We start from the raw sequence: 454529 nt of genomic DNA, 5'->3' as shown, positions 1-454529 counted from the left end.
GGCGTCGCAACGGCTACATCGTGCGTGAAGTGCTGGAGCATGAAGTCGACTTCTTTATCGACAGTTTCGATGTGCTGGTGGTGGTCAATCCGAATAACCCCACGGGCCTGAGCCTGACCCCCAGTCGCTTGCTCGACTGGCACGCGCGGCTGGCCCAGCGCGGTGGCTGGCTGGTCGTGGACGAAGCGTTTATGGATAACACGCCACAACTGAGCCTGGCTCCGTTTGCCCATCAAGTCGGGCTGATTGTTTTGCGCTCGTTCGGCAAGTTTTTCGGCCTGGCCGGTGTGCGCCTGGGGTTTGTGCTGGCCGAGCGCAAGTTGCTCAAGCTGCTGGCTGAACAAGTGGGGCCGTGGGCTGTGAGCGGGGCAACCCGGGTAGTGGGCCAGGCCTGTCTGCGCGATACCGAAGGGCAGACGCGGCAACGAGTGCGCGCCGAAGCGGCCAGCGAGCGCCTGGCGTCGTTGCTGGAGCAACACGGGTTCCAGCCGCAGGGCGGTTGTGCGCTGTTCCAGTGGCTGATCACCGAGCGCGCCGAAGAATTGCATGAGTTCATGGCCCGGCGCGGCATTCTCCTGCGGTTGTTCACGCACAACAGCAGCCTGCGATTCGGCTTGCCGGGTGATGAAATCGCCTGGGTGCGACTGGCGCAGGCGTTCGATGAATTCGCCAAGGAAAACCAATGACCACGCTGATGGTGCAGGGCACCACATCGGATGCCGGTAAAAGTACGCTGGTGACCGCGCTGTGCCGCTGGGTCACACGTCAGGGCGTAGGGGTGGTGCCGTTCAAGCCACAGAACATGGCCCTCAACAGTGCGGTGACCGCCGACGGTGGCGAGATTGGCCGCGCCCAGGCGGTACAGGCCCAGGCCGCGCACCTCGAACCGCACACCGACATGAACCCGGTATTGCTCAAGCCCAACAGTGACACCGGTGCTCAGGTGATCATCCATGGCCGCGCCGTCACGACCATGAACGCCGTCGCCTATCACGACTACAAAACCATCGCCATGCAAGCGGTGCTGGCCTCCCACGAGCGCTTGAGCGCGGCGTATCCGCTGGTGATGGTCGAGGGTGCGGGCTCGCCGGCGGAAATCAATTTGCGCGCCGGCGATATCGCCAACATGGGCTTTGCCGAAGTGGTGGATTGCCCGGTGGTGCTGATCGCCGATATCAATCGCGGCGGGGTTTTCGCCCATCTGGTGGGCACCCTCGAACTGCTGTCGCCGAGCGAACAGGCGCGGGTCAAAGGGTTCGTCATCAATCGTTTTCGTGGCGACATCGCGTTGCTGCAACCCGGTCTCGACTGGCTCGAAGAGCGCACCGGCAAACCGGTGATCGGCGTGCTGCCGTACGTGATGGACCTGCACCTGGAGGCCGAGGACGGCATCGATCAACGCCAGACCGATAAAGCCGAACAGGTGCTGAGGGTGGTGGTGCCGGTGCTGCCGCGCATCAGCAATCACACCGATTTCGATCCGCTGCGCCTGCATCCGCAAGTGGATCTGCAATTCATCGGCCCCGGCCAGGCGATTCCGCCCGCCGACCTGATCATTCTTCCTGGCTCGAAAAGTGTGCGCAGCGACCTCGCGTACCTGCGCGCCAGCGGCTGGGAAACCGCCATCGCCCGGCATCTGCGTTATGGCGGAAAACTGCTGGGGATCTGTGGTGGCCTGCAGATGCTCGGCGAGCAGGTGCATGACCCCCTGGGCCTCGAAGGTGCACCGGGTTCCAGCGCCGGTCTGGGTCTGCTGGCGTTCCAGACCCAACTCGAACAAGAGAAGCAACTGCGCAATGTGCGTGGTCGCCTGGCGCTGGAGGATGCGCCGGTATCAGGCTATGAAATTCATGCTGGCGTGACCTCCGGGCCGGCGCTGGAAAACGCCGCCGTGCAACTGGATGACGGCCGCTGTGATGGTGCGCAAAGTGCTGACGGGCAGATTTTCGGCACCTACCTGCACGGCCTGTTCGAATCGCCGGCGGCGTGCAGTGCGCTGTTGCGCTGGGCCGGTTTGCAGGATGTACAGGACGTGGATTACCACGCCTTGCGCGAGCGTGATATCGAGCGGCTGGCGGATCTGGTGGAGAAGCATTTGGATACCGGGCTGTTGCGGCAACTCTGTGGGGTATGAGGTGACTGTCATGGCCCCTTCGCGGGCAAGCCCGCTCCTACAGGGTTATGAGGTGTACCCAATATTTATGATCGGCGCAGATCAACTGTAGGAGCGGGCTTGCCCGCGAAGGGGCCAGCAGCCTCACCAAAGATTTCAAGGAAACAACCATGCTCCAACTGATCCTCGGCGGCGCTCGCTCCGGCAAGAGTCGCCTGGCTGAAAAGCTCGCCATCGACAGCGCTCTGGCCGTGACCTACATCGCCACCAGCCAGCCACTGGACGGAGAAATGAGCGAACGGGTGGCCCATCACCGCGCTCGTCGTCCTGCCGAATGGGCATTGATCGAAGAACCTGTCGAGCTGGCCCGGGTGCTGCGTGAGTCCGCCCGCGCCGACCGCTGCCTGCTGGTGGATTGCCTGACCCTGTGGCTGACCAATCTGCTGATGCTCGACGATGCCGGGCGCCTGCAAGCCGAGCGAGATGCTCTGCTGGACTGCCTGGCGTCGTTGCCGGGTGAAATCATTTTTGTCAGCAACGAGACCGGAATGGGTGTCGTGCCGCTGGGCGAGTTGACTCGCCGCTATGTCGATGAAGCCGGTTGGCTGCATCAAGCTCTGGCTGAGCGCTGTCAGCGTGTCGTTCTGACCGTCGCCGGCCTGCCCCTGACTCTGAAAGGAACTGCGTTATGACTCAATCCTGGTGGCTGAACCCGTGCAAGCCGGTCGATACCCAAGTGGTCGAACAAGCGCAGGCGCGGCAACAGCAACTGACCAAACCGGCCGGCTCCCTCGGTCAGCTGGAATCGGTGGCGGTGCAACTGGCGGGTTTGCAGGGGCGGGTCAAGCCGAGTCTGGAGCTCGTGTGGATCGCGATTTTTGCCGGTGACCATGGCGTCGTCGCCGAGGGCGTGTCGGCGTTTCCCCAGGAAGTGACCGGGCAGATGTTGCACAACTTCGTCAGCGGTGGTGCCGCGATCAGCGTGCTGGCGCGGCAAATGGGCGCTTCCCTTGAGGTGGTTGACCTTGGCACGGTGACGCCGTCGTTGAACCTGCCGGGTGTGCGCCACCTGAACGTTGGCCCGGGCACGGCCAATTTTGTACAGGGGCCGGCCATGACCGCGGCCCAGGGGCAACTTGCCCTGCAAGCCGGCCGTGACAGCGTGCAGCGGGCGATTGCCTCGGGTGCGCAGTTGTTTGTCGGTGGCGAAATGGGCATCGGTAACACCACCGCCGCCAGCGCCCTGGCGTGTGCACTGCTCGATTGCCCGGTGGGCCATTTGACCGGGCCTGGTACCGGGCTCAACGCTGACGGTGTCAGCCACAAAGCCCAGGTGATCGAGCGCGCCCTGGCATTGCATGGCGCGCAGCGTAGCGATGTCTTGCAGACGTTGTTCAACCTCGGCGGTTTTGAGATCGCCGCGCTGGTCGGTGCCTATCTCGCGTGCGCTCAAGAAGGTGTCGCGGTGCTGGTGGACGGCTTCATTTGCAGTGTCGCGGCGCTGGTTGCGGTGCGCTTGAATCCTGAGTGTCGGCAGTGGCTGTTGTTCGGGCATCGCGGCGCCGAGCCAGGGCATCGCCATGTGCTGGAAACCCTGAATGCGCAGCCGTTGCTCGATCTCGGCCTGCGTCTTGGCGAAGGCAGTGGCGCGGCATTGGCAGTACCGCTGCTGCGTCTGGCTTGCGACCTGCACGGGCAGATGGCGACCTTCGCCGAAGCCGCCGTGGCAGATCGTCCGGCATGACCTTGCGCGTGGATCTGTTGCGTCACGGTGAAACCGAACTCGGCGGCGGCTTGCGCGGCAGCATCGATGATGCGTTGACCGATACGGGCTGGGCGCAGATGCGCGCCGCCGTGATCGGGCAGGGGCCATGGGATCGGCTGGTCAGTTCGCCGTTGCAGCGTTGTGCGCGGTTTGCCGAGGAGCTCGGTGCACAACTGGGGGTGCCGGTGCATCTGGATAAAGACCTGCAGGAGTTGCATTTCGGCGCTTGGGAAGGGCAAAGCGCGGCGGCGTTGATGGAAACCGACGCGCAGGCCCTGGGGTTGTTCTGGGCCGATCCTTATTCGTTCACGCCGCCTCAGGGTGAGCCGGTTACAGCGTTTTCGTCGCGGGTGCTGGCAGCGCTGGAGCGTTTGCACTCGACCTGTGCCGGTGAGCGCATTTTGCTGATCAGCCATGGTGGTGTGATGCGTCTATTGCTGGCACAAGCGCGAGGGCTGCCGCGAGAGCAACTGCTCAACGTAGAGGTCGGGCATGGCGCGCTGTTTTCGCTGACCGTGGAGCCGACTGGCTTGTTAAAGGAAATGCGCTGACCATGCTGCCATTCTGGATCGCCCTGCAATTTCTAAGCAGTCTGCCGGTTCGCCTGCCCGGTATGCCCGAGCCTCAGGCGTTGGGGCGGTCGCTGCTGTTTTATCCGCTGGTGGGATTATTGTTTGGCGTCATTCTGTGGGCATTCAACTGGCTGCTGCTTGGCACGCCGACGTTGCTGCACGCGGCGCTGCTGCTCTGCGTTTGGGTTCTGCTCAGCGGCGGGTTGCACCTGGATGGCCTGGCCGACAGCGCCGACGCTTGGCTCGGCGGGTTTGGCGATCGTGAGCGCACGCTGACCATCATGAAAGACCCGCGTAGCGGGCCGATCGCCGTGGTGACGCTGGTGCTGGTGTTGCTGCTCAAGTTCACCGCGCTGCTGGCGCTGATCGAGCAGCCGCATTCGCTGGCATTGATCATCGTACCGTTGATAGGCCGCAGTGCGTTGCTCGGTTTGTTCTTGACCACACCCTATGTGCGCGCCGGTGGCCTGGGGCAGGCATTGGCCGATCATCTTCCGCGTTCGGCGGGCAAGCAGGTGTTGGCGGTCAGCGTGCTGGTCTGTGTGTTGATCGCAGGTATCAGCGGTCTACTGGCGGTGCTGCTGGCGGCGCTGGGGTTCGTCTGGCTGCGCCGGGTGATGCTACGGCGCCTGGGTGGTACGACGGGTGACACGGCGGGTGCGATGCTGGAGTTGCTGGAAGTTGCAGTGCTGGTAGGCTTGGCGCTGGCCTGATTGGGTTGCATTGAATGTTCCGGCCTCATCGCGAGCAAGCTCGCTCCCACATTGGAATGCGATCAACTGTGGGAGCGAGCTTGCTCGCGATAGCGATCTAACAGGCGCCACTCCCTTGTAACTTGATTTAACACACTCACGGGTATATACACGCACCATGCTCGACTCCCAATGCTTATGCATCAACCTGCGTCGCGCCGCCCGTGGCGTCAGCAGGCATTACGACGGCGCTCTCGACGGCTTCGGGATCAATGTTGCGCAGTATTCTTTACTGTGCAATCTGCAACGTCTGGATCAGCCGAGCATCTCGACCCTGGCCGAGGCCATGGGGCTTGATCGCAGCACCTTGGGGCGCAATTTGCGGGTACTGGAAGGTGAAGGCCTGGTGACACTGGTCGAGGGCGAGGACATGCGCAACCGCATCGTCCTGCTGACCGAGGCCGGGGCAGAGCGCCTGAAGGCGGCCTTGCCGGCCTGGGAAGCCGCGCAGCAGCGTTTGATCGATCGCCTGGGCGCCGAGAAGCGCGAAATCTTATTGAAGCTGCTGGACGAACTGGCGTGATGCCGGTTTTTTCGATCATAAGCGGGTATATACCCGCTACCGGAGAACAACAATGACATCGATGTGGCGTACATGTGGCTGGGTTCTGTTGGGAAGTGCGCTGATCCTTGCGTTGTCTCTGGGCGTTCGACACGGCTTCGGGCTGTTTCTGGCGCCGATGAGTGCCGAGTTCGGCTGGGGCCGTGAAGTCTTTGCCTTCGCCATTGCCCTGCAGAACCTGATCTGGGGTCTTGCCCAGCCATTCACCGGCGCCCTGGCCGACCGCTTCGGCGCGGCGAAAGTGGTGCTGATCGGTGGCGTCCTGTACGCGGCGGGGCTGATTTGCATGGGGCTCTCCGACTCGGCGGTGACCCTGTCCCTGAGTGCCGGCCTGCTGATCGGCATCGGACTGTCCGGTACGTCGTTCTCGGTGATTCTGGGTGTGGTTGGCCGCGCAGTACCGCCGGAAAAACGCAGCATGGGCATGGGGATCGCCAGTGCTGCCGGTTCGTTCGGCCAGTTCGCGATGTTGCCCGGCACACTCGGTTTGATCGGATGGCTTGGCTGGTCCGCGGCGCTGCTGGCGCTGGGCTTGCTGGTGGCGTTGATCGTGCCGCTGGTGAGCATGCTCAAGGACAAGCCGCTGCCCGTCATGGGCCACGAACAAACCCTTGGCGAAGCGCTGCGCGAAGCCTGCTCCCATTCCGGATTCTGGCTGCTGGCGTTCGGTTTTTTTGTCTGCGGATTCCAGGTGGTGTTCATCGGTGTGCACTTGCCGGCCTATCTGGTGGACCAGCATCTACCCGCCACGGTCGGCACCACGGTGCTGGCGCTGATCGGCCTGTTCAACATCTTCGGCACCTATACCGCCGGCTGGCTCGGCGGGCGCATGTCCAAGCCACGTTTGCTCACCGGTTTGTACCTGCTGCGGGCGGTGGTCATTGCGTTGTTCCTGTGGGCGCCGGTGACCACGACCACGGCCTACCTGTTCGGCATGGCCATGGGCTTCCTGTGGCTGTCGACGGTGCCCTTGACCAACGGCACGGTGGCGACCTTGTTTGGCGTGCGAAACCTGTCCATGCTCGGTGGGATTGTTTTCCTGTTTCACCAGCTCGGTTCGTTCCTGGGCGGCTGGTTGGGTGGCGTGGTGTACGATCGTACCGGCAGCTATGACTTGATCTGGCAGGTCGCGATTCTTCTCAGTCTGTTGGCTGCCGCCCTGAACTGGCCGGTGCGTGAACGGCCGGTGGAGCGTCTGCAAACACAAATGAGTGCGACATGAACAGTCTCTGGCCTCGTATCACGGTTTTCGCGGTCTTCACCTTGCTGCTTGCCCTGACGTGGTGGGGCTGGCATCAGGGCGGGCTGGCGCTTTTGCAGTTGGGCATGGGGACTTGCTAGGGGGATGGCGGGGCGAGTAACGTCGAATCCTGACGATTTCTCAAGGATGTCCAGACATGTTGATGCGCTGGCTTGCAGTTCCTGCGTTACTGGTCGCGTTCACCGGGTTGGCTCAAGCGGCAGATTGCCCGGATCTTTTGCAAGGCTCTTTGCCCAAGTTGCATGCCAGGGAATCCATCGATTTGTGCCAGCGCTTCGCCGGCAAACCGTTGGTGGTGGTCAATACCGCAAGCTTCTGTGGATTTGCTCCGCAATTCAAAAGCCTTGAGGCGCTGAACCAGCGCTTCAAGGGTCAAGGGCTGGAGGTGATTGGCGTTCCGTCCAACGACTTCAAGCAGGAGTCAAAGGATGGCGCCGAGACCGCCAAGGTCTGCTACGTCAATTATGGCGTGACCTTCACCATGACCGAGCCGCAAAAGGTTCGTGGCGAAGAGGCGACGCATTTGTTCAAAGTCCTGGCCAGTCAAGCCAGCGCGCCGAAGTGGAATTTCTATAAGTACGTGGTGGATCGCCAAGGCAAGGTGATCGCCAGTTTTTCCAGCCTGACCAAGCCGGATGATCCCGAACTCATCGCCGCGGTAGAAAAAGCCCTGGCTTCGCCACCGCTGGTTTCGGCCCCCTGACCTGTAGGAGCGAGCTTGCTCGCGAAAACCTCAAGGCGCCTCGTACATCCTGAAAGCACGCGTCATCGTTCGCGTCCATCGCGAGCAGGCTCGCTCCTACAAATGAAAAGCCCCGCCTCCGTGAGGAGAGCGGGGCTTTTTCGATTCGGATGGCGAGCGGTTCAGGCTCGCCGGGAATCATCAGAAGCGGTAGGTCGCACCGAGACCGAAACCGTTCGCGTAGTTTTCATACTCGGCGTTGTAGCTCTGGCCACGGTTGTTGCTGTTGTTGACCTTGACCGACTCTTCGTGCAGGTACGAATACGCCAGGTCGATGGTCAGGTCGTCGGTCGGGCTCCAGCCGGCGCCCACGCTGAAAATCTTGCGATCGCCAGTCGGGATGCGTGGGGAACGGTTAACGTTGTTGGTCGGTGCCTGGTCAACGGACAGACCGGTACGCAGTACCCATTGCTTGTTCAGCTGGTAGGACGCGCCAATGGCGTGAGCCCAGGTGTCGTGCCAGTTCTGTTCTTCGGTGATGGTGCCGAACTGGCCATTCAGAACAGCTGGAACGCCTTTGTTTTCAACGGTGATTTCTTTCAGGCGGCTCCAGCGGGTCCAGGTGCTGCCTGCGTAAAGAGTCCACTTGTCGTCGAGCTGGTGAGTGACCGAGAAGTCCACCGATTCAGGTGTGGTCAGGTCCAGCGTAGCGTCGTATTTCTGGTTTGGGTTCTGGCCGATCAGGCCCAGCACGTTGTAGTTGACCTTGGTGTTACCTTCGAGCTTGTACTTCACTTTCGAGTGGTAGGTCAGGCCGACGCGAGTGCTGTCGGTGGCTTGAACCAGCACGCCGATGTTGTAGCCCAGCGCAGTGTCGTCACCTGTGATCTTGACCTTGCCGTCTGGCGCGGCCTGGGTGATCGACAGGTTCGATTCCAGGGTACCGTCAATGCGGTTGATGGTCGGGCCGAAACCGATGGAAACCTTGTCGTTGAAGGCGTAGCTGACAGTCGGTTGCAGGGTGACGATTTTAACTTCGCTCTTGCTGCCGAAGTAACGACCGGCAAAGCCGTTCTCGTAGTCGGTTACCAGACCGAATGGTGCGTATACGCCCACACCGAAGGCCCACTGGTCGTCGATTGGCTTGACGTAGTAGCCCATGGGTACGGCGATCAATGGAACCATGTCGCCTTTGTTGGTGCCACTGTTCGGGCTGGAGCTGGCGTGGCTGATGTCAGTGTGTGCGTCGATCATCGCAACACCGCCGGTGACTTGTTCGCGCTTGATGCGCGACATGCCGGCAGGGTTGCCAAAAATTGTACTTGCGTCATCGGCAGAGGAAGATCGCCCGGCAAAACCCGTACCCATCCCGCTGATGCTTTGTTCGTTAACGGCAAAGCCACTTGCGAAAATCTGGGTGGATGCCATGGCAACGGCGAGACTGATGGTGGTTTTGAGCATTACTTTTTTCATTATTAGAACTCCTGGTGATCACCGGGGCGAAAATTACCAACATTTTCGTCCCGGCGCCATAGCCTGTATGCCTTGATTTAGAGCGGTTTTGTAGGACAATCCGACCAAAATCGCGGCGTGATGCGCGAACTTTGGATCCAGAGGGATCAGCAGGCTACCTGATTCAAGGGTGAAACACAGGTTTGCCAGGCGCAGGTGAAGTCACGCAGACGCCCTTGGGGCTGAAAGGTCTGGCGCCAGATTCTGGCCATACCTAACAAGTCATCAGGGGCGGGGAGGGGGGTATTCTGTTCTTCCACCAGCAGCCAGGCGATGGCTGTGGCGTAACGCAGGTTGACGGTCAGTTCGAGGTGCGGGCCACTCAGAAACGCATGCTGGCTGGCCAGGCCGCGGACCAGGCTCGCACGTTCCGGATCAAGGGCCAGGTAATGGTCCCAAAGGGCCTGGTGGCGGGGCTCGGCAATGCGGTACAGGCCGTGCCCGCGGCGGTCATGCAGGGCGGAACCGAGGGCAGACTGGCTGGCGGCAATGCCCAGCAGCAGGGATTCGGCAGTAGCGCTATGACGTCCGAGGTAGATCAGGGTCGGACGAATCACGTAGCGGCACAGTTCGCTGGCAGCGATACCCATAAAACCCTCGAAACCTGAAATGGACGGCGATACCTGAAAGAGGGGCTTGGCAGCAGTGAATCGACTCAGGCTCGCCGCAAGCGGGTCAAGCCGCTTGAGTTGAAGTGTAGTGTCATATTCGCGCTGTAAAGGCCTGTTTTTAAAATATTTCCAGCGATCAGTTATAACCGTTATATCGGATCGTGCTTAGTCGTGGTTCGAGGGGGGAGGGAAACATCGGGCAATAAAAAGCCCTGCTTTTCGGGCAGGGCTTTCGGGTTTCCAGCCTTTCTGGCGTTTCAGGCAATCAGTGCCTGACGGGTACGCTCGATCACGGCCTGCAGCGGCTCGGCGCTGGAGTATTGATCGGGGTACAGGCGTTCGCTGTGACGAGCGATACCGTGTTCGTTGACCAGGGTGAAGCTGAAGCAGCCTTTGCGAGCGGCCATGATCAGGCAGTTCATTGGAGCAAAAGCGTTGGTTAGGGTGCGGATGGCATCCTGAGTGTGGATTTGAGTAGACATTAATGGTGTTCCTGCATATGACACGGATAAGAACCGTGCAACGTTAAAACGTTCCAGTAACGTCGATCACCATTGATCGAACGAAGAACCCGACTGGAACAAAGCAGCCAGTTTGAAGCGCTGACAAGTTGGCGCGCTTGGGCTGGCAGGTAGGTACTTAGGAGGGCAGGCAACACATCAAGGGCAAAGGTTCTGGGCCCGGGGTGAAGATCCTGATCAATTTGCAGGTTGGTTCGAGCAGAGTAAGCAGACGGAGCAACACCCTTTGCTTTCGATTCAAAGGTTGTGTTGGCGCAAGATTTACCTGGAAACCATCGAGGTGGTCGATCCCGCTTGTTCGGTGGAGGCTTCCGTCGGGAAGGCTGACCGGGGGGATTTGTTCGACCAGAATTGACTTTCAGCTTGGTACTAACGCCGCGGATACTAACGGATTGAACTGGCCAAGGGAAGTGTGTTAGCAAAAAGAATTTCCCGGCAGGTGCTCAATCGGGGTGTTTTTGCCTTGTAGATAAGCGTATGAAGCTGCGCTGCCTCCGATTGATACGCCCTGTAGCAGAGCAAAATCCGACCATCGGTCATCGACGTTGGTAGCAACGCAGCCGTCTAAACACCGGGTTTGCCAAGGCTTATCCCCAGGCGTGACAAAAAAATGCGCCGAAAAAGTGCATGGATATAACCGTCGCAAAGGCACTTGTGCACATTAGTTGCGCAGTCTGTCACCCCGCTGTCATCTCACGTTCAAGCGCAATGGCTGCCTGTAACGAAAATTTAAGTCAATGAAAAACATCGCTTTTTTTTACTGGTGAAAAAATCGTCAGTTTGACTGCGAGCCCCATTCCACAGGGCTTTGAGCGGGTTCGAGGGCGGTTGTCCACTGAGTTATCCACAGCTTCTGTGGATTGTCCCGAGCGCTTGCTCTAGCACGGGCGTGCCGGGATATTTTCAGCTTTACCTGTAAGAAAAAGAGAGTAAAGTTGCGCGCCTTCTGATCTGCCCCACAGTGCTTTATGAAGTTTCGCTCAGCCCCTGTTTCCTCTTCCTCCACAATACCCTCTGTTGCCCCTACCAAGCGCTTTTCCATGCGCGTGGCGGAGTGGCTGTTGGACAGTCCGCATCTGGGTGAAAACCGTAACGTCAAACACATCGCCGGACGTTTGCTCAAGCAACCGGCCCGTGAAGGCGTGGTGGCTGCGCAAAGCCGCCTTGGCCAGTTGATGTGCCGGGAGTGCGGGAACGCCCTGGACCGCCGGATCGGCCAGGACCTGCTGCGTCAGGCCGCTCGGGCAGGCGATCGCCGCGCTCAACAGGAACTGGGGCTGATCGAAGACTGAGCTGTCCAAGACCGGACGCCTTGGTTAACCTTCAGGCTTTATCCGAATGGCAGGAGTGGCTATGGCAATGGACTTGACCAGCGTATTGCTGGGGCTGGCAGCGGCTGCGTTGCCGTTGCTGGTTTTGGCCTGGCAACTTCAGCGTCGGGCCAGCACCACGCAAGCGGACGTTGCACTGCTGCAGGAGCGCCTGGCCATGGCGCAACTGGCGCAGGACGGATTGAATGCACAGCTCGAATCCAGCCGTGATGAAGTCGCTGATCTGACCCAGGCCAATGCCGCCAAACTGGCTGATCTGGCTGCGCTGCGTCGTGAAGTCGAACTGCTGCAGATCGAGCGCGACGACGCCCGGGACGCCGCCCATGCGTGGAATATCGAGCGCGCCGGCAAGGAAGCCGAATTGCGCCGCCTGGATGCCCAGGCCGCGTCGCTCAACGCCGAATTGCGCGAGCAACAGGACAGTCACCAGCAACGCCTCAACGACCTGCAAGGTTCGCGAGACGAACTGCGGGCGCAGTTTGCTGAACTGGCGGGAAAAATCTTTGATGAGCGCGAGCAGCGTTTTGCCGAAACCAGTCAACAGCGTCTGGGGCAGTTGCTCGATCCACTCAAGGAGCGCATCCAGTCCTTCGAAAAGCGTGTCGAGGAAAGCTATCAGAACGAGGCTCGCGAGCGATTCTCCCTGGCCAAGGAACTGGAGCGCCTGCAGCAGTTGAATCTGCGCTTGAGCGATGAAGCTACCAACCTGACCCGAGCCTTGAAAGGGCAGAAGACCCAGGGCAATTGGGGCGAACTGATTCTTGAGCGTGTGCTTGAGCATGCGGGGCTGGAGAAGGGTCGCGAGTACCAGACTCAGGTCAATCTCAAGGGACCGGACGGCGAGCGCTTCCAGCCGGACGTGATCATTTACCTGCCGGGCGACAAGCAGGTGGTGGTCGACTCCAAGGTCAGCCTGACGGCCTATCAGCAATACGTCGCGGCTGAGGACGAGGCCATCGGCCAGATCGCCATCAAGCAGCACGTGCTGTCGTTGCGCAATCACGTCAAAGGCCTGGCCGGCAAGGATTACAAACGCCTCGATGGCTTGCACAGCCTGGATTTCGTGTTGCTCTTCGTGCCGATCGAAGCGGCGTTTTCTGCCGCGTTGCAGGCTGAGCCAACGCTGTTCCAGGAGGCATTCGATCGCAACATCGTGATCGTCAGCCCTACCACGTTGCTGGCGACTCTGCGCGTCATCGACAGCCTGTGGAAGCAGGAGCGCCAGAGCCAGAATGCCCGGGAAATCGCCGAACGGGCCGGGTGGCTGTACGACAAGTTTGTGCTGTTCATCCAGGACCTGGATGAAGTCGGCAATCGCCTGCAGCAGCTGGACAAAGCCTACAGTTCGGCACGCAACAAACTGACAGAAGGGCGTGGCAACCTGGTCAGTCGCAGTGAACAGCTCAAGCTGCTGGGGGCAAGGGCGAGCAAGAGCCTGCCGGCGGATTTGCTGGAGCGGGCGATGACGGATGTCGATGGGTTGGTCGAGTTACCGGAATAGCTGAAAAGCATCGCGAGCAAGCTCGCTCCCACAGTTGACCGCGTACCCCCTGTGGGAGCGAGCTTGCTCGCGATGACGGCAGTCGCACCACCGCAAAGGTCAAACCTTGCGCGTTACAACGGCAAATACCGACTCAACAACGCCCGCAACGCCGCTGGTTTCACCGGTTTGGCCAGGTAATCCAGCCCCGCGGCATGCACCTGGTCGACCGTCTCCGGCCGGCCATCGGCGCTGATCACCACCCCCGGAACCGGCTCGCCCATTTGCGTGCGCAACCAGGCCATCAAATCGGTTCCGGTCTCGCCATGATCGAGGTGGTAATCCACCAGCGCCAATTGCGGGCGTACGCCTTCGCCCAGCAGCGTTGCGCATTCCTCGCGATTGCGCGCGGTCCAGACCTGGCAGCCCCAGCGACTGAGCAAGCTGTTCATGCCGATCAGGATGCTGTCCTCGTTGTCGATACACAGCACCTGTGCCCCATTGAGCAATTTGCCATTGAGCTCGGCGACTTTGACCGGCGCTGCGGTTTGCGCCCGGGCCAGCGGCACGCTGACGCTGAACACGCTACCGCGTCCCGGCCAGGAGCGTACGCGCAAGGTATGGCCGAGCACGCGACAGAGCCCGTCGGCAATCGCCAGCCCCAGGCCGAGGCCTTTTTCGGCCCGGGTCTGGTGACTGTCGAGGCGCTTGAACTCTTCGAAAATCACCTGTCGTTTATCTTCCGGGATACCCGGCCCACGGTCCCAGACTTCCAGGCTCAATGCTTCCTTATGCCGGCGAACCCCTAGTAGCACAGGGCCTTTGGCGTAGCGGAAGGCGTTGGTCAGGAAGTTCTGCAAGATCCGCCGCAACAGTTTGATGTCGCTGTCGATACGTAGCCTGCTGCCCCGGACGCGGAACTCCAGCCCTTGTTCCCGGGCCAGTACCTTGAATTCGGCGCCGAGGGTGTCGAACAATTCATTTAGCGCGAACGGCTTGGCATCCGGATTGATCTTGCCGTTTTCCAGGCGGGAAATATCCAGCAAGTCACTGATCAGGTCCTCAGCTGAACGCAGTGAGCTGTCCAGATGCCGCACCAGTTTTTGCGCCTCCTCGGACAAGCCTTCCTCCTGATGGGTCAGGGCTGCGGAAAACAGTCGAGCAGCGTTCAAAGGTTGCATCAAGTCATGGCTGACGGCCGTCAGGAATCGGGTTTTCGACTGATTGGCCGCTTCGGCGGTGCCCTTGGCTTCGGTCAGGGCCACGTTGAGCTGCGACAGTTCATGGGTACGTTCCGCCACCCGCTGCTCCAGGCCCTCGTTAGCTTCGGTCAGCGCGTATTCGGCTTCGCGGAACGGGGTGATGTCGGTGAAACTCATGACGAAGCCGCCGCCCGGCATCGGGTTGCCGATCAGTTCGATCACCCGGCCGTTGGGGAACAAGCGTTCGGAAGTATGCGCTCGTCCCTGACGCATCCAGTGCAGGCGACGGGCGACGTGCACTTCGGCTTCACCGGGGCCGCACAGGCCACGCTCGGCGTTGTAGCGGATGATATCGGCAATCGGCCGACCGACGCTGATCAAGCCGTCCGGGTAGTTGAACAGCTCCAGGTAGCGCCGGTTCCAGGCCACCAGTTTCAGCGACTGGTCGACCACGCTGATGCCCTGGGTAATGTTTTCGATGGCGCCTTGTAGCAACGCTCGATTGAATTGCAGGACTTCAGAGGCTTCGTCGGCGATCCGTACGACGTCCTCCAGTTGCATCTCCCGACCTTCGATGGCGGCTTTTACCACCGCGCGGGTCGAAGAGGCACCGAGCACACCGGCCAGCAGGCGTTCGGTATGGGCGATCCATTCACCGTCGGCGTTCTGGTTCGGGTTGAAACCTTTGCCCTGGCGATAGGCAAAACGGATGAAGCTCTGACGGGCGCGTTCTTCGCCGACGAAGCGAGCCGCCAGTTGCAGCAGGTCGTCGATCTGTACCGCCAGCATCGAGCGTGCGCTAGGGCGGGCGCTGATTTCCTGGCCGATGAAGCGGCCTGCCTGCCAGTGCTCGGAAACCCGGGTGCGGGACAGTACCGAGACCCAGGCAAACAGCGTGAAGTTGCCGGCCAGCGACAGCACTACGCCCTGGGTCAGCGGGGTGATTGGCAGGTTCAGTGGATTGCTGTGCAACCAGGCCAGCCCCGGGAATGTACTCAAGGACAGGCCGAGGCTGAGGGCGGCAATCGGCAGGATCAAGGTGTAGAACCACAGGAACGTGCCCGCGGCGAGACCAGCGAAAACGCCCCGGCGGTTGGCCTGTTTCCAGTACAGCGCACCGAGCATGGCGGGGGCCAGTTGGGTCACGGCGGCAAAGGCAATCTGGCCAATGGTCGCCAGGCTGGCGGTCGAGCCCAGCAGGCGGTAACTGACGTAGGCCAGCAGCAGAATGACCACGATGCTGACGCGGCGTACCGACAACATCCACTGGCGGAACACTTCGAACGGGCGCTCGGCGTTATTGCGACGTAGCAACCACGGCAACAGCATGTCGTTGGAAACCATGGTCGACAGCGCCACGCTGGCCACAATCACCATGCCGGTGGCCGCCGATGCGCCACCGATAAACGCCAGCAGGGCCAATGCCGGATGCGCCTGGGCCAGAGGCAGGCTGATGACGAACGAGTCCGGCAACACCGAGCTGGGCAGCAGCATCTGGCCGGCCAGCGCGATCGGCACGACAAACAATGCGGCGAGGGCGAGGTAGGCCGGAAATACCCATTTGGCCAAGCGCAGGTCCTGGGGCTCGATGTTCTCGACAACGGTCACGTGAAACTGCCGCGGCAAGCAAATGATCGCCATCATCGCGACACCGGTCTGCACCACCATCGACGGCCAGTTGATGGTTTCCTTCCAGTACTGTTCGAGTCGCGGCGCCAGCATGGCCTGGTCGAACAGGTCGTCGAAACCATCGTACAGGCCGTAGGTCACGAAGGCGCCGACGGCGAGAAACGCGAACAGCTTGACCAGTGATTCGAAGGCAATGGCCAACACCATGCCGCGGTGGTGTTCCGTGGCGTCGAGGTTGCGGGTACCGAAGACAATAGTGAACAGTGCCAATACCAGTGACACGATCAGTGCGGTGTCCTGGGCGCGGGTGCCCATGGCGTCGGCACCGGCGCCGATCAGCAGGTTCACGCCGAGCACAATGCCCTTGAGTTGCAGCGCGATGTAGGGCAGCACGCCGACCAGGCAAATCAGCGCCACCACCACCGCCAATGACTGGGATTTGCCATAGCGCGCGGCGATGAAGTCGGCGATGGAGGTGATGTTCTCCTGTTTGCTGATCATCACCATTTTTTGCAGGACCCACGGCGCGCCGACCAGCAACAGGATCGGCCCGAGGTAGATCGGCAGAAACGACCAGAGCTGTTCGGCGGCCTGGCCCACTGCGCCGAAGAAGGTCCAACTGGTGCAATAGACCGCCAGCGACAGGCTGTACACCCAGGCCCGCACACGCGGCGGCAAGGGCGCGCTGCGACGGTCGCCATAGAAGGCGATGGCGAACATGATGGCCATATAGGCCAGGGCAACGGCGGCAATCAACCCGCTGGACAGCGACATGGGAACTCCAGACAAAAGACACCCGGACCTCCCGCCCGGACAGACAGTCTCGCACGACCGCCAGCGTTAGTCAGTGTCGACCAAGGTCGTGGCGTGGCGGGGTGTCGCAGGTGGATTTGCAGTGTCTGGACTGGCCCCATCGTCGGAACGCCGCCCGGACCAAGCTCGCTCCCACATTTGCCCTGTGTTCGCCGCCCCCTGTGGGAGCGAGCTTGGTCCGGGCGGCGTTCCGACGATGGGGGCCTCACTGACTGAATGCGATCTCGATCAACCGATGCAACTCTTCACCCTCAAGCGGCGCCTCGGAAAACAGGATGCGAAACACCGTCGGAGCGGCGATCAGATTGATCAGCCGATCGACACTGGGCTTTGGCTCATCCGGATAGCGATCCAGAATCGTCTGCAACTGCCCGGCAATAATAGTCGCGCAGTAACTTGGCTTGAGAGCCGCCTGTACGTCGCGCAGCATGTTGCGACCAGGTTCGGAGCTCATTTCGTCCAGGTACTGTTCGGCCCAGGCTCGAATATCGCCGCGCAGGCTGCCGGTGTGGGTGGGGTTGTTGTCGGGCTGCATACGGGCGAGGGCGACGTCGGCCAGCAGCGCCGACAAATCACCCCAGCGACGATAGATGGTCGAGGGTGTAACGCCTGCGCGCGCAGCAATTTGCGGCACGGTCAGGCTCGCGCGATCCTGCTCCTCGAGGAGTTGACGCACGGCCGAATGAATCGACTCTTGTACCCGTGCGCTGCGTCCGCCCGGGCGTAAGGTGGGAGCTGTCATTCTGGGTTTCCTGTAAAAGCCATGCCTGGGACCTTAACACAAAGAATTTGCTTTAAGAGGGATCCAGTAGCACACTCCGCAAAAGCAAAAAGTTAGCTTTTGCGGAGCGCGCCTATGTCCAGTTCTCAATCAAACCGTGCCAGTCTGTGGTTTCTCGCCGTTACCTTGCTCAGTTTCCTGGCGGCCTCCACCGCGCCGACGCCGCTGTATCACCTGTATCAGGAGCAGATGCAGTTTTCGGCCGCGACCTTGACCCTGATTTTTGCCGTCTACGCCCTCAGTCTGTTGGCGGCGTTGCTGACGGTCGGATCGCTGTCGGATTACCTGGGGCGCAAACCGGTGATTTTCACAGCGGTGGTGCTGAACGTCCTGGCGATGCTGCTGTTTATCTACGCCGATAGCGTTGCATGGCTGATCAGTGCCCGGGTGCTGCAAGGTTTTGCCACCGGCATGGCTACCGCGGTGCTGGGCGCAACGCTACTGGATACCGACCGCGAACGGGGGCCGCTGGTCAATAGCGTTGCACCGTTGACCGGTATGGCCATTGGCGGGTTGGGCTGCGGTGCGTTAGCCGAATTCGCCCCGGCGCCGTTGCATCTGACGTTCTGGCTGCTGCTGGCATTGTTTGTGATGCAGGCGTTGTATGTCTGGCGCTTGCCGGAACGCGTCTCGCGGCAGGCCGGGGTTTGGGCCTCATTGCGACCTACTCTGCATGTGCCGCTGCAAGCGCGCTCCACTTTGTGGCGGGTGCTGCCGCTCAATACTGCCCTGTGGGCTCTCGGCGGTTTCTACGCTTCCCTGGCGCCTTCGTTGGTGCGCACGGCCACGGGCTCGACCTCGAACATGATTGGCGGGGCGACCGTTGCCGCCTTGACGTTGACCGGTGCGCTGATGATTTACAGCATGCGCAACCGACCCGCCGGCAAGGCGTTATTATTGGGCGCCAGCATGATGCCAACGGGTGTCGTGCTGATTTTGCTGGGTGTGCACAGTGCCAGCCTGCTGCTGTTCTTCCTTGGCACCCTGGTCGCAGGGTGTGGTTTCGGCTCCGGTTTTCTTGGCACCTTGCGTAGCCTGGTGCCGCTGGCCTTGCCCCATGAGCGTGCCGGGCTGGTATCGGCGTATTACGCGCTCAGCTATCTCGCCTTCTGCCTGCCATCGTTACTGGCCGGGAACCTGAGCCGAACCCTCGGTTTGGTGGCGACCGTCGACGGTTATGGCGCGGTGTTGATACTTCTGGCCCTTGGCGCTTTGGCAGGTTTGATGCGCCCGCGTTCAGACAGGGCATGTGAGGCCAGTTCCTGATTAAATATCTATGTAATAGATAACATATAGAGATATTACCCGTTATATAGATATTCTATTCGGATCTAACATGGGCTCTACCTCACGAGAGGACAGGAGTTCGCCATGACATGCGCCAATAGCATCAAGCCCGGAATCAAACCGTTCAGTCACCTGCAGCACCCACGCGAAGTGATCCGCCAGTTCACTCCCAACTGGTTCGCGGCCACCATGGGTACCGGCGTGCTGGCGTTGGCACTGGCGCAATTGCCGGTCGCCATGCCCGCCTTGCACGCCTTTGCCGAAGCCCTCTGGCTGTTCAATATCGTGCTGTTTCTGCTGTTTACGGCGCTATACACGGCGCGTTGGGTACTGTTTTTCGACGAAGCGCGGCGGATTTTCGGCCACTCCACGGTTTCGATGTTTTTCGGCACCATCCCCATGGGCCTGGCGACCATCATCAATGGCTTCCTGGTATTCGGCCTGCCGCGCTGGGGCGAAGGGGTGATTTCGCTGGCCGAGGTGCTGTGGTGGCTGGATGTGGTCATGTCGCTGGCCTGCGGCGTGCTGATCCCCTACATGATGTTCACCCGTCAGGAGCACAGCATCGACCAGATGACCGCCGTCTGGCTGTTGCCGGTGGTCGCGGCGGAAGTGGCGGCCGCCAGCGGTGGTCTGTTGGCGCCGCATTTGGCCGACGCTCATTCGCAACTGGTGGTGCTGGTGACCAGCTACGTGCTCTGGGCTTTTTCCCTGCCGGTGGCCTTCAGCATCCTGACCATTCTGTTGCTGCGCATGGCCCTGCATAAACTGCCCCACGAAAACATGGCCGCCTCGAGCTGGCTGGCCCTTGGCCCGATCGGCACCGGTGCGTTGGGCATGCTGGTGCTGGGCGGCGATGCACCGCTCATCTTCTCCGCCAATGGTCTGCCGGGAGTCGGTGAAATTGCGGCAGGATTGGGGCTGGTGGCCGGCATCACCCTGTGGGGTTTCGGCCTGTGGTGGATGCTGATGGCGCTGCTGATTACCGTGCGCTACTTGCGTGCCGGCATTCCGTTCAATCTCGGCTGGTGGGGCTTTACCTTTCCGTTGGGCGTCTATTCTCTAGCGACATTGAAACTGGCCAGCACCTTGAACCTGACGTTTTTCAATGTGTTTGGCTGTGTGCTGGTGGCGTTGCTGGCGGTGATGTGGCTGATTGTCGGCAAGCGCACCGTGCTGGGCGCCTGGCGGGGCGAGCTGTTTGTCTCGCCGTGCATTGCCGGATTGAAGAAATAACCGGCAAAGATTAGGTAAGGTGTGGCCTGAATCGAGTTTCGATACTCCAATTACAGTATCCAGGCCACTCTCTACATAATCAGGGACACATGGAAGATGAGTCACCCCTCACAGTTCACCTTGTTGCGTACCCGGCGCTTCCTGCCGTTCTTCATTACCCAGTCCCTTGGGGCGTTCAACGACAACCTGTTCAAGCAGTCGCTGATCCTGGCCATTTTGTACAAGCTGACCATTGAGGGCGACCGCTCTATCTGGGTCAACCTGTGTGCGCTGCTGTTCATTCTGCCATTTTTCCTGTTCTCGGCCCTGGCCGGGCAATTCGGGGAAAAATTCGCCAAGGATGCGCTGATCCGCCTGATCAAGCTTGGGGAAATCGCCATCATGGCGGTCGGCGCCGTCGGCTTCCTGTTCGATCACCTGTCGCTGATGCTGGTGGCGCTGTTCGCCATGGGCACCCATTCGGCGCTGTTCGGGCCGGTGAAATATTCGATCCTGCCGCAAGCCTTGCATGAAGATGAGCTGGTGGGTGGCAACGGCCTGGTGGAAATGGGCACCTTCCTGGCGATCCTTGCCGGCACCATTGGCGCCGGGGTCATGATGTCTTCGGCGCATTACGCACCGGTGGTGTCCACGGCGATCATCGGCATTGCCGTGCTCGGCTACCTGGCCAGTCGCAGCATTCCCCGCGCGGCGGCCGCCACGCCGCAATTGCGCCTGAACTGGAACATCTTCAGTCAGTCCTGGGCCACGTTGAAACTGGGCCTGGGGCAAACGCCGGCGGTGTCACGTTCGATTGTCGGCAACTCGTGGTTCTGGTTTGTCGGGGCGATTTATCTGACGCAGATCCCGGCCTATGCCAAGGAGTGGATGCACGGCGACGAAACCGTGGTGACGCTGATTCTGACGGTGTTCTCGGTCGGCATCGCATTGGGTTCGATGCTGTGCGAGAGGCTCTCAGGGCGCAAAGTCGAGATCGGACTGGTGCCGTTCGGATCGTTCGGCCTGACCGTATTCGGTCTGCTGCTGTGGTGGCATTCCGGCTCAATACCGGACAGCGCCGCCGGCCATGGCTGGATCGAAATCCTCGGTTTTGGCCACGCCTGGCTGGTGTTGCTCGACATCCTCGGCCTGGGCGTCTTCGGTGGTTTCTACATCGTGCCGCTGTACGCGCTGATCCAGTCACGCACGGCGGAGAACGAGCGGGCGCGGGTGATTGCCGCCAACAACATCCTCAATGCGTTGTTCATGGTGGTGTCGGCGATTGTCTCGATCGTCTTGCTGAGTGTGGCCAAACTGTCGATCCCGCAGCTGTTCCTGGTGGTGTCGTTGCTGAACATCGGCGTCAACGCCTACATCTTCAAGATCGTCCCCGAGTTCACCATGCGTTTCATGATCTGGCTGCTCAGCCATTCCATGTACCGCGTCGAGCACCGCAATCTGGACTTGATCCCCGAAGAAGGCGCAGCGTTACTGGTGTGCAACCACGTGTCATTCGTCGATGCCTTGCTGATTGGCGGCGCGGTGCGTCGGCCGATTCGCTTCGTGATGTATTACAAGATCTACAACCTGCCGGTGCTGAACTTCATCTTCCGTACCGCGGGGACGATTCCTATCGCGGGGCGTCATGAAGACATCCAGATCTACGAAAAGGCCTTCACGCGCATTGCCCGGTATCTGAAGGACGGTGAACTGGTGTGCATCTTCCCCGAGGGTAAATTGACCGCCGATGGCGAGATCAATGAGTTCAAGGGCGGGTTGACGCGGATTCTCGAAGAGACGCCGGTGCCGGTGATTCCATTGGCCTTGCAGGGGTTGTGGGGGAGTTTCTTCAGCCGCGATCCGGGCAAGGGGCTGTTTCATCGCCTGTGGTCGCGAGTGACGTTGGTGGCGGGGCCGGCGGTGGCGTTTGAAGTGGCAGAGCCGGCGAAGTTGCAGGCATTGGTGGGGGAGTTGCGCGGGGCAGTTAGATAGCCGCTGGTTGTGCTGGCCTCATCGCGGGCAAGCCCGCTCCCACAATAATCGCAGGTGTACACAAAATGTGTGATTCACCTCCGGCCCTGTGGGAGCGAGCTTGCTCGCGATGGCGGTCTGAAAATCAGGCGCTGACCTTGAGCCCGACCAATCCGCTAATGATCAACGCCACACTCGCCAGCCTCACCAGCGCCATCGACTCGCCAAACAGAATGATCCCGGCGATCACCGTGCCAACGGCGCCGACACCGGTCCAGATCGCATAGGCCGTACCCAGAGGCAGTTCCTTCATTGCAAGGCCGAGCAAGCCAAGGCTGATAGCCATGGCCGTAACGGTCAACACAGTGGGGAGCGGGCGGGTGAAGCCGTCGGTGTACTTGAGGCCGACGGCCCAGCCCACTTCGAACAGGCCGGCGAAAAACAGAATGATCCAGGACATGAAGACCTCCATCGTCTGACGGGGTCGTCCCCAGATTAATGACTCGATCGAGCCGCGAGGTCGTCCTCGCGATGGGCAATATAGTGCCCAGCATTAACCCGGGGATCAAGTTTTCAGATCAAGATCGCGGATCAAGATCGCGAGTCAGTCACTGACCTGTTGCGCCGCTATTTCCCGATCCTGCTTTTCACTCATACGGCGGAAATACGTGGAGAGCAATGCCCCGGAAATATTGTGCCAGACACTGAACAATGCACTTGGCACTGCCGCCAGTGGCGAGAAGTGCGCACTGGCCAACGCGGCACCCAATCCGGAGTTCTGCATGCCGACTTCCAGGGCCAGGGACTTGCGCTGGGCCAGAGGCAGCTTGAACAGGCGCCCGGTGAAGTAACCCAGCAGGTAGCCAAAGCTGTTGTGCAGCATGACCACGGCCATGATCAACAGGCCCGACTCGGCAATCTTCGCCTGGCTGGCGGCGACGACTGCCGTGACGATGATCACGATGCTGACCACCGACACCAGCGGTAAAACGTCCACCGCATGACGGACTTTGTTGCCGAGCAACCGTTGGGCAACCACGCCCAGCACGATCGGCAGCAACACCACTTGCAGGATCGACCAGAACAACTCCATGAACGACACCGGCAACCAGGCCGAGGCCAGCAGCCAGATCAGCGCCGGCGTCAGCAGTGGAGCGAGGAGGGTGGTGACGGCGGCGATGGCCACCGACAGCGCCAGGTCGCCACGGGCCAGCCAGGTCATCACGTTCGACGAGGTGCCGCTTGGGCAGCAGCCGACCAGAATCACGCCGACGGCGATTTCCGGCGGCAAATGGAACACCTGGCAGAGCAACCACGCCACGCCCGGCATGATCACGAAATGTGCAACCACGCCCAGAGCCACGCGCCAGGGATGGCGAGCGACTTCGGCGAAGTCTTCGAGCTTGAGGGTCAGGCCCATGCCGAACATCACCAGCCCGAGCAAGGGCACGATGGCGCCTTTGAGGCCGAGGAACCACGCCGGCTGCAGAAACGCCACGACAGCGAAAATCAGTACCCAGTAAGCGAAGGTGTTGCCGACAAAACGACTCAATGCAGCCAGTGCGCGCATGGCCTGATCCTTGTTTTAAGTGACGCTACAAAACCCCTGTAGGAGCGAGCTTGCTCGCGATGGTGTGTCAGACAAAGAGGGGCGACTGACACACCATCGCGAGCAAGCTCGCTCCTACAGAAGAGATCGCTAGCCTTTAGATCCCCTGCGGAGTCTCTTCACCACCCAGCGCTTCAACCAGCGCCGGCAGGAAGTCGCCGAAGGTCAGCATCATCAGGGTGAAGCTGGCGTCCAGTTGGCCCAGGGCTTCGTCGCCGCCATCCTGTTCCGCCTGGTCTTGCAGCAGGTCTTCGAACTTCAGGCGCTTGACCACCATCTTGTCGTCGAGGACGAATGACAGTTTGTCCTGCCAGGCCAGGGACAGCTGAGTGACCACTTTGCCGGTGCTCAGGTGCAACTGGATTTCTTCGCTGGTCAGGTCTTGACGCTTGCAACGCACAATGCCGCCGTCTTCGTGGGTGTCGCGCAGTTCGCACTCGTCCAGTACAAAGAAATCGTCCGCGGCTTTCTGCGTGGTGACCCACTCGGTCATGGTAGCGGTCGGGGACATTTTCACGGTCAGCGGACGCACCGGCAGGGTGCCGATCACTTCGCGCAAGGTCGACAGCAAGTCTTCGGCGCGTTTCGGGCTGGCCGAGTTGACCAGGATCAGACCCTGTTTCGGCGCGATGGCAGCAAAGGTCGACGAGCGGCGGATAAAGGCACGAGGCAGGAAGGCCTGGATGATTTCATCCTTGATTTGATCGCGTTCCTTCTTATAGACCTTGCGCATTTGCTCGGCTTCGATCTCTTCGACCTTTTCCTTGACCGCGTCACGCACGACGCTGCCCGGCAAAATACGTTCTTCCTTGCGGGCGGACACCAGCAGGAAGTCACCACTGACGTGCACCAGCGGCGCATCTTCGCCTTTGCCGAACGGCGCGACGAAACCGTAGGTGGTCAACTCCTGGCTTGCACATGGACGCGCCAGTTTGGTGGCCAGTGCAGTTTCCAACGCCTCGGCATCAACAGGCAGATCTTGGGTCAGGCGATAGATAAGCAGGTTTTTGAACCACATGGGGTGAGTCTCTCCTTTATACAAAGGGGGGCATTATTGTCTTCGCCGTGCCATAGGCCAACCTTTCTCTAAGCCTTTGGAAGGCCTGAGAAAATTATTTTAAAAAGTGCTTGCCAGAGGTTGGGTCGCTCCGTAGAATGCGCGCCACACCGAAGCGAAGGGTGATTAGCTCAGCTGGGAGAGCGTCTGCCTTACAAGCAGAATGTCGGCGGTTCGATCCCGTCATCACCCACCATTCGTTTTCAGTGTTACGCGCAGCGGTAGTTCAGTCGGTTAGAATACCGGCCTGTCACGCCGGGGGTCGCGGGTTCGAGTCCCGTCCGCTGCGCCATATTCGGTAACCTGGAACACTGAACGCCAGGTCGCCACGGAAAAGCCCGCTGATGCGGGCTTTTTTCTGTCTCAAGTTTGACTGTTGTTCCTGTGGGTTGCATCGTTTCACCGGTTTTTAGATTTTTTTGAAAAAACTTCAAATAAATCAACACTTTATAAAAACCTGTGGCATAATGTGCCCCGCAACGAAGGTAAAGGGTGATTAGCTCAGCTGGGAGAGCGTCTGCCTTACAAGCAGAATGTCGGCGGTTCGATCCCGTCATCACCCACCACTTTCAACGCTACGCGCAGCGGTAGTTCAGTCGGTTAGAATACCGGCCTGTCACGCCGGGGGTCGCGGGTTCGAGTCCCGTCCGCTGCGCCATATTCGGTAACCTGGAACACTGAACGCCAGGTCACCACAGAAAGCCCGCCTTGTGCGGGCTTTTTGCTGTCCGGGATTTGGCTTTCCTCGCTCCCTGTAGGAGCGAGCCAGCTCGCGAAGGACGTTAACGATAACGCGTAATTTCAGATGCCCAGCGGCGCCCATGGTTTTTTCGCGAGCAAGCTCGCTCCTACAGTCCGGCATTGCGGGCGTGACGGTAGTCGCTGACGGCTTCATACACGGCTTTGCGCAGGCGATTGATCCCGCCGATGGGGCGGTGTGCCTCGATACCGAACCAGGGATTGAATGACTGGTTGTCGCATTGCAGGTTCAGCACCGGTGTATCGAAGTCCTGCGCCGGCACATTGATCCGTGCCACGGTCTCGAAGGGCGCATCGCTCTCGCGCCACTCAATGCTGGTGTCTTCAATCGGCATGTACTTGTTGGCGTCCTGTCGCTGGATTTGCAAGACGAAACACGCGGGTACCTGGTCGTTCGATAACTGTTGATTCAGCGCATTGCGCAGGAAGTTCGGCAACTTGCGATTTTGTTCCGGCGGGTTGTAGGCCGGGCAACTGCCCGGGTCGGGCATGACCCGGAACTTCGCATTGGCTTCACCGAATTTGTAGGGTGAAACCGAAAAGTACGTCGTCCGGGTTGGGCTCGATGGAGCAGGGGACAATGTTGCCAAGGCAATAAACAAGTGGCGAACTTGCCACGAGCGCGGGTCCCGGCCCGGAAAGAACGCCATCATTTTTTTACCGTCGGCCTGGGCAGCGACGTTCTGACGGTATTCGGCCACGTTACTTACAAAGAAGTTCGGATGGCTGAACATCACAAAGTCCTGTTCGCTTCGCCCCTGCTGATCGCTCAATAGTTGTTTGCCCGGAACATCGAACAGCTTGATCGCCATGCCCCGGGCATCGCGGATGCTGTCGAACTGCGGGTAGGCATTGCCATTGGACAGGCGCATCGTCGCTTGCCAGGTTTTGCCCGGCTCGCTGAACACGCCCTGGCGCAATTCGCTGGCCAGATCCGGCAACACCTGAACTTCGGCTTTGACGCAGCCGTGGGCCTTGGCATGGGCGTCACGCAGGTAGCGGGTGCTTTCACGGTGCTGATCGACGATGCGCACAGCGGTCTGGATGATGTCCTGGGTCATCGCGGCTTCATCGTCCGCAATCGACTCCTGCGCCGAGACCGGTCCGCGCTGCTGCCAGGCAAACCAGGCGCTGGCCAATGCCCAGCCAAGCACTCCAAGACCCAGCAGCCACAGCAACAGCTTGCCGAGGAAGGCGCCCAAGCGCAGCCAGAGTGTAATCAGCATGAGAGAGTCCCTTTGACTGAGGCTGTGGTCATGGCAATTGCGCTTCCAGCGGGCCGCCCAGCACTTTCAGGTATTCCAGCAGTGCCCAGCGTTCTTGCGGCTGCAACCCGCGGCCAATCACGCCATTGCCGAGATTGCCGGCACGGAACTCATGACCACTGTTGTGGTTGCCGGTGATTCGCGTGTCGAACAGGAAACCGTTGGTAAAGGCTTCGGTGCGGTAACCCAGGTGCCCCGGGTCGTATTCGAAAGTGCCTTTGTAGAACGTGGTCGCACGTTCATCCTGAGGCGACAGCAATTGATAAATGCTCGGTACCGAACCGTTGTGCAGGAACGGCGCTGTCGCCCATACACCCGCCAACGGCCTGGCCTTGTACGAACGCAATTCGCGCACACCGATCGGCAGGCCGAAACCGTCCATTTCAGGGCGCTCGGCAGGGGTAACATTGGCGTCTTGATACGCGCGGTCCTGGACAAATGCCGTGACATAGGCCAGCCCCTTGGCCACGGACATTTTGCTCAGGTCCAGTGGCTCGGCGGGTTTGGGTTCCACATCAAGTTTTTCCAGCTCCGCCTGCTTCCATTGCAATGCTGTGAGGTCGAAGCGGTGGTCGGCGATGTTGTTGGCTGCACCGGGGTCAGTGCCGATGTAATCCACCGGGACCATTTTCAGATGCTGGACATATCGCCCGTCGCCCTGGGTGGTACGCGGTACATGACAACCCGCGCAGTTTTCGGCGAACAAGGCGCGACCCTTTGCTGCCAGAGGTTTGTCGACCGCGCCCAACAGATCTTCCGGCCAGGCCGGAGGCGTGAGTCGTTGCAGGGTTTCTTCGATCAGGTGCAGATCGCGCACGCGCACGCTGGAGGGATAGCGGGCATCGCCCATCAGCGGCTGGCCGTTCCCGTCGAAGAAATTCAGCGTGGCACCGACGCCCAACGCCTCGCCGATGTTGCGCGCCATCGGTTGTTTCGCCGAACCGTTCCACTGCACCCATTCGAACGTCCACATGTCCCACAACTGTGGATAGTCGACCGGGGCATTGGCCACGCGGTAGTTGTCGGGGGAAATCGCATCACCGAAGCTGGCGTTGGCGATGCGCCCGAAGGCGTCTGTGCGCCCCGGGCCTTCCTCGGTCGGATAGAGCCCGCGATGGGTGTCGTTCCAGGCCACTTTGAGGAACGTATCCAGTGAAGATTTGAATTCTTTGCGCAGTTGTTTGTGGTGCGTCTCGTAGTCCTGACCCAGCACATTGCGTGCGAAGCGCTCGAATTTCCACGGGTTGTAGTAAGTCGAGGCCAGGCTGGCCACCAGCGCTTGTCCGAAACTGCCCCCTTTGAGTGTAGGAACACTGGACGGCAGAACATGCTGCGCCGAGCCACCGTCGATACGTACGGCCTGGCCCTTGAAACGCAACTCACCGGTATGGCAGGCCGCGCAGGTGACATCCAGAAACATATCCGGGCTCCCCGCATTCTGATGCCGGGTAAAGCCTGCCGGGAGGTTGCCGGGGTTGTTCGGTGTCGGTTTCTGGCCAGGGTCCACCAGAAAACCGAAACGGGCGAGGTACTCGGGGGCGGCGAAGCGTTGCTGCGAGAAGGGCAGTTCGAGGGCGGTGAACCAGTCGTAGCGCAAGCCTTTGACCTGAGTGCCCTGGGGTGTGAAGTAATAAGTCTCTCGATCGGCGGCGCTCCATTGCTCCAGGTAGTGCACCTGTTGTGCCGGCGACCAGGCCGGCAATTTCGGGTTGGCGACATAGTAAAGAACCACGGCCATGAGCAGTCCGAACAGTACTGCGATGAGAGCCAGCAGGCGAAAGAAGAGGCGCAAGATAAACATCCTTGTTGAGTTATCATGCCGTTATGCCCGAGTGCCGAAGGTGCGGCAAGAGGCCATTACGCCAGATATTGTAGGTTCAGGAATCAGCCTGCGTCGGAACAAGATGAAAGAAGCTTCATCAGCCGAATGGTGAAATGCGTTTAAACACCTGAACTTATCAATTGTTTCCGGCTCTCATGCCGGTAGCCATTGGTCGTGGCGGCCTGATAAGCTCGCGGCTTTACTCGATTGCCCTTTAGGCGCATGAACAAGGAAATAGCATGAAACAGCATCGGTTGGCGGCGGCGGTGGCCCTGGTTAGCCTGGTACTCGCGGGTTGTGATTCGCAGACCAGCGTAGAGCTGAAAACTCCGGCGCAAAAAGCTTCCTACGGCATTGGCCTGAACATGGGCAAGAGCCTGGCTCAGGAAGGCATGGATGACCTGGATTCCAAAGCTGTAGCCCAGGGCATCGAAGACGCCGTCGGCAAGAAAGAGCAGAAGCTCAAGGACGAAGAACTGGTTGAGGCGTTCGCCGCACTGCAAAAGCGTGCTGAAGAACGCATGGCCAAGATGAGCGAAGAGTCGGCCGCTGCCGGCAAGAAATTCCTCGAAGAAAACGGCAAGAAAGCCGGCGTGACCACTACCGCTTCGGGCTTGCAGTACGAAGTCGTGCAGAAAGCCGATGGCCCTCAGCCAAAGCCGTCTGACGTAGTGACCGTTCACTACACCGGCAAGCTGACCAACGGCACCGTATTCGACAGCTCCGTCGAGCGCGGCAGCCCGATCGATCTGCCGGTCAGCGGTGTGATCCCGGGTTGGGTCGAAGGCCTGCAACTGATGCACGTTGGCGAGAAGTACAAACTGTACATCCCTGCTGACCTGGCTTACGGCGCTCAAAGCCCGAGCCCGGCGATTCCAGCCAACTCGGTGCTGGTATTCGACCTGGAACTGCTGGCCATCAAGGATCCGGCAAAAGAAGACGCCACTGCCAAGTAACCAGCGTCTGCTTCGATAACAACGCCTCGCTTATGCGGGGCGTTGTTGCATCTGGCGTTCGGCACGGGTAAAAAAAACGAACAGGCGCTCTAGGTCGGAGTCTTAGGCACAGTAGGCGTTGGCGGTAGACGCACCAGGCCGCCAAGTCAATGAAATTATGGGTTTTTTTTGATGAGTAAAAAACGCCCGATCTGAACGGAGGCCTTGTAAAGCGGGGCTTACAGCGATGAAAAGCAGCTCTGTTCACAAGGTTATCCACAATTTGTGTGGATAACATTTCAACGGGAGGAATGATGAAAGCACCCTGGAGTTTCGCTCGTTTCCTGCCACTGGCCGGACGCCTGCTGGCGCGCGGCCGATTGCCGACCCTGTTGTTTGCGGTCGCCAGCAAAGGCGCGAGCCAGGGCAATCGACTGGGCAAGCTCAAGGATGACTTGCGCCTGTTGCAGGCACTCTGCCTGGCCTACTGGCGCGGTGAGTATCGTGCCATCAGCCCCAAGGCGCTGGTTTCGGTTGTCGCGGGCCTGATGTACTTCCTCAGTCCGGTGGATGCGATCCCGGACTTCATACCAATGTTTGGCATGCTCGATGACATCGCCGTACTGGCATGGCTGATGAAAGTCCTCGACGACGAGCTCAATGCCTTCCGTGCCTGGCGAAAGCGGCAGGTGCCGGAGAAGCTCGCGGTGGTCGAGCGCCTGCCTGATACCCCCGAGCAACTTCAACTTCAAGGCCCGAAAAAACACTGAGTCGATTTCGACCTGTTCACAGATTGATGCCCCCCGCGACCTTGGCCGCTGTTAGGATTACACTTCTAGGGAAAAGTGCCGACTCGCTAAGTGTTGTTGTCCTACGGGGTAGTCATGGATATTCAGATAATTACACGCGAAGGCGAACCCGAATATGCGGTTCTGCCATGGGCTCAGTATCAGGCGTTACTGAAAGCAGCAGGCATCAAGGAGCAGGCGTCGCCCGAAGCCATGAAGCTTCAGGCGGCAACACCAGACGCGATTCTTCCGGGTCTGGATCAACTACGCAGTTTGCGCGAAGGAAAGGGCATCGCCATCGAGGCGCTGGCCCGCACGGTAGGCATCAGCCCGTCTTACCTGGCCATGATCGAAAGTGGCGAGCGTCTGCCCGACGCCGCGATTCGTCGCAGCCTGGCCTGGGAATTGACGGTGCCAGGGTGGAGGGATGAATCGTGAGCGTACGCATCAGTCGTCAACATTGGGACGGATTGCTGGGCGAACTGGATCAGGCGCGTCGCCAGCGCCATCTTCTGACTTATCGGGCATTACTGGAACGTTTGCAGTTGCCGACACCGGCCATGCAAACCCTGACGGCGGCCCTTGAGCATCTGGCGGCACTGGACGCCAGGGCAGAGCAGCCATTGCGCAGTTCACTGGTGATCAGCCAGGGCGCCAGTCGCCTGCCGCGCACCGGATTTTTTGAATGTGTCGAGCGCCTCGGGCGTTTTTCCGGGCCGTCGGACGGCGTTGCCGCCGCGTCCTGGCATGCTTCGGAAGTGGTGCGGGTGTTCGAGTACGAATACCCGGAATCGGCCGAGGCCTGAGTGTTTTTGCAACTCAAGGCGCGATCCGGATATTGGCTCGCGCGCAGACTGTTTCACTGGTCGTGGTTTGTTCGCCAGCCGCAGGGCTGGCGCTGGCTCGAAGGCCAGTTCGCACGCATGGCCAACCTGGGCGACGTCGGCGCCCAGAGCTTCTATGGGCACATCCTGACGTTTCGTGGCATCGGCCTTGGCGCTCGTGAAGAGGGCGTGCGTTTGTTGCGCCTGGCGGCGTTGGCGGGCGATGGCAAGGCGGCCTATCAGGTTGGAGTGATCAGTCTGGCCGGGACGGCGAGCAAGGCTCCGGATCCGCTGGAAGCCGCGCGGTTCTGGGAGATCGCGGCGAAAGCCGGGCATCCGTTGGCGCCGATCAAGCTCGAAGAGCTGAAGTCTTCCTCGGCACCTCGTTGATTGGCGTGATGCCGAGATCCCTTATCGATGCCCGGTAACGAGCACCTCTTCAACAGTCGAAACCACCCGACTATCAATCACATGCACGCTATACCCCTGTACATTCTTCGCATGGTGCTTGGCTTGTGATGCCATTTCCGCCAGCTGGCTCGCATCGAGTTGTCCACAGGCCTGTGGATGCAGATGCACCACGCCGATCGACAGCGACAACAGCGCAAACTCCTGCCGTACGCCCTGTCGATTTGGTGCAATAAAGCATCCGGCCTCCAGGTGTTCGCTGCGGTAGAAACGTCGGCACTGGCTCTGGAAGTCGTCGAGCAACTGGTTCAAACGTTTGCGCCAGTCTTCCGGGCCGAGCACCAGCAGGAAATCATCACCGCCGATGTGGCCGACAAAGTCGCGGGACGGGTCGACGCGGTCGTTCAGGCATTGGGCCAGGCACAGCAGGACTTCGTCGCCGCGGCCATAGCCGTAGATGTCGTTGAAAGGTTTGAAGCTATCGATGTCCACGTAGCAGATTACCGATTCCCGTTGCTGTTGCAGCAGCCGCGTCAGGCATTGCTGGATCGGCACGTTGCCCGGGAGCAAGGTCAGCGGGTTGGCGTAGCGGGCCTGCTGGATCTTCAGTTCCGTGATCAGCTTGAGCACGTCAATTACCCGGCCCAGTCCCAGGTAGCCGCCGTTGAGGGTGATGATGAAATCTTCTTCGATGCGCTGGCGGGCACGGCCTGTGATCAGGCGGCTGACTTGTTGCAGCGACTGACTCAGCTCGACGGCGAGGAAGTCATCGTTCATCAACCGGCTGATGGGTTTGCGGGCGAACAGATCGGTGGCAAAGGGCTTGAGCAGGGCATCGGAGAGCGAATGCCGATGGACGATACCGCAAGGCTGACCCTGTTCATTCAGGATCGCCAGCGAGTTCAGGTTGGCCTGGCGGCGAAAGGCTTCGAGCACCGTGGCGGTCGGAGTGTCGCGGTCCATGGCAGGTTGCTCGTTGAGCAGGGCGCTGAGGTCGCTGCCGTCCTCGCTCAGTACAACAGCGGTGCTGTCCTGTCGGGGCATCAATGCCCGGGCATCCCGCGGTGGGTGTTCCTGGGGACGGCAGAGCAGATAGCCCTGGACCAAATCCACACCCATCTCGGTCAGCACCGTGAGCTCTTCCGGTAACTCGATACCTTCGGCAATGACTTGCGCCCGCGAGGCCTTGGCGATTTTCAGGATCGAGCCGACGAATTCGCGCTTGAGCGAATCCTGATGAATGCCATCAATGAAATGCCGATCGATTTTCACGTAATCCGGCCGCAGCTCCGACCACAAGCGCAAACTCGAATAACCCGCCCCCAGATCATCCAGCGCGATCGAAAACCCCATCGCCCGATAGTGATGCAGGGCGGTTTGCAGCAACTGAAAATCATCCGTCGGCGTTTGTTCCGTGAGCTCGATGACCACCTGACTCGGCGCAATGCCGAAGTCCTGCAGCAATTGCAGGGTGCGCCCCGGTTGATGGGCCGCTTCGAGCAGGGATTCCGGGGATACGTTGAGGAACAACATGCCAGGCAGTTGTTGCTCATTGAAGCGTCGGCAAGCGCTTTCGCGGCAGGCAATCTCCAGCTCGCTCAGGCGTCCGGCCTGGCGGGCGACGGCGAACAGGGCGACAGGGGAGTGCAGAGGGCTGTTGGAGGGGCCGCGACTGAGGGCTTCGTAACCGAGAATGCGCCGTTCGGAGAGGCTGATGATCGGTTGGAACAGGCTGTGCAAACCGCTTTGAGTCAGGATTGAGCTCAATGCACTCAGCTGTTCGGTTGTGGTCATGGCGATCTCTGGCGATAAAAAAAGGACCGGGCGTGCCCTTGGTAAAAAGAGCGCGCCCGGTCCTTTATTTCACGACAGAATGATGACTGCTTGATGACGCTCCGGGGAGCGTTAACATTAATTTGCCATCAGTTGCTTGTAATAACTCAGTGCTTGGCCACTGCCGTGTTGAGTTTCAGGTAATCCAGCAGAATCCGCCCGGTTTCGCTCAGGTAGGCGTCGTCTTCCGGCTTGGTCTTGGCTTCCTCGGCCGCGATAGCGTCCTCGTCTTCTTTCTTCAGCTCTTTGAGCGGTTCTTCGCCCTTGGCCTTGCGACGGATGTTTTCCATGGCCAGTTGCTTGGCTTCGATGTCGGCGTGCTGGGCACGGCGCTCGGCTTCATTGAGGCTGACGGTTTTTTCGGCCATCAGTTTCTGCGCCAGGGCCAGCTTGTCGCGGATGAACACGAACTCTGCATCCTTGGCCGTGCGCAAGTCATGCTCGGACTTGAGCTGTGAAATGTACGGCTTGAACGGATCCACCGCAGGCTTGATCGCGGCCTTGATGGTGTCCCACGGCATGGCTTCGGGCAGGGCGCTTTCACCGATTTCCTTGGTGTCGATGATCGACGGGTAATCGATGTCCGGCAAGACGCCCTGATGCTGGGTGCTCTGCCCGGAAACCCGGTAGAACTTGGCCAGGGTCAGTTTCAGTTCGCCATGGTTGAGCGGCTGAATGGTCTGCACGGTGCCTTTTCCGAAGGTCTGGCCGCCGATGATCAGTGCGCGATGGTAGTCCTGCATGGCGCCGGCAAAAATCTCCGAAGCCGAGGCAGACAAGCGGTTGACCAGCAATGCCATCGGGCCTTTGTAGAACGCGCCCGGGTTTTCATCTTCCAGGACATCGACGCGGCCATCGGCGTTACGCACGAGCACGGTCGGGCCTTTGTCGATGAACAGGCTGGTCAGCTCGGTGGCCTCTTGCAAGGAACCGCCGCCGTTGTTACGCAGGTCGATGACCACGCCGTCGACTTTCTCTTTCTGCAACTCGGTCAGCAGCTTCTTGACGTCGCGGGTGGTGCTCTTGTAATCCGGGTCGCCGGCACGGAAGGCCTTGAAGTCCAGATAGAACGCCGGGATTTCGATGATGCCGAGCTTGTAGTCCTTGCCGTCCTGCTTCAGGTTCAGTACCGATTTCTTCACGGCCTGGTCTTCGAGCTTCACCGCTTCACGGGTGATCGGCACGATCTTGGTGGTCTGGTCGTTCGGCGCATTGCTGGCCGGGATGACTTCCAGGCGCACCACGGTGCCCTTCGGACCACGGATCAGCTTGACCACTTCGTCCAGGCGCCAGCCCACCACGTCGACCATTTCCTTGTTGCCCTGGGCAACGCCGATGATCTTGTCGGCCGGTGCAACCTGCTTGGTCTTGTCCGCCGGACCTGCCGGCACCAGGCGCACGACTTTCACCTGGTCGTTATCGCTCTGCAACACGGCACCGATGCCCTCGAGGGACAGGCTCATGTTGATGTCGAAGTTCTCCGCGTTATCCGGCGACAGATAGTTGGTGTGCGGGTCGTAGGACATGGCGAAGGTATTGATGTACGCCTGGAAGATGTCTTCCGCGCGGGTCTGGTCCAGGCGTGCCAACTGGTTCTTGTAGCGCTTGGTCAGGGTTTCCTGGATCTGCTTGGGCTCTTTGCCGGCGATCTTCATCCGCAGCGCTTCATCCTTGACGCGTTTGCGCCACAGGTCGTCGAGTTCTGCGGAGGATTTGAGCCAAGGGGCGTCCTTGCGGTCGATCAGCAAGGTTTCCCTGGTGGTGAAGTCCATCTTGTCGACGCCTTTGTCCAGCTCGGCAAGAGCGAAGTCCAGACGCGCCTTTACGCGGTCCAGGTAGCGCTTGTAGATGGTGAACCCGGCGTTGAGGTCGCCGCTCTTGAGGAAGTCGTCGAACTGCGTCTTCCACTTGTCGAATTCGGCAATGTCGCTGGCCATGAAATAGCTGCGCGACGGATCCAGCAGCTTGAGGTAGCTGTCGTAGATGATCACCGAACGCGCGTCATCGAGCGGTGGCTTGCTGTAGTGGTGGCGTTTGAGCAACTCCACGACGTTCAGACTGGCGATCACTTCGTCACGATCGGGTTGAAGCTTGTCCCAGCTATTGGCTGCGAATGTATTGCTCGACATCGGCAGCAAGCCGATACCGATGAACAAGGCGAGAGCAGTGCTGGGGAACAGATGCTTCATGCTGATTCGACGCGGGGACAATTGATAACGCATATTAGGCCGTCTTTGAAGTCGCCGGTTCTTTGAGAGCCGGTCGCATAATGCAAAAAGCCCGACGCTATAGCTTCGGGCTCAGTCCAGACTCACTATGGAGGCACTGTGAAAGCATTGCAAGGCGTTGACGGTCAAGCGGTATGGGTTGATGAGGCGAGTCCTGCGTGCGATGTAGGACAAGTTCGTATTCGAGTGGCTGCAGCGGGCCTCAATCGTGCCGATTTATTGCAGAAAGCGGGTCTTTACCCGCCACCACCGGGGGCCAGTCAAGTGCTCGGTCTAGAGTGCTCGGGGGTAATCAGCGAGGTGGGGCCGGGTTCATCCTGGCAGGTTGGCGACCGGGTTTGCGCCTTGCTGGCCGGGGGCGGGATGGCCGAAGAGGTAGTTGTCGACGGGCGGCATGTGCTGCCGGTTCCCGACGGAGTGTCACTGGTCGCAGCGGCTGCATTGCCTGAAGTTTATGCAACGGTCTGGCTGAATTTGTTTCAACTGGCTGCGCTCAAGCCAGGTCAGAAAGTTCTTCTGCATGCTGGAGCAAGTGGAATTGGTTCAGCGGCCATTCAGCTGTGCAAGGCCTTCGGCAACCCGTGTTGGGTCAGCGTCGGCTCCGCCGAGCGACTGGCGTACTGCGAAGCGCTGGGCGCCCAGGGCGGCGTGGTGCGAAACGAGGATCTGGAGAGTCTGCGGGATCTGGGGCCGTTCGACGTGATACTCGACCCGGTGGGCGGCAATTACGCGGCATTGAACCTCAAATTGTTGGCGCAAGATGGCCGTTGGGTGTTGATCGGTCTGATGGGCGGCCGCGAAGCCAAGCTGGATCTGGCCCAGGTGCTGGCCAAGCGTGTGCAGTTGCTGGGTTCGACTTTGCGTAGCCGTGACGATCAGTTCAAGGCCGATCTGTTCAGCGATCTACGCCTGCACGTGTGGCCGTTGTTCGCCGAGGGGCGCTTGAGCCCGCAATTGGCCAGGACCTTTGCGATCACGGATGCCGAAGCGGCGTTTGCCGAGCTGGCGAGCAATACCGTGGCGGGGAAAGTGGTGTTGGTGATTGACGAGAGTCTGAACTGACAACGAGAAACCTGTGGGAGCGAGCTTGCTCGCGATTAGCGGAGTGTCAGTTGATATTGATGTAACTGACTCGCCGCCATCGCGAGCAAGCTCGCTCCCACAGGGGGGGCCGGGTTATTTCCAGTCGTGGATGGGCCACCCAGCCTTTTCGGCCTGTTCGCGCAATACTGGATCCGGATTGACCACGTGGGGGAAATCCACCTTCAGCAACAGCGGCAGGTCGTTGCGAGAGTCGGAATAGAAACTCGCGCCTTCGAGGTTTTCCTCTTCCGCATCCAGCCACTCCAGCAAGCGGGTGATCTTGCCTTCGCGGTAGGTCAGGGTGCCCACGGTATGGCCGGTGTAAACGCCATGAGTCACTTCCAGTTCGATGCCCAGAATCTCGTCGATGCCCAGGCGCTCGGCGATGGGGCCGACCAGGTGGGTGCCCGAGGCCGAGATCACCAGGATCCGGTCGCCGGCCTTGCGATGCGCCGCGATGGCCTTGGTGGCGTCACTGAATATGATTGGCTCGATGTAGTCTTCCACCCACGGGCCAACCAGATGCCCGACTTCTTCGGGCGTACGACCAATCATCGGCTCCAGGCTGAAGGTCATGTAGTCTTCCATGCGCAATTTGCCGTGGCTGTAGGCGTCCATCAGTTCGTTGTTCTGCCGCATGAACGACTCGGGATCGACCCAGCCCAGGCGGCCCATCTGCTCGCTCCAAAGGGTGGCGCAGTCGCCGTGGATCAGGGTTTCGTCCAGATCAAAAATTGCCAGGGCCATCAGTGCAGTTCTCTCTTCAGCATAAGCAAAGGCATCAGGCTACCTCACACAGGGCCGTCGGATCGATGGAAAGCGCCAGGCGCTGACCATCGGGATGCAGATCGGCCGCCGAGCGGTTCAGCACATCCACCACCAATTCAACGCCCCGGGCTTCGACCCGGTAGCGAATCACGTTGCCCAGCAGGCTGTGGCTGCGTATCTGCGCGTCCAGTTCGCCGTTGAGGCTCAGTTCGATGGCTTCCGGGCGAATGGCGATGCGCTTGCTGATCGGTCTCTGCAATAGCTTCGAAGCGCTGTCGGCATCCAGCAGGTTGTAGTTGCCGATGAAGCCGGCAGCGAACACGTCCACCGGCGCAGTGTAGAGGGTTTCGGCGTCGCCGCTTTGTACGATCTTCCCCTGATTCATCAGGAAAATCCGGTCAGACATGGTCAGGGCTTCTTCCTGATCGTGTGTGACAAAAATCGTGGTCAGGCCCAGTTCGCGCTGGATCTGACGGATCTGTTCGCGCAGGTGCTTGCGAATCCGCGCGTCCAGAGCCGACAGCGGTTCGTCCAGCAACAACAGGCGTGGCCGGGTCACCAGTGAGCGGGCGAGGGCGACACGCTGGCATTGGCCTCCGGACAGTTGATGCGGATAACGTGCGGCGAAGTCGGTCAGCTCCACCAGCTTCAACACTTCGGCAACACGCTTCTGGCTGTCGTCGGCGTTGACCTTCTGCATGCGCAAGCCGAAGGCGACGTTTTGTTCCACGCTCATGTTGGGGAACAGGGCATAGCTCTGGAACACCATGCCGATTCCACGTTTTTGCGGGCTCAGGGGCACGATGTCCTGACCATCGAGCAGGATCTTGCCGCCATCGACCGAGGTCAGGCCGGCGATGCAGCGCAGCAGGGTGGATTTGCCACAGCCGGACGGGCCGAGCAGGGTGACGAACTCACCTTTCTGGATCTCGCAGTTGATGTCACTGAACACCGTGGTGCCTGCGTAGTCTTTTTTCAGATGTTGGACGCTGACGAAGCTCATTGGCTTTTGTCCTTGTTCAAGATATTGGCAGCCCAGGTCAGGACCAGCACAAAGAAGAAGTAGGAAATCACCAGCGCACTGGTGAAATGACCGCTGCTGTTGCGCATGTTGTTGAGGTAGACCTGCAAGGTTTCGTAGCGGGTGCCGACGAGGATGTTGGCGAACACGAACTCACCGAACAGGAACGAGAACGACAGCAGCAGTGCCACCATCAGGCCCTTGCGCAGGTTCGGCAGCACCACCAGGAACGCTGCTTGAAAGGTGCTGGCGCCGAGCAACTGAGCGGCGTCCATCAGGTCGCGCAGGTTGATCGCCTGCAGGTTGTTGGTGATCGCCCGGTACATGAACGGCAGCGCCACGGTGAAGTAGCAACCGATCAGGATCCACGGCGTCCCGACCATGGCGAAGGGGCCGGAACCATAGAGCTGCAGCAGCCCCACCGAAGACACCACCGGCGGCACGGCGAAGGGCAGCAGGATCAGGATGTTCATCAGCGCGTCGAGTTTCGGGAAGTGGTAATGCACCACGAACAGCAGTGGCAGAATCAGCACCACCGAAAGAATCAGCGAACCGACGCAGACCAGCAGCGATTGCCCGAACGCTTGCAGGAAGCGCGGATCGCTCCACAGCTGGATGTACCACTTGAGGGTGAAACCACTGGGCAGAATGGTTGCCGACCAACTGCTGGCGATCGAGTAGACCAGCGTGCCGGCCAGCGGCAACAGCAGGATGGCAAACAGTAAATACACCGCGACGCGGTGGTAGACACCGACGGGCCCCAGTTCAGCGCGAGACATGGTAACTCCTCTTCAACAGCAGCTGATGCACGATGGTCACCAAGGTCATCAAGGCCACCAGCACCACGGCCAGGGCGCTGGCCAGGTTCGGGTCCAGGGAAATGTCACCGGACACCATCGCCGCGATGCGGATCGGCAGCACGTTGAAGTTGCCGGTGGTCAGGGCATATACCGTGGCGTAGGCACCGAGGGCGTTGGCCAGCAGGATCACGAAGGTGCCGAGCAATGCCGGGGTCAGCACCGGCAGACCGATGTGCCGCCAGAACTGCCAGCCATTGGCGCCGAGCAACTCGGCAGACTCGCGCCAGTCTTCACGCAGGGCGTCGAAGGCCGGGTACAGCAGCAGTACGCCGAGGGGAATCTGGAAGTAGGTGTAGAGAATGATCAGCCCGGTTTTCGAGTACAGGTTGAAATCCTGAATGATGCCGGCCTGCTTGAGCATGATGGTGAAGCTGCCGTTGAAACCGAGCAAAATGATGAATGCGAAGGCCAGGGGCACACCGGCGAAGTTGCTGGTCATGTTGGCGAAGGCGTTGACGAAGTTGCGCAGTTTCGAATCGACCTGACGCAGGGAGTAGGCGCCAAGTATGGCGATGATGATCCCGAACACGCTGGACCAGAAGCTGATCTCAAGGCTGTACTGGATCGCCTGCAGGTAAAACTTCGAGCTGAAGATTTTGCTGAAGTTGGCCAGGCCCCAGCCGAATTCTTCCGATTGCAGGCTGTTGATCATCACCCAGGTCAGCGGGGCGATTTCGAACACGATGAAGAACAGCGCGAACGGGACGAGGCACAGGGCAGCGAGCCATTTACTGCGGATCATGGCATTCACTTGAGCAACTCCCGGCAGACCGGTTTGTCGTGAGGCACGCCCAGCAGTTCGCAAACGGTGCCGCAGATCTCGGTCTGTTTCGGCGCGGCGCCGGCGTCGAAGCTGAATGCGTCACCGAGCACGAACAACGGCACCTCACGTTCTTCCGGCAGGAGGCCGTTGTGGGAACGGTCGTTGTTCATACCGTGGTCGGCGGTGACCAGCACCTGATAGCCGGCATCGAGCCAGCCTTGCAGGTAGTCGGCCAGGATGATGTCGGCCGAGCGCGCGCTGTTGCGGTACTGCGGTGTGTCGAGGCCGTGCTTGTGCCCGGCGTCGTCGATGTTCATCGGGTGGATCAACAGGAAGTTCGGCGCATGGCGCAGGCGCAGGTTTTCGGCGTCGGCGAACAGGTGCGAGTTCGGGTAGTGATCGTTCCAGTAGAAATGCCCGTGCTGGATCGGCAGATTGGGGTTGTCGGTGTGACGATCCCGGGCCGCCACGAAGGGCGAACGGTTATACAGTTCGCTGACCCAGTGATAGGCCGCCGCTGCGGTCGTCAGGCCGGCAGCGGTGGCGTAGTGATAAATGCTGCGCTGGTTGGACAGACGCGAAACGTTGTTGTGGACGATGCCGCTGTCGATGGGCGGAACGCCGGTCAGGATGCATTCGTAAAGCGGTCGGGACAGGGCCGGCAACTCGCACTCCAGTTTATAGAGCGCGGCGCGTCCGGCGCCGACGTACGCCTGCAGGTGCCCCATGGCGTGGCGGGCGACCTCGTAGTTGAGGCCATCGAGCACGACAAGGATGACGTTGTGCTTCATAGGGGCAAAAACTCCGTGAAACAGATATTCGAAGCTCACTCGATCCACTGTGGGAGCGAGCTTGCTCGCGATGAGGGACTACCATTCAACATCGATGTTGAATATCAGATCGCTATCGCGAGCAAGCTCGCTCCCACAGGGATTCTCATTGGCCCATCAAAAATGGCGGGCTACACGGTTACTGCATATTGATGATGACTTCTTCCTGCCACTTCTGAGGAAGGGCCTTGGAAGTCTTTTCCCACGCATCCGCGTCTTTGATCGGCGTCACTTTCTTGTACTGCTCGTTAGGCAGCAGCTTGGCCTGCACCTCGGCTGGCAGGGTCAGGTGCTCGGCACGAATCGGACGGGCGTTGCCCTTGGCCAGGTTGATCTGGCCGGCGTCGCTGAAGATGTATTCGCGGGCCAGCTTGGCGGCGTTCGGGTTCTTCGCGTACTTGTTGATGATGGTGGTGTAGCCGGAAATCACCGAGCCGTCCGACGGGATCAGCACCACGTAGTCATCCGGGTTGGCCATCTTGGCCTTGTAGCTCAGGCCGTTGAAGTCCCAGACCACACCGACTTCGATTTCGCCTTTTTCCATGGTGGCAATCGTCGGGTTGGACATCGACAGGCGACCTTGCTTGGCGATGTCGGCGAACAGATCCAGGGCAGGCTTGAGGTTTTTCTCGTCGCCACCGTTGGCCAGTGCCGCGGCCAGTACGCCGTTGGCTGCCTGGGCCGCGGTGCTCACGTCACCGATGGAGACCTTGTATTTGCCGGTCTTGAGGTCAGCCCATTTGGTTGGTGCTTCGGAACCGTGCAGCAACTTCTTGTTGACGATGAAAGCGATGGTGCCGGTGTAGGCCAGTGCCCAGTTGCCGTCCTTGTCCTTGGCCCAGGCTGGAACCTGTTCCCAGGTGGAAGGCTTGTAAGGCTGAACCACGCCTTGCTTGACCGCGATCGGGCCGAAAGCTGCACCGACGTCGCCGATATCGGCGCTGGCGTTGTCTTTTTCCGCGGCGAACTTGGCGATCTCCTGGGCCGAGCTCATGTCGGTGTCGATGTGCTTGAGGCCGTACTTGTCGCTCAGGTCTTTCCAGGTGCCGGCCCAGTTGGCCCAGTCATCGGGCATGCCGACGCTGTTGACGGCGCCCTCCGCTTTTGCAGCGGCTTCCAGGGTTTTCAGATCATCAGCCGCCATGGCGGCAGTGCACATTGCGATGGTCGAGCCTAACAGTGATGCCAGGAAAAGCTTTTTCATTCCGAAGCTCCTTGGGTCGTGTTCAACGCTGCGATTGCGGTTTGTGTTGGTCTAGGTCAGCAATACCTGAGCCAATTTAAGGGGGCTGGATGACACTTTGATGTCGCTCGTCGCCCGGGATGACTTTTTGTTGAGCGCTATCGCGGGTGGCCTGCTAAGCGTAGACCATGGTCAAGGCCCCGGCAGGCAAGGGACTTGGCCGATGAATTGCAGGTTGTTGATAGAAGAGGAAGCCAGAGAGTGGCGACCGTTGGGCAGCTTTGTCACATCTCGGTCATCTACGCTGCCTACGCTTGCAGACTATTGAATGAGCCGGTTTGCGCTGCGGTTCTGCCCCGAATTGGTGCTGGTCTAGTCCAGATAGGTAACATTGATGCGTGACGAGGCAACAAAAGCGGTGACAGCCATTGGCCAAGTGCTTCTGGAACAGATCGACCACGGTCTGTTGGCGCCTGGCAGCAAATTGCCGGCCGAGCGCAAGCTCAGTGAATTGTTCGGCACGACGCGGATCACTTTGCGTGAAGCGTTGTTGCAGTTGGAGTCACAGGGGCAGATTTATCGAGAGGAGCGTCGCGGCTGGTTCGTCTCGCCGCCACGCCTGGCGTACAACCTCATGCAGCGCAGCCACTTTCACGCGATGGTCAGCGCCCAGGGGCGGGTTCCGTCCACCGAGGTGATTTCGGCGCGATTGCAACCGGCATCCGCGGCGGTCTGTGCCTGGCTGCAATTGCCGGCGCTGTCGAGCGTGATCCAGATCTGCCGCTCGCGGCGCATCGACGGGCGGCTGGTGCTGTATGTGGAACACTATCTGAACCCGCAGTACTTTCCGGGGATCCTCGATTTCGATTTGAATCAGTCGATCACCGAGTTGTATGCGCGGCATTACGACTTGCACTACGGCCGGGTGCGCTTCGAGATTGTGCCCACGGCGTTGTCGGTGGATGCGGCGGCGGCATTGAAGGTATCGGTGGGTAGCCCGGGCTTACAGATTGCCCGGGTCAACTATGACCAGCATGAGCGGTTGATCGACTGCGACCTGGAGTTCTGGCGGCATGATGCGATTCATGTCGGTGTGGATGTGGTTTAGCGTCCGACCTTCCTGTGGGAGCGAGCTTGCTCGCGATGGTCGTTAACGATTACGCGTGTTTACTGGCTAAACGCGGTGTTCTTGAGTTCATCGCGAGCAAGCTCGCTCCTACACGGGCTATTCATTCTGCTGGCCACCACCCGCGGTAACCACCTGAATGCTCATCCGCGGTGTCGCCAGATCCAGTCCGGCTTCATCCATATGTCGTTTCAGCGAAAGATTGAACGCCCGTGAAACCTCCCACTGCTTGATTGGCGCGGTCTTGAAGCGGGCGCGAAGGATTGCGTTGCCCGACTCGAAACTTTCCACCCCCTGAAACTCCAGCGGCGACCAGATATTGCGTCGTTGCAGCGGATCGGTGCGCATTTTCTGGGCGACTTCGCGCATCAGTTTGATTGCGTTGTCGATGTCCATGCTGGCGGGCACTGCTACGCGGAAGATCGCGTAGCCGAATTCCCTGGAGTAATTCTTGATGCTTTTGATTTCGCTGAACGGAATGGTGTGGACGATGCCATCGATATCTCGCAGGCGCACGGTGCGGATGGTCAGGCCTTCGACTGTGCCGAGGTGGCCGCCGACATCCACGTAGTCGTCGATGGCCAGTGAGTCTTCGATGATGATGAACAACCCGGTAATCAGGTCGGCCACCAGTGATTGTGCGCCAAAACCAATGGCCAGACCGATCACACCGGCACCGGCCAACAGCGGTGTGACGTTCATGCCCATGTTCGCCAGCGCGACAATCAACGCAACGATGAAAATCGCCACGAACAGCACGTTGCGAATCAGCGGCATCATCGTTTGCGCGCGGGCATTGGCCAGGCCTTTGCGCGAGCGGGTGAGGGCGTGGTGCACGGCGGTGTCGCTGAGAATCCAGATCAGCCAGGCGAACAGCAGCGTACCGGCGAGGCTGAACAGTTTGACGCTGACTTCATGGCCATCGCCTTCAGTGAAGCGGATCAACGACATGCCCCAGACCCGCAGGCCGAGCTCGATAAAGGCCAGCCACACCAACAGGTGGAGGATGGTGTAGAAGAAGTTTTTCAACCGTTCCGAATACACGGCGTAACGCCGGATGCCGCGCTGGGGCTTGAGGGCGTGGCGGCGTACCAGGCCGTTGATGACCATGCACAACACCAGCAACACGGTGCAGATCAGCGACTGGCGCAGGGCAGTGCTGGTGTCACCGGCGGAAATGAACGTCGCGAACAGGGAAATGGCCACCAGCACCAGCGCCGGTACGTACCAGAAGGTGCCGAGAATCGACAGGGTGTCGTTGAGGGCGCGGCGGGTCAGGCGTCGGGACAGCGGCTGGTTGCGGATCAGGTGGGCGATCGGGCGGCGGAAACGCAAGATGAACCGGGCGGTGGACAATGCTGCGAGGACGTTGGCAACCGTGGCAGCAGTGTGGGCCAGATGGCTGCCGAGGCTGTCGACCAGTTTTGGATCGCTCAGCGCTTCGCCAAACGCGGCGAAGCTGCCGATCAGCCACAGCGGCCGAAACGCCTGGTGCCGCAGAATGTACAAGGCGCGGTGGCGGTGTGGACCGTCGAGCAGGGAAAAGGCAATCACGCAGATGGCCGAGAAGCAGGTGCCGACCACCAGTGCGTAGGCCAGCACCATGGCCAGGCTTTTACCCAGGGACGAGGGCAGGGCGTAGCTCATGTAAACCGTGATCACCAGGGCGATCAACCATGGCCCGAGCTTGCGCAAGGCGAAGCGCAACATGTCCAGGGCTCGGGGGTGCTGCGGCAGTTCTTCGGTCAGGCCGAAACGCATCCGCACGCGGTGGCTTATCCAGATCAGTGCGGCGGCCAGCAGGCTCCAGACCATCAGGATCATGGCAAAGGCAAGGAGCATGGGTAGCCATTCATTGGCCGGCAGCGCCAGCGCCACCAGTTCTTCCTTGGCCTGATCGAACTCGCTGGACCAGCGAGTGAGCGGACTGTCGTCGCCGGAAAATTTCTTCTCGATAGTGGCCAGGGTTCCGCCAATCAAGCCCAGCACGCCTTCTTCGGTAATCGGCTGGGCCTTTTGGGTGGCGTCACGGAGCTTTTTCAGATCGGCCAGCAGTTTGCTGCGTTGCTGATCGTTCTCCAGTGACTTGATCACTTCGTCCAGGGATTGCCCCAGCGGTTCCTGTGCTTCGGGCTGCGCCTTGGCCTGGCCGCTGAGCAGGCTTGGCAGGCCGACCGCCTGGGCAGGCGCCACTGGCAGCAGCGTCATCAGGCAGACAAGGAAAAAATACGGCAGGGCAAAAAGACGAACGAACACTAGGCGGTCAACCTCGCAAGGAGCGGATCGACCGAGTGTACGAGCCCGTCAAAATCAATGCGAGCCAAGGGTGATGAATTATTCGTTGAGTTTGGCGAGGATCTTGATCACCACGGTCGCGAGGATGCTCAGCATGCCGATCCACATGGTGAACACACCGGCATTTTTGTCGCGAAAGTTGAAGCCGACGGCCAGCAGGATCATCCCCGCAAGAATCGGGACCAGCATGGCGTGAAAGGTAGACATCGAAATCATGGAGACAGCCTTGTCGAAGGGATACTTGAAGTCTAGGCGGCTTTTGACGCGGCAGGTGTGTGATGTGTGTAGGAGCGAGCTTGCTCCGGGCGGCGATCCGACGATGATCGTCAGGGCGCCGCGTTTATCCAGAAAACACGGGTAATCGTTAGCGTCCATCGCGAGCAAGCTCGCTCCTACAGAGTATTGCGGGGGTTACGGCAATTCGCGGCAGGCGTAGAACGCGCTCAGCACCTTGACCAGATGCGCCAGGTCATGGCTGCCGCACAGTTCGCGGATCGAGTGCATGGCGAACGTCGGCAGGCCGATGTCCACAGTGCGTACACCCAGATGGCTGGCGGTGATCGGGCCGATGGTCGAGCCGCAGCCCATGTCGCTGCGCACCACGAAACTCTGCACCGGCACTTCTTCAGCCATGCACAGATGGCGGAAGAATCCGGCGGTTTCGCTGTTGGTGGCGTAGCGCTGGTTGCTGTTGACCTTGATCACCGGGCCGGCATTGAGTTTCGGGCCGTGGTTGGCATCGTGTTTGTCGGCGTAATTCGGATGCACGCCGTGGGCGTTGTCAGCCGAGACCAGCAGGGATTTCTGAATGGTGCGTACGAATTCATCACCTTCAGGCAGCAGGCGACGCAAGGTTTGTTCAAGCATCGGGCCATCGGCGCCGCAGGCCGAGCAGGAACCGACTTCTTCGTGGTCATTGCAGACCAGCACGCAGGTTTCATCGGTGTCGGTCGTCAACAGCGCTTGCAGGCCGGCGTAGCACGACAGCAGGTTGTCCAGGCGCGCGCCAGCGATGAAATCACCGTGCAGACCGATGACCGCAGCGCTTTGGGTGTCGTAGAAGCTCAGCTCGTAATCGAGCACTACGTCGGCGTTCAGGCCGTGTTCGCGGGCGAGTTGATCGGTGAGCACCGCGCGGAAGTCCACTCGCTCGTCACCGGCAAATTGCGCGAGGATCGGCGGCAGTTCGGTCTGGGCGTTGATTGCCCAGCCCATGTTGGCTTCACGGTTGAGGTGAATCGCCAGGTTCGGAATGATCGCGACCGGAGCCTTGAAGTCGATCAACTGGCTCTCGACCTTGCCATCACGCCGGAAGGTTACGCGGCCGGCCAGGGACAGATCACGGTCGAACCACGGCGCCAGCAGCGCGCCGCCATAGACTTCGACGCCCAACTGCCAGAAGCCCTGGCGTTGCAGCTCCGGTTGCGGCTTGACGCGCAGGCACGGGCTGTCGGTGTGGGCGCCGACCAGGCGAATACCGCCATGCAGCGGCGAATGACGGCCCATTTTGATTGCGACAATCGAAGAGTCGTTGCGGGTGACGTAGTAGCGACCGTTGGCTTCGGTATACCACGGCTCGCGCTCGTCGAGGCGTTGATAGCCCGCCGCTTCCAGGCGCTGAACAAGGCTGGCGGTGGCATGGAACGGGGTAGGGGAGGCCTTGAGGAAATCGATCAGGCCTTGGTTCAACTCTTCGCGCATAAAGTAGCTCCAGACAGCAGTGGCGCCAGTTTAACGTATTGGCTTGGTAAATGGCGTCGCACTGATTGTGGGGCTGGCCATCGAAATCGAATCTGGAGGAGATCCCTGTGGGAGCGAGCTTGCTCGCGATGGCGGAGTGTCAGCCAGCATCAATGTTGGATGTGCCGGCCTCATCGCGAGCAAGCTCGCTCCCATAGGGTTTTGCGTTTGCCAGTCAGCATTGATGTCGCCTGGCACGACGCCATCGCGGGCAAGTCGGATCGCCGCACCGCCGCTCCCACAGGGATTACATCTGTTTCAGAACGGTGCCGGGCACTCGAAGCGCAGGCGCTCGCCACTTTGCGGATGGGTGAAGGTGAGCATGCTCGCGTGCAGGCACAGGCGCGGCCAGGCTGCCAGTGCTTGTTCATGGGCATAGAGCCCGTCGCCCAGCAGCGGATGACCGATCGAGAGCATGTGTACGCGCAACTGGTGGGAGCGGCCGGTGATCGGTGTCAGTTCGACGCGGCACCAGTCGCCGCAACGTTCGAGCACACGCCAGAAGGTCAATGCATGTTTGCCGAATTCGTGATCGACCACATGCCGTGGTTTGGTCGGCGGGTCGTAGCGCAAGGGCAGGTCGATGCTGCCGCTGTCCAGTTCCGGCTGACCCCAGCACAGGGCGGTGTAGGCCTTTTCGGTTTCGCGGTCGTGAAATTGCCGGGACAGCTCGCGATGGGTGTCCGGGTCGCGGGCCAGCAGGATGATGCCGGAAGTTTCCCAGTCCAGCCGATGGACGATTCGCGCTTCCGGGTAGCCGTTTTCCTGCAGGCGGGTGATCAGGCAGTCCTTGTTGTCATCGGCCCGGCCAGGGACAGAGAGCAACAGGGTCGGCTTGTTCACCACCAATACGGCGGCGTCCTGATGGATGATGTGAACGTTGGACAACGGCATTAAAACAGCCTCGTAACAAATGCCAACGGCGGCTGCAGGAGCGAGCTTGCTCGCGAAGGAGTGTCAGCGAAATCAATGTGGCTGACACATCTTCGCGAGCAAGCTCGCTCCTGCAACCGCCGTGGCTCCTGGCGGATCGACTCAGCGATCTGGCAGGGTGATATTGAGTTCCAGAATCGAGCAGCTGCCCTGGCTTTCCAGTGCGACATGCACGTCATCGGACCCGATATTGACGTACTTGCGGATCACCTCGACCAGTTCTTTCTGCAAGGCCGGCAGGTAGTCCGGGGTACTGCGTTGGCCGCGTTCGTGCGCCACGATGATCTGTAGACGCTCTTTCGCTACCGACGCGGTGCTTTGCTTTTTGTTGGCACGAAAGAAGTCAAAAAGGTTCATTGCTTAGTTGCCTCCAAACAGGCGCTCGAAGAATCCCTTCTTCTGTACATCGAGGAATCGATGATCCACGGTCTTGCCCAGCAGGCGGTCAACGGTATCGCTGTAGGCCTGGCCGGCATCGCTCTGGTCGTCGAGAATCACTGGAACACCCTGGTTGGATGCCTTGAGCACCGCCTGGGATTCAGGGATCACGCCGAGCAGGGTCACCGAAAGGATTTCCTTGACGTCTTCTACGCCGAGCATTTCGCCTTTGCTCACACGTTCCGGGTGATAACGGGTAATCAGCAGGTGTTCCTTGATCGGGTCTTCGCCGCGTTCGGCACGACGGGACTTGCTGGCCAGCAGGCCGAGCATGCGATCGGAGTCACGCACCGAGGAGACTTCCGGGTTGGTCACGACGATCGCTTCGTCAGCGAAGTACATGGCCAGGTGGGCGCCTTTCTCGATACCTGCCGGGGAGTCGCAGACCACGAACTCAAAGTCTTCCTTGAGTTGCATCAGGACTTTTTCCACGCCTTCGACGGTCAGCGCGTCTTTGTCGCGGGTCTGGCTGGCGGCCAGCACGTAGAGGTTTTCCAGGCGCTTGTCTTTGATCAGGGCCTGTTGCAGGTTGGCTTCGCCGTTGACCACGTTGACGAAGTCATACACCACGCGGCGCTCGCAACCCATGATCAGGTCAAGGTTACGCAAGCCCACGTCGAAGTCGACGATAACTGTTTTGTGACCGCGCAGAGCGAGGCCGGTACCGATAGCGGCGCTGGTGGTGGTCTTACCCACACCACCCTTGCCGGATGTAACCACGAGAATCTTGGCCAAGGTGTTTCACCCCTAAGGAAGAAGGACTTTTCAGTCCCTGAAAAACATCTCCTGAAAAACTACTGCAGTCGGACAGCCTTGGCTGGAATCCGGTTTTGAGCGGCGTTTACCCCCGGTAAACACTGCTTTTGGCCTTTTTCCTACTTCGTTTGAGCCGTTTTCGCTACGTTTTAGAGATGCTTGGAAAATGCGGCAGTATCCGTTAAAGCCGAATGATGTTCAACACGTCGCCGGACAGGCTGACCTGCACACCCGAACCCCATAACGGGTCGCGGCGCAGATCTTCGGAAACCTTGTAATGCCCGGCGATGGAAATCAGTTCAGCACTCATTTGCTGACAGAAAATCCGCGCCTTGGTGTCGCCCTTAACGCCGGCCAACACGCGACCCCGCATCGGGCCGTATACATGGATGTTGCCATCGGCGAGAAGTTCCGCCCCCGGGCTGACCGAGGAGATCACCACCAGATCGCAGCCCTGGGCATAAATCTGCTGACCACCACGTACTGGCGAAGTGATGATTTTTGTCGGCTTGATGGCCGGCTCGGGCGGTTTTTCCGGTTTTTTCTTCGGCTCGCCTTCGGTCAGGTCCAGTGGCCGTTCCCGGGCGCCGGACGGTGGCAGCACCGGCAAGTCCACCGCAATGGCGGCGGCGATGTCTTCGATGCGGCTGGCGCGGATCGCCAGGGTGCGCAGGCCATGCTGGCGGCAAACGCGCATCAGACCTGGCAGATCGACCGCGCCTTCGTTGGCCGGGAGTTTGTCCAGGGCCAGTACCAGCGGCGCATTGCTGAAGAAGTTGGGCGCCTGGGCGACCTTGGCGGCCAGTTGCCGATCAAGGCTTTCGAGGTCGTTACGGGCCAGTTCCAGCACCGTAATGGCCAGCATGCTGCCCTTCAACTGGAACACGGGATCTTGGTCTAGCGGTTCGGTTTGGCTCATGGTCGGCATACAACGACTTGTCACTAAAAGTGCCGAGACTTATAACGAGAACGCCCGCAGGCCGCAAGCCGGGTCGAACGATGTAGAATGCGCGGCCATTGTCATTCCGGAAGCATTAATGGACCGCCCGCGTTTTCGAAAAGCATTTCTATCTCCACGTTTCTGGCCGCTATGGTGTGGCTTGGGGCTGTTGTGGCTGATCGTCCAGTTGCCGTATCCGGCACTGTTGTGGATCGGTCGTGTTCTGGGTGCATTGATGTATCGGGTGGCCGGCGACAGACGGCGCATCGCCAAGCGCAACCTGGAACTGTGTTTTCCTGAAAAAAACGCCGCCGAGCGCAAACGCCTGCTCAAGGAAAACTTCGCCTCCACCGGCATCGCTTTTTTTGAGATGGCGATGAGTTGGTGGTGGTCGCGTAAACGCCTGGCGAACCTGGCTCATGTCGAAGGGCTGGAGCATTTGCAAAAGGCCCAGCGCGAGGGCAAGGGCGTGATCCTGATGGCGCTGCACTTCACGACGCTGGAAATCGGTGCCGCGTTGCTTGGCCAGCAGCACACCATCGACGGCATGTACCGCGAGCACAAAAATCCACTGTTCGACTACATCCAGCGCCAGGGCCGCGAGCGCCACAATCTCGACTCGCTGGCGGTGGAGCGCGAAGACGTGCGCGGCATGCTCAAATTGCTGCGCTCGGGCCGGGCGATCTGGTACGCACCGGATCAGGACTACGGCGCCAAGCAAAGCATTTTCGTGCCGCTGTTCGGCATTCAGGCGGCGACCGTCACCGCCACGAGCAAGTTTGCGCGGTTGGGCAAGGCACTGGTGGTGCCGTTCACCCAGGAACGCCTGGCGGACGGCAGCGGTTATCGCCTGGTGATTCATGCGCCGCTCGAAGGCTTCCCCGGTGAAACCGAAGAAGACGACTGCATCCGCATCAATCAATGGATCGAAGCCGTTCTGCGCGAACATCCCGAGCAATACCTGTGGGCCCACCGCCGCTTCAAGAGCCGTCCACCGGGCGAGCCCAAGCTGTACGCCAAACGCGGTTGAATCCCGCTCCCCTGTAGGAGCGAGCGTGCTCGCGATGGTGGTCAACGATAACGCGGGGCACCTGACACCCCGCGGCGTTTTCACGACCATCGCGAGCAAGGGAACAGGTCGAAACAACGAAATTCCATCAAGCACCATGGAGAGTTGTGCATGAGTCCAGGCGAACCGGTTACAGGGTTGATTCTTTCCGGCGGCGGGGCTCGGGCGGCCTATCAGGTCGGGGTGCTGGCGGCGATTGCCGAATTGCTGCCGCCGGGGGCGAGCAATCCGTTTCCGGTGATTGTCGGCACCTCGGCGGGCGCGATCAACGCAGTCAGCCTCGCCAGCGGGGCAATGGACTTTCGTAGCGCCATCGAACACCTGACGGCCTTCTGGCAAGGCTTTCGCAGTCATCTGGTGTTGCGCAGCGACTGGCCCGGGGTGATCCGCCAGGCCAGCCGCTTTGTCAGCCACAGTTTGCTTGGCATCGGTGCACACATGCCGGTGGCGTTGCTCAACAGTTCTCCGCTGCGGCATTTGCTCCATGACAAGCTGCATATGGGCGGCATCGCCGAAGCGATTGCACAGAAGCAATTGCATGCGGTGGCGGTCACCGCGTTCGGCTATGAGTCCGGTCAGGCAGTCACCTTCTATCAGGGCGGCGGCAAGATTGACGCCTGGTTGCGCCATCGACGCATCGGCGTTCCAACCCAACTTTCCGTTGAACATCTACTCGCCAGTTCGGCCATTCCGCTGCTGTTCGCTCCGGTGAAAATCGGCGAAGAGTATTTCGGTGATGGCGCGGTGCGTCAGTCGGCGCCGATCAGTCCGGCGCTGCATCTGGGTGCCAGTCGGGTGCTGGTGGTGGGCGTCAGCGGCAACCCCCGCGGGTTCGACCCGCAACAACCCTTGCAGCGCAGCTACACCGGTCAGCAGCCGACACTGGCGCAAATCGGCGGGCACATGCTCAACAGTACGTTCATTGACAGCCTGGAAAGTGATATCGAACTGTTGCAGCGTCTGAACCAGTTCAGTCGCCTGATGCCCGACGGTACGCCAACCCGTGCCTTGGGCGTGGCGCCGGTGGACGTGCTGGTGATTTCACCGAGCCAGCCGATCGACGAGATTGCCGCACGCCATCGCCAGGAACTGCCACCGGCGCTGCGCCTGTTCTTGCGCGGGCCGGGTGCGACCAAGACCAGCGGGGCGGGGGTATTGAGCTATCTGCTGTTCGAGGCGGGGTATTGCAGCGAATTGATCGAGCTGGGGCGGCGCGATGCGTTGGCCAAGCGTGGGGAGTTGTGCCGGTTTCTGGGGCTCCCGGTGGCTGAGGCTGTTTGAACTGTCAGATCTGACAGTAGATGGGGTTACGTTTTCCGATCAGATTAAAACCTTCAGGTAGAGGGTTCGAAGATGGCGGCTGCACAATGGATTGATGCTCACACACCTAGCGTGTCGGTGGTGGATTCGCGCGGTTTGGCTGTGCGAAATGTCGCCTATTGCCGTCATCCGCGGAACCCGTCCGTTGAGACTCGCATCACCCGCAATCACTTTGACGCTGCCGGACGGCTGGCGGCTTCCTGGGATCCACGATTGTGGGGCTCGGCGCCAAAACCGAATCTCGTCACGACGCACAATCTACAAAATATGCCCCTGCTGGTGGACAGCGTCGATGCCGGTTGGCAACTGAGCTTGCTGGGTCAGGCTGGCGTGACGCGTTCGTTCTGGGACGGTCGCGGGAGCCAGCGTCACACTGAGTACGATGAGCTTCTGCGTCCGGTGACCGTGACAGAGCAGATGAGGGATGAGATGTCGCGCGTCTCCGAGCGTTTTGCTTACGGCGGTGCGGGAGAAGAGTCTGCTGTTCATAACCAATGTGGCCAACTGATTCGCCATGACCATCCGGCTGGCCGGCACAGCCTTTGCGAATATGGCGTGGGTGGTTTGCTTCTGGCGGAAGAAACCCGCTTCATGCTCGATCTGGCCCCGCCGAATTGGTCGTCCGAATCCGCCGATGCGCGCCTGGAGGACGAGGTTTTCAGGACGGCTCAACAGTATGGGCCTTCAGGGGAAATGCTCTGTCAGATGGACGCGAGGGAAAACCTGAGAACCTTCGCTTACAACCTGTCTGGCGAGTTGCTTGAAACCCGACTGAGGTTGGCTGGCGCTTCCGGCCCTCCTCAAGTACTGGTGGGTGACATCCGATATGACGCCCTTGGCAAGGTTGAAAGTGAGCTTGCGGCGAACGGTGTCCTGACTACAGCCCGGTACGCGGCTGAAGATGGGCGGCTGGCCGGATTGCTGTCTTGCGATGCCCGAGGCGTGCCGCTTCAGCACCTCGAATACTCCTACGATCCGGTCGGCAATATCTCAAGTGTCGAAGACAAGGTGGCGCTGACGCGCTATTTCAATCATCAGCAGATCGACCCGATCAACCGCTATCGCTATGACAGCCTGTATCAACTGGTTGAAGCCACCGGCCGGGAAGTCAGCCAGCCCGGTCATGGTCCCGCATTGCCTGCCTGGCAAACCACACCGCTGGACCCCAACCAGCAGCGCAATTACACCCAATCCTTCAACTATGACGCTGCCGGAAATTTGCAAACCCGCCACCACAGCGGCGTGGAAACCTTCGAGATGTTTACCTCGCCCGACAGCAATCGCAGCGTCGCAAATGAGGGCAATCTGGCGGATGGCTTCGATGCCAATGGCAATCAGCAGGAACTGTTGCGCGGCCAGGAAATGAGTTGGGACATTCGCAATCAATTGAGTCGCGTGACGATGGTCAAGCGTGAGGATGGGCCTGACGATACCGAGTGTTATTTCTACGACAGTCCCGGGCATCGACTGAGAAAAGTCCGACTCACCGAGACGGCTCGTCGCACGCTGCGTGCTGAAGTACGTTACTTGCCGGGGCTGGAAATCCATCGTGATACGGCTACTGGTGAAGAGCGGCATGTACTCAGTGTCGAGGCGGGGCTCAGCCATGTACGGGCCTTGCACTGGATTGGGAAACGGCCCAGGGGCGTGCGTAATGACCAACTGCGTTTTTGCCTGAGTGACCATCTGAACTCGTGCACGCTGGAACTGGATGAACTGGGAGCGCTGTTGAGTCGGGAGGTTTATTACCCGTTTGGCGGGACGGCGGTGTGGGCGGGTACCAGTGAAATTGAGGCCAAGTACAAGACGATTCGTTATTCGGGTAAAGAACGGGATGCGACGGGGCTTTACTATTATGGGTATCGGTATTATGCACCGTGGTTGCAGCAGTGGGTGAGTGCAGATCCTATCGGCAGCGTAGACGGCTTGAACATGTTTTTAATGGTGAGTAATCGCCCTATGTCATTGAGGGATGAGCAAGGACTGATTGGGGATGATGTGAATTCGATATTGCCTGAGAAAATTGGCAAATGGCAGCTTGAAAAATTGCAGCTTTCTTATTCTGACCTGAGTTCAGGTGAGGCTGTCGGGAATAATATTGTCGCCAATATTGAGCTTTCCTATAGGCCGGATTGGAAAGATCGTGTGCTAGGCGTATTTCAGGAAATGCCGAACTTAAGGTGGAAGGAAAGAATAACGCTTAATGACTTTTCAAAAAATCAATCTTGGAGTTTTGAGGCGGATATGTTTCAGCATAACCCGTCAAGCCGAACAATGGAGGTTTGGCCTAAAAGGTACATTGAGGCATTTAATTCGGCGGCCGGTCAGCCCACTCTGGTCCGAGGCGCAGTGGTTTTGCGCGATCTGCAGGGGAATAATGTGAGCCTCGCCGGTTTGGGGGGAGAAGTTTCAGGGAATGAAGAAAAGTCTAAAGCTGTGCGGGACTATCTTTCTAGAAGTGGAGGGGTGCTAGCTATTGAAGTTCATGACGTGCCGTCAATTATTATACGGGAAAGTACACATAAAGAGAGGCTGCTCGAGATACAGGTTGGTTTGAGTGGCGCGAAAACAACAGCTTCAATTAATCAGTATTTGAATGTGGAGATTACTCCAGAAAAGTCAGTGTCTAAGCGCTTTGTTAGTGTGAGATCTATACCAATGGTGGATAGAGGGTTGAAGTCAGTTGAACCTCCTTTGCATGTCAGCCAAAGAAGGCCGTACACGCGGTTTCCGGGGGAAGTACTGAATATCGCTTCTCGATAAAACTGAACTGCGCCTCGTGAGTGAGGCGCAGAACGGTCAAAGAATCATTAGAAGTGAACCTTGACCAGGAAACTTGTCACACTCTGATCGGTCTTGAAGCCCTGGCTGTCTTCAATCCCGTACTTGTTTTTCCAGTAGTCATACTCGACACCGACGTACAACTGCTTGGCACCCAGGTTCAACGCCTTGCCCAGGTCGTATTTGACCTGTGGATTGAAGTGCAGGTTGGCGTGGTATTCGCCATTTTTGTTCACGTCGTTGTCGACGACCCAGTCCATGAAACCGTCGATCAGCACGTCCGAGCCACCCACCGGAATGGTGTAGGACCAGACCGGCGTGACCTGCCAGATGTTGTCGCCCGGGCGGTCGCCTTCGGTGTGACGGTTGTAGAAGTTCAACTGGAAGTAGTCGAAGCCCGGGATGGCCAGGTCGAAGCCAGGGCCGATCAGGTACGACTCGGTGTCGTCTTCACCGAACTCGTAGGTCATGGCCAGCAGCACGTCCTTGATCGGGCCGAGCTCGAACTTCTGGTCGAAGATCTTGTTGAACGACAGGCGCGGGCTGAGCTCGCCGTAGTGGCTGTTCTTGCCCGCGAAGGCGTCTTCCTTGCCGTTGTAGAAGATCTTGTCGATGAAGAAGAAGTTGTCGCCGTATTTCCAACCGTCGGCGTGTTCGAAGGTCACCGTCTGCTGGATGCGCGGGTTGACCTGGAAGTCCTTGCCATAGAGGTAGCTCAGGCTGTTGTTCTGCCATTGCAGCAAGTCGCCGGCCATGGCCTGACCCCCCGCCAGCAATGATCCCGCCAGCATCAGGCTAGTGCACGTACGTTTCATTCGGTTGCTCCCAAAAAGTAGGTGGTTCCACGTTATTTTTTTAAAGTCGGCGCTCTGGTGTGGCGCCTGTTTCTGTAGCGGTAAAAAATCATCCATTCGGTCAGCTTTAATGCTGTTAGCAAGCGCTGAGCCAAGGCTTTCAAAAAGCAAAAAAACTCCCGTTCGGCGGCTCAAGAGCGGTCGATTGAGAGGGGTTTTGGAGTGCCTTGGTTCCTGCCAGCGCCGGGATAAGTTGGCCTGCTGGTCAGGTTTTACATCCGGGCTTTTTTTTAAACCGGATTCGGGCGGCCGCGGAGAATACTGACTCCTCGGCCAGGTCTCAAGTGCTCCGCAACGGCACACCGACGACAGGTTTGGGGCACGGTTGCGGAGCAGCATCAGAAGTGCACCTTTACCAGCAGGCTGGCGGTGTTTTCATTGGTGTTGAAGCGGGAGCTGTCCTGGACACCGTATTTGTCCTTCCAGTAGCTGTATTCGGTGCCGACATACACCTGTTTCTCGCGCCAGCCCAGGGCTTTGCCCAGGTCGTACTTGATCTGCGGGTTGAAGTGCAGGTTGGCGTGATAGGTGCCGCGGGCGTTCTGGTCGTTATCCACCACCCAGTCGATGTAGCCGTCGATCAACAGGTTCGAGTTGCCCAACGGAAGGGTGTAGGACCAGGCTGGGGTGATTTGCCAGACGTCGTCGCCGGGGCGCGAGCCTTCGGTCTGGCGGTAATAGAAGTTCAAGGTGAAAAAGTTGAAGCCCGGTACCGCGAGGTCGAAACCGGGACCGATCAGGTAAGCCTTGCTGTCGTCTTCGCCGTTTTCGTAGGTCATGGCCAGCAGCACGTCCTTGATCGGGCCGAATTCGAAACGGCGGTCGAGGATCTTGCCGAAGGAGAGACGCGGGCTGAACTCGCCGTAATAGGCGTGAGCGCCTTTGTTCCGGTCTTTCTCGCCGTTGTACCAGGTGCTGTCGATGAACATGAAGTTGTCGCCGTACTTCCAGCGATCGGCGTGTTCGAAGGTTATCGTCTGCTGGATTGGTGGGTTGATCGCGAAGTTCTTTCCGTACAGGTAGCTCAGGCTGTTGGTCTGCCACAGCAGTAAATCGCCGGCCATGGCCTGACTCGCGGCCAGCAGGCCAGCACCCAACAGCAGGTTGGTTTGTGTCCGAATCATCTGTTGCTCCCTCTTGTTTTTATTTTAAGGCGCAGGAAACCCTTACCCTGTAGGAGCGAGCCTGCTCGCGATGGTCGTCAACGATTACGCGTGTTATCTGGATAAACGCGGTGTTCTCGGGTTCATCGCGAGCAGGCTCGCTCCTACAGGGGGCGTGTGTTTGCGAGTCAATGCGTATGAGCGTGGCAGTCGTTGATGGCCGCGCGTTCGGCGCCGCCAAGGATGTTGAACAGCAGGTTCAAGGTCAGGGCACTGAGGGTGGCCATGGCGATGCCGCTGTGGGTGATCGGGCTCATCCACACGGGCAGGTGGGCGAAAAATTCCGGGCGTACTACCGGGATCAGCCCCATGCCGATGCTCACCGCCACCAGCAACTGGTTGCGACGGTCACCGATGTCGGCTTCCTGCAGGATCTTGATCCCGGTGGCGGCGACCATGCCGAACATCGCAATCGCTGCGCCACCCAGGACTGCCGGAGGGATCGACGCCACCAAAAACGCGGCTTTGGGCAGCAGGCTCAGGACGATCAGCAACCCGCCGGCAACGATGGTCACCGAGCGGCAGCGCACGCCGGTCATCTGTACCAGGCCGATGTTCTGGGCGAAGGAGGAGTGGGTGAAGGTATTGAAAAAACCGGCGAAGAACGAGGCGCCGGCATCGCACAGCAAGCCGCGACGCAGCATCCGTGGGCAGACTTCCTGGCCGGTGATCTTGCCCAGCGCAAGAAACATCCCGGTGGACTCGACGAAAATGATCACCACCACCAGGCACATCGACAGGATCGGCGCGAGTTCGAATTTCGGCATGCCAAAGTGCAGCGGCGTGACGAATTGCAGCCATGGCGCCTGAGCCATGCCGCTGAGGTCGACCATGCCGAGCAGGCCGCAGAGCACGTATCCCAGGCACATGCCGATCAGCACGGAAATATTGACCCAGAAGCCGCGCATGAAGCGGTGCACCAGCAAAATGGTGCCCAGCACCAGCGCGGCGATGGTCAGGTAGATCGGCGAGCCGAATTGAGCGGCGCTGGCACCGCCGCCGGCCCAGTTCACGGCCACGGGGAACAGTGACAAACCGATCGAGGTGATGACCGTGCCGGTCACCAGCGGCGGGAAGAAGCGCACGACCTTGGACATGAACGGGGCGATGATCATGCCGAAGAAACCGGCAGCGATGGTCGCGCCGAAGATCCCTTGCAGGCCGATACCGGGCATGCCGGCCATGGCGACCATGCTGCCGACGGCGGCGAAACTGGCGCCCATCATCACCGGCATGCGAATGCCCATGGGGCCGATGCCGAGGGACTGGACGATGGTGGCGATACCCGCCACCAGCAGGTCGGCGTTGATCAGGAAGGCAATTTCTTCACGACTCAGGCCAGCGGCCTGTCCGATGATCAGCGGTACCGCGATGGCGCCACCGTACATCAGCAGAACATGTTGCAAACCGACCAGAATCAGTTGCAAAAGGGGCAAACGCTGAATGGCGGGTGCGTCGGGGATGCGCGCTGCGGATAGCTCGGACATGCAACACCTCGGATCTTTTTTATTCTTGTGATTTTGTGCATCAGGCTGACCGCGGCGCGGCCAATCGCGAGCAAGCTCGCTCCCACAGGGGATTTGTGATCGACACAAAATCAATGTGGGAGCGAGCTTGCTCGCGATGCTTTTAACGATTAATTGGTCGGAGCTCCCTGCACAATCCAGGCACCGATCAGGTCACGTTCCTGCTGGGTCATCTGCGTGATGTTGCCCAGTGGCATGATCTGGCTGGTGACGGCTTGCGCCTGGATCCGTGCTGCGTTTTGGCGGATCTGCTCGGGGGTGTCGAACATCACACCGGCAGGGGCTGCACTGAACAGCGGGCTGGTCGGCTTGGCCGAATGGCAAACCGCGCAACGTTCCTGAATCACGCTGTGCACTTTGTCAAAGCCAGGGCCGGCGTTGGACGCTTGCGCCGGGGCGGCGGCAGGCGCTTCTGCAGGTTTGGCTTCAGCCGGTTTCAAACCACCGCCCACTGCGGTTTCCGGCAGCGGCTGGTATTCGATCTTGGCTGGCACCTTGGCCACTTCCGGGCTGTTCATCGGCGCAGGGCCGGTGACGTAAGCCAGGCTGATCATGCCGACGGCTGCCACCGGCAGGGTCCAGGCAAACTTGTGGCTTTCATGACGGGTGTTGAAATAGTGACGTACCAACACCGCCAGCACCGCGATCCCGGCCAGGATCAACCAGTTGTACTGGCTGCCGTAGGTGCTCGGGAAGTGGTTGCTGATCATGATGAACAGCACCGGCAAGGTGAAGTAGTTGTTGTGACGCGAACGCAGCAGGCCTTTGGCCGGCAGGGCCGGATCGGGCGTGCGGTTCTCGGCAATCGCCGCCACCAGTGCGCGTTGCGCCGGCATGATGATGCGGAACACGTTGCCGACCATGATGGTGCCGATGATCGCACCGACGTGCAGGTACGCACCGCGACCGCTGAACACTTTGCTGAAGCCATAGGCCGCGCCGATGATCAGGACGAACAGGATGAAACCTAGCAGGGCAGGGCGTTTGCCCAGGGCCGAGTCACAGAGGAAGGAGTAGATGAACCACCCGATGAACAGCGAGCCGAGACCGATGGCTACGCCTTCAGGACCGCTCAGGGTGCTGCCCGGAGCCAGCAGGTAGAGCGTCGGGTTGGAGTAGAACACCACGCACAGCAGCGCGATCCCCGACATCCAGGTGAAGTAGGCTTCCCATTTGAACCAGTGCAGGTTGTCCGGCATGGTCGGTGGAGCCAGTTTGTATTTTTCCAGGTGGTAGATACCGCCGCCGTGGATCGCCCACAAATCACCGGCCAGACCACTTTTCGGGTTGACCCGATTGAGGTTGTTTTCCAGCCAGACGAAGTAGAACGACGCACCGATCCAGGCCACGCCAGTAATCATGTGAACCCAGCGCACGCTCAGGTTCAGCCATTCCAACAGATGTGCTTCCACAGTCTTTACCTCTCGCCTGTCACTCTGTTGTCGAGTGATCAGACCTTCTCTTATTGGTGGGGGGCGAGGATCAAACGCTCATCCTCTTTGAAAAAATGCTCATCGCAGTTATTGCCTGTGCCACTGCGATCAACCACCAGGAAGTCATCCCGCTTTTCGATCGTCAGCACCGGGTGGTGCCAGACGCCGCGATGGTAATTAATGCCCTGCCTGCCGTTGGTGACGAAGGCGCGGACCAAGCCTGATACAGGTTCATCGCCAAGTGGCGCGACCACGATCAGAAAGGGGTTGCCGAGCAGCGGAATGAAAGCCTGGCTGCCCAGCGGGTGGCGCTCCAGCATGCTGACGGTCAGCGGCATGTCCTGCGCGTCGGCGCGGAAGATGCTGATGATCGCGTTGTCCTCTGGCTTTGCGGTTTCGACCACAGCCAGTTTATGGAAGCGCATGGTTGAACCGTTGTTGATCATGAAGTGATCGCTGCCGTCGGTTTCGATCACGTCACCGAAAGGGGCGAAGGCTTCTTTGGTCAGCGGTTCAATCGTCAGTGTGCGCATGCTGTTCTTCTTAATCTGTTTAGGTATTGATGGTTCTTTGTAGGAGCGAGCTTGCTCGCGAAAAACGTCAAGACACCGCATTCATTCAGATTGGGCGCGTTTTCGTTGACGACCATCGCGAGCAAGCTCGCTCCTACAGGCTCAGCATTACTTCGCGACCTTGCCCAGTACGCGCAGACGGCTCACTCCACCATCCGGGAACACGTTCAGGCGGATGTGGGTGATCGGGCCCAGTGCCTTGATCTGCTCGGCGAAGGTGTGTTCGGCGTGCATTTCCAGCTTCTGGCTTGGCAGCAGTTCGCGCCAGAACAGCGACTGGGTTTCGATCTGGCTGTCGGTGCCGCCCTTCACGAAGGCGCCCTGGATCGAGCAGCTGTCCGGGTAGTTGCCCTTGAAGTGCAGGGTGTCGACGATGACTTTCTCGACTTCGCCGGCGTGACCCAGCGCGACGATGACCCAGTCATTGCCCGGGGTACGACGACGCGCAGTTTCCCAGCCGTCGCCCATGTTGATGCCACGGCCCGGGTTGAGGATGTTGCTCATGCGGCCGAAGTGTTCGTCGGAGCAGGCGAGGGCGCGACCACCGTTGAGGGCCGCGGCAAGGTCGACTTGCTCGTTGTCGCCGATCGCCGACCAGTCGCGGAACGGCACGCCGTACACACGCAGACGGGCCACGCCGCCATCCGGGTAGATGTTGAAGCGCAGATGGCTGAACGCCTGGTCGTTGTTGATTTCGTGGTAGTGGTGGCTGTTGCCTTGCAGCTCGACGGCGGACAGCACTTCAGTCCACTGGGTGTTTTCATCAGGCTCGCCCGACGCCAGGAAGCACGCTTCCAGGGACGCCGATGGCGGGAAGTTGCCGGTGAAGAATGAAGTGTCGATGTCGACGCCCTTGATCGAACCCGGTACGCCCAGGCGGATCACGGCGCTGTCGAAGCCTTCGAAGCGCTTGCGGCGCGACTCCCAGCCATCCATCCACTTGCCGTTGTCATCGAACACGCCCTCCTTCCATACGGCCGGGGTCGGTTGGAACAGACGGTTGGCGTCTGCGAACCAGTCATCGGTGACCGAGATGATTTTGGTGCCCAGGCGGGCATCGGCCAAGTTGACGAACTTCTCGAAAGGTACGGCGTAAGCTTTCATTCTTCTTGTCTGCCTTTAAATAAGTGGCTTGGGATACTTGCGAGGCCCAGGTTGATTTCGGCGTTCATGAAATGCCTGGGCCAGGCTTGCTATAGGGTCAGTAATCGGAACAGGGCGATCTTGTTGATCTCCGCCAGCGCGCACTTGAACTCGGTGTCGACCGGGTTGTGGATGCGCGTTTCGAACGCTGCAAGGATCTGATGCCGGTTGCTGCCTTTTACCGCCATGATGAAGGGAAACTTGAACTTGGCTTTATAGGCGTCGTTCAGCTCGGTGAAGCGCTGGAACTCTTCGGCCGTGCATTGGTGAATACCGGCGCCAGCCTGTTCATGGGTGCTGGCTTCGGTGAGTTGGCCCTGGACGGCGGCTTTGCCGGCCAGGTCCGGGTGAGCGTTGATCAGAGCCAACTGGCTTGCGTGATCGGCGCTCAACAGGATGTCGCTCATGCGCTGGTGCAGGGTTTCGATCTGGTCGATCGCAGCGTCCTGGCCCAGGTCGAAGGCCTTTTCGGCCACCCATGGCGAATGTTCGTAGATGTCGGCGAAGGCTTTGACGAAGGCGTCGCGGCTCAATGTCGATGGTTTCAATGTTTGAAAGGCGCTCATTTCGCGGCCCCTTGGTACGGGTGGGTTTCCTGCCAGTGGCGCGCGATGTCGACGCGACGGCTGAACCACACCTGTTCATGACTTTTAGCGTATTCGATAAAGCGCTTGAGCGAGGCCAGACGCGCCGGACGGCCGATCAGGCGGCAGTGCAGACCGATCGACAGCATTTTCGGTGCCTCGGCGCCTTCGGCGTAGAGCACATCGAACGCGTCCTTGAGGTATTCGAAGAAATCGTCGCCCTTGTTGAAACCCTGGACCTGGGTGAAGCGCATGTCGTTGGTGTCCAGGGTGTACGGGATCACCAGGTGCGGCTTGCCGGTCGGGTTGTTCGGCTCCCAGTAGGGCAGGTCGTCGTCGTAGGTGTCGCAGTCGTAGAGGAAACCACCTTCTTCCATCACCAGGCGACGGGTGTTCGGGCCGGTGCGGCCGGTGTACCAGCCCAGCGGACGCTCACCGGTGATCTCGGTGAGGATGCGGATCGCTTCGAGCATGTGCTCGCGTTCCTGGGTTTCATCCATGTACTGGTAGTCGATCCAGCGATAGCCGTGGCTGCAGATCTCGTGGCCGGCATCGACCATGGCGCGGATCACGTCCGGGTGACGCTGGGCGGCCATGGCCACGGCAAAGATGGTCAGCGGAATGTCGAATTCCTTGAACAGTTTCAGAATCCGCCAGACGCCGGCACGGCTGCCATACTCGTAAAGGGATTCCATGCTCATGTTGCGCGCGCCTTGCAGCGGCTGGGCTGAAACCATTTCCGAGAGGAACGCTTCGGACTCTTTGTCGCCGTGCAGGATGTTGCGCTCGCCGCCTTCTTCGTAATTGAGTACGAACGACAAGGCAATGCGGGCATTGCCCGGCCAGTGGGGGTGAGGAGGGTTACTGCCGTAACCGACCAGGTCGCGTGGGTAGTCAGCGCTCACTGCAGGCTTCCTTCTTATTCGATGATGACGGTTGGTGTGACGCAGCTGAAAATTGGATGGCAGGCTTGCGTCACAGCGATGGGCTGATTGTATACAACTTTATATTCACTTTGTAAGCCTGATTTTTCGCATTTTTCACCGACTGTCATCTTTTACTGCTATTGGCGTGAGCCTGCAAGAAATCTGCCTGACTGGTCAATTATTGATTGAAGGGCTCATAGGTTGTGCGGTTTGGCGGGAAATCGACGGTAAATATGCAGAGGGAGGGAGTTATGCGAAAAATGTCGTTTTTATTGTGTACAATTTTTTTGAAAAGTGTCTTAATCAGTCGCTCGCCGCAGCTTTTCGTGCTTCGAATCGGTGCGGTCTCCTTTTCAACTGACTTCGGGAGGCGCGAAGTCTGACTGCTCCACGCAGGCAGGCGCGCAGAATCAATGGGACGTTTGACTACACACGTTTTGGACGCAGCACACGGTTGCCCGGGCAGCTCGATCAAGGTCGAGTTGTACCGCGTTGAAGGTTCGCAGCTGGAATTGGTCGCCACTGCCGTCACCAACAGCGATGGCCGTGTCGATGCACCGCTGCTGCAAGGCGATGACTACCGCACCGGGGTCTATCAGGTTCAGTTTCATGCCGGCGATTACTACCGCGCCCGTGGCGTCAAGCTGCCGGAGCCGGCGTTTCTGGATGTCGTGGTGCTGCGTTTCGGCATCTCTGCCGAACAGGATCACTACCACGTGCCGTTGCTGATTTCGCCTTACAGCTACTCCACCTATCGCGGCAGCTGATCCCCCAAGCAGCAGCTGCACCCTGGAAGCGACTGCGCATATAGCTTCTTTGGTCTTTCGCCCGCTCACACTGCGGGCTTTTTTTCGTCTGTAGGAGCGAGCTTGCTCGCGATGGAGGTCCAGGCAGCGCGATAATTCATACTGCACGCGTTATCGTTGACGTCCATCGCGAGCAAGCTCGCTCCTACAGCTTTTAGCGGCTCAGCAGCGACGCTGCACCCGCACCACCAAACAACCCCGCACTGATCCGGTTGAACCAGCTCTGGCCCTTGCCGCTGCGCAGATAGCGCGCCGCACCATGGGCGCCGAGGCCGTAGGCCAATTTGCACAGCAGGTCGAGCACGGTCCAGGTCGCAATCATCACCAGCAGTTGCGGCAGGAACGGTTGTTCGGCACTCAAGAACTGTGGCAGGAAAGCGGCGAAGAACAGTATGTCTTTCGGATTGCTGGCGCCGAGCATGAAGGCACGGCCGAACAGTGCGCGAAAGCGAGGCACCGGCGCTGTTTGCGGCACTTCAGCGCCGTGGGAAGGCTGGCGCGATTGCTGCCAGCTCTGCCAGGCGAGGTAGAACAGATACAGTGCGCCGATAATCTTCAGGGCGCTGAACAGCTGTTCCGAAGCCAGCAACAACGCACCCAGGCCCAGCGCCGAAGCACTGAGCAGGCAGATCGATGCGGACACGCCGCCGAGAAAGGCCGGGTAAGAGCGGCGCAGGCCGTAATTCAGACTGTTGCTGATCATCAGCAAAGACAGCGGCCCCGGGATCAGGATCACTATCAGCGCAGCGCCGCTGAACAGCAGCCAGGTTTCCAGATTCATCACTTTCCTCCATTTGCACAAAAGCCTCACCCGACAGGGTGAGGCTGTTTTGAAGCGGGTCCCGCGTAAGGTTTACAGGAAGATGAACTTGGCGATGAAGATCGCGCAGAGCACCCACAGGCTTACGGAAATTTCCTTGTACTTGCCGGTACCGGCCTTCAGCGCCACGTAGGTGATGAAGCCCAGCGCGATACCGTCGGCAACCGAGAAGGTCAGCGGCATCATGATTGCGGTGACAATCGCCGGAATGCTGTCGGTCGCTTCATCCCATTCGATGTGGGCCATGCCGCCCATCATCAGCATTGCTACATAAATCAGTGCGCCAGCGGTGGCATAGGCGGGAATCATGCCGGCCAGTGGTGCGAAAAACATTGCAGCTATAAATAGCACACCAACGGTGACTGCGGTAAGACCAGTCCGACCACCAGCGGCGACGCCGGCAGCACTTTCCACGTAGCTGGTTACTGGCGGAACACCCACCACTGCGCCGAATACGCTGGAAGCACTGTCGGCTTTCATGGCGCGGGAGAGGTTTTCGATGCGGCCGTCAGCGCCCACCAGATTGGCGCGCTGGGCAACGCCCATCAGTGTGCCGGCGGTGTCGAACATGTGCACGAAGAGGAACGCCAGGACCACGCTGATCATGCTGACGTTGAACACACCGGCGACGTTCATGGCCATCCAGGTCGGGGCCAGGCTTGGCGGGGCCGACATGATGCCCTCGTAGTGCACCAGCCCCAGACCCCAACCGGCGAGGGTCACGGTAATGATGCTGATGAGGATTGCGCCGAACACTTTGTGATAGCTGAGGATGGCAATCATCAGGAAGCACACGGCGGCGAGCAGCGGGCCGGGTTCGCGCAGGGAACCGAGCTTGATCAGGGTAGCCGGGCTATCGACTACGATACCCGCGGTTTTCAGGCCGATCAGCCCCAGGAACAGACCCACGCCGGCGCCCATGGCGAAGCGCAGGCTGACCGGGATGCTGTTGAGCAGCCATTCGCGGATCCGCGAGAAGGTCAGGATCATGAACAACACACCGGAAACGAACACCGCGCCGAGGGCGGTTTCCCAGTTGTAGCCCATGGTGCCGACCACGGTGTAGGTGAAGAAGGCGTTCAGCCCCATGCCTGGCGCCAGGCCGACCGGCCAGTTGGCGTACAGGCCCATCAACAGGCAACCGAGTGCGGCGGCGATGCAGGTGGCGACGAACGCGGCACCGTGGTCGATCCCGGCGTCGGCCATGATGTTGGGGTTAACGAAGATGATGTAAGCCATGGTGATGAAGGTTGTCAGACCGGCAATCAGCTCGGTCTTCACCGTGGTGCCGTGCAAGCTGAGTTTGAACAGACGTTCCAGCAAGCCATTGCGTAATGGCGGCGAGAGATCCAGCGTCGATGCTTCGGATTTGCGGCTTTCCACAGCGAATACTCCTCAAGAGTTTTATTGTTATTTCCAGGGCCGGACCCATGAGGGTGGCAGCGGCCCTTTGAGGCACTTGCGAATTTGTTGACCGCTTGGTCAGGAACTCGCACGAGGTGGATTATGCTTTTGTATACAAATAATGCAAATAATGTTTTTGGTTTTGTCGACGAAAAGTTTGGCTTTAGGGATATATCGCCTGTTCCGGCCCCTTCGCGGGCAAGCCCGCTCCCACAGGGGGAATGCGGTCACCTGTGGGAGCGGGCTTGCTCCGGGCGGCGTTCCGACGAAGGTGTCGGTTCAGCCACTACAAATCCAGCTGATTCAACACTCAGTCTGCCGACAACCGGGTTTGCCCCAACGCCAGATTCACCGCCAGCCACCCATTCACCGCCGTCTCCCCAGCCTCGGCAAACACCCGCTCCAGCAATTTCACCTGCTCACGCCTCAACGTCTGCTCAAACCGTGCGCCTTCAGCAGTCAATTCCAGCAAGCGCTTACGCTTGTCAGTCTCGGACGCGACGCTGTCGACCAGATGCATCTCCAACAATTGCCGCAACGGCATGTTCAGCGCCTGCTTGCTCACGCCGAGCAAGGCCAGCAACTCCTTGACGCTCAGGTTCGGGTAACGGGCGATGAAAAACACGATGCGCTGATGCACCCGGCTCAGGCCGCGACGTTCGAGCATTTCATCGGCCTTGGCGGTAAAGGCCTGGTAGCCGAAGAAAAACGCTTCCATGGCTTGCTGCTGGGAGATCGGGTTTTTAAGGTCAAGCATATTGACGTATCCATTCGAGCTGGCGTAATTTCGGTCAATAAGTTTGACTCATTTTTCTCGTGCCTCGCTACCGGTGATCCCCATGGCTTTTTCCGAACGTGTCTCGCGCCTTAAAAGTTCTTTGATCCGTGAAATCCTCGCCGCGGCGCAGCGTCCGCAGATGATGTCGTTTGCCGGCGGCCTGCCCGCCGAAGCCATGCTGCCGAAGGTCGAATGGGCCGACATGCCGTTGTCCATGGGCCAATACGGCATGAGCGAAGGCGAGCCGGCGCTGCGCGAAGCGCTGGCAGCAGAAGCACGAGCGTTGGGAGTGCCATGTGAGGCGAGCCAGGTGCTGGTGGTCAGCGGCTCACAGCAGACCCTGGACCTTGCAGCCAAGCTCTACATCGACAAGGGCACTGAAGTCCTGCTCGAAGCGCCGACTTATCTGGCGGCTTTGCAGATTTTTCAGCTGTTCGGCGCCGAATGCCTGACCGTGCCGCTGGAGGCTGACGGTCCGAACCTGGCGCAATTGCGCGCACGCCTGGAAAAACACTGTCCGGCCTTCATCTACCTGATCCCGACCTTCCAGAATCCATCGGCCGTGCGTTACAGCGAAACCAGGCGCGATGCGGTGGCCGCGTTGCTTGATGAGTTCGGTGTCACTTTGATCGAAGACGAGCCTTACCGCGAACTGACCTTTGATGGTGGCAGCGCCATGCCGATTGTCAGTCGCTTGAAGAAGGCCAGCTGGATCTATACCGGGACCGTGTCGAAAACCCTGTTGCCGGGTTTGCGCGTCGGCTACTTGATTGCCAGTCCAGACCTGTTTCCCCATCTGTTGAAACTCAAGCAGTCGGCGGATTTGCATACCAATAGGGTCGGCCAGTGGCAGGCGCTGCAATGGATTGGCAGCGAGAAATATCAGCAACACCGCAGTGAGTTACGCGACTTTTACCGTGGACGTCGGGATGCGTTCCAGGCAGTGCTGGAAACTCACTTTTCGGATCTGGCGGACTGGAACGTGCCGCAGGGCGGGCTGTTTTTCTGGTTGAAACTCAAGCAGCCACAGGACACCCGAACCTTGCTCGACGCTGCGTTGGCCAACGACGTGGCGTTCATGCCGGGCGAACCGTTTTTCCCCGCGCCGGATAACCATCCTGGGTATTTGCGGTTGAACTTCAGCCACATTGAGCCGGCGCGGCTGGATGAAGGGCTCAAGCGGCTGGCGGCGGTGGTACGACAGGCGCAGGCGGCGCAAGCGGCCTAGATACAAATAAACCGGCCGATGGGCCTAGTGCCGATCAGTTAAGCCACAACGCAATCTGTAGCAGCTGCCGAAGGCTGCGTCCGGCTGCGCAGCAGTCGTAAAATCAGAGTTCGCGGTACGTCAGAGAGATCGTGCAAGCCGGATTTACGACTGCTGCGCAGCCGGACGCAGCCTTCGGCAGCTGCTACAAGGAAGGCGTCCGTCAGAGCACTACATAACCATCAGGCTGCAGCGAAACGCTTATCCAGATAATCAATGATCACCTTGGACTCATACATCCAGGTGGTCTGGCCATTCTCTTCGATACGCAGGCACGGCACCTTGATCTTGCCACCTTGCTCCAGCAAGGTCTGGCGATCCTGCTCGTTGTTCTTCGCATCGCGCAACGCCACCGGCACATTCAGGCGGCGCAGGGTGCGGCGGGTCTTCACGCAGAACGGGCAGGCGTGGAATTGATACAGCGTCAGGCCCTTGGCGGCCGCTTCGACCTGGGCCTGAGCCGCGGCGGGGCGCTTTTTCTTGCCTGGACGGGTGATGAAGTCGATGAAGATGATCAGTTGGCCAAGGCCGACACGAAGCGCTTTTACGAACACGTTGAAAGCCTCACGGTGCAAATGAAGAAGGGCGCGCAGCTTACCTGATTTTTTGTGGACGAAAAAAAACCGGCGATGAGTGCCGGTTTTCTTCGTACCGCGAATTACTTGATGAGGCTGAGGAATTCGCTGCGGGTCGCGGCGTTCTCACGGAACTCACCGAGCATCACCGAGGTGATCATCGTCGAATTCTGCTTCTCCACACCGCGCATCATCATGCACATGTGCTTGGCCTCGATCACCACCGCAACGCCCAGGGCGCCGGTGACCTGCTGGACCGCATCGGCGATCTGGCGGCTGAGGTTCTCCTGGATCTGCAGGCGACGGGCGTACATATCGACGATCCGCGCCACCTTCGACAGGCCCAGGACCTTGCCGCTCGGGATGTAGGCGACGTGAGCCTTGCCGATGAACGGCAGCAGGTGGTGTTCGCACAACGAGTACAACTCGATGTCCTTGACCAGCACCATTTCGCTGTTGTCGGAGCTGAACAGGGCACCGTTGGTGACCTCTTCCAGTGTCTGTTCATAGCCGCGGCAGAGGTACTGCATGGCTTTGGCGGCACGCTTGGGCGTGTCGAGCAGGCCCTCGCGGGAGACGTCCTCGCCCAGTTGGCCAAGGATCGCGGTGTAATTCTGTTCCAGGGACATGAAACTACCTGTGGGATTTTACGCAAAGGGCAAGGGTACGGTGGCGGACACGACGCTGCAAGCGTGGCGCATCAGCTTTACTCGTCGCGACCTTCCATCATGGTGCGTTTGAGCATCACATAAACCGCGCCGGCACCGCCGTGTTTGGCCTGGCACGAGGTGAAGCCGAGTACCTGTGGATGCTGGCGCAGCCAGGTGTTGACGTGGCTTTTGATCATCGGCCGCTTGCCGTCCAGGCGTACAGCCTTGCCATGGGTGACGCGCACGCAGCGGATTTCGAACTTGGTGGCTTCGGCCAGGAAGGCCCAGAGGGTTTCCCGGGCTTTTTCCACGCTCATGCCATGCAGGTCGAGGCTGCCTTCGAACGGAATCTGGCCGATCTTGAGCTTGCGCATCTGGCTTTCCTGCACGCCGTCACGCGCCCACATCAGCTCGTCTTCAGGGCCGACGTCGATGACGAACTGATCGGACAGCCCGTCAACGGTGGTGGATTCGGTGCGCACAGTGGCCGCTAGACGCAGCTTGGCGATCTGCGCGCGGTCAGCCTTGGGTTTGCCGGTTTCGGCGCGATCGTGCTTGATCGGCTTGACGCCTTGGATCGCGCTTTTGAACAGGGAAAAATCGTCGTCTTGCATGTCAGCCTCCGCGAAGGGCGGCCAGTTTACCCAACTCGAAGCGAATCGGGCGCGACAAAACGCGCGGCGTTCGGTCTCGACCTTGGTCTCAGTCGTGTTTCTTCATCAGATGCGGGGACATGTTCAGTTCTTGTGACTGACGCGAGCGGCGACGGCAGCGGCGCCACAGCCACACGCCGAGGTACAGCACCACCAGACCAATCGCCAGGATCACCGCTGCACCGGCACGGTTGGTGTTCATCTCGCCGAGGGCGGGGGCGTGACCGAGCAGGCTGGCGACACCGGCCATGGCAAGCAACACACCGCTCATGGCCAGCAACGCGGCTATCGTTGCGCCGATTCGAAAACGCCAATTGCGCTGGCCTTTGGGCCGCAAGCGGCGAGCGTCAAAACCATCGGATAACTTCATTCCGACCTTCCTCTATGGGTATCGGCCCTTCGACCGGGAGTTGACCGGGATGTTCCTGAGGCTAAGACAATTACGGCTAATGAGAGGCTTTTGCGGATGAGCGGCGTATTTGACCGCTCATTGGGCGCTGATCAGACCAGTTCGTGGGTCAAGGCGAGGGTGGCGAAGTTATCGCCCATGATCGCCATTTCGGTCTGATGAACGTGCGCGGCGCTCAGTACACCGCCCTTGTAGGGCAGATCGCGAGTGGCGCAGGCGTCTTCAATGAGTGTGCAGCGGAAGCCAAGGTTCTTCGCTGCGCGCACGGTGGTGCTGACGCTGGAGTGACTCATGAAACCGCAGACGATCAGGTCGAGGGCGCCGAGGTCCTCCAGGCGTTTGGCCAGTTCGGTACCGTGGAACGCGCTCGGCAGCAATTTGCCGATGACAGTTTCGTCGTTCTGTGGCTCCAGGCCCGGAATGAATTCACCACCGACGCCTTGCGGGTTGAACATTCCACCGAGCGTGCCGAGGTGGCGGACATGCACGATCGGCCGGCCGGCGGCACGGGCCGCGGCGAGCAATTGCTTGATGTTCGCGACGGCCTCATCCATGCCGCTGAGGGCCAGCGGCCCGCTCAAATATTCTTTCTGGGCATCGATGATGATAAGGGTCGCATGGCTCAGTTTGGCTGCCGGATAACCGCGGCCGCTGAGTTGAAACATCGTTTTTGGAACGGACATTCTGGGGCTCCTTGGAGTGGGGCTTTTGCGACATTGTCCTCTGGCTGAGCGGTTCTGTGAATCGCTACGATCGTAGGTGCCGTCGTTGCTGGCCTGTAGCCTTGTCAATAGTCACGTTTTGTTCAATAGCCAGGCGAAAAAATGGATAACTCCTACATTTGAATCGGTAGTTTCCCGCGTCGTCGTGACGTCGTTTGACTGGTAGAATCGCCCGTCGATTTTTCTGGAGTTTGCCGTCGTGATCACTTCCCGCCTTCGCACCCTGCGTGACCATATCCGTTGGGCCGTCAGCCGCTTCCATGGGGAGGATCTGTTTTTCGGTCATGGCACCGACAACGCCTGGGACGAAGCCCGGCAATTGGTGTTGGGCGCTCTGCACCTGCCGTGGGAAATCGCCGACAGCTACCTCGACTGCAATCTGGAAGACGACGAACTGGTCCATTTGCAGCGCTTGCTCAAGCGCCGTATCGAAGAGCGGGTACCGACTGCGTATCTGCTGGGCGAGGCCTGGTTCTGCGGCATGTCGTTCATCGTCGATGAGCGTGTGCTGATCCCGCGTTCACCGATTGGCGAGTTGATCGAAAATCGTTTTACCCCGTGGCTGGCTTCGGAGCCAGCGCGGATTCTCGACCTGTGCACCGGTTCCGGTTGCATCGGCATTGCCTGCGCCTACGAGTTCCAGCATGCCGAGGTGGTGTTGGCAGACCTGTCGTTCGAAGCGCTGGAAGTGGCCAACCAGAACATCGAGCGCCATGGTGTCGATGAGCGCGTGTACACGGTGCAGGGCGACGGTTTCGAAGGCTTGCCGGGACAACGTTTCGACCTGATCGTGTCGAACCCGCCCTACGTCGATGCAGAGGATTTCGCCGACATGCCGGACGAGTACCAGCACGAACCGGAACTGGGCCTGGCCTGCGGCGATGACGGTTTGAACCTGGTGCGCCGCATGCTGGCCGAAGCGGCGGATCATCTGACCGAGAAGGGCTTGCTGATTGTCGAAGTGGGCAACAGCCAGGTGCACGTCGAGGCGTTGTACCCGGAAGTCGACTTCGCCTGGCTGGAGTTCGAGCGTGGCGGCCATGGTGTGTTCATGCTGAGCGCGCAGCAATGCCGGGAGCATCAGGCGTTGTTCGCTTCCCGCGTCTGACCCTTGTAGGAGCGAGCTTGCTCGCGATGGACGTTAACGATGACGCGCGTATTCTGGATAAACGCGTCGCCCTCAGGCCCATCGCGAGCAGGCTCGCTCCTACAATGAATGCGCCGCCCTCTCAAACCTTCAACGGTGCGTGGCAATCCAGATCAGCAACCCCGCCTGAAACACCGCAAACGCCACCAGGCAGGTGATGGTGAAGCGCAGTCCGGCGTCTTCGCGTTTGTACTTGCTGACTTTTTCTTCGTGTTTCTTGAGTTTGACTTCCTGCTCGGCCAGGTTCTGCTCGGCTTGCTGGAGCATCTGCGCCGCCTCGAGAATTTCCACGACCTGCAGTTTTTCGCTGTTCCAGTCGCCAGCAAGGTCGCCGACCTTGACCGGCTTGACGCTGCCTTTCAAATGCTGGGCGTCGGCATACACCACGTCGAAACCGTGCACGCGTAAAAAATGATCGCGGCGCAGGCGGGTGTCTTCGTTCAGCGCTTCCTTGTTGCTCAGGTCAAAGCCGTCGACGGTGTAGGTCGGCCAGCGCTTCTTCGCCCAGTTGATGCCCTGGGCCGCCATGAATCGGCCAATGCCACGGTTCAGCGGTTCAACCTGCAAACCGCTATCCGGGGCGAAATGCACGCGCTTTTCGGTGTGATCGACCCACACGTCCAGATGATTCTGTTCCTTGCGCACGCGCTGGCCGGGCAGGGTGATGCTCATACGCATCAGGCTGCGTTCCTTGTCGTTGCGCTCGGCATAGCCGAGCTCGACAAAACGCAATGGGCGCCCGCCCGTGTTGCGGTCAGTCTGCAGCGGCGCCAGACGGAGCATCTTGTGGTGCTCGACGTGGACGTCCGCCCAAGGCAGCTCGACCGCTGGCGGTGCGTCTTTTTCAGCGGTGGTGTCGGGTGAAGTCTGGGTGTCAGTCATAACGGCGAGATCCTGTCCAAGCTCAGCTTGTCGCCAGCCAATCTGCTGGCGACAAAGGCTTATCGGCCGTTTTTTTCAAGACTGGAGGGCCGGGGGCGTTCTCAACCATTTTCACGCCGTGAAAACTGGTTGAGAACGCCCCCGGCAGCGCTTAACTGGTGCGAAGTCCGTCAATAAACCCGAGGATTCGCGTGCCCAGTTCCGCCGCCAGGGGCAACTGCGGGTCTTTATAGGAAGCCAGCTGGCGTTTGACGTCGTTGGGCACGATGCGCATGACGTGGTTCATGCCCTCGATCAGCGCCAGTTCGGCGTCCGGTTTGGCGGCCTTGAGCAGCCTTGCGTCATTGACGCCAACCTGGATGTCGTTGCTGCCCTGGATGATCAGCGCCGGCATCTTCAGCTTGGCAAACGCCGCGGCCGGGTCCTGGCGGAACAGGGAAATCAGATACGGCTGCACGCTCGGACGGAAAATCGCCTGCAAGGGTGGCGGCACGTTGTCGTCGGGTTTCCCGGCCTTGAGGCTGTCGAGCAATTCATTGCTGCGCAGCATCAGCGGTGGCGGCAGGCGATTGCCCAGTTGCTCGCGAATGACCTGATCCACCGGTCTTGCGCTACCCGAGACAGAAATCACCGCGTCGGCATCGATGCCCGGCGCAGCGAGGCTGGCGATCAAGGCGCCCTCGCTGTGACCCAGCACAATCAGTTTGCCGAAGCGCGGATCGGTCTTGAGCTTCCGGCCCCAGGCTTGGGCATCGGACACATAAGCCTCTACCGTCAAGTTGCGTTCGTCCGGGGTCGCGGCCAGGCTGGCGGCCACGCCACGTTTGTCGTAACGCACGCTGGCAATGTTGTGTTTGGCCAGCACCCAGGCCAGGCGCTTGAGGCTGTCATTGCGCCCGCCGTCGGTGTTGTTTCCGTCACGATCCGTAGGGCCGGAACCGGAAATGATCAGGACAACCGGCACAGGGTTGTCGGATTTAGGCAGTAACAGCGAGCCGAAAAGCTCGCCAGTGCCTGTATCCAATGTGATCGGTCGTTGCAGGACAGTCGCCTGGGCGAAGCCGGAAATCAGGGTAAGGCTCAAGGCTAGAACTCGCAGCATCATCGCGCCATCATCAAGAAGGTGCCGGTTGGACTCACAGGCACCCATAAGGTTCGAGGATGAACTACTTGGGTAGCCTGCGTATACTGGCGCGCATTACGTATTCAGGTTCATTTCACGGAGCGTCCTGCATGTCCGGCAATACCTACGGCAAGCTGTTCACTGTCACCACCGCGGGCGAAAGCCATGGTCCGGCGTTGGTCGCCATTGTCGATGGCTGCCCGCCGGGCCTGGAGATATCCCTGGAGGATCTGCAGCGTGACCTGGATCGCCGCAAACCCGGCACCAGCCGCCACACCACCCAGCGCCAGGAAGCCGACGAAGTCGAAATCCTCTCCGGCGTGTTCGAGGGGCGCACCACCGGCTGTTCCATCGGCCTGTTGATCCGCAACACCGACCAGAAGTCCAAGGACTACTCGGCGATCAAGGATCTGTTCCGTCCGGCCCACGCCGACTACACCTACCACCACAAGTACGGCGAGCGCGACTACCGCGGCGGCGGTCGCAGTTCGGCCCGCGAAACCGCGATGCGCGTCGCGGCCGGTGCGATTGCGAAAAAATACCTGGCCAGCCAGGGCATCGTCATTCGCGGCTACATGAGCCAGCTCGGGCCGATCGAAATCCCGTTCAAGACCTGGGAATCGGTCGAGCAGAACGCCTTCTTCAGCCCGGACCCGGACAAGGTGCCGGAACTGGAAGCCTACATGGACCAGTTGCGCCGCGATCAGGATTCGGTCGGCGCGAAAATCACCGTGGTCGCCGAAGGCGTGATGCCAGGCCTGGGCGAGCCGATCTTCGACCGTCTCGACGCCGAACTCGCCCATGCACTGATGAGCATCAACGCGGTCAAGGGCGTGGAAATCGGCGCCGGTTTCGCCAGCGTCGCCCAGCGCGGCACCGAGCATCGCGATGAAATGACCCCGGAAGGTTTCCTCAGCAATAACGCGGGCGGCATTCTCGGCGGTATTTCCTCCGGTCAGCCAATCATTGCGCACCTGGCGCTGAAGCCGACGTCGAGCATCACCACACCGGGCCGTTCCATCGACATCCATGGCAACCCGGTGGAAGTGATCACCAAGGGTCGTCACGACCCGTGCGTCGGCATCCGCGCCACGCCGATTGCCGAAGCGATGATGGCCATCGTGCTGATGGATCACCTGCTGCGTCACCGTGGGCAGAACGCCGATGTGCGTGTGAGCACGCCGGTACTGGGTCAGCTTTAATGGCTGACCTCGCAGCCGCTGCGGTTTGACCGGCGTGGCGGCGCTCCCGTACTGGCGGCTCTCCAGTTTCTATCTGTTCTATTTCGCCTTGCTCGGTTCGACAGCGCCGTTTCTGGCGCTGTACTTCGATCACCTCGGGTTCAGTGCTGCGCGCATCGGCGAACTGGTGGCGATCCCGATGCTGATGCGTTGCGTGGCGCCGAACATCTGGGGCTGGCTGGGCGACTACACCGGCCGGCGGCTGACCATCGTGCGCTTCGGCGCGGTGTGCACATTGCTGACGTTCTCGCTGATTTTCGTCAGCAAGACCTACGCCTGGCTGGCGATGGTCATGGCCTTGCATGCGTTCTTCTGGCACGCGGTGTTGCCGCAGTTCGAAGTCATCACACTGGCGCACTTGCAAGGGCAGACTTCGCGCTACAGCCAGATTCGCCTATGGGGCTCGATCGGTTTCATCATCACCGTGGTCGCGCTGGGGCGGTTGTTCGAATGGCTGAGCCTCGACATCTACCCGGCGGCGCTGGTACTGATCCTGGCCGGTATTGTGCTCAGCAGCCTGTGGGTGCCGAACGCTCAACCGGCGCCGGGCAACCGGGTGGCGGGGGAGGGATTTCTCAAGCAACTGCTAAGCCCCGGTGTATTGGCGTTTTACGCCTGCGTGGCGCTGATGCAGATGAGCCACGGACCGTATTACACGTTTTTAACGCTGCACCTTGAGCGACTGGGTTACAGCCGCGGCGTGATCGGCATGCTCTGGGCGGTCGGCGTGGTTGCCGAAGTCCTGATGTTTCTGGCCATGAGCCGGATCCTCGCGCGCGTCTCGCTGCGCCGGGTGCTGATGGCCAGTTTTCTGCTGGCGGCGCTGCGTTGGCTGTTGCTGGGCACGCTCGCGGAATTTCTGTGGGTGCTGTTGTTTGCCCAGGTGTTGCACGCAGCGACGTTCGGCAGTTTTCACGCCGCTGCCATTCAATTCGTGCAACGTAGTTTCGGCGCGCGCCAGCAAGGCCAGGGTCAGGCGCTGTATGCCGCCCTGGCCGGCACCGGTGGCGCATTGGGCGCGTTGTACGCCGGTTACAGCTGGAACGCCCTTGGCGCCGCATTGACCTTTAGTATTGCCAGCCTCGCAGCCGTCGCGGCTGCCGTTATCATTGCCACATGTATGCAAGAGGACAGGCCATGAGCCTTACCCGTGAACACCTCGCCCAGGAAATCATCGACGCCGGGCGTTTTCTGTATGGCCGCGGTTGGTCGCCGGCCACCAGCAGCAATTACTCGACCCGCCTGTCGCCAACGGAAGCCTTGCTGACCGTGTCCGGCAAGCACAAGGGGCAACTCGGCATGGACGATGTGCTGGCCACCGACCTGTCAGGCAATAGCCTGGAACCGGGCAAGAAACCGTCTGCCGAAACCCTGTTGCACACCCAGCTCTACAGCTGGCGCCCAGAAATCGGTGCGGTGCTGCACACCCACTCGGTGAATGCCACGGTACTTTCACGCCTGACGCCGCAAGACTTCATCGATTTCGAAGACTACGAACTGCAAAAGGCCTTCAGCGGTGTGACGACCCACGAATCCCGGGTGCGCGTGCCGATTTTCGACAACGACCAAGACATTGCGCGCCTGGCCGCCAAGGTGCAGCCTTGGCTCGACGCCCATCCCGATTGCGTCGGCTACCTGATCCGCGGCCATGGCCTCTACACTTGGGGCGCGCGCATGAGCGATGCCCTGCGGCAGATCGAGGCCTTTGAATTTTTGTTCGAGTGCGAGTTGAAGATGCGCTCGCTCTTGAACCTTAAAGCATGAACCGTTAAGGAGTTGCCCTGATGAGCAGCCTGTCCGTTTATCACGTCTCCAGCCCTGAAATTCCCAACAAGGTGCTGACCCATTTCGAAGACATCGCCTCGACCCTGGCCGAACAAGGCGTGCGCTTCGACCGTTGGCAGGCCGCCACCAAGCTCCAGCCGGGCGCCAGCCAGGATGAAGTGATTGCGGCCTATCAGGCGCAAATCGACCAGTTGATGACCGAACGCGGTTACATCACCGTCGACGTGATCAGCCTCAACAGCGACCACCCGCAAAAAGCCGAATTGCGCGCCAAGTTCCTCAACGAACACCGCCATGGCGAAGACGAAGTACGATTTTTCGTCGCCGGGCGCGGCCTGTTTACCCTGCACATCGACGATTACGTCTACGCGGTGCTGTGCGAGAAAAACGACCTGATCTCGGTGCCTGCGGGTACCAAACACTGGTTCGACATGGGCGAGCATCCGCACTTCATTGCGATTCGCTTGTTCAACAACCCGGAAGGCTGGGTGGCCAATTTCACCGGTGAAGACATCGCCAGCCAATTTCCGCGTCTTGAGGACTGAGTCGATGCCGATCAAAGCGATTCTCACCGATATCGAAGGCACCACCAGCGCGGTGAGTTTTGTGTTCGACGTGCTGTTTCCCTATGCAGCCAAACATTTGCCGGAGTTCGTTCGTCAGCAGGCCGAGCGCGCTGACGTAGCTGAACAGCTGGCCGCCGTACGCCGTGACAGCAACGAGCCGAATGCCGATGTCGAACGGGTCATCGAAATCCTGCTGGGCTGGATTGCCGAAGACCGCAAGGCCACGCCGTTGAAAGCGTTGCAGGGCATGGTCTGGGAGCAGGGCTATCAGGCCGGGCAGTTGAAGGGGCATGTATACCCGGACGCCGTTGAGGCGCTCAAAGACTGGCATCAGGCCGGTTATCAACTTTTTGTTTATTCGTCCGGCTCGATCCAGGCCCAGCGGCTGATCTTCGGTTGCTCCGAAGCGGGGGACCTGACACCGTTGTTCAGCGGTTATTTCGATACGACGTCAGGGCCTAAGCGCGAGGCGCAGTCCTACGCCAACATCACCCAGTCGATCAACATCGAGGCAGGGGAGATTCTGTTCCTGTCCGACATCGTCGAAGAGCTGGATGCGGCGCGTGCGGCGGGGATGGCTACCTGTGGGCTGGCTCGTGAAGGCGGGGAACTGGCAGGGCATGTCACTGTGGACAGCTTTGCGCGGATAAATCCCGCTAGTTTCTAAACGCCTAAAAACCTGTGGGAGCGAGCTTGCTCGCGATAGCGGTATGTCATCCAACATTGATGTTGACTGACACACCGCTATCGCGAGCAGGCTCGCCCCTACAGTTTTTCCCATATTTTCTACAGCGTGTGATAGGTCGGCAGGGCAAACCGTTGCTGGCTTTGCAGCATGGAAATCTGCGGCAGCTCACTGGCTTGTTCAGCGAGGTCACGGCGAATCGCACTGATGACCCACGACAGTTGGTCGCCATTGTGCAATTGCTGGTAGGAAATCGAGCGCTTGAACACTTTGCCTTCGCCGCCGTCCAGGGTCAGCAGGATCCCACCGTCAGGGCGCTCTTGGGTAGTGACTGCGAAGTTGGAGAACAAGGACGAAAACTTTTCCTGGATAAGGCTCATGTCGTTCAGCTCCATGATGATTTGAATGGCAAGCATGGAGAGACTGCTGCAGCCTTTGTGCCATTCATTTCGGCTGAATAATATTAAGTAAAATCAACATGTTATGGTTTCCAGTGATTTTTGCTTTCGTGCAATCTGCATGAATGGCCACCGTGCATCCTGCATTTTGCAGGTACGTCGGCGACTCGATGGAACCAATTGGCGTGCACGGGATCACCTTCGCGCTGCGCAGTCACGGATCTGGATCGCAGATCAAGATCGTAGATCAAGATCGCGGATACAAAACATTTCAAAAACCGCGTGTACAGCTCAAGAAGCGTTGACGTATTTTCGGATTCAGTCATCGCAGCCCGACAATAAAAAGATCGAACGGGAGCATCATGAGCCGCACGTCGAACGACACGATTACCTGGGGCATGATGCTCCGCAAGTTGCCTTCCATTGCCAAAGCCATCCCCCGGGTGGTCAAGGGCATGAAGGTCGCCAACGTCAAGGACCCGACCCAGGCGTGTGGTTTGGGCTGGAGTTTCGAGCAAGCCACCCTGCGCAACCCGGATGGCCCGGCGCTGTTGCAAGGCGACGTAACGCTCAGTTATTCCGAGGTCAATCAATGGGCCAACCGCATCGCCCATCACTTGATCGGCCAAGGCATCGGCAAGGGTGATGTGGTGGCGGTCTTCATCGAGAACCGCCCCGAACTGCTGGTGACGATTCTGGCGGTGGCCAAGGTCGGCGCGATCAGCGCGTTGCTCAATACCTCACAGACCCGCGACACCCTGGTGCACAGTGTGAATCTGGTGGCGCCGGCGGCGATCATTGTCGGGGAGGAGTTGGTCCCGGCGTACCTGGCGGTTCGTGACCGGGTGTCGATCAAGGCCGAGCGCACCTGGTTCGTCGCCGATCAGGACACCTCTCGCCAACCGGGCATCGCGCCTGAAGGTTTCATCAACCTGATGACCGTCAGTCTCGACGACGCCAGCGACAACCCGGCCAGCAGCCAGCAGATTTTCTTCGACGATCCCTGCTTCTATATCTACACCTCGGGCACCACGGGGCTGCCCAAGGCTGGCGTGTTCAAGCACGGTCGCTGGATGCGCAGCTCCGCGAGTTTCGGCATGATCGCCCTGGACATGCGTGCGGACGATGTCGTCTATTGCACCTTGCCGCTGTACCACGCCACGGGGCTTTGCGTGTGTTGGGGTTCGGCCGTCAGTGGTGCCAGCGGGTTCGCCATCCGCCGCAAGTTCAGCGCCAGTCAGTTCTGGAGCGATGTGCGCAAATACCGGGCGACCACCATCGGTTATGTCGGCGAACTGTGCCGCTACCTGGTCGATCAACCGCCCAGCGCCGACGACAACCGGCACGACGTGAAGAAAATGATCGGCAACGGTTTGCGTCCCGGCGCCTGGAAAGAGTTCAAGACCCGCTTTGCGGTGAATCACATCTGCGAGCTGTACGCCGCCAGCGACGGCAATATCGGGTTCACCAACATTCTGAATTTCGACAACACCATCGGTTTTTCCCTGATGCGCTGGGAGCTGGTCGCATACGACCACGACAGCGGCGCGCCGATTCGTCAGGCCAATGGCCTGATGCGCAAGGTCGCCAAGGGAGAGCAGGGGTTGTTGCTGGCAAAAATCGACGACAAGGCACCGTTGGACGGCTACACCGATCCGCAGAAAACCGCCAGGGTCGTGCTCCACGATGTGTTCGAGCAGGGTGACCGCTACTTCAACACCGGCGACCTGTTGCGCAACATCGGCTTTGGTCATGCGCAGTTTGTCGACCGCCTGGGTGACACCTACCGCTGGAAGGGCGAAAACGTCTCGACCACGGAGGTTGAAAACATCCTCCTGCAACACCCGCATATTTCCGAAGCCGTGGCCTATGGCGTGGAAATCCGCAACACCAATGGCCGGGCCGGGATGGCGGCGATCACTCCCGCCGAATCCCTGGCAACCCTGGACTTCAGCGAACTGCTGGCCTTCGCCCGTGAGCAAATGCCGGCCTATGCTGTGCCGTTGTTCCTGCGGGTGAAAGTGAAAATGGAAACCACCGGGACTTTCAAATATCAGAAGACCCGACTCAAGGACGAGGCCTTCGACCCGGGCAAAACCGGTGATGACCCGATCTATGCCTGGCTGCCGGGGACCCAGACTTACGTGCAGGTTACGGAGCAGTTGTTGTCTGATATTCACGGCGGCAAGTACCGCTATTGAATCTGGCTATGGCGGTCCATGAGAAAAAACAAGTGACAGTGCCGGGAGCGCTCGGGAAACTGTCGGCTTTTACGAATGACAGAAATTGGAGTGCCCAATGTCAGACAAAAGCCGCCAGATGACCCCCGAAGAAGCCGCCGAATTCACCGAACAGGTATTCAACAAGGCTCGGGAGGGCGATGCGGCGATGATGGCTGCGCTGTTGACCAAGGGGTTGCCGCCGAACCTGCGTAACCACAAGGGCGATACCTTGCTGATGCTGGCCGCGTACCACGGTCATGTGGACACGGTCAAAGTCCTGCTGGAGCACAAGGCCGACCCGGAGATCCGCAATGACAACGGCCAGAGCCCGATTGCCGGCGCCGCCTTCAAGGGCGACCTGGCGGTGATCAAGGTCTTGGTCGACGGCGGTGCACAGGTTGAAGGTTCGTCCTTCGATGGCCGCACGGCGCTGATGATGGCGGCGATGTTCAATCGCGTCGAAGTGGTCGATTACCTGATCAGCAAGGGCGCCGACCCGAAAGCCAAGGACGCCAATGGCATCACCGCGCTGGAAGCTGCCAAGACCATGGGGGCTGCCGATACGGTTGCGCAGCTGGAAAAACTGCTGGGCTGACGTTGAACCCTGTGGCGAGGGGGCTTTTGTGGTGAGGGATTGCATCGCCACAGGTCCGCATTTCACTCATTAATGCGCTATCCTTCGCGCCCTCAAAATTCACCTCGCTACAGGATCCTCCCCATGAAAGCCGCACTCGTCGAACTCATCAGCAAAATCAGCTCCGGGTGCATGGGCGAAGACGAAATCCTCAAGGTCGCAGACGAAGCGGCCCAGGCCTACGCCGATCAGGATGCGTTCCTGACAGCCAATCCGGACATCAACTACGACGAAACCTTCCCGATCCCGCTGGGTGAGTGGGTGGTGGTCGGCAGCCTGCCAGAAACGGTGCTGTTCCAGGCTGACACCTACATGGACCTGTTCGCCCGGATCGTCGCCTCGTTCGGCCCTGGTGTGGAGTTCAATCTCAAGCCCAAGCAACTGGCCAGGACCGAAGCCCTGACCGCGCTCAACCGCATCCAGGTGCAGATGAGCAGCATGAACAAGGAAAACGGTGGCTACACGCTGATGAACTTCAGCCAGTTGCTCGATGACGAATTGCAGGTGGTCCTGGTCTACGGCAATGACGTGCCACGGGTGCTGGAATTGTGCACCGAAGTCGGCATCGCGGCCGCGCCATCCCTGGAAGCCCTGAAAGTGGCGATCCACGTCTGATAGCCAAACACTGTCAATAAAACGGAATCCTTGCGACGACCGTCTATCCTGAGGGGGCAAATCACTCTTCAGGAGCGTCACCATGGGTTCCACGTTCAACAGCCTGGTTGCCTTGATCATTTTTGCCCTGGATATCTGGGCCATCATCAACGTGTTCAAAAGTAGCGCCGAGACCGGGATGAAAATCCTCTGGGTGCTGTTGATCGCGCTGTTGCCGGTGCTGGGACTGATCATCTGGGCCATCGCCGGGCCGCGGGGCAATGTCAAGTTCTGACGGATTTCCCACAAACAACACCGACCCTGTGGGAGCGGGCTTGCCCGCGATGATATCGCCGCGGTGTCTCTGACAGACCGCAGCGTCTGCATCGCGGGCAAGCCCGCTCCCACAAGGATTGAGGCGAACTGATCAAGAGGTTCGACCTGTCATCTTCCGCGACGTAGAATGCGCGCCTTTCCCGGTCAATCGAGACGATCGAATGGCCATCATGGGCGGGTAACCGTCCGTTGCCACCCGCATTCATCGGAGCACTTCCCATGAGCAACACCCCGACCAGCGACTACCTGGAAACCCTCTACGAAGGCTACGGCCAGCGTTTTCGCATGGAAAAACTGCTGCACGAAGTGCGCACCGAACACCAGCACCTGGTGATCTTCGAAAACCCGCGCATGGGCCGGGTCATGGCACTGGATGGCGTAATCCAGACCACCGAAGCCGATGAATTCATCTACCACGAAATGCTCACCCACGTGCCGATCCTCGCCCATGGCACCGCCAGGCGCGTGTTGATCATCGGCGGCGGCGATGGCGGCATGTTGCGTGAAGTGGCCAAGCACCGCAGTGTCGAGCACATCACCATGGTCGAGATCGACGGCACCGTGGTCGATATGTGCAAGGAATTCCTGCCGAACCACTCCAAGGGTGCATTCGATGATCCACGCCTGAACCTGGTGATCGACGACGGCATGCGTTTTGTCGCCACCACCACTGAAAAATTCGACGTGATCATTTCCGACTCCACCGACCCGATCGGGCCGGGCGAAGTGCTGTTCTCGGAAAACTTCTACCAGGCCTGCCACCGTTGCCTGAACGAAGGCGGCATCCTGGTGACCCAGAACGGCACGCCGTTCATGCAGATCGAAGAAGTGAAGACCACCGCCGGTCGCCTGCGCAGCCTGTTCCCGGACTGGCACTTCTACCAGGCCGCCGTGCCGACCTACATCGGTGGCTCGATGACTTTTGCGTGGGGCGCGACCAATACCGCTTATCGCAAGTTGTCCCGCGAAACCCTGCAACAGCGCTTCACGGGCAGCGGCATCGTCACCCGCTACTACAATCCTGAAATCCACATTGGCGCGTTCGCCTTGCCGCAATACGTATTGCAGGCAGTGAACAAGCCAAGCAACGACTGATTGGTTGAAATGCAATACCTGTGGGAGCGAGCTTGCTCGCGATAGCGTCAGACCAGTCAATATTGATGTTGAATGTTCTACCGCTTTCGCGAGCAAGCCCGCTCCCACATGGCTTGCGCTTGACGGGTTAAAGCGGGTGTCGGGAGAGATGTTCACATCCATCGATATGTTTGATCCGGTGGAACATCAGCCAGCTATCAAGGTCGAGATAGAGGTAAGCCCATCAATGGGGTTTATCGAGGAGGCACCAATGCAAAAATGGAAGGTCACTTTCGTGGATGATCATGGCGAAACCGTCGACGAAGTGTTCGAGTGCATCGAGCGCCCGGACTACGAGCGCGCCGCCAGGCTCATCAAGGCCCGGTTTCTTCCTGTCGTCGCCGAACTGGATCTGAACGATCTGGAGGGGCGGACCGCCGATGCGTGCGTCAAGGAACTCAAGTTCCAGAACAGCATTGAAATCCTCGGTATTTCTCCAATCTGAACGACACCTGTCGCATTCACATCCAGACCTTGGCAGAGGCTCTATCTTGAGGCTACTCTGCAAGCGAGATCAGCGATTGAATCGCTAAGGTCTGGTCTTGTCAGCTCCATGCTTGTTTCCCGCCGGCTCATTGGTTGCCGTCGCTCGCGCTGTTCGGTTGCGGGTGAGGGAGTACGGAAAGTCTATCCATCGTTTTGAGGAGGACGTTTCATGAGCACAGCCTATCAAGAAGACATCAGCAGCAGTGTGCTGCGCCGCATGAAAGAAGGCGGTTTTGACTTTTCACGGTTTCATCCCATCGAGTTCTACGCCATTTTCCCGGACGAGGAGCGGGCACGCAGGGCGGCAGGTCATTTCCACCGTGGTGAATCCCTGAATGCGCAAGTCAGTGTGCGCGACGACGGCGCCTGGGCGCTGGAGTTGAGCAAAGTCATGTATGCCACCTACGACGACATCGGCGACTTCGAACAGGGTTTCGAAGCGGTGGTCGAGCCGTTGGGCGGCATTATCGAAGGCTGGGGTGTGAAACAGGAGGTACGAGGGCGACTCGCATAACCTTATGAACAGTGACAATTGGCAACGACGGCTGACCTTCGGGTTGGCCGTTTTCATTTGTGGGCGTTGAAAACCAGCAAAAAAAAGCCGCCTGGGCAGGCGGCTAAAAGGGAAGTCCGGTGAGCTTTTCAGCGAATGCCCGGATTATCCGCACCGGTTGCCGGGCAGTGAAATCAACTCTGGCTATGCTGGTGATAGGCGACCACTACGCCTTGCAATGAAGCGGGGGCAATCAGGTTGGGGCATTTGTCGCACAGGATTGGTGCAGTGAGTGCGTCTTGATTATCCAACCGATTGAAATTTAAGCGTTTATGCCGATGGCACGGGCCTTGCGAAGGTCTGGACGTCCGAGTGACAAGGAGTACGGCATGATCCGCACCTATTTTGATGAGATGTACGATGCCGGCGGCCAGGTCCGCCCGCATTATCGGGAGTTTGCCCGTTGGCTGGCCGAGACGCCTGACGAGCTTCTGGCACAACGGCGACGCGAGGCCGATCTGCTGTTTCATCGCGCCGGGATTACCTTCACGCTCTACGGGGACGAGCAGGGCACAGAGCGCCTGATTCCATTCGATACCATCCCTCGCAGCATCCCCGCCAGCGAATGGCGGATTGTCGAGCGCGGCTGCATCCAGCGAGTCAAGGCGTTGAACATGTTCCTCGCCGATCTCTATCACGAGCAGCGCATCATCAAGGCCGGCATCATTCCGGCCGAGCAGGTGCTGGCCAACGAGCAGTATCAGTTGGCAATGCAGGGCCTGGATCTGCACCGCGATATCTATTCGCACATTTCCGGTGTCGATCTGGTGCGCGACGGTGACGGCACGTATTACGTGCTCGAAGACAATCTGCGTACACCGAGCGGCGTCAGTTACATGCTCGAAGACCGCAAGATGATGATGCGCCTGTTTCCCGAGCTGTTCGCGGCGCAACGCATTGCCCCCATCGACCACTACCCGAACCTGCTGCTCGACACCCTGAAAAGCTCAAGCCCGATCGATAACCCGAGCGTGGTGGTGCTGACACCGGGACGCTTCAACAGTGCGTTCTTCGAGCATGCGTTCCTGGCACGGGAAATGGGCGTGGAACTGGTGGAGGGCGCGGACCTGTTCGTGCGTGACGACAAGGTCTACATGCGCACCACCGACGGGCCGAAAGCGGTCGACGTGATTTATCGTCGCCTCGATGATGCCTTCCTCGATCCGCTGGCTTTCAACCCGGAGTCGATGCTCGGCGTGCCGGGGCTGCTGTCGTCCTACCGTTCCGGCAACGTGGTGTTGGCCAATGCCATCGGCACGGGGGTGGCGGACGACAAATCGGTGTATCCGTTCGTCACCGACATGATCCGTTTCTACCTCGACGAGGAGCCGATCCTGAAGAACGTGCCGACCTGGCAATGCCGTAACCCGTCTGAACTTTCCCACGTGCTGGCCAATCTTCCAGAACTGGTGGTCAAGGAAACCCAAGGCTCCGGCGGGTACGGAATGCTGGTGGGGCCGGCGGCGACGGCGGCGGAAATCGAAGCCTTCCGTGCGCGGATCATCGCCAAGCCCCATGCCTACATCGCGCAACCGACGCTGTCGCTGTCGACTTGTCCGACCTTTGTCGAAAACGGCATCGCGCCGCGCCACATCGACTTGCGGCCGTTTGTCTTGTCGGGCCGCGAAACCCGGGTCGTGCCCGGCGGTTTGACCCGTGTCGCCCTGCGCGAAGGCTCCCTGGTGGTCAACTCCTCCCAGGGCGGCGGAACCAAGGACACCTGGGTGGTCGAGGATTAAAGGAAGCCTGTCATGTTAAGTAGAACTGCCTCGGATTTGTATTGGATGTCGCGTTACCTGGAGCGGGCGGAAAACCTCGCACGGATGCTCGACATCAGTTATTCGCTGTCGCTGATGCCGCAAGACGGTCGTGGCGACGGTTTGCACGAGCTGGCCATGCCGCTGTTGATTACCGGCACCCTGGACGATTACCTGGAGCGCCATGGCGAACTGCATGCCGAACGGCTGCTGCATTTCTTCGCCCTGGATGCGGCCAACCCGGCGAGCATCTACAGCTGCCTCGGTGCCGCACGGGCCAGCGCCCATGCGGTGCGTGGGCGCATTACCGCCGACATGTGGGAAAACATCAACGCCACCTGGCTGGAAATTCGCGGTATCGCCGAACAGGGCCTCAGTCGCTACGGCATGAGCCGTTTCTGCGAGTGGATCAAGGAACGTTCCCACCTGTTCCGGGGCGCGTCCTACGGCACCATCATGCGTAACGATGCGTTTCGCTTCATTCGTCTGGGGACCTTTATCGAACGGGCGGACAACACCTTGCGCCTGCTCGATGCCCGCTACGAAATGGCCGGCGACCAGGCCGAGGCGGTCAGCGATGGCACCGCTCACGCGTATTACCAGTGGAGTGCGTTGTTGCGGGCGTTGTCGTCGTTCGAGGCCTACACGGAAATCTACCGCGACGCCCCCGGTGCCCGGCATGTCGCCGAACTGCTGTTGCTGCGGGCGGATGTGCCGCGTTCATTGCGCGCCTGCACCGAAGAAATCGACCAGATCCTCGCGCAATTGCCGGGGGCCAACGGTCGTCCCGCACAGCGCCTGGCGGCAGAAATGGACGCACGCCTGCGCTACACCGGCATCCATGAAATTCTCGAAGAAGGCCTGCATGCCTGGCTGACCGAGTTCATCCCGCTGGTGCGCCAGTTGGGTAACGCGATTCACAGTTCTTATCTGGAGGCCGCATGAGACTTTCCATTAGCCACGAGACCACCTATCACTACGAAGACAAGGTGCGGGCGAGCATCCAGTACCTGCGACTGACGCCCCACGACAGCGAGCGCCAGCACGTGCTCAGCTGGCAGCTCGACCTGCCGCGTCCGGTGCGGGCGCAACTCGATCCGTTCGGCAACATCCTGCATGTGCTGACCATGGACGAGCCCCACGAGGCGATCATCATCGGCGCCCGTGGCCAGGTCGATATCGACGAAATGCGTGAGGCCGAACACGAGAGCCAGTCGGCACTGCCGTTTCTGCGGTTCACCCGTTTGACTGAAGCTGATGCCGCCCTGCGTGCGTTCGCCGAGAAGGAATGCAAGCAACGCCGCGATCGCACGGCACTGATCGATCTGATGCATGGGCTCAACCAGCATATGACCTACACGCCGGGCTCCACGGAGGTGGACACCAGCGCGGCTCAGGCCTTTGCCGGGCGTTCCGGCGTGTGTCAGGACCACACCCACGCGTTTCTTGCCTGCACCCGCAGCCTGGGCATTCCTGCGCGTTATGTGTCGGGTTATCTGTACAGCGAAAACAGCGAACACCTGGCCAGCCACGCCTGGGCCGAAGCCTGGCTGGATGACGCCTGGTACAGCTTCGACGTGACCAACGAACTGGCCCGACCGGAACGTCACCTGAAACTGGCGGTGGGCCTGGATTACCTGGATGCCTGCCCGGTACGGGGTATGCGCCGGGGCGGCGGGTGTGAGCAGATGCATGCCAAGGTGCTGGTGTCACCGACGCCAGCGCCGGTGATTTCAGTGCAGCAGCAATAACCAGAGGTCTGCAAAATCCTGTGGGAGCGAGCTTGCTCGCGATGGCGACCTTTCAGTCGATACTACCGTGACTGACACACCGCTATCGCGAGCAAGCTCGCTCCCACAGGGATCGTGTCAGTGCTAGTGCTGAATCTTGCGCCCAACCATATGCTGCAAATACCCCACCAACATCCCCAGATCCCCATCCGGCAACACCTCGGCCGAGAACCCGGGCATCTTCGCTTGCGGCCACTGGCGCAAGCTCTGTGGATCGCGGATGTAGCGCTTGAGGAAGTCCGCACCGAAGTACTCGGTCGGGTTGTACGGAATATTCAGGTCCGGCCCGAACTGCGCGTCCCCGGCACCGTTGAGTCGATGACACGCCAGGCAGTTTTTCTGGAACAGCGCAAAACCCTTGTTCACCGGATCATCCGCCTTCAAGGCCGGGTCGGGCAGCAGGGCAGGGAAGCGCTGGGCCACGGGCGCCAGGCGTTTGATGCTCGCCACCTGGAACGGCCATTGTTCGGGGCTGATATTGCCGGCCTGCGGATGGGTCCAGACCAGATAGAACGGCCCGGCGCCGGGCTTGCCTTCTGCTAGCGGTGGCCACGGTTTGGCCGGGTCTTCAATCGCCAGCCAGGCCCGGGCACCCTGGGTATTGAGCAACGGCGCCGCAGCCATTTCGGCGGCAAAGCCATCCAGAGCCACGGCTTGCAGGTGGTCGTCAGGCTTGATGCCGGTCAGCAGTGCGGACAGAGGCACGGCGCGGTAACTCATGTCCCGTTTGTAGGAAACGTCGTTGCTGATGTCGATGGTCTGGACTTGAGGATGCTTGAGCAGTTCCTCGGTCTGCCAGGTGCGACTGTTCGCGCCCAGCTCCAGGTTCAGCTGTGCGGCATACAGGGGCGAGCCGAACAGCAGGGCCCCGAGCAGAATGAGCATTTTCAAGTGATCGCCGTCCATGTCGTGGAAGTGCCGCAAAGATTGGCACAGCCACGCTGGCCCGGGTAGCGGGCCAGTCACATTTTGATAGTGGCAATTCAAAAACCGTGGCGCCGTATCTTTTAGACGCGACTAGCCGATCACCTTGGTCAGGTTCGGCAATATCAACAACAGCGTGGTGGCGAAAAGGATGAGCCCGGCTTGACGTACTTTCGATTGTTTGAACATGGCTTGACCGCCTTTTTTGTTATTTCCTGATGCCTGCCTGCATATCTCCATGATGGCAGCGCGTTGCACTTCCTGTAGTGACGAGCGCCTCGGCAAAACCCGACGACAACTTCGTACAAGTTCACCTTAGAGGCCGCACCGCGCTTGGTTTAGATCCATTTCGTATGGTGTTGTTACGACTTGCTTTAAAAAAGGCATGAGGCCTATTGCCAGCTTCTTTGCCGCCCGTTGGCTAGACAGCTTGGTGTCCTGAATCGGTTAATCCGGTAGCTGACTACCGTCCGTCTGAGCGTGAGCGTCAACGCCTGTGAGCGCTGCGGTCATTGAATCAAACGTGAGTCGGGCCAAGAGTGAGCACTCGGTATCTACCCACCTGCACTGCGGTTCGAGGACGTCATGACCCAAGCATTGATTTTCGACGCGTTACGCACGCCCCGTGGCAAAGGCAAGGCCGATGGCGCCTTGCACAGCGTTAAACCGGTGAACCTGGTGGCCGGTTTGCTCACCGCGCTGCAACAGCGCACGGCGCTGGACACCAGCCAGGTCGATGATGTGGTGCTCGGCTGCGTGACGCCGATTGGCGATCAAGGTTCCGACATCGCCAAGACCGCCGCTCAGGTGGCCGATTGGGATGTCAGTGTGGCGGGGGTACAGATCAACCGTTTCTGCGCTTCAGGGCTGGAGGCCGTGAACCTCGGTGCGATGAAGGTGCGCTCCGGCTTCGAAGACCTGGTGGTAGTCGGCGGCGTCGAGTCGATGTCCCGGGTGCCGATGGGCAGCGATGGCGGGGCCTGGGCGCTGGACCCGGCGACCAACCTGCACAGTCACTTCACGCCACAGGGCGTGGGCGCCGACCTGATCGCCACCCTTGAGGGCTTCAGCCGTCAGGACGTCGATGCCTACGCCCTGCATTCCCAGCAAAAGGCCGCGCGGGCGCGGGCCGATGGTTCGTTCAACAAGTCGCTGGTGCCGGTGCAGGACCAGAACGGCATCATCCTGCTCGATCACGATGAGTTCATCCGCGCCGATTCGACCCTGGAAGGCCTGGGCAAACTCAAGCCGAGTTTCGAGATGATGGGGCAGATGGGCTTCGATGCCACCGCGCTGCGGGTCTACAGCCATGTCGAGCGGATCAATCATGTGCATACCCCAGGCAACAGCTCCGGGATTGTCGATGGCGCAGCGCTGATGCTCATCGGCTCCGAAGCCAAGGGCCGCGCGCTGGGCTTGCAGCCACGGGCGCGGATTGTCGCCACGGCAGTCACCAGCACCGATCCAACCATCATGCTCACCGGGCCCGCGCCGGCGACCCGCAAGGCGTTGGCCAAGGCCGGGCTGCGGGTCGAAGACATCGATCTGTTCGAGGTCAACGAGGCGTTCGCTTCGGTGGTGTTGAAATTCATCAAGGACATGGCCGTCGATCCGGACAAGGTCAATGTCAATGGCGGCTCAATCGCCATGGGCCACCCGCTGGGCGCCACCGGGTGCGCCATTCTCGGGACGCTGCTGGATGAACTGGAAGCCAGGCGACTGCGCTATGGCCTCGCGACCCTGTGTGTCGGCGGCGGCATGGGCATTGCCACCATCATCGAACGCCTCTGAGCCCGGACTTCAAGGAACCCAGTTATGAACGAAGCCATTCGTTACGAAAAAGACCAGGATCAGATCGTCGTCCTGACCATCGACATGCCTGGCCAGAGCGCCAACACCATGAACGCGGTGTACCGCGAAGCCATGGCGGACTGCGTTGCGCGGCTGGTGGCCGACAAGGACAACATCGCCGGAGTGATCATCACCTCGGCCAAGAAGACTTTCTTCGCGGGCGGCGACCTCAATGAACTGATCAAGGTCGGCAAACCCCAGGCCAAGGCCTTCTACGACATGGTGCTGAGCCTCAAGGGCCAGTTGCGCACCCTAGAAACCCTCGGCAAACCGGTGGTCGCCGCGATCAATGGCGCCGCATTGGGCGGCGGCTGGGAAATCTGCCTGGCCTGCCATCATCGCGTGGCGCTGGACAACCCGTCGGTGCAACTCGGCCTGCCGGAAGTCACCCTCGGCCTGTTGCCGGGCGGCGGAGGCGTGGTGCGCATGGTGCGTATGCTCGGCCTGGAAAAAGCCCTGCCTTATCTGCTTGAAGGCAAGAGGGTGCGACCACAACAGGCGTTGCAGGCAGGATTGATTGACGCGCTGGCGACCGATCACGAAGACCTGTTGGCCAAGGCGCGGGCGTGGATTCTCGCCAATCCGGCGGCGGTGCAGCGCTGGGACTTGAAGGGCTACCAGATTCCGGGCGGCACACCATCAAATCCGAAAGTCGCCCAGATGCTGGCGATTGCACCGTCGATCCTGCGCAGCAAAACCCAGGGCACGATGCCCGCGCCGGAGAAGATCCTGTGCGCGGCAGTCGAGGGCGCCCAGGTGGATTTCGATACCGCGCATCTGATCGAAACCCGCTACTTCACCGAGCTGACCACCGGCCAGATTTCGAAAAACCTGATAGGCACGTTCTGGTTCCAGCTCAACGAAATCAATGCCGGTGGCTCGCGGCCTCAAGGTTTTGCGCCTTATGTCACCCGAAAGGTCGGCGTGCTCGGTGCCGGAATGATGGGCGCCGGTATCGCGTTTGTCAGTGCGTCGGCGGGGATCGATGTGGTGCTCAAGGACATCAACTTAGCGGCGGCTGAGAAGGGCAAGGCGCATTCTGCGGCGCTGCTGGACAAGAAAGTCGCTCGCGGACAATTGAGCATCGAACAGCGTGATAGTGTTCTGGCCCGCATTCAAACCAGCGAAAACGATGCCGACCTGGCCGGTTGCGACCTGATCATCGAAGCCGTGTTCGAGGATCGTGAATTGAAGGCCAAGGTCTCGTTGGCAGCGCAGAAGGTCGTCGGCGCGGACGCGGTGATCGCCTCCAACACCTCGACCTTGCCGATCAGTGGTCTGGCGTGCGCCGTGCCCGACCAGAGCAAGTTCATCGGCCTGCACTTTTTCAGCCCCGTGGAAAAAATGCCGCTGGTGGAAATCATCAAGGGCGCCAATACCAGCGACGAAACCTTGGCCCGCGGGTTCGATTACGTCCTGCAAATCAGGAAAACCCCGATTGTGGTCAACGACAGCCGCGGTTTTTTCACGTCGCGGGTGTTCGGCACCTTCACCAACGAAGGCATTGCCATGCTGGGCGAAGGCGTCAACGCGGCGATGATCGAGACTGAAGCGCGCAAAGCCGGCATGCCTGTAGGACCGCTGGCGATCTCTGACGAAGTTTCCCTCAGCCTGATGAGCCATATCCGTCTGCAAACGGCCAAGGACCTGCAAGCAGAAGGGAAACCGCTGATAGAACACCCGGCATTTACCGTGATTGACGTGTTGCTCAATGAGTTCAAGCGTCCGGGCAAGGCTGCCGGTGGAGGTTTCTACGAGTATCCGGCGGGCGGCCAGAAACACCTGTGGCCTGAGTTGAAAACCCGCTTCGAGAAAACCGACGGGCAGATTTCGCCGAAGGATGTGCGTGATCGCCTGCTGTTCGTGCAGGCCATCGAAACCGTGCGTTGCGTGGAGGAGGGCGTGTTGACCTCGACGGCGGATGCCAACGTTGGCTCGATCTTCGGTATCGGTTTCGCCGCCTGGACCGGTGGTGCGCTGCAGTTCATCAACCAGTACGGCGTGCAGGACTTTGTCGCCCGCGCCCAGTATCTGGCCAAGCAATATGGCGAGCGGTTCGCGCCGCCCGCCTTGCTGCTGGAGAAGGCGGCCAAAGGGGAGACGTTCTAAGGGGGCGATGACGCATTTCGGGGCTTGCCTTGTCACGGTGTTTCGAGGCAGGCTCTGGGGTGTGCATTATTCCCATCACGTGTCAGGTATTTTTTATGTCGTTACGCATCTGCATTCTGGAAACCGACCACCTGCGTCCGGAATTGGTTGACCAATATCAGGGCTACGGGCAGATGTTCAAACACCTGTTTTCGCAGCAGCCGATTGCCGCCGAGTTCACGGTCTACAACGTGGTGCAGGGGGAATACCCAAGTGACGACCTGGCGTTCGACGCCTACCTGGTGACGGGCAGCAAGGCTGACTCCTTCGGCACCGACCCGTGGATCGAAACCCTCAAGAAATACCTGCTGACCCGCTACGAGCGCGGCGACAAGTTGTTGGGCGTCTGCTTCGGCCATCAGTTGCTGGCACTGCTGCTCGGTGGCAAGAGCGAGCGCGCCACCCAGGGCTGGGGCGTCGGCACGCACAAGTACAAAATGGCCGCCAAGGCGCCATGGATGAGCCCGGTGCGCGAAGAACTGACGTTGCTGATCAGCCACCAGGATCAGGTCACGACGCTGCCGGAAAACGCCACGGTCATTGCTTCCAGCGATTTCTGCCCGTATGCCGCCTACCACATCAACGATCAAGTGCTGTGCTTCCAGGGGCATCCGGAGTTCATCCACGACTACTCCCGAGCGCTGCTGGAGATTCGCCAGCAGGCACTGGGTGAGCAGGTCTACTCCAAAGGCATTGCGAGCCTGGAGCAGGAACACCACGGCACCACGGTTGCCGAGTGGATGATGCGGTTTGTGGCGCACAAGCCGGAAGCTGTTTAAAACCTGTAGGAGCGAGCCCTGCTCGCGATGGTCGTAAACGATAATGCGCCAAACCTGACAGCCCACGGTGCTCTCAGGTTTTTCGCGAGCAGGCTCGCTCCTACAGCCACCCCGACTTTTTGAAACTCGCCCACAACCCCAGACAACCCACCGTAATAAACCCCAGCACCCCGAAGTACCCGTAGTGCCAGCTCAACTCCGGCATGTTCTGGAAGTTCATCCCGTAGATCCCCGCCACCGCCGTCGGGAAGGCCAGAATCGCCGCCCAGGCCGCAAACTTGCGCTGCACCACGCTCTGGCGTGAGGCCTCCAACAGCACCCCGACCTCAATCGTCTGGCTGGCAATATCCGCCAGGGTCGTCAGGTCTTCCATCTGTCGCGTTACATGGATCTGCACATCGCGAAAGTACGGACGCATGTTCTTGTCGATGAACGGGAAGCTCAGCCTCTGCAATTCCTCCCCGATCTCAATCATCGGTGCCACATAACGACGCAAACGCAAAACATCACGACGCAGGCCATGCAGCTTCTGGATGTCGTAGTCATTCAACACGCCACATAACACATTGCCTTCCAGCTCATCGATTTCCGCGTGAATGGCTTCGCCCATCGGCTGGTAGTTTTCGATCACGAAATCGAGGATGGCATAGAGTACGAAATCTTCCCCGTGCTCAAGCAATAGCGGACGCGCCTCACAGCGTTGTCGGACATGGGCGTAGGACGCGGAGTGACCGTTGCGCGCAGTAATGATGTAGCCATTGCCGGCAAAGATATGCGTCTCGATGAACTTGAGTTTGCCTTCATCCCGGATGGGCGAATACGTCACAATGAACAGCGCATCGCCGAAAGTTTCCAGCTTCGGCCGGCTGTGCTTTTCCAGGGCGTCTTCGATGGCCAGTTCGTGCAGGTTGAACTGGCGTTGCAGATTGTAGAGTTCCTCGGCGTTCGGCTCTTCGAGGCCAATCCAGACAAAGTGTCCGGGCTTTGCAGCCCAGGCGGCGCCTTCGTCGAGGGTGATATTGGTGACTCTTTTACCGGCGCTATAAACCGCAGCAGCAACAACTCTACCCATGATGGTGGTTCACTTCTTTTGGCAGCTTTCAATTGGCAACATATGCAATGCCAGTGTTGATCAGCTTAGCCTCGCAGTGTTTGATAGTCAGTTAAATCTGCCGAGTTAGCCGGTAAAGTCTCGCTGGCAAAAGAAAACCCGCACCAGGCGGGTTTTCTTGTTCAGGCAGCTTGCAGTTGCCGGTCCATCGATTCGATACATTCACGCATCTGCTCGCGACACTGGGCGATCAGCATGGGCATGTCGTCCAGGCTCAATCCGGCAGTGGGAATCGCCGGCAACGAACGAATCAGAATTTTCCCGCTGCGCCAGCGGTTCAATCGCATGTGTTTGACGTAACTGCTGACACACACCGGCACGATCGGTACCCCGGCGGCAATGGCCATCTGGAAGGCGCCTTTCTTGAAGGGCAGCAAGTCCTCACCCAGGTTGCGCGTGCCTTCCGGGAAAACCCAGATCGAGGTGTCTTGGTTTTGCAAGGTGTGGGTAGTGGTCAACATCGACTTGCGCGCCTTGTGCGCATTGCCACGGTCGATCAGCACATTGCCGGCCAGCCAGAACAACTGCCCGAACAGCGGCACCCATTTCAGGCTCTTTTTGCCGATGCACACGGTACGGCGGGGCACTACGTTGCCAAACACGAACAGGTCGTAGTTGGACTGGTGATTGGCGATGATCACGCAGCTGTCAGGTTTGTCCATCAACGGCCCGACTTCGGCCTTCACCCGCAAACGCAAAATACACATGGCCGGCCAGGCATACAGGCGTGCGCACAGACGGCTGTTGTCCGGGTTGAATGGCCGGCACAGGCCGAGAATCACACCCAGCACACCTGCCACGATAAAGTGCAGGCCCATCAATGACATACGAAGCAAAAACAGCATTTACAGGCCCCACCGGGACAAAAGGTGGCGCAGTGTACGGATGTACACTGTTTTCGGCAATTGCTGCCAGGGAAGTGGGAGATGGCCGATGTTTGAGCTGATGTTTCCGACCATTTGGTCAGATGCGGTCTAGAGCGGTTACAGAGGTTTAGCCGCGATACGTATGAAAAAGCCCGACACGACGGTCGGGCTTTTCGTTGTTGCAGATCCGGGCTTAAACCAGATGTTCCTGGTCCTGGATGATCGCGTTGTCCAGGGCCTCCAGCAGGGCCTTGCGCACTTTCAATTTGGTGTTCTTGTGCGCGGTCATGTTGATCTTCTTCAACTGACGAGCCGCCGCCAGTGCCGCGCCTTGCAGTTCTTCAGCCGAAACCACCACATCAAGGAAACCGGCAGCCACGGCGCTTTGTGGATTGAACATCTCGCCGTTGACCACCGAACGCTGCAGCGCCACTTTGCTCAGGCGATCACGGGCAATCTCGATACCCGCATGGTGCATGGTCATGCCAATCTGCACTTCGTTCAGGCCAATGCTGAACGCACCGTCGACGCCAATGCGATAGTCGGCCGACAACAACAGAAACGCACCCTTGGCCACCGCATGCCCCGGGCACGCGACGATCACCGGGAAGGGGTGCGACAGCAGGCGGCGGGCCAGTGTCGAGCCGGAAGTCACCAGCGCCACGGCCTCCTTAGGGCCTGCCGTCATCACCTTCAGATCATACCCGCCGGAGAGAATGCCCGGCTGGCCGGTAATGATCACCACTGCACGATCAGTCACCGCCTGATCCAGCGCAGCGTTGAACGCGGCAATCACATCCGGGGAGATGGCGTTGACCTTGCCATTGCTCAAGGTCAGGGTCGCGATACCGTCTTCGAGATGGTAGGAAATCAACTCACTCATGACGCTATTCCTTTCAATAAAGTTGGGCAGACGTTACCCACCACTGCAGGCCAGGTAAAGCGCCGTGACTGACCCGCCAGTCACCCTTTGCCTGCCCGCCAGGCGCAGCCCGCCGTGCCTGCTGCGTATTCCCCTCTATATAGAAGAGGGCACGAAGCCGGAGATTGGCCGGTTTGCCATGGCCCGGAGCGAGCGGAAACGCTGAATCGCGTTAAGCGCATGAAAATTCTGAAAAAAATGTTTGCCATCGGAAAAGCTTTCGACTACATTAGCGCGCCTCGACAGACAGAACATGTTTGAAGAGATACGGTGAAGTGTCCGAGTGGCTTAAGGAGCACGCCTGGAAAGTGTGTATACAGGAAACTGTATCGAGAGTTCGAATCTCTCCTTCACCGCCACATTCAGTAAACACAAACCCCTGATTTTCCTAGAGAAAGTCGGGGGTTTGTGGTTTTTGGCGTCTGAAAAAGGGCCATATGGGAACAATAAGCAGCGTACCTCCTTACGCAACTCTCAGATTTTGCCTACAACTTCAGCGAGATCCACCGGATATTCTTGTAATCGCCCCAAACAAAATCTGAACCTCAGACACGAAAACGCCGCTTTCCTATTGCTGGGTAAGCGGCGTTTTCTTCGCACGTGTTGAAGGGTCGCTTCATGCATCAGCGATGTCATTCGCGGTTGCTAAACTCGGCGCGGTATCATGATATAATACCATGAACAATAAACAGCTCAGTACGCTCAAAGCCGTGTTTTCAAGGCCTGCCCCGGCCACGCTGGAATGGGCTCGTATCGAGTCCTTGCTCGTCGCAGCAGGCGCCAGGACCATTGAAGGCAATGGATCGCGAGTACGTTTTGAACTCAATGGCGTGGTGGCCACCTTTCACCGTCCCCACCCCGACAAAGAAGCCAAGCCCTACCAGGTGCGTGACGCTCGGGCTTTCCTTGAGCAAGCAGGAGTTACCCCGTGAACGTGATGAATTACAACGGCTACGCAGCCAGAATTGAGTACAGCGATGAAGACGGCCTGTTTGTCGGCCACATCGCGGGCATCAAGGATGTCGTTGGGTTTCACGGTGAGTCAGTTCAGGAGCTTCGAGCCGCGTTTGAAGAGGCCGTCACTGACTATCTGGAGACGTGCGCCAAGCTCGGACGTGCACCGCAGAAACCCTATTCGGGCAACCTGAGTCTGCGTTTAGAGCCCGCACTCCATGCAACGGTCGCGGTGAAAGCTCAGTTAGCTCACAAGAGTATCAATCAGTGGATCGCTGACGTTCTTGATCGAGACGCGCATGCCTAAGGCTGTGTCATTCAATCATTGCGGTACCTGGTCAGGTGTGACTTATAGGTATAGATGCTGGTTCGTACCTCGTAGACATCACGCACATGGGGCGCTTGATCTTGTGAAATGGTGAATCATGTCACTCAAAAAGTAGCTCCAGGCGGCGTCCCGTGTGTCTCTGCTACGTTAGCTCAAATCGCTCTAATGCATAGTCTTTACCTGCCAGGGTAAGTTCAAAAATGGTGGCGCCGAACGTACCCCGCGTCACTTTTTGCTTCACAAGACGTTTAGCTTGGAGTTGCTTTAGACCGTCTTCAACTTCCAGCTTGCTTAGTGAGACAAGTTTGCAAACCGAGTCTAAATTTGCAATCTTTCTGAAATTTGCATGATAGGCTAAAGCCTCCATCAGCAGTGTTTGGTTATCTGTCAACTGTGGAAACTGAGGGTTGTTCATTTTGTAAACTTTTCGCTCTATCTCGTGTAGCTCGCCGTAAGTTCCGTCAGTGGTGCGGTAGAAGTAAATCGCTACAGTCAGAGTGCTGATTAAAGCCGCGATAATCATCAGCAGCGACCAATTCGGCATTGGCGTTTCCAAGAGAAGCCAGTTCCACGTACGTAGCAGCCAGCCCTTGGTATCTGCCAACAACGTCAGGTCGAAATAAGTGTCGATCAGCTTTATCGCAGCCCAAGCGACAAGGAAGCCTCCAGCCGAGTAAGCTATAGCCTTGAAAGTTAACGAGAAATGCTTGCCTTCTGCTGCCATGCTGCTCGTCTCCGGTGTAGGAAACAGATGTTGTCAGCATAGCAGTGGAAAAGTGGCGCTCTGGCACTGGCGCGGGTGGGGGCTCCCGAGCGGTGCTTCACCGCCAAATTCGATGTAAACAAAACCCCTGGTTTCGAAAAAGATGCCAGGGGTTTTGTGGTTTTTGGGGTTCGAGTTTGAGGTTGGGCAAACAAGAGACTTCTCCGCGCAAGCGGTCACCAAGCCAATCCGGCTGTTAGACTGCCCGATTTCTTCGAAGGGAATCGACATCATGCTCTATCCTCGAGCCAGTTTTCGCGGCGCAGCCAAGCTCATCGCGACTGTGTCGATAGTTGCGATGACATCAATGGCCCTCGCATCCGCCCCTGCAACTTTTCCCGACGCGCAAGCCAGTGACCCCGCCAAACTCGGCTGGATGGCAGGTTCGCCACCCTCCGCTGATCGCACCGTGCGTTTTGAAGACGGCAGCTATTTTCAATTCCCGGCAATGCGCTGGAGTGTTTCGAATTTCCGGCAACTGATGCCAACGATCAACGTTTCACGCGGCCTGGGTGCTCCGGTTCCACTGGAGACAGTGCTGCGCAAAGATATCGACGAGATCAGTTTTGTCCCGCTTGGGGCCGAGGCGCCGATGACCTGGGAGCAATCCCTCGCGGCCACTTACACCGATGGCATTGTGGTCATGCACCGCGGGAAAGTTGTCTACGAGCGATATTTCGGGGTGTTGAAACCGGACGGCCAGCATGCTGCGATGTCGGTGACCAAGTCCGTGGTCGGCACACTGGGCGCCATGTTGGTGGCGGAAGGGCGCATCGATGCTGGCAAGCGGGTTGCCGAATATGTACCGGAACTGACGGATTCTGCGTTTGGCGGCGCCACGGTGCGGCAGGTGCTCGACATGACCACAGGCCTCAAATACAGCGAAGACTACGCGGACCCGAACGCCGAGGTCTGGGCTCATGCCAAGGCGGGCAATCCGCTGCCCAAACCCAAGGGTTATGACGGCCCTCGCAGTTACTACGAGTTTCTGCAGACGGTTCAACCGCAAGGTGAGCACGGCAAAGCGTTCGCCTACAAAACCGTCAACACGGATGTCCTTGGCTGGGTCATTGCTCGCGCCACTGGTCGCAATGTCGCGCAGCTTTTGTCGGAAAAAATCTGGAGTCGATTGGGGGCCGAACAGGACGCCTATTTCACCGTGGACTCCATCGGCACTCCGTTTGCCGGTGGTGGCTTGAATACGGGGTTGCGGGACCTGGCGCGGTTTGGCGAGATGTTGCGTACCGGTGGCCGGTTCAACGGTCAGCAGATCGTGCCAGTGGAAGTGATCGACGATATCCGTGGTGGCGCTGATAAACAGGCTTTCGCCAAGGCGGGGTACGCATTGCTCAAAGACTGGAGTTATCGGTCGATGTGGTGGGTGACGAACAAGGCGGGCGGGGCGTTCATGGCGCGTGGGGTTCATGGGCAGCGCATCTATGTCGATCCGAAGGCCGAGATGGTTATCGTCCGCTACGCATCCCATCCGGTGGCCAGCAACTCGGCCAATGACCCCGTGACGTTGCTGGCGTTTGATGCGTTGGCTGAATTTCTGAACAGGAAGGAACACCCATGATCACCACCACAACCCACTCCATTGACGGCCGACAAATTACCGCCTACCTGGACATTGTCAGCGCCGAGTCGGTGCAAGGGATCAACGTTGTTCGAGACGTATTTGCCGGCATGCGCGACTTTTTCGGTGGGCGCTCCCAGACGCTGGAACGAGCGTTGAAAGAAGCACGCATCCAGGCCACCGATGAGATCAAGGAGCGGGCGCAGGCGCTTCAGGCGGACGCGGTGGTCGGGCTTGATTATGAGATCAGCATGCCGGCGGGCAAGGGCGGGATGGTCGTGGTGTTTGTGACCGGGACTGCGGTCAAGTTGAGGTGAAAGCTGAGAAGCCATTCGTCGGTCACGGAGAAATCCGAACGGCAGGTCCGTTAGTGACCGGCTAGTCTGAAAAACCTTGGCGATCGATATTACTTCAGGCAAAGGGCTTGCCGATGTCGATCGCGCTTTTTGAAAGGGGTGAAGAGATGGCTGATCCGTATATCGAGGACGATGGCGCAGAATTTCCGATCAACAATTCCGTGCGGTGTGGTCAGACCCAGTATGTGGCCAGTTTCGGCGAGGACCAGACTGAGGTCGACAAGATCAAGACCAGGGCGTGCCGGGTACTGAAGGGCAAATTTTTACCCAAGGTGACAGCGCCGGTCAGGAAGTAACCGAACGCTGGGCAGACCCCGTTATAGAGCGGGTTTTTTCATGTCTGAAAAGTTTTATAACAATTTTTTAAAGACGCTGATCTTTCACAAACTTTTCACAGAATCCTCCGTAATCTCGACTCATCCGTTAGAAAGCAACACCTGGCCCGTTTCCCCAGCGGGCTTTTTTTTGTCCGTCATAAAACCTTTTTCAAAAATGCTGTCCAACCGTCGCCAATCGCGAAGTTGGACCGGAGTGCTGGACTTTATCCGCGCAAAAGCATTCAATCTCGCCCCCCTTTTTGTGTACCCCTATTTTTGAGGTTTTTGTCATGCGTTTAACACTGCCTGCTCTGGTTCTGGGGCTTCTGGTTGCTCAAGGTGCAATGGCTGGTGACGGCACTGCCGCGCTGGGCGGTGGCTTGGGCGGCGCGTTGGGTAACGTGGTCGGCCAGAAAATGGGCGGCAGCACTGGCGCAGCGATTGGCGCGGGCGTGGCTGGCGCTGCGGGCAGCGCAGTTGCCGCCAAAAAAGGTCATCGCACCAGCGCTGCTATCGGTGGCGGTGTCGGCGCGGCCGGTGGTTCGGTGATCGGCAATAGCCTTGGCGGCAAGTCCGGTGCCACCATCGGTGCAGGCCTGGGCGGTGCATTGGGCGGCGGCGTAGGCAGCAACCTGGCCAATGGTCACAAGCGTCACTGATCCTGATTCAGATTTGAAAAAAGCCCGGCTTGATGCCGGGTTTTTTCATTTATGAACGTTTCACGCCGCAGCAGCTCAAATCTTCCATACCCTGGAAGAATGCGAGGCGTGCCATGAACCCGAAAACCAACGGCAAAAAAAACGGAAGCCTGAATGCTCGACTATTGATGGTGCCTGCGATTGTTTTTGGATTGCTGGTCTCTCAGGTCGCGCTGGCGGGAGGTAATGGAGATGCCGCGGTAGGCGGTGGTCTTGGTGGGGTGCTGGGCAACGTAGTCGGTGGTCAGGTGGGAGGCAGTACGGGCGCAGCGATTGGTGCAGGTGTCGGCGGAGCGGCCGGTAGTGCCATTGCCGCGCCCAAGCACAGTCGCACCGAGGCGGCGGTAGGTGGTGGTTTGGGCGCGGCGGGTGGATCGGTGGTCGGCAACAGTCTTGGCGGTTCGACCGGATCGGCTATCGGTGCAGGCCTGGGCGGTGCCGCCGGCGGTGCGGTCGGCAATAGTCTGGGGAGTGACAGCGGTCATTCCCATTCCGGTAACGGTTATAAACACTCGAACAAGCACCACAAAAAGCATCACTAGTTGAGCGAGGCATCCCATGACTGCGAAAAGCGAAGGCAAGGAAGAAAAGGGCCCGAGCGGACTGCCACCTATCAACGATCCCGGCAATGAAGATCCGGGATCGCTGATGGATGATGCGACGGTGCCGCTTAACGATGCTGATGATTTGGGCGATGTGGGGAATATCGAGTTTGAAGATGAGGAAGAGGACGAGGATTGATCGAATCGTGCTGGCGGATTGACCGGTTGTCTACCTGAGCGAACGCCCCCGTCGCCCAGTCCTCGGTATGTCATGGCCTGAGTCTGCGCGATGTGAGTATTGGTTTGGAGATTTTGGAGAGGGTGCATTGGGCTCCCCCTCATCAATCCTTGCCCCTCCCTCCCCATACGGCGCCGAGCATCCCGGCTGGTTCGCGTGCGGGTAATTCCCGCTCGCCCCCAACGGATCCACCCACTCCGTCAGGTTTTGGGTGTACTGATACGGATTCAACCCTCCGGCCAACTTGACCGGATCCGGCGTCAGATAACGACCGATGTCCGGATGGTAGTAGCGATGCCGGTTGTAGTGCAGGCCGCTCTCAACGTCGAAGTAATGCCCCTGAAACCGTAGCGGCTGTCCGAGTCGTTCGCCGTCGCGGTGGCTCAGTTCGCGGAGTTTGCCGTGGGCGGTGTACTTGGCCGACCAGACGATAGCCCCGCCGTAGCTGGTCAGTTCCTGCGGGGTGCCGAGGTGGTCGAGTTGGAAGTAGAACGGGCAGGCGTCTGCCCGACCTTTGCCGTCGAGCAGCACCAGCGGGCGCAAACAGCCGGGTTCGTAAACGTAACTGCGGTAGTGCCGGGGAGCGCTTTCGGCGATGAGCTGGTCGCCTTGCCAGAAGAATTGCGTGGTCTGGCCGTCGACGGTTTTGCGGATGCGTCGGCCGAAGGCGTCGTAGCGGTAGCTGGCACTTTTACCGTCCGGGCTGCGGACGCCGATCAGGCGATGCTGGCTGTCGTAGGAGTATTCGGTGACCTGGGGCGGCGTACCGCGGCGTACGCGGATCAGGTTGCCGAAGGCATCGTAGTCATAGTGGCTTTCGTAGCGGCGGCGCAGGTGGTTACCCTGGAGCACGCACGGGCCCGGGCGGTCGTGGATCAGCAGGTTGCCGGCCGGGTCGTGGGTGAAGTTCTCCGTGAACTGGTCGCGGGGGTGGCGTACGCCGGTCAGGCGGTCGAGCGCATCGTATTGATAGTGGCGTTCGCCGTGACGGCTGTCGGTAATCTGCAGGAGATTGCCCTTGGCGCTGTAGGCGTACTCGCGGCGGTACAGCTGTCGTTGCTTTTGGCTGACGGCATGGGCCTGCAAACGGCCCTGCTCGTCGTAGGCATAATCGCTGAGCAGCAGGCCCTGTTGGCGTTGCTGTTCGCGCCCGCCGACAAAACGATGACTGGTCAGACGCGTACCGTTGAGGTCGATGGCAGTCAGGGCGCCGCCCCGGGCATGGCGGTAATCGAGCACACAGCCGTCCGGCAGGCGCAGGCGCTTGAGCCGACCGCAGGTGTCGTAGCCGTAGCGCAGGGTGCTCCAGCCCTGATGCTCGGTGATCAGCCGGTCCTGGCGGTCATATTCGAACTCCAGCGGATGGTCTTGGCCGTCGTCGACGCTGATCAGCCGCCCGAGGCTGTCGTAGCGGTACTCGACCTTGACCCCGTCGGGCAGGGTCTTGAGCAATAAGCGTCCAGCGCTGTCGCGTTGGTACTGCGTGACGAGTTGTGAACCGTCGTCGCCGAACTCGGTTTTCTCCAGCAACTGGCCATTGCCATCATAGGCATACGCGCTACGACGGCCATCGAAGTCGATTTCCTGTCGGATCAATCCGCCCGGCGTGTAGTCCAGCCGATAGGTGTCGCCGACCTCGTTTTCGATCTCGGTGAGCAACAATTGCGCATGGTTGTAGCGGTATTTCAGTGCGCTGCCTTCGGGGTTGATCCGGCGGCTGACCAAGTGCAGGTCGTCGGCGTATTCGTAACGGGTCACCCGTCCCAGTTCGTCGGTTTCGGCGGTGACCTGGCCGTACGCATTGTAGCGCCAGGCGCGGTGGGCGCCGGTGGGCAGCGTGGTCCGGGTCAGTCGGCCCACCGCGTCCCACTCATAGCCGGTGACGGCACCGTGTTCGTCCTGCCGGGTAATCCGCCGTCCCAAGGCATCGTAGGAAAAAGTGCGCTGAGCACCGTCCGGCAGGATCTCCTCCAGCAATAGCCCCAAGGCATTCCAGACAAACCGGTGACCGCTCTGGTCGGGGAGGCGGATCGTCACCAGGCGCCCCTGCGGGTCGTAGATATAGCGGGTGATTTGCCCGTCTGGATCGGTGATGGCAGTGATGTCTCCCTGGGCATTGCGCTGAAAGGTCCGCGTTGCCTGACCCTGGGTGCAGGTGTGCAGCAAACCATGGCGATACTCGCAGGACCTGGGCGCCGCATCTGTTGCAAGCAACGCGATCAGCCGACCGACTTCGTCATAATGGTATTCGGTGACGGCGCCGAGGGCGTCCTGCTCGGCGATCAGATGGCCCTTATCGTCATAGGCCTTGTGCTGCTCACCGCCGTCCAGTCCAACCTGTCGCACCAGTCGTGCGCGGTCGTCATGAACGTAAACCTCTTCGCTACCGTCGGCGTTATTCACTGTCACGCAGCCTTGATCGTCCCAGACGTAATGCGCCTCCATCTGCGCAAATGAGGCCCAGTGACGAATGCAGCGGGCGGCTTTGCCGGAGCGTTCCCACGCCCAGAAAAAACTCGCGCCGCCGGCCAGTTGCCGTTGCAGAATGACGTTTTGCTCGTCGTAGTCGTAGCGCTCGCTTTCACCCGCCGCGTTGGTTGCCTCGATCAAACGCTGGCGGGCGTCGTAGCGGTAGCTGGCCAGTGTCTGCTCGGTGCGCCAGGTGGACGCCTCGGGATCACTGCGATGAAACACCTGATAGTCGATTGCCACCAGGTGCTTGACGTCGTAACGCAGCAACAAGGCGCGGTCGGCGCCATTGTCCAGGCGCTGAATCCGGTCAAAGCAGTCCCGCTGCACCGTCAGGCGGTTGCCGTAGGCGTCGCTGATCGCGCTGAGCCGGCTGTCATGAAAGTGGAGGAACCGCGCGCGGTCGCCGGCCAGGGCGAGGATCAGTTCGTCCGGCTCCTCGCCGAGGTAAATCGCCGCCCGCGACAGGTTGTTGTGGATCATCGGGCGCTCTGCCGTCGGTCGTGGAAAGGGCGTGCGGCGGTTTTCGGGGTCTATCCACAGCACCCGCCCGTCGTGGAGTTCCAGGTGCTGGGACAGCGAATGGCTCCAGCCAAGGCCGAGGCCGCTGTCGAGCTCGACGGCACTGGTGCGATAGACGCGGATGAGGTCGAACGGCAAGATCCCGTCGAGGGTACCGTCGGTAAGGGTCAGCAGTGCTTCGCCGGTTACCATCGACACCGAGCAGTTGTGGGTGGCAGTGCGCTCGACGGTGTCGGTGCTGTCGCCGTTGGGGTTTTTCGCCTGTTCGCAGGCGTCGTCGTGGTGTTCATGCTTGCCGGAGCGAAGTGTCAGAGGGCCGCTCGCGGGGCATGCCAATACCTTTTGGGGATCGAACATCTGCAGTCTTTCGCTTGGCGGAATGTGGAACGCGAAACTCTGCGGGGGATCGGTAACGAAAGAAGTCGGGAAAGGTGGCGCTCACTGTAGGGCGATTCGCTAAATCACGGAGGGCCATTTGGCGTTGATCGGGATTTCCTCGTTGCTCTAAGCCGGCGGCGCTCGCTATGCTGCTGAACCCTTTAATCCATTCGGGCATCGGCCGTACCTGCGCTGCCCGGGATGCCTTGGAAAACGGATCAGATGCGATGAATGCACCACTGAAAGCATTCGGCCCGATCAAGGCCGTGATTTTCGATATGGACGGCTTGTTGCTGGATACAGAGGGCATCTACACCGAAGTCACGTCCATCATTGCCGCGCGTTACGGCCGGACGTTCGACTGGAGCATCAAACAGAACATCATTGGCCGGGGCGCGGGCGATCTGGCGCGCTATGTGGTTCAAGCACTGGACTTGCCGATTACGGCGCAAGAGTTTCTGGTGATCCGCGAGCCGCTGATGCGCGAGCGTTTTCCTACAGCGCAAGCGATGCCTGGTGCACAGGAGTTGGTACGGCATCTGAAGGCCAACAACATTCCCATTGCCGTCGGCACCAGTTCTTCGAGCCAGTCGTTCGGCCAGAAAACCACCTTGCATCGCGACTGGTTCGCCTTGTTCGACTTCATCGTCACTGCCGATGATCCCGAGGTGGGCGCAGCCAAACCGGCACCGGATATTTTCCTGACGGCGGCGCGGCGTCTGGGCGTCGCGCCCGAGGATTGCCTGGTATTCGAGGATTCGCCCTTTGGTGTCACCGCGGCGAAAGCGGCGGGGATGACGGCGATTGCGATTCCGGATGCGGCAATGGCCGACGCAAAGTATGTACACGCCGATGGCATTCTTCGTACGTTAAAGGCGTTCGAACCGGGCGCTTTTGGTTTGCCTGCGCTTGAGTGGGCCTGACGAAAGAAAGTGTGGGAGCGGGCTTGCTCGCGAAGACGGTGAATCAGACGACATCAATGTTGCCTGACACACCGCCTTCGCGAGCAAGCCCGCTCCCACATTTGCTTTGCGTTCAACGCATCAGGCGCCGAAACCACCGTCGATGGTCAGGCTGGCCCCTGTGATATAGCCCGCTTCAGGGCTGACGAGGTAGGCGACGAAGCTGGCGATTTCTTCGGCCTTGCCGTAACGGCCCACGGCCATCAACGGAATCAGGCTTTCCGCAAAGTCACCGTGGGCCGGGTTCATGTCGGTGTCGACCGGACCCGGTTGCACGTTGTTGATGGTGATGCCTTGCGGGCCGAGATCACGGGCCAGGCCCTTGGTCAGGCCGACCAGCGCCGACTTGCTCATGGCGTACGGGCCGCCACCGGCGAAAGGCATGCGATCGGCGTTGGTGCTGCCGATGTTGATGATGCGACCGCCTTCGGTCATGTGTTTGGCGGCGGCCTGGGTGGCGATGAACACGCTGCGCACGTTGATGGCCAGGGTCTGGTCGAAGTCTTCGAGTTTGAACTCGGCCAGCGGTGCGACAGCCAGTACGCCAGCATTGTTGACCAGGATATCCAGTCGACCGAAGGTCTCTACCGTGGCGGACACGGCACCGCGAATCGCGTCGGCGTCGGCGCTGTCGGCCTTGATGGCCAGGGCCTTGCCGCCCTTGGCGGTGATGCTGTCTTGCAGTTCTTCAGCTTTGGCCGCCGAGCTGACATAAGTGAAGGCAACGGTTGCGCCTTCAGCAGCCAGGCGCTTGACGATGGCTGCGCCGATGCCGCGGGAACCACCTTGAATCAATGCCACTTTGCCGCTGAGGTTCTGAGTAGTCATGTCGATCTCCAAGTCCCGAGGCGAGATGTCCCGGTTGATGGAGCCTAGTATCAGTTCTGGATTACCTGCCGTGTAGACCATGGTTGCGATAGTCTGTGTAAACCAAAAGTTTATAGTGGTTCCTATGGAAACCTTCAGCAGTATTGAATGCTTTGTGCGCAGTGCCGAGGTCGGCAGCTTTGCTGAAGCGGCGCGGCGCTTGAGCCTGACGCCGGCGGCGGTGGGCAAGAGCGTTGCCAAGCTCGAGGCGCGCCTGGGTGTCAGATTGTTCCAGCGCAGCACTCGCAGCCTGACGCTGACGGAAGCCGGTCAGTTGTTTCTCGGCGAAGTCAGCAGCAGCCTGCACACCATCCAGAATGCCGTGGCCAATCTCGCCAGCGCCGGAGGGCAGCCGGCGGGCACCTTGAAAGTCAGCATGGGGACGGTATTCGGCTGCTTGTACATTGTGCCGATGCTCGGCGAGTTTCTGCGGCGATTCCCGGCGATCAACCCGGACTGGCACTTCGATAACCGTCAGGTCGATCTGATCGGGCAGGGGTTCGACGCGGCAATCGGTGGCGGCTTCGAACTGCCCCAGGGCGTGGTTGCACGCAGGTTGAGCCCGGCGCATCGGGTGTTGGTGGCTGCGAAGGACTACCTGGAGACACATGTGGCGATCAGCGAGCCAGATGACCTCAAGCACCATGACGGGATTCTGATCCGCTCGCCGCAAACCGGTCGTGTGCGCTCCTGGCAATTGACACATCGCCATCAGCACCATAGCCCGTTGACGCTCAAGGCCCGGATGACCATGAGCGACTCCGAGGCAGCCTGCGCCACGGCAGTGCAGGGCCTGGGCATTGCGCTGGTGAGCATGCCGTTTGCGGTGGGCTATCTGGAAACGGGCCGGTTGCAGCGAGTGTTGCCGGACTGGTACATCGACGACGGCTACACCTCCATCTATTACGCCGAACACAAGCTTTTGCCCGGCAAGACCCGGGCGTTTGTCGATTTCATCATTGAACAGTTTGCCGAGCGGGGGTTGGGGCAGAGGTTTAGTGCTCTTTGAGCACGTCTTGAAACCGAGGGGCGGCCATCGCGAGCAAGCTCGCTCCCACAGGGGATTTGTGAGCGTCGCAGATCCAGTGTGGGAGCGAGCTTGCTCGCGATGGCCGCGCCGCGGTCTACCGGGCAAACCGCCCCGGCCAGCCAATGATGTTTTTCGGCCGCGGCGTCGCATAGGTCCGCACCTTCGAGGTCGACAGCCCCAGTCGCACCAATGACTCGGCAATGGTCACCGCCGCCGTCACCCCATCCACCACCGGTACCCCGGTACGTCGGCGAATCTGCTCGTCCAGCCCGGCCATGCCGCCGCAGCCCAGACAAATCACTTCGGCCTTGTCCTGGGTCACTGCCAGTTCGGCCTGATGCACGATGGCCTCCAGTGCGCGCTGCGGTTCGTGCTCCAGTTCCAGCACTGCCAAACCACTGGCCCGTACCGAGGCGCAACGGTCCCACAGGCCGGAGAGTTTGAGGCGATCTTCGATCAGCGGCACGGTGCGGTCGAGGGTGGTAACCACGGAATAGGCGTGACCGAGAAACATCGCCGTGCTGGCGGCGGCATCGGTGATGTCCACCACCGGGACATTGAGCAGTTCCTGCAAGCCTTCACGGCCGTGCTCGCCGTAGCCGGCCTGGATCACCGCGTCGAATGGCTGGTCGTAGGACATCACCCGGTCCATGACCGCGATGGCCGCCAGGTAACTTTCGAAATTGCCTTCGATGGAGTCGGCGCCGAAGTGCGGGGTGAGGCCGACGATTTCCGTGCCGGGTGAGGCCACGGCCTGCGCCGAGCGGGCGATGGCCTGGGTGATGGATTCGGTGGTGTTGACGTTGACCACGAGAATACGCATGGGGAGTCCTTATTGCGGATGGTTCTGCGGCCCGACATTGCCGGGCCGCCATGGAGTTAATGGCTGACGTTTTCGACCGCGATGGCTTCACCGCTGACGTCGGCGTAGTGCGGTTGACGCTTGGCGATGATCAGGTAGAGCATCCCGGCGATGCCGGCACCAATCAGCCAGGAGAACGGCGACACGCTGTGGAACCCCGGCACCAGGGCCAGGACGATGGCGATCAGGGCGGCGGGAATGAACGCCGCCACGGCGCGCAAATTGACCCCGCGGCTGTAGTAATAAGGGCCGTTCGGGTCTTCGCTGTACAACTGCGGCACGTTGACCTGGCCTTTTCGAACCAGCCAGTAGTCGACCATGATCACCCCGTACAACGGGCCGAGCAGGGCACCGAGGCCGGAAAGGAAATACACGATCACCAGCGGGCTGTTGTAGAGATTCCACGGCAGGATCAGCACGGCGATGGTCGCGCTGATCAGCCCGGCGCGGCGGAAGGTCAGGTACTTGGGCGCCAGGTTGCTGAGCACGAACGCCGGGGCGACGAAGTTGGCCATGATATTCACCGCCACGGTGACGATCAGGAACGCCAGGCAACCAAGCACCAGGAAGAAGGTGTTGGGGATCGAGGCGATGATTTCGGTCGGGCTTTCGATGATCCGGCCATTGATCTGAAATTGCGCGCCGCACAGCAGGACGGTGATGCTGGCGAACACCAGAATATTTACCGGCAAGCCCCAGAAATTTCCGACCTTGATGGTTTTACGGCACGGCGAAGAACGGGCGAAGTCGCAGAAGTTGAGGATCAAGGTGCCGTAGATCGCCAGCCACAGTGCGCCACCGGCAAAGATGTTGCGCCACATCTCACCGCCAGTCAGCGGCTCACGGATCGACCAGGCGATGGTCGCATCGGCCTGGGTGTACATCCACGCGGCGAGGGCGGCGACGGTCAGCAGAATCACCGGGCCGGCAAACGCCTCGTAGCGCCGCACCATCTCCATGCCATAGGCAAGGATCGCCAGTTGCACGAACCAGATCGCCACGAAACACACCCAGCCCAGGGTCGACAGGCCGAGGATCGAGTTGTGGTCGTAGTCGGCGAACCCGGGATGGACCGCCGTCAACAACACGCGAAACACCACCGAGGCCAGGTACGTCTGAATACCGAACCAGGCAATGGCGATAACGGCGCGGATCAATGCAGGAATTTGCGCACCGTGGATGCCGAAACTGATCCGGCTGATGACCGGAAATGGAACCCCGGTTTTCTGGCCCATATAGCCGGACAAGTTCATGAAGCAATACACCAGCGCCGCACCGATCCCCAGGGACAACAGGATCTGCCAGCCGCCCAGGCCCAGGGCATACAGGCCGATGGCAAACGAGTAGTTGGCAATGTTGTGAACGTCGTTGGTCCACAGGGCAAAGATGCTGTAGCGGCCCCAGCGCCGGCCTTCGGCCTTGGTCGGCGCCAGGTCCTTGTTGTGCAGTCGGGGGCTGAGCACCACGGGGACGTGATGCGCCTGATTGTCGATCGAGTGAGTGGAATGGGAGGAGGGTAGATCCAGCGCGATGTTGTTATTGGAGAGACTAGTACGCATTCCGGCAGGCTCCTGATGCTCGACTCCGCGATGACTGTGCATGAGCGTTGGCTCGACAAATCTTCGTCGCGGGTGGCGAATATCATTGGTTACGGGGCATCTGCAGCCTGTACGGGATAGGGCGCTTCAGGCTTGCGGATCTAAAGTGTGTGTATGTTTTGAGTTGATTGTATACAAAACATGTATGCACTTAAGCCAGATCCATGCCAGGCGGAAGTTCTATGAAAGGCACTGCTCATTTCGTTTTGTTATGGCTTTTCGCCAAGTTACTGAAAAATAATCAATATAAATTGACTGTTTGATCAGGTATTTATTTTCAGGAGGGGATTCAGGAGGGAGTGGCGGCGCTAGGGAGGCGGAGGAATGTAACTTTTGGGGGCGCAGAAACAAAAAGTGCACACATAAATGGCACTGATGGTGACATTCGTGTGTACACATTTTTTGAAGCTGCAGATAACACTGTAGGAGCGAGCCTGCTCGCGATGGTCGTCAACGATAACGCGGGGTGCCTGATACCCGGCTGCGTTCTCGGGTTCATCGCGAGCAGGCTCGCTCCTACAGTGGGTTTACGCTTTGGATTTGCTGATGATATTCCCGGCATGCAACCCGCATTCTTTCTGCGTCGCTTCTTCCCACCACCAGCGGCCTTCGCGCTCATGCTGGTTCGGCAGCACCGGGCGGGTGCAGGGCTCGCAGCCGATGCTGATGAAACCCCGTTCGTGCAGGCTGTTGTAAGGCAGTTCCAGCATGCGGATGTAGCCCCAGATCTCTTCGCTGGTCATTTGCGCCAGCGGGTTGAATTTGTACAGGGTGCGTTCCGGGGTGGAGAACGCGGTGTCGATTTCCATCACCGCAACGGCGCTGCGGGTGCCGGGGCTCTGGTCCCGACGCTGGCCGGTGGCCCAGGCTTTCACGCCGGACAGCTTGCGGCGCAGCGGTTCGATCTTGCGGATGCCGCAGCATTCGCCATGGCCGTCCTTGTAGAAGCTGAACAGGCCTTTTTCCTTCACGAACGGTTCGAGCTTCGTGTAGTCCGGCGATACCAGTTCGATGTCGATCTTGTAGTGCTCGCGCACCTGATCGATGAAGCGATAGGTCTCGGGGTGCAGGCGGCCGGTGTCGAGGCTGAATACCTTGACGTTTTTGTTCAGCTTCCAGGCCATGTCCACCAGCACCACGTCCTCGGCACCGCTGAAAGATATCCACAGGTCATCGCCGAACTCGGCAAACGCGAGTTTCAGGATGTCCTGGGCGGATTTGTTGGCATAGGTCGTGGCGAGTTCCACGACGTCGAACGTTGGGCTCATCAGGGCGGCTTCCTACAGGTCGGTGGCGCTGGGCGCTCTATATGGGTCGATGGTAACAAAAAGCTGCACGGGCCGGGGCATCCTCTGCGTTGCGCAGGCAGGTCCGAGTCGCTAGAGTTCGGCAGTCTTTTTGCTCGCTCGACTCAATAATCAATACAAATGGGAGTGTCTTGTGGAAATTGCCTGTCTGGATCTTGAAGGTGTGCTGGTCCCGGAAATCTGGATCGCCTTCGCCGAAAAAACCGGGATCGAATCCCTCAGGGCCACCACCCGGGACATTCCCGACTATGACGTGCTGATGAAGCAACGCCTGCGGATTCTCGACGAGCACGGCCTGAAGCTCTCCGACATTCAGGAAGTGATCGCCACGCTCAAGCCGCTGGACGGCGCCATCGAATTCGTCGACTGGCTGCGTGAGCGCTTCCAGGTGGTGATTCTGTCGGACACTTTCTATGAGTTCTCCCAGCCGCTGATGCGTCAACTGGGCTTCCCGACCTTGCTCTGCCATCGTCTGATTACTGACGACAGCGGGAGAGTCACTGGCTACCAGTTGCGTCAGAAAGATCCCAAGCGTCAGTCAGTCCTGGCCTTCAAGAGCCTCTACTACCGGGTGATCGCGGCGGGGGATTCCTACAACGACACCACGATGCTGGGCGAGGCCGATGCCGGGATTCTGTTCCATGCGCCGGATAACGTGATCGCCGAGTTCCCGCAGTTCCCGGCGGTGCACACGTTTGAAGCGTTGAAGCAGGAGTTCATCAAGGCTTCGAACCGGACGTTGAGTCTGTAGTCGCCTGGTCTGACGCCTTCGCGGGCAAGCCCGCTCCCACAGGTATTGCGGTGAACCTGTAGGAGCGAGCCGGCTCCGGGCGGCGATCCGACGATGTTTTTAAAGATTCTGCAGGGTATCGAGCAGCACCTTCACCTTGGTGATCGATTCCTGATATTCGGCCTGCCACTCCGAGTCCGCGACAATCCCGCCACCGCCCCAGCAACACACCTGCCCGTCCTTGACCAGCAAACTACGGATGGCGATGGAGCTGTCCATCTCGCCGCGCACGTCCAGGTAGACCAATGAACCGCAATACAGTCCGCGTCGGGTCGGTTCCAGCTCATCGATGATCTGCATGGCGCGAATCTTTGGCGCACCGGTAATCGAGCCGCCGGGAAAGCTGCCGGCAATCAGGTCCAGGGCATCGCGCTCATCCGCCAGTTCACCGGTGACGCTGCTCACCAGGTGATGCACGTTCGGATAGCTTTCCAGGCTGAACAACTCCGGCACCCGTACCGAGCCGGTGCGACAGGTGCGACCGAGGTCATTGCGCAGCAGATCGACGATCATCAGGTTTTCTGCGCGGTCCTTGGGGCTGGCCAGCAGTTCGGCGGCGTTCGCCGCGTCTTGCTCAGGCGTCAGGCCCCGGGGTCGAGTGCCCTTGATCGGGCGGGTTTCCACATGGCGCTGGCTGACTTTGACGAAGCGTTCCGGCGACAGGCTGAGTACGGCATCGCCGTCAGGCAAGCTCTGGAAACCGGAAAAAGGCGTCGGGCACGCAGCGCGCAGCGCGCAGTAAGCGGTCCACGGATCACCCTGGCAGGGCGCACGAAAACGCTGGGCGAAGTTGACCTGATAACAGTCACCGGCCTGTATGTATTGCTGGATGCGCTCGATTGCCTGTTGATACTGGTCAGCGCTCAAGTCGGCAGTCATCGGTGTGAGCAGTTTGAAGGGCGCGCCCACTTCCGCTGCGGGCTGGCTGAACAGGTCGGTCAGGCGCTGACGCTCGCTGTCCGGCAGAGTCGGGTGGAACACCAATTGACTGGTCAACGAATGGTGATCGCTGATCAATGCCCAGCCGTACAAGCCGAAACGCGCGTCAGGCAGTTGCAGGTCGTCCCGAGCCTGGCTCGGCAGGCGCTCCAGATGTCGGCCGAAGTCGTAACTCAGGTAGCCGATCAATCCACCGGCAAACGGCAATTCATAAGGTGCCGGCAGAGTGGCTTCGCCCAGGCGTGTCAGGTTATCGCGCAGGCGTTGCAGGAAAGCGTCGCCACTTTCGTCGGGCGATACCGTCAGTTGCTCCAATGGCCAGGCGCTGAGCAGGTCATAGCGACCGCGGTCGGCGCTGGGGCGGCCACTGTCGAGCAGCACGGCACCGGGGGCATGGCGAATCGCCGCGAAGTACTCGGCGGGGTTGGCGCGATAGGGCAGCGGGTGTACGGAGCAGGTCAACATGGGCGGGGGAAGTCAGCCATCGAGGCGGGGTGGCGATTGTAGTCCCCTCGGAGAATTGCTCCTAGAGGGGATGTCGGGGATTGGCAGATTGGGGGTGGGATTGAGGGGGCGGTGACTGTGAAACCGCTATCGCGAGCAAGCTCGCTCCCACAGGGGGGGCGCCGTCCTTGTGGGAGCGAGCTTGCTCGCGATAGGCGCAACTCGGTTTCGGATCAACCCTCGACCGCGGGAATATGCCCAAACATCTCCTGTACAAACGCCACGCGCTCTTCGACCGTTTCGGTCACGCCACGGGCCTTCAGGTCTGCCAGTCGTGCTTCCACTGCATGAGTACGCAACGTCAGCCCGCAGTCATTGGCAATCTGGATGTTCAGCCCCGGTCGGGCGTTGAGCTCAAGAATCAGCGGGCCTTTTTCCTGGTCCAGGACCATGTCGACACCGATGTAGCCCAGCCCGCACAACTCATGACAGCCAGCGGCGAGTTTCATGAAACCGTCCCAGTAGGGCAGTTGCACGCCGTCTACAGCATTGGTGGTGTCCGGGTGTTTGTTGATGATGTTGTTCAGCCAGGTGCCGCGCAGGGTCAGGCCGGTGGCCAGGTCCACGCCGACGCCGATGGCGCCCTGGTGCAGGTTGGCCTTGCCGTTGGACTGACGCGTCGGCAGACGCAACATGGCCATCACCGGGTAACCCATCAAGACAATGATGCGAATATCCGGCACGCCTTCATAACTGATGCTCTTGAAGATCTGGTCCGGAATCACGCGGTATTCGATCAGCGCCCGGTCGCGGTGACCTCCCAGGGAGTACAGGCCGGTCAGGATGCTGGAAATCTGATGCTCGATTTCTTCATGGCTGATGATCCGGCCGGACACCGAGCGATATCGGCCTTCAAAGCGGTCGGCGATCACCAGGATGCCATCTCCGCCCGCGCCCTGGGCCGGTTTGATCACGAAGTCACTACGTCCGCCGATGATCTCCTCGAGATTATCGATTTCCTTTTCGGTGGAGATCACGCCATACAGCTCGGGCACATGGATGCCGGCAGCGATGGCGCGCTCCTTGGTGATGATCTTGTCATCGACGATCGGATACAGGCTGCGCTTGTTGTACTTGAGCACGTAGTCTGCGTTGCGCCGGTTGATCCCCATGATGCCCCGGGCTTCCAGGGCCTTCCAGGTCTTCCAGAAGCCGAACATCAGGCGTCAGCCTCTTTCAGGAAGGCCTTGAAACGCACCAGTTCGGTCAGGCGATAACCGCGATAACGACCCATGGCCAGCATGAAGGCCACCAGGATCAGCAGGATCGCCGGGAAGGTGAACACGAAGTACACCAGTTCCGGCACGGTCATGATCAGGTGCGCCAGGGACGCGGCGAACAGCGTGCCGATGGCCACTTTCATGGCATGGCCGCCGCCGCGCTCTTCCCAGGTGATCGACAGGCGTTCGATGGTCATGGTCAGGATCACCATCGGGAACAGCGCCACCGACAAGCCACGCTCAAGGCCGAGTTTATGGCTGAACAGGCTGATCGCCGCAATCAACATCACCACGAACGTCAGCACCACCGACAATCTCGGCAGCATTTGCAGTTTCAGGTGTTCGAGGTAGGAGCGCAGCGACAGGCCCAGCGCCGTGATGATGGTAAACAGCGCGATACCGAAGCCGAGTTGGGTTTCGCGGAAGGCCAGGGCGATCAGCACCGGGGTGAAGGTGCCCAGTGTCTGGATGCCGATCAGGTTGCGCAGGATCAGGATCACCAGTACGCCGATCGGGATCATCACCATGATCATGAAGGTCTGCTGGGTTTCCAGCGGCAGGCCGTACAGCGAGTACTCGAGGAAGTTGGCGTCGGTGTTTTCGTCGGTCAGCTTGGCCAGGCGAATGGCGTTCATTTCGCTGTTGTTCAGGCTGAAGGTCACGTTGGCTTTCTTGCCGCCATCGACGGTGATCAGGTTTTCGTCGCCGGTCCACCACAGCAGGCGGTCGGTCGGTAGGCCCTGTTCACCGGTTTCCGGGTTGAAGTACAGCCAGTCGGTGCCGTTGAAGCTGCGCAGCCACAGTTCCGGTATTTGCGGTTGGTCGGCCACCAGGCGGATGGTGTGGACTTTTTCGATCGGGACGTGGGCGATGGACAGCAACAACTCGACGATTTTCGCCTTGTGCGCCGTGGACGGATCACCGGCCAGCAGCAGTTTCACGTTGTCATCGTTGAGGTTGTTGACCCGCTTGATGGCTTCGCCGACGAAGGTTTCGACGTCGGCCGAGTGCTGGCGGATCGGTGCGAGCAGGGCTTCGGCGGCGATTTTTTCCGGCCCTTCGATGGTCATGCTGTCGCGAAAGGTCGGGCCTTTGATCTTGGCTTTCTCACCGGAATAACGCTTGGTCAGCACTAGGCGGTAATACAGCGTCTGATTGCCTTTGGCCCGGCGTGCCGACCAGGTGACCTTGCGGTTGCCGTCGACCCGGTTCACGGCCACGCCGTAGTTATTGGAAATGAAGCTCTCGTTGAGGCTGACGAAGTCGCGGCTCAGCGGTGGCACGAACATCTGGATCTTGACCGGGTCCTTGGCACTGGCGACGAACTCGACCTTGGCGTCGATATTCCACAGGTCGTCAGTGGCGTCTTCGGTCACCGGGATGCCCAGGACGAAGATCTGATAGGCCGTAACTGAAATGCCCAGCACCACCAGGATGGCGATCAGCAGTTTCAGATGAAGGGTAAGAGAGCGCATTGAAATTACTCGGCGGTATGAGCGTCGGTGGTGCAGGCGGGTTTGCCGGCAGCATATTTAAGGCTGGGGTCGACCAGTGCATCGAAACGTTTGAGCGCTTCGGAGCCAATCAGTAGCGGGTATTGGAAAGCGCTGCGGTCGGTCAGGTTCACTTCGATGCTGCGCAGGGCCGAGCCCATGCAGATGTCCAGTTCGATCACCGGGCGGGCGGTGTACTTCTTGCCTTCCTCCGGGTCGTAGTCGCCGGCCCGGCGCTTGATCTTGCTGACACGGGCCAGCGGGCGTTCGATCGGGTGCGAATGGGCGGCGTCGATGGCCAGATAAAAACGCACCCACGACTCGCCGTTGCGCTTGAAGCGTTTGATATCCCGTGCACTCAGGGACGCGGTTTTCGCCCCGGTGTCGAGTTTGGCCGCCACTTCCAGATCGATGCCATTGAGCGATGCGTACTCATTAAGGCCATACACGGTCTTTTCCCCGGCCATTGCGAAACCGGGCAGGCAAAGGAAATAAAGGAAGGTGGGGAAGGGCTTGAGTCTCATAAATCCTGATGCGCAGCGGTCCGACTTGATTCAAGGCCCTGGCATCGCTGCGCAAGCTCCCTCGTATGCCTATCAGGGTTTTATGACAGACAGTGCAGATGTGACAAACAAATGCGGGCGGCATTCTAGCACGGTGGTTTGATGGCGCCAGCGCTGGCCGGTGGCTATAAATAGACGGGTTGCTTCGTTATGGTGCAGCCGGTTATCAGAAGATTGTCGACAATATCGATTTATGCTTTGACTGTGGCGCCAGTATTCGCTAGTTTTTGCGGCACTGGCTCACAAGGTGTCGACAATATGCTGGATCAACTCGATCCCCCGGTTTCTACGCAAGACGATACGGAGACACTTTCCGAGAACGTCTTCCGACGCATTCAGGCGGCTATCGTCAAAGGCGAGATCGCGCCGGGCAGCAAAATCTCCGAGCCGGAACTGGCGCGCACCTACGGCATCAGCCGTGGTCCGTTGCGTGAGGCTATCCACCGTCTGGAGGGCCAGCGCCTGCTGGTTCGCGTACCGCATGTCGGCGCGCGGGTGGTGTCGCTCAATCACGCCGAGCTGCTGGAGCTATACGAAATCCGCGAATCCCTGGAAGGCATGGCCTGTCGCCTGGCCGCCGAGCGCATGAGCGTCGAAGAAATCGACGAGCTGCGTCGGGTGCTGGAAACCCACGAGCGCGATGAGGCGTTTCAGGCAGGTAGAGGCTACTACCAACAGGAAGGCGATTTTGACTTCCACTATCGAATCATCCAGGGCAGCGGCAACCGCACGCTGACCCAAATGCTCTGCGGCGAGCTTTATCAACTGGTGCGCATGTACCGCATCCAGTTTTCCACCACGCCCAATCGCCCACATCAGGCTTTCGCCGAGCACCACCGCATTCTCGATGCCATCGCCGACCGTGACGGTGAGCTGGCCGAGTTGTTGATGCGCCGTCACATCGGCGCCTCCAAACGCAATATCGCCCGTCACTACCAGGACGGCGTCAACCCGACAGCCAAACGAGGTGAGTCATGAGTTTGAACAAGAGCACTCCAGGCCAGCGTTTCCGCGATGCGGTCGCCAGCGAACATCCACTGCAAGTGGTCGGCGCGATCAACGCCAACCACGCGCTGCTGGCCAAGCGCGCCGGTTTCAAGGCGATCTACCTGTCGGGTGGCGGGGTGGCTGCCGGCTCCCTTGGCGTGCCTGACCTGGGCATCACCGGCCTGGATGACGTGCTGACCGACGTGCGCCGTATCACCGATGTTTGCGACCTGCCGCTGCTGGTGGACGTGGACACCGGTTTCGGTTCCTCGGCGTTCAACGTTGCTCGCACCGTCAAGTCGATGATCAAGTTCGGCGCGGCGGCGATTCACATCGAAGACCAGGTCGGCGCCAAGCGTTGCGGCCACCGTCCTAATAAAGAAATCGTGACCCAGCAGGAAATGGTCGACCGCATCAAGGCAGCCGTCGATGCGCGTACCGATGACAGCTTTGTGATCATGGCCCGTACCGACGCCCTGGCGGTGGAGGGGCTGGAGTCAGCCCTGGATCGCGCCGCGGCGTGCATCGAGGCCGGCGCCGACATGGTGTTCCCGGAAGCCATCACTGAGCTGGAAATGTACAAGCTGTTCGCCAGCCGTGTGAAAGCGCCGATCCTGGCCAACATCACCGAGTTCGGCGCAACACCGCTGTACACCACCGAACAACTGGCAGCTGCCGATGTATCGCTGGTGCTGTACCCGCTGTCGGCGTTCCGTGCCATGAACAAGGCTGCAGAAAACGTTTACACCGCAATCCGTCGCGATGGCACGCAACAGAACGTCATCGACACCATGCAGACGCGCATGGAGCTTTACGATCGCATCGACTACCACACCTTCGAGCAGAAGCTCGATGCGTTGTTTGCGTCAAAGAAATAATTGTAGGAGCGAGCTCGCTCGCGATGGTCGCTAACGATGACGCGGGAAAATTGGTACCCCGCGGTGTACGGTCCACCATCGCGAGCAAGCTCGCTCCTACAGAGGTCGGGGTGAATCCCGATCAATAAATTTGCCGATTCCCTAACAAATTCAAGATTGGAGACAGCAATGGCCGAAGCAAAAGTACTCAGTGGCGCCGGGCTCCGTGGCCAGGTTGCCGGGCAAACCGCACTGTCCACCGTGGGCCAGTCGGGTGCCGGTCTGACCTATCGTGGTTACGACGTTCGTGAACTGGCGGCTGACGCGCAGTTTGAAGAAGTCGCTTACCTGCTGTTGTACGGCGAGCTGCCGAACAAAGCGCAACTGAACGCCTACATCAGCAAGCTGAGCAAGCTGCGTGACCTGCCGCAAGCGCTCAAAGAAGTGCTGGAGCGCATCCCTGCCGACGCCCACCCGATGGACGTGATGCGCACTGGCTGTTCGTTCCTGGGCAACCTCGAGCCAGAGAGCAACTTCTCCGAGCAGCATGACAAGACCGACCGCCTGCTGGCCGCGTTCCCGGCGATCATGACTTACTGGTATCGCTTCAGCCACGAAGGCAAGCGCATCGACTGCGTGAGCGACGAGCAGTCCATCGGCGGCCACTTCCTGCACCTGTTGCACGGCAAGAAACCAAGCGAGCTGCACGTCAAGGTGATGAACGTTTCGCTGATCCTCTACGCGGAGCACGAGTTCAACGCGTCGACCTTCACCGCACGTGTGTGCGCGTCGACCCTGTCCGACCTGTATTCGTGCATCACCGCGGCCATCGGCTCGCTGCGCGGCCCGCTGCACGGCGGTGCCAACGAAGCGGCGATGGAAATGATCGAGCGTTTCTCGTCGCCGGAAGAGGCGATCAAAGGCACCCTCGGCATGCTCGAGCGCAAGGACAAGATCATGGGCTTCGGCCACGCGATCTATAAGGACAACGATCCGCGCAACGAGGTGATCAAGGGCTGGTCGAAAAAACTCGCTGACGAAGTGGGCGACAAGGTGTTGTTCCCGGTGTCCGAGGCCATCGACAAGACCATGTGGGAGCAGAAGAAACTGTTCCCGAACGCCGACTTCTACCATGCCTCGGCGTACCACTTCATGGGCATCCCGACCAAGTTGTTCACACCGATTTTCGTCTGCTCGCGCCTGACCGGCTGGGCCGCACACGTGTACGAACAACGCGCCAACAACCGCATCATCCGTCCAAGCGCCGAATACACCGGCGTTGAACAGCGCAAGTTCGTACCAATCGAACAACGCTGAATGGTGGAGGTCGGCACCGGGATCTGAGTTCAACGCAGATCCCTGTAGGAGCGAGCCTGCTCGCGATGGAATGTCATTCACATTGGTGTCGACTGACACACCATCGCGAGCAAGCTCGCTCCTACAGTGGATTGCGTTGATTTCGAATTCGGTGCCAGGCCCCGCCCTTTGTAACTACCGTGACCGAGTCCTGACGATGAACACAAAATTCCGTAAACCGCTGCCGGGCAGCCACCTGGATTACTTCGATGTCCGCGCAGCGGTCGAGGCGATCCAGCCTGGCGCCTACGACACCCTGCCGTACACCTCCCGTGTGCTGGCGGAAAACCTTGTGCGTCGCTGCGACCCGGCCACGCTCACCGAATCCCTGAAACAATTCATCGAACGCAAGCGCGACCTCGACTTCCCGTGGTTCCCGGCCCGCGTGGTGTGCCACGACATTCTCGGTCAGACCGCGCTGGTCGACCTCGCCGGCCTGCGTGACGCCATCGCCCTGCAAGGTGGTGACCCGGCGCAAGTCAACCCGGTGGTGCCGACGCAGTTGATCGTCGACCACTCCCTGGCCGTCGAGCGCGGTGGTTTCGATCCGGAGGCGTTCGAAAAGAACCGCGCCATCGAAGACCGTCGCAACGAAGACCGTTTCCACTTCATCAACTGGACCAAGAAGGCGTTCAAGAACGTCGACGTGATCCCGCCGGGCAACGGCATCATGCACCAGATCAACCTGGAGAAAATGTCTCCGGTGATTCAGGTGCGCGATGGCGTGGCTTTCCCCGACACCTGCGTAGGCACCGACAGCCACACCCCGCACGTTGATGCGCTGGGCGTGATCGCCATCGGTGTCGGTGGCCTCGAAGCCGAAAGCGTGATGCTCGGCCGCGCCTCCTGGATGCGTCTGCCGGAAAGCGTTGGCGTCGAACTGACCGGCAAGCTGCAACCGGGTATCACCGCCACCGACATGGTGCTGGCGCTGACCGAGTTCCTGCGCAAGCAAAAAGTGGTTGGCGCATGGCTGGAGTTCTTCGGCGAAGGCGCCTCCGCGCTGACCCTCGGCGACCGCGCGACCATTTCCAACATGGCCCCGGAATACGGCGCCACCGCAGCAATGTTCTACATCGACCAGCAGACCATCGACTACCTCAAGCTCACCGGCCGTGAAGACGAGCAGGTACAGTTGGTCGAGAACTACGCCAAACAGGTCGGCCTGTGGGCTGACAGCCTGAAAGGCGCGCAATACGAGCGCGGCCTGACGTTCGACCTGTCCTCGGTGGTGCGCAACATGGCCGGCCCGAGCAACCCGCACGCCCGTGTAGCGGTTTCCGATTTGGCGGCCAAAGGCATCTCCGGTCAGTGGGAAGACGTGCCTGGCCAGATGCCGGACGGCGCGGTGATCATCGCCGCCATCACCAGTTGCACCAACACCAGCAACCCGCGCAACGTGATCGCCGCCGGCCTGCTGGCGCGCAACGCCAACAAGCTCGGCCTGACCCGCAAGCCATGGGTCAAGTCGTCCCTGGCACCGGGCTCCAAAACCGTGGCGCTGTACCTCGATGAAGCCGGCCTGACCGAAGAGCTGGACAAGCTCGGCTTTGGCGTCGTGGCTTTCGCCTGCACCACGTGCAACGGCATGTCCGGCGCACTGGATCCGGTGATTCAGCAAGAGATCATCGACCGCGACCTGTACGCCACTGCGGTGTTGTCCGGCAACCGTAACTTCGACGGGCGGATTCACCCGTACGCCAAGCAAGCGTTCCTCGCATCGCCGCCATTGGTGGTTGCTTACGCCATCGCCGGCACCATCCGTTTCGACATCGAGAAGGATGTGCTGGGCGTGGTCGACGGCAAGGAAATCCGCTTGAAAGACATCTGGCCAAGCGACGAAGAAATCGACGCAGTCGTGAAAGCCTCGGTCAAACCCGAGCAGTTCCGTCAGGTCTACATTCCGATGTTCGCCATCCACGAAGACACCGGCCCGAAAGTCGCGCCGCTGTACGAGTGGCGCGAGATGAGCACCTACATCCGCCGTCCTCCGTACTGGGAAGGTGCGCTGGCCGGTGCTCGTCCGCTCAAGGGCATGCGCCCGCTGGCGGTACTGCCGGACAACATCACCACCGATCACTTGTCGCCATCCAACGCGATCATGTTGGACAGCGCCGCCGGCGAATACCTGGCGAAAATGGGCCTGCCGGAGGAGGACTTCAACTCTTACGCGACGCACCGCGGTGACCACCTGACGGCGCAGCGCGCAACCTTCGCCAACCCGAAACTGTTCAACGAAATGGTTCAGGAAAACGGCAAGGTCAAGCAGGGTTCGCTGGCCCGTGTCGAGCCGGAAGGCAAAGTGATGCGCATGTGGGAAGCCATCGAAACCTACATGGATCGCAAGCAGCCGCTGATCATCATCGCCGGCGCGGACTACGGTCAGGGTTCGTCCCGCGACTGGGCGGCCAAGGGCGTGCGTCTGGCGGGTGTGGAGGCGATTGCCGCCGAAGGCTTCGAGCGCATTCACCGCACTAACCTGGTGGGCATGGGCGTGTTGCCGCTGGAGTTCAAACCGGGCACCAACCGCCACACCCTGACTATCGACGGCAGCGAAACCTACGACGTGATCGGTGATCGCACTCCGCGCGCCGAGCTGACGCTGGTGATCCATCGCAAGAACGGCGAACGCGTCGAAGTGCCGGTGACCTGCCGCCTCGACACCGCCGAAGAAGTGTCGATCTACGAGGCCGGCGGCGTGCTGCAACGCTTCGCCCAGGACTTCCTCGAAGAGTCGGCGGTTGCCGTTTAACGCACGCAATACAGACACGGGACTTCAAGTCCCGTGTCTGCTTTCAGATCAGGAGTAACGAGCACCATGGCTCACGCAGCTACGTTTCCAAAGCAAATAAGGATACCCGCCACTTACATGCGCGGCGGCACCAGCAAAGGCGTGTTCTTCAGTCTCAAGGACCTGCCCGAAGTGGCACAGGTTCCAGGCCCGGCCCGCGACGCTTTGCTGCTACGCGTGATCGGCAGCCCCGACCCGTACGACAAACAAATCGACGGCATGGGCGGCGCGACCTCCAGTACCAGCAAAACCGTGATCCTGTCGAAAAGCACCAAGGCCGATCACGATGTCGATTACCTGTTCGGTCAGGTGTCCATCGACAAGCCCTTCGTGGACTGGAGCGGCAACTGCGGCAACCTGTCGGCGGCGGTTGGCTCGTTCGCCGTCAGCAACGGCCTGGTGGACGCCAGCCGTATCCCGCACAACGGCGTGGCGGTGGTTCGCGTGTGGCAGGCCAACATTGGCAAGACCATCATCGCCCACGTGCCGATCACCAATGGTGAAGTGCAGGAAACCGGTGATTTCGAACTCGACGGCGTGACCTTTCCGGCGGCCGAAGTGCAACTCGAATTCCTTGACCCGGCGGCAGAAGAGGAGGGCGCGGGTGGTTCGATGTTCCCCACCGGCAACCTGATCGATGAACTGGAAGTGCCAGGCGTCGGCACCTTCAAGGCGACCATGATCAACGCCGGCATCCCGACGATTTTCGTCAATGCCGAAGACATCGGCTACAAGGGCACCGAGTTGCAGGGCGCGATCAACGGCGACCCGAAAGCCTTGCTGATGTTCGAGACCATCCGCGCTTACGGCGCATTGCGGATGGGCCTGATTTCCAACATCGACGAAGCGGCCAAACGCCAACACACACCGAAAGTGGCGTTCGTTGCCAAGCCGGCGGACTACGTGGCGTCCAGCGGCAAGGCGATTGGCGCAGGTGACGTCGACCTGCTGGTGCGTGCACTGTCCATGGGCAAATTGCACCACGCGATGATGGGTACGGCGGCGGTGGCGATCGGCACGGCGGCGGCGATTTCCGGCACTCTGGTGAACCTTGCGGCAGGTGGTATCGAACGCAACGCGGTGCGCTTCGGCCACCCGTCCGGCACCTTGCGCGTCGGCGCCGAGGCTAGCCTCGTGAACGGCGAGTGGACGGTGAACAAAGCCATCATGAGCCGCAGTGCGCGGGTGTTGATGGAAGGGTTTGTGCGGGTGCCGGGGGATTCGTTCTGATCCATACCCTCTGTAGGAGCGAGCCTGCTCGCGATGGATCTGAGAGCACCACGGGGTGTCAGGCACCCAGCGTTATCGTTGACGACCATCGCGAGCAAGGCTCGCTCCTACAAGAGTGAATTGAACATGAGTGCCAACGTCGACCTGAACAACCGCCCCGACTACGACAAGGTCCTGCAGGACATTGCCGATTACGTGTTGAACTACAAGGTCGAGTCCAAAGAAGCTCTGGACACCGCCCGCAACTGCCTGATCGATACCTTGGGTTGCGGCCTGCTGGCCCTGCGCTTTCCCGAATGCACCAAGCACCTGGGACCTGTGGTCGAAGGCACCGTCGTGCCGTTCGGCGCCCGGGTTCCCGGCACTTCTTATCGGCTCGATCCGGTGAAGGCGGCTTGGGATATCGGCTGCATCGTGCGCTGGCTCGACTACAACGACACCTGGCTTGCGGCCGAGTGGGGACATCCGTCGGATAACCTCGGCGGCATTCTTGCGGTGGCCGATCACCTGTCGCAAAAGCGCCTGGCCAATGGCGAGGCGCCGCTGACCGTGCGTACGGTACTTGAGGCGATGATCATGGCCCACGAGATCCAGGGCGTGATCGCCCTGGAAAACTCGTTCAACCGTGTCGGCCTCGATCACGTGATTCTGGTGAAAGTCGCCTCGACCGCGGTCACGGCCTGGCTGATGGGTGCCAATCGTGAGCAGTTGCTGTCGGCGCTGTCTCACGCCTTTGCTGATGGTCAGGCCTTGCGCACGTACCGGCATGCGCCGAATGCCGGCTCGCGCAAGTCCTGGGCGGCGGGCGATGCGTCCAGTCGTGGCGTGCGCCTGGCGGATATTGCGATGCGTGGCGAGATGGGTATTCCTGGTGTGTTGAGTGCCAGGCAGTGGGGCTTTTACGACGTACTGTTCAGTCACACCAACAATGATCTGGCGCTCAAGCCTGAAGATAAGCGGGCATTCAGTTTTTCGCGGCCGTACGGCAGCTATGTGATGGAAAACGTGCTGTTCAAGATCAGTTTTCCCGCCGAGTTCCACGCGCAAACGGCCTGCGAGGCGGCAGTGACGCTACATCCGCAAGTGCGTGATCGTCTGCATGAAATCGACAAGATCGTCATCACCACCCATGAATCGGCGATCCGCATCATTTCCAAGGTCGGCCCGTTGGCCAATGCCGCCGACCGCGATCATTGCATCCAGTACATGACTGCCGTGCCGCTGGCATTCGGCAACCTGGTGGCCGAACACTACGAAGACGATTTCCACAGGGCGCATCCGCTCATCGATGTGCTACGCGACAAGATGGTTATCGTCGAAGAGCCGCGTTACACCCGTGAATACCTGGAGGCGGATAAACGCTCGATTGCCAATGCGCTGCAGGTGTTTTTCAAGGATGGGTCCAGCACTGAGAATGTGGTGGTGGAATACCCGATCGGGCATCGGCGGCGGCGGGCTGAAGGAATTCCATTGCTGGAGGAGAAATTCAGGGCGAACTTGCTGACACGATTCACTGGTCAGCGTAGCGAGGAGATTTTCGCGCTGTGCAAGGATCAGCAGAAACTTGAGGCGACACCGGTGAACCGGTTCGTGGATTTGTTTGTTATCTAGGGGACCGCGTTATCGTTCAATCGCGAGCAAGCTCGCTCCCACAGTTGATTTGTGTGCACCGCAATTCCTCTGTGGGAGCGAGCCTGCTCGCGATGAGGCCGGAACAGGCGCCGAAAAACTATTTGAATCGCCGCTCGACGCCCTTTTCCACCAGAATCTTCGCGGAGATCTCTTCCACGGAAAAATGCGTGGAGTTGATGTGCGGGATGTTTTCGCGGCGGAACAGGTTCTCGACCTCGCGCACTTCGAACTCGCACTGGGCGTAGCTCGAATAGCGGCTGTTGGGTTTGCGCTCGTTGCGGATCGCGGTGAGGCGGTCGGGGTCGATGGTCAGGCCGAACAGCTTGTGCTGGTGGGCGCGCAGGGCGTTTGGCAGTTGCAGGCGTTCCATGTCGTCTTCGGTCAGCGGGTAGTTGGCTGCGCGGATACCGAATTGCATCGCCATGTACAGGCACGTCGGCGTCTTACCACATCGCGACACGCCCACTAGTATCAGGTCGGCCTTGTCGTAATAGTGCGTGCGGGCACCGTCGTCGTTGTCGAGGGCGAAGTTAACGGCCTCGATACGCTCCATGTAATTGGTGTTGGCACCAATGGAGTGGGACTTGCCCACGGTGTAGGAAGAATGCTCGGTCAGTTCCTGTTCAAGCGGTGCCAGGAACGTCGAGAAAATGTCGATCATGAAACCATTCGAGGTTGCGAGAATCTCACGAATGTCCTGATTGACGATGGTGTCGAAGATAATCGGACGGAAGCCGTCGATTTCGGCGGCTTTGTTGATTTGTTGTACCATGGCCCGCGCTTTGTCCACGTTGTCGATGTACGGCCGCGTGACTTTGCTGAAGGTAATGTTTTCGAACTGCGCCAGAAGGCTTTGACCCAGGGTTTCGGCGGTAATGCCGGTACCATCGGAGATAAAGAAAGCAGATCGTTTCATTTGCACCTTGGGCCTTAAGCTAGTGACGAATCTTGGATATGATAGGCGCGGTTTGCCGGCCGCCAATGGCCCGCATTCTCACTTATTTTCCAGGTCCAGGCCATATAGCCGGCAAATGCTCACTTAAGCAGCCGGTTTCTGAGCTTTTCCAACACAGTTAGTGGAGAGATCACCTTGGTAGAGTACGTAGTTTCCCTCGATAAGCTCGGCAAACACGATGTTGAGCATGTGGGGGGCAAGAACGCATCCCTGGGCGAGATGATCAGCAACCTTGCAGGTGCCGGTGTATCGGTGCCCGGCGGCTTCGCCACGACCGCTCAGGCTTATCGTGACTTCCTGGAACTGAGCGGCCTGAATCAGCAGATTCACGACGCACTCGATGCCCTGGACGTCGACGACGTAAATGCCCTGGCCAAGACCGGTGCCCAGATCCGTCAATGGATCATGGAGGCCGAGTTCCCTGAAAAACTGAATGCCGAAATCCGCGCCGCGTTCGCCACGCTGTCCGCCGGCAATCCTGACATGGCCGTGGCCGTGCGTTCTTCCGCTACCGCCGAAGACCTGCCGGACGCTTCTTTCGCCGGCCAGCAAGAAACCTTCCTGAACATCCGTGGTGTCGAAAACGTCATTCGCGCCGCCAAAGAGGTGTTCGCCTCGCTGTTCAACGACCGTGCCATTTCCTATCGCGTGCACCAGGGCTTCGACCACAAGCTGGTAGCCCTGTCGGCTGGCGTGCAGCGCATGGTCCGTTCCGAAACCGGCACTGCTGGCGTGATGTTCACCCTCGATACCGAATCGGGCTTCCGTGACGTGGTGTTCATCACCGGCGCCTACGGCCTGGGTGAAACCGTCGTACAAGGCGCGGTGAACCCGGATGAGTTCTACGTCCACAAGGGCACGCTGGCAGCCGGTCGTCCGGCCATCCTGCGCCGCAACCTGGGCAGCAAGGCCATCAAGATGATCTACGGCGACGAAGCCAAGGCCGGTCGTTCGGTGAAGACTGTCGACGTGGACAAGGCCGAACGTGCGCGTTTCTGCCTGACCGACGCCGAAGTCAGCGAGCTGGCCAAGCAGGCGATGATCATCGAGAAGCACTACCAGTGCCCGATGGACATCGAGTGGGCCAAGGACGGTGACGACGGCAAGCTGTACATCGTGCAGGCCCGCCCGGAAACCGTGAAGAGCCGCACCCAGGCCAACGTCATGGAGCGTTACCTGTTGAAAGAAACCGGCACCGTGCTGGTGGAAGGTCGCGCCATCGGCCAGCGCATCGGCGCTGGCAAGGTCCGCATCATCAAGGACGTGTCCGAGATGGACAAGGTCCAGCCAGGTGACGTACTGGTGTCCGACATGACCGACCCGGACTGGGAGCCGGTCATGAAGCGCGCCAGTGCGATCGTCACCAACCGTGGCGGCCGTACTTGCCACGCGGCGATCATCGCCCGTGAGCTGGGTATCCCGGCCGTGGTCGGTTGCGGCAACGCCACCCAGCTGTTGAAAGACGGCCAGGGCGTGACCGTTTCCTGCGCTGAAGGCGACACCGGCTTCATCTTCGAAGGCGAGCTGGGCTTCGACATCAAGAAGAACTCCGTGGACGCCATGCCTGAGCTGCCGTTCAAGATCATGATGAACGTCGGCAACCCGGACCGCGCCTTCGACTTCGCGCAGCTGCCGAACGCCGGTGTGGGCCTGGCTCGCCTGGAGTTCATCATCAACCGCATGATTGGCGTGCACCCCAAGGCACTGCTGAACTACGACGGTTTGCCGCTGGACATCAAGGAAAGCGTCGACAAGCGCATCGCCGGCTACAACGATCCAGTCGGCTTCTACGTCGAGAAACTGGTCGAAGGCATCAGCACCCTGGCGGCTGCGTTCTGGCCGAAAAAGGTCATCGTGCGTCTGTCGGACTTCAAGTCCAACGAATACGCCAACCTGATCGGCGGCAAGCTGTACGAGCCGGAAGAAGAGAACCCGATGCTGGGCTTCCGTGGTGCGTCGCGTTACATCAGCGAATCGTTCCGCGACTGCTTCGAACTCGAGTGCCGCGCTCTGAAGCGTGTGCGCAACGAGATGGGCCTGACCAACGTCGAAATCATGGTGCCGTTCGTCCGTACCCTGGGCGAAGCGAGCCAGGTGGTCGATCTGCTGGCGGAAAACGGTCTGGCTCGTGGCCAGAATGGCCTGCGCGTGATCATGATGTGCGAACTGCCGTCCAACGCCATCCTGGCTGAAGAATTCCTCGAATTCTTCGACGGTTTCTCCATCGGCTCCAACGACCTGACCCAGCTGACCCTGGGCCTGGACCGTGACTCCGGGATCATCGCGCACCTGTTCGACGAGCGTAATCCGGCGGTCAAGAAGCTGCTGGCCAACGCCATTGCCGCGTGCAACAAGGCCGGCAAGTACATCGGCATCTGCGGTCAGGGCCCTTCGGACCACCCGGACCTGGCCAAGTGGCTGATGGAGCAGGGCATTGAAAGCGTTTCGTTGAACCCCGATTCCGTACTGGAAACCTGGTTCTTCCTGGCTGAGGGTCAGGCTTCGGCTTGATTCCGTGTGAACGGGCCGCTCTCTCTGTAGGAGCGAGCTTGCTCGCGATGGACGTCAACGATAACGCGTTTATCCTGGATAAACGTGGTGTCCTGAAGTTCTTCGCGAGCAGGGCTCGCTCCCACAGGGCGCGGACGTTTTAGAGATTCAAGCAGGGCGGGCTCCTCTGGAAGCCGCCCTTTTTTGTGCAAGAGATTATGCAAAGCAGCAGCAACCTATTTCCTGTCGCCCTGATCAGCGCCGAACGGCGCGGCGATCTGAGCGAAGATGTGTATCGTTTGAAGCCCGGCAACAGCCCCGACTTCACCGTCGAACTGGCTGTGACGCGTCTCGGCTTGGCCGATGAACCATCCTCCCGCGGCGTGCCGGTGATCCTGCTGCACGGCAGCTTTTCCAATCGCCGGTTCTGGTTTTCTCCCAAGGGCCTGGGGTTGGGGGCTTATCTGGCTCGCTTGGGATTCGACGTCTGGATTCCGGAAATGCGCGGTCACGGCTTGTCCCAGCGTAACCACGACTACCGCAAGAACCGTGTCGCCGACTACGCGCGCTACGATCTGCCAGCCATCGGTGCATTTGTGCGTGAACAGAGCGGGCAGGTACCGCACTGGATCGGTCATTCGCTGGGCGGTATTACCCTGGCGGCGGCGCTGGGTGGCGAGTACATCGGTGAGCCGGTCGTGGCCTCGGCGGCGTTTTTCGGCACCCAGGTCAGTCGCAACTATTGGCCACTGAAGATTCCGCCGGTGGAGTGGGGCGGCCGCTTCATTCTCAAGCGCTTTGCCCAGTTGTCCGGTTCAAGACTCAAGCGTGGCCCGGAGGACGAGCCGATCGGCCTGGCCCTGGAAAGCATGCGTTGGTACGGACTGTTCGGGCGCTTTGGCGATGCCGATAAAAACTGGTGGGCGGGTTTGGCCGAGGTCAAGTTGCCAGTGCTCGCCGTGAGCGCTGCGGGTGATCATCAGGATCCTGCATGGGCTTGCCGCAAACTGTTCGATCAGCTCGGTTCCGGGCACAAGCAATTTATCAATCTGGGTCGTGATCAAGGTTTTGCCGATAATTTCGGCCATGTTGAAATGCTTGTCAGCAAGCCCGCCCAGGCCGAAGTCTGGCCTTTGGTGGCCCGCTGGCTGACGGACCAGCAGACACCATTGATGGGAGAGCAACGGGATCTGGCCGCAGCAATCCGAGCCTGACGCTCTAACAAGGGCATTTCGCTCTGGTCGGCTTGCGGCTAAGATATGACGCATTGAGCTGCTCTGGTCACTTTTCGTGACTGAGCCATCACTGATGTTCGTGCTGTCTTCCTCTTTACAGGAGTTTCTCGATGATCCATTACCTCACGCCTGACCTGTGCGACGCCTATCCGGAACTGGTGCAGGTGCTGGAACCGATGTTCAGCAATTTCGGCGGCCGTGATTCCTTCGGCGGCGAAATCGTGACCATCAAGTGCTTCGAAGACAACTCGCGGGTCAAGGAGCAAGTCGAACTCAAGGGGAATGGCAAAGTGCTGGTGGTAGATGGTGGCGGTTCCCTGCGTCATGCGTTGCTGGGTGACATGCTGGCTGAGAAAGCCGCGAAAAACGGTTGGGAAGGGCTGGTGATCTACGGTTGCATCCGCGACGTCGATATCATCGCGCAGACCGATCTGGGCGTTCAGGCCCTCGCCAGCCACCCGAGGAAATCCGACAGGCGCGGGCTCGGCGATATCAATGTACCCGTGACCTTCGCCGGCGTGACCTTCCATCCGGGTCATTACATCTACGCGGACAACAACGGCGTGATCATCTCGCCCAGCCCGCTTGCAATGCCCGAGTAAGCTTTAGTCGACTTTTTTGATGAATGGAATGCGGATGTTCGAGGAAGAAAACGCGCAATGGGGGCTGGTGCATGCCCTGGTGCTGGACGGTAAAGGCGGTGCGCGTTCGATAGCCCGGACAGAACTCGACGACTTGCAGCTACAGGCCCATGAAAGCCTGTGGTTGCACTGGGATCGCAGTCATCCGCAAACCCAGACCTGGTTACGCAAATCCAGCGGTCTGAGCGAATTCAGCTGTGACCTGTTACTCGAAGAAAACACCCGTCCGCGACTTTTACAGCTTTCCGACAGCGAACTGCTGCTATTTTTGCGCGGGGTCAATCTGAACCCCGGTGCCGAGCCGGAAGACATGGTGTCGGTACGGATCTTCGGCTCTGCCCAACGTGTCATTTCCCTGCGTTTGCGTCCATTGCGTGCCACTGAAGAGCTGCTGGTGCAACTGTCCGAAGGCAAAGGGCCGAAAACAGCCTCCGAACTCATCCTGTACATGGCGCAGTACCTCACCAACAAGGTGCAGGATCTGGTCAGCGACCTCTCGGAAGTGGTCGATGAGGAAGAAGAAAAGCTGGATGCCGACGAACGGTATGCGCCGGAGCACGGTGCCGTATTGCAGATCCGGCGCAGGGCCGCCGCGTTGAAGCGTTTTCTCGCTCCGCAGCGGGATATTTTCGGGCAGTTGACGCGGATCAAGTTGCCCTGGTTCGTCGAGGACGATGGTGATTACTGGAACGAATTGAACAACAGCCTGACCCGCTACCTCGAGGAGCTGGAATTGACCCGGGAGCGGGTGGGGCTGGTCCTGGAAGCCGAAGACCGTCGGTTGAGCGTGCGCATGAATCGCACGATGTACCGCTTCGGGATCATCACCGGGATCTTTTTGCCAATGAGTTTTCTGACCGGGCTTTTGGGGATCAACGTCGGTGGCATTCCATTCTCTGCAAGCCCTTATGGCTTTCTGATCGCCTGCCTGATGATGGTCTCGGTGGCGTTGGGACAGTGGTGGTTATTCCGACGTTTGCGCTGGGTCTGAGGGAAACCATGTGACCCGACCAAAACTGACCGCGTCTTCCACAGACATCACGAGAGGTGCGTATGCACGATCCGTTTGAACAGTCTTTACGCGACATGCTCAAGGCCTCGCCGTCCACCCGGGACGACGATGCGTGCCTGGGGCGCGTGCTGAAAACCGCCAACCGCCAGGTCGGCGCCGGTGATCTGTTCAGCCTGCTGGGGCGTTGGTTGCCTGCACTGATGATCGCCCTGAATAACGGATCGGCCCATGTCGCGCCGGTATCCCGTCTTCGTAAACCTGCTGCTCGCACTGCTGATAAGGCTGATTGAATATGGAACTTGATCTCTGGACTCAGAGCCTCGTCACTGCAATGACTGCGTTGTGGACCAAGGTTGCGAACTTCATTCCGAACCTGTTCGGCGCACTGGTTGTGCTGCTGTTGGGTTTTGTCGTGGCCAAACTGCTGGACACCTTGCTTTCCAAATTGCTCGCCAAATTGGGCCTTGACCGCTTGATGGGCGGCACTGGCCTGACCAAGCTGCTGTCCCGGGCTGGATTGCAAGTCCCTATTTCGACCCTGATCGGCAAGATCGTCTATTGGTTTATTCTGCTTATTTTTCTGGTTTCTGCCGCAGAATCTCTTGGGCTTGAGCGTGTTTCAGCTACGCTGGATATGCTTGCGTTGTATTTGCCGAAGGTTTTCGGCGCGGCGCTGGTGTTGCTGGTAGGTGTTTTGCTGGCGCAACTGGCCAACGGGCTGGTGCGTGGAGCGGCAGAAGGCGTGGGTCTGGACTATGCTTCAGGGCTTGGTCGAATTGCCCAGGGCCTGGTGATCATCATCAGTATTTCGGTTGCGATCAGTCAGTTGGAGGTCAAGACAGACCTGCTCAACCATGTGATCGTGATCGTGTTGATAACCGTTGGTCTGGCGGTAGCGCTGGCCATGGGGTTGGGAAGCCGGGAAATTGCCGGCCAGATTCTTGCGGGAATCTACGTGCGTGAGCTGTACCAGGTTGGGCAACAAGTGCGTGTTGGCGAGGTCGAAGGCCAGATCGAAGAGATCGGCACGGTTAAAACCACATTGCTGACCGATGAGGGTGAGCTAGTCTCTCTTTCCAATCGGATCCTCCTTGAGCAGCATGTGAGTAGCCGCTAACCCGGCAAACCCTGCTAATGTATGCCGCCGCAAAATGCCTGCTGATGCTGGCTGCGGCGGACATTGACCTGACTGTCGGCCCGACTTGTTTTGAATAAAACCCAATCGCTATCCATGCGCTACGACCCCCGCGAGCTCTCTGATGAGGAGTTGGTCGCGCGCTCGCATACCGAACTGTTTCACGTAACACGCGCCTATGAAGAGCTGATGCGGCGTTACCAACGAACATTATTTAACGTGTGTGCACGGTATCTCGGGAACGATCGCGATGCAGACGATGTCTGTCAGGAGGTCATGTTGAAGGTGCTGTATGGCCTGAAGAACTTCGAAGGTAAATCGAAGTTCAAGACATGGCTATATAGCATCACGTACAACGAGTGCATCACACAGTATCGGAAAGAACGGCGAAAGCGTCGCTTGATGGACGCATTGAGTCTTGACCCCCTTGAGGAAGCGTCCGAAGAAAAGGCGCCGAAACCTGAGGAAAAGGGTGGACTTGATCGCTGGCTAGTGTATGTGAACCCGATTGACCGGGAAATTCTGGTGCTACGTTTTGTCGCAGAGCTGGAGTTTCAGGAGATCGCAGACATCATGCATATGGGTTTGAGTGCAACAAAAATGCGGTACAAACGCGCTCTAGATAAATTGCGTGAGAAATTTGCAGGCATTGCTGAAACTTAGTTCAGCGCAAATATCTCTTACGTGTAGGCAAGTTCTGTTAGACTTGCCGCCGAGTTGTCCCCCGGTTTGCGGGACTGCTTCACAATCACCAGATGGGGATTTAACGGATGAAACTGAAAAACACCTTGGGCTTGGCCATTGGTACTCTTATTGCCGCTACTTCGTTCGGCGCACTGGCACAAGGCCAAGGCGCAGTTGAAGGCGAGCTCAACTACGGGAAAAAGTACAACGACAGCATTAACAATGTTGAAGACGGCTACACTCCTGGCGCCTCCATCGGTTACTTCTTGACCGACGACGTATCGTTGAACTTGACCTACAACAACGATGACCACACCCGTTCGAACAACAACACCGGCAACCAGAAAATCGAGGGCGACCAGTTCGGTCTGAACGCTCAGTACCACTTCAACAACGCTGGCGACGCTCTGCGTCCTTACGTTCAAGGTGGTGTCAAGCACGGCAGCATGACCAACGTAGCCGCTGACGGCCACACCGGTCGTGACCAGTCGACTTTCCTGACTGCTGGCGCTGGCCTGAAGTACTACTTCCTCGAAAACGTCTACGCTCGTGCTGGCGTAGAAGCTGACTACAAGCTGGACAACGGCCGTTGGGACTACATCCCGTCCGTAGGTCTGGGTGTGAACTTCGGTGGCGGCAACAAGCCTGCTGCTGCTCCGGTTCCAGCACCAGAAGTCTGCTCCGACAGCGACAACGACGGCGTTTGCGACAACGTTGACAAGTGCCCTGACACCCCGGCCAACGTAACTGTTGACGCTGATGGCTGCCCAGCTGTTGCTGAAGTCGTTCGTGTAGAGCTGGACGTGAAGTTCGACTTCGACAAGTCGGTAGTCAAGCCAAACAGCTACGGCGACATCAAGAACCTGGCTGACTTCATGAAGCAGTACCCATCGACCACCACTACTGTTGAAGGTCACACTGACAACGTCGGTCCTGACGCTTACAACCAGAAACTGTCCGAGCGTCGTGCAAACGCCGTTAAGCAAGTTCTGACCAACCAGTACGGTGTTGAGTCGTCCCGCGTTCAGTCCGTTGGCTACGGCGAATCCCGCCCAGTTGCTGACAACAAAACTGAAGCTGGTCGCGCTGTTAACCGTCGCGTAGAAGCGCAGGTTGAAGCTCAAGCTAAGTAATTAGCTCGCAGCTCTGAGGAAAGCCCGGCTCAGGCCGGGCTTTTCTTTGTCTGCGATTTGGTGAGGAGGGGCGCGTCAGGCGCGTTGAAGTCCAACATTCATGTCGACGAATAGAGCCTCTTCGCGAGCAGGCTCGCTCCCACAGGAGGGGATGGCGTTGGCTGCGACTGCGCCGATCACCAGAATGGCAGGGCTTTTCAGCTGGAATCCGCAGGCAGCTTCATCCATCGCTGCGAGTGTGCTCCGACATTCCCGCTGATGGGGCAATGACGCGTTTTCAATCATGGCCACGGGCGTATTCGCCAACATGCCGCCGGCCAATAGCTGCTCACGGATTTCACCTAGCTTGGCCACTCCCATGTAAATCACCAGCGTCGTTCCGCCTTGGGCCAGTGCCTGCCAGTTCAATTGGCTGTCGTCCTGGGTATGTGCGGTGACCAGCGTTACACCGCGGGCTACACCCCGCAAGGTCAGCGGAATATCGCACTGCGTTGCCCCCGCCAGTCCGGCCGTGATGCCGTTGACCAGTTCGGCTTCGACCCCGCGCTCACGCAACCACTGCGCCTCTTCGCCACCGCGGCCGAAAATGCACGGATCGCCACCCTTGAGCCGCGCCACGCATTTACCCTGCCGGGCATAACGAAGCATCAGGCGATGGATGAACGCTTGTGGAGTGGAACGGCAGCCGCCGCGCTTGCCCACCGGGATGATCCGCGCCCCGGGGCAATGCTCGAGTACCGCGATATTGACCAGATCATCGATCAGCACCACATCAGCCTCGCGCAAGGCACGTACTGCTTTCAACGTGAGCAACTCCGGATCACCCGGGCCCGCACCCACCAGCCAGACTTTTGCACTCATAGTGTTTTCCTCACGAGATGACGGTGGTCGGCCGCGCCTTGGCGGCCAGCAGGCGTTTGATTTCCGGAACGCAGGACCCGCATTGCGTGCCGCAACCCAGTTCCTGTTTCAGTCCCTGCAAGTCCAGGCCACGGCTGATGCCGACGCAGATAGCGTTCTGGCTGACGTTCTTGCAATTGCACAGGGTTTTGTTGGCGTTGACAGGCGCATCGAGGTTGCCCGGTGGTGCGCTGAGCGGAGCAAGCAACCAGCGCCGCAGTTGCTCGTCCGCGCGACCTTCGAGCCACAGACCCTGCAACCAGTGTTGGGCAAGGGTTTCTCCGGCCAGTCGAATGGCGGTGATCCGGCCATTTTCGATTCGCACCCGTTTGCCAATGGCTCGTCGTGGGTCGTCGTAAGCCAGTACCGGGCCGTCATTGAGTTCCAGGTTTCTATCGATTTCGCTTAGCAGCTCTGCCGAAGGTGCTGAAGTATTGGCAACCCGTACAAGCAGGGCAGGGCGCTCACGACCAACCAGGCTGAGGCTCACGTAGGAAAACGCCTCACAGAGCGGTCGTAGCGCCTCAAAGTGCTGTTGAACATCACCTTCGATCAGTGCGAACAGTTTCCAGGGCAAATCCACTGGTTCCAGGCGTACACCGCTGTGTTTAAGCTCGGGCTGTTTCGACAGGGGATCGAATGCGGGCAAGGTGAGGCTGTTCACCCCGCCCTTGAGAAAACGGTCGCCCCAATGCATCGGCAAAAAGGCCTGGCCAGGACGCACACTGTCATCGCTGGCGACCGCAACGATGACTGCGCCGCGCCGGCTTTTCAGGCTGACCAGATCCCCCGGCTGCAAGCGATGACGGCGCAATTCATCCGGGTGCAGGCTCAACTGCGCTTCGCTGACATGGCCGAACAGTTGCGCGGCGGTGCCGGTGCGGCTCATGCCGTGCCATTGGTCGCGCAGGCGGCCGGTGATCAGGGTCAGCGGGAAGCGTGCATCGCGTTGCTCTTTGGCGGCGCGGTACGGATCGGCCACGAACTGCGCGCGCCCATTGGCCGTGGCAAATATCCCGTCGACGTATAGCCGGGCCGTGCCTTTAACGGCACCCGAAGGGAAGGGCCACTGCTGCGGACCGAGACGATCGATCAGCGCATGGCTGATACCGGACAGATCCAGATCGCGACCGCGAGTCAGTTGTTTGTATTCATCGAAGACTTGAGCGGGGTTATCAAATTCAAACAGGCTGGTTTGACCGGGACGCAGGTATTTCTCCAGGCGCTGTGCGAAATCTACGGTGATTGCCCAGTCCGGCCGTGCCTCACCCGGTGCGACGATGGCCTGGCGTACGTGGGAAATGCGCCGTTCGGAATTGGTCACGCAGCCTTCTTTTTCTCCCCAACTGGCGGCGGGCAGCAGCAGGTCGGCGAACTTCGCCGTTTCAGTGGTGCGAAAGGCTTCCTGCAACACCACGAACGGGCAGGCTTGCAAGGCTGCGCGCACGGCCGTCTGGTCCGGCATGGATTGCGCAGGGTTGGTGCAGGCGATCCACAACGCCTTGATCTTGCCGCTGCGTACTTGCTCGAACAGCTCGATCGCCGTGAGCCCGGCATTTTCCGGCAGTTGCTCGACGCCCCAATAAGACGCCACTTGCGCACGGTGTTGCGCATTGGCGGCATCACGATGGCCGGGCAGCAGGTTGGACAAACTGCCGGTTTCCCGCCCGCCCATGGCATTTGGCTGACCGGTGAGGGAGAAAGGTCCGGCGCCAGGACGACCGATCTGTCCGGTGGCCAGGTGCAGATTGATCAATGCACTGTTTTTCGCGCTGCCGGCGGTGGACTGATTAAGCCCCATGCACCACAGCGACAGGAAGCTCGGTGATGTGCCGATCCATTCGGCACACTCCTGCAATTGCCCGATGCTGATTCCGCAGAGCTGCGAAACCATTTGCGGCGTGTAGTCACGCACCAGGCTTTTCAGCTCGGCCAGACCTTCGGTGTGGTCCCTGATGAAGTCACGATCGATCCAGTCTTCCCACAACAGCAGATGCAAAATCCCATGGAACAAGGCGACATCGGTGCCGGGCAAGATCGCCAGGTGCAGGTCAGACAGATCGCAGGTATCTGTACGACGTGGGTCAATGACGATGACCTTCATCTGCGGTCGGCGGGATTTGGCTTCTTCCAGTCGGCGAAACAGTACCGGGTGGGCGTAGGCCATGTTGCTGCCGACGATCATCACGCAATCGCTCAACTCCAGGTCTTCGTAGCTGCAGGGCGGCGCGTCGGCGCCCAGGCTGCGCTTGTAGCCGACCACAGCCGACGACATGCACAGCCGCGAATTGCTGTCGATGTTATTGGTGCCCACCAGCGCCCGAGCCAGTTTGTTGAAGGCGTAGTAGTCCTCGGTCAGCAACTGCCCGGAAATGTAGAACGCCACGCTGTCCGGGCCATGCTCGGCAATGGTTTGGGCGAAAACGCTGGCGGCGTGATCAAGCGCGGTATCCCAGTCGGTGCGGCTACGCGCCAGGCCTTTGCCCAGGCGCAGTTCCGGGTACAGCGCCCTTGCCGTCAAATCGCCGGTCAAATGCAGGGTTGATCCCTTGCTGCACAACTTGCCGAAATTGGCCGGGTGCGCCGGATCGCCGCTGACGCCGAGGATGCGCTCGCCGTCATGCTCGATCAGCACGCCGCAGCCGACCCCGCAATAGCAGCAGGTAGACGCGGTGATCTGGCGGTCCATCAGCCTGCGTCCCGCAAGGCCAGCATCACTCGGCCATTTTCGACCCGCGCCGGATGGTGGTGGGCGCAGCCGACGTCCGGGGCCTGGGCTTCGCCGCTTTCCAGGTCGATTTGCCAGTTGTGCAGCGGGCAGGCCACCCGTTTGCCGTAGATCAGACCTTGGGACAGCGGCCCGCCCTTGTGCGGGCAACGGTCGTCGAGGGCGAACACTTCGTCGTCGCTGGTACGAAAAATCGCGATGTCACCCTTAGGGCCGGCGATGATCCGCGAGCCCAGGGCATTGATCTCTTCCAGTGCGCAGATATCCAGCCAGTTCATGCCGGCACCTCCAGGTTTTTCACGGGGATGACGTCGAATTCTTTCTTGAGCTGTGGCTGTTCCAGGCGTTCTTTCCACGGATCCTGTTCGAACGACAGGGAGAATTGCAGGCGATCATTGAGTGCCTTGCGACGCTCCGGGTCCTCAAGCACGGCTTTCTTGATATGGTCCATGCCTACCCGCTGCAGGTAGTGCACGGTGCGTTCGAGGTAGAAGGCTTCTTCGCGATACAATTGCAGGAATGCACCGTTGTATTCGCGGACTTCTTCGGCGGTTTTCAGTTTGACGAAGAATTCCGCGACCTCGGTCTTGATCCCGCCGTTGCCACCGATGTACATCTCCCAGCCGGAGTCCACGCCGATAATTCCCACATCCTTGATGCCGGCTTCCGAGCAGTTGCGCGGGCAGCCGGAGACAGCCAGCTTCACCTTGTGCGGCGACCACATGTTGAACAGGTCATGTTCCAGTTCAATGCCCAACTGTGTGGAGTTCTGCGTGCCAAAGCGGCAGAACTCACTGCCGACGCAGGTTTTCACTGTGCGGATGGATTTGCCGTAGGCGTGGCCGGACGGCATGTCCAGGTCCTTCCACACCCCCGGCAGGTCCTGCTTGCGGATGCCCAGCAAGTCGATGCGCTGGCCACCGGTGACCTTGACCATCGGCACGTTGTACTTGTCGGCAACGTCGGCAATGCGCCGCAGTTCCGAAGGATTGGTCACACCGCCCCACATCCGCGGGACTACCGAGTAGGTGCCGTCTTTCTGAATGTTGGCGTGAGCCCTTTCGTTGATCAGGCGCGATTGCGGATCGTCCCTGGCTTCCCCGGGCCAGGTGGAGATCAGGTAGTAGTTGAGCGCCGGCCGGCAGGTGGCGCAGCCGTTGGGTGTGCGCCAGTTCAGGTAGCTCATGGTGCCAGCGATGGTCAGCAGGTGCTGCTCGCGTATGGCCTGGCGGATTTGCCCGTGGTTGAGGTCGCTGCAGCCGCAGATGGCCTTTTCGCTTTTCGGTTTGACGTCGGCGGCGCCGCCTACCGTGTTGATCAGGATCTGCTCGACCAAACCCGAGCACGAACCGCAGGAACTGGCAGCCTTGGTGTGTTTCTTGACGTCGTCGACACTGAACAGCCCGTGCTCCTGGATCGCCTTGACGATGGTGCCTTTGCACACACCATTGCAACCGCAGACTTCGGCCGTGTCGGCCATGCTCATGGCTTTGTCCTGACCTTGATGTCCTACGTCGCCCAGAGCGTTCTCGCCAAACATCAAGTGATCGCGGATCTCACTGATGGCATGGTTTTCACGGATTTGCCGGAAATACCAGCCGCCATCTGCCGTATCGCCGTACAGACAGGCGCCGACCAGCACGTCATCCTTGATCACCAGTTTCTTGTAGACCCCGCCAATCGGGTCGGAGAGGGTGATGGTTTCCGTGCCTTCACCGCCCATGAAGTCGCCGGCGGAAAACAGGTCAATGCCAGTGACCTTCAGTTTGGTCGAGGTCACCGAACCCTTGTAGGTGGCAAAACCGAGTTGCGCGAGGTGGTTGGCGCAGACTTTGGCCTGTTCGAACAGCGGCGCCACCAGACCATAGGCGATGCCACGGTGGCTGGCACATTCACCGATGGCATAGATCCGTGGGTCGTAGGTTTGCAGTGTGTCGTTGACCAGAATTCCGCGGTTGCACGGAATGCCGGATTTCTCCGCCAGTTCGGTATTGGGGCGAATGCCGGCGGCCATCACTACCAGGTCGGCGGGGATGATGTCGCCGTTCTTGAATTGCACCGAACCGACCCGGCCGTTGCCCGCGTCGTGCAAGGCCTGGGTCTGCTCGCACAGGCGAAAGTGCAGGCCGCGAGATTCCAGGGCGCTTTGCAGTAGCTGGCCGCTGGTCTTGTCCAGTTGCCGCTCCAGCAACCACTCGCCGATATGCACCACGGTGACATGCATGCCCCTCAGCATCAGGCCGTTGGCGGCTTCCAGTCCGAGCAGGCCGCCACCGATCACCACGGCGTGCCGGTGGGTTTTTGCGGTGTCGATCATGGCCTGGGTGTCGGCGATGTCGCGGTAGCCGATCACGCCCTCAAGGGTGTTGCCGGGAATGGGCAGGATGAAAGGCGTCGAGCCGGTGGCGATCAGCAGGCGATCGTATTCGGCTTCGCTGCCGTCTTCGGCAATCACCCGGCGCTTGACCCGGTCGATCTCCACCACCTTGCGGTTGAGCAGCAGCTTGATGTTGTTTTCCAGGTACCAGTCCAGGTCGTTGAGCACGATTTCTTCGAAGGTCTGTTCGCCTGCCAGCACCGGCGACAACAGGATGCGGTTGTAGTTGGTGTGCGGTTCGGCGCCGAAGACCGTGATGTCGTACAGCTCCGTACTCAGTTTGAGCAGCTCTTCCAGGGTCCGGACCCCGGCCATGCCGTTGCCGATCATCACCAGTTTTAGTTTTTTCATCAGGTTCTCCGGGGAGCTCAGGCCTGCCTCATCAGGGTTCAGGCCATGCTCGACAAATTTTGCGCAAACAAAAAAAGGCGTCCCGCTAGTGGCCTAGCGAGGACGCCTTTGTCCTGGTCCCGTTCTCTCGGGAAGTGCAACCTTCGTCGTTGAAGCCTGCGCTGTATGTTTGTTGAAAGAGGTAATGCAGTGGTTATGCCAAGTCGCTCAAATCCCGTGTTTGTTGGCTTTTTTCCCGTTCGCAAGGGCAGAACCGTGAGGGAATGCACCGATTCAAGGCGCGTTGCCCGCTAATGGAGCACAACCACCAGCAGCGCCAGATTGAGCAGCAACGAAACCAGCGCCAATGTCCGCCAGACCTTCAGCGGTTCACGCTCCAGCAACGGCTTGGGGCGCACATTCAAACTGTGGCGTTCGCCCTGCTCGATCAGCAGTAACCATTCTTCCGCCGTTTCGAAACGCTGGTCGGGGGCCGCCGCCACGGCGCGCTCCAGGTGATGGGCGATCCAGTCCGGCAGGTCGGGCCGGTAGCGGCTGGCGTTGACCGGGAGGCCAAACCGCGGGCGCTGGAACGCTTCGATTTCGCCATAGGGATAGTGCCCGGTGAGCAGGAAATACAAGGTCACACCGACGGCGTACAAGTCCTGCCGTGGTGTCGGCACATCGCCGCGAAAGGCTTCTGGCGCGATGTAACTGGGTGTACCCGGCAGAGCCCAGGGCAGATCTTGCGAGAGCCCTGGGCAGTAGGCGAGGCCGAAATCCAGCAGGCGCAACTCGCCATCGTCCCCCAGCAACAGGTTTTCCGGTTTGATATCGCGATGCAGAATCTGCCGTCGATGCAACAGACCGACCGCTCGCAATAATCGTTCGGCGATGTCTTGCCACTGGGGCAGCGGCAACGGTCCGCTTTGTTCATGTCGTTGGGCCAGGGTCGCGCCCGAATATTCACGCATCACGTAGTACAAATGCTGACGCTGACTGGCGGCATGGACTTCAGGAAAATGTCGACCGGCCACGCGTTTGAGAAACCACTCTTCCGACAGTAACGCTTGCCCGGCCTGGTGATCGTCGTGCAGGCGCCCTGGCAGGGTTTTCAGCAGCCAGGGTTGTTGCTGATTGTCACGCACGCGATAGAGCAGCGATTGCTGGCTCTGCGCGACGATCCCCTCGACCTGCCAGCCCTCGAACGCTTGACCCGGTTTCAGGGCTGGCGGCAGTGGCCATTGCTGCAAGTGAATCAACGCATCGCCAATGCTCGCTTCACCGAGGGCATCGACCCGCACCAGCAAGGCGCTGGCGTTGTCCTGACTGCCCGCCAGGTGCGCGGCATTGACCAGGGTTTGCGCAGCGCTGCGCAAGTCCGGTTGATCACGCAGGATCGCCGCAATGGCGGTATCGCCCAGGACGGCCCAGATGCCGTCGCTGAGCAGAACGAAACTTTCATCGAGGCGCAACTCACCGTCGAGAAAATCCAGCACCAGGTGTTGATCGAGCCCCAGCGCCCGTTTCAGTACATGCTGCATGCCCGGCTGGTCCCAGACGTGATCCTCGCTGATTCGCTGCAATCGATCGGCGTGCCAGCGATACACCCGACAATCACCGACATGGGCCAGGGTAAAACGCCGGCCGCGCAGGACCAGCGCACTGAGGGTGGTCAGCAGCGGTTGCCCGCCGCCATTGGCCTGTAACCAGCGGTTCTGTGCCAGCAACAGACGATCAAGTGCCTGTGCGACGCTCCAGGTTTCCGGCGTGGCGTAGTAATCCAGCGCCAGGGCCTGCAGCGTCGAACGGGCCGCCAGGCCGCCATCGGCGCACTGGCTGACGCCGTCGGCGATGGCGAACAGGTAACCCTTGCTCGCGGCCAGCGCCGGAGCCGGCGTGACCAGGCGCAGGGCATCCTGATTTTCCTCGCGAGGACCGATGGCGCTGGCTTCGGCGAAACTCAGTTGCAGGCTCATCGAGGTGTCAGACCCGCGCAGCCGTCACGGCGGCCGAACCCCAGGTGGTTCTCCAGCGCCGTTTTACGCCGTGCAGGCCGAACCAGGCCAGAACGCCGAGGCTGGCGAACAACCACAGTGCCAGTTGATAGCTGCCGGTGCTTTGCTTGATCGCGCCCATGCCGGCCGCGAGGGCAAAACCACCGATGCCACCCGCCATGCCGATCAGGCCGGTCATCACGCCGATTTCCCGACGAAAACGCTGCGGCACCAACTGGAATACCGCGCCATTGCCTGCACCCAAACCGAGCATGGTGCAGACGAAAAGTGCCAGCGCGGCGTAGGAACTCGGCAGGTTGAAACCGACCACGGCAATGCAGATCGCCGCGACGGTGTACATCGCCAGCAGGGTTCGAATGCCGCCGAAGCGGTCGGCCAGCGCGCCGCCCAGAGGGCGCATCAGGCTGCCGCCAAACACGCAGGCGGCGGTGTAGTAGCCGGCAGTCACCGGGCTCAGGCCGTACTGGTCGTTGAAATAGCCGGGCAGGGCGCTGGCCAGGCCGATGAAACCGCCGAATGTCACGCTGTAGAAAAACATGAACCACCAGCTGTCGCGATCACCGAGGGCCTTGAAGTAGTCGGCCATGGATTTGGCTTTTGGCCGCTCGGGAGCGTTGCGGGCCAGCCAGGCGAAGACGATCAGGGTCAGGATCAGCGGAATCAGGGCGAAACCGAACACGTTGCTCCAGCCAAATGCCGCCGCCAGCACCGGGGCGATCAAGGCGGCGAACACCGTGCCCGAGTTTCCCGCGCCGGCGATACCCATGGCCTTGCCTTGATGCTGCGGCGGATACCATTGCGATGCCAATGGCAGGGCAACGGCGAAAGACGCGCCGGCCATGCCGAGGAACAGCCCCAGCAGCAGCGCTTGCTCGTAGCTGTGGATACCGAGTTTCCAGGCGCCGAACAGGGCGCAGATCACGATGACCTGGCCTATCAGCCCGGCGGTTTTGGGCGACAGGCGATCAGCCAGCATCCCCATCACGAAGCGCAACACCGCCCCGGCCAGAATGGGCGTGGCGACCACCAGCCCGCGTTGCTGCGTCGTCAGGTGCAGGTCGGCGGCAATCTGTACCGCCAAGGGTCCGAGCAGGTACCAGACCATGAAGCTCAGGTCGAAATAGAGGAAGGCTGCGAACAATGTGGGGGTATGGCCGGATTTCCAGAAGCTTGAATTCATTGCGCACCTCAGCTGTGAAGAGTCTCGGAAGGAGTCATGAGCTTGCAGGTGGGGCGCCGTTACGGCCGCACCACCGGCCCCGTGCTGTGGGGCCAAAACGAAAAAACGCCGCCACCCGATCCGCCAAGGGCAAATGAGGTGAGCGACGTCTTTGTCGTAGGTGGGGCAACCGCCGTTGGTTACCTGTGGTGATTACATAGCCAGATCTGTGCCAACAACCGAAACCGGGTCGCCGCCATCGCGAGCAAGCTCGCTCCCACAAGGGAATGGCGTCGAACACAAATCCCCTGTGGGAGCGAGCTTGCTCGCGATGGCGTCCTCACAGGCACCACAGGCACCACAGGACTTCAGCCAAGCAACTCGCTCATGGCAATAATCTGTTCCGCCACTTGAATCAGTTTCTGCTGTCGGCTCATCGCCTGGCGACGCATCAGGGTGTAGGCCTCTTCCTCGTTGCAGCTCTTCATTTTCATCAGCAGCCCTTTGGCCAGTTCGATGCGCTTGCGCTCGGCCAATTGCTGGTCGCGGGCATGCAACTGGGCACGCAAGGCCTGATCGCTTTCGAAGCGCGCCATGGCCACATCGAGAATCGGCTGCAGGCGTTGTGCGTGAATGCCTTCGACAATGTAGGCACTGACCCCGGACTTGATCGCCTGTCGCATCACATCGGGGTCGTGTTCGTCCGTGAACATCACAATCGGTCGTGGCTGGTCGCGAGTCACCAGCACCACTTGTTCCATGACATCGCGCCCCGGTGACTCGGTATCGATCAGAATCACGTCCGGACGCACCGTTTCGACGCGTTCGGGCAAGTCGATGGTCAGGCCGGATTCGTCGATCACTTCGAATCCGGCCTCGGTCAGGGCGGCCTTCAGGCGTCCGACCTTTTTGGCGGTATCGTTGATCAGCAGGATACGCAGCATGTTCGTGGTCTCCTGTCAGCGGCTGGCGGATCGGTGCGAGCTGTCGCTCATGGCGTGCAGTTTGAAACTGCGGGCATAACCGGTCGGGTCCGAACCGTCCCAGATTTTGCCGTCGATCAACTGACTGCTGCGCATTTGCTCGGCTGACGAATCGACGCCGACGGCACTGGCGGCCTCTCGATAGAGGTCCAATTGCTGGACCTGCCGGGCCACCGCGAGATAGTCCGGGTCATCGCGCAACAAACCCCAGCGGCGGAACTGGGTCATGAACCACATGCCGTCGGACAGGTACGGCAGGTTGACCTCGCCATCCCCGTGCAGACGCAGCGCGTGCGGGTCGTGCCAGTGATGGCCAAGGCCGTCGGCGTATTCGCCCAGCAGCCGCGGTTCAATGCAGTCCAGTGGCGCGTCAAGGTACTGCGCGGCACTGAGCAATTGCGCGGTGCTGCGGCGATTCTCGGCGCTTTCTTCGATGAAGCGGCTGGCTTCCAGGACCGCCATCACCAATGCCCGGGCGGTATTGGGGTATTGCTCGACGAACGCACGGGTGCAGCCGAGGACTTTTTCCGGATGATCGGGCCAGATGGTCTGGGTCGTGGCCAGGGTGAAACCGAGGTCCTGTTGCACCGCGCTGGCGGACCAGGGTTCGCCGACGCAGAACCCGTCGATACGCCCGGCTCGCAGGTGCGCGACCATTTGCGGTGGCGGCACCACTACGCTGTCGACATCCAGCAGCGGGTGAATGCCCTGGCTGGCGAGCCAGTAATACAACCACATGGCGTGGGTGCCGGTTGGAAACGTCTGGGCGAAGGTGAGTTTTGGGCGAGTTTGGTGCACGCGTCGATCCAGTGCTTCAGGACTGGTCACTCCAAGCGCCTGCAAGCCGCGGGACAGGTTGATGCTCTGGCCGTTCTGATTCAGGCCCATCAACACCGCCATGTCAGTCGCGGCCACGCCACCGATGCCCAGGTGAACGGCGTAAATCAGGCCATAGAGGCTGTGGGCTGCATCGAGTTCGCCGCTGACCAATTGGTCCCGCAGGCTGGCCCAGGACGACTGGCGCTTGAGGTTCAGAGTCAAGCCGTGGGGTTGGGCGAAGCCCTGGGTGGCGGCGACCACCACTGAGGCGCAGTCGCTCAGGGCCATGAAGCCGAGATTGATTTCGGTTTTTTCCGGGGCATCGCTGCCATTGACCCAAGCCAGAGGGCCGGCTGACGGTTCGTTCATCGCGTGTTCACCTTGCAAAAAAAAACGTCGCCCCCTCCCTTGCACGCGCAAGGCCGGATGACGACGCCATTGTCCTTGCACACATTCCGCCGTTGGTCCGGGTGCTGATGCCTGAGAGGGTGCAAGGCATATGCCATCGCCGGTTCATCAGCTTTACATCAGGATTCATCGCGCCATGTCTTTCATCCTGCCGGCCGTTAATCGTCAGGCCGCAAAGGAGGTTGGCGTGCAAATCCAATCACTACACGCCACCGTTCTGCCTGATGCTCGTTGCAGCGAGCGGGTGCTGCATGTGCGGGTCAGCGAATCCCCTGTGTATCTGGCTTCGGCGCAGTGCCCGCGGGTCTGTCTGCCGGTCGGTTGGGAAGGGCTGATTGCAACGAGTGATACATTCGAGCTGAGCGGCGGCGTACAGACCCTGCCGGTTGCCGAAGCGCCGCTGGTGAAATTGCAAGTGTTCATCGATCTGGGAAACACGCTGGTTGATCAACGACCCAGCCCGACATCCTGGGCGGCGTTGCCGGTGGCGTACCCCACCGTGTGGTCCGGGCGGGCGCTTGAGCGCTGGTACATAGAACAGGCCATGGTCGGGGGTATGGCTTACCAGACCTTCGCCGGCGTGCTGCGTCATACCGAGAGTTACGGACTAGTGCGCTTCCTGCTGGAGCAGGGCACCCACAGCGAAAAGTTGAGCACCCTGGCCCAGCGTTATGGCGTTTCTGTGTCGCACTTCCGTCGACTGTGCCGGCAGGCGCTAGGCACGGCGGCCAAGCCTGCATTGCGCGGCTGGCGCGCGGCCAGGGCGCTGTTGAACATGAGCCTGCAGGACGGCTCCCTGACGGATGTCGCGCTGGAGTTGGGTTTTGCCTCTTCTTCGCATTTCTCCAAGGAAATCCGTGATCTGGTTGGCTTCACGCCCAGTAGCCTGGCCGACATAACCTACCTCCCAGGCAAGTGAGCCAATGAACCGCCGATTGCTTTCGTTATTTGTTTTGCCGTTATGGATAGGCACCCTGTTGTCGCTGGTGCCGCTTGCCGTGCGCGCCAATGCCGACGGCTACGTGGCTCGCGAACAGAGCGTGCGCACATTCTTCACCGAGTTGTCCGCACCCTTGGGCAAACCTGTCATCGTCAGCAAGACTGCCGCCGCCAAACGGATTTCCGGTGCCTTCGATCTGCGTTCGCCGCAGCGGACCTTTGAGCGGGTCAGCGCGCAGATGGGGCTTATCTGGTATAGCGATGGCCAGGCGATTTATCTGTATGACGCGTCGGAAGTCAAAAGCTCGATGATGTCGCTGCAGACCCTGACAGTCACCCGACTTCAGGCGTTCCTTGAGCGTTCCGGGTTGCACGATGCACGTTATCCATTGCGCCACGACGGCTTGCGCACTTTTCATGTGTCGGGCCCGCCGATGTATGTCGATCTGGTGGTGCAAGCCGCCGGACTGATGGATAACCAGCGCTCGGAACTGTTGCTGGGCAAGCAGCAGATCGGCGTGATCCAGGTGCGCAACACCTTTGTCAGCGACCGCAAGTATGAGCTGCGTGATGACAAGGTGACCATTCCCGGGCTGGCAACCGTGATCGAGGACTTGTTGCGTGGCGAAAAGCGCGAGGTCGAGCCGTCGGTGGCACAAGCCCCCGCGCAGCGTCCGCAGGGATTGATGCCGGCGTTTCCCCTGGAAGGCCTGGCGAGCGCCCCCTCGGAGCAAGACTCGACCGCGCCGCGAATCATTGCGCGAGAGGTGGCTGCCGGAAATATACGGGTGGTGGCCTATCCCGACACCAACAGCCTGCTGGTCAAGGGGCTGCCGGAGCAAGTGCGCTTTATCGAGAACCTGGTGAGTGCGCTGGATACGCCGAAACGACACGTGGAGTTGTCGTTGTGGATCATCGATTTGCACAAGGATGAACTCAATCAGCTGGGCATCAACTGGCAGGGCGCATTGAAGTCCAGTGGGACATTCAGCGTATCGCTCAACGCTGGCTCGGCGACCACCCTCGATGGCGCTTCGTTCGTCGCCCAGGTCATGGCCCTGGAGCGCACCAACCGGGCGAATGTGGTCTCGCGTCCGGTGATCCTGACACAAGAGAACGTACCGGCGATCTTCGACAACAACCGCACCTTTTATGCCCCGCTGGTGGGGGAGCGCAGTGTCGATTTGCAGCACGTGACCTATGGCACGCTCGTCAGTGTTCTGCCCCGTTTCGCCCAGGCGGACGAAATTGAAATGTCACTCAATATCGAAGACGGCAACGAAGTGGAAAACCCTGACCAGAACAAGCAACCTGGCAGTTTGCCGACGGTCGGGCGCACACGGATCAGCACGGTGGCGCGAGTGCCCCAGGGCAAGAGTCTGTTGGTGGGCGGTTTCACCCGCGATGACCACAGCGAGCAAGTCGGACGGATTCCGGTACTGGGTTCGATTCCGTGGATCGGGCGCTTGTTCAGCTATCGCCAGAACCGCTCGGCCAACACGGTGCGGGTGTTCCTGATTCAGCCCAAGGAGATTCTCGACACACTTGAGCCCGCCACGACAGATCCCGCCACCCGGCTGCTGACCCCGCAGCAGCATGAGCGGGTGCGCCGCTCCTATTTCCGGGCGGCAGAAAAATGATCCTGCCGCCGGTTTCCACAGGCGGGCGAGCCGCCCAGGCACGGCTCAATGCCGAAAAGGCCGCCGAACATCCACAGCCCCAGGCGGATGCGCAGGTTGATCTCGACGACAGCTCAACGCTTGCCATTGCGCAGCGCTTTGTGCAGATCAGCGATGAAATGTCGGCGGCACTGGCTCAGTTTCGCGGGCGGCGACATTTCGAACTCAAGTCCGAGACCCTGATGGACAACTTCGAACGAGTCCTGGAAGACGACACTGTACCCAAGGTGCAGCAGGTGCTCAGCCTCGCGCGGCTGGCGGACAAGCCGGTCGCCTGGTTGCTGCAAATGGTGCGACAGCTGTTCCCCGATGACAGTGATCTGGCGTTGGTGCTGCGAGAACTGTTACGTCGCAAGAAACTGGAAAAGAACACCCGTCAGCGACTTGAAACGCTTTTACAGACTGTGGTTGCCCAAGGCTCCCCCAAGCGTATGAATGCCGGGATCAACGCCGCCCTCAAAGCCAGGATGTTCGGAGCGAACATGGCGGTGCGCGCTGGGTTGTTGCGCGAGACCTACCGGGATTTTCTGGAGTCCGACGAGGGCCCGATCAGTTGTTATCAGGACTGGATCGCACTGTATGGTCCGTCACAACGCATGGCGGTGCTGTCCTTCATCGAAGCGGCATTGCTCACGGATATCAGTGCCCAGGACCCCAGTTGCTCGCGCGTGGAGTTCGGTCAACTGCTGGCCAGGGTGACCGACCTCAAGCGCCTGCGTTCAGCCGATGAGCTGTTTATCAGCCAACTGCTCGGCGATGCACTCATCTGCCGGCACAACGCCAATGAGCCCGACTGGCTGGTGTTCCTGCTCGGCGTGCTGACGTACCCCGATGAGCTCGACCAGCTGTTGCTCGGTGCGTTGGGTGAGCGCGTGCTGTTGAGCCCGCACCATGAGCGCTCGACGCTGCTGCAGAAGGTGCGCCGGCACAGCCTGCAGTTGCCGCCGCAACTGTTTGCCGATGAACGAGCGCCACTGCGCCTGGCAGAACAATTCACCCGACTGGCTGACATTGCCTACGCCCACGAATGTAAAGAACGGCGACGTCTCGGTGGCTGTTCATGACTTTTTCCCGGAGCTGACCTGCCATGCTCAATGTGTTTTTGCGCAACGTCGGCGCTCGTCCGGAGCTGCTGATCCTGACGCTGATGATGATGATCATCGCCATGCTGATCATTCCCCTGCCGACGGTGCTGGTGGATTTTCTCATCGGCCTGAACATCGTGATTTCGCTGCTGGTGTTCATGGGGTCGTTCTACATCGAACGCATCCTCAGTTTCTCGACCTTTCCGGCGTTGCTGCTGTTGACCACCCTGTTTCGCCTGGCGCTGTCGATCAGCACCAGCCGGCTGATCCTCAGCCAGGCTGATGCGGGGGAGATCATCGCCTCCTTCGGTGAGTTCGTGATCGGCGAAAGCCTGGTGGTGGGCTTCGTGATCTTTTCCATTGTCACCATTGTCCAGTTCATCGTGATCACCAAGGGCTCGGAACGGGTGGCCGAAGTCGCGGCGCGCTTCTCGCTGGACGGCATGCCCGGCAAACAGATGAGCATCGACGGCGACCTCAAGGCCGGCGCCATTACCGCCGAGGAAGCCAAGGAAAAGCGCAGCGTGCTGGAGCGCGAAAGCCAGTTGTACGGCTCGTTCGACGGCGCGATGAAGTTCATCAAGGGCGATGCCATCGCCGGCATCATCATCATCTTCGTCAACTTCATCGGCGGCATGGCCATTGGCGTCGGGCAGCTGGGCATGGACCTGTCCACCGCCTTGTCGACCTACACCCTGCTGACCATCGGCGATGGTCTGGTGGCGCAGATTCCGGCGTTGCTGATCGCCATCGGCGCCGGCTTCATCGTTACCCGCGTCAACGGCGATGACGCCAACCTGGGGCGCAACATGCTCGCCCAGATGCTCGGTCATCCGTTCGTGCTGGGGGTGACGGCGCTGCTGGCGGTGGGCGTCGGCCTGTTGCCCGGTTTTCCGTTGCTGACCTTCCTGCCAATCGCCGCGGCCCTGGCACTGCTGGTATTCGTTCGCCGGCGCAAGGCCTCCAGGGTCGAGGGTCAGGGTGACAGCCGTCCATCGTCGACGCAGGGCCAAGCCATGCAGACCGGCTCGGGCCTGCTCGAGGACATCGATAACGTCGCCACTGAAACCATCCCGCTGATGTTGTTGGTGCCCACGGCGCGCCTTGATGAGTTGACCAGGGCCCGTTGGGCGGCGCGTTTTCGCAGCCAGTTTTTCGTCGATTACGGGCTGCGCATTCCCGAGCCGCAATTGCGCGCCAGCGAAGCCTTGCCGGCGCATCAAGTGGCGGTGCTGATCAACGAGGTGCGCGCCGAGCAATTCGATATTCATTTCGATCACTGGCGGCTGCTCGACTACTCGCCGGAGCTGGAACCCATGGGCTTTGCCCTGGTGCACGGCAGTGACAGCAATCGCCTGGGCGGGGTGTGGGTCAACGCCACCGACCAGGAACGGGTGCAGCAATTGGGCTATCACCTGCGCCCGGCGGACGAGGAATGCTACCGCTGCCTGGTCACCTTGCTGGCGCGCAACATCCAGGAGTTTTTTGGCGTGCAGGAAACCAAGCAACTGCTCGACGAAATGGAAACCCGCTGTCCCGATCTGCTCAAGGAAGTCTATCGCCACGTCACCGTGCAGAAAATCGCCGAAGTGCTGCAGCGTCTGATTGGCGAGCGCATTTCCGTGCGCAACATGAAGCTGATTCTTGAGTCCCTGGCCCATTGGGCGTCCCGGGAAAAAGACGCGCTGGCGCTGGTCGAGCACGTTCGTGGCTCGCTGGCCCGCTACATCAGCAACAAGTTTGCCCAGGGTAATGACTTGCGGGTGTTGCTGTTGTCGGCGGAGTTCGAAGAGGTGGTGCGCAAGGGCATCCGGCAAACCTCGGGCGGCAGTTTCATCAACCTGGAACCGGCCGAGTCGGAAGAGCTGATGGACCGGCTGAGTGTCGGCCTGGACAGTCTGCACATTGCACACAAGGACATGGTGTTGCTGTGTTCTGTCGATGTGCGGCGCTACATCAAGAAGCTGATCGAGGGGCGGTTCCGGGAGCTGGACGTGATGTCGTTCGGCGAAATCTCCGAAACCGTCTCCGTCAATGTCATCAAAACACTATAAGGAAATACTGCTAATGGTTCCGACGGATATTGCCGACCTGTTGCGCGAAGCGCTGCGGCACAGCGGCTGTGTGGACAGCCAGATAGGGCACTTCGACAGTCACAGTACAATCGAAATGCAGATGAAGAGCCTGCCTGATATCAGCGTCGCCGAGGTGGAGGGCGATGTATGGGTCTGGGCGGTGGTCGCCGAAGCCGGCCCGCAGTTTACCCATCATTGTGCCGGTGAGTTGATACGGTTTTTGCTCGAAGGCAACGCCTTTTCCCGCACCGGGCAATTGCATCTGTGCGAGGTTCAGGAGCGCCTGGAACTGCGGTTGATGGCCAATGCCGATGCCCTGAGTGACGCCAGGCATTTCGCCCAGGCCCTCGACTCTTTTGTGCTGGCGCTTGAAACACTGTGCGAACTGTTGCGTCGATGACAATCCGGCTGCAACGGCACGCTGCCCATCCTTTGCGTTTGAGCGGTCCATTGATCGAAGCGGCGCTGGGCGACGTAGTGATCGGTGAGGTCTGCGAAGTGCGTCGGCATTGGCGCTTGCCTGAGGTAGCGGCCAGGGCGCAGGTCATTGGCTTCAAGCCCGGCGCGGTCCTGCTCAGTTTGCTCGGCGATGCCAAGGGCTTGTCCAGGGAGTCGATGATCGTTCCCACGGGCTCGATCCTGCAACTGACGTGCAGTGATGCCTTGCTCGGCAGTGTAGTCGACCCTCAAGGCACTATCGTCGAGCGTCTGGCACCGTCTACGGCGCTGGCGCAACAGGACTATCCGTTGGACGCCGACCCGCCGTCATACCAGCAGCGGCGCCCGGTGGACACCCCGTTGCGCACCGGTATTCGGGTCATCGACGGCTTGCTGACCTGCGGTGTTGGTCAACGCATCGGCATTTTTGCCGCCGCTGGCTCCGGCAAAACCACCCTGATCAATATGCTGATCAACCATACCGACGCCGATGTGTTTGTCATTGGCCTGATCGGTGAGCGCGGACGTGAAGTGACCGAATTCATCGAGCATCTGCGTCAGTCTGAAATACGCTCACGATGCGTGGTGGTGTATGCCACTTCGGATTTTTCCTCGGTGGATCGCTGCAACTCGGCCCTGCAGGCTACGGCCATCGCCGAGTATTTCCGTGACCAGGGCCAGCGTGTGGTGCTGTTGCTGGACTCGTTGACGCGCTACGCCAGGGCCCGTCGCGATCTGGCCCTGGCCGCGGGTGAAGCGCCGGCGCGACGAGGCTATCCGGCCTCGGTGTTCGATGCCTTGCCGCGCCTGCTGGAACGGCCCGGGGTGACTGCCTCCGGCAGCATTACCGCCTGGTACACGGTGCTGCTGGAAAGTGACGACGAACCGGACCCGATCGCCGAGGAGATTCGCTCAATCCTCGACGGCCATATTTACCTCAGCCGTGCGCTGGCGGCCAAGGGGCACTACCCGGCGATCGATGTGTTGCGCAGCGTCAGTCGCGTGGCGACGCAAGTCACCCCGCCGCAGGTGCAGCAACTGGCGGCGGCGACCCGGGAAACGCTGACGCGGCTTGAGCAGCTGCAGATCTTTCTCGACATGGGCGAGTACAGCCCAGGCGCGGACGCCGCCAATGACCAGGCGCTGCAACGCCGTGCAGCCCTCTACCAGTGGTTGCGCCAGCCCACGGGCGAATGCTGTGAACCGGACGAGGCCCTGGGCCAATTGCAGGGGGTCATGGCATGAATCCATTAGCCGATCGTCTTCGCCTGTTGGCGCTCAGCCAGTTCCGTCGGCAACGCGGTCAACTGCTGATAGCGCGTACCCGGCAGCAACTGCAGCCGCTGGTCCAGGAGCGGGCCGCTTTCGACCGACAAGAGGCGGCGCTGCACGGTTTGTTGGCCAGCCATCGCGCCAATGACTGTGTGCTCGATCACGGGCAACTGTTGGCGCTGTTGCGAAGGCAGGCGGTCATTCGACGGCAGATCGAGCTGTTGCGCGTCGAGCGTAACCGGGTAGATCAGCAGTGCCGGGAGATTGAGCAAGCGTTACAGGAGCAACGCGAGCAACTGCGGTTCGCGCAGCGCAAACACGACAAGTACGAAGGGGCTGTTCAGCAGCTGTTGCGGGGGCAACGGCTGGAGCAGGTGCGCCGGGAAGAAAGAGAAACCGAAGAGATGAACGGAGTTCCGCGATGAGCAACGTATCTGTAATTTCACCCTTGCCGGTTCAACCCTTGGACCCCGTCACCGAAGAGCCGATGGACGAGTTGCACGACAGGCTGGTGCCGGTGCGGGAGGATGAGCTGCCGCAAGGTGTGCTGGAGCTGATGGCGCCGTTGATCCTGCGTCATCGGCCCCTGATGGACACTGGTCGCGCAATCACTTTGCAGGCGATGGTCACGCTCCCGGAAAAGCCGGCTGCTGAACTCGACGAAGTACGGCCGCTCACACCTGTGTCTCATCCACAAGCGCAGCCGCTGTCGAGTAGACCTGTGCCGCCTCGGTTGTTGCCACCGGTGGCTGACGTTGCGCCTGTTGTCGACAGGGTTGTCGCGCCGGCACCGACAAACCTGGCGACTCGGATCGTTGTTGAGCCAGGGCCGACCGAGCGCCCATCAAACATCGTCGAACCGCTACCGGTCGACCGTGCCGCCAGTCCAGGTGCACCCTCGATGTTTGAGTTCGAAGGGCAAAGGCCCGAAGCCTTATCGAGCCTCCCGACCGCGCGCCATGTGCCGACAGTTGCATCACCTGCGGCCTCGGCGCCCGGGATGCCGCCAGCGCCGCCTGCCCTCGACCCGATCATCGAAACCCTGCCGGTTGCCGACCGGGACTTGCTGCAGGTTCCGTTCAATAAAGGTACCGCCAGCGGGCAGGTGACGATCAGCCGCGTGGCCGATGAGCCCACCCGCAACCTGCAACTCAGCCCGAGCAATGCCCTGGTTTTCGAACAACTCAAAGTGTCGCTGGAGCATGTCCGCGAACCCGCCTGGCGCCTGACCGACAGCGACGGCGAGCAGCAGCGCCAGGGCTCGCGGCAGCCGCCGGACGACGAGCAGACCGAAGACGCCGGGCAGGGCGAATGAGCGCACTGAAGTTGCGCCGGATCAACGCCCGGGCGCATGCCGCCGCGCAAGCGATACGACGCTGGCGAAACGCGGATGTCGACGCCGGTTCCGGCCATCCGCCAGGGCAATCGGGCTATCTGTGTTTTCGCGCATCAGGCGAGGGTGGGGAATGGCGGGGTTTGATCGACGCCCGCGACTGGTTGCATCGATCACTCCCGGGGTTGCGGTCGTTACTGTTGGTCGAGTGCTCGCTGAAGAACATCGCCGAACTGTTCCGCGCGGTGCCGCAACCCTTGCTGCTGGAGGTAGACGACTTGCACTACCGGCAAATATCCGACGTCGATGTGGTCCTTCCCGGGCAATTGCCCCCGCAAGAACTGCCATGGCTCGACACGCCTTGCGGGCGCCTGTGGTTGACCCGATTGCCACCGGCACGGGCCGCCAGCCGGCCCCTGGACGCCGACTCATGGCTGAGCGATTTGCCGCTGCGCCTGGAGCTGGTGCTGGGGGCGAGTCACCTCAGACACGGGATACGGCTGAAGGCCGGCGATGTCCTGCGAATCATTCAGCGTTCGCAACGATGCTACCTGGGGCATCAATGCCTCGGCGCTTTCACCTTTACAGAACAGGGGATACACATGCTATCGACCGCGACTGACGCCCAAAGTACGGCAGATCCCGATCCCGATTTTGACCTCGGCGCTTTGCCGGTGCGTCTGGAGTTCTTGCTCGCGGCCCGGGAAATCGACCTGGCCACGCTGTCGCGGATCATCGCGGGCCAACTGATCCCGCTGGCGGACGATGCGGCGCGGCACATCGAGGTGCGCGCCAATGGCAAGCCGGTGGCCCGTGGCGAACTGGTGCAACTGCAAGAGCAGTTGGCTGTGGAGTTGCTCGAGGTCTATCGCAACGGTTCACCGGACGGAATACCGCGATGAACGACGTCTCGCTGATCGCGCTGCTGGCATTCGCTTCACTGCTGCCGTTTCTGGTGGCGGCCGGCACCTGCTACATCAAGTTTTCCATCGTTTTTGTCATCGTGCGTAACGCCTTGGGCTTGCAGCAGGTGCCCTCGAACATGGCCCTAAATGCGATTGCCTTGATGCTGGCGATTTTCGTGATGACGCCGGTACTGAAGCAAGGCTATGGCTATTACAAGGAAGAACAGGTGGCTTTTACCGACATCGAGTCGGTGGTGAATTTCGCCGAGAACGGGTTGGGCGGCTACAAGGATTACCTGCGCAAGTACACCGACCCGGAACTGGCGCTGTTCTTCGAGCGGGCGCAAGCGGTGCAGAGTGAGTCCGACATCGATCTGCCCGCCGATGAAGAACTCACACCGTCGCTGTTTTCCCTGCTGCCGGCCTACGCATTGAGTGAAATCAAAAGCGCCTTCAAGATCGGCTTCTACCTGTATTTGCCCTTCGTGATCGTCGATCTGGTGATCTCCAGCATCCTGCTGGCGCTGGGCATGATGATGATGAGCCCGGTGATCATTTCGGTACCGATCAAACTGGTATTGTTTGTTGCACTGGACGGCTGGGCGCTGCTGTCCACCGGGCTGGTCAAGCAATACCTGACGTTGCTGGCATAGGCGCGGGCTCATGAACGATCTGGTCTATGCCGGCAATAAAACCCTATACCTGATCCTGTTGATGGTGGCCTGGCCAATCATCGTTGCCACGGTGGTCGGCCTGGTGGTCGGTCTGATTCAGACCGTGACCCAGTTGCAGGAGCAGACGTTGCCGTTCGGTTTCAAGCTGATGGCGGTCGCCGCGTGCCTGTTTCTGCTTTCGGGCTGGTACGGCGAAACCTTGCTCGATTTCAGTCGTGAAGTCATCCGTCTGGCGCTGGGTTAGCGCGATGTCGGTGACACTGTTTTTCGACCTGTACACCTGGTTCGCCGCCGCCATCCTGGGGTTTGCACGCCTGGCGCCAATTTTTTTCATGTTGCCGTTTCTCAACAGTGGGGTGCTCACGGGCGTGCCACGCCAGGCTGTCATTGTGTTGGTGGCGTTGGGTTTCCAGACTTATGTGGGGGTGCCGCTGCCTGACCTCGACGGGTTGGCGTTCTTTGGTCTGGTGTTGCGTGAGGCCGGCATTGGCGTGCTGCTTGGATGCCTGCTGTGCTGGCCGTTCTGGGTATTGCACGCCATGGGCAACCTGATCGACAACCAGCGCGGGGCAATGCTCAGCAGCACCGTGGACCCGGCCAACGGAGTCGATACGTCGGAGCTGGCAAATTTTCTCCAGTTGTTCGCCGCGGCGGTTTATCTCGAGGGCGGGGGCATGCTGCTGATGCTCGAAACCGTTGGCCACAGCTACCGTATTTGCACTCCGGCCAGTGGGTGCGAGATGCACCTGCAGTCGCTACTGAGCCTGCTCGACGCGCTGGTGAGCAAGACACTGGTGATCAGCGCGCCGGTGGTGGCCACGCTGTTGATCAGCGAAGCACTGCTTGGCTTGCTCTCGCGGTATGCGCCGCAAATGAATGCTTTCTCGGTGTCGCTTACGGTCAAGAGCCTGGTGGCGCTGGTGGTGTTGATGCTGTATTTCGGCGTACACCTGCCGGACGAAGTCCTGCGCATGGGCATGAAGTCCCAAGGGCTGGAACATTATCTGGGACGCGAAGGGGAGGCTGCCGATGTCGTCCAGCGCCTCGAAGACTGAGAAACCCACCGCCAAGCGTCTGCGCGATGCGTCACGCAAAGGGCAGACGTTCAAGGCCAAGGACCTGGTGATCACCTGCCTGACCCTCTGCGGCATCACCTACATGGTGTTCAACAGCTCGCTGGTGGAGGTCATGGAAGTCTATCGACGCATCATTGCCAGTGACTTTGACGCGGACCTGCAAGCGTACTCGGCGACGCTGGTGCTGGTCGGGCTCAAGGCATTGTTGCCGTTGCTGCTGGTCTGTGTGTTGACCAGTGCATTGCCTGCACTGCTGCAGAGCGGTTTCGCCCTGGCCAGCGAAGCCTTGAAGCTCAACCTGGGAGCGTTGAACCCGATCAATGGCTTCAAAAAACTGTTCAGCCTGCGCACGGTCAAGGACACGGTCAAAGCGCTGCTGTACCTGGGCAGTTTTGCCCTGGCGCTGTGGATTGTCTGGATCACCCAGCGGCAACTTGTGTTTGCCCAACTGTTCGCCCTGGCCCCGGATCTGTTCGCAATCTGGGGCCACTTGCTGCTGGTGCTGGTGCTGGCGTTCCTCGGATGCGTGCTGCTGATCGTCGTGCTCGATGCGCTGAGCGAATACTGGCTGTTCATGAAAGATCAAATGATGGACAAGGACTCGGTCAAGCGCGAACACAAGGAACAGGATGGCAATCCCGAGATCAAGGGACGCCGTCGTGACCTGCATCGTGAGTTGCTGTCGGAGCAAATCAAATCCGATGTGCGCAGCTCGCGGATGATCATCGCCAACCCGACGCACATTGCCATCGGTGTGTATTTCCGCCCGGAAATCACCGTGCTGCCGTTTATCTCCCTGATGGAAACCAACCAACGCGCTCTGGCTGTACGAGCCTATGCCAGGGAAGTCGGGGTGCCGGTGATCAATGACATCGCATTGGCCCGGCGGATATTCAAAACCCACCAGCGCTACAGCTTCCTTCAAGTACAGGAAATCGAAGAAGTCCTGCGTCTGTTGATCTGGCTCGAACAGGTCGAGCAGGCCTGATTTCTCCCTTTTCCTTTTTCCTCCAAACGTTGGCATGAGCGCAATTTGGCAGCGTACTCAGCAGCGCTTTGGCTCAATGCAGTCGTCAGCAGCGCTGACGTTTTTCAGGAGTGTGGCTGATGAGTCGCGACAAACAACCAGATGAACAAGTGGCCCTCGATGTCGTGGAAGCAGTGCTTGGTGGTGCGGCATTGAAAGACGTGCAAGGCATCAGTGACGAGCACATGAACAGCCTCTATGCCTTCGCATTCCAGTTCTACGAACAGGGACGGCTGGACGATGCACAAAAGTTCTTCCACTTCCTGTGCATCTACGATTTCAACAACAGCCATTACTGGATGGGATTGGCCGCCGTGTACCAACTCAAGCAGGACCACCAGAAAGCTATCGACCTGTATGCGATCGCCTTCGCCCAGGGCAAGAACGACTACCGACCGATGCTGTACACCGGCCAGTGTCACCTGGCGCTGGGCAAGGTCGGCAAGGCCAGACTGTGCTTCGAATATGTGCTTGAGCAAGCCACGGAAGACGATTTGCGCGAACAGGCTCAGGTGTATCTCGACACCTTGAGTCACATTGAAAAGGATTGTTCGGAGACTGAACATGAGTGAAATCAGAAGTACCTTCAACCCGGCATTTTCGGGCTTGACCGGTCGAAACGAGGCCTTTGAAAAATATGGCAAGGCTGCCAGTCAAGCGGCCAGGACGGCGGATTATCAGAAGGCCGGCCAAGAGGCATTGGCTCGCCTGATGTCGGTGAACTACGAAGGCCAGCCTGACCCATCCGTCGCCAGTGCGGGCAGACCCTTGCTGCACGTGCCAGCTGCGCGCGCTGACGGCAACAAACAGGAAACCAACGGTGATCTGTTCACGCTGTTGATGGCGATGATCAGCGAGTTGATCGGCGAAGTCGACGTCAACAAACTGAAAAACCGCCTGGCGATGCTGCAAAGCATGGCCGGTGCCAGGCAGCAGGGGCATGAAAAACTGGCGGCTGAATACGCCACCGCCGTCGAGACGCTGGAAGCCGCCGAAGGCGAGATCGGCAGCAGCCAGGAGCACCTTGATCAGTTGCAGGAGCGGGTTCGGCAGGTCCAGGGACTGCTGGATGAGAGTGAGGCACGGTTGGCGGAACTGGATCCTGAATCACCGCAATACGCTCGCGAACTGGCACTGCGTGACAAGCTGAAAGGTGAACTGGCGGGCCATACCCAATCGTTGCAAAAGGCGACCGACGCTCACCTGAAACTGATCGAGATCGCCAATGCCTGCGCCAGAACGCTGGCCGCGGTGGCTGTGAAGGTGCAAGAAGCCGGACTCGCTGGACCCTCGGTGAAGGAGTCCAACGAAAAAGCGCTGAGCAGCAGCGCACTGGCGTTGCTCAATCGCTTGAAGATTATCGAGATGCTCGGCGAGTCGGTGCAGAACAAGGAGGAGCTCAGTCAGGAGTTGTTCCAGGAGCTGCAAACCAGGCTTCAGGAACACATGAAGCTCGAGTCGGAAAAGTATCTGGAAGAAGTGCGCAAGGCCGAGGCGCTGCAGAAGACCATGGGCTGCATTGGCAAGATCGTCGGTGCGATATTGACCGTTGCAACCATTGCTGCCGGCGTGTTGACGGCCAACCCGGTGCTGATCGCGGTGGGCGTGATTGGCGCGGCGGTGATGATTTCTGACGCAGTGGTCCAGCAAGCGACCGGCGTGTCGTTCATGGCCGATGCCATGAAGCCGCTGACGACGGTGATGCAGGAAGCCATCAAGCTGTTCACCGAGATTTATACAAAAATGCTGGTGGCGTTTGGAGTCGACCCGGAGACCGCGAAAGACATCGCGCAAATCGCCGGCATGATTCAGGGTGTCGCCGCAACGCTGGCGGCCGTGGCATTGGTGGCCGTGGTCGGGGCGCAGGTGATTGGGCCAATGGTCGGCGCCATCGCTTCGAAACTGGCCTCGGCAATCAGCGGGGTCGCGCCTGCCGCGATGCAAGTGTTCAAGCAGGCCGCTTCAACGGCTGGTAACTCACTGACGCAGATGCTGACCCAGTTGCGCAGTTTCATCACCAACGGCGCCGATGCCGTGTCCCTGGCGCGTTATGCCGCCTATCTGCAGACAGCACAGGCCGTCACCGAGGTCGGCAATGTGGCGGTGCAGGGCGTTTTGCAGGTCCACAGCGGCGTACATCAGGCCCAGGCAGCGGAGCACCTGGCGGACGTGCGGGTGCGTATGGCGATCAGCGAAGAGATCACTGCCTACCTCACCCGGTTGGTCGATGACTACGGCCAGGCAATGCAGGTCCGCACCCGACAGATCGAGCAGGTCTTTGCCGATATGCAACGCAGTCATTCCGTGAGCCTGCAAATGGCCCGGCACGTTTGAAGTCACTGATAAAAAGGTAATTTTTCATGACCACCATTCACACCACGACCAGGCCTGCTCCAGTGGTATTGACTCACGATCCGGTGAACGACGCAGGGTTGAGCGAGTTGATTGCCCAGGAGCAATCCTCGAAAGATCTCAAAGGCAAGCGCCTCTCGGATACGGCGTTTCTCAACCAGGTCACCGCAAAGCAAGTGCTCCAGAACGGTAGCTTCATAGCGCCTACGGCTGCGGCGCTCGAAAGTGCAATCAACGCCTACCAGCCCAGCGAGTCGGACTGGCAAGACTTCGTTGCAGCCAAGGCGATGCTCAACGATGAAGTGCGCAACGATCTGGTGTTTGATCCGGGTGCTTGGGAGAAACATGCCAACGTATTGGTCGCTGCGATAATTGCACTCAACATCGCACGGGTCGCCAACGCGCAATTGCGCGGGCATTTCAGTGTCATGGCCGCGGAGGCCGCCAAGGCTCAGGGTTCTGCCATCAATGAATCAGGCAAGGCCGCCCTTAACAGCGCCATCACCAACGCCGTGGTGTCCGGTGCAGTCGCCGGTTTTTCCCTGTTCAAAACCATTCAAGGTCAGAGGCTCAAGCATGCCGATATCAACCTGAACAAGCGCAACGCCCTGGACGCCAACAACATTGCGCGTGACTTGAAGCACCATAGTCTCCGCGATGAATGGGATCCGCAAACCACCTACAAAATAGAGATCTTCGATGATTTCGGCCAATCGAATTCCTTCGACTTCACACCCGAGGGGGCCACGCTGACGCCTCAGAATCAGGCGTGGTTCGAAAGGGAAATCCTCAAGGCGGAGAAGATTGTGCAAACCTCCGACTGGCGGAGCCAAATGGGCACCAAAGGCATTGAGAAAAAGCTGGAAATCGGCCGTACGCTCAGCGCGATGTCGATGAGCCTGAGTCAGGTCGCGTCCAGCATAGTGCGCATTTACGAACACGCGGCGCGGGAGAACGAGGTTCTGCAGCAAAGTGCACAGAACACTCAGAAGAGTTTGAGCGACGAGGTCGGCCAGAAAGACTCGGCCGACGGGGCGCTGCTGCAAAAGCTCATGGATATGGTGATGCAGATACTGCAGTCGCGCATTGAGGTCATTGGAAGGGTTTGAGTGAGGAAACCAATATGAGAATTGCAGAGTCCTCACATCCAGGAAGCAGTTTGCCTGCTGACTTCAATGCCATCGATGCTGCGCCGCTGCCTCCCGAAATGCCTGCCGAGGTCCATGCCGGATTTTCCCTTGCTCAGTTGCTCGAACGTTCGGGGAAGGTGCTCAATCGTCACCTGGAAAATATGCTCAAGTGTCCAGCGGGCGTTCCAAGAGAGCTTCAAGGCTCGCCAGCAGAGATGCTCGCGCAGTATTTTTCGTCTGCCGAGTTTGCCGAGCAGATTCATGCTAAACGTATTCGATCGCTGATGTGGACACACCAGATGCGTCAGAGTGGAACGGTGTTCACCCTTTGCCTCGATACGCTGCCCATGGAGCAACGTCAGCAACTCTACGCTGAGCAAGATCGTATTCTTGATGGGTTGAGACGAATGTCGGTGCCGGATGAGATCGCTGACGAGTTCGACGCGAGAGTGAACTCATCAAACGAGTTTTTCGACAAGTTGATCGATCTCATTGACTTGATCAAAAACGGTTATCTGGCCGGTTATGAGCACATCATCGATGCCTATTCGGACTTCTTCGCCGAATTCAATGCGCAAATTACTGCGAAGTTGAAAGACTGGATCGAAGGGGTCAGCGACGGTAAAGAGGTGAAGCTCAATGTCGGTGCGTTGCGTGATGCGCTGACCAGACTGATCGACAAGTACACCCATCCCAACCCTGCCTCCGTTTTGTTTCCGGAACCCGGCAAGGGTGGAACCAGCAGGGAAGAAGCCGAGAAATGGCGCGAATCATTGGGCTTGCCCGCCAGCTGCCTCAAGCAAAATGCCGACGGTACTTACTGCGTAGTCATCGATACCGGGCCGTTATGGACAATGAGAAACAGCCTGCCATCAGGCGGCACGGTAACTTGGGATACCGCCAGATTCCAGGCCTGGCAAACCGGCTTCAACGCCCAGGAAGAACGCATGAAGAACACATTGCAGTCCTTCACCCAGAAGTATTCGAATGCCAATTCTTATCATGACAATTTCAATAAAACGCTGTCTTCACATTTGAATCAGTTTTCTGACATGTTGAAGGCGATGTTGAATTTTTGATGTGGGTCTGATTTGTCTGGATAAAGCAATTAAATGTCAGTAGATCGGGCATAACACGGGTTCGTTTGAACTGGCGTTGCGCCTGATGCCGATCAGTTAAGCGGTAATACGATCTGTAGCAGCTGCCGAGCCCGCGAGGCTGCGTTCGGCTGCGAAGCAGTCGTAAAATCAGTCATTGCGGTACGTCAGGCAGGCCGCGTCAGCTGGACTCACGACTGCTTCGCAGCCGAACGCAGCCTCGCGGGCTCGGCAGCTGCTACAAAGGGTGTCACGCCCGAATGCGGTTTTGTTGTGTGGGAGAAAAGAATGTCAGATGAGTCAAATGATCAGTTCGACGTTGTGAGTCAAGTGATCAAGGTGTTGTCGGACCATTTTCCGGTTGGTCGGCGAGAAATTACGTTGACTTCGCGATTGGTCGAGGATTTGTATGTTGATTCCATCAGCTTGGTTGAGATTGTCATGGCGCTAAATGAGACGTTCGGTATTGAATTTCCTGAGGATAGAGTCGGGTTGTGGAGGACAGTGGAGGATGTTTGTGAGTCGGTGATGAATTCAACAAGTTGCCGGGCGTTGGATTTGGAGTAAGCAAGCAGGTGCCTTGCGTCTATAGATGCAAGGCGTTTTGTATGGTTTTGATTTGTTTTTGGTGATTTTTCCTACAAAAAAAATCGCAGTTTCATTTGGTAATAAATCAGTATTCCTACGGAATCCCCCCACTCAACTTCCTATAGTCACGCAGCTTGTCATCTTGAGCCTGACCACCCCTGGGCTCAATTGCGCTTCAGTACCTTTCTATAGAGATGTTTCAGAGTATGGACAGTGCAGCTGATCAAACGCCGGTCAAGGCATTCGTTTTTGACCACTGGCTATTGCAAAGTGATGGAACGCTGATGCGGGATGGAGAAGGCGTTCACGTCCCGCCCAAAGAGTTGAACGTATTGCGCCTGCTGCTGAAGTCGGCGGGGTCGGTCGTCGGCAAGGATTATTTGCTGGACCATGTATGGCCCGAGATGGATGCCGCCGAAGAATCCTTGACCCGCTGCATTTATGCATTGCGCAAGCTGCTCAGGGAAAACAAGGATTACATTGCGACGGTGTACGGCCAGGGTTATCGATTTACCTGTGCGGTTGTCGAACTCGACACATCTGGTCAGACGAGGGCGGTGGCGCCTTCGCTGGCTGTTCTGCCGTTTCGCAATCTGGGGGAGACGGCAGCGCTGGATTTGCAGGATCTGATGATCCGTCAGTTGACTCTGGCGTTCGGCGAGGTGTTGCACGTCATCCCATCGGGATTGATGGCGGCATGTGTACAACCGGTCGATGTGCGGTCGCTGGTCGGGCAGTTGTCTGCGGACTACTGCTTGAGCGGGCGTTGTAGCGGCCCGAGCGATCAGCCGCAATGGTCGGTCGAGTTGATCCGTGGTCGCGATCACGCTCTGCTGCATGGGCAGACACTGGATGCCCGTGATCTCGGGGCGTCGCTTGGGGCATTGACGTGCCTGGTTGCGCAGCGCATCCCCGGTTTGAGCTTTGTCGGTGATGCCTGCGCGTCATACCCGGCAGCGGTGGCGTACCTGCGTGGTTTGTGTAGCGTGCAGCAGCACACTCCGCAAAGTCTGCGCGATGCGCTGGTACAGTTTCGCCAGTGCCTGAAGCTCGATGCCGGGCACACACTGTCCTGGTACGGTTTGGCGGATGCGTGGCTGGGGCAGGCAATGATCGGATCGTATGATCAGGGCCGGGCAATCGATGAGGCACAATCGGCGATTTCCAAAGCCTTGGCGTTGGATCCTGGCAACATCCCTGCATTGGCTCGCCTGGCTTTGCTCACCAGTTTGCGCGGCAGCGAACAGGCGGCCCAGGTGCTTTTCCGACGCTGTTTGCTGACTGCCGATCAGGCTGACGTTCATTACTTTCATGCCTGGCATCACTGGTTCTGGCGGCGCAACGATCAGGCTGCGCAAAGCATCGACAATGCTCTGCAGTACGATCCTGATTGCGTAAGGGCGCAGGTCTTGCGTATGCGCATTGCGCTTGCCGCAAATCCCGAGTCGGCCTTGATGATGGCTCGTCGAGCCCTGCAACAAGGCGCCTCGGGCAATTCGTTGCTGATGATTCTGTATGCCGTGGTGTTGGCTTATTTTGACCAGCACGCGGCAGCCTGGGACGAACTCGAACAGGCCGGGCTCTGCGAAAGCGCAATCGGTGAACAGGGACTGGCTGCCTGGAATGTGCTGTTCGGCGCCAATCCGTTCAATGCCCGCGACCTGTATGTGAACTGGGTGGCTCTGACCAGGCTGCGATCCGTTGATGGCATTCCATTGTCAGGTTGGTCCGGTTTGTCAGGTGCTCCGGTGATCGAGCCGCTCTGGAGTTCTTTGCAACGAGCACCTGATGTGGGTTATCAGGCATCGACGCAGGACCATGCTGTACGCGAGCGACCGACGCCGGTCAGCGAGCGGCGTCTGGCATGACACCGTGCAGAATCAAGTGGCTGACGGTGCTTGCCGATTTTATCGCGCGTTACGGCTACAACTGGACGGCAGTGGGTGCCTACAACGCCGGTAATTCACTCCACCGGCAAGCCGCGCGCCTGCGCTATGCACGCAAGGTGTGGCAGCGCTATCAGGTGTTTTCCCTGGCTCGACAATGACGGTGCCATAAGAGCTGGCGCAAGATTCTGATCCTCTGCAGGGAGCGATCGGCAGATTTCGATCAGGAAGCCTGAAGCCAGCCTCTCTACCATGCCCGTTCATTTCACAGCCCAGGAGCTGGAACGGTGACAGTTCTGCCGACCCCTGACCCACAACCCTGCGTTCTACGGATACTCAATGGCGCACTGCAAGGTTGCGAATTTCCCCTCGGCGAAACTACAACATTGTTCGTGGTAGGGGCTGTGGATCTGCTGGGGGAGGGGGTACTGACTGCCAGCGTCCCAGAGGATGCCATCTTCGTTCCCCTGGAGTCGGGGGGCTGCAATTTTGAGGTATTGGCCGATCAAGTCACGCCGGATGGTCTGCCGCTGCGGGTGCTCGATGAGTCAACGCAAATACGCCACTGTGCCTTCCACACCCGGGTGCAGATCGGCGGCCTGCACATCGCTTTGCGGCCTGAAGACCAACCCTGGGTACCTGAACTGCTCGGGCTGCAACCTGACGCTACCGCTGACGCCGCCGCTGTTGTGTGGTGGCGTGCCCCTCTGTCTGGATGGGTCGCCAGCGGTCTGGCACTGGCCGCACTGGTCACCGCGGTTGGCATCTGGTCAATGCCCGGGCCCACACCTGAAACCGATGTTCGCGCGTTGATCGCCGGGGCCAGTGACGAGGCCAGGGTGTTGAGCGGTCGTGATAATGCGATCTATGTGTTCGTGGCTTCCGAACGCGATGCCGGCTGGAGTCGGCAAGTGCTGGTGCGCCATAACACGCTGAGCGGCAAAGTGCTGGTGATGGACCAGGAGCGTCGTCGGCTGGAGCATGTGCTGGTCGACCATGATCCACAACTGGCCTGGCACTCCATTGATCTGAAGGATCCATCGATGCCGCGACTGTTGCTTAGTGCACAACGCAATCTGCTCACCCCCCAAAAACAGGCAAAACTGCTCGAAGCACTGCTCTCGGCCGCGCCTTATGCCCAGGACATCGCGGTGCAAATGCAGGATGACAGCCTGCTCGTCGATCTGGCGCAAGAGGGGTTGCAGCGCCTGTCACTGGCCTTCAGCCGCGTCGAGCACGAGGACAGTGTCACGTTTGCCATTGCAGGCAATTTGCAGGATTCCGAACTGGCGAACGCTCGCCGGTACGTCGACAGCTTTTACCGGCAGTGGGGTAATCGCTACGTGCACTTCACCGTCGAACTCAAGGATGACTCGCTCAAGGACAAGTCGTTCCAGACCGGCCCGCAGGGCTACATCAAGATGACCTCGTCATCCTGGCATTTTCCTACACAACACTAAAAGGTGACTCATGGCCGACATTGGTATCCCCATCGACTTTTCCGATGACTTTCTCGGGCGTCAGGCCCAGGCATTCGAAAACGGTGCATCCAAACTCAAGGACGCACTGGACAAAGCGCTGGATGACCTGAAGAAAGATGCATCGGACCCTGGCCTGCTGGCGGCTTATCAGGCCGCGTTTTCGTCCTACACGGTGTTTCGAAACGCTCAGACCAACACCATCAAGGGCTTCAAGGATATCGACATGGCGATCATCCAGGCAGCTCGCTGACTCTTCCTTTTTGACCGGCCATTGGTACGCGTCAATGGCCATTTTCACGAGTGCATTGCATGGCTATTCAAATCATTTCCCTGTCTGACATCGACCGGACAGCCTTTACGGAATTGCGCGGCCCCCAGCAAGGACCGATCGTATCCCTTGAGTCCCGATTGATCGAAGCGTTTGCCGGTTCCGCGGTCAGCAGCGAGCGGGACGTTTCAGCCATCAATCAGATAATGCAGCGCCCGGATATCACCAGTCCCGAAGTATTGGCCCAGTTGCAGGAGCTGACAGGACAATACAACGTGGACATCAACTTGCTTAACGTACTGGTCCGCAAAGCGGTAGGTACTGCCGAAACCCTGTTGCGTGCCTCATGAAGCCTGGCGTGTTGCTGATACTGTTGTGCCTGGCGCTGTCGGGGTGTCGCCAACCCAATCTGCTCGAAGGGCTGGATCAGCAGCAGGCCAATGAAGTGCTTTCGGTGCTGCAGCGCAACAATATTGCTGCGGTGAAAGTCGATGCCGGCAAAACCGGCTATGCGGTGAAAATCGATCAGGTCGATTTTTCCGCGGCCGTCGATTTGCTCAACCTCTATTCCTTGCCTTCGCGGCCGCGCCTGCAAGTGGCAGAGATGTTTCCTGCCGACTCGCTGGTGGCCTCGCCCCGCGCTGAAAAAGCCCGGCTTTATTCGGCGCTGGAGCAGCGAATCGAACAGTCGCTGGGTGTGCTCGAAGGCGTGGTGTCGGCGCGAGTGCATGTCAGTTACGACCTGGAGGCCGGCGAAGGCGGACGCAAGATGCCGCCTGTCCACCTCTCGGCAGTGGCGATCCATGAGCTCGACGCCGACCCGCAATTGCTGATCACCGACATCAAGCGCTTTCTCAAGAACAGTTTTGCGGCGGTCGAGTACGAGAACATCTCGGTGGTACTGTCCAAGCGTTCCCCGACCCAGCATGTCGCGCCGTCCGTGGCCGCAACGCAAGGGCATTCGCACTGGGTCTGGTGGTTGACCGCGGTGACCGCATTGCTGTTGGCCAGTGGCGCAGCCTGGGCTTACCGCCAATCAAACGCAGGTCGGCAGAATGTCCCACGCTGAGTGTTTGGCGCAGATTCTCGCCGAGCCCCTGAGTTATCTGCATCCGCAGCGCCTGCCGACGCCGGAGGGATTTGATCGGCCCGAGGCACGCCATTGGCTCAACCGGATCCTGCTTGAAGATCTCGAACGAGCAGGCCCGTGGCCTTCGACGCCGTTGACAGCCGTAGCGAAGCAATGGGTTCGCCATTGGCGCCAGCTGACCTACATCGCCAGGCTGATGGGCGCTTATCGCTTGATGCCTGACCTGGCGCGAGGCGCGGCGTTGCTAGGCCTGCCCTTGTCGTTGCGCCGGTTCGCCGGTTACAGCCTCGGTGTTCGATGCGGTCTGCCGATCGGGGGCTCGCCCGTTTCGATAGAGCAAATCGAAGCCGCCGGCCTCAATGCGTTATGGAGCTGGTACGAGCAGGTACCGCCAGCCTTGCTCTCACGCCTGACCTTGCAGTTTTCCGAACCGGTTGTTCGCTTGCACTGGCAATGGCCGGTCACGCAACCCGATACAGCTCTTTTCTTTTTGGCGGTGCAGCATGCTCGACGTTATCCGAACCCTGACTGAACTCCCCGAGTCGAGCGACGCCCATCTGTCCCGCGAGGACATCGCCGCCGCACGTCGACGCCGGACCTTGCAGCGACAGGCGCAGCGCTGGGCCCGCGATTGTGTCGAGCAGGCCCGGCGTGATGCCGAAGCGCTTCATGCCCAGGCCTTTCAGGAGGGCTATGCCGCGGGCATCCTGCGCGCGACCGGGCAGCTGGCTGACGGCTTGCTGATGTCCCAGGCGCTGGGGCTGCAATTGCGCAAAGACCTTGCGCAGGCTGCCCGCGATTTGCTCGCACAAGCCTTGAGTCGTCCCGATTGGCTGGATGACATGCTGGAGCGCTGGCTGAGCGAGCAACCGGGCGATTCGAGCGCGGTGTTGCAAGTGCTGCTGCCGATGCATTGTCGGCCGCAGGGCAATGAGCTGCGCGAGCACTTGCGCAGGCATTGGCCCGGTGAACTGGTCCTCGACTATCACCCGCAAGAGCGCTATGTGGCGCGGCTTGCGGATCAGTTGCTGGAATTCGATCCGGAAACGACGCGGCAACGACTGGAGCCGCGGTTACTGGCGTGCGTTGCGAACCTGCCGGAGTCGGTTCGCGCTCTGGACCGGGCTTCCATGCAGGCGCTCACGGATCTGTATTCGACCTTTGCCGAACGCTCGGCCGGCTCCACTGAAACTGCCCCGACCGAGGTCCGCCATGAAGATTGAAAGCGGTTTGAGTCTGCGCACAACCGAGAGCGCAGAGAGCACAACGGTCGAGTCGCTTGAGTCACATGTGCTTGCGGCCAGCCGAAACGTGCCTGAAAACAAGCGCCCGGACTCCGAATTCGAGCGCTTGTATGAGTTGCTATCAGCCATGGAGGGGCAGGGAGAAAAGCTCATCCATGAGTTTCTCCGTTCACTTCGAGGTGCAGATGGCGAATCACCCGCGTACCCCACTGCCAAGGCGTTGATGGCGATCACGCTCCAGGTACTGGTTCGATTGAAGGACGACGGGCTGGAAAAGTCGCAGCTTTATAAGGAAGTCAAAGGTGCCAACGGCCTGGCGTTCAGTATGGACGTCTTCGTCAAGGGCTTTATGCGTGATGTGTTTCAACCGATGGAGGACGAGGCTTGGGAGAAGAGTGAGTGGTGAGGCCGAGCAATAAGAACTTAATTAGCTGACTAGGGAAGCGACAATGACTAACCCGATTGGTGGTTCAATTGGAAATATCTATAAATTGTCAGGCAATGACACCTCACGCGTCAGTTCAGCTGGCAGCCGTTTGATAGAAGCTCTTGATCTCGCGAGCCCGGGTTTTGAAGCACGAACTCTGGGATCACCCAGGGGAGTTGTCGCGGGAATGGCGCGCCTGGATCGCAGCGCTGAGCGTGAGTTGCAGCAGTGCCGTGAAGAGCTGGGCGAGACAGCCCATAATGTGGCGACAGCGGTGACGGTCTTCATTGATGAGGGGGGCTTGCCGACAGAGGGGCAATCCAGTGCGCTGTCCACTAGAATCGCAGAGTTGAATGCACTTGATACCCAGCAAACCCGCGAAAGTCGAATGCAGTCCGTTCTTGCTGCGGGCTTGGAGTTGCTTGAGAGCGCCCGAGGGCCCGGGCTGAACCTGCTTAACGTCGCGGCGCGTACAGGCCTGATCGTCGCGTTGACCACTGTGTTGCGTCAGATCGTCGGTTATTACGTGGAGCAAGCTATCCGGGAAGGCGATTCACCCGAGGCATCTCGCGCATGGGAGGTGGCCGCCATAACGATGATTGGTCCGGCACTGAGCCTGATGGGCGCCATCCGCGACGAGTGCGCAGGCACCGCCAATCTTCAGACTCGACTGGGGCGAGTGTGTATGGCGAGCATCACGATGGGGGCGCTGATCGCGGCGCATCTGACCGGCGCATCCAGCTCAATGCTATCGACGGCGATCAATACGACTGTTTATACATTTGCCCGGGACCTGTGCAATGCCTTCTTTCCTTTGAATGACAACGCCGGAGCGGTGACAGCCCAAGCGACTGGAGTCTCCATGGCAGCCTTCGGTACGGTGCAGTATCTGTTGGAGCAATTGGGTGCACTGATGCCTCTCAGTGGCCCGGGGCGCGCAGCGGCGGGCGTTGGTTGGAGCCTGGGGGCCGATGTCATTGCCGGAACGCTCAATGCTTTTGGCGCGGTGATTGACGATTTCGTCTTTATCCTGTGCCGAAGCTGGCCGTTGTTATCGCCACAAGTGGGGCTGGGGTCGGTATCGGTTGACATCGAATCACTTCAGCAACGTGTTCTTGAAGTTCGCACCGAAGCACGCGTGCCCACGGGACAACAGTTGTGGAATGCGCTGCTCAATAACGGGGCAGCGCGAACTTCAGCGTTTATGGGCCTTGTTCTTGCCTTGGGGACCATATCCCAAGAACTGTCGTTGACTGATTTTGGAGAAAACACTCAAGCTCAAATCCTGAATATCTGCCTAGGAATGATGATGATGCTCATCTACTTCCCATTCATCTGTAGTTGCTCCCAGAGCACGCCTGAGGACAAACCTGCAGCGCAGTTGCAGGCGTAACCTGATTGGCCACCACCCGGCTCGACAGCGGCGATCCGGGTGGTGGATGAGGTCTGCGACGTTGAATCGCAGAGTTTCTCGCCCGCCACCCTCCACATGGCTATAATCGCCCCACTTTTCGTAGCCTTGAGTCAAACCCGCCCATGTACACCCTGGCCCGTCAGCTGTTGTTCAAACTTTCCCCGGAAACCTCCCACGATCTGTCCCTGGATCTGATCGGCGCGGGTGGGCGTCTTGGGCTCAACGGCTTGCTGTGCAAGGCCCCGGCGAAAATGCCGGTGAATGTCATGGGCCTGGACTTCCCGAATCCGGTGGGGCTGGCTGCCGGTCTGGACAAGAACGGCGCGGCCATCGACGGTTTCGCCCAACTGGGGTTCGGTTTTGTCGAAATCGGCACCATCACCCCGCGTCCGCAGCCGGGCAACCCCAAGCCTCGCCTGTTCCGTTTGCCGGAAGCCGAGGCGATCATCAATCGCATGGGCTTCAACAACCTCGGCGTCGATCACCTGCTGGCCCGCGTGGCGGCGGCCAAGTACAAGGGCGTGCTGGGCATCAACATCGGCAAGAACTTCGATACCCCGGTCGAGCGTGCCGTGGACGACTACCTGATCTGCCTGGACAAGGTTTACGCCCACGCCAGCTATGTGACGGTCAACGTCAGTTCGCCGAATACGCCGGGCCTGCGCAGCCTGCAGTTTGGCGACTCGCTCAAGCAGTTGCTGGCCGATCTGGCCGAGCGCCGCGCGGAACTGGCATTGCGTCATGGCAAACATGTACCGCTGGCGATCAAGATCGCCCCGGACATGAGCGACGAAGAAACCGCACAAGTTGCGCAAGCGCTGATCGAAACCGGTATGGATGCCGTCATCGCCACCAACACCACCCTGAGCCGCGTAGGCGTCGAAGGCATGGAACATGGCGACGAGGCCGGTGGTTTGTCTGGCGCCCCGGTTCGCGACAAGAGCACCCACACCGTGAAAGTGCTGGCATCGGAGCTGGGTGGTCGCCTGCCGATCATCGCTGCCGGCGGCATTACCGAAGGCAAGCACGCGGCGGAGAAAATCACCGCAGGCGCAAGCCTGGTGCAGATCTACTCGGGCTTCATCTACAAAGGCCCGGCGCTGATTCGTGAGTCCGTAGACGCCATCGCAGCCCTACGCTGATCCCCTGTAGGAGCGAGCTTGCTCGCGATGGACTCGAGAACACCGCGTGTTTCCAGAAAGCACGCGTTATCGTTGACGTCCATCGCGAGCAAGCTCGCTCCTACAGGGGGATTGTTTTGGGCCAACGAGCAGGCATAAAAAAGGGCTCCTCGAAGGAGCCCCTGGGCCGCAGCCCGCCGTCCGGATGGGACGTGCGTGGTTAATTCAGTACAAAATCAAATTGTCGTGTCGGAGTGTTTTGCCCTGTAATTAGCCGACGGCGTGAAGTTCGTTGAGTCTGTGGATTCCCGCAGTGCCGGTCATACCGTCCCAGTTGTCGCCGCGTCCTTCTCGCCAGCCGTTGATCCAGGCTTGACGTACCGACGGTAGAGTAAATGGGCAAAGCTCACGGGATTTACCACCAACGCCATATTGATATCCGCGCAAAAATGCTCTTTCCAACGGATCACGCTTAAGTCTTCTCATAGGGTGTTGCCCTCACTTGTTGACTGTATTTATCGCGTCGACCTCTATTGAGGTCTGGCAGAAAAACTCTGCCGTTGGCGGCTCGTTGCCGGCGTGACGAGCCAAGGTGTTGGCGTCATTGCGGCGCCAACCTGTATTGAGTTCTAACCAATGCGTCACATCGAGGGAATGATCGTTTTGTCATAAGAACGTAACTATTGATGTGCTAAGGCCATAAGTAACAGCGTGTTTTTACCGTATTTATTGGCCAAACCCCGGTATGATCGGCCCTGCGCTGGATGATGGGCTTAATCCTTTAGTGAGAATGGCTCCCGTTGCCGGGAGGCACTATTCGACGAAGGGTCGACTTATGACATTTTGTTGCATCAACTTTTTTATCTGTCCTTGCATCTAAGCTCATTTAACCCGGGCAGCAGGGGTGGAACGGCACACCTTCGTGCCACGCGGGCGCTCTTCGAGAAAAGCGCCTGATTGAAAACCGGACCGGCAATGCGTTGCCCGGTCACTCAGCTAAAGGTTCTGGAATTCCCATGTCCGATCGTTTCGAACTCTTCCTCACTTGCCCAAAAGGCCTTGAAGGCCTGCTCATCGAGGAAGCCGTCGGGCTTGGCCTTGAGGAAGCGCGGGAGCACACCTCTGCCGTGCGCGGCATGGCCACCATGGAAACCGCCTATCGCCTGTGCCTGTGGTCGCGCCTGGCCAACCGCGTGCTGTTGGTGCTCAAGCGTTTCCCGATGAAGGACGCCGAAGACCTGTACCACGGCGTGCTGGACATCGAGTGGCAAGACCACATGCTCAATGACGGCACCCTGGCCGTCGAATTCAGCGGCCATGGCTCGGGTATCGACAACACCCACTTCGGCGCGTTGAAGGTCAAGGACGCCATCGTCGACAAACTGCGCACCCCGCAAGGCGACCGTCCGTCCATCGACAAGCTCAACCCGGACCTGCGCATTCACCTGCGCCTGGACCGCGGCGAAGCCATTCTGTCCCTCGACCTGTCGGGCCACAGCCTGCACCAGCGCGGCTATCGCCTGCAGCAAGGTGCGGCGCCGCTCAAGGAAAACCTCGCGGCCGCCATCCTGATCCGTTCCGGCTGGCCACGTATCGCGGCCGAAGGCGGCGCGCTGGCCGACCCGATGTGCGGTGTCGGCACCTTCCTGGTCGAAGCGGCGATGATCGCCGCCGACATCGCGCCGAACCTGCGTCGTGAGCAGTGGGGCTTCACCGCCTGGCTCGGTCACGTTCCGGCGCTGTGGAAAAAACTGCACGAAGAAGCCAGCGAGCGCGCGGCGGCCGGCATGGCCAAGCCACCGTTGTGGATTCGCGGCTACGAAGCCGATCCGCGGCTGATTCAACCGGGTCGTAACAACGTCGAGCGTGCCGGCCTGAGCGAGTGGATCAAGATCTACCAGGGCGAAGTCGCGACCTTCGAGCCGCGCCCGGACCAGAACCAGAAAGGCCTGGTGATCTGCAACCCTCCGTACGGCGAGCGTCTGGGCGATGAGGCGAGCCTGCTCTACCTCTACCAGAACCTCGGCGAGCGCCTGCGTCAGGCCTGCCTGAACTGGGAAGCGGCGGTGTTCACCGGCGCGCCGGACCTGGGCAAGCGCATGGGCATCCGCAGCCACAAGCAGTATTCGTTCTGGAACGGCGCCTTGCCGTGCAAGCTGTTGCTGATCAAGGTACTGCCGGATCAGTTCGTCACCGGCGAGCGTCGTACTCCGGAACAGCGCCAGGTGGAGCGTGAGCAAGCCGCCTACGATCAGGCGCCGAACGAACCGCAAGAACGCAAGTTCAACAAAAACGGCAACCCGATCAAACCGGTGCCGGCACCGGCTCCGGTGGTCGAGCAGCCACGCCTGAGCGAAGGCGGGCAGATGTTCGCCAACCGCCTGCAGAAGAACCTCAAGGCCCTGGGCAAGTGGGTCAAGCGTGAAGGCATCGACTGCTACCGCGTCTACGATGCCGACATGCCGGAATATTCCATGGCCATCGACCTGTATCAGGATTGGGTCCATGTTCAGGAATACGCCGCGCCGAAATCCATCGACCCGGAAAAGGCTTCGGCCCGTATGTTCGATGCCCTGGCAGCAATTCCGCAGGCGTTGAACATCGACAAGAGCCGTGTGGTGGTCAAGCGCCGCGAGCGTCAGAGCGGAACCAAACAGTACGAACGCCAGGCGGCACAGGGCAAGTTCGTCGAGGTCAATGAAGGCGGCGTGAAGCTGCTGGTGAACCTCACCGACTACCTCGACACCGGTCTGTTCCTCGACCATCGTCCGATGCGCATGCGTATCCAGAAAGAGGCGGCCGGCAAACGCTTCCTCAATCTGTTCTGCTACACCGCAACGGCCAGTGTGCATGCGGCCAAGGGCGGCGCGCGCAGCACCACCAGTGTCGATCTGTCGAAAACCTATCTGGACTGGGCGCGTCGCAACCTGTCGCTGAACGGTTTTTCCGACAAGAACCGCCTGGAGCAGGGCGATGTGATGGCGTGGCTCGAAGCCAGTCGTGACGAGTACGACTTGATCTTCATCGACCCGCCGACGTTCTCCAACTCCAAGCGCATGGAAGGCGTCTTCGACGTGCAACGCGACCAGGTGCAACTGATCGACCTGGCCATGGCGCGTCTGGCGCCCGGTGGCGTGTTGTACTTCTCCAACAACTTCCGCAAGTTCGAACTGGAAGCCAATCTCGGCGAGCGTTATGCGGTCGAGGACATCACCGCCCAGACGATCGATCCGGATTTTGCCCGCAACGCCAAGATCCATCGCGCCTGGAAAATCATGGCCCGCTAAATAGCTGTGTAGGAGCGAGCTTGCTCGCGATGGTCGATAACGATAACGCGTGCTTTCTGAATGCACGCGGTGTTCTTGAGTCCATCGCGAGCAGGCTCGCTCCTACAGGGTGCTGGTCAAATTAGTGGCTAATAGCTATAACTCAACGCATGGCCAAAGGGTTTCTCCGCACCTGGCGTTTTGAGTTTGCGTTTTATGTCGTTGCACGCCGTGCGCCCAAAGATCCTGGGTTTTATCCGTGAAGATGTCTCGGCCTGGCTGGTCGCGCTGCTGGTGTTGCTTGTCGGCGGGGTGCTCACCGGGTTGTTGGCGTGGTCGACGCTGAATCTGTTTCACCATCAATTGCGGCAACGCTTCCAACTGCTGGCCAGTGAGCGTTACAGCCGTATCGAAGAACGTTTCGAAGATCAGGAACAGCGCCTCGACGGCCTGCGCCGGTTTTTCGCCAATTCCGATTCGGTTTCCCGAGCGGAATTCGACGGCTACACCCAGCCTTTGCTGCTGCGAACCCAGGCTTATTCCTATGCCGAACGGGTCACTCGTGACCAGCGGGCGGCGTTCGAGCGTCGAGTGCGTGACGAAGGCTTGAGCAGCTTCACCCTGAGAGAGCTCAACGCCGCCGGCCAATTACAACTGGCGGGCGAGCGAGATGAGTACGTCGTGGTGCTGTATAGCCAGACTCAAAGCAAACTCGGCTCTCCCCTCGGTTACGACTTGCTGGCCCAGCCATTGCGGCGTGCCACGCTCGATCGGGTCGATCAGCATGGCGGCATGGCGGTGTCGCAACCGATGCATCTGGTGAGCATCGAGCCGGCTTATGCGCGAGGCGTGCTGCTGGTTGCGCCGGTCATGCAGCACAACAGTCAGAACCGTAAAGCCACGAAACCCTACGGTTATGTGATGGCCGTGATCAGCATGCGCCAGTTGCTGGCGGACGGACTGCCGGAAGCGAGCCGCGACTATCTCTCGGTGCGCATCCTCGATTTGTCGACCGCCGACCAGCACGAAGTGCTGTTCGAGTCGCCCAACCCGGCGGCCATCAGCGAGTTGTCCGCCACTCGCCTGTTGCGCATGGCCGACCATGAGTATCAAGTCGATATCCAGCCCAGCGACGCATTCTTGCAGGCCAACCATTCCTCGGTGACCAGCCTGGTGGTGTTGGGTGGATTGCTCAGTGTGTTGCTCAGTGCCTTGCTGTATGTGTTGGTCAGTCAGCGTCAGCGCGCACTGAAAATGGTCGAGCAACGTACCCGCGAGTTGCGCGATCGGGAACAGGAGCTGCGCGGCACCCATGGTCAGTTGCGTGGCGTGCTGAATGCCGCCACCCAGGTAGCGATCATTGCGACCGACCTGCGCGGCGTCATCAACACCTTCAACGCGGGTGCCGAGCAAATGCTTGGCTACACCAGCGCCGAAGTGGTCGGCCATATGACCCTGGAAAACCTGCACCTGCCCCGGGAGCTGGTCGCTCGCTCGGCAGAGTTGAGCGCACGCTATGGCAAACCGGTGCCGACCTGCCACGCGATGCTGGTCGAAGGCGACGTGGAGGGCGGTCAAGAGGCGCGGGAGTGGACGCTGGTGCGCGGCGACGGCAGCCATTTGATGGTCAACATGCTCACCACGCCAGTGCTCGACGAGCAAGGCCTGTGGGTCGGGCACCTGGCGGTGTGCATCGATATCACCGAACGCAAACGGGTCCACGAAGCGCTCGCGGCGCGGGACCTGCTGTTGAAGAAACTCAGCGCCCATGTGCCCGGCGGCATCTATCAGTTCAAGATGGAGTTCGACGGGCGTTTCAGTGTGATCTACGCCAGCGACGGTATTCGCGAGATCTACGAGCTCGAACCCGACGTGTTGCTGCTCAATGCCGAAGCGATTTTTACCCGGATTCATCCTCAGGACTCTGCCCGTGTCCGCGCCTCGATCCGTGCTTCGGCCGACACCCTCAGCCCCTGGCGTGAGGAATACCGCGTGCAACTGCCACAACGTGGTTTGCGTTGGGTTCGCGGCGAAGCCACTCCGGAGGAGCTGCCCGGTGGCGGCGTGCTGTGGCATGGCTATATCTCGGACATTTCCGATATGAAGCGGGTGGAGGAAGAGTTGCGCGCGTTGTCGGTCACCGATTCGCTGACCGGAATCCACAATCGGCGTTATTTCCAGGAACGCCTGACCACCGAAATGGCCCGGGTGGAGCGCGGCGGTGGGGATCTGTCGGTGATCATGCTCGATATCGACCATTTCAAGCGCATCAATGACCAGCATGGCCACGCCATCGGTGATCGGGTGTTGCAGGCCGTGTGCGAACGGATTGGCCACCGGCTGCGCCGCACCGATGTGTTCTGCCGCTTGGGCGGAGAGGAGTTCATGGTGCTGTGCCCGGATATCGGCGGCGAACAGGCGTATATGTTGGCCCAGCAATTGTGGCAAGGCTTGCGCAGTTCACCCATAGAAGGTGTCGGTACGGTCACCGCCAGTTTCGGGATTGCCAGTTGGCGGGCCGGGGAGGGCGTCGATGCCTTGCTGTTGCGCGCGGATTCAGGGGTTTACGCGGCGAAGCAGGCAGGAAGGGATAGGGTTGAAGGGGAGATGAATTAACCCGGGTTGTACGCTGACCCTGTAGGAGCGAGCTTGCTCGCGATGGTCGATAACGATAACGCGGACATACTGAATGTACGCGGCGCTCTGGAATCCATCGCGAGCGAGCTCGCTCCTACAAGGGGCAGTACTGTGGGTTACAACACCGAAGCCGTCTGCGGCGCTTTCGGTTGGCGGTACAGGTCCAGCAGCACCTGATCGAGCACCGAAGAGGCGCCGAACGGGGCCTTGTCGTTGAGGATCGCCACCACTGCCCAGGTGTTGCCGTTGACGTCGCGACTGAAACCGGCAATCGCCCGCACGGTGTTCAGGGTGCCGGTCTTGACGTGGGCTTCGCCGCGCATCGCCGTGGTCTTCAGGCGTTTGCGCATGGTGCCGTCGGTGCCGGCAATCGGCATCGAACTGATGTACTCGGCGGCATACGGGCTGTGCCACGCCGCTTCGAGCATCGAGGCCATTTCCCGGGCGCTCACACGCTCGGAACGGGACAGGCCGGAGCCGTTCTCCATCACCAGATGTGGCGCGGTGATGCCCTTTTTCGCCAGCCACTGACGCACGACACGCTGGGCGGCCTTGGCGTCGTCACCATCGGCATCGGTGCGGAAACGTTGGCCGAGGCTCAGGAACAACTGCTGGGCCATGGTGTTGTTACTGTATTTGTTGATGTCGCGGATGATTTCCGCCAGGTCCGGGGAGAATGCCCGGGCCAGGACCTTGGCGTCTTTCGGTGTTGGCGCCAGTACATCCTTGCCCTGAATGCTGCCACCTAGTTCCTTCCAGATCGCGCGAACGGCACCGGCGGTGTAGGTCGCGTGGTCGAGCAGTGACAGGTAGGTCTGCGAGCTGCAGCCTTCACCCAACTGACCGCCGACCGTCACGGTCACGCTGCCATCGGCCTGTGCCACCGGGTTGTAACGCACGCCACCGGTGCATTGTTTGGAGTTGAGGGCTTTGACCTGGTTGTCGATACGGATGCTCGCAATCGGCGGTTCCACCGAGACCAGCACCTTGCCCGAGTCATTGCGCGCGACGAAGCGTAGCGCCTTGAGGTTGACCAGCAGTGAGTCGGGCTTGACCAGGAACGGTTTGTTATCGTCGTTGCCGTCGTCATTGAACTCCGGCAGTTGCGGTTGCACGAAGAAGGTTTTATCCAGCACCAGGTCGCCGGTGACCTGAGTGACACCGTTGGCGCGCAAGTCGCGCATCAACAGCCAGAGTTTTTCCATATTCAGCTTCGGATCGCCGCCACCCTTGAGGTAGAGGTTGCCGTTGAGAATGCCACCACTGAGGGTGCCGTCGGTGTAGAACTCGGTTTTCCACTGGTGGTTCGGGCCGAGCATTTCCAGCGCCGCGTAGGTGGTGACCAGTTTCATGGTCGACGCCGGGTTGACCGACACGTCGGCGTTGAACACCGTCGGGGTGCCGGGGCCGGTGAGCGGGATCATCACCAGCGACAGGGCGTTGTCCTGCAACTTGCTGGCTTTCAGGGCTTTTTCCACGTTGGGCGACAACGCAGTATTGATCGGGGCAGCGGAGACGGAGAGGGCCAGGGGAAGAAGAAAACCGGCCAACAGCAATGGACGCAAAGATTTGATCATCTGAAATAAAACCCTACAGTCGAGGGGAAAAAGACGAGGGCATGGAGATAAATTCCCTCAATGGTCATGAAAGTGTCGGCATTATGCCCCAAGGTGCTACGGCTTGTGCCGTGCACTGGCCGTCTGATCAGCTATTTTTTTACCGACGGTAGGTGTCGTGGACCAGAGAGTCAGGCAATCGGCGGCTTAAACTGCTAAAGTGCCGCCCGTTATTACTTATGAGGATTGTTCCAATGGCGACTAACCGTTCCCAGCGTCTGCGCAAAAAACTGTGCGTCGATGAATTTCAAGAGCTGGGTTTCGAACTGAACCTGGATTTCAAAGAAGATTTGGCTGATGAAGCCATTGATGCTTTCCTCGATGCGTTCCTCAAAGAAGCCATGGAAGCCAACGGTCTGGGCTATGTTGGCGGCGACGACTACGGTCTGGTTTGCCTGCAGAAGCGTGGCTCGGTCAGCGCTGAACAGCGCGCTGCCGTTGAAGCCTGGCTCAAAGGCCGCACCGAGCTGACCAGCGTTGAAGTCAGCCCGCTGCTGGACGTCTGGTACCCGGAAAAGCCGATCAATCCGGTAGCTTGATGTTCTAAAAAAACGGCGACCCAAGGGTCGCCGTTTTTTTTGTAGGAGCGAGCTTGCTCGCGATGAACCTGAAAGCGACTCGGGGTGTCAGGTTTCCCGCGTTATCGTTGACGACCATCGCGAGCAGGCTCGCTCCCACAGTTCAGAATCACCAGCGTCACCACCCCCGCGACAATCCCCCAGAACGCCGAACCGATGGAAAACAGCGTCAACCCCGATGCCGTGACCATGAAGGTGACCAGCGCCGCTTCACGTTCCTTCACTTCGCTCATGGCGATGCTCAAACCGTTGATGATTGAGCCGAACAGCGCCAGCGCAGCAATCGACAGCACCAGTTCCTTGGGCAGCGCGGCAAACAATGCCGCGAGCGTTGCACCGAACACCCCGGCGATTCCGTAGAAAATTCCGCACCAGACCGCTGCGGTGTAGCGCTTGTTACGATCCTCGTGGGCATGCGGACCGGTGCAGATTGCCGCGCTGATCGCCGCCAGATTGATCCCGTGAGAGCCGAACGGTGCCAGCAGCAAACTGGCGATGCCGGTGGTGGTGATCAGCGGCGAGGCTGGCACCGTGTAGCCATCGGCGCGCAATACGGCGATGCCAGGCATGTTTTGTGAGGTCATGGCGACGACAAACAACGGGATGCCGATGCTGATGGTCGCGGCCAGGGAGAAGTGCGGCGTGGTCCAGACCGGCGTCGCCACTTCCAGGTGAAAACCGCTGAAGTCCAGCAACCCCATGAACCCTGACAATGCCGTGCCAATCAGCAATGCAGCCAACACCGCATAGCGCGGCGACAGGCGCTTTACCACCAGATAACTGACAAACATCCCCAGTACCAGGGCGGTGCGGTGTTGCGCCGCGACGAAAATCTCGCTGCCGATCTTGAACAGGATCCCTGCCAGCAGGGCGGCGGCCAAGGATGCCGGGATTTTTTTCATCAGCCGTTCAAAGCTGCCGGTCAGCCCGCAAATCGTCACCAGCACCGCGCAGGTCATATAGGCACCAATGGCTTCGCCGTAGCTCACGCCGCCCAGGCTGGTGATCAGCAGCGCGGCGCCGGGGGTCGACCAGGCAATGGTGATCGGCGTGCGATAGCGCAGGGACAGGCCAATGGAGCACACCGCCATGCCGATGGAAATTGCCCAGATCCACGAAGAAATCTGCCCGCTGCTCAGGCCCGCTGCTTGCCCGGCCTGGAACATCAGCACCAGGGAGCTGGTGTAGCCGGTCATCATGGCGATGAACCCGGCGACGATGGCCGAGGGCGAGGTGTCGGCCAAAGGGCGCAGCTGCGCGTGCGTGGCGTCGTTCATGACGGTGGTGTTCCTTATACAGAGGAAGATGTCCGCAGCAACACTGAACCCTGTGGGAGCGAGCTTGCTCGCGATGGAGGCAGGTCAGTCGCCATTCATGTTGAATGTGAAATAGCAATCGCGAGCAAGCTCGCTCCCACAGGGATCGCGTTACAAAGGCGGATTCTGCGAACAAGCCTAAACTCAAAAGTAACCAGTCGTTGCGATACAGCCGAGGCAACATTCAGCCGTACAGTCGTGTTGCCACCCTCCATTGTGTACAATCGCGGTGTTTTTTACGCGATACTTGCCAGCGACCCACTGTGCCGTATTACAGTCACCGTCAATTCGCCGCAGTTCTTCCGACTCGAGTGCCCATGAACGAACAGTTGCAACCCCTAAAGAAACAACCGCGAGCAGGCAAAGCCGGCCGCAGCGGTACTCAGGACGATATTGTCTACGCGCATATCTTCGAGGCCATCCTCGAACAGCGTCTGGCGCCCGGCACCAAATTGAGCGAAGAAGCGCTGGGGGAAATTTTCGGGGTCAGCCGCACCATCATTCGCCGCGCCTTGTCGCGCCTGGCCCATGAAGGCGTGGTGTTGTTGCGTCCGAATCGCGGCGCCGTGGTCGCCAGCCCGAGCGTCGAAGAGGCGCGCCAGGTGTTCATGGCCCGGCGTCTGGTCGAGCGCGCGATCACCGAATTGGCGGTGCAGCACGCCACCGCCGAGCAAATCGCCGAATTGCGCCAGATGGTCAACGACGAGCGCGACAGCTTTTCCCGTGGCGACCGGGGTGCCGGCATCCGCCTGTCGGGCGAATTCCACCTGAAACTGGCCGAAGCGGCGAAGAACGCCCCGTTGATCAGCTTCCAGCGCAGCCTGGTGTCGCAGACCTCGCTGATCATCGCCCAGTACGAAAGCGGCAACCGTTCACATTGCTCCTACGACGAGCACACCCAGTTGATCGACGCCATCGAAAAACGCGACGCTGAACTGGCGGTCGACCTGATGATGCATCACATGGATCACATCGACAGCAAGCTCAACCTCGACGAGGAAAGTGCTTCGGATGATCTGCATGCGGTGTTCTCGCATTTGCTGCAGACCAAGAAACCGGGGCGTTCGACCGCCAAGCTTTAACGCCTTTGTAGGAGCGAGCTTGCTCGCGATGAACCTGAGGGCGCCACGGGGTGTCAGGCTTCCCGTGTTATCGTTCACGACCATCGCGAGCAAGCTCGCTCCTACAGGGCATAAAAAATCCCCCGGAATCTGATGATTGCGGGGGATTTTTTATGCCCGGAATTTCTTAGCGCTGATGCACCAGATTCCCCGCCGCATAAGTTTGCAGCACCGTCCGGTCATCCCCCAGGGTCATCAACACAAACAACGTCTCGGCGATGTTGTTGGCCTGCTTCAGGCGATAGCCCAGCAGCGGCGTGGCGTTGTAGTCCAGCACGAGGAAGTCGGCGTCGCTGCCCGGTCGCAGGGTGCCGATTTTGTCTTCCAGGCGCAGTGCGCGGGCGCCGCCGAGGGTGGCCAGGTACAGCGACTTGAACGGACTCAGGCGTGCACCTTGCAGCTGCATGACCTTGTAGGCTTCGTTGAGGGTTTGCAGCAGCGAAAAACTGGTGCCACCGCCCACATCGGTGCCGATGCCGACATCGAGCTTGTGCTTCTCGGCCATCGGCAGGTTGAACAGTCCGCTGCCTAGGAAGAAGTTCGAGGTCGGGCAGAACGAGATGGCCGAACCGGTTTCAGCCAGTCGCGCGCACTCTTCATCGCACAGGTGCACACCGTGGGCGAACACCGAGCGCTCGCCGAGCAACTGGTAGTGGTCGTAGACGTCCAGGTAACCCTTGCGCTCCGGGAACAACGCCTTGACCCACTCGATTTCCTTGAGGTTTTCGCTGATATGGGTCTGCATGTACAGATCCGGGTATTCGCTCAGCAACTGGCCAGCCAGGGTTAGCTGTTCCGGGGTGCTGGTCGGTGCGAAGCGCGGGGTGACGGCGTAGTGCAGGCGACCCTTGCCGTGCCAGCGCTCGATCAGCGCCTTGCTTTCCACGTAGCTGGATTCGGCGGTGTCGGTCAGGTAGTCCGGGGCGTTGCGGTCCATCATCACCTTGCCGGCGATCATCCGCAGGTCGAGCTGCTGGGCGGCTTCGAAGAACGAGTTCACCGATTGCGGATGCACGCTGCCGAATACCAGCGCAGTGGTGGTGCCGTTACGCAGCAGTTCCTTGATGAAAATGTCCGCGACTTCGTCAGCGTGGGCCTTGTCGGCGAACTGGCTTTCGCACGGGAAGGTGTAGGTGTTGAGCCAGTCCAGCAGTTGCTCGCCGTAGGCGCCGACCATGCCGGTTTGCGGCAAATGGATGTGGGTGTCGATGAAGCCGGGAGTGATCAGTGCATCCTGATAGTGGGTGATTTCGACGTCAGCCGGCAGGGTCGGCAGCAATTCGCTGGCGTGGCCGAGGGCGCTGATCTGGCCGTTCTCGACCACCAGCAAGCCGTCTTCGAAATACTCGTACGAGGCTTCGATGCCCACGATGGCAGGGTCGGCGATGCTGTGCAGGATGGCGGCGCGGTAAGCTTTGCGAGTCAAAGGCATGAGATTCTCAGTTCGAGGCTTTCAAGTTTGCGGTTTGGCTGCGGCGTGACGCGGGCAGCAGTTTGGCAATCGATCCGGCGCTGGCGGTGTGCTGGCCGAAGTTCGCGTTATAGGTGGCGATGATCTCGCCGGCGATGGAGATGGCAATTTCCACAGGCAGCTTGCCTTTGACTTCGCCAATGCCCATCGGGCAGCGCATGCGTTGCACGACGCTGTTGTCGAAACCGCGGTCGCGCAGGCGATGTTCGAACTTCACCCGTTTGGTCTTCGAACCGATCAGGCCGAAGTAGGCGAAGTCGTTACGCTTGAGAATCGCGGCGGTCAGTTCGAGGTCGAGCTGGTGGTTGTGGGTCATGACGATGTAGTAGCTGCCGGCGGGCAGGTCGTCGATTTCATCGACGGGTTCTTCGCTGACGATCTTGCGCACGCCATGGGGGATCTGTTCGGGAAATTCCGCATCCCGCGAGTCGATCCAGCGCACCCGGCAAGGCAGGCTGGCCAGCAACGGCACCAGCGCCCGGCCGACGTGGCCGGCACCAAACACGGCGATCTGCGCATGTACCTGGCCCATCGGTTCGAACAGCAATACCGTGGCGCCGCCGCAGCACTGGCCCAGGCTGGCACCGAGGCTGAAACGCTCCAGATGGGTGTCCTGCTTGCCGCTGGCGAGCATCTCGCGGGCGATCTGCATGGCCTTGTATTCCAGGTGCCCGCCACCGATGGTGTCGAAGGCCTGGTTCGCGCTGATGACCATCTTCGAGCCGGCATTGCGCGGCGTCGAGCCGAGCTCTTCGATGATGGTTATCAGCACGCAGGGCTCACCCCGGTTTTGCAGGTCGGCGAGGGCGTCGATCCAGTTGTACATGTTTCACCTCAACATCTCTGTTGTCTGTACCGGCCTCATCGCGAGCAGGGCTCGCTCCTACAGTTGGAATGCATCCCCCTGTAGGAGCGAGCTTGCTCGCGATAGCCGCACCTCGGTCTTAAAGCGAAGCCAACTCGGTCTCAGCCTCGACAGCCTTCGCCGCCTTCAACTGGCGCATCTGCTCACAGCCCCACAACACCCGCTCCGGAGTCGCCGGTGCGTCGATTTTCGGTTGATGCCTGTAATCGCCCAGGCTCGCCACCGCGTCCTTGATTGCACACCACGAGGCGATGCCAAGCATGAACGGCGGCTCGCCCACGGCCTTGGAATGGAACACCGTGTCTTCCGGGTTCTTGCGGTTTTCCACCAGCTTCACCCGCAGGTCCAGCGGCATGTCCGCCACGGCCGGGATCTTGTAGCTGGCCGGGCCGTTGGTCATCAGCTTGCCCTTGTTGTTCCACACCAGCTCTTCCATGGTCAGCCAGCCCATGCCCTGGATGAAACCGCCCTCGACCTGGCCGATGTCGATGGCCGGGTTCAGCGAGGCGCCGACGTCGTGGAGGATGTCGGTGCGCAGCATCTTGTATTCGCCGGTCAGGGTGTCGACCAGCACTTCGCAGCACGCTGCGCCAAAGGCGAAGTAGTAGAACGGCCGACCACGGGCCTGGCTGCGGTCGTAGTAGATTTTCGGGGTCTTGTAGAAGCCGGTGCTCGACAGCGACACCTGGGCGAAGTACGCCTGCTGGATCAGCGCTTCGAAGGTCAGGATGTGATCACGAACCCGCACGTGGCCGTTGTGGAAAACCACGTCTTCTTCGCTGACCTTGTATTGGCGGGCAGCGAATTCCACCAGGCGTTTCTTGATGGTTTCCGCCGCGTTCTGCGCGGCCTTGCCGTTCAGGTCGGCACCACTGGAGGCAGCGGTCGGCGAGGTGTTCGGTACTTTGTCGGTGTTGGTCGCGGTGATCTGCACGCGATCCATTTCCACCTGGAACACTTCGGCCACGACCTGCGCGACCTTGGTGTTCAGGCCCTGGCCCATTTCGGTGCCGCCGTGGTTGAGGTGGATGCTGCCGTCGGTGTAGACATGCACCAAGGCGCCTGCCTGGTTGAGGAAGCTGGCGGTGAAGGAAATGCCGAATTTCACCGGGGTCAGCGCCAGGCCTTTTTTCAGGATCGGGCTGTTGGCGTTGTAGCGACGGATCGCTTCGCGGCGCTCATGGTACTGGCTGCTTTCTTCCAGTTCGGCGGTCATTTCCTCGAGCATGTTGTGCTCGACGGTCTGGTAGTAGTGAGTGACGTTGCGCTCGGTCTTGCCGTAGTAGTTGGCCTTGCGCACCGCCAGCGGATCAAGGGCCAGGTGACGGGCAATGGCGTCCATCACTTCTTCGATGGCGACCATGCCTTGCGGGCCGCCGAAACCACGGTAGGCGGTGTTCGACGCGGTGTTGGTCTTGCAGCGGTGACCGTTGATGGTCGCATCGCCCAGGTAGTACGAGTTGTCCGAGTGGAACATCGCGCGGTCGACGATCGATGCCGACAGGTCAGGCGAACAACCGCAGTTGCCGGCCAGTTCCAGGTTGATGCCGTGCAGGCGGCCGGTGCTGTCGAAGCCGACATCGTATTCGACATAGAACGGGTGACGCTTGCCGGTCATCAGCATGTCTTCGACCCGTGGCAGACGCATCTTGGTCGGCTGGCCGGTGAGGTGCGCGATCACCGCGCACAGGCACGCCGGGCTCGCCGCCTGGGTTTCCTTGCCGCCGAAACCACCGCCCATGCGACGCATGTCGACGACGATCTTGTTCATCGACACGTCGAGTACTTCGGCCACCAGTTTCTGCACTTCGGTGGGGTTTTGCGTGGAGCAGTAGACGATCATGCCGCCGTCTTCAGTCGGCATCACCGAAGAGATCTGGGTTTCCAGGTAGAAGTGTTCCTGGCCGCCGATGTGCAGTGTGCCCTGGATGCGGTGCTCGGCAGTGGCCAGCGCCGTGGCAGAGTCGCCGCGTTTATGGGTGTGGCTGTCGAGAACAAAGTGGCGTTTGCGCAGGGCTTCGACCACATCCAGCACCGGTTCGAGATCTTCGTATTCGATGATCGCGGCCATTGCTGCCTTGCGCGCGGTTTCCAGGTCTTTCGCGGCAACGGCGACCACCGGTTGACCGACGAATTGCACTGTGTCGATGGCCAGCAGCGGATCGCCCGGCAGCAACGGGCCGATGTCTTTCAGGCCTGGCACGTCTTCGTGGGTGATGGCGATGCGCACGCCTTCGAAGGCATAGCAGGGCGCGGTGTCGATGCTGATGATCCGGGCGTGGGCACGGTCCGACATGCGCGCATAAACGTGCAACTGGTTCGGAAACTCCAGGCGATCGTCGATGTACTGCGCTTCACCGGAGACATGCTTGGCGGCGCTGTCGTGCTTGACGCTGCGACCGACACCGGTGGTCAGGTCCTTGGCGAACAGTTCAGCCAATTCGGCTTGGGTCTTCTCTACTGCGTGATGATTAGACATAAGCGGTCACCCGAGTCTCGATGTGCGGTGTTTGCAGTTCGATGAAGTATTTACGCAGCAGGTTCTGCGCGCTGAGCAGGCGATATTCCTTGCTGGCGCGGAAGTCCGAGAGCGGTGTGAAGTCTTCGCCCAGGGCCGCGCAGGCGCGTTCAACGGTGGCGTTATTGAATGGCGAGCCGAGCAACGCGGCTTCGCAGGCTGCAGCACGTTTCGGGATGGCTGCCATGCCGCCGAAGGCGACGCGGGCCTCGGCTACCACGCCGTTTTCCAGGCGAATATTGAAGGCGGCGCACACCGCGGAAATGTCATCGTCGAGGCGCTTGGAGACTTTGTAGGCGCGGAACAGTTTTTCGACGCTGGCGCGCGGCACGATGATCTTTTCGATGAACTCGCTTTCCTGACGCGCAGTGACGCGGTAATCGATGAAGTAATCTTCCAGCGCCAGAGTGCGGCGGGTTTCGCCTTTGCACAGCACGATTTGCGCGCCGAGGGCGATCAGCAGGGGCGGCGAGTCACCAATCGGCGAGGCGTTGCCGATGTTGCCGCCCAGGGTGCCCTGGTTGCGGATCTGCAAGGACGCGAAGCGGTGCAGCAATTCACCGAAGTCCGGGTACTCGGCGTTCAACGCCTCGTAGCAATCGGAAAGGGCCGTGGCGGCGCCGATTTCCAGGCGATCGTCAAAGCGGTCGATGCGCTTCATCTCGGCGACGTTGCCGACGTAGATCATCACCGGCAGGGTGCGGTGGAACTGCGTGACTTCCAGCGCCAGGTCGGTACCGCCGGCCAGCAGGCGGGCCTGTGGATAAGCGTCGTAGAGGTCGGCCAGGTCGGCCACGGTCAGCGGCACCAGGCAGCGTTTGTCGCCACTGTTGAGTTCGCCGATATCGGTCGGGGCAATGGCTTTCAGGCGCGCGATGGTGTCGGCCTCGCGGGCGTCGAACTGGTCCGGTTGCCTGGCGCAGCAGGACTGCTCGGCGGCTTCCAGGATCGGCCGGTAGCCGGTGCAACGGCAGAGATTGCCGGCCAGTGCTTCGTGGGCCTTGGCATGATCCGGTGCATCGCTGTTCTTTTGCAGGGCAAACAGCGACATCACGAAGCCGGGGGTGCAGAAGCCGCATTGCGAGCCGTGGCACTCGACCATGGCTTTCTGCACGCTGTGCAGTTCACCTTTGTGCTTGAGGTCTTCGACGCTGATCAGTTGTTTGCCGTGCAGGGACGACACGAACGTCAGGCACGAGTTGAGGCTGCGATAGCGAATGTGTTCGCGACCGTCGTCATCCGTTTGCAACTCGCCGACCACCACGGTGCAGGCGCCGCAGTCACCGCTGGCGCAGCCTTCTTTGGTGCCGGGTTTGCCCACATGGTCGCGCAGATAATTGAGCACGGTCAGGTTCGGGTCCAGGGCGTGCTCGCTACGGAGTTCCTGGTTTAGTAAAAACTGGATCACGGAAGGCCTCGCAGACTCATTATTGTTGTTAACCGATAGGAACCGAATTTAGCAGGTCTGACTTTTCGGTCAATGATTTTCTGACTTAAAGGTCAGGAAATTGCAAATTGTCGATTAACCACCTGTTCCTTAATTATTGTCGTTGGTTCGATAGCCTGCTTTTTTTGCTTGAATCGTGCCAAAAACCACCGGGCGGGCACTCTAATGCTGTTCAGTTAAGCGAATGTGGTCCTCTGTAGGAGCGAGCTTGCTCGCGATGGTCGTTAACGATAACGCGTACTTACTGGCTAAACGCGGCGCGCTTGAGTCCATCGTCGGAACGCCGCCCGGAGCAAGCTCGCTCCTACGAAGAATCACTTCGCTTAAGTGAACAACATTACGGACGGGCACTCCGCCCTCACGCAGCAATTGCGCTACACTGCGCCGCTTGTACAGATCGAAGAGTTTGAAGGACAACCATGACGTTCAAGGCGCCGGACAGCCTCGCCGAGCAAATCGCTCGCCACCTCGCCGAACGCATCATTCGCGGCGAAATGAAGCCCGGGGAGCGCATCCAGGAACAGAAGGTCACGCTGGCCCTCAATGTCAGCCGTGGTTCGGTCCGCGAGGCCTTGCTGATCCTCGAGCGTCGGCACCTGATCGCGATCCTGCCGCGCCGTGGCGCCCACGTCACCGAGCTCACGCCGCACAAGGTGCAGAGCCTGTGCACGCTGATGAGCGAACTCTATATTCTGCTCGGTAACTCGGTGGCCAGCGGCTGGAAAACCCAGGCCGACATGGCGCCGTTCGTGCAGATCCAGCAACGCCTGACTGCCAGCTACGAGCGTCAGGACATCCGCACTTTCGTCGACGACAGCTTCAATGTGATGCGTGCCGCGTACCCGTTCGCCAACAACCCGTACTTGCAGGAAACCGTCGAGAATCTGCAGCCGGCCATGAGCCGTGCCTATTTCCTCGCCCTGGACCAGCGCAAGGCATCCATGAGCGAGTTCCTGGAACTGTTCGAACGCTTGCTTGCTGCCGTGCTGGCCCGTGACTTTCCGCAGATCCGCGAAGTGCTGACGGCTTACGCCCAGCGCAGTTGCGATCTGGTGGTTTCTGCCCTGACGGACGCCTGAGCGTGCGGCTCAAGTGCATCAAGCTGGCGGGGTTCAAGTCCTTCGTCGACCCGACCACGGTGAACTTCCCCAGTAACATGGCGGCGGTGGTCGGGCCCAATGGCTGCGGCAAATCGAACATCATCGACGCCGTACGCTGGGTGATGGGCGAGAGTTCGGCGAAGAACCTGCGCGGCGAGTCGATGACCGACGTCATCTTCAACGGCTCTACCAGCCGCAAACCGGTGAGCCAGGCGAGCATCGAACTGGTGTTCGATAACTCCGACGGCACATTGCTCGGTGAATACGCCGCCTACGCGGAAATCTCCATTCGCCGCAAAGTGACCCGCGACAGCCAGACCACCTATTACCTCAACGGCACCAAATGCCGGCGTCGTGACATCACCGACATCTTCCTCGGCACCGGCCTTGGCCCGCGCAGCTACTCGATCATCGAGCAGGGGATGATCTCCAAGCTGATCGAGTCCAAGCCCGAAGACCTGCGCAACTTCATCGAAGAAGCGGCGGGCATCTCCAAGTACAAGGAGCGCCGGCGCGAGACGGAAAACCGTATTCGTCGTACCCACGAAAACCTTGAGCGCCTGACTGACCTGCGCGAAGAGCTTGAACGCCAGCTCGAACGCTTGCACCGCCAGGCCGAGGCCGCCAGGAAGTATCAGGAATTCAAGGGCGAGGAGCGTCAGCTCAAGGCGCAACTGTCGGCCCTGCGCTGGCAGGCGCTGAACGATCAGGTCGGCCAGCGTGAAGCGATCATCGGCAACCAGGAAGTTTCTTTCGAAGCCCTGGTGGCCGAACAGCGCAATGCCGACGCGAGCATCGAGCGCCTGCGTGACGGGCACCACGACCTGTCGGAGCGCTTCAATCTGGTGCAGGGGCGCTTCTACTCGGTCGGCGGCGACATAGCCCGGGTCGAGCAGAGTATCCAGCACGGCCAGCAGCGTTTGCGCCAGTTGCAGGATGACCTGAAAGAGGCCGAACGCGCACGCCTGGAAACCGAATCGCACCTGGGTCACGACCGCACGCTGCTGCTGACACTCGGCGAAGAGCTGGACATGCTCACCCCGGAGCAGGAAGTCACCAGCGCCGCCGCCGAAGAGGCCGCTGCCGCGCTGGAAGAATCCGAAACCACCATGCATGGCTGGCAGGAGCAGTGGGATACGTTCAACCTGACCGCCGCCGAGCCGCGCCGTCAGGCCGAAGTGCAGCAATCGCGGATCCAGCAGCTGGAAACTAGCCTGGAGCGCCTGGCCGATCGCCAGAAGCGTCTTGGCGAAGAGCGCGCCTTGCTCTCGGCGGATCCGGAAGACGCGGCGATCATGGAGCTCAGCGAGCAGCTCGCTGAATCCGAGGCGACCCTCGAAGATTTGCAGACCAGTGAAGAGGCTCAGGTCGAAAAGCTCGAGCAACTGCGCCAGCAATTACAGCAAACGCTGACGGCGCAACAACAGGCCCAGGGCGATTTGCAGCGGCTCAACGGTCGACTGGCTTCGCTCGAAGCCTTGCAGCAAGCCGCGCTCGATCCGGGCACCGGCACCGCCGAATGGTTGCGCGAACAGAATCTCGCTGATCGCCCTCGCTTGGCCGAAGGCCTCAAGGTTGAGGCAGGTTGGGAGCTGGCGGTAGAGACCGTGCTCGGCGCCGACCTGCAAGCGGTGCTGGTGGATGATTTCAACGATTTCGATCTGTCGGGCTTTGCCCAGGGCGATTTGCGTTTGCTCAGTCCGGCCAGCGATGGCCTACGGGTGCCGGGCAGCTTGTTGGATAAGGTCGAGGCGCAGATCGATCTGTCACCATGGTTGGGCCAGGTCAAGCCGGTCGACAGCCTTGAGCAGGCCTTGGCCTTGCGCGGGCAATTGGCTGCCGGCCAGAGTCTGATCAGTCGCGACGGCTATTGGGTCGGTCGGCATTTCCTGCGCGTGCGTCGGGCCAGTGAGGCGGAAAGCGGCGTGCTCGCCCGTGGTCAGGAAATCCAGCAGCTGGGCCTTGAGCGCGAAGAGCGCGAAGCGGCTGTCGAAACCCTGGAAACCCAACTGCAAAATCTCAGGGCGCAACAGCGTCAGCAGGAAAACGGTCGCGAACATTTGCGCCGTTTGCTGCAGGACGAAGCCCGCCAGCAAGGTGAGTTAAAGGCTCAATTGTCCGCCGGCAAAGCCAAGGCCGAACAGTTGACCCTGCGCCGTACCCGTCTCGACGAAGAGCTCACCGAGCTGGACGAACAGCGGGCACTGGAGCACGAACACATCGGTGAAGCGCGCCTGCAATTGCAGGAAGCCCTCGACAGCATGGCGCTGGACACCGAGCAGCGTGAGTTGCTGCTGGCGCAGCGCGACAGTTTGCGTGAGCGCCTGGACCGGGTGCGTCAGGAAGCGCGGCAACACAAGGATCATGCCCATCAGTTGGCGGTGCGTTTGGGTTCGCTCAAGGCGCAGCATGATTCGACGCGCCAGGCGCTGGAGCGGCTGGAGATGCAGTCCGAGCGCCTGACCGAAAAGCGCGAACAACTGAGCCTCAATCTGGAGGAGGGCGAAGCGCCACTGGAAGAGCTGCGCCTGAAACTCGAAGAACTGCTCGACAAGCGCATGACCGTCGACGAAGAACTCAAGACCGCGCAGATCGCCCTCGAAGACGCCGACCGCGAACTGCGCGACGCCGAGAAGCGCCGCAGCCAGGCCGAACAACAATCCCAGTTGATTCGCAGCCAGCTCGAAACCCAGCGCATGGAATGGCAAGCCCTGACCGTGCGCCGCAAGACCTTGCAGGATCAGTTGCTGGAAGACGGCTACGATCTCCACGGCGTACTCGCGACGTTGACCGCCGAGGCCAGCGAGAAGGAAGCCGAGGAAGAGCTCGAGCGCATCGCCGCGAGGATTCAGCGCCTGGGCGCGATCAACCTGGCGGCCATCGATGAGTACCAGCAACAATCGGAGCGTAAACGTTATCTGGATGCGCAGAACGACGATCTGGTGGAAGCATTGGAGACACTGGAAAACGTCATCCGCAAGATCGACAAGGAAACCCGTAACCGTTTCAAGGATACCTTTGATCAGATCAATGGCGGTTTGCAGGCGCTTTTCCCAAAAGTTTTCGGTGGAGGCCGCGCTTATTTGGAACTGACGGGCGAAGATTTACTCGATACAGGGGTAACGATCATGGCGCAGCCGCCAGGAAAGAAGAACAGCACCATCCATTTGCTCTCCGGTGGCGAAAAAGCCCTGACCGCATTGGCCCTGGTTTTTGCGATCTTCAAGTTGAATCCGGCGCCGTTCTGCATGCTCGATGAGGTTGACGCGCCACTGGATGACGCTAACGTTGGACGCTACGCGCGGTTGGTAAAAGAGATGTCGCAGACAGTGCAGTTCATCTATATCACCCACAACAAGATCGCCATGGAAATGGCCGAACAACTGATGGGTGTGACGATGCACGAACCCGGCTGTTCACGTCTGGTGGCCGTGGATGTCGAGGAGGCGATGGCGATGGTGGATGCCTGAGTCGTGGTGGCAGGAAGGGGGGTGTATGGGTTGTAGGACTCTTTTACTGGCTTCGACTTGCTGGCTAATCGACATATTCGCGCTAGCCAAGGTGGTAGACGGTGTAAAGTTGCCTTTGGTCGTGCTAGTTTAATGTCAATTTTTCGTATACGTGGGCAAAACGCCTGTCAGAACATAGAGTTGGCGCCACGTTTTAAAGCGGTTTGCAGGTTGTAAACCCCTTATTTTTCAGCATTTTTCATAGAGGCACGGGATTACATGGAAATCGGTCTGCGCGAGTGGCTGATCGTCATCGGCATTATTGTCATTGCCGGTATTCTTTTCGATGGCTGGCGCCGTATGCGCGGCGGCAAGGGAAAACTGAAATTCCGTCTTGACCGAAGTCTGTCCAATCTGCCGGACGAGGACAGCAGCGCCGAGCTGCTGGGCCCGCCGCGCGTGCTGGACACGCATAAAGAGCCGCAACTGGACGAGCAGGATCTGCCGTCGGTGAGCATGCCGGCCCGCGAGCCCCGTGAGTCGGGTTCCAAGCGCGGCAAGCGTGGCCACAGCGAGCCTTCCCAGGGCGACATGAACCTCAGCCTGGATCTGGACGGCGGCCCGAGCTTCAGCAGTCGCGACGACGATTTCCCGAATGACACCAAGGCTTCGCCATCGGTCAGCGACAAAGAGCAACCGCAAGCTGAAGAAGTGCTGGTGATCAGCGTGATCTGTCGTGACGCGGCCGGCTTCAAGGGCCCGGCGCTGTTGCAGAACATTCTGGAAAGCGGCCTGCGTTTCGGCGAGATGGATATCTTCCACCGTCACGAAAGCATGGCGGGTAACGGGGAGGTGCTGTTCTCCATGGCCAACGCCGTCAAGCCAGGTGTATTCGACCTGGACGACATCGACCACTTCAGCACCCCGGCGGTCAGCTTCTTCCTGGGGCTGCCAGGCCCTCGCCATCCGAAGCAAGCTTTCGACGTCATGGTGGCAGCGGCGCGTAAATTGTCCCAGGAGCTCAACGGCGAACTGAAGGACGACCAGCGCAGCGTACTGACCGCCCAGACGATCGAGCACTACCGTCAGCGCATTGTGGAATTCGAACGCCGCGCCCTGACCCAGAAACGATAAAGGCAAAAGATCGCAGTCTCGTTTCACTCTGTAGGAGCTGTCGAGTGAAACGAGGCTGCGATCTCTTGATCTTAATGAGATGAGATAGAGCAGCCTCGGCTGCTCTTTTGCTTTACGAGAGAACACCCATGACCGCCGCCAAGAACCGTATTTTAGAGCTGCGCGCTGAACTCGATCAGCACAACTATCGTTATCACGTGCTGGACGAACCGAGCATTCCGGACGCCGAATACGACCGCTTGTTCAACGAGCTCAAGGCCCTTGAGGCGGCCAATCCCGAACTGATCACCAGCGATTCACCGACCCAGCGAGTGGGCAGCGCGGCGCTGTCGGCGTTTACCCAGGTGCGTCACGAAGTGCCGATGCTCAGCCTCGGCAACGCCTTCGAAGAAACCGACATGCGCGAGTTCGACCGCCGGGTGACCGAAGGTCTGGACCTGCCGGCCGGCGACCTGTTCGGGGGCGGCGCAACAGTCGAATACAGCTGTGAACCCAAGCTCGATGGCCTGGCGGTCAGCCTGCTGTATCAGGATGGCGTACTGGTACGCGGCGCCACGCGCGGCGACGGCACGACTGGCGAAGACATCAGCGTCAACGTGCGCACCGTACGCAATATTCCGCTCAAGCTGCACGGCACTGGCTGGCCGGCGACCCTGGAGGTGCGCGGCGAAGTGTTCATGTCCAAGGCCGGCTTCGAGCGGCTCAACGCCACGCAACTGGAAGTCGGCGGCAAGACCTTCGCCAACCCGCGCAACGCCGCGGCAGGCAGTTTGCGGCAGCTGGATTCGAAGATCACCGCCAATCGTCCGCTGGAGTTCTGCTGCTACGGCATCGGCCAGGTGTCGGCGGACATTGCCGATACGCACATCGGCAATTTGCAGCAGCTCAAAGCCTGGGGCATGCCGATCAGTCATGAGCTGAAACTGGCGTACGGTATCGCCGAGTGCCTGGATTACTACCGCGACATCGGTGAGCGGCGCAACGCGCTGCCGTATGAAATCGACGGCGTGGTGTTCAAGGTCAACAGTATTGCCTCCCAGCGCGAACTGGGTTTCCGAGCCCGTGAGCCGCGTTGGGCCATCGCCCACAAATTCCCGGCGATGGAAGAACTCACCGAACTGCTCGATGTGGAATTCCAGGTCGGCCGCACCGGGGCGGTGACGCCCGTGGCGCGCCTGAAACCGGTCAAGGTCGCGGGTGTCACGGTGGCCAACGCCACGCTGCACAACATGGATGAAGTGGCGCGCCTGGGCTTGATGATCGGCGACACGGTAATCATCCGCCGCGCCGGTGACGTGATTCCGCAAGTGGTGCAAGTGGTCATGGAGCGTCGTCCGGAAAACGCCCGGCCGGTGCAGATTCCCGAGCAGTGCCCGGTGTGCGGCTCCCATGTCGAGCGCACGCAACTGATCAAGCGCAGCAAGGGCCGTGAGACGGTCAGCGAAGGCGCGGTGTACCGCTGCGTCGGTCGCCTGGCCTGTGGCGCGCAACTCAAGCAGGCAATCATTCACTTCGTTTCCCGTCGTGCCATGGACATCGAAGGCCTGGGGGAGAAAAGCGTCGAGCAACTGGTCGACGAAGGCCTGGTGAGTTCGCCGGCCGATCTGTACGCCCTGACGTTCGAGCAGATCGTCGATCTGGAAGGCTTTGCCGAACTGTCGAGCAAGAACCTGCTCGGCGCCATCGAAGACAGCAAGAAACCGGGCCTGGCGCGGTTCATCTACGCCCTCGGGATTCCCGATGTCGGCGAGGAGACTGCCAAGGTTCTGGCCCGCTCCCTGGGTTCGCTGGAACGGGTGCAACAGGCCTTGCCGCAGGTGCTGACGTACTTGCCGGATGTTGGCCTGGAAGTCGCGTACGAGATCCACAGCTTCTTTGAAGACGCACATAACCAGCAGGTGATCGCTGATTTGCTCAGGCATGGCATGCAGATTCAGGATCAGGGCGAGTTGGGTGCCGAGTTTTCGGCGAGCACCACGCTCGGCGGTTTCCTCGACAAGCTGCATATTCCGTCGGTCGGTCCGGGCGGGGCGCAGAAGCTGGCAGACAAGTTCGGCTCGCTGCAGGCGGTGATCGGCGCTGACTGGCTCGATATGCGCCAGGCGCTGCCGGAGAAACAAGCCAATTCGGTGCGTGAGTTCTTCGCGGTCGAGGCCAATCGCCAATTGGCCGAAGCGGCCGAGAAGCAACTGGCCGATTTCGGCATGCACTGGCAGAGCGAGAAGAAGGTCGTCGAAGGCTTGCCGCTGGCCGGGCAGACCTGGGTGCTGACCGGCTCGCTGGAGCTGATGAGTCGCGATATCGCCAAGGAAAAACTCGAAAGCCTGGGGGCCAAGGTCGCTGGCTCCGTGTCAGCCAAGACTCATTGCGTGGTGGCCGGGCCCGGCGCGGGCTCCAAGTTGACCAAGGCCAATGAGTTGGGCCTGAAGGTGCTGGATGAAGAAGCGTTTGTCGAGTTTCTGCGCGAGCACGATATTTCGGTGTGAAGCCATTCGCGAGCAAGCCCGCTCCCACATTCGATCGGATTCCCGCAGGAAGAACCCGGTTAAAGGTGGGAGCGGGCTTGCTCGCGAAGGCGATTTCAGCACCCCGGCAGAAAGCGGGAACGATCACGTCACGGTCATGATCTAGTCTCTGCAAGCCACCGGGAGAGATCGCCATGTACCGTTTCTTCGAACAGCTCAGTTCGCGCATTGCCGCACCGTTCATGGGCGAAAGCTCGCGCAACAGCAAGGTCTGGTGCTGTCGTTGCGGGCAGTCGCTGTTCTTTCGCAACAGCCAATGCCTGGCGTGTTCGGCAGCCCTTGGATATCAGTCTGAGCAAAGCCGTTTGTCTTCGCTGCAACCGGGCGAGCGCCCCGACACCTGGTTGCTCGACGCCGATCCGGAGGCGGGTGCGTTCCGCCGCTGCGCCAATCTCGATTCACCTGCAGCGTGTAATTGGCTGCTCCCGGCCAGTCATCACGAAACCTTGTGCATGGCTTGTAGCTTGAATCGCACGATTCCCGACCTGTCGATCACGGACAATCACGAACGCTGGCGCAAGGTGGAAACCGCCAAACGTCGCTTGGTGGCGCAACTGGTCAGCCTTGGATTGCCCGTCATCCCGAAAAGCGTGGATGAAGAAACCGGCCTTGCGTTCGATTTCATCGGCGTCGACCTTGAGGGCAAGCTGCCGACCACCGGCCACGCCAATGGCCTGATCACCCTCGATATCAAGGAGGCAGACGATGCCCATCGCGAGCAGGTGCGGGTGCAAATGCGCGAGCCCTATCGCACGCTGCTCGGGCATTTCCGTCACGAGGTCGGGCATTACTATTGGGATCGATTGATCGCCAACAGCCATTGGCTTGAGCCGTTTCGTGGATTGTTTGGCGATGAGCGCGCCAGCTATGCCGATGCCCTCGAGCGACATTATCAGCAGGGCGCACCGCTCGGCTGGCAGCAGCACTACGTCAGCGCCTACGCGACCATGCACCCATGGGAAGACTGGGCGGAAACCTGGGCGCATTACCTGCACATGATGGATGCGGTGGACACCGCGTTGGGATTTGGCATGAGTGCCCGGGAATGGGACTTCGACTATCAGCCGTTTGCGCTGGATACCCTCTACGATCCACTGCATCCCGGCGGCGCGGCTTTTCTGTCGTTCGTCAATGCGTGGATCGAACTGGCCGGCATGCTCAATGAACTGTCACGCAGCATGGGGCAGCCGGATTTCTATCCGTTCGTCCTGCCGCCGGCGGTGATTGCCCGGCTGCACTTTATTCACCTGGTGATTCAGCAGGAGGGCGGCAGGGCGGACGAGGTGCTACAGGCGCAATAGCAAGTGCTTGAACCCCTTCATATTTTTAATCCGAAACCAACGGTTGTAACTTCGCCTCAGATAGGTACAATGGCGCGGCTCGCCGACAGGTGAGCGTCGTTATGGTGACCCCATCGGTCCCCCCGCAACGATCAGCCGTGAACCCGGTCAGGCCTGGAAGGGAGCAGCCGCAGCGGTGACATTGTGTGCCGGGGTGTGGCTGGTGGGGTCGCCACCTATCTCTGAATCCTTGGGTCTACAAGGATTTGTCTGCAAAAAAATCTCGAAGTGTGACAGCGTTCAGGTACGCCGAAGTGGTGCGCCATACGAGACGCGCAGGCTTTACGTTTGCACTCTTCAAAACCTTGCTGCGCTCTCCAGTTTCCTTGCTGTGGCATCTCTGCGCACCTTCTCGCTGCTGGCCCAGGTTGGCAAACTACTTCGTATTAAGTGCGCCGTGAGCCAGTCGAGGGATATGCCAAGCTCACCGTGGTCCTGTTGGCTACGTGTGCTGGCCCGATCAGGAGCAATGTCCTGCTGATTTTTTGGGCTTAACGGAGTCATCACAATAGGCAAATCGAATAGTTGGGCATGTTGTTATGAGGATTCGATATTTGCGCAGATAGCTATTTGGTCCTATTGGTTATTATGGATAGATGCTTAATTCTATCAAGTTGTAAGGGATAATACTTCCAAGGCATCAAGGCAGACGTGCGTTTTTCCAGAAGTCGTGAGAGTGTCGGAGTTTTGTCTTGTCGCAGAGTCAGGCGGGGACGGATCTCAGTCTTGCTATCAGAGTGTTTTCAAGATGGAGCTTGAAGTCTGATTTTTGGCTAGGCTGTGATGATCAGTGATGACGCAATCACGGTGTCGACAATGTCAGTGGGTAAGGGGGGGGGCAAATCAAGGCGCCTCAAAACGGATTTTGGTTACTTTTCGGACAGGAGTTTCTGGCATGAGTTCATTGTCTGCAGTGCTGCAGTCGAGATGGGTCGGATTTTATAGCGGAGTTATCCTGGCGGGGGTGTGGAGTGTTTTTGCTTATGTTCATTTGGTCCGATTTCTAGAAACGCATCAACTGACGATGCTTTTGTTCTGTCTCTCCGAGACGCTGACAGCAGTTTTGTACATTTTTCGAAGCGAGCCAAAGACGGTTTCGCTCATTCCGCTCGACTGGTTGATGGCGGCAGGGGGGACTTTTACCCCATTGTTTTTCCGGCCGGAGGCTTGGGGGGTACTCCCGTGGGCAAGTTTTCTGATAGTTGTGGGAACGATCATTCAGGTGCTGGGTGTACTTTCTCTAAACCGTAGCTTTGCGCTCGTTGCCGCAAAGCGGGTTATCAAGACTGCGTGGATGTATCGCGTGGTGCGTCATCCTATCTATGCTAGTTATTGTCTGACATTTACGGGCTATGTATTGGCAAATACATCGCTGGCTAATATAGCTATCTATGTGGGAACTATCGGTTTTCTGGTCGCGCGAATATTTCGAGAAGAGGCGCATCTTTCTCTTGATCCATTATATCGAGAGTATATGCAGGGTGTTCGTTATCGGCTTGTTCCATTCTTGTTTTAGTTTTCGGGTGTTGGCTGGCGCCCTTACATGGTCGTCAGGTCAGGAGCAGCCGCAGCGGTGACATTGTGTGCCGGGGTGTGGCTGGTGGGGTTACCACCTTAACGCCACGCGAGTGTTCTCTCGCGTTATTTTTCCGAAAAAACTTTCGCTAGCTGCCAGGAACTTGTCCGGGGCGGTTTTTTGTCGTTTCCGATTTATCCACAGCCGCCGGCTCGCCACCGGTATACAACCGGACAATCTTATCGATCTCCCCGGACATCTTCATCCGCACCAGGGTGCGCAGAATGCTCTGTACCGGCACTTGCGGGTCGTTGCGCACGTAGCAGCCGACATTCTGCTCCTGCAGCACGGCCACGCTGTGCAACTGTTGCTCCGGCAGCAGGCGCAGATTGAACCAGTCCAGGCTCCATTGATTGCTGACGGCATAGCGGTTGCGGCCGGCGAGGAGCTTTTCCAGCACCAGTTCCTGATTGCGTGCGTCGTCGCGATGCAGTTGATCGGTGTCGAACAGCGGTTGCAGGGCCGGGTAGCTGTAGCCCAGCACGGTGCCGATGGACTGTTGTGGCAACTCCGCCGGATTCACTGCAGCGGGGTGCGCATTCGGGGTGATCAGCAGGTCGGGCTGGGTAAAGAGCGGGATGCTCCAGAGGTAGTCGTCGGACTGACGGGGCAGCCACGATTGCGCGGCATAACAGCGGATATTGACCTCGCCTTGTTCCATGGCGTTTTCCACCCGCCCGCGGGGCAACACATGGAATTCGGCCGGTACGCCGACCTGAGTCGCGAGACTGAGCATCACGTCATACAGAATGCCTTGGGTCGGTTTGCCTCCTTCAAGCTGCACCATGGGCATGGTCCAGCTGTCGGATATCACGAAGCGCAGCGGAGCTTGCGCGGCCACGCTGTCCAGGCTGATCAACAGCAATACCCCCAAGGCCAGCCGCATAAACACTCCATTAAATGCCTGCGATGTGCAGCTTAGCCAGAATACACGAGCGCACCGGATGCAATTTGTGCCTTGCTCCGCTAGCATTAGCCGCTTCTGCTTCCTTCGCTGCGACGGTTTTCGATGAGTTATCAGGTTCTTGCACGTAAATGGCGTCCGCGCTCGTTCCGCGAAATGGTCGGCCAGACCCATGTGCTCAAGGCTCTGATCAATGCCTTGGACAGCCAGCGGCTGCACCACGCGTACCTGTTTACCGGTACCCGGGGGGTCGGCAAGACCACCATCGCGCGGATCATTGCCAAATGCCTGAACTGTGAGACAGGTATCACTTCGACCCCCTGTGGCGAATGCTCGGTGTGCCGCGAAATCGACGAGGGCCGCTTTGTCGACCTGATCGAGATCGACGCCGCGAGCCGCACCAAGGTCGAAGACACTCGCGAGTTGCTCGACAATGTGCAGTACGCCCCGAGCCGTGGGCGCTTCAAGGTCTACCTGATCGACGAAGTGCACATGCTCTCCAGCCATTCCTTCAATGCACTGCTCAAAACCCTCGAAGAGCCGCCACCCTACGTCAAGTTCATCCTGGCCACGACCGACCCGCAGAAACTTCCTGCAACGATTCTGTCGCGGTGCCTGCAGTTCTCCCTGAAGAACATGACGCCCGAGCGCGTCGTCGAGCACTTGACCCACGTGCTGGGTGTCGAGAACGTGCCGTTCGAAGACGATGCGCTGTGGCTGCTGGGCCGTGCCGCCGACGGGTCGATGCGGGATGCCATGAGCCTGACCGACCAGGCGATTGCCTTCGGTGAGGGCAAAGTCATGGCCGCCGACGTGCGGGCGATGCTCGGGACCCTCGATCACGGGCAGGTCTACGACGTCCTGCATGCGCTGATCGAAGGCGATGCCAGGACGTTGCTCGAAGCCGTCCGCCACCTGGCCGAACAAGGCCCGGACTGGAACGGCGTACTTTCGGAAATTCTCAATGTGCTGCACCGCGTTGCCATCGCCCAGGCCTTGCCGGAAGGTGTCGATAACGGTCACGGCGACCGTGATCGCGTGCTGGCACTGGCCCGGGCCTTGCCGGCCGAAGACGTGCAGTTCTACTATCAGATGGGCCTGATCGGCCGCCGCGACTTGCCGCTGGCGCCGGATCCCCGGGGCGGTTTTGAAATGGTGTTGCTGCGGATGCTGGCGTTCCGGCCCGCAGACACCGCGGATGCCCCAAGGCAACCGCTAAAGCCAGTGGGGATCAGCCAGGCCACAGTTGATTCCGCAAACTCAGTGGCTGCCGCGCCGGTTGTTGCGCCGGTAGTCGCTGCGGCCGTTGCACCGATGGCGGCTGCGCCAGTGGCGGCTCCTGCACCTGCACCGGTAGCGCCGGTCGTTGTGCCAGAGCCTGCGCCTGTGGTTGAGGCGGTCGTGGTCGAAGAGGTTGTCGACCTGCCGTGGAATGACCCGGTCGAGCCGGCGCCCGTTCAGCAACCGGCGGTGGAGCCGGTGCTGGAAACCGCCAGCGAACAACCCGATTTACCGCCGATGCCGTTGCCGACGCCGGACAGCGTGGTGCCGGACGCCCCGGAATGGGCTGCCGCGCCGATCCCTGAACCTTCGGTGGCCGACGTCGATGCCGCGACGCCGGGCATGGACCTGGATGACGAGCCGCCGCTGGACGAGGATTACATCGAGCCGGACATGGATTCGGCCTACAGTTACCTCGACGAGTTGGCCAGCGAGCATGCCGCCGAGCCTGCTCCGGAGCCAGAGCCTGAGCCCGCGGCAATGCCGGCCACCGGTCTGGCCCTGCAATGGCTGGAGCTGTTCCCGAAATTGCCGATCTCCGGCATGACCGGCAGCATCGCCGCCAACTGCACGCTGATTGCGGTGGATGGCGACAATTGGCTGATGCACCTGGACCCGGCCCACAGTGCCTTGTTCAACGCCACTCAACAGCGTCGCCTCAACGATGCGCTGAACCAGTATCACCAGCGCACGCTGACCCTGAGCATCGAGCTGATCAAGCCCGAGCAGGAAACCCCGGCACAAGCGGCTTCGCGCCGCCGCGCCAACCGTCAGCGCGAGGCGGAGGAATCGATCCACGGCGATCCGTTCATCCAGCAAATGATGCAGCAGTTCGGTGCGGTGGTCCGTAACGATACTATTGAACCTGTCGACGCCCTGGTCACTCAGGGCTAATAACTGAAGGCGCTCGGCTACACTCCGCCGGGCGCTGTTTTGATCCAAGTACTTTTGAGGTGATTACCATGATGAAAGGTGGCATGGCCGGCCTGATGAAGCAGGCGCAGCAGATGCAGGAAAAAATGGCCAAGATGCAGGAAGAGCTGGCCAACGCCGAAGTCACCGGTAAGGCCGGTGGCGATATGGTCACCGTGGTGATGACCGGTCGTCATGACGTCAAGAGCGTGACCATCGACCCGAGCCTGGTCGAAGGCATGAGCGAAGACGACAAGGAAATGCTGGAAGCGGTCATTGCATCCGCGGTCAACGATGCCGTGCGCAAGATCGAAGCCAACAGCCAGGAAAAAATGGGCAGCATGACCGCCGGCATGCAAATGCCACCGGGCATGAAACTGCCATTCTGATTCGCCATCAGGCGGCAGATGAGCTACAAAAAATGCCAGGCATTGCGCTTGGCATTTTTGTTTCTGGCTGACAGGGATGCGGTGCCTGTGAAGTCGCCTTCGCGAGCAAGCCCGCTCCCACACTGGATTTGTGTACGACGCCCCCCCTGTGGGAGCGAGCTTGCTCGCGATGAAGTCGCCCCGGTACAACTGAAAACACATCGAACGCCATACCGCCACAAAGGTCTGCTCCCTATATCACCGAACCCCATCGCTCACAGGAGACGCTGCCATGTCCGACCCCATGCCCCTCAATCAACGCATTGTCCTGGCTTCACGCCCGGTCGGCGCGCCGACGCCGGAAAACTTCCGCATGGAGCGGGTAGCGTTGCCGGATCTGACCGACGGTCAGGTGCTGCTCAAGACCGTTTTCCTGTCACTGGATCCCTACATGCGCGGACGCATGAGTGACGCACCTTCCTACGCCGCACCGGTGGAAATCGGCGAAGTCATGACCGGGGGCGCTGTCAGCCGGGTCGAGCGCTCGCTCAATCCGAAATTTCAGGAAGGTGATCTGGTGGTCGGTGCCACCGGTTGGCAAAGCCACAGTATCAATGACGGGCGCAGCATCATCCCGGTGCCGTCGGGGTTGTCAAGTGCGTCGATGGCCCTCGGGGTGCTGGGCATGCCGGGCATGACCGCGTACATGGGGCTGATGGATATCGGCCAACCCAAGGCCGGCGAGACCCTGGTGGTTGCAGCGGCGTCCGGCGCGGTGGGTTCGGTGGTCGGCCAGGTGGCGAAGATCAAGGGCTTGCGCGTGGTCGGTGTGGCGGGTGGTGCGAACAAGTGCCGTTATGTCGTCGAAGAGCTGGGCTTCGATGCCTGCATCGACCACAGGAGCCCGGACTTTGCTGATGAGCTGGCGCAGGCCTGTCCCAAGGGCATCGACATTTATTATGAAAACGTCGGTGGCAAGGTGTTCGACGCCGTGGTGCCGTTGCTCAACCCCAAGGCGCGGGTTCCACTGTGCGGCCTGATTGCCTCCTATAACGCCCATGAAGCGCCGAGCGGGCCGGATCGTCTGCCACTGTTGCAACGCACCCTGTTGACCAAGCGGGTGCGCATCCAGGGCTTTATCGTGTTTGATGACTATGGTGATCGCCAGCCGGAATTCCTCAGTGCCATGGCGCCGTGGGTACGCGATGGCAAGGTGAAGTTCCGCGAGGACGTGGTCGATGGCCTGGAGCAGGCGCCCGATGCGTTCATCGGCCTGCTGGAGGGACGCAACTTCGGCAAACTGGTGGTTCGGGTTTCCCGGGACTGAGTAATTGACGCTGCAATTTGACGCTCAACCGAGGCGCGGGTATAAACCGCGTCTCGTTGTTTTGTCGGACTTTTCCATCATGAGCTTCAGCCCTTTGATTCGCCAACTGATCGACGCCCTGCGAATTTTGCCCGGCGTGGGTCAGAAAACCGCCCAGCGCATGGCGTTGCAGTTGCTCGAGCGTGACCGCAGCGGCGGCTCACGACTGGCACTGGCCCTGAGCCAGGCGATGGAAGGGGTCGGCCACTGCCGTTTGTGCCGTACGCTGACTGAAGATGATCTTTGCCCGCAATGCGCCGATACCCGTCGCGACGACACCTTGCTTTGCGTGGTGGAAGGGCCGATGGACGTCTATGCGGTGGAGCAGACCGGTTTCCGCGGTCGCTATTTCGTGCTCAAGGGGCATCTGTCGCCGCTCGACGGTTTGGGCCCGGAAGCCATCGGCATTCCGCAATTGATGGCGCGAATCGAAGAGGCGGGTACCTTCACCGAAGTCATCCTGGCCACCAACCCGACCGTGGAAGGTGAGGCCACCGCACACTACATCGCCCAGTTGCTCAGCAACAAAGGCCTGATCGCCTCGCGCATCGCCCACGGCGTACCGCTCGGTGGTGAGCTGGAGCTGGTGGATGGCGGGACGCTGGCGCATTCGTTTGCCGGGCGTAAGCCTATTTCGCTCTGAGTTCATGTGGTGTCCATGCTGACGCCATCGCGAGCAAGCTCGCTCCCACATTGGATTTATGTACGCCGCACTACCCTGTGGGAGCGAGCTTGCTCGCGATGCAGGCGACGCGGTCCGTCTGAATGACACAATCCTGTTGAAAACCAAGCAAGCGCTCGGTTAACTTCACTGACCCCTTCAGTGGAGCTCGCCGATGTCTGCCTTTCAGGAATACTTCGACCCCAGCCACCAATTGGTCCGTGACAGCGTCAGACGTTTCGTCGAACGCGAGATTCTTCCTGATATCGAGCAGTGGGAAGAAGCCGAAAGCTTTCCTCGCGAGCTCTACCTCAAGGCCGGTGCAGCGGGGATTCTCGGCATTGGGTACCCAGAGGCTTACGGGGGCAGCCATGAAGGGGACCTGTTCGCCAAGGTTGCCGCCAGTGAAGAGTTGATGCGCTGCGGCTCAGGCGGGCTGGTTGCCGGTCTGGGCTCGCTGGATATCGGCTTGCCGCCCATTCTCAAGTGGGCCCGGCCCGAAGTGCGAGATCGGGTGCTGCCCCAGGTGCTGTCGGGAGAGAAGATCAGCGCCCTGGCCATCACCGAGCCTGGCGGTGGATCTGACGTCGCCAACCTGCAAACCCGTGCAGTGCGCGATGGCGATTTCTATCGGGTCAGTGGCAGCAAAACCTTCATCACCAGCGGCGTGCGCGCGGATTTCTATACCGTCGCGGTGCGAACCGGCGAGCCGGGTTTCGCGGGTATCAGCCTGTTGTTGATCGAGAAGGGCACGCCCGGTTTCACCGTAGGACGGCAGCTGAAGAAAATGGGTTGGTGGGCATCAGACACGGCTGAACTGTTCTTCGATGATTGCCGGGTGCCCGCAGGAAATCTGATCGGCGCCGAGAACATGGGCTTTGCCTGCATCATGGGCAATTTCCAGAGCGAACGCCTGGCCTTGGCGTTGATGGCCAACATGACCGCACAACTTGCGCTGGAGGAGAGCCTGAAATGGGCGCGCCAGCGCGAAGCCTTTGGCAAGCCGATCGGCAAGTTTCAGGTGATCAGGCATCGCCTCGCCGAGATGGCGACCGCGCTGGAAGTGTCCCGGGAGTTCACTTACCGCCAGGCCGCGAAAATGGCGGCGGGGCAGAGCGTGATCAAGGAAATTTCCATGGCCAAGAATTTTGCGACGGATACGGCAGACCGGATCGTTAACGATGCGGTGCAGATATTGGGTGGGCTGGGTTACATGCGAGAAAGTCTGGTGGAGCGGCTGTACCGCGACAACCGGATTCTGTCGATTGGTGGCGGGACGCGGGAAGTGATGAACGAGATCATCAGTAAGCAGATGGGGCTGTAATCGGCGGTGCGGCGGCTGACGCCATCGCGAGCAGGCTCGCTCCTACAGTGGATTGCATTCTTCCTGACAGAATGCGGTCGAATGTGGGAGCGAGCTTGCTCGCGATGGCGGTCTGACAGGCGCCGCTTATTTATCGGTCAGCGCAAACTGCGTCAGGCAGAACGTAGGAATGCCCATATCTTCCAGACGCTGCGAACCACCCAGCTCCGGCAGGTCGATGATCGCGGCCGCTTCATGCACCCGCGCGCCCATGCGGCGGATCAGGTTGGCGGCGGCAATCAGGGTACCGCCGGTGGCGATCAGGTCATCGAACATCACCACCGAATCGCCTTCGCACAAGCTGTCGGCGTGTACTTCCAGGAAGGCTTCGCCGTATTCGGTCGCATAGCCCTCGGCCAGCACTTCGGCCGGCAGCTTGCCCTGCTTGCGGAACAGCACCAGCGGTTTGTTCAACTGATAGGCCAGTACCGAACCGATCAGGAAGCCGCGGGCGTCCATGGCGCCGATATGGGTGAAGTCAGCCTCGACATAACGATGGGCGAAGCTGTCCATCACCAGGCGCAGGGCCGTGGGCGACTGGAAGAGCGGGGTGATGTCGCGAAAGATCACGCCCGGTTTCGGGAAGTCGATGACAGGGCGGATGAGGGATTTGATGTCGAAGGAGTCGAAGGCCATAGTCGAAGAATCCTGGCAGGGCTGCAAACGACAAAGTATAACGGCGGCTGAACCGTTTCGCTCAGCCGCAACGGTTTGTTTCAGCTTTCCAGTGAGCCACCGGCCAGGGCGCACAGCTGGATCGGGTCGATAATCCGGATTTCCTTGCCTTCTGCCGCGATCAGTTCGTTTTGCTGGAAGCGCGTAAAGACGCGAGACACGGTTTCCACCGCCAGGCCCAGGTAGTTGCCGATTTCGTTGCGCGACATGCTCAGGCGGAACTGATTGGCGGAAAAACCCCGGGCGCGGAAGCGTGCCGACAGGTTGACCAGGAAGGTGGCGATGCGTTCGTCGGCGGTCTTTTTCGACAACAGCAGCATCATCTGCTGGTCATCGCGAATTTCGCGGCTCATCACGCGCATCAACTGACGGCGCAACTGCGGCAGTTGCAGGGCCAGTTCGTCGAGGCGTTCAAAGGGGATCTCACACACTGAAGTGGTTTCCAGGGCTTGCGCCGACACCGGATGCTTTTCGGTGTCCATACCCGACAGGCCGACCAGTTCGCTGGGCAGGTGAAAGCCGGTGAGCTGTTCTTCGCCGGTATCGCTCAGGCCGAAGGTCTTGAGAGCACCAGAACGGACTGCGTAAACAGAATCGAAGGTATCGCCCTGGCGGAACAGAAATTCGCCTTTTTTCAGCGGCCGGCCACGTTTGACGATTTCGTCCAGCGCATCCATGTCTTCCAGATTCAACGAAAGTGGCAGGCAAAGAGGGGCCAGGCTGCAATCCTTGCAATGGGCTTGATTATGAGCGCGCAGTTTTACTGGCTCGGACATTTCTTCAATCCTTGTGGGAAAACACACATAAGATGTAAGGGTAACTCACCCGAGGAGATTGAGACCAGTCCGTGGCGCTTTGTCGCAGTGGCCTAGATCACCCGGGAAAAGCGCTGGCGGCTGTGTTGTTCCAGATACGCGTCGAAGACCATGCACACCGAGCGTACCAACAATCGCCCGGCGGGCAGGATGGTGATCCGTTCGCGGTCGAGCTCGATCAGCCCGTCGTTGGCCATGTCTTGCAGTTGGGGCCAGAGCTCACCGAAATAGCCCTGAAAATCGATGTTGAATACCTGTTCGATGTCGGAAAATTCCAGGCTGAAGGTGCAGATCAATTGCGCAATGACCGCGCGCCGCAGGCGGTCGTCGGCATTGCACAGCAGGCCGCGACTGGTGGCCAGCTGCGACGCTGCGAGCGCGTTCTGATACTGGTTCAAGTCGCTGCTGTTCTGGCAGTAAAGGTCGCCGATCTGGCTGATCGCCGAGACGCCGAGGCCGATCAGATCGCAATGACCGTGGGTGGTGTAGCCCTGGAAGTTGCGTTGCAGGGTTGACTCTTCCTGGGCAATCGCCAGCTCATCGTCGGGCAGGGCGAAGTGGTCCATGCCGATGTAGCGGTAGCCGGCGTTGATCAGTTGCTCAATGGTGCGGTGGAGCATTTCCAGCTTCTGCGCGGGTGTCGGCAGTTCATTGCTGTTGATGCGCCGCTGCGGCATGAAGCGTTCCGGCAAGTGGGCGTAGTTGAACACCGATAACCTGTCCGGTTGCAGGTGGATGACCTCTTCGACGGTGCGGGCGAAATTTTCCGGCGTCTGTTTTGGCAGGCCGTAGATCAGGTCGATATTGATCGAGCGAAACTGCAAAGTGCGGGCGGCGTCGATCACCGCGCGGGTTTCTTCCAGGCTTTGCAGGCGATTGACCGCTCGCTGGACCGCCGGGTCAAGGTCTTGCAGGCCGATGCTGACCCGATTGAAACCCAGTTCGCGCAGCAGGCCCATGGTCGACCAGTCGGCCTCGCGCGGGTCTATCTCGATGCCGTAGTCGCCGGAGTCGTCGTCCAGCAAATTGAAGTGTTTGCGCAAGTGCGCCATCAATTGGCGCAGCTCGTCGTGGCTGAGAAAGGTGGGCGTGCCGCCACCGAAGTGCAGTTGCTCGACTTTCTGCGTGGGGTCGAGATGGCAGGCAATCAACTGGATTTCCTGTTCCAGGCGCTGCAAATAGGGCTGCGCCCGGCCGCGATCCTTGGTGATGACCTTGTTGCAGGCGCAGTAATAGCAAATGTTCGCGCAGAACGGCACGTGCACGTACAGCGACAACGGGCGTTGGGCCTTGCGGCTGTCGCGCAGGGCATGGAACAGGTCAAAGGTGCCGACCTGGCTGTTGAATTGCACGGCAGTCGGGTACGAGGTGTAGCGTGGTCCCGCCAGGTCGTAACGGCGGATCAGATCGGTGTCCCAACGAATGGCGTCGAGCATCATGCGGGCATTCCCCCGGATAGGCTGGCAGTGTCAGCCACTTTATGCGAGGGCGGGTCGGGGCATCTTGATTTGCATCAATCACCCTGTAGCAGCTGCCGAGCCTGCGAGGCTGCGTTCGGCGGCGCAGCCGTCGTAAACCCTGAGCACCAAATTCACCTGAAACACCGCACAGTCTGATTTCACGACGGCTGCGCCGCCGAACGCAGCCTCGCAGGCTCGGCAGCTGCTACAGGGGTGCCGCCGATCTAGTGCCCCATGAGCCAATGCTGATGCGGCCCCGGCAAGGTCCAGATGCCGAACAACATCACCAACAAGCCGCCCGCCATCCGTACGCTGCGCTTGCGCAACAGTGCGGTGATGCGCTCGGCGGCGAGGCCAGTCGCCAGCAGCACCGGCCAGGTGCCGAGCCCGAACGCGAGCATCAACAATGCGCTGTCCAGCGCGTTGCCCTGACTGGCCGACCATAGCAAGGTGCTGTAAACCAGGCCGCACGGCAGCCAGCCCCAGAGTGCGCCCAACAGCAGCGCGCGCGGAACGCTCGACACCGGCAGCAAGCGGTTGGCGACTGGCTGGATATGCCGCCACAAGCCTCGACCGAGGCTTTCGATACGGGTCAGGCCGCTCCACCAGCCGGCCAGGTACAGGCCCATGGCAATCAGCAGTAAGCCGGCGAGGATGCGCAGGAACATCGCCGCCGGGCTGCTGGCCACGGCCCATCCGGCCAGGCCGATCAGCAGCCCGGCGCAGGCATAGCTCAGAATCCGTCCCAGGTTGTAGGCCAGCAGCAGGCGAAAGCGGCGGCTGCGTTGTTCCTTGGGAATCGCCAGGGTCAGCGCGCCCATCAAGCCGCCGCACATGCCCAGGCAGTGGCCGCCGCCGAGCAAGCCGAGGATCACCGCAGACACCAGCAGTGGCGCCAATTCAAGCATGGGGCGGTGCCTTGTCTTGCGGCTTGGCCGGTTGGCCGCTGGCCTCATCGACGCCGGCGGTGTGGTTCGGGTCCTGGTCGTCGAACAGGATGCTGTGGGCCGGGCCGTCGAGGTCGTCGTACTGACCGCTGTCCACCGCCCAGAAGAAGATATAGACGGCGATGGCCACGATCAGCAGCGCAGCGGGAATCATCACGTAAAGAGCTGGCATCTGGACTCCATGCCCGCGCGGCTCAGGCCGGCAGCGGGCGGGTTTCTGGCGTGGTGGAGAGGGCGGGCGCGCTCGGCATTCGAGTCAGGCGCAGGGCGTTCAACACCACGGTCAACGAACTGATCGACATGCCCACCGCCGCCCACACCGGGGTGATCCAGCCGAGGGCGGCGAAGGGCAGCATGAGGCCATTGTACAGCCCGGCCCACAACAGGTTCTCGATAATGACCCGACGGGTGCGTCGTGCCAGGCTGAAGGCTTGCACCAGGGCGTCGAGGCGGTTGGACAGCAGCACGGCATCGGCACTGGTTTTCGCCAGATCGGTGGCCGAGCCCATGGCGACGCTGATATCCGCAGCCGCCAGCACTGGCACGTCATTGACCCCGTCCCCCAGCATCAACACCTTGCGACCTTCTTTGTGCAGTTGTTGCAGGACTTGCAGCTTATCGTCCGGACGCAAGCCGCCGCGGGCTTCATCGATGCCCAGTTCCGCCGCCACACTGGCGACCATCGGCGAGCTGTCGCCGGATAACAACAGCGTGCGCCAGCCACGCGCCCTGCACGCGGCCAGCAGCTCGGGCGCATCGGCACGCAAGCGATCATCGAGGACGAGCCAGGCCAGCGGTCCCTGGCCGTCGCCCAGCAGCAGCCATTGGCCGGCTTCTTCGGGCATCGGCGGCACCACGGCGCCACTGAGTTCGCAGACGAATCGCGGTTGGCCGATGCGCAGGCGTCGCCCATCCACCAGCCCCTCAAGGCCAAGCCCCGGGGTACTGTGGACTTCCTCGGCTGCCATTGGCGCGCGTCCGAAAGCCCGGGCGATCGGGTGTTCGGAGCGATTTTCCAGGGCGGCGGCGAGGCTCAGGCATTGGTCGTTGTCGAGCGCGCCGAGGGGGCGGATCGAACGCAGCGCCAGGCGCCCTTCGGTGAGGGTGCCGGTTTTGTCGAAAATCACCGTGTCGATCTGGTTCAGGCCTTCCAGCACATGGCCGCGCGTCAGCAGCAGGCCGAGTTTGTGCAAAGTGCCGGTGGCGGCGGTGAGCGCGGTCGGCGTCGCCAGCGACAATGCACACGGGCACGTCGCCACGAGCATCGCCAGCACGATCCAGAACGCTCGCGAGGCGTCCAGTTGCCACCACAGCAGGCCAATCGCGGCGGCAGCGATCAGCGAAAACAGCAGGAACCATTGTGCGGCGCGGTCGGCGATTTCCGCCAGGCGCGGCTTTTCGGCCTGGGCACGATCGAGCAGGCGAACGATGGCCGAGAGGCGAGTGTCCTGGCCCAGGGCCTGGACCTCGACAGTCAGTGCGCCTTCGACGTTCAGGGTGCCGGCAGTGACCGCATCGCCGAGGGTGCGGGGTTGCGGCAGGTATTCGCCGGTCAGCAGCGACTCGTCGACACTCGACTGACCGTCGAGGATCTTGCCGTCAGCCGGAAGAATGGCGCCCGGATGCACCAGCACCTGATCGCCGACACGCAGTTCACTGAGCAGAATGCGTTCGCTCTGGCCGTCAGGCGTCAAGCGCAGGCACGAGGCGGGCAACAGGTTGACCAGTTGCGCAGTCGCGGCGGCCGTACGCTCGCGGGCGCGCCGTTCCAGATAACGCCCGGCCAGCAGAAACAGGGCAAACATGCCAACGGCATCGAAATACAGTTCGCCGACCCCGGTGATCGAAGTCCAGATCCCGGCAACGTAGGCACTGCCGATGGCCAGTGACACGGAAACGTCCATGGTCAGGTGGCGGGTGCGCAGATCGCGCATGGCGCCTTTGAAGAATGGCGCACAGCTGTAGAACACGATCGGGGTGGTGAGGAACAGCGCGACCCAGCGCAGGATGGTGTGCAACTCGGGGCTGAGGTCGATGTTGAATTCAGGCCAGGTGGCCATGGTTGCCATCATCGCCTGGAACCACAGCAGCCCGGCCACGCCGAGCTGGCGCAGGGCTAGGCGGTTTTCGCTGGCCAGTTGTTCGCTGGCGCGGTCGGCCTGATACGGGTGTGCGGCATAACCGATCTGGCGCAGTTCGCTGAGGACCTGGCTCAGCGGTAATTGCGCATCGGTCCAGCGTACGTGCAGGCGATGGTTGGACAGGTTCAGGCGCGCTTCAGCCACCGCCGGCAAGGTGCGCAAGTGTTTCTCGATCAACCAGCCGCAGGCTGCGCAGCTGATGCCTTCCATCAAGAGTGTGGTTTCGGCGAGCTCGCCTTCGTGGCGAACGAAGGGTTGTTGTACATCGGCACGGTCGTACAGCGCCAGTTCATCCACCAGTTGCAAGGGTAGCGTTTCGGGGTTGGCCGAGGCTTCGCTGCGGTGCTGGTAATAGTTTTCCAGACCACCGGCGACAATGGCTTCGGCCACGGCCTGGCAACCCGGGCAGCAGAATTCGCGGGTTTGCCCCAGGACCGCGGCGGTGAAGCGGCTGCCGGCCGGGACGGGCAGGGCGCAGTGGTAGCAGGGGAGTGGGGTGGTCATGGGATTTTCATTAATGCCGCAGGATCTCTGTCGTCAAGTAGGGCCTCATCGCGAGCAAGCTCGCTCCCACAGGGATCATTGGTGTACTCAGGTTCTGAGCATGGCGGTGATCAACTGTGGGAGCGAGCTTGCTCGCGATGCGCGAAGCGCTGCGTTATTTCTTCAGGTCTTCGGCACCTTGCAACGGCTCATCACCGAGCAGCAGATCCTTGTCGTGGCTGACCGGTTCTTCTTCGAACATGCGCCAGATGTGGTCGTCCTGAGTGCCGAGCAACTCGACAAAACGCCGGCCTTCGACCTTGTCGCTCAACTGGCCGATGTAGCGGCCCTGTTCGGTTTCGCTACGGGTCAGGGTGATCTTGCGATCCTTTTCCGGTTGGGTCGGCGAGATCAGGTTCAGCTCCAGGGTCCTGGGCTGGCTGTCGCCGCTCAGGCGCAAGTCAACTTCGCCGGTCACGTCATCGAGATGAACGCTGGCGCGCATTTTCAGGTTCTGGGCCAGCAGTTCACGGTCGAGGGAGCGGTTGATGCCTTTGCCGGCCTCGTAGTAGTTGTCGTTGACCAGGTTGTCCGGGTTCTTCACCGCGATGGTCACCATGGACAAGGTCAAGGTCACCGAACAGGCCAGGATCCCGATGATGATCCACGGCCAGAGGTGCTTGTACCAGGGACTTGCGGCAGTTGCTGCGGGCATGTTCTGTTCTCTCAACGAATTTGTGGGCCGATGAACCGGCTCTTGGCTTCAATGTGGACGCTGTCGTCATCGGCATCCTTGAGGATGAATTTCACCTCGTTGGTGCTCGACGGCAGTTTTTCCGGCGCGACGGACAGTTCGGCAGGCTGGCTGACGATCTCGCCGGCCGCGACCTTGATCTCGCGTCGGCCCTGCAATTTGAGATCCGGCAGGCCGGATGCTTCGAGCAGGTAGGTATGGTCGCGCTGGTCCTTGTTCATGATTTTCAGGCTGTAGACGTTTTCGATCCGGCCTTCGGCGTTCTCGCGGTACAGCACGCGGTCTTTGCTGACATCGAAGCCCACCAGCGCACGCATGAAGAATGCCGTCACCAGCAAGCTGATCATTGCCAGCAGCACGATGGCATAGCCGATCAGGCGCGGACGCAGTTTATGGGTTTTCTGCCCGGACAGGTTGTGCTCGGTGGTGTAGCTGATCAGCCCGCGCGGGTATTCCATTTTGTCCATGACGGCGTCGCAGGCATCGATGCAGGCGGCGCATCCGATGCATTCGATTTGCAGGCCGTCACGGATGTCGATACCGGTCGGGCAGACCTGGACGCACATGGTGCAGTCGATGCAGTCACCCAGGCCCTGAGCCTTGTAGTCGATGCCTTTTTTACGCGGGCCACGGCTTTCGCCACGGCGCGGGTCGTAGGAAACGATCAGCGTGTCCTTGTCGAACATCACGCTCTGGAAGCGCGCGTACGGGCACATGTAGATGCACACCTGTTCACGCAACCAGCCGGCGTTGCCGTAAGTGGCGAGGGTGAAGAAACCGACCCAGAAGTACGACCAGCCATCGGCTTCGCCGGTAAAGAATTCGATGCTCAGTTCGCGGATCGGCGAGAAGTAGCCGACGAAGGTCATGCCGGTGACGAAACCGATCAACAGCCACAGGCTGTGCTTGCTGAACTTGCGCAGGAACTTGTTGGCGCTCATCGGCGCCTTGTCGAGCTTGATGCGTTGGTTGCGGTCACCTTCGGTGACCTTTTCGCACCACATGAAGATCCAGGTCCAGACGCTTTGCGGGCAGGTATAGCCGCACCAGACCCGTCCGGCGTACACGGTGATGAAGAACAGGCCGAACGCAGCGATGATCAGCATGCCGGACAGCAGGATGAAATCCTGAGGCCAGAAGGTGGCGCCGAAAATGAAGAACTTGCGCTCCGGCAGGTTCCACCAGACCGCCTGATGACCGCCCCAGTTCAGCCACACCGTGCCGAAGTACAGCAGGAACAACAGGGCACCGCCGGTCATCCGCAGATTGCGAAACAGGCCGGTGAAGGCGCGGGTGTAGATTTTTTCTCTGGAGGCGTAGAGGTCGACGCTGTTGTTCGCGTTCCTGGCGGGTGGAGTGACGTCGTGTACCGGAATCTGGTTGCTCATCATTGCATCCCACGGCAGTGGAAAAGTGCCTCGGTCAGTACATGCCGACCGGGGTCAAAAAGGGGTGTTGCAGTGGCTCAATGATACGCCTGTCGCTCTGGGCTGCGGGTGCGACCTTTGGTCACGTTTGGCAAAATCAATTGATGGTGTAATGACTTGAATCAATTGACTTGAGAATTATGGACGGTTTTCAGGTGCGGGCGGAATCAATTCGTTGAAGTCGATGTTGTCTTCAGGCAACGCAACAACCTGTAGGAGCCAGCTTGCTGGCGATGGAGTCAGGGGCGCCGCGTTGAACCAGAGAGCACGCGTTGTCGTTAACGACCATCGCCAGCAGGCTGGCTCCTACAGGTTCCCGGGAATGCGTGAAGAACCATAAAAAAAGGCCCCGCCAACTCTCATTGGCGGGGCCGTTTTTTATTGCATCAAGCGTTTGCCTTACTCGGCGTCCGCTGCCTTCTCGCCATGAGACAGGCTGTAGACGTAAGCGGCCAGCAAGTGAACCTTGTCGTTGCCTTGCAGCTGTTCTTGCGCAGGCATCTGGCCCTGACGGCCGTAACGGATGGTCTGCTGCAGTTGAGCGAAGCTCGAACCGTAGATGAACGCTGCCGGGTGAGTCAGGTCAGGCGCGCCCATCGCTGGCGTACCTTTGCCTTCCGGACCGTGGCACGCCACGCAGTTGGTGGCGAACAGTTTCTGCCCGGCAACCGGGTCGGCCTTGGTGCCTTCCGGCAGCTTGCGGCCATCGAGGTTGGTCAGGACAAACGCGGCCACGTCGGCCACGCCTTGCTCGCCGATCACTTCAGCCCACGCCGGCATCACGGCATGACGGCCGCCCATGATGGTGGTCTTGATGGTTGCCGGCTCGCCGCCCCAGCGCCAGTCGGCGTCGGTCAGGTTAGGGAAGCCATAGGCGCCCTTGGCGTCGGAACCATGGCAAACCGAGCAGTTGGAGGCGAACAGGCGGGCACCCATCTTCAGGGCTTGCGGGTCCTTGGCCACTTCTTCGATTGGCATGGCGGCGAACTTGGCGAAGATCGGACCGAACTTGGCGTCCGACCTGGCCATTTCCTTTTCCCACTCGTGAACGCCGGTCCAGCCGGTCTGGCCGTTGGCGAACGGGGTCTGCTTCTCGTTGTCGAGGTAGCCGTAACCCGGCAGCAGGCCTTTCCAGTTACCCAGGCCCGGATACAGCGCCAGGTAGCCCAGTGCGAAGATGATGGTGCCCACGAACAGCATGAACCACCATTTCGGCAGCGGGTTGTCGTACTCCTCGATCCCGTCGAAGGCGTGCCCGACCGTCTCGTCCGTCTGCTCTGCGCGCTGGCCCTTGCGGGTCGACAGCAGCAGCCAGGTCAGGGAAAAGATCGTACCGAGACTGAGGACTGTGACGTACAGACTCCAGAATGTAGTCATTCTTTGTTACTCCTAGAAGCTTGCTCGACGTGCTTGATGGCTTCGGGATCATCCGCGAAAGGCAGCAAGGTCGCGTCTTCAAACTCCGACTTGCGCTTGGGACTGAACACCCACAGTGCCAGTCCGATGAAGGCCACCATCACGACAACGGTGCCTAGGCCACGAATCATCCCGATATCCATCCAATTCACCGTTTGCTTTTGATGATGGTGCCCAGGCCTTGCAGATAGGCCACCAGCGCGTCCATTTCGGTTTTGCCCTTCACAGCATCCTTGGCGCCGGCGATGTCTTCGTCGGTGTAAGGGACGCCGAGCGTGCGCAAGACTTCCATTTTTTTCGCAGTGTCTTTGCCGTCGAGCTTGTTTTCCACGAGGAACGGGTAGGCCGGCATTTTCGACTCAGGCACTACGTTGCGCGGGTTGTACAAGTGCGCACGCTGCCAGTCATCGGAGTAGCGACCGCCGACACGGGCCAGGTCCGGACCGGTACGCTTGGAACCCCACAGAAACGGGTGGTCCCAGACGCTTTCACCGGCGACCGAGTAGTGGCCGTAGCGTTCGGTTTCAGCACGGAACGGACGGATCATCTGCGAGTGGCAGCCGACACAACCGTTGGCGATATAAATGTCCCGGCCTTCCAGTTCAAGGGCGGTGCGGGGCTTCATGCCCTCGACCGGCTTGTTGGTGACATCCTGGAAAAACAGCGGAACGATCTGGGTCAGGCCGCCGACGCTGACGGCGATGACCATGAAGAAGGCCAGCAGGCCAATATTCTTCTCGACTGCTTCATGCTTCATCAGTGAGCTCCAACTACGGCAATCTTGGCGGCGGCTTCGGCTTCAGCCGGGTTCGAGGCGCGTACGGTACGGAATACGTTGTAGGCCATGAACAACATGCCGGTGGCGAAGAACGCACCGCCCAGGGCGCGAACGATGAAACCAGGGTGGCTGGCTTGCAGCGCTTCGACGAACGAGTAGGTGAGGGTGCCGTCGTCGTTGATTGCACGCCACATCAGGCCCTGGGTAATGCCGTTGACCCACATCGAAGCGATGTAGAGCACGGTACCGATGGTCGCGAGCCAGAAGTGGGTGTTGATCAGGCCGGTGCTGTGCATCTGCGCACGACCGAACAGTTTCGGGATCATGTGGTAGATGGCGCCGATCGAGATCATCGCCACCCAGCCCAGAGCGCCGGCGTGTACGTGGCCGATGGTCCAGTCGGTGTAGTGCGACAGCGAGTTGACGGTCTTGATCGCCATCATCGGACCTTCGAAGGTCGACATGCCGTAGAACGCCAGGGACACCACCAGGAAGCGCAGGATCGGGTCGGTGCGCAGCTTATGCCAGGCGCCCGACAGGGTCATCATGCCGTTGATCATGCCGCCCCAGCTCGGAGCCAGCAGGATGATCGACATCGCCATGCCCAGGGACTGCGCCCAGTCCGGCAGAGCGGTGTAGTGCAGGTGGTGCGGACCGGCCCAGATGTACAGGGTGATCAGTGCCCAGAAGTGCACGATCGACAGGCGATAGGAGTAGATCGGACGCTCGGCCTGTTTCGGCACGAAGTAGTACATCATCCCCAGGAAGCCGGTGGTCAGGAAGAAACCTACGGCGTTGTGGCCGTACCACCACTGGATCATCGCGTCCGTCGCGCCCGAGTAGGCCGAGTACGACTTGAACAGGCTGACCGGCAGCGACATGTGGTTGACGATGTGCAGCATCGCGGTCACGACGATGAACGCGCCGTAGAACCAGTTACCCACATAGATGTGCTTGGTCTTGCGCTTGACGATGGTGCCGAAGAACACCAGACCGTAGGTGACCCAGACAATGGCCAGCAGAATAGCCAGGGGCCATTCCAGTTCCGCGTATTCCTTGGTGGTGGTGAAACCCATCGGCAAGGTAATGATCGCGCCGACGATCACCGCTTGCCATCCCCAGAAGGTGAAGGCGGCGAGGCTGTCGGAAATCAGTCGCGTTTGGCAGGTTCGCTGCACGACATAATAAGAAGTGGCAAACAGTGCACATCCACCGAAGGCGAAAATCACCAGGTTGGTGTGCAACGGGCGTAAGCGTCCAAAAGTCGTCCACGGCAGACCGAAGTTCAATTCCGGCCATACGAGCTGTGAGGCGATGAAGACACCGAGCCCCATGCCAAGGATCCCCCAGACCACCGTCATGATGGCGAACTGGCGGACTACCTTATAGTTATAAGCAGTCGGACTGATTGCTGTGCTCATTCTAAGGTTCCACGGTTTGGGTGTTTTATTAGGATTAAAAATCGGCCGCAAGTATGGAGAAAGCAGGGGGTCATTGCAACGCGCCATGACCTGGGTCAATGCTTTCAAATGCTGATTCTGCGGCCTTTCCATGCGCCGCGTAGGGACAAAATTGCCCGTGGGCAAAACGTCCTGGCGGACTGATCAGGCGAGGGGGTCAGGTCGGATGTAACGAGGTGTGTTCAAACGCAACGTTTGGCTGACCGAAGGCAATTGGCGCGACAGCCGGTATCTACCAGCCTTTGCGGCCTGTCATCGGGCAGATTCGTCGAACACATCGTTCAGGGTCGACCTGGAACCGGCACCGGCCAGTCCGCATCGGGGGAAGCTTAGACCTGAATCCGGGGAACCGAAAGGAAGAGTCAAAGAGGGTGCGACAATGCGTCGCAAAGGGGCAGGGAACTGCCGCATCCGGGAGAATGCGGCAGCAGAGCGGTCGGGATTTATTCGCGGTTGTCTTCAGCCTGTAAGCGCTCGGTATTCAAACCGTGGGAGAGGCTGTACACATACGCGGCCAGCAATTGCACCTTATCGTTGCCGAGCAGTTCGTTTTGCGCCGGCATATGGCCCTGGCGGCCATGCCGAATCGTCTGTTCAAGCTGCGTCAGGCTGGTGCCGTAGATGAAGCCGGCCGGGTGCGTCAGGTTCGGCGCGCCCATGGCTTCGGTGCCCTGGCCGTTTGCGCCATGGCAGGCGACGCAGGTGGTGCTGAAGGCTTGTTGTCCGGCTTGCAGGTCGGCCTTGCTGTCGGCAGGCAAGGGCAGGCCGGCCAGACCATGGCGCACATAAGCGGCGACGTTTTTCACACCATCCTCCCCCAGGACTTCACCCCAGGCCGGCATCATCGCCATCCGGCCACCCATGATGGTGGTCTTGATGGTTTCCGGGTTGCCACCCCAGCGCCAGTCGCTGTCGGTCAGGTTGGGGAAGCCGAATGCACCCTTGGCGTCCGAGCCGTGACACACCGAGCAGTTGGAGGCAAACAGGCGGCCGCCCATTTTCAGCGCTTGCGGGTCTTTGGCGACTTCTTCCAGCGGCATTGCCGCGAACTTGGCGAAGATCGGTCCGAACTTCGTGTCAGCCTTGGCCATTTCCTTTTCCCATTCGTGCACGCCGGTCCAACCGTTTTCGTAGCCGGGCAGGATGCCTTTCCAGTTGCCCAGGCCCGGATAGAGGATCAGGTAGCCGACGGCGAATACCAGCGTGCCGGCGAACAGCATGAACCACCATTGCGGCAACGGGTTGTCGTACTCCTCGATGCCGTCGAAGCTGTGGCCCATGGTCTGGTCGACACTGCCCTTGGTTTCACCCTTGCGGGTGCCGATCAACAGCCAGGTCAGGCCGATCAGGCTGCCGATGGTCAGTACGCAGATCCACGTACTCCAGAAGGTGGTCATGGCCGGGTACTCCTTGTTGCTGAATCTTCGGTGATGTCGGGTTGTGGCTCGTCGGCGAACGGCAGCAGGCGCGCTTCGGCGAATTCCGGGCTGCGCTTGCCGTTGAACACCCACAGGGTCAGGCCGACGAAGGCGATGAAGACAACGACGGTGCCCAGGCCGCGGATCATTCCAGTGCTCATCTCAACAACCATGGCTCACCTCTTGCTCTTGATCGCAGTGCCGAGCACTTGCAGGTAGGCGACCAGCGCATCCATTTCGCTCTTGCCCTTGAGCGAAGCGACGGCACCGGTGATGTCTTCGTCGGTGTATGGCACGCCCAGGGTGCGCATGGCACGGAGCTTGGTTTCGGTGTGGCTGCTGTCGAGCTGATTGGCCACCAGCCACGGGTAGGCCGGCATCTTCGACTCCGGCACGACGTTACGCGGGTTGTACAGGTGCGCGCGGTGCCAGTCATCCGAGTAACGCGCGCCGACCCGTGCCAGGTCCGGCCCGGTGCGTTTCGAGCCCCACAGGAACGGGTGATCCCAGACGCTTTCGCCGGCCACCGAGTAGTGGCCGTAGCGTTCGGTTTCGGCACGGAACGGACGGATCATCTGCGAGTGGCAACCGACACAGCCTTCGCGGATGTAGAGGTCACGACCTTCCAGTTGCAACGCGGTGTAGGGCTTCATGCCTTCCACCGGTTTATTGGTCACGTCCTGGAAGAACAGCGGGACGATCTGGGTCAAGCCGCCGATGCTCACGGCCAGGATCATCAGCAGCAGCAACAGGCCGACGTTTTTCTCGATAGTTTCGTGTTTCATGGCGGACTCCTCAGGCCATCTGCGCGGCAGCGGCGACAGCGTCAGGCTGCGAGGCCCGCACGGTGCGCCAGGTGTTGTAGGCCATCAGCAACATGCCCGTGAGGAAGATCGCGCCACCCACCAGCCGCACGACGAAGCCAGGGTGGCTGGCCACCAGGGTCTCGACGAAGGAGTAAGTCAGCGTGCCGTCCTCGTTCACCGCACGCCACATCAGGCCCTGGGCGATACCGTTGACCCACATCGAGGCGATGTACAAAACGGTGCCGATGGTAGCGAGCCAGAAGTGCGCGTTGATCAGGCCGATGCTGTGCATCTGCTCGCGTCCGAAGACTTTCGGGATCATGTGGTACAGCGCGCCGATGGAAATCATCGCCACCCAGCCGAGCGCGCCGGCGTGGACGTGGCCGATGGTCCAGTCGGTGTAGTGGGAGAGGGCGTTGACCGTCTTGATCGCCATCATCGGCCCTTCGAAGGTCGACATGCCGTAGAACGCCAGGGACACCACGAGGAAGCGCAGGATCGGGTCGCTGCGCAACTTATGCCAGGCGCCTGACAGGGTCATCATGCCGTTGATCATCCCGCCCCAGCTCGGCGCCAGCAGGATCAGCGACATCACCATGCCCAGCGACTGCGCCCAGTCGGGCAACGCGGTGTAGTGCAAGTGGTGCGGGCCGGCCCAGATGTACAGGGTGATCAGCGCCCAGAAGTGCACGATCGACAGGCGATAGGAATACACCGGGCGCTCGGCCTGTTTCGGCACGAAGTAGTACATCATTCCGAGGAAACCGGCGGTGAGGAAAAAGCCCACGGCGTTGTGTCCGTACCACCATTGCACCATCGCGTCGGTGGCACCGGCGTACAGCGAGTAGGACTTGGTGAAGCTGACCGGCAATTCCAGGTTGTTGACGATGTGCAGGATCGCCACGGTGATGATGAACGCACCGAAGAACCAGTTACCGACATAGATGTGTTTGGTCTTGCGCTGCATGATCGTGCCGAAGAACACGATGGCGTAGGCAACCCAGACAATGCTGATCAGAATGTCGATCGGCCATTCCAGCTCGGCGTATTCCTTGGAACTGGTGTAGCCCAGCGGCAGGCTGATGGCCGCGAGCAGAATCACCAGTTGCCAGCCCCAGAAGCAGAACGCGGCGACTTTCGGCGCAAACAATGCCGTCTGGCAGGTGCGTTGCACCGAATAGAACGAGCTGGCGAACAGGGCGCAGCCGCCGAAGGCGAAGATCACTGCGTTGGTGTGCAGCGGGCGCAGGCGGCCGAAGCTGGTCCACGGCAAATTGAAGTTGAGTTCGGGCCAGACCAACTGGGCCGCGAGAAAAACCCCGAGCCCCATGCCGACGATGCCCCACACCACCGTCATAATGGCGAATTGGCGGACCACCTTGTAGTTGTAGGCGGTACTGATAGAAGTGTTCATGGTTCCCCATCCACGGTTCAGCCGAAGTGAGCGCGCAGCGCAAGGCAGTGCACCCTTCGGCCGGAGTTATAGGCAGACTGAAAGCGAGGCAAGCATGGACAAAGGGCACAAGGCCGGTATTGACGGGGATCAATGGGCGCAGTGTGTGCGGGATCATGGATGGTTGTGGAATGCCGCGGCTGGCAAGGCTGCGGCGACGCTGATCCTCGCCCACGGCGCCGGCGCGCCGATGGACAGCGACTGGATGAGCGACATGGCTGCACGCCTCGCCGCGCAAGGCGTCAACGTGTTGCGCTTCGAGTTCCCGTACATGGCGCAACGGCGCACCGACGGTGGCAAACGCCCGCCGAACCCGGCGCCGAAACTGCTGGAGTGCTGGCGCGAGGTGTATGCCCAGGTGCGACGCCATGTCGCCGGGCCACTGGCCATAGGCGGCAAGTCCATGGGCGGTCGCATGGCCAGTTTGCTGGCGGATGAATTGGGTGCGGATGCGCTGGTGTGCCTGGGGTATCCGTTTTATGCGGTAGGCAAACCGGAGAAGCCGCGGGTCGAACATTTGGCCGGGCTGAAGACACGAACCTTGATCGTGCAGGGTGAGCGCGACGCGTTGGGCAACCGCGAGGCGGTCGAGGGTTATGCGCTATCGCCAAGTATTGAAGTGTTCTGGCTGGTGGCGGGGGATCATGACTTGAAGCCGTTGAAGGCCTCCGGGTTTACCCATGAGCAGCATTTGGCGGCTGCGGCGCAGAAGGTGGCCGCATTTCTTCTGTGAGATTCTGCGCAGCATTGATGGCCCCATCGCGAGCAAGCTCGCTCCCACATTGATCTTTGGTGTGGCTTGATTGTGTGATCAACCCAAAACCCTGTGGGAGCGAGCTTGCTCGCGATGAGGGACTTCCACACAACATCACTTTCACAGGAGTAATAAAAAACCCGGAAGCTTTCACTGTCCGGGTTTTTGTCATTCCAGCCTCTATCAGCGGTTAAACCGCTCCACCAACGAATACTGGGTGTTCGCAGTCTTGGTCAGCTCTTCACTCAACAACGCCGAGCTCTGCGCCTGCTCCGAGGTCTGGTCAGCCAGGGCCGAAATATTGCTGATGTTGCGGCTGATTTCTTCGGCCACGGCACTTTGCTCTTCGGTCGCGGCAGCGATCTGGGTGGTCATGTCGGTGATGTTGGCCACCGCCTCGCTGATCCCCACCAGCGCCTGGTCCGCTTCCAGTACCCGCGCCACGCCTTCTTCCGCCTGGCGATGCCCGGCTTCCATGGTTTGCACGGCAGTGCCGGCGGTTTGCTGGAGCTTGGCGATCAGTGCATGGATCTGCCCGGTGGACTCGCTGGTGCGTTGCGCCAGTTGACGAACCTCGTCGGCCACCACCGCAAAACCACGACCCATCTCACCGGCACGGGCCGCTTCGATGGCGGCGTTCAGTGCCAGCAGGTTGGTCTGGTCGGCGATGCCTTTGATCACGTCGACCACGCCACCGATTTCGTTGCTGTCCTTGGCCAGTTGGGTCACGGTCACGCCGGTTTCACCGACCACCACCGACAGGCGCTGGATGGCTTCGCGGGTTTCCCCGGCGATGTCGCGACCACGACCGGTCAGGCGATTGGCTTCCTGGGTGGCGTCGGCGGTGCGTTGTACGTGGCTGGCGACTTCCTGGGTGGTCGCGGCCATCTGGTTGACCGCGGCGGCCACTTGCTCGGTCTCGACCCGTTGACGTTCCAGGCCGCTGGAGCTGTTGTGGGCGAAAGCATCGGACTGCTTCGCCTGATCGGTCAGGTGCTCAGCAGTGTCCTGCAGACGTGTCAGGCAAGTTTTCAGACGCGCTTCCTGGCTGAGGATCGACATCTCCAGACGCGCCTGGGCACCACGGCTGTCGGTGTACATCTGCGCAATCAACGGGTCAGACGTCGTCTGTTCAGCCAGTTTCAACAAACGCTTGAGACCGCGCTGTTGCCAGCTCAGACCCAGCAAGCCCAGAGGCACCGAAAGACCGGCCGCCAGGGCAAAACCCCAGTGCGAGTTCAGCGACGCCCCGATCATGAAGCTCAACTGACTGACCAGAATGAACGGCAACCAATCCTGCAGAACCGGTAGCCATTTATCGGTGGAAGGAATGGCCGACTTGCCCTGGTTGATGCGTTGGTAAAGCGCTTCGGCACGGCGGATCTGCTCGGCGGTGGGCTTGACCCGCACCGACTCGTAACCGATCACCTGATTGCCTTCGAAGATCGGCGTCACATAGGCGTTCACCCAGTAGTGATCGCCGCTCTTGCAGCGGTTCTTCACAATGCCCATCCAGGGCAAGCCTTGCTTCAGCGTGCCCCACATGTGCGCGAACACCGCCGCCGGCACGTCGGGGTGACGCACCAGGTTATGCGGCGCACGAATCAACTCATCACGAGAAAACCCGCTGATCTCGACGAAGTCGTCATTGCAGTAGGTGATCATGCCCTTGGCATCGGTGGTGGAAATCAGCCGTTGCTGAGCGGGGAAGGTTCGTTCGCGTTGTGTAATAGGCTGGTTGTTACGCATGGCGTTTTCAATCCGTGAGGCTTTGACAGGGTGTCGGCGGGGGAGGGGATTTGTTGAGTTTATTTTTCAACAAGCGACGCCCTGCCAAAGGAAGGACACAAAACAAATGTAGGAGCGAGCTTGCTCGCGATGTTCGTTCAGTCAACTCCGTTGTTGCCTGATAGACCATCGCGAGCGAGCTCGCTCCTACAGTAGGTCGGGACGGCTAGCGCTTTACGACGCCAGCACAGACGCCTTTTTGAGCTTCGTATTCCGATACCCGCGCCACGCCAGAATCACCAACATGCCGCACGTCACACCCGTGGCATTGGCCACCATATCGCCCCATGACGCACTGCGCAGCGGCATAAAGCTCTGCTCCAGCTCAATCACCATCGAACCCACCAACGGCCAGAACAACAACCAGATCAACCGCGTGCCAGGGAACGCCAGATAAGCACTCACCGTCAGGCAGGCAAAACCTGCCCAGTGATGCAGCTTGTCCTGGTTCTCGAACACCTGAGGCACCGGCTCGCCGCGCATCCCGGCGAAACACAGCACCAGCAAGATCACGAAAAACGCCAGCTTGGGCAGGGCACGCAGGATTCGCTGCCTCATTCGGTGACCTTGTAGAAGTTGTTGTGGAACAGGTCGATGTTGCGACGCTCTGTCAGGGAGTACAGCGAGTAACTGCGAGCCAGTGCGGCACCACCGTCACGGGTCAGCGGTGTCCACGCCAGGGTGGCACGGCGGGTGGTAGAACTGGCCATCAATTCGTCGAACGGAATCGAGAAGTAAATGCCTTTGCCGAAACTACCTTCGCCGTACTCTTCCTTGGTCGCATTGGTCAACGTCACCCAGCCACCGAAACGCACGCCATTGTTGAATTCGCGGGACAGGTCCAGGGTAACCCCGTAGTCCCTGGCCAGATAACGCCCAACGCTGACCGCACCGAGAATGTCCTGGAAGGCACTGCGGTAGTAGAGCGTAGCGTTACCGGTGACGGTGCTGTAGTCACGCAGACCAAAGCCCTGATCGAATTCACGCTGCTTGACCCAGTTCATGTCCACACCCACGGCCCAGCGTTCGCCCATCGGACGATACAGCGCTTCGCCACCGACACCGGCGAACATCGATTCCAGATAACCGCCATACAGCATGCCGTAAAGGTCCTCATCCAGCTGTTTGACCTTGTTCATCTGGAAGGTCGGCATGGTGACTTCCGAAGTCGTCATGTACTGGCGTAGATCCGTACGCACACGCGGCAGACCGCTAGGTGCGTCGTACTTGAACTTGTCGAAGTTGTTCGCCAGGTTCGCGCTCAGGGTGCCGCTCCACCACAGGTCAGGCTTGAAGCGATACTCGCCGTTCAAGTCCGCACTGAACTGATACAACAGGAACCCGTCGGGGCCGCCGACGTTTTGCTTGTAGCCCAGACCCAAGCCATAGCTGAGCGGGTCAGGCTTCTGCTCGAACAGGGTCTTTTCCTGATGCGGTACCGGGACGGTCATCTCGGTGACCCGACGCAGGTCTTCCAGCGGACGATCCTCTTGCACCACTTCACGGAAGGTATCCCGCGGCAGACTGACTTCCTCGACCGGCAGGCTGTAGCGCGTGTCGACCATGGTGAACCAGTCGATTTCGTCGTTGACGCTGTTATCCAGAATGCGCGAAGCGCGGCCGACGGCTTTCGGCGTGTGGAAATAGCGCCCCTGTTCGCCATAGACGATCACCTCGGAATCCCGCTGGGTGATGCGCGAAACCGTGTAGCCCGCGTTGTTGTGCAGGCGCTTGGCGACACCGGCCCACTGCACATCCTGCGGCGCGACCATGGGTTTGGTGTCGGACACAGGTTCAGGCTTGGGGTCGAAGCTCTTGGTCGGTGCCTTGCGGGTGGCAAAGTTGGTGTGCATGGTGATGCCGAACATCGCGGTGTTGCCGCGTTCCCAGGCAGCGTGCAGATCGATCCAGTCGTTGGCTTTGAAGACGAAGCCGAGGTTGATTGGGGAGTCCTGGATCTGGTTGTTGTTCTGCGGCTCGTGCTGGTAGTCGTTGCCTTCGTATTCGAGCTTCAGAGACAGTGGGTCCCAGGGCGTTTGGTAAGTTACGCCGCCGAAGAAGGAGGGTGATCCACGGAAGTACTGGTTGCCGTTGAAGTCACCCGCCTGACTATTGTTGGTAGCGGGGCGTTCGTCGAACTTGTCGTCGAGCAAGCCCAACGGATTGTCCATGTCACCACGATTGCCGATGTAACCCCATGCCAGGCCCAGGCTCAGGTCAAAATTGCCTAGGCGTTTGTTGCCGACAAAATATTCGCTGGAGAACAGGCCGGTACCACCAATGTCACGCGCACCCAGCGCCACTTGCGGTATCCAATGAGACTCTTCGAGCAGACGCACTTTGGCGTCGATCGCCTTGTCCTTATAGCTCTGGTTGCCACTCAGCGATGCCGGGCCATAATCGCGGTTGGTAATAGCGGTGTAGCGAAACGAACCCTCCAACCAATCGAACGGCTGAAAGGACACGCTGTAACGACTGTAAGGATCGGTACGGTTAGCGTTCAAAGACAACTCACCCGCAGGTGCCATCCGTGCGGTAGGAGTTTGCAACAGACCTACGCCACCAAAGTCATTCTGGGTATAACGCGGTTCTGCCACCGCCCACGAGCTGCAACCCAGCAACAAGCAAGGGATCAAGTGATACTTCATGGCTTCACCTCCAGCAGCGGCTGGGTGGCAATGAAGGCGGCCAGTTCGGTATTCAGATCAGGTGTGGGATCACCTTGTTTGCTGTTGTGCACCGGCACATAAATGCGTGCGCCTGGGGCAGGTGGTACGGATGTGGTTTCGTTCCACAGAGCCACGCCGTCCTTGAATACCCGGCCGTCAGGCTGAATCACGAAGAGCCAGTCGGCGTCAGCGTTTGGATCGCGCGGGCAAGCCTTGAGATAGTCGATCGCTGCTTGTAACGGTTGGAACGGCAATTCGCATTCACCCAGAACCGCGCCTTCGACCCGCACCGTGGTTGGGCGAAACGGGTAAAGCAGCACATCGCTATCACTCAGGAAGCGGTTATTGATGCGGTCCAATTCAACCTGCACCGGGTCAAGTTGGGCGACCTTGCGCCCGGTCACCGGCATGGCCTGCACCTTGTCGCGCAGGCGCGCGGCAAGTGTTGCCAACCCAACCTGATCGCCCACCAGTGCATTACTGTGCAAGGTCGACAGATCGAAAAGAACACCCACCTTGAGACGCTCTTGCGCATCACGCAGAGGGGTATGCAACCAGGCTGCGCCGAGCAGATAAGCCTTGGGGCTTACCTGAGCTTCCAGCAGCACGTCATGCAGGCGCGTGCCGTCCACAATCGAGTAACGCCCGGGCTTGGCGGCATCGCCCTGCACCGTGACCAGCGAGTCGGCATTTGCGGCAAAAGTCATGAGCAGGCTGCAGCAAAGCAGCCAGGAAGAGCGAAAAATCATTGCACTACCGGCTTATTCGGGCGCACTTGAACAATGCGTAGGGGCAATTCGGGGGTGAGGTGTTGCTCGCTGGCCATGATGAAACCATCGGCGGGGTCGACCCAGTAGCGGTTCTGCGCGGTGAAGCCCAGGCCGTCCATCGCGATCTCTTCGTCCACGCGCAGCAGTTCCACATCGCGGTCGAGGATGTGCACGGTCTCCAGGCCTTTCTTCTTGAAGTGGCTGGTGACATTCACACCCATCCGATAACCGTCGATAAAGTCCACCTGGCGCCGGGATTCCAGCCCATCGGGAATACGGTGCAAGCCCGTCTTGAATGGGGATACGCCCTCGAAACGGGTGCCATCCAGATTGTCATTGAAACCGACACTGCGAATGGCCAGGCCGTCTTCAAGCATCAGGATCTGGCGAGTCGAGGCCATCCAGAAACCCACGCCATCCTGCAGACGCACCAGTGCCATCACGGCTTCACCCGTAGGGGCCGTGATGGTGATCTGGTAGTAAGGCGTTGCATCGACCTGCTGGCGGGTCAGCTCCAAGGGCTCAGGCCCTTCGAACGCGGCCTTCAGCGTGTCCATGGAAGCGGTCATCAGCGGGTTGCAGGCGCTCACCAGCAAGGAGACCACCGTCAGGGTGGCCAGTCGCAGAAATTTCACAAGAATTCCAGTTCTTAGTTGGTGGTGCCCAAGTCGTCTTTGATGTTGGCACCAACGCTCAGCAAGTTAGCCGAGGGGAAAACCTGGCTGATAAAGCGGTTCCAGCGAGTGATATCGGCCGGGCCAACATACACTACGTCCTGTGGCTTTAATTTGAAGTGCTGGGCAAGGGCAAACGCTGAGGGCGACTTCAGGTCGATCTGGAACACCTTGACCGGTTCATCCGCCAGGTTCTCGACCCCGCGGATTACGTAGACTTCCTTGCCGCTGGAAGTTTCCTGACGCAAACCGCCGACACTGCCAAGGGCATCCGTGAGGTTCATGTTGCTGCCCTTGAAGATAAGCGAACGCGTGGAGACAACTTCACCCAACAAATAGACCTTTTTCTGGTCGTTGTAGGGCAGGTGCAATTGGTCGCCGTCTTTCAGGTAGAGATTGTGCAGATTCGAGTTCTTGCGATTGAGTGCGTCGAGGTCGATCAGATATTCACGGCCGTCGCGCTTGAGCACCAGTCCGGAAATATCGGCAGTGCCGATTTGTACTGAGCCTTGCCCAACAGCGTCCAACAGGCTCAAAGGCGTGTTGGTGATCGGCAACTGGCCAGTTCTACCAAAGGCCCCCGAGAGAATTACTTTCTGACTGACAAAGCGCAGGATGCTTACATCCACTTGAGGCTCGGCAACAACCTTGGACAGGCGCGAAGCAATAATCGAGCGAAGTTCGTCGATGGTTTTTCCAGCCGCTTCGATGGTGCCTACATACGGATAGAACAGCGTGCCATCCGGGCGAATCAGGCGTCCGTTCGCTTCGATTTGCTGTTGTGGGCCGGACGGAGCGGTCAGTTCCGGGTGATCCCAGACAGTGATGTAAATCAGGTCACCGGCACCGATGCGGTACTCAGCAGGCTGGTAACGCAGCAACTCAGGTGCAACCACGTTCGAATGGTCCGCGGCCGCTTCAATGGCCACCAGTTTAGGCGTAATCGGAACCAGCTCGATACGGCTGCTTTCCGGGGAACCTTCACGTACCAGATTGCCCGTGTCCATGTGCTGACCAGGGGAGAAAATGCAGCCTTGTAGGGTCAGGCCAACCAGCATGGCCAAGGGAAGCGCGCGATTCATTGTAGAAATTGCTCGAAGGGAATAGGCAAAACAAAACCTCCCAGCAAGGCTGGGAGGTTAGCGTATCGAACTTTAAGCGGGGGTCTGTTACCGAGTGGTACCAGTAGTGCCGGTAGTGCCAGTAGTACCACCGGTGCCTGGGGTGTTGTCGTTACCACCACCACCGCTGTTGGAAGCAGCAACACCGGCAGCGATTACGCCAGCGCCGATTGCCAGACCAGTACCGACGGTTACGCCGCCAGCGATTGGAGTGGACAGGGACAGGCCGGAAGTTGCATCGGGTGCTGTAGCGGCGGAGCCAGGGGCTTTTGCAGGTGCAGTTTCAGCAGCCATCAATGGCAGGCTGATGGAGGTAACGAGGGCGATGGCCAGTAGCTTTTTCATGTTCATGCTCCTTGAAAGGATAATCCTTTGGGGTTATTAGGTTAAGGGTATTTCAGTAGGTGTCTGAAATGCAAGTTAGAGCTGTTTAGAAGAAGGCTTTTTTCCGCTTTTTCTATGCAGGCACATAAGTGAAGCATGTTTCTCAAGCGACTTCCGATTGCGCCAATTCAGTTATGACAGCGGCAAGCTCCAGGCGCCAGTCCGGTTGCGAAATACCTAGCTGTTCCCGCAATTTCGAGCAATCCATTACCGACCAGGCTGGCCGCTTCGTCGGCGTAGGATATTCAGCCGAATCGATGCCCCGTACCTGCGGTATTTTGGTTATTAATCCGTGCTGATGCCCTTGGCGGAAAATCTCCAGGGCAAATTCATGCCAGGTACAGGCCGGGGTACCGCTGAAGTGATAGGTGCCCCAGTGCAGCGAACCCAGATCACGGTACTGCATTGCCAGTGTCCACAAAGCGCGGGCGATGCTCGCAGCTGAAGTCGGGCAACCCTGCTGATCGGCCACGACGCCCAACTGATCCCGCTCACGACCCAGTCGCAGCATGGTCTTGACGAAGTTATTGCCTTGGGCTGCGAACACCCAGCTGGTACGCAGGATCATGTAGCGACTGCATTTTGCAGCCAACTCCAATTCCCCCCCCAGCTTGCTCGCTCCGTACACCCCGGTAGGACCTGTAGGATCGCACTCCCGATAAGGTTCGCGGGCATCACCGGCAAACACATAATCGGTGGATACATGCAGCAGCGGGATACTCAGCCGTTCCGCGGCAACTGCGAGATGGGCGACACCATCGCGGTTAACCGCCCAGGCGCGCTCCATCTCGCTCTCGGCCTTGTCTACCGCTGTGTAGGCTGCAGCATTGATGATCAGCTGTGGTTGTAGCTCGGCAACCAACACGGCCACCCGCTCGGCATCGCTGATATCAAGTTCTGCCGATCCCATCCCAACGATTTCAAAACCTTGCGGCGCCAAGCGCATCAGCTCGTGGCCAAGTTGACCTTGAGCACCTGTAATCAATACGCGCATGCTCAGTCCTCATTGCCCAGCAGTTGGCGCAGTGTGGGGTTGCACTGATCCTTGCCTGAAAGATTCGGTTTTTCGATAGGCCAGGGAATATTGACTTCAGGGTCATTCCATATCAGCCCGCCCTCGTCCTCGGGATAGTACAGATCGGTGCACTTGTACTGAAAGTCTGCAACCTCGCTGAGCACGCAGAAACCATGAGCGTAGCCCGGTGGTACCCAGAGTTGACGATGATTTTCATCGTTCAACTCGACGCCAACGAACTGACCACAGGTCGGTGAGTCGGGGTTGATATCCACCGCCACGTCATACACTGAGCCACGACTGACGCTGACCAACTTGCCTTGCGGGCGGGTGCGCTGAAAGTGTAAACCGCGCAGCACACCGCGCTGCGAGCGTGAGTGATTATCCTGCACGAAGGGCAACTCAATACCCAACTCGCGATAACGCTCGGTCTGAAAGCTTTCGAGAAAGAAACCGCGCTGATCGCCAAACACCTTCGGCTCGATGATCAAGACGCCCGCCAACGCTGTTTCAATGACCTTCATTACGCAAGCTCCTGCACCAGCAGGCCCTGCAGATATTGTCCGTATCCGGTCTTGCTCAGCGCCTCGGCTTGGCTAGCCAACTGTTCGGCTGACAGCCAGCCCTGATGATAGGCAATCTCTTCCAGACAGGCGACTTTCAAACCCTGGCGCGCCTCAATGGTGTGAACGAAGTGACTGGCTTCCATAAGTGAGTCATGGGTGCCGGTATCCAGCCACGCAAAACCACGCCCTAACAAACTCACATGCAAATCACCACGCTGCAGGTAAGCATTGTTGACATCGGTGATTTCCAGTTCGCCACGAACAGAGGGCTTTACCTGCTTGGCAATTTCCACTACCGAGTTGTCGTAAAAATACAGGCCGGTTACTGCATAGTTGGATTTCGGCGTCTTGGGCTTTTCCTCGATGGAAATCGCCTTGTTACCCGCATCGAACTCAACTACCCCGAAACGCTCCGGGTCATTGACGTGATAGCCGAATACTGTCGCACCGGTGCCACGACTGGCCGCCTCGTGGAGCATCGCACTGAAGCCGTGGCCATAAAAAATGTTGTCGCCGAGGATCAAGCAAACGTTACTGTCACCAATAAAGGCTTCACCGATCAAAAAGGCTTGGGCCAACCCATCTGGTGAAGGTTGTTCGGCATAGCTGAGCTCAATACCAAACTCCGAACCATCACCCAGCAACTTGCGAAAGCTCGGTAAATCTTCAGGAGTAGAGATAATCAGCACTTCGCGGATGCCCGCGAGCATCAGCACCGACAATGGGTAATAAATCATCGGCTTGTCGTAAACCGGTAGCAGTTGTTTAGATACGCCACGGGTGATGGGATGCAGACGGGTGCCGGAACCACCGGCCAGGATGATGCCTTTCATATTAAAACGTCCTTTAAAAATCTGAGTTAAATCTGAACCTAGGGACGCACCGTTCCGCAGGAACGCCACCCCCGATGCGCAAATGTTGAGCTAAAGATCACTACCCAAGCGGCCCAATTGATAATCTCCACTCAACACGCGCTGCCACCACTGGCGATTATCCAGATACCACTGCACGGTCTTGCGCAGACCGGTATCAAATGTTTCCTGCGGCACCCAGCCCAGTTCACGTTCGATTTTCGACGCATCAATGGCATAGCGCCGATCATGTCCCGGTCGATCCTTCACGAAAGTGATCAACTCCTTGTAGGAGCGAGCTTGCTCGCGATCAGCCTCTAGCGGCACCAATTCATCCAGCAACTCACAAATGGCTTCCACCACCTCCAGGTTGCGTTTTTCGTTATGGCCGCCGATGTTATAGGTTTCACCTACTATGCCTTTGCTCACCACCTCGACCAGCGCCCGAGCATGGTCCTCCACATACAACCAGTCGCGAATCTGCGAACCATCGCCATACACCGGCAACGGTTTGCCCGCCAAGGCGTTAAGGATTACATGCGGCACCAGCTTTTCCGGGAAGTGGTACGGCCCGTAGTTGTTCGAGCAGTTGGTGACCAGTACTGGCAGCCCGTAGGTACGCTGCCAGGCGCGGACCAGATGATCGGAACTGGCCTTGGAGGCGGAATAAGGCGAACTAGGCGAGTAGGGCGTTGTTTCGGTGAACAGGTCATCCGTACCTTCCAGGTCGCCATACACCTCATCGGTAGATATATGGTGAAAGCGGAACGCACTCTTCTCCGTCACCGACAAGCCACTCCAGTAACGGCGGGTTGCTTCGAGCAAGCTGTAGGTGCCAACTATATTGGTTTGGATAAAATCAGAAGGGCCGTCGATGGAGCGATCAACATGAGATTCAGCTGCGAGATGCATTACTGCTGTCGGTTGAAATTCTGTAAACACAATATCGAGTGCAGAGCTGTCGCATATGTCTACCCGATAGAAGCGATAACGCGGTGATTGATCCACCGAACTCAGCGACTCTTTATTGCCCGCGTAAGTAAGTTTGTCGAGATTAGCGACCTCGTACGATGTATCTTCTATTAAATGCCGAACGACGGCAGAACCAATGAAACCAGCGCCACCGGTTACAAGAATGCGAGATGTCATAAAGTACTCTAATTTATTTTGCGGGATACCATTTGAGTAGTAACGTTTCATATTCACGAAGTACGTGGTCCCACGTGAACCGCTCATGAAAGCGAGCACGACTTGCTTCTTTCATTCGCGCAAGCCCAAGTGCCGACAGCACAACATCATCGAGCACATGTTTGGCTGGCTGAAGGAGAAACGGCGGATAGGTACCCGTTACGACAGGCCGGTGAAACGTTTTGGGGTAATGGTCTCTCTGGCTTGCATCATGCAGTGTTTACGACATTACTTTTCGTACACTGCGAAGACAGCTCCTTATTAGCTGCTGACGCTTGTAATCAAGGCTAGGTGATTTTTTGGGATGGTAGCTTAGCGTAGTCCAATAGCCTAGTTATAAATTTATTCTTTACGGTTGAATTGTTTCAATGTAAATGGCTTCTGTCTTGGAGGCTATTGATTTCCAAGTAAAGTCAACGACAGTTGAAAAGCCATTTTTCTGGAGGCTATGAAGCATTTCTCTGCTTTGGAAAAGGAGTGTTATTTTTTCATGTATTTCTTCAGGGGATTTTGGCGGTATAAGTAGGCCATTCTCCTGATGCTTGATAAGTTCCGGCATCCCGCCAACGTTCGTTGAAATAACCACTGCGCCACAAGCCATTGCTTCTATTGCCGAAAGTGAGACCGCTTCCATGAGTGATGGAATAATTACTACATCCGCAATGCTATAAGCTTCGACCATTTTCGGTATTGATAAGTTGCCCAGTAATTTAACGCTTGCCTGTTGATTGCTGTTTTCAAGTATGGACATCAATTTTGTTCGGTATTTTTCATACCCGTCATAGTCGCTGCCGGCAAATAGAAACTTAATTTTTTTATCATAGTTCTTGGATACTATTGACTCTATCAGGTACAGCACGCCTTTTGTAGGAGCCCATCGTCTAGGGCACAATACGATAAAATCTTCCTCCTTCAGTTGCAGAGCGGTGCGGATAGATTTCTTTTGATCTTCTGAAGAAGATTTAAAAAGATTTAAATCTGCGCCGTTGTAAATGGTTGTTGAGTTGTGATGTTCGGAAGGAGTTAGCTCTTTGCTTGGGCCGATTACAGCACGATAATGCAGTAGTATTAGTTTTAAAATTACTCTTCCAAAGAAGGTTTTTTTAAAGAATAAGTACTCCCCAGTGTGATTTGTTAAGATGCAAGGAGTTCCTCGCTTATTTAGGCGCTTGGTGGTTAGTACATTAGAAATAAAATCGTGTTGGTGGATTAGATCACAGTCATATGACTCAATAATATTTGCTACTTGTCTGTAGTGCAGTAGGTATTTTGCCTTATTCAAGAAGCCTGTTAGAAATCCTAGCGAGCCTGCACCGTTGTATCTATTCAGGAAGTTTGCCAATGAGTTTGGCTTGATGGGGATTTTAACAATCGTAACATTGTCGTCTTTACTGATGGATGGCTCGTTGGTAGTCAGGTTTTCATATGGCTGAAAGATAATAACATCGTGGCCGAGGTCGCTGAGCTCTTGAGAAATAAAGTATATATGGTTCTCTACGCCGCCAATGCTAGAACCATAGTTAAAGACGCTTAAAAAACCAATTTTCATGTTGTCTCTAATTCTAATATTAAAAGGGAGGGGGCTAGAAGGAAACGCTCTGCTTGAAAAGTGATGTGTTTTGTTAGGGCAGGTTTCGAATAATTGGCGATTCAATATTAATAATGTTTTTAGGGGGAGGTGTTGATTTGTCGAAGAGTGCCGAAAAAGTTGCTTTGAGGATTGTGTTTGCGTGTCTTGGTGACTTCTTTGCGAGTCGATGTATTGCGAGCAGAATATTGTACGCGATTGCTGTCGGTAACAACATGGCAGTGTGGTTTTTAGCAAACATGATTCTTGAGCGGGCAGACCAATACTCAGAAGTTAAACTGCGAGATCTGACATCTCTTGATATTCCGGTGGTCCCACCCTGGGAGTGATTGATTGTCACTTTTTCAATTTTAGTTAGAGGGGGGAATTTCTTTGACTGTTTTCTATATCTGTAAATAAACTCCAGTTCTTCGAAGTATAGAAAATAATCCTCCACAAAACCATTTGAAACATCCCACATCGACCGATTCATGCCCCAGCAGCACCCTGACGGATACGAGTTCTTTTCTCTTATAGCTGATGGTTTTGAGCGAAACGTGTGTTTTGAAAAGCTGTTATAGCTGATGTTTGTCCCATTTTCGATAACATTGAATGTGTACAGCATTGGTTCAGGGGTTATTGGGTCAAAGGAAGTATCTGAAGAGAACTTTTCAAATAAAATATCTGTGTTTAATACAAATGTTAAGTCGGATTTCAATGTGTCGAAGGCGAACTTAAGGCCAATATTGTTTCCTGCACCGTATCCAATATTACAGGAATTAAATATCAGATGTATCGAGATGTGAGGGTACTTGTTGACAATAGATTTTAATGCGCTGCGATTCTCGTCGGAGGTGTAATTGTCTACGATAATAAGTTGCGTGGCGGGATTGGCATTGGGGTACTGTAATAAAAAACTCTGGATTGCAGATTCTAATAAGTTTGGAGGGCCATAATTCAAGAAAACGAACGAAATGTTACGCATAGTTGTCTATCGCTTCATGCAACTGTTTGGCTCTTGATTTCCAAGAGTTTTCATTTAAAAAAGAAATTCTTTTGGATGTATCTACTTCAATGGTTTCTAATGATCTTAGTAGGTCGTTAAACTCTTCTGCGTTACGATAATAATTCAACATGCCTTCGAAGTGAAAAATTTCGTTATAGGCAGGCGCAAGAATGGGCACGGGAAAGGACAAGTATTCGTATATTTTAACAGGGTCCACCCCTTCAATTAATGGAGTGATAACGAAGGGCATAATAAAAGCATCTGCACTCATTGATTGCCGAATCATTTCGCTATGCTCCATCGCGCCGTAATAAAAAATTCGAGGGTGCTCTGGCGTATTGCAGTCGGAGGGGCCTATCAGATGGAATTCAATACGTTCAAATAAATCTAATGCTTGCTTTATTAATTCAAAGTCAAACCATTCTGAGATTGTTCCGAAGTAATATATCTTTTTTATGTTTGACTTTATCTTGAAGGTGGAAAGACGGGTCGAATAGCTGTCGCTTTGCAGTCCATGAGCGTTGCGAATAACGCAACCATCTTTTATTACATTGAATTTTTTTAGCAAAAAATTTGATGAAAAAATAGCCTGGTTAGACTTTTCAAGTAACTTGCGATTCTCATTAACGATCAAATTTTTAAGTCTTCCCTTTGGGTAAAACTCCGCGTTATCGTCATGCAGGTCATAAACAATGGGGCGATTCAAATGTTTTACATATCCGCCGAGCAAGGGGTGGGTAACTACAATGCAATCATATCGAGAGAAGTAAGACTTTAATGATATGAAGGCACCCCAAATAAGCTCATCTATCAATCGAAGGCCAGGGATCAGTTTTGCCTTAAATGGTAAAAAAGGTAATCCTGTAATCGTCAGGTTTTCAGAGTAGTGGGAGTTTTTTGTCTTACCATTTTTCTTAGGCGAGAACTTGTAAATGACATCGACGTCGCAACCTTGGTCCGCTATTGACTCGGCTAAAAATTGAGTGCGCTGTTTAATCCAATACCAGTCGGTATGCAATATGTAAAGAATCTTTATCTTTTTCATGTGATGGCGTGTATTAACTAGTTAAACTGAAATGATGGAAAGGGCAAGGTCCTTTTCCCTTTGGTTGGCATTCTGCGGTAAATTGAAATAGCAATTTTGTAAGCGCCAATAATGACACCGACGTTTAGGATCATATAAAAAAGATTTCCGCTTGCGAGGCCAGTGTATATTTGGTATTCGCAAAATAACAATATTGATAAATTTTCAGCGTTATGGCATTTGTTGCTTTTTAAGAATATTTTGCCAATTATAATTCCAGTGATTAGGCATGCGATAACGGATACGAAAACTCCGAATTCATACTTGTAATAAGCAAATATGGAAGGAGTGACCGGTACTGAAAATTGATTTGAATTAAAACCGTAAATGTGGCGGGAAAGCTGTGCGTTGAATGTTGAACCGTCGGAGCCAAATACTTGAGCAATTGGGTATGTTAAGTCATTGATGATAATGCTTGAGGCTATTGCATCGACATGAAAGCTCTCTGCGCGGTATACAGTATAGATTGGGTCTAATGAGATATAAGTCAGACGCTGGATCATATAATCAACGAAGTTAGTGTCAGCTAATGTTGCGTACTTGCTAAAAGTGAAATATAAAAATCCAACGCCCGTTAAGATGATGCCGGCTATGACTTTGCGACTGATGACTGGGAAATTCCAAAATCGTTTTGTGCAAAGAAGAACAAATACAAAACTTAGGAGAGAGCTTTTGTTTCCTTGAGCGATGAAAAAGAACAGAGATACTGCAATCCAAAAATAGAATGATTTTTTATTTAAATTTTTTGATTGGTAGAGAATTACTGATGTGATTAAGATTAGGCTTGGAAAGTACACGGCGAAACGGCTTGGGATACCGAACAGTCCTGATTCTCGTTGTTGAAATCTAACCATGTCGATGTTGTCGCTAAGAATAGGTAAGCCTACAACAGCATAGTGATAGAGAATGAATGCAAACCCGATAAATAATGCAAACTGGATAGCATTTGGAGATATCGGTTTGCTCGCTAGTAGTGCGCGCGTATTTTTTTTGCGCCACATTGTAGTGACAATAAAGCCAAGAATTAGAGATATGCTGGAGAGTAATAGCCATACAACAAAATCAAATTCGTATGATTCTTGCAAGTAAATCAATGGTAGCGTTATTCGAATGATGAATAAAGAAATAAGGTGGATGAATGATATTTTTGTTTTTATGCAAGCAAAGGCAATAGTGCCATAAAGAATAGCGCCTAGAATAAAAATTAATATGCTTTCTTCGTTCATCGGTTTATCTCAGATGCTAGTTCTTCAGCAACAGGCTTAAAGGATTTGCTAAATTCGTAAAATCGTTTTCGTTCATGCTCAGTTGATTTATTTAGGCGTTTTTTTACATCATCGTAAGAGTTTTGTAATGTATCAACTGCCCTTTCTAATGAGTCAGTTGTTACGTTCATGTCGATTGTAAGGTTTGTATTTAATTGTTCTGATACAATCGCTAGTTTTGGTTCGATATTTATACAAATTGATGGAATGGTAAATGTAGCTGCGGTCACCACTGCGTGATATCGAGACGTAATTAAAAAATCAAATTTTGATATGTGTAATAGTGCTTCATCTAAATTACCTTCATCCCATTCTGAGTATTCGGAGTTGGAGCTATCGAGTGCAGACCGGAATGCTGAATCTTTAATTGGGCTCATGATGTAAAACGCATAGCTTACATTGCGTTTTTTTAGTGTCTGTTTTATGTTTCTTATGACGTTGTTAAAGTCAAACCCAGGCCAATCCCTCAAAATAATTAATGCTTTAAGTTTGCGGGTGTCGCTTGATCTTTCTTCGCCTATTTTTTTGGTATTTAATCTTGTGTACAGCTCGGGTGTATAGCCAATATCTGCGCCGTAATAGAAGTTTTTTCCTCTAAAGTTGTTACAGTGTTCTAGACTGACTTTGTCTCTGACCGATACAAAGTAGGCGTCGCAGATTTTTTTTTGAAGTCTATCGCTTGGCGCAATTTCGAAAGGTCCAAACCCAACGTTCAGCATTATTGATTTTTTCGATAGGATTCGCTTGTGAGTTAAGTGAAATGCTATTCGGTCTAAAAGTGGGAATTTTTTTTGGGGTGGTAACGCGAATGTATAAAACTGTGTTCCGCCTGCAAATATATTATATTTTGTTTTTATTATCCCGAATTTGTCTTTCTGGATAATTTTGATGTCCGGGAAGTGCGACTGGATTTGCAGGCTTAATTTGTCATTTGTTTTAGAGATGATTTTTATTTTGCGTTGAGGTATGTTGTTTTTTGTAAGGAGGTTTAAGTACCCAAGCAATAATAAGTCGTCGCCAAAGTTCCCTTCTCCAAAAGCACCTGAGATACATATTTGTGAAATGCGGAACATGGTAGGCCTATTTTTAGTCTTTTAGTTGGTAGCGGAAGAGTAATGCATTGTGCTTTATCTTCAGAAGGTCTTTAAGATCCTTGTCGAGCCAGTCTATTAAATAGTTGGCGAAGATGGTGCATGTCAGCGTAGCAATGGCTGCCCCGATAATTCCGTATATGGGGATTAAAATGAAATTTAGCATGATGTTTAGAATTGCTGAGGCTATTGTGCGCGTTGCAATTTTTTTCTCCATGCGCTCAGCACTAAAATAGCGAGCGGAAACTGACCCTGTGGCGGAAAAAACAGCAGTCCACATCATTATAGTTAATACTAGTGCTGCTTCTTTATACGCGTCGCCAAAAGATAGTTTGATAATATATTCGCTTGTGAAGGTAGTGATGATAGCAACAAGCACGCATGGCCATATGATCATGCTAAAAAATTGTGTGAGTCTTGGTTTGTAAGAAGGAGAATTTTCTTGTTTTAGCTTTGAAATGATGGGTAAGAGAGAGATTGTTAGTGTGTAAGGGAGAAGAAACCATGCATCAAACAGTTTTGCCGCAGCGGAATATATACCAACTTCTCGTAATCCAAGCATGTGCCTGATCATTATTTGGTCTATTCGCATATAGATTAATATTGCTACTGAGGATGCGACCATGGGCCAGCAACTAGCAAGCATTTCTTTGGCATCTTGCGTGTTGAACTTGAAAAAGAACGTTAATAAATTTGTTCGGGCGAAAATAATTATGAGAAATGTCGCCAGTATTGCCTGCTCTAATGCAGTTATTACAACAAACCAAATTAAATTCGACTTATAAAAAATGAGTGCTAACTTGATGCTCGATGTGATTATTAATGAGGTTGATTTGCAAAGTGAGGAGTATTTTGCCTGTATTTGAGATTGAAAATAAAAATCAATTACTAGGAATGATGTGAAAAAAGTGCTGCCAGCGATTATAAGTGCATATAGTTTTGTTTCGTTATCTTCTTGTATGTTGTAGATGGTTGTTGCTGTAAGTGCGTAGCATATGGCTGCTGTTATAGTCATGATCCAGAAAGCGGTGCCCATTAACTCTTTCTTTCGATCAGGTTTTTGTACAAGGTCTCTAGTCAGTACTGAGTCCATTCCCATTCTAGACACTCCAATTAAGAGCGCAGAGATAGTAAGGACGTAGCTCAATGCACCAAATTGATCTGGGCCTAAATATCGAGCTACATAAATGCCTACAAATACCCCTGAAAAAAGCCTAAGCAATTGCTCGGTCATCATCCAGGTGCTGTTGCCAAGATACCGACGAAAATTCGGATTTAATGTTAAGTTCATTAGTTTTCGCAAGCGAAGTGCTCTACGGTGAATGTCATGAAAATTATGTGTGACATTAAAATTGAATTTTTGGGCTTTGAGGTGGAGTTTAGCGCTTGATGGCTGCTTGGCCTTTAATGAGACAAGGCCAAGCCTATATGACGGTTACCTAGATAGTTTTTCTATGAGCGAATTTTTTATTTTTTCACATGCTTTCCCATCGCCGTATGGATTATGGGCAAAGCTCATCGTTCGGTATGCATCTATGTCATTCAGTAGGCGATTCAATTCAATGACAATATTGTTAGTTTCGGTGCCAACTAGTTTCACAGTGCCTGCCGAGACGGCCTCAGGACGCTCTGTTGTATCACGCATGACCAAAACTGGCTTACCCAGTGAAGGCGCTTCCTCTTGAATACCGCCCGAATCGGTCAATATGATGTGAGAGCGGGTCATCATGTGAACAAACGGAAGGTAATCCAATGGTTCGATCAAATGGACATTGTTGATGCCGGTAAGCAACCGGTTGACGGGTTCGCGAACATTAGGATTGAGGTGCACCGGATAAACGATATCGACCTCTGGGTTTTGTTGGGCGACTTCAATCAGCGCATTGCAGATTCGCTCAAACCCGTCACCGAAGCTTTCTCGACGATGCCCGGTTACGAGAATCAATTTCCGGGAAGGGTCGAGAAATGCGCCAGGTGCGGCGGCTTTTTGATTGAGTTCCTCGTCCTTATCAAGTCGCGCCACTACGTCCAGCAATGCATCAATTACGGTGTTTCCTGTAACGATGATGCTTTCGGGATTGACGCCTTCGCGTAGCAGGTTCGATTGCGAGGTTTCGGTCGGCGCGAAGTGCAGGCTGGCCAGCGCGCCAGTCAACTTGCGATTGCCTTCTTCAGGCCAGGGCGAATATAGATTGCCGGTACGCAGGCCCGCTTCAACGTGCGCGACTGGAATTTGATGGTAGTAGGCCGCGAGGCTGGCGGCAAAGGTGGTCGCGGTATCACCGTGGACCAGCACAATATCCGGTTTGAATTGTGCAAATACGCCTTTCAAGCCTTGCAGGATAGCTGTGCTGACATCTGTCAGGTCCTGGCCGGACTTCATGATATTCAGGTCGAAGTCCGGGGTGATCGCAAACAGGCCAAGCACCTGATCAAGCATTTCTCGGTGCTGGCCTGTCACACAAACCTTCGCATCGAAGCGTTCGTCAGAGGCAAGAGCAAGAACCAGGGGGGCCATCTTGATAGCTTCGGGTCGGGTACCGAAGACGCAAAGAGTTTTCATTAGATTCGGGCCATTTTATTGGTGTTCGTTTGAGTCAAGAGTGCGCAGCGAAAGAGCGCACTACAGTGAGGGGCAGCAGACGGGCTTCAGTAGATGTTCTTTGACAGCAAGGTGAGGGGGGTCTTGATCAGAATCTTGATATCGAGCCACAACGACCAGTTGTTGATGTACGAGAGATCAAGCTCTACACGCTTTTCCATCTTGTCGATAGTTTCTGTCTCGCCGCGATAACCACTGATTTGAGCAAGCCCGGTAATCCCCGGTTTGATTCGGTGCCGAGCCATATAGGCGTCGATTTTTCCGGTGTAGTAATCGTTATGTGCCACGGCGTGAGGGCGAGGGCCTACCAGAGACATGCGGCCTTGCAGGGCATTGAACAGTTGCGGCAGTTCGTCGAGGGAAGTGCGGCGGATGAACTGACCAACGCGGGTTACTCGAGGGTCGTCACGGCTGGCCTGTTTGACTTCCTGGTCGTCGTGCATACGCATCGAGCGAAACTTCCAGACCTCGATGATCTTGCCGTTCCAGCCGTGGCGTTTCTGTTTGAACAGGATCGGGCCAGGGGATGAGCATTTGACGGCGATGGCGGTGGCCAACAATACCGGGCTGAGCAGGATGATCGCGATGAGTGCGACGGTCCGGTCCATTATCGCTTTAGAGGCGGCGGCGGTGGGGTAGGACGTCAGTGGGCTCTCGTTCAAGTGAATGGCGGGAAGGCCTTCGATATCACTGACGGAGTGGTTAAGCAGGATCAGGCTTTGCAGATCCGGGGTCCAGATGACGTCGACGCTGGAGTCCAGCAGGTCGATGTACAGGCCTTCGATCTGTTCGGCTTCCGTCAGCGGCAATGCGATGTAGAGGCGCCGAATCTGGTGGGTTGCGATCAGGTCCCGCAGGTGGGCAAGGCTGCCAATCACCGGGTACAGGCCATTGTTGGGCAAGGGTTGGTCGTCCGCGGCTACCAGGCCAATCAGTGGTTCGTTTCTATTGCGAACCAATTTGTCCGCGAGCTCTTGGGCCAGGTCACCGGTGCCGATAATCAGCGAGGTGCGGGCAGCTTGCAGCTTTTGCTGGTAACGCCGGGAGAGGTTATGCAGTGGCACATAGAGGCAGGCTTGAAGTGCGAAACCGGCAATCGCGAGAATGATGATGACTTCGCGGGAAAATAGCTCACTGGTTTTGGTGATAAACGCCACGACGGTCAAGCCGGAGAGTAGCACCAGCCAGCCAGCCAACAATCGGCCTAGTCCTACCAGATAGCCATGGTGTTTATGGTAGACCTGCATCATGGAATAGGAGGGTACCGAGCCGAGCAGTATGAATGCCGCGAGTATCCGGTAGTGGGCTTCGACTTCCCCGGTCTTTAGAGTCGCCAGTGCACAGAGCAGGAGGATGAGTGCGCAGATTGCGGCAAGCCATTGGGTCCAGAACGTAAGACCGCGACCGGCTGGTAGCGTGGTGTTGCGCTTGCGAATCAAAATAATCTCCCTTGCGTCGATTTGGACATAGCCTTCCTGGGTATGCCTGCTGTCTGGAGTGTTCACTCCATGCAGCTTTAGTTGCTGTTTGAGCCTCTGGCACAAACCGGTCTGTGTCGTGGCGTTTCCCTTATCCGTGGCAGGGAACGCACTCGCCTTGGCCAATATCAAGGTTTTGGGCACGCTACCGCCCCAGGATTGACCGTTGGTTTCCTGAGAACGTGCGCCGTGGGTGCGACGAATGAGCCGATGCGCGAGCGCTGGCATTTTTGGGGAAGAGGGTCAATCAGGCAGGCCGAGTCTGCGCTCGAGGATAATGAGTCTGTCCTTGACTTCTGCACAACGCGAGGTTTGTGCAATGGCATCCTGCCGGAATGGGAATATACCTCAGCCGACGGCGTATTCTACGGTTTTGTTAGGAAATGTGAAGGCATAAAACAGGCTCATATGGGGTTCGGACGGACAAAATTACCAATAACCAGTGAAAAGCCGATTGCAGCCGATAGCCCAGTGTTTGTTGGGCGAAGTGCCACTATGTGGGCCACTACGCGAGCCATCATACGATCGATTCTGGAGTATGTGCGGAAGGGGGTGTAGGAGCGAGCTTGCTCGCGATGGACTCAGGGGTGATGCGTTTACTCAGAGAGCAGGCGTTATTGTTAACGTCCATCGCGAGCAAGCTCGGCTCCTACAGGGGCTTTTCTATGGCGTTGATCGGGACGCTGAGGGTGTGTTCGCGGTGCAGGAGTTGCAGGAGAATTATGATGCGTTCGGCACCGTCGCGGGCGAGGAAGATAGCGTCCAGTTCCTTGAAGCTGCCGCGGTTGATGCGCACGCTGTCACCGGGTTCCAGTGCCAGGGTCTCGGGCGGTTTTTCGCTGAGTTGTTGCTGGAGTTGCGCGATGAGTTCGTCTGCCACTGCGATCGGCTGCTTGCCGAACGTCACCAGTTGGTTGACCCCGCGCGTGGAGCGGATGGGGTGCCAGTTGTCGTTGAGCTGGTCGAGCTGGATGAACAGGTAGCCGGGGAAGAGGGACTCCACCGAGGTGCTGCGGCGACCGCGCTGAATACGTTCGATCCATTGGGTTGGTCGGTAGCAAGTGAAGCCCTGGCGAATCAGGTTTTCCTCGGCGCGGGCGTCTTGCCTGGGTTTGCACTGGATCAGGTACCAGCGTGGGGGCGGGTGCGGACGAGGCATGCTGAGGGCTCTCATGGGGGAATCAGGGCAGCGGCGCTGCCCTGATGTCCGGTGTCACTTTTTGTCCGAGGCGTATTCGTATTGATAGTAGCTGTAGCTACCGTAGCCGTAAGCTGAAGCTTTGCGTTCCACGGCGTTGAAAATCGCACCCTTGACCACGATGCCGTTCTGTTCGAAGCGACGCTTGGTCACTGCGATCTCTTTGGCGGCGTTTACGCCGAAACGGGTCACGATCAGGCTTGTGCCGGCCTGACGGCCCACCAGGGCGGCATCGGTCACTGCGAGGATTGGCGGGGTGTCGATGATCACCAGGTCATACTGGCTGCTGACTTGCTCCAGGAACCGGGTGAAGTTGCTGTGCATCAGCAGTTCGGATGGGTTTGGCGGGATCTGACCGCGGGTGATGACGTGCAGGTTGTCCACTTCGGTGGAGTGGGTTGCCTTGTTCAGATCAATCTTGCCGGCGAGCAGGTCGGACAAGCCATTGTTCACGTCCATGCGGAACATTTTGTTCAGGTAGCCTTTACGCATGTCGGCGTCGACCAGCAGTACCTTTTGTCCGGTCTGGGCGATGATGGCGGCCAGGTTGCACGAGACGAAGGATTTGCCCACGGCCGGGCTTGGGCCGGAGATCATCAGGATGTTGTTCTTCGCTTCCAGGGTTGCGAAGTGCAGGCTGGTACGCAGGCTGCGCAATGATTCGACAGCGAGGTCAGCAGGGTTGTTTACAGCAAGCAGCAGAGAGCCGGTAGATGCGCGGCTGTTGCCCTTCAGAGTTCCCTCAATCAAGGATTGTCCCTTGCTGAGGGGGATCGAAGCGTAAACCGGGATGCCGAGTTGCTCGATGACTTCCGGGTCTTCCACGCCACGATTCATCGCTTTACGAACCAGTACGTAGGCCACGGCAATCAGGCCGCCGAGTAGCGTTGCGATCAAAACGACCAGTGTTTTTTTCGGTTTGACCGGTTTTTCGATGTTTGCATCCGCCGAGTCGATCACACGGACGTTACCTACCGTACCGGCTCGGACAATATCCAGCTCCTGGGTTTTGTTCAGCAGCTGCGTGTAGATGTCGGTGGTGACTTGCATGTCACGGGTCAGGCGCAGTAATTCCTGCTGGGTTTCTGGCAGGTTCTTGACCTTCTTTTCCAGTCCGCGTTTCTGCTGATCCAGCTGACCCATTTGGGTCATCAGTGCCTGGTAGGACGGATGTTCGCGGGTGAAGCGGTGCTCCATCTCGGCTTGCTTGAGCTTCAACTCGGAAATCAGGGTTTCCAGGGCTACGATCTGATCGAGTACAGCTTTGGTTTCGATTGTGATGTCTACGGAGCGAGCGCTGCTCTGGTAGGCATTCAACTGGCCTTCGGCCTTCTCAAGTTGTTTGCGCACATCCGGTAACTGGGTGCGCAGAAACTCCAGGCTTTGTGCGGCTTCGGCGGAGTTGCGCTGGACGTTCTGCAGTACATAGAGCCGGTTGATCTCGTCCAGCACCTTGTTAGCCAGATCAGGATCTTCGTTTTCCAGCGACAGCGCGATGATGCCGGACTCTTTACCGCGTTCAGTGGCCGACACATCGTCCTGGTACTTGAGAATGGTATTGAGGCGACGCTGCTTGGTAACAGTGAACAGAGCGCCGGTATTGGCATTCAGTGTCGAAACTTGCAGTTTGAAGCCACTTTGCTCCAGTTTCTCACCTGCTTGACCTTGAAGGAGGACTTCGTCATCGTCATTCAGCAGAGTAAAGGCGCCATTTCCCTCAGAGCGTAGTGTCAACCCCTTGCCCAGATAGGCATCCGGCACTTCCAGTTGGAAGATATCGAGTTTTTCTCCACCCCAAGTGAAGCTGTTGAGACCGAGCAGTGGCGAGGCCACCTGGTTTTCACTCACCGGCTCAAAGCGCCGGCTCAGAAAATGACCAATCAGCGGGAAATAGTTCGGCTCAACAATAATGTCGAGTTTCAGGTTCTCCACAGCCTTGCCCAGAACCGCACGGGATTTAAGCAGCTCAATTTCAGTCACTGCCGGAGAAGTCCCGCCGAACATCTCACTCATTTCCCCCATGCCGCCCAGCGCAGCCATGCCGCCTTTTTTCTCTTCAACCTGCACCAGCGCATTCGCCTGGTAAACCGGAGTCGACAACAGGGCATAAGCAACACCCACCGCGCAAAAGAACGCGGTGATGCCAACAATGATCCACTTGCTATCGATCAAGGTGCCGAAGAGTGCGAGCAGATCGATGGCGTCATCGTCGTCGCGGTGTTCCTGGATGGGGAGGCTGTTTGGGCTTTGCATGCGGGGTACTTTTACAAGAGGTGATTATAGTTTTTGCGACCAGCTGTCGACGCCTTGCGTCATCAGTTGGTAGACGTGTTCGAAGGCGACCTTCTGTTGGCGATAGGGGTCGGGGATTTCCTGGTTGTTCTGCCACTTGCCCAGCAGGAACGTTTTGCCCTGTGCTTCCGGCGCCATTTGCACGATGCGTTTGACGTGGCCTGTTTCCATGGTGAGGATCAGGTCAGCCTGTTGCAGCAGTTCGCGGGTCAGTTGCCGGCCTTTGTGGTCCGGGTGGTCGCCGTTGTGTTCGCGCAAGACTTCCAGCGCGGTGCTGTCCATGGGTTTGTCCACCAGGGCGTGGATGCCCGCTGAACTCACATCAATGCCGCGCTCGGCCAGTCTGCTTTTAAGCAGGGCCTCAACGGTGGGGCTTCGGCAGATGTTGCCGATGCAAACGACCAGGATTTTATTGAACATAGGGGCTGCGCAAGTTGCGAAATCAAGTATGAAAACCGCACAGGCAGGAGGAAGGAGAGGAGGTGGATTCCATTCCAGCGCAACCGTACGGCTATCTCCGGTGGCCTACTGCTACCGGGGCCATTTTAAAAACGTGCACTCTAGTGGTGTAGGGGGGGAGGGTCAAGGTTCGGCTGTTACTTTCTGTCATACGGTTGTTTGGTTCGTTGCAGTGGCTATCCCGCCATCGGGTAGGTGAACAGTCCGAAGTGCAGCAGGTTCAAGCCGAAGTGGCTGAGGATGGCAGCGCCCAATCCACCAAAACGGTAGGCGAGGCCGTAACCGACCCCGGCCAGACTTGCCAGTACAACCCATTGCCAGCCGGCCCCGGCGTGGCCCAGGCCGAAAATCAGAGACGCCAGCAGCAGGGCGAGGTTTTCACCCTGGGGCCGGGTTTTCATGATCCGGCTCAGCCCGCCCTGGATATAGCCGCGAAACAACGCTTCCTCGACCAGGGTTACCAGCAGCAGGTTGTTGAGTATCCATAGCCAGGCCTGGTCCGGCCATTTCGGCGCCCAGGCGATGATGCCCATCAGCAGCGCACTGCCCAGTGCCAGCACAGCACTTAATGCCAGTGCCAGCACGGTGGCATATAGGAACGAACGCAACGAGTAACGACCGACAATCCATGGGCAGGCCAACAGCAGCCAGAAGCCGATCAGGGGTTTGTCCAGGTTCAGGAACATGGAAAACGACACGGCGTTTTCGCTGAAGCGCTGTAGAGCAATGCCGCGACCGTTATGGAAGCCCGGTAGCCAGTGCAATGCCAGGGCCAGCGCCAGGACGATGAACAGGCCGTGGCCGAGGATGCGTAGACCAGGGATTACTTGTTGGCGAACGGTGAAGCCGGCGATCAACAGCAGCATTACCGAGATTGCCGCCAGCCAATCGAGGTGGCCGTAGGTCAGCGCCAATCCGTAGCCGAGGGAGAGCAGGGCCAGAAAAGTCCATGGCAGGGCAAGCATTTGAAGTCCTTAGAGATGTAGAGCTTTTGCGGCGAGGGAGATTGCCGGAGGGCCGCGATTATAAGCAGAGCCCAAACAAAAACACCGCCCTAAGGCGTAATGCTGTTCGTTAAGCGGCAATGCGATCTGTAGCAGCTGCCGAGCCTGCGAGGCTGCGTTCGGCTGCATAGCAGTCGTGAGTCCAGCTGACGCGGTCTGCCTGACGTACCGCAATTGCTGATTTTACGACTGCTTCGCAGCCGAACGCCGCCTCGCGGGCTCGGCAGCTGCTACAAAGGGTGTCGCGGCTGAAACTAAGACGCGATCAATTGCCGCAACACGTAATGCAGAATCCCTCCCGCCTTGAAGTACTCCACCTCATTGAGCGTATCGATGCGGCACAACACCTCGACTTTCTCGCTGCTGCCGTCTTCGCGGGTGATGACCAGCGTCAGGTTCATCCGTGGCGTCAGCTCGACGCCGGTCAACCCGAGGATGTCCAGGGTTTCACTGCCGTTGAGGTGCAGGCTCTTGCGGTTCTGATCCAGCTTGAACTGCAATGGCAGCACGCCCATGCCCACCAGGTTGGAGCGGTGGATCCGTTCGAAACTTTCGGCGACGACTGCTTTCACTCCCAGCAGGTTGGTGCCTTTGGCGGCCCAGTCGCGGCTCGATCCGGTGCCGTATTCCTGGCCGGCGATTACCACCAGCGGGGTGCCCGAAGCCTGATAGCGCATGGCGGCGTCGTAGATCGGCATTTTCTCCCCGGTGGGAATGTAGCGGGTGTTGCCGCCTTCTTCGCCGCCGAGCATTTCATTGCGGATGCGGATGTTGGCGAAGGTGCCGCGCATCATCACTTCATGGTTGCCACGCCGCGAGCCGTAGGAGTTGAAGTCCCGCGGTTCCACGCCTTTGTTGCGCAGGTATTGCCCGGCCGGGCTGTCGGCCTTGATGTTGCCGGCCGGGGAAATGTGGTCGGTGGTCACCGAGTCGCCGAGCAATGCGAGGACCCTGGCGCCGTTGACATCCTTGACCACTGGCGGCGGACCGCCGATGTCGTCGAAGAACGGTGGATGCTGGATGTAGGTCGAGTCGTCCTGCCAGACATAGGTCGCCGCCTGCGGCACTTCAATCGCCTGCCATTGCGCGTCACCGGCAAACACTTCGGCGTATTCCTTGTGGAACATGGCGGTGTTGACCTGATTCACGGCGTCGGCAATTTCCTTGCTGCTTGGCCAGATATCCCGCAGATAAACCGGTTTGCCGTCCTTGTCATTGCCCAACGGTTCGCGGCTGATGTCCGTGCGCACGGTGCCCGCCAACGCGTAGGCGACCACCAGCGGCGGGGAGGCCAGCCAGTTGGTTTTCACCAGCGGATGCACCCGGCCTTCGAAGTTGCGGTTGCCTGAGAGCACGGAAGCCACGGTGAGGTCGGCTTGCTGGATGGCTTTCTCGATGGGCTCCGCCAGCGGCCCTGAGTTACCGATGCAGGTGGTGCAGCCATAGCCGACCAGAGCAAACCCCAATTCATCGAGGTACCGGGTCAGGCCGGCCGCCTTGTAGTAGTCGGTCACCACTTTCGAGCCAGGCGCCAGCGAGCTCTTCACCCAGGGTTTGCGTGTCAGGCCTTTTTCCACGGCTTTCTTCGCCACCAGCCCGGCTGCCATCATTACGCTCGGGTTGGAGGTGTTGGTGCAGGAGGTGATCGCGGCAATCACCACCGCGCCGTTTTTCAGGCGATAGGTCTGGCCTTCGTAGTGGTAGTCCGCTTCACCGGCCAGATCGGCGTTGCCGACGGCGACGCCGCCACCGCCTTCGCTTTCCAGGCGACCTTCTTCCTTGGTGGTGGGTTTGAATTGGTGGTCGAGGAAGTCACTGAAGGCTTGCGCGACATTCGGCAGCGAAACCCGGTCTTGTGGGCGTTTCGGCCCGGCGAGGCTGGCTTCGACGCGGCCCATGTCCAGCGCCAGGCTGTCGGAGAACAGCGGTTCCTGGCCGGGCAGGCGCCACAGACCCTGGGCCTTGCTGTAGGCCTCCACCAACTGCACCGTTTCGAGGGGGCGGCCGGACAGGCGCAGGTACTCCAGCGTGACGTCGTCCACCGGGAAGAAACCGCAGGTGGCGCCGTATTCCGGGGCCATGTTGGCGATGGTCGCGCGGTCGGCCAGCGGCAGGTCGGCGAGGCCATCGCCGTAGAACTCGACGAATTTGCCCACCACGCCTTTCTTGCGCAGCATCTGGGTGACGGTCAGCACCAGGTCGGTGGCGGTGATGCCTTCCTTGAGCTTGCCGGTGAGTTTGAAACCGATGACTTCCGGAATCAGCATCGACACCGGTTGCCCGAGCATCGCCGCTTCCGCTTCGATACCGCCGACGCCCCAGCCGAGCACGCCGAGGCCGTTGATCATGGTGGTGTGGGAATCGGTGCCGACCAGGGTGTCGGGGAAGGCGTAGGTGCGGCCGTCCTCGTCCTTGGTCCAGACCGTGCGGCCGAGGTATTCCAGGTTCACCTGGTGGCAGATCCCGGTGCCCGGTGGCACCACGCTGAAATTGTCGAAGGCGCTCTGGCCCCAGCGCAGGAACGCATAACGCTCGCCATTGCGCTGCATTTCTATGTCGACGTTTTGTTCGAAGGCGCTGCTGCTGGCGAACTTGTCGACCATCACCGAGTGGTCGATCACCAGGTCCACCGGGGACAGCGGGTTGATCCGCTGCGGATTGCCACCGGCCTTGGCCATCGCGGCGCGCATGGCGGCCAGGTCGACCACGGCGGGAACGCCGGTGAAGTCTTGCATCAGCACCCGCGCCGGGCGGTACTGGATTTCGCGGTCGGAGCGGCGCTCCTTGAGCCACGCGGCCAGTGCCTTGAGGTCGGCACCGGTGACGGTTTTTTCGTCCTCCCAGCGCAGCAGGTTTTCCAGCAGGACTTTCAACGACATCGGCAGCTTGTCCAGCTCGCCCAGGCTCCTGGCGGCATCGGGCAGGCTGAAGTAGTGGTAGGTCTTGTTGCCGACTTGCAGGGTTTTCAGAGTCTTCAGGCTATCGAGGGACGGCATTACGATCACTCCTTTGAGTCCGTACGGCTACGGACAGAGGGAACGGATAGAGGACTAAACCTAGTCCTCTTTAGTGCTTAAGGCTAATAACTGGACTCTATGGGCAAGTCCGAGGTTCCGAAGTCAGCTATCATGCGCCGGTTTTCGTGACAGGCTTTGCTTCAGGGCAAGCGGTCTCTCTTTGTGGGAGCGAGCCTGCTCGCGATGGACGTTAACGATAACGCGTGTTTCCTGAATAAATGCGCCGCCCTGAGTCCATCGCGAGCAAGCTCGCTCCTACAGGGTCCAGGAGTAAGAATGAACACCCTATTCATGCATTGCCGGCCGGGCTTCGAAGGTGAAGTCTGTTCCGAGATTTCCGACCTTGCCGCGCGGTTGAACGTGGCCGGCTACGCCAAGGCCAAGGCCGCCACCGCTTGCGCCGAATTCGTCTGCACCGAAGAAGACGGTGCCGAGCGCCTGATGCGCGGGCAGCGTTTCGCCGAGCTGATCTTCCCGCGCCAGTGGGCCCGGGGGATTTTCATCGATCTGCCGGAAACCGACCGTATCAGTGTGATCCTCGATCATATGGCGGACTTTCCGCTGTGCGGCAGCCTGTGGCTGGAAATGGTCGACACCAACGATGGCAAGGAACTGTCGAACTTCTGCAAGAAATTCGAAGTGCACCTGCGCAAGGCGCTGATGGCGGCTGGCAAACTGGTGGAAGACGCGCACAAGCCGCGCCTGTTGCTGACCTTCAAAAGCGGCCGCGAAGTGTTCATGGGCCTGGCGGAGTCGAACAACTCGGCAATGTGGCCGATGGGTATTCCGCGTTTGAAATTCCCCCGCGAGGCACCAAGCCGTTCGACCCTCAAGCTGGAAGAGGCCTGGCACCACTTCATCCCGCGGGACCAGTGGGACGAGCGCCTGCACGGCGACATGACCGGTGTTGACCTCGGGGCCGCCCCCGGTGGCTGGACCTGGCAACTGGTCAACCGCGGCATGCTGGTGACCGCCATCGACAACGGCCCGATGGCCGAAAGCCTGATGGACACGGGGCTGGTGCAACATCTGATGGCCGATGGTTTCACCTTCAAGCCCAAGCAGCCGGTGGACTGGATGGTTTGCGACATCGTCGAGAAGCCGGCGCGTAACGCCGCGATGCTGGAAGAGTGGATCGGCGACGGGCATTGCCGCGAGGCGGTGGTCAACCTCAAGCTGCCGATGAAACAGCGTTATGCCGAAGTGAAGCGTTTGCTCGAGCGCATTGCCGATGGCTTCAAGGCGCGGGGCATCAAGGTCGAGATTGGCTGCAAGCAGCTGTACCACGACCGTGAGGAAGTGACTTGCCATTTGCGCCGGCTGGACGTGAAGAAACCAAAATCCCGCTGAAACACCGCAACCCCCTGTAGGAGCGAGCCTGCTCGCGATGGACCTGAGAGCGCATTGGGGTGTCAGGCATCCCGCGTTATCGTTAACGATCATCGCGAGCAAGCTCGCTCCTACAAGGGTACGGCGTTATGCCACAGATGACGTTGCACCCGGCAATGCGCGACAATGCCGGCCAGTTTCAGGAGTGAATCATGAGTGAAATGCTTGATACGCCGGTAGACGGCACCCTCGATGCCACCGGCCTCAACTGCCCCGAGCCGGTGATGATGCTGCACCAGCACATTCGTGACCTGGTGCCCGGCGGCCTGCTCAAGGTGATCGCCACCGATCCGTCGACTCGTCGCGACATTCCCAAGTTCTGTGTGTTTCTCGACCACGAACTGGTGGCGCAGCACGAAGAGGCGGGCACCTACCTCTACTGGATCCGCAAGAAGTCCGGTTAACGGACTCTCAGCCGCGACACCCTTTGTAGCAGCTGCCGAGCCCGCGAGGCTGCGTTCGGCTGCGAAGCAGTCGTAAAATCAGTCATTGCGGTACGTCAGGCAGACCGCGTCAGCTGGACTCACGACTGCTACGCAGCCGAACGCAGCCTCGCGGGCTCGGCAGCTGCTACGGATCGCATTACCGCTTAACTGACTGGCATTAACCAGTGCAGGTCTTTTTTTGTGTGCGCTTAGCCCATCGATTGGCTATTACGAATCCGTTTGCGCGCACTGAGCGTCAGGCGGATCGACAGCATCAGCGCCGCACAGCTCAAACCGGCAATCAGCCCTTCCCACAGCCCGCTCGGGCCGCTGGCCGGACCGAACCAATCGGTCAGTCCCAGCACGTAACCGACCGGCAGGCCGATGCCCCAATAGGCGAACAAGGTCAGAATCATCGTCACCCGGGTGTCCTGGTATCCACGCAACGCGCCCGCGCAAATCACCTGGATGGCGTCGGAAAACTGGTACAGCGCGGCGTAGACAATCAACATCGACGCAATCTGGATCACGCTCTGGTCAGGCGTGTAGATCGAGGCGATCGGTTCGCGCAGACACAGGATCAGGCTGGCCGAGAACGCCGCAAACACCAACGCTGCACCGAGCCCGACCTTCGCCGCGAAGCGCGCCTGCCAAGGATTGCCGGCCCCCAGTGCCTGACCGACTCGCACGGTCACTGCCATGCCCAGCGAGTAGGGAATCATGAACAGCAGCGAGCTGATATTCAGGGCGATTTGATGTCCGGCCACCACGGTAGAGCCGAGACTGCCGATCAACAGGGCGATGACCGCGAAGATGCTGGACTCGGCGAAGACGGCGATACCGATCGGCAGGCCAATCCCGACCAGGCGCCTGATCACTGCCCACTTCGGCCGGTCGAAGCGCACCAGCACCCGGGTGCGGGCATAGAACGGGGCCCAGAACGTCCAGCCGGCCATGCTCAACGCCATGAACCACATCACGATGCCGCTGGCCCAGCCGCAACCGACGCCGCCCAGGGCCGGTGCGCCGAAATGGCCATAGATCAACGTATAGTTCAGCGGGATGTTCAGCAGCAGGCCGCACAAGCCAATGACCATGCTCGGACGGGTACGCCCCATGCCATCGCTGTAGCAGCGCAGTACGTAATAGAACGCCATGCCCGGCAAGCCGAAGGCGATACCGTGCAGGTAGCCCATGCTTGGCTCGATCAATTGCGGATCGACTTTCATCCAGTGCAGGATCGGCTCGGCACCGAGCAGCAGGCCGCTGCCGATCAACCCGACGCACAGTGCCAGCCACAGCGCCTGGCGTACCAGTGGACCGATCTCGTCAAACTGCCGGGCGCCATAGCGTTGTGCGACCTTGGGTGTGGTTGCCAACAGGACGCCGGACATCAACAGGTAGACCGGAATCCAGATCGAGTTGCCCAGGGCCACCGAGGCCAGGTCCCGTGGGCTGACCCGGCCGGCCATCACGGCATCGACGAAGCCCATGGCCGTGGTGGCCAGTTGCGCGATCATGATCGGCAGGGCCAGGCTGAGCAGGCCTTTGAGCTCCAGGCGTACCGGGGTCGTGCGTGGGGCGGCGGTAGTGTCAGTCACGGAATTCACAAGCGAAGCGTCCAGAGGTTTTGATGCGCAGGGCCGCGCATTCTACGCTTTGACGTATCGGTCAGGAAAAGACTGTGTTGGGTATTTGTAATCGCACCGCTCTCCCTGTAGGAGCGAGCTCGCTCGCGATGGATGTGAGGGCGCCGCGTTCATTCAGGCAGCCCTCATTATCGTTAATGCCCATCGCGAGCATGCTCGCTCCTACACAGAGATGAATTCTGCGCCTAAACTGCCGGTCCGCCAAAGGAGCCTGCCATGCTGATTGTTGCCGACGAAAATATCCCCCTGCTCGATGCCTTCTTCGAAGATTTTGGTGAAGTCCGCCGGGTACCGGGTCGCTCCATCGACCGTGCCACGGTCGAGCAGGCCGATGTGCTGCTGGTGCGTTCGGTGACCAACGTCAATCGCGCGCTGCTCGAAGGCAGCAAGGTGCGCTTTGTCGGTACGTGCACCATCGGCACCGATCATCTGGACCTGAATTACTTTCAGCAGGCCGGTATCACCTGGTCCAGCGCACCGGGTTGCAATGCCCGGGGCGTGGTTGACTATGTGCTCGGCAGTTTGTTGACCCTGGCCGAGATCGAAGGCGTCGACCTGGCCCGGCGTACCTACGGCGTGGTCGGTGTCGGCGAAGTGGGCGGGCGGCTGGTCAAGGTGCTGCAAGGCCTGGGCTGGAAGGTGCTGGTGTGCGATCCGCCACGGCAGGCCGCTGAAGGGGGTGACTACGTCAGCCTTGAGCAGATCGTCGAGGAGTGCGACGTCATCAGCCTGCACACGCCGCTGACCAAGCAGGGCCCGCAATCGACCTGGCATTTGTTCGATGAAAAACGTCTGAACCAGCTCAAGCCCGGCACCTGGCTGATCAACGCCAGTCGCGGGCCGGTGGTGAACAATGCGGCCCTGCGCGATGTGCTGCTGGAGCGCGAAGACCTGCAAGCAGTGCTCGATGTCTGGGAAGGCGAGCCTGAGGTCGATGTGGCGCTGGCGGAACTGTGTGTGCTGGCAACGCCGCACATTGCCGGTTACAGCCTCGACGGCAAGCAGCGGGGGACCGCGCAGATTTATCAGGCGTATTGCGATTTTCTCGGACAACCGGCCCGCGTCAGCCTGAGCGATTTGCTGCCGGCACCGTGGCTGTCGCACGTGACCCTGAATGCGCAAAGCGACCCGGCCTGGGCGTTGGCCATGCTGTGTCGTGGCGTGTATGACCCGCGTCGCGACGATGCGGATTTCCGTCGCAGCCTGGTCGGCAGCGTCAGCGAGCAGCGTGCGGCGTTTGATGCGCTGCGCAAGAATTATCCGTTGCGCCGTGAGATCGACGGGTTGCAGGTGCGGATCGACGGGGATTCGCCAGAGTTGCAGAGGATTGTGGCGGCGTTGGGGGCAACGGCAATCTGATAGACCGCGGCGGCCCCATCGCGAGCAGGCTCGCTCCTACACTGGATCTATATGCACCACAAATCCCCTGTGGGAGCGGGCTTGCTCGCGAAGGGCGCCCCACAATGTCCGGACAGGCACCCATAAAAAACCCGGCCAACAATGGGCCGGGTCTAGAAGACGGTGGCTATATCACTTTTGTTCGGCAGGTTTGACCAATCGGCGTTCCAGTTCGCTGCAAGCTTTCTGGATCATTTTTTCAGTGATCGGTACTTCGCGGCCCTGCTCGTCAATAATCGAGCAACCCAGAGACTGGTCTGGTTGCGTGCGGATCACTTGAATCCTGTCATCGCTGCGGTGTTGCAAGGACATGGCCTGTCTCCTCATCAGGTTGTGTGCTTAATGTAGAACCTCCAGGTGACCGGGCTGTGACAACGTCCTGCGATCTTTCCGGGGGGACAGAACCAGTCCAGCAGAAATGCCGGCGCGTGGCTAGCCGAACTTTAGATCAATAGCGTCTAGCCTCCAGTCTTGGTGGACATAATTAACCTGACTCATTGTGATTTGCACCGGGCTACCCCATTGAACGGTGTAGGCTGACCCTATTGACTGCTTTGTACTGGATGATTGCGATGCTCTCTGCCCGTCACCGTCGTGCTGCTCGCCTGGCCAGTCGTTTCATCGCGCCCTATCGCTGGCAGGCCTTTGGCGCTTTGCTGGCGTTGATCGTCACCGCTGGCATCACCTTGTCGATGGGGCAGGGCATCCGCCTGCTGGTGGACCAGGGGTTCATGACCCAGTCACCGCATCTGCTCAATCAGTCCATCGCTCTGTTCATGTTGCTGGTCATGGGGCTGGCCGTCGGTACGTTTGTGCGGTTTTACCTGGTGTCGTGGATCGGCGAGCGCTGCGTCGCCGATATCCGGCGTCAGGTGTTCAATCATCTGATTTACCTGCACCCGGGGTTTTACGAAGACAATCGCAGCTCCGAAATCCAGTCCCGCCTGACCGCTGACACCACGCTGCTGCAATCGGTCATCGGCTCTTCGCTGTCGTTGTTCTTGCGCAATTTATTGATGGTGATCGGCGGGATCGTCTTGTTGTTCATCACCAACCCCAAGCTCACCAGCATCGTAGTGGTTGCCTTGCCCCTGGTGATCGCGCCGATCCTGATCTTCGGTCGCCGGGTGCGTAGCCTCTCGCGCCTGAGCCAGGACCGGATTGCCGACATCGGCAGTTATGTGGCCGAAGCCCTGGGACAGATCAAGACCGTGCAGGCCTACAACCATCAGGCCCAGGACGAGCGCCGGTTTGCCGTGACCGTGGAAGAGGCATTCAATACGGCGCGCAAACGCATCTTCCAGCGGGCGTGGCTGATTACCCTGGTGATCGTGTTGGTACTGGGCGCGGTCGGGGTGATGCTCTGGGTCGGTGGCATGGACGTCATGGCCGGGCGAATTTCCACGGGCGAGCTCGCGGCGTTCGTGTTCTATAGCCTGATCGTCGGCAGTGCATTCGGCACGTTGAGCGAAGTGATTGGCGAATTGCAGCGAGCAGCCGGCGCGGCCGAACGGATTGCCGAGTTGCTGCGTTCGGAAAACATCATCCTGCCGCCGGTCACAGGCGCGGTGACTTTGCCGGAACGGGTCAACGGCCACCTGCAACTGCAAAACGTGCGTTTTTTCTATCCGTCGCGGCCGGAAAGTTATGCCGTCGATGGCTTGAGTCTGACCGTCAATGCCGGTGAAACGTTGGCGCTGGTCGGGCCATCAGGGGCCGGCAAATCCACGGTGTATGACTTGCTGCTGCGTTTTTACGACCCGGCCGAGGGGCGCATCCTGCTTGACGGCGTGCCGTTGACTCAACTCGATCCACTGGACCTGCGCCGCTGCTTTGCCCTGGTGTCGCAAACCCCGGCGCTGTTTTTCGGCAGCATTGAAGAAAACATTCGCTACGGCAACCCGAAGGCGACGTTGGCCGAGGTACAGGAAGCGGCAAAAATCGCTTACGCCCATGACTTTATCGAGGCCATGCCCAACGGTTACCAGACTCATCTGGGGGACGCTGGTCTCGGCTTGTCGGGCGGTCAGCGCCAACGCCTGGCCATCGCCCGCGCGTTGCTGGTGGACGCGCCGATCCTGCTCCTCGACGAAGCCACCAGCGCCCTCGACGCCCAGAGCGAACACCTGATCCAGCAGGCGCTGCCGAGCCTGATGAAAGACCGTACCACCCTGGTGATCGCCCATCGCCTGGCCACGGTCAAAAACGCCGACCGAATCGCCGTGATGGACCAGGGGAAACTGGTGGCGGTGGGCACGCATCAGGAACTTATCGCCAGCAATGCGCTGTATGCGCGGTTGGCGGCGTTGCAGTTCAGTGATGGGCAGAATGCCGTTTCCTACCAAATAACCAGCTAAGAAAAGCGCAATAGAACAGCTTGCGGCTTGTAGCTTAAAGCTTGCCGCTGCGCCTAATGCCAGTCAGTTAAGCAATTTCAGCCGCGACACCCTTTGTAGCAGCTGCCGAGCCCGCGAGGCTGCGTTCGGCTGCATAGCAGTCGTGAGTCCAGCTGACGCGGTCTGCCTGACGTACCGCAATGACTGATTTTACGACTGCTTCGCAGCCGAACGCCGCCTCGCGGGCTCGGCAGCTGCTACAGATCGCATTAGCGCTTGACTGATTGGCATTAGCCCGCGATGCGGGCTTTTTGCAGGTGTGTCTGAATCATTGATCGTCGAAAAACCGCTCATGCCAATCCACGATCGGCTGTGGCGAATTGAGCTTCTCACCGTAGATCACCGAGTACGACAGCACGTTTTGCACGTACTGGCGGGTTTCGTCGAACGGGATGCTTTCCACCCACACGTCGAAACTCAGGTGGTCTGCACCGCGCAGCCATTGGCGGACCCGGCCGGGGCCGGCGTTGTAGGCGGCAGAGGCGAGGACGCGGTTGCCGTTGAACTGGCTGTGCACCTGGCTCAGGTAAGCGGCGCCGAGCTGGATGTTCTTGTCCGGATCGAACAGTTGCTGTGGCGAGCTATAGGGAATGCTGAACTTGCGTGCGGTTTCCTTGGCGGTGGCGGGCATCAGTTGCATCAGGCCCGAGGCGCCGACACCGGAACGGGCGTCGTCCATGAACGCACTTTCCTGGCGGGTGATAGCGAACGCCCAGCTCGGATGCAGGCCGCGGTTCTTCGCTTCACGAACCAGGGTGTTGCGGTGAGCCATCGGGAAGCGGATATCCAGGTCGTCCCAATACTGCGCCTGACTGATGGTGCGGATCGCCGGGAAGTACCATTTCAGGTCGTAGGCCAGTTTGGCCTGGGCGACCATTTCGTCGCGGCTGAAGTGACGGCTGACGTAGTACCACTCGCGACGGCCATCGACGATCTGCCCGCGGGCGTGCAGTTCCAGGGCGCGGCGCACGCCGGGGGTGTTGCGCACCTTGTTGATGGTGGCCTGGCTGAGCACCAGCGGCTTGTTGAGCAGCGAGTAGGGTGACTGTGAGCGGTCGGCGGCGAGGAAACCATAGAAGTCGCGTTCGCGGGCCAGGCTTTTATACAGCGTCTGCGCTTCCGGGTTCTGCGGTTGCGCCAGTTCCAGGCTGCGGGCCTGCCAGTAACGCCAGCGGTTGGTGGTGGCCAGGTCCTGGGGCAGGCGACGGGTCAGTTGATAGGCATCGTCCCAGCGCGCCAGGCGCAGGAGCAGGCGCAGGCGCCATTCGGAAACCGTATTGTCGCGCAGCTCGGGGTCGTATTTGGTCATGACGTCCAGTGCACGGCTGTCGAAACGTCGTGCGAGGGTCAGGCCGATTTCCCGGGCAATTGCCACTTTTTCATCCCGGGAGAAGTGCATGCTGCTGGCGTAGCCATCGAGCAGGTCCATGGCCTTGTCCGGGTCCTGGCGAGCCAGGCGGCGCAGGCCGAGGCTGACCACGTCGGACATGGCTTCATCGGCCGGGGTGAAGCGTGACGGCTGGTTGAGCAGTTCCGGTTTCTGCGCGACGTCCACCAGCAAGCGGCCGCGAGGGGCTAGGGTGGTCATGCCGTTGACCAGGCTGTTGGCCAGCGGGTAATTGCGCGCCTGGGCGGCGAGTTTGGCGCGCTCCCAGCGTTTTTGCTCGGTCAACTGGCCTTCTGCAGCCCACATGCCGAACAGGGTGTCGCAGGCTTCGGGCTGGGATTTGCCGGTCAGCCAGAGTTTTTCCGCGTTGGCGTTACCCTCGGTCTTGAGGTTGTGGCTGAGCTGGTACTGCGCATTCAAGCAGTCCAGTTCGGTGAAGTTCATTTTCGGGTCGTAGTACTTGACGAAAGTCGCCCAGTCACCCCGATCCGCCAGCCAGCGCAACCAGCGCAGTTTCATCCAGTTGGCCTGGGGCAGGTCGCCGTGTTCGGCGAGGAATTTCTCGATTTCGGCGTTGCTCGCGGTTTTCAGGCGCGCGGTCAGTTCGTCATAGGCCAGGTACGGTTCCAGCGGATAATCGGCGAGGGCCTGGCTGTAACGGAAATACGGGCCGGTATCACCCTTGGCCAGGGCGCGCTTGGCTTCATCGTAATATTGGCGTTGGGTGGACAGGTCCACCGCCTGGGCGGATTGAAACGCTGCGGCTGAAAGTAAAAAACAGGACAAAAGATTGAAAAGGCGGCTGCGCATGAGACGTCCAGGCAGAGAAAACATGACAAGTGCGGGTCAGGCCCGCACTGAATTGTCTGTAGCTTAGCCTTTTGCCAGCAGCCGGCGAAAGCTTTGCGGGTCTTCCCGCATCAGTTCGCAACATTTGTCGTGCAGAGTGCTACGAGAGTGAAATTGCCGGCCTTCTGAAGCCTCAAGTCAGGTAGAATGCGCGCCCGGTTTTTGGAGAAGCTCATGACCCTGCTCAAATTCAGCGATGTGTCCCTTGCTTTCGGCGCTATGCCGTTGTTGGACAAGGTGTCCTGGCAGATCGCCCGTGGTGAGCGGGTGTGCATCATCGGCCGCAACGGCACTGGCAAGTCCAGCATGATGAAGCTCGTCAAGGGCGACCAGAAGCCCGATGACGGCTCCGTTTGGCGCGCACCAGGGCTCAAGATCGGCGAATTGCCGCAAGAATTGCCGCTAGCCGACGAGCGGACAGTGTTCGACGTGGTGGCCGAAGGCCTGGACGGCGTCGGTGCGCTGCTCGCCGAATATCACCACCTGAGCCAGAACATCGTCACTGACGCCGATCTGGACAAACTGATGCACGTCCAGCACGACCTCGAAGCCCGCGATGGCTGGCGCTTGCAGACGCTGGTCGACAGCACCCTGAGCCGCCTGCAACTGCCGGCCGACAAGACCCTCGCCGAGTTGTCCGGCGGCTGGCGTCGTCGCGTCCTGCTGGCACAGGCCCTGGTGTCCGAGCCGGACCTGCTGCTGCTCGACGAACCGACCAACCACCTGGACATCGGTGCCATCGCCTGGCTTGAAGAAGCACTGAAGGATTTCCAGGGCGCCGTGCTGTTCATCACGCACGACCGTTCTTTCCTGCAGAACCTGGCAACCCGCATCCTCGAACTGGATCGCGGCGGCCTGATCGACTGGAACGGCGACTACGCCAGTTTCCTCGTGCACAAGGAAGCCGCGTTGGCGGCCGAAGAAACCGCCAACGCGCTGTTCGACAAGCGCCTGGCCCAGGAAGAAGTGTGGATTCGCCAGGGCATCAAGGCCCGTCGTACCCGTAACGAAGGCCGCGTACGTGCGCTCAAAGCCTTGCGTGTCGAGCGCAGCGAGCGTCGTGAACGTACTGGCAAGGCCAACATCCAGCTGGATACCGCCGACAAGTCCGGCAAGCAGGTGATGGTCCTCGAGAATGTGAGCTTCGCTCACCCGGACGGTCCGTTCCTGATCAAGGACTTCTCCATGGTGCTGCAGCGCGGCGACCGTATCGGTCTGCTCGGCGCCAACGGTACCGGCAAGACCACGTTGCTGAAGCTGATGCTCAGCGGCCTGCAACCGACCAGCGGCACAGTGGAAGAAGGCACCAGGATCGACGTCGCCTACTTCGACCAGTTGCGCCATCAACTGGATCTGGAAAAAACCGTGATCGACAACGTCGCCGAAGGTCGCGACTTCATCGATATCGACGGCCAGAGCCGCCACGTGCTGAGCTACCTCGGCGACTTCCTGTTCAGCCCGCAACGTGCCCGCACGCCGGTCAAGGCGCTGTCCGGTGGTGAGCGCGCCCGTCTGCTGCTGGCCAAGCTGTTCAGCAAGCCGGCGAACCTGCTGGTGCTCGACGAACCGACCAACGACCTCGACGTCGAAACCCTCGAGTTGCTCGAAGAGGTCTTGCTGACCTTCAACGGCACCGTACTGATGGTCAGCCACGACCGGGCATTCCTCGATAACGTGGTCACCAGCACCCTGGTCTTCGAAGGTGAAGGCAAGGTTCGCGAGTACGTCGGCGGCTACCAGGACTGGCTGCGTCAGGGCGGCTCGCCGCGCCTGCTGGGCGTGACCGAGAGCAAGTCCGGCAAGGCCGACCTGAACTCCGCGGTGGTCAAGGCTGAACCCGCACCAGTGGCGGCAGCCGTTGAAGCGCCGGTGGCGAAAAAGAAGCTCAGCTACAAATTGCAGCGCGAGCTGGAAGCGTTGCCGGGCGAGATCGAAGCCATGGAACAGCAGATCGCCGCTGTCGAGGCGCAGATGGCTGATTCAGGCTTTTACCTGCGTCCGGCTGCCGAGACGGCTGCGGTGATCGCGCAACTGGCGCAGTTGCAGGCTGAACTCGACGTGATGGTCGAGCGCTGGGCCGAGCTGGATGCCTGATTGATCCTGCAATAAAAAAGCCCGGCTTCATTCGCATGAACGCCGGGCTTTTCATATGCAATTGGGTCGATTCGATCCCCTGTAGGAGCGAGCTTGCTCGCGATGGTCGTCAACGATGACACGGGGAACCTGACACCCCGTGGCGCTCTCAGGTTCATCGCGAGCAGGCTCGCTCCTACAGGGGCGTGTTGTCAGCTTTTGTTTTGCAGGCGCACCGCCAGCACATCGCAAGGCGCGCCATGCAGCACGTCGTTGGCGGTGGAGCCCAGCAGCAGTGCCAGGCCATGCCGGCCATGGCTGCCCACCACGATCAGGTCGCAGGTTTGCTCCTTGGCCAGGTGGTGAATTTCCTGGCGTGGCTGGCCGTAGGTCAGGTGGCTGTATTCCCTGGAGAGCTCAGGATACTTGTGGATCAACCGGTCAAGGCGCTCCTTGGCCTGATCGAACTGCTGCTGTTGCAGTTGTGACAGGTCCATCGGCACGTCGCCGCCGAAGGCCATCGCCATCGGCTCGACAATGTGCACCAGTGACAATTTCGCGCCATTGCTCACCGACAGTTCGCGAGCGCGGTGGATCACAGGGTCGCACTCTTCGGTCAGATCTACAGCGACCAGAATATGGTTGTAGGGCATGAGGTGCTCCTCCTGAGGGTTGCAATATTGGTAAGTATGGCTGGTTTCAAGCGCATTGGTTCCAAAGTGACACAATGGGCTCATTCAAATTCGGGAGTACAGATATGACGGTCTGGATAGTGGTGTCAATCCTGCTGGTGGTGCTCAGCCCGCTGGCGTGGTTGCGCCCGTCGCGTGCCCAGAGTGGGCGCATCGCCCTGCGGATGGAGGCGCGGCGCATCGGCCTGGCCATGCAGCTGGCGCCTCAGGAGTGGCCGCATTGGCTCAGCCAGGAGCCGCCGAGCCCCTGCGCCCAGTACCATCGTCCGCGACGAGGCAATCAGCCGGCGTGCTGGAGTTACTGGCAAAAATCACCCGGTGTCTGGGTGAATCAATGGCAGGAAATCTGTGAGGATCCGTCGCTGCTCAATCATTTCGAAAAATTGCCAGGCAATGTCTACAAGGTTGAGGCCGACAAACAATTGATCGCCTTGTATTGGGGCGAGAAGGGCGAGGCTGAGGTTTTGCAGCAGATCGATGCAACGCTCAAAGCCCTTGCCTGAACCCCGTCCCCCTGTAGGAGCGAGCCTGCTCGCGATGAACCTGATAGCGCCGCGGGGTGCCAGGCTTCCCGCGCCATCGTTGACGTCCATCGCGAGCAGGCTCGCTCCTACAGGTGTTTTTCGCAGGCAATAAAAAGCCCGACATTCATCATCGGGCTGGAGTTGGCCAGGCAGGCCGGTAAAACGGTGTGGGCTGATCTTACGCTGGGCGTTCGCCAAAGCGTTCAACTTTTTCCCCTGGTCCCGCCAGCGTAGCTTGTTAAACACAGGCTGCAGCGAATTAGGGCGACTTTTCTAACAATTGATCCTATGAATGACTTCGCATGCTCAAACGTGTTGAAGGTCTTCGCAGTACGGATATGACCGGAAAGTCGCGTTTCAACCAGTGTTTCGGGCGATTGACAATTGTCGGAAATTCCGTGAAGGTGACGTACCCAAATCAAACGGGCGTATGAATTGAGCGTTTGTATTTCAGATCGCTCCTACAGAATCCCGACTATCGCGTTGGCGGGTGTGCCGGGGGAATGGGCGTAGCATTGACGATCAACGTCCCTGCCGAGCCATTCGCCTGCGTCCGACGTGTACTGTTCAGCTTCCATATCGTGGAGATCAGTTGATGATTTACGAAGGTAAAGCCATCACGGTTAAGGCTCTTGAAAGTGGCATCGTCGAACTGAAGTTCGACCTCAAGGGTGAGTCCGTCAACAAGTTCAACCGTCTAACCCTGAACGAACTGCGTCAGGCCGTAGACACCATCAAGGCAGATGCTTCGATCAAGGGTGTGATCGTCAGCAGTGGCAAGGACGTGTTCATCGTCGGCGCCGACATCACCGAATTTGTCGACAACTTCAAGCTGCCGGATGCAGAGCTTGTTGCTGGCAACCTCGAAGCCAACAAGATTTTCAGCGATTTCGAAGACCTCAACGTCCCGACTGTAGCCGCGATCAACGGCATCGCATTGGGTGGCGGTCTGGAAATGTGCCTGGCCGCGGACTACCGCGTCATGTCCACCAAGGCCAAGATCGGTCTGCCGGAAGTCAAATTGGGCATCTACCCGGGCTTCGGCGGTACTGTTCGCCTGCCGCGCCTGATCGGTGCCGACAATGCCATCGAGTGGATTGCCGCCGGCAAGGAAAACCGTCCTGAAGACGCGCTGAAAGTCGGTGCTGTCGACGCAGTGGTTGCTCCGGAGAAGCTGCAAGAAGCCGCGCTGGAACTGATCAAGCGCGCCATCTCCGGCGAGTTCGACTACAAGGCCAAGCGCCAGCCGAAGCTGGAAAAGCTGAAGCTGAACGCCATCGAACAAATGATGGCTTTCGAAACCGCCAAGGGTTTCGTGGCAGGCCAGGCCGGCCCGAACTATCCGGCGCCGGTTGAAGCGATCAAGACCATCCAGAAAGCCGCGAACTTCGGTCGCGACAAGGCGCTGGAAATCGAAGCAGCCGGTTTCGTCAAGCTGGCCAAGACCTCTGCCGCGCAGAGCCTGGTCGGTCTGTTCCTAAACGATCAGGAACTGAAGAAAAAGGCCAAGGCCTACGACGAAATCGCCAAGGACGTGAAGCAGGCCGCCGTACTGGGTGCAGGCATCATGGGCGGCGGTATCGCCTATCAGTCGGCCTCCAAAGGCACGCCGATCCTGATGAAGGACATCAACGAGCACGGTATCGAGCAGGGTCTGGCCGAAGCCGCCAAACTGCTGGTTGGCCGCGTTGATAAAGGTCGCATGACCGCCGCGAAAATGGCTGAAGTGCTCAACGGCATTCGTCCGACCCTGTCCTACGGTGATTTCGGTCACGTGGACCTGGTGGTTGAAGCAGTCGTCGAGAACCCGAAGGTCAAGCAAGCCGTTCTGGCCGAAGTCGAAGACCAGGTCAAAGAGGACACCATCCTCGCGTCCAACACCTCGACCATTTCCATCACCTTGCTGGCCAAAGCCCTCAAGCGTCCGGAAAACTTCGTTGGCATGCACTTCTTCAACCCGGTGCACATGATGCCGCTGGTGGAAGTGATTCGTGGCGAGAAGTCCAGCGAGCTGGCTGTTGCCACCACCGTTGCCTACGCCAAGAAAATGGGCAAGAACCCGATCGTCGTCAACGACTGCCCGGGCTTCCTGGTCAACCGCGTCCTGTTCCCGTACTTCGGCGGTTTCGCCAAGCTGGTCAGCGCCGGTGTGGACTTCGTGCGTATCGACAAGATCATGGAAAAATTCGGCTGGCCAATGGGCCCGGCCTACCTGATGGACGTGGTCGGCATCGACACCGGTCACCACGGTCGTGATGTGATGGCTGAGGGCTTCCCGGATCGCATGAAAGACGACCGTCGTTCGGCCGTTGACGTGCTCTACGAAGCCAAGCGCCTGGGCCAGAAGAACGGCAAGGGCTTCTACGCCTACGAGACCGACAAGAAGGGCAAGCAGAAGAAAGTCGCCGACCCGTCGGTACTGGAAGTGCTCAAGCCAATCGTCTTTGAACAGCGCGAAGTCACCGACGAAGACATCATCAACTGGATGATGATCCCGCTGTGCCTGGAAACCGTGCGTTGCCTGGAAGACGGCATCGTCGAAACCGCTGCCGAAGCCGACATGGGTCTGGTCTACGGTATTGGTTTCCCTCCATTCCGTGGCGGTGCGCTGCGCTACATCGATTCGATCGGTGTGGCAGAGTTCGTTGCCCTGGCTGACCAGTACGCTGATTTGGGCGCGCTGTACCACCCGACCGCGAAGCTGCGCGAAATGGCCAAGAACGGCCAGAGCTTCTTCGGTTAAGCGCCCCCAACTAGAGTGAGAGTGAACTTATGAGCTTGAATCCTAGAGACGTCGTGATTGTCGACTTCGGTCGTACTCCGATGGGCCGCTCCAAGGGCGGCATGCACCGCAACACCCGCGCCGAAGACATGTCGGCGCACCTGATCAGCAAATTGCTGGAACGCAACGTCAAGGTCGACCCGAACGAAGTCGAAGACGTGATCTGGGGCTGTGTGAACCAGACCCTGGAGCAGGGCTGGAACATCGCACGCATGGCGTCGCTGATGACCCAGATCCCGCACACTTCGGCCGGCCAGACCGTCAGCCGTCTGTGTGGCTCGTCCATGAGCGCTCTGCACACTGCTGCGCAAGCGATCATGACCGGCAATGGTGACGTCTTCGTCGTTGGCGGCGTCGAGCATATGGGCCACGTGAGCATGATGCACGGTGTCGATCCGAACCCGCACATGTCGCTGTATGCGGCGAAAGCCTCGGGCATGATGGGTCTGACCGCGGAAATGCTGGGCAAGATGCACGGCATTACCCGCGAGCAACAGGACGCTTTCGGCGTGCGCTCCCACCAACTCGCCCACAAGGCGACCGTGGAGGGCAAGTTCAAAGACGAAATCATCCCGATGCAGGGCTACGACGAGAACGGTTTCCTGAAAACCTTCGACTACGACGAAACCATTCGTCCGGAAACCACCCTGGAAAGCCTGGCGGCTCTGAAGCCGGCGTTCAATCCGAAGGGCGGCACCGTGACCGCCGGTACTTCGTCGCAGATCACCGATGGTGCCTCGTGCATGATCGTGATGTCGGCGCAGCGTGCACAGGACCTGGGCATCCAGCCTATGGCGGTGATTCGCTCGATGGCAGTGGCAGGTGTGGATCCGGCAATCATGGGCTATGGTCCAGTACCGGCCACACAAAAAGCACTGAAGCGCGCGGGTCTGGGTATCTCCGACATCGACTTCTTCGAGCTCAACGAAGCTTTCGCCGCACAGGCCCTGCCGGTGCTGAAAGATCTGAAAGTGCTCGACAAGATGAACGAGAAGGTTAACCTGCATGGCGGCGCGATCGCCCTGGGCCACCCGTTCGGTTGCTCCGGTGCGCGTATCTCCGGCACTTTGCTCAATGTAATGAAGCAGAATGGCGGTACCTTCGGGGTAGCCACCATGTGCATTGGTCTCGGCCAAGGCATCTCCACCGTCTTCGAACGCGTTTAAGCGTCTCGTTGATGGAAGCCGGGGCCAAGTGCCCCGGTTTTTGTTTTTCCGGATTTATTTTGTTTTTATTTTGAAAGAATTTCAGTGAGGGCCAAAGCATGCCGATACAACCTGGGCTCTACCAACATTACAAAGGTCCGCAGTACCGCGTATTCAGTGTTGCGCGGCATTCGGAAACCGAAGAAGAAGTGGTCTTCTATCAAGCCCTGTATGGCGATTACGGCTTTTGGGTGCGTCCCTTGAGCATGTTCCTGGAGTCCGTCGAGGTTGACGGCGAACAGGTGCCACGCTTCGCTTTGGTGCAGGCCGAAGAAAGCCTTTTTACCAAGCCATAAGCTGAGTTCGCGCAATACCCTGCGCTTGACCTCACCTTGTTGCCACTATATATAGCGGTGCCGCGTCAGGCGCCAATCGCCTTTCACTTCTCGAATTCAGGAATTTTCTGATCCATGGGCAAATCGCTGGTCATTGTGGAATCCCCGGCTAAGGCCAAGACCATCAACAAGTATTTGGGCAACGAATACGTGGTGAAGTCGAGTATCGGCCATATCCGAGACCTGCCCACCAGCGGTTCGGCTAGCGCCAGCAAAGAGCCAGCCGCCAAGCGCGGCAAGGCTGCTGCGGGTGAAGCGCCGGCACTGTCGCCGAAAGAAAAAGCGCGCAAGCAGCTGGTCGCGCGCATGGGTGTCGATCCGGATCATGGCTGGAAAGCCAAGTACGAGATCCTCCCGGGCAAGGAAAAAGTCATCGAAGAGCTGCGCCGGCTCGCCAAGGATGCTGACACCATCTATCTCGCAACCGACTTGGACCGCGAGGGGGAAGCCATTGCCTGGCACCTGCGCGAAGCCATCGGTGGTGACGACAGCCGCTACAAGCGCGTGGTGTTCAACGAAATCACCAAGAAGGCGATTCAGGAAGCCTTCTCCCAGCCGGGCGAGCTGGATATCGACCGCGTCAACGCCCAGCAGGCACGTCGCTTCCTCGACCGCGTGGTGGGCTACATGGTTTCGCCGCTGCTGTGGGCCAAGATCGCTCGTGGTTTGTCCGCCGGTCGCGTGCAGTCGGTTGCCGTGAAGCTGGTGGTCGAGCGCGAACGTGAAATCCGCGCGTTCATCCCGGAAGAGTACTGGGAAGTTCATGCCGACCTCGGCACTGCAAAAGGCGCGACCGTGCGTTTCGATGTGGCCCGCGAGAAAGGCGAAGCCTTCAAGCCGCTCAACGAAGCCCAGGCCATGGCTGCGCTGGAGAAGCTCAAGTCTTCCAGCTACAGCATCGTCAAGCGCGAAGACAAGCCGACCAGCAGCAAGCCGTCGGCACCGTTCATCACCTCCACCCTGCAACAGGCCGCAAGCAATCGCCTGGGCTTTGGTGTGAAGAAAACCATGATGATGGCCCAGCGTTTGTACGAAGCCGGCTACATCACCTACATGCGTACCGACTCCACCAACCTCTCGGTGGATGCCGTGGCGATGGCGCGTACCTATATTGAAGGCGAGTTCGGCAAGAAGTACCTGCCGGAAACCCCGAACGTCTACAGCAGCAAGGAAGGCGCACAAGAGGCTCACGAAGCGATTCGTCCGTCCGACGCCAATACCGAGCCAAGCAAGCTGTCGGGCATGGAGCGTGACGCTGAGCGCCTCTACGAGCTGATCTGGCGCCAGTTCCTCGCTTGCCAGATGCTGCCGGCGCAATACCTGTCGACCACGGTCACTGTGGGCGCCGGCGACTTCGAGCTGCGCGCCAAGGGCCGCATCCTGAAGTTCGACGGTTACACCCGTGTCATGCCGCAAATCGCCAAGCCAGGCGACGACGATGTGCTGCCGGACATGGCCCAGGGCGACGCGATGAAGCTGATCAAGCTTGATCCGACCCAGCACTTCACCAAGCCGCCGGCGCGTTACTCGGAAGCCAGCCTGGTCAAGGAAATGGAAAAACGCGGCATCGGTCGTCCTTCGACCTACGCGGCGATCATTTCGACCATCCAGGACCGCGGCTACGTGGCGTTGCACAACCGTCGTTTCTACTCGGAAAAGATGGGTGACATCGTCACCGAGCGTCTGGCCGAGAGTTTCTCCAACCTGATGGACTACGGCTTCACGGCGGGCATGGAAGAGCATCTCGATGATGTGGCCCAGGGTGAACGTGACTGGAAAAACGTGCTCGACGAGTTCTACGGCGACTTCAAGAAGAAACTCGAAGTGGCCGAAAGCCCGGAAAGCGGCATGCGGGCCAATCAGCCCGTCATGACTGACATTCCGTGCACCACCTGCGGGCGGCCGATGCAGATCCGTACCGCGTCGACCGGCGTGTTCCTCGGTTGCTCGGGCTACAGCCTGCCGCCGAAAGAGCGCTGCAAGGCCACCGTCAACCTGGTGCCGGGCGACGAAATCGCTGCGGACGATGAGGGTGAATCGGAGTCGCTGGTGTTGCGTGGCAAGCATCGCTGCCCGATCTGCAGCACGGCGATGGATGCCTACCTGCTCGATGAGAAGCGCAAGTTGCACATCTGCGGTAACAACCCGGATTGCGATGGCTACGAAATCGAAGAGGGCACTTATCGCATCAAGGGTTATGAAGGTCCGAGCCTGGAGTGCGACAAGTGTGGTAGCGAGATGCAACTCAAGACTGGCCGTTTCGGCAAGTTCTTCGGTTGCACCAATGCCACCTGCAAGAACACCCGCAAACTGCTGAAGAGCGGTGATGCGGCACCACCGAAGATGGATCCGGTGAAGATGCCTGAGCTGAAGTGCGAAAAGGTCAACGACACCTACATTCTGCGCGACGGTGCATCCGGCCTGTTCCTGGCGGCCAGCCAGTTCCCGAAAAACCGCGAGACTCGTGCTCCGCTGGTGATGGAAATCATCCCGCACAAGGACGAGATCGATCCGAAGTATCACTTCCTCTGTGAAGCGCCGAAGAAAGATCCGGATGGTCTGCCAGCAGTGATCCGTTACAGCCGCAAGACCAAGGAACAGTACGTGCAGACCGAAGTCGACGGTAAGCCGACTGGCTGGAAAGCGTTCTATGACGGCGGCAAGTGGACAGTTGAAGACAAGCGCCCGGCGAAGACCGCCAAGGCTTGAAACTGTAGGAGCGAGCCTGCTCGCGAAAAACGTCTAGTTTACGCGGGCATTCAGACAGCCCGCGTTATCGTTGACGTCCATCGTCGGAACGCCGCCCGGAGCAAGCTCGCTCCTACAAAAGGCCGCATGGGAACCTTCGGGTTTTCATGCGGCCTTTGTTGTTTTGGGCTTGCGGTCGGATCGGATGATCCACGACACTGTCCAACCTGCATGAAGCAATTATTTCGTTGTGGAGGCTGCCGTCATGGCCCACGAACTGTATACCCGCACCAATCAGAAGATTTATTTCGCCGGCTTGTCGCTCGAAGCGCTGGCCCGCACTGAAGAGGGGCGGGCGATGAATTCGCTGGCGCTGATCCAGGCCGGACGCGAATCCGCGCTGTTTCACCTGTACGGCGCGCTGTTGGGCCTGTGTCACGAAATCGCCGGTTTCTATCGCTTGCCTCAGGCCAATGCACCCCGTGCGGAGCTGTTGCTGACTCGCGAAGTGCTGGAAACTATCGCCATTCCGGAAATGGCTGAGCTGGTCGAGCTGGCCAATAACCCGGAGACCTGGCTGGCCAAGCTGTTGGCTGCCTATGCTGCGTTGTTTCAGCCGCCGCGCGCGCCCCACAAGCCAAAAGGGGACGTGACCCAGCCACTGATTCAGGCTGTCAATCTGGATGAAGAAGAGGCACCGGAAGAGCTGAGTCGGGAAGAGCTGGAGAGCTGGCGTCAGAACCTGAAAGGATTGGCGATCCGGTTTCGTGAAGGGTTGAACGAGTGCTGACACAAGCCGCTGGGTAATGACATCTGGTCAAGATCCCAAGCGAAGCCCGAGCGATGCCTATATAATCCCCGCCTTTCGTGGAGAACAGTCCTTTATGCCAACGTCCTTTCTAGAAATTGTCGAGTTACCAGACGGCCGTATCGAGCTGCGCAGGGCCGAGGACGAAGGTTCTCTGGTTACTTTGGATTTCTCCGAGGACGCCAAGGCATTCCTGCAAGGGCAGCACGTGGAAGTCGCCAAGGCGATGTTGAGCGTGGGTGTTCAGATGGCCGGTCGCCTGGTTGAAGGCGAATTCGACAAGGAAGAGGGGTCGCGGGTTCTTCATTGATCCCCGTCTGTCGCTTTTCTTGATGTTGTTACTCATCGGCTTCTCTGCCCCTGGAGAAGCCTTGCGCGGTGAAGCACGCGTCTTGTCTGCCGGTTAACCCAGTCGAATATTCAGGCTCTGAGCGTCCCCGGTACGGGCGGCGCTGATCAGTTGTTGCCGCGATTGTGGGCTCAACGGGTTGATCCAGCTGACCACCGTGTGGCTACGACCCAGGCGCAGAGCTTCGCAGGTCAGTTGCTGGGCACTCTGGGTACCCCGTGGTTGCAGCAACAGAATGCGCTCGCGGTTGAGGCCGGCATCTCGCAGCCAGGCTTGAGTCAGGCTGGCGGGCGGCGCGATCAGTGTCAGCCAGCGTGCGTCCTGGTCCTGGCTCAACTCCCTGAGGATCGGTGCCAGAAGGCTCAGGCAGTTCCCGGCTGCACCACGCAGTGACAGCTCGCTGAAAACGTCAGGTTCGGCGCTCCAGGGGGACTCGACTACGTCTTTCAGAATCGGCGCCAATGGCTGTGCCATGAACGCTTCGAACAACGGCAGTTGGGTTTGCTGTGGTGATGTCTGCGGGAACTGCATGGTGCCTCCTTTAGCGGCGAATGACGCCGACACTCAAGCCTTCGATCACCAGTTCCTGATCTTGAAGGTTCACTTCAATAGGGGCGAACTCGGGGTTCTCGGCGATCAGCCAGACTTTGCTGCCGTCGCGCTTGAAACGCTTGACGGTCACTTCGTCGCCGATTCGCGCCACCACGATCTGGCCGTTACGGGCTTCGCGGGTGGTGTGGACCGCCAGCAGGTCGCCGTCGAAAATGCCTATGTCCTTCATGCTCATCCCATGGACGCGCAGCAGGTAGTCGGCGCGCGGATGGAAGAAGGCAGGGTTGATGTTGCAGGACTCTTCGATGTGTTGCTGCGCAAGAATCGGGGCACCGGCGGCGACCCGGCCAATGATCGGCAGGGTGGAATCGTCGGCCTTGGCTTCGAAGCCGGGGATCCGAATGCCACGGGAGGCGCCAGGCGTCATCTCGATCGCCCCCTTGCGGGCCAGTGCCTTGAGGTGTTCTTCCGCCGCATTGGGTGACTTGAAACCCAGTTCCTGAGCGATTTCCGCACGGGTGGGTGGATATCCGTTGTCTTCCAGGCAGCGTTTGATGAAGGCCAGAATCTCTGCCTGTCGTGGCGTCAGCTTTAGCATATTGATCGCTCTGTTTTTTTATACAGTGACTGGGATTATATACAGTGAGGCGGTCTTGGCAATGCTCCATTTTTCAGTCGCCGCCGGACGGTCAATCAGTCAGTGGATTGAAGCTTCGCCGTTGTGTGGTTAAATGTCTGACCGACCATTCCCGAAACGAACTGCCAGGCTTGACAAGGCACAGGCTGAAACGTATGTTTCAAACAAGTGTTTGTCAGGCGGAGTAGCCATGGCCCAGTCGGAAACCGTTGAACGCATTCTTGATGCAGCCGAGCAATTGTTCGCGGAAAAAGGTTTCGCTGAAACCTCGTTGCGTCTGATCACCAGCAAGGCGGGTGTCAACCTGGCGGCGGTGAACTATCACTTCGGTTCGAAGAAGGCGTTGATTCAAGCGGTTTTCTCGCGGTTCCTCGGGCCGTTCTGCATCAGCCTCGATAAAGAGCTGGAGCGGCGACAGGCCAAGCCTGACATCAAGCCGACACTCGAAGAGTTGCTGGAGATCCTTGTCGAGCAGGCACTGGTGGTGCAGCCGCGCAGTGGCAACGACCTGTCTATCTTCATGCGTTTGCTGGGACTGGCGTTCAGTCAGAGCCAGGGGCACTTGCGTCGTTATCTGGAAGACATGTACGGCAAGGTGTTCCGCCGCTACATGATGCTGGTCAACGAAGCGGCGCCGCGTATTCCGCCCATCGAACTGTTCTGGCGCGTGCACTTCATGTTGGGTGCGGCGGCGTTCAGCATGTCCGGTATCAAGGCCTTGCGGGCGATTGCCGAAACCGATTTCGGCGTGAACACCTCGATCGAGCAGGTCATGCGTCTGATGGTGCCGTTCCTGGCCGCCGGCATGCGCGCCGAATCCGGAGTCACCGACACGGCCATGGCCACGGCCCAGTTGCGTCCACGTAGCAAATCGACACCGGTTGCCGCCAAGGTTTGACCGCACACGGGTGGGCGCGGCAGCTGACATCCGCTAAGCTAGCCGCCCATGCCGACTCTCGTTCTGAACCCGTTTCCTATTGATATCGCCAACCTGCCGGGCACAGCGCCTGGCGGCGAATCCGTGTGGGTCGGGTTTTCTGTTATCAAGGAAATTCTATGACTGCTGGCTTGCAAGGCTCGTTGATGGTGGACGTCGCCGGTACCTGGCTGACGGCTGAAGATCGCCAATTGTTGCGCCAACCCGAAGTGGGTGGCTTGATCATCTTTGCCCGCAACATCGAGCACCCGCGTCAAGTGCGTGAGCTCAGTGCCGCGATCCGCGCCATTCGTCCTGATCTGCTGTTGGCCGTAGACCAGGAGGGTGGCCGCGTGCAGCGCCTGCGCCAGGGTTTCGTGCGCTTGCCCGCCATGCGCGCCATTGCCGACAACCCGAACGCCGAATACCTGGCCGAGCAGTGTGGCTGGATCATGGCGACCGAAGTGTTGGCCGTTGGCCTGGACCTGAGCTTCGCCCCGGTGCTCGACCTCGATTACCAGCGCAGCGCCGTGGTCGGCACCCGTTCGTTCGAAGGTGATCCCGAGCGCGCTGCCTTGCTCGCGGGTGCATTCATCCGCGGCATGAACAGCGCCGGGATGGCCGCCACCGGCAAGCATTTCCCCGGTCACGGCTGGGCCGAGGCTGATTCCCACGTCGCGATTCCCAACGACGAACGCAGCCTCGACGAGATCCGCGCCAACGACCTGGTGCCGTTTGCCAAACTGAGCAAGCAACTGGCCGCGGTCATGCCGGCCCATGTGATCTATCCGCAAGTCGACACCCAGCCGGCCGGTTTTTCCCGTCGCTGGTTGCAGGATATCTTGCGTGGCGAACTGCAATTCGACGGGGTGATTTTCAGCGATGACCTGTCCATGGCGGGCGCTCACGTGGTCGGCGATGCCGCCAGTCGAATAGAGGCGGCGCTGACTGCCGGTTGCGACATGGGGCTTGTTTGCAACGACCGTGCGGCCGCCGAGCTCGCCCTGAGCGCTGCCCAGCGTCTGAAGGTCAAGCCTTCCGAACGGATTGCGCGGATGCGCGGTCAGTCGTTTGCCAGTACCGAATACCGTCAGGACCCGCGCTGGCTCACCGCTGTCGGCGCGCTCAAAGAAGCTCAATTGATTGATTAAGGACTGTTCGTTATGACGGTTTACGCGATTATCGGTGGTACCGGCCTGACTCAGCTCGAAGGCCTGAGCATTCGTCAGTCACTGACAGTGGACACGCCTTATGGCGCACCTTCGGCCGACGTTCAGATCGGCGAGTATGCCGGCAAGGAAGTGCTGTTCCTCGCACGTCACGGTCATCCGCATCGATTTCCGCCGCATCAGGTCAACTACCGCGCCAATCTCTGGGCGCTGCAGCAGGCTGGGGCGCAAGCCATTCTGGCGGTCAACGCCGTGGGCGGCATCCATGCTGCCATGGGCACCGGGCATTTCTGTGTGCCGCATCAGTTGATCGACTACACCAGCGGTCGTGAGCACACTTACTTTGCCGATGACCTGGAACACGTCACTCATATCGACTTCAGCTACCCCTACAGCGAACCATTGCGCCAGCAACTGATTGCGGCATTGGCGGCTGAAGGTGTGGGGTATAGCAGTCATGGTGTGTATGCGTGCACCCAGGGACCACGACTGGAAACGGTTGCTGAAATCGCCCGGCTGGAGCGCGATGGTTGCGACATCGTCGGCATGACCGGTATGCCGGAAGCGGCCCTGGCCCGCGAGCTGGAACTGGATTACGCCTGTCTGGCGCTGGTGGTGAACCCGGCGGCGGGCAAGTCGACGGCGGTGATTACCATGGCCGAGATCGAGCAGGCGTTGCATGACGGCATGGGCAAGGTGAAGTCGACGCTGGCGCGGGTGCTCAAGGGCTGAGTCCCACTGGATACCGAGTTGACTTCATCGCGAGCAAGCTCGCTCCCACAGTGACCGCGTCGAACGCAAATTCTACGAACGCCACCGAACCTGTGGGAGCGAGCTTGCTCGCGATAGCGGACTAATAAGCGCCGCACATCTCAACGTTTTCCGAGATTTTCCGGCAGCGGCGCAAACAACGCCTCAATATCATCGCTCTGCAGTTTCCAGTCCCCGGCCTTGCGCCCATCCAGCACGCCTGCCGCGAGGTCGGATTTTTCCTTTTGCAGGTGCTGAATCTTTTCTTCCACCGTACCGCGCGCAATCAGCTTGTAGACAAATACCGGCTTCTCCTGACCAATGCGATACGCCCGGTCGGTCGCCTGGTTTTCCGTCGCCGGGTTCCACCACGGGTCGTAATGAATCACCGTGTCCGCTTCCGTCAGGTTCAGGCCAACGCCACCGGCTTTCAGGCTGATCAGAAAAATCTGACGTTTGCCGCTCTGGAATTCCTTCACGGGTGTGCGGCGGTCGCGGGTCTGGCCGGTCAGCAGGGCGTAGGCCACGCCGCGTTTGTTCAGTTCGTCTTCGATCAGTGACAACATTGAAGTGAACTGCGAGAACAGCAGGATCCGCCGGCCTTCCTCGAACAGTTCTTCGAGCATTTCCATCAGGCTATCGAGCTTGCCTGACGTGCTGCCGCGAGTTGGCAGGGTGGCCTCGTTGACCAGGCGCAAATCGCAGCACACCTGACGCAGCTTGAGCAGTGCTTCCAGAATGATGATCTGGCTGCGGGCTACGCCTTTGCGGGTGATCTCGTCGCGGACTTTCTTGTCCATGGCCAGGCGCATGGTTTCGTACACATCGCGTTGGGCCTCGTTGAGCTCGACCCAGTGGATGATTTCGGTTTTCGGCGGCAACTCGGTGGCCACCTGTTCCTTGGTGCGGCGCAGCAGGAAAGGTTTGATCCGGCCGTTGAGGTGCTGAAGCCTGACCTCGCTGGTGCGTTTTTCAATCGGCACGCGGTAATCGCGGTTGAAGCTTTTGACGTCGCCCAGCCAGCCGGGCAAGAGGAAGTGAAACAGCGACCATAGTTCACCGAGATGGTTTTCCAGCGGTGTGCCGCTCAGGCACAGGCGCTGCCGGGCATTGAGCTCGCGGGCAGCCTGGGCGGCCTTGCTGCCGGGGTTCTTGATGTATTGCGCTTCATCCAGCACCAGTATGTGCAAGGGCTGCGCCGCCAGGCGCTCGACATCCTTGGGTAGCAGCGCATAGGTGGTCAGGATCAGATCGTAGTCGGCCAGCTTGTCGAAGTGTTTTTTGCGACTGGCACCGTACAGCGCCAGCACTTTGAGCTGCGGCGTAAAGTGCGCCGCTTCGTCGAGCCAGTTGGGGATCAGGCTGGTCGGCATCACGACCATGCACGGCCGATCGAGGCGGCCGGCGTTTTTCTCGCTCAGAATGTGCGCCAGTGTCTGCAGGGTTTTGCCCAGGCCCATGTCGTCCGCGAGAATCCCACCCACTTCCAGCTGCCGCAGTGATTGCATCCAGCTCAAGCCTTCGAGCTGATACGGACGCAGCGTTGCATTCAGGCCGTCCGGGGCGGCGGCAGTGTGGTCCTTGATGTCGCGCAGGCGCTGGGCAAAGGTGCGGATCTGTTCGCCACCCTCCCAGAGCAGTGGCATGTCTTCCAGCGGGTTCAGGCGCGTGGCATCGGCCTTGCTCAGGCGCAGCGTGGTGTCGCCGGGCTCCTGCAGGTAGAACTCGCCGAGGGTGGCCAGCACCGGTTTCAAGCGGCCGAAGGGCAGGGCGACTTGCAGCGGGCCGTGTTCGGAGTTCGGGCGATTGGGGATGTTGACCAGGATCAACTCGTCGTCGCGGCGTCGGGCAAGACGTTCCGGGTTGAGGATTTCGGTGTGGGAGCGCATCAGGTTGAGCAGGATCGGCAACAGGCTCAGGCGTTCGCCGTTGACGATGATCCCCAGTTCCAGGTCGAACCAGTCGCGCTCTGGTGTCTGTTCGACCGTGGCGTACCAGTCGTCTACCGCTGTCAGGTCGAAACCGAAGTCCTCGTCGATCTGCAATTCCCAGCCCTGGGTGCGCAACTTCGGCAGTTCATTGAGGGTAAAGGTCAGCCAGGCGCTGTCATTGACCATCTCGAACAGCTCGCCGGCACTTTCCGGCAGGGCCTTGCTTTGCCGGGTGGCGACTTTGAAACCGAGGATTCGCAACTGTTCCCGGTAGGACTGTTCCACTTCCGGGTGGCGTTTTATCCGCAGCGTCTGGGTTTCCTGGCGAATCAGGATGTCGGCGTTTTTCTGTCCTGAAACGTACTCGTCCAGGTAACTGAAAGACAGCGCCGCACGATGCTGAATGTAGCGTTGCATTCGGCCGTTGCGCGGTTCGAACGCGCTGAACTCGATGCTGGCCAGCCACAGTCGCGGGACGGGCTGCACATTGTCCACCAGCACTTGCGGCGGGGCTTTCGGGCTGCGGTTTTCCAGGACTGCCTGGAGTTTTTCCAGGAGTTCGGCGTCTTTGGCGGCAGCGGGGTAGTCGAGGGTTTCCTGCACTTGCAGGAGCACCGCTGCGCAATGTTTGCAGTTGTTGTGGACCGGACACGAACACGTGGCGTCGACCATCAGTAGCGTGCCCTTGGCTGACTCGCGCAGGCGAATGGTCTGGCGGTAAACGTTGCTGCCAGAGCCTTCGCAAGCGGCGATGATCGTGGCGTCGCCGGCTTCAACGATCCTGACACGATTCTCCAGCGCGTAACGGCGGCCTCGCTCCAGGCTCTGTTCCTTGAATCGGCTGACCCAGGAAGGTGCCAGGGGTTTGCTCAGGGTCGCGGACATAAGGAGATCAATCAGTCCGGAATTTCATCGGGGGCTGGCCTGGGTGCAGGGGCGGTCAGCGAGGTGATCTTGATCAGCAGGCCGAGGTGGCCGTTGTCGAGGAAGTTCAACTGGCCATTCTTGGTGTGGCTTTCCTGTTTCAGGCGCTCGCTGGCGGTCACCATGCCATTGGCATCGATCTGATTGACCCAGAAATCGGCGTCGACGTCGGTAAAGCGTCCCAGTTTCATGTTCAGCGTGCCCTCGATCGGGAACTGGCCATACTGTTCCTTGCCGTCGCTGATCGCCACTTTGCTGGCGTTTTCGCCGAGAGTCTGTTGCCAGGCCTTGTGCAGCAACACTGTGTAGTCGGCGCTGCTGGTGAGTTTTTCCACCTCGCCATTCAGGCTTGGCGTACGCAGGCTGTCGGGGCTGACGGGTTGGGCGCCTGCCGCCCAGTCTTCCGGTGCGGCGCGGCTGACAATCGCCGGCACGGCGTTTTGACGGACCAGAATCATTTCGACCTGATACAGGTCATCGGCAAATGCCGTGGGTGCAACCAGCGCTGGCATCAGCAGGGACAGCAAGGTCAGTGAGCGAAACAGGCGCATGCGGCGTCCTTCAAGCAGTTTTCGGAACGAGGCGCTCAAACAGCGCCTCTATAGTATTAAAGCGCTCTTCCGGGCGCTCCATCGGAACCATGAACTTGAACATCGTGGCGCCTTCGAATTTGTAGCGTTTTGGCTGGCTCTGGATCAGTTTGATCAGGGTCAGCGGGTCGACCGGCGTCTGTGCGGCGAACTCGACGCGACCGCCTTGCGGACCGCCATCGACTTTCTTGATGCCCAGTTGCTCGGCCTGCAATTTCAATGCAGTGATGCGGATCAGGTTCTTGGTCGGTTCCGGCAACAGGCCAAAACGGTCGATCATCTCCACCTGCAAATCCTTGAGGCCGTCCTCATCGGTGGCCGAGGCAATGCGTTTGTAGAGAATCAGGCGGGCATGGACATCCGGCAGGTAGTCCTCAGGGATCAACGCCGGTACCCGCAAGTTGACTTCCGGACCGCCGCCGAGCGGTTGATCGAGGTTCGGCTGCTCGCCCTTGCGGATCGACTTCACCGCGCGTTCGAGCATTTCCATGTACAGCGTGAAGCCGACAGCCTGGATCTGCCCGCTCTGACCGTCACCGAGCAGTTCGCCGGCGCCACGGATTTCCAGGTCGTTGGTGGCAAGCACGAAGCCTGCGCCGAGGTCCTGGGTGTTGGCAATCGCTTCCAGGCGCTTTTCCGCGTCCGGGGTGATTTGCTGGCGCGGTGGCGTCAGCAGGTAGGCGTAAGCCTGGTGGTGGCTGCGTCCGACCCGGCCGCGCAGCTGGTGCAGCTGTGCCAGGCCGAATTTGTCGGCGCGCTCGATGATGATGGTGTTGGCGCTCGGTACGTCGATGCCGGTCTCGATGATGGTCGAGGCGATCAGCACATTGAAGCGCTTGTGGTAGAAGTCGCTCATCACCTGTTCAAGTTCACGTTCGCGCATCTGCCCGTGACCGATGCCGATCCGTGCTTCCGGTACCAGTTCGGCGAGGTCGGCGGCGCATTTCTCGATGGTCTTCACGTCGTTGTGCAGGTAATAGACCTGGCCGCCACGCAGCAGCTCACGCAGCAAGGCCTCTTTGACCGTGCTCTTGTTCTGCTCCATGACGAAGGTGCGTACCGACAGGCGACGGGCTGGTGGCGTGGCGATGATCGACAGGTCGCGCATGCCCGACACCGCCATGTTCAGCGTGCGCGGAATCGGCGTGGCGGTCAGGGTCAGGATGTCGACTTCGCTGCGCAGGGCCTTGAGCTGTTCTTTCTGGCGCACACCGAAACGGTGTTCCTCGTCGATGATCACCAGCCCGAGGTTTTTGATCTTCACGTCGTCCTGCAGCAGCTTGTGCGTGCCGATGACGATGTCGATCTTGCCTTCGGCCAGGTCCGCGACCGCCGCATTCACTTCCTTGGCCGATTTGAAACGGCTCATCACTTCCACGGTCACCGGCCAGTCGGCGAAACGGTCGCGGAAGCTGTTGTAGTGCTGCTGGGCGAGCAGGGTGGTTGGCACCAGAATCGCCACCTGGCGACCGCCATGCACCGCGATGAATGCGGCGCGCATCGCCACTTCGGTCTTGCCGAAGCCGACGTCGCCGCACACCAGGCGATCCATCGGCTTGGGTGCAAGCATGTCTTCGCGCACCGCTTCGATGGTGGTTTGCTGGTCGGGTGTTTCTTCGAACGGGAAGCCGGCGCTGAAGGTGGCGTAGTCGGCCTTCGGATCGGCGAATGCGTAGCCTTCACGGGCGGCGCGGCGAGCATAGATGTCGAGCAACTCGGCGGCCACGTCACGCACCTGTTCGGCGGCCTTGCGCTTGGCTTTCTGCCAGGTCTCGGAGCCGAGGCGGTGCAGCGGGGCCAGGGCATCGTCGCTGCCGGTGTAGCGGGCGATCAGGTGCAGGTTGGCCACCGGCACATAAAGCTTGGCGCCTTCGGCGTATTCCAGGGCGAGGAATTCAGCGGTCTGGCTGTCGATTTCCAGGGTCGCCAGGCCGAGGTAGCGGCCGACGCCATGGTCGATGTGCACCACGGGCGCACCTTCGCGCAGCTCGGTGAGGTTCTTGATGACGGCATCGTTGTTGGCATCGGCGCGCTTTTCACGGCGACGACGCTGCATCACGCGCTGGCCGAACAGCGGGCTTTCGGCGACGAGGGCCAGGGCCGGGTCGTCGAGTAGCAAGCCTTCGTCGAGCGGGGCGATGGTGATCGCCAGGCGTTCCTTGCCGGCGACAAAGTCCGGCCAGCTGTCGACGGTTTTCGGTCGCAGCTTCAGGCGTTCCAGCAGCTCCAGCAACACTTCGCGGCGGCCTGCGGATTCGGCGGTGAACAGCACGCGACCGGGGAACTGGTCGAGGAATTCGGCCAGTGCCGCCATTGGCTGAGTGGCCTTGGCTTCGATGGCCAGGTTCGGCAGCTCCCGAGCGGGGAAGCGCTCGCGACCGCTACCGCTTTCCACGTCCTGTTGACTGGCCACCACGCGCGGCCAGTTCTTCAGGCGCGCGAAGCAGTCTTCCACCGGCAGGAACAGTTCGGCGGGCGGTAATAAAGGACGGGACGGGTCGACGCGGCGTTCTTCATAACGATTGCGCACGTCGTTCCAGAAATTTTCCGCGGCTTGCTCGATGCCTGGCAGGGAAAACACTTGCGTGTCCTGGGGCAGGTAATCGAACAGCGTCGAGGTTTCATCGAAGAACAGCGGCAGGTAGTACTCGATGCCGGCCGGCGTAATCCCGCTGCTCAAGTCCTGGAAGATCGGGCAGCGGCGGAAGTCGACGTCAAAACGCTCGCGGAAGCGCGCCTTGAAACGGGTGACCGCTTCTTTTTGCAGCGGGAATTCCCTGGCCGGCAACAGCTTGACCGAGTCGACTTTGTCGATGGAGCGCTGGTTCTCCGGGTCGAAGGTGCGCAGGGTTTCGATTTCATCGTCGAACAGGTCGATGCGATACGGCAGCTTGCTGCCCATCGGGAACAGATCGATCAGCGAGCCGCGAACAGTGAATTCGCCGTGTTCATACACCGTGTCGACGTAGCGATAGCCCGTGGCTTCGAGCCGGGTGCGCATTTGCTCGACGTCGAGCTTCTGGCCGATATCCAGCACCAGGCTGCTGCCGAGCAGGAATTTGGTCGGCGCGAGGCGATGCAGGGCGGTCGTGATCGGAACCACCAGCACGCCATGGCTCAGTTCCGGCAGCCGGTACAGGCTGGCGATGCGCTGGGAAATGATGTCCTGGTGCGGCGAGAACAGATCGTAGGGCAGGGTTTCCCAGTCGGGAAAGTGCAATACGGGCAAGTCCGGGGCGAAGAAACCCAGCTCCTGTTCCAGCCGTTCGGCACTTTGGCTGTCGGCGGTCAGTAGCAGAGTAAAGCGCTTGGCAGCGCTGGCGGCCTCGGCGATGGCCAGGCACAGGGCGGCACCGGGCAGGTTGCCCCAGTGCTGTTTACCTGCCGCGGCAGGGAGAAGCGGTAGACGCAGAACGGGCACGGAAGGTTGAGCTCCAAGCGTTGCGACAAAGTCGGTAATTGTAGCGGTCTACGATGCCGCCTGTCAGTTGCTGACTGTGTCTAAAGCGCCGGTTTGGGAAAATGTAGTGGTAAAGACAAGATTCGGCGGTTTTTTATCTGAAATTACTGAATATGTAGTGGCAAATACAACGAGTGTTACGGAGGGTTACGGATAAGGAGGCGTGACCTCCAAAAAATTGACTGCGCTGAAAGCCCCGGTTTTATTGGGCTGGCGCGAGGCGTAATTTTTTTGAACGACGATTTGTTACGTAAAGCACGACGGGCGCGCATTGCTACGGCTGTCACTCGGCGGCATAATGTAGCCCCTTTTTTCTGCCCCTACATGTGGAAGGTTCCCGTGACTCAGAAGCCCGACCAGTGTCTTGGTGAATGGATCGACCGTGAAGCACTCGCAGAAGCGATGATTCCGCTTATCGGTCAGCTTTACCGCAATAACAATGTGGTGAGCTCGATCTATGGCCGCAGCCTGATCAATCGTTCAGTCATTGCGATTCTCAAAGCTCACCGCTTTGCTCGTCACCGTCAGTCCGACGAAAGCGAGCTGTCCGTCCACGAAACATTCCCGCTGATCAAGGCGATGAGCGAGCTCAAGCTCGGCGCCGCTTCGGTGGACCTGGGCAAGCTGGCGGCCAAGTTCAAGGCCGAAGGCAATGGCCGTACTGCCGAGCAGTTCGTCCGTGAAGAACTGGCTGACGTGGTTGGCCAGCAAAACGCATCCGCCCGCAAAGGCACCGACGTTGTCCTGTACGGCTTCGGTCGCATCGGCCGTCTGCTGGCGCGCATCCTGATCGAGAAAACCGGTGGTGGCGACGGCCTGCGTCTGCGCGCCATCGTTGTCCGCAAGGGCGCCGAGAACGACCTGGTCAAACGTGCCAGCCTGCTGCGCCGCGACTCGGTCCATGGCCCGTTCGATGGCACCATCACCATCGATGAAGCCAACAGCACCATCACCGCCAACGGCAACCTGATCCAGGTTATCTACGCCAAGAGCCCGGCCGAAGTCGACTACACCCAGTACGGCATCGAAAACGCTCTGATCGTCGACAACACCGGTGTATGGCGTGACGCTGACGGTCTGGGCCAGCACCTGGCCTGCCCGGGCGCTGCCCGCGTGATCCTCACCGCACCTGGCAAGGGCGCGCTGAAGAACATCGTGCACGGCATCAACCATGGCGACATCAGCCCTGACGACAAGATCATCTCGGCGGCTTCCTGCACCACCAACGCCATCGTGCCGGTGCTCAAGGCAGTCAACGACAAGTACGGCATCGTCAACGGCCACGTCGAAACCGTTCACTCGTTCACCAACGACCAGAACCTGATCGACAACTTCCACAAGGGCAGCCGTCGTGGCCGCGCCGCGCCGCTGAACATGGTAATCACCGAGACCGGTGCCGCCACCGCAGCCGCCAAGGCGCTGCCAGTGCTCAAGGGCAAGCTGACCGGCAACGCGATTCGTGTTCCTACGCCGAACGTGTCGATGGCCATCCTGAACCTGAACCTGGAAAAGGCCACCACTCGCGAAGAGATCAACGAGTACCTGCGCCAGATGGCCATGCACTCGGATCTGCACAAGCAGATCGACTACGTGAGCTCCCAGGAAGTGGTTTCCACCGACTTCGTTGGCTCGCGCCACGCAGGCGTAGTGGACGCTGAAGCGACCATCACCCAGGACAACCGCGTTGTTCTGTACGTTTGGTACGACAACGAGTTCGGTTACAGCTGCCAGGTGGTTCGCGTGATGGAAGACATGGCCGGTGTAAACCCGCCAGCATTCCCGCGCTAAGCCTTAGCTGCAAATGAAAACGCCCCGACCCTGGTCGGGGCGTTTTTGTTTGTGGGTTTCTGTAGGAGCGAGCTTGCTCGCGAAAAAATCACAGGCGGCGCGGTTCTCCAGGCAGCACGCGTCATCATTCACGTCCTTCGCGGGCAAGCCCGCTCCTACAATGAACGCGCCCCGACCTTGGTCGGGGCGTTTTTGTTTGTGGGTTTGTCAGTAGGGATATGTTGCCTGTGCTGGCCTCATCGCGAGCAAGCCCACTCCCACATTTCTATCGCATAATGGCTGGCCTTGGCGGCGTGTCAGGGGAGGTTTTTGGGGGAGCTCGGGAATTGTTGATCAGGTGGCAGGGAGCGGTGTTTTTGCTGCTCGGCGCACTATCAGGTTGCGGCAACAGCGACACTCTGGAAACCTTCGGCGGCCCGACCATGGGCAGCACTTATTCGATCAAGTATGTGCGCCATGCCGGCCTTCCGGCGCCGGACGAAGTCCGCGTCCAGGTTGAGCAGATCCTCGCTGATGTCGACCGGCAAATGTCGACCTACCGTAGCGACTCGGACATCGAGCGTTTTAATGCATTGCCGGCCAACCGCTGTCAGGCAATGCCGGCGTCGATCCTCGAATTGGTCCGCGTAGGCGAGCAGCTGTCAGTGCAAAGTGAAGGCTCCTACGATCTGACGGTGGAGCCGTTGCTGAACCTCTGGGGATTTGGTCCGCAGGCCCGCGAGGAAAAAGTCCCGACCGCCGACGCGCTTGCCGAAGTCCGCAAGCGCGTCGGTCACGAACACCTGCATATCGATGGCGACACGTTGTGCAAGGACGCCGCCGTCGAGGTCGACTTCAACAGCATCGCCGCCGGTTATGCGGTGGACACGATTGCCGCAAGGCTCGAGGCGATGGGCATCCACGACTACCTCGCCGAGGCCACGGGCGAGCTCAAGGCGTCCGGCAAGAAGGCCGACGGTTCGCCATGGCGCATTGCACTGGAAGAGCCGCGGGATGACCTACAGGTGGCCGAGCGCGTCATTGTTGTCGACGGCTATGGCTTGTCCACCTCCGGCGATTACAGAAACTATTTCGAGCAGGGCGGACAGCGCTTTTCCCACACCTTCGACGCGCGGACCGGTTCTCCGGTCTTACACACACTGGCGTCCGTCACAGTGATTCATCCTTCAGCGTTGATGGCCGATGGCTTATCGACGCTGTTGCTGATTCTCGGTCCGGAACGCGGTTGGGACTACGCAGAAAAACACGATATCGGTGCATTTTTTGTGATTCGCGCCGATACAGGTTTCGTCACACGCAGCAGTCACGCTTTTGAACGCCTCAGTGGCAAAAAAACCGAGTGATTGCGGCAATTTGAGCATTGAAAACTGGCGTTCCAGTGCAGGCAAAAGTAGCCTACGACGCGACCAAGGGTTAATGTGCGCGGCGTTGACGCTTCTATAGACTGTGTCCGGGTTCTGCACTGGCCCCAAATTGTTCCTTCATGCCACGCATTGGCGTGATTTAGCCGCAGGTGCCGAGGGTGCCGCGGCCTGTTCTGAGGAGTACGCATGGCTGTCTACAACTACGACGTGGTGGTGTTGGGTTCCGGCCCGGCGGGGGAAGGCGCGGCAATGAACGCCGCCAAGGCAGGGCGCAAGGTGGCGATGGTCGATAGCCGTCGCCAGGTCGGCGGCAACTGCACTCACTTGGGCACCATCCCGTCCAAGGCACTGCGTCACTCGGTGCGGCAGATCATGCAATTCAACACCAACCCGATGTTCCGGGCCATTGGTGAGCCGCGCTGGTTTTCGTTCCCGGACGTGTTGAAAAGCGCCGAGAAAGTCATCTCCAAACAAGTCGCTTCGCGTACCGGCTACTACGCCCGTAACCGCGTCGACGTGTTCTTCGGCACCGGCAGCTTCGCTGACGAGCAAACCATCGAAGTGGTCTGCGCCAACGGCGTGGTCGAAAAACTGGTGGCCAAGCACATCATCATTGCTACCGGATCGCGTCCTTATCGCCCGGCGGACATCGATTTCCACCACCCGCGTATCTACGATAGCGACACCATCCTCAGCCTCGGCCACACCCCGCGCAAACTCATCGTTTATGGCGCCGGCGTGATCGGTTGCGAATACGCCTCGATCTTCAGTGGTCTGGGTGTACTGGTCGAGCTGGTGGACAACCGTGGTCAATTGCTGAGCTTCCTCGACTCGGAAATCTCCCAGGCCCTGAGTTATCACTTCAGCAACAACAACATCACCGTTCGCCACAACGAAGACTACGACCGCGTCGAAGGCGTGGACAACGGCGTGATCCTGCACCTCAAGTCCGGCAAGAAGATCAAGGCCGACGCCTTGCTCTGGTGCAACGGCCGTACCGGCAACACCGATCAGTTGGGTCTGGAAAACATCGGCGTGAAGGTCAACAGCCGTGGCCAGATCGAAGTCGACGAGGCATACCGCACCTGCGTGCCGAACATCTACGGTGCCGGTGACGTGATCGGCTGGCCGAGCCTGGCCAGTGCCGCCCACGACCAGGGCCGTTCGGCCGCTGGCAGCATCGTCGATAACGGTAGCTGGCGTTTCGTGAATGACGTGCCGACCGGCATCTACACCATTCCGGAGATCAGCTCGATCGGCAAGAACGAGCAGGAGCTGACCCAGGCCAAGGTGCCGTATGAAGTGGGCAAGGCGTTCTTCAAGAGCATGGCGCGGGCGCAGATCGCCGGTGAGCCGCAAGGCATGCTGAAGATCCTGTTCCACCGTGAAACCCTGGAAGTGCTGGGCGTTCATTGCTTCGGTTATCAGGCATCGGAGATCGTGCACATCGGTCAGGCGATCATGAACCAGCCGGGTGAACTGAACACGCTGAAGTACTTCGTCAACACCACGTTCAACTACCCGACCATGGCCGAAGCCTATCGGGTAGCGGCGTACGACGGCCTCAACCGGCTTTTTTGAGCGGCTCCGGCCGGTGGCCTGAGCCGGCCGGGGAGACCGATTTCAGCAATTCTCGAGCGTGGCGGTGGCCAAACCGGGAAAGTCTGTAATCAGGCTGTCAACGCCGAAGTCGGCGAGCCTGCGCATCAGCGCCGGCTCGTTGACGGTCCACACCGACACATGCAGCCCCTGACGCTGTGCCCTTTGCAGGCGTTCCGGCGTGCACAGGGTCCAGTTCAGCGCCAGAATCTCACAGCCATAGCTGGCCGCGACCTTCAGCGGGTCGAGCCAGGCGTACTCGGCCACCAGTCCGCGGGATACGTCCGGCACCAGTTCCAGCGCGGCCTTCAATACTTCCCGTGAACTCGACGTAATGGTCACCTTGTCCATCAGGCCATGACGCTGGACCATTTCACGAATCGCCAGCACGGTGGTCGCGGCACGCATCCGTGATGCGCTTTTGACTTCCAGTTGCCAGTGATCGAAGTCGCACTTCTCGAACAGTTCTTCCAGTGTCGGAATCGGGCATGGCTTGATCCAGCCCGGGCCGCCCTTGCGCGCGTCGTAAGTCACAAGCTCGGCCGCCGTGTGTTCGACGACTTTGCCGCGACGGTCGGTGGTGCGCTTGAGGGTCGGGTCGTGGATGACCATCAGCTCGCCGTCCATGGACAGATGCAGGTCCAGTTCGCAGCGACGCACGCCGTGCTTGAGACATTCCTGGAAGCTGGTCAGGGTGTTTTCCGGTGCTTCGCCCTTGGCGCCGCGATGGCCGTAGATGAGGGTCACGGTTCTTCCTTAAATTAATTGCCTGATTCGACTTGTTCGCGGGCCTGGCGTCGTTCCTGGGCCTGCTTTTGCAAGATGTGGCGGGCCAACAGTTGGCGCTGGGCGTCGGTCAGGTGTTCGAACTCGGTGCCGACGTCATACCTATCGCCCTTGCGCTCGCAATGGGTGACACGAGCGCGCAACAGCAGGCCCAGGGCTTGCGGCATCAGCACCAGCTTGACCGACAGGCGTGCGCCGGTGGCAATGGGCGATGGATGCTGAAAGCCGATGCCGCCTTCGGAGATGTTCACCGGCTGCGGTGCGCCGATTTGCCCGAGCGCGGTGATGGCGATCACCTGACTCAGCAAATCGATGCGTTTGTTCTGGGATTTGAGGAACGCCGTGATGTTCCGGTCGCGTTCGCTGATCTGGCGCAACAGGTGTTGCGACTCGAATTCGCTCAGGTGCAGTTCGCTGAGTAGGTTGAAGAGCGGGGAAGCATCCTGCAACACTTCATGGCCTGCGGCTTCGGGAGCGGACAGGGGCCGAATTTCCAGTGCGATCGTGTCCTCGATACGGTAGTATTCGCGGCGATCTTCTTCATCTAATGTCGACATGGCGAACCCATGGTAGCGGCGGTGGTCTGAGTGTAAAGCTGGTTATCGACCCCCGCCACAAGGACGTTCCTTTTCCCTCCGAACAAGCCCCGACATGTTCAGACCTCTCTTCGTATTTATCGGCACGCGTTACACCCGTGCAAAGCGTCGCAATCATTTTGTGTCATTCATTTCCCTGACTTCGATGATCGGGCTCGCCCTTGGCGTGGTCGTGATGATCGTGGTGCTGTCGGTGATGAACGGCTTCGATCATGAGATGCGCACCCGCGTGCTGGGCATGGTGCCCCACGCGACCATCGAGTCCGGCGAGCCGATCAGCGATTGGCAAAGCCTGGCGGCCAAGGTCAAGCAGAACCCGCAGGTGACGGCCGTTGCGCCGTTCACGCAAATGCAGGGGTTGCTGACCAACAACGGCAAGGTCTCGAAAGTCCTGCTCAATGCCATCGACCCGGCGCTAGAGCGTCAGGTGTCGATCATTGATCACTTCATGACCCAGGGCAAACTCGACGACCTGGTGCCGGGTGAATTCGGCATCGTCATCGGTGACAAGGCCGCGGCCAAGCTCGGTGCCGTGATCGGCGACAAGCTGACCTTCGTCGCCCCGGAAGTCACCGTGACCCCTGCCGGGATGTTCCCGCGCATGAAGCGCTTTACCGTGGTCGGCATTTTCCATGTCGGCGCCGGCGAGCTCGACGGCTATCTGGGTGTCACCAACCTGCAGGATCTGGCCCGGCTGCACCGCTGGAAACCGGATCAGGTCCAGGGCCTGCGCCTGAAGTTCGACGACCTGTTCCAGGCACCGCGCACCGCGTGGAGCATCGCCCGCGATCTCGGCGAAGACCGTTTCTACGCCCGCGACTGGACCCGCACCCACGGCAACCTGTACCAGGCGATCCGCATGGAAAAAGCCATGATCGGCCTGTTGTTGCTGCTGATCGTCGCGGTTGCTGCATTCAACATCATTTCCACATTGGTGATGGTGGTGAACGACAAGAAGGGCGACATCGCGATCCTGCGCACACTGGGCGCCACGCCGGGCACGATCATGCGCACGTTCATGGTGCAGGGTACGGTGATTGGCGTGGTCGGTACCGCGATCGGCGCCGTGGTCGGCATCTTCGCCGCACTGAATGTCAGCGCCGCGATCTCGGCCCTCGAAGGCTTGATCGGGCACAAGTTCCTCAACGCCGACGTGTACTTCATCGATTACCTGCCCTCGCAAGTGCAGAGCCAGGACGTCGTGATGGTCTGCTCTGCGGCGTTGGTCCTGAGTTTCCTCGCCACCCTGTATCCAGCCTGGCGTGCCGCGCGCACCCAGCCTGCGGAGGCGCTACGTTATGAGTGAGTCGGGCATGAGTGATAAAGCAATCTTGAGCTGCCGCAGCCTGGGCAAGTCCTACGAGGAAGGCCCGGAATCGGTGGAAGTGTTGGCCGGCCTGCAACTGGAGTTGCACCCGGGAGAGCGTGTGGCGATTGTCGGCAAGTCCGGCTCGGGCAAAAGTACCTTGCTCAATCTGCTGGGCGGCCTCGATACACCGACCAAGGGCAGCGTCTGGCTCGATGGCGAAGAACTGTCGGCGCTGAGCGAGAAGAAACGCGGCCTGCTGCGTAATCGCGCCCTTGGCTTCGTGTACCAGTTCCACCACCTGTTGCCGGAATTCACCGCCCTGGAAAACGTCTGCATGCCGCTGCTGATCGGCAAGACTGCGATCCCGGAAGCGCGCCAGCGTGCCACGGCGTTGCTGGAGCGGGTAGGGTTGGGCCATCGCCTGGAACACAAACCGGCCGAATTGTCCGGCGGTGAGCGTCAGCGCGTGGCCATCGCCCGCGCCCTGGTGAACACACCGGGCCTGGTGATGCTCGACGAGCCGACCGGCAACCTCGACTCTCACACTGCCCAGGGGATCCAGGACTTGATGCTGGAGCTCAGCACCTCGATGCGCACGGCGTTCCTGGTGGTGACCCACGACATGAACCTGGCCCGCCAGATGGATCGCGTCCTGCACTTGCAGGAAGGTTGCCTCACTCCCATCTGATTGGCCGAAACCCGATGTCTGAAAAGGTGTCGGGTCTTTTATTTCCATACGGTGCCCCAGCGAATGTTCAGACCGTTATCGATCTTTATCGGCACGCGCTATACCCGCGCCAAGCGCCGCAATCGCTTTGTATCCTTCATCTCGATGACGTCGATGATCGGCCTCGCCCTCGGCGTGCTGGCGATGATCGTGGTGCTATCGGTGATGAACGGCTTCCAGCGCGAAATGAGCTCGCGCATCCTCGGCATGGTGCCGCATGCCACCATCGTCGGCGTCAATCCGATTGATGACTGGAAGCCCGTGGCAGCGGCGGCGATGAAAAACCCGGAAGTGACGGCGGCGGTGCCGTTCACCGAGATGGAAGGCATGCTGTCCTACAAGGGCACGATGCAACCCATCCAGGTCAGCGGTGTCGACCCGGCGCTGGAAGGCCAGGTGTCGATCGTCGCCAAGCACATCGTTCAGGGAAGCCTCGAAGCCCTGAAGCCGGGCGAATTCGGCGTGGTGATCGGCGAGATCACGGCGCGCCGTTTCCGCTTGAACGTCGGCGACAAGATCACCCTGATCGTGCCGGAAGTCAGCAACGCACCGGGCGGCATTACCCCGCGCATGCAACGGCTGAATGTGGTCGGCGTGTTCAAGGTCGGTGCCGAGCTGGATGGCACCATGGCCCTGATCCACATGGCCGATGCCGCGCAGATGCAACACTGGGAGCCGACTCAGGTGCAGAGCGTGCGCCTGGCGGTGAAGGACCTGTATGCCGCGCCGCAAGTGTCGAGCGACATCGCCACGGGGCTGGGCGCCGCCTACAAGGCTGACGACTGGACCCATACCCAGGGCAGCCTGTTCAGTGCGATGAAAATGGAAAAAACCATGATCGGCCTGCTGTTGCTGATGATCGTCGCGGTGGCCGCCTTCAACATCATCGCGACCCTGATCATGGTGGTGAACGACAAGGGCGCGGACATCGCGATCCTGCGCACCATCGGCACCACGCCGCGGCAGATCATGGCGATCTTCATGGTGCAGGGCACGGTGATCGGGATTGTCGGCACTCTGATCGGCGGTGTGTTGGGGGTGATTGCCGCGCTGAACGTCAGCGAGATGGTGGGCTGGATCGAGCGGGTCAGCGGGCAGCACATCTTCAGTTCCGACGTGTATTTCGTCAGCAACCTGCCGTCCGAGCTGCAAGGCGCGGATGTGGCGCTGATCTGCACGGCGGGCTTTGTCTTGAGCTTCCTGGCCACGGTTTACCCGGCATGGCGGGCGGCGAAGATCGAGCCGGCTCATGCGTTGCGGTATTCGTAAGCCGTTACACCGCTTTCGCGAGCAAGCCCGCTCCCACAGGGATCTGCGTCGTACACAGATTATGTGAACGCCACAAAACACTGTGGGAGCGGGCTTGCCCGCGAAGGGGCCGGTACTACTGGCCTCAATCCCCCCTTGGCAACTCAATCACAAACCGCGTCCACCCATTCTCCGATTCGCAACGAATCTGCCCGCCATGGGCGCGGATGATCGATCGGGTGATCGCCAACCCCAATCCTGCATGTTCACTGCTGCCTTCACGGCGCGCTGGATCTGCACGGTAGAAGCGGTCAAATAGCCGCGGCAGTAACTGTGCGTCTATTGCGCTACCTGTGTTTTCGACGCTCAATCTCAGGTCATTCGCTTGCTCGACAATGTTTACCCGAACCTCGCCATCGACGGGGGTAAAACGTAGCGCGTTATCCAGTAAGTTGGACAATGCTCGCCTCAACATACTGCGGTCGCCTTCCAGGCACCCATGGCCTTCCCGTGCGAGCGTCACCTGCGCGTCTTCCGCCAGCGGCGCAAAAAACTCCAGTAACAGATCCGCTTCCTGTCCCAGCTCCAATGGCTCGCGTTTGGGGATCAACAATCCATGATCAGCCTTGGCCAGATAGAGCATGTCGTTGACCAGTTGTGCCATCCATTGCAGTTCTTCGAGGTTGCTGTGCAGGGCTTCGCGGTAGTCCTCGATGGGGCGAGGGCGGGTGAGGGTGACCTGGGTGTGGGTCAGCAGGTTCGACAATGGCGTGCGCAGTTCATGGGCGATGTCGGCAGAGAACGCGGACAGGCGCTGAAACGAGTCGTCGAGGCGTCCGAGCATGGCGTTGAAGTTGTGGGCCATTTCCGCCAGTTCCGGTGGCATGTTTTCTTCAGGCAACCGCGAGTTCAGCGATTGCGCGGAGACACCGCTGGCCACCGCACTGATCCGCCGCAACGGACGCAAGCCGCTGCGTGCCGCCCAGGCGCCAAGCAACGCGGTGGCCAGGGCTGACAGGCCGACGGTCAGCCAGATCAAATGCTGCATGCGTTGCAGAAAGTGCTGGTGGTGGGTGATGTCCAGCAGCAAGGTCAATTGCGGTGAGTCGGGTTTGTCAGGGAAAAGTAGCGCATTCAGGACTCGGTAGTCCGTGCCTTCATGGCTCACCGTCGACAATCCGGGCTGACGCGGCAATGCCTGCGGAATGTTCGTCGAGCTGTCATACCTGCGCTGGCCGTCGCTGCCGGTGATTCGCAGGGACAGATCAGCTTGCCGGCTCAATTCCTCGGCCAGTTTCACTTCGCTGTCGCTCGACTGAACGTCGTGCAGGGCCCGGCGCAGGCCAATCAGCTTGCCGTCCAGCAGTTGCTGGTCAAGCTCAACGAAGTGCGCCTCACTGGCGCGGCTGAACAGCACCCCGGCGAACAACGACACCACGGCGGTGCACGCGGCAAACAGCAGTGCCAGGCGGTTGCTCAAGGACAGGCGGCGCATCAGGCGGGGCGCTCTTCAAGGACGTAACCCATGCCGCGCACGGTGTGGATCAGTTTGTTGGGGAATTCATCGTCGATCTTCAGGCGCAGGCGACGGATCGCGACCTCGATGACATTGGTGTCGCTGTCGAAATTCATGTCCCAGACCTGGGACGCAATCAGCGACTTGGGCAAGACTTCGCCCTGGCGGCGCAAGAGCATTTCCAGCAGGGCGAATTCCTTGGCGGTCAGGTCGATACGCTGCCCGTTGCGTTCGACCCGGCGACGGATCAGGTCCAGGCGCAAATCGGCCAGCTGCAAGCTGGTTTCCTGCGGCGTGGCGCTGCCGCGACGCAACAGGCTGCGGACCCGGGCCAGCAGTTCGGAGAAGGCAAACGGCTTGACCAGATAATCGTCGGCGCCCAGTTCGAGGCCGTGAACCCTGTCCTCCACGGCGTCACGGGCGGTCAGAAATAGTACCGGCGTGTCCAGGCCGGCACTGCGCACCGCTTGCAGAATCTGCCAGCCATCACGACCGGGCAGCATCACATCGAGAATCAGCAGGGCATATTCGCCGCTGAGGGCCAATTGCTGACCGGTGTTGCCGTCGGCCACCAGTTCCGTGTTGAATCCGGCCTCGGCCAGGCCCTGGCGCAGGTAATGGCCGGTTTTCGGTTGGTCTTCGACGATCAGCAGTTTCATGGGCGACTCATGGCAATTGGAACGAACGCTTTATACCGTGGGCAGCGTTCTTACAGGGCAACCTGACAAAGTTGTAATCTGGCTGTCAGGTTGCGGGCAGTGGCAGCAGTTTAGAGTTTTGCGCATGCTGAGCCTTATCTTGTTGGAGTATGACGATGTTTTTACGCAAATCCGTGGCGCCAATCCTGTGTTTGCTGGCGCTGAGTTCACCGGTGTGGGCGGACGCCGGGCAGACCTACGATTTCGGCCAACCGGCCCCGGCGGCCAAGGCGACCCGCAGTGTCGAGGTGGTCATGGGTGATATGTCCTTCACGCCGAAGTCCCTCGACATCAAGGCCGGGGAAACCGTGCGCTTCGTGCTGGTCAATAAAGGCCAGTTGTTGCATGAGTTCAATCTGGGTGATGCGGCGATGCATGCCAAACACCAGCAGGAAATGTTGCAGATGCAACAGAGCGGCATGCTGACGCCGACCGGCATGAAGGCAATGGATCACGGCAACATGGCGGGTATGGATCACAGCAAAATGGACCACGGCATGAAGCATGACGACCCGAACAGCGTACTGGTGGAGCCGGGCAAGACCGCCGAGCTGACCTGGACCTTCAGCAAGGCCACCAGCCTTGAGTTTGCCTGCAACATCCCCGGTCATTACCAGGCCGGCATGGTCGGCAAACTGACTGTCAGTCAGTAAGCACTCAAAGGCGGGAGCAAAGGCTGATAGAATCCGCTGATTCTTCAGTCAGGTTTCCGCCATGCATCCCGCAGCCGAACACTCGCCGCTGGGCAAGTCCAGCGAATACATCGCCACCTACACGCCGTCCTTGCTGTTCCCGATCCCGCGTACCGCGAAGTGGGCGGAACTGGGCCTGACGGCTGAAACCCTGCCGTATAAAGGCGTGGACTTCTGGAACTGCTTCGAACTGTCTTGGTTGCTGCCTTCGGGCAAGCCCGTGGTGGCGATCGGCGAATTCAGCATTCCGGCGGATTCGCCGAACATCATCGAGTCGAAGTCGTTCAAACTGTACCTCAACTCCCTGAATCAGACGCCGTTTGCCGATACCGCGAGCCTTGAGGCGACGCTGGTCGAGGATTTGTCGGCGGCTGCCGGCAAGCCGGTGGGCGTGCGCATTCGCAGTCTCCAGGAGGTCGAGAGCGAAGGCGTCGTGGCCTTGCCGGGCGTGTGCATCGATGAACTGGATATCAGCGTCAGCAATTACGAGCATCCACGGCCGGAACTGCTGCGTTGCGATGATTCGCGCATTGTCGAGGAGAGCGTGCACAGCCATTTGCTCAAGTCCAACTGCCCGGTCACCAGCCAGCCGGACTGGGGCAGCGTGGTGGTGGAGTACCGTGGCGCGGCGCTGGATCACGCTAGCCTGCTCGAGTACATCGTCAGCTTCCGTCAGCATTCGGACTTCCATGAACAGTGCGTGGAGCGGATCTTTCTCGACCTGCAGCGGTTGCTCAAGCCGGAGAAACTGACGGTGTATGCGCGTTATGTGCGTCGTGGCGGGCTGGATATCAACCCGTATCGCAGTACTGAAACCGTTCAACTGCCGAACCACCGCCTGGTCCGCCAGTAACGATTACCTGTAGGAGCGAGCTTGCTCGCGATGGAGTGTCAGTCGACATCAATGTATCTGACACTCCCTCGCGAGCAAGCTCGCTCCTACATTGCATTCGGTGGGTTCAGATTCCCATGCTGACCAGCGATTGCACGATATTGCGCAAGGTCGCGGCAATGGTCGGGTGAGCGACTTCGAAGCGCTCCACGGCCAGGTTGACGCCATCGGCGAGGCTGGAATCCTGGGTTTTGGTTTCAAGCTCAAGCTTCAATTCAATCTGCTGCATGAGCTCGTACAGTTCGGCGCGTTCTTCTTCAGACAACGGAGGATTCTGGTCCAATTGCTCGCGCAGGGCATTGAGCTGTTCTTGCAGTTCGCGGGCAGGCATGGCGTTCTTCCTTCTATCGATAGGCACTGGCATAGACCATGGCGGCTCGCCAAGGCGGCACACCAAAGGTCGATGGCTGACCTTTAGATTAATCCACTCGCGAGCAACCTGCATGATCTCGGTCAGGGCTTTTCGCCCTTGAGTCGACGCAGGCTGATATCGGCCAGGCAGGTGTCGAGTTCACCGAGGTGATCGATCACCGAATGCACGCCCAGACCGAACAGTTGCATCGTCGCCTTGGCGCGTTTGATGTCGCGCTCCTGCGGGGTCAACGCTTGCCATTGCCGGGGCGTCATCCCGCACAGCGAGCCGCAGGACGCCAGACCGATGGTCCACAACCCGGCATTGAGCCCCGATTGCAGCAGGCGAGGTTCGCCGCTCACCAGTACGCAGCCGTCGAGTCGCTCGACGTTCAGGGTCATCAAGGCTTGCCAGCAGGCGTTCGGGGCGGGCCATGGATTGTTTGTTGCTGGATGTTGCGAAGGTTTGATCCAATCCGGCAGCGCCGCGGCCAGGGATTGGCTGAGGGCCGGGGGCAGTTCGTCGAGCCAGGCGCAGGGGATTTGCTGGCGCTGCAAGCTGCGCAGGCTATCCAGTGCGCCGGGTGTGGCCTCGGCGTGTTCAGCCAAGTGACTGCCGTGCCGGTGCGTATGAGCGCCGAAATCCACCAGGCAGCCACTGAGGCCGAACAGTACGGCGGTCAGGCTGGGTGCAGCTTGGGGCAAGGCTTCGGCGAGCGGCATGTGGACGTCCCTGAAATAGCCTGAAGGCTAGCGGGCGACGGTGACAGTTGAGTGACATGGATGTGAATCGCTCACATTTGGCACGATTGCTTCGGTGTGGATTACGTGCAAAGTGCCTTAAACGGCGTTTACGTCTTATACTTGCCAACTTATTGCCCGGGCCAGGCGCCCGAGCCAGTACAAACCAAGGAGTTTTATTTCTATGCGCTGGAGCAATCATCTAGCCAGGATTTGTGTGTGCGCCAGTGTGTTGCTGGTTCCGTTCGTTGCCCAGGCAGCCACGGAAGAGGATCCTTGGGAAAGCGTCAACCGCCCGATTTACAAGTTTAACGACGTGATCGACACCTACGCGCTGAAGCCCCTGGCCCAGGGCTACCGGTACGTGACGCCGCAGTTTGTCGAAGACGGCGTTCACAACTTCTTCCGGAACATCGGCGATGTGCGCAACCTGGCGAACGATATCCTGCAGGCCAAACCTCGCGCCGCAGGCGTTGATACCGCGCGGATCATTTTCAACACCACCTTCGGCTTGTTGGGCGTCATTGATGTCGGCACGAAAATGGGCCTGCAGCGCAATGACGAAGACTTCGGTCAGACGCTGGGTTACTGGGGTGTCGGCAGCGGCCCTTATGTGATGCTGCCTTTGCTGGGGCCAAGTACCTTGCGTGATGCGCCATCCAAGTACGTCGACAGCTACACCGGCGCTTATCGTTATGTAAACGACGTTCCGGTGCGTAACTCGTTCTACGCCCTGGACATCATCGATACCCGGGCCAACCTGCTATCGAGCGAGAAGCTGATCACCGGCGACAAGTACACCTTTATTCGTAATGCGTACTTGCAGAACCGTGAGTTCAAGGTGAAGGACGGTCAGGTCGAAGACGATTTTTAACGTCGACCGGTAAATTGAGAAGGCGGCCATCAAGGCCGCCTTTTTTGTCTTCGAAGACCCGCATGCGGATGAAATCGCGCTTTTCGCTGTCGTCCCGACCGGTTTGACTCATGGAATCGATCCTTCCATTGGGTTACGGATTTGCCTGTTCTTATAACTCTCTGTGATTTGACAAATAAAGACGTCAAGCGACCATCGGCGTGAGCTTGAAACGCCCCGCGGATGGGAGTACCGTCTGCGCCTTAGAAGGGCACCTCTGGTGTACATGTGTGTAGGGCAAATGCCCGAAAGCGGTGCGACAGAGAGGCTAGAAAGCGAATCCAGTAGTCAGCGCCGGGCCAAAGTCCCCGCCTGCTACGCCAACCTAATTCTGGCGCCGTTTGCCCACATGCCAAAAACCAGTGCCACGCTGCTGATAATCGATGATGACGAAGTAGTGCGCGCGAGCCTCGCCGCCTATTTGGAAGACAGTGGTTTCAGCGTCTTGCAGGCCAGCAATGGTCAGCAGGGTCTTCAGGTATTCGAGCAAGACAAGCCCGACTTGGTTATCTGCGATCTGCGCATGCCGCAGATGGGCGGACTCGAACTCATTCGCCAGGTGACCGAACTGTCGCCGCAAACGCCGGTGATCGTGGTGTCGGGTGCGGGCGTGATGAACGACGCGGTCGAAGCCCTGCGCCTGGGCGCGGCGGACTACCTGATCAAGCCTCTCGAAGATCTGGCTGTGCTCGAGCACTCTGTGCGCCGGGCCCTGGATCGCGCGCGCCTGCTGCTGGAGAACCAGCGTTACCGCGAGAAGCTGGAAAAGGCCAACCGCGAGCTCGCCGCCAGCCTGAACCTGCTCCAGGAAGACCAGAACGCCGGTCGCCAGGTGCAGATGAACATGCTGCCGGTCAGCCCCTGGACCATCGACGAGCTAAAATTTGCTCACCAGATCATCCCGTCGCTGTACCTGTCGGGTGATTTTGTCGACTACTTCCGGGTCGACGAGCGCCGGATAGCCTTTTACCTGGCGGACGTTTCCGGTCATGGCGCCTCTTCAGCCTTCGTCACCGTGCTGTTGAAGTTCATGACCACGCGCTTGCTGTTCGAATCCAGGCGCAGCGGCACCTTGCCGGAGTTCAAGCCTTCAGAGGTTCTTGGTCATATCAACCGGGGCCTGATCAGTTGTAAGCTGGGTAAACACGTCACAATGGTCGGTGGAGTCATCGACGAGGAGACCGGTTTGTTGACCTATAGCATCGGCGGTCATTTGCCGTTGCCTGTGTTGTACACGCCAGACAGTGTTCGTTATCTGGACGGGCGTGGTCTGCCGGTGGGCCTCTTCAACGAAGCCACCTATGAAGATCACGTACTGGAACTGCCGCCGACCTTCAGCCTGACGCTGATGTCCGATGGCATTCTGGACCTTTTGCCAGAACCCACACTCAAAGAAAAAGAGGCGGCATTGCCCCAACGGGTCAAGGCTGCGGGCGGCACCCTGGATGGGTTGCGGCAGGTTTTTGGATTGGCCACGCTAGGGGAGATGCCGGATGATATCGCCCTGTTGGTGTTGAGCAGGAATCTTTGATGAGTACCGGTAGAATCCAGTTCGCCGAGCAGGATGGCACCTTCGTCCTGAAGTTCGTCGGTGAAGTTCGCCTGACCCTGTGTTCGGCGTTGGATGCGACTATTGAGCGGATCTTCAGCGCGTTGAACTTCAACGCGATCGTGATCGATCTGACCGAAACCCGCAGTATCGACAGCACTACACTTGGCCTGCTGGCCAAACTGTCGATCCTGTCGCGGCAGAAAGTCGGCCTGCTGCCGACCGTCGTCACCACCCACGAAGACATCACGCGGCTGCTGCAGTCCATGGGCTTCGAGCAGGTGTTCAACATCGTTGACCAGCCTGTACCGTGCCCGGAATGCCTGGACGACCTGCCAGACCAGGATCAGTCCGAAGAAGTGGTGCGGATCAAAGTGCTCGAAGCGCACAAGATCCTCATGGGCCTGAACGACACCAATCGTGAAGCCTTCCATGACCTGGTGAATGCGCTGGAGCGACACTGATCCCTTGAGGTGATGCTGTCTTGTCTGGCTAAACACAGATTCGCCATTCACCACAATCCACCGTGGGAGCGGCGGTGCGGCGATCCGACTTGCCCGCTCCACAGTGGTTTTGCACTGAGCGCACGATTCGATTTCAACCCACAATCCCTGTGAGTGCGAGATTACTGACAAAAAAGGGCGAACCCACCAAGGTTCGCCCTTTTTGCATTACACCCACTCAGTTCACAGCTTGGCCTGCAACAACGCCTCAAGCTTCTCCTGATCCCGCGCGAACTGACGAATGCCTTCAGCCAGTTTCTCGGTCGCCATCGCATCTTCGTTGGACTGCCAACGGAACTGCGACTCGTTGAGGCTCAGGCGCGCTTCACCGGCATGGCCAGGCGCCAGTTTGCGCTCAAGCTTGCCGGTATCCGCTGCCAGCTTGTCGATCAGGTCCGGGCTGATGGTCAGGCGGTCGCAGCCGGCCAGTTGCTCGATCTGGCCCAGATTGCGGAAGCTCGCCCCCATGACCACGGTCTTGTAGTCATTGGCCTTGTAGTAGTTGTAGATGCGCGTCACCGACTGCACGCCCGGATCGTCCGCGCCGGTGTAGTCGTTGCCGTTGGCTTTCTTGTACCAGTCATAGATACGACCCACGAACGGCGAAATCAGGAACACCCCGGCGTCGGCACAGGCGGCTGCCTGGGCGAAGGAGAACAGCAGGGTCAGGTTGGTCTGGATGCCTTCCTTTTCCAGGATTTCGGCAGCGCGGATGCCTTCCCAGGTGGATGCGATCTTGATCAGCACGCGGTCGCGGCCAATACCGGCCTTGTCGTACAGCTCGATCAGGCGATGCGCACGCTTCAACATGGCGTCAGTGTCGAACGACAGGCGCGCATCGACTTCGGTGGAAATACGGCCCGGGATCACTTTCAGGATTTCTTGCCCCACGGCCACGCCAAAACGGTCGCTGGCCAGGCCCACATCGCCCTTGCAGTCGTTGACGCTGGCGTTCAGCAGCCCGGCATACGCAGGAATGGCCGCGGCCTTGAGCAGCAGGGAAGGGTTGGTGGTGGCGTCCACCGGTTTAACGCGAGCGATAGCTTCGAAGTCGCCGGTGTCGGCAACCACGGTGGTCATTTGTTTGAGTTGTTCCAGCTTGGAAGTCATGTGCGTGCTCTGTCCTGTGGGTCTTATGACATTACCCGAGCGCTGACAGCCACTCAAGGGCGTGTATGTGTATCAATGCCCCCTGTGGCAACAACCTGAAAACGGATGTTTGAAAGGTGGGGCGCGGTATCGAAGAATACGATGCCGAAACGCCTCACAGGTTCAACGAGACCGACCGTTAACGCCCTTCGAGCAGCGCCGCCGCCTGATCCAGCAGCGCCAACGGATCTTTCGCCTTGTGAATATCCACCGACAACAGCTGCCGGAACTTGCGCGCCCCCGGAAATCCGGTGCCCAGGCCCAGTACGTGGCGGGTGATGTGGTGCATGGAACCACCGGCATCGATATGCGCCGCGATGTAAGGCCGCAACTGCGCCAGGGCTTCGGCGCGGCTGATCACTGGGGCCGTGCTGCCAAACAGCTGTTGATCCACTTCAGCCATCACATAAGGGTTGTGATAAGCCTCACGGCCCAGCATCACGCCATCGAACGTCTGCAAATGCTCATGGCATGCCTCCAGCGTCTTGATCCCGCCGTTGAGAATGATCTCCAGCTCAGGAAAGTCCGCCTTCAACCTCGCCGCCACGTCATAGCGCAGAGGCGGAATGTCCCGGTTCTCCTTTGGCGACAACCCCTCCAGAATCGCAATCCGCGCGTGTACGGTAAAACTGGTGCACCCGGCATCCCGCACGGTGTCGACGAAATCACACAACTCTTCGTAGCTGTCCCGCCCGTTGATCCCGATCCGATGCTTCACCGTCACCGGAATCGACACCGCATCGCGCATCGCCTTCACACAATCGGCCACCAACTGCGGATGCCCCATCAGGCACGCGCCGATCATATTGTTCTGCACCCGATCACTCGGGCAGCCGACATTCAGGTTCACCTCGTCGTAACCATGCTCCTGCGCCATCCGCGCGCAAGCAGCCAGGTCCAGAGGAACACTGCCACCGAGTTGCAGGGCGAGCGGGTGTTCGGCTTCGTTGTGACGCAGGAAACGGTCGTGGTCACCGTTGAGAAGCGCGCCAGTGGTGACCATTTCGGTGTAGAGCAGGGCGTTTTTCGACAGCAGGCGCAGGAAGAAGCGGCAGTGGCGGTCAGTCCAATCCATCATAGGTGCAACGGAGAACCGCCGAGACAGCGTAGAGCTTGAATTTACTGGGGATGTAGCTGATTTCTGTACCATTTTACTCTACGTGTTTTATGCCGGTTTTCAGGGGTAAATGGGCGTTTTTGAGAGGTCATTGGTACAATGTACCAACCCCTTTCACAATTGTACCAGTTGACCATGGCCACGATCAGAGCACGGAAACGCACCGACGGCAGCATCAGTTACACGGCACAGATACGCCTGTTTCGCGATGGAGCGCAAGTTTACCAAGAGAGCCAGACCTTCGCCCGAAAACAGGCCGCCCAGGCTTGGGTTCGAAAGCGCGAGACCGAACTGGACCAGCCTGGCGCCATCGAGCGGGCAAACCGCCAAGGCGCTACGGTCAAGGAAATGATCGAACGTTACCTGGCCGAGATGGAAAAAGTCCGCCCCTTGGGCAAAACCAAGCAAGCAACGCTCAAAGCAATCAGTGAGTCGTACCTGGGCAAGCTCAACGACCAGGACATCAACAGTCAGCAGTTGGTCGAGTATGCGCTGTGGCGCATGGGCAAAGAGGGCGGAAGCGTCCAACCTCAGACGGCCGGTAACGATCTGGCCCATCTTGGCGCAGTACTTTCGATTGCCCGGCCGGCATGGGGGTATGAAGTTGACCCGCATGCAATGGCGGATGCCCGAAAGGTGCTGAAGAAGCTCGGCTACAACATGAAAAGCCGTGAGCGTGACCGGCGGCCTACCCTGGAAGAGTTGGACAAACTCCTGACGCACTTTCGTGGGATTCAATCCCGCCGCCCCACTTCGATCAACATGCTCAAACTGACCGGGTTTGCATTGTTCTCAACCCGTCGTCAGGAAGAGATTACGCGCATTTTGTGGGCGGATCTGGACGAGGAAGGCCGGCGGGTGTTGGTGCGCGACATGAAGAACCCCGGCCAGAAGATCGGCAACGACGTTTGGTGCCATCTACCGCCCGAGGCCTGGGCCATTCTTCAAACAATGCCGAAATCGCTACCGGAGATTTTTCCGTACAGCGCTGAATCTGTGTCCACGTCCTGGACCAGGGCTTGCAAGATCTTGGGTATCGAGGATCTGCACTTCCATGACTTGCGCCATGAAGGTGTCAGTCGACTGTTTGAGATGGACTGGGATATTCCGCGAGTCGCCAGTGTCTCGGGACACAGGGATTGGAATTCGATGCGCCGTTATACCCATCTACGCGGTCGCGGCGACATCTACGCGAATTGGAAATGGTTGAAAAAAGTCCTACAGGCGCCCGTGAAGTTGGGCGCCAGGACATTGAAGTAGTTTAACTACCTCGCGGTGTGCTGTTCAGCTGATTACTCTCTTTAATTGCTGCTGCGCGTTGAGCATCGAGGTATTCAGCGAGGTCCGTGATATGGATTCCTTTCGCACTCTTTTGGCTTGGTTCTAATCGAGTAATTGGGATCTTTATCTGGCCTGCCAGCACCTTGCGTTGAAACATTTCGGTGGTGAGGTGCGTGAAATAGTCGCTGCAGACTCGCGCCAACGGAATGATGGCTTGACCGTCGTATTGGGCAAGAAGCACGAAAAACGTTTTCATCTCGGCATTCCCTCATAAATAGCTTCCATCTTTTTTTTGTGAGCCAGGCATACGGCTGGGCACGCTTGTGTAGTCCTTCTGCCAACTGAAAACGTGTTCGTGATAGCCTCGGCGGCGCCATCGTTGAAGGTTTGGGCTTGCATGGTTCTCTCCTTTCAGTGGTGGTCGGTGTCGAGGGGTTGCAGCCCCTCGGCACCACTTCCAGTTACTTCGTTACTTAGCGAGCCAGATCAGTACGTCAGGTACCTGAATGGCCGTGACAGCGATCAGTGCGACGGTTGCGATCGTGCTGAGCAGGTTGCTCAACAATTCCCTGCCACCCTGTTGGGCTGTTTCGTTGGTGCGCTGCATGGTTCTCTCCTTTCAGTGGTTGCCGGTTGCAGCCGGCGCTACATGTCGCTGTCTGGTTTTCGCACCAGGTGCAGCTCCAAGCCGTCAAATTCGTGGTTGTCCTCAGTGCTCGATTGCCAATCCAGTACTGCCTGGATCTGCTGTCGCGAGCAGTTCAGGACCAAAATCTCGCGCTGACCGTCTGCTGCCCGAACCTCCAAGATGTCAACGAGTCCATCAGCACCGTAGGCATCGGCCTGCACGGTTTTCCGGTGATCGTTGCCCATTTGATTCAGCAGCTCGGTGACGCGGTCCTGCAGGGATGTCGATGTGTCACTTCCGGCGAGTACTTGAATTTGCATTCATCTGTCCTGTCGGTGATTGGCGGTCAGGCCTGAAAAATCCAGCACTTCACGATGGGTTGCTTGGTGACGACGGCGTTGGAGTGCTTGGCCTGGTGGGCGCGTACCGCGCTGTCGGTGGCCTTGTTCGTGTCGATCAGCTTCCGAGAGCGCGAGTCCTTCAGGCGGTCCCTCAGTTCGCTGATGTCGGCGACCTTCTGGCGGTGCTCGGCGGCGCACTTGACGAAATCGTTGAGGTTGATGGCGATGGTGTTGTCTTTCTTGCTGTGATTGACCACCGGCCCGTCAGCGTCCAGACCTTCGAGGTATTCGTAGACTTCCCAGAACTCAGCCACTACCGGGTGATCCGAACTGATCGAGGCCTGGCGCTCGATCGCCATGCGGATGATTTGGGTCCGGGTGTGGCTTATTTGCGACTCGCTGAGGGGCACGACCAGGCGCAGGCAATCGAGCAGGGCGAGCAGTTGGGCGTGGTTCTTGTTGATCCGCTCGACACGGATGTAGCCGCGCAACTTGTTGCCGCAATGGCCGCAATGGTCCTGCTCACCTTTGAATGGTGTGTCGCACGCGAAGCAATGGGAGTGCAGGGTGCGCAGCTTTGCTTCGTAGCCGGACAGGCGATGGGCGAACAGCTCCATCACTTCCGACTCTTTGCGTACCGCCTGCAGCAGGAAGTTGCTGAGCTTTGCGCCTTCCAGGGAATTGAGCAGGTCCGCCGCCGCACGGCTTTCGGCAGTGACGGTTGGCCGCACAAAGTGCAGCTTCACAATCCGGGTCATGATCGCCTCGGACGCAACGACCGGAGCGTTCTGGCTGATGGCGATGGTGGCGCGAAACGGCGGCTCGTAGGTTTCGTTGCCAGCGGTTTTGACGCCCTTGGTCGCCAGTGTGCCGCCGCCGTAGTAGTCCTTGAGTTCGTCCCATTCGAACGTTTTGGCGTGCGCCTTATCGTCGCCGCTGCGATCCGACTCCAACAGCACGACCGGCATGCCAGAGATTTGTCCCATCAAGCGGCTGCGGCCGGCTTTGGTGGATTTGGACGGGTCGAAGCCTTCGTACCCTTCGCGGCCCAGCAATTTCCACAGCAAGGTGAGCAGGGTGGTTTTGCCGGCACCGGCTTCGCCGGTGGCCTCCAGGAAGGGAAACGACTGGTACCGAGCGCGGATCTGCTCGGCGAACAGCGAACCGAACCAGAAGGTCAGCGCCACGGTGCCCTGGGCGCCAAAGCACTGCCAGAGCAAATCCAACCACTGTGGGTCGTAATCCTTGGTGTCCTTCTGCAGGGCGATCTTCACGCCTTTTTGCAGGCTCTTGAGTTTCAGCTTGCCCATCTCGAAGAACTCTTCTTCGTTGATGGTGATGAGCTGGCCTTCCCGGATGGCGATATCGTTGAACACGTAGCAGCCGTACTCCCGGCTGTAGCCCACGTAGTCGATGGTTTGCACGGTTTTGATACCGAAAAGCTGGTCTTTCATGATCTTGTCCAACTGTTGTCCACTCCCGGTGAACACGGCTCCGGCACCCATGCCGAGAAGTCTTTTCTTGAATTCGCTGGCCGCTGCAACCTGGCCGCCGGTGAAGGTGTTTTTCACCGAGCCACCGTCGTGGGGGAAATCGACGCGGAAGAAGTACCAGGACTCGTCGGTAATCTCGTTGCGCTGGAAATACAGGGCTTTGGGGTAGCAGTTGGCGATCTCGACCACGCAGCCGGACATGCGCAGCGCCTTGGCGCGACGTGCTTTGTCATTGAGCTGCTGGTCTTCATGGTTGTCGCTGGCGTCCAGTGCCTGCATCGCGCTGTTGAACTTCGAAATGTCCAACTTCCACCAATACAGGCGGGAGTCGAAACCGAAGTGGAACTCTTCGCGCTCGCGCCACTGGTACATGAGCAAGGCTTTCTCCACGGCGCTTTCTGCAATCAGCAGGGCACCGTGATGCTTGGCGTCGTCCAGTTCTTTATCGATCCGCTGGGTGCGGGCTTCGACGTCGTCCATGAACGCCCAGCGTTGATGCAGATCGTTCCAGTCGACTTTGCGGGAGTCGGGTTGAGGAATCTGTGCTGCCTCGCAGGTGAAGCCAAGGTCACGCGCCTGACGGACCCACATGCGTGTGTATTTGTGCGCACCTGGTTCGTTGTCCAGTGCCCAAATCAGTTTTGGTGTTTTGCCGGCGCGGGCGGTGATCAGGGCTTTTAGCGATTCCTCTGGATAGGCGTTCGAGGACAGCGCGGCGACGGCGGGGATGCCGTTCTGCACCAGGGCGATGGCATCGAAAATGCCTTCAACAATCCACACTTCGTCGACCTGCAGAAGATCCACACAGGGTGGCACCCACCAGAACCCCTTGTAGCTTTCGCCGGGTTTAAATCGCGCCTTCTTTTTGCCGAAGCGGTTCGGCTTGTCGATGAGGCGTTCCCAGTAGCCGCCCTTGTCGAGTGGAAAGCGAACGGTGGCCGAGCCGATGTTTAGCTCCCGATCAAAGTAGTGCTCTTGGGTGTACCAGCCTTCAATCTGGCCAACGTCGAAGCCGCGGGCGAAGGTCAAGTAGGCTTTGGCGCTCGCTGCCGGTTGATCATCGGTGGCAGGTGCGCGCTTGCTCCAGTCGTCGAACAGGTCGCTGTACAGCTCCTTGACCGGCTCCATGTAGCGGCACTTCTGCTCGCGGCCGCAGCGGATGAACCACGGTTCGTCATACCGAGAAAACAACCGCCGCTGGTTGCATTGGGGACACGTGCCCTTGCGCATGTATCGAGTGCCGGCCATGTGTTGCAGACCAAAGTCGTCCTCGAGCCGCTGCAGCACGTCAGCGCGCAATTGATGGTCCATGGTCTTCACTGCGCACGCTCCACAGTTTCGAGTTGCTTCTTCAACTCGCAACGTGTGCGGCAAATGCCGGCAAGGTGCGGGATGTCCTTCAGCACCTTCGGAGCGCGCTCGCCGCGCGGTACATTCCGATAGCGATCGGAGTACCAAACGTCAGCCATGGTGGTGTCGTACTGATTGTTAAGCCACCGCAGGTATTGCTCTGCCTGCTGCTGGTTCAACTCCAGTTGGATGGTGATATTGCTCATTTCGGCCACCAATAAAGTGCAGTTTCCCCTTACCCACGCGAGGCGGGTATACGTCAGGGGCGATTCAGATTTAGTTCGAGGTGTCGCGGGAGGTCAGCAAGCGCGCTGGTAAGAAGCGGGCCGGCACTGGGTAGCGCTTCTGCGTTTGGGTATCCAGCAGCCAGACCAGGTACCGATATGCGCTGCTTGCCGGGTAGATGCCCAGCAGAGCCACACGTTTTGTGGTCATGCTTTCAAATTCGGCAACTGCCAGTTCAGCAATACGCTGCACCAAGTGCTCGGGCACTTCGAGCGAGTTGGTGAGATAGCGTTTGCAGTTTTCCAGCAGCAGGTGGTCGCCGGACAGGTGCTGTCCCTGTTGGCGGTACAGGTAGGCCAAGGCCGCTTGTTGCATGGCGGCGCGATAGTCATTGGTGGGATTGATCGTCAAGGTGATGGCGTTCATGCGTATTCAATCTCCATATCGAGTGAGTCCAGCAAATCAGGCTGATCGTCCTGGGACTTCATCGCCAGGCGTCGCAATGCAACAGGGGCTACGGGAAGTTTGACGGTTGGGTTGGGCATGCCGCTCGGGCTCATTTCATGAGTCATTTCGAACTCGGCCCGCACGGACCAGCCGCAAGCCTCATTTGCGCATTGCAGGTAGGCCACTCGGAGGAAAATGTGGGTGCCTTCGCTGGTGCGGATACGCATGCGGCCCATGCAGTGGGGGCAGACCATTTTGTAGACGCTCACTGGTCGGCCTCCTTGCTGTGCAGTTGGATTGTGGCCAGCACTTCGGCATGGCGAGCGCTGAGGTATTTGCTATGGGCAGCAAGAATTGCAGTCGCCTCGCCTTTCTCGATAACGCCATCAGCCAGCGCTTTTTCAATGATCTGATCGACCACCCCACGCTTGGCTGCGGTGCTGACTGAACGGCTGTACAACTCGATGTTGTCCAGGGTTTCGGGGGCGGCAATTGGCACGAACATGCCGCTGTATAGGGAGGCCACATACTCAGGAAAGAAGCTGGTCCCCGCGTCATGCTCGAGCATATGAATCTGGTCATCGCTCAATGGCCGGCTGCCGGCGTTTTCGTAGACGTGGTTGTCGAATTTCTTGAGTTCGTAGCCGAGGCGCGCTGCTGCACATTCGCGGCCACCTGGGTAAGCGCAAACAACTGCACTGACTACTTGGCGTCTGGTTTCTAGCACTGGGCGTTTCATCTTCTGGTTTCCTCCTGGAGCCAGAGGCCCTAGTTTGTAATCACGCCGTCTTTGATCCCGAGGAGCACGGCTGCTCGATGCGCTTCACCTCGTAGGCACTTTTTCTGCCCGTTCAAAACGGCATAGACGGTGCTTGGATTCAGGTCGTGCCGCTTGGCGAAATCAGCGGTGGACAATCCCTGATCAATCAACCGTTGTCTGGCAAGTTGTAGTGCTTGCTCGGTGATACCTGTGTTCGGCATAGTGCTAATTCGTGTGATTTGATGTGAATTTTTGACGATATTGTCCCAATAAATAGGGATAGTCAAGGCTAGAGGGTGCAAAATTGATGACTATTGGGGCTCGGCTGCGCGAGGAGCGGACTCGGCTGGGCGTTAGCCAAACGGAATTGGCTGTGGCATGCGGTATTGCGAAGAACACTCAGCTGAATTACGAAAAAGACGAAAGAAGCCCGGACGCAAAATATTTGAGTGCGGCCGAAGCCCTTGGAATGGATGTGTATTACGTCTTAGTCGGCAAGCACTTTCCTGTCTCGCCAGATCAGCTTTCGCCCTTTGAAATCGAGATGCTGTCTTATCTGAAAGACCTTTCGGACTACGACAAAGAAACACTCCGTCGTATGGCCGCTGCGATGGCGGCGGTGGGAATAAGCTCGGTGCCCGAGCCTGGTCGTTGACGCAGCAATAATCAGATTTGTGCAAGTAAGGATGTTCGATAGCAACGATAAAAGCTCAGCCTCGGCTGGGCTTTTTTGTTTCCGATGGTCAGCCCCATTGGCGAAATCGCCTCAAAATTGTACTGTATGCACATACAGTAATGGAATATGACAAGCGATGGAACCGATCCGCATCTACTCCCACCCGAAGACACACGGACTTTCGGTAGTTGAGCCTGTAACAAAACTGGAGCTTGATCTGCTCGTCAGGTATCGCCGGCTGTCTTCAGATGATCAACAGCGGGTTCTTTCGGTACTGCAAGCCATGGCCTCGCTCAATCAAGCGGATTGCGGGAAGTAGGTCATCATTTGTGGACCTCCTTGCACGCCAGCAGCTTCTCGTTCAGGCGGAGAGTTTTTTCATTTCTCGATTGACTGCTCGTTTTGCCGTTTTCTCACTGGCGTACAACCAACGCAGTCGCCTAGGTTTTGATTGATCACCTGCAGTCACAGTCTTTTCCTTTCCAGTTTTCTTGTCTCGGTAGTAGGCGATGATGCCGGTGTACTCCCCATTGTTTTCCTCGGCCAGGTCTTCCACCGTGTCCTCGGGTAGTTTGCTTTCCAGATCCAGGCTCATGGTGTAGCCATTGTCGGCGCTGAGGCTGTGCTGCACGTTGCCTCCATACCAGATGATTTCATCAATCTCGGCCTTCACGCCCTGGAGCGTGTAGGTCAGTTCCGGGATCAGATCCGGACGGCCCCGGGCAAGGGTGTAGCTCAGAGTGGCGCTGCCGCGTTGCAGGCGATTGAACTCGGCCCGGGCAGCCCGCAGGGCTGACTGCCGGTCGCTGTAGGTATGGCGCAGGTCTTTGAGGTTTTCACCACCGCCGGCAATGGCTTCCTGCTTCTTGGCACTGTTCACGTCGTAGTAATAGGCGCGCACACCGTCGTAGCTGTCGCGATCAGCTTGCAGGTACCGGTGCTCGTCGCCATCGACGCGGGTCAGGGTGATATGGGGCAGTGCCATGCCGCTGGCCGTCTTGCCACCACCGGCCGGCATGCACAGCAGGCAGCCAGCTTTGACGGTCGCCACGGCGTCAAACTCTTCGCCCAGTCGACTGATCAGGTTGGCGTCCGATTCATTGGCCTGGTCGAGTTGCAGGATGGGCAGACCGCCCAGGGATTCGGCAATCGTTGCCTTGAGACCATTACCACTGGCGATGGCACCCAGCACTTCACCCAGAGTGGTATTGCTCCAACTGCGCTCGCGTTTGGTCTTGAGCCCCTTGCGCAGGTCCGCCGATCGGGCGCGAATGCTGAGCACGTCGGGTGCGCCACTGTGCTCGGTTTCGTCGACGGTGTAGGTGCCTTTGTCAACCAGGCCGGTATCACTCCAACCCAGCCACAGTCGCAAGATCGCGCCCTTGGGTGGAATGGCCAGCAGGCCATCGTGGTCGCTGAGCGTAATGCTGAGCTGATCGGCTTCGATACCGCGATTGTCGGTCAGCTCCAGGCTCATCAGCCGCGGACTGATCAACTGCGCGAGGTCATTGCCGTCGACGGTCAGGCGAAACGCCGGTACCGGGTAGGTGGCATCGCGGCGACTCTGTTCCAGGGCGCTGTTCACGTAGCCCGTCACGCGGGCAATCGCAGTATCGATCACAGCAGCCCCCTCAGAATGTTCAGTCCGGTTCCAGTACTCGCACCGAGCAGATCCACTCGACCATCGTCGACACGCTTCAGACTCAAATTGAATTCGATCCGTCGTGCAGCGCCGTTGGGGAAAAAGATGGTTCTGGTCTCCGTCAGGCCTTCGATGACCCAGAGCCCATACAGCCGACCAGTGCCCTCAACCATAGGCCAGGCCTTGCCGGTGTCGGCCATTTGGCGTAGTGCATCCAGGCTCAAAACGGTGCCGGCCAACTCCGGAAAGATGATGCCGGGGAGGGTGATGGCATCCTCCCCCCGGCCCAGAAACTGACGGGCCGGTTGAGCGCCGATGCGGTTACTGCCGGGGTGGCGCCATTCCGTCTGGCGTTGCATCTCCTGGTAGGCCGCCGTGTGCAGGCTAAAAACGAACATGCCGAGGGCAAGCATCATACGGATTACTCCTGGTCGGACAGTTGGCTGCGCTTACGGGCGGACTTTTCCCGATCGATGCGGGTCAGCTCGGCACGCACGGCACGGGCAACGGCCTGGGCATCCATACCCGGGGTGGGGTGGATGTTGATTTCGTAGTGGTCGTGACTGTCGTAGGTCGAGGTAGTTGGTGGTGCGACGGGGGCACGGTTGTCGATTTCAATCGCCGGAGTAACCGCCGGGCCCATGGCCATGACAGGCGCCGCGATGCTGCCCAATGCCATGGCGCCGGCGGCCGTGAACTGTTTGCCGAGGGTGGCTAACGTCGCCAGAACACCTGTATCAGCCCCGGAGGGACCGGTCGTGGGCACGGTTGACTGCGCCGCCTTGAGCGGTTGAGCCACACCAGCCGCCTCGGTGGGGGAGCGTTGTTCACCTGTAGGGGAAGGGCCAACGATTGCACTCATCACCGATACACCAGCGTTGGTGAGCTGTTTGCCGAGGGTGGCTAACGCCGCCAGAACACCTGTATCAGCCCCGGAGGGATCGGTCGTGGGCACGGTCGACTGCGCCGCCTGGAGCGGCTGAGCCACACCAGCCGCCTCGGCGGGGGTGCGTTGCTCAGCTGTGGCGGAAGGGTCAACGATTGCACTCATCACCGATGCACCAGCAGTGGTGAGCTGTTTGCCGAGGCTGGCCAGCATCCCCATAACGACCGAACCGGCGCCTTTAGTTTCACTTGCGGCCGGTTGCGCAACGGCTTGCGCGGCTCTGACAGGCTGCGCCACACCGGCAGCCTCGGCCGGGGTACGTTGCTCCCCCATCGAGGATGGACCGGCGATCGCATTCATCACGAACGAACCCGCGCTGGTGAGCTGCTTGCTGATTTGCGCGACGGCATCGAGCGGTCCTTGTTCACCGGATTGCAGCCCCTGCGTCAGGCCCGCCATGGTGAAACCGCCCAGTTCGGCAAAGACCCGTGACGGGCTGTGGATGCCGAGTTTTTCCTTGAACCAGTCGATGGTCGAACCACCGATCGAGGTGATGGCCTCCTTGATCTGTCCGGCACCGGCCATTAACCCGTTGACCAGGCCGTTGACGATCATGTTGCCGAACTCGGTGAAACGCGTCGGCAGATCCACCCCCAGGTAGCTCAGCACTCCAGCAAAGGCCTGGTAGATCAGCCCAATCGGACTGAAGTTGGCCAAGGTGGTAAGAATGCCGCCGATGCCGCCGCTGAAGCCGGCCTTAATCTCGGTCCAGGCATTGGTGAAGTACAACTTCACCTGGTCCCAATTCTGATAGATCAGATAGCCGGCTCCGGCAAGTACCGCCACGACGGCGGCGATGGCCAGCGCAACAGGGTTGGCTGCCAGTCCCCACAGGGCAATGCTGACGGCGCGAATGGCTGTTACCAGTCCACCGCTGAAGGCTACGGCCAGCACTCTCAGCAAACCCAGCAGCGAGGGGATTTTCAGCCCCACCATGGACAGTGCGAAACGCACGGCGAGGAAAGGGCCAAGCACGCCGGCAATACCGAGTGCGACGACACCGAAGCCAGCAGACAGGGCTGCAATCCCTGCCACGACTTTCAACAGGCTCGCGACGAGTGTGGGGTTTTGAGTTGCCCAGGTGTTCACCCGCTCAATGATGCGGTTAAAGCCGTCGACCAGCTCTATGAGGGTTGGTCGCAGCGTTTCGCCCAGGGCGCTGCTGAGGTTGAACATTCGGTTTTGTGTCATCTGCCAACGGGCTGACAGGGCTTCTCTACGGATGTCGCCCTCGCGTTGCATCGATCCGCTGCCCTTGGTGCTGTTCACCAGCTCCAGCTGGCGACGGTATTCGCCGATGTTAGCGGCGAGCTTTGCGGCGTCGTCGCCGTATTCCTTTCCGAATAGCTCAGTCATGACGCCAAGCTGTTTGGCCTTGGGCAACTTGCTCACTGCATCCAGCACCTTCTGGATGGTGCCGGTCGCGTCCTTGGCCATGCCCTCTTGCACGGCTTTCGCCTCAAGCCCAACTGCCGCCAGTCCCTTCTGAAACTTCTTCGGCTGCTGCGTCGCAATCGCCAGTTCACGGATCATGGCGTTGGTGGCCGTGCCCGCGACTTCCGCCGAAGCACCCAGAGTCAAGAAGGTGGAGCCTAGCGCTGCTGCATCCTTGAACGACATGCCCACCGAGGCCGTGATACCGGCGGTGCGTTGCATCACTTCAATGATGTCGGACCCTTTGGACATGGCGTTGTCGTCAAGGTAGTTGATGGCGTCACCGAGCTGGCTGACGTTCTTGATCGGCAGTTTGTAGAGCTGGGCGATACGCGCCAGGCTCTCACCGACCTGGTCGGCAGGTAATTCGAAAGCCGTGGCGGCGGTGCCCGCGACACGAGCGAACTCGAGCAGGTTGTCCTTACCCTGAATACCCATCCGTGCACCGCCCTCCACGAGCGCAGCGATGTCCGTGGTGGCCATGGGGATGCTTTCTCCCATCTTCTTGATGGCTGCCCCCATGTCGTAATAGGTCTGGGTGAGTTTGCCGTTGTCGTCACGGGCACCCTCGACCTGCTTGGCGACACCGGCCATGGCGTCCTCGAAGCTTGAGTAATTTTTCACCATGGTCAGAATCGGCAGCCCAGCGGCCGCACCGGTGGCGACAGAGCTCGCGCCCGCAGTTGCCGTGACTCCCACCATCTCTCGACTCCTGCCGAAGTTGGCGCGCAGTTTCGCTGCTCGGGCTTGCTGGGCGTTCAGGGCCGCCATGCGCTTGCTTTGGGTATCGATGCTGGTGTTGGCAGCGTCGATTTGGCTCTTGAGTTTGAGCTCGTGCGCGCCAAGGGTGTTGGTGTTGATTCCCGCTTCTTTGAGCTGTGCGGCGAGGCTGGCCAGCTTGGCTTTCTGCTGTCCGTACTGTTCGCCCAACCGTTTGGATTCGCCGGTCTGCTGACGCAACAGGGCAAGTTGGGTCTTGTGCGGTTGCTCCAGCCGGCGGAGCTCTTCGCGCAGGCTGGCATGTCCTGCACGGGCGGAACGTAGCTGCGTATTGCCGGCGGTGTAGCGTTCGGAAAGGGTTTTTTCTTTGGCTGCCAGTTGGTCGAGCTCAACCTTGCGGGCTCGTTGAGCCGTGGTCAGTTGGTCGTATTCGACACGCTGCTTGTCGGTCAGGGTGTTGCCCTGACTGGTCACGGCGTTGAGGGCCGCAATCTGGGAGCGTGCCTTGTTGTATTCGTCACGGACTGCGCCGAGCGCATCGCGTGAGCCGGTGAGTTCGCGCTTCAGCTCGCCCTGGGTGTCCTTGAGCGCATCAAATTTCTGTTTGGACTGTTCGACCAGTGCCTGGGTGGGGGCCAGTTGCTGACGCACTTTGGCCGTGGCGCGACTAAGTTCGCCCAGCTTGGCGTTGCTGGCCTCCAGCGTGGCCGCAGTCTCGCGGTTGGCGGCTTGCAGCTCGCGCCAGGCGCTGATGTCCTTCTGCTGGGTGTTGAGTTCCTTGAGGCGATCGCGGGCGTCCTTCAGCGCTCGGGCCGTTTCGAGACTGCCCTTGGTGATTTGCCGCAGCGGGGCAGTGGCCTTGTCGATGGTGTTGAGCAACACCTGTAGTCGTAGATCATTGGCCATCGGCGCCACTCCTAACCCGCGCCCTCTCGCGCCAGTCCATCAGTTCCTGCAGGCCCAGCCGATCCATGTCGGCTGGTGCCCAGTGAAAGACCACGGCCAGATCGGCCATGGCGTCCTCTACGCAACGAGGGATGCATCCGTCTTCGCCTGCTTCTGCAGCAAAAAACCGACGACCTTGCCGCCGATGGCCAGCAGGTCGGCAGGGTCCATGCCGGCAGCTTCGGGCGCGGTGATGCCGGGGGAACTGATGCGTGGGATGACCTTGATCAGGCTGGCGACATCGAGGTTGAGCAGTTCGGCCAGGTGAATGCCACGCAGTTCGCCCGCGCAAGGTTTGCGCAGAGTGATCGTGCTGATGAGTTGCTTGCCACGCTGGATCGGGGTGTCGAGCTCAACGGTGTTTTCGTCGGACTTGATGTCTTCAGGGGCGACAACGACGGACTCTGCAGTTTCGGGGGTGTTCATAAAGTGCTCCAGGAGTTCGGGTTACGTGGGCGGGGTGGTGGCCGAGATAAATCAAATACCGAGGGCGGTACGCTGCTTTTCAAGCATGTCGACGCCGTTGACCATCTCGACGAAGTTGAGCAGGTCGATTTCGATGATGTCCTCACCGTCGACGGTCAACTTGTAGTAACTGCAGGTGGTGGTGATGCTGTGTTCGGTGTCTTCACCTGGCTGCGCATCACCCATTTCGATGGTTTCGTGACGACCGCGAACAACGATCTCGACGTTGCTCATCTCTTCGGTGTCGTCCTGCTGGAATGCACCGGTAAAGCGCAGCGGCACGCCGGCCGCCTTGACGACGCCGAACTGGCGCAGCGAGATCAGATCGAGGCCGCCTGTCTTCCACTCCAGCTGGATGCCGTCGTCGGAAAAGCCCAGGTCAGCCTTGACCGGGCCGTTCATACCGCCACCCCGATAGGCTTCCATCTTGCGTCCGAGGGTCGGCAGGGTGACGGCCTTGGCTACACCCAGGTAGCTGTTGCCGTCATTGAAAAGGTTCATGTTCTTGAGTTTGCGAGGCATGGCCATGGCGTGGGTCTCCGGTCGGCTGGCGCAGGGTTACCTCCCCAGAGGGGAGGCCCGGGTTAGCTATTGATGCGGCTGGCGAAGTCGACCAGGTAACGGTCGGTGATGCGCTGGCGCAGGGTGAGGTCTTCCAGAGGCGGCACGGGGGTGTAGTCGTAGTCGATGTAAAGCTTGCCGGCCTTCAGGGTGTCCTTGTCGTTGATGTCTTCCGGGTACCAGCACTGGCCATCGATCAAGTAGCCCTGCGCTTTGAGTTCGCGGAATTTGGCGTTGATGCCTTCAATGATGTCGCGCACCAGGGATGGGTGCATCGGCTTGTCTACAGCCCACATATGCGCCTCGGCCATGGTGTCGGCCAGCACCTGGGCGGTGCGTGTGTAGTTCTCGAATGCGAACAGCGGATCATCGCTGCAGGTGCGACTGCCCCAGAAACGGTATCCGCCCTCGTTGATCAGGGTGGTGACTTCGTTGCCATTGAGGTAGTTGGCATCGGTGGCCGGGTTCTGCAGGTCCCAGAACACGTCAGCGCTGATGCCGGTGACGCCGTTGACAGCGACGTTGGACAGGGTTTTATGCCAACCCACCTCTTGGTCGATCTTGGCGCGCAGACCCAGAGCACGAGCCACGGCCGGGGCTTTGACGGTGGCGCTGGTGTCGGTGCTCCAGTTTTGGAAGTCAGGCCAGATGACCATGACTTCACGGGCGCCGAAATTCTCGCGGTAGGCGACAGCCTCTTCCTTGGTTTTACTGCTGGCGGCGCTGACGTAGGCAAACGCGCGCAGCTTCTGGGCAATGGCGACCAGGGCGGTGGCAACGGGCTGAGTGTCCAGGCCGGGCACGCCCAGGATGCGGGGAACCACATGCAGGCGGGACTTCGCCGCAAGCAAGGCCTTCATGCCGGTGTACTTGCCGTCGGCCGTGGTGGTGCCGATTAGGTTGGTGACGGTCGCCGCTTCGGTGGCGCCTTTGGCGACACGCACGACCACGGTGAGCGGTTTGGTCTGGTCGGCAATCGCCTGCAAGCTCGCCGCGAGTGTGCCTTGCGTACCGGCCTTACCGATCGCGGTTTGCACGTTGGTGATTAGGACAGGGGTGTCGAGCGGAAATACCGTTGCATCCGCGTCTTCGGCAGTACAAACCAGGCCGATGACAGCGGTGGAAACAGTGCGGATGGGGCGAGTGCCTTCGTTGATTTCGAGAACTCGCACACCGTGGAGATAATCGGCCATGGGCTATGCCTGCGCAGTTGGATGACAGTGCACAGGGTGACGCGCGCGCAAGGGCGGCCGTTAGTGGCGGGAGTTGTAGGAGGGCGCCATACAACGAAAAGCCCCGCGCAAGCGGGGCTAGGAAAGGTGGATAGACCAGCGGTTACAGTACGAAAGCGGGACGCGCGCCGACGGAATCGCTGGTGTGGTTGCGCGGTGCGCTGATGCTCAACACTCGCAGTCCCGCCGAGATGCTGTCGCCCCAACGACCACCACGGAACGGGAGACGTTCGCCATAGTTACGGATGTAAACCTTGTCAGCATCTGCAACGTCTTTGTGTCGGAACAAACCGAGCACCTTCAGCAATGCGGGGGCAGTCACACCAGCGCCCTCGACGATGCCATTGAATAGCCCCTCCATCAGGCCGGGGGAGTTGGTGTTATCACCCAACGTGCCGTTACGGTTGATGATGTCCGCACTGAGAATCGGCGTCCCCGTGCTGCTCACAATGTTCGCGACCGGTGAGTCAAGTTTGGCAGTGCCGGCGACTCCAGGATTCACCAACGCCCCGTCACTCAGCCGAATCGCCTTCCAGGCGGGGGACGTCGCAGACAGATCAGCAGACACCGCATCGTTGTTGGGGATGATTTGAATTTCACCGTCAACCAACCGGACACCGCCCGACCATTCCCAGGCATTACCCACTAGATCCGAGATACCGTTGGCGGTGTTGTCATGCCGCCAGCTGACAGGACCGGACCCGGTCAGGGTGACGCCCTCGCTGCTGACATCACCCAGGGGGGCGTTGTTGATGCGGCGGCCCGTCTCGAATGGCGCGTCCGCACTACGGCCATAGTTGTTGTTGCCGCGAGGCACAAACCCGTTTTTATGACACCACAGCATCAGCGCCGCCCATTCGGCATTGGTGCCGACGTGCCAGCCGGCACCATTGGCGCGGGCCAGGCTGCTATACGTGTCGAAACTGCTACCGCGTGCCGGGGCTACGTTGGGTAGGCTGAGTAGTTCACCGTTTTTGACGATGCCCTGGTATGAACCGTAGAAAAACTCGCTCTTTTCGATGCCGTTTACGATAAACGCCGGATGCACACCCGTGCCCAGGCTGCCGGCGACGTCTGCCACGTCCTCAAGCAAGAACTTGGGGATCACGTTCATGTAACTCGGCTGCCCCTTGGCGGTGTACAGCACCGTTTGGCGGCCACCACTGGCCGCCTCGACCGCTGCGCGCAAATCGTCTTTGATAAAAATGGTTGCCATGCTGGAGATTCCTTAAGTTGCGCGCTTACGCGGTTGGCCAGAGGGTGATAACGAGGGTGTTAGGGTCCAGCGGCAGGCGTTGCACCGGGGTGATCTGCTCACCTTCATCGCCGTATACAGCATCGCTGTATTGCGCCGGCGGCACTTCGATGATCGCCAGATAGGCGCCATCGCCGCCCACCTGGGCTTCCGCACCGTTGTGGCGAATCTCGACGATTTGGCCCGAGTCGGATTGGTGATCGGCCGCGTCGACCATGACGCCGGCGACAGTGATTTGCGTGCCGAAGACGCCAAAGTCGGCCACCGGTTGGCCTGGTTGCATCAAGATGATTTGAGGCATTTATGGGCTCTCTCTTTAGTTGTTCAGTTTGCTGACGCGGTAGCGCACCAGCACGTTGTCGGCGGCCGAGGCCAGTTCAAGGGTGAAGCCGTTGGTTGCCCGGCTGGGGATGCTCAGTGACTTGCGTTCGCAGGGCGCGCCTTCAGCGCTGACCACTTCAAAGTCCAGTCGGTAGTCGTTGGCCGACAAGTTGTTGATCGCGACAAATTGGCTGACCGGCGTGTCCAGGTACTGCGGAAAACCCACCTCAACCCGGCGCACGCTGGTCAGCGTGACGTTGGTCAAGGTCGGGTCAGTGGCGTCCGTGCTATTCGGTGGGATGGTGACGGTATAGAGCCGGATCGCACCGGCCGGCACCGCTTCACCGATGGCGGTCACGGCCATTTTCCAACCGTTGCTCGAGCGGTACAGGTAGACCACGACGCTGGCGTTACCACCGGAGATGTTGCTCGGCACTGAGGCCATGTTGTTGCCGCTGTCCACCGAGTAGGCGCGTCCATTGGCGAAACACACCCCGGCCGCCAGGTTCAGGTTGCGCGCCGCTGTGGTCGACTTGGTGACCGTGCAACCGGACACGACGCCCCGGTTTTCAATCAGTAGTTCGCCTTCCTGCTGCAACTGGTACTTGAGCGCGCGGATCGAACGGTTGGCGACACCGGCCTGATCCATGGCGTATTTCACGACCCCCGTCAGCTCGTCGATGTATTCCGGCGACAGTGAGGCTTGCGTCTGCTCGATCGCGGCCAGACGGTCCTTGAGGCTGGTCTGGCCGCCGCGTGCGGCCGACACCTCATCAGCAAACGCCTTGAGAAACACGTCGTTGTTGATCAGATCCTGGTAATTCGGGTTCCAGGTGTCGGGGTGTTTCGGGTCGGTGGTTTCCAGCTTGCGCAGGAACGTCTTGAAAATCGCTTGGGCGCCAGCGGCGCCATTCAGGTTGGCCATGCGTTCGGGCTCCGGGGTCAGTATTGAAAGGTCAGTTCAAAGTCCATTTCCGTTTCCGGCTCGAACTCTTTGGGGGTGATTACGCGACGACCGATCAAGGTGCCGTCAGAAGCCAGCGCCGCCACTTCACGCAGCACCCGCGTGCCAACGATCGCGCCCGGCAAAGTGGCGACCGCTTGCACGGTGACTCCGCTCACGGTGACCACGGCGGCAATGCGGGTGAATTCGGCCTGTAGCGCAGTGTCGTCCAGGCTGTATGGCCGGTTGCCCGTGCCAAATGCCAGGTGCGAAATCTTTGGCAAGGCCGTGCCATTGGCGGCCGCCAGAGCGACCTTGCGCCGATAGGCATTGCTGGCCGCAATTGCGGTGGTACTCATAAAGCCTCCTGAGTCACGGTTGAGCCGCGACGAATGCGCACCAGGCCGCTGAACCACAGTTGATCCAGGCCTTGCACTTCGCCAAGGTTGCTGGAGCCGTCCAAGGTGTCCTCGGCGTCGGCCAGCGTGGGGTAAAAGAGATTGCCGCTATCGATGCGGCCGAAGCCGTCGAGGGTTTCGCCGGCGATGGTGTAAGCGCCATCGAGCAAGTCGGTGCTGTCGAGGGTTTCGGTCGGCTCCAGTCGGTTGCCGCCCAGGGCGGTGCCACACAACTTGATGCGGCTGCGGCTGGTGATGTCTAGTTGTCCGCCATCCAGCGGCTCGCCGGTGTAGCGCTCGGGCAGCAAATTGCTGGACCCGTCCAAGGTGCCAATGCCATCGAGCAAGTCCGGCAGAGTTGCGCCCCCGAGCAGGTCGCAACCGTCCAAGGTGTCAAAGCTGGGCACGCTGACTCGTCGGCAGTTGGCGAGCGTCATGCGTCCGCGCGCCTTATAGGCGGTAAGTCGTGAAGTGACATCGAACTCGGCGGAGGCAAACAGAATGATGGCAGCCAGGCGGGAGCGTGCCGGGGCGTAGGAGGTGCAGACCGCCGCAATTTTGCGCAGCATTTCCGAGGTGCTGACGCCATCAACCACATTCAGTCGCAGGGCGTACTCCGCCCAATGATTGGTGGTGAAGCGGAACTGCCCGCCCGGCGCTGACAGGTCGCTGGTCCCATCCAGGGTATTGCCGCCGTCCAGCAATTCGCCGCCGGCCTTGAGCCAATCGCGCTGCAGTTGGCGATGCTCTACCAGTTCGCAGTCGGGGTAGCCATAAGCGGCCAGCGCTTGCTGGATCGCCCAAGGTGTGCCGCGCTTTTTGTGCCAAGCGATCGCGCCGCGAATCAGGTTGCGGCGTTGCTCATCGGTGTCGGCAAGGCTCCAAAAATCGACGCTCAAGGTCCAGGCCAAATAGGCCAGAAATTCGGGCGGGCACTCGTCGACGCTCCAAAGTTGGCGAGCCACAACCGGCAGCCTGGACAGGTCGCCGGCCTGGGCGAGGTTTCGCTCCAGCGCCGTGCTGTTGGTCGGTAATAGGCTAGCCATAGTGCATCACACTGCCGAGCTCAAGGCCGGCGCACCACGGGGCGATGCGGGGTTGGGGCTCGATGTCAGCCAAAGGCTCGAGCAGTTCGACCCGGAGCAGGCCTGGCTGGTGAAGGGCCGCATAGATGCCCGACAGTCGAACCGCAGCTCCCAGGCGGTGCTGTTCACTGGTGTAACGGGCAGCTGCATTGGACGCAGCGGCGAGGATAGGTTCGGGAGCTGCGCCCGGGGAAAAGTGCAGCTGGGCGCGGATGCGATATTGGACGATCTGCCCTGGCTCGATCACCACATCATCATTCAAAGGGCGGATGTCGTCGGCGTTCAGCGTCTGCTCCACGGCGGTCAGGACGTCCTGACTGGGTACACCACTGCCGATGCGGCTGAGTACCGTCACCCGGACCACGCCTGGGGTGGGGCGGTCAGTCCCAGCGTCCAGCACGTCGGGATGGGCACTGCGCGCGTGGTAACGGTAGGCCTCATGTGGTCCTGCCGTGGAATAAGCGAACACACTGAGCAACGCCCGCTCGCGGAAGGCCGGGTCTAGCTCGCCCGGTAGACGCTCTACCTGGAGCAGGGCGAGCAGATGTTCAAGGTCGCTGCCCTCGGAGAACGCCACCAGCGTGGCGCGGGCCGCGTCGTTGATACGTTGGCGCAGGACCAGCTCGCGGTAGGCTGATTCCTCCAGGAGCTTGGTCATCGGATCCGATTCCAGTGCCAGGCGCGCGGCGATTTCGGCCTGCTGCTCCACTGGCCAAAGGCTGATCGCGTAGACCTTGCGCTCAGTGAGTATCTGTTCGTAGTCGAGCTGTTCGATCACCTGCGGGGCAGGCAGTTGACTGAGGTCGATCGTCGGATTGTTGGTCATACGCTAGCTCCCAGCCGCAGTGGGATGCTGAGGTTGTGCAGCTCATTGCTGTCGACCTGTAGTCCTTGCAGATCGAGAACGATCTGACCTTGCAGGCTGGCACCGCTGAACTGCACATGGCTCAGGTGAATCCTGGGCTCCCAGCGCAGTAAGGCCATGGCGGTGGCTGCGTACACACGCAAACGGGTGACGTCGTTGAAGGGGTGGTCGACCAACTCTGGCAGCAAGCTGCCGTACTCCCGACGCATGACACGGGTGCCAATGCGGGTGGTCAGAATGTCGCCGATGGATTGACGAATGTGCTCGATGTCATCGATGGCGCCGCCGGTATCTCTGTTCATTCCGGTTTTCCCGTTTTGGCGCCGCCGGACATCACCTCGCCGTGCAGGTGTTTGACCAGGCTGATGCCGGCCGCGACGACATCATCCGAGACGGTGACCTTTCCGGTGACGGTCTGGTTGCCGGTCTGGGTGTAGTCGCCGTGATGGGTAATCGGCCCCTCGATGTAGATGCCGCCCTTGCTGATGATTTCGGAAGTGCCGGTGTCGGGCAGTACCGCACGCAGGTGATGGGCGATGCAGTCGTATTCGATGACCGCACCGTCGCGGTAGGTGCGGCGGTGCAGGCCGGCACGATCGCTGTTGGCTGGATGCTCGGTGCTATAGATGCCAGTGAGGGCGATGCCATTGGCGAGTTGCCCGGACGGGCTGAACAGAATGACCTGCTCGTTCTCGGTAGGCGGGTCCCAGTCCTTGTCCTGCCCCGCACGCAGGGCAATCCATGGCAACCAGGTGGTGAGTAATTCACCGGTTTTTACACGCACGCGCGGAGGTTTCATCTGAACTTCAGCGATGGTGCCGAAGCGGATGAGGTTTTCAAGCATGCGGGCAAGGGCGGCGAGATCGTTCATGCCATCGATAGTGGCGCCGCGCGCACGCGAGTGCAGCTCGGCGCACTTGTAGCGCGAGTGGCTACAGGGTCAGGTGGGCCAACAAGGTGTCGCGTATCAGATCAAGGTCGGCATCGGTGAAGCCCAGGACCTCGCGCTGGTCGTAGCGAACATCCGGTGCGCCCGGTTCGGCGCGGTCTTTCAGTCCGTACTGGTGCACCCGGGCAATACGGGCAATGCGCCCGGTGAAGCCAACGCTAACCAGGTTGCTGTCGCCTCGGGCCTTCAAATAGCTTGCAGTGCGCAACTTCTGAAACATTTTGACCTTGCGCTGGATCCGGCCTTGCTTGCCGCGCAGGTTACGCGGCTTGCGCGGGGTGTACTGGCTGGCGTCCGGGTTGCGCTGAGCCGTGACCCGTTGTTGCTGGCTGCGCCGCAGCTGCTGCGCAATGGAGCGGGCCAAGGCCGTGCGGGCAGCCGGCTCGATACGGTGCAGCAGCAGACCGGCCCAGTCCTCGAGGGTGTGCAGGTCACTCATGGACAGGACGCTGCGGGTGCGGGCTGGCCAGCGCCATGGCGTCCGGTGGCAGCGGAGCTTGCCATTCGGCGATCAGCTCTTCACCGGAAAACACCTGGATGGGACCGGTGATTTCTTCGTAGGGCGTGTACTGCGGTTCGGTGGCGTGTTTAGCGCTGTAAGTGCCATCCGCCTGCTTCTTCACCAGCACCCGCTCGGTCAGCGGCAGAGTCACGCTCATGTCGACTTTGCTGTGATCGATGACGTCGGCTTCAAACTTGATGCCGTCGGCGGACTTGTCCAGGTTGGCCAGCAATTCCGACTGATTGACCCGCAGCCAGCCGAGCAGCGGCAGCATTACGCTGTCGGGGTTGCCGGCGAAGTCGGTCAGGATGATCTGCAGGTCATAGGCGTATTCAAAGGACAGACTGGCAGCCGCGGTGCAGCGCACCTTGCCCTTGTCGATGAAGATCAGCAGCTTGTCCGGATTGTGTTTGAGTTCAGGGACGGAGGCCATTAGATGGGCGCGTAGACTATCGGGCTTGTTCATGTTGCACCTGGTGTTGGTAAACCATATCGACCTGGGCGGCGCAGTCAGCCCAGGCGGCCTCGACGCGGTCCTGGTCGTTGAGGAGTGCGCCGTTATTGGTTGGAGCCGTCGCCGGCAGGCTGCATGGCACCACGGCCGGACAGCCACTGACGATAAGCGTCGGCGCCGGTGAGGGCGGGGCGCTCGCGCAGCCGGCGAGCAATATCAGGCAAAAGCTGAGCAGCCCACTCCCGTAGTTCAGCGTTTTCACGTTTCAATTCCTCAATGGTTCGTTCCCGTTTTGCCAGACTCTGCCGCAGCAGATCCTGCTGAGTCCGCAGGTCGGACTGTGCGTGACGCTCTTGCTGCAGCGACGAATGCAGGGCCTCGGCTGTGGCCAAGTTGCGATCGGATTCATCCCGGGCGTTCTTGGCATCTTTCGCTGCCAGTTCGGTGTTCTTGTCGGCGATCGCTATGCGCTGTTCCTGGCCCCAAATCAGCAACGCCAGGGCGCCGAGCAAGGCGAGGCCATACAGCGCCTGGCGCAGCGTGCTCATGCGCGATACCAGCCGAGTTTGTTCATGGCGCTGACATCCAGCTGCTGGACCGGACCGCGAACAATGATGACCCTGCCCCCGGGCATCAAAAAGTGAAGCGCTTCGCCCAGCAGCTCCATGCCGTCTTGTTCGGTGTTTTCGGGAACCACCAGCAGATCGCCGTCTTGAATGTTCAACCTGCGCACCTGGTCGATGTCGATCATGCCGCCAGCTCCTGACCGCAGCCGCAATCCGCGTGGCGTTCAAAGGCACGCTGCAGCTTGATGTCGTAGAGGTTTCGTTTGTAGTCCGGACCGTTGTAGAGCTCGGCGAAGGTGCTCCATTTTTTGGCCTTCAACGCTTTGTGCAGTACCGGATCGGTTTCGATAAAGCGGGCAAAGGCCTCGAGCTGCTGGGTCTCACTGGCACTCATGGCTGCGACGAAGGCCTGGACGCTGGTGTAACCGAGTCGCTGCCAGTGGTAGCCCATGATCTGGAACGCACCCCATGACGTGGATTCCAGTGCGGTGGTGTCATCGATCAGACGCGCATTCGCCAAACGCTGGTGCTCGGCGGTACCGCCGGCATAGCCACCCGCGCGTGGATTGACCAGGGCCGGGTTGCTGGCCGCGAGCTGGTCGGCATGCTGCTGCAGCTGCGCGGCGTCGTCACCGTCGTACCGGGGCATGGCCAGGCGTCGGTACATAATGTGGCGTTCAAACAGGATCACCGGCTTGCCGTTATCCAGAAAGCCACGGCCATTGGATTCCACTTCGTTGACGGCGTAGATGCTGGCCAGGGGAACATCGAGACGCTCGGCCGCCTTGACCAGGTCGGCGTTCTTCAGCAGTTGCTGGCAATCACCGCCGGCCAGGCTGGTTTGGGTTTTGCTGCCGGCGATGCCATCCGCCACCAGACCAACCTTTAACTGGTAAGCCCGCACGGCGGCCTCTGTGGCATCACCATAGGCACCATCGACGGTCAGTTTGGCGCCGTGGCTGTTCAGGTTTTTTTGCAGGATACGCACCGCTTGCGAGCGGTCACCGTGACGCAGGGTAATAGTCATTCGCTGGGCCTCAGCAAGGCGGCGACGTTGCCGCGTGAACGGAAAATCAGGGTGCAGAGCAGCACCGTCGTGGTTGCTTGCCAGATGCTGACGGGAGGGCGGTAGAGGAGGATTTCCAACCCGGACAAGCAAAGCGAGGCGCCGAACAGGCTGGCCAACAACGAGATGCCTCGTCGAAAGCGGGCATCACCCCGGCTATAGCACACCAGGCGCAAGGCTCCGGCGAGGTAGGCCACCGCCGTGAGCAATGGGATCAACAAAGCAATGGTCGGCATATCAGCTGCCCCCTTTGATACGTCGCAGGATTTCCCAGACATCGGTCTGCTCGACCCAGACCATCGCTTTGATGCTGATGGGAATGATGACCAGGGCGCAGGCAAAAGCGGCGCCGCCGCTGGTAATGAACGGCGCCACCTGTAGTGCCACAGGGCCGAACAGGTAACCGACACCGGCTGAAAGCAGTAACGAGCCCACCCGTTGCCAAGCCTTTAGGTCGTGTTTGGTGCTGGTCACCAGCCAGGCGCCCAGTACCGCGCCGAACAGCGCATGGCCGTCGATCAGTGGCACGGCGGTGGCGAGGCCAAGGCCGGTGAGCAGGCCGGCAATAGTTCCCGAAGTTGGATCAGCCATGGTCGTGGATTCCTTGATTGGCAGTGTTCAGTCCCATAGGTTCACCATCTGGCGTTGAGGGGCGGTGGCTTGGGCATTGGGCATGGTGACGGCGAGACCTTGGGGCAGGGTGGGACCGTAGTCCGCCAGGCGAGGGTTGGCTTTCAGTACGTCTTCAGTGACGCCGCCGGTGCGCCCGTAATGACGCCAGCACAGGGCGTCGACGGTTTCGTTTTGATGCGCGCGAACGATGGTGGCCATCAGAGCAACTCCACCGTGGTGCGGGCACAACCGAGGATGTCGCGGATCGCCCAGCGCTGATCACGGCGGTAGTCATCGATGTTGAACTGCAGTGACTCGGCCTTCTTGTCACCGATGGCAGTGCTGTCATAGCTGCGGTAGCGCTCGCAGACTTCGGCACCGGTGGCGGCTTGCACTGCACGGGCGTACAGATGGACGTACTCTGTCTGCTCGCCAATGGCTTCACCGGGAACCTGGGCAAGCGTGACAAAGCCGCTGGCCTGTTGGGTGGCCCGCCATTTGGCCAGATCGCGGTTGACGCTAATAGCCGCGGCGACGGCGGCGGTTTCGAGACGCGCGGGGGTGACGCTGGAATCGATACGCAAGGCTTCACGCAACTGCTCCAGGTCAATCGACGGCCAAAAGGGGTCGGTGTTGATATGGGTAGTGGCAGGAGCACCACCGCTGGCTACGAATCCGCTCATGATCGGGCCTTGAAATAAGTCGGCGGTGGTCGTGGTTTCACAGGCGGAAAGAAGCAAACCGCTGATCCACCCCGAGCCGCCGGGGTTGCGTGGGAACGCTCGGTTAGCTGGCTGGGCCAGCGTGTTTTTTCAGGAGACGATCAACGCGCTCCAAATCTTTTTTGCCGCCGCAGGACGTGTGCAACGCGATGGCGCGTGTGAGGTTTCCCCTGGCTTCCTTGAGCGTCTCCATCTGCTCGGTAGTCGGCGTTTCATCCGCCACCTGCGCCGCCAACGCCCGACCAATGGCCAGATGTAACTTGGCGCGGGCTTCGTCGGGCATGTCCTGTTCACGGGTGATCTGCTCAGTTTCGAACAGCGTCTGCAGGTCGAACGTATCGCCGGCCTTCTGTGCCTTGAGGGCGGCTTCGGCCACCTCCTCAGCGACCAAACAGCCAGTTGTACGGGCGAAACGGTCGGGCATGATCAAGTTGTACTTGAGCACGTAGCCGGCAATCTTCAGTGCGGTCGGGAACGCTCCTGCGTCAATCGCCCAAACCATGAGGGTGGTCATGACTTCGTCCTGGGCACCGTTGCCGCCAGCCAAAACGCCTTCAACATAGGGCTCATAGGCCGGCAGCAACTGAATCTTGAGCTTGGCCTTGGCCTCGTTGCCCTGGATGTTCTTCAGTCGCAGGCGATCCTGGATCAGTTGTGCCAGCTGCAGTTCATAGGCGGTGGCACCGGCCATGCTCGTCAAGGGTGATGTGGCGGCGGCCTCCAGCTCCGCGAGAACGCGGAGCCGGTGGCGCTGAGCGAGTGAGAGCGCCATGGCTTATGCCTCTTCAATGTTCTCGACCACGGCACCCAGACCGAAGTCCTCGATGACGTAAGCGTCGTTGGAAGACTGGTAGTCCGCGATGCGATCCCACTCTGGCTCGTCCTTGATGTGACGGCGGCGGGCACTGATCTGCCAGTAGATCGACAGGTTCTTCAGGGTGGTGACCATGATCGCCTTGTCCAGGAAGAACGGGGCATCTTCGATCGGCAGACCACCGAGGCGAGCCTTGGCGATGATCTGAGACGCGGCCAGTTCGTTCTCGTTGTCCGAAGCGCCTTCGATGTTGGCCAGGAACTTGGCGTGCAGCAGCGAGCGGTCGACCAACACGACCAGGTCAGGGCGCTTGCGGTGCCATGGATCGAGCAGCTGGATGGCGTCATAAACCAGACCGTCGAGCGTCTTGTAGTCGCCGCCGGCGCCGATCGTAACCTTGCCCGCCACCGCGCCATGGCTCATCACCCGTTCCGGGGCATTGGTGCGGTACTTCTGAATCCAGCCGACGTTGACGTCTTGCAGCAGCGGGTTAGTCGCGCGATTGGTGTCTGCGGCCGCACTGGTACCGTTGAAACCAATCATGATGCGGTCGAGCGATTGACGTTCAACAATGGCGCCCGACAGACGTGCCTGGAAGTCCTGAAACTTGGCCCAAGCGTCCAGCAAGGCATAGGGAATGGCGGTGTCGAAGTCGGTCTTTTTGCAGCTGTAGGTGTCCTTCGCCAATGCATTTACATCGCGGGGAGTACGCGCCTTTTGGCTGGTGTCGGTGCGGCCAGCGATGGAGCTGCCGACACCGAGGACGATTGCCTCGCCGTCTTTTTCGTCCACGCCGATGACGTTGATTTTTTTCAGGAAGTCGCTGGCCTCCTGAATGGCGGTTTCCAGTTTCTGCTGCACCGATGGGGTGACAGTGAAGGACTCCGCCGCCGAGCTGACGCCGTTGAGTTTGGCGACTTGTTGCAGTAGGCCGGTGTAGGCCTGACGAGTTTCGTTACGCATAGGGTTCTCCGAATAGAGGCTGGGGTCAGAACTGGGTCAGCACCTGGTTTTCGCCACCGGTGACTTGAGGGCGTTGCTGTTGGCTGTGATCAGCGGTCTTGCCGAGCTTGGCTTCAAGGTCTGCAAGCTTCGTTGCAAACGCATCGTGTTTGCCGCTCAACGCCTGTAGATCGGATTGGGCTTTTTCATTGGCGTCGAGGGTGCTGCCCACGGCATCGGTGAGCTGGCTGATCAAAGTGCCCAGTTCGGCAAATTGCTCCTGGTCAGCGTCGTCCTTGCCTTTGAGCCGAGCGAACAGGGTGTTCATTTTTTCCTTGAGACCGGCAAACACCTGGGGTTGCTCGCTGACCTCTTCGAACTCCAGTGAGACCTCTTCGGCGGCAGTGAACAGATTGTCCGAGTGGGCTTTTCGGCTGGCTAAGGTGCCGTGCTGGGCGCTGAACGAGAGGGCCTCGGTACCCAGGCTTGCAGGGGTGTCGGTAATGGCAAGGCCTACGAGGTAGGCCTTGCCGGTGTCGGCGAACTTCGGCTGGACCTCGATCGAGGTGTAGACCTTTTGCCCGGCCTTGTTCAGGGCCAGCAATGCGTCGTTGGGCTGGAGCTGACCGAACAGGGCGAGTTTCTTGGCACCGTTGATCTCGACCTCTTCAGCCTTCAAGGCCAGGACATCGCCATAAGCGCCGAACTCACCGCCCGGCCAATAGCCTTTGATGTGCTCGCAGTTGATGCGGGCGCCGTAGGTGTTCGGGCTGTACTGGGTGGCCATGTCTTCGATCCAGCTGCGCTCGATCTGACGGCCGTCGGTGGTAGCGCCTTCGACGGCGATGCGAGTCCACTTGGAGCGAAATTTCTTTTTCATGGGGAGAGGCCTCAATGCGTTGGCTGCGGTGGCAGGTAGCGTTGAGGCCATGGTCGGCAGCGCGCGCACAGCGGGCAATGAGGCTGGCTTGTAGCCGGCAGCCTTACAGGTCGCGGAGTTAGGGGCTTCGCGCGCGTGACGGCAGCATCTGCGTCATGAATGAAGCCGCCCACCCACCGATGGACCCTCGCCGCCAGGCCAAATTTTTGTACTGGACGGGTTGGCGCGTCACCGATATTGCCGACTTTCTCAGCGAGAAAGAAAAAACCATCCACTCCTGGAAGACCCGCGACGACTGGGACCGGGCCGACAACGTCGAGCGCATTGGCGGCGCGCTGGAGGCGCGTCTGGTGCAGCTGATCCTCAAGGAGGGCAAGAGCGGGGGCGACTTTAAGGAAATCGACCTACTGCACCGCCAGTTGGAGCGTCAGGCGCGGATTCAGCGCTTCCAAGGCGGTGGTACCGAAACCGACCTCAACCCGAAATTGGCCGCGCGCAACGCTGAGCCCAAGAAACAACCCAAGCGTAACGATTTCTCCGAAGACGACTTTGAGAAGTTAGAGGAGGCTTTCCGAGACGGTTGCTTCGAGTACCAGCTCGACTGGTACCGATCGATGAACCAACGTACCCGGATGCTGCTGAAGAGTCGGCAGATCGGGGCGACCTATTATTTTGCCCGTGAGGCGTTGATCGATGCGCTCAAGACCGGGCGTAACCAGATTTTCTTGTCCGCCAGCAAGGCCCAGGCCCACCAGTTCAAGAACTACATGCAGGCGTTTGTCAGCGACGTGTTGGGCCGGCAACTGACGGGGGATCCGATCGTGCTGGCCAACGGCGCCGAATTGCATTTTCTCGGCACCAACTACCGCACGGCTCAGGGGCGATCGGGCAACTTCTATTTCGACGAATTCTTCTGGACCCACAAGTTCGAGGAACTCAACAAAGTCGCCTCAGGCATGGCGCTGCACAAGCACTGGCGCAAAACCTACTTTTCGACCCCGTCGAGCATGGCCCATGAAGCCTACAAGCTTTGGACGGGTGAGCGGTTCAACAAGGGCAAACCGACGGCCCAACACCTCAAGCTGGACGTGAGCCACGACGCCCTGGGGCAGGGCCGGTTGTGCGAGGACCGGATCTGGCGCCAGATCGTAACGATCCTCGATGCCGAGCAACGTGGCTGCGACCTGTTCGACCTGGATGAACTGCGCTTCGAATACAACGCCGAGCAATTCGCCAATTTGCTGATGTGCCAGTTTGTTGATGACGGTGCCTCCATCTTCCCGCTGACCATGCTTCAGCCGTGCATGGTCGATAGCTGGGTGGAGTGGGGTGAGGACTACAAACCCTTCGCCGCACGTCCCTTTGGCGATCGACAGGTCTGGGTTGGCTACGACCCGGCCGAAACCGGCGACAGCGCCGGCCTGATCGTGGTGGCACCGCCGCTGGTCCCGGGTGGCAAGTTCCGCGTACTCGAGCGTCACCAGTTTCGGGGTATGGACTTCGCGGCGCAGGCCGAGGCCATTCGCCAGGTGACCAAGCGCTACTGGGTGACGTACATCGGCGTCGACGTCACTGGCCTGGGCAGCGGCGTGGCCCAGCTGGTGCGCCAGTTTTTCCCGGCAGTCACCACGTTCAGCTATTCGCCCGAAGTGAAGACCCGACTGGTGCTCAAGGCCTACGACGTTATCAAGAACGGACGCCTGGAGTTCGATGCGGGCTGGACCGATATGGCCTCCAGCCTCATGGCCATCCGCAAGACCATCACCGCCTCGGGGCGGCAGTTCACTTATACGGCCGGTCGTAACGACGAAACCGGCCACGCCGACTTGGCATGGGCGCTGTTCCATGCCCTGCACAACGAGCCGCTGGAAGGGCAGACAACTGCCAACACCGGCATCATGGAGATTTACTGATGACTACTGATCTGGTTGAGGCGTTGCCCGCGCAGGCTCAGGCCCACGCTTTTACCTTCGGCGATCCGGTACCGGTGCTCGATGGGCGCGAGATCCTCGATTACCTGGAGTGCTGGTCAAACGGGCGCTGGTATGAGCCGCCGCTGTCGCTGGATGGCCTGGCCAAGGCTACGCGTTCCAGCGTGTACCTGCAGTCGGGAATCAATTTTAAGCGCAACGCCCTAGCCCGGATGTTCATCCCACACAAACTGCTGAGCCGTCAGGCCTTCGAGCAGATCGCACTGGACTTCATCTGGTGCGGCAATGGGTATCTGGAAAAGCGCGACAACATGCTGCGCCAGGCGCTGGGGTTGGTACCGGCGATGGCCAAGTATGTAAGGAGAGGGATCGAGGAGGGGAGCTACTACCAGGTGCGGGGCTGGCGTGATGAACATGAGTTCCGCAAGCACAGCATCTGCCACCTGCGGGAAGCGGATATCAACCAGGAGATCTATGGGTTACCTGAATGGCTGTCGGCGCTGCAGAGCGCCTTACTCAACGAATCAGCTACTTTATTTCGACGCAAGTACTACCAGAACGGCAGCCATGCTGGCTTCATTCTCTACATGACCGACGCGGCGCAGAACGAGGAATTCGTCACTGACCTGCGCAGTGCAATGAAGAGCAGCAAGGGGCCTGGCAACTTCCGCAACCTCTTCATGTATGCACCTGGTGGGAAGAAAGACGGCATCCAACTGATCCCTATCAGCGAGGTCGCGGCGAAGGATGATTTCGGCTCGATCAAGAACATTAGTCGCGACGACATACTGGCTGCACTGCGAATACCGCCGCAACTGATGGGTATCGTGCCACAGAATGCCGGGGGGTTCGGATCCATCAAAGAGGCGGCAGAGGTTTGGACTATGAACGAACTGGAACCTATCCAAGCTCGCCTTGAACAGGTTAACGAGTGGTTGGGGGAGGAAGTAGTGCGTTTTCGTGATATGGGATTTTGAGTCACTCTGCTTTGCGTAGGGCTGCGGCCGATTGTGAGTCGGCCCCAAAGATCTCGTTGTTCGCTGGATTGGTTTGCTGCGGTGATGATGTGTTTGTAAAGAGTTGTTTAGATAATAAGTGAAATGAGAGACTCTGCATCGATTATCAAGTTGTCAACTATTGGTGGTATGATCATTCCTTTAGAAACAATTGTGAAATGATACCGATACTCCTTTTCTTTTTCAAAAGGGTCTGCAGGCTTCAAAAAAGCCATGCTATCCATTTTTGAAATTACTTCATCAAGTGTTAAGGTGCTATCGTTGGTGAAGTGGAATTCTCGGGGGGCATAAAGTACAAGGCCATGGTTTAGATATATTTCAAGATCGTCCATGGGGGTCTGTTGAGAGACTACGAAATTATTATTTTTATGGTTTTCTTTTATTTGTTTTAATAAGAGTTTTCCGATTGCTATTCCAAACTCTTCGGCTCTTGTTTTCATTAAGTACCAGTAATCGTCGTATCCTTCAAACATCCCCACGCAGTCGCGTGTTTTTCTGATGCTTGACATGCAGAATATAAAGCTATTTGGGGCCTTTCTAGTTATGGTTCCTGAGGAGTTTATAAGGGCAATTTTGTCCTCGTCCTCATCTATGAATTCATATTCAAGTCGTGTAAAACGCCCTTCAGTTTGTCCAGGAAACTTAATTCCTCTCTGTTTTTCCCTGTCCCCATTGTAAATTCCAATGGTTCCTCTACATATTGTATTGTAAAGCTTTATGTCGATTTCCACTCGGCCGTCAAATGCTAGGTGGAATGTTTGCATTCCTTCTTCGCGATCGGCAATCTGCTCGAGTTCAGTTTTTCTGTAGTAGTCTAGAGTTCCAAGCCTTAATGTTTTCCTCGTCTTAAGGTTATCCTTTCTATGGCAGCTTTTACCTAAGAGCATATTTTTTCATCCTTGGAGTGTTACTCTGGCGGGATCGAAGTGCGGGTGTTTGTAAGTGATGCTTGGAGCAAAAATAAAATATATGATTCGATATATTTTGGCTAGTTCTTTTGATCGCTATGAGTTGTGAGGTGATATACCACTTGACTATTCGACTAAGGGATGCAGGCTAATCACTATTTGAATGGGTGAAATGATGGTGTCAGTTCGGCACCCAGCGAGCTGTCTGCTCCCCGTCACATCTTAGGTCTAGACGTACCGAATTTTGTTTAAATAGTGTTACTCAAACAGCCGCTCAAACACTCAAAATGTGATGCTTTTAACGGCGAGGCGGCTGTGAACCGTATAGTTCTTGTGCAAGCAGCGAGGCGTATGGCTCTGCCACATGGCGTGACGCAGGGGGATATCGAAACGAAGGGATTGCTTGTTTTTGTACGGGAGTAGTCGGCAACCGACTGACGTAATTTTCTGTAACCAAGGGTAGCGCAGATGTCCTTGGCACAAAACCACGCGCCCCATCCTTTCCGGTTACTACACGAAACGGCAATGCTTCAAAATCAAACAGTACGAGCATTGTCATCTAAGCGTTCCTTACAAAATCTCATCCATCGCGGGTCTCCGCGCTGAGTAGTTTGCCCAGCAAGGCTGGTGTCGACACCTCGGTCTTCACTTGGCGCGCGCTGTCGTCCCCCCGCCACGCCTGCGGGCTAAATGTGTCGTTTTTTCTGCATACCTGCACCCAGCTCAAACCGGCCCAGGCTGGGGGCTGTGTACGCGAATGTGGGGTGGAAAAAGCCTGCAGATCCCTGCAAGGGTGGGGGTAAATGCAACGGCTGGTCGGAACGGACCCGGGCGGCGATTTTGAGAGGTGGCTCGGGAAAAGGGTTAGTTTTTGAAATGGTGTGTCTGGCGGCGCTGGAAGGCCCGTGTTTATTGGGCTTGAGGACTAACTTTCGTGGGTTAGTTATGGTTAGGTTGGAGGTTATTAATTTGTAAGATACTGATTTATAAGGGTTTTATTTATTGGTTTTTTAACATCTATAAAGGTTAGGAAATAACCCAGTGCTAACCAAAACCTAACCTACGGTAGTCGTCGCAAAGCCACGCTGTACAAGGCTTTCCGGGCAGTCAGTCAAAAACTAACCTTCCTAACCGTTTTCCGATGGGTCAACATGAAAAGCCTGAAGCACCTAGGGGGAGGGTGCAGGCAAAGGTCCATCTGCTGTTTGTGCGTGCAAACACACAAACGGACCCCAATACAGCCCCCAACTGATTGCAGTCACGTACGTGCACCGCTGGAGGCCTTGAAATTAGTGGAGCGGGTGAAGGGAATCGAACCCTCGTTATCAGCTTGGGAATCTGGAATAGGATTTGATTTCGCTGACGGCGATATAGTGAAGGCTGCAAATTTTAAGAAAATTAGTATTCGCAATGTCATTGAGTTGATAAGAAAACACCCACAAATAGTGGGTGTATGCACGGAAATTGCAATTTATTCACTTATTGTATTGGCCGAATGATTTCGGCAAGTTTGTTGTTTCCATAATAGTCAAGTATAAAAATTGGAAATCCACTAAGTACGGAAACTTCACCGCTTGGTTTAATATGTTTTTCCAGCTGTTTGTCAAAAATAGACGATTGATCAAAGTATTCCGTTGGTAGTGTGAAGCTGTTGGTCATGAGGTGATTTAGTTTTTTGCAGTGTTCACTAATTATATATTTCCATTGCGCTTCATTAATTCTGTGGAAGTGCTTGTAGTTGGCGTCGCATTGTTGGGATACGAGGCCCTTATAGTTAATTTTTGTTTTGCATTGAACGGTGACTCCTGAAAATGGAGTTTGTGCGTTTAGGTGCTTAATTGCCTCTATCATTGGATAGCTGATATACAGTTTTCCAGTTTCAGTTTCTTCGTTGAATAAATTGATCATGGACGACAGTTGTTCGTCAGTGGCGCCGCCAACGTGACCATCATAGTCAAAAAATAAAAAAATTTCAGAAACTTCATCTTTTGAAATTTCAGCTAGTAATTTGCTATTTAATGGGTTTTCTTTTAGTAGTGAAAATAAGTCTAAGTCAGGATCTTTAGCTATTTTGTTGTAAAGGCTATATATTTCGTTTCCGTAAATCCCATAAATGATCGTGTTGTCGTTTAAGTCTTTTAGAAAGAACTCTCGCAGGCTCTCCCATGCAAGTACTTCAGTTTTTTGTCCTTCAAAAATAAGTAGAATATAGTTAGCCACCAAATGCACCTGCTCTATACATTTTTTCTATGTTGTGTGCCTCTCTGAGCTCTTTTGCAGTGCTGTTTGATAAGGAATGCACTCCAGCCCCATCAATGAAGAAGTAACAATCAGGACGTAGCAGGTCATTTGTCATAACGGAGGTGTTATGAGTTGTTATTATCACTTGAGCCTTAATATCTTTGAGCATTTTGATTATCAAAATTGATAGTGAATAATGATAAAATGCGTCAAATTCGTCGACAAATAGGAATGTGACTTTTGAATCGGAGCTAACTAGTCGTTGATACCAGTAGTAAAACAGTGCTAAAGATTTAGTGCCTTGTGAGGCAACGTCAAAAAAATTAATTTTTTTACCATTAAAATCTAAGGCAAGATATGTTTTATCTTCTCCTTTTACGACGCTGAGTTTGCACTTTATCCCTGCATCATTCAAGAAAGTTTCAAAGTTATTAACATTATTTTTTTCAATTATATCAGACTCAATTCCATTGGAACCCTGCTCAAATCCAATGTAATGGTTCTTATCCAAGGACCTAAAAAATAGCATGCCATTTACGAATGACATGAACTCGTTGAAGCAGGTGTTGTTAGTGTTATCTTCTAAAACTGAGTTGTTTTTTATATAGGGGATGATCGAGATTAGTGTGTCGCCCAAATCTCTTTTGAGAGTCTCTGCGCCACTCGCATTAATATATGCAGTGCTGTTTTTTCTACGGTCAATTGATGCGAATTCTTGGTTGTTTATTATCAGCTTTTCATAAACTAGTGTTTCGAAATCTGACTTTCCATACTCGTAGCTGACCTCTCCACTTTTAAAGGAAAAGTGATATTTGAAAACCGCCATGTTGCAATCTGAGCCGGCGAACAGGTAGTTGTTGTAAGATTTTTCGCCCTTATGTCTATCGGTTAAGTGTGAAATTAAATCAAATAGTGCAAACCCAAGATTTGATTTGCCTACGCCGTTATATCCATAAACGATTGCTTTATTGACAATGCCATTTACAAGGCATTCCTTGTTGAACTCATATCCGTTAGTTTCTTTTAGATTAAAGATTAGCGGCTCTCCAAAATTCTTGAAGTTCTTGACCTCAAATTTTGTAAGCATTAATTCAATCTCCTAACTCAAAATAAAGGGAGGCATTGTATCATTCATCGAGCGGAGTGCCGTAAAAAAATTACGGCACTGTTTTGGTGCGCGCGGTGGGCGAAAATTTTTTTGGTAGCCCCTGTTCCAAAGTGAAAGCAAGCTTCCGAGGATCATCGTAGGTAGTAGTTTTCTGGGACCGGCCTTGGGATTTATGGTAGCCCAGATGATCGTGTGTACCACTCTCACGTACCGCAAAGAACAGCACAGCACATCACATCACGTCGCTCGAGGTGCAACGCAGGAACCGAGTTCCCGTTTCTGGTCGATTCCTTGAAAGTCGGCCATTGTTTTCGCAGCAGAAAAGCGTGCGACGGAGATCGAAATCTCTACTTTCGAGAGAGGATGCCGGACTCAGATTTCACGTGGCGGCGTCCTGGAAAGGCGTTTTCACCTTTCTCCTGGCCGTTTCAGCAAACCGGCTTTTTCAACATGCCCATTAGCTCTTCACTCTGGTGTCATTAGCACCCCGAGCGTTAACTTGATGAATTCTTCATTCTTGTCGATAGCTTCCAGGGCTCCGCGAACGTTGTCAGCAACCTCGGGCGAACCACGCTTCTCAGCCCAATTTGAGAGCTCCAAAATGGCGGCTTCCAGAGCGAGCTGGTTTTCATTGATTTTGTAAAGCAGGGAAGGGAGTAGATCTTTATTTTGCATTGCGTTTCCTCCGTGAGAAGAAAAGCTTAGCAGCTTGAAGATCACAGGAATCGGATGGTTCTCAGGGGAAGGTCTCAATCCACCTTGCATATTGAGCAGCAGTGCTCGTGATCGGCAGCAATCTACAAACCCAAACCGGACGTTCGCGGTGCCCCCAAAATCGGAGGCGATGCAATGCTTACCAGCCGCAACGGCTGCGGTGCCAATCTAAGGCGTCGGTGCTTACCCGTTCCACTTGCAACTTGGGGACGTAGACCTTCTTGCCTTTCAGTTCTGCGTACTCAGTGGCATCGAGATCTGGTGATATCAGAATAGTCATCGTGCTTGAGTCGATTGCGATGTGGTTCAGGTCAAATAGGGTGTGTATATCCGCGCGTAGAAGTAGTCCGTTCGAAACTACGTTGGTGTGTTGTCCCTTGTATGGATGGACGTGCGCTGCCTCCAGTATGGGGACGAGTTTGCTGCCGGTGATCGCGCAGGTATTGGAATAGGCTTGGAGAAGGGCTTTTCTAAAGCTCGATTGACCCCGTCGACGCACGATTTCGGCAAATACTTTATCCCTGGCATCTTCGATGTTCTGGGGGCTGAAGGCACTATTGGACTCTGCTTCATCGGCAGCTTTTTCTAGCCCTATAACGTTTGGGTCTGTAACCCTGCGTATGGACATTCCGTAGCGATTGCCTGAATTAGGGTCTGGATAAATTTCCCAAACGCCATGTACCTCAGGCGAGTATGGCTCAAACCGGGCGGATGTGCCGTTGCCAACCTTGTAAAGCGCGTCGTAAATGCTATTCGAATTGGTTGCGCGAGGCTTTGAGTTTTGGCTATAGGAGGTTCTCGACTCCGAGTTTACTGAAAGCATCTCTAAGTCGACGAGGTTATGCTCATTGTAGTTGGGGTAGTGGTTCCTCAACCAATCCCGGATCTGAAGCCTTCCTGCGCTTCCATCTAGTGCAGTCAAAGCATCTAAAAGCAATTCCCAGGTGCGTTTGTCGCCATGTTTGAATTTATTTTTTGCGACTACCCCGAAGGGTGATTTTTGAATGAGATCTAGAAGCTTGGGCTTTACGGTATCACCACCTACGTGGTTAGCAGGCTTCAGGCCCGGGATCCACGGTAGTCCGAGCTCCTCGTAAAGCGCAGAGATATTCTGCATTCGGCGCGAGAAGGCTCCGGGCTCGCGCCCGAATTGTGTGGCGAGATCTCGATATACCTTCGATTTGTTATAGGGCTCGCCGGCGGCCTCCTTCGCCGCCATCAAACTATAAGCCTCTACTGATGCCGCGAGTTCTGCGTCAGTCCAGTTGTTCGACATTGTTGCGCCTTAGTAGGGGGAAGGTGATTTCGGACACTGTTTGATGTTTTTTACCAGCCATGCGTCCGTTCATAGCTTAGAACATTCACTTTGATTATAGAAATGGACGTAAGGGCAGTGAGCGGTGGTACAAAATTGGTACAGGAGAAATGAGATGGCCATGTACCCTTTGTTTGTAAGGGGTTTATCGCTGGTTCATCCAATCCATCATCGGTGCGACGGAGAAGCGGCGGGAGAGCGGGGCGGGTGTGACGTCGGTTACGGACATGGGGGATCTGGAATCGGTGAGGCTGGGAGGTGGGGGAGTTTATCAGGATTGCGATGACGGGGCTCAGGAGTCCGAATACCAGCAATCAGGTCTGTTTAAATCAGCACGAAAATGTCGGATATTTCCCGCAACTCACGTCCCCATCGCCCATATTGCACTCCCTCAGCCACCCGGATAGCCTTTTTGCGTCGCTGCAAATTCAGCGACAAGGGTGTGGAAGCCCTTCACAAGATCTAGGCGCACAGGGCGCCACCTGAATTTAAGCAGGCGCTTTTTTCATGTCTGCTGTTAAATTATGGCGGCTGTGCGCGGGGCACTTTCGGGTGCGCCGGGTTCCTGGATCCCTGGTCTTCCACACCCGTGCACAGCTGCCACCCCATAACGTGGAAGTGATGCTGGCAGTTCCGTTGGTTAATTCCAGGAACGAAAACGATGAAAAAGATAACGCCTGACCCTCGGGAAACCGCAACGGCCTCCGATTCTCTCGATCTTGCTCAACTCTCCGCTGACTCTCAGCGGGTGGTCAGCAAACGTCTACGCAACCCGAATCAAGCTGATCCCGTCTGCCATGTTTTCACCATTCTTCCCAACGTCGATACAGAAACGCTCCTGTGTCACGCCTGCGAAACCCTTGCATCGTTGAATGTCTTGACCACTGACCTGGCTTGCAAGCTCGAAGGTTCAACCCGCAGTTTGGCGCTGTCGATTCAGCAACTGGCGGTGGTGGGGGCGTTGTTGGTGAATCGAGCATTGGACAATGTCGATCCGCAAGGCAGTGGGGGTGAGGTATCGCCAGGTGCGCACGGTTCCTGAACCAACGCTGACTTGCCGAAAAGTTTCATGATGTGTCGTTGAAGTGAGGCATAGAATGACCGCCAAAGGTCATGTCCCCGCGCCTCAACCCACAGGAATAAAAAAATGATCGCAAACCTCGTCAAAGTTTCGTTGATGGCCGGTGCTTTGTTGTTGAGCGCCTGTTCGGGTGTGAGCACCCATAGCGATTATTCGACCGACTCGGTGCAGCCGGCCGGCTTTGGTCCGGGGCCGACCAGCAGCAACCCCGACAAGATGAATTTCCATGGCAGCGCACTCGGCAATAGCTTTGGCGAATATGGTTCGGGTTTGCTGCACGACGATTGATACGCGGTACACAATGAAAAAGGGCGCTCCTTTGGGAGTGCCCTTTTTTTGTGAGAAAAAACCATCCGTTACTTGGCGTCAGGTACCGCCAGCCATTGCCGCAGAATCTTCTGGTAGTTGCCCGTCGCCTTGGCCAAATGCAGCCACTGATCGACGTACAGCTTCCAGGTGATGTCGTCGCGGGGTAGCAGGTAGGCTTTTTCGCCGTATTGCAGGTAGTGCGTGGGGTTGACCGCGCACAGGCCCGGCTTGAGCTTCTGCTGATACAGCGCCTCCGATGCGTCGGTGATCATCACGTCGGCTTTTTTATCCAGCAGTTCCTGAAAGATGCTCACGTTGTCGTGCAGTTGCAATTGCGCCTTGGGCAGGTGGGCGTGAACGAACGCTTCGTTGGTGCCGCCGGCAGGTTCGACCAGGCGAACCGATGGCTGGTTGATTTGTTCGATGGTCTGGTACAGCGCCTGGTCTTCGCAACGCACCAGCGGGATTTTGCCGTCGACGTCCAGGATGTTGCTGAAGAAGGCTTTTTTCTGCCGTTCCAGGGTGACCGAGATGCCGCCCATGGCGATGTCGCACTTGCCGGCGAGCATGTCGGGCATCAGGGTTTTCCAGGTGGTGGGCACCCACTCGACCTTGACGCCAAGGCTATCGGCCAGGGCGCGGGCCATGGCGATGTCGATGCCGGAATGCTCGCCGTCCTCGGCTTTGAGGGTGTAGGGCTTGTAGTCGCCGGTGGTGCAAACGCGCAGTTGTCCCTGTTGCATCACGCTGTCCAGGTGCGAAGGTTCTGCCTGGGCGCCAAGGGAGAGTGCGAGCAAGCCGCCGAGCATCATTGCTCTGTTGATTTTCGTCATTGTTATCGGGCTTTTGTGCTGGAGTGGTTTTGAAGGGGGAGTGTAGTGAAACTTTCACGGGTGTGAAAAATCACGCCCCCTGAAGATTGCTCATTTCCACTTCCGGGCTCAAGGTCCCCAACCACGCCACCAAGCCCACAATCAATACCGCAGTGGCCATTTCCAGCACCACGCTGCGCCGAAGTGCGTTAGCCGCCGCGCCATATTGGCCCTCCTGCAATGACCGCTCCAGCAAGGGGCCAAGATGAAAGCGGTTCAGCGCCGCCAACACCAGCATCCCGGCAAACAGCAGTACTTTGATCGCCAGCAGAATTCCGTAATGGCCGAGTAAAACCTCATCGAGCTTCGGCCCGACGATGAACAGGTAGTTCACCACGCCCGTCACGGCGATGATCACAACGATCAGCGCACCGACAAGTTCGAACCGCTCAACAGCGCGGGCCAGCAAGCGTATGTGTGTTTCGGTTTGCAAGACCCGGATTTGCGCCATCAAGGCAAACGCAAGTAACGCGCCGAGCCAGGCGCCGGCCGCCAGCAGGTGCAGGATGTCCGCCGTGAAGTGCCAGAAACGGCGACTGCCTTCGTCCATGGCGCCATGCCCGCTCCAGGCCAGGCTGGTGAGGGCGATGCCGCCGGCAGTGGCGGCGATCACCAGGCTGACGCCGGGTGATCGTGAGTTGAGCAGCAACGCCAAACCCGCGACCGCTAATGCAATCATCCGCACAGCCCAGGCCAACCCGACGTCTGTCTCGAGCAGCATCATCTCGAGGTGAGGGCGCAACTCGGCAACGTCTGATTCACCGCTCATGGTGCTGACCATCAGCACCATGCCCGCGATGGACAGCAGCGCGCCGAGTACGGCTGGTCCCGTCAACAATCGGCGAAAGGGCAGTACCGTCCCGGATAGCCGTTCCTGTCCTTTGAAGCTGTAAAGCCCGAACAGCGCCACGCCAAACAACAGCATCAAATCCACATACAACACAAACCGCAGCACGACGTTGGCCGAGTCGCTCATCGATCATTTCACTTTGAAGGTGACGTTGCCGGTGATCGGGTGGGTATCCGACGACACCGCGCGCCATTCGACTTTGTAGGTGCCAGCAGTCAAGGGCGCTGTCGGAATGATGAACATGGTCTTCGGATCACTGCCGCCGCTGACTTTGGCCTTGACCGGCATCGGGGCGTGGGCCATGCCGGACATTTCGGTCATCAGCAGTTTGGCGCCGGAAAACTGGGTGACAAGGTTTTCGGAAAAGTGCAGTTCGATCTTGTCGGGTGATGCACCTTCTACGCCTTGCGCCGGGGTGGAAGAGAGTAGTTTGGGGTGTGCTTGAGCGAGGGTGCTGACAAGCAGGCCGCTGAGCAACGCTATTGCGACGGCGGTGGGTTTGATGATGCGCATGCAAGGTCCTTTACCGCTCGAAGCGGTTGTTGTTGGTTTGAGGTGAGTCTGTTCAGAACCACATCCGAATACCGAGCACGAGGCGGGTTTCGCTGCGGTCCTCGCCTTCGTCGTTGGCGTAATCGGCGGTGTTGCCGTAGGTGCGGTTCCAGGTCACGCCGAGGTAGGGCGCGAATTCCCGGCGGATTTCGTAGCGCAGGCGCAGGCCAGCTTCGGTGTTGGACAGCCCCGCGCCGATGCCCCGTTGCGGGTCGTTTTTGCCGTAGGCGTTGAGTTCGACGGTCGGCTGCAGGATCAGCCGATTGGTCAGCAGGATGTCGTAGTCACCTTCCAGCCGCACGGCGCTCTGGCCGCCTTCGCCGATGAAGGCTGTGGCTTGGGCCTCGAAGTTGTACAGCGCCATGCCTTGCACGCCGAACGCAGCCCAGGTTTGCGGGGCGCCCGGTTTGAAGTCCTGGCGCACGCCGCTGACGACGTCCCACCACGGGGAAATCGCGTGGCCCCACAGGGCCTGGATTTCCGCGTCCTCGGTCACGCCGTTGGTGCGTTCGCCTTCGGAGCGCAGCCACAGGCGATCGATGTCACCGCCGACCCAACCGGACAAGTCCCAGGCCAGGGTGCTGCCGTCATCGGCGTCCTGCCATTCCAGTTTGTCGGCGAGAAAAAAGGAATTGAGCGTGTTGTCGTGCACATGGTGACCGGCGGGATCGACATACACCGCAGCGCGATCGGCATCGGTCAGCACCGGGATCGGCGTACGGCTTTCGCTGGGCGCGGCGGGCTGCATCTGGCCCTCGTCCATGCTTTGCATCTGACCGTGGTCCATCTGGCTATGATCCATGCCTTGCATCTGGCCGTGGTCCATCTGGCTGTGATCCATGCCTTGCATGTCATCGCTGGCGGCCATCGCCGTCGAGGTCGCGAGTGCTAAAAAAAACGGGGTGAATCGAATCATGGGGTGCGCCTCATTCTTCCACGCGAACTTCACGGAACATGCCCATTTCCATGTGGTACAGGAGATGGCAGTGATAGGCCCAGCGGCCGAGTGCATCGGCAGTGACCCGATAGCTGCGCCGGGCGCCGGGTGGCATGTCGATGGTGTGTTTGCGCACCATGAACTGGCCGTTCTCGTCTTCGAGGTCGCTCCACATGCCATGCAGGTGGATGGGGTGCATCATCATCGTGTCGTTGACCAGCACGATCCGCAGCCGCTCGCCGTACTTGAGGCGCAGGGGCTCTGCATCAGAAAACTTCACGCCGTTGAACGACCAGGCGAATTTTTCCATGTGGCCCGTCAGGTGCAGCTCAATGGTGCGGCCGGGCTCGCGGCCGTCGGGGTCTTCGAAGGTGCTGCGCAGGTCGGCATAGGTGAGCACGCGGCGACCGTTGTGGCGCAGGCTCATGCCGGGGTCGTCGAGTTTCGGTGAGGTGGACATCGCTTGCATGTCCACCAGCGGGTTGTCGGTTTCCGAGGCCGGGTGGGCCTGCATGCCGGGCATGTCGCCCATCGCCATGTTGCTGTGATCCATGCCCGCCATGCTGCCGTGGTCCATGCCGGCCATGCCCATGTCATCCATGGTCACCAGAGGGCGCGGGTCCAGTGGCGGCAGCGGCGCAACCAGTCCCGCCTTCATCGCCAGGGTGCCGCGTGCGTATCCGGTGCGATCCATCGCCTGGGCGAACAGGGTGTAGGCCGCTTCGGTCGGCTCGACGATAACGTCGAAGGTTTCCGCCACGGCAATGCGAAATTCGTCGACGCTCACCGGTTTGACGTGGAGGCCATCGGCGGCGACCACGGTCATTTTCAGGCCGGGGATGCGCACGTCGAAGTAGGTCATGGCCGAGCCGTTGATGAAGCGCAGCCGCAGTTTTTCCCCCGGGCGGAACACCCCGGTCCAGTTCATGTCCGGCGCCTGGCCGTTCAACAGGTAGGTGTAAGTGGCGCCGCCGACGTCCGCCAGGTCGGTGGGGTTCATCTTCATTTCTGCCCACATTTTGCGGTCGGCGACGGTCGGCCCCCAGCCTTTTTCGCTGACGTCGTGGATGAAGTCGCCCACGGTGCGTTTGTTGAAGTTGTAGTAATCGGACTGTTTTTTCAGCGTCTTCATCAGGCCGACCGGGTCTTCGTCGGTCCAGTCGCTGAGCATCACCACGTAGTCGCGGTCGTACTGGAACGGCTCCGGGTCTTTGGCGTCGATCACCAGCGGGCCGTAGACGCCGGTTTGTTCCTGAAACCCCGAATGGCTGTGATACCAGTAGGTGCCGTTCTGCCGGACGGTGAACTGGTAGACGTAGATGCCGCCCGGCTCGATGCCCTTGAAACTCAGCCCTGGCACGCCGTCCATGTTGGCCGGCAGCAAGATGCCGTGCCAGTGAATGGAGGTGCTGTCCTTGAGTCTGTTGCGCACCCGCAGCGTCACCGTATCGCCTTCGCGCCAGCGCAGCAGCGGGCCGGGAATGCCGCCGTTGATGGTCATCGCGGTACGTGGGCTGCCGCTGAAGTTGACCGGGGATTCGCCGATGAACAGGTCGAAATCATTACCGGCCAACACCTGTGGTTCGCCGGGACTGCTGATCGCCCAGGCGGGTGTGCGCCATAACCCGAGGCCGCCGAAGAACCCGCCGATGGCCAGGCCTTTGACGAAGGTGCGTCTTGAAGTGTGGGAGTGCATGCCGTCTGTTCCGCCCGTCAGCCTGTTGAACTTGTCGACGAGGCTAGCGGGCGGTGCCTTTCAGCAGGCTGAGGTGAAGATTACAGTTTTGACAGGTGGGGGCGTTGCTTACTGGCGTGAAGTGGAGTTTTCCCTTGAGGCCACGGTGCCGCTGCCGCAGTTGATGTAGGAAGACGACTTCAACCAGCGTTGGTCCGGATAGTAGGAAAACAACAACTGCCCGTCCTTCATCGAATCGATCAGCCGATGGGCAATCGCCGGTCTGACGGCCGGGCAACCCAGGCTGCGGCCGATGCGGCCATTGGCGCGGGCCAGCACCGGGCTGACATAGGGCGCGCCGTGAATGACGATGGCACGGTCATAGGCGTTGTCGTTGAAACCGGGTTCCAGGCCTTCCATGCGCAACGAGTATCCGTTCTGGCCGCGGTAGCTTTCCTGGGTGCGGAACAGGCCGAGGCTGGTGGCGTGGCTTTCATTCTGGTTGGAGAACAGCGTGGCCATGTTTTCACCGCTGTTGCGGCCATGGGCGACCAGTTCGTGAAACAGCAACTTGCGTCGTTTAAGGTCGAAGACCCACAGCCGTTGTTCGGTCGAGGGCAGGGAGTAATCGATCACCGCCAGTCTTTGGGCTGGGGCGATGCCTTGGGCGCGGCTGCATTGGGTGGCACGAACGGCCAGGGCAATCACTTTGGCGTCGGCGCCTGGTGCTGCTTTGACCAGCGCGTTTTCAAGCGAATCGGCGTAGGCTGACGTTACTGAAAGGCACGTCAGTAAAATGGCAAATAAAAGGCCAAAGCGGTTTAGCGCCATAGTCGGGTCTCATCATGATAATTTCGAGTCTAGCAGCGCGCGGGAAGCTAGCCGCTTGAAACGGGAGATTAAGGATTATCCATGGTGCAATTAACAAGGTTATTCGTCATAAGCCGCATCTTTTTTATGGGCTTTCTGATCAGTGGTGCAGCGTTTGCGCAAACTTCGCCGATCGAGCCGGTATCTGCTGCGAGTAGCACCATCGATGCCGCGGCGCCCGACGATGCGGTTGGCCAGGCGATTCAGGCGACGCTGGAGCCGCTGCGAACGGCATTTCCACCGTTGCTCACGTCCAGGCGCCATCAGCGTGTGGATGTCAGCCGGGTGGTGCTGGATTTCTATATGCATCGCAACTATCGCGCCGCATGGACCGATGAACGTGATGTGGCCCAGTTACTCAAGAGCCTCGAAGACACCCGGATCGACGGCCTGAATCCGGCGGATTTCCGCATCACCGAACTGGCTCAGGCCCATGAATCGCTGGTAGCGGCCGTGCCTTCCACGGCGCAACGGGCGATGTTCGACATGGCGGCGACCCGCACGTTCATCACCGCGCTGCTGCAACTGCGACGGGGCAAGGTAGATCCGTCGCGGCTGGACATTCACTGGAATTTCGAACCTGCCGGTGGCGATGCCCGCGAGGACATGAGCCGCCTGTTCGCCGCCCTCGATGCCCATGACGTGGGACGTGCCTTTGCCGAGGCACCTCCTCAGGAAGAGATTTACCGCAACTTGCGTGAGGGCCTGGCCCGGTTGCGCCAGGTCCGTGATGCGGGCGGCTGGCCGAAAGTCACCGAAGGGCAATCGCTCAAGCCCGGCATGGACGGGGTGGCGGTCGCACAATTGCGTGCGCGTCTGGTGGCGGGCGGTTACCTGGACTCGCACCTGTCGAAAAAGGCCGGTTACGACGGCAAGGTCATTGCCGCGGTGAAGAAGTATCAGACCGAGCAATACCTGGGTGCCGATGGCGTGGCGGGGGCGGCGACGCTGGCGGCACTGAACGTGCCTGTCGAGGCACGGATCGATCAGGTGCGGGTCAACATGGAGCGTGCCCGCTGGCTGTTGTACAAACTTCAGGGCACGTTCGTGATCGTCGATATCGCCGGATACAAGGTGGCGATGTACCGCGACGGTCTGCCGATCTGGCGTTCGCGGGTGCAAGTCGGTAAACCGGTGCGCAGTACGCCGGTGTTCCAGGCCGAAATCACCTACATCACGTTCAACCCCACCTGGACCGTGCCGCCGACCATCCTCAAGCAGGACGTGATTCCAAAAATCCAGAACGATCCTGGCTATCTGGAGGCCAACCGGATTCGCGTGATTGATCGTGAAGGCAATGTGCTCGATCCGTCGAGCGTTGACTGGAACAACCCGCGAGGCATCCATCTGCGTCAGGATGCCGGGCCCGACAGTTCGCTGGGGCAGGTGGCGATCCGCTTCCCCAACGACTATGCGATTTACCTGCATGACACGCCGCACCGGGAGCTGTTTGCCAAAACGGTTCGGGCCACCAGTTCAGGCTGCATCCGTGTGGAAAACCCGTTGCAGCTGGTCGAGCTGTTGTTCAACGACCCGGTGCGCTGGAACAGCGACGGCATTCAGAAGCAATTGGCCAATGGCAGGACCGAGAACATCCTGCTGCCGGTGAAAGTACCGGTGCTGTTGGCCTATTGGACCGTGGACCTGAGCAATGACGGGCGGGTGACGTTCAAGCCCGACATTTATGATTACGATGCCAGGGTGCTGCAAGGCTTGAGTCAGCCTGTGAAGTTGCCGGCTCTGGACTTGCGTCGTGCAGAGATACCGCTGGTGGTGACGGGGCAGAACGAGCTGTAGCGAAAGACTGGAAACGGGCGCCCATGGGCTAATACTTGTAGGAGCGAGCTTGCTCCGGGCGGCGTTCCGACGATGGTCGTTAACGATACCGCGGGTTTACTGACTAAACGCAGCGCTCTTGAGTCAATCGCGAGCAAGCTCGCTCCTACAGGGAAGGGCGGTATTCAGCTCCCCCCCCTAAAGCGCCAGCCCTTGTTGCACCACTGCAAGCAGATCGGTTTCCGTCAGTGCTACCGCGTCCAGCTGCACTGTGGCCTGCTCGATCGTTTGCAGCCACCAGTGTGTTTCACCGTGTTCGTCCACGGTGCGCAACAGGGCGAGTTCGTTGCCTTTGCAGTGAATCTCGACACGTCCCTCGCCATCGGCAGTGAAACGCGCAACCGGGTCGAACGTAATGCTGTGCTCGTTGCCGACGATCACCAACTGGTCGATGGCGTAAGCGTAAGAGTCACCATTGGGGTGACTCTCGTATACGTGGGTGGGGTTGCGCCTCAGGACCAGGCCGGCTTCGGTCAAGGGCAGCAGCCAGGCCTCTATCCGTTGATACAGTTCGTAGACCTGACCCGGCCAGCCATCGATCGCCTGATCCGTGCCGGTCAGCCGTGTTTGTTTCAATTTTGCGGCGAGTTCGTCTGCCTTGCTCATGTCGATTCCCTGTTTGAGGTCAGTCTAATCGTAGCTCGTTGACGCACAGGCAGCGCTTGCCCTGGATCATGTTTGCAGCTCAGGCCGGGTGCGGACGTTGTGCCCGGGCAGCACCTGCGGGCCGGTGTGATACCGCTGGGCAAGTGGCCACCCATTTATCCTGGATAACCCCGTAAACTACGGCCCACAAAGACTGAGGGCTTTGGCTCGTTGCCCATGCCTTGCCCCCCGACAGGATGAACTTTTGCCCACTCGCTTTAACGACCCGGACCACGCCCCTGGCACCGCATTGAAACGCATACCGCTGCGCAAGGCGGCGGTATTGTTCATTGCCACGGTGTGTCTGTGCCTGTGCGGTTTGCTCTACCTGCAACTGGAGCAGTCCCGTCGCCATGATCTGAGCCTGGCGCAAGTGGCGTCTTCGAATCTGACGCGGGCCATGGCGCAGCAAGCCGAAGACACCTTCATGAAGGCCGACCTGGTGCTGACCAGTCTGGTGGACTGGATTCAGGTCGACGGTTTCGGTCAGGACATGCGACCACGCTTGCAGCAGACCTTCGCCCGGAGGGTGCTGGCGCTGGATCAACTGCATGGCATCCTGCTGTTCGACCAGAAGGGCCAGTGGGTGGTGACCTCATTTGAAAACCTGCCCCGGGGTGCCGGGGTCGCGGATCGCGAGTACTTCAAGTATCACCAGCAGAACGTATCGTCGGTGGCGCATATCGGCGCGGCCATTCGCAGCCGGGAAAACGGCGAGTGGATCATCCCGATTTCCAAACGGGTCAACGACAAGAACGGCCATTTCCAGGGTGTGTTGCTGGCCGGCATCAAGATGTCGTACTTCGACCAATTCTTCAAAAGCTTCAGCCTCGACGACAACGGCACGATGTTTCTCGGCCTGACCGATGGCACGTTGTTGGCGCGTCGACCTTTTGTAGAGGCGCAGATCGGCGCGTCGCTGGCCCAGAGCGAGATTTTCCAGAAGTCCCTGCCACTGGCCACTTCCGGCAATGTGATGTTCACGTCGATCATCGATGGTGTGACACGCCTGTACGGCTACCGCCAGCTGGAGGCGTATCCACTGGTGGTCGCCGCTGCGTCATCCACGGAATCCATTCTTGCGGGTTGGTACGACACGGCGTTTCGCTCCAGCCTCATCGTTGCCCTGGTGTTGCTGGGCGTGGGGTTGTTCGGTTGGGGGTTCCTTCATCAGGTGCGTGTTGGCGAGCGGGTCGAGGCGGATTTGCGCAAGGCCCAGGAAGCGCTGGAGCTGATTGCCACACACGACAGCCTGACGGGGCTGGCCAACCGCCGGTTGTTCGAACGGGCGCTGGACATCGAGTTCGGGCGCGGCGCTCGGCAGGCGAGCCCCTTGAGCCTGATCATGCTCGATATCGATTACTTCAAGCGCTACAACGACACTTACGGTCATGTGATGGGGGATCATTGCCTGGCTGAAGTGGCTCGTGCACTGAAGAGTTGCTGCCACCGCAAGGCCGATCTGGCGGTGCGTTACGGCGGTGAAGAGTTTGCGGTGTTGCTGCCTGACACCGACATCCACGGCGCCATGACCATTGCCGAGCAGATCCGCCGCGGCGTCATCGACAAGAACATCAGTCACACCGGCTCGCCCAACGGTTACGTGACGGTCAGTCTGGGGTGCTATTCGTTCGTGCCGTCGGGGCGTGACAGCATGGACGTGTTTGTTGAGCGGGCGGATGCCGCGTTGTATCAGGCCAAGCATTCGGGGCGAAACCGCGTGGCAACGTTGTCGATGGCCGGTGGTGTCGAGGCGTTGATGCGTTCCGATCGTTGAAGTGTTTTTCCTGTCGGCGGTCATGCCGAGGTAAGCCCCTGGCGACAAAAGGCAGCCAATGACTGCGCGTCATCGGCTGCTTTTGCCTGTCCAGCTGCCCGTCCCGCCGCCAGCGCCACCGGTTCCACCTCCGGGGGCGCCGGTGCCACCACCCGCGCCACTGCCCGGACCATTGACGCCGGTGCTGCCGCTTGACGAGCTGGGGCCACGACCGCTGGCATTGTCGCCCGAGGGGACGCTGGGTCTGTTGTTGTCTGGCAGCATGGTCGAGTTGCGGGTTGCGCCCGGTGTCGTACCGGTTGCGTTAACGCCATCGCCGGACGCCGCAAACGTGGTCAGGGGCATCGCCGACAACCATCCAGCCAGGAGCAGCGAAGTCATTCTGATGTTCATCATGGTCGTCTCCAGGGATGAGTTGTCACCTGATGTTGGTGTGAAGGGGCGCGCGGTGGGTGCCGGACGGTTGAAAAGTGGCACGGATTTGACCGTGACCGGCACTGGGCCGCAGAGGATCACCGTTCCATGTTCAAACGAGAACCCTGTGGGAGCAACTGTCTTCACCGTGCCACTCGTCACCGCCACTCGGTGCCATCGCGCAACATGGCATTCAGCCTGATCGGCAGGACCCGCACTGGGCGATTGGCGAAATCAATTGTCGGCCGTACCGGTTCATCCCTTATACATAACGCCCATCGGCGGAGTGATCCGCAGCGAACGTGCAAAAGGATTGAACGATGAGCGAGCCACGCCTGACCGATCGTGCTTTGTATCTGCGACGCCTGGGTTTCGATGCACCTCCGGCACCGACCCTGGAAACCTTGCGCCAGCTGCAATTGCGCCACACCGGCGTTTTCCCGTTTGAAAACCTCACCACGTTATCCGGCGAGCCGGTGCTGATCGACTTGCCGTCCGTCGAGCAGAAGGTCTTGCACGATGGTCGTGGCGGTTACTGCTACGAACTCAACAACCTGTTTCTGGCCTTGCTTCAAGCGTTGGGTTTCGATGCCCGTGCCATCAGCGGTCGGGTGGTGATGGGCCAGCCGGAGGGCGCCTGGACTGCCCGGACCCATCGCCTGAGCCTGGTCATCATCGATGACGTGCGCTACATCACCGACGTCGGCTTTGGCGGCATGGTACCGACCGCACCCCTGTTGCTCGACTCCCGCGCCGAACAACTCACCCCTCACGAGCCGTATCGCATCGACCTGCACGTGGACGGTTTTACCCTGCGCGCCAACGTCGCCGGTGAATGGCGAGCGATGTACATCTTCGACCTGCAGCGCCAGGAAGATATCGATTTTGCTGTGGGCAACTGGTACGTCTCGACCCACCCCGAGTCGACTTTCGTCAAGCAGTTGATGGTGGCGCGCACCGGGGAGGGGTGGCGGCGTACGCTCAACAATGGCAGCTTCGCGATTCACCGGATTGGCCATGATAGCGAGCGGCGGCAGGTGACGGATGTGCAGGAATTGATTGGCCTGCTGGACAGCGAGTTCGGCATTCGCGTACCGGAAAAGGCGCCATTGACGCGGACTCTGGAACGATTGATCGCAGCGCCGCAATAGCTGGCTGATCGTGGGCAACACAAAGGGCTGATCTGATTGGTCGGCCCTTTGTGTTTCAGGGCCGAACACCCGGCTCCATCACCCGTTGAATTTCGCGCAGGGCTTCTGCGAGTTTCTGCTCCAGGCCCTTGAGTTCGGCAGGGGTGAGGGTTTGTTTCAGTTGTGCGCTCTTGCCTTCGTTGAGCAGGGCCCGGCGCAACGTATTGTTGATCGCCGTCTGGTAGCCGTACCCCTCGTGTTCCGCCAGTGCCCGGGCGGCTTCGATGACAGCGTCATCAAGCATGATGGTAATGCGGGTCTTGCCTTTGGCGGGCACTATGGCCCCGCGCCTGGCGTTGCTGAAATCGTATTCGTCTTTCATCGGTCATGCCTCCAGATACTGACGGCGCTCGCTTTTGGTGGCGATGCGCGCGGAAATGATTCGAACGAAATTCGGATCGCGGTGGGTGTACGCGACGACCAGCAATCGGCCTTTGGCATCCAGCCCCAAGGTGATCCAGCGTTGTTCCTCATGGTGGTTGTCCTCGATGGTCAGCGCTCGTTCGTCATGGAATACCGGTTCTGCCTCCGCGAGGCTTATGCCTTGGTGCTTGAGTTTGTTAGCTGCGTTCTTTGCCTTGTGGTACTGAATTTCGAATGACTTCATTATGCATACTTTATATGTATGTGGAAGCGGCAGGCCTTACCGATGGTCGCCAGGAGTTCGAAAGACTAGTCAGCACCCGGGGGTGGACAGGGAGGGATGTATTTCAAGGTTTTTTGGCTGGGCCATGGGAGTGGCAGGCGGAAATGGACAGGTATCCATTTTGTGACTGGTAAGTTGTATACAACTCTATAGACATTTGTCACGACTATTGAATACAGTGTGCGAATAACAAAAACCAGGGAACCCCCTACCATGAAAACGCCCCATGTTTCACACCAACGGCCCGAGGACGAAAACCTAGGGATCGGCGCGAATATGGCTTATGGCCTGCAACATGTTCTGACCATGTATGGCGGTATCGTCGCGGTACCATTGATCATCGGCCAGGCGGCCGGGCTCTCGCCGGCGGACATCGGTTTGTTGATTGCTGCTTCATTGTTTGCGGGGGGGCTGGCAACGCTGCTGCAAACCCTGGGTTTACCGTTTTTTGGTTGTCAATTGCCGCTGGTACAGGGCGTGTCCTTCTCCGGCGTCGCGACCATGGTGGCGATTGTCAGCAGTGGCGGGGAGGGCGGGTTTCAATCGGTGCTGGGCGCGGTGATAGCGGCGTCCCTGATCGGTTTGCTGATCACCCCGGTGTTCTCGCGTATCACCAGGTTCTTTCCGCCGCTGGTGACCGGCATCGTGATTACCACCATCGGCCTGACGCTGATGCCGGTAGCCGCGCGCTGGGCCATGGGCGGTAACAGTCACGCGCCGGACTTCGGCAGCATGGCGAACATCGGTCTGGCGGCGGTGACATTGGTGCTGGTGCTGCTGCTGAGCAAAATCGGCAGTGCGACCATCTCACGTCTGTCGATTCTGCTGGCCATGGTGATCGGCACGATCATCGCGGTGTTCCTCGGCATGGCCGACTTCTCGTCCGTCACCCAGGGTCCGATGTTCGGCTTCCCGACGCCGTTCCACTTCGGTATGCCGACTTTCCACTTCGCTGCGATCCTGTCGATGTGCATCGTGGTGATGGTGACGCTGGTGGAAACCTCGGCCGATATTCTGGCTGTTGGTGAGATCATCGGCACCAAGGTTGACTCCAGGCGCCTGGGCAACGGTCTGCGTGCCGACATGCTGTCGAGCATGTTCGCGCCGATCTTCGGTTCCTTTACCCAAAGCGCCTTTGCCCAGAACGTCGGGCTGGTGGCGGTTACGGGGATCAAGAGCCGCTACGTGGTAGCCACTGGCGGTCTGTTCCTGGTGATCCTCGGCCTGTTGCCATTCATGGGTCGGGTCATCGCCGCCGTACCGACCTCAGTACTGGGTGGCGCCGGCATCGTGCTGTTCGGTACTGTCGCGGCCAGCGGTATTCGTACCTTGTCCAAGGTCGATTACCGCAACAACGTCAATCTGATCATTGTCGCCACCTCGATTGGCTTCGGCATGATCCCGATCGCGGCGCCGAACTTCTACGATCACTTCCCGAGCTGGTTCGCGACCATTTTCCATTCGGGCATCAGTTCCTCGGCGATCATGGCCATCGTGCTGAACCTGACCTTCAACCATCTCACCGCCGGTAACTCCGATCAGCAATCGGTGTTTGCGGCCGGTACCGAGCGGGTGCTGCGTTATCAGGATCTGGCGGCGTTGCGTGAGGGGGACTATTTCAGCGACGGTAAACTGCATGACTGCGACGGCAAAGAGATTCCGGTGCTGGAATCGGAACACGGCGTGGCAGAGCCACGGTCGTTGCACGCGAAAAGCAGTGAACATGTCTGACGTTCACGGCGACTGAAAAGGGACGGCTTTTCAATCGTGTCTAGTCCTGAAATAGGTTTACACCTGTTTCACCCCAACGCCCGATGCACCGCATCGGGCGTTCTGTATTTTAAGGACAGGTGTGTGACGTTCTAAGGTACTTACAGTACCGTTGAGGCAACGCGAGCATCTGAGTCGTCTCGCTGCCAACCGCCGCCCAATGCTTTGAACGTGGCCACTGCAGCGCGAGCCGATTCAGTTTGTGCCTGGGCTCTGCCATCAGATGCCGCTAAAAGGTGTTCATCGGCATCCAGTACTTCGATCAGGCTGACCACGCCTTTTTCATAGGCGACAAACGACGTCGCTCGGGCTTTCGCATACGCCGACTCACCCTGGGCGAGTTGTGTCGATTGTTGCTCGCGGTTGATGAGTGCCGAAAAAGCACTTTCGACATCTTCGCAGGCCCGCAGAACGGACTGGCGGTAAGCGGCTAAGGCTTCGGCTTCTTGGCCTTTCGCCAAATCAATTTGAGCGTTGATGCGGCCAAAATCGAACAGCCTCCAGCGTAATCCCAGTGCCGCCGAAGCCTGACTGGCGCCGTTGCTGAACAGGTTTGCGCTGGATACCGAGGTAGCACTGCCGAGCAGCGCCCCCACAGACAGTTTGGGGTAGTACTCGGACATGGCTTCGCCGATGCGTGCGTTGGATGCCGCAAGCCGGCGCTCAGCGACGATCAGGTCTGGACGCCGACGCAGCAGGTCGGCCGGAGCGCCCATGTCCGAGAGGCCTGGCACATCAGGGATGGGTGCCGGTTTAGTCAACTGCGCGCTATAAGTGCCCGGCGCTTTGCCCAACATGACATCCAGCGCATTCATTGACGCGTCAAGGCCGGCTTGCAGTACCGGAACGTTAGCCCGCGCTTGATTCAGCGCGCCTTGGGTCTGGTTCAACTGCAGTTCAGCTGCCAGTCCTTTTGCATAGAGGTGTTCGATGGTGGTGAGCAGTTGTTGTCGCGTGTCTACTTGATGCCGGGCAATTTCCAGGCGTGCCTGAAGGCCACGGATGCTGATGTAAAGATCGGCTGTCTGCGCGACCACTGCCAGGCGTGTGGCAATCGCTCCGGCTTGCGAGGCCTGATAATCGGCCAGGGCGGCTTCTTTACCTCGGCGCAGCCCGCCAAACACATCTAGCTCCCAGCTGGCATTCAAATTCGCCTCATAGGCACTGCCGTAGCGATTATAGGAAGGGTCTGAATTCAGCACTTGGCCCAACGGAGTCTCCAATGACTGACGGGCTCGGGCTGCTTGAGCGTTGACGGTAGCCGACGGCAGGAGGGCTGCGTTAGCTGCGCCCAAACCGGCGCGAGCCTGCTCGATCCTTGCGCTTGCCTGGGCTAGATCGAGGTTCTGTTCAAGTGCTCGATTTATCAGCTGACTGAGTATTGGGTCATTAAATGCGTTCCACCAAGCGGCGAGATCGGCATTTGCGGCGCCCACTTGTCGTGCCTTGGACGTTTGCGCCGAGAAATGCTCGGGCAATTCCACACTGGGTTTTGAATAGTCGGGGCCCACTGCGCAACCTGCAACCATACCCAAACACAGAAAGGCGGCGAAACGAGGAGAAGGGTGCATGCGATACCTGCGAAAGGGTCGGTTTGTGACGATATTACAATTTGGTCACAAGTTGTCAACCACCTTTGGGATGAGTAAGCTGCTCGCATGAATCAGCCATCAGTTTCTTCGCCCGGCGCCCGTGGCCCAGCCGATCACGACATTCGAGACCAGATTGTTGCGGCGGCCAACGAACATTTCAGTCAGTACGGTTATGGCAAAACAACGGTTTCTGACCTAGCCAGGGCCATCGGCTTTTCCAAGGCTTACATCTACAAATTCTTTGAATCCAAGCAGGCGATTGGTGAAGCAATCTGTACAAATTGCCTGACTGAAATCGTTGCAGCAGTGGAGCAAGCCATCAATGTAGACGGCATCTCGCCGACTGAGCGTTTTCGGCGCCTGGTCAAAACCTTAATCGCTACAGGTGTGAGCCTGTTCTTTAACGACCGTAAACTCTACGACATCGCAGCGTTCGCCGCGTCGGAGCGATGGCCCTGCTCACAAGTCTATGACGCTCAGATCAAGAGCTTCGTGTTGCAAATCGTGCGTGAGGGGCGAGAGCTTGGCGAGTTTGAACGCAAGACACCGCTGGACGAGACGGTAGAGGCGATTCATCTCGCTCTGCAGCCCTTCATCAATCCTCTGCTATTGCAGTACAACCTCGATTTTGTTGAAGAAGCCCCTTCTCTCATCTCCAATCTTGTTCTGCGCAGCCTGATGCCTTAAACCGTCTGCTGACGGATGCGCTGCGCATCCGTATCAGCGTGTGCGCCTGAAAAAAACCAGATATCGAGCCTCTTTGCTTTGCTCTGATCAAGTGGGCAATGTTCATTCGTCTTGGTAGTGACTATTGACAGGAATGGTCACTTGAATAAGCATGGTGCATCCGCTACCGAGAGGTCTTTATGATCCAGCGCCACCGCATGTCACCCATTTTCATTGTCTTGTTGCCGTTTGCCCTGGCGGCCTGCAACGAGGTCACGCCTGCCGATCCTCGCCTTCAAGTGCCCTTGGTGCGCATCGGCGTGGTTCAGCCCTCCGAGCCTGCGGCACGGGTATTCACCGGTATCGTCGCGGCTCGAGTTCAGAGCGATCTCGGTTTTCGGGTACCTGGGAAGGTCTTGGAGCGTTTGGTGGATGCTGGACAGAGTGTCAAGCGCGGGCAGCCCCTCATGCGCATCGATGCCAACGACCTGACGCTGACCGCGCGGGCACAGCAGGAAGCGGTACTGGCCGCCATGGCCCGAGCTCGGCAGGCCTCCGATGACGAGCTTCGCTACCGTGATCTGGTGTCCGTCGGGGCGGTATCTGCTTCAGCTTACGCAGGGATCAAAGCAGCCGCCGACTCGGCGAAAGCCCAACTCAACGCTGCCCAGGCCCAGGCTGATGTGGCGAAAAACGCGACCGGTTATTCGACGTTGCTGGCGGATGCTGACGGGGTGGTAGTGGATACCTTGGCGGAGCCGGGGCAGGTAGTTGGCGCAGGGCAGGTGGTGGTACGCGTTGCCCATTCAGGGCAGCGCGAGGCCGTGATCCAGTTACCCGAGACGTTACGTCCTGCGCTGGGCTCGGCGGCGACGGTTGAGCTATACGGCCAGCACCAGACTGCAGGTAAAGCGCGTTTACGCCAGTTGTCCGACTCTGCCGACCGACAGACCCGAACGTTTGAAGCGCGCTATGTGCTGGAGGGGGCGCTCTCCAACGCCACCCTGGGTTCGACAATCTCAGTGGTTATCGCTGACACGGATGTTGCTGATGTCAAGGAATTACAGGTGCCCATGGGGGCCCTCTACGACACCGGTAACGGCCCGGGGGTCTGGGTGGTGGGCGGGGAACCGGAGCAGGTGGCATGGCGCCCGATCAAGGTTCGCGGCCTGAATAATGAGGCCAGCGTGCGCGTGACGGGTGATCTGCAGGTGGGTGATCGTGTTGTCGCATTGGGTGCTCACTTGCTGAGCGAGGGAGAGAAGGTAAGGACTGAACTCGCCGATGCTCCGCAAAATTCAGTGGTTGAGGTAAGTCGATGAGCGGCTTCAATCTTTCGGCGCTGGCTGTACGCGAGCGCTCAATCACCCTGTTTTTGATCCTGCTGATTGCTGTGGGTGGGTTGTACGCCTTCTTCAAACTGGGGCGTGCGGAAGACCCCGCATTCACCATTAAACAAATGACGGTGGTCACCGCCTGGCCAGGGGCGACGGCCCAGGAGATGCAAGACCAGGTGGTAGAAAAGCTGGAAAAACGCATGCAGGAACTGCGTTGGTACGATCGGACCGAGACCTTTACCCGGCCCGGCTTGGCATTCACTACGGTGTACCTGCTCGACAGCACGCCGCCCTCAGCCGTCCAGGAGGAGTTTTACCAGGCGCGCAAGAAAATTCTGGATGAGCAGAAGGGGTTGCCGCCTGGGGTGATCGGCCCGATGGTCAATGATGAGTATTCCGATGTCACCTTCGCGCTCTATGCGCTCAAGGCCAAGGGCGAGCCGCAACGTCTGTTGGTGCGCGAAGCCGAGAGCTTGCGCCAGCGTCTGCTGCATGTGGCGGGTGTGAAGAAGGTCAACATCATCGGTGAACAGGCCGAGCGCATTTTTGTCGAGCTGTCCTACGAGCGTTTGGCGACACTGGGCATTTCCGCACGCGACATCTTCAGTGCGTTGAACGCGCAAAACATGATAACCCCGGCAGGTTCGGTAGAAGCGAAGGGTCCACAGGTTTTCATCCGCCTGGATGGCGCGTTTGATGACCTGCAGAAGATACGTAATACCCCACTGACGGTGCAGGGCAGAACCCTCAAGTTGTCCGATGTGGCTGAGGTCAAGCGCGGTTATGAGGACCCCGCGACGTTCCAGGTACGCAACAACGGCGAGCCGGCACTGTTGCTCGGCGTGGTCATGCGCGACGGCTGGAACGGTCTGGATTTGGGGAAGTCGCTGGACGCTGAGGCCACAGCGATCAACGAGCAGATGCCTTTGGGCATGAGCCTGACCAAGGTCACGGATCAGGCGGTGAATATTGGCGCCTCCGTCAACGAGTTCATGGTGAAATTCTTTGCTGCCTTGGGCGTGGTGCTGCTGGTGTGTTTTCTCAGCATGGGCTGGCGTGTCGGCGTTGTGGTTGCCGCGGCGGTGCCGCTGACCCTGGCGGCCGTGTTCATTGTCATGGCGGCCACGGGCAAGGACTTCGATCGAATTACCCTGGGCTCGTTGATTCTGGCGCTGGGGCTGCTGGTGGACGATGCAATCATTGCCATTGAAATGATGGTGGTGAAGATGGAGGAGGGCTACGACCGAATCAAGGCCTCCGCTTATGCCTGGAGCCACACGGCCGCGCCGATGTTGTCGGGGACGTTGGTGACGGCGATCGGCTTTATGCCCAACGGTTTTGCCAAGTCGACCGCTGGTGAGTACACCGCGAACATGTTCTGGATCGTTGGCATTGCGCTGATCACTTCCTGGGTGGTGGCCGTGGTGTTTACCCCTTACCTGGGCGTCAAACTGCTACCGCAGATCAAGGTGCCTGACGGCGGGCATACGGCGATTTACGGTACGCCGAACTATCAGCGTTTCAGGCGCCTGCTGGGCAGTGTGATCCGCCGCAAAGGCCTGGTGGCGACATCCGTCGTGGGCTTGTTTGTTGTTGCGATTCTGGGCATGGGCGTGGTCAACAAGCAGTTCTTCCCAACGTCCGACCGACCTGAGGTGCTGGTTGAGGTGCAGATGCCTTACGGCACCTCTATCGAACAGACTGATGTGGCGGCGGCCAAGGTCGAGGCGTGGTTGGCTCAGCAGCCGGAGGCCAAGATCGTCACCGCTTACATTGGCCAGGGCGCGCCGCGCTTCTACTTGGCGATGGCCCCTGAACTACCCGATCCATCCTTCGCAAAAATCGTCGTCCTGACCGCGAATCAGCAAGAGCGTGAGGCGCTCAAGCTCCGCCTCAGACAAGCCGCGGCCGATGGCTTGGCGCCTGAAGCTCGGGTGCGGGTGACGCAGTTGGTATTTGGTCCTTATTCACCGTATCCGGTGGCCTTTCGGGTGATGGGCGCCGACTCTGCGGTGTTACGAGATATCGCCGCGCAGGTGCGTGCGGTCATGACCGCCAGCCCGATGATGAGGACCGTCAACACCGACTTGGGCGAGCGCACACCGGCGCTTCATCTCACGCTGGATCAGGATCGTCTGCAAGCATTCGGCTTGACCTCGACCGATGTCGCGCAACAGCTGCAATTCCTGCTCACGGGGGTGCCTGTCACCGAGGTGCGTGAGGACATTCGCTCGGTTCAGGTGGTGGCTCGCTCGGCGGGTGAAACGCGTCTGGATCCGTCGAAAATTGCCGCCTTCACGCTGACCGGCGTCCAAGGTCAGCGCGTTTCGCTGTCCCAGGTAGGGGCGGTGGATGTACGCATGGAAGAGCCCATCCTGCGACGTCGTGATCGTACGCCGACAATAACCGTGCGCGGTGACGTGGCTGAAGGTCTTCAGCCCCCCGATGTCTCCAACGCCTTGATAACGCAGTTGCAGCCCGTCATCGAAAAGCTGCCGACGGGCTACCGGATTGAGTTTGCCGGCGCGATCGAGGAGTCGGGTAAAGCGAACAAGGCATTGCTGCCATTGTTCCCGATCATGATCGCGCTGATGTTGCTGACCATCATCATTCAGGTGCGCTCGATGTCGGCAATGATGATGGTGTTTGCCACCGCGCCTTTGGGCCTGATTGGTGTGGTGCCAATTCTGCTGCTGTTCCAGCAGCCGTTCGGGATCAACGCCTTGGTGGGATTGATTGCCTTGTCAGGGATTCTGATGCGCAACACGCTGATCCTCATTGGCCAGATTCACTCCAATGAGCAAGCCGGCCTGTCGCCTTACAACGCCGTGGTCGAAGCCACTGTGCAGCGCGCGAGGCCCGTGATTCTCACGGCATTGGCGGCGATGTTGGCGTTCATTCCGCTGACCCATTCGGTGTTCTGGGGAACGCTGGCCTACACCCTGATTGGCGGTACGTTTGCCGGCACCGTGCTGACCCTGGTGTTCCTGCCAGCGATGTACGCCCTCTGGTTCAAGATCAAGCCTGAGCCCCAGCCCCAGCATGAGCTTGCAGCGAACACTCATGTTGCTTGATATCTGCGTACCTGGGTCGTTTCAAAAAGGAAAATCGATATGAGCTCGTTGGCCCGGATTACTCAACAGTTTGATCCCGCTGTGCCCTTCGTGACTCCGGCCAACTGGCTCCGGGGAACAACAGTGTTTGATGGGCTATCTGCAGCCCTGTCATTGCAGACGGTGTTGCTTGAGGCATGGCCGGATCGCCAAGAATGTTGAGTGTTGTCAGGGATCAAGGCCCCTGCGACCTGTGGGGGTGTCCTCTAACGAGGGACTGGCGGCTCTTTACGATCGGGAGCTTGGGCATCTCATGATCTGGCCTCCTGAACACCGATACCGGTGGGCGGGTGGAGGCTGCATTGGGTGAAGGCAGGGATGCGATGACCGGGGCAAACTCTACCCTTAAAATTGCGGGTACCCACCGGAATCCGACAGAACGCCAAAACGAAAAAACCCGCCATAAGGCGGGTTTTTCGGGGGTTTCAGAGATTTTGAAAGCCTTCTCTGGAGCCTGGTCTGGCTCCACGACCTGGACTCGAACCAGGGACCCAGTGATTAACAGTCACTTGCTCTACCAACTGAGCTATCGCGGAATGGCGCGTATCTTACTGATTCAAAAAGAGAAGTCAAGCATCGAATAACAATTGGAGCGAATCATCGGGACGGGCGGTGGTTTAGCGGCGATTGGCGGTTACCAGGATCGCCCCAGAGGTCTACCATGGCTGCCCGGAAGTGGTGACACGCGCTGCCGGCCATTCGCCGAAAAGGTACGCGCCATGAATCATTTGACCCTCACACCTCGACACCACGGGGTGCACCCATGAGCATCTCTCAGATCAGCCTGCCCAAGGGTGTCGGCCCCCACGCCGAAAGGTTGTTCGATGCCATCACTCAGGCCGGCACCGCTGAAGCATTGAACCGCGCAGGTGGCAAGGCGGAAGGTTTTGTCCTGGGGCTGGAAAGCATTAAAGCGATCAAGAGCCAGGTCGCGGAATCTCTGTATGTCGCCTACGACGACGCTGCCAGCCAGCGTGCGACCGAACTGGCCTAGCCGCCGAAGGTAATGGTGCCGAGCATCAGTTTGGCGTAGAGCGCCGTGGCACCCAATTGCACCAGCCACAGGGCCAGGCCACCGAGAAACACACCGACAGCCACTTGCATCACCAGATTGTTGCCGCGTTGTTTGGCTGGGGTGCGAGGGATGAAGTCATCCAGGTCATCGCGGTCGGCGCGCAGGTCATCGTTTTTCATGTGTTTTCTCGCAGGAGTTCCAGGGTGTACATAATACCTGTAGGAGCGAGCCTGCTCGCGATGGCGGCAGCACATTCACCATCAACGGTGGCTGATACATCGCTATCGCGAGCAGACTCGCTCCCACGTTTTGAATTGTGTGGAGTTTAGAGGGCTGAGCCCGTGGTTTGAGATTTATCTGCGACAAATAAAAAACGGGAAGCTCAATGGCTTCCCGTTTTTCACATCACGACGCGATTCAGATCACCTGAACGATGGCATCCGTCACAACCTTGATGTTGCTCTGGTTCAGCGCAGCCACGCAGATGCGGCCGGTGTCCAGGGCATAGATGCCGAACTCGTTGCGCAGGCGGTGAACCTGCTCAACGCTCAGGCCGGAGTACGAGAACATGCCGCACTGACGACCGACGAAGCTGAAATCGCGCTGAGGCGCTTTTTGAGCCAGCAGGTCGACCATCTGGGTCCGCATGCCACGAATGCGCAGGCGCATTTCGGCCAGTTCGGCTTCCCACTGGGCGCGCAGTTCCGGGCTGTTCAGCACCGCAGCGACAACGCTGGCACCGTGGGTCGGCGGGTTGGAGTAGTTGGTGCGGATCACGCGTTTGACTTGCGACAGCACGCGCGCGCTTTCTTCTTTCGATTCGCTGACGATCGACAGGGCACCCACACGCTCGCCGTACAGCGAGAACGACTTGGAGAACGAGCTGGAGGCGAAGAAAGTCAGGCCCGACTCGGCGAACAGGCGCACGGCAGCGGCGTCTTCGTCGATGCCATCGCCGAAACCTTGATACGCCATGTCGAGGAATGGCACGTGGTTCTTCGCTTTCACTACTTCAAGAACGTTTTTCCAGTCCGCCGGGCTCAGGTCCACGCCAGTCGGGTTGTGGCAGCAGGCGTGCAGCACAATGATCGAGCCGTTCGGCAGCGCGTTCAGGTCTTCCAGCATGCCGGTACGATTCACGTCGTGGGTCGCGGCGTCGTAGTAACGGTAGTTCTGCACCGGGAAGCCGGCGGTTTCGAACAGGGCGCGGTGGTTTTCCCAGCTCGGGTCGCTGATTGCCACGACGGCGTTCGGCAGCAGTTGCTTGAGGAAGTCGGCACCGATTTTCAGTGCGCCAGTACCGCCAACGGCCTGGGTGGTGATTACACGGCCGGCAGCGATCAGCGGCGAATCATTGCCGAACAGCAATTTCTGCACAGCCTGGTCGTAGGCGGCGATACCGTCGATTGGCAGGTAGCCACGGGAAACGTGTTGAGCGGCGCGAATGGTTTCGGCTTCGACAACGGCGCGCAGGAGTGGAATTCGCCCCTCCTCGTTGCAGTAAACACCGACCCCCAGGTTGACTTTGTTGGTCCGGGTATCGGCGTTGAATGCTTCGTTGAGGCCCAGGATTGGATCGCGTGGTGCCATTTCGACAGCGGAGAACAGGCTCATTATTGCGGCGGCTCTGAATGGAGAGTGGAGGGACGTGTCGCGCTCCAGCCGAATGCACTAGAGCGGTGCACAAACGGGGAGCTAGTATAGAGGCCATCGGCGATTGCTGGCGACAGGCGAATCAGCATTTCGGGTAAGTTTTTCCGATTATTTATCGACCGTTAGTCGAATGGCGTCGGCAAAGGTTTTGCGTGATGTAGGACGTTTGCCTTGAAAGCGCTGGCAATCGGCTCCACATTGAGCACAATCCAGTTTTTTCTTCGGGCGACATCGGTCGTTTGCGGTCTTTCTCGTTCGTGCCGGTTTTACCGGCAAGAGTGATCCAGAGGTATTTCATGTCTGAATTCCAGCTAGTCACCCGATTCGAGCCCGCCGGCGATCAGCCGGAAGCCATCCGCCTGATGGTCGAGGGCATCGAGGCCGGGCTGGCGCACCAGACGCTGCTTGGTGTGACCGGTTCGGGCAAGACGTTCAGCATCGCCAACGTGATCGCCCAGGTGCAGCGCCCGACGCTGGTGCTGGCACCGAACAAGACCCTGGCGGCGCAGTTGTACGGTGAGTTCAAGGCGTTCTTCCCGAACAACGCGGTGGAATATTTCGTTTCCTACTACGACTATTACCAGCCTGAAGCCTACGTACCGTCCTCGGACACCTTCATCGAGAAAGACGCATCGATCAACGACCACATCGAACAGATGCGTTTGTCGGCGACCAAGGCGTTGCTCGAGCGCAAGGACGCGATCATCGTCACCACGGTGTCGTGCATCTACGGTCTGGGCAGCCCGGAAACCTATTTGAAGATGGTGTTGCACGTGGATCGCGGCGACCGGCTCGATCAGCGTGAATTGCTGCGCCGCCTGGCCGACCTGCAATACACCCGCAACGACATGGAATTTGCCCGTGCGACCTTCCGCGTGCGTGGTGATGTGATCGATATCCACCCGGCGGAATCCGATTTTGAAGCGATCCGCATCGAGCTTTTCGATGATGAGGTGGAAAGCCTGTCGGCGTTCGATCCGCTGACCGGCGAAGTCATTCGCAAACTGCCGCGCTTCACCTTCTACCCGAAGAGCCACTACGTGACGCCACGGGAAACCCTGATGGGCGCAGTCGAAGGCATCAAGGTCGAGTTGCAGGAGCGCCTGGAGTACCTGCGTTCCAACAACAAACTGGTGGAAGCCCAGCGCCTGGAGCAGCGCACCCGTTTCGACCTGGAGATGATCCTCGAACTGGGTTACTGCAACGGCATCGAAAACTACTCGCGCTATTTGTCTGGCCGCGAAGCTGGCGCGCCGCCGCCGACGCTTTATGACTATCTGCCGCCGAATGCCTTGCTGGTGATCGACGAATCCCACGTCAGCGTTCCGCAGGTGGGCGCCATGTACAAGGGCGACCGCTCGCGCAAGGAAACCCTGGTCGAATACGGTTTCCGTCTGCCCTCGGCCCTGGACAATCGGCCGATGCGTTTCGATGAGTGGGAAAGCATCAGTCCGCAGACGATTTTCGTCTCGGCGACTCCGGGCAACTATGAAGCCGAGCACGCCGGGCGCGTCATTGACATGGTGGTGCGCCCGACCGGGCTGGTGGACCCGCAAATCGAGATCCGCCCGGCACTGACCCAGGTCGACGACTTGCTGTCGGAAATCACCAAGCGTGTCGCTCTGGAAGAGCGAGTGCTGGTCACGACGCTGACCAAGCGCATGGCCGAAGACTTGACCGACTATCTGGCGGATCACGGCGTGCGCGTGCGTTATCTGCACTCGGACATCGACACCGTGGAACGGGTCGAAATCATCCGCGACCTGCGCCTCGGCACCTTCGATGTGTTGGTGGGGATCAACCTGTTGCGTGAAGGTCTGGACATGCCGGAAGTCTCATTGGTGGCGATCCTCGATGCCGACAAGGAAGGCTTCCTGCGTTCCGAGCGCTCGCTGATCCAGACCATCGGCCGCGCGGCGCGTAACCTCAATGGTCGGGCGATTCTGTATGCCGACCGCATTACCGGTTCCATGGAGCGCGCGATCGGCGAAACCGAGCGCCGTCGCGACAAGCAGATTGCCTTCAACCTGGCCAACGGCATCACGCCCAAAGGCGTGTTCAAGGACGTCGCCGACATCATGGAAGGCGCCACCGTGCCCGGTTCACGTAGTAAAAAACGCAAAGGCATGGCCAAGGCCGCCGAAGAGAACGCCAGATACGAAGCGGAATTGCGCTCGCCGGGCGAGATCGCCAAGCGTATCAAGGCCCTGGAAGAGAAGATGTATGCGTTGGCGCGTGATCTGGAGTTTGAAGCAGCGGCGCAGATGCGCGATGAGATTGGCAAGTTGCGCGAGCGGTTGATCACTGTTTGAGATTTGCGGTGAGTTTGCGGGCCTCTTCGCGAGCAAGCTCGCTCCCACAGTTGATCGGGTTGTTCTGGCGGATGCGGTCCGATGTGGGAGTTTGGATTTGCGGTGTCTGAACTGGCCTCTTCGCGAGCAAGCTCGCTCCCACAGTTGATCGGGTTGTTCTGGCGGATGCGGTCCGATGTGGGAGCTTGGATTTGCAGTGTCTGAACTGGCCTCTTCGCGAGCAAGCTCGCTCCCACAGTTGATCGGGTTGTCCTGACGGACGCGGTCCAATGTGGGAGCGAGCTTGCTCGCGATGAGGTCGGTCAGGGCGCTGCAAGTATCAATTAGTGTGCTTCCCCGGCCTTCAACCCCGCCGGCAACTTCCTGGTCAGCAACACCGCCAGCATGCTGATCCCCAGCGCAATCCCGACAAAATGAAATGCATCGTTGTAGGCCATGATCGATGCCTGTTGGTGGGCGATCTCGCTGAGTTTGCCCAGTGCCGCCGTTTCATTGCCCAACCGGTCGGTCAGCGAGGCAATGCGCTCGGCCACCTGCGGATTGCTCGGCACGATGGCTTCGCGCAAGTAATCAAAGTAAACCTTGGTCCGCGCATCCAGCAGCGTGGCGAGCAGGGCGATGCCGATGGCGCCGCCGAGGTTGCGCAGAATGTTGAACAGGCTCGAGGCCGATCCCGCATCCTGGGGCAGGATGTAGGCGGTGGCGATCAGCGAGATGGTCACCATGATCAGCGGCTGCCCCAGGGCGCGGATGATCTGGATCTGATTGAATTGCGGCCCGGCAAAGTCCGGGTTCAGCACGCCCGAAGAGAAACTCGCCAACCCGAACAACCCGAAACCCAGCGTACACAGCCATTTCGGCGAGACGAACTTCATCAGCTTGGGCACCAGCGGGATCAGAAACAGCTGCGGCACGCCCATCCACATGATCACTTCGCCAATCTGCAGGGCGTTGTAGTTCTGAATCTGCGCCAGGTACAGCGGCAGCAGGTAAATCGAGCCATACAGCCCGACCCCCATCCCGACACTGGAAATACTGGATAAGCCGAAGTTGCGGTTGCCGAGGATGCTGAGATTGATCAGCGGATTGGGTTTGGAAAACTGCACGATGACAAAGGTGATCAGGCTGACCAGCGCGATACTGCCCAGGGTTACGATCAGGTTCGACTCCAGCCAGTCCTTGCGATGGCCTTCCTCCAGGAATACTTGCAAGCAACCAAGCCCGACGCCGAGGGTGAGAATGCCGGCGTAGTCGGTGCTTTTCAGCAACTCCCAGTGCGCTTCTTTTTTCTCCAGACCGTACATCAGGCCGGCGATCATGATCAGGCCGGGCGGGATGTTGATGTAGAATATGTATTCCCACCCCCAGTTCTCCGTCAGCCAGCCGCCGAGGGTCGGGCCGATGGAGGGTGCGAAGGTGGCGGTCATGGCGAACATGGCCATGCCTTTGGCGCGGTGGTGTTCCGGGAGCTTGATCAGGGTCAGGGTGAACGCCAGCGGAATCAGCGCGCCGCCGGTAAAACCCTGCAGGGCGCGGAACACGATCATGCTTTCCAGGCTCCAGGCCATGGAACAGAGCAGGGACGCGGCCAGGAAGCCGAGGGAGACCCACACCGCCAGACGCCGGGCCGACAGCAACTGCACGAGCCAGGCGGTGAGCGGGATCATGATGATTTCCGCCACCAGGTACGAGGTGGAGATCCACGAACCTTCTTCCAGGGTCGCCGACAGCGCGCCCTGGATGTCCTTGAGCGAGGAGTTGGTGATCTGGATGTCCAGCACCGCCATGAACGCGCCGAGCATCACGCTCATCACCGCGATCCAGTCGCGCCGGGTCGGTTCGCCGACCGTGCGGATCAGTTGATCACCGGCCATTGTCAGGGGTGTCTTTGTTGCTCACTTTGGGGGTGACATCTTCAGGGGCGTCCTTGATGTTCACCTTGGCGGTGACCGACATGCCCGGACGAATCTTGCCGCGCAACGGGTTGTCCGCGGCGAAGGTCAGTTTTACCGGAATCCGTTGTACGACTTTGGTGAAGTTGCCCGTGGCATTGTCCGGCGGCAACAGGCTGAACTGAGCGCCCGAAGCGGCGAACAGACTGTCGACCCTGGCTTTGATCGGGGTGTCGCTGTAGGCGTCGAAGGTCAGTTCGGCTTCCTGGCCGGGCTGCATGTGGCCAATCTGGGTTTCCTTGAAATTGGCCTGAATCCAGATGTCTTCGTCCGGCACGATCGACAACAGGTAAGCGCCGGCCTGCACGTATTGGCCTTCGCGGGCTGCGCGCTGGCCGATCAGGCCGCTGATGGGCGCGTGGATTTCGCTGCGGGTCAGGTTTAATTCGGCCTGGGCGAGGTCGGTTTTGGCGTTGGCGATCTGTGCGTCGAGGCGTTTTATCTCGGCGCTCAGTGCGTTGACCTGCTGGCGCTGACTTTGCGCGTCGGCCTGGGCCTTGGCCACTTGCGAGCGGGCAATGTGGTTGTCGGCAGACAGGGTGGTTACCCGTTCTTCCGACACGTAACCGGGTTTGCGCAAGGTCTCGGCGCGGGTCAGGTCGATCTGCGAGCGGCCCAGGCTGGCCTGGCTGGACGCGACTTGCGCTTCGCTGGCGGCAATCAGGCTGGCCTGCTGGGTCAGTTTGCTCTGGGCTTGCAGGCGCTCGGCCTGGCGGGTGGCCAGGGCGGCATCGGCGCGGTCGACAGCGAGGCGGAAGTCGTCGACTTCGAGTTTGATCAGCAACTGGCCTTTCTCGACATGCTGGTTGTCCTGCACCAGCACCTGATCGATGCGCGCCCCCAACTGGCTCGACACACGGGTGATCTCGCCCTGGACATAAGCGTTGTCGGTGCTTTCATAAAAGCGCCCCTTGAAGATCCAATGGGCAAACAGACCCCCGGCAATCAACAGGACAACCAGCAGGAACGTGAAGAGGCGACGCTTGAGTTGGGCAGGCATGAGGCAAACTGTAGTCGAGAAATTGTAAGGGAAGTTATCAGCAGGCAAATCTGGCATACAGCCGATAAACGGTAAATGCCATCGGCTGAGATTCGGCCATTCACCGCGCCATACGGGCGTTACAGACGCAACGTTGGCTTAAATGCCCTGTTCACTGGAGCGTGGCCTGTGTCGCCTGTTACCATTCGGCTCTTGTTTGAAGTTCGCTTTGAACTTCGCTTTTTATCTTTTCGAGACATGCCATGACCACCGTCCGCACTCGCATCGCGCCATCGCCTACCGGGGATCCCCACGTAGGTACCGCCTACATCGCCTTGTTCAACTACTGCTTTGCCAAGCAGCACGGCGGTGAGTTCATCCTGCGGATCGAAGACACCGACCAGCTGCGTTCGACCCGCGAGTCCGAACAGCAGATTTTCGACGCCTTGCGCTGGCTGGGGATCGACTGGAGCGAAGGCCCGGACGTCGGCGGCCCGCACGGCCCATACCGTCAAAGCGAGCGTGGCGATATCTACCAGAAGTATTGCCAGCAGCTTGTGGAGCTCGGTCACGCTTTCCCGTGCTTCTGCACCGCCGAGGAGCTGGACCAGATGCGCGCCGAGCAGATGGCTCGCGGCGAAACCCCGCGTTACGACGGCCGCGCGCTGCTGCTGTCCAAGGAAGAAGTTGCCCGCCGCCTGGCGGCCGGCGAGCCGCACGTTATCCGCATGAAAGTACCGAGCGAAGGCGTCTGCGTGGTGCCGGACATGCTGCGTGGCGACGTTGAAATCCCGTGGGACCGCATGGACATGCAAGTCCTGATGAAGACCGACGGTCTGCCGACGTACTTCCTGGCCAACGTGGTCGACGATCACCTGATGGGTATCACCCACGTACTGCGCGGCGAAGAATGGCTGCCATCGGCACCGAAGCTGATCCTGCTGTACGAGTACTTCGGCTGGGAGCAACCGGAACTGTGCTACATGCCGCTGCTGCGTAACCCGGACAAGAGCAAGCTGTCCAAGCGCAAGAACCCGACGTCGGTGACGTTCTACGAGCGCATGGGCTTCATGCCTGAAGCAATGCTCAACTACCTGGGGCGCATGGGCTGGTCGATGCCGGACGAGCGCGAGAAGTTCTCGTTGCAGGAGATGGTCGACAACTTCGACTTGAAGCGCGTGTCCCTCGGCGGGCCGATCTTCGACATCGAGAAGCTGTCGTGGCTCAACGGTCAATGGCTGCGTGACCTGCCGGTGGAAGAGTTCGCCGCGCGCGTGCAGAAGTGGGCGTTCAATTCCGAATACATGATGAAGATCGCTCCGCACGTGCAGGGCCGGGTCGAAACCTTCAGCCAGGTTGCACCGCTGGCCGGGTTCTTCTTTGCCGGTGGCGTGAACCCGGATGCCAAGTTGTTCGAATCCAAGAAGCTCTCGGGCGATCAGGTTCGTCAACTGATGCAGTTGATCCTGTGGAAGCTCGAAAGCCTGCGCCAATGGGAGAAGGACAGCATCACCGCGACCATCCAGGCGGTGGTCGAATCCCTTGAGCTGAAGCTGCGTGATGCGATGCCGCTGATGTTCGCCGCGATCACTGGGCAGGCCAGTTCGGTGTCGGTGCTTGATGCGATGGAAATTCTCGGGCCGGACCTGACCCGTTTCCGTCTGCGCCAGGCCATCGACCTGTTGGGCGGTGTGTCGAAGAAAGAAAACAAAGAGTGGGAAAAGCTGTTGGGCGCTATCGCCTGATTCCCACCGTTACCCTGTAGCAGCTGCCGCAGGCTGCGTTGGGCTGCGAAGCGGCCCCGATGGCCTTGACGCAATCTGTCTGAAAGGACGGAGGGTCCGAATCACGAGCGCTGCGCGCTCGAACGCAGCCTGCGGCAGTTGCTACAGGGGCGAATATGCACAGGATTTACGGGGGGAGGGCGGTAAGTGATTGTTATGTCGGCAAAAAATTTTAAATTTTTTGAAAAATAAGTTTGACAGGCTTTCGATACACCCTTAAGATTCGCCCCGTCCTCAGCGATGACATCAACGATGAGGGGCTATAGCTCAGCTGGGAGAGCGCTTGCATGGCATGCAAGAGGTCGACGGTTCGATCCCGTCTAGCTCCACCAATTTACACTTCAAGGCCTGGCCACACCGGCCTTGAAGCGATCAACACTCAGCGTTGATCTGTTGTATAGAAGGGTTTGCGTCCCCTTCGTCTAGTGGCCTAGGACACCGCCCTTTCACGGCGGTAACAGGGGTTCGAGTCCCCTAGGGGACGCCAGTTTTACAGAAGCGATGTTGCAAGATGTCGCTCCGCCGCGAGGCGAAAAATCCGGGGCTATAGCTCAGCTGGGAGAGCGCCTGCATGGCATGCAGGAGGTCAGCGGTTCGATCCCGCTTAGCTCCACCAATTTTACAGTTCAAGGTCTGGCCACACCGGCCTTGAATCGATCAGCTCTCAGCACTGATCAGTTGTATAGAAGGGTTTGTGTCCCCTTCGTCTAGTGGCCTAGGACACCGCCCTTTCACGGCGGTAACAGGGGTTCGAGTCCCCTAGGGGACGCCACGATTACCCGCTCTGCGGGATTTTATAAGGGTCATTCAATTATTGAATGGCCCTTTTGTTTGTCTGGCGTTTGGCCAAACTCCTCCTTTTCCAAAAAAACTGTTCTTCAGACCAGCGGTCACACTCATGACTTGCTAAAATTTATTATGAGAATAATATTTCAGTCGTAATATTCGGAGGCGACGATGAACGATAAAAAAGCTCAAACCCGCGAACGCATCCTCAAGGCTGCCAGCGCAGCGCTGATTCAGCGTGGCCCGGCCGAGCCCAGTGTGGGCGAAGTGATGGGCGCGGCGGGCCTGACCGTCGGCGGCTTCTATGCACACTTCGAAAGCAAGGACGCGATGATGCTCGAGGCGTTCAAGCAATTGCTCGGTCATCGCCGCGACCTGATTGCCGACATGGACGCGCAGTTGACCGGCGAAGAGCGTCGCTCTCTGGTGGCAGCGTTTTACCTGTCGCGCAAGCACCGTGATTCCTCCGAGTCGGCCTGTCCGATCCCGGCATCGGTCGGCGAATTGGGGCGGCTGCCGGAAGCGTTTCGTGTCGCTCTGAATGAGCATGTGGAATTGATGGTCGCGCAGTTGGCGGCCAGTCCTGAAGACACCGAAAAAGCCCTGGCCGATATGGCCTTGATGGTGGGTGGGCTGGCTCTGGCGCGGGCGCTGGGGCCGGGAGAGTTGTCCGATCGATTACTGCGCGCCGCCAAATCGGCAGTGCGTTGACCTGAAGGCTGCGGCCTGAGGAGAATGCGATGAGCGCGTTAAAGTGGGTTCGTGGCGTTAATGGCACCTTGGGCTGGTTTGCCCCGAAACTGGTCGCTAGCAAAATGCGACTGGCCTTCATGACACCGCGGGATCTGCCACCCCGTGACTGGGAGCTGCCGCTGTTGGAGAGATCCGAGCGTATTACCCTGCGGTTTGGCCTTTCGGCCCTGCGCTGGGGGCAAGGCCCGGCTGTGATGCTGATGCACGGCTGGGAAGGGCGGCCAACGCAGTTTGCCAGCCTGATCACGGCGTTGGTCGATGCCGGTTACTCGGTCGTGGCCCTGGATGGTCCGGCCCACGGTCGCTCACCGGGCAGTGAAGCGAATGTGGTGCTGTTCGCTCGCGCCATGCTTGAAGCGGCTTCCGAACTGCCACCCCTGCAAGCGGTTATCGGCCACTCCATGGGCGGCGCCAGTGCCATGCTCGCGGTCCAGTTGGGCTTGCGCACCGAAACTCTGGTCACCATTGCCGCACCGGCGCGGATTCTCGGCGTGTTGCGTGGTTTCGCCCGTTATGTCGGGCTGCCACCGAAGGCCCGCTCGGCGTTCATTCGCCAGGTCGAGCAAGACGTCGGCATGCGAGCCGCAACGCTGGATGTCGCGCACTATCAACTCGACATGCCCGGCCTGATTGTCCACGCTGAAGACGACAACCTTGTCTCTGTGAAGGAATCCCAGCTGATCCACGAAGCCTGGTTCGACAGTCGTTTGCTGCGCCTGCAGGAGGGTGGGCATCAGCGGGTGCTGGCTGACCCTCGGGTGATTGACGGTGTGTTATCACTACTGGCCGGTCGCCGACTGCAATCGCGCCAATCGGCTTGAGCATCCGTTACACTGCCCCGGTCGAATCTATATGACCGGGAGTGGGGCATGGGCTGGGATCGGGAAACGCCATTTATCATTGATCTACAAGTGGACGCCGAGGACATTGACGGGTTGGGGCACGCGAACAACGCGGTCTACGTGACCTGGCTCGAACGCTGTGCCTGGCGTCACTCCCAGCGTCTTGGCCTGGATCTGGTCGAATATCGGAGGCTGGACCGGGCGATGGCGGTGGTGCGCCACGAGATCGATTACCTGGCGGCAGCCTATGAGGGCGATGAGCTGCAATTGGCGACCTGGATCGTCGATTGGGACCAGCGCCTGAAAATGACCCGGCACTTCCAGTTGAGGCGCCCCAGCGATAATTCGACGTTGCTGCGGGCGCAGACCACTTTCGTCTGCATCGAACTGTCCACGGGCAAGCCCAGGCGCATGCCGGCGGAGTTCATCGAGGGCTATGGCCCGGCGATCCAGGTGCAGGAGTTGGTACAACCCTGACTTCCTGTGGGAGCGGGCTTGCTCGCGAAGGCGTCGTGTCTGACACACCGCTTTCGCGAGCAAGCCCGCTCCCACAGGTGGTCGCGATGTTCTGCAGATTTTCTCCGAAACCCAGTAAACTGCCGCACGTTTTTCCTTGAGTGTGTTTTTCATGCAAATTGCTTTGGCGCCCATGGAGGGGTTGGTCGACGACATCCTGCGCGATGTGCTGACCCGCGTGGGCGGTATTGACTGGTGCGTGACCGAGTTCATTCGGGTCAACGACCAGTTGCTGACACCTGCCTATTTCCACAAGTTCGGCCCGGAGTTGCTCAACGGTGCCCGGACGGCCTCCGGTGTGCCGCTGCGTGTGCAATTGCTCGGTTCCGATCCGGTGTGCCTGGCAGAAAATGCCGCGCTGGCTTGCGAGCTGGGTTCCGAAGTGATTGACCTGAACTTCGGCTGCCCGGCCAAGACTGTCAACAAGTCCCGTGGTGGCGCGATACTGCTCAAGGAGCCCGAGCTACTCAACCAGATCGTCGAGCACGTCCGTCGTGCCGTCCCTGCACACATTCCGGTCACCGCCAAGATGCGCCTGGGCTTCGACAGCCCGGACGGTTCGCTGGAGTGTGCCACGGCCCTGGCCGAAGGCGGCGCGGAACATATCGTGGTGCATGCGCGGACCAAGGTCGACGGCTACAAGCCGCCGGCGCACTGGGAGTGGATCCCGCGCGTACAGGACGTGGTCAAGGTGCCGGTGTTCGCCAATGGTGATATCTGGAGTGTCGAGGACTGGCGTCGTTGCCGCGAGATCAGTGGTGTGGAAGACATCATGCTCGGTCGTGGCCTGGTTTCGCGTCCGGATCTGGCCCGGCAGATCGCCGCGGCGCGGGCCGGTGAAGAGGTCGTGGAGATGACCTGGAACGAGCTGCTGCCGCTGATCCAGGACTTCTGGTTGCAAGCCAAGGCACAGATGACGCCACGTCAGTCGCCGGGTCGCCTGAAACAATGGCTGGCGATGCTGACCCGCAATTATCCCGAGGCGGTGGAGCTGTTTACCGTGCTGCGCCGTGAGACCGAGCTGGATAACGTCTCGCGTTTGCTGGGTCTGCCGGTGGCAGAAGCGGCCTGAAACTCTTTTTTAAAAAACAGAAAATAATCTCTTGAAATTCAATCAGCGGTCCCTATCTAAGGATTACGCGATGCCGAATTCGGGTCGCGGAGACAAAAAACCTTGCTGATTGTTTTCAGGAGATTTGAATCATGGCTACTACATTTTCCCTGGCCCCACTGTTCCGTTCCTCGGTAGGTTTCGACCGTTTCAACGACCTGTTCGAGACCGCCCTGCGCAACGAGCCAGGCAGCAGCTATCCACCCTATAACGTGGAAAAACACGGCGATGACCAGTACCGTATTGTCATCGCAGCGGCTGGTTTCCAGGAAGAAGACCTGGAGCTCGAAGTCGAGAAAGGTGTGCTGACCATCAGTGGCGGTAAACGCGACGCGAACGAAGACGTCACTTATCTGTATCAGGGCATTGCGCAACGTGCCTTCAAACTGTCCTTCCGTCTGGCGGACCACATCGAAATCAAGGCTGCCGGCCTGAGCAACGGTCTGTTGAGTATCGACCTGCTGCGGGTGATTCCGGAAGAGGCGAAAGCCAAGCGCATCCCGATCAACGGGACGCAGAAACCGGCTCTGCAACACTAAGCCAGAGCAACGAAAAGGGCGCCCTTGCAGCGCCCTTTTTTATTTTACGCATGCCCTGTAGCAGCTGGCGAAGCCTGCGTCCGGCTGCGAAGCAGTCGTAAAAACTGTGTGCCAAATGCTCCTGAAACACCGCGGAGTCTGGCTTGACGACTGCTTCGCAGCCGAACGCAGGCTTCGCCAGCTGCTACAGGGGTGGGTTATTTCAGGAGTTTTTGAAACTCTTCCACCGGCAACGGCTGACTGTGCAGATACCCTTGGTAGAAGTGACACTCCAACCCCTGCAAGAACTCCAGTTGCTCCGCTGTTTCCACCCCTTCGGCAATCACCTTCAAGTCCAGGCTGTGGGCCATGGCGACGATGGCGCGGATGATTTCGGCGTCGTTCGGGTCGCTGGTGGCGTCGCGGATGAACGACTTGTCGATTTTCAGGGTATCGACCGGCAAGCGCTTGAGGTAGGTCAGCGAGGAATAGCCGGTACCGAAGTCGTCCATGGCGAAGCTCACTCCGAGTTTTTTCAGGCGGCGCATTTTGCTGATGGTGTCTTCCAGGTTCTGGATGACGATGCCTTCGGTGATTTCCAGCTTCAACAGTGAGCAGGGCAGGCCATAGCTGGACAGGCTGTTTTCGACGCGCTCGACGAAGTCATTCTGGCGGAACTGGCGCGGGCTGATGTTCACGCACAAGCTGAATTTGTACGGATTCACCAGGCCGTCGTCGATCAATTGCTTGAATGCCTGGCAGGCTTCGTCGAGGATCCAGGTGCCGACCTCCAGAATCAGTCCGCTGTCTTCCAGCACCTTGATGAACTCGGTGGGTGACTGCGCGCCGAGCTGCGGATGATTCCAGCGCACCAGGGCCTCGGCGCCGACAATGCGGTCGCCCCTGGCGTCGACCTGGGGTTGGTAATGCACGTGAAATTCACCCCGGGAAAGCGCCAGACGCAAGTCGGTTTCCATGCGCAGGCGTTCGCTCGCAGCCTTCTGCATGGTGTTGTGGTACATCTGCGCGGTATTGCGGCCCGAGTCCTTGGCGCGATAGAGCGCGATGTCGGCGCGCTTGAGCAGGTCGGTCGGGGTCGAACCGTGATCGGGGATCAGCGCAATGCCGATGCTTGGCGTCACTTGCAGGCGCTGGCCGTCGAGGAACATCGGTTCGGACAGCAGCTCGCGGATGGTGTCGGCCAGTTCGCGAACCTGATCGCTGACCTCGCTGCGCGAGCCTTCGAGACCGCTGAGCAGCACCACGAATTCGTCACCGCCCAGGCGCGCAACGGTGTCCTCCATGCGCACGCTGGCCTCCAGGCGCGCGGTGATGATTTTCAGCACGGTATCGCCCACCGGGTGCCCGAGGGAGTCGTTGATGTGCTTGAAGTGGTCGAGGTCGAGAAACATTAGCGCACCACGTAAATTGTGGCGTTTGAGCAGGGCAATTTGCTGGCTGAGCCGATCCATCAGCAATGCGCGGTTGGGCAGGTTGGTCAGTGGGTCGTGGTAGGCCAGGTGGCGGATCTGCGCTTCGGCGTTTTTCAGCTGGCTGACGTCTCGCGCGGTCAGCAGCAGGCAGGCGGTTTCGTTGAGGGTGATCGGCTCCACCGAGACTTCGACGGTGAGCAGTTCGCCGCGCTTGTTGCGCCCGAGCATTTCCTGATGATGAACCCGACCCTTGATCTGCAATTCGGCCAGCAGCGCCGAGCGTTGTTTTTCTTCCGCCCAAATACCCACCTGATACACCGTGCGGCCCACTACTTCCTCGGCGCGATAACCGGTCAGGCGGCAGAAACCGTCGTTGACCTCCAGATAGCGTCCGGTGTCGCGCTCGGTGATGGTGATGGCGTCGGGGCTGGAGTGGAAGGCCTTGGCGAATTTCTCTTCACTGGCCTTGAGCGCCGCTTCCGAGCGCTGTTGCTGGGTGATGTCGCGCAGGGTGGTGACGATGCAGGGCTGGTCGCCGACGCTGATCTGGCGGCTGGAAATCACGCACGTCAGGACCTGTCCGTCCTTGTGCTGGACCAGAATGGCCACGTTGTTCAGGCCTTGCTCGCGAATCACTTGTTCGATCCGTCGCAGGCTTTTCGCCGAAGCGTCCCACAGGCCGATTTCGTCGGCGCTGCGGCCGATCACATCGGCGGTACTCCAGCCGAAGGTCTGGGTGAAGCTGGAGTTGATTTCAATGAACTGGCCGCTGTCCTGGTGGGTGACGCAGATCGGATCGGGGCTGACCTGGAACAGCGTGGCGAATTTTTCTTCGGAGGCCACCAGCCGTTGTTCGCGCTCTACCTGGTCTGTGATGTCGAGCAATGTGCCGGCCATGCGCACCGGCACGCCGTTTTCATCGCGGTAGAGGCGGGCGCGGCTTTCCAGGTAACGTGAGCTGCCATCGGGCAATTGCACGCGATAGGTCAATTGATAGTTGCCGGCCGGACCTTCACGCAGGCTGCGGTAAGCGTCGCGCATGGTGTCACGTTCTTCGCCGGGCACGCCTTCGAAGAACTCGTCGAAGGATTCGTGAAAGGGTTTGGCGTCCAGGCCGTGCAGTTGGGCGGCCCGTGCCGATCCGTAGAGCATGCCGCTGGGAATGTGCCAGTCCCAGGTACCGAGTTGTGCCGAATCCAGGGCCAGGTCGAGGCGTTCCTGGCTGTCCTTGAGGGCATGTTCGGCGATTTTGCGTTCGGTGGTGTCAAGAAACGTGCTCAGTAGATAGGGCTGACCTTCGAGCTCGACTTTTTGCGCACTGAGAATGCCGTCATGGATCTGGCCATTGCTGGCGCGAAACTGCACTTCCATGCTGACCAGGTCGCCTTTGGCTTTGGTGGCCTTGACCAGTTCGGCCCGTTGCTCGGGATGCACCCAAAGTCCCAGTTCAAGCGTGGTGCGGCCGATCGCGTTTTGCACCGGCCAACCGAACAGGCTTTCGAAATACTGGTTGGCTTCGGAGATCAGGCCGTCTTCCTGGCGGGTCAGCAGGACCATGTTCGGGCACAGGTGAAACAGGGTGGCGAAGCGTTTTTCCGAGCTGCTCAGCGCCTGTTCGCGCTGACGCTGGTGGGTAATCTCGCGGATTACACCGATCATCCGTGGCCTGCCGTGCTTGTCCGGCAACAGGCTGCCGTTGATTTCCAGCCAGTGCAGGCTGCCATCGGGCCAGCGGATGCGGTGATGCATCGCTTGCTCCAGTGGCGCGCCTGCGATGACCGCGTGAAACGCGCGAACGGCCTTGGCGCGATCTTCCGGGGGCAGCAGGTCGAGGTATTCCAGATCCTGTGGCAGCGGTTGCCGGGGATCGAAGCCGAACAGCGCCTGCGTGCCCCGGGACCAGCTGATCTGCCCGCGCTCGATGTCCCAATACCAGGCGCCCAGGCGCGCGCCGTTGAGTGCGGCCAGCAATTGCGGTGCACTTTCCCAGCTCTGCTCGGAGCTTTTTGGGTCAATCGCCTGAATACGTGGCATCGGCGGAATACGGTCAACAGATTTCGGCATTGGTAAGCCTTAGGCTGAGTTTGAGCGTTTATTGCAGGAATTCGCGGCTTTACAGGAGTAGCACAAGTCAGCCTTGAGTCCCTGGCAGATCGAGTTGAGCGTCCAGTAAGGCCATGAAGGCCCGCGCAGCATTCGACAGCGTCCTTTCCGTGTGCAGGATATAGCCTAGCTGGCGAGTGAGCTGTATGCCCGGTAAAGGTATGCGTGCCACTTGGTCATCGAGCATGGTGCGCGGCAAAACACTCCAGGCCAGGCCGATCGAGACCATCATCTTGATGGTTTCCAGGTAGTTGGTGCTCATGGCAATGTTTGGCGTCAGGCCCTGGGCCTCGAACAGCCGCTGCACGATGTGGTGGGTAAAAGTGTTGCCGCCGGGGAATACTGCCGGGTGTCGGGCGATGTCCGACAGGCTGACTTTGCCGTTGTTGAGCAGTGAATGCTCTGGGGCGACCACAAAATCCAGCGGGTCGTCCCACACCGGAGTGGCCTTGACCAGCGCATGGGGTTCCGGTGCGAGGGTGATGACCGCCAGTTCGGCACGGCCATGGAGAATTTCCTCGTAGGCCACTTCCGAATCGAGGAATTGGATATCCAGCGCTACTTGTGGGTAACGCCGGGTGAATTCCCTTAACAAGGGTGGCAAGCGGTGCAGGCCGATGTGGTGACTGGTCGCCAGAGTCAGACGGCCGGTCACTTCGCCTGTGAGGTTGGTCAAGGCGCGGCGCGTATCATCCAGCACATTCAGAATCTGATAGGCCCGCGGCAGCAGGGCGCGTCCGGCCTCGGTCAGGCCGACTTCCCGGCCCAGGCGATCAAACAGCCGCACCTTCAATTGCTGCTCCAGCCCGGCGATGCGTTTGCTGATGGCCGGTTGGGTCAGGTGCAGTCGTTCACCTGCACCAGAGAAACTTCCTGTCTCGGCAATGGCAATAAAAGCATTGAGGTTGGCGAGGTCCATGGCTGCATTCCAGTTGGTTATCCAAAGCATAAAAAATATGAATTTGAGTTATTTAATGTAACCCCATAGGATCAGCCTCACAAGCCAAGGGGTTATTGAGTCAATCAAGGCCCGGGGCATAGAAACAAGCTGATGAGGAAACCGTCTGATGGCCGGCAAAACGCTCTACGACAAGCTCTGGGATTCGCATTTGGTCAAGCAGCGCGACGATGGCTCTGCGCTGATCTACATCGATCGTCACATCATCCACGAAGTGACCTCGCCGCAAGCCTTCGAAGGCCTGCGTCTGGCCGGGCGCAAGCCGTGGCGCATCGATGCCAACATCGCGACCCCGGACCACAACGTACCGACCACGCCGGAGCGCAAGGGCGGCATCGACGCTATCGTTGACCAGGTTTCGCGCCTGCAAGTCCAGACCCTGGACGACAATTGCGATGAATACGGCATCGTCGAGTTCAAGATGAATGACGTTCGCCAAGGCATCGTCCACGTCATCGGCCCGGAGCAGGGCGCCACCTTGCCGGGCATGACCGTGGTCTGCGGCGACTCCCATACCTCGACCCACGGCGCATTCGGCGCATTGGCGCACGGTATCGGCACTTCCGAGGTCGAGCATGTGCTCGCCACCCAGTGCCTGGTCGCCAAGAAAATGAAAAACATGCTGGTACGCGTCGAAGGCCAATTGCCGTTCGGCGTGACCGCCAAGGACATCGTCCTCGCCGTGATCGGCAAGATCGGCACCGCCGGCGGTAATGGCCACGCCATCGAATTCGCCGGTAGCGCGATTCGCGACCTGTCCGTCGAAGGCCGCATGACCATCTGCAACATGTCCATCGAGGCCGGCGCTCGCGTAGGTCTGGTGGCGGCTGACGAAAAGACCGTGGCTTACGTCAAGGGCCGTCCATTCGCTCCGAAAGGCGCGGAATGGGATCTGGCCGTCGAAGCCTGGAAAGACCTGGTGTCCGACGCCGATGCCGTGTTCGACACGGTTGTCGAGCTGGACGCGACCCAGATCAAGCCGCAAGTCAGCTGGGGCACCTCGCCGGAAATGGTGTTGGCGGTCGATCAGAACGTGCCGGATCCTGCGAAGGAAATGGACCTGGTCAAGCGCGACTCCATCGTCCGTGCCTTGAAATACATGGGTTTGACCGCTAATCAGGCGATTACCGACATTCAGCTCGACCGCGTGTTCATCGGTTCCTGCACCAACTCGCGGATCGAAGACCTGCGTGCTGCGGCCGTGATCGCCAAGGGCCGCAAAGTGGCCTCGACCATCAAGCAGGCCATCGTGGTGCCAGGCTCGGGTCTGGTGAAGGCGCAGGCCGAATCGGAAGGCCTGGACAAGATTTTCCTCGAAGCCGGTTTCGAATGGCGTGAGCCGGGTTGCTCGATGTGCCTGGCGATGAACCCGGACCGCCTGGAGTCCGGCGAGCATTGCGCATCGACCTCCAATCGCAACTTCGAAGGCCGTCAGGGCGCCGGTGGCCGTACCCACCTCGTCAGCCCGGCCATGGCCGCCGCAGCCGCTGTGAACGGTCGTTTCGTCGACGTCCGTGAAATGATCCAGGGAGCACAGTAATCATGAGAGCATTTACCCGGCACACTGGACTTGTCGCACCTTTGGATCGTGCCAACGTCGACACCGACCAGATCATTCCCAAGCAATTCCTGAAGTCGATCAAGCGCACCGGTTTCGGCCCGAACCTGTTCGATGAATGGCGTTACCTGGATGTGGGCCAGCCCTATCAGGACAACTCCAGGCGCCCGCTGAACAAGGACTTCGTGCTCAACGCCGAGCGTTATCAAGGCGCCAGCGTGTTGCTGGCCCGCGAGAACTTCGGTTGCGGCTCCAGCCGTGAGCACGCGCCTTGGGCGCTGGAGGAATACGGTTTCCGCAGCATCATCGCGCCGAGCTATGCCGACATCTTCTTCAACAACAGCTTCAAGAATGGCTTGCTGCCGATCATCCTGAGCGATGCCGAAGTCGACGAACTGTTCCAGCAGGTCGAGGCCAATCCGGGCTACCAGTTGCAGGTCGATCTGCAAGCCCAGACCGTGACCCGTCCGGATGGCAAGGTGTTGAGCTTTGAGATTGATGCGTTTCGCAAGCATTGCCTGTTGAACGGTCTGGACGATATCGGCCTGACGTTGCAGGACGGCGATGCGATTGCGGCGTTTGAGGCCAAACACCGTGCTAGCCAGCCTTGGTTGTTTCGCGACGCTTGATATTGCGTAAGGCGTAATGACGCCATCGCGAGCAAGCTCGCTCCCACATTGGATTTGCGGCGTTCACAAAACCTGTGGGAGCGAGCTTGCTCGCGATGAGGCCAGAACAGACACCCCAAGACTCACCCCCAAAAAGGAAGTCCGCATGACCAGCACCGCCCAGCACACCCAGGTAGTCCAGAAGCAATTCGGCGAACAGGCCGCGGCCTACCTGAGCAGCGCCGTTCACGCTCAAGGCACTGAATTCGCACTGCTACAGGCTGAACTGGCGGGGCAGGGCGATGCCCGGGTGCTGGACCTCGGTTGCGGCGCAGGCCACGTGAGCTTTCACGTAGCCTCGTTGGTGAAAGAGGTGGTGGCTTACGACCTGTCGCAGCAGATGCTCGACGTGGTCGCCAGTGCTGCGGTTGATCGCGGCTTGAGCAATGTGTCCACGGTCAACGGCGCCGCCGAGCGCCTGCCGTTCGCCGATGGCGAGTTTGATTTCGTCTTCAGCCGTTATTCGGCGCACCATTGGAGCGATTTGGGCGTGGCCCTGCGGGAAGTGCGTCGAGTCCTGAAGCCGGGCGGTGTGGCGGCATTCGTCGACGTGTTGTCACCGGGCAGCCCGCTGTTCGACACTTACCTGCAAAGCGTCGAAGTGCTGCGTGACACCAGCCATGTGCGCGATTATTCCGCCGGCGAGTGGTTGCGCCAGGTCAGCGAGGCAGGGCTGCATACGCGCAGTACCACCCGTCAGCGCTTGCGCCTGGAGTACAACAGCTGGGTCGAGCGCATGCGCACACCGCAAGTGATGCGCGCGGCGATCCGCGAGTTGCAGCAGTCGATGGGCAACGAAGTACGCGAATATTTCGAGATTGAAGCCGATGGTTCATTCAGTACCGATGTGCTGGTACTGATGGCCGAACGCTAGGAATTTTTCCGGGAGCGCCTGAGGGCGCACCGACTGATGACATGAGGAAAGCATGAGCAAGCAGATTCTGATTCTCCCAGGTGATGGTATTGGCCCGGAAATCATGGCCGAAGCGGTCAAGGTGCTGGAGCTGGCCAGTGACAAGTTCTCTCTGGGCTTCGAGCTGAGCCACGACGTGATCGGTGGCGCCGCCATCGACAAGCACGGCGTGCCTTTGGCCGATGAAACCCTGGAGCGTGCGCGCGCAGCCGATGCCGTGCTGCTGGGCGCCGTGGGCGGCCCGAAATGGGACACCATCGAGCGTGACATCCGTCCTGAGCGCGGCCTGCTGAAAATCCGTGCGCAACTGGGCCTGTTCGGCAACCTGCGTCCGGCGATCCTGTACCCGCAACTGGCCGAGGCTTCCAGCCTGAAGCCGGAAATCGTTGCCGGGCTGGACATCCTGATCGTTCGCGAACTGACCGGCGGCATCTACTTCGGCGCACCACGCGGTACCCGTACCCTGGAAAACGGCGAGCGTCAGTCCTACGACACCCTGCCGTACAGCGAAAGCGAAATCCGTCGTATCGCCCGCGTCGGTTTCGACATGGCCATGGTGCGCGGCAAGAAGCTGTGCTCGGTGGACAAGGCCAACGTACTGGCTTCCAGCCAGCTGTGGCGCGAAGTGGTCGAGCAGGTGGCCAAGGATTATCCTGAAGTCGAACTGAGCCACATGTACGTCGACAACGCCGCCATGCAACTGGTGCGCGCACCGAAGCAGTTCGACGTGATCGTCACCGACAACATGTTCGGCGACATCCTGTCCGACCAGGCGTCGATGCTCACCGGTTCCATTGGCATGCTGCCGTCGGCGTCCCTGGACACCAACAACAAAGGCATGTACGAGCCGTGCCACGGTTCGGCGCCGGACATCGCGGGCAAGGGCATCGCCAACCCGCTGGCGACCATTTTGTCGGTGTCGATGATGCTGCGTTACAGCTTCAACCAGCAGGCCGCGGCCGATGCCATCGAGAAAGCCGTCAGCCTGGTGCTGGATCAGGGCTTGCGTACCGGTGACATCTGGTCGGCCGGTTGCACTAAAGTCGGTACGCAGGAAATGGGTGACGCAGTAGTCGCCGCGCTGCGGAATCTGTAATCTCTCGGGCCCGCTGCCAAATTCAAGAAAAGGCAGCGGCCCACATTTCAAGAAGGTGTAGTTGCGATGAAACGTGTAGGTCTGATCGGTTGGCGCGGTATGGTCGGTTCCGTGCTCATGCAGCGGATGCTGGAAGAGCAGGATTTCGATCTTATCGAGCCGGTGTTTTTCACCACTTCCAATGTCGGTGGCCAAGGCCCGTCCGTGGGCAAGGACATTGCTCCGCTCAAGGACGCTTACAGCATTGAAGAGCTGAAAACCCTCGACGTGATTCTGACCTGCCAGGGTGGCGACTACACCAGCGAAGTCTTCCCCAAGCTGCGCGAAGCCGGCTGGCAGGGTTACTGGATCGATGCCGCTTCCAGCCTGCGCATGCAGGATGACGCGGTGATCGTTCTGGACCCGGTGAACCGCAAGGTCATCGACCAGCAACTGGACGCGGGCACCAAGAACTACATCGGCGGCAACTGCACCGTCAGCCTGATGCTGATGGGCCTCGGTGGCCTGTTTGAAGCCGGCCTGGTGGAGTGGATGAGCGCCATGACCTATCAGGCGGCCTCCGGTGCCGGCGCGCAGAACATGCGTGAACTGATCAAGCAGATGGGCGCGACCCACGCCGCTGTCGCCGATCAACTGGCCGATCCGGCCAGCGCGATCCTCGACATCGACCGTCGTGTGGCCGAAGCCATGCGCAGCGATGCGTACCCGACCGAAAACTTTGGCGTACCGCTGGCCGGCAGCCTGATCCCGTGGATCGACAAGGAACTGCCGAACGGCCAGAGCCGCGAAGAGTGGAAGGCCCAGGCCGAGACCAACAAGATCCTCGGTCGCTTCAAGAGCCCGATCCCGGTCGATGGCATCTGCGTGCGCATCGGCGCCATGCGCTGCCACAGCCAGGCGCTGACCATCAAGCTGAACAAAGACGTGCCGATCGCCGATATCGAAGGGCTGATCAGCCAGCACAACCCTTGGGTCAAGCTGGTACCGAATAGCCGTGAGACCAGCATTCAGGAGCTGAGCCCGAACAAGGTCACCGGCACCCTGAACATCCCGGTTGGCCGTCTGCGCAAGCTGAACATGGGTTCGCAGTTCGTTGGCGCATTCACCGTCGGCGACCAGCTGCTGTGGGGCGCGGCCGAGCCGCTGCGTCGCATGCTGCGGATCCTGCTCGAGCGTTGATCGACTGAAGCAATGAAAGAACCCGCGCCTTGAAAGAGGTGCGGGTTTTTTTATCCCTGACAGTCTGAAGTTTATTGGTTGCCCATACCGGCCTCTTCGCGGGCAAGCCCGCTCCCACAGGTTTCAGTGGTGTACACAAACCTTGTGCTCGACACCGAACACTGTGGGAGCGGGCTTGCCCGCGAAGGGGCCGGTACAGCCAGCGTAAATATCCGGCAGAATTGCCTGTATCCCACCCACCCGGTAAAGTGCCGCTCCCCCCGTTTCGCCAGAGGTAAAACCATGAGCCAGACCATTGATATTGCCGTGATCGGCGCCACCGGTACTGTCGGCGAAACACTCGTGCAGATTCTTGAAGAGCGCGACTTCCCGGTCGGCAATCTGCACCTGCTGGCCAGCAGCGAGTCGGCCGGCAGCTCAGTACTGTTTCGCGGCAAGAATGTGCGGGTGCGGGAAGTCGATGAGTTCGACTTCAGCAAGGTGCAGCTTGGGTTTTTCGCGGCCGGCCCGGCGGTTTCGTTGAGTTTTGCTTCCCGTGCGACCGATGCCGGTTGCTCGGTGATCGATCTTTCTGGGGCCTTGCCGGCCGAAAAGGCGCCGCAGGTCGTGCCTGAGGCCAACGCGCAGGTGTTGGCCGGCTTGAAAAAACCGTTTCAGGTCAGCAGTCCAAGCCCGTCGGCCACCACGCTGGCGGTGGTGCTCGCGCCGCTGATGGATTTGCTCGATTTGCAGCGCGTCAGCCTGACCGCCAGCCTGGCGGTATCGGCCCAGGGCCGCGAAGCCGTGAGTGAACTCGCCCGGCAAACCGCCGAACTGCTGAATGTGCGACCGCTGGAGCCGAAATTCTTTGATCGGCAGATGGCCTTCAACCTTTTGGCCCAGGTCGGCAAACCGGATGAGCAAGGTCATACGCTGCTGGAAAAACGCCTGGTGCGTGAGCTGCGCCAGGTCATGGCACGGCCTTCATTGAAGATTTCCGTCACTTGCATTCAAGCCCCGGTGTTTTTTGGCGATAGCTATAGCGTGACCCTGCAGTCCGCGAGTGAAATCGATCTGGCGAAAATCAATGCGGCCCTGGAAGACGCACCCGGCATCGAACTGGTGGAAGCCGGCGATTACCCGACCCCGGTGGGCGATGCGGTAGGGCAGGATGTGGTCTACGTCGGTCGGGTGCGCACCGGTATCGACGACCTGACGGAACTTAATCTGTGGCTGACATCAGATAACGTACGCAAAGGCGCCGCGCTGAACGCTGTGCAGCTGGCTGAGTTGTTGATTAAAGACCTGCTGTAAAAGATACTTTGCAACAATTTGTCGAATGATTCCGCGCGAGCCTATGCTTGCCGGAGTGCTGAAGGCGAGCCACCCTGCAGGGCTTTCCGGGGCATCAATGAAATGACCGCGCGCGACGACCCTCGCCGTTGCGCGCAATGCCTTACGGCAGCGGCTATCAATACCTTCTCGCTGGCCGAGGAATGTTCAAACTAAGGATGAGCTAATGGTTCAAGTTCGCAAACTGGTGTTAGCAATAGCGGCCGCCTCGGCGCTGTCCTCCGGTATGGCGCATGCCCTCGGGCTCGGGGAGTTGACCCTGAAATCGACGCTCAACCAGCCGCTGGTTGCGGAAATCGAGCTGCTCGATGTCAAGGATCTCACCGCCGCCGAAGTGGTGCCGAGCCTGGCTTCGCCTGACGATTTCGCCAAGGCCGGTGTCGACCGCCAGGCGTTTCTCAATGACTTGACCTTCACCCCGGTGCTGAACGCCAGCGGCAAAAGCATCCTGCGCGTGACCTCCAGCAAGCCACTCTCCGAACCCATGGTGAAGTTCCTGGTTCAGGTCATGTGGCCGAACGGCCGTTTGCTGCGCGACTACAGTGTGCTGCTCGATCCATCGAAATTCTCGCCGCAAGCCGCCGAGGCGGCTGCGCAACCCGCACCGACTTCATCCGTCGCCGCACCGGTCACCGGCGCGACCAAACCGTCCCAATACACCACCACGCGGCGCGATACCCTGTGGGAAATCGCCGCGAAAGCGCGTAATGGCGGTTCGATCCAGCAAACCATGCTGGCCATTCAGGCGCTGAACCCGGATGCCTTCATCGACGGCAACATCAACCGTTTGAAAACCGGCCAGGTGCTGCGCCTGCCGGACCAGGCACAGAGCACGAGCCTGGCGCAATCCAAGGCCATTGCCGAAGTGGCCGCACAGAACTCGGCCTGGCGCCAGGGTCGCCGTTATGTGGCGAAACCCGGAGCAGGGCAGCAACAGCTTGACGCCACCAATCGCGCTCGCACCGATGGTGCTCCGGCTCAAGCGGCCACCGACAAGTTGAGCCTGGTGTCTGCCGAGTCCGGCAAGAACCGTGGCAAAGGGGCTGCCGGAGATGCCAGGGCCCTCAGCAACAAGCTGGCGGTGACCCAGGAAAGCCTCGACACCAGTCGTCGTGACAACGCCGAACTGAAAAGCCGCATGGCCGACCTGCAAAGCCAGGTGGACAAGCTGCAACGCCTGATCGAGTTGAAGAACAATCAACTGGCCAAGTTGCAGGCCGAGGGCGCGAATGGCGCACCAGACGCCGCAACGGCTCCGGCAATGTCGGCCGAGCTGGCCCCCAATCCGGCGGTAGCGCCTGCTCCGGCTGAAACTGCGCCAGCGGCCACAGCGCCCGAGGCAACTCCGGCGCCGGCCGAGAAGCCCGTTGAGGCGACCCCGGGCACATCCGACGATCAGAAATTCAATGAGTTGCTGACCAATCCGGTGCTGCTGGGCCTGGTAGGTGGCGGTGCGGTGATTCTGCTGCTCCTGCTGCTGTTGCTGGCGCGCCGCCGCAAAGCCCAGCAAGAAGCCGAAAAGCATCTGCGCATGGCCCGTGCCTTGGCCGAAGAACAGCCGTTCTCGGCCGATTTCGACTTGCCGGAAAGCAGCTTCGAAGGCCTTGAAGTTCCGTCGCCAGGCGTGAAGCTGGCGACTGCACCGACGCCAGCTCCCGCGCCAGCGCCGGTAATTGCTCCGGTCGTGATGACCACGCCGATCGCCGCGCCATTGGTGGCGCCGGCTGCCGAGTACTCCGACGACGTGCTGGGCCAGGCTCAATCGCACATCAATGCCGGTCGCCTGAATCAGGCTGCCGCGTTGCTGGAGGACGGCGTCAAGCAAGAGCCTCAGCGCAGCGACTTGCGCTTGAAACTGATGGAAGTCTACGGCCAGCAAGGCGATCGCGATGCGTTCGTCGGCCAGGAGCGTCAGTTGGTGGCCAATGGCGACAACTACGCCCAGGTTGAAAAACTCAAAAGCCGCTTCCCGGCCATGGCGCTGGTGGCTGCCGGTGGTATCGCCGCAGCCGCCGTTGCTGCCGAACTGGACGCGCAATACGTCAAGGACCTGTTGCTCGATGAGCCGCAAGCACTGGCGCCAGAGCCAGCGCCGTTCGAGGATGACCTCGACAGCGCCTTCGACCTGAGCCTGGATGATCTGGACACGATTACGCCTGTGGCGCCTGCACCTGCACCAGCACCGGAGCCTGAAGTGGCGGCGTTGCCGGATCTGGGAGAGTTCCCGCAGGATGACGACCTGAGTTTTGAGTCGGTGTTGCAGCAGCAGACTGAAATCAAGGAAAACCTCGACGACCTGTCGGACTTCGATCTTGACTTGGATCTCGGTGCGCAGCCGTCGCCGGCGATGCTGGCTGAAGACGATTTCCTTCTGGATCTGGATGAGGGAGTGAAGGATTTTCCAGTTGCCGAAACCCCGGCTGTTCCTGAGGTTGCACTGGATGATCTGGAATTGCCGGCCGATTTCGATCTGTCGCTGGCCGACGAAATGGATGCGCCGGATGCGTTCGCGGCAGAGCTGGATGACGTCAACGCCGAGCTGGAGAGCTTGTCCAACAGCATCGGCGAGCCGACCTTTACCGAGGCTGATGCTGCACTGGGTGACGATGATGACTTCGACTTCCTCTCGGGTACTGACGAAGCCGCTACCAAGCTCGATCTGGCTCAGGCCTATATCGACATGGGAGACAGCGATGGCGCCCGTGACATCCTCAATGAGGTGGTAAGCGAAGGCAGTGCCGAGCAGAAGAGCGAAGCCAGGGAAATGCTTTCGCGCCTGGCTTGAGTGCCTGGCAGGTTGTAAACAGAACGGCAGCCCGGTGAGGCTGCCGTTTTTGTTTGGCCGATGAATTGATGTCGTTTGCTGAGGCCTCTTCGCGAGCAAGCTCGCTCCCACAGGATCACACTGTACCTGTGGGAGCGGGCTTGCCCGCGAAGAAGCCGGAACAGTCAAAGGGAATCTCTCTGGCTTCCCCGCCCGGCGGCCTTATAATGCCCGCCTTTGGTACATCATCAGGCTGTCCCTCCTTGGCAAATATAGATAACCCGGCCGCCGAAATGGCAGCCGACGGCTTTTTCCGGATCGCGCTGGGCGTCGAATACAAAGGCTCGCGCTACCGCGGCTGGCAGCGCCAGGCGTCCGGGGTGCTCACCGTGCAGGAAACCCTCGAAAACGCCTTGTCCAAAGTCGCTGACTCACCCGTTTCGCTGATGTGCGCAGGGCGTACCGACGCCGGGGTGCATGCCTGCGGACAGGTGGTGCATTTCGACACCCAGGTCGAGCGTTCGATGAAGGCCTGGACCATGGGTGCCAACATCAACTTGCCCCACGACGTCAGTGTCAGTTGGGCCAAGGTCATGCCGGCGCATTTCCATGCACGATTCAAGGCCATTGCCCGGCGTTATCGCTACGTGATCTACAACGATCAGATCCGCCCGGCGCACCTGAACGAAGAAGTGACCTGGAACCACCGCCCGCTGGACGTCGAGCGCATGGCCGAGGCCGCTCAATATCTGCTGGGTACCCATGATTTCAGTGCTTTCCGCGCTGGCCAGTGCCAGGCCAAGTCGCCGATCAAGGAGCTGCACCACCTGCGCGTCACCCGTCACGGCAAGATGATCGTGCTGGATATTCGCGCCAGCGCCTTCCTGCATCACATGGTGCGCAACATTGCCGGTGTGCTGATGACGATTGGCGCCGGTGAGCGACCGGTGGAGTGGATGAAAGAGGTGCTGGAGAGCCGGATCCGGCGGTCCGGTGGCGTGACGGCGCATCCATTCGGGTTGTATCTGGTGCAGGTCGAGTACCGTGACGAGTTCGAATTGCCCGAGCGATACATCGGCCCACACTTCCTGACCGGCTTCTCGGAACTTGACGGCTGACGCCCTCGAACGCTTTTGTTACCATCCGGGACTTTCCCGGATTTGTCTTGGAGTTGTATCGACATGTCAGCCGTTCGCAGCAAGATCTGTGGGATTACCCGCATAGAGGATGCGTTGGCAGCCGTCGAGGCCGGGGCGGATGCCATCGGGTTCGTGTTTTATGCCAAAAGCCCCCGTGCGGTGACGTTCCAGCAGGCGCGCTCGATTATCAAGGCGCTGCCGCCGTTCGTGACCACCGTGGGTTTGTTCGTCAATGCGAGCCGTTGCGAATTGGGCGAGCTTCTCGATGCGGTGCCCCTGGACTTGCTGCAATTTCACGGTGATGAAAGCGTGGCGGATTGCGAGGGTTGGCACCGTCCGTACATCAAGGCGCTGCGGGTCAAGGCGGGTGATGACATCGCCGCGGCCTGCGATGCTTATGCCAGCGCCAGCGCAATCCTGCTCGATACCTATGTCGAAGGGGTACCCGGAGGAACCGGCGAGGCGTTTGACTGGTCACTGATACCGCAAGGCTTGAGCAAGCCGATCATTCTGGCGGGCGGTCTGACGCCGGATAACGTCGCCGAAGCGATTGCGCGCGTTCGGCCTTATGCCGTGGATGTCAGCGGCGGGGTAGAGGCGAGCAAGGGCATCAAGGATCACGCAAAGATTCAGGCATTTATCAAAGCGGTACGCGGTAGCACCTGTTGATGTGACGGCTGGCAGACTGCCGCCGTCCACTGCACTGTACAAAGCGGATGCACTGCACACAGCAGGCAGATCCGAGGGTTTCTGGTTGCACGCAGGTCATGTTTCGCGCTGACCGTGGCAGTCCATCGACTCTCTTCGCACACATGAATTTAGCGCTAGGGCATACACGGGGCCGCGAACCAGAGCGTTCGGGCCGCCGGTACTGGAGAAAGAAAGCATGAGCAACTGGTTAGTAGACAAACTGATCCCTTCGATCATGCGTTCCGAGGTCAAGAAGAGCTCGGTGCCTGAAGGTCTTTGGCACAAATGCCCGTCTTGCGAGGCTGTGCTGTATCGTCCGGAGCTGGAAAAGACCCTGGACGTTTGCCCCAAGTGCAACCATCACATGCGTATTGGCGCCCGCGCCCGTATCGACATCTTCCTTGACGTTGAAGGGCGTACCGAACTGGGTGCAGACCTGGAGCCGGTCGACCGTCTGAAATTCCGCGACGGCAAGAAGTACAAGGACCGCCTGACCGCTGCACAAAAGCAGACCGGCGAAAAAGACGCGCTGGTGTCCATGAGCGGCACTTTGCTGGGCATGCCGGTCGTGGTTTCGGCGTTCGAGTTTTCCTTCATGGGTGGTTCGATGGGCGCCATCGTCGGTGAGCGTTTCGTTCGCGCCGCCAACTACGCCCTGGAAAAACGTTGCCCGATGGTCTGCTTCGCGGCTTCCGGCGGTGCGCGGATGCAGGAAGCGCTGATTTCCCTGATGCAGATGGCCAAGACCTCTGCGGTGCTGGCGCGTCTGCGTGAAGAAGGCATCCCGTTCATCTCGGTGCTGACCGATCCGGTCTACGGCGGCGTTTCCGCCAGTCTGGCGATGCTGGGCGATGTGATTGTCGGCGAGCCGAAGGCGTTGATCGGTTTTGCCGGTCCGCGTGTGATCGAGCAAACCGTGCGTGAAAAACTGCCGGAAGGCTTCCAGCGTAGCGAGTTCCTGCTGGAGCACGGTGCCATCGACATGATCATCGACCGTCAGGAGCTGCGTCCGCGCCTGGGCAATCTGCTGGCGCAAATGATGGGCCTGCCGACGCCGAAGTTCGTTGCTGCACCCGTCGAGCCGATCGTGGTTCCGCCGGTGCCAGCCAGCCTATGATCGAACGTACCCTTGGCGAATGGCTCGCCTACCTTGAACAGTTGCACCCTTCAGCCATCGATATGGGGCTGGAGCGGTCGCAGCAGGTAGCGTCCCGCATGGGACTGGGCAAGCCGGCGCCTCGGGTGATTACGGTCACCGGGACCAACGGCAAGGGCTCCACCTGTGCGTTTGTGGCCTCTTTGCTGCGGGCTCAGGGCTTGAACGTGGGGGTGTATAACTCCCCGCACCTGCTGCGTTACAACGAGCGGGTACAGGTCAATGGCGTCGAAGCCACGGACACCGAGCTGTGCGAGGCCTTTGCTGCGGTAGAAGCCGGGCGCGGCGACACTTCCCTGACTTACTTCGAAATGGGCACCCTGGCGGCATTCTGGCTGTTCCAGCGCTCCGGGCTCGATGCGGTGGTGCTGGAAGTCGGTCTGGGCGGTCGTCTGGACACGGTCAACGTGGTGGACGCCGACGTGGCGCTGGTCACCAGTATTGGCGTCGATCATGCGGATTACCTCGGTGATACCCGAGAGTCCGTGGCCTTCGAAAAGGCCGGTATTTTCCGTCAGGGTGCGCCTGCGCTCTGCGGCGATCTGAATCCTCCACAACCACTGCTGGACAAGGCGCGTGAGCTCAATTGCCCGTTTTTCCTGCGTGGGCGCGATTTTGATCTCGGCATGACCGATCACAACTGGCAATGGCGCGGCGTCGATGCGCAGGGGAGTGCAGTCGAGTTGCGCGACCTGCCGCTGCTCGATCTGCCGATGGAAAACGCTGCGCTGGCGCTGCAGGCTTACTTGCTGCTCGGCTTGCCTTGGGTGGATGCGCAGATTGTCGAAGCACTGCGGGCAACGAAGGTGGTCGGTCGCCTGGATCGCCGCGAGTTCGAGTGGCAAGGCAAACGCTTGAATCTATTGCTGGATGTGGGGCATAACCCGCATGCGGCGGAGTATCTGGCTCGTCGTCTGGCCGGTCGTCCGCCGGTCGGCAGGCGTCTGGCGGTGTTCGGGCTGCTGGCGGACAAAGACCTGGGTGGTGTTGTCGGCGAATTGAATGCTAGTGTCCAGCACTGGGCCGTTGCACCTCTGGATTCGCCTCGGGCGCGTTCGGTTGCGGATCTGCACGACGCGTTGCAAGGTCTTGGTGCTTCGGTCACGTCATACGAAAGTGTAGCGGCCGCCCTGGAAGGGCAGTGCGCGCAAGCCACGAGCGACGACGAAATCCTGTTGTTCGGATCATTTTATTGTGTCGCCGAGGCCCTTGAATGGCTGGCCCGGCGCTCCACGGAGGACGCGGCGAATGGCATTGCTGGATAAGGCATACAAACAGCGCATGGTTGGCGCCCTGGTGTTGGTCGCACTGGCGGTGATTTTTCTGCCGATGCTGTTTTCCCGCCAGGACGAACAGCGCCAGGTGACGGTCGAAGCGCCTGCAGCTCCGCAGGCGCCGGCGATGCCCCAGGTACAGGTCGAGCCCGTAGTGGTGCCTGAGCCGCAAGCCTTGCCTCAGGAACCCGTGCCGAGCGATGACGAAATCGCCCAGCAGGAGGCGGCGGTGCCAACTGCGCCGGTGGCGCCAGCGCCTGCTGCCAAACCGGCTGCACCAGCGCCGGCCCCGGCTCTGGCGGCTAAACCCGCGACCGCACCTGCCCAGCCCATCACGGCCGCACCGGGCAAACCGGACACCACGCAAAGCCGTGTCGATGCCAATGGTTTGTCTGTCAGCTGGTCGGTGCAACTGGCCAGCCTGTCGAATCGTGAAAGCGCAGAAAAACTTCAGAAAACCCTGCGCAGCCAGGGTTACAACGCCTATATCCGTACCGCCGACGGCAAAAACCGGGTGTTTGTCGGGCCGCTGATCGAGCGCGCTGAAGCCGACCGGCTGCGTGACTTGCTGAACCGCCAGCAGAACCTGAAGGGGTTTGTCGTGCGCTTTCAGCCGGAACGTGGCTAAAACTATCGCCCCGATATGAAATGCACTGACAATCGCAGCTTACCGATAAGCATGGGCTCTGCTAAAATGCGCCGCCTTATCCGTCTGTAGGCTGCACTGTGCCATTTACCTGGGTTGACTGGGCGATCGTAGCAATCGTCGCCATCTCCGCATTGATCAGTCTGAGCCGCGGCTTCGTCAAAGAAGCACTGTCGCTGCTGACCTGGATCATCGCAGGAGTCGTAGCCTGGATGTTCGGTGGCTCACTGTCCGAGTACCTCGGCGGGTACATTCAAACGCCGTCGGCTCGTATAATCACGGGCTGTGCCATCATGTTTGTCGCCACTTTAATCGTAGGCGCAATGATCAATTATCTTATCGGCGAACTGGTTCGCGTCACTGGGCTCTCCGGGACCGACCGATTCCTCGGCATGGCCTTCGGCGCCGCGCGTGGCGGGTTGCTGGTGGTTATCGCCGTCGGGCTGTTGAGCCTGGGGCCGGTACAGCAGGACGGGTGGTGGAAAGAGTCACAGCTCGTGCCAAAATTTCTATTGGTCGCAGACTGGTCCAAAAACCTGATACTTGGGTGGAGCAGTCAGTGGCTTGCCAGCGGAATCAGCGTACCCGCTGATATTCCGTTCAAGGAGCAACTCTTGCCGATGGCCAAAACGCCTCAGTGAGTAGTGCTCAGTTCAGATCCATTAAGTAGGGGTTGCGTCGCATGTGTGGCATCGTCGGTATCGTCGGTAAGTCGAACGTCAATCAGGCGCTGTATGACGCGCTAACCGTCCTCCAGCACCGCGGCCAGGACGCTGCCGGTATCGTGACCAGCCATGATGGCCGGTTATTCCTGCGCAAGGACAACGGTCTGGTGCGTGACGTGTTCCAGCAGCGTCACATGCAGCGTCTGGTCGGTCACATGGGCATTGGCCATGTGCGTTATCCAACCGCAGGCAGCTCGACATCGGCCGAAGCTCAACCGTTTTACGTCAACTCGCCTTACGGCATCACCCTGGCGCACAACGGTAACCTGACCAACGTTGAACAACTGGCCAAGGAGATTTACGAATCTGACCTGCGCCACGTCAACACCAGCTCTGATTCGGAAGTGCTGCTCAACGTGTTTGCGCACGAACTGGCCCAGCGCGGCAAGTTGCAGCCGACCGAAGAAGATGTGTTTGCCGCCGTCACTGACGTGCACAACCGCTGCGTCGGTGGTTATGCCGTCGTGGCGATGATCACTGGCTACGGCATCGTCGGCTTCCGCGACCCGCATGGCATTCGCCCGATCGTTTTCGGTCAGCGCCACACCGACGAAGGCGTCGAGTACATGATCGCCTCGGAAAGCGTTTCCCTGGACGTGCTGGGCTTCACCCTGATTCGCGACCTGGCACCCGGCGAAGCGGTCTACATCACTGAAGAGGGCAAGCTGTACACCCGTCAGTGCGCGACCAACCCGTCCCTGACCCCGTGCATCTTCGAACACGTCTACCTGGCGCGTCCGGATTCGATCATCGATGGCGTGTCGGTCTACAAGGCCCGTCTGCGCATGGGTGAGAAGCTGGCCGAGAAGATCCTGCGCGAGCGTCCGGATCACGACATCGACGTGGTCATCCCGATTCCGGACACCAGCCGCACCGCAGCGCTGGAGCTGGCAAACCACCTGGGCGTGAAGTTCCGCGAAGGCTTCGTGAAGAACCGCTACATCGGCCGGACCTTCATCATGCCGGGCCAGGCTGCACGGAAAAAGTCCGTACGCCAGAAGCTCAACGCCATCGAACTGGAATTTCGCGGCAAGAACGTGATGCTGGTGGACGACTCCATCGTTCGCGGCACCACGTGCAAGCAGATCATCCAGATGGCCCGCGAAGCCGGCGCCAAGAACGTCTACTTCTGCTCCGCGGCGCCAGCGGTTCGCTACCCGAACGTCTACGGCATCGACATGCCGAGCGCTCACGAGCTGATCGCCCACAACCGTTCGACCCAGGACGTGGCTGACCTGATCGGCGCCGACTGGTTGATCTATCAGGATTTGCCTGACTTGATCGAAGCGGTCGGTGGCGGCAAGATCAAGATCGACAAGTTCGATTGCGCGGTGTTCGATGGCCAGTACGTCACCGGCGACGTCGACGAGGCTTACCTGAACAAGATCGAACAGGCACGCAACGATGCCTCCAAGGTCAAGACGCAGGCAGTCAGTGCGATCATCGATCTGTACAACAACTGAGTTTCTACCGGCCCTGAGGGGCCGGTTTTGTATCTGGCAAAAAGACTTTTATCTATCAAGAGCAGGGCAAGGAGTGACAGCATGAGTCAGGAATGGGATGCCGGTCGGCTGGACAGCGACCTTGAAGGTGTAGCGTTCGATACCCTGGCCGTACGCGCCGGTCAGCACCGCACGCCGGAAGGCGAGCACGGTGATCCGATGTTCTTCACCTCCAGCTATGTATTCCGTACCGCCGCCGACGCTGCTGCGCGCTTCGCTGGCGAAGTACCGGGCAACGTTTATTCGCGCTACACCAACCCGACCGTGCGCGCGTTCGAAGAGCGCATCGCCGCGCTGGAAAGCGCCGAGCAGGCCGTGGCCACGGCCACCGGCATGGCGGCCATCATGGCGGTGGTGATGAGCCTGTGCAGCGCCGGTGATCATGTGCTGGTGTCGCGCAGCGTATTCGGCTCGACCATCAGCCTGTTCGAAAAGTACTTCAAGCGTTTCGGCATCGAAGTCGATTACGTTGCCCTGGCGGATCTGTCCGGCTGGGACGCGGCGATCAAGCCCAACACCAAACTGCTGTTCGTCGAGTCGCCGTCCAACCCGCTGGCCGAGTTGGTGGACATCGCTGAACTGGCGAAAATCGCACACGCCAAAGGCGCGATGCTGGTGGTCGACAACTGCTTCTGCACCCCGGCCTTGCAGCAGCCGCTGAAAATGGGCGCGGACATCGTCGTGCACTCGGCCACCAAGTTCATCGACGGCCAGGGCCGTTGCATGGGTGGCGTGGTCGCTGGCCGCAGCGAGCAGATGAAGGAAGTGGTGGGTTTCCTGCGTACCGCCGGGCCGACTTTGAGCCCGTTCAACGCCTGGATCTTCCTCAAGGGCCTGGAAACCCTGAACCTGCGCATGAAGGCGCATTGCGCCAACGCCCAGCAACTGGCCGAGTGGCTGGAGCAGCAGGAAGGTATCGAGAAAGTCCACTACGCGGGCCTCAAGAGCCATCCGCAGCACGAACTGGCGCTGCGCCAGCAGAAGGGTTTCGGTGCTGTCGTCAGTTTTGAGGTGAAGGGCGGCAAAGAGGGCGCCTGGCGTTTTATCGATGCCACGCGTCTGATTTCGATCACCGCTAACCTGGGCGACAGCAAAACCACCATTACGCATCCGAGCACCACGTCCCATGGTCGTCTGGCGCCGCAAGAGCGTGAAGCGGCGGGCATTCGTGACAGTCTGATCCGCGTTGCGGTCGGTCTGGAAGACGTGGCGGACCTGCAAGCCGATCTGGCGCGCGGTCTGGCTGCGTTGTGATCGAGTTGTCTGCGCCGACCACCGGCTCAAATGGCCGCGTAGCGCTGGTAACCGGTGCTGCGCGAGGCATTGGTCTGGGGATCTCGGCCTGGCTGATCAGCGAAGGCTGGCAAGTCGTGCTGACGGATCTGGACCGGGAGCGCGGTTCGAAAGTGGCGAAAGTGCTGGGCGACAACGCCTGGTTCATCGCCATGGATGTCGCCAACGAGGGGCAGGTTGCGCTGGGCGTGGCCGAGGTGCTCGGCCAGTTCGGGCGCCTGGATGCGCTGGTGTGCAATGCGGCGGTTGCCGATCCGCACAACATCACCCTGGAAAGCCTCGACCTGGCTCACTGGAATCGGGTGTTGGCGGTGAACCTCAGTGGGCCGATGTTGCTGGCCAAGCACTGTGCGCCATACCTGCGCGCACACAGCGGCGCCATCGTCAATCTGGCCTCGACCCGCGCCGCGCAGTCGGAGCCTGATTCGGAGGCTTATGCGGCGAGCAAGGGCGGTTTGTTGGCCCTGACTCATGCGCTGGCCATCAGTCTTGGCCCGGAGATCCGGGTCAATGCCGTCAGCCCTGGCTGGATCGATGCGCGCGACCCCTCGGTGCGACGTGCCGAACCCTTGACCGAGGCCGATCATGCCCAGCATCCGGCGGGCAGGGTGGGGACGGTCGAGGATGTCGCGGCGATGGTGGCCTGGCTGCTGTCGAGGAGTGCCGGGTTTGTCACTGGTCAGGAATTCGTGGTCGATGGCGGCATGACCAAGAAGATGATTTACAGTGAGTAAGCTCCGGGATTGATGTTGAATGTGCTGCCGCTTTCGCGAGCAAGCCCGCTCCCACATTTGGAATGCATTCCCCTGTGGGAGCGGGCTTGCTCGCGAAAGCGGTCTTACTGCAAATACACAATTTTGTCTTTTTCAGAAAAACTTCAATCCTGCTATTGACTTAGGTTCTCTACCTGCGTAAATTTCGCGGCCTCGGAGATGCAAACGGGTGATTAGCTCAGCTGGGAGAGCGTCTGCCTTACAAGCAGAATGTCGGCGGTTCGATCCCGTCATCACCCACCACTCCCGAGATACTTGCGAAAGCAAGAGGTAGGCTGAAATGCCTCCACCGACGCGCAGCGGTAGTTCAGTCGGTTAGAATACCGGCCTGTCACGCCGGGGGTCGCGGGTTCGAGTCCCGTCCGCTGCGCCATATTTTCCGAGTCAGATTCATCTGGTTCGAGATTGAAAAGCTACTGAGTTTTCAATCAGACGAGTTACTTGAGCATCTGCTCAAAGCGATACGCAGCGGTAGTTCAGTCGGTTAGAATACCGGCCTGTCACGCCGGGGGTCGCGGGTTCGAGTCCCGTCCGCTGCGCCATATCTGCCCCGAGGCCAACTGAACGCCTTGGAGCTACGAAGAAAACCGCTGGTTTACTTCGAGTCGATAGCAAAAACCCTGGTCGAAAGACCGGGGTTTTTTGTTTCTGGAATTCAGCTTTTCTCCTCTCGCCTTGTTCCTGGTGGACCTTTCTGCATGCCTCGTTGCCGGAATGGCCTATCGGACGCTGACGACACCGTCGTCCAGCGGCACCCCTTCAGCCTCACGCTACCGAAATTCACGGCTACTCTTAACGTGCTGCGTCGAATAGTCGCGTTTTTTTGATTTGCTGGTCAGTTTTTAGTTTTCCGTCAGGCTATAAGCCTATAAACTTAACCTTTCGGTCAGCTTTGCACTGTCAACAACAGCCCTTTGCATCGTCGAAAGGGGCCTCTGCAAGACTCGAGATTTCCAGAACATAACCAGAAGGGCGGACCCCATAACCGCCCAGAGGATGATCCATGTCCAACCGTGATATATCCCGGCGCTCGTTCCTTCAGGGCGGGCTGGTAGCGGGTGTGAGCGTGACGCTCACGCCATTGAGCAGCCAGGCGCTGGCAGCCTTGATGGAAAACAGCGTGACCGTGCCATCCGAGCAGTGGCTCGGCAACAATGGCAAGGCGCGCGCCCGTAACGATGCCTTGTCCAAGGTCTGTGGCAGCAAGGTCTTTGCCCGCGACATCCGCGCCAAGGACATGCCGGGCTGGCCGCAGCAGCAAGGCCACGCCATGCTGCTCAAGACCGTCAAGGCGGACCGCATCTACGCAGGTCTGGACCTTTCGTGGCTCGGTGCCGGGTTGCAGCCGGATCGCATCGTTACCGCCGAAGACCTGGTCAAGGACGGTATCGTGTTCCCTGAGGAGCACGCTCCCGATCCGTTGTTGCCGGCCGGCAAGGTGCCGATGTTCATCGGGCACCCGGTGGCGATCCTGATCTGGAACGATTTCGAGCGCTTCCGTCAGGCCAAGAACCAACTCAAATTCAATGACAAGGCGATTCGTTACGGTGCCCAGGTGCCGTTCTATGAAGGCGATCCCTACGGCAGCTTCCGCTACGTGCGCGTCGGTGGTGCGACCTCGGCCGACGAAGACGAATTCGCCAGCCTCAAGGATTCGATCCTGTTCCCGATGCTGCGCAACCGCCGTCCGGTGTGGAATGCCCAGCCGAACCTGCACGGCAACCTGACCGAGCGCGGGTTGTTCTATGCCGAGCGCATGAAGCAGCAGATCGATACGCCGCCGGACAACTGGCTGGTGTTCGACGAGCGCTACAAGACCCCGTCGATCGAGCCGGCCGCCCTGGAGCCGGACAACGGCAACGGCTGGTACGACCCGGCCACCAAGACCCTGCATTTCGTCGTCGCCACCCAGTGTCCGCTGGAAGCGGCGACCGAAACCGCGAAGATGATTGCGCCGTCGCGTTTCGGCCTGGCCAACCTGAACATGCACCCGGGTTATACCGTCGGTTACGGCTCCAAAGACCACAACATTTTCGTCTACTACGCAGCGTTGGCCGCGTTGTACGGCGCCGGCGTGCCGGTGCGCCTGGCCAACGACCGCTACGAGCAGTTCCAGAGTGGCATCAAGCGTCACCCGTTCGACATTCGCTACCAGTTGGCGGTGGACAAGAACGACCACAGCTTCAAGATCTTCCGCGCTGAAATGAGTGTCGACGGTGGCGGGCGAATCAACTACAGCCCGTCGGTGGCGGCGGTGGGCGCCACGGCAGCGCAATCGATCTACTACATGCCGCAGAACGATCTGCAGGTCACGGCCTATCACTCCCGCGCAGTGGAGGCCGGGTCGATGCGTGGCTACGGCACCCTGCAGAGCATGGCGTCGACCGAAATGATGGTCGACGAAATCGCCGATCGCCTCGGTGTCGATGCCATTGAGCTGCGCCGCAAGAACGCACTGCGTTCGGGCATGAAAAACACCCAGGGCGCGATCCCGGCCGGTGCTCTGCGCCTGCACGAGATTCTCGACAAGGCAGCCGTTCACGACACCTGGAAAAACCGCGAAGCGATCAAGAAACAACGCGAAGCTGCCGATCCGGATAACTGGTACGGGGTGGGTTTCGCCATCTGCCAGAAAGACTTCGGCACCGGTTCCGAAGCGCCGATGGCCAGCATTGAATTCACCGCCGAAGGCCGCATCAGCCTGCGCCATATCGGTATCGAAATCGGTACCGGCATGTCGACCTCGCAGGCCATGGTCGCGGCCGATTTCCTTGGTATTCCGGCCCACGAAGTGAAGACCGGCGAAACCGAATGGAAAGAGTTGCAACTGATCAGTGGCGGCAACCCGTACATCATGAGTCAGGCCGAGCAGGACAATTTCCTGCGCAATCCACGCTGGGTCGGCAAAGTCGCTTCGGCCTCGTCGGCAACCAACTCCGCGTACTACTTCAGCCACGCCACCCGTGAAGCGGCGCGCGTGCTGTTCAACCACGGCCTGTGGCCGGCGGCGCTGGAGATCTGGCGACAAGGCCCTTACGGCGGTCAGGCCAACCCTTATGTGGTACGCCGCGAAGACGCCCATTGGGTCGACGGCAAACTCACGGCCAACGGTATGGAGCCACTGCCATTCGCCATGCTGGCCAAGCGCGTTCACGAGCGTGGCCTGGTGAGCGGTGCCACCGTGCATGGTTTCAACCGCTGGAGCTGGGCCGAGGCCGAGTTCAGCATCGACGGCGTGCGTGAGCGCTTGCCGCTCGACGGCCTGGCCGTGAAGTACGGCGACGGTGCACCGAAGGCGAAGAAGGCGCAGATGAACAGCGCCGGTTTCCATTTGCTGGACCGGCAGAACATCGCCTACCCGGCAACTCAGTTGAACAACGCGGCGGTGACTTACTACAGCCCGGTGGCGACGCTGGTGGAAGTGAAGGTCAACAAAGGCTCGGCGGAAGTCTCGGTGCTCAACCATCACTCGTGGGTCGAGTGTGGTCGGGTGTTGGTGGAGGAGCTGGTCAGGGGCCAGCTCGAAGGTGGTATCGCCATGGGCATTGGCCATGCGCTGATGGAAGAAATGCCGCTGTACGAAGGCGGGCCGGGGGAGGGTGACTGGAACTTCAACCGTTACCGCCTGCCGATGGCGCGGCATGTTGCGGTGTGGAAACAGACAGCGGACATCCTGCCGCCACTCTCGCCAAGCGACCCGTCCAAGGGCATCGCCGAGGTGGTGATGATCCCGGTGGTCGGTGCCATCGGCAATGCCGTGGCCCATGCCATCGGTAAACGTGTCCGCGACCTGCCTATCACTTCTGCACGCATCAAGGAGGCCCTCAATGGCTAACCGTCCGCTTCAACTGACCCTCAACGGTCAATCCGTCGGCCCGGTGGACATCCCTGATGACCTGCCGATGATCGACTACCTGCACGAATACAAGAACCTCACCGGTTCGCGCCTGGGCTGCGGCCAGGGCATTTGCCACGCCTGCGTGGTGATCGTCGACAACCCCGACGGCACCAGCGAAGAAGTGCGCACCTGCATCACCGGCGCGCACTATTTCGAAGGCAAGAAAGTGCGGACCATCGAAGGCCATGCGACCCGCGACGAGCAGGGCAAGGTCACCGAGCTGAATCCGATCCAGCAGCGCTTCGTCGATGAATTCGCCTTCCAGTGCAGCTACTGCGCACCGGGCTTCGTGAATGCCGCGACCGTGCTGGTGGAAAAACTGCAGCGTCAGCCCATCGTCAAAAGCCAGCTGGAAAAAGTCATCGAGGACAGCCTCGGTCATCACATCTGCCGTTGCACCGGGTACGTGCGCTACTACAGCGCCACCCGCAACGTGCTGACCGATCTCGGCCTGGTCAAGGAGGGTTAAGCATGAAGCTTCTACTTAGCCGCCTGGCGTTGGCGGTTGGTCTGGCTGCGCCTGTGTTGCTGGCCCACGCCGATGATGCGCAGGTCAAGCAAGGCCAATACCTCGCCCGCGCCGCCGACTGCATGGCGTGCCACACCGCACCGGGTGGTGCGCCGTATGCCGGCGGTCTGCCGATCGTGTCGCCGTTCGGCACGATCTACGGCACCAACATCACCCCGAGTAAAGAGCACGGCATTGGCTTGTATAGCGATGACGAGTTCTTTGCCGCGCTGACCGAAGGCAAGCGTCGCGATGGCGCGAACCTGTACCCGGCGATGCCCTACACCTCCTATCACCTGATGCCGCGAGCAGATTCCGACGCGATCCATGCCTACCTGAAAACCGTCGAGCCGATCGAGCGCGCAGCACCGGTCACCAGCCTGAGCTTCCCGTTCAATGTGCGCCTGGGCCTGATGGGCTGGAACATGATGTACGGCAAGGACGTGAAGCTGGAGCCGGCTGAAGGTAAAAGCGAGGCCTGGAAGCGCGGCCAATACATGGTCGATGTGCTGGGTCACTGTGGTGAATGCCATACGCCGCGCGGCTTGCCGGGTGCGATGCAACAGGACAAGCGCATGACCGGCGGGCTGCTCAACGGTTATCTGGCGCCAAGCCTGTTGGCTAACGACCTGGCGGCCCGTGGCTGGAACCATCAGGACCTGAGCTCGTTCCTCAAGCACGGCATGAGCGCCCAGGGCACGATGTTCAACGAGATGTTCCCGGTCTTCCACAACAGCACCCAGGGCCTCAGCGATCCGGATCTGGCGGCGATGGCGACCTTCCTGCTCGGCGATCAGCCGCCAGCGGCGAAAGTGCTCACCGAAATGCCGTTGGACAAACTGAGCCCAAGTGCCCAGCGTGGCCGTCAGGAATATTTGAATGTCTGCGCCGGTTGCCACGCTCCAGATGGCGAGGGCAAGCCGCACATCGCCGTGGCCATGCGTGGCAACACCACGTTGCGCCTGGAAGATCCGCGCAACCTGGTGCGGGTGATCGACGACGGTATCGGTGAGCAGAAGTTCTCCGGGTTCGAGCACATGCAACCGATGCCAGGGTTCGCCAGGAAATTGAGCGACGGGCAACTCACGGATCTACTGAACTACCTGCGTCAGGGCTGGGGCGGTCAGCCGAATGATCTGGCGGCGAATGACGTGCAGAAGTTGCGGGCCGATGCGCCGCCGCTCGAGCACAAGGCCCACTGATATGCAGCATCTCGATCTGCAAGTGATACGCAGGGCGCTGGAGTGGTCGACGGCCGGTCAGCGCATCTGGCTGTGTACGGTGCTGGCCACTTACGGCTCGGCACCGCGCGCACCGGGGTCGCTATTGGCGGTGAACACTGATGGGCAATGGATTGGCTCGCTGTCTGGTGGCTGTGTCGAGGAAGACTTTCTCGAGCGAGTCGCCGAGGGCGCGTTACTGGAGCCGGTCAGCGTTGTTCGTTACGGTGAGGGCGACGATCCACGCTCCCGCGTCAGCCTGCCGTGTGGCGGGGTGCTGGATGTGCTGGTCGAGAAGCTTGACGCTGATTGCGAGGTGCAAGCGCATCTGCGGGAGCTGGAGTCGGCACTGTTAGGCCGGCGTCGGTTGATCCGCGAAGTTGATCTGCTCAGCGGTGCGCGCAGTCTGTTCGACGATCGTGAGCAGGGTGTGCGAATCGAGCGTGAAATCGACCGGGTGCGTGTGCGCGTCGGCGCAGCCCAGCGCTTGCTGCTGGCGGGGTATTCCAGTGTCGCTCAGGCCTGTGCAGAGTTTGCCGTGGGCCTGGGTTTCGAGGTGATTCTGTGCGACCCGCGGGACGAAGTGCTGGACGGCGTCGTGCTGGAAAACGTGGAGATTCGCCGCCAACTGCCGTCTGTGTTCATCGCCGATGGTGGTTGTCACAGCGATACGGCGGTAGTGGCGTTGACCCACGATCCACGTATCGATGACCTGGCGATGATGGAGGCGGTGCGCACCGAGGCGTTCTATATCGGTGTGATGGGCTCCATGCAGACCTCGCATAAGCGCTTCGAGCGCTTGCGGCGCATCGGTGGTCTGGGGGATGTCGAGTTGGGGCGGATCCATGCGCCAATCGGGCTGAACCTGGGCAGCAAGACGCCAGCGGAAATTGCGTTGGCGGTGCTGGCGGATATTCTGCGGATTCGCAGCGGAATCGCGCGGGACCGTTTGTAACCTTCGCTGAACAAAAAAATGCGCCGCCATGTGCGTGACCCACTGTAGGAGCGAGCTTGCTCGCGATGGTCGTTAACGATGTCGCGTGTTTACTGACTAAACGCAGCGCTCTTGAGTCCATCGCGAGCAGGCTCGCTCCCACAGTGAATTGCAGTGCCGCTTAGTACCCGAACTTGTCCCGCAATCCGTAATACCACGCACCCAATGCCGCAAACGGTGTGCGCAGCATTTGTCCGCCGGGGAACGGGTAGTGGGGCAAGTCGGCAAAGGCGTCAAAACGCTCGGCCTGGCCGCGCAGCGCTTCGGCCAGCACCTTGCCCGCCAGGTGCGTGTAGGTCACGCCATGGCCGCTGCAGCCCTGGGAATAGTAAATGTTGTCGCCCAGGCGACCGACCTGAGGCAGGCGCGACAGGGTCAGCAGAAAGTTGCCCGTCCACGCGTAATCGATCTTCACGTCCTTGAGCTGCGGAAATGCCTTGAGCATCTTCGGTCGAATGATCGCTTCGATGTTCGCCGGATCCCGCGCGCCGTACACCACGCCACCACCGAAAATCAGACGCTTGTCGCCGCTGAGGCGGTAGTAGTCGAGCAAGTAATTGCAGTCTTCGACACAGTAATCCTGAGGCAGCAGGGTCTTCGCCAGCTCTTCGCCCAGTGGCTCGGTGGTAATCACTTGAGTGCCGCAAGGCATCGACTTGGCGGCCAGTTCCGGCACCAGATTGCCGAGGTACGCGTTGCCGGCGACGATGATGAACCTGGCCCTGACCTTGCCCTGTGGCGTGTGCACAACCGGGTTGGCGCCGCGTACGATGCGTACGGCCGGCGACTGCTCATAAATCGTCCCGCCCAGGGATTCAACGGCCGCCGCTTCACCCAGCGCCAGGTTGAGCGGATGGATGTGACCGCCACTCATGTCGAGCATGCCGCCGACGTACTGATCGCAGGCAACTACTTCGCGGATGCGGCGTTGATCCATCAGCTCGAGCTGGGTATGGCCAAATCGCTCCCACAGGCGCTTCTGGGACTCGAGATGACCCATCTGCTTGGCTGTCATCGCGGCGAACACGCCACCGTCCTTCAGATCACACTGAATGTTGTACCTGGCGACCCGCTCCCGAATGATCCGCCCACCTTCGAACGCCATCTGCCCCAGCAGTTGAGCCTGTTTGGGGCCGACCGTGCGCTCGATGACATCGATATCGCGGCTATAGCTGTTAACGATCTGGCCGCCATTACGTCCGGACGCCCCGAAACCCACCTTCGCGGCTTCGAGCACGGTGACCTTGAAGCCGTTCTCCAGCAGGAACAGGGCAGAGGACAGCCCCGTATAACCGGCGCCAATCACACAGACATCGGTCTCGACGTCATCCTGCAACGTCGGGCGCGGCGGAACCGCATTGGCCGATGCGGCGTAATAGGATTCTGGGTAGGGGGTGTTAGCCATCCTGCAGCCTCTGTTTAATATATTTTACGAGTGCGTTGATCCTACCCGAGTTGAAAATCGGCCGCCAGCCACCCGGAAAATCTTCTTTGTACCGGCAAAATTAAATATTTTGCATATTCATAGGGTTAGCTCGAAAAAAGGTGTTGACACCCCTACGGAATTCCGTAGAATGCCGCCTCACAGCAGGCACGTAGCTCAGTTGGTTAGAGCACCACCTTGACATGGTGGGGGTCGTTGGTTCGAGTCCAATCGCGCCTACCAAACAAAATCCGCTCTGCTGGGCGGTCTGGAAGGGCTCACCGAAAGGTGGGCCCTTTTTTGTTGCCTGGTGTTTGGGCAAATTTTGGGAGTATTTTGGGCAAACGACCACCGCGCTACACCTTCAGATCGGCTTCCACCTTCATGTAAACCACCGCGTCATCGCTGTGCCCTGCCTGGTAGTGCTCGGTCATCTTCACGTCCGCGTGAGCGCCTTCCTCAATCCATTTTTTCAATTGTTGCAGACTCGGCTTGCCGCCGGCGTAACGCAGCTTCCTGTATTCGCCTGTGGACATACGACGGCACTGTGTTTGCCGCACCAGACCCGTATCAGACACCGCCCGAGGAAATCGCCGCACTCAATGAAGCGCAGCGGCAGGCCTTTTTGGTCGCGGCCTCCCAAGCCATGGCGCCCATTCTTGTCTCGCTGTAATTGGGCGACGCCACGGATGACGAAACTCTCAACGCAAAGGCTTGGCAGGCGTATTACCGCGAGCTGAAGTTGGTTGATGTCACCGTTGCCGAACCTGAATGGCCAGTCGCACCGGAATAGTTCATCAGCCTTTAAAGAACACCCGACATCGATCGGGTATTTTTTGCCTGGAGAAAAGCTTGCCCATCACCGCGCAGCAGTTGCTGCAGATTCTCCCGAACGCCGGTAAACAAACCGGCGTTTTTGCATCTGCGCTAAACCTGGCGATGGATCGCTATCAGATAAATACCCGGTTTCGCATGGCGGCGTTCATTGCCCAGGTGGGCCATGAGTCCGGCCAGTTCCGGTATGTGAAGGAGCTCGGCGGCGACCAGTACCTGAACAAGTACGACACCGGGTCGCTGGCCAAACGCCTGGGCAACACGCCGGAGGCTGGCGGTGCCGGCCAGAAGTACCGCGGGCGCGGCCTGATCCAAATCACCGGGCACGACAATTACTTAGCCTGCAGCAAGGCGCTGTTTGGTGATGACCGGCTGTTGCGCACTCCTGAATTGTTGGAACTGGCCGAGTGGGCGGCCAAGTCGGCGGCGTGGTTCTGGAATTCTCGAAATCTGAACGCTTTGGCCGACGCCAAAGACTTCAACGGGATCACCCGGCGTATCAATGGCGGCCTGAACGGGTATGCCGAGCGGCTGGCCTTCTACAGCATTGCGCTGAAGGTGCTGACATGAAATCCGTCCTGCTGCGAATCCTTCCTTGTATAGCTGCACTGGCTCTGGTCGCCGGAGCGTTGTTCGGCGCATACCACCATGGCGTGACGGTCACGGATGAAAAGTGGCAGTCGGCATGGAATGCCCGTGACACTTGGGGCGCCGAGGCGAGGGTGCTCAATGAGGCCGCCGAGCGCGCCCAAGAGCAAGCCTGCCAACAGTCAATCAACAAGGCGGTTCAAGATGGGCAACGTATCATCGATCAAGCAACGGCTGATGCTGCTGCCGCTCGTGCTTCTGCTGGCGGTGTGCAGCTTGCCGCCGACAACCTTGCCGACGTGTTCAAACGCGCTGACCAACGAGTGGGTGATCTGGCTGCGATTGCTGACCAAGCAAGAGCCCGGTGACTGACCTGTCAGCAGGCTTACATTTCACTCGGCGAACATCAAAATATCACTGGCGAATACGGATTGATCGCCTTGGCAGCCTGCCAGGCTTGCGTGCGTGAAGTGACGCAGAGGCCGACTCAATAGCCGGCTTCTGCGAGCCCATCCTGTATGTGTAGCCTTAATTTATTGTTCTAAAATCCCCGGTACGTTTTTTTCTACCCACTTCACAAACAATTTTGCTAGCTCTGTACTCGCGTACTCGGAGTAATGACTATATTCATCTCTAAATAGAGGCATCCCGTTTCTTGTAAAAGAGCAGCCAAGAAAGTTGCAAAATAATTCATTCTGATCAAAAAACAGTACGGCTGGGTGTTTGCTTGAAACTTTGTCGACTAATGGTTTGAAGTCGTTGAATGCTGTTTCTCTTGCATATGGACTAACGTCGCAAGAGGACGGTCCACTTTTAAGTGGACGAGAAAAACAGCCTTTTAGGTCATGATTTGCTTTAATGTGAGGAACAAAAACTATGACTTTAATTCCATTGTCTTCAAGATAGCTTATCCGTTCTTCAGTTGTTGCAATTGCATTGTCGTCTGGCTTTGGGGCGAGGCCATCTAGAATTGCATATTTTATTGTTTTGTCTTTTTCAATGATGCTGTTGATCAGGAGCTTCTGATGGTAAGCCCGATAACCAGAGCACGGATCCATCGTCGTTGCTGTATTTTCATCAGAAGGGTTGCCCATGTTCGGTGGGCAGGTACCAATAGAGAGAATGGTTTGATTTTTTATTTTGTTTTCCGCCGCAAGCCCAGGATACAAATGGTTTGCGTAGCTGTTGCCTAATAAAAGCAGGGTTGGTTTTTCATCTCTATTTGTAATGCAAAACCACCAGCCATACGACTCTGCTTCTTTAAACTGGTATCGATTTATACACATGTCGTTTTTGGTGAATTTCCATATCGGCCCTACAAATTGGCTATTGAACTCTTCCGCGCCTTTGACTGCCTCGCGTTCAGGCAGTCCACCAAGATTGAAAGTTGCAAAACCCACACCTCCGATGCTCGCCATCAGGATAGCAAGAATAGGTGTTTTGAACTTGCTTTGGTTATTTCGTAAAGGGCGCTCAAGAAAGCGATATGTCAGACAAGCTAAAATGATAGCGGTGAACACGGCCGCAATTCTGATTTCTCGGGATGGTACATCGCTCTGAATGATGCGGGCGAATGCCAAAAGAGGCCAGTGCCACAGGTATAGCGGGAAGCTGATCAGGCCAACCCACACCATCAGTTTGTTGGAAAGTATCGAGCGATTGAGCCATGACCGCGAGCCGGCGGCGATAATCAACGCCGTACCGACCGTTGGGAAAATTGCGCGCCACCCGGGAAATTGGTCGTCCTTGGTGATGGTTGCCAGGCCGTAGGCAATCAGACCCGGCCCGATAAAGGACAGGACGTTTCTGATTGTCTGGCCGCTCTCTACCGGAACCGACTTGTGAATGATCGCGGCTAAAAATTGGTCAACTGCCTTAAAGGCTTTATCAAATGCCGAAATTTTATAGAGCGACAGGTAGGCCAGCACGGAGCCGATCAACAGCTCCCAGCAACGGGTCTGAGGCATATAGAAGGTGAACGAAGGGTTATCCCTGATGTACTCCATGTTCAGGGCGAACGACGCGCCGAGCAACAACACCGCGATGGTCAGCAGGTTGAACTGTTTTTTCCAGGCGGCCCACATGATCACCGGCCAGAAGATGTAGTACTGCTCTTCAATGCCCAATGACCATAGATGCAGGAACGGCTTTATCTCGGCCGACGTGTCGAAGTACCCGCTTTCGTTCCACAGAACCAGGTTGGATATAAAGGCAGAGCCGCCAGCAATGTGTTTGCCGAGCTGCTGGAACTCATCGGGGAACAGTGTCAGCCAACCGAACGCGTAGCTGGCGATCATCACCGTCAGCAGGGCGGGAAAGATTCGGTTGACGCGTCGGGTATAGAAGTCGGGGATGCTGAACGTTCCGCGTGCCAGGCCTTCAAGCAGAATCGTTGTGATCAGGTACCCGGAAATCACGAAGAAGATATCTACGCCGATAAAGCCGCCAGTCACCCAGGCAGGGAACGCATGAAACCCGACCACGGAAAGGACGGCGATTGCGCGCAAACCATCGATATCCGGCCGGTATTTCGTACTGTGATTATTTTTGGTCAATAGCGAACTGGCCGGTTCGGCGAGAGACGTCATTGTTGGTCGTGCTCCATATTTATTATCTCGCCGGTTGCTGGCGTGCGCGTATCCTACGCGACAAATGCTCGGACCCGAGCAGCGGCGGTCGGCCTGCGACCAAACCCGCCGCAAGGAACTGAGCGACATTCAAACCAATCAGTCTCGCTCGCGCGATCGCCTTGCCACTGCTGATCTGCGGCTGTCAGTCCTCCTTGGCGAAGGTTCAGTTGGTGGCAGTGAAATGCCAGGCGGTACCGAAACCGGCGGCGTGGTTCATGGTGCCGTACGAGCCCAACTTGACCCAGCGCATGCTCAACGAATTATCGCCATCACCGACACCGGCGACTGATTGCGTTGCAGGCGTGCCAGGCCTACGTCAATGCGCTCTCGCCTACACATTTCGAATGAGTTCGCGGAGATTGCCGGGGGGAATGGAAATCAGCTGTTGATTGGCTGGTGAATCTCTGTAGCCGATGTCTGTGCTGCTGCGGACTTGTCAGCCAAAAACTGAGTTGAGTCGGTATTGCCGAGCTGTGCTCTCTTATGACGAACTCGCTCCTTTGCGCGGAGTGTTGAAAGCACAGGGAAGAAAAGTATCAGGCTGACCGGCCAAGCCAATATCGCGCCAATGATGAGCAGGCTATGAGTGAACCTGTCACCGTAATTGAGGGCAAAAAAATCCAGTACACGATCCAGAACCGGATTGTTCTGGATTGGCTCAGCGCTATCGTTGATCCAGTTCCGACGAATTTGAAGAAGCTGGCAACAAACGCCGACGAACAAAGCGGCTAGCCAAGCCGCGCTCAAAACGCAGCTGATGATTGCGATGCTACGCATGACTTCCATCTCAGTAATTCCCGATCGGTGGTTGATACGGTAATTCAGCGCAATTTTTTGTGACAGCTGCGGAAATTTAGCAGGCTTTTCCGAACTCGTCGCACTGGAAGTTAAAAAATTTTGCTCCTGTTGACGGTCACTCCGGAGCCATCATCACCGCAAGCGGGATCTTGATGAATTCCTCATTGCGATCGATTGCGACCAGGGCGCCGCGGACGTTGTCGGCGACATCGGCCGCTCCGCGCTGCTTGACCCGGTTCGAAAGCTCAAGGATGGCGGCTTCGAGGGTGAGCCGGTTTTCGTTGATCTTGAACAGCAGGGAGGGGAGTAGCTCTGAGTTTGGCATCGCGAATCCTCTGTGGAGTTTTGAGCGTACACAGGGGCGAGCTGTGGGCTTGGAGTGTAGGTCGGCAGAACGCCGCAGAAGGGTGGTACTACTGTAGGAATATACAACGCTAAGTTATTGACTCTTATAGGGGAGATGTGGCGGTTTTGAGAGTATTGAAAAAAGCTTGTGTTCTCTCATGGATCAAAGCGTTATGACTGTTTACCGGTCACCTCGACAAGATCGCGACAGATTTGCAAGCACAGGCCGGCAAGGAAAAGCGTCAACGCCTGGTGCAGTTGCTGAATTCGCAGAGCCAGCAATACCGGCAACCGGCGCCGCAATCCTATGTAATGTCCAGGCAAACAAATAGCACTTCGATGGTCTACGACCAGGCAGTGAGCACTAACTGCTATCAAGGAATTAGAGAAGTTCCTTGGTTGGCATGAGCCGGACCTTTTGCATGTGGATTAATTTCAGTTGGTTGAGTTGATTCGCAATCCGTCATATTTACCTAAAGTCAGGTTGACCCCGAGACTAGGTTTTTTCTGCAAAGTTTCCTTCAGTTGGATGAATCATGTCCAATTTGGTGGAATATCAAGCCAGTTGCGGCACCGCTGCAGTGCAGGACGACTGGACTACCATCAGGCTTCTTGTCGCTCTTGTGGCTGACGGGTATAGCGATTGATTCAGTTGGCACCACTTTCCATGACCGTTGGCGCCACTGACAAAGCAGTTTATAGAAACTCTTGATTTTCTTTCTCGTCTTTAACATTTTTCAGGCGCCAAATATTTGAACTTCTGGAGTTGATAGAAAAGCGATTGGCTTTAGCGCGATTTATTCATACGCGTCATTACAATCTCAGCCATAAGTAAGAAACGTCCAACTAGAACAAGCGGCGAGGAGTACTGCAACCCGACAAGAGCCAAAATACTGACAACAAAAAACAGTCACATTCTCCCAATTAAGTCGGTGATATATCATGATCAAGATCATGGCCTACTTTTTAATTGGAGCTGTAACTGCAGGATGCAACGGCATCGTAAAACCCGACTTTTCGGGTCCTGCCAATGATTCATACTTTTTAGTCCATTCGGGGTTTCCCGCACCGTATCTATACATGGCCTCGGCCGTGCAATGGAACGATGACTATGCGGTAACCACCCGCCACACTCCGTTCATCCCCAACGTGAAGTACAGCTGCAGCACAGGCTGTGATCTCGTCTTCATCCTGCACAAGGCCAACGGCCGCTACCCATCATGGCGCGCACCGCGTGTGGGCGAGAGCATAACTGCCGTTGGGGCGAGTCCTTACCTCATGACCACTACCGGGAAAGGCAAGGTGTATCCAACGCCTTTCATCAATACCGATGAACACAGCGGCGATCTCTATGCCATCCATGACGCCCCGCTGATCAAGGGCATGTCGGGTGGGCCGGTCCTCACCAGTGACGGCTGTATTGTCGGCATCAATATCGGTTTCTACTCAACCACTCTGAATGATGTGAGCAATCACTCCGGCGTAAAGGGGGCTGAGAGGATCAGCATCTTTATTCCCTACTCGATCATTCAGCGCGAGTGGGGGATATTGCAGGCAAAACTTGATGATCCACACGGCGCGAGGTATGTCGCGAAGTAACTTTTAGCTATCAGCCAATTTGCCATCGTGTCCAGGCAAACAAAATCCGCTCTGCTGGGCGGTCTGGAAGGGTTCACCGAAAGGTGAGCCCATTTTGTTGTCCTGGATTTCTTGCAGAGTGTTCATGACATCGTAAATGGATCTTTACCACCTTCGGCAGGTCAGTCGGGTTGAAGATCTGGGTGCGAAAGAGCGCGAAGGGGAATTACGTGCCGGAACGAAACACCTTCTTGATGCCCGGCGGGGGGGGGGCTGCCTATGTAACCGTAGTTCTAGGTGTTACCGTCGATGAGTTGCACCGAGTAGTAGCGCGGTTTCTGTGCCGCCGGCACCGATAACACGATTGGCTTCGCACGCAAGTCCATAAATAACATGGAATACGGCGTATCACTGTTCGGAGTTTTTGTCTGCGGCGTAGTCGTACATTATCGCGTAGTTCAAATATCATTGTGCAGCCAATGGCTCTCGGTAGTAGGGTTTATATGAACATGCATCTCCATTCGTCAAGTCGGATGAGTGAGTTGGTCAACTAGCTACTAACCAGGCGTTAGCGTTTGCTCAAAGCATGAGTTCGCATAACGCACTTTGATTTATCTGAAGATGCTCACTGCTACAGACAGCGCCTGCTGTAGTAGGGGGAGGGGGCTGGCTGTGGAGTTATGTTTTGTCTATGGATTTTCAATCCACAAGTAACTGCGTGTTGTTTGTTGAGTCTATGGTGTGATTCATGCTTCGGGGAGGCGATGCCAATGATCGAGGGCAAGACCTGTATGCGCATGGTGGGAGTATTCGGGGGGATGGTTCTGAGACGTTGTATGGCGCTCAAAGGGTGGAGTTCGAGGTTGCTCGGGCCATCAAGGCGCGACGATTGCTGAACGAATGCGGGACAACCAGGGGTTGCCGAGTAAATCGCTCAGATCGTCGCCTGCCTCAATAGGCGTCAGAGGGCAAAGGTCGCCGCAAGGCCATGGTGGCCATCCTGCGCTCCAGCGATCAGGTGCAGTGGAATGTTCTGGTGCGCATCAATGGACGGTACCTCGAAGCTTCCTACAATCTGAAGGTGTCGCTCGCTCAGTTCGGTCGACTCTGCTGCTTTTTCCTTAGCCATTCTCGCGTGGTTCATTGCGATTTCGTTGAGCGTTGACACGTTACATCTCCCGGTGACTGACCAAGCGTATCGCTGGAGTCCTTAAGCATTGATTGAATGGCTGCGGCGTCAGAGTTATGTCGTTCCGGCGCTGCTACGCGCGTACTTTGCAATCCTCAAGCCACGGATGCGAGTGATTTCTTCCTTGGATTTTCGCAGGCGACGAATGGCGGGCCGCTGTGGGTGATAGCCCGGTTTCTTTGTCATTACGGCGTAAACTAGTAGTGCTGCCTCATTGAAAGGAGCCGCCATGAACGCCGATCAAATTATCAAGCAGGCATCTGTGGACAAGACTGTTTGGGATCAATACTTCTGCGCTGCATTGATTGCCGAAAGCAATTTGACTGCCCCGGTTGTTGGCGGGGCTACCCACGAAGACAGGCAAAACCTGTTGATCGAGAGGGCCAAAACACTTGCTGACAAAATGATGGAAAACCGAAGATAAACAGAGCCCAGCCACCGCGCTGGGCTCTTTGCATGCAGGGTTGTGCTCCGATGCGGGCGATGTGCGTATTGCGGTTCAGGCGATCAGCTCTACCTTGCCGCTTGCCAGGCGATAAATGCCTCCCACGATCTTCAACATGCCCTTGCTCTGCGCATCGGTCAGCAATGGCGAGGCCTGTTTCAGGCTGTTGACAGAATTTTTGACGTTCTGCACGGTGGCGTTTTCCATCAAGCTCCCGGGTTGCTTCAGTACTGTCTCGATTGCCGACTTGAGTGCGTCAGTCAGTTTCGGGATATGGCCGGGGAAAATCGTCTGATCCTTGACGGCCTTGATGCCTGCCTCGATGGCGCCACAGCTCTCATGACCGAGTACGAGAATCAGCGGTGCGCCCAGTACGGCAACCCCGTATTCAAGGCTGGCCAAGCCTTCCGGGGTCACGAAGTTGCCCGCGACACGGATGGAGAAAAGATCGCCTCGCGCGGTATCAAACGCATATTCCGGGGCGATCCGCGAGTCAGAGCAGCTCAGTACTGCCACGAACGGATTTTGACCGGATACCAGGGCCTCTCGCTCAGCTTTGAAGTCGTGTGTCGTGGAAGTACCGCTTATATATCGTTCATTGCCCTCCATCAGTCTTTTCAACGCCATATCGGGACTGATTACGTTTTGCGGTTTTGGTGGGGCTGACGCTTTTTCGGCTGCCTGGATGATCTGGCTGGGCAGTGTGCCGGTCAGCAACAGGGCGCCTGCGCTCAATCCGGCAAATTGAAGAAAACGACGACGGCCTGTTGTGTTTGAAGCAGAGCTTGAATCACATGATTCACACATGATTTTGTTTACTCAGTTCAATGCGGTGAGAGTGAATTGCTGTTGTGGCTGGTATTGTCACAAACGCTCAATACCAGCGCAGTGGAGTCTAGTTGGTCTGTCATATTGTGTACCGGGCATTGTCAGCAGATGCCGTGCAAGCAGCCATTTCATGGGCTACTACTGTCAGGCTCATACAACTTCGACCTGGCAGGAGTTTCTCGATGCTGACTCACTGGTTACTAGCGGCGGTTCATCTTCTGGCAGTTGCCTTGGGTTTTTGGGCAGTGTTGGTTCGAGGCAGCGCTTTTCGGCGTTTGGCCGATGGAGCAGCAGAAGTGCGCAGTGTTCTTATGGCGGACAATATCTGGGGTATTTCAGCTGTCGTTTTACTGATCAGCGGGGGAATGCGAGCCTTTGGCGGGTACGAGAAAGGTACGGACTATTACCTGCATCAGCCGCTGTTTCATCTGAAGATGACGCTGTTCGTCCTGATCTTGCTGCTGGAGATTGCGCCAATGGTGACGCTGATCAAATGGCGGATAGCGCTTGCCCGTAAAGAGGCGATCGATACAGGCCGTGCGAAGCTGTTTGCACGGATCAGTCATATCGAAGCGCTGTTGGTGTTGCTGATGGTGGTGGCGGCGACTGGCATGGCGCGTGGGGTGATGACTGGTTAACTACGAAGTGAGCGCGACCTTCCTTGGGGTAAACCAGAAAAGTCCGACAGCCAGGGCGTTGAGCTTGTCGCTAGTATCGACCCTTGGAGGCTGGTGTGTGAAAGCAGGCGGAAGCGGTGCGATGCTGAATCTTAAGCCAGCCGTGATTCCGGACTGAACGGGCTGGCTACTGACTGCAACAGAATTCAGGATTGCGGCTTTTCCGGGGCGGTCAGGCCGGCCTGAATGCGCTGATAAATTTCTTCACGATGCACTGCAACGTCCTTCGGAGCGTTGATGCCGATCCTGACTTGCTGGCCGCTTACGCCCAGGATGGTGATCGTAATGTCATCACCAATGTTTATGCTTTCACCGACTTTGCGGGTGAGTATCAGCATGGTCTTCTCCTTGATTGCTATGTGGGGCACCTGATTCGGACAGTGCAGAGGTCGGTGGTATGTATAGATTAGTGCGAAGTCTGACGGTTTGGGTGCCTCTTTCTGACGCGCAGATGCGGCATTAATTCCCAAGGCGTAACTATACAGAGGCCGCAACCATCATTCTCCTTGTTTTGAGCCCATTTTACGGCACTCGTGAAGTATTCATGGATGTTAAAATCGCCGCTTTATGCATTTAGAGGGAAGCGCCGTGCGCAAAATGGTTCTGGTAATCGCGATATTGGCACTGGCGGGATGTGGTGAGGGTAGCAGTGTGGATGCACCGAAGCCTAAACCGGCTATGGCCGCCATGCCCGCGCCAGTGTCTGGCCCTCAATGGGATCTTGAAGTGCGAGGTGAAACCCCTCAGGCAGTCAGCGATTTGAGTGGCTGGCTAATCGAGCACAGTTTCATGTCCAGCGTCGTCAAGGAAAATGGCAATACGCGAATCCTGATGGGGCCGTTCAATTCGAAAGCCGAGGCCGAAGCCAAGCAGGATGAAGTCCGTGCGGCGCTCACTCGCGCGAAGAAACAGAACATCGAATTGCTGGTGCTTGAGCGTCCGGCCGCTCAATAACATTCTGTCGCGACAGACAAACAAAAAAGGCCTCGGTTGTTTAGCTCCGAAGCCTTTTTTGTTTCAGGTGTTGCCTGGGTTCAACCGCAGGCCTTCATGTCTACCGGGCCGACGAACTCGTTGCCACGCCCCATGACGCACCCCACGCTCTGGTTGCGTTGCCGCTCCCAGGCCTGTACCGGATAGGTTTTGTCCCAGGCTTCGTACAGTTGCCGATCCTGTTTCGACAGGCGCAAACCATACTGCTTGCTCATGTAGAAGTAGGTCCGTGCGATCATGCCGCGAATGGAAGGGCGGGGCATGACTTTCCTGGCCTTGAAGTCGATCTGGGTCAGGCACGAACCATATTGCCCCGACTGCTCGGGCAGCCAGCCAAAGCTGAAGTTGCTGCGATCGCCATTGACCTCGCCAATGCTGGGCACTAGGTTGTGCAAATCAGCTTCGGCCTTCTGGTAAACCGGATCGTAGCGGGTGCAGTTCTTGCGGCCGCCCTCTTGCCAGCACTGGCGTTGATGACCGATTTGCCAGGCCGGAACAATATGCTCCCACTCGATGCGGGCTGCGCGTTTGGCATTCTTGCGTGGCACATAACCGCAAGCGGCAAGGTTCACCCGGTTGCCGGTGTACTTGCAGCCACAGTAAAACTCGGTGGATTGGGGAGCGTAGAGTTTCCACGCCACCTTTTTCGCTTCGGTGAAGGTGCGCGGAGCGTCGGCTTGCGCGCCCACGACAAAAAACAGGAACAACAAAGCAAACCAGCGGACACTCATCGACTCAATCTTCCTTCGGCAAAACCCAGAAAATCTGCACGCCGCCATCGTCGCGATAGGCGAGGGTGACGTTGTCGTTCTCGTCGATTTCTTCCAGCAAGCGTTCCCATTCATCCACCGGCTCGTCAGGAAGGCGGAAGATCAGCGCTGCCCTGGCCTTTTGTGCGGTGGGAGAGTTGATGATTTTCTGAACGCGCAGGCCCATGCGTACATAGGTGTCAGGAGAGGCAGAGGTGGTGTCCACGGAATTATCCTTATTAAGCTGTGCGTGCATACAGTATTTAACTGTAGGCCATTTCGCAACTGCTTAAAAATCAAGAAAATCCTCTGACAGCGGTTTGTTCCATTTGGCGTAAGGCGAAGGGAGTTTTTTTTGTCAGATCCAGCGGCAGCCAATCGCCAAGGCTGGCGAATGGCGCCGGGGTGCCCGACCGGATCCGGTCGGGCGATGGCGAATCAGTATTCCCAGAACATCCGTTGCAGCTCTTTGCTGTCGTTGGTTTTGGTCAGCGCGACCATCGCCAGGATCCGGGCCTTTTGCGGGTTCAGATCGTGGGCCACGACCCAGTCGTATTTATCGTCAGGCTGTTCGGCGTTGCGCAATACAAAGCCGCCGGCATTGACATGGGAGGAGCGAATGATCTGCACGCCGTCCTTGCGCAGGGCTTGCAGGGTGGGGACCACCCGCGACGATACCGAGCCATTGCCGGTGCCGGCGTGGATGATGGCTTTGGCGCCAGATTGAGCGAGCGCCTTGTAGGCGGTATCGCTGACGTTGCCGTAGGAATAGGCGATCTCGACGTCAGGCAGGCTCTTGATGTTTTTGATGTCGAATTCGGAATCCATGGTGTGGCGCTTGGCTGGCAAGCGGAACCAGTAGGATTTGCCTTCTACTACCATGCCCAGCGGCCCCCAGGCACTTTTAAACGCTTCGGTCTTGATGTTGATCATTTTACTGACGTCGCGACCCGACTGGATTTCATCGTTCATGGTCACCAGCACACCTTTGCCCCGCGCATCTTTGCTGCTGGCCACGGCCACCGCGTTGTACAGGTTCAGCATGCCATCGGCAGACATCGCGGTGCCTGGGCGCATGGAGCCCACGACGATGATCGGCTTCTCGGTTTTTTCCACCAGGTTCAGAAAGTACGCCGTTTCTTCCAGGGTGTCGGTGCCGTGGGTGATCACGATGCCATCAACGTCTTTGCTGTCGGCCAGCTCAGCTACGCGGCGACCCAGTTGCAGCAGGTTTTCGTTGGTGATGCTTTCGGAAGCGATTTGCATGACCTGTTCGCCGCGAACGTTAGCCAATTGGCTCAGTTCAGGAACGCCGGCGATCAATTGTTCAATGCCGACTTTCGCCGCTTGATAGGTCGCGCTGTTGGCGGCGCTGGCGCCCGCGCCGGCGATGGTGCCGCCGGTGGCCAAAATCACCACGTTGGCCAGTTTCTGTTGGGTTTCGGTTTCTTTGGCCTGAAGGGCGGTGGGCAGAAGCAGCAGGAGGGCCAAGGCGCCCGGGATAAAGGTCTTGAGTGCAGATGTCATTATTTTTCTCTTCTAGTTGTGAGACGGTGCTGATGCAAGTTCATCTAGATACGCCCCAGGCGAATCTGAACGCTGGGGGTGCAAGGGGAAGAGCAGGATCCGTACCAGTAATACTTTGAATCGAAAAACACGCTTAACTTAATGATTTGTAACGGTATTGCTGTTTGTGTCCGGAATGGTTTCAGGTCCGGGCGTCCGGATTGCCGAACATGTTTAACTTTCGCGTTCGGCTCTCCGAAACGGATTGCAGTCATGTTTAAGATTTCAACGGGTCAAATCATCAGTAATGACTAAAGAAACACGCGCGTCGGTCGATGCTCCTTCAAGGGATCTGCTTCTTCAGGAGTTCACATGTCGTTATCCGTTGGTATTCCAAATGCAGCCGGCATCACCATCGGTGGCAAATCGGCTACTACCCTTCGTGCTTTAGGTGACGAGACAACTGATGTGGCCACACAAACGCCGGGTGCAAAGGAAAGCGGCGGTACCCAGGTCAAAACGGGCCCGGTAGGACTGGGAGAAAGTGCCGGCGCACAGGCCGAATCGGAAACCGGCGATAACACCAGCGTAACGGTGAAGGTCTTGCTCAAGCGTCTGAAGGAGCTGCAACAGCAATTGCGCGAGCAACAGCAGCAACTGGCGCAGGCCCAGGCGGCGTCCTATCCGACTCCGGAAGCCAAGACCACCGCGGTAGAGGCCATTCAGGGGCAGGTTGCCGAAACCAACGCCGCCATCCTGCAAGTGAGCGCGAGTCTGATCAAAGAGCTGACCAAGGGTTCTGGCACGGGATCGGTGGTCAACACCACGGCATGAGCTGAACGCCGTTTTTCGCTAATCATCCGTGAAAGCACTTTTCCTGTCGTTGACAAATACCGGCAGGATTCGCATAGTTTGGCTCTCGCAAACGTTTGCGCGGCTCCGGTGATGACTCTTCATCGCAGGGCCGTGAAGCTTACGTCAGCGCAAGCGTTGCTCACAATAATCATAAGATCGGAGTGAACCCATGAAGCTGCCATTCGCTGGACGTCTTCTCGCTGTCGCTATGCTGGCTGCCGCATCCGCTGCACTGCCTGTCTCTTCGGCCTTTGCTGAATCCACTGACAAACCCAAAGTCGCGCTGGTCATGAAATCCCTGGCCAACGAGTTCTTCCTGACAATGGAAGACGGCGCCAAGGCCTACCAGAAAGATCACTCCGGCGAATTCGACCTCATCTCCAACGGTATCAAGGATGAAACCGACACCGCGGGCCAGACGCGCATCGTCGAGCAGATGATCCTGGCCAAGGTCAATGCACTGGTGATTGCGCCGGCGGACTCCAAAGCGATGGTTCCGGTGATCAAGAAAGCCATCGATGCCGGTATCACCGTGATCAACATCGATAACCAGCTGGACCCCGCCGTCGTCAAAAGCAAAAACATCGATGTTCCTTTCGTAGGCCCGGACAACCGCAAGGGCGCACGGCTGGTGGGTGACTACCTGGCCAGGCAGCTGAAGGCCGGTGACGAAGTCGGCATCATTGAAGGTGTGTCCACCACCACCAATGCGCAGCAGCGGACTGCGGGCTTCAAGGATGCGATGGAGGCGGCGCAGATCAAGGTCGTGTCCCTGCAATCCGGTGACTGGGAGATCGATAAAGGCAACAAGGTGGCCGCGTCGATTCTCAGTGAATACCCGCAAACCAAGGCCCTGTTGGCCGGCAACGACAGCATGGCGGTCGGCGCGGTGTCTGCCGTGCGCGCCGCGGGCAAGGCCGGCAAGGTACAAGTGGTTGGCTACGACAACATCAATGCCATCCAGCCAATGCTCAAGGATGGTCGCGTGCTGGCCACGGCGGACCAGTTCGCGGCCAGGCAGGCGGTGTTCGGCATCGAGACTGCATTGAAAATTCTCAAGGGTGAAAAGGTCGACGGCGGCGCCAATGGCGTGATCGAAACACCGGTAGAACTGGTCACCAAATAGCCCTCTGGCGACACAGTGGCGCTCGTCCAGCCGGACGGGCGCATGGAGAATTTTTATGTCAGTTTCCGTCCCGAACGCTGTCCTCTCGGTCGGTGGTATCGGCAAGACCTACGCCCAACCGGTGTTGACTGGCATCGACCTGACGCTCATGCGCGGTGAAGTGCTGGCGCTGACCGGCGAGAATGGCGCAGGCAAAAGCACGCTGTCGAAAATCATAGGAGGGCTGGTCACGCCAACCACCGGTCAGATGCAGTTTCAGGGGCAGGACTATCGTCCCGGAAGCCGGGCTCAGGCTGAAGCGCTGGGTATCCGCATGGTCATGCAGGAACTCAATCTGCTGCCGACCCTGTCGGTGGCGGAAAACCTGTTTCTTCACAACCTGCCCAACAACGGCGGCTGGATCAATCGCAAGCAGTTGCGCAAGGCTGCCATCGAGGCCATGGCTCAGGTCGGGCTCGACGCTATTGACCCGGATACCCTGGTCGGCGAACTGGGCATCGGCCATCAGCAAATGGTGGAGATCGCCCGCAACCTGATCGGCGATTGTCATGTGCTGATTCTCGATGAGCCGACCGCGATGCTCACTGCACGCGAAGTCGAAATGCTGTTCGAGCAGATCATCCGTCTGCAGGCTCGCGGCGTATCGATCATCTATATCTCTCATCGCCTCGAAGAGCTGGCGCGGGTCGCGCAGCGCATTGCCGTGCTGCGCGACGGCAACCTGGTCTGTGTCGCGCCGATGGCCAACTACAACAGCGAGCAACTGGTCACCTTGATGGTCGGGCGCGAGCTCGGCGAACACATCGATATGGGGGCGCGCAAGATCGGCGCTCCGATGTTGACGGTCGAAGGCCTGACCCGTTCCGACAAGGTGCGCGACGTGTCGTTCGAAGTCCGTGCCGGCGAGATTTTCGGGATTTCCGGTTTGATCGGGGCGGGGCGCACCGAGTTGCTGCGTCTGATTTTCGGAGCTGATATCGCCGACAGCGGCACGATTGCCCTGGGGGCGCCGGCGCGGGTCGTCAGCATCCGTTCGCCGGTGGATGCGGTGGGTCATGGCATCGCGTTGATCACTGAGGATCGCAAGGGCGAAGGCCTTTTGTTGGCACAGTCGATCGGCGCCAATATCGCCTTGGGCAACATGTCCGGCATCTCCAGCGCTGGCCTTGTCGACAATGATGATGAGCACGCCCTGGCCCAGCGTCAGATCGACGCCATGCGAATCCGCAGTTCCGGCCCGGCACAGTTGGTGTCTGAGCTGTCCGGCGGCAATCAGCAGAAAGTTGTCATTGGGCGCTGGCTGGAGCGCGATTGCTCGGTACTGCTGTTCGACGAGCCGACCCGCGGCATCGACGTCGGCGCCAAGTTCGATATCTACAACCTGCTCGGTGAGTTGACCCGCAAAGGCAAGGCGCTGGTGGTGGTCTCCAGCGACTTGCGCGAGCTGATGCTGATCTGTGACCGGATCGGTGTGCTGTCGGCAGGAAGCCTGATCGATACATTCGATCGCGACAGCTGGACCCAGGATGAGTTGCTCGCCGCGGCTTTCGCCGGCTACCAAAAACGTGATGCGCAGCTCTTTGAAGCCGCGCCTAGGGATCTTCCATGAAAACCGCTTCTTTCGCCGGCACTCGCAGTGGCAACTTCTACGGCCTGGGTACCTATCTGGGCCTGGCAGGCGCCTTGTCGGCGATGATCGTGCTGTTCTCGATGCTGAGCAGTCATTTCCTGTCCTACGATACTTTCAGCACCCTGGCCAACCAGATTCCGGACCTGATGGTGCTGGCGGTCGGCATGACCTTTGTGTTGATCATTGGTGGCATCGACCTGTCGGTAGGCTCGGTGCTGGCGCTGGCGGCCTCGACCGTGAGCGTGGCGATTCTTGGCTGGGGCTGGGGCGTGCTGCCGGCGGCGCTGCTCGGCATGGCCATCGCGGCGCTCGCCGGTACCATCACCGGCTCGATCACGGTGGCGTGGCGGATACCCTCGTTCATCGTGTCCCTGGGTGTGCTGGAAATGGCTCGCGGGGTGGCGTACCAGATGACCGGTTCGCGCACGGCCTATATCGGCGATGCGTTCGCCTGGTTATCCAACCCGATTGCCTTCGGCATTTCACCGTCGTTCATCATTGCGTTGCTGATCATTTTCATCGCCCAGGCCGTGTTGACCCGCACGGTGTTCGGGCGCTACCTGATCGGTATCGGCACCAACGAAGAGGCCGTGCGGCTCGCGGGGATCAATCCGAAGCCTTACAAAATCCTGGTCTTCAGCCTGATGGGATTGCTCGCCGGTATTGCCGCGTTGTTCCAGATTTCTCGCCTGGAAGCTGCGGACCCGAATGCCGGTTCCGGTCTTGAGTTGCAGGTGATCGCAGCTGTCGTGATCGGCGGGACCAGCCTGATGGGCGGGCGCGGCTCGGTGATCAGCACGTTTTTTGGCGTCCTGATCATTTCCGTACTGGCCGCGGGGCTGGCGCAGATCGGCGCAACCGAGCCAACCAAACGCATCATTACCGGCGCGGTGATCGTGGTGGCGGTGGTGCTGGACACCTATCGCAGTCAACGCGCAAGCCGGCGGACCTGAGTCATGGCGACTATCAAAGATGTGGCAGCCCTTGCCGGCATTTCCTACACCACGGTTTCCCATGTGGTGAACAGGACCCGCCCGGTCAGTGAAGAAGTCCGGATCAAGGTCGAGGCTGCAATCCAGACCCTCGACTACGTCCCCAGCGCCGTGGCCCGTTCGCTCAAGGCCAAGACCACGGCGACCATCGGCCTGTTGGTGCCCAACAGCCTCAACCCGTATTTCGCCGAACTGGCCCGGGGTATCGAGGATTACTGCGAGCGAAACGGTTACTGCGTCATCCTGTGCAACTCCGACGACAATCCGGACAAGCAGCGCAGCTACCTGCGTGTGCTGCTGGAAAAACGCATCGACGGCCTGATTGTCGCCTCGGCCGGCGGCGACGGTGGTCTGGTACAAGGCCTGAAAGGCGTCCGCACCCCCATGGTCATCGTCGACCGTGGACTGGAAGGTGTCGATGCGGACCTGGTGCGCATCGACCATGAATACGGCGCGTATCTGGCGACCCGGCACCTGTTGGAGTTGGGGCACCGGGATATCGCCACGATCAGCGGGCCGGAAGACACCAGTGTGGCGCAGATGCGTTTGGCGGGTTATCGCCGGGCCTTGAAAGAGGCGGGTGTCGAAGTCTCTCCCGAGCGCATGCTGGAAAGCGATTTCACCAGCACCGGCGGTTACAGCGCCGCCGCGATTTTGCTGGAAAGCAATCCGCCTAGCGCCATTTTTGCGGCCAACGACATGATCGGCATCGGCGTGCTACGGGCCGCCGCCGAGCGCAATATTCGCGTACCGAGCGAGTTGTCGGTGATCGGCTTCGACGATATCCAGATGAGTCGGTATGTCTATCCGTCGTTGACCACGGTCGGGCAATCGATCCTGCAACTCGGCGAAATGGCCGCTGAGGTGCTTTTACGACGGATAGCCACGCCAGACCTGATGACCGATCAGCGGATCGTGACGCCGAGTATCGTCATACGTGAATCGACGGCGCCGCTGGCCGGCGTGTTTGCCCACTTCCGTTGAAACAGAGAGCCGTTGAAAACAGAAAGCCGCTAAACCAACAGCGCCGCCGAAACAGAATCGATGAGTAGCAATGTATGCCAGCAAAAGTAGTGGTGATAGGCAGTTTGAATATGGACCTGGTGACCCGGGCGCCGCGCTTGCCCAAGGGCGGTGAAACGTTGATTGGCGAATCGTTTGCCACCGTCTCCGGTGGCAAGGGCGCCAATCAGGCCGTGGCTGCGGCGCGGCTGGGAGCACAGGTGTCGATGATTGGGTGCGTGGGCAATGACGCTTATGGTGAGGCACTGCGCGGGGCGCTGCTGGCCGAGCAGATCGATTGTCAGGCAGTCAGCACCGTTGACGGTTCCAGCGGCGTGGCGTTGATTGTGGTCGACGACAACAGTCAGAACACGATCGTGATCGTCCCCGGTGCCAACGGTGCATTGAGCGCTGAAGCCATTGACCGTTTTGATTCGGTGATAAAAGCGGCGGACGTGCTCATCTGTCAGCTGGAAGTGCCCGATGCCTCTGTTGGCCATGCGCTCAAGCGCGGCCGTGAACTGGGCAAGACGGTCATCCTCAACCCGGCACCGGTCAGCCGTCCGCTGCCATCGGGCTGGTATGCGTCTATCGATTACCTGATTCCCAACGAGAGTGAAGCATCGGCCCTGAGCGGTCTGTCGGTGGACTCCCTGGAAACCGCTCAAGCTGCTGCGACTCGGCTGATTGCCATGGGCGCCGGCAAGGTAATCATTACGCTTGGAGCGCAAGGCTTGCTGTTTGCCGATGGCCAGCGCTTCGAACATTTCCCTGCGACCGCCGTAAAGGCTGTCGATACTACGGCGGCCGGCGATACGTTTGTGGGCGGTTTCGCTGCGGCGCTGGCCGCAGGTCAAGAGGAGGCGCAGGCGATCCACTTCGGACAGGTAGCTGCGGCGCTGTCGGTCACCCGTGCGGGCGCGCAACCTTCAATTCCTGTCTTGAGCGATGTACAGGCGTTTAACACACCATGAAAAAGACACCACTGCTCAATATTGCACTGTCGCGGCTGATCGCCTCATTGGGGCATGGCGACATGGTCGTCATCGGGGACGCCGGTTTGCCGGTTCCGCCGGGTGTTGAATTGATCGACCTGGCCTTGACCCATGGCATTCCGGATTTTGTCAGCACCTTGAAGGTGGTGCTCAGTGAGATGCAGGTCGAAAGCCATGTGCTGGCTCAGGAAATCTTCGATAAAAAGCCGTCGGCCCTGGTCGCGCTGGATGAGCTGGACGGCACAGACGCGTTGGGTCGGCGTGAGGTGCTCACCCATGAACAATTCAAGGCCCTGAGCCGACAAGCGAGAGCGATTGTTCGTACAGGCGAGTGCCAGCCGTACTGCAACATAGTGCTGGTCGCCGGTGTAACGTTTTGACTGGCTGTCCGCGTTTTGATTTCCCCGGTACAAGGAGTGCGCCACATATCGCTATGCTCAGAAACTGCACCCACTGCTCCGGAGTCTGCTGCTTTTGTCCCTGATTAGCGCAACGAACGCCCAGGCGGCGGAAAAAATCGACTTGATCATCGACACCGATCCAGGGGCTGACGATGTCGTTGCCCTGTTGTTCGCCCTGGCATCGCCCGACGAACTGAATGTCCGGGCATTGACCACCGTTGCGGGCAACGTTCGCCTGGACAAGACCTCGCGCAATGCACGATTGGCCCGGGAATGGGCGGGGCGCGAAGAGGTTCCGGTCTATGCGGGAGCGCCGAGGCCTCTGATGCGTACACCCGTCTACGCTGAGGACATTCATGGCAAGGAAGGGTTGTCGGGCATTGCCGTGCATGAGCCCAGGCAAGGCCTGGCCAAGGGCAGCGCCATCACTTATCTGATCGAAACCCTGAAATCTGCTAAACCCCACAGCATCACCATCGCCATGCTTGGCCCGCAGACCAACCTGGCCCTGGCGCTGATCCAGGAGCCGGAGATCGTTCAGGGCATCAGGGAAGTGGTGGTCATGGGCGGTGCGCACTTCAATGGCGGCAACATCACGCCGGTGGCCGAGTTCAACCTGTTCGCCGATCCGCAGGCGGCCGAAGTGGTACTCAAGAGTGGCGTGAAGCTGACCTACCTGCCGCTGGATGTGACCCACAAGATCCTTACCAGCGAAGCGCGCCTGAAACAGATTGCCGCGCTGAACAACAACGCCAGCCGATTGGTGGGCGATATTCTCAATGAATACATCAAAGGCGACATGGAACACTACGGCATTCCGGGCGGCCCGGTGCATGACGCCACGGTTGTCGCTTACCTGCTCAAGCCGCAATTGTTCAGCGGTCGTTCGGTCAATGTGGTTGTCGACAGCCGCGAAGGTCCGACCTTTGGGCAGACCATTGTCGACTGGTATGACGGCTTGAAAGCACCAAAGAATGCCTTCTGGGTCGAAAGCGGCGATGCCCAGGGCTTCTTCGCTCTGCTGACCGAGCGCCTGGCTCGCCTGAAGTAAGCATCATCTCCCGTAGGTGTTTCACTCCCGCCTGCTGACCGCTTCGGCCTTTTGGTCCGACAGATGTTTCTCGAAAATCTGCTCGATGAACGATTGGGCGGCTTCGGTTCCAAGGTCCCTGACCAGAAGGTCGATACCGATAATGGCGAGCTCTTCCGTGCTGCCTGGACTGTAGGAGCTGTGGCCGTCTTGCCACTTGGCCTTGATGTCAGCGTCGATGCTTACGGTGGTCATGATGGCACTCGTCAAGTCGGGGGAAGTCTGAGTGCCGAGTTAACCATTTTGCGGGGCTTTTGACACGTCGACTTAGGCGTGAAAGGAGTGCTGTGCGACACTTGGTCTCTGACGAATATTCAAGGAGTGCGCAGTGCAGATCGATTTGAACTCCCCGGATGGCCTGACCCTTGAGGCGGTGCGTCAGTTGCTGGCCAGCGCCAGTGACGATGAGCACACCCAGTTGCGGGTCACTAAAGGAGGCATTGCCTATATCTCCTCGGGTGTCGTGGGCGGTACCGATATCGACGGCTTGCTGTTTCGACTTGAAACCTGGGCCAAGGGCTCCGGTTATGTCGGGCGGGTCGCGGCCAGCGATGAGGTCTGGGTCATGCAAATCTTCAATGCCTTGAAGGAGAACTGGCCCAATCCGCCTTACGACTATATCGACGTCTATTGAGCGTCGTTCATATTCAGTCACGATTGAGTGGTTAAGGGGAGGGCGATGCTCAGGCAAAATCGCGGCTCGTCCGGATTGCGGGCAGGGTGCTAGCACTGCCTGCCTGTGAAACCAAACGCCAGTCTGGTTGTCGCACGATCTCAGCTCAATCATTGAAATAAGGAGGCTTCATGCCTTGGAAGCTCGCGTCATTGGGTACTTTGCTGGCCGTTGCCACGCTGGCCGGTTGCAGCACTACCTCTACGGAGTCGGCAACAGTTGATGTTGCGACGACTGACACGGGTCACAGCCGCTGTGAAGCGAAGGCTGCCGAGTTCACCATCGGCAAACAGGCATCGCCGCAACTGCTTGAGCAGGCGCGTACCCGCGCGGGGGCGCAAAGCGCGCGGTTCCTGCTGCCAACCGATATGGTGACGCTGGAGTACCGTTCCGATCGCCTGAACCTGAACACCGATGCCAGCAGGGTGGTCACCCGGGTCAACTGCGGCTGATCCTCAGGTTTTTGTTTCACCCATAAAAAACCCCGTCACATGGACGGGGTTTTTCTAGTGCGCCTGGAAATTACTCTGGGCGAACTTGAGCAGCTTGCATACCCTTTTGGCCTTTCTCAGCCACGAAGGAAACAGTCTGGCCTTCTTTCAGGCTTTTGAAACCGTCGCTTTCGATAGCTTTGAAGTGTACGAACAGGTCGTCACCGCCACCTTGAGGAGTGATGAAGCCGAAGCCTTTTTCATCGTTGAACCATTTAACGGTGCCGGTTTGGCGATTAGACATGGTGTATCTCCAAGAAACATATATTTTCAGTAGTACTGTGCTGCTCAGGCCAACTGGGCACACCCGAGTATCATAGTCGAAATGTTCGGTTTGGGAGCCCCCCGGGCGAGCTGTTTGCCAATCAGTCGTGGTTTCTTTATGTCTTGAAATGGCTGGAGGCCCCGTTTTATAAGGCTTCTAGCCGAAAGTAAAGACGATAAAAAAAGCTGTAAAACCTGCATAATTTGTACGGAATGGCCTGTTTTAGGGACTTTTTGCCAGTAAAACAGGGTTTGAGAACGCAGATCTGTGCTTATTTTTTGGCTTTGTTCTCAGCCTTGCAGGCTGCAATTTGGCTAAAGGCTTTCTGTTTCAGGGCGTCACTGGCTTTGTTATCCATCAATGCCTGAATGTCGCTGGCCGGGAACGACTTGATCGCATCGGCACCACAAGCGCAGTGGGATTTGGCCGCAGCTTCACCGATTTGTTGCGCGGCCGCAGGAACGCACTGAGACATGTACTTCTCGCGCTCACCTTTTGGCCATTCGGCGTGGGCGGCCAGCGGCAGCAGCAGAACGATTGGTGCGACTACAGCGAATATACGATTCAGATGCATGCCAAGATGCTCCTTTGAGGTCAATGTCTTGTTATCTGAGCGCTAATGCGCGGCTCAAGTTCACCACTCTGGCATAAAAACGCCTGATTTACCGCGTTGGAAAGCCTCTGCGCAGCTACCACCGTTCATCTGTGCTAGCATGCCCCGCTCGGGCGTTTGCAGGCTCCGATGGACCTTCAGTCCCGGTAGCGGCAGAGGCACGATTAACCCTGATTTGAATCCCAGTCACTCTGGTTCGGTTTTCCGGTTGGCCGCAAGGCTCCTGCCGCTGTAAGGCAGGCGTTCGTCATTGAATGGCCTGGACCGGATCTTGTACTGGCTCATCCCAACCCACGTGACCTTTGGTAGGGGTCACCACTAGGAGAGGAGGCGCCATGCCAACTATTACTCTTCCCGACGGCAGTCAACGTTCATTCGATCACCCGGTTTCCGTAGCCGAGGTCGCCGCATCCATCGGTGCTGGCCTGGCCAAGGCCACTGTAGCCGGCAAGGTCGATGGCAAGCTGGTCGACGCCAGCGATATCATCGACAGCGACGCGTCGCTGCAAATCATCACGCCAAAGGATGAAGAGGGGCTGGAGATCATTCGCCACTCTTGCGCCCACCTGGTTGGCCACGCGGTCAAGCAGTTGTATCCGACCGCCAAAATGGTCATCGGCCCGGTCATCGACGAAGGTTTCTATTACGACATCGCCTTCGAGCGTCCTTTCACCCCGGACGACCTGGCGGCTATCGAACAGCGCATGCAGCAGCTGATCGAGAAAGATTACGACGTGATCAAGAAAGTCACTCCGCGCGCCGAAGTGATCGAAGTGTTCAAGGCCCGTGGCGAAGACTACAAGTTGCGCCTGGTCGAAGACATGCCGAACGAGCAGGCCATGGGCCTGTACTATCACGAAGAATACGTCGACATGTGCCGCGGTCCGCACGTGCCGAACACCCGCTTCCTGAAATCCTTCAAACTGACCAAACTGTCCGGCGCCTACTGGCGCGGCGATGCCAAGAACGAGCAGCTGCAGCGCGTCTACGGCACCGCATGGGCGGACAAGAAGCAACTGGCGGCTTACATCCAGCGCATTGAAGAAGCCGAAAAGCGCGACCACCGCAAGATCGGCAAGCGCCTGGGCCTGTTCCACACCCAGGAAGAGTCGCCGGGCATGGTGTTCTGGCACCCGAACGGCTGGACTTTGTACCAGGTGCTCGAGCAGTACATGCGCAAGGTTCAGCGCGACAACGGCTACCTGGAAATCAAGACGCCGCAAGTCGTTGACCGCAGCCTGTGGGAGAAATCCGGGCACTGGGCCAACTACGCCGACAACATGTTCACCACGCAGTCGGAAAACCGCGACTACGCAATCAAGCCAATGAACTGCCCTTGCCACGTGCAGGTGTTCAACCAGGGCCTGAAAAGCTACCGCGAACTGCCGATGCGCCTGGCCGAGTTCGGTGCATGCCACCGTAACGAGCCATCGGGTGCCTTGCACGGCATCATGCGCGTGCGCGCATTCACCCAGGACGACGCCCACATCTTCTGCACCGAAGAGCAGATGCAGGCCGAGTCCGCTGCGTTTATCAAGCTGACCATGGACGTCTACGCCGATTTCGGCTTTAAAGATGTCGAGATGAAGCTATCCACTCGTCCGGAAAAACGCGTCGGTTCCGACGAGCTTTGGGATCGCGCCGAAGCTGCACTGGCCGCAGCCCTTGATAGCGCGGGCCTGCCGTACGATCTGCAGCCGGGCGAGGGTGCTTTCTACGGTCCGAAGATCGAGTTCTCGCTGAAAGATTGCCTCGGTCGCGTCTGGCAATGTGGTACCCTGCAGCTCGATTTTAACCTGCCTGTGCGTCTGGGAGCCGAATACGTCTCCGAAGACAACAGTCGCAAGCACCCGGTCATGTTGCACCGGGCGATCCTGGGGTCCTTCGAGCGGTTCGTCGGAATCCTGATCGAGCACTACGAGGGTGCGTTCCCTGCGTGGCTGGCTCCGACCCAGGCAGTGGTGATGAATATCACTGATAAACAGGCTGATTTTGCCGCCGAAGTGGAAAAAACTCTCAACGAAAGCGGGTTTCGTGCCAAGTCTGACTTGAGAAATGAAAAGATCGGCTTTAAAATCCGCGAGCATACTTTGCTCAAGGTTCCTTATCTCTTGGTTATCGGAGATCGGGAAGTCGAGATGCAGACTGTCGCTGTGCGTACTCGTGAAGGTGCTGACCTGGGCTCGATGCCCGTCGCCCGGTTCGCTGAGTTCCTCGCCCAAGCGGTTTCCCGGCGTGGTCGCCAAGATTCGGAGTAATTATTATTAAGCGTGAAATGAGACAAGATAAACGAACTGCACCGAAAGCCCCGATCAACGAGAATATCTCGGCACGCGAGGTTCGGTTAATTGGGGCTGAAGGTGAACAGCTCGGGATTGTGTCAATCGAAGACGCGCTTCTTAAGGCTGAAGAGGCCAAGCTGGATCTGGTGGAGATTTCCGCCGATGCAGTACCACCTGTTTGCAAACTGATGGACTACGGCAAATCGATCTTCGAAAAGAAGAAGCAGATTGCTGCGGCCAAGAAAAACCAGAAGCAGATTCAGGTTAAAGAAATCAAATTTCGTCCAGGGACGGAGGAAGGGGATTACCAGGTAAAACTGCGCAACCTGGTACGTTTCCTGAGTGACGGGGACAGGGCCAAGGTATCCTTGCGATTCCGCGGCCGTGAGATGGCCCACCAGGAGCTGGGGATGGAACTCCTCAAGCGAGTTGAAGGTGACTTGCTCGAGTACGGTTCGGTCGAACAGCATCCTAAGATGGAAGGACGCCAGCTGATCATGGTCATCGCCCCGAAAAAGAAGAAGTAATCAACAGGGCACGGCAGGCCTTCTGATTATGTTTATCAACTGAATGCGGAGTATCCGAACATGCCAAAAATGAAGACCAAAAGTGGTGCTGCTAAGCGGTTTCTGAAAACTGCTAACGGTATCAAGCACAAGCACGCTTTCAAGAGCCACATCCTGACCAAAATGTCGACCAAGCGTAAGCGTCAACTGCGCGGTAGCAGCTTGCTGCATCCGTCTGACGTGGCAAAAGTCGAGCGCATGCTGCGCCTTCGTTAATTTTAGTCAAGAATAGAGGAAGTAACTCATGGCTCGTGTAAAGCGTGGCGTCATTGCCCGTAAGCGTCACAAAAAAATTCTGAAACTTGCTAAAGGCTACTACGGCGCACGCTCCCGCGTATTCCGTGTTGCCAAGCAAGCGGTAATCAAGGCAGGCCAATACGCCTACCGTGACCGTCGTCAGAAAAAACGTCAGTTCCGCGCTCTGTGGATCGCTCGTATCAACGCTGGTGCTCGTATCAACGGTCTGTCCTACAGCCGTTTCATCGCCGGCCTGAAAAAAGCGTCCATCGAGATCGACCGTAAGGTTCTGGCTGATCTGGCAGTGAACGAAAAAGCGGCGTTTGCTGCGATTGTCGAGAAAGCTAAAGCCACCTTGGCTTAAGTACCCCCGACAGTCACCCGGCCTCGCATCTGTGGGGTCAGGTGTTAAACGTCATAAATAGGGGAAGAGCCTTCAAGCTCTTCCCCTATTTTGTATCTGGAGTCTGTACATGGAAAACCTGGATGCGCTCGTCTCTCAAGCACTAGAGGCTGTGCAAAGCGCTGAAGATATCAATGCCCTGGAGCAAATCCGGGTTCACTACCTTGGCAAGAAGGGTGAATTGACTCAGGTGATGAAGACCCTGGGGAATTTGCCGGCAGAGGAGCGTCCGCAGGTCGGTGCGCTGATCAACGTTGCCAAGGAGCGTGTCACAGAGGTCCTTAATGCGCGCAAGGCATTGTTTGAAGAAGCCGATCTGGCTGCCAAACTCTCTGCCGAGTCCATTGACGTGACCCTGCCTGGCCGCGGTCAGACCTCCGGTGGTCTGCATCCGGTTACCCGCACTCTGGAACGCGTCGAACAGTTCTTCACCCGTATTGGCTACGGCATCGCCGAAGGCCCTGAGGTCGAAGACGATTATCACAACTTCGAAGCGCTCAACATCCCAGGCCATCACCCGGCCCGGTCGATGCATGACACCTTCTATTTCAATGCGAACATGCTGTTGCGCACCCATACCTCGCCGGTACAGGTCCGCACCATGGAGTCCAGGCAGCCGCCGATCCGCATCGTCTGCCCCGGCCGCGTCTACCGCAGCGACTCCGATATCACCCACTCGCCGATGTTCCACCAGGTCGAAGGCCTGCTGGTCGATCGCGACATCAATTTCGCCGACCTCAAAGGCACCATCGAAGAGTTCCTGCGGGTGTTCTTCGAAAAAGAACTGGCCGTGCGTTTCCGTCCTTCGTACTTCCCGTTCACCGAGCCATCCGCTGAAGTCGACATGGAATGCGTGATGTGCAGCGGTAAAGGCTGCCGCGTCTGCAAGCAGACGGGCTGGCTGGAAGTGATGGGCTGCGGCATGGTTCACCCGAACGTGTTGCGTATGTCCGGTATCGACCCGGAAGAGTTCTCGGGCTTTGCCTTCGGCATGGGCGTAGAGCGTCTGGCCATGCTGCGTTACGGCGTGAACGACTTGCGTCTGTTCTTCGACAACGACTTGCGGTTCCTCGCGCAATTTCGCTAGTCGTAACGAATTCTTAGGAGAGCAGGATGAAATTCAGTGAACAATGGCTGCGTGGCTGGGTTAGCCCGCAGGTAAGTCGCGACGAGCTGGTTGCTCGTCTGTCGATGGCCGGTCTTGAGGTCGATAGCGTTACGCCGGCCGCCGGTGTTTTCAATGGTGTAGTAGTTGGCGAGGTGCTGAGCACCGAGCAGCACCCGGACGCCGACAAGCTGCGCGTGTGCCAGGTCAACAACGGTTCGGAAACCTTCCAGGTTGTTTGCGGTGCGCCAAACGTGCGCCCGGGCCTGAAGATTCCTTTCGCCATGATCGGCGCCGAGCTGCCGGGTGACTTCAAGATCAAGAAGGCCAAGCTGCGTGGCGTTGAATCCAACGGCATGCTGTGCTCGCAATCCGAGCTGCAGGTCGGTGAAGGTAATGACGGTCTGATGGAGCTGCCGGCCGATGCGCCGGTAGGTGAGGATTTCCGCGTTTATCTGGATCTGGAAGACGCCAGCATCGAGGTCGATCTGACCCCGAACCGTGGCGACTGCCTGTCCCTGGCCGGTCTGGCTCGTGAAGTCGGCGCGCTGTATGCCGCTCCGGTCACCCGTCCGGTAGTGGCTTCGGTTCCTGCCGCGCACGACGAAGTGCGTTCGGTAGAAATACTGGCGCCGGCCGCGTGCCCACGTTATCTGGGTCGTGTGATTCGTAACGTCGACCTGTCCAGGCCTACGCCGCTGTGGATGGTGGAGCGTCTGCGTCGTGCAGAAGTGCGCAGCATCGACGCTGCCGTCGACATCACCAACTACGTGATGCTGGAGCTGGGTCAGCCGCTGCACGCCTTCGATCTCGCCGAAATCAACGGCGGCATCCGTGTGCGCATGGCCGAAGACGGCGAGAAGCTGGTGCTGCTCGACGGTCAGGAAGTCAGCCTGCGTAGCGATACGCTGGTGATTGCCGACCACTCCCGCGCACTGGCAATCGCCGGCGTCATGGGTGGCGAGCACAGCGGTGTGTCCGCGACCACGCGTGACGTGTTCCTGGAAAGCGCCTTCTTCGACCAGATCGCCGTGGCAGGCAAGGCCCGTTCCTATGGCCTGCACACCGATGCATCCCATCGCTATGAGCGTGGTGTGGATTGGCAACTGGCCCGTGAAGCCATGGAGCGCGCGACTGGCTTGCTGCTGGAAATCACCGGTGGTGAAGCGGGTCCGGTCATCGAGACCGTCAGCGAACAGCACCTGCCGAAAATTGCTCCGGTCACCCTGCGTGCCCAGCGCATTACCCAGATGCTGGGTATGGAAATGGATTCGGCTGAAGTGGAGCGCCTGCTCAATGCCTTGGGCCTGACCATTACTGCCGACGGGGCAGGGCAGTGGCGTGTAGAAGTACCAAGCCATCGCTTCGATATCAGTCTGGAAGTCGACCTGATCGAAGAGCTCGCTCGCCTGTACGGCTACAACCGTTTGCCGGTTCGTTATCCGCAAGCGCGTCTGGCGCCGCAAGCCAAGGCGGAAGCCCGTAGCGATCTGCCTGAGCTGCGCCGCCTGCTGGTTGCCCGTGGTTATCAGGAAGCAATTACCTACAGCTTCATCGATCCGAAACAGTTCGAACTGTTTAATCCGGGTGTAGAGCCGTTGCTGCTCGCCAATCCGATCTCCAATGACATGGCCGCCATGCGTTCGTCCTTGTGGCCGGGTCTGGTCAAGGCGCTTCAGCACAACCTGAACCGTCAGCAGGATCGCGTGCGCCTGTTTGAAAGCGGCCTGCGTTTCGTTGGCCAGCTTGAGGGCCTGAAGCAAGAGCCGATGTTGGCGGGTGTCGTTTGCGGTAGCCGTTTGCCTGAAGGTTGGGCGCAGGGTCGCGATACCGTCGACTTCTTCGACGTCAAGGCCGACGTCGAAGCGGTGCTGGGGTTTGCCGGTGCCCTGGATGCGTTCACTTTCGTGCCGGGCAAGCACCCAGCGTTGCACCCGGGTCAAACTGCGCGCATCGAGCGTGACGGTCGTCTGGTCGGCTTCATCGGCGCTATCCATCCTGAATTGTCGAAAACCCTCGGTCTCGACCGTCCGGTCTTCGTCTTCGAACTGGTTCTGGCGGAAGTCGCGTCGGGCAAAATGCCAAAATTCCACGAGTTATCGCGCTTTCCTGAAGTGCGTCGTGACCTTGCACTGATTGCACACAAAGACGTTGCAGCCACGGCTGTACTGGATGTAATCCGTGAAAATGCAGGCGAATGGCTGACAGACCTCAGGCTATTTGACGTGTATCAGGGTAAAGGCATTGATCCTGATAGAAAAAGCCTCGCAGTCGGCTTGACCTGGCAGCATCCATCGCGCACTCTTAATGACGATGAGGTGAATACCGCAACGCAAAACATCCTCACCTCGCTCGAACAAAGGTTGAACGCCACGTTAAGGAAGTGACGTATGGGGGCTCTGACGAAAGCTGAGATGGCGGAACGTCTGTATGAAGAGCTGGGCCTGAACAAACGGGAGGCCAAGGAATTGGTCGAACTGTTTTTTGAAGAAATCAGGCACGCTCTCGAAGACAACGAACAAGTCAAATTGTCCGGTTTCGGCAATTTCGACCTTCGGGACAAACGCCAGCGGCCTGGCCGCAATCCGAAAACGGGGGAAGAAATCCCGATCACGGCTCGCCGTGTGGTCACCTTTCGTCCAGGGCAGAAGTTGAAGGCCCGAGTTGAGGCTTATGCTGGAACCAAGTCATAACGACGAGCTCCCCGTCATCCCAGGCAAACGCTACTTCACCATTGGTGAAGTCAGCGAGCTGTGTGCGGTAAAACCACACGTGCTGCGCTACTGGGAGCAGGAGTTTCCTCAACTCAACCCTGTCAAACGCCGCGGAAACCGCCGGTATTATCAGCGCCAGGACGTGCTGATGATCCGGCAGATCCGCGCGCTTCTTTACGATCAGGGGTTCACCATCGGCGGAGCGCGCCTGCGCTTGTCCGGCGATGAAGCCAAAGACGACACGACCCAATACAAGCAAATGATCCGCCAGATGATCGCCGAACTCGAAGATGTTCTGGTGGTACTCAAGAAATAAATTCCTGCTTTTAAATACTTCCAGTTTTCAAAAGCTTGCGATATATTCTTGATCGTACCTCGAGATGAGGAACAGGTTTCACGCCTAGTCGGGGCGTAGCGCAGTCCGGTAGCGCACTAGCATGGGGTGCTAGGGGTCGAGTGTTCGAACCACTCCGTCCCGACCATATAATTCAAGGGGTTGCGAGATTTATCTCGCGACCCTTTTTTATGTTTGGTCGTTTTTACCCCTATAAAATGACTGGCTCCGGGCGGAATCTTTTGTCAGGCGGACTTCCATTGTTTTATTTGAAACTCACCATAGCTTCCATGTGTAATCGACATTCATCCGTAGCTCATTGTCGTCCCTGTGGCTGGCCTGGGCGGTGAAGTCGTTGCGGTACCAGGCGTTGCGCACGCGCAAGGCCAAGCCATTCAACGGAGTGCCCTGCAGCACGTAGGACAGTTCGATATCCTTTTCGCTTTCTTTCAGGTTGGAGCCTCCCAGCTTGGCCAGTTCGATATTGTCGCCGCTCACGTAGCGCAGCATGCCATTGAGCCCTGGCAAGCCCATGGCCACGAAATTGTAGTCATACCGTACCTGCCAGCTGCGCTCCTTGGGGTTAAGAAACTCGGAGCTCAGCGTGCCTTCGGTGATGACGAGTGGCTCGGTGCCGAACAGGTAGGGCATTGCGGTCTTGCCGGTCAGTTGCATGTAGCCGGCACCGAATTTATGGGCACCCAAGGCATAGGTCAGCATCAGTGCCGCATTGCGGTTGTCCACGGGGCCAGCCTTGGCCGCGCCGTCCTCGCCAGTGACGAACAGGCGGAAGTCGCTTTTCAGGCTGCCGGGGCCGATCGGACGATTGTCGACGAAGCCGTAGAAATCCTTGCGGTAAAGGTCAGCCAGTTCGGCGTGGTAGTACTTCAGCGTCAGTTGCGGCGACCAGGCATAGTCGCCGCCGAGGAAGGTAAAACGGTCGGATTCGGCAGCGCCATTGAAGCGGCCGTTAGGCGAGGCTACCGACATTTTCTGATAGTTGGTGGAGTCGCGCAGGTTGATGCGATCGAGCCAGCCGGCATGCAGGGTCAGGTTGTCGATTTCCTGGGACTTGAGGTACGTGCCTCGGAAGGTCTGCGGCAGCAAGCGGGTAGGGCTGGCAAAGGCGATAGGCAGAAACGTGCTGATGGTACCCAGTTGCAACTCGCTCTTCGACGCCCGGGCCTTGGCAGTCAGGCCCAGCTCCGAATATTCACTGGCCGGCTCGCGGGTGGTGGGGTTGTACGGCAGCAGGCCGGTCCCGGTACGGTCAGGCGACGAGTCCAGGCGCACCCCCAGCAATCCCTGGGCGTCCAGACCGAAGCCGACAGGTCCTTCGGTATAGCCCGACCGCATGTTGAGAATGAAGCCCTGCGCCCACTCGCGAGCAGCCGCCTGAGGCGTGGCGTTGACGTAATTGCGATCGAAGTAATAGTTGCGCATCACCAGATCGGCATGGCTGTCGTCGACAAAACCGGCGGCGCAAGCCTGGCCAATGGACAAAACGCAGGTGCAGGCGCTGAAGGCCCGAAGAAAATTCCTGAGCATGGCAGTGTTCACTTTTATTGTTGTAGGGATAACGCCCCGCGCCATCGAGGCACGGGGGGAAGAGATCGGATGAGTCAGTCAGCGGGGGAGCGGTTGCGGCGTACCGACAGGTAAAACACCGCCAGTGCCGCCATGACGATGCCCGGTGCCGAGGCCATCATCACGCCGGTGGTGCCAGTGCCCAGTGCGAGCATTTTGCCGGCCACCAGCGGGCCGCTCATCGCGCCCAGCCGGCCGATGGCGACGGCGCTGCCGACACCCGTGGCGCGAATTGACGGACGATAGAAATGCGGTGCCAAGGCATACAGCACACATTGCCCGCCCGTGGCGAAGAAACCGGCGACGAAGCCGGCCACCAGCATGCTTTGCAATTGACTGACCATGCCCAGGGCGGTCAGGGACGCGAGAATGCCGAGGTAAATCAACGCCGACAATGCCCAGGCCGGCAGACGATCCATGACCCAACCCAGCAACAACGTGCCTGCCGCCGCACCAAATTGCAGCGCCAGCATCACCCAGCTTGCTTGAGCCCCGCTGAAGCCCTGGCCGATCAACAGGCTCGGCAGCCAGTTGATCAGGATGTAAACCACCATGAGCGTAAAGAAGTAGCTGACCCAGATCATCGCGGTCGGCAATGCCGCGCCGTTGCGGAACAGGCCGCTGACCACGCCGATCGGAGCGGCGTCGCGGACGCTGCGAAACGCCGCTGATTCCGGCAGGTAAAGTCCCAGCAGTGGCACGATCAACAGCGGCACGACACCACCGACGTAGAACACAACCTGCCAACCACCGACCAGGTTGGCGATGCCAATGCTGGCTGCTAAAGCGGCCCCCAATGGCACACCGCAATACATCAGGCTCACGGCGGTGCCACGCAGGCGCGGGCCAGCCACTTCACTTGTCAGGGCGATCAGGTTGGGCAAAGCAGCACCCAGGCCCACGCCCGTGAGGCAGCGCGCAACCAGCAGGCTGTTGAAATCCCAGGCCATAGTGGTGACCAGCGAGAACAACCCGAACAGGGCTACCGACGCCATCAGCACGCGTTTGCGGCCGATGCGGTCAGCCAATAATCCACCGAGGAAGGCACCGGGCAGCAGGCCGAAAATCCCGGCGCTGAAGACCCACCCCATCTGTAACTTATCCAGTTGAAAAGCGGCCGCCATCCCTTGTGCGGCGATCCCCGAGGCTTGCAGGTCAAGGCCTTCCATCAGGGCGACGAGGAAACACAGACTGATGGTCCGTGTCATATGCAGCGGTGCTGTCAGGTTGAGCGATGTCATGGGCAATACCCGTTTTATTGTTGTAATGGACAAAACAGAGCCGACCGGCCGCTGCGTGGGCGACCAGTCGGTGTGGTGCTTGGTATCAGCGCTTGAGCAGGTCCAGCGCCACATCAACGATCATGTCTTCCTGGCCGCCCACCATGCGCCGGTTGCCCAGCTCCACGAGGATGTCGAGAGTCTTGAGGCCGTACTTGGCAGCGGCGATTTCGGCGTGACGCAGGAAGCTCGAGTAGACGCCCGCATAACCCAGCGCCAGGGTTTCGCGGTCGACCCGCACTGGCCGGTCTTGCAGCGGACGGACGATGTCATCGGCGGCATCGAGCAAGGTGTAGAGGTCGGTGCCGTGATTCCAGCCCAGGCGCTCGGCGGCGGCGATGAACACTTCCAGCGGCGCGTTACCGGCGCCAGCGCCCATGCCGGCGAGGCTGGCATCGATACGGTCGCAACCTTCTTCGACGGCGGTAATCGAATTGGCCACGCCGAGCGACAGGTTGTGGTGGGCGTGCATGCCAGTCTCGGTTTCTGGTTTGAGCACCGCTTTGAAGGCGCGAAATCGATCACGCACATCCTGCATGTTCATCGCGCCACCGGAGTCGGCCATGTACACGCAGGTCGCGCCGTAGCTTTCCATCAACTTGGCCTGGGCCGCCAATTGCTCGGCCGGGATCATGTGGCTCATCATCAGGAAACCAACGGTGTCCATACCCAGCTCGCGGGCATATTCGATGTGCTGTTTCGATACATCCGCCTCGGTGCAATGGGTGGCGATGCGCACCACCCGGGCCCCGGCGTTGTAGGCTGCTTTCAGGTCATGCACCGTGCCGATGCCAGGTAGCAAAAGCGTAGTGATTTTCGCGTGGCTGATCACGTCAGCGGCGGCCTCGATCCATTCCAGATCGGTGTGCGCGGCGAAGCCGTAGTTGAAACTCGAGCCTTGCAGGCCGTCACCGTGGGCGACTTCGATCGAGTCGACCTTGGCCTTGTCCAGCGCACGAGCGATGTCCTGCACGTTCTGGATCGAGTACTGATGACGGATAGCGTGGCTGCCATCGCGCAGGGTGACGTCGGAGATGTAGAGTTTTTTGCCGTTCATGTTGATCTCCTCAGGCTTGTTGCATCGACTGCGCCATGCGCTCGGCGGTGGCCAAGGCCGCGGAGGTCATGATGTCGAGGTTGCCGGCGTAGGCTGGCAGGTAGTGAGCGGCGCCTTCGACTTCGAGGAACACCGAGGTCTTCAGGCCGGAGAATTTACCCAGGCCTGGGATGTTCAGCGGCGCGTCTTCGGGAATCACGTCGAACTGGACTTTTTGCTTGAGGCGATAGCCCGGCACATAGGCCTGCACGGCGGCGGCCATTTCGACAATCGAGGCTTCGACCAGCGCCTGGTCCGCCGCCTCGGACAAAACGAACACCGTGTCGCGCATCATCAGCGGTGGCTCGGCCGGGTTCATCACGATGATCGCCTTGCCCTTGGCTGCGCCGCCGATCACCTCAATGGCCTTGGAGGTGGTTTCGGTGAACTCGTCAATGTTGGCGCGGGTGCCGGGACCGGCGGATTTGCTGGCGATCGAGGCAACGATTTCGGCGTAATGCACCTTGGCCACCCGCGACACCGCCGCGACCATCGGGATGGTTGCCTGGCCACCGCAGGTGACCATGTTGACGTTGAGCTGGTCGAGGTTCTGTTCCAGGTTCACCACCGGCACGCAGTACGGACCGATGGCCGCAGGCGTCAGGTCGATCAGGCGGATGCCGGGGTTGATCGAGCGCAGAAACGCATCGTTCTTGACGTGAGCGCCGGCCGAGGTCGCGTCGAAGACGAAGTCGATGTCCTTGAACATATCCATGCGGCTCAGGCCTTCAACACCTTCGTGGGTCACGGCCACGCCCATGCGCTGGGCGCGGGCCAGACCGTCGGAGGCCGGGTCGATGCCGACCATGACCGCCATTTCCAGGTGTTTGGCATTACGCAGGATCTTGATCATCAAGTCGGTGCCGATGTTGCCGGAACCGATGATGGCGACTTTGAGTTTGTTCATTGTTGTTGCCTCATTTGCACGCAAGTCGCCGATCACTCGGCGCTGAACTGAACACCGACACGACCGATACCTTCGATCTCGACTTCGAACCGGTCACCGGCAGCCACGGCCACCATCGGTCCGAGTGCCCCGGTCAAAATGACGTCGCCGGCCTGCAGCGGTTCGCCCAGGCGCGCCATGGTGCGGGCCAGCCACACGGCAGCGTTGAGTGGATGGCCAAGGCATTCGGCGCCGCTGCCGCTGGAGACTTCTTCGCCATTGCGGGTCATGCGCATGCCGGCCTGACGCAGGTCCAGGCCATCGAGACGGCGAGTCGGGCCGCCGAGCACGAAACAGCCGCTGGAAGCGTTGTCCGCCACGGTGTCGACGAAACGGATGTTCCAGCCCTGCACGCGACTGCCGACGATTTCCAGTGCGGGCACAACCCAACCGACTGCCGCCATGACGTCGGCAAAGGTGGTGTCGGCGCGTGGCAGATCGCGTTCCAGAACCAGCGCAATTTCAGCTTCGATTTTCGGTTGCAGCACGCGGCTGACTGGCACAGTTTCGTTGTCGCCGTAGCACATGTCGGCGAACAAGGTGCCGAAGTCCGGCTGATCGACGCCCAGTTGCTGTTGCACCTTGGGGTTGGTCAGGCCGATCTTGCGACCGACCACGCGTCGACCACTGGCCACGCCGTGGGCAACGTTGAGGCGCTGAATGGTGTAGGCGGCCTCGGCATTGTCTTCGCCGATCTGCTCACGCAGTGGCGCGATAGCTTCACTGCGGGCCTCGGCTTGACGCAGGTCGGCGGCGAGCTGTTGCAGTGTGTCTTGAATCGGATTCATGTCGGCCTCGGTCATCAGTGGGTCAGGAAGTCCAGGACCATGCGGTTGTACGTCTCGGCGTGTTCCCACTGAGCCCAGTGGCCGCAGCGGTTGAACACATGAAGTTGCGCGTCGGGCAGGCCCGCCAGCAGACGTAAACCGGTGTCCATGGGCACGAAGCGGTCTTCGCGACCCCAGACGATCAGGGTCTGGGCCTTGATTTCATGCAGACGGTGGCTGAAGTCCGGGAATTGCTTGGGATTGAGGGTGCTGCTTTTGACGAAATTTTCCAGGTGATCGCGGCGTGCGAGGATGTTGTCCAGACGGGTCTGGAACAGTTCGTCGGTCAGGCTGCTGGCATCGAAAACGAAAACGTTCATCATCTTCTTCAGGTTCTCGATGGTCGGCTCGCGGTACAGCGCGCCGATCAACTTGATGCCTTCGGTCGGCTGCGCAACGAAGGCGCTCGGGCCGCCGGTGCCACCGCCCATCAATACCAGTTTGCCGACTCGCTCCGGATAGGCGAGGGCGAAGGCCACGGTGCTATGGCCGCCCATGGAGTTGCCGATGATGTGGACCTGCTTGAGGTCCAGTGCGTCGACCAACCCCTTGAGGGCTTGGGCGTTGAGGTCCGAACGCGAGCCGCTGCACACGATCGGGTCGCTTTTGCTCCAGCCCGGGCAATCCATCAGGATCACCCGGTAACCGGCAGACACCAACGGTTCGATGTTGCGGTGGAAGTTGGCCCAGCCGCTGGCGCCAGGGCCGGAACCATGAAGCATGACCACGGTTTCTGCGATCGGGTTTTCAGGGTTGTGGCCAACGTCGTTGTAATGCAGTTGCAGATCCAGTTCGCCTTCCTTGATGCGTACAAAGCGGCTGGTGGAAGCTTCGGTGAATGCAGTGGCAGTCATGGCAGTTCCTTGAATTCAGTGGTTGTTGTTCAGCGGACGGGCGCCAAGGGCGGCGAAGCCTGCGATCCATTCGGGAATCGGGCGGTAGTAGCGGCCTTCGCTCTGGTAAGGGCCGAAGGCGGACAGCGCAGCGAAAGCGGCGACCCAGGTTTTCACTTCGTGGGTGGACTTGCCGGCCAACGCCGACAACTCGTCATTGCCCAGCGCATCGAGGTCACTCAGGCAGCCCTTTTCCAGGGTGCCGAGAAACTGCTGATCCCACGTCGGGTTGAGCGGGTGCAGGCTGTTTTGGTCCTCGACGAAATCTCGCGCCGCCTGAATCACCCGCTGTTGGCGTGCATCACGTTCATCGGCCGGCAAGTGGCGGCCGCTGCCCATCAGGCGGTCGGCCATGCGCGTATCAACCTTGGCCAACTCCGGCACCGGGGGTTGATGGGACAAACCACCGGAAGCCAGAAACAGCACGCGCTTGTTCAACGACAGTGCCCATTGGCCGATGGCTTCACCGAGCTGGCGGGCACGCTTGAAACCTGGCAATGGCACGGCCACCGAATTGATGAAAACCGGAATCACCGGACAGCCCTGCAAACCGCCAAGCAACAGTTCCAGCGGTTGGGCAAACGCGTGATCGACCTGCATGCGATAGGACACGGCGGCGTCGACGCCAGCATCCAGCACGCTTTGCGCACAGGCTTCGGCCAGCGCCTTGGGCACGTCCAGCGCGCCGGCAGCAGTGCCGAAATCACCGATGGCGTCAGCCGCCATGCCGATGCAGAAGGCCGGCATCACGTCGTAGAAGAAACCGTTGTAGTGGTCGGGGCCGAACAGCACGATCAGCTCCGGGGCGAAGCGGGCGATGCGCTCGCGGGCCTGGGTGATCATTGCGTCGACTTCGGCCAGCACCTCAGGCGTCGGGTCGACGTAGCCCACCAGGGGCGTGTGCGACATGCAGTGCAGATACGCGCTCATCTCAAGCCACCTTGCTGGCGATGATTGTCGCGGCAGGTTGTGGCAGGGCCTTGAGCGCCAGTGCCAATTGGTCACAGGCGTGGCCGACGGTTTGTGGAATGGCCAGGCCGGCAAGGAAGCGGTCCGGACGTACCAGGGCGATGGACGCCGAACCACGGGCGAACCATTCCTTGAGGCGGCCGGTACTGTCACCAACGCGGATCACGCCGGGGTTGACGTCACTGGCGGCCTTGAGCTGGACATCGGGTAGTACCTGGATAAACCGTGTTCCCAGCGCTTGCCATTGTTCGATCTGCCCGGCGCTCAAGCCCCAGGTCGGGTCGCAGCCCCAGGCGATGATCGCAAAGTTTTCGCCGATCACTTCATCCAGCAACACAGTGGTGCCGGCGTCAGTCAACACCTTCGGCTGAATGAACATCTTGCCTACCGGCGAGCCCTTTTCACTCGGCACGATCAAGGCTCCCCGGGCGTATTGCGGCATCGGTTTGAAGCGCATTTCCAGGAAGTAGCGTTTGACCGGTGGTACATAATTGAGCAGCCACGACACGCCATCTCGCAAGGTGCCTTGCCAGCGCTTCGGCGGGGCCAGCACATGGCCGGCGAGCACGGAAAGGTCAATCATTGCCTTGGCGTGGTCGCGGCGCTCCTGTTCGTAGCTGTCGAGCAGGCTGTCGGCCGCCAGGCCCTTGATCACCAGCGACAGTTTCCAGGCCAGGTTGGAAGCATCACGCATGCCGCTGTTGTAACCCTGGCCTTGCCAGACCGGCATGATGTGTGCGGCATCGCCCGCCAGCAGCACCCGGCCTTGGCGGAATTGACCGGCCAACCGGGCATTGTGGGTATAGACGCGGCTGCGGATCAGTTCGATGTTGTCCGGGTTCGGCAACACCTTGCCTAGCAGCTTGCGCATGTTTTCCGGTTTGCTCAGCTCGGCTTCGGTCTCGCCGGGCATGACCATGAACTCGAAACGACGCACGCCATGGGGCAGGGCGGCGGAAACATAAGGCCGTACCGGGTCGCAGCACAGGTAAACATGCGGTGTGCTCAGCGGGTCGTTGGCGATGTCGACGACGATCCACTGATTCGGCGCGGTCTTGCCTTCGAAACTGATGTTCAGACTGCGGCGCACCAGGCTGTTGCCACCGTCGCAGCCGATCAGGTAGCGGGCATGCAGGCATTCGCTGCGACCGTTCTGATCCTTGAGGTTAAGCACCACGGCACTGTCGCTCTGTTCAAAACTGTCGAGCTCGCGGCTGAACAGTACCTTGACGTTGTCAAAGCGCTGCAAGCCTTCGAACAGTATGCGGTCGGCCAGGGGCTGTATGAAGGCATTGCGTCGCGACCAGCCGAACTCGTCGGTTTTTGGCTGGATGTCGGCAAAGCAGCGACCCTTTGGGGTGAGGAAGCGCATGGCATGCCACGGGGTGGTGTGCGGCAGCACCGCGTCGGCCAGACCGACGGCCTGAAAGGTTCGCAGGCTTTCGTCGTCCAGGCCGATGGCACGAGGGTAGTCGATCAGGCTGTCGAGCTTTTCCACCAAGGTGACGTTCACGCCACATTGCCCCAGGTAATTGGCAATCATCAGGCCGACAGGGCCGGCGCCGACGATGGCAACGTCGGTGGTCAGCTCCAATGTGGAAGGAGTGGGTGCAGGACTCATGGGTATCTCCGTGCAGCGCTTTTGGATTTCTTGTTGGGCGCAGTATGGAAATCACCAGGCTGGTGGACAACGACAACCCTTGCTAGTGTGCACTAAGTGCACATCGTTGATTTACAACAAAAATGGAGCCGTCCATGAGCGAAACAGAATACAAGGCCGTGCGTGGGCTGATGCGCGGGCTGGCCTTGATCAACAGCTTGAACCGCTTCGACGGCGGTGCCAGCACGGCGCAATTGGCCGAGCGCAGCGGCTTGCATCGCACCACCGTTCGGCGCTTGCTGGAGACCTTGCAAACCGAGGGTTATGTGCGGCGCAGCGAGTCCGATGACAGCTATCGACTGACGCTGAAAGTACGCGAACTGAGTGAAGGTTTTCGCGATGAACAATGGATCTCTTCGATCGCCGCGCCGTTGCTCGGTGAGTTGCTGCAAGAGGTCGTCTGGCCGACAGACCTGTGCACCCTGGACGGCGATGCCATGGTCATTCGCGAGACCACTCATCGCTTTAGCCGTCTGTCGTTCCACCGTTCCATGGTCGGTCGGCGTTTACCGTTGCTGATGACGGCGACTGGGCGCGCGTACTTTGCCTACTGTCGACCTGCGGAACGAGAAGAGTTGATTGAGTTGATGATCAGTCGCGAAGACGAACAATCGGCGTTTGCCGCCGATAGCCGGTTTGTCGAGCGATTGGTGGAGCACACACTCAGCAAGGGTTATGGAGAAAATAATGCCCATTGGGGCGAGGAACGCAAGATCGCTGCCATTGCGATCCCCGTCATGCACGGGGAGCAGGTGATGGGCTGCCTGAATCTGGTCTACATCGCAAAGGCCATGTCCGTTGAGGAGGCTGTTCGACGCTACCTGCCGGCGATGCGCAGCGTGGTGGAAAAAATTGAGGGGCAGTTCAGGTAAGTTTGTCTGCAAGGCTAGTGCGAGCAACACATCCAGCTCGCCATTGGTAGTGACGAGCACTTAGGCGTCGATATCTGACACGCCTTGATGATTCCTGACGCCGACCCGACAATCGGGTGAACTCCTGACACCTTTGAGGCGGCGCGGAGATCGACGATGGCTATTGCCATCAGGCTTGATCATGACGACAGAGAAGCCCTCCCCAAAAGGAAGGAAAGTATTAATATCACGCATAAGAACGCCGGTTTGTTAGATGTGTTTGCTCGCACGAACATCATCAATCAAATCGGCGTTCTTGTTTCTGTGTTTCCCGGGATTCCGTGAAGAACCAATTTTCAGCCGGCAGGACAGCTGTTATTAGATCAATTCTCGGTCAGCGGCAACAGTCAGCTTGGTTTCGTCATCGACATAGATCATCAAAGGCGCGTCTTGGGCCGAATGAAAAAATTGGACCTTGTGTGCGCGCTGATGGGCCAGCAATTCCGATAAACCTTTCAGTCAGTCAAACGATACTGAAAGCATTTTAGCGGGATACAGGTAACGAGCGGGTGAAGCAGCCTTAGTATCAGGTCATCGAAACTCCCGGCCCATAGGTGGCAAATTTTCCCAATCCAAATCGATACACTGCGCAGGCGTTTCAGCCAGGAGAGTGGTGAGGTCGAGCTTCACTCTTTCCGAATCTTGTTTGTGATTTTAGGGCGTAGAGGTATCAGGGTTGGGGCGGAAATTTCGCTACGCTCTGTAATTCGTTAGTATTCGCCTAGGATCGATTAGTCAAACGCCAAGCCGGATCAGATAATTTGGCTATGAGAAAATCCGCTAGCACATCCACTTTGGCTGGCCGGGTGCGAGCGGTCGGCGTCACAAAATACAGTCCTCCCTCCTGCATGCTCCACTCTGGCAGTACCACTTGAAGTCTTCCATCGCGTAGATATTCACTTGCGACAAACTCTGGAAGCTCAGCTATCGCAATTCCTGCAAGTACGGCAGGGATTAAGGCGTCCACATTTGTGACGCGCAGAGAGCCATTGGGGGAGACGCTGACCTCATCCCCTGATTTATTGAGTAAGCGCCAGACGTCACTCTGGGCTCGATAGGCGTATCCCAAGCAATTTCGACCTACCAGATCATGAGGGTGTTTTGGGTGACCATGCTGTTCAAGGTATCTAGGAGACGCCACAAGATACCGAGCAACCCGGCTAATTCGTCGTGCTACTAGAGATGAGTCGGGTAATATTGCGATCCGCATCGCAGCATCAAAGCCTTCCCCAATGAGGTCGACTGACGCGTCGGACAAATGAAGATCGACTGACACTTCGGGATAAGCGAGAAGAAATTCCGGTAGAATCGGGGCAACCCAGCGGACGCCGTAAGTCATTGGTATCGCCAATCGCACAAGCCCTCTAGGTTGTGACGAAAGTTCGCGTGCAATACCCTCCGTCTCTTCCGCCTCTCGGTACAGGCGACTAGCGCTTTCCGCTATGCTGCGGCCAAATTCTGTGAGTGCGAGCTGTCGGGAGGTCCGATTTAAAAGACGGGCACCTAGCCTTTCTTCCAA

Annotated in this window: 424 protein-coding genes, 15 tRNA genes, 1 other RNA gene and 3 pseudogenes (2 of these 443 only partly in view); 227 read left to right on the top strand and 216 right to left on the bottom strand. The window is 59.0% G+C overall.

The window, feature by feature from the left end; translation table 11 throughout:
- The 10 genes from cobD to ACEN8Z_RS23510 all read left to right on the top strand — a co-directional run.
- Positions 1-686 carry the 3' portion of a threonine-phosphate decarboxylase CobD gene (cobD, locus tag ACEN8Z_RS23555; RefSeq protein ID WP_495595844.1) on the top strand. It extends 307 nt beyond the left edge of the window, so only the last 686 of its 993 coding nucleotides appear in the window; the start codon falls outside the window, past its left edge; it ends in the stop codon at positions 684-686.
- A complete protein-coding gene (locus ACEN8Z_RS23550; RefSeq protein ID WP_495595843.1) occupies positions 683-2134 on the top strand; it encodes a cobyric acid synthase in 1452 nt (483 codons plus the stop codon). The genes cobD and ACEN8Z_RS23550 overlap by 4 nt, the downstream gene beginning before the upstream one ends.
- 149 nt (positions 2135-2283) lie before the next feature.
- Positions 2284-2805, top strand: a complete 522-nt coding sequence (gene cobU / locus ACEN8Z_RS23545) for a bifunctional adenosylcobinamide kinase/adenosylcobinamide-phosphate guanylyltransferase (protein WP_495595842.1) — start codon at positions 2284-2286, stop codon at positions 2803-2805.
- Positions 2802-3857 (top strand): nicotinate-nucleotide--dimethylbenzimidazole phosphoribosyltransferase, encoded by a 1056-nt coding sequence (gene cobT, locus ACEN8Z_RS23540; RefSeq protein WP_495595841.1) that lies wholly within the window; start codon positions 2802-2804, stop codon positions 3855-3857. The genes cobU and cobT overlap by 4 nt, the downstream gene beginning before the upstream one ends.
- On the top strand, positions 3854-4429 hold the full coding sequence (gene cobC, locus ACEN8Z_RS23535; protein WP_495595840.1) for an alpha-ribazole phosphatase family protein: 576 nt from the start codon (positions 3854-3856) through the stop codon (positions 4427-4429). The genes cobT and cobC overlap by 4 nt, the downstream gene beginning before the upstream one ends.
- A 2-nt stretch (positions 4430-4431) precedes the next feature.
- Positions 4432-5163 (top strand): adenosylcobinamide-GDP ribazoletransferase, encoded by a 732-nt coding sequence (locus tag ACEN8Z_RS23530; RefSeq protein ID WP_495595839.1) that lies wholly within the window; start codon positions 4432-4434, stop codon positions 5161-5163.
- Positions 5164-5320: 157 nt separating this feature from the next.
- A complete protein-coding gene (locus ACEN8Z_RS23525) occupies positions 5321-5725 on the top strand; it encodes a MarR family winged helix-turn-helix transcriptional regulator (protein ID WP_007984513.1) in 405 nt (134 codons plus the stop codon).
- A gap of 52 nt (positions 5726-5777) precedes the next feature.
- Positions 5778-6986: an MFS transporter gene (locus ACEN8Z_RS23520; RefSeq protein ID WP_495595838.1), complete on the top strand. Its 1209-nt coding sequence runs from the start codon at positions 5778-5780 to the stop codon at positions 6984-6986.
- Positions 6983-7105 (top strand): hypothetical protein, encoded by a 123-nt coding sequence (locus ACEN8Z_RS23515; protein ID WP_495595837.1) that lies wholly within the window; start codon positions 6983-6985, stop codon positions 7103-7105. The genes ACEN8Z_RS23520 and ACEN8Z_RS23515 overlap by 4 nt, the downstream gene beginning before the upstream one ends.
- Before the next feature lie 56 nt (positions 7106-7161).
- The gene (locus ACEN8Z_RS23510; RefSeq protein WP_495595836.1) at positions 7162-7728 is read left to right on the top strand and encodes a glutathione peroxidase; all 567 of its coding nucleotides are present in this window, start codon (positions 7162-7164) and stop codon (positions 7726-7728) included.
- Positions 7729-7908: 180 nt separating this feature from the next.
- Here the strand turns inward: ACEN8Z_RS23510 and ACEN8Z_RS23505 are convergent, their stop codons facing one another.
- The 3 genes from ACEN8Z_RS23505 to ACEN8Z_RS23495 form a co-directional block, all read right to left on the bottom strand.
- On the bottom strand, positions 7909-9180 hold the full coding sequence (locus tag ACEN8Z_RS23505) for an OmpP1/FadL family transporter (RefSeq protein WP_495595835.1): 1272 nt from the start codon (positions 9178-9180) through the stop codon (positions 7909-7911).
- A 146-nt stretch (positions 9181-9326) separates the two neighbouring features.
- A complete protein-coding gene (locus ACEN8Z_RS23500) occupies positions 9327-9809 on the bottom strand; it encodes a hypothetical protein (RefSeq protein ID WP_007984504.1) in 483 nt (160 codons plus the stop codon).
- Positions 9810-10087: 278 nt separating this feature from the next.
- On the bottom strand, positions 10088-10312 hold the full coding sequence (locus ACEN8Z_RS23495; protein WP_019407963.1) for a hypothetical protein: 225 nt from the start codon (positions 10310-10312) through the stop codon (positions 10088-10090).
- Between the two features lie 1007 nt (positions 10313-11319).
- On the opposite strand from ACEN8Z_RS23495, the gene ACEN8Z_RS23490 reads away from it, so the two are divergent.
- Both ACEN8Z_RS23490 and ACEN8Z_RS23485 read left to right on the top strand, forming a co-directional pair.
- On the top strand, positions 11320-11643 hold the full coding sequence (locus ACEN8Z_RS23490; RefSeq protein WP_495595834.1) for a sel1 repeat family protein: 324 nt from the start codon (positions 11320-11322) through the stop codon (positions 11641-11643).
- A gap of 175 nt (positions 11644-11818) precedes the next feature.
- Positions 11819-13183: a DNA recombination protein RmuC gene (locus ACEN8Z_RS23485; protein WP_495598185.1), complete on the top strand. Its 1365-nt coding sequence runs from the start codon at positions 11819-11821 to the stop codon at positions 13181-13183.
- Between the two features lie 113 nt (positions 13184-13296).
- On the opposite strand, the gene ACEN8Z_RS23480 is transcribed toward ACEN8Z_RS23485, so the two are convergent.
- Both ACEN8Z_RS23480 and ACEN8Z_RS23475 read right to left on the bottom strand, forming a co-directional pair.
- Positions 13297-16767: a hybrid sensor histidine kinase/response regulator gene (locus ACEN8Z_RS23480; protein WP_495595833.1), complete on the bottom strand. Its 3471-nt coding sequence runs from the start codon at positions 16765-16767 to the stop codon at positions 13297-13299.
- A gap of 244 nt (positions 16768-17011) precedes the next feature.
- Positions 17012-17548 carry a TetR/AcrR family transcriptional regulator gene (locus tag ACEN8Z_RS23475; protein WP_495595832.1) on the bottom strand — a complete coding sequence of 179 codons (537 nt, stop codon included), beginning with the start codon at positions 17546-17548 and terminating at the stop codon, positions 17012-17014.
- Between the two features lie 114 nt (positions 17549-17662).
- Here ACEN8Z_RS23475 and ACEN8Z_RS23470 point away from each other — a divergent pair, with 114 nt between their 5' ends.
- The 3 genes from ACEN8Z_RS23470 (at position 17663) to ACEN8Z_RS23460 (ending at position 22081) form a co-directional block, all read left to right on the top strand.
- The gene (locus tag ACEN8Z_RS23470) at positions 17663-18853 is read left to right on the top strand and encodes an MFS transporter (RefSeq protein ID WP_495595831.1); all 1191 of its coding nucleotides are present in this window, start codon (positions 17663-17665) and stop codon (positions 18851-18853) included.
- A 105-nt stretch (positions 18854-18958) separates the two neighbouring features.
- On the top strand, positions 18959-20110 hold the full coding sequence (locus ACEN8Z_RS23465; protein WP_495595830.1) for a TDT family transporter: 1152 nt from the start codon (positions 18959-18961) through the stop codon (positions 20108-20110).
- 96 nt (positions 20111-20206) lie between these two features.
- Positions 20207-22081: an MFS transporter gene (locus ACEN8Z_RS23460; RefSeq protein ID WP_495595829.1), complete on the top strand. Its 1875-nt coding sequence runs from the start codon at positions 20207-20209 to the stop codon at positions 22079-22081.
- A gap of 124 nt (positions 22082-22205) precedes the next feature.
- Here ACEN8Z_RS23460 and sugE read toward each other — a convergent pair whose 3' ends face one another.
- The 3 genes from sugE to rdgC form a co-directional block, all read right to left on the bottom strand.
- Positions 22206-22520, bottom strand: a complete 315-nt coding sequence (gene sugE, locus ACEN8Z_RS23455) for a quaternary ammonium compound efflux SMR transporter SugE (RefSeq protein ID WP_008001227.1) — start codon at positions 22518-22520, stop codon at positions 22206-22208.
- Positions 22521-22664: 144 nt separating this feature from the next.
- Positions 22665-23630, bottom strand: a complete 966-nt coding sequence (locus tag ACEN8Z_RS23450; RefSeq protein WP_008001225.1) for a bile acid:sodium symporter family protein — start codon at positions 23628-23630, stop codon at positions 22665-22667.
- A 136-nt stretch (positions 23631-23766) separates the two neighbouring features.
- Positions 23767-24687, bottom strand: a complete 921-nt coding sequence (rdgC, locus tag ACEN8Z_RS23445; protein ID WP_007969735.1) for a recombination-associated protein RdgC — start codon at positions 24685-24687, stop codon at positions 23767-23769.
- Between the two features lie 159 nt (positions 24688-24846).
- On the opposite strand from rdgC, the gene ACEN8Z_RS23440 reads away from it, so the two are divergent.
- From ACEN8Z_RS23440 to ACEN8Z_RS23425, 4 genes are all read left to right on the top strand, one after another.
- Positions 24847-24922: transfer RNA gene (locus tag ACEN8Z_RS23440), tRNA-Val, on the top strand.
- A 19-nt stretch (positions 24923-24941) separates the two neighbouring features.
- Positions 24942-25018 (top strand) — tRNA-Asp (locus ACEN8Z_RS23435).
- Positions 25019-25216: 198 nt separating this feature from the next.
- Positions 25217-25292, top strand: a tRNA-Val gene (locus ACEN8Z_RS23430).
- A gap of 15 nt (positions 25293-25307) precedes the next feature.
- A tRNA-Asp gene (locus tag ACEN8Z_RS23425) sits at positions 25308-25384 on the top strand.
- Between the two features lie 190 nt (positions 25385-25574).
- Here the strand turns inward: ACEN8Z_RS23425 and ACEN8Z_RS23420 are convergent.
- Both ACEN8Z_RS23420 and ACEN8Z_RS23415 read right to left on the bottom strand, forming a co-directional pair.
- Positions 25575-26711 (bottom strand): catalase family protein, encoded by a 1137-nt coding sequence (locus ACEN8Z_RS23420; protein ID WP_495595828.1) that lies wholly within the window; start codon positions 26709-26711, stop codon positions 25575-25577.
- A gap of 28 nt (positions 26712-26739) precedes the next feature.
- Positions 26740-28542 (bottom strand): di-heme-cytochrome C peroxidase, encoded by a 1803-nt coding sequence (locus ACEN8Z_RS23415; protein ID WP_495595827.1) that lies wholly within the window; start codon positions 28540-28542, stop codon positions 26740-26742.
- A 269-nt stretch (positions 28543-28811) separates the two neighbouring features.
- Between ACEN8Z_RS23415 and bamJ the strand changes: the two genes are divergently transcribed.
- The 5 genes from bamJ to ACEN8Z_RS23390 all read left to right on the top strand — a co-directional run bounded on the left by bamJ (position 28812) and on the right by ACEN8Z_RS23390 (position 31509).
- Entirely contained in the window at positions 28812-29528 is a 717-nt protein-coding gene (gene bamJ / locus ACEN8Z_RS23410; RefSeq protein ID WP_495595826.1) for a BamJ family beta-barrel-assembly machinery protein, read from the top strand.
- Positions 29529-29821: 293 nt separating this feature from the next.
- Positions 29822-30277 carry a YkvA family protein gene (locus ACEN8Z_RS23405; RefSeq protein ID WP_495595825.1) on the top strand — a complete coding sequence of 152 codons (456 nt, stop codon included), beginning with the start codon at positions 29822-29824 and terminating at the stop codon, positions 30275-30277.
- 114 nt (positions 30278-30391) lie between these two features.
- The gene (locus ACEN8Z_RS23400; protein ID WP_442098105.1) at positions 30392-30733 is read left to right on the top strand and encodes a helix-turn-helix domain-containing protein; all 342 of its coding nucleotides are present in this window, start codon (positions 30392-30394) and stop codon (positions 30731-30733) included.
- Positions 30730-31101, top strand: a complete 372-nt coding sequence (locus ACEN8Z_RS23395) for a hypothetical protein (RefSeq protein ID WP_007898892.1) — start codon at positions 30730-30732, stop codon at positions 31099-31101. The genes ACEN8Z_RS23400 and ACEN8Z_RS23395 overlap by 4 nt, the downstream gene beginning before the upstream one ends.
- On the top strand, positions 31102-31509 hold the full coding sequence (locus tag ACEN8Z_RS23390; protein ID WP_495595824.1) for an SEL1-like repeat protein: 408 nt from the start codon (positions 31102-31104) through the stop codon (positions 31507-31509).
- Between the two features lie 21 nt (positions 31510-31530).
- Here the strand turns inward: ACEN8Z_RS23390 and ACEN8Z_RS23385 are convergent, their stop codons facing one another.
- Positions 31531-33321 (bottom strand): bifunctional diguanylate cyclase/phosphodiesterase, encoded by a 1791-nt coding sequence (locus ACEN8Z_RS23385; protein ID WP_495595823.1) that lies wholly within the window; start codon positions 33319-33321, stop codon positions 31531-31533.
- Between the two features lie 146 nt (positions 33322-33467).
- Positions 33468-35549 (bottom strand): carboxy terminal-processing peptidase, encoded by a 2082-nt coding sequence (locus tag ACEN8Z_RS23380; protein ID WP_495595822.1) that lies wholly within the window; start codon positions 35547-35549, stop codon positions 33468-33470.
- A gap of 138 nt (positions 35550-35687) precedes the next feature.
- Between ACEN8Z_RS23380 and ACEN8Z_RS23375 the strand changes: the two genes are divergently transcribed.
- Positions 35688-36650: a zinc-binding dehydrogenase gene (locus ACEN8Z_RS23375; RefSeq protein ID WP_495595821.1), complete on the top strand. Its 963-nt coding sequence runs from the start codon at positions 35688-35690 to the stop codon at positions 36648-36650.
- 114 nt (positions 36651-36764) lie between these two features.
- Here the strand turns inward: ACEN8Z_RS23375 and ACEN8Z_RS23370 are convergent, their stop codons facing one another.
- The 6 genes from ACEN8Z_RS23370 to ACEN8Z_RS23345 all read right to left on the bottom strand — a co-directional run bounded on the left by ACEN8Z_RS23370 (position 36765) and on the right by ACEN8Z_RS23345 (position 42117).
- Positions 36765-37418, bottom strand: a complete 654-nt coding sequence (locus ACEN8Z_RS23370; protein ID WP_495595820.1) for an HAD family hydrolase — start codon at positions 37416-37418, stop codon at positions 36765-36767.
- A 34-nt stretch (positions 37419-37452) separates the two neighbouring features.
- Positions 37453-38442: an ABC transporter ATP-binding protein gene (locus tag ACEN8Z_RS23365; protein ID WP_429487410.1), complete on the bottom strand. Its 990-nt coding sequence runs from the start codon at positions 38440-38442 to the stop codon at positions 37453-37455.
- On the bottom strand, positions 38439-39239 hold the full coding sequence (locus ACEN8Z_RS23360; protein ID WP_495595819.1) for an ABC transporter permease: 801 nt from the start codon (positions 39237-39239) through the stop codon (positions 38439-38441). The genes ACEN8Z_RS23365 and ACEN8Z_RS23360 overlap by 4 nt, the downstream gene beginning before the upstream one ends.
- The gene (locus ACEN8Z_RS23355; protein WP_495598184.1) at positions 39226-40062 is read right to left on the bottom strand and encodes an ABC transporter permease; all 837 of its coding nucleotides are present in this window, start codon (positions 40060-40062) and stop codon (positions 39226-39228) included. The genes ACEN8Z_RS23360 and ACEN8Z_RS23355 overlap by 14 nt, the downstream gene beginning before the upstream one ends.
- A 5-nt stretch (positions 40063-40067) precedes the next feature.
- A complete protein-coding gene (locus tag ACEN8Z_RS23350) occupies positions 40068-40874 on the bottom strand; it encodes an alkaline phosphatase family protein (protein WP_495595818.1) in 807 nt (268 codons plus the stop codon).
- Positions 40875-41052: 178 nt separating this feature from the next.
- Positions 41053-42117, bottom strand: coding sequence for an ABC transporter substrate-binding protein (locus ACEN8Z_RS23345; protein WP_495595817.1), 1065 nt, complete (start codon positions 42115-42117; stop codon positions 41053-41055).
- Positions 42118-42490: 373 nt separating this feature from the next.
- Between ACEN8Z_RS23345 and ACEN8Z_RS23340 the strand changes: the two genes are divergently transcribed.
- Complete coding sequence (locus ACEN8Z_RS23340; protein ID WP_495595816.1) at positions 42491-43204, top strand: UTRA domain-containing protein; 714 nt, start codon at positions 42491-42493, stop codon at positions 43202-43204.
- 117 nt (positions 43205-43321) lie between these two features.
- Here ACEN8Z_RS23340 and ACEN8Z_RS23335 read toward each other — a convergent pair whose 3' ends face one another.
- The 7 genes from ACEN8Z_RS23335 to minC all read right to left on the bottom strand — a co-directional run bounded on the left by ACEN8Z_RS23335 (position 43322) and on the right by minC (position 50303).
- The gene (locus ACEN8Z_RS23335; RefSeq protein ID WP_495595815.1) at positions 43322-45478 is read right to left on the bottom strand and encodes a mechanosensitive ion channel family protein; all 2157 of its coding nucleotides are present in this window, start codon (positions 45476-45478) and stop codon (positions 43322-43324) included.
- A 78-nt stretch (positions 45479-45556) separates the two neighbouring features.
- Complete coding sequence (locus ACEN8Z_RS23330; RefSeq protein WP_007999677.1) at positions 45557-45733, bottom strand: hypothetical protein; 177 nt, start codon at positions 45731-45733, stop codon at positions 45557-45559.
- Between the two features lie 195 nt (positions 45734-45928).
- Positions 45929-47218 carry a M18 family aminopeptidase gene (locus ACEN8Z_RS23325; protein ID WP_007999675.1) on the bottom strand — a complete coding sequence of 430 codons (1290 nt, stop codon included), beginning with the start codon at positions 47216-47218 and terminating at the stop codon, positions 45929-45931.
- Between the two features lie 297 nt (positions 47219-47515).
- The gene (locus ACEN8Z_RS23320; RefSeq protein WP_007988158.1) at positions 47516-48151 is read right to left on the bottom strand and encodes an RluA family pseudouridine synthase; all 636 of its coding nucleotides are present in this window, start codon (positions 48149-48151) and stop codon (positions 47516-47518) included.
- 141 nt (positions 48152-48292) lie between these two features.
- A complete protein-coding gene (gene minE / locus ACEN8Z_RS23315) occupies positions 48293-48547 on the bottom strand; it encodes a cell division topological specificity factor MinE (RefSeq protein ID WP_007974947.1) in 255 nt (84 codons plus the stop codon).
- Positions 48548-48550: 3 nt separating this feature from the next.
- Positions 48551-49363 (bottom strand): septum site-determining protein MinD, encoded by an 813-nt coding sequence (gene minD, locus ACEN8Z_RS23310; RefSeq protein ID WP_007974946.1) that lies wholly within the window; start codon positions 49361-49363, stop codon positions 48551-48553.
- Positions 49364-49565: 202 nt separating this feature from the next.
- Positions 49566-50303 (bottom strand): septum site-determining protein MinC, encoded by a 738-nt coding sequence (minC, locus tag ACEN8Z_RS23305; protein ID WP_033051854.1) that lies wholly within the window; start codon positions 50301-50303, stop codon positions 49566-49568.
- A gap of 118 nt (positions 50304-50421) precedes the next feature.
- On the opposite strand from minC, the gene ACEN8Z_RS23300 reads away from it, so the two are divergent.
- The 3 genes from ACEN8Z_RS23300 to ACEN8Z_RS23290 all read left to right on the top strand — a co-directional run bounded on the left by ACEN8Z_RS23300 (position 50422) and on the right by ACEN8Z_RS23290 (position 55476).
- A complete protein-coding gene (locus tag ACEN8Z_RS23300) occupies positions 50422-51354 on the top strand; it encodes a lipid A biosynthesis lauroyl acyltransferase (RefSeq protein WP_007993098.1) in 933 nt (310 codons plus the stop codon).
- A 150-nt stretch (positions 51355-51504) separates the two neighbouring features.
- Positions 51505-52674, top strand: coding sequence for a patatin-like phospholipase family protein (locus ACEN8Z_RS23295; RefSeq protein ID WP_495595814.1), 1170 nt, complete (start codon positions 51505-51507; stop codon positions 52672-52674).
- A 72-nt stretch (positions 52675-52746) separates the two neighbouring features.
- Positions 52747-55476 (top strand): RHS repeat domain-containing protein, encoded by a 2730-nt coding sequence (locus tag ACEN8Z_RS23290; protein ID WP_495595813.1) that lies wholly within the window; start codon positions 52747-52749, stop codon positions 55474-55476.
- Positions 55477-55523: 47 nt separating this feature from the next.
- Here the strand turns inward: ACEN8Z_RS23290 and ACEN8Z_RS23285 are convergent, their stop codons facing one another.
- The 8 genes from ACEN8Z_RS23285 to puuE form a co-directional block, all read right to left on the bottom strand.
- Positions 55524-56309 (bottom strand): outer membrane protein OmpK, encoded by a 786-nt coding sequence (locus ACEN8Z_RS23285; RefSeq protein ID WP_495595812.1) that lies wholly within the window; start codon positions 56307-56309, stop codon positions 55524-55526.
- Positions 56310-56686: 377 nt separating this feature from the next.
- Entirely contained in the window at positions 56687-57472 is a 786-nt protein-coding gene (locus ACEN8Z_RS23280) for an outer membrane protein OmpK (RefSeq protein ID WP_495595811.1), read from the bottom strand.
- 167 nt (positions 57473-57639) lie between these two features.
- Positions 57640-58998 (bottom strand): nucleobase:cation symporter-2 family protein, encoded by a 1359-nt coding sequence (locus ACEN8Z_RS23275; RefSeq protein WP_495595810.1) that lies wholly within the window; start codon positions 58996-58998, stop codon positions 57640-57642.
- Positions 58999-59147: 149 nt separating this feature from the next.
- Complete coding sequence (locus tag ACEN8Z_RS23270; RefSeq protein WP_495595809.1) at positions 59148-60449, bottom strand: urate hydroxylase PuuD; 1302 nt, start codon at positions 60447-60449, stop codon at positions 59148-59150.
- 50 nt (positions 60450-60499) lie between these two features.
- Complete coding sequence (locus ACEN8Z_RS23265) at positions 60500-61003, bottom strand: ureidoglycolate lyase (RefSeq protein ID WP_007993087.1); 504 nt, start codon at positions 61001-61003, stop codon at positions 60500-60502.
- Between the two features lie 147 nt (positions 61004-61150).
- A complete protein-coding gene (gene alc / locus ACEN8Z_RS23260; protein ID WP_007988149.1) occupies positions 61151-62146 on the bottom strand; it encodes an allantoicase in 996 nt (331 codons plus the stop codon).
- An 89-nt stretch (positions 62147-62235) separates the two neighbouring features.
- The gene (gene uraD, locus ACEN8Z_RS23255) at positions 62236-62751 is read right to left on the bottom strand and encodes a 2-oxo-4-hydroxy-4-carboxy-5-ureidoimidazoline decarboxylase (RefSeq protein ID WP_429487397.1); all 516 of its coding nucleotides are present in this window, start codon (positions 62749-62751) and stop codon (positions 62236-62238) included.
- Positions 62748-63674: an allantoinase PuuE gene (puuE, locus tag ACEN8Z_RS23250; RefSeq protein WP_007974927.1), complete on the bottom strand. Its 927-nt coding sequence runs from the start codon at positions 63672-63674 to the stop codon at positions 62748-62750. Before puuE ends, uraD begins: the two co-directional genes overlap by 4 nt.
- A 434-nt stretch (positions 63675-64108) precedes the next feature.
- Here puuE and uraH point away from each other — a divergent pair, with 434 nt between their 5' ends.
- Positions 64109-64462 (top strand): hydroxyisourate hydrolase, encoded by a 354-nt coding sequence (uraH, locus tag ACEN8Z_RS23245; protein ID WP_008017679.1) that lies wholly within the window; start codon positions 64109-64111, stop codon positions 64460-64462.
- 193 nt (positions 64463-64655) lie between these two features.
- Here the strand turns inward: uraH and ACEN8Z_RS23240 are convergent, their stop codons facing one another.
- The 3 genes from ACEN8Z_RS23240 to ACEN8Z_RS23230 all read right to left on the bottom strand — a co-directional run bounded on the left by ACEN8Z_RS23240 (position 64656) and on the right by ACEN8Z_RS23230 (position 67482).
- Complete coding sequence (locus tag ACEN8Z_RS23240; protein ID WP_495595808.1) at positions 64656-65282, bottom strand: LysE family translocator; 627 nt, start codon at positions 65280-65282, stop codon at positions 64656-64658.
- Positions 65283-65354: 72 nt separating this feature from the next.
- A complete protein-coding gene (locus tag ACEN8Z_RS23235) occupies positions 65355-66704 on the bottom strand; it encodes an NCS2 family permease (RefSeq protein ID WP_007993083.1) in 1350 nt (449 codons plus the stop codon).
- A 331-nt stretch (positions 66705-67035) separates the two neighbouring features.
- Positions 67036-67482, bottom strand: coding sequence for a MarR family winged helix-turn-helix transcriptional regulator (locus ACEN8Z_RS23230; RefSeq protein ID WP_495595807.1), 447 nt, complete (start codon positions 67480-67482; stop codon positions 67036-67038).
- Positions 67483-67564: 82 nt separating this feature from the next.
- On the opposite strand from ACEN8Z_RS23230, the gene ACEN8Z_RS23225 reads away from it, so the two are divergent.
- Entirely contained in the window at positions 67565-68731 is a 1167-nt protein-coding gene (locus ACEN8Z_RS23225; protein WP_495595806.1) for an aminotransferase-like domain-containing protein, read from the top strand.
- A 221-nt stretch (positions 68732-68952) separates the two neighbouring features.
- On the opposite strand, the gene ACEN8Z_RS23220 is transcribed toward ACEN8Z_RS23225, so the two are convergent.
- The 5 genes from ACEN8Z_RS23220 to ACEN8Z_RS23200 all read right to left on the bottom strand — a co-directional run bounded on the left by ACEN8Z_RS23220 (position 68953) and on the right by ACEN8Z_RS23200 (position 71740).
- Positions 68953-69324, bottom strand: coding sequence for a glutathione S-transferase N-terminal domain-containing protein (locus tag ACEN8Z_RS23220; protein WP_007988133.1), 372 nt, complete (start codon positions 69322-69324; stop codon positions 68953-68955).
- 104 nt (positions 69325-69428) lie between these two features.
- On the bottom strand, positions 69429-69974 hold the full coding sequence (folE, locus tag ACEN8Z_RS23215) for a GTP cyclohydrolase I FolE (RefSeq protein WP_007988130.1): 546 nt from the start codon (positions 69972-69974) through the stop codon (positions 69429-69431).
- 77 nt (positions 69975-70051) lie between these two features.
- Entirely contained in the window at positions 70052-70609 is a 558-nt protein-coding gene (locus ACEN8Z_RS23210) for a Smr/MutS family protein (protein WP_007988128.1), read from the bottom strand.
- Positions 70610-70697: 88 nt separating this feature from the next.
- Positions 70698-71018 carry a hypothetical protein gene (locus tag ACEN8Z_RS23205; RefSeq protein ID WP_007988126.1) on the bottom strand — a complete coding sequence of 107 codons (321 nt, stop codon included), beginning with the start codon at positions 71016-71018 and terminating at the stop codon, positions 70698-70700.
- A 131-nt stretch (positions 71019-71149) separates the two neighbouring features.
- Positions 71150-71740 (bottom strand): cysteine hydrolase family protein, encoded by a 591-nt coding sequence (locus ACEN8Z_RS23200; protein ID WP_495595805.1) that lies wholly within the window; start codon positions 71738-71740, stop codon positions 71150-71152.
- Between the two features lie 238 nt (positions 71741-71978).
- On the opposite strand from ACEN8Z_RS23200, the gene prmB reads away from it, so the two are divergent.
- Positions 71979-72887 carry a 50S ribosomal protein L3 N(5)-glutamine methyltransferase gene (gene prmB, locus ACEN8Z_RS23195; protein WP_007993078.1) on the top strand — a complete coding sequence of 303 codons (909 nt, stop codon included), beginning with the start codon at positions 71979-71981 and terminating at the stop codon, positions 72885-72887.
- 129 nt (positions 72888-73016) lie between these two features.
- Here the strand turns inward: prmB and ACEN8Z_RS23190 are convergent, their stop codons facing one another.
- Positions 73017-73808 carry a hypothetical protein gene (locus ACEN8Z_RS23190; RefSeq protein ID WP_495595804.1) on the bottom strand — a complete coding sequence of 264 codons (792 nt, stop codon included), beginning with the start codon at positions 73806-73808 and terminating at the stop codon, positions 73017-73019.
- 151 nt (positions 73809-73959) lie between these two features.
- Complete coding sequence (locus tag ACEN8Z_RS23185; protein ID WP_495595803.1) at positions 73960-74958, bottom strand: alpha/beta hydrolase; 999 nt, start codon at positions 74956-74958, stop codon at positions 73960-73962.
- Positions 74959-75041: 83 nt separating this feature from the next.
- Between ACEN8Z_RS23185 and aroC the strand changes: the two genes are divergently transcribed.
- The 5 genes from aroC to mtnC are packed head-to-tail and all read left to right on the top strand — an operon-like array spanning position 75042 to position 79190.
- Positions 75042-76133, top strand: coding sequence for a chorismate synthase (aroC, locus tag ACEN8Z_RS23180; RefSeq protein ID WP_495595802.1), 1092 nt, complete (start codon positions 75042-75044; stop codon positions 76131-76133).
- A gap of 34 nt (positions 76134-76167) precedes the next feature.
- Entirely contained in the window at positions 76168-77313 is a 1146-nt protein-coding gene (locus ACEN8Z_RS23175) for an MFS transporter (protein ID WP_495595801.1), read from the top strand.
- Complete coding sequence (locus tag ACEN8Z_RS23170; RefSeq protein WP_495595800.1) at positions 77310-77936, top strand: methylthioribulose 1-phosphate dehydratase; 627 nt, start codon at positions 77310-77312, stop codon at positions 77934-77936. The genes ACEN8Z_RS23175 and ACEN8Z_RS23170 overlap by 4 nt, the downstream gene beginning before the upstream one ends.
- A gap of 20 nt (positions 77937-77956) precedes the next feature.
- On the top strand, positions 77957-78502 hold the full coding sequence (locus tag ACEN8Z_RS23165) for a 1,2-dihydroxy-3-keto-5-methylthiopentene dioxygenase (RefSeq protein WP_007988110.1): 546 nt from the start codon (positions 77957-77959) through the stop codon (positions 78500-78502).
- Positions 78503-78506: 4 nt separating this feature from the next.
- A complete protein-coding gene (mtnC, locus tag ACEN8Z_RS23160) occupies positions 78507-79190 on the top strand; it encodes an acireductone synthase (RefSeq protein WP_495595799.1) in 684 nt (227 codons plus the stop codon).
- 119 nt (positions 79191-79309) lie between these two features.
- Here the strand turns inward: mtnC and ACEN8Z_RS23155 are convergent, their stop codons facing one another.
- Entirely contained in the window at positions 79310-79588 is a 279-nt protein-coding gene (locus tag ACEN8Z_RS23155) for a DUF3509 domain-containing protein (protein ID WP_007993070.1), read from the bottom strand.
- A 380-nt stretch (positions 79589-79968) separates the two neighbouring features.
- Here ACEN8Z_RS23155 and ACEN8Z_RS23150 point away from each other — a divergent pair, with 380 nt between their 5' ends.
- The 10 genes from ACEN8Z_RS23150 (at position 79969) to ACEN8Z_RS23105 (ending at position 89073) form a co-directional block, all read left to right on the top strand.
- Positions 79969-81807 carry a long-chain-acyl-CoA synthetase gene (locus ACEN8Z_RS23150; RefSeq protein ID WP_495595798.1) on the top strand — a complete coding sequence of 613 codons (1839 nt, stop codon included), beginning with the start codon at positions 79969-79971 and terminating at the stop codon, positions 81805-81807.
- Between the two features lie 97 nt (positions 81808-81904).
- Positions 81905-82423 (top strand): ankyrin repeat domain-containing protein, encoded by a 519-nt coding sequence (locus ACEN8Z_RS23145; protein WP_495595797.1) that lies wholly within the window; start codon positions 81905-81907, stop codon positions 82421-82423.
- 123 nt (positions 82424-82546) lie between these two features.
- The gene (locus tag ACEN8Z_RS23140; RefSeq protein WP_495595796.1) at positions 82547-83077 is read left to right on the top strand and encodes a hypothetical protein; all 531 of its coding nucleotides are present in this window, start codon (positions 82547-82549) and stop codon (positions 83075-83077) included.
- 82 nt (positions 83078-83159) lie between these two features.
- Positions 83160-83351 (top strand): PLD nuclease N-terminal domain-containing protein, encoded by a 192-nt coding sequence (locus ACEN8Z_RS23135; RefSeq protein ID WP_007993066.1) that lies wholly within the window; start codon positions 83160-83162, stop codon positions 83349-83351.
- A gap of 260 nt (positions 83352-83611) precedes the next feature.
- On the top strand, positions 83612-84487 hold the full coding sequence (gene speE, locus ACEN8Z_RS23130) for a polyamine aminopropyltransferase (RefSeq protein ID WP_007993064.1): 876 nt from the start codon (positions 83612-83614) through the stop codon (positions 84485-84487).
- 250 nt (positions 84488-84737) lie between these two features.
- On the top strand, positions 84738-84971 hold the full coding sequence (locus ACEN8Z_RS23125; protein WP_495598183.1) for a hypothetical protein: 234 nt from the start codon (positions 84738-84740) through the stop codon (positions 84969-84971).
- A 210-nt stretch (positions 84972-85181) separates the two neighbouring features.
- The gene (locus ACEN8Z_RS23120; RefSeq protein ID WP_007988090.1) at positions 85182-85526 is read left to right on the top strand and encodes a ribonuclease E inhibitor RraB; all 345 of its coding nucleotides are present in this window, start codon (positions 85182-85184) and stop codon (positions 85524-85526) included.
- A gap of 368 nt (positions 85527-85894) precedes the next feature.
- The gene (locus tag ACEN8Z_RS23115) at positions 85895-87304 is read left to right on the top strand and encodes a circularly permuted type 2 ATP-grasp protein (RefSeq protein WP_007988088.1); all 1410 of its coding nucleotides are present in this window, start codon (positions 85895-85897) and stop codon (positions 87302-87304) included.
- A 12-nt stretch (positions 87305-87316) separates the two neighbouring features.
- Entirely contained in the window at positions 87317-88267 is a 951-nt protein-coding gene (locus ACEN8Z_RS23110; RefSeq protein WP_007971901.1) for an alpha-E domain-containing protein, read from the top strand.
- Positions 88264-89073, top strand: coding sequence for a transglutaminase family protein (locus tag ACEN8Z_RS23105; protein WP_007988084.1), 810 nt, complete (start codon positions 88264-88266; stop codon positions 89071-89073). Before ACEN8Z_RS23110 ends, ACEN8Z_RS23105 begins: the two co-directional genes overlap by 4 nt.
- A gap of 123 nt (positions 89074-89196) precedes the next feature.
- Here the strand turns inward: ACEN8Z_RS23105 and ACEN8Z_RS23100 are convergent, their stop codons facing one another.
- Positions 89197-90018 carry a c-type cytochrome gene (locus tag ACEN8Z_RS23100; protein WP_495595795.1) on the bottom strand — a complete coding sequence of 274 codons (822 nt, stop codon included), beginning with the start codon at positions 90016-90018 and terminating at the stop codon, positions 89197-89199.
- Positions 90019-90621: 603 nt separating this feature from the next.
- Here ACEN8Z_RS23100 and ACEN8Z_RS23095 point away from each other — a divergent pair.
- The 3 genes from ACEN8Z_RS23095 to ACEN8Z_RS23085 all read left to right on the top strand — a co-directional run bounded on the left by ACEN8Z_RS23095 (position 90622) and on the right by ACEN8Z_RS23085 (position 94814).
- Positions 90622-91827 (top strand): acetyl-CoA C-acetyltransferase, encoded by a 1206-nt coding sequence (locus tag ACEN8Z_RS23095; RefSeq protein ID WP_007993058.1) that lies wholly within the window; start codon positions 90622-90624, stop codon positions 91825-91827.
- Between the two features lie 24 nt (positions 91828-91851).
- Positions 91852-93996 (top strand): 3-hydroxyacyl-CoA dehydrogenase NAD-binding domain-containing protein, encoded by a 2145-nt coding sequence (locus ACEN8Z_RS23090; RefSeq protein WP_495595794.1) that lies wholly within the window; start codon positions 91852-91854, stop codon positions 93994-93996.
- Positions 93997-94091: 95 nt separating this feature from the next.
- Positions 94092-94814 carry an amidotransferase gene (locus ACEN8Z_RS23085; RefSeq protein ID WP_495595793.1) on the top strand — a complete coding sequence of 241 codons (723 nt, stop codon included), beginning with the start codon at positions 94092-94094 and terminating at the stop codon, positions 94812-94814.
- 100 nt (positions 94815-94914) lie between these two features.
- Here ACEN8Z_RS23085 and ACEN8Z_RS23080 read toward each other — a convergent pair whose 3' ends face one another.
- The 3 genes from ACEN8Z_RS23080 to ACEN8Z_RS23070 all read right to left on the bottom strand — a co-directional run bounded on the left by ACEN8Z_RS23080 (position 94915) and on the right by ACEN8Z_RS23070 (position 97674).
- Positions 94915-95886 (bottom strand): magnesium and cobalt transport protein CorA, encoded by a 972-nt coding sequence (locus ACEN8Z_RS23080; protein WP_008048451.1) that lies wholly within the window; start codon positions 95884-95886, stop codon positions 94915-94917.
- Between the two features lie 161 nt (positions 95887-96047).
- Positions 96048-96770: a lysophospholipid acyltransferase family protein gene (locus tag ACEN8Z_RS23075; protein ID WP_495595792.1), complete on the bottom strand. Its 723-nt coding sequence runs from the start codon at positions 96768-96770 to the stop codon at positions 96048-96050.
- Between the two features lie 214 nt (positions 96771-96984).
- Positions 96985-97674 (bottom strand): crotonase/enoyl-CoA hydratase family protein, encoded by a 690-nt coding sequence (locus tag ACEN8Z_RS23070; protein ID WP_442100916.1) that lies wholly within the window; start codon positions 97672-97674, stop codon positions 96985-96987.
- A 308-nt stretch (positions 97675-97982) separates the two neighbouring features.
- On the opposite strand from ACEN8Z_RS23070, the gene ACEN8Z_RS23065 reads away from it, so the two are divergent.
- From ACEN8Z_RS23065 to ACEN8Z_RS23055, 3 genes are all read left to right on the top strand, one after another.
- Positions 97983-98072 (top strand) — tRNA-Ser (locus ACEN8Z_RS23065).
- A gap of 318 nt (positions 98073-98390) precedes the next feature.
- Positions 98391-98645, top strand: coding sequence for a type II toxin-antitoxin system HicA family toxin (locus ACEN8Z_RS23060; protein ID WP_495595791.1), 255 nt, complete (start codon positions 98391-98393; stop codon positions 98643-98645).
- A complete protein-coding gene (locus tag ACEN8Z_RS23055; RefSeq protein ID WP_495595790.1) occupies positions 98642-98974 on the top strand; it encodes a type II toxin-antitoxin system HicB family antitoxin in 333 nt (110 codons plus the stop codon). The genes ACEN8Z_RS23060 and ACEN8Z_RS23055 overlap by 4 nt, the downstream gene beginning before the upstream one ends.
- A 163-nt stretch (positions 98975-99137) precedes the next feature.
- On the opposite strand, the gene ACEN8Z_RS23050 is transcribed toward ACEN8Z_RS23055, so the two are convergent.
- Positions 99138-99719, bottom strand: a complete 582-nt coding sequence (locus ACEN8Z_RS23050) for a hypothetical protein (RefSeq protein WP_495595789.1) — start codon at positions 99717-99719, stop codon at positions 99138-99140.
- A gap of 337 nt (positions 99720-100056) precedes the next feature.
- Here ACEN8Z_RS23050 and ACEN8Z_RS23045 point away from each other — a divergent pair, with 337 nt between their 5' ends.
- From ACEN8Z_RS23045 to ACEN8Z_RS23020, 6 genes are all read left to right on the top strand, one after another.
- Positions 100057-101334 (top strand): serine hydrolase domain-containing protein, encoded by a 1278-nt coding sequence (locus ACEN8Z_RS23045; RefSeq protein ID WP_495598182.1) that lies wholly within the window; start codon positions 100057-100059, stop codon positions 101332-101334.
- Positions 101331-101651, top strand: coding sequence for a YbjQ family protein (locus ACEN8Z_RS23040; RefSeq protein ID WP_007993045.1), 321 nt, complete (start codon positions 101331-101333; stop codon positions 101649-101651). Before ACEN8Z_RS23045 ends, ACEN8Z_RS23040 begins: the two co-directional genes overlap by 4 nt.
- Positions 101652-101797: 146 nt before the next feature.
- Positions 101798-101986, top strand: a complete 189-nt coding sequence (locus ACEN8Z_RS23035; protein WP_032829518.1) for a hypothetical protein — start codon at positions 101798-101800, stop codon at positions 101984-101986.
- Positions 101987-102297: 311 nt separating this feature from the next.
- The gene (locus tag ACEN8Z_RS23030; RefSeq protein ID WP_007988063.1) at positions 102298-102666 is read left to right on the top strand and encodes a hypothetical protein; all 369 of its coding nucleotides are present in this window, start codon (positions 102298-102300) and stop codon (positions 102664-102666) included.
- 167 nt (positions 102667-102833) lie between these two features.
- The gene (locus ACEN8Z_RS23025; RefSeq protein WP_495598181.1) at positions 102834-103247 is read left to right on the top strand and encodes a hypothetical protein; all 414 of its coding nucleotides are present in this window, start codon (positions 102834-102836) and stop codon (positions 103245-103247) included.
- Between the two features lie 16 nt (positions 103248-103263).
- Positions 103264-103446 carry a hypothetical protein gene (locus ACEN8Z_RS23020; protein WP_007993040.1) on the top strand — a complete coding sequence of 61 codons (183 nt, stop codon included), beginning with the start codon at positions 103264-103266 and terminating at the stop codon, positions 103444-103446.
- Positions 103447-103476: 30 nt separating this feature from the next.
- Here ACEN8Z_RS23020 and ACEN8Z_RS23015 read toward each other — a convergent pair whose 3' ends face one another.
- Positions 103477-106833, bottom strand: coding sequence for an RHS repeat-associated core domain-containing protein (locus ACEN8Z_RS23015; protein ID WP_495595788.1), 3357 nt, complete (start codon positions 106831-106833; stop codon positions 103477-103479).
- 248 nt (positions 106834-107081) lie between these two features.
- Between ACEN8Z_RS23015 and ACEN8Z_RS23010 the strand changes: the two genes are divergently transcribed.
- On the top strand, positions 107082-107777 hold the full coding sequence (locus ACEN8Z_RS23010) for an HAD-IA family hydrolase (protein WP_495595787.1): 696 nt from the start codon (positions 107082-107084) through the stop codon (positions 107775-107777).
- Positions 107778-107897: 120 nt separating this feature from the next.
- On the opposite strand, the gene ACEN8Z_RS23005 is transcribed toward ACEN8Z_RS23010, so the two are convergent.
- Complete coding sequence (locus ACEN8Z_RS23005) at positions 107898-108644, bottom strand: 3-oxoacyl-ACP reductase family protein (RefSeq protein ID WP_033051845.1); 747 nt, start codon at positions 108642-108644, stop codon at positions 107898-107900.
- 124 nt (positions 108645-108768) lie between these two features.
- Between ACEN8Z_RS23005 and ACEN8Z_RS23000 the strand changes: the two genes are divergently transcribed.
- Positions 108769-109692, top strand: coding sequence for a LysR family transcriptional regulator (locus ACEN8Z_RS23000; protein WP_495595786.1), 924 nt, complete (start codon positions 108769-108771; stop codon positions 109690-109692).
- A 115-nt stretch (positions 109693-109807) separates the two neighbouring features.
- Here the strand turns inward: ACEN8Z_RS23000 and ACEN8Z_RS22995 are convergent, their stop codons facing one another.
- The 3 genes from ACEN8Z_RS22995 to ACEN8Z_RS22985 form a co-directional block, all read right to left on the bottom strand.
- Positions 109808-110536 (bottom strand): aspartate/glutamate racemase family protein, encoded by a 729-nt coding sequence (locus ACEN8Z_RS22995; RefSeq protein WP_007988885.1) that lies wholly within the window; start codon positions 110534-110536, stop codon positions 109808-109810.
- A 56-nt stretch (positions 110537-110592) separates the two neighbouring features.
- Positions 110593-112134 (bottom strand): NCS1 family nucleobase:cation symporter-1, encoded by a 1542-nt coding sequence (locus tag ACEN8Z_RS22990; protein WP_495595785.1) that lies wholly within the window; start codon positions 112132-112134, stop codon positions 110593-110595.
- Positions 112135-112700: 566 nt separating this feature from the next.
- Positions 112701-113441, bottom strand: a complete 741-nt coding sequence (locus tag ACEN8Z_RS22985; RefSeq protein ID WP_007971943.1) for a phosphoadenylyl-sulfate reductase — start codon at positions 113439-113441, stop codon at positions 112701-112703.
- A gap of 172 nt (positions 113442-113613) precedes the next feature.
- On the opposite strand from ACEN8Z_RS22985, the gene thrH reads away from it, so the two are divergent.
- The gene (gene thrH, locus ACEN8Z_RS22980) at positions 113614-114231 is read left to right on the top strand and encodes a bifunctional phosphoserine phosphatase/homoserine phosphotransferase ThrH (RefSeq protein WP_253561814.1); all 618 of its coding nucleotides are present in this window, start codon (positions 113614-113616) and stop codon (positions 114229-114231) included.
- Between the two features lie 99 nt (positions 114232-114330).
- Here thrH and pabB read toward each other — a convergent pair whose 3' ends face one another.
- The 4 genes from pabB to rloA all read right to left on the bottom strand — a co-directional run bounded on the left by pabB (position 114331) and on the right by rloA (position 118950).
- A complete protein-coding gene (gene pabB / locus ACEN8Z_RS22975) occupies positions 114331-115674 on the bottom strand; it encodes an aminodeoxychorismate synthase component I (RefSeq protein WP_495595784.1) in 1344 nt (447 codons plus the stop codon).
- 212 nt (positions 115675-115886) lie between these two features.
- A complete protein-coding gene (locus ACEN8Z_RS22970) occupies positions 115887-116873 on the bottom strand; it encodes an alpha-L-glutamate ligase-like protein (RefSeq protein ID WP_495595783.1) in 987 nt (328 codons plus the stop codon).
- Positions 116873-118408 (bottom strand): osmotic stress tolerance membrane protein RloB, encoded by a 1536-nt coding sequence (rloB, locus tag ACEN8Z_RS22965; RefSeq protein ID WP_495595782.1) that lies wholly within the window; start codon positions 118406-118408, stop codon positions 116873-116875. The genes ACEN8Z_RS22970 and rloB overlap by 1 nt, the downstream gene beginning before the upstream one ends.
- A 5-nt stretch (positions 118409-118413) precedes the next feature.
- Positions 118414-118950, bottom strand: a complete 537-nt coding sequence (rloA, locus tag ACEN8Z_RS22960; RefSeq protein ID WP_046042906.1) for a retropepsin-like aspartic peptidase RloA — start codon at positions 118948-118950, stop codon at positions 118414-118416.
- A gap of 297 nt (positions 118951-119247) precedes the next feature.
- Here rloA and ACEN8Z_RS22955 point away from each other — a divergent pair, with 297 nt between their 5' ends.
- The 6 genes from ACEN8Z_RS22955 (at position 119248) to prpD (ending at position 127821) form a co-directional block, all read left to right on the top strand.
- Positions 119248-119967, top strand: a complete 720-nt coding sequence (locus ACEN8Z_RS22955; protein WP_007993019.1) for a GntR family transcriptional regulator — start codon at positions 119248-119250, stop codon at positions 119965-119967.
- Complete coding sequence (prpB, locus tag ACEN8Z_RS22950) at positions 119964-120854, top strand: methylisocitrate lyase (RefSeq protein ID WP_007988902.1); 891 nt, start codon at positions 119964-119966, stop codon at positions 120852-120854. Before ACEN8Z_RS22955 ends, prpB begins: the two co-directional genes overlap by 4 nt.
- Positions 120855-121022: 168 nt before the next feature.
- Positions 121023-122150 (top strand): bifunctional 2-methylcitrate synthase/citrate synthase, encoded by a 1128-nt coding sequence (prpC, locus tag ACEN8Z_RS22945; RefSeq protein ID WP_495595781.1) that lies wholly within the window; start codon positions 121023-121025, stop codon positions 122148-122150.
- A 196-nt stretch (positions 122151-122346) separates the two neighbouring features.
- On the top strand, positions 122347-124941 hold the full coding sequence (gene acnD / locus ACEN8Z_RS22940) for a Fe/S-dependent 2-methylisocitrate dehydratase AcnD (RefSeq protein WP_495595780.1): 2595 nt from the start codon (positions 122347-122349) through the stop codon (positions 124939-124941).
- Between the two features lie 66 nt (positions 124942-125007).
- Entirely contained in the window at positions 125008-126210 is a 1203-nt protein-coding gene (gene prpF / locus ACEN8Z_RS22935) for a 2-methylaconitate cis-trans isomerase PrpF (protein WP_495595779.1), read from the top strand.
- Positions 126211-126336: 126 nt separating this feature from the next.
- Positions 126337-127821, top strand: a complete 1485-nt coding sequence (prpD, locus tag ACEN8Z_RS22930; protein ID WP_495595778.1) for a 2-methylcitrate dehydratase — start codon at positions 126337-126339, stop codon at positions 127819-127821.
- A gap of 118 nt (positions 127822-127939) precedes the next feature.
- On the opposite strand, the gene ppsR is transcribed toward prpD, so the two are convergent.
- Positions 127940-128758 carry a posphoenolpyruvate synthetase regulatory kinase/phosphorylase PpsR gene (ppsR, locus tag ACEN8Z_RS22925; RefSeq protein WP_495595777.1) on the bottom strand — a complete coding sequence of 273 codons (819 nt, stop codon included), beginning with the start codon at positions 128756-128758 and terminating at the stop codon, positions 127940-127942.
- Between the two features lie 174 nt (positions 128759-128932).
- Here ppsR and ppsA point away from each other — a divergent pair, with 174 nt between their 5' ends.
- The 8 genes from ppsA to ACEN8Z_RS22885 all read left to right on the top strand — a co-directional run bounded on the left by ppsA (position 128933) and on the right by ACEN8Z_RS22885 (position 137127).
- A complete protein-coding gene (ppsA, locus tag ACEN8Z_RS22920; protein ID WP_495595776.1) occupies positions 128933-131308 on the top strand; it encodes a phosphoenolpyruvate synthase in 2376 nt (791 codons plus the stop codon).
- 197 nt (positions 131309-131505) lie between these two features.
- Positions 131506-132501, top strand: coding sequence for an alpha/beta fold hydrolase (locus ACEN8Z_RS22915; protein WP_495595775.1), 996 nt, complete (start codon positions 131506-131508; stop codon positions 132499-132501).
- 134 nt (positions 132502-132635) lie between these two features.
- Positions 132636-133124 (top strand): ribonuclease E activity regulator RraA, encoded by a 489-nt coding sequence (rraA, locus tag ACEN8Z_RS22910; protein WP_178087199.1) that lies wholly within the window; start codon positions 132636-132638, stop codon positions 133122-133124.
- A gap of 34 nt (positions 133125-133158) precedes the next feature.
- Positions 133159-134154, top strand: coding sequence for a zinc transporter ZntB (locus ACEN8Z_RS22905; protein WP_007996719.1), 996 nt, complete (start codon positions 133159-133161; stop codon positions 134152-134154).
- 62 nt (positions 134155-134216) lie between these two features.
- Positions 134217-134465, top strand: a complete 249-nt coding sequence (locus ACEN8Z_RS22900) for a hypothetical protein (RefSeq protein WP_007996720.1) — start codon at positions 134217-134219, stop codon at positions 134463-134465.
- A gap of 2 nt (positions 134466-134467) precedes the next feature.
- On the top strand, positions 134468-135292 hold the full coding sequence (locus ACEN8Z_RS22895) for a mechanosensitive ion channel family protein (protein WP_007996721.1): 825 nt from the start codon (positions 134468-134470) through the stop codon (positions 135290-135292).
- 90 nt (positions 135293-135382) lie between these two features.
- The gene (gene sigX, locus ACEN8Z_RS22890; protein ID WP_081501652.1) at positions 135383-135973 is read left to right on the top strand and encodes an RNA polymerase sigma factor SigX; all 591 of its coding nucleotides are present in this window, start codon (positions 135383-135385) and stop codon (positions 135971-135973) included.
- Positions 135974-136080: 107 nt separating this feature from the next.
- Positions 136081-137127: an OmpA family protein gene (locus ACEN8Z_RS22885; protein ID WP_007996723.1), complete on the top strand. Its 1047-nt coding sequence runs from the start codon at positions 136081-136083 to the stop codon at positions 137125-137127.
- A 75-nt stretch (positions 137128-137202) separates the two neighbouring features.
- On the opposite strand, the gene cobA is transcribed toward ACEN8Z_RS22885, so the two are convergent.
- From cobA to ACEN8Z_RS22845, 8 genes are all read right to left on the bottom strand, one after another.
- Positions 137203-137988: a uroporphyrinogen-III C-methyltransferase gene (gene cobA / locus ACEN8Z_RS22880; protein ID WP_495595774.1), complete on the bottom strand. Its 786-nt coding sequence runs from the start codon at positions 137986-137988 to the stop codon at positions 137203-137205.
- 10 nt (positions 137989-137998) lie between these two features.
- Positions 137999-140716 carry a nitrate reductase gene (locus ACEN8Z_RS22875; protein WP_495595773.1) on the bottom strand — a complete coding sequence of 906 codons (2718 nt, stop codon included), beginning with the start codon at positions 140714-140716 and terminating at the stop codon, positions 137999-138001.
- The gene (gene nirD / locus ACEN8Z_RS22870) at positions 140716-141033 is read right to left on the bottom strand and encodes a nitrite reductase small subunit NirD (protein WP_483840275.1); all 318 of its coding nucleotides are present in this window, start codon (positions 141031-141033) and stop codon (positions 140716-140718) included. The genes ACEN8Z_RS22875 and nirD overlap by 1 nt, the downstream gene beginning before the upstream one ends.
- Positions 141030-143483, bottom strand: a complete 2454-nt coding sequence (gene nirB, locus ACEN8Z_RS22865) for a nitrite reductase large subunit NirB (protein WP_495595772.1) — start codon at positions 143481-143483, stop codon at positions 141030-141032. Before nirB ends, nirD begins: the two co-directional genes overlap by 4 nt.
- Before the next feature lie 290 nt (positions 143484-143773).
- Positions 143774-145441, bottom strand: a complete 1668-nt coding sequence (locus ACEN8Z_RS22860; RefSeq protein WP_495595771.1) for a bifunctional protein-serine/threonine kinase/phosphatase — start codon at positions 145439-145441, stop codon at positions 143774-143776.
- Between the two features lie 7 nt (positions 145442-145448).
- Positions 145449-146660 (bottom strand): nitrate/nitrite transporter, encoded by a 1212-nt coding sequence (locus ACEN8Z_RS22855; protein ID WP_495595770.1) that lies wholly within the window; start codon positions 146658-146660, stop codon positions 145449-145451.
- Between the two features lie 347 nt (positions 146661-147007).
- Positions 147008-147583: an ANTAR domain-containing response regulator gene (locus tag ACEN8Z_RS22850; protein WP_007996734.1), complete on the bottom strand. Its 576-nt coding sequence runs from the start codon at positions 147581-147583 to the stop codon at positions 147008-147010.
- A 15-nt stretch (positions 147584-147598) separates the two neighbouring features.
- Positions 147599-148810: a CmpA/NrtA family ABC transporter substrate-binding protein gene (locus tag ACEN8Z_RS22845; RefSeq protein ID WP_495595769.1), complete on the bottom strand. Its 1212-nt coding sequence runs from the start codon at positions 148808-148810 to the stop codon at positions 147599-147601.
- 175 nt (positions 148811-148985) lie between these two features.
- Between ACEN8Z_RS22845 and ACEN8Z_RS22840 the strand changes: the two genes are divergently transcribed.
- The 29 genes from ACEN8Z_RS22840 to ACEN8Z_RS22700 all read left to right on the top strand — a co-directional run bounded on the left by ACEN8Z_RS22840 (position 148986) and on the right by ACEN8Z_RS22700 (position 175471).
- Positions 148986-149768 (top strand): helix-turn-helix domain-containing protein, encoded by a 783-nt coding sequence (locus ACEN8Z_RS22840; protein WP_495595768.1) that lies wholly within the window; start codon positions 148986-148988, stop codon positions 149766-149768.
- Between the two features lie 4 nt (positions 149769-149772).
- Positions 149773-151428 carry a type III secretion system outer membrane ring subunit SctC gene (gene sctC, locus ACEN8Z_RS22835; protein WP_495595767.1) on the top strand — a complete coding sequence of 552 codons (1656 nt, stop codon included), beginning with the start codon at positions 149773-149775 and terminating at the stop codon, positions 151426-151428.
- Positions 151425-152531 carry a type III secretion system gatekeeper subunit SctW gene (gene sctW, locus ACEN8Z_RS22830; protein WP_495595766.1) on the top strand — a complete coding sequence of 369 codons (1107 nt, stop codon included), beginning with the start codon at positions 151425-151427 and terminating at the stop codon, positions 152529-152531. Before sctC ends, sctW begins: the two co-directional genes overlap by 4 nt.
- A gap of 23 nt (positions 152532-152554) precedes the next feature.
- A complete protein-coding gene (locus ACEN8Z_RS22825) occupies positions 152555-154606 on the top strand; it encodes an EscV/YscV/HrcV family type III secretion system export apparatus protein (protein ID WP_495595765.1) in 2052 nt (683 codons plus the stop codon).
- Between the two features lie 13 nt (positions 154607-154619).
- Positions 154620-155027: an InvB/SpaK family type III secretion system chaperone gene (locus tag ACEN8Z_RS22820; protein ID WP_495595764.1), complete on the top strand. Its 408-nt coding sequence runs from the start codon at positions 154620-154622 to the stop codon at positions 155025-155027.
- Positions 155024-156310 carry a type III secretion system ATPase SctN gene (sctN, locus tag ACEN8Z_RS22815; RefSeq protein WP_495595763.1) on the top strand — a complete coding sequence of 429 codons (1287 nt, stop codon included), beginning with the start codon at positions 155024-155026 and terminating at the stop codon, positions 156308-156310. Before ACEN8Z_RS22820 ends, sctN begins: the two co-directional genes overlap by 4 nt.
- Entirely contained in the window at positions 156307-156762 is a 456-nt protein-coding gene (locus ACEN8Z_RS22810) for a SpaM family type III secretion system protein (RefSeq protein ID WP_442098749.1), read from the top strand. The genes sctN and ACEN8Z_RS22810 overlap by 4 nt, the downstream gene beginning before the upstream one ends.
- Positions 156759-157652 (top strand): SpaN/EivJ family type III secretion system needle length determinant, encoded by an 894-nt coding sequence (locus tag ACEN8Z_RS22805; RefSeq protein WP_495595762.1) that lies wholly within the window; start codon positions 156759-156761, stop codon positions 157650-157652. The genes ACEN8Z_RS22810 and ACEN8Z_RS22805 overlap by 4 nt, the downstream gene beginning before the upstream one ends.
- Entirely contained in the window at positions 157649-158572 is a 924-nt protein-coding gene (locus ACEN8Z_RS22800) for a FliM/FliN family flagellar motor switch protein (RefSeq protein WP_495595761.1), read from the top strand. Before ACEN8Z_RS22805 ends, ACEN8Z_RS22800 begins: the two co-directional genes overlap by 4 nt.
- Positions 158569-159228, top strand: a complete 660-nt coding sequence (locus tag ACEN8Z_RS22795; RefSeq protein WP_116261773.1) for an EscR/YscR/HrcR family type III secretion system export apparatus protein — start codon at positions 158569-158571, stop codon at positions 159226-159228. Before ACEN8Z_RS22800 ends, ACEN8Z_RS22795 begins: the two co-directional genes overlap by 4 nt.
- 10 nt (positions 159229-159238) lie before the next feature.
- Entirely contained in the window at positions 159239-159493 is a 255-nt protein-coding gene (locus ACEN8Z_RS22790; RefSeq protein WP_017337483.1) for an EscS/YscS/HrcS family type III secretion system export apparatus protein, read from the top strand.
- A 4-nt stretch (positions 159494-159497) separates the two neighbouring features.
- Entirely contained in the window at positions 159498-160304 is an 807-nt protein-coding gene (gene sctT, locus ACEN8Z_RS22785; RefSeq protein WP_495595760.1) for a type III secretion system export apparatus subunit SctT, read from the top strand.
- Positions 160279-161313 carry an EscU/YscU/HrcU family type III secretion system export apparatus switch protein gene (locus tag ACEN8Z_RS22780; protein WP_495595759.1) on the top strand — a complete coding sequence of 345 codons (1035 nt, stop codon included), beginning with the start codon at positions 160279-160281 and terminating at the stop codon, positions 161311-161313. Before sctT ends, ACEN8Z_RS22780 begins: the two co-directional genes overlap by 26 nt.
- A gap of 119 nt (positions 161314-161432) precedes the next feature.
- Complete coding sequence (gene sicA, locus ACEN8Z_RS22775; RefSeq protein WP_442098760.1) at positions 161433-161924, top strand: type III secretion system translocator chaperone SicA; 492 nt, start codon at positions 161433-161435, stop codon at positions 161922-161924.
- Positions 161917-163686, top strand: coding sequence for a type III secretion system translocon subunit SseC family protein (sctE, locus tag ACEN8Z_RS22770; protein WP_495595758.1), 1770 nt, complete (start codon positions 161917-161919; stop codon positions 163684-163686). Before sicA ends, sctE begins: the two co-directional genes overlap by 8 nt.
- A 26-nt stretch (positions 163687-163712) precedes the next feature.
- The gene (locus tag ACEN8Z_RS22765) at positions 163713-164813 is read left to right on the top strand and encodes an IpaC/SipC family type III secretion system effector (protein WP_495595757.1); all 1101 of its coding nucleotides are present in this window, start codon (positions 163713-163715) and stop codon (positions 164811-164813) included.
- A gap of 14 nt (positions 164814-164827) precedes the next feature.
- Positions 164828-165913 (top strand): IpaD/SipD/SspD family type III secretion system needle tip protein, encoded by a 1086-nt coding sequence (locus ACEN8Z_RS22760; RefSeq protein WP_495595756.1) that lies wholly within the window; start codon positions 164828-164830, stop codon positions 165911-165913.
- Positions 165914-166219: 306 nt separating this feature from the next.
- Entirely contained in the window at positions 166220-166498 is a 279-nt protein-coding gene (locus ACEN8Z_RS22755; protein WP_495595755.1) for an acyl carrier protein, read from the top strand.
- A gap of 305 nt (positions 166499-166803) precedes the next feature.
- Positions 166804-168387, top strand: a complete 1584-nt coding sequence (locus tag ACEN8Z_RS22750; protein WP_495595754.1) for a winged helix-turn-helix domain-containing protein — start codon at positions 166804-166806, stop codon at positions 168385-168387.
- Positions 168384-168566, top strand: coding sequence for a hypothetical protein (locus ACEN8Z_RS22745; protein WP_495595753.1), 183 nt, complete (start codon positions 168384-168386; stop codon positions 168564-168566). The genes ACEN8Z_RS22750 and ACEN8Z_RS22745 overlap by 4 nt, the downstream gene beginning before the upstream one ends.
- A 126-nt stretch (positions 168567-168692) precedes the next feature.
- Positions 168693-169865 carry a PrgH/EprH family type III secretion apparatus protein gene (locus ACEN8Z_RS22740; protein ID WP_495595752.1) on the top strand — a complete coding sequence of 391 codons (1173 nt, stop codon included), beginning with the start codon at positions 168693-168695 and terminating at the stop codon, positions 169863-169865.
- A 10-nt stretch (positions 169866-169875) separates the two neighbouring features.
- Positions 169876-170136 (top strand): type III secretion system needle filament subunit SctF, encoded by a 261-nt coding sequence (gene sctF, locus ACEN8Z_RS22735; RefSeq protein WP_495595751.1) that lies wholly within the window; start codon positions 169876-169878, stop codon positions 170134-170136.
- Between the two features lie 59 nt (positions 170137-170195).
- Positions 170196-170504: a type III secretion system inner rod subunit SctI gene (gene sctI / locus ACEN8Z_RS22730; RefSeq protein WP_495595750.1), complete on the top strand. Its 309-nt coding sequence runs from the start codon at positions 170196-170198 to the stop codon at positions 170502-170504.
- Positions 170501-171223 carry an EscJ/YscJ/HrcJ family type III secretion inner membrane ring protein gene (locus tag ACEN8Z_RS22725; protein WP_495595749.1) on the top strand — a complete coding sequence of 241 codons (723 nt, stop codon included), beginning with the start codon at positions 170501-170503 and terminating at the stop codon, positions 171221-171223. Before sctI ends, ACEN8Z_RS22725 begins: the two co-directional genes overlap by 4 nt.
- Entirely contained in the window at positions 171210-171776 is a 567-nt protein-coding gene (locus ACEN8Z_RS22720) for an OrgA/MxiK family T3SS sorting platform protein (RefSeq protein WP_495595748.1), read from the top strand. Before ACEN8Z_RS22725 ends, ACEN8Z_RS22720 begins: the two co-directional genes overlap by 14 nt.
- Complete coding sequence (locus ACEN8Z_RS22715) at positions 171748-172467, top strand: oxygen-regulated invasion protein OrgB (RefSeq protein ID WP_495595747.1); 720 nt, start codon at positions 171748-171750, stop codon at positions 172465-172467. The genes ACEN8Z_RS22720 and ACEN8Z_RS22715 overlap by 29 nt, the downstream gene beginning before the upstream one ends.
- A complete protein-coding gene (locus ACEN8Z_RS22710) occupies positions 172457-172894 on the top strand; it encodes a hypothetical protein (protein ID WP_495595746.1) in 438 nt (145 codons plus the stop codon). Before ACEN8Z_RS22715 ends, ACEN8Z_RS22710 begins: the two co-directional genes overlap by 11 nt.
- A 43-nt stretch (positions 172895-172937) precedes the next feature.
- Positions 172938-174308 carry a hypothetical protein gene (locus ACEN8Z_RS22705; RefSeq protein WP_495595745.1) on the top strand — a complete coding sequence of 457 codons (1371 nt, stop codon included), beginning with the start codon at positions 172938-172940 and terminating at the stop codon, positions 174306-174308.
- Between the two features lie 143 nt (positions 174309-174451).
- On the top strand, positions 174452-175471 hold the full coding sequence (locus tag ACEN8Z_RS22700) for a quinone-dependent dihydroorotate dehydrogenase (RefSeq protein ID WP_413422089.1): 1020 nt from the start codon (positions 174452-174454) through the stop codon (positions 175469-175471).
- A 249-nt stretch (positions 175472-175720) separates the two neighbouring features.
- Here the strand turns inward: ACEN8Z_RS22700 and rmf are convergent, their stop codons facing one another.
- Positions 175721-175936 (bottom strand): ribosome modulation factor, encoded by a 216-nt coding sequence (rmf, locus tag ACEN8Z_RS22695; RefSeq protein ID WP_003223300.1) that lies wholly within the window; start codon positions 175934-175936, stop codon positions 175721-175723.
- 530 nt (positions 175937-176466) lie between these two features.
- Between rmf and rlmKL the strand changes: the two genes are divergently transcribed.
- Together rlmKL and ACEN8Z_RS22685 are read left to right on the top strand one after the other, a co-directional pair.
- Positions 176467-178737: a bifunctional 23S rRNA (guanine(2069)-N(7))-methyltransferase RlmK/23S rRNA (guanine(2445)-N(2))-methyltransferase RlmL gene (rlmKL, locus tag ACEN8Z_RS22690; RefSeq protein WP_442100418.1), complete on the top strand. Its 2271-nt coding sequence runs from the start codon at positions 176467-176469 to the stop codon at positions 178735-178737.
- Between the two features lie 195 nt (positions 178738-178932).
- Positions 178933-181332 carry a sensor domain-containing diguanylate cyclase gene (locus ACEN8Z_RS22685; protein ID WP_495595744.1) on the top strand — a complete coding sequence of 800 codons (2400 nt, stop codon included), beginning with the start codon at positions 178933-178935 and terminating at the stop codon, positions 181330-181332.
- A gap of 137 nt (positions 181333-181469) precedes the next feature.
- Here ACEN8Z_RS22685 and dacB read toward each other — a convergent pair whose 3' ends face one another.
- The gene (gene dacB / locus ACEN8Z_RS22680; protein ID WP_007993507.1) at positions 181470-182930 is read right to left on the bottom strand and encodes a D-alanyl-D-alanine carboxypeptidase/D-alanyl-D-alanine endopeptidase; all 1461 of its coding nucleotides are present in this window, start codon (positions 182928-182930) and stop codon (positions 181470-181472) included.
- A gap of 233 nt (positions 182931-183163) precedes the next feature.
- Between dacB and ACEN8Z_RS22675 the strand changes: the two genes are divergently transcribed.
- Entirely contained in the window at positions 183164-183508 is a 345-nt protein-coding gene (locus tag ACEN8Z_RS22675; RefSeq protein WP_007971486.1) for a YggL family protein, read from the top strand.
- A 101-nt stretch (positions 183509-183609) separates the two neighbouring features.
- Here the strand turns inward: ACEN8Z_RS22675 and ACEN8Z_RS22670 are convergent, their stop codons facing one another.
- Positions 183610-184824 (bottom strand): benzoate/H(+) symporter BenE family transporter, encoded by a 1215-nt coding sequence (locus tag ACEN8Z_RS22670; RefSeq protein WP_495595743.1) that lies wholly within the window; start codon positions 184822-184824, stop codon positions 183610-183612.
- A 356-nt stretch (positions 184825-185180) separates the two neighbouring features.
- On the opposite strand from ACEN8Z_RS22670, the gene ACEN8Z_RS22665 reads away from it, so the two are divergent.
- Complete coding sequence (locus tag ACEN8Z_RS22665; protein WP_007993504.1) at positions 185181-185945, top strand: GntR family transcriptional regulator; 765 nt, start codon at positions 185181-185183, stop codon at positions 185943-185945.
- A 166-nt stretch (positions 185946-186111) separates the two neighbouring features.
- Here ACEN8Z_RS22665 and guaD read toward each other — a convergent pair whose 3' ends face one another.
- The 4 genes from guaD to xdhA form a co-directional block, all read right to left on the bottom strand.
- The gene (guaD, locus tag ACEN8Z_RS22660; RefSeq protein WP_495595742.1) at positions 186112-187416 is read right to left on the bottom strand and encodes a guanine deaminase; all 1305 of its coding nucleotides are present in this window, start codon (positions 187414-187416) and stop codon (positions 186112-186114) included.
- Positions 187417-187423: 7 nt separating this feature from the next.
- Entirely contained in the window at positions 187424-188281 is an 858-nt protein-coding gene (gene xdhC, locus ACEN8Z_RS22655) for a xanthine dehydrogenase accessory protein XdhC (protein ID WP_495595741.1), read from the bottom strand.
- 118 nt (positions 188282-188399) lie between these two features.
- Positions 188400-190799 (bottom strand): xanthine dehydrogenase molybdopterin binding subunit, encoded by a 2400-nt coding sequence (gene xdhB, locus ACEN8Z_RS22650; protein WP_495595740.1) that lies wholly within the window; start codon positions 190797-190799, stop codon positions 188400-188402.
- Positions 190792-192246, bottom strand: a complete 1455-nt coding sequence (gene xdhA / locus ACEN8Z_RS22645) for a xanthine dehydrogenase small subunit (RefSeq protein WP_495595739.1) — start codon at positions 192244-192246, stop codon at positions 190792-190794. The genes xdhB and xdhA overlap by 8 nt, the downstream gene beginning before the upstream one ends.
- 458 nt (positions 192247-192704) lie before the next feature.
- Here xdhA and ACEN8Z_RS22640 point away from each other — a divergent pair, with 458 nt between their 5' ends.
- The 7 genes from ACEN8Z_RS22640 to ACEN8Z_RS22610 all read left to right on the top strand — a co-directional run bounded on the left by ACEN8Z_RS22640 (position 192705) and on the right by ACEN8Z_RS22610 (position 203349).
- On the top strand, positions 192705-193364 hold the full coding sequence (locus ACEN8Z_RS22640) for a GntR family transcriptional regulator (protein WP_495595738.1): 660 nt from the start codon (positions 192705-192707) through the stop codon (positions 193362-193364).
- Positions 193365-193366: 2 nt separating this feature from the next.
- Positions 193367-196855: a chromosome segregation protein SMC gene (gene smc, locus ACEN8Z_RS22635; protein ID WP_495595737.1), complete on the top strand. Its 3489-nt coding sequence runs from the start codon at positions 193367-193369 to the stop codon at positions 196853-196855.
- Between the two features lie 258 nt (positions 196856-197113).
- Complete coding sequence (gene zipA, locus ACEN8Z_RS22630) at positions 197114-197968, top strand: cell division protein ZipA (protein ID WP_495595736.1); 855 nt, start codon at positions 197114-197116, stop codon at positions 197966-197968.
- A 128-nt stretch (positions 197969-198096) separates the two neighbouring features.
- A complete protein-coding gene (gene ligA, locus ACEN8Z_RS22625; protein ID WP_495595735.1) occupies positions 198097-200454 on the top strand; it encodes an NAD-dependent DNA ligase LigA in 2358 nt (785 codons plus the stop codon).
- 173 nt (positions 200455-200627) lie between these two features.
- Complete coding sequence (locus tag ACEN8Z_RS22620; protein WP_495595734.1) at positions 200628-201794, top strand: zinc-binding metallopeptidase family protein; 1167 nt, start codon at positions 200628-200630, stop codon at positions 201792-201794.
- A gap of 111 nt (positions 201795-201905) precedes the next feature.
- An RNA gene (gene ffs / locus ACEN8Z_RS22615) (signal recognition particle sRNA small type) lies at positions 201906-202002 on the top strand.
- A gap of 726 nt (positions 202003-202728) precedes the next feature.
- Positions 202729-203349, top strand: coding sequence for a methyltransferase family protein (locus ACEN8Z_RS22610; RefSeq protein ID WP_495595733.1), 621 nt, complete (start codon positions 202729-202731; stop codon positions 203347-203349).
- A 148-nt stretch (positions 203350-203497) separates the two neighbouring features.
- Here the strand turns inward: ACEN8Z_RS22610 and ACEN8Z_RS22605 are convergent, their stop codons facing one another.
- Entirely contained in the window at positions 203498-204295 is a 798-nt protein-coding gene (locus ACEN8Z_RS22605; protein WP_495595732.1) for a substrate-binding periplasmic protein, read from the bottom strand.
- A gap of 123 nt (positions 204296-204418) precedes the next feature.
- Between ACEN8Z_RS22605 and dnaX the strand changes: the two genes are divergently transcribed.
- The 5 genes from dnaX (at position 204419) to ACEN8Z_RS22580 (ending at position 210225) form a co-directional block, all read left to right on the top strand.
- Complete coding sequence (gene dnaX, locus ACEN8Z_RS22600) at positions 204419-206488, top strand: DNA polymerase III subunit gamma/tau (RefSeq protein ID WP_495595731.1); 2070 nt, start codon at positions 204419-204421, stop codon at positions 206486-206488.
- Positions 206489-206556: 68 nt separating this feature from the next.
- A complete protein-coding gene (locus ACEN8Z_RS22595) occupies positions 206557-206895 on the top strand; it encodes a YbaB/EbfC family nucleoid-associated protein (protein ID WP_495595730.1) in 339 nt (112 codons plus the stop codon).
- 271 nt (positions 206896-207166) lie between these two features.
- Positions 207167-208201 (top strand): NADPH-dependent curcumin/dihydrocurcumin reductase, encoded by a 1035-nt coding sequence (gene curA / locus ACEN8Z_RS22590; protein ID WP_495595729.1) that lies wholly within the window; start codon positions 207167-207169, stop codon positions 208199-208201.
- Positions 208202-208280: 79 nt separating this feature from the next.
- Positions 208281-208883: a recombination mediator RecR gene (gene recR, locus ACEN8Z_RS22585; protein WP_007995809.1), complete on the top strand. Its 603-nt coding sequence runs from the start codon at positions 208281-208283 to the stop codon at positions 208881-208883.
- A gap of 193 nt (positions 208884-209076) precedes the next feature.
- Positions 209077-210225 (top strand): acyl-CoA dehydrogenase family protein, encoded by a 1149-nt coding sequence (locus ACEN8Z_RS22580; protein ID WP_108232015.1) that lies wholly within the window; start codon positions 209077-209079, stop codon positions 210223-210225.
- A 126-nt stretch (positions 210226-210351) separates the two neighbouring features.
- Here the strand turns inward: ACEN8Z_RS22580 and ACEN8Z_RS22575 are convergent, their stop codons facing one another.
- The 16 genes from ACEN8Z_RS22575 to ccoN (ACEN8Z_RS22500) all read right to left on the bottom strand — a co-directional run bounded on the left by ACEN8Z_RS22575 (position 210352) and on the right by ccoN (ACEN8Z_RS22500) (position 226258).
- Positions 210352-210900, bottom strand: a complete 549-nt coding sequence (locus ACEN8Z_RS22575) for an adenine phosphoribosyltransferase (RefSeq protein WP_085716790.1) — start codon at positions 210898-210900, stop codon at positions 210352-210354.
- 80 nt (positions 210901-210980) lie between these two features.
- Positions 210981-211715 (bottom strand): fumarate/nitrate reduction transcriptional regulator Fnr, encoded by a 735-nt coding sequence (fnr, locus tag ACEN8Z_RS22570; protein WP_310063058.1) that lies wholly within the window; start codon positions 211713-211715, stop codon positions 210981-210983.
- A gap of 92 nt (positions 211716-211807) precedes the next feature.
- Positions 211808-213190, bottom strand: coding sequence for an oxygen-independent coproporphyrinogen III oxidase (gene hemN, locus ACEN8Z_RS22565; RefSeq protein ID WP_495598180.1), 1383 nt, complete (start codon positions 213188-213190; stop codon positions 211808-211810).
- Positions 213191-213438: 248 nt separating this feature from the next.
- On the bottom strand, positions 213439-214122 hold the full coding sequence (locus tag ACEN8Z_RS22560) for a sulfite exporter TauE/SafE family protein (RefSeq protein WP_103394973.1): 684 nt from the start codon (positions 214120-214122) through the stop codon (positions 213439-213441).
- A complete protein-coding gene (ccoS, locus tag ACEN8Z_RS22555; protein WP_495595728.1) occupies positions 214115-214333 on the bottom strand; it encodes a cbb3-type cytochrome oxidase assembly protein CcoS in 219 nt (72 codons plus the stop codon). Before ccoS ends, ACEN8Z_RS22560 begins: the two co-directional genes overlap by 8 nt.
- Positions 214334-214355: 22 nt before the next feature.
- Positions 214356-216806, bottom strand: a complete 2451-nt coding sequence (locus ACEN8Z_RS22550) for a heavy metal translocating P-type ATPase (protein WP_495595727.1) — start codon at positions 216804-216806, stop codon at positions 214356-214358.
- A gap of 154 nt (positions 216807-216960) precedes the next feature.
- Positions 216961-217500 (bottom strand): FixH family protein, encoded by a 540-nt coding sequence (locus ACEN8Z_RS22545; protein WP_310063064.1) that lies wholly within the window; start codon positions 217498-217500, stop codon positions 216961-216963.
- A gap of 11 nt (positions 217501-217511) precedes the next feature.
- On the bottom strand, positions 217512-218927 hold the full coding sequence (ccoG, locus tag ACEN8Z_RS22540; RefSeq protein ID WP_495595726.1) for a cytochrome c oxidase accessory protein CcoG: 1416 nt from the start codon (positions 218925-218927) through the stop codon (positions 217512-217514).
- Positions 218928-219365: 438 nt separating this feature from the next.
- Positions 219366-220343 (bottom strand): cytochrome-c oxidase, cbb3-type subunit III, encoded by a 978-nt coding sequence (gene ccoP, locus ACEN8Z_RS22535; RefSeq protein WP_495595725.1) that lies wholly within the window; start codon positions 220341-220343, stop codon positions 219366-219368.
- Complete coding sequence (locus ACEN8Z_RS22530) at positions 220340-220525, bottom strand: CcoQ/FixQ family Cbb3-type cytochrome c oxidase assembly chaperone (RefSeq protein WP_003175465.1); 186 nt, start codon at positions 220523-220525, stop codon at positions 220340-220342. Before ACEN8Z_RS22530 ends, ccoP (ACEN8Z_RS22535) begins: the two co-directional genes overlap by 4 nt.
- Positions 220526-220530: 5 nt before the next feature.
- Positions 220531-221139 carry a cytochrome-c oxidase, cbb3-type subunit II gene (gene ccoO / locus ACEN8Z_RS22525; RefSeq protein WP_010456412.1) on the bottom strand — a complete coding sequence of 203 codons (609 nt, stop codon included), beginning with the start codon at positions 221137-221139 and terminating at the stop codon, positions 220531-220533.
- Entirely contained in the window at positions 221139-222581 is a 1443-nt protein-coding gene (ccoN, locus tag ACEN8Z_RS22520; RefSeq protein WP_116261734.1) for a cytochrome-c oxidase, cbb3-type subunit I, read from the bottom strand. Before ccoN (ACEN8Z_RS22520) ends, ccoO (ACEN8Z_RS22525) begins: the two co-directional genes overlap by 1 nt.
- A gap of 482 nt (positions 222582-223063) precedes the next feature.
- Positions 223064-224017: a cytochrome-c oxidase, cbb3-type subunit III gene (gene ccoP, locus ACEN8Z_RS22515; protein WP_442098500.1), complete on the bottom strand. Its 954-nt coding sequence runs from the start codon at positions 224015-224017 to the stop codon at positions 223064-223066.
- Positions 224014-224211 carry a cbb3-type cytochrome oxidase subunit 3 gene (locus ACEN8Z_RS22510; RefSeq protein ID WP_007987242.1) on the bottom strand — a complete coding sequence of 66 codons (198 nt, stop codon included), beginning with the start codon at positions 224209-224211 and terminating at the stop codon, positions 224014-224016. Before ACEN8Z_RS22510 ends, ccoP (ACEN8Z_RS22515) begins: the two co-directional genes overlap by 4 nt.
- Before the next feature lie 3 nt (positions 224212-224214).
- Complete coding sequence (ccoO, locus tag ACEN8Z_RS22505) at positions 224215-224823, bottom strand: cytochrome-c oxidase, cbb3-type subunit II (protein WP_007987243.1); 609 nt, start codon at positions 224821-224823, stop codon at positions 224215-224217.
- A gap of 10 nt (positions 224824-224833) precedes the next feature.
- Entirely contained in the window at positions 224834-226258 is a 1425-nt protein-coding gene (gene ccoN / locus ACEN8Z_RS22500; RefSeq protein ID WP_495595724.1) for a cytochrome-c oxidase, cbb3-type subunit I, read from the bottom strand.
- 94 nt (positions 226259-226352) lie between these two features.
- Here ccoN (ACEN8Z_RS22500) and ACEN8Z_RS22495 point away from each other — a divergent pair, with 94 nt between their 5' ends.
- Complete coding sequence (locus ACEN8Z_RS22495; RefSeq protein WP_495595723.1) at positions 226353-227030, top strand: alpha/beta family hydrolase; 678 nt, start codon at positions 226353-226355, stop codon at positions 227028-227030.
- Between the two features lie 204 nt (positions 227031-227234).
- Here the strand turns inward: ACEN8Z_RS22495 and ACEN8Z_RS22490 are convergent, their stop codons facing one another.
- The 11 genes from ACEN8Z_RS22490 to rfbB form a co-directional block, all read right to left on the bottom strand.
- Complete coding sequence (locus ACEN8Z_RS22490) at positions 227235-228800, bottom strand: methyl-accepting chemotaxis protein (RefSeq protein WP_495595722.1); 1566 nt, start codon at positions 228798-228800, stop codon at positions 227235-227237.
- A gap of 213 nt (positions 228801-229013) precedes the next feature.
- Positions 229014-229397, bottom strand: a complete 384-nt coding sequence (locus tag ACEN8Z_RS22485) for a VanZ family protein (protein ID WP_495595721.1) — start codon at positions 229395-229397, stop codon at positions 229014-229016.
- Positions 229394-231487 carry a YjbH domain-containing protein gene (locus ACEN8Z_RS22480; protein ID WP_495595720.1) on the bottom strand — a complete coding sequence of 698 codons (2094 nt, stop codon included), beginning with the start codon at positions 231485-231487 and terminating at the stop codon, positions 229394-229396. Before ACEN8Z_RS22480 ends, ACEN8Z_RS22485 begins: the two co-directional genes overlap by 4 nt.
- Complete coding sequence (locus ACEN8Z_RS22475) at positions 231484-232215, bottom strand: capsule biosynthesis GfcC family protein (RefSeq protein WP_495595719.1); 732 nt, start codon at positions 232213-232215, stop codon at positions 231484-231486. Before ACEN8Z_RS22475 ends, ACEN8Z_RS22480 begins: the two co-directional genes overlap by 4 nt.
- 38 nt (positions 232216-232253) lie before the next feature.
- The gene (locus ACEN8Z_RS22470) at positions 232254-232913 is read right to left on the bottom strand and encodes a YjbF family lipoprotein (protein ID WP_495595718.1); all 660 of its coding nucleotides are present in this window, start codon (positions 232911-232913) and stop codon (positions 232254-232256) included.
- A gap of 14 nt (positions 232914-232927) precedes the next feature.
- Positions 232928-234034 carry a polysaccharide biosynthesis/export family protein gene (locus ACEN8Z_RS22465; RefSeq protein ID WP_495595717.1) on the bottom strand — a complete coding sequence of 369 codons (1107 nt, stop codon included), beginning with the start codon at positions 234032-234034 and terminating at the stop codon, positions 232928-232930.
- Between the two features lie 87 nt (positions 234035-234121).
- Positions 234122-234418, bottom strand: coding sequence for a hypothetical protein (locus ACEN8Z_RS22460; RefSeq protein ID WP_495595716.1), 297 nt, complete (start codon positions 234416-234418; stop codon positions 234122-234124).
- A 142-nt stretch (positions 234419-234560) separates the two neighbouring features.
- A complete protein-coding gene (rfbD, locus tag ACEN8Z_RS22455; RefSeq protein ID WP_495595715.1) occupies positions 234561-235451 on the bottom strand; it encodes a dTDP-4-dehydrorhamnose reductase in 891 nt (296 codons plus the stop codon).
- Positions 235452-235453: 2 nt separating this feature from the next.
- Complete coding sequence (gene rfbC, locus ACEN8Z_RS22450) at positions 235454-235996, bottom strand: dTDP-4-dehydrorhamnose 3,5-epimerase (protein WP_495595714.1); 543 nt, start codon at positions 235994-235996, stop codon at positions 235454-235456.
- A complete protein-coding gene (gene rfbA / locus ACEN8Z_RS22445) occupies positions 235996-236871 on the bottom strand; it encodes a glucose-1-phosphate thymidylyltransferase RfbA (RefSeq protein WP_495595713.1) in 876 nt (291 codons plus the stop codon). Before rfbA ends, rfbC begins: the two co-directional genes overlap by 1 nt.
- Positions 236872-236961: 90 nt before the next feature.
- Positions 236962-238038: a dTDP-glucose 4,6-dehydratase gene (gene rfbB, locus ACEN8Z_RS22440; protein WP_495598179.1), complete on the bottom strand. Its 1077-nt coding sequence runs from the start codon at positions 238036-238038 to the stop codon at positions 236962-236964.
- Positions 238039-238159: 121 nt separating this feature from the next.
- Between rfbB and ACEN8Z_RS22435 the strand changes: the two are divergent.
- Positions 238160-238342 (top strand): annotated as a pseudogene (locus tag ACEN8Z_RS22435) (IS5/IS1182 family transposase); the annotation flags it as partial.
- Between the two features lie 84 nt (positions 238343-238426).
- Here ACEN8Z_RS22435 and ACEN8Z_RS22430 read toward each other — a convergent pair.
- The 13 genes from ACEN8Z_RS22430 to acnA all read right to left on the bottom strand — a co-directional run bounded on the left by ACEN8Z_RS22430 (position 238427) and on the right by acnA (position 256119).
- Complete coding sequence (locus ACEN8Z_RS22430) at positions 238427-239626, bottom strand: glycosyltransferase family 4 protein (protein ID WP_495595712.1); 1200 nt, start codon at positions 239624-239626, stop codon at positions 238427-238429.
- 73 nt (positions 239627-239699) lie between these two features.
- Positions 239700-240629, bottom strand: a complete 930-nt coding sequence (locus ACEN8Z_RS22425; RefSeq protein WP_495595711.1) for a glycosyltransferase family protein — start codon at positions 240627-240629, stop codon at positions 239700-239702.
- The gene (locus ACEN8Z_RS22420; protein WP_495595710.1) at positions 240622-241668 is read right to left on the bottom strand and encodes a glycosyltransferase family protein; all 1047 of its coding nucleotides are present in this window, start codon (positions 241666-241668) and stop codon (positions 240622-240624) included. Before ACEN8Z_RS22420 ends, ACEN8Z_RS22425 begins: the two co-directional genes overlap by 8 nt.
- 44 nt (positions 241669-241712) lie before the next feature.
- The gene (locus tag ACEN8Z_RS22415; protein WP_495595709.1) at positions 241713-242960 is read right to left on the bottom strand and encodes an O-antigen polymerase; all 1248 of its coding nucleotides are present in this window, start codon (positions 242958-242960) and stop codon (positions 241713-241715) included.
- Positions 242957-244072, bottom strand: coding sequence for a polysaccharide pyruvyl transferase family protein (locus ACEN8Z_RS22410; protein ID WP_495595708.1), 1116 nt, complete (start codon positions 244070-244072; stop codon positions 242957-242959). Before ACEN8Z_RS22410 ends, ACEN8Z_RS22415 begins: the two co-directional genes overlap by 4 nt.
- Before the next feature lie 13 nt (positions 244073-244085).
- Positions 244086-245381 (bottom strand): flippase, encoded by a 1296-nt coding sequence (locus ACEN8Z_RS22405; RefSeq protein ID WP_495595707.1) that lies wholly within the window; start codon positions 245379-245381, stop codon positions 244086-244088.
- A gap of 144 nt (positions 245382-245525) precedes the next feature.
- A complete protein-coding gene (gene wecB, locus ACEN8Z_RS22400) occupies positions 245526-246653 on the bottom strand; it encodes a non-hydrolyzing UDP-N-acetylglucosamine 2-epimerase (RefSeq protein WP_495595706.1) in 1128 nt (375 codons plus the stop codon).
- A gap of 86 nt (positions 246654-246739) precedes the next feature.
- The gene (locus tag ACEN8Z_RS22395) at positions 246740-248398 is read right to left on the bottom strand and encodes an undecaprenyl-phosphate glucose phosphotransferase (protein ID WP_495595705.1); all 1659 of its coding nucleotides are present in this window, start codon (positions 248396-248398) and stop codon (positions 246740-246742) included.
- Positions 248399-248819: 421 nt separating this feature from the next.
- Complete coding sequence (gene rfaH, locus ACEN8Z_RS22390; protein ID WP_495595704.1) at positions 248820-249329, bottom strand: transcription/translation regulatory transformer protein RfaH; 510 nt, start codon at positions 249327-249329, stop codon at positions 248820-248822.
- 54 nt (positions 249330-249383) lie between these two features.
- Positions 249384-251621 carry a polysaccharide biosynthesis tyrosine autokinase gene (locus tag ACEN8Z_RS22385; protein ID WP_495595703.1) on the bottom strand — a complete coding sequence of 746 codons (2238 nt, stop codon included), beginning with the start codon at positions 251619-251621 and terminating at the stop codon, positions 249384-249386.
- A gap of 24 nt (positions 251622-251645) precedes the next feature.
- Complete coding sequence (locus ACEN8Z_RS22380) at positions 251646-252080, bottom strand: low molecular weight protein-tyrosine-phosphatase (RefSeq protein ID WP_007974078.1); 435 nt, start codon at positions 252078-252080, stop codon at positions 251646-251648.
- A gap of 215 nt (positions 252081-252295) precedes the next feature.
- Complete coding sequence (locus tag ACEN8Z_RS22375) at positions 252296-253084, bottom strand: CPBP family intramembrane glutamic endopeptidase (RefSeq protein ID WP_495595702.1); 789 nt, start codon at positions 253082-253084, stop codon at positions 252296-252298.
- A gap of 293 nt (positions 253085-253377) precedes the next feature.
- Positions 253378-256119 (bottom strand): aconitate hydratase AcnA, encoded by a 2742-nt coding sequence (gene acnA, locus ACEN8Z_RS22370; RefSeq protein WP_495595701.1) that lies wholly within the window; start codon positions 256117-256119, stop codon positions 253378-253380.
- Positions 256120-256416: 297 nt separating this feature from the next.
- Between acnA and rlmM the strand changes: the two genes are divergently transcribed.
- Positions 256417-257490 (top strand): 23S rRNA (cytidine(2498)-2'-O)-methyltransferase RlmM, encoded by a 1074-nt coding sequence (rlmM, locus tag ACEN8Z_RS22365; RefSeq protein ID WP_008001592.1) that lies wholly within the window; start codon positions 256417-256419, stop codon positions 257488-257490.
- Positions 257491-257681: 191 nt separating this feature from the next.
- A complete protein-coding gene (gene tusA / locus ACEN8Z_RS22360) occupies positions 257682-257933 on the top strand; it encodes a sulfurtransferase TusA (protein ID WP_007987255.1) in 252 nt (83 codons plus the stop codon).
- 230 nt (positions 257934-258163) lie between these two features.
- Here tusA and ACEN8Z_RS22355 read toward each other — a convergent pair whose 3' ends face one another.
- On the bottom strand, positions 258164-259564 hold the full coding sequence (locus tag ACEN8Z_RS22355; RefSeq protein WP_495595700.1) for an MATE family efflux transporter: 1401 nt from the start codon (positions 259562-259564) through the stop codon (positions 258164-258166).
- A 255-nt stretch (positions 259565-259819) separates the two neighbouring features.
- Between ACEN8Z_RS22355 and pdxB the strand changes: the two genes are divergently transcribed.
- A complete protein-coding gene (gene pdxB, locus ACEN8Z_RS22350) occupies positions 259820-260962 on the top strand; it encodes a 4-phosphoerythronate dehydrogenase PdxB (protein ID WP_495595699.1) in 1143 nt (380 codons plus the stop codon).
- Between the two features lie 171 nt (positions 260963-261133).
- On the opposite strand, the gene ACEN8Z_RS22345 is transcribed toward pdxB, so the two are convergent.
- Entirely contained in the window at positions 261134-261313 is a 180-nt protein-coding gene (locus tag ACEN8Z_RS22345) for a PA1571 family protein (protein ID WP_008001600.1), read from the bottom strand.
- Positions 261314-261564: 251 nt separating this feature from the next.
- Between ACEN8Z_RS22345 and ACEN8Z_RS22340 the strand changes: the two genes are divergently transcribed.
- Entirely contained in the window at positions 261565-263358 is a 1794-nt protein-coding gene (locus tag ACEN8Z_RS22340; RefSeq protein ID WP_495598178.1) for an ABC transporter transmembrane domain-containing protein, read from the top strand.
- Between the two features lie 307 nt (positions 263359-263665).
- Here ACEN8Z_RS22340 and ACEN8Z_RS22335 read toward each other — a convergent pair whose 3' ends face one another.
- Positions 263666-265594 carry a transglycosylase SLT domain-containing protein gene (locus ACEN8Z_RS22335; RefSeq protein ID WP_495595698.1) on the bottom strand — a complete coding sequence of 643 codons (1929 nt, stop codon included), beginning with the start codon at positions 265592-265594 and terminating at the stop codon, positions 263666-263668.
- A 213-nt stretch (positions 265595-265807) separates the two neighbouring features.
- Between ACEN8Z_RS22335 and ACEN8Z_RS22330 the strand changes: the two genes are divergently transcribed.
- Positions 265808-267727, top strand: a complete 1920-nt coding sequence (locus ACEN8Z_RS22330) for an ATP-binding cassette domain-containing protein (protein ID WP_495595697.1) — start codon at positions 265808-265810, stop codon at positions 267725-267727.
- 191 nt (positions 267728-267918) lie between these two features.
- Here the strand turns inward: ACEN8Z_RS22330 and ACEN8Z_RS22325 are convergent, their stop codons facing one another.
- Positions 267919-268359, bottom strand: a complete 441-nt coding sequence (locus tag ACEN8Z_RS22325; RefSeq protein WP_495595696.1) for a universal stress protein — start codon at positions 268357-268359, stop codon at positions 267919-267921.
- Positions 268360-268463: 104 nt separating this feature from the next.
- Between ACEN8Z_RS22325 and ACEN8Z_RS22320 the strand changes: the two genes are divergently transcribed.
- From ACEN8Z_RS22320 to ACEN8Z_RS22290, 7 genes are all read left to right on the top strand, one after another.
- A complete protein-coding gene (locus tag ACEN8Z_RS22320) occupies positions 268464-268901 on the top strand; it encodes a hypothetical protein (protein ID WP_007994703.1) in 438 nt (145 codons plus the stop codon).
- A 616-nt stretch (positions 268902-269517) separates the two neighbouring features.
- Complete coding sequence (fadB, locus tag ACEN8Z_RS22315; protein ID WP_007986359.1) at positions 269518-271665, top strand: fatty acid oxidation complex subunit alpha FadB; 2148 nt, start codon at positions 269518-269520, stop codon at positions 271663-271665.
- A 29-nt stretch (positions 271666-271694) separates the two neighbouring features.
- A complete protein-coding gene (gene fadA / locus ACEN8Z_RS22310) occupies positions 271695-272870 on the top strand; it encodes an acetyl-CoA C-acyltransferase FadA (protein WP_007986361.1) in 1176 nt (391 codons plus the stop codon).
- A gap of 98 nt (positions 272871-272968) precedes the next feature.
- Positions 272969-273205: a DUF1653 domain-containing protein gene (locus tag ACEN8Z_RS22305; RefSeq protein WP_007986363.1), complete on the top strand. Its 237-nt coding sequence runs from the start codon at positions 272969-272971 to the stop codon at positions 273203-273205.
- A gap of 114 nt (positions 273206-273319) precedes the next feature.
- Positions 273320-275953, top strand: a complete 2634-nt coding sequence (gene topA / locus ACEN8Z_RS22300; RefSeq protein ID WP_116261698.1) for a type I DNA topoisomerase — start codon at positions 273320-273322, stop codon at positions 275951-275953.
- A 244-nt stretch (positions 275954-276197) separates the two neighbouring features.
- Positions 276198-276722, top strand: a complete 525-nt coding sequence (locus ACEN8Z_RS22295) for a DUF6586 family protein (RefSeq protein ID WP_442101007.1) — start codon at positions 276198-276200, stop codon at positions 276720-276722.
- Between the two features lie 94 nt (positions 276723-276816).
- On the top strand, positions 276817-277050 hold the full coding sequence (locus ACEN8Z_RS22290; protein WP_046041430.1) for a hypothetical protein: 234 nt from the start codon (positions 276817-276819) through the stop codon (positions 277048-277050).
- 93 nt (positions 277051-277143) lie between these two features.
- Here ACEN8Z_RS22290 and sulA read toward each other — a convergent pair whose 3' ends face one another.
- Complete coding sequence (gene sulA, locus ACEN8Z_RS22285) at positions 277144-277620, bottom strand: SOS-induced cell division inhibitor SulA (RefSeq protein WP_007991406.1); 477 nt, start codon at positions 277618-277620, stop codon at positions 277144-277146.
- Positions 277621-277630: 10 nt separating this feature from the next.
- Positions 277631-278239, bottom strand: coding sequence for a transcriptional repressor LexA (lexA, locus tag ACEN8Z_RS22280; RefSeq protein ID WP_007995278.1), 609 nt, complete (start codon positions 278237-278239; stop codon positions 277631-277633).
- A 229-nt stretch (positions 278240-278468) separates the two neighbouring features.
- Between lexA and ACEN8Z_RS22275 the strand changes: the two genes are divergently transcribed.
- The 3 genes from ACEN8Z_RS22275 (at position 278469) to ACEN8Z_RS22265 (ending at position 281095) form a co-directional block, all read left to right on the top strand.
- Positions 278469-279176 carry a TetR/AcrR family transcriptional regulator gene (locus tag ACEN8Z_RS22275; RefSeq protein WP_095965241.1) on the top strand — a complete coding sequence of 236 codons (708 nt, stop codon included), beginning with the start codon at positions 278469-278471 and terminating at the stop codon, positions 279174-279176.
- Between the two features lie 158 nt (positions 279177-279334).
- Complete coding sequence (gene nagZ / locus ACEN8Z_RS22270; protein WP_495595695.1) at positions 279335-280345, top strand: beta-N-acetylhexosaminidase; 1011 nt, start codon at positions 279335-279337, stop codon at positions 280343-280345.
- A gap of 12 nt (positions 280346-280357) precedes the next feature.
- Positions 280358-281095 carry an S-methyl-5'-thioinosine phosphorylase gene (locus tag ACEN8Z_RS22265; protein ID WP_495595694.1) on the top strand — a complete coding sequence of 246 codons (738 nt, stop codon included), beginning with the start codon at positions 280358-280360 and terminating at the stop codon, positions 281093-281095.
- A gap of 140 nt (positions 281096-281235) precedes the next feature.
- On the opposite strand, the gene ACEN8Z_RS22260 is transcribed toward ACEN8Z_RS22265, so the two are convergent.
- From ACEN8Z_RS22260 to mfd, 3 genes are read right to left on the bottom strand one after another with little or no spacing between them, the layout of a single operon-like run.
- Positions 281236-283929, bottom strand: a complete 2694-nt coding sequence (locus ACEN8Z_RS22260) for an SNF2-related protein (protein ID WP_495595693.1) — start codon at positions 283927-283929, stop codon at positions 281236-281238.
- 11 nt (positions 283930-283940) lie between these two features.
- On the bottom strand, positions 283941-284519 hold the full coding sequence (locus tag ACEN8Z_RS22255; protein WP_495595692.1) for a CsiV family protein: 579 nt from the start codon (positions 284517-284519) through the stop codon (positions 283941-283943).
- A 10-nt stretch (positions 284520-284529) separates the two neighbouring features.
- Positions 284530-287979 (bottom strand): transcription-repair coupling factor, encoded by a 3450-nt coding sequence (gene mfd, locus ACEN8Z_RS22250; RefSeq protein ID WP_442101013.1) that lies wholly within the window; start codon positions 287977-287979, stop codon positions 284530-284532.
- 363 nt (positions 287980-288342) lie between these two features.
- Between mfd and ACEN8Z_RS22245 the strand changes: the two genes are divergently transcribed.
- From ACEN8Z_RS22245 to sthA, 3 genes are all read left to right on the top strand, one after another.
- Positions 288343-289806: a glyceraldehyde-3-phosphate dehydrogenase gene (locus ACEN8Z_RS22245; RefSeq protein ID WP_495595691.1), complete on the top strand. Its 1464-nt coding sequence runs from the start codon at positions 288343-288345 to the stop codon at positions 289804-289806.
- A 326-nt stretch (positions 289807-290132) separates the two neighbouring features.
- Positions 290133-291149, top strand: a complete 1017-nt coding sequence (locus ACEN8Z_RS22240) for an FAD:protein FMN transferase (protein WP_495595690.1) — start codon at positions 290133-290135, stop codon at positions 291147-291149.
- A 207-nt stretch (positions 291150-291356) separates the two neighbouring features.
- Entirely contained in the window at positions 291357-292751 is a 1395-nt protein-coding gene (gene sthA / locus ACEN8Z_RS22235) for a Si-specific NAD(P)(+) transhydrogenase (protein ID WP_007984277.1), read from the top strand.
- 42 nt (positions 292752-292793) lie between these two features.
- Here the strand turns inward: sthA and ACEN8Z_RS22230 are convergent, their stop codons facing one another.
- Positions 292794-293516: a glycerophosphodiester phosphodiesterase gene (locus ACEN8Z_RS22230; RefSeq protein WP_007984279.1), complete on the bottom strand. Its 723-nt coding sequence runs from the start codon at positions 293514-293516 to the stop codon at positions 292794-292796.
- Positions 293517-293530: 14 nt separating this feature from the next.
- Positions 293531-294112: a PilZ domain-containing protein gene (locus tag ACEN8Z_RS22225; RefSeq protein ID WP_495595689.1), complete on the bottom strand. Its 582-nt coding sequence runs from the start codon at positions 294110-294112 to the stop codon at positions 293531-293533.
- Positions 294113-294206: 94 nt separating this feature from the next.
- Between ACEN8Z_RS22225 and ACEN8Z_RS22220 the strand changes: the two genes are divergently transcribed.
- From ACEN8Z_RS22220 to ACEN8Z_RS22210, 3 genes are all read left to right on the top strand, one after another.
- Positions 294207-295457: a lipoprotein-releasing ABC transporter permease subunit gene (locus ACEN8Z_RS22220; RefSeq protein WP_495595688.1), complete on the top strand. Its 1251-nt coding sequence runs from the start codon at positions 294207-294209 to the stop codon at positions 295455-295457.
- 7 nt (positions 295458-295464) lie between these two features.
- On the top strand, positions 295465-296148 hold the full coding sequence (gene lolD / locus ACEN8Z_RS22215) for a lipoprotein-releasing ABC transporter ATP-binding protein LolD (RefSeq protein ID WP_177323267.1): 684 nt from the start codon (positions 295465-295467) through the stop codon (positions 296146-296148).
- 63 nt (positions 296149-296211) lie between these two features.
- The gene (locus tag ACEN8Z_RS22210; protein WP_495595687.1) at positions 296212-297456 is read left to right on the top strand and encodes a lipoprotein-releasing ABC transporter permease subunit; all 1245 of its coding nucleotides are present in this window, start codon (positions 296212-296214) and stop codon (positions 297454-297456) included.
- 124 nt (positions 297457-297580) lie between these two features.
- On the opposite strand, the gene ACEN8Z_RS22205 is transcribed toward ACEN8Z_RS22210, so the two are convergent.
- Both ACEN8Z_RS22205 and ACEN8Z_RS22200 read right to left on the bottom strand, forming a co-directional pair.
- Positions 297581-298930 carry a heavy metal sensor histidine kinase gene (locus ACEN8Z_RS22205; protein WP_495595686.1) on the bottom strand — a complete coding sequence of 450 codons (1350 nt, stop codon included), beginning with the start codon at positions 298928-298930 and terminating at the stop codon, positions 297581-297583.
- Entirely contained in the window at positions 298930-299610 is a 681-nt protein-coding gene (locus tag ACEN8Z_RS22200; protein WP_495595685.1) for a heavy metal response regulator transcription factor, read from the bottom strand. The genes ACEN8Z_RS22205 and ACEN8Z_RS22200 overlap by 1 nt, the downstream gene beginning before the upstream one ends.
- A gap of 155 nt (positions 299611-299765) precedes the next feature.
- Between ACEN8Z_RS22200 and copI the strand changes: the two genes are divergently transcribed.
- Positions 299766-300302 (top strand): copper-resistant cuproprotein CopI, encoded by a 537-nt coding sequence (gene copI / locus ACEN8Z_RS22195; RefSeq protein WP_442096774.1) that lies wholly within the window; start codon positions 299766-299768, stop codon positions 300300-300302.
- 61 nt (positions 300303-300363) lie between these two features.
- The gene (gene queF / locus ACEN8Z_RS22190; protein ID WP_495595684.1) at positions 300364-301194 is read left to right on the top strand and encodes an NADPH-dependent 7-cyano-7-deazaguanine reductase QueF; all 831 of its coding nucleotides are present in this window, start codon (positions 300364-300366) and stop codon (positions 301192-301194) included.
- Positions 301195-301300: 106 nt separating this feature from the next.
- Here queF and ACEN8Z_RS22185 read toward each other — a convergent pair whose 3' ends face one another.
- Both ACEN8Z_RS22185 and pcrP read right to left on the bottom strand, forming a co-directional pair.
- Positions 301301-301564: a DUF4404 family protein gene (locus ACEN8Z_RS22185; RefSeq protein ID WP_495595683.1), complete on the bottom strand. Its 264-nt coding sequence runs from the start codon at positions 301562-301564 to the stop codon at positions 301301-301303.
- Positions 301565-301686: 122 nt separating this feature from the next.
- Complete coding sequence (pcrP, locus tag ACEN8Z_RS22180) at positions 301687-302307, bottom strand: HAD superfamily inactivated hydrolase PcrP (RefSeq protein WP_495595682.1); 621 nt, start codon at positions 302305-302307, stop codon at positions 301687-301689.
- A 202-nt stretch (positions 302308-302509) separates the two neighbouring features.
- On the opposite strand from pcrP, the gene ACEN8Z_RS22175 reads away from it, so the two are divergent.
- From ACEN8Z_RS22175 to rssC, 3 genes are all read left to right on the top strand, one after another.
- On the top strand, positions 302510-303199 hold the full coding sequence (locus tag ACEN8Z_RS22175) for an MlaA family lipoprotein (protein WP_277536398.1): 690 nt from the start codon (positions 302510-302512) through the stop codon (positions 303197-303199).
- 388 nt (positions 303200-303587) lie between these two features.
- Positions 303588-304769 (top strand): two-component system response regulator RssB, encoded by a 1182-nt coding sequence (rssB, locus tag ACEN8Z_RS22170; protein WP_033052723.1) that lies wholly within the window; start codon positions 303588-303590, stop codon positions 304767-304769.
- Positions 304769-305251 (top strand): anti-sigma factor antagonist RssC, encoded by a 483-nt coding sequence (gene rssC / locus ACEN8Z_RS22165; RefSeq protein ID WP_347907646.1) that lies wholly within the window; start codon positions 304769-304771, stop codon positions 305249-305251. Before rssB ends, rssC begins: the two co-directional genes overlap by 1 nt.
- Positions 305252-305473: 222 nt before the next feature.
- Here the strand turns inward: rssC and tal are convergent, their stop codons facing one another.
- Complete coding sequence (tal, locus tag ACEN8Z_RS22160; RefSeq protein WP_150758837.1) at positions 305474-306400, bottom strand: transaldolase; 927 nt, start codon at positions 306398-306400, stop codon at positions 305474-305476.
- Between the two features lie 178 nt (positions 306401-306578).
- Complete coding sequence (dusA, locus tag ACEN8Z_RS22155) at positions 306579-307589, bottom strand: tRNA dihydrouridine(20/20a) synthase DusA (RefSeq protein ID WP_495595681.1); 1011 nt, start codon at positions 307587-307589, stop codon at positions 306579-306581.
- A 102-nt stretch (positions 307590-307691) separates the two neighbouring features.
- Between dusA and ACEN8Z_RS22150 the strand changes: the two genes are divergently transcribed.
- Positions 307692-308816 carry a site-specific integrase gene (locus ACEN8Z_RS22150; RefSeq protein ID WP_495598177.1) on the top strand — a complete coding sequence of 375 codons (1125 nt, stop codon included), beginning with the start codon at positions 307692-307694 and terminating at the stop codon, positions 308814-308816.
- Between the two features lies 1 nt (position 308817).
- Here ACEN8Z_RS22150 and ACEN8Z_RS22145 read toward each other — a convergent pair whose 3' ends face one another.
- The 9 genes from ACEN8Z_RS22145 to ACEN8Z_RS22105 form a co-directional block, all read right to left on the bottom strand.
- Positions 308818-309093 carry a pyocin activator PrtN family protein gene (locus tag ACEN8Z_RS22145; RefSeq protein ID WP_150812445.1) on the bottom strand — a complete coding sequence of 92 codons (276 nt, stop codon included), beginning with the start codon at positions 309091-309093 and terminating at the stop codon, positions 308818-308820.
- A gap of 213 nt (positions 309094-309306) precedes the next feature.
- Positions 309307-309444: a hypothetical protein gene (locus tag ACEN8Z_RS22140; protein WP_495595680.1), complete on the bottom strand. Its 138-nt coding sequence runs from the start codon at positions 309442-309444 to the stop codon at positions 309307-309309.
- Between the two features lie 38 nt (positions 309445-309482).
- Positions 309483-309785, bottom strand: coding sequence for a hypothetical protein (locus tag ACEN8Z_RS22135; RefSeq protein ID WP_495595679.1), 303 nt, complete (start codon positions 309783-309785; stop codon positions 309483-309485).
- Between the two features lie 26 nt (positions 309786-309811).
- Positions 309812-312610 (bottom strand): toprim domain-containing protein, encoded by a 2799-nt coding sequence (locus ACEN8Z_RS22130; RefSeq protein ID WP_495598176.1) that lies wholly within the window; start codon positions 312608-312610, stop codon positions 309812-309814.
- A gap of 5 nt (positions 312611-312615) precedes the next feature.
- Positions 312616-312855, bottom strand: a complete 240-nt coding sequence (locus ACEN8Z_RS22125) for a hypothetical protein (protein WP_150812448.1) — start codon at positions 312853-312855, stop codon at positions 312616-312618.
- A 70-nt stretch (positions 312856-312925) separates the two neighbouring features.
- On the bottom strand, positions 312926-313300 hold the full coding sequence (locus ACEN8Z_RS22120) for a hypothetical protein (protein WP_495595678.1): 375 nt from the start codon (positions 313298-313300) through the stop codon (positions 312926-312928).
- Complete coding sequence (locus tag ACEN8Z_RS22115) at positions 313297-313590, bottom strand: Ogr/Delta-like zinc finger protein (protein WP_495595677.1); 294 nt, start codon at positions 313588-313590, stop codon at positions 313297-313299. The genes ACEN8Z_RS22120 and ACEN8Z_RS22115 overlap by 4 nt, the downstream gene beginning before the upstream one ends.
- Positions 313587-314060 (bottom strand): YmfL family putative regulatory protein, encoded by a 474-nt coding sequence (locus tag ACEN8Z_RS22110; protein WP_495595676.1) that lies wholly within the window; start codon positions 314058-314060, stop codon positions 313587-313589. Before ACEN8Z_RS22110 ends, ACEN8Z_RS22115 begins: the two co-directional genes overlap by 4 nt.
- A 29-nt stretch (positions 314061-314089) precedes the next feature.
- Positions 314090-314302: a DNA-binding protein gene (locus tag ACEN8Z_RS22105; RefSeq protein WP_495595675.1), complete on the bottom strand. Its 213-nt coding sequence runs from the start codon at positions 314300-314302 to the stop codon at positions 314090-314092.
- An 86-nt stretch (positions 314303-314388) separates the two neighbouring features.
- Between ACEN8Z_RS22105 and ACEN8Z_RS22100 the strand changes: the two genes are divergently transcribed.
- Positions 314389-314736: a helix-turn-helix domain-containing protein gene (locus ACEN8Z_RS22100; RefSeq protein WP_495595674.1), complete on the top strand. Its 348-nt coding sequence runs from the start codon at positions 314389-314391 to the stop codon at positions 314734-314736.
- Between the two features lie 382 nt (positions 314737-315118).
- Here ACEN8Z_RS22100 and ACEN8Z_RS22095 read toward each other — a convergent pair whose 3' ends face one another.
- The 28 genes and pseudogenes from ACEN8Z_RS22095 to ACEN8Z_RS21960 all read right to left on the bottom strand — a co-directional run bounded on the left by ACEN8Z_RS22095 (position 315119) and on the right by ACEN8Z_RS21960 (position 335076).
- Positions 315119-316378 (bottom strand): phage late control D family protein, encoded by a 1260-nt coding sequence (locus ACEN8Z_RS22095; RefSeq protein WP_495595673.1) that lies wholly within the window; start codon positions 316376-316378, stop codon positions 315119-315121.
- Positions 316375-316815 carry a phage tail protein gene (locus ACEN8Z_RS22090; RefSeq protein ID WP_495595672.1) on the bottom strand — a complete coding sequence of 147 codons (441 nt, stop codon included), beginning with the start codon at positions 316813-316815 and terminating at the stop codon, positions 316375-316377. The genes ACEN8Z_RS22095 and ACEN8Z_RS22090 overlap by 4 nt, the downstream gene beginning before the upstream one ends.
- A 5-nt stretch (positions 316816-316820) precedes the next feature.
- Positions 316821-320405 (bottom strand): phage tail tape measure protein, encoded by a 3585-nt coding sequence (locus tag ACEN8Z_RS22085; protein WP_495595671.1) that lies wholly within the window; start codon positions 320403-320405, stop codon positions 316821-316823.
- On the bottom strand, positions 320395-320514 hold the full coding sequence (locus ACEN8Z_RS22080; RefSeq protein ID WP_007972807.1) for a GpE family phage tail protein: 120 nt from the start codon (positions 320512-320514) through the stop codon (positions 320395-320397). The genes ACEN8Z_RS22085 and ACEN8Z_RS22080 overlap by 11 nt, the downstream gene beginning before the upstream one ends.
- 8 nt (positions 320515-320522) lie before the next feature.
- The gene (locus ACEN8Z_RS22075; protein WP_495595670.1) at positions 320523-320870 is read right to left on the bottom strand and encodes a phage tail assembly protein; all 348 of its coding nucleotides are present in this window, start codon (positions 320868-320870) and stop codon (positions 320523-320525) included.
- Positions 320871-320921: 51 nt separating this feature from the next.
- Positions 320922-321437: a phage major tail tube protein gene (locus ACEN8Z_RS22070; protein ID WP_495595669.1), complete on the bottom strand. Its 516-nt coding sequence runs from the start codon at positions 321435-321437 to the stop codon at positions 320922-320924.
- 56 nt (positions 321438-321493) lie between these two features.
- Positions 321494-322663, bottom strand: coding sequence for a phage tail sheath protein (locus tag ACEN8Z_RS22065; RefSeq protein WP_495595668.1), 1170 nt, complete (start codon positions 322661-322663; stop codon positions 321494-321496).
- A gap of 142 nt (positions 322664-322805) precedes the next feature.
- Positions 322806-323918, bottom strand: coding sequence for a hypothetical protein (locus ACEN8Z_RS22060; RefSeq protein ID WP_495595667.1), 1113 nt, complete (start codon positions 323916-323918; stop codon positions 322806-322808).
- Between the two features lie 25 nt (positions 323919-323943).
- A complete protein-coding gene (locus ACEN8Z_RS22055) occupies positions 323944-324258 on the bottom strand; it encodes a hypothetical protein (RefSeq protein WP_495595666.1) in 315 nt (104 codons plus the stop codon).
- 15 nt (positions 324259-324273) lie between these two features.
- Positions 324274-325203, bottom strand: coding sequence for a hypothetical protein (locus tag ACEN8Z_RS22050; RefSeq protein WP_495595665.1), 930 nt, complete (start codon positions 325201-325203; stop codon positions 324274-324276).
- A 17-nt stretch (positions 325204-325220) separates the two neighbouring features.
- Positions 325221-325580 carry a hypothetical protein gene (locus ACEN8Z_RS22045; RefSeq protein WP_495595664.1) on the bottom strand — a complete coding sequence of 120 codons (360 nt, stop codon included), beginning with the start codon at positions 325578-325580 and terminating at the stop codon, positions 325221-325223.
- On the bottom strand, positions 325577-326665 hold the full coding sequence (locus ACEN8Z_RS22040) for a phage tail protein I (protein WP_495595663.1): 1089 nt from the start codon (positions 326663-326665) through the stop codon (positions 325577-325579). The genes ACEN8Z_RS22045 and ACEN8Z_RS22040 overlap by 4 nt, the downstream gene beginning before the upstream one ends.
- Positions 326658-327530: a baseplate J/gp47 family protein gene (locus ACEN8Z_RS22035; RefSeq protein ID WP_495595662.1), complete on the bottom strand. Its 873-nt coding sequence runs from the start codon at positions 327528-327530 to the stop codon at positions 326658-326660. Before ACEN8Z_RS22035 ends, ACEN8Z_RS22040 begins: the two co-directional genes overlap by 8 nt.
- Positions 327527-327871: a GPW/gp25 family protein gene (locus tag ACEN8Z_RS22030; protein ID WP_495595661.1), complete on the bottom strand. Its 345-nt coding sequence runs from the start codon at positions 327869-327871 to the stop codon at positions 327527-327529. The genes ACEN8Z_RS22035 and ACEN8Z_RS22030 overlap by 4 nt, the downstream gene beginning before the upstream one ends.
- Entirely contained in the window at positions 327868-328440 is a 573-nt protein-coding gene (locus ACEN8Z_RS22025; protein WP_495595660.1) for a phage baseplate assembly protein V, read from the bottom strand. The genes ACEN8Z_RS22030 and ACEN8Z_RS22025 overlap by 4 nt, the downstream gene beginning before the upstream one ends.
- 61 nt (positions 328441-328501) lie before the next feature.
- Complete coding sequence (locus ACEN8Z_RS22020; protein ID WP_495595659.1) at positions 328502-328957, bottom strand: phage virion morphogenesis protein; 456 nt, start codon at positions 328955-328957, stop codon at positions 328502-328504.
- Positions 328950-329486, bottom strand: a complete 537-nt coding sequence (locus ACEN8Z_RS22015; protein ID WP_495595658.1) for a phage tail protein — start codon at positions 329484-329486, stop codon at positions 328950-328952. The genes ACEN8Z_RS22020 and ACEN8Z_RS22015 overlap by 8 nt, the downstream gene beginning before the upstream one ends.
- Positions 329470-329661 (bottom strand): annotated as a pseudogene (lysC, locus tag ACEN8Z_RS22010) (Rz1-like lysis system protein LysC); the annotation flags it as partial. The gene ACEN8Z_RS22015 and the pseudogene lysC, both read right to left, overlap by 17 nt.
- Entirely contained in the window at positions 329579-330022 is a 444-nt protein-coding gene (gene lysB, locus ACEN8Z_RS22005; protein WP_495595657.1) for an Rz-like lysis system protein LysB, read from the bottom strand. The gene lysB and the pseudogene lysC, both read right to left, overlap by 83 nt.
- Positions 330019-330225, bottom strand: coding sequence for a hypothetical protein (locus ACEN8Z_RS22000; RefSeq protein WP_495595656.1), 207 nt, complete (start codon positions 330223-330225; stop codon positions 330019-330021). Before ACEN8Z_RS22000 ends, lysB begins: the two co-directional genes overlap by 4 nt.
- Complete coding sequence (locus ACEN8Z_RS21995) at positions 330222-331067, bottom strand: N-acetylmuramidase domain-containing protein (RefSeq protein ID WP_495595655.1); 846 nt, start codon at positions 331065-331067, stop codon at positions 330222-330224. Before ACEN8Z_RS21995 ends, ACEN8Z_RS22000 begins: the two co-directional genes overlap by 4 nt.
- Complete coding sequence (locus ACEN8Z_RS21990; protein ID WP_495595654.1) at positions 331064-331342, bottom strand: phage holin family protein; 279 nt, start codon at positions 331340-331342, stop codon at positions 331064-331066. The genes ACEN8Z_RS21995 and ACEN8Z_RS21990 overlap by 4 nt, the downstream gene beginning before the upstream one ends.
- Before the next feature lies 1 nt (position 331343).
- Entirely contained in the window at positions 331344-331697 is a 354-nt protein-coding gene (locus ACEN8Z_RS21985; protein ID WP_495595653.1) for a putative holin, read from the bottom strand.
- Positions 331698-331724: 27 nt separating this feature from the next.
- On the bottom strand, positions 331725-331937 hold the full coding sequence (locus tag ACEN8Z_RS21980; RefSeq protein WP_495595652.1) for a tail protein X: 213 nt from the start codon (positions 331935-331937) through the stop codon (positions 331725-331727).
- Positions 331937-332401: a head completion/stabilization protein gene (locus tag ACEN8Z_RS21975; protein ID WP_495595651.1), complete on the bottom strand. Its 465-nt coding sequence runs from the start codon at positions 332399-332401 to the stop codon at positions 331937-331939. The genes ACEN8Z_RS21980 and ACEN8Z_RS21975 overlap by 1 nt, the downstream gene beginning before the upstream one ends.
- Before the next feature lie 103 nt (positions 332402-332504).
- Positions 332505-333212, bottom strand: a complete 708-nt coding sequence (gpM, locus tag ACEN8Z_RS21970; RefSeq protein WP_495595650.1) for a phage terminase small subunit — start codon at positions 333210-333212, stop codon at positions 332505-332507.
- Positions 333213-333215: 3 nt separating this feature from the next.
- A complete protein-coding gene (locus tag ACEN8Z_RS21965) occupies positions 333216-334217 on the bottom strand; it encodes a phage major capsid protein, P2 family (RefSeq protein ID WP_495595649.1) in 1002 nt (333 codons plus the stop codon).
- Between the two features lie 25 nt (positions 334218-334242).
- Entirely contained in the window at positions 334243-335076 is an 834-nt protein-coding gene (locus tag ACEN8Z_RS21960) for a GPO family capsid scaffolding protein (protein ID WP_495595648.1), read from the bottom strand.
- A 155-nt stretch (positions 335077-335231) separates the two neighbouring features.
- On the opposite strand from ACEN8Z_RS21960, the gene ACEN8Z_RS21955 reads away from it, so the two are divergent.
- Together ACEN8Z_RS21955 and ACEN8Z_RS21950 are read left to right on the top strand one after the other, a co-directional pair.
- Positions 335232-336989, top strand: a complete 1758-nt coding sequence (locus tag ACEN8Z_RS21955; RefSeq protein ID WP_495595647.1) for a terminase ATPase subunit family protein — start codon at positions 335232-335234, stop codon at positions 336987-336989.
- Positions 336989-337984: a phage portal protein gene (locus ACEN8Z_RS21950; RefSeq protein ID WP_495595646.1), complete on the top strand. Its 996-nt coding sequence runs from the start codon at positions 336989-336991 to the stop codon at positions 337982-337984. The genes ACEN8Z_RS21955 and ACEN8Z_RS21950 overlap by 1 nt, the downstream gene beginning before the upstream one ends.
- Before the next feature lie 107 nt (positions 337985-338091).
- On the opposite strand, the gene ACEN8Z_RS21945 is transcribed toward ACEN8Z_RS21950, so the two are convergent.
- The 5 genes from ACEN8Z_RS21945 to ACEN8Z_RS21925 all read right to left on the bottom strand — a co-directional run bounded on the left by ACEN8Z_RS21945 (position 338092) and on the right by ACEN8Z_RS21925 (position 344270).
- Positions 338092-338910 carry a hypothetical protein gene (locus tag ACEN8Z_RS21945; RefSeq protein ID WP_495595645.1) on the bottom strand — a complete coding sequence of 273 codons (819 nt, stop codon included), beginning with the start codon at positions 338908-338910 and terminating at the stop codon, positions 338092-338094.
- 1500 nt (positions 338911-340410) lie between these two features.
- Positions 340411-341151: a hypothetical protein gene (locus ACEN8Z_RS21940; RefSeq protein ID WP_495595644.1), complete on the bottom strand. Its 741-nt coding sequence runs from the start codon at positions 341149-341151 to the stop codon at positions 340411-340413.
- The gene (locus ACEN8Z_RS21935; RefSeq protein ID WP_495595643.1) at positions 341144-342259 is read right to left on the bottom strand and encodes an AAA family ATPase; all 1116 of its coding nucleotides are present in this window, start codon (positions 342257-342259) and stop codon (positions 341144-341146) included. The genes ACEN8Z_RS21940 and ACEN8Z_RS21935 overlap by 8 nt, the downstream gene beginning before the upstream one ends.
- A gap of 486 nt (positions 342260-342745) precedes the next feature.
- Complete coding sequence (locus tag ACEN8Z_RS21930) at positions 342746-342955, bottom strand: hypothetical protein (RefSeq protein ID WP_495595642.1); 210 nt, start codon at positions 342953-342955, stop codon at positions 342746-342748.
- Between the two features lie 178 nt (positions 342956-343133).
- Entirely contained in the window at positions 343134-344270 is a 1137-nt protein-coding gene (locus tag ACEN8Z_RS21925; protein WP_495595641.1) for an HNH endonuclease, read from the bottom strand.
- A 700-nt stretch (positions 344271-344970) separates the two neighbouring features.
- On the opposite strand from ACEN8Z_RS21925, the gene ACEN8Z_RS21920 reads away from it, so the two are divergent.
- Positions 344971-345351 (top strand): DUF6124 family protein, encoded by a 381-nt coding sequence (locus ACEN8Z_RS21920; RefSeq protein WP_495595640.1) that lies wholly within the window; start codon positions 344971-344973, stop codon positions 345349-345351.
- Positions 345352-345456: 105 nt separating this feature from the next.
- On the top strand, positions 345457-345678 hold the full coding sequence (locus ACEN8Z_RS21915; RefSeq protein WP_495595639.1) for a hypothetical protein: 222 nt from the start codon (positions 345457-345459) through the stop codon (positions 345676-345678).
- Positions 345679-345746: 68 nt separating this feature from the next.
- Here ACEN8Z_RS21915 and ACEN8Z_RS21910 read toward each other — a convergent pair whose 3' ends face one another.
- The 6 genes from ACEN8Z_RS21910 to ACEN8Z_RS21885 all read right to left on the bottom strand — a co-directional run bounded on the left by ACEN8Z_RS21910 (position 345747) and on the right by ACEN8Z_RS21885 (position 351416).
- The gene (locus tag ACEN8Z_RS21910; protein ID WP_495598175.1) at positions 345747-346508 is read right to left on the bottom strand and encodes a transporter substrate-binding domain-containing protein; all 762 of its coding nucleotides are present in this window, start codon (positions 346506-346508) and stop codon (positions 345747-345749) included.
- A 94-nt stretch (positions 346509-346602) separates the two neighbouring features.
- A complete protein-coding gene (gene copD, locus ACEN8Z_RS21905; protein ID WP_495595638.1) occupies positions 346603-347547 on the bottom strand; it encodes a copper homeostasis membrane protein CopD in 945 nt (314 codons plus the stop codon).
- A 3-nt stretch (positions 347548-347550) separates the two neighbouring features.
- Positions 347551-347934, bottom strand: coding sequence for a copper homeostasis periplasmic binding protein CopC (copC, locus tag ACEN8Z_RS21900; RefSeq protein ID WP_008003426.1), 384 nt, complete (start codon positions 347932-347934; stop codon positions 347551-347553).
- A gap of 52 nt (positions 347935-347986) precedes the next feature.
- Positions 347987-348889 (bottom strand): copper resistance protein B, encoded by a 903-nt coding sequence (locus ACEN8Z_RS21895; RefSeq protein WP_495595637.1) that lies wholly within the window; start codon positions 348887-348889, stop codon positions 347987-347989.
- 10 nt (positions 348890-348899) lie between these two features.
- A complete protein-coding gene (locus tag ACEN8Z_RS21890; protein ID WP_495595636.1) occupies positions 348900-350606 on the bottom strand; it encodes a copper resistance system multicopper oxidase in 1707 nt (568 codons plus the stop codon).
- 108 nt (positions 350607-350714) lie between these two features.
- Positions 350715-351416, bottom strand: a complete 702-nt coding sequence (locus ACEN8Z_RS21885) for a murein L,D-transpeptidase catalytic domain family protein (RefSeq protein WP_495595635.1) — start codon at positions 351414-351416, stop codon at positions 350715-350717.
- Between the two features lie 81 nt (positions 351417-351497).
- Between ACEN8Z_RS21885 and ACEN8Z_RS21880 the strand changes: the two genes are divergently transcribed.
- The gene (locus ACEN8Z_RS21880; RefSeq protein WP_495595634.1) at positions 351498-353252 is read left to right on the top strand and encodes a L,D-transpeptidase family protein; all 1755 of its coding nucleotides are present in this window, start codon (positions 351498-351500) and stop codon (positions 353250-353252) included.
- Positions 353253-353429: 177 nt separating this feature from the next.
- On the opposite strand, the gene ACEN8Z_RS21875 is transcribed toward ACEN8Z_RS21880, so the two are convergent.
- Positions 353430-353897, bottom strand: coding sequence for a hypothetical protein (locus tag ACEN8Z_RS21875; protein ID WP_495595633.1), 468 nt, complete (start codon positions 353895-353897; stop codon positions 353430-353432).
- 244 nt (positions 353898-354141) lie between these two features.
- Between ACEN8Z_RS21875 and ACEN8Z_RS21870 the strand changes: the two genes are divergently transcribed.
- Complete coding sequence (locus tag ACEN8Z_RS21870; protein WP_495595632.1) at positions 354142-355713, top strand: sensor domain-containing diguanylate cyclase; 1572 nt, start codon at positions 354142-354144, stop codon at positions 355711-355713.
- A gap of 69 nt (positions 355714-355782) precedes the next feature.
- On the opposite strand, the gene ACEN8Z_RS21865 is transcribed toward ACEN8Z_RS21870, so the two are convergent.
- Complete coding sequence (locus ACEN8Z_RS21865) at positions 355783-356109, bottom strand: hypothetical protein (RefSeq protein WP_495595631.1); 327 nt, start codon at positions 356107-356109, stop codon at positions 355783-355785.
- Between the two features lie 338 nt (positions 356110-356447).
- Here ACEN8Z_RS21865 and ACEN8Z_RS21860 point away from each other — a divergent pair, with 338 nt between their 5' ends.
- A complete protein-coding gene (locus ACEN8Z_RS21860) occupies positions 356448-357278 on the top strand; it encodes an arylamine N-acetyltransferase family protein (protein WP_495595630.1) in 831 nt (276 codons plus the stop codon).
- Between the two features lie 55 nt (positions 357279-357333).
- Here the strand turns inward: ACEN8Z_RS21860 and ACEN8Z_RS21855 are convergent, their stop codons facing one another.
- Positions 357334-357639: a BrnA antitoxin family protein gene (locus tag ACEN8Z_RS21855; protein WP_495595629.1), complete on the bottom strand. Its 306-nt coding sequence runs from the start codon at positions 357637-357639 to the stop codon at positions 357334-357336.
- 3 nt (positions 357640-357642) lie between these two features.
- Positions 357643-357924 carry a BrnT family toxin gene (locus ACEN8Z_RS21850; RefSeq protein ID WP_007997519.1) on the bottom strand — a complete coding sequence of 94 codons (282 nt, stop codon included), beginning with the start codon at positions 357922-357924 and terminating at the stop codon, positions 357643-357645.
- A gap of 252 nt (positions 357925-358176) precedes the next feature.
- Here ACEN8Z_RS21850 and ACEN8Z_RS21845 point away from each other — a divergent pair, with 252 nt between their 5' ends.
- On the top strand, positions 358177-359694 hold the full coding sequence (locus ACEN8Z_RS21845; protein ID WP_495595628.1) for a nucleobase:cation symporter-2 family protein: 1518 nt from the start codon (positions 358177-358179) through the stop codon (positions 359692-359694).
- A gap of 140 nt (positions 359695-359834) precedes the next feature.
- Here the strand turns inward: ACEN8Z_RS21845 and ACEN8Z_RS21840 are convergent, their stop codons facing one another.
- Positions 359835-361304 (bottom strand): efflux transporter outer membrane subunit, encoded by a 1470-nt coding sequence (locus tag ACEN8Z_RS21840; protein ID WP_495595627.1) that lies wholly within the window; start codon positions 361302-361304, stop codon positions 359835-359837.
- Between the two features lie 87 nt (positions 361305-361391).
- On the opposite strand from ACEN8Z_RS21840, the gene ACEN8Z_RS21835 reads away from it, so the two are divergent.
- The 3 genes from ACEN8Z_RS21835 to ACEN8Z_RS21825 all read left to right on the top strand — a co-directional run bounded on the left by ACEN8Z_RS21835 (position 361392) and on the right by ACEN8Z_RS21825 (position 366402).
- Positions 361392-362012 (top strand): TetR/AcrR family transcriptional regulator, encoded by a 621-nt coding sequence (locus ACEN8Z_RS21835; RefSeq protein ID WP_495595626.1) that lies wholly within the window; start codon positions 361392-361394, stop codon positions 362010-362012.
- Between the two features lie 179 nt (positions 362013-362191).
- Positions 362192-363313 carry an efflux RND transporter periplasmic adaptor subunit gene (locus ACEN8Z_RS21830; RefSeq protein ID WP_495595625.1) on the top strand — a complete coding sequence of 374 codons (1122 nt, stop codon included), beginning with the start codon at positions 362192-362194 and terminating at the stop codon, positions 363311-363313.
- Complete coding sequence (locus ACEN8Z_RS21825; RefSeq protein ID WP_495595624.1) at positions 363310-366402, top strand: efflux RND transporter permease subunit; 3093 nt, start codon at positions 363310-363312, stop codon at positions 366400-366402. Before ACEN8Z_RS21830 ends, ACEN8Z_RS21825 begins: the two co-directional genes overlap by 4 nt.
- Positions 366403-366901: 499 nt before the next feature.
- Here ACEN8Z_RS21825 and ACEN8Z_RS21820 read toward each other — a convergent pair.
- Positions 366902-366977: transfer RNA gene (locus ACEN8Z_RS21820), tRNA-Asn, on the bottom strand.
- A 227-nt stretch (positions 366978-367204) separates the two neighbouring features.
- On the opposite strand from ACEN8Z_RS21820, the gene ACEN8Z_RS21815 reads away from it, so the two are divergent.
- A complete protein-coding gene (locus tag ACEN8Z_RS21815) occupies positions 367205-367435 on the top strand; it encodes a hypothetical protein (protein WP_495595623.1) in 231 nt (76 codons plus the stop codon).
- Here the strand turns inward: ACEN8Z_RS21815 and ACEN8Z_RS21810 are convergent.
- Together ACEN8Z_RS21810 and ACEN8Z_RS21805 are read right to left on the bottom strand one after the other, a co-directional pair.
- Complete coding sequence (locus ACEN8Z_RS21810; protein WP_495595622.1) at positions 367432-367635, bottom strand: hypothetical protein; 204 nt, start codon at positions 367633-367635, stop codon at positions 367432-367434. The two genes, ACEN8Z_RS21815 and ACEN8Z_RS21810, sit on opposite strands and share 4 nt — an antisense overlap.
- A gap of 238 nt (positions 367636-367873) precedes the next feature.
- A complete protein-coding gene (locus ACEN8Z_RS21805) occupies positions 367874-369070 on the bottom strand; it encodes an amino acid aminotransferase (protein ID WP_495595621.1) in 1197 nt (398 codons plus the stop codon).
- Positions 369071-369405: 335 nt separating this feature from the next.
- Here ACEN8Z_RS21805 and uvrB point away from each other — a divergent pair, with 335 nt between their 5' ends.
- A complete protein-coding gene (gene uvrB, locus ACEN8Z_RS21800) occupies positions 369406-371421 on the top strand; it encodes an excinuclease ABC subunit UvrB (RefSeq protein ID WP_495595620.1) in 2016 nt (671 codons plus the stop codon).
- A 323-nt stretch (positions 371422-371744) separates the two neighbouring features.
- Here the strand turns inward: uvrB and ACEN8Z_RS21795 are convergent, their stop codons facing one another.
- Positions 371745-373295 carry an MDR family MFS transporter gene (locus ACEN8Z_RS21795; RefSeq protein ID WP_495595619.1) on the bottom strand — a complete coding sequence of 517 codons (1551 nt, stop codon included), beginning with the start codon at positions 373293-373295 and terminating at the stop codon, positions 371745-371747.
- On the bottom strand, positions 373285-374373 hold the full coding sequence (locus tag ACEN8Z_RS21790; RefSeq protein WP_495595618.1) for an HlyD family secretion protein: 1089 nt from the start codon (positions 374371-374373) through the stop codon (positions 373285-373287). The genes ACEN8Z_RS21795 and ACEN8Z_RS21790 overlap by 11 nt, the downstream gene beginning before the upstream one ends.
- Positions 374374-374615: 242 nt before the next feature.
- Between ACEN8Z_RS21790 and gltX the strand changes: the two genes are divergently transcribed.
- From gltX to ACEN8Z_RS21740, 10 genes are all read left to right on the top strand, one after another.
- Positions 374616-376097 carry a glutamate--tRNA ligase gene (gene gltX, locus ACEN8Z_RS21785; RefSeq protein WP_007997532.1) on the top strand — a complete coding sequence of 494 codons (1482 nt, stop codon included), beginning with the start codon at positions 374616-374618 and terminating at the stop codon, positions 376095-376097.
- A gap of 295 nt (positions 376098-376392) precedes the next feature.
- Positions 376393-376468 (top strand) — tRNA-Ala (locus ACEN8Z_RS21780).
- Between the two features lie 79 nt (positions 376469-376547).
- A tRNA-Glu gene (locus ACEN8Z_RS21775) sits at positions 376548-376623 on the top strand.
- A 53-nt stretch (positions 376624-376676) separates the two neighbouring features.
- Positions 376677-376752, top strand: a tRNA-Ala gene (locus ACEN8Z_RS21770).
- An 80-nt stretch (positions 376753-376832) separates the two neighbouring features.
- Positions 376833-376908 (top strand) — tRNA-Glu (locus ACEN8Z_RS21765).
- Between the two features lie 185 nt (positions 376909-377093).
- Positions 377094-377633, top strand: a complete 540-nt coding sequence (locus tag ACEN8Z_RS21760) for a TetR/AcrR family transcriptional regulator (protein WP_495595617.1) — start codon at positions 377094-377096, stop codon at positions 377631-377633.
- A 29-nt stretch (positions 377634-377662) separates the two neighbouring features.
- Positions 377663-378496 carry an alpha/beta fold hydrolase gene (locus ACEN8Z_RS21755; protein ID WP_495595616.1) on the top strand — a complete coding sequence of 278 codons (834 nt, stop codon included), beginning with the start codon at positions 377663-377665 and terminating at the stop codon, positions 378494-378496.
- Positions 378497-378544: 48 nt separating this feature from the next.
- The gene (locus ACEN8Z_RS21750; protein ID WP_495595615.1) at positions 378545-378994 is read left to right on the top strand and encodes an acyl-CoA thioesterase; all 450 of its coding nucleotides are present in this window, start codon (positions 378545-378547) and stop codon (positions 378992-378994) included.
- A 151-nt stretch (positions 378995-379145) separates the two neighbouring features.
- Positions 379146-380105, top strand: a complete 960-nt coding sequence (locus ACEN8Z_RS21745) for a tRNA dihydrouridine synthase (RefSeq protein ID WP_495595614.1) — start codon at positions 379146-379148, stop codon at positions 380103-380105.
- Positions 380106-380236: 131 nt separating this feature from the next.
- Entirely contained in the window at positions 380237-380683 is a 447-nt protein-coding gene (locus ACEN8Z_RS21740; RefSeq protein WP_007986945.1) for an Hsp20 family protein, read from the top strand.
- 197 nt (positions 380684-380880) lie between these two features.
- Here the strand turns inward: ACEN8Z_RS21740 and ACEN8Z_RS21735 are convergent, their stop codons facing one another.
- The gene (locus ACEN8Z_RS21735) at positions 380881-384159 is read right to left on the bottom strand and encodes a sensor domain-containing protein (protein WP_495595613.1); all 3279 of its coding nucleotides are present in this window, start codon (positions 384157-384159) and stop codon (positions 380881-380883) included.
- A gap of 67 nt (positions 384160-384226) precedes the next feature.
- Positions 384227-385117 carry a LysR family transcriptional regulator gene (locus ACEN8Z_RS21730; RefSeq protein ID WP_007997545.1) on the bottom strand — a complete coding sequence of 297 codons (891 nt, stop codon included), beginning with the start codon at positions 385115-385117 and terminating at the stop codon, positions 384227-384229.
- 148 nt (positions 385118-385265) lie between these two features.
- Here ACEN8Z_RS21730 and leuC point away from each other — a divergent pair, with 148 nt between their 5' ends.
- The 23 genes from leuC (at position 385266) to ACEN8Z_RS21615 (ending at position 410445) form a co-directional block, all read left to right on the top strand.
- On the top strand, positions 385266-386696 hold the full coding sequence (gene leuC, locus ACEN8Z_RS21725; RefSeq protein WP_007986951.1) for a 3-isopropylmalate dehydratase large subunit: 1431 nt from the start codon (positions 385266-385268) through the stop codon (positions 386694-386696).
- A gap of 2 nt (positions 386697-386698) precedes the next feature.
- Positions 386699-387343, top strand: coding sequence for a 3-isopropylmalate dehydratase small subunit (gene leuD / locus ACEN8Z_RS21720; protein WP_007997549.1), 645 nt, complete (start codon positions 386699-386701; stop codon positions 387341-387343).
- A 145-nt stretch (positions 387344-387488) separates the two neighbouring features.
- On the top strand, positions 387489-388256 hold the full coding sequence (locus ACEN8Z_RS21715; RefSeq protein ID WP_495595612.1) for a class I SAM-dependent methyltransferase: 768 nt from the start codon (positions 387489-387491) through the stop codon (positions 388254-388256).
- 52 nt (positions 388257-388308) lie between these two features.
- Complete coding sequence (leuB, locus tag ACEN8Z_RS21710; RefSeq protein ID WP_407800100.1) at positions 388309-389391, top strand: 3-isopropylmalate dehydrogenase; 1083 nt, start codon at positions 388309-388311, stop codon at positions 389389-389391.
- A 66-nt stretch (positions 389392-389457) separates the two neighbouring features.
- Positions 389458-390570, top strand: a complete 1113-nt coding sequence (gene asd, locus ACEN8Z_RS21705) for an aspartate-semialdehyde dehydrogenase (RefSeq protein WP_007975660.1) — start codon at positions 389458-389460, stop codon at positions 390568-390570.
- A 282-nt stretch (positions 390571-390852) separates the two neighbouring features.
- Positions 390853-391863 (top strand): aspartate-semialdehyde dehydrogenase, encoded by a 1011-nt coding sequence (locus ACEN8Z_RS21700; RefSeq protein ID WP_495595611.1) that lies wholly within the window; start codon positions 390853-390855, stop codon positions 391861-391863.
- Positions 391864-392068: 205 nt separating this feature from the next.
- The gene (locus tag ACEN8Z_RS21695) at positions 392069-394687 is read left to right on the top strand and encodes a motility hub landmark protein FimV (RefSeq protein ID WP_495595610.1); all 2619 of its coding nucleotides are present in this window, start codon (positions 392069-392071) and stop codon (positions 394685-394687) included.
- 272 nt (positions 394688-394959) lie between these two features.
- On the top strand, positions 394960-395784 hold the full coding sequence (gene truA, locus ACEN8Z_RS21690; RefSeq protein WP_033052338.1) for a tRNA pseudouridine(38-40) synthase TruA: 825 nt from the start codon (positions 394960-394962) through the stop codon (positions 395782-395784).
- Positions 395785-395847: 63 nt separating this feature from the next.
- The gene (locus ACEN8Z_RS21685) at positions 395848-396474 is read left to right on the top strand and encodes a phosphoribosylanthranilate isomerase (protein WP_007997562.1); all 627 of its coding nucleotides are present in this window, start codon (positions 395848-395850) and stop codon (positions 396472-396474) included.
- 217 nt (positions 396475-396691) lie between these two features.
- The gene (accD, locus tag ACEN8Z_RS21680) at positions 396692-397612 is read left to right on the top strand and encodes an acetyl-CoA carboxylase, carboxyltransferase subunit beta (protein ID WP_007997564.1); all 921 of its coding nucleotides are present in this window, start codon (positions 396692-396694) and stop codon (positions 397610-397612) included.
- On the top strand, positions 397609-398916 hold the full coding sequence (gene folC, locus ACEN8Z_RS21675) for a bifunctional tetrahydrofolate synthase/dihydrofolate synthase (RefSeq protein ID WP_495595609.1): 1308 nt from the start codon (positions 397609-397611) through the stop codon (positions 398914-398916). The genes accD and folC overlap by 4 nt, the downstream gene beginning before the upstream one ends.
- Entirely contained in the window at positions 398900-399553 is a 654-nt protein-coding gene (locus tag ACEN8Z_RS21670) for an SPOR domain-containing protein (protein WP_116261647.1), read from the top strand. Before folC ends, ACEN8Z_RS21670 begins: the two co-directional genes overlap by 17 nt.
- 98 nt (positions 399554-399651) lie before the next feature.
- Positions 399652-400212: a CvpA family protein gene (locus tag ACEN8Z_RS21665; protein ID WP_007975669.1), complete on the top strand. Its 561-nt coding sequence runs from the start codon at positions 399652-399654 to the stop codon at positions 400210-400212.
- A 41-nt stretch (positions 400213-400253) separates the two neighbouring features.
- Entirely contained in the window at positions 400254-401759 is a 1506-nt protein-coding gene (gene purF, locus ACEN8Z_RS21660; RefSeq protein ID WP_007975670.1) for an amidophosphoribosyltransferase, read from the top strand.
- An 81-nt stretch (positions 401760-401840) separates the two neighbouring features.
- Positions 401841-403052, top strand: a complete 1212-nt coding sequence (locus ACEN8Z_RS21655) for an O-succinylhomoserine sulfhydrylase (protein WP_007995100.1) — start codon at positions 401841-401843, stop codon at positions 403050-403052.
- Complete coding sequence (locus ACEN8Z_RS21650; RefSeq protein WP_495595608.1) at positions 403049-403825, top strand: SDR family oxidoreductase; 777 nt, start codon at positions 403049-403051, stop codon at positions 403823-403825. The genes ACEN8Z_RS21655 and ACEN8Z_RS21650 overlap by 4 nt, the downstream gene beginning before the upstream one ends.
- 206 nt (positions 403826-404031) lie before the next feature.
- Positions 404032-404107 (top strand) — tRNA-Val (locus ACEN8Z_RS21645).
- Positions 404108-404160: 53 nt separating this feature from the next.
- A tRNA-Asp gene (locus tag ACEN8Z_RS21640) sits at positions 404161-404237 on the top strand.
- 92 nt (positions 404238-404329) lie between these two features.
- Positions 404330-404406 (top strand) — tRNA-Asp (locus tag ACEN8Z_RS21635).
- 461 nt (positions 404407-404867) lie between these two features.
- Positions 404868-407699, top strand: a complete 2832-nt coding sequence (locus ACEN8Z_RS21630) for a xanthine dehydrogenase family protein molybdopterin-binding subunit (RefSeq protein WP_495595607.1) — start codon at positions 404868-404870, stop codon at positions 407697-407699.
- A complete protein-coding gene (locus ACEN8Z_RS21625; RefSeq protein WP_007982256.1) occupies positions 407692-408231 on the top strand; it encodes a (2Fe-2S)-binding protein in 540 nt (179 codons plus the stop codon). Before ACEN8Z_RS21630 ends, ACEN8Z_RS21625 begins: the two co-directional genes overlap by 8 nt.
- Positions 408232-408233: 2 nt before the next feature.
- On the top strand, positions 408234-409472 hold the full coding sequence (locus tag ACEN8Z_RS21620; RefSeq protein ID WP_495595606.1) for a c-type cytochrome: 1239 nt from the start codon (positions 408234-408236) through the stop codon (positions 409470-409472).
- Between the two features lies 1 nt (position 409473).
- Positions 409474-410445, top strand: coding sequence for an XdhC family protein (locus tag ACEN8Z_RS21615; RefSeq protein WP_495595605.1), 972 nt, complete (start codon positions 409474-409476; stop codon positions 410443-410445).
- A gap of 160 nt (positions 410446-410605) precedes the next feature.
- On the opposite strand, the gene ACEN8Z_RS21610 is transcribed toward ACEN8Z_RS21615, so the two are convergent.
- On the bottom strand, positions 410606-411889 hold the full coding sequence (locus ACEN8Z_RS21610) for an NAD(P)/FAD-dependent oxidoreductase (RefSeq protein WP_116261639.1): 1284 nt from the start codon (positions 411887-411889) through the stop codon (positions 410606-410608).
- A gap of 184 nt (positions 411890-412073) precedes the next feature.
- Here ACEN8Z_RS21610 and ACEN8Z_RS21605 point away from each other — a divergent pair.
- Positions 412074-412150: transfer RNA gene (locus ACEN8Z_RS21605), tRNA-Val, on the top strand.
- Between the two features lie 113 nt (positions 412151-412263).
- On the opposite strand, the gene ACEN8Z_RS21600 is transcribed toward ACEN8Z_RS21605, so the two are convergent.
- Positions 412264-412443 carry a hypothetical protein gene (locus ACEN8Z_RS21600; RefSeq protein ID WP_495595604.1) on the bottom strand — a complete coding sequence of 60 codons (180 nt, stop codon included), beginning with the start codon at positions 412441-412443 and terminating at the stop codon, positions 412264-412266.
- A 137-nt stretch (positions 412444-412580) separates the two neighbouring features.
- Between ACEN8Z_RS21600 and ACEN8Z_RS21595 the strand changes: the two genes are divergently transcribed.
- From ACEN8Z_RS21595 to ACEN8Z_RS21585, 3 genes are read left to right on the top strand one after another with little or no spacing between them, the layout of a single operon-like run.
- Entirely contained in the window at positions 412581-412700 is a 120-nt protein-coding gene (locus ACEN8Z_RS21595; RefSeq protein WP_495595603.1) for a tail fiber assembly protein, read from the top strand.
- Between the two features lie 59 nt (positions 412701-412759).
- Entirely contained in the window at positions 412760-413311 is a 552-nt protein-coding gene (locus tag ACEN8Z_RS21590; protein ID WP_495595602.1) for a glycoside hydrolase family 19 protein, read from the top strand.
- A complete protein-coding gene (locus tag ACEN8Z_RS21585) occupies positions 413308-413697 on the top strand; it encodes a DUF2514 family protein (protein WP_495595601.1) in 390 nt (129 codons plus the stop codon). The genes ACEN8Z_RS21590 and ACEN8Z_RS21585 overlap by 4 nt, the downstream gene beginning before the upstream one ends.
- Positions 413698-413862: 165 nt before the next feature.
- On the opposite strand, the gene ACEN8Z_RS21580 is transcribed toward ACEN8Z_RS21585, so the two are convergent.
- Complete coding sequence (locus tag ACEN8Z_RS21580) at positions 413863-415917, bottom strand: acyltransferase family protein (protein ID WP_495595600.1); 2055 nt, start codon at positions 415915-415917, stop codon at positions 413863-413865.
- Positions 415918-415984: 67 nt separating this feature from the next.
- Here ACEN8Z_RS21580 and ACEN8Z_RS21575 point away from each other — a divergent pair.
- Positions 415985-416307, top strand: a pseudogene (locus tag ACEN8Z_RS21575) (lysis protein); the annotation flags it as partial.
- 30 nt (positions 416308-416337) lie between these two features.
- Here the strand turns inward: ACEN8Z_RS21575 and ACEN8Z_RS21570 are convergent.
- A complete protein-coding gene (locus tag ACEN8Z_RS21570; RefSeq protein ID WP_495595599.1) occupies positions 416338-416745 on the bottom strand; it encodes a hypothetical protein in 408 nt (135 codons plus the stop codon).
- Between the two features lie 127 nt (positions 416746-416872).
- A complete protein-coding gene (locus tag ACEN8Z_RS21565) occupies positions 416873-417082 on the bottom strand; it encodes a hypothetical protein (protein WP_495595598.1) in 210 nt (69 codons plus the stop codon).
- A 962-nt stretch (positions 417083-418044) separates the two neighbouring features.
- Between ACEN8Z_RS21565 and ACEN8Z_RS21560 the strand changes: the two genes are divergently transcribed.
- Positions 418045-418701, top strand: coding sequence for a S1 family serine peptidase (locus ACEN8Z_RS21560; RefSeq protein WP_495595597.1), 657 nt, complete (start codon positions 418045-418047; stop codon positions 418699-418701).
- 272 nt (positions 418702-418973) lie between these two features.
- Here ACEN8Z_RS21560 and ACEN8Z_RS21555 read toward each other — a convergent pair whose 3' ends face one another.
- Positions 418974-419066 carry a DUF1254 domain-containing protein gene (locus ACEN8Z_RS21555; protein ID WP_495595596.1) on the bottom strand — a complete coding sequence of 31 codons (93 nt, stop codon included), beginning with the start codon at positions 419064-419066 and terminating at the stop codon, positions 418974-418976.
- Positions 419067-419641: 575 nt separating this feature from the next.
- Entirely contained in the window at positions 419642-419848 is a 207-nt protein-coding gene (locus ACEN8Z_RS21550; RefSeq protein WP_007993362.1) for a hypothetical protein, read from the bottom strand.
- Positions 419849-420098: 250 nt separating this feature from the next.
- Between ACEN8Z_RS21550 and ACEN8Z_RS21545 the strand changes: the two genes are divergently transcribed.
- Positions 420099-420293 (top strand): hypothetical protein, encoded by a 195-nt coding sequence (locus ACEN8Z_RS21545; RefSeq protein WP_007993363.1) that lies wholly within the window; start codon positions 420099-420101, stop codon positions 420291-420293.
- Between the two features lie 75 nt (positions 420294-420368).
- Here ACEN8Z_RS21545 and ACEN8Z_RS21540 read toward each other — a convergent pair whose 3' ends face one another.
- Positions 420369-421121 (bottom strand): carbonic anhydrase, encoded by a 753-nt coding sequence (locus ACEN8Z_RS21540; protein ID WP_495595595.1) that lies wholly within the window; start codon positions 421119-421121, stop codon positions 420369-420371.
- Positions 421122-421324: 203 nt separating this feature from the next.
- On the opposite strand from ACEN8Z_RS21540, the gene ACEN8Z_RS21535 reads away from it, so the two are divergent.
- Positions 421325-421780, top strand: a complete 456-nt coding sequence (locus ACEN8Z_RS21535; protein ID WP_442096685.1) for a DUF2214 family protein — start codon at positions 421325-421327, stop codon at positions 421778-421780.
- Between the two features lie 185 nt (positions 421781-421965).
- On the opposite strand, the gene csrA is transcribed toward ACEN8Z_RS21535, so the two are convergent.
- Positions 421966-422157: a carbon storage regulator CsrA gene (gene csrA, locus ACEN8Z_RS21530; protein ID WP_007975691.1), complete on the bottom strand. Its 192-nt coding sequence runs from the start codon at positions 422155-422157 to the stop codon at positions 421966-421968.
- 250 nt (positions 422158-422407) lie between these two features.
- On the opposite strand from csrA, the gene ACEN8Z_RS21525 reads away from it, so the two are divergent.
- Positions 422408-422773, top strand: a complete 366-nt coding sequence (locus ACEN8Z_RS21525) for a hypothetical protein (protein WP_007993368.1) — start codon at positions 422408-422410, stop codon at positions 422771-422773.
- A gap of 80 nt (positions 422774-422853) precedes the next feature.
- On the opposite strand, the gene ACEN8Z_RS21520 is transcribed toward ACEN8Z_RS21525, so the two are convergent.
- The 3 genes from ACEN8Z_RS21520 to ACEN8Z_RS21510 form a co-directional block, all read right to left on the bottom strand.
- A complete protein-coding gene (locus ACEN8Z_RS21520; RefSeq protein ID WP_495595594.1) occupies positions 422854-423543 on the bottom strand; it encodes an endonuclease in 690 nt (229 codons plus the stop codon).
- Between the two features lie 4 nt (positions 423544-423547).
- Positions 423548-423817: a DUF1654 domain-containing protein gene (locus ACEN8Z_RS21515; RefSeq protein ID WP_495595593.1), complete on the bottom strand. Its 270-nt coding sequence runs from the start codon at positions 423815-423817 to the stop codon at positions 423548-423550.
- Between the two features lie 182 nt (positions 423818-423999).
- Positions 424000-425088 carry an asparaginase gene (locus tag ACEN8Z_RS21510; RefSeq protein ID WP_495595592.1) on the bottom strand — a complete coding sequence of 363 codons (1089 nt, stop codon included), beginning with the start codon at positions 425086-425088 and terminating at the stop codon, positions 424000-424002.
- A gap of 351 nt (positions 425089-425439) precedes the next feature.
- Between ACEN8Z_RS21510 and ACEN8Z_RS21505 the strand changes: the two genes are divergently transcribed.
- The 8 genes from ACEN8Z_RS21505 (at position 425440) to ACEN8Z_RS21470 (ending at position 433119) form a co-directional block, all read left to right on the top strand.
- Complete coding sequence (locus ACEN8Z_RS21505) at positions 425440-425901, top strand: hypothetical protein (RefSeq protein ID WP_495595591.1); 462 nt, start codon at positions 425440-425442, stop codon at positions 425899-425901.
- 190 nt (positions 425902-426091) lie between these two features.
- On the top strand, positions 426092-427048 hold the full coding sequence (locus tag ACEN8Z_RS21500; RefSeq protein WP_442096681.1) for a sugar ABC transporter substrate-binding protein: 957 nt from the start codon (positions 426092-426094) through the stop codon (positions 427046-427048).
- 55 nt (positions 427049-427103) lie between these two features.
- A complete protein-coding gene (locus ACEN8Z_RS21495; RefSeq protein ID WP_495595590.1) occupies positions 427104-428657 on the top strand; it encodes a sugar ABC transporter ATP-binding protein in 1554 nt (517 codons plus the stop codon).
- Positions 428654-429631 (top strand): ABC transporter permease, encoded by a 978-nt coding sequence (locus ACEN8Z_RS21490; RefSeq protein ID WP_007993379.1) that lies wholly within the window; start codon positions 428654-428656, stop codon positions 429629-429631. The genes ACEN8Z_RS21495 and ACEN8Z_RS21490 overlap by 4 nt, the downstream gene beginning before the upstream one ends.
- Positions 429632-429634: 3 nt before the next feature.
- On the top strand, positions 429635-430654 hold the full coding sequence (locus ACEN8Z_RS21485; protein ID WP_495595589.1) for a LacI family DNA-binding transcriptional regulator: 1020 nt from the start codon (positions 429635-429637) through the stop codon (positions 430652-430654).
- Positions 430655-430728: 74 nt separating this feature from the next.
- Entirely contained in the window at positions 430729-431646 is a 918-nt protein-coding gene (gene rbsK, locus ACEN8Z_RS21480) for a ribokinase (RefSeq protein WP_495595588.1), read from the top strand.
- The gene (gene rbsD, locus ACEN8Z_RS21475) at positions 431643-432047 is read left to right on the top strand and encodes a D-ribose pyranase (protein WP_495595587.1); all 405 of its coding nucleotides are present in this window, start codon (positions 431643-431645) and stop codon (positions 432045-432047) included. The genes rbsK and rbsD overlap by 4 nt, the downstream gene beginning before the upstream one ends.
- A gap of 64 nt (positions 432048-432111) precedes the next feature.
- On the top strand, positions 432112-433119 hold the full coding sequence (locus tag ACEN8Z_RS21470) for a nucleoside hydrolase (RefSeq protein WP_495598174.1): 1008 nt from the start codon (positions 432112-432114) through the stop codon (positions 433117-433119).
- A gap of 21 nt (positions 433120-433140) precedes the next feature.
- Here ACEN8Z_RS21470 and ACEN8Z_RS21465 read toward each other — a convergent pair whose 3' ends face one another.
- Positions 433141-433353 (bottom strand): hypothetical protein, encoded by a 213-nt coding sequence (locus tag ACEN8Z_RS21465; RefSeq protein ID WP_495595586.1) that lies wholly within the window; start codon positions 433351-433353, stop codon positions 433141-433143.
- A 133-nt stretch (positions 433354-433486) separates the two neighbouring features.
- On the opposite strand from ACEN8Z_RS21465, the gene ACEN8Z_RS21460 reads away from it, so the two are divergent.
- Positions 433487-433792: a hypothetical protein gene (locus tag ACEN8Z_RS21460; RefSeq protein WP_007992468.1), complete on the top strand. Its 306-nt coding sequence runs from the start codon at positions 433487-433489 to the stop codon at positions 433790-433792.
- A 170-nt stretch (positions 433793-433962) separates the two neighbouring features.
- The gene (locus ACEN8Z_RS21455) at positions 433963-434283 is read left to right on the top strand and encodes an I78 family peptidase inhibitor (RefSeq protein ID WP_007993392.1); all 321 of its coding nucleotides are present in this window, start codon (positions 433963-433965) and stop codon (positions 434281-434283) included.
- 70 nt (positions 434284-434353) lie between these two features.
- Here ACEN8Z_RS21455 and ACEN8Z_RS21450 read toward each other — a convergent pair whose 3' ends face one another.
- Complete coding sequence (locus tag ACEN8Z_RS21450; RefSeq protein WP_003179963.1) at positions 434354-434566, bottom strand: cold-shock protein; 213 nt, start codon at positions 434564-434566, stop codon at positions 434354-434356.
- A 292-nt stretch (positions 434567-434858) separates the two neighbouring features.
- A complete protein-coding gene (locus ACEN8Z_RS21445) occupies positions 434859-435161 on the bottom strand; it encodes a hypothetical protein (protein WP_108229946.1) in 303 nt (100 codons plus the stop codon).
- Between the two features lie 374 nt (positions 435162-435535).
- Here ACEN8Z_RS21445 and thrS point away from each other — a divergent pair, with 374 nt between their 5' ends.
- The 9 genes from thrS (at position 435536) to ACEN8Z_RS21400 (ending at position 442989) form a co-directional block, all read left to right on the top strand.
- On the top strand, positions 435536-437458 hold the full coding sequence (gene thrS / locus ACEN8Z_RS21440; RefSeq protein WP_442096673.1) for a threonine--tRNA ligase: 1923 nt from the start codon (positions 435536-435538) through the stop codon (positions 437456-437458).
- Positions 437458-438009: a translation initiation factor IF-3 gene (gene infC, locus ACEN8Z_RS21435; RefSeq protein ID WP_172435703.1), complete on the top strand. Its 552-nt coding sequence runs from the start codon at positions 437458-437460 to the stop codon at positions 438007-438009. The genes thrS and infC overlap by 1 nt, the downstream gene beginning before the upstream one ends.
- Positions 438010-438069: 60 nt before the next feature.
- The gene (rpmI, locus tag ACEN8Z_RS21430; protein WP_002553160.1) at positions 438070-438264 is read left to right on the top strand and encodes a 50S ribosomal protein L35; all 195 of its coding nucleotides are present in this window, start codon (positions 438070-438072) and stop codon (positions 438262-438264) included.
- Between the two features lie 28 nt (positions 438265-438292).
- Positions 438293-438649 (top strand): 50S ribosomal protein L20, encoded by a 357-nt coding sequence (rplT, locus tag ACEN8Z_RS21425; RefSeq protein ID WP_007905879.1) that lies wholly within the window; start codon positions 438293-438295, stop codon positions 438647-438649.
- Between the two features lie 109 nt (positions 438650-438758).
- Entirely contained in the window at positions 438759-439775 is a 1017-nt protein-coding gene (gene pheS, locus ACEN8Z_RS21420) for a phenylalanine--tRNA ligase subunit alpha (RefSeq protein ID WP_495028204.1), read from the top strand.
- A gap of 26 nt (positions 439776-439801) precedes the next feature.
- Positions 439802-442180, top strand: a complete 2379-nt coding sequence (gene pheT / locus ACEN8Z_RS21415; protein ID WP_495595585.1) for a phenylalanine--tRNA ligase subunit beta — start codon at positions 439802-439804, stop codon at positions 442178-442180.
- 3 nt (positions 442181-442183) lie between these two features.
- Positions 442184-442486, top strand: coding sequence for an integration host factor subunit alpha (gene ihfA, locus ACEN8Z_RS21410; RefSeq protein WP_002553164.1), 303 nt, complete (start codon positions 442184-442186; stop codon positions 442484-442486).
- A complete protein-coding gene (locus ACEN8Z_RS21405) occupies positions 442467-442823 on the top strand; it encodes a MerR family transcriptional regulator (protein ID WP_003179985.1) in 357 nt (118 codons plus the stop codon). The genes ihfA and ACEN8Z_RS21405 overlap by 20 nt, the downstream gene beginning before the upstream one ends.
- A gap of 89 nt (positions 442824-442912) precedes the next feature.
- Positions 442913-442989: transfer RNA gene (locus ACEN8Z_RS21400), tRNA-Pro, on the top strand.
- A gap of 128 nt (positions 442990-443117) precedes the next feature.
- On the opposite strand, the gene ACEN8Z_RS21395 is transcribed toward ACEN8Z_RS21400, so the two are convergent.
- The 8 genes from ACEN8Z_RS21395 to ACEN8Z_RS21360 all read right to left on the bottom strand — a co-directional run bounded on the left by ACEN8Z_RS21395 (position 443118) and on the right by ACEN8Z_RS21360 (position 452060).
- Positions 443118-444389 carry an OprD family porin gene (locus ACEN8Z_RS21395; protein ID WP_495595584.1) on the bottom strand — a complete coding sequence of 424 codons (1272 nt, stop codon included), beginning with the start codon at positions 444387-444389 and terminating at the stop codon, positions 443118-443120.
- A 74-nt stretch (positions 444390-444463) separates the two neighbouring features.
- Positions 444464-445669 (bottom strand): 3-(3-hydroxy-phenyl)propionate transporter MhpT, encoded by a 1206-nt coding sequence (mhpT, locus tag ACEN8Z_RS21390; protein WP_495595583.1) that lies wholly within the window; start codon positions 445667-445669, stop codon positions 444464-444466.
- A gap of 85 nt (positions 445670-445754) precedes the next feature.
- Positions 445755-446765 (bottom strand): 4-hydroxy-2-oxovalerate aldolase, encoded by a 1011-nt coding sequence (gene dmpG, locus ACEN8Z_RS21385; RefSeq protein ID WP_495595582.1) that lies wholly within the window; start codon positions 446763-446765, stop codon positions 445755-445757.
- A 10-nt stretch (positions 446766-446775) separates the two neighbouring features.
- Positions 446776-447711: an acetaldehyde dehydrogenase (acetylating) gene (locus tag ACEN8Z_RS21380; protein WP_495595581.1), complete on the bottom strand. Its 936-nt coding sequence runs from the start codon at positions 447709-447711 to the stop codon at positions 446776-446778.
- 32 nt (positions 447712-447743) lie between these two features.
- On the bottom strand, positions 447744-448538 hold the full coding sequence (gene mhpD / locus ACEN8Z_RS21375) for a 2-keto-4-pentenoate hydratase (protein ID WP_495595580.1): 795 nt from the start codon (positions 448536-448538) through the stop codon (positions 447744-447746).
- Positions 448539-448552: 14 nt separating this feature from the next.
- Entirely contained in the window at positions 448553-449431 is an 879-nt protein-coding gene (locus ACEN8Z_RS21370; RefSeq protein ID WP_495595579.1) for an alpha/beta fold hydrolase, read from the bottom strand.
- A gap of 15 nt (positions 449432-449446) precedes the next feature.
- A complete protein-coding gene (gene mhpB, locus ACEN8Z_RS21365; RefSeq protein ID WP_495595578.1) occupies positions 449447-450400 on the bottom strand; it encodes a 3-carboxyethylcatechol 2,3-dioxygenase in 954 nt (317 codons plus the stop codon).
- Position 450401: 1 nt separating this feature from the next.
- The gene (locus ACEN8Z_RS21360; protein ID WP_495595577.1) at positions 450402-452060 is read right to left on the bottom strand and encodes a bifunctional 3-(3-hydroxy-phenyl)propionate/3-hydroxycinnamic acid hydroxylase; all 1659 of its coding nucleotides are present in this window, start codon (positions 452058-452060) and stop codon (positions 450402-450404) included.
- Positions 452061-452194: 134 nt separating this feature from the next.
- Here ACEN8Z_RS21360 and ACEN8Z_RS21355 point away from each other — a divergent pair, with 134 nt between their 5' ends.
- Together ACEN8Z_RS21355 and ACEN8Z_RS21350 are read left to right on the top strand one after the other, a co-directional pair.
- Complete coding sequence (locus tag ACEN8Z_RS21355) at positions 452195-452971, top strand: DNA-binding transcriptional regulator (RefSeq protein ID WP_495595576.1); 777 nt, start codon at positions 452195-452197, stop codon at positions 452969-452971.
- 156 nt (positions 452972-453127) lie between these two features.
- Positions 453128-453295 (top strand): hypothetical protein, encoded by a 168-nt coding sequence (locus ACEN8Z_RS21350; RefSeq protein ID WP_495598207.1) that lies wholly within the window; start codon positions 453128-453130, stop codon positions 453293-453295.
- 436 nt (positions 453296-453731) lie between these two features.
- On the opposite strand, the gene ACEN8Z_RS21345 is transcribed toward ACEN8Z_RS21350, so the two are convergent.
- Positions 453732-454529 carry the 3' portion of a LysR family transcriptional regulator gene (locus ACEN8Z_RS21345; protein ID WP_495598173.1) on the bottom strand. The gene runs 126 nt beyond the window's last position, so 798 of the gene's 924 nt are visible here — the last part of the coding sequence; its start codon lies beyond the right edge, outside the window; its stop codon occupies positions 453732-453734.

Source organism: Pseudomonas sp. Pseusp10 (assembly GCF_059492225.1).
The sequence above is the reverse complement of the archived record's forward strand: the minus strand, read 5'-3'. Positions and strand labels throughout refer to the sequence as shown.

Coding starts and splice junctions, on each gene's coding strand:
- ACEN8Z_RS23550 (WP_495595843.1), top strand. CDS start 683: ATGACCACGCTGATGGTGCAGGGCACCACATCGGATGCCGGTAAAAGT.
- cobU (WP_495595842.1), top strand. CDS start 2,284: ATGCTCCAACTGATCCTCGGCGGCGCTCGCTCCGGCAAGAGTCGCCTG.
- cobT (WP_495595841.1), top strand. CDS start 2,802: ATGACTCAATCCTGGTGGCTGAACCCGTGCAAGCCGGTCGATACCCAA.
- cobC (WP_495595840.1), top strand. CDS start 3,854: ATGACCTTGCGCGTGGATCTGTTGCGTCACGGTGAAACCGAACTCGGC.
- ACEN8Z_RS23530 (WP_495595839.1), top strand. CDS start 4,432: ATGCTGCCATTCTGGATCGCCCTGCAATTTCTAAGCAGTCTGCCGGTT.
- ACEN8Z_RS23525 (WP_007984513.1), top strand. CDS start 5,321: ATGCTCGACTCCCAATGCTTATGCATCAACCTGCGTCGCGCCGCCCGT.
- ACEN8Z_RS23520 (WP_495595838.1), top strand. CDS start 5,778: ATGACATCGATGTGGCGTACATGTGGCTGGGTTCTGTTGGGAAGTGCG.
- ACEN8Z_RS23515 (WP_495595837.1), top strand. CDS start 6,983: ATGAACAGTCTCTGGCCTCGTATCACGGTTTTCGCGGTCTTCACCTTG.
- ACEN8Z_RS23510 (WP_495595836.1), top strand. CDS start 7,162: ATGTTGATGCGCTGGCTTGCAGTTCCTGCGTTACTGGTCGCGTTCACC.
- ACEN8Z_RS23505 (WP_495595835.1), bottom strand. CDS start 9,180: ATGAAAAAAGTAATGCTCAAAACCACCATCAGTCTCGCCGTTGCCATG.
- ACEN8Z_RS23500 (WP_007984504.1), bottom strand. CDS start 9,809: ATGGGTATCGCTGCCAGCGAACTGTGCCGCTACGTGATTCGTCCGACC.
- ACEN8Z_RS23495 (WP_019407963.1), bottom strand. CDS start 10,312: ATGTCTACTCAAATCCACACTCAGGATGCCATCCGCACCCTAACCAAC.
- ACEN8Z_RS23490 (WP_495595834.1), top strand. CDS start 11,320: ATGAAGTTTCGCTCAGCCCCTGTTTCCTCTTCCTCCACAATACCCTCT.
- ACEN8Z_RS23480 (WP_495595833.1), bottom strand. CDS start 16,767: ATGTCGCTGTCCAGCGGGTTGATTGCCGCCGTTGCCCTGGCCTATATG.
- ACEN8Z_RS23475 (WP_495595832.1), bottom strand. CDS start 17,548: ATGACAGCTCCCACCTTACGCCCGGGCGGACGCAGCGCACGGGTACAA.
- ACEN8Z_RS23470 (WP_495595831.1), top strand. CDS start 17,663: ATGTCCAGTTCTCAATCAAACCGTGCCAGTCTGTGGTTTCTCGCCGTT.
- ACEN8Z_RS23465 (WP_495595830.1), top strand. CDS start 18,959: ATGACATGCGCCAATAGCATCAAGCCCGGAATCAAACCGTTCAGTCAC.
- ACEN8Z_RS23460 (WP_495595829.1), top strand. CDS start 20,207: ATGAGTCACCCCTCACAGTTCACCTTGTTGCGTACCCGGCGCTTCCTG.
- sugE (WP_008001227.1), bottom strand. CDS start 22,520: ATGTCCTGGATCATTCTGTTTTTCGCCGGCCTGTTCGAAGTGGGCTGG.
- ACEN8Z_RS23450 (WP_008001225.1), bottom strand. CDS start 23,630: ATGCGCGCACTGGCTGCATTGAGTCGTTTTGTCGGCAACACCTTCGCT.
- rdgC (WP_007969735.1), bottom strand. CDS start 24,687: ATGTGGTTCAAAAACCTGCTTATCTATCGCCTGACCCAAGATCTGCCT.
- ACEN8Z_RS23420 (WP_495595828.1), bottom strand. CDS start 26,711: ATGCTGATTACACTCTGGCTGCGCTTGGGCGCCTTCCTCGGCAAGCTG.
- bamJ (WP_495595826.1), top strand. CDS start 28,812: ATGAAACAGCATCGGTTGGCGGCGGCGGTGGCCCTGGTTAGCCTGGTA.
- ACEN8Z_RS23405 (WP_495595825.1), top strand. CDS start 29,822: ATGAAAGCACCCTGGAGTTTCGCTCGTTTCCTGCCACTGGCCGGACGC.
- ACEN8Z_RS23400 (WP_442098105.1), top strand. CDS start 30,392: ATGGATATTCAGATAATTACACGCGAAGGCGAACCCGAATATGCGGTT.
- ACEN8Z_RS23385 (WP_495595823.1), bottom strand. CDS start 33,321: ATGACCACAACCGAACAGCTGAGTGCATTGAGCTCAATCCTGACTCAA.
- ACEN8Z_RS23380 (WP_495595822.1), bottom strand. CDS start 35,549: ATGAAGCATCTGTTCCCCAGCACTGCTCTCGCCTTGTTCATCGGTATC.
- ACEN8Z_RS23370 (WP_495595820.1), bottom strand. CDS start 37,418: ATGGCCCTGGCAATTTTTGATCTGGACGAAACCCTGATCCACGGCGAC.
- ACEN8Z_RS23365 (WP_429487410.1), bottom strand. CDS start 38,442: ATGAGCTTCGTCAGCGTCCAACATCTGAAAAAAGACTACGCAGGCACC.
- ACEN8Z_RS23360 (WP_495595819.1), bottom strand. CDS start 39,239: ATGTCTCGCGCTGAACTGGGGCCCGTCGGTGTCTACCACCGCGTCGCG.
- ACEN8Z_RS23355 (WP_495598184.1), bottom strand. CDS start 40,062: ATGATCCGCAGTAAATGGCTCGCTGCCCTGTGCCTCGTCCCGTTCGCG.
- ACEN8Z_RS23350 (WP_495595818.1), bottom strand. CDS start 40,874: ATGAAGCACAACGTCATCCTTGTCGTGCTCGATGGCCTCAACTACGAG.
- ACEN8Z_RS23345 (WP_495595817.1), bottom strand. CDS start 42,117: ATGAAAAAGCTTTTCCTGGCATCACTGTTAGGCTCGACCATCGCAATG.
- ACEN8Z_RS23340 (WP_495595816.1), top strand. CDS start 42,491: ATGCGTGACGAGGCAACAAAAGCGGTGACAGCCATTGGCCAAGTGCTT.
- ACEN8Z_RS23330 (WP_007999677.1), bottom strand. CDS start 45,733: ATGATTTCGATGTCTACCTTTCACGCCATGCTGGTCCCGATTCTTGCG.
- ACEN8Z_RS23325 (WP_007999675.1), bottom strand. CDS start 47,218: ATGCGCGAAGAGTTGAACCAAGGCCTGATCGATTTCCTCAAGGCCTCC.
- ACEN8Z_RS23320 (WP_007988158.1), bottom strand. CDS start 48,151: ATGCCGTTGTCCAACGTTCACATCATCCATCAGGACGCCGCCGTATTG.
- minE (WP_007974947.1), bottom strand. CDS start 48,547: ATGAACCTTTTTGACTTCTTTCGTGCCAACAAAAAGCAAAGCACCGCG.
- minC (WP_033051854.1), bottom strand. CDS start 50,303: ATGAGCCAAACCGAACCGCTAGACCAAGATCCCGTGTTCCAGTTGAAG.
- ACEN8Z_RS23300 (WP_007993098.1), top strand. CDS start 50,422: ATGGACCGCCCGCGTTTTCGAAAAGCATTTCTATCTCCACGTTTCTGG.
- ACEN8Z_RS23295 (WP_495595814.1), top strand. CDS start 51,505: ATGAGTCCAGGCGAACCGGTTACAGGGTTGATTCTTTCCGGCGGCGGG.
- ACEN8Z_RS23290 (WP_495595813.1), top strand. CDS start 52,747: ATGGCGGCTGCACAATGGATTGATGCTCACACACCTAGCGTGTCGGTG.
- ACEN8Z_RS23285 (WP_495595812.1), bottom strand. CDS start 56,309: ATGAAACGTACGTGCACTAGCCTGATGCTGGCGGGATCATTGCTGGCG.
- ACEN8Z_RS23280 (WP_495595811.1), bottom strand. CDS start 57,472: ATGATTCGGACACAAACCAACCTGCTGTTGGGTGCTGGCCTGCTGGCC.
- ACEN8Z_RS23275 (WP_495595810.1), bottom strand. CDS start 58,998: ATGTCCGAGCTATCCGCAGCGCGCATCCCCGACGCACCCGCCATTCAG.
- ACEN8Z_RS23265 (WP_007993087.1), bottom strand. CDS start 61,003: ATGCGCACACTGACGATTGAACCGCTGACCAAAGAAGCCTTCGCCCCT.
- alc (WP_007988149.1), bottom strand. CDS start 62,146: ATGAAAGCTTACGCCGTACCTTTCGAGAAGTTCGTCAACTTGGCCGAT.
- uraD (WP_429487397.1), bottom strand. CDS start 62,751: ATGAGCGCCTTTCAAACATTGAAACCATCGACATTGAGCCGCGACGCC.
- uraH (WP_008017679.1), top strand. CDS start 64,109: ATGGGACGTTTGACTACACACGTTTTGGACGCAGCACACGGTTGCCCG.
- ACEN8Z_RS23240 (WP_495595808.1), bottom strand. CDS start 65,282: ATGAATCTGGAAACCTGGCTGCTGTTCAGCGGCGCTGCGCTGATAGTG.
- ACEN8Z_RS23230 (WP_495595807.1), bottom strand. CDS start 67,482: ATGCTTGACCTTAAAAACCCGATCTCCCAGCAGCAAGCCATGGAAGCG.
- ACEN8Z_RS23225 (WP_495595806.1), top strand. CDS start 67,565: ATGGCTTTTTCCGAACGTGTCTCGCGCCTTAAAAGTTCTTTGATCCGT.
- folE (WP_007988130.1), bottom strand. CDS start 69,974: ATGTCCCTGGAACAGAATTACACCGCGATCCTTGGCCAACTGGGCGAG.
- ACEN8Z_RS23210 (WP_007988128.1), bottom strand. CDS start 70,609: ATGCAAGACGACGATTTTTCCCTGTTCAAAAGCGCGATCCAAGGCGTC.
- ACEN8Z_RS23205 (WP_007988126.1), bottom strand. CDS start 71,018: ATGAAGTTATCCGATGGTTTTGACGCTCGCCGCTTGCGGCCCAAAGGC.
- ACEN8Z_RS23200 (WP_495595805.1), bottom strand. CDS start 71,740: ATGTCCGTTCCAAAAACGATGTTTCAACTCAGCGGCCGCGGTTATCCG.
- ACEN8Z_RS23190 (WP_495595804.1), bottom strand. CDS start 73,808: ATGACTGACACCCAGACTTCACCCGACACCACCGCTGAAAAAGACGCA.
- ACEN8Z_RS23185 (WP_495595803.1), bottom strand. CDS start 74,958: ATGGGTGCCTGTGAGTCCAACCGGCACCTTCTTGATGATGGCGCGATG.
- aroC (WP_495595802.1), top strand. CDS start 75,042: ATGTCCGGCAATACCTACGGCAAGCTGTTCACTGTCACCACCGCGGGC.
- ACEN8Z_RS23170 (WP_495595800.1), top strand. CDS start 77,310: ATGAGCCTTACCCGTGAACACCTCGCCCAGGAAATCATCGACGCCGGG.
- ACEN8Z_RS23165 (WP_007988110.1), top strand. CDS start 77,957: ATGAGCAGCCTGTCCGTTTATCACGTCTCCAGCCCTGAAATTCCCAAC.
- mtnC (WP_495595799.1), top strand. CDS start 78,507: ATGCCGATCAAAGCGATTCTCACCGATATCGAAGGCACCACCAGCGCG.
- ACEN8Z_RS23155 (WP_007993070.1), bottom strand. CDS start 79,588: ATGAGCCTTATCCAGGAAAAGTTTTCGTCCTTGTTCTCCAACTTCGCA.
- ACEN8Z_RS23150 (WP_495595798.1), top strand. CDS start 79,969: ATGAGCCGCACGTCGAACGACACGATTACCTGGGGCATGATGCTCCGC.
- ACEN8Z_RS23145 (WP_495595797.1), top strand. CDS start 81,905: ATGTCAGACAAAAGCCGCCAGATGACCCCCGAAGAAGCCGCCGAATTC.
- ACEN8Z_RS23140 (WP_495595796.1), top strand. CDS start 82,547: ATGAAAGCCGCACTCGTCGAACTCATCAGCAAAATCAGCTCCGGGTGC.
- ACEN8Z_RS23135 (WP_007993066.1), top strand. CDS start 83,160: ATGGGTTCCACGTTCAACAGCCTGGTTGCCTTGATCATTTTTGCCCTG.
- speE (WP_007993064.1), top strand. CDS start 83,612: ATGAGCAACACCCCGACCAGCGACTACCTGGAAACCCTCTACGAAGGC.
- ACEN8Z_RS23125 (WP_495598183.1), top strand. CDS start 84,738: ATGCAAAAATGGAAGGTCACTTTCGTGGATGATCATGGCGAAACCGTC.
- ACEN8Z_RS23120 (WP_007988090.1), top strand. CDS start 85,182: ATGAGCACAGCCTATCAAGAAGACATCAGCAGCAGTGTGCTGCGCCGC.
- ACEN8Z_RS23115 (WP_007988088.1), top strand. CDS start 85,895: ATGATCCGCACCTATTTTGATGAGATGTACGATGCCGGCGGCCAGGTC.
- ACEN8Z_RS23110 (WP_007971901.1), top strand. CDS start 87,317: ATGTTAAGTAGAACTGCCTCGGATTTGTATTGGATGTCGCGTTACCTG.
- ACEN8Z_RS23105 (WP_007988084.1), top strand. CDS start 88,264: ATGAGACTTTCCATTAGCCACGAGACCACCTATCACTACGAAGACAAG.
- ACEN8Z_RS23100 (WP_495595795.1), bottom strand. CDS start 90,018: ATGGACGGCGATCACTTGAAAATGCTCATTCTGCTCGGGGCCCTGCTG.
- ACEN8Z_RS23095 (WP_007993058.1), top strand. CDS start 90,622: ATGACCCAAGCATTGATTTTCGACGCGTTACGCACGCCCCGTGGCAAA.
- ACEN8Z_RS23090 (WP_495595794.1), top strand. CDS start 91,852: ATGAACGAAGCCATTCGTTACGAAAAAGACCAGGATCAGATCGTCGTC.
- ACEN8Z_RS23085 (WP_495595793.1), top strand. CDS start 94,092: ATGTCGTTACGCATCTGCATTCTGGAAACCGACCACCTGCGTCCGGAA.
- ACEN8Z_RS23080 (WP_008048451.1), bottom strand. CDS start 95,886: ATGGGTAGAGTTGTTGCTGCTGCGGTTTATAGCGCCGGTAAAAGAGTC.
- ACEN8Z_RS23075 (WP_495595792.1), bottom strand. CDS start 96,770: ATGCTGTTTTTGCTTCGTATGTCATTGATGGGCCTGCACTTTATCGTG.
- ACEN8Z_RS23070 (WP_442100916.1), bottom strand. CDS start 97,674: ATGAGTGAGTTGATTTCCTACCATCTCGAAGACGGTATCGCGACCCTG.
- ACEN8Z_RS23060 (WP_495595791.1), top strand. CDS start 98,391: ATGAACAATAAACAGCTCAGTACGCTCAAAGCCGTGTTTTCAAGGCCT.
- ACEN8Z_RS23050 (WP_495595789.1), bottom strand. CDS start 99,719: ATGGCAGCAGAAGGCAAGCATTTCTCGTTAACTTTCAAGGCTATAGCT.
- ACEN8Z_RS23045 (WP_495598182.1), top strand. CDS start 100,057: ATGACATCAATGGCCCTCGCATCCGCCCCTGCAACTTTTCCCGACGCG.
- ACEN8Z_RS23040 (WP_007993045.1), top strand. CDS start 101,331: ATGATCACCACCACAACCCACTCCATTGACGGCCGACAAATTACCGCC.
- ACEN8Z_RS23035 (WP_032829518.1), top strand. CDS start 101,798: ATGGCTGATCCGTATATCGAGGACGATGGCGCAGAATTTCCGATCAAC.
- ACEN8Z_RS23030 (WP_007988063.1), top strand. CDS start 102,298: ATGCGTTTAACACTGCCTGCTCTGGTTCTGGGGCTTCTGGTTGCTCAA.
- ACEN8Z_RS23025 (WP_495598181.1), top strand. CDS start 102,834: ATGGTGCCTGCGATTGTTTTTGGATTGCTGGTCTCTCAGGTCGCGCTG.
- ACEN8Z_RS23020 (WP_007993040.1), top strand. CDS start 103,264: ATGACTGCGAAAAGCGAAGGCAAGGAAGAAAAGGGCCCGAGCGGACTG.
- ACEN8Z_RS23015 (WP_495595788.1), bottom strand. CDS start 106,833: ATGTTCGATCCCCAAAAGGTATTGGCATGCCCCGCGAGCGGCCCTCTG.
- ACEN8Z_RS23010 (WP_495595787.1), top strand. CDS start 107,082: ATGAATGCACCACTGAAAGCATTCGGCCCGATCAAGGCCGTGATTTTC.
- ACEN8Z_RS23005 (WP_033051845.1), bottom strand. CDS start 108,644: ATGACTACTCAGAACCTCAGCGGCAAAGTGGCATTGATTCAAGGTGGT.
- ACEN8Z_RS23000 (WP_495595786.1), top strand. CDS start 108,769: ATGGAAACCTTCAGCAGTATTGAATGCTTTGTGCGCAGTGCCGAGGTC.
- ACEN8Z_RS22995 (WP_007988885.1), bottom strand. CDS start 110,536: ATGCGTATTCTCGTGGTCAACGTCAACACCACCGAATCCATCACCCAG.
- ACEN8Z_RS22990 (WP_495595785.1), bottom strand. CDS start 112,134: ATGCGTACTAGTCTCTCCAATAACAACATCGCGCTGGATCTACCCTCC.
- ACEN8Z_RS22985 (WP_007971943.1), bottom strand. CDS start 113,441: ATGAGCCCAACGTTCGACGTCGTGGAACTCGCCACGACCTATGCCAAC.
- pabB (WP_495595784.1), bottom strand. CDS start 115,674: ATGTTGACCTGCTCCGTACACCCGCTGCCCTATCGCGCCAACCCCGCC.
- ACEN8Z_RS22970 (WP_495595783.1), bottom strand. CDS start 116,873: ATGTTCGGCTTCTGGAAGACCTGGAAGGCCCTGGAAGCCCGGGGCATC.
- rloB (WP_495595782.1), bottom strand. CDS start 118,408: ATGCGCTCTCTTACCCTTCATCTGAAACTGCTGATCGCCATCCTGGTG.
- rloA (WP_046042906.1), bottom strand. CDS start 118,950: ATGAGACTCAAGCCCTTCCCCACCTTCCTTTATTTCCTTTGCCTGCCC.
- ACEN8Z_RS22955 (WP_007993019.1), top strand. CDS start 119,248: ATGCTGGATCAACTCGATCCCCCGGTTTCTACGCAAGACGATACGGAG.
- prpB (WP_007988902.1), top strand. CDS start 119,964: ATGAGTTTGAACAAGAGCACTCCAGGCCAGCGTTTCCGCGATGCGGTC.
- prpC (WP_495595781.1), top strand. CDS start 121,023: ATGGCCGAAGCAAAAGTACTCAGTGGCGCCGGGCTCCGTGGCCAGGTT.
- acnD (WP_495595780.1), top strand. CDS start 122,347: ATGAACACAAAATTCCGTAAACCGCTGCCGGGCAGCCACCTGGATTAC.
- prpF (WP_495595779.1), top strand. CDS start 125,008: ATGGCTCACGCAGCTACGTTTCCAAAGCAAATAAGGATACCCGCCACT.
- prpD (WP_495595778.1), top strand. CDS start 126,337: ATGAGTGCCAACGTCGACCTGAACAACCGCCCCGACTACGACAAGGTC.
- ppsR (WP_495595777.1), bottom strand. CDS start 128,758: ATGAAACGATCTGCTTTCTTTATCTCCGATGGTACCGGCATTACCGCC.
- ACEN8Z_RS22915 (WP_495595775.1), top strand. CDS start 131,506: ATGCAAAGCAGCAGCAACCTATTTCCTGTCGCCCTGATCAGCGCCGAA.
- ACEN8Z_RS22905 (WP_007996719.1), top strand. CDS start 133,159: ATGTTCGAGGAAGAAAACGCGCAATGGGGGCTGGTGCATGCCCTGGTG.
- ACEN8Z_RS22900 (WP_007996720.1), top strand. CDS start 134,217: ATGCACGATCCGTTTGAACAGTCTTTACGCGACATGCTCAAGGCCTCG.
- ACEN8Z_RS22895 (WP_007996721.1), top strand. CDS start 134,468: ATGGAACTTGATCTCTGGACTCAGAGCCTCGTCACTGCAATGACTGCG.
- ACEN8Z_RS22885 (WP_007996723.1), top strand. CDS start 136,081: ATGAAACTGAAAAACACCTTGGGCTTGGCCATTGGTACTCTTATTGCC.
- cobA (WP_495595774.1), bottom strand. CDS start 137,988: ATGAGTGCAAAAGTCTGGCTGGTGGGTGCGGGCCCGGGTGATCCGGAG.
- ACEN8Z_RS22875 (WP_495595773.1), bottom strand. CDS start 140,716: ATGGACCGCCAGATCACCGCGTCTACCTGCTGCTATTGCGGGGTCGGC.
- nirD (WP_483840275.1), bottom strand. CDS start 141,033: ATGAACTGGCTGGATATCTGCGCACTGGAAGAGATCAATGCCCTGGGC.
- nirB (WP_495595772.1), bottom strand. CDS start 143,483: ATGAAAAAACTAAAACTGGTGATGATCGGCAACGGCATGGCCGGGGTC.
- ACEN8Z_RS22860 (WP_495595771.1), bottom strand. CDS start 145,441: ATGAGCCTGCAACTGAGTTTCGCCGAAGCCAGCGCCATCGGTCCTCGC.
- ACEN8Z_RS22855 (WP_495595770.1), bottom strand. CDS start 146,660: ATGAATTCAAGCTTCTGGAAATCCGGCCATACCCCCACATTGTTCGCA.
- ACEN8Z_RS22850 (WP_007996734.1), bottom strand. CDS start 147,583: ATGCTGCGTATCCTGCTGATCAACGATACCGCCAAAAAGGTCGGACGC.
- ACEN8Z_RS22845 (WP_495595769.1), bottom strand. CDS start 148,810: ATGAACGAACCGTCAGCCGGCCCTCTGGCTTGGGTCAATGGCAGCGAT.
- ACEN8Z_RS22840 (WP_495595768.1), top strand. CDS start 148,986: ATGTCTTTCATCCTGCCGGCCGTTAATCGTCAGGCCGCAAAGGAGGTT.
- sctC (WP_495595767.1), top strand. CDS start 149,773: ATGAACCGCCGATTGCTTTCGTTATTTGTTTTGCCGTTATGGATAGGC.
- sctW (WP_495595766.1), top strand. CDS start 151,425: ATGATCCTGCCGCCGGTTTCCACAGGCGGGCGAGCCGCCCAGGCACGG.
- ACEN8Z_RS22825 (WP_495595765.1), top strand. CDS start 152,555: ATGCTCAATGTGTTTTTGCGCAACGTCGGCGCTCGTCCGGAGCTGCTG.
- ACEN8Z_RS22820 (WP_495595764.1), top strand. CDS start 154,620: ATGGTTCCGACGGATATTGCCGACCTGTTGCGCGAAGCGCTGCGGCAC.
- sctN (WP_495595763.1), top strand. CDS start 155,024: ATGACAATCCGGCTGCAACGGCACGCTGCCCATCCTTTGCGTTTGAGC.
- ACEN8Z_RS22810 (WP_442098749.1), top strand. CDS start 156,307: ATGAATCCATTAGCCGATCGTCTTCGCCTGTTGGCGCTCAGCCAGTTC.
- ACEN8Z_RS22805 (WP_495595762.1), top strand. CDS start 156,759: ATGAGCAACGTATCTGTAATTTCACCCTTGCCGGTTCAACCCTTGGAC.
- ACEN8Z_RS22800 (WP_495595761.1), top strand. CDS start 157,649: ATGAGCGCACTGAAGTTGCGCCGGATCAACGCCCGGGCGCATGCCGCC.
- ACEN8Z_RS22795 (WP_116261773.1), top strand. CDS start 158,569: ATGAACGACGTCTCGCTGATCGCGCTGCTGGCATTCGCTTCACTGCTG.
- ACEN8Z_RS22790 (WP_017337483.1), top strand. CDS start 159,239: ATGAACGATCTGGTCTATGCCGGCAATAAAACCCTATACCTGATCCTG.
- sctT (WP_495595760.1), top strand. CDS start 159,498: ATGTCGGTGACACTGTTTTTCGACCTGTACACCTGGTTCGCCGCCGCC.
- ACEN8Z_RS22780 (WP_495595759.1), top strand. CDS start 160,279: ATGTCGTCCAGCGCCTCGAAGACTGAGAAACCCACCGCCAAGCGTCTG.
- sicA (WP_442098760.1), top strand. CDS start 161,433: ATGAGTCGCGACAAACAACCAGATGAACAAGTGGCCCTCGATGTCGTG.
- sctE (WP_495595758.1), top strand. CDS start 161,917: ATGAGTGAAATCAGAAGTACCTTCAACCCGGCATTTTCGGGCTTGACC.
- ACEN8Z_RS22765 (WP_495595757.1), top strand. CDS start 163,713: ATGACCACCATTCACACCACGACCAGGCCTGCTCCAGTGGTATTGACT.
- ACEN8Z_RS22760 (WP_495595756.1), top strand. CDS start 164,828: ATGAGAATTGCAGAGTCCTCACATCCAGGAAGCAGTTTGCCTGCTGAC.
- ACEN8Z_RS22755 (WP_495595755.1), top strand. CDS start 166,220: ATGTCAGATGAGTCAAATGATCAGTTCGACGTTGTGAGTCAAGTGATC.
- ACEN8Z_RS22750 (WP_495595754.1), top strand. CDS start 166,804: ATGCGGGATGGAGAAGGCGTTCACGTCCCGCCCAAAGAGTTGAACGTA.
- ACEN8Z_RS22745 (WP_495595753.1), top strand. CDS start 168,384: ATGACACCGTGCAGAATCAAGTGGCTGACGGTGCTTGCCGATTTTATC.
- sctF (WP_495595751.1), top strand. CDS start 169,876: ATGGCCGACATTGGTATCCCCATCGACTTTTCCGATGACTTTCTCGGG.
- sctI (WP_495595750.1), top strand. CDS start 170,196: ATGGCTATTCAAATCATTTCCCTGTCTGACATCGACCGGACAGCCTTT.
- ACEN8Z_RS22725 (WP_495595749.1), top strand. CDS start 170,501: ATGAAGCCTGGCGTGTTGCTGATACTGTTGTGCCTGGCGCTGTCGGGG.
- ACEN8Z_RS22720 (WP_495595748.1), top strand. CDS start 171,210: ATGTCCCACGCTGAGTGTTTGGCGCAGATTCTCGCCGAGCCCCTGAGT.
- ACEN8Z_RS22715 (WP_495595747.1), top strand. CDS start 171,748: ATGCTCGACGTTATCCGAACCCTGACTGAACTCCCCGAGTCGAGCGAC.
- ACEN8Z_RS22710 (WP_495595746.1), top strand. CDS start 172,457: ATGAAGATTGAAAGCGGTTTGAGTCTGCGCACAACCGAGAGCGCAGAG.
- ACEN8Z_RS22705 (WP_495595745.1), top strand. CDS start 172,938: ATGACTAACCCGATTGGTGGTTCAATTGGAAATATCTATAAATTGTCA.
- ACEN8Z_RS22700 (WP_413422089.1), top strand. CDS start 174,452: ATGTACACCCTGGCCCGTCAGCTGTTGTTCAAACTTTCCCCGGAAACC.
- rmf (WP_003223300.1), bottom strand. CDS start 175,936: ATGAGAAGACTTAAGCGTGATCCGTTGGAAAGAGCATTTTTGCGCGGA.
- rlmKL (WP_442100418.1), top strand. CDS start 176,467: ATGTCCGATCGTTTCGAACTCTTCCTCACTTGCCCAAAAGGCCTTGAA.
- ACEN8Z_RS22685 (WP_495595744.1), top strand. CDS start 178,933: ATGTCGTTGCACGCCGTGCGCCCAAAGATCCTGGGTTTTATCCGTGAA.
- dacB (WP_007993507.1), bottom strand. CDS start 182,930: ATGATCAAATCTTTGCGTCCATTGCTGTTGGCCGGTTTTCTTCTTCCC.
- ACEN8Z_RS22675 (WP_007971486.1), top strand. CDS start 183,164: ATGGCGACTAACCGTTCCCAGCGTCTGCGCAAAAAACTGTGCGTCGAT.
- ACEN8Z_RS22670 (WP_495595743.1), bottom strand. CDS start 184,824: ATGAACGACGCCACGCACGCGCAGCTGCGCCCTTTGGCCGACACCTCG.
- ACEN8Z_RS22665 (WP_007993504.1), top strand. CDS start 185,181: ATGAACGAACAGTTGCAACCCCTAAAGAAACAACCGCGAGCAGGCAAA.
- guaD (WP_495595742.1), bottom strand. CDS start 187,416: ATGCCTTTGACTCGCAAAGCTTACCGCGCCGCCATCCTGCACAGCATC.
- xdhC (WP_495595741.1), bottom strand. CDS start 188,281: ATGTACAACTGGATCGACGCCCTCGCCGACCTGCAAAACCGGGGTGAG.
- xdhB (WP_495595740.1), bottom strand. CDS start 190,799: ATGTCTAATCATCACGCAGTAGAGAAGACCCAAGCCGAATTGGCTGAA.
- ACEN8Z_RS22640 (WP_495595738.1), top strand. CDS start 192,705: ATGACGTTCAAGGCGCCGGACAGCCTCGCCGAGCAAATCGCTCGCCAC.
- zipA (WP_495595736.1), top strand. CDS start 197,114: ATGGAAATCGGTCTGCGCGAGTGGCTGATCGTCATCGGCATTATTGTC.
- ligA (WP_495595735.1), top strand. CDS start 198,097: ATGACCGCCGCCAAGAACCGTATTTTAGAGCTGCGCGCTGAACTCGAT.
- ACEN8Z_RS22620 (WP_495595734.1), top strand. CDS start 200,628: ATGTACCGTTTCTTCGAACAGCTCAGTTCGCGCATTGCCGCACCGTTC.
- ACEN8Z_RS22610 (WP_495595733.1), top strand. CDS start 202,729: ATGAGTTCATTGTCTGCAGTGCTGCAGTCGAGATGGGTCGGATTTTAT.
- ACEN8Z_RS22605 (WP_495595732.1), bottom strand. CDS start 204,295: ATGCGGCTGGCCTTGGGGGTATTGCTGTTGATCAGCCTGGACAGCGTG.
- dnaX (WP_495595731.1), top strand. CDS start 204,419: ATGAGTTATCAGGTTCTTGCACGTAAATGGCGTCCGCGCTCGTTCCGC.
- ACEN8Z_RS22595 (WP_495595730.1), top strand. CDS start 206,557: ATGATGAAAGGTGGCATGGCCGGCCTGATGAAGCAGGCGCAGCAGATG.
- curA (WP_495595729.1), top strand. CDS start 207,167: ATGTCCGACCCCATGCCCCTCAATCAACGCATTGTCCTGGCTTCACGC.
- recR (WP_007995809.1), top strand. CDS start 208,281: ATGAGCTTCAGCCCTTTGATTCGCCAACTGATCGACGCCCTGCGAATT.
- ACEN8Z_RS22580 (WP_108232015.1), top strand. CDS start 209,077: ATGTCTGCCTTTCAGGAATACTTCGACCCCAGCCACCAATTGGTCCGT.
- ACEN8Z_RS22575 (WP_085716790.1), bottom strand. CDS start 210,900: ATGGCCTTCGACTCCTTCGACATCAAATCCCTCATCCGCCCTGTCATC.
- fnr (WP_310063058.1), bottom strand. CDS start 211,715: ATGTCCGAGCCAGTAAAACTGCGCGCTCATAATCAAGCCCATTGCAAG.
- hemN (WP_495598180.1), bottom strand. CDS start 213,190: ATGCTCGACGCCATTCGTTGGGACACCGATCTGATCCGCCGTTACGAC.
- ACEN8Z_RS22560 (WP_103394973.1), bottom strand. CDS start 214,122: ATGCTTGAATTGGCGCCACTGCTGGTGTCTGCGGTGATCCTCGGCTTG.
- ccoS (WP_495595728.1), bottom strand. CDS start 214,333: ATGCCAGCTCTTTACGTGATGATTCCCGCTGCGCTGCTGATCGTGGCC.
- ACEN8Z_RS22550 (WP_495595727.1), bottom strand. CDS start 216,806: ATGACCACCCCACTCCCCTGCTACCACTGCGCCCTGCCCGTCCCGGCC.
- ACEN8Z_RS22545 (WP_310063064.1), bottom strand. CDS start 217,500: ATGCCCGCAGCAACTGCCGCAAGTCCCTGGTACAAGCACCTCTGGCCG.
- ccoG (WP_495595726.1), bottom strand. CDS start 218,927: ATGAGCAACCAGATTCCGGTACACGACGTCACTCCACCCGCCAGGAAC.
- ccoP (WP_495595725.1), bottom strand. CDS start 220,343: ATGACTACATTCTGGAGTCTGTACGTCACAGTCCTCAGTCTCGGTACG.
- ACEN8Z_RS22530 (WP_003175465.1), bottom strand. CDS start 220,525: ATGGATATCGGGATGATTCGTGGCCTAGGCACCGTTGTCGTGATGGTG.
- ccoO (WP_010456412.1), bottom strand. CDS start 221,139: ATGAAGCATGAAGCAGTCGAGAAGAATATTGGCCTGCTGGCCTTCTTC.
- ccoN (WP_116261734.1), bottom strand. CDS start 222,581: ATGAGCACAGCAATCAGTCCGACTGCTTATAACTATAAGGTAGTCCGC.
- ccoP (WP_442098500.1), bottom strand. CDS start 224,017: ATGACCACCTTCTGGAGTACGTGGATCTGCGTACTGACCATCGGCAGC.
- ACEN8Z_RS22510 (WP_007987242.1), bottom strand. CDS start 224,211: ATGGTTGTTGAGATGAGCACTGGAATGATCCGCGGCCTGGGCACCGTC.
- ccoO (WP_007987243.1), bottom strand. CDS start 224,823: ATGAAACACGAAACTATCGAGAAAAACGTCGGCCTGTTGCTGCTGCTG.
- ccoN (WP_495595724.1), bottom strand. CDS start 226,258: ATGAACACTTCTATCAGTACCGCCTACAACTACAAGGTGGTCCGCCAA.
- ACEN8Z_RS22495 (WP_495595723.1), top strand. CDS start 226,353: ATGGACAAAGGGCACAAGGCCGGTATTGACGGGGATCAATGGGCGCAG.
- ACEN8Z_RS22490 (WP_495595722.1), bottom strand. CDS start 228,800: ATGCGTAACAACCAGCCTATTACACAACGCGAACGAACCTTCCCCGCT.
- ACEN8Z_RS22485 (WP_495595721.1), bottom strand. CDS start 229,397: ATGAGGCAGCGAATCCTGCGTGCCCTGCCCAAGCTGGCGTTTTTCGTG.
- ACEN8Z_RS22480 (WP_495595720.1), bottom strand. CDS start 231,487: ATGAAGTATCACTTGATCCCTTGCTTGTTGCTGGGTTGCAGCTCGTGG.
- ACEN8Z_RS22475 (WP_495595719.1), bottom strand. CDS start 232,215: ATGACTTTTGCCGCAAATGCCGACTCGCTGGTCACGGTGCAGGGCGAT.
- ACEN8Z_RS22465 (WP_495595717.1), bottom strand. CDS start 234,034: ATGAATCGCGCGCTTCCCTTGGCCATGCTGGTTGGCCTGACCCTACAA.
- ACEN8Z_RS22460 (WP_495595716.1), bottom strand. CDS start 234,418: ATGAAAAAGCTACTGGCCATCGCCCTCGTTACCTCCATCAGCCTGCCA.
- rfbD (WP_495595715.1), bottom strand. CDS start 235,451: ATGCGCGTATTGATTACAGGTGCTCAAGGTCAACTTGGCCACGAGCTG.
- rfbC (WP_495595714.1), bottom strand. CDS start 235,996: ATGAAGGTCATTGAAACAGCGTTGGCGGGCGTCTTGATCATCGAGCCG.
- rfbA (WP_495595713.1), bottom strand. CDS start 236,871: ATGAAAGGCATCATCCTGGCCGGTGGTTCCGGCACCCGTCTGCATCCC.
- rfbB (WP_495598179.1), bottom strand. CDS start 238,038: ATGACATCTCGCATTCTTGTAACCGGTGGCGCTGGTTTCATTGGTTCT.
- ACEN8Z_RS22430 (WP_495595712.1), bottom strand. CDS start 239,626: ATGAAAATTGGTTTTTTAAGCGTCTTTAACTATGGTTCTAGCATTGGC.
- ACEN8Z_RS22425 (WP_495595711.1), bottom strand. CDS start 240,629: ATGCGTAACATTTCGTTCGTTTTCTTGAATTATGGCCCTCCAAACTTA.
- ACEN8Z_RS22415 (WP_495595709.1), bottom strand. CDS start 242,960: ATGAACGAAGAAAGCATATTAATTTTTATTCTAGGCGCTATTCTTTAT.
- ACEN8Z_RS22410 (WP_495595708.1), bottom strand. CDS start 244,072: ATGTTCCGCATTTCACAAATATGTATCTCAGGTGCTTTTGGAGAAGGG.
- ACEN8Z_RS22405 (WP_495595707.1), bottom strand. CDS start 245,381: ATGAACTTAACATTAAATCCGAATTTTCGTCGGTATCTTGGCAACAGC.
- wecB (WP_495595706.1), bottom strand. CDS start 246,653: ATGAAAACTCTTTGCGTCTTCGGTACCCGACCCGAAGCTATCAAGATG.
- ACEN8Z_RS22395 (WP_495595705.1), bottom strand. CDS start 248,398: ATGCCAGCGCTCGCGCATCGGCTCATTCGTCGCACCCACGGCGCACGT.
- rfaH (WP_495595704.1), bottom strand. CDS start 249,329: ATGCCTCGTCCGCACCCGCCCCCACGCTGGTACCTGATCCAGTGCAAA.
- ACEN8Z_RS22385 (WP_495595703.1), bottom strand. CDS start 251,621: ATGCAAAGCCCAAACAGCCTCCCCATCCAGGAACACCGCGACGACGAT.
- ACEN8Z_RS22380 (WP_007974078.1), bottom strand. CDS start 252,080: ATGTTCAATAAAATCCTGGTCGTTTGCATCGGCAACATCTGCCGAAGC.
- ACEN8Z_RS22375 (WP_495595702.1), bottom strand. CDS start 253,084: ATGCTTGCCCTGCCATGGACTTTTCTGGCCCTGCTCTCCCTCGGCTAC.
- acnA (WP_495595701.1), bottom strand. CDS start 256,119: ATGCCGTCCCTCGATAGCCTGAAGACTCTGAAAACCCTGCAAGTCGGC.
- rlmM (WP_008001592.1), top strand. CDS start 256,417: ATGAACACCCTATTCATGCATTGCCGGCCGGGCTTCGAAGGTGAAGTC.
- tusA (WP_007987255.1), top strand. CDS start 257,682: ATGAGTGAAATGCTTGATACGCCGGTAGACGGCACCCTCGATGCCACC.
- pdxB (WP_495595699.1), top strand. CDS start 259,820: ATGCTGATTGTTGCCGACGAAAATATCCCCCTGCTCGATGCCTTCTTC.
- ACEN8Z_RS22345 (WP_008001600.1), bottom strand. CDS start 261,313: ATGTCCTTGCAACACCGCAGCGATGACAGGATTCAAGTGATCCGCACG.
- ACEN8Z_RS22340 (WP_495598178.1), top strand. CDS start 261,565: ATGATTGCGATGCTCTCTGCCCGTCACCGTCGTGCTGCTCGCCTGGCC.
- ACEN8Z_RS22335 (WP_495595698.1), bottom strand. CDS start 265,594: ATGCGCAGCCGCCTTTTCAATCTTTTGTCCTGTTTTTTACTTTCAGCC.
- ACEN8Z_RS22330 (WP_495595697.1), top strand. CDS start 265,808: ATGACCCTGCTCAAATTCAGCGATGTGTCCCTTGCTTTCGGCGCTATG.
- ACEN8Z_RS22325 (WP_495595696.1), bottom strand. CDS start 268,359: ATGCCCTACAACCATATTCTGGTCGCTGTAGATCTGACCGAAGAGTGC.
- ACEN8Z_RS22320 (WP_007994703.1), top strand. CDS start 268,464: ATGACGGTCTGGATAGTGGTGTCAATCCTGCTGGTGGTGCTCAGCCCG.
- fadB (WP_007986359.1), top strand. CDS start 269,518: ATGATTTACGAAGGTAAAGCCATCACGGTTAAGGCTCTTGAAAGTGGC.
- fadA (WP_007986361.1), top strand. CDS start 271,695: ATGAGCTTGAATCCTAGAGACGTCGTGATTGTCGACTTCGGTCGTACT.
- ACEN8Z_RS22305 (WP_007986363.1), top strand. CDS start 272,969: ATGCCGATACAACCTGGGCTCTACCAACATTACAAAGGTCCGCAGTAC.
- topA (WP_116261698.1), top strand. CDS start 273,320: ATGGGCAAATCGCTGGTCATTGTGGAATCCCCGGCTAAGGCCAAGACC.
- ACEN8Z_RS22295 (WP_442101007.1), top strand. CDS start 276,198: ATGGCCCACGAACTGTATACCCGCACCAATCAGAAGATTTATTTCGCC.
- ACEN8Z_RS22290 (WP_046041430.1), top strand. CDS start 276,817: ATGCCAACGTCCTTTCTAGAAATTGTCGAGTTACCAGACGGCCGTATC.
- sulA (WP_007991406.1), bottom strand. CDS start 277,620: ATGCAGTTCCCGCAGACATCACCACAGCAAACCCAACTGCCGTTGTTC.
- lexA (WP_007995278.1), bottom strand. CDS start 278,239: ATGCTAAAGCTGACGCCACGACAGGCAGAGATTCTGGCCTTCATCAAA.
- ACEN8Z_RS22275 (WP_095965241.1), top strand. CDS start 278,469: ATGGCCCAGTCGGAAACCGTTGAACGCATTCTTGATGCAGCCGAGCAA.
- nagZ (WP_495595695.1), top strand. CDS start 279,335: ATGACTGCTGGCTTGCAAGGCTCGTTGATGGTGGACGTCGCCGGTACC.
- ACEN8Z_RS22265 (WP_495595694.1), top strand. CDS start 280,358: ATGACGGTTTACGCGATTATCGGTGGTACCGGCCTGACTCAGCTCGAA.
- ACEN8Z_RS22260 (WP_495595693.1), bottom strand. CDS start 283,929: ATGTCCGCGACCCTGAGCAAACCCCTGGCACCTTCCTGGGTCAGCCGA.
- ACEN8Z_RS22255 (WP_495595692.1), bottom strand. CDS start 284,519: ATGCGCCTGTTTCGCTCACTGACCTTGCTGTCCCTGCTGATGCCAGCG.
- ACEN8Z_RS22245 (WP_495595691.1), top strand. CDS start 288,343: ATGTGGAAGGTTCCCGTGACTCAGAAGCCCGACCAGTGTCTTGGTGAA.
- sthA (WP_007984277.1), top strand. CDS start 291,357: ATGGCTGTCTACAACTACGACGTGGTGGTGTTGGGTTCCGGCCCGGCG.
- ACEN8Z_RS22225 (WP_495595689.1), bottom strand. CDS start 294,112: ATGTCGACATTAGATGAAGAAGATCGCCGCGAATACTACCGTATCGAG.
- ACEN8Z_RS22220 (WP_495595688.1), top strand. CDS start 294,207: ATGTTCAGACCTCTCTTCGTATTTATCGGCACGCGTTACACCCGTGCA.
- lolD (WP_177323267.1), top strand. CDS start 295,465: ATGAGTGATAAAGCAATCTTGAGCTGCCGCAGCCTGGGCAAGTCCTAC.
- ACEN8Z_RS22210 (WP_495595687.1), top strand. CDS start 296,212: ATGTTCAGACCGTTATCGATCTTTATCGGCACGCGCTATACCCGCGCC.
- ACEN8Z_RS22205 (WP_495595686.1), bottom strand. CDS start 298,930: ATGCGCCGCCTGTCCTTGAGCAACCGCCTGGCACTGCTGTTTGCCGCG.
- ACEN8Z_RS22200 (WP_495595685.1), bottom strand. CDS start 299,610: ATGAAACTGCTGATCGTCGAAGACCAACCGAAAACCGGCCATTACCTG.
- copI (WP_442096774.1), top strand. CDS start 299,766: ATGTTTTTACGCAAATCCGTGGCGCCAATCCTGTGTTTGCTGGCGCTG.
- queF (WP_495595684.1), top strand. CDS start 300,364: ATGCATCCCGCAGCCGAACACTCGCCGCTGGGCAAGTCCAGCGAATAC.
- ACEN8Z_RS22185 (WP_495595683.1), bottom strand. CDS start 301,564: ATGCCTGCCCGCGAACTGCAAGAACAGCTCAATGCCCTGCGCGAGCAA.
- pcrP (WP_495595682.1), bottom strand. CDS start 302,307: ATGCCGCTCGCCGAAGCCTTGCCCCAAGCTGCACCCAGCCTGACCGCC.
- ACEN8Z_RS22175 (WP_277536398.1), top strand. CDS start 302,510: ATGCGCTGGAGCAATCATCTAGCCAGGATTTGTGTGTGCGCCAGTGTG.
- rssB (WP_033052723.1), top strand. CDS start 303,588: ATGCCAAAAACCAGTGCCACGCTGCTGATAATCGATGATGACGAAGTA.
- rssC (WP_347907646.1), top strand. CDS start 304,769: ATGAGTACCGGTAGAATCCAGTTCGCCGAGCAGGATGGCACCTTCGTC.
- tal (WP_150758837.1), bottom strand. CDS start 306,400: ATGACTTCCAAGCTGGAACAACTCAAACAAATGACCACCGTGGTTGCC.
- dusA (WP_495595681.1), bottom strand. CDS start 307,589: ATGGTACAGAAATCAGCTACATCCCCAGTAAATTCAAGCTCTACGCTG.
- ACEN8Z_RS22150 (WP_495598177.1), top strand. CDS start 307,692: ATGGCCACGATCAGAGCACGGAAACGCACCGACGGCAGCATCAGTTAC.
- ACEN8Z_RS22145 (WP_150812445.1), bottom strand. CDS start 309,093: ATGAAAACGTTTTTCGTGCTTCTTGCCCAATACGACGGTCAAGCCATC.
- ACEN8Z_RS22140 (WP_495595680.1), bottom strand. CDS start 309,444: ATGCAGCGCACCAACGAAACAGCCCAACAGGGTGGCAGGGAATTGTTG.
- ACEN8Z_RS22135 (WP_495595679.1), bottom strand. CDS start 309,785: ATGCAAATTCAAGTACTCGCCGGAAGTGACACATCGACATCCCTGCAG.
- ACEN8Z_RS22130 (WP_495598176.1), bottom strand. CDS start 312,610: ATGGACCATCAATTGCGCGCTGACGTGCTGCAGCGGCTCGAGGACGAC.
- ACEN8Z_RS22125 (WP_150812448.1), bottom strand. CDS start 312,855: ATGAGCAATATCACCATCCAACTGGAGTTGAACCAGCAGCAGGCAGAG.
- ACEN8Z_RS22120 (WP_495595678.1), bottom strand. CDS start 313,300: ATGAACGCCATCACCTTGACGATCAATCCCACCAATGACTATCGCGCC.
- ACEN8Z_RS22110 (WP_495595676.1), bottom strand. CDS start 314,060: ATGAAACGCCCAGTGCTAGAAACCAGACGCCAAGTAGTCAGTGCAGTT.
- ACEN8Z_RS22105 (WP_495595675.1), bottom strand. CDS start 314,302: ATGCCGAACACAGGTATCACCGAGCAAGCACTACAACTTGCCAGACAA.
- ACEN8Z_RS22100 (WP_495595674.1), top strand. CDS start 314,389: ATGACTATTGGGGCTCGGCTGCGCGAGGAGCGGACTCGGCTGGGCGTT.
- ACEN8Z_RS22090 (WP_495595672.1), bottom strand. CDS start 316,815: ATGATGCTTGCCCTCGGCATGTTCGTTTTTAGCCTGCACACGGCGGCC.
- ACEN8Z_RS22085 (WP_495595671.1), bottom strand. CDS start 320,405: ATGGCCAATGATCTACGACTACAGGTGTTGCTCAACACCATCGACAAG.
- ACEN8Z_RS22080 (WP_007972807.1), bottom strand. CDS start 320,514: ATGGCCGATCTGGCCGTGGTCTTTCACTGGGCACCAGCCGACATGGAT.
- ACEN8Z_RS22075 (WP_495595670.1), bottom strand. CDS start 320,870: ATGAACACCCCCGAAACTGCAGAGTCCGTCGTTGTCGCCCCTGAAGAC.
- ACEN8Z_RS22070 (WP_495595669.1), bottom strand. CDS start 321,437: ATGGCCATGCCTCGCAAACTCAAGAACATGAACCTTTTCAATGACGGC.
- ACEN8Z_RS22065 (WP_495595668.1), bottom strand. CDS start 322,663: ATGGCCGATTATCTCCACGGTGTGCGAGTTCTCGAAATCAACGAAGGC.
- ACEN8Z_RS22060 (WP_495595667.1), bottom strand. CDS start 323,918: ATGGCAACCATTTTTATCAAAGACGATTTGCGCGCAGCGGTCGAGGCG.
- ACEN8Z_RS22055 (WP_495595666.1), bottom strand. CDS start 324,258: ATGCCTCAAATCATCTTGATGCAACCAGGCCAACCGGTGGCCGACTTT.
- ACEN8Z_RS22050 (WP_495595665.1), bottom strand. CDS start 325,203: ATGGCCAACCTGAATGGCGCCGCTGGCGCCCAAGCGATTTTCAAGACG.
- ACEN8Z_RS22045 (WP_495595664.1), bottom strand. CDS start 325,580: ATGAGTACCACCGCAATTGCGGCCAGCAATGCCTATCGGCGCAAGGTC.
- ACEN8Z_RS22040 (WP_495595663.1), bottom strand. CDS start 326,665: ATGGCTAGCCTATTACCGACCAACAGCACGGCGCTGGAGCGAAACCTC.
- ACEN8Z_RS22035 (WP_495595662.1), bottom strand. CDS start 327,530: ATGACCAACAATCCGACGATCGACCTCAGTCAACTGCCTGCCCCGCAG.
- ACEN8Z_RS22030 (WP_495595661.1), bottom strand. CDS start 327,871: ATGAACAGAGATACCGGCGGCGCCATCGATGACATCGAGCACATTCGT.
- ACEN8Z_RS22025 (WP_495595660.1), bottom strand. CDS start 328,440: ATGAACGATCTCGCCGCCCTTGCCCGCATGCTTGAAAACCTCATCCGC.
- ACEN8Z_RS22020 (WP_495595659.1), bottom strand. CDS start 328,957: ATGAGTGACCTGCACACCCTCGAGGACTGGGCCGGTCTGCTGCTGCAC.
- ACEN8Z_RS22015 (WP_495595658.1), bottom strand. CDS start 329,486: ATGAACAAGCCCGATAGTCTACGCGCCCATCTAATGGCCTCCGTCCCT.
- lysB (WP_495595657.1), bottom strand. CDS start 330,022: ATGAGCACGCTGCGCCAGGCGCTGTATGGCCTCGCCTTGCTCGGCGCC.
- ACEN8Z_RS22000 (WP_495595656.1), bottom strand. CDS start 330,225: ATGATCGACATCGACCAGGTGCGCAGGTTGAACATTCAAGACGGCGAT.
- ACEN8Z_RS21995 (WP_495595655.1), bottom strand. CDS start 331,067: ATGACTATTACCCTGCGTCACGGTGACCGCTCGCAAGCGGTGCGTATC.
- ACEN8Z_RS21990 (WP_495595654.1), bottom strand. CDS start 331,342: ATGCCGACCATTGCTTTGTTGATCCCATTGCTCACGGCGGTGGCCTAC.
- ACEN8Z_RS21985 (WP_495595653.1), bottom strand. CDS start 331,697: ATGGCTGATCCAACTTCGGGAACTATTGCCGGCCTGCTCACCGGCCTT.
- ACEN8Z_RS21980 (WP_495595652.1), bottom strand. CDS start 331,937: ATGGCCACCATCGTTCGCGCGCATCAAAACGAAACCGTCGACGCCCTG.
- ACEN8Z_RS21975 (WP_495595651.1), bottom strand. CDS start 332,401: ATGAGCGGATTCGTAGCCAGCGGTGGTGCTCCTGCCACTACCCATATC.
- gpM (WP_495595650.1), bottom strand. CDS start 333,212: ATGGCGCTCTCACTCGCTCAGCGCCACCGGCTCCGCGTTCTCGCGGAG.
- ACEN8Z_RS21965 (WP_495595649.1), bottom strand. CDS start 334,217: ATGCGTAACGAAACTCGTCAGGCCTACACCGGCCTACTGCAACAAGTC.
- ACEN8Z_RS21960 (WP_495595648.1), bottom strand. CDS start 335,076: ATGAAAAAGAAATTTCGCTCCAAGTGGACTCGCATCGCCGTCGAAGGC.
- ACEN8Z_RS21955 (WP_495595647.1), top strand. CDS start 335,232: ATGAATGAAGCCGCCCACCCACCGATGGACCCTCGCCGCCAGGCCAAA.
- ACEN8Z_RS21950 (WP_495595646.1), top strand. CDS start 336,989: ATGACTACTGATCTGGTTGAGGCGTTGCCCGCGCAGGCTCAGGCCCAC.
- ACEN8Z_RS21945 (WP_495595645.1), bottom strand. CDS start 338,910: ATGCTCTTAGGTAAAAGCTGCCATAGAAAGGATAACCTTAAGACGAGG.
- ACEN8Z_RS21935 (WP_495595643.1), bottom strand. CDS start 342,259: ATGCTTACAAAATTTGAGGTCAAGAACTTCAAGAATTTTGGAGAGCCG.
- ACEN8Z_RS21930 (WP_495595642.1), bottom strand. CDS start 342,955: ATGCAAAATAAAGATCTACTCCCTTCCCTGCTTTACAAAATCAATGAA.
- ACEN8Z_RS21925 (WP_495595641.1), bottom strand. CDS start 344,270: ATGTCGAACAACTGGACTGACGCAGAACTCGCGGCATCAGTAGAGGCT.
- ACEN8Z_RS21920 (WP_495595640.1), top strand. CDS start 344,971: ATGAAAAAGATAACGCCTGACCCTCGGGAAACCGCAACGGCCTCCGAT.
- ACEN8Z_RS21915 (WP_495595639.1), top strand. CDS start 345,457: ATGATCGCAAACCTCGTCAAAGTTTCGTTGATGGCCGGTGCTTTGTTG.
- ACEN8Z_RS21910 (WP_495598175.1), bottom strand. CDS start 346,508: ATGCTCGGCGGCTTGCTCGCACTCTCCCTTGGCGCCCAGGCAGAACCT.
- copD (WP_495595638.1), bottom strand. CDS start 347,547: ATGAGCGACTCGGCCAACGTCGTGCTGCGGTTTGTGTTGTATGTGGAT.
- copC (WP_008003426.1), bottom strand. CDS start 347,934: ATGCGCATCATCAAACCCACCGCCGTCGCAATAGCGTTGCTCAGCGGC.
- ACEN8Z_RS21895 (WP_495595637.1), bottom strand. CDS start 348,889: ATGATTCGATTCACCCCGTTTTTTTTAGCACTCGCGACCTCGACGGCG.
- ACEN8Z_RS21890 (WP_495595636.1), bottom strand. CDS start 350,606: ATGCACTCCCACACTTCAAGACGCACCTTCGTCAAAGGCCTGGCCATC.
- ACEN8Z_RS21885 (WP_495595635.1), bottom strand. CDS start 351,416: ATGGCGCTAAACCGCTTTGGCCTTTTATTTGCCATTTTACTGACGTGC.
- ACEN8Z_RS21880 (WP_495595634.1), top strand. CDS start 351,498: ATGGTGCAATTAACAAGGTTATTCGTCATAAGCCGCATCTTTTTTATG.
- ACEN8Z_RS21875 (WP_495595633.1), bottom strand. CDS start 353,897: ATGAGCAAGGCAGACGAACTCGCCGCAAAATTGAAACAAACACGGCTG.
- ACEN8Z_RS21865 (WP_495595631.1), bottom strand. CDS start 356,109: ATGATGAACATCAGAATGACTTCGCTGCTCCTGGCTGGATGGTTGTCG.
- ACEN8Z_RS21860 (WP_495595630.1), top strand. CDS start 356,448: ATGAGCGAGCCACGCCTGACCGATCGTGCTTTGTATCTGCGACGCCTG.
- ACEN8Z_RS21855 (WP_495595629.1), bottom strand. CDS start 357,639: ATGAAAGACGAATACGATTTCAGCAACGCCAGGCGCGGGGCCATAGTG.
- ACEN8Z_RS21850 (WP_007997519.1), bottom strand. CDS start 357,924: ATGAAGTCATTCGAAATTCAGTACCACAAGGCAAAGAACGCAGCTAAC.
- ACEN8Z_RS21845 (WP_495595628.1), top strand. CDS start 358,177: ATGAAAACGCCCCATGTTTCACACCAACGGCCCGAGGACGAAAACCTA.
- ACEN8Z_RS21840 (WP_495595627.1), bottom strand. CDS start 361,304: ATGCACCCTTCTCCTCGTTTCGCCGCCTTTCTGTGTTTGGGTATGGTT.
- ACEN8Z_RS21835 (WP_495595626.1), top strand. CDS start 361,392: ATGAATCAGCCATCAGTTTCTTCGCCCGGCGCCCGTGGCCCAGCCGAT.
- ACEN8Z_RS21830 (WP_495595625.1), top strand. CDS start 362,192: ATGATCCAGCGCCACCGCATGTCACCCATTTTCATTGTCTTGTTGCCG.
- ACEN8Z_RS21825 (WP_495595624.1), top strand. CDS start 363,310: ATGAGCGGCTTCAATCTTTCGGCGCTGGCTGTACGCGAGCGCTCAATC.
- ACEN8Z_RS21815 (WP_495595623.1), top strand. CDS start 367,205: ATGAGCATCTCTCAGATCAGCCTGCCCAAGGGTGTCGGCCCCCACGCC.
- ACEN8Z_RS21810 (WP_495595622.1), bottom strand. CDS start 367,635: ATGAAAAACGATGACCTGCGCGCCGACCGCGATGACCTGGATGACTTC.
- ACEN8Z_RS21805 (WP_495595621.1), bottom strand. CDS start 369,070: ATGAGCCTGTTCTCCGCTGTCGAAATGGCACCACGCGATCCAATCCTG.
- uvrB (WP_495595620.1), top strand. CDS start 369,406: ATGTCTGAATTCCAGCTAGTCACCCGATTCGAGCCCGCCGGCGATCAG.
- ACEN8Z_RS21795 (WP_495595619.1), bottom strand. CDS start 373,295: ATGGCCGGTGATCAACTGATCCGCACGGTCGGCGAACCGACCCGGCGC.
- ACEN8Z_RS21790 (WP_495595618.1), bottom strand. CDS start 374,373: ATGCCTGCCCAACTCAAGCGTCGCCTCTTCACGTTCCTGCTGGTTGTC.
- gltX (WP_007997532.1), top strand. CDS start 374,616: ATGACCACCGTCCGCACTCGCATCGCGCCATCGCCTACCGGGGATCCC.
- ACEN8Z_RS21760 (WP_495595617.1), top strand. CDS start 377,094: ATGAACGATAAAAAAGCTCAAACCCGCGAACGCATCCTCAAGGCTGCC.
- ACEN8Z_RS21755 (WP_495595616.1), top strand. CDS start 377,663: ATGAGCGCGTTAAAGTGGGTTCGTGGCGTTAATGGCACCTTGGGCTGG.
- ACEN8Z_RS21750 (WP_495595615.1), top strand. CDS start 378,545: ATGGGCTGGGATCGGGAAACGCCATTTATCATTGATCTACAAGTGGAC.
- ACEN8Z_RS21745 (WP_495595614.1), top strand. CDS start 379,146: ATGCAAATTGCTTTGGCGCCCATGGAGGGGTTGGTCGACGACATCCTG.
- ACEN8Z_RS21740 (WP_007986945.1), top strand. CDS start 380,237: ATGGCTACTACATTTTCCCTGGCCCCACTGTTCCGTTCCTCGGTAGGT.
- ACEN8Z_RS21735 (WP_495595613.1), bottom strand. CDS start 384,159: ATGCCGAAATCTGTTGACCGTATTCCGCCGATGCCACGTATTCAGGCG.
- ACEN8Z_RS21730 (WP_007997545.1), bottom strand. CDS start 385,117: ATGGACCTCGCCAACCTCAATGCTTTTATTGCCATTGCCGAGACAGGA.
- leuC (WP_007986951.1), top strand. CDS start 385,266: ATGGCCGGCAAAACGCTCTACGACAAGCTCTGGGATTCGCATTTGGTC.
- leuD (WP_007997549.1), top strand. CDS start 386,699: ATGAGAGCATTTACCCGGCACACTGGACTTGTCGCACCTTTGGATCGT.
- ACEN8Z_RS21715 (WP_495595612.1), top strand. CDS start 387,489: ATGACCAGCACCGCCCAGCACACCCAGGTAGTCCAGAAGCAATTCGGC.
- leuB (WP_407800100.1), top strand. CDS start 388,309: ATGAGCAAGCAGATTCTGATTCTCCCAGGTGATGGTATTGGCCCGGAA.
- asd (WP_007975660.1), top strand. CDS start 389,458: ATGAAACGTGTAGGTCTGATCGGTTGGCGCGGTATGGTCGGTTCCGTG.
- ACEN8Z_RS21700 (WP_495595611.1), top strand. CDS start 390,853: ATGAGCCAGACCATTGATATTGCCGTGATCGGCGCCACCGGTACTGTC.
- ACEN8Z_RS21695 (WP_495595610.1), top strand. CDS start 392,069: ATGGTTCAAGTTCGCAAACTGGTGTTAGCAATAGCGGCCGCCTCGGCG.
- truA (WP_033052338.1), top strand. CDS start 394,960: ATGGCAGCCGACGGCTTTTTCCGGATCGCGCTGGGCGTCGAATACAAA.
- ACEN8Z_RS21685 (WP_007997562.1), top strand. CDS start 395,848: ATGTCAGCCGTTCGCAGCAAGATCTGTGGGATTACCCGCATAGAGGAT.
- accD (WP_007997564.1), top strand. CDS start 396,692: ATGAGCAACTGGTTAGTAGACAAACTGATCCCTTCGATCATGCGTTCC.
- folC (WP_495595609.1), top strand. CDS start 397,609: ATGATCGAACGTACCCTTGGCGAATGGCTCGCCTACCTTGAACAGTTG.
- ACEN8Z_RS21670 (WP_116261647.1), top strand. CDS start 398,900: ATGGCATTGCTGGATAAGGCATACAAACAGCGCATGGTTGGCGCCCTG.
- purF (WP_007975670.1), top strand. CDS start 400,254: ATGTGTGGCATCGTCGGTATCGTCGGTAAGTCGAACGTCAATCAGGCG.
- ACEN8Z_RS21655 (WP_007995100.1), top strand. CDS start 401,841: ATGAGTCAGGAATGGGATGCCGGTCGGCTGGACAGCGACCTTGAAGGT.
- ACEN8Z_RS21630 (WP_495595607.1), top strand. CDS start 404,868: ATGTCCAACCGTGATATATCCCGGCGCTCGTTCCTTCAGGGCGGGCTG.
- ACEN8Z_RS21625 (WP_007982256.1), top strand. CDS start 407,692: ATGGCTAACCGTCCGCTTCAACTGACCCTCAACGGTCAATCCGTCGGC.
- ACEN8Z_RS21620 (WP_495595606.1), top strand. CDS start 408,234: ATGAAGCTTCTACTTAGCCGCCTGGCGTTGGCGGTTGGTCTGGCTGCG.
- ACEN8Z_RS21615 (WP_495595605.1), top strand. CDS start 409,474: ATGCAGCATCTCGATCTGCAAGTGATACGCAGGGCGCTGGAGTGGTCG.
- ACEN8Z_RS21610 (WP_116261639.1), bottom strand. CDS start 411,889: ATGGCTAACACCCCCTACCCAGAATCCTATTACGCCGCATCGGCCAAT.
- ACEN8Z_RS21600 (WP_495595604.1), bottom strand. CDS start 412,443: ATGTCCACAGGCGAATACAGGAAGCTGCGTTACGCCGGCGGCAAGCCG.
- ACEN8Z_RS21585 (WP_495595601.1), top strand. CDS start 413,308: ATGAAATCCGTCCTGCTGCGAATCCTTCCTTGTATAGCTGCACTGGCT.
- ACEN8Z_RS21580 (WP_495595600.1), bottom strand. CDS start 415,917: ATGACGTCTCTCGCCGAACCGGCCAGTTCGCTATTGACCAAAAATAAT.
- ACEN8Z_RS21570 (WP_495595599.1), bottom strand. CDS start 416,745: ATGGAAGTCATGCGTAGCATCGCAATCATCAGCTGCGTTTTGAGCGCG.
- ACEN8Z_RS21565 (WP_495595598.1), bottom strand. CDS start 417,082: ATGCCAAACTCAGAGCTACTCCCCTCCCTGCTGTTCAAGATCAACGAA.
- ACEN8Z_RS21560 (WP_495595597.1), top strand. CDS start 418,045: ATGATCAAGATCATGGCCTACTTTTTAATTGGAGCTGTAACTGCAGGA.
- ACEN8Z_RS21555 (WP_495595596.1), bottom strand. CDS start 419,066: ATGGACTTGCGTGCGAAGCCAATCGTGTTATCGGTGCCGGCGGCACAG.
- ACEN8Z_RS21545 (WP_007993363.1), top strand. CDS start 420,099: ATGAACGCCGATCAAATTATCAAGCAGGCATCTGTGGACAAGACTGTT.
- ACEN8Z_RS21540 (WP_495595595.1), bottom strand. CDS start 421,121: ATGTGTGAATCATGTGATTCAAGCTCTGCTTCAAACACAACAGGCCGT.
- ACEN8Z_RS21535 (WP_442096685.1), top strand. CDS start 421,325: ATGCTGACTCACTGGTTACTAGCGGCGGTTCATCTTCTGGCAGTTGCC.
- csrA (WP_007975691.1), bottom strand. CDS start 422,157: ATGCTGATACTCACCCGCAAAGTCGGTGAAAGCATAAACATTGGTGAT.
- ACEN8Z_RS21520 (WP_495595594.1), bottom strand. CDS start 423,543: ATGAGTGTCCGCTGGTTTGCTTTGTTGTTCCTGTTTTTTGTCGTGGGC.
- ACEN8Z_RS21515 (WP_495595593.1), bottom strand. CDS start 423,817: ATGCACGCACAGCTTAATAAGGATAATTCCGTGGACACCACCTCTGCC.
- ACEN8Z_RS21510 (WP_495595592.1), bottom strand. CDS start 425,088: ATGACATCTGCACTCAAGACCTTTATCCCGGGCGCCTTGGCCCTCCTG.
- ACEN8Z_RS21505 (WP_495595591.1), top strand. CDS start 425,440: ATGTCGTTATCCGTTGGTATTCCAAATGCAGCCGGCATCACCATCGGT.
- ACEN8Z_RS21500 (WP_442096681.1), top strand. CDS start 426,092: ATGAAGCTGCCATTCGCTGGACGTCTTCTCGCTGTCGCTATGCTGGCT.
- ACEN8Z_RS21495 (WP_495595590.1), top strand. CDS start 427,104: ATGTCAGTTTCCGTCCCGAACGCTGTCCTCTCGGTCGGTGGTATCGGC.
- ACEN8Z_RS21490 (WP_007993379.1), top strand. CDS start 428,654: ATGAAAACCGCTTCTTTCGCCGGCACTCGCAGTGGCAACTTCTACGGC.
- ACEN8Z_RS21485 (WP_495595589.1), top strand. CDS start 429,635: ATGGCGACTATCAAAGATGTGGCAGCCCTTGCCGGCATTTCCTACACC.
- rbsK (WP_495595588.1), top strand. CDS start 430,729: ATGCCAGCAAAAGTAGTGGTGATAGGCAGTTTGAATATGGACCTGGTG.
- rbsD (WP_495595587.1), top strand. CDS start 431,643: ATGAAAAAGACACCACTGCTCAATATTGCACTGTCGCGGCTGATCGCC.
- ACEN8Z_RS21465 (WP_495595586.1), bottom strand. CDS start 433,353: ATGACCACCGTAAGCATCGACGCTGACATCAAGGCCAAGTGGCAAGAC.
- ACEN8Z_RS21455 (WP_007993392.1), top strand. CDS start 433,963: ATGCCTTGGAAGCTCGCGTCATTGGGTACTTTGCTGGCCGTTGCCACG.
- ACEN8Z_RS21450 (WP_003179963.1), bottom strand. CDS start 434,566: ATGTCTAATCGCCAAACCGGCACCGTTAAATGGTTCAACGATGAAAAA.
- ACEN8Z_RS21445 (WP_108229946.1), bottom strand. CDS start 435,161: ATGCATCTGAATCGTATATTCGCTGTAGTCGCACCAATCGTTCTGCTG.
- thrS (WP_442096673.1), top strand. CDS start 435,536: ATGCCAACTATTACTCTTCCCGACGGCAGTCAACGTTCATTCGATCAC.
- rpmI (WP_002553160.1), top strand. CDS start 438,070: ATGCCAAAAATGAAGACCAAAAGTGGTGCTGCTAAGCGGTTTCTGAAA.
- rplT (WP_007905879.1), top strand. CDS start 438,293: ATGGCTCGTGTAAAGCGTGGCGTCATTGCCCGTAAGCGTCACAAAAAA.
- pheS (WP_495028204.1), top strand. CDS start 438,759: ATGGAAAACCTGGATGCGCTCGTCTCTCAAGCACTAGAGGCTGTGCAA.
- pheT (WP_495595585.1), top strand. CDS start 439,802: ATGAAATTCAGTGAACAATGGCTGCGTGGCTGGGTTAGCCCGCAGGTA.
- ihfA (WP_002553164.1), top strand. CDS start 442,184: ATGGGGGCTCTGACGAAAGCTGAGATGGCGGAACGTCTGTATGAAGAG.
- ACEN8Z_RS21405 (WP_003179985.1), top strand. CDS start 442,467: ATGCTGGAACCAAGTCATAACGACGAGCTCCCCGTCATCCCAGGCAAA.
- ACEN8Z_RS21395 (WP_495595584.1), bottom strand. CDS start 444,389: ATGCTCAGGAATTTTCTTCGGGCCTTCAGCGCCTGCACCTGCGTTTTG.
- mhpT (WP_495595583.1), bottom strand. CDS start 445,669: ATGACATCGCTCAACCTGACAGCACCGCTGCATATGACACGGACCATC.
- dmpG (WP_495595582.1), bottom strand. CDS start 446,765: ATGAACGGCAAAAAACTCTACATCTCCGACGTCACCCTGCGCGATGGC.
- ACEN8Z_RS21380 (WP_495595581.1), bottom strand. CDS start 447,711: ATGAACAAACTCAAAGTCGCCATCATCGGTTCCGGCAACATCGGCACC.
- mhpD (WP_495595580.1), bottom strand. CDS start 448,538: ATGAATCCGATTCAAGACACACTGCAACAGCTCGCCGCCGACCTGCGT.
- ACEN8Z_RS21370 (WP_495595579.1), bottom strand. CDS start 449,431: ATGACTGCCACTGCATTCACCGAAGCTTCCACCAGCCGCTTTGTACGC.
- mhpB (WP_495595578.1), bottom strand. CDS start 450,400: ATGAGCGCGTATCTGCACTGCATGTCGCACACGCCCCTGGTGGGCTAC.
- ACEN8Z_RS21360 (WP_495595577.1), bottom strand. CDS start 452,060: ATGAGTCCTGCACCCACTCCTTCCACATTGGAGCTGACCACCGACGTT.
- ACEN8Z_RS21355 (WP_495595576.1), top strand. CDS start 452,195: ATGAGCGAAACAGAATACAAGGCCGTGCGTGGGCTGATGCGCGGGCTG.
- ACEN8Z_RS21350 (WP_495598207.1), top strand. CDS start 453,128: ATGGCTATTGCCATCAGGCTTGATCATGACGACAGAGAAGCCCTCCCC.